General features: G+C 55.3%; 409 protein-coding genes, 7 tRNA genes, 10 pseudogenes, 3 riboswitches and 1 other annotated feature (2 of these 430 cut by a window edge). Of the genes and pseudogenes, 163 read left to right on the forward strand and 263 right to left on the reverse strand.

Annotation, left to right across the window (positions count from 1 at the left end; all coding sequences use genetic code 11):
* Positions 1-280, forward strand: the 3' end of a protein-coding gene (gene pth, locus EXW94_RS05745) for an aminoacyl-tRNA hydrolase (RefSeq protein ID WP_023336005.1). It extends 305 nt beyond the left edge of the window; 280 of the gene's 585 nt are visible here — the last part of the coding sequence; the start codon falls outside the window, past its left edge; the stop codon is at positions 278-280.
* Between the two features lie 126 nt (positions 281-406).
* Entirely contained in the window at positions 407-1,501 is a 1,095-nt protein-coding gene (gene ychF, locus EXW94_RS05750) for a redox-regulated ATPase YchF (protein WP_010432886.1), read from the forward strand.
* Between the two features lie 54 nt (positions 1,502-1,555).
* On the opposite strand, the gene EXW94_RS05755 is transcribed toward ychF, so the two are convergent.
* The 35 genes from EXW94_RS05755 to EXW94_RS05925 all read right to left on the reverse strand — a co-directional run bounded on the left by EXW94_RS05755 (position 1,556) and on the right by EXW94_RS05925 (position 42,210).
* The gene (locus tag EXW94_RS05755) at positions 1,556-1,849 is read right to left on the reverse strand and encodes a YciI family protein (RefSeq protein ID WP_103791397.1); all 294 of its coding nucleotides are present in this window, start codon (positions 1,847-1,849) and stop codon (positions 1,556-1,558) included.
* 184 nt (positions 1,850-2,033) lie between these two features.
* Entirely contained in the window at positions 2,034-2,399 is a 366-nt protein-coding gene (locus EXW94_RS05760) for a hypothetical protein (RefSeq protein WP_120158341.1), read from the reverse strand.
* A gap of 282 nt (positions 2,400-2,681) precedes the next feature.
* Positions 2,682-2,909 carry a hypothetical protein gene (locus EXW94_RS05765; RefSeq protein WP_120158342.1) on the reverse strand — a complete coding sequence of 76 codons (228 nt, stop codon included), beginning with the start codon at positions 2,907-2,909 and terminating at the stop codon, positions 2,682-2,684.
* A gap of 501 nt (positions 2,910-3,410) precedes the next feature.
* Positions 3,411-3,671, reverse strand: coding sequence for a hypothetical protein (locus tag EXW94_RS05770; protein WP_174339705.1), 261 nt, complete (start codon positions 3,669-3,671; stop codon positions 3,411-3,413).
* A gap of 203 nt (positions 3,672-3,874) precedes the next feature.
* On the reverse strand, positions 3,875-4,246 hold the full coding sequence (locus EXW94_RS05775; RefSeq protein ID WP_120158344.1) for a hypothetical protein: 372 nt from the start codon (positions 4,244-4,246) through the stop codon (positions 3,875-3,877).
* Complete coding sequence (locus tag EXW94_RS05780) at positions 4,243-8,697, reverse strand: glycohydrolase toxin TNT-related protein (protein WP_174339706.1); 4,455 nt, start codon at positions 8,695-8,697, stop codon at positions 4,243-4,245. The genes EXW94_RS05775 and EXW94_RS05780 overlap by 4 nt, the downstream gene beginning before the upstream one ends.
* Positions 8,698-8,700: 3 nt before the next feature.
* On the reverse strand, positions 8,701-9,141 hold the full coding sequence (locus tag EXW94_RS05785; RefSeq protein ID WP_120158346.1) for a DcrB-related protein: 441 nt from the start codon (positions 9,139-9,141) through the stop codon (positions 8,701-8,703).
* A 75-nt stretch (positions 9,142-9,216) separates the two neighbouring features.
* Positions 9,217-11,136 carry a type VI secretion system Vgr family protein gene (locus EXW94_RS05790; protein ID WP_174339707.1) on the reverse strand — a complete coding sequence of 640 codons (1,920 nt, stop codon included), beginning with the start codon at positions 11,134-11,136 and terminating at the stop codon, positions 9,217-9,219.
* A gap of 65 nt (positions 11,137-11,201) precedes the next feature.
* Positions 11,202-11,636 (reverse strand): hypothetical protein, encoded by a 435-nt coding sequence (locus EXW94_RS05795; RefSeq protein WP_108418206.1) that lies wholly within the window; start codon positions 11,634-11,636, stop codon positions 11,202-11,204.
* A gap of 74 nt (positions 11,637-11,710) precedes the next feature.
* Positions 11,711-13,639, reverse strand: a complete 1,929-nt coding sequence (locus EXW94_RS05800; RefSeq protein ID WP_174339708.1) for a type VI secretion system Vgr family protein — start codon at positions 13,637-13,639, stop codon at positions 11,711-11,713.
* A gap of 356 nt (positions 13,640-13,995) precedes the next feature.
* On the reverse strand, positions 13,996-14,718 hold the full coding sequence (locus EXW94_RS05805; protein WP_217436365.1) for an ankyrin repeat domain-containing protein: 723 nt from the start codon (positions 14,716-14,718) through the stop codon (positions 13,996-13,998).
* Positions 14,719-14,753: 35 nt separating this feature from the next.
* Entirely contained in the window at positions 14,754-16,172 is a 1,419-nt protein-coding gene (locus EXW94_RS05810) for a phospholipase (RefSeq protein ID WP_174339709.1), read from the reverse strand.
* A 32-nt stretch (positions 16,173-16,204) separates the two neighbouring features.
* Positions 16,205-17,623: a serine/threonine-protein kinase gene (locus tag EXW94_RS05815; protein ID WP_174339710.1), complete on the reverse strand. Its 1,419-nt coding sequence runs from the start codon at positions 17,621-17,623 to the stop codon at positions 16,205-16,207.
* 24 nt (positions 17,624-17,647) lie between these two features.
* Positions 17,648-20,263 (reverse strand): type VI secretion system ATPase TssH, encoded by a 2,616-nt coding sequence (tssH, locus tag EXW94_RS05820; RefSeq protein WP_174339711.1) that lies wholly within the window; start codon positions 20,261-20,263, stop codon positions 17,648-17,650.
* 38 nt (positions 20,264-20,301) lie between these two features.
* Positions 20,302-21,345 carry a type VI secretion system baseplate subunit TssG gene (tssG, locus tag EXW94_RS05825; protein ID WP_174339712.1) on the reverse strand — a complete coding sequence of 348 codons (1,044 nt, stop codon included), beginning with the start codon at positions 21,343-21,345 and terminating at the stop codon, positions 20,302-20,304.
* Positions 21,342-23,213 carry a type VI secretion system baseplate subunit TssF gene (gene tssF, locus EXW94_RS05830; RefSeq protein WP_120158030.1) on the reverse strand — a complete coding sequence of 624 codons (1,872 nt, stop codon included), beginning with the start codon at positions 23,211-23,213 and terminating at the stop codon, positions 21,342-21,344. The genes tssG and tssF overlap by 4 nt, the downstream gene beginning before the upstream one ends.
* A 2-nt stretch (positions 23,214-23,215) precedes the next feature.
* Positions 23,216-23,779 carry a type VI secretion system baseplate subunit TssE gene (gene tssE / locus EXW94_RS05835; protein ID WP_010432861.1) on the reverse strand — a complete coding sequence of 188 codons (564 nt, stop codon included), beginning with the start codon at positions 23,777-23,779 and terminating at the stop codon, positions 23,216-23,218.
* Positions 23,772-24,584, reverse strand: coding sequence for a type VI secretion system accessory protein TagJ (locus EXW94_RS05840; RefSeq protein ID WP_042714633.1), 813 nt, complete (start codon positions 24,582-24,584; stop codon positions 23,772-23,774). Before EXW94_RS05840 ends, tssE begins: the two co-directional genes overlap by 8 nt.
* A gap of 9 nt (positions 24,585-24,593) precedes the next feature.
* The gene (locus EXW94_RS05845; RefSeq protein ID WP_042714631.1) at positions 24,594-25,580 is read right to left on the reverse strand and encodes a hypothetical protein; all 987 of its coding nucleotides are present in this window, start codon (positions 25,578-25,580) and stop codon (positions 24,594-24,596) included.
* A 16-nt stretch (positions 25,581-25,596) separates the two neighbouring features.
* On the reverse strand, positions 25,597-26,394 hold the full coding sequence (locus EXW94_RS05850) for a PP2C family serine/threonine-protein phosphatase (protein ID WP_042714629.1): 798 nt from the start codon (positions 26,392-26,394) through the stop codon (positions 25,597-25,599).
* Positions 26,391-28,154 carry a type VI secretion system-associated FHA domain protein TagH gene (gene tagH, locus EXW94_RS05855; protein ID WP_174339713.1) on the reverse strand — a complete coding sequence of 588 codons (1,764 nt, stop codon included), beginning with the start codon at positions 28,152-28,154 and terminating at the stop codon, positions 26,391-26,393. Before tagH ends, EXW94_RS05850 begins: the two co-directional genes overlap by 4 nt.
* An 82-nt stretch (positions 28,155-28,236) precedes the next feature.
* Positions 28,237-28,644: a putative T6SS immunity periplasmic lipoprotein gene (locus EXW94_RS05860; protein ID WP_174339714.1), complete on the reverse strand. Its 408-nt coding sequence runs from the start codon at positions 28,642-28,644 to the stop codon at positions 28,237-28,239.
* A 67-nt stretch (positions 28,645-28,711) separates the two neighbouring features.
* A complete protein-coding gene (locus EXW94_RS05865; RefSeq protein ID WP_010432842.1) occupies positions 28,712-29,194 on the reverse strand; it encodes a type VI secretion system tube protein Hcp in 483 nt (160 codons plus the stop codon).
* 180 nt (positions 29,195-29,374) lie between these two features.
* Entirely contained in the window at positions 29,375-29,800 is a 426-nt protein-coding gene (locus EXW94_RS05870) for a T6SS amidase immunity protein Tai4 family protein (protein ID WP_174339715.1), read from the reverse strand.
* A gap of 27 nt (positions 29,801-29,827) precedes the next feature.
* Positions 29,828-30,322 carry a T6SS effector amidase Tae4 family protein gene (locus tag EXW94_RS05875; protein WP_108417628.1) on the reverse strand — a complete coding sequence of 165 codons (495 nt, stop codon included), beginning with the start codon at positions 30,320-30,322 and terminating at the stop codon, positions 29,828-29,830.
* Positions 30,319-30,723, reverse strand: coding sequence for a Rap1a/Tai family immunity protein (locus tag EXW94_RS05880; RefSeq protein ID WP_226347761.1), 405 nt, complete (start codon positions 30,721-30,723; stop codon positions 30,319-30,321). Before EXW94_RS05880 ends, EXW94_RS05875 begins: the two co-directional genes overlap by 4 nt.
* 349 nt (positions 30,724-31,072) lie before the next feature.
* Complete coding sequence (gene tssC, locus EXW94_RS05885; protein ID WP_028018712.1) at positions 31,073-32,572, reverse strand: type VI secretion system contractile sheath large subunit; 1,500 nt, start codon at positions 32,570-32,572, stop codon at positions 31,073-31,075.
* Positions 32,573-32,575: 3 nt separating this feature from the next.
* Positions 32,576-33,100 (reverse strand): type VI secretion system contractile sheath small subunit, encoded by a 525-nt coding sequence (tssB, locus tag EXW94_RS05890; RefSeq protein WP_010432827.1) that lies wholly within the window; start codon positions 33,098-33,100, stop codon positions 32,576-32,578.
* Between the two features lie 75 nt (positions 33,101-33,175).
* On the reverse strand, positions 33,176-34,192 hold the full coding sequence (gene tssA, locus EXW94_RS05895) for a type VI secretion system protein TssA (protein WP_120158023.1): 1,017 nt from the start codon (positions 34,190-34,192) through the stop codon (positions 33,176-33,178).
* A gap of 11 nt (positions 34,193-34,203) precedes the next feature.
* Positions 34,204-34,920, reverse strand: a complete 717-nt coding sequence (gene tagF, locus EXW94_RS05900; RefSeq protein ID WP_174339716.1) for a type VI secretion system-associated protein TagF — start codon at positions 34,918-34,920, stop codon at positions 34,204-34,206.
* A gap of 16 nt (positions 34,921-34,936) precedes the next feature.
* Positions 34,937-38,557 (reverse strand): type VI secretion system membrane subunit TssM, encoded by a 3,621-nt coding sequence (gene tssM / locus EXW94_RS05905; RefSeq protein WP_174339717.1) that lies wholly within the window; start codon positions 38,555-38,557, stop codon positions 34,937-34,939.
* Between the two features lie 2 nt (positions 38,558-38,559).
* The gene (locus tag EXW94_RS05910; RefSeq protein WP_089601490.1) at positions 38,560-39,798 is read right to left on the reverse strand and encodes a DotU family type VI secretion system protein; all 1,239 of its coding nucleotides are present in this window, start codon (positions 39,796-39,798) and stop codon (positions 38,560-38,562) included.
* A gap of 17 nt (positions 39,799-39,815) precedes the next feature.
* A complete protein-coding gene (gene tssK / locus EXW94_RS05915) occupies positions 39,816-41,159 on the reverse strand; it encodes a type VI secretion system baseplate subunit TssK (protein WP_010432817.1) in 1,344 nt (447 codons plus the stop codon).
* 28 nt (positions 41,160-41,187) lie between these two features.
* Positions 41,188-41,691: a type VI secretion system lipoprotein TssJ gene (gene tssJ / locus EXW94_RS05920; RefSeq protein WP_108417624.1), complete on the reverse strand. Its 504-nt coding sequence runs from the start codon at positions 41,689-41,691 to the stop codon at positions 41,188-41,190.
* 24 nt (positions 41,692-41,715) lie between these two features.
* Positions 41,716-42,210 (reverse strand): hypothetical protein, encoded by a 495-nt coding sequence (locus tag EXW94_RS05925; RefSeq protein ID WP_010432813.1) that lies wholly within the window; start codon positions 42,208-42,210, stop codon positions 41,716-41,718.
* A gap of 1,002 nt (positions 42,211-43,212) precedes the next feature.
* On the opposite strand from EXW94_RS05925, the gene EXW94_RS05930 reads away from it, so the two are divergent.
* Both EXW94_RS05930 and EXW94_RS05935 read left to right on the forward strand, forming a co-directional pair.
* The gene (locus EXW94_RS05930) at positions 43,213-45,501 is read left to right on the forward strand and encodes an FdhF/YdeP family oxidoreductase (protein WP_174339718.1); all 2,289 of its coding nucleotides are present in this window, start codon (positions 43,213-43,215) and stop codon (positions 45,499-45,501) included.
* Positions 45,502-45,523: 22 nt separating this feature from the next.
* Positions 45,524-46,420: a LysR family transcriptional regulator gene (locus EXW94_RS05935; RefSeq protein ID WP_174339719.1), complete on the forward strand. Its 897-nt coding sequence runs from the start codon at positions 45,524-45,526 to the stop codon at positions 46,418-46,420.
* Here the strand turns inward: EXW94_RS05935 and EXW94_RS05940 are convergent.
* Positions 46,399-47,157, reverse strand: coding sequence for a phosphate/phosphite/phosphonate ABC transporter substrate-binding protein (locus tag EXW94_RS05940; protein ID WP_174339720.1), 759 nt, complete (start codon positions 47,155-47,157; stop codon positions 46,399-46,401). The genes EXW94_RS05935 and EXW94_RS05940 overlap by 22 nt on opposite strands.
* A complete protein-coding gene (locus EXW94_RS05945) occupies positions 47,150-48,106 on the reverse strand; it encodes a fatty acid desaturase (protein ID WP_174339721.1) in 957 nt (318 codons plus the stop codon). Before EXW94_RS05945 ends, EXW94_RS05940 begins: the two co-directional genes overlap by 8 nt.
* A 156-nt stretch (positions 48,107-48,262) precedes the next feature.
* Here EXW94_RS05945 and EXW94_RS05950 point away from each other — a divergent pair, with 156 nt between their 5' ends.
* Together EXW94_RS05950 and gap are read left to right on the forward strand one after the other, a co-directional pair.
* A complete protein-coding gene (locus EXW94_RS05950; protein WP_174339722.1) occupies positions 48,263-49,243 on the forward strand; it encodes a GlxA family transcriptional regulator in 981 nt (326 codons plus the stop codon).
* A 78-nt stretch (positions 49,244-49,321) separates the two neighbouring features.
* The gene (gap, locus tag EXW94_RS05955; protein WP_126816337.1) at positions 49,322-50,332 is read left to right on the forward strand and encodes a type I glyceraldehyde-3-phosphate dehydrogenase; all 1,011 of its coding nucleotides are present in this window, start codon (positions 49,322-49,324) and stop codon (positions 50,330-50,332) included.
* Between the two features lie 47 nt (positions 50,333-50,379).
* On the opposite strand, the gene EXW94_RS05960 is transcribed toward gap, so the two are convergent.
* Positions 50,380-51,567 (reverse strand): MFS transporter, encoded by a 1,188-nt coding sequence (locus EXW94_RS05960; protein ID WP_108417618.1) that lies wholly within the window; start codon positions 51,565-51,567, stop codon positions 50,380-50,382.
* 115 nt (positions 51,568-51,682) lie between these two features.
* On the opposite strand from EXW94_RS05960, the gene EXW94_RS05965 reads away from it, so the two are divergent.
* Positions 51,683-52,639 (forward strand): AraC family transcriptional regulator, encoded by a 957-nt coding sequence (locus EXW94_RS05965; protein ID WP_174339723.1) that lies wholly within the window; start codon positions 51,683-51,685, stop codon positions 52,637-52,639.
* Between the two features lie 18 nt (positions 52,640-52,657).
* On the opposite strand, the gene EXW94_RS05970 is transcribed toward EXW94_RS05965, so the two are convergent.
* Positions 52,658-53,998, reverse strand: coding sequence for a carbohydrate porin (locus tag EXW94_RS05970; RefSeq protein WP_174339724.1), 1,341 nt, complete (start codon positions 53,996-53,998; stop codon positions 52,658-52,660).
* A gap of 420 nt (positions 53,999-54,418) precedes the next feature.
* On the opposite strand from EXW94_RS05970, the gene EXW94_RS05975 reads away from it, so the two are divergent.
* The gene (locus EXW94_RS05975) at positions 54,419-56,104 is read left to right on the forward strand and encodes an alpha,alpha-trehalase (RefSeq protein ID WP_174339725.1); all 1,686 of its coding nucleotides are present in this window, start codon (positions 54,419-54,421) and stop codon (positions 56,102-56,104) included.
* A gap of 80 nt (positions 56,105-56,184) precedes the next feature.
* Here the strand turns inward: EXW94_RS05975 and EXW94_RS05980 are convergent, their stop codons facing one another.
* Positions 56,185-58,287, reverse strand: coding sequence for a TonB-dependent siderophore receptor (locus EXW94_RS05980; RefSeq protein WP_174339726.1), 2,103 nt, complete (start codon positions 58,285-58,287; stop codon positions 56,185-56,187).
* A 115-nt stretch (positions 58,288-58,402) separates the two neighbouring features.
* Complete coding sequence (locus EXW94_RS05985; RefSeq protein ID WP_010432765.1) at positions 58,403-58,657, reverse strand: GlsB/YeaQ/YmgE family stress response membrane protein; 255 nt, start codon at positions 58,655-58,657, stop codon at positions 58,403-58,405.
* A gap of 207 nt (positions 58,658-58,864) precedes the next feature.
* On the opposite strand from EXW94_RS05985, the gene EXW94_RS05990 reads away from it, so the two are divergent.
* Positions 58,865-59,596, forward strand: a complete 732-nt coding sequence (locus tag EXW94_RS05990) for a flagellar brake protein (RefSeq protein ID WP_042717465.1) — start codon at positions 58,865-58,867, stop codon at positions 59,594-59,596.
* Positions 59,597-59,631: 35 nt separating this feature from the next.
* On the opposite strand, the gene emtA is transcribed toward EXW94_RS05990, so the two are convergent.
* Entirely contained in the window at positions 59,632-60,243 is a 612-nt protein-coding gene (emtA, locus tag EXW94_RS05995) for a membrane-bound lytic murein transglycosylase EmtA (RefSeq protein ID WP_010432759.1), read from the reverse strand.
* Between the two features lie 107 nt (positions 60,244-60,350).
* Here emtA and ldcA point away from each other — a divergent pair, with 107 nt between their 5' ends.
* Together ldcA and EXW94_RS06005 are read left to right on the forward strand one after the other, a co-directional pair.
* The gene (ldcA, locus tag EXW94_RS06000; RefSeq protein ID WP_174339727.1) at positions 60,351-61,265 is read left to right on the forward strand and encodes a muramoyltetrapeptide carboxypeptidase; all 915 of its coding nucleotides are present in this window, start codon (positions 60,351-60,353) and stop codon (positions 61,263-61,265) included.
* A 97-nt stretch (positions 61,266-61,362) separates the two neighbouring features.
* A complete protein-coding gene (locus EXW94_RS06005; protein WP_108417611.1) occupies positions 61,363-63,096 on the forward strand; it encodes a potassium/proton antiporter in 1,734 nt (577 codons plus the stop codon).
* A gap of 97 nt (positions 63,097-63,193) precedes the next feature.
* Here the strand turns inward: EXW94_RS06005 and dadX are convergent, their stop codons facing one another.
* The gene (dadX, locus tag EXW94_RS06010) at positions 63,194-64,264 is read right to left on the reverse strand and encodes a catabolic alanine racemase DadX (RefSeq protein ID WP_010432750.1); all 1,071 of its coding nucleotides are present in this window, start codon (positions 64,262-64,264) and stop codon (positions 63,194-63,196) included.
* Positions 64,265-64,273: 9 nt separating this feature from the next.
* Entirely contained in the window at positions 64,274-65,572 is a 1,299-nt protein-coding gene (locus EXW94_RS06015; RefSeq protein ID WP_010432747.1) for a D-amino acid dehydrogenase, read from the reverse strand.
* Between the two features lie 322 nt (positions 65,573-65,894).
* On the opposite strand from EXW94_RS06015, the gene EXW94_RS06020 reads away from it, so the two are divergent.
* Positions 65,895-67,427 carry a SpoVR family protein gene (locus EXW94_RS06020; RefSeq protein ID WP_089601462.1) on the forward strand — a complete coding sequence of 511 codons (1,533 nt, stop codon included), beginning with the start codon at positions 65,895-65,897 and terminating at the stop codon, positions 67,425-67,427.
* A 113-nt stretch (positions 67,428-67,540) separates the two neighbouring features.
* On the opposite strand, the gene fadR is transcribed toward EXW94_RS06020, so the two are convergent.
* Positions 67,541-68,260 carry a fatty acid metabolism transcriptional regulator FadR gene (fadR, locus tag EXW94_RS06025; protein ID WP_010432738.1) on the reverse strand — a complete coding sequence of 240 codons (720 nt, stop codon included), beginning with the start codon at positions 68,258-68,260 and terminating at the stop codon, positions 67,541-67,543.
* A 201-nt stretch (positions 68,261-68,461) separates the two neighbouring features.
* Between fadR and nhaB the strand changes: the two genes are divergently transcribed.
* Together nhaB and dsbB are read left to right on the forward strand one after the other, a co-directional pair.
* Entirely contained in the window at positions 68,462-70,000 is a 1,539-nt protein-coding gene (gene nhaB, locus EXW94_RS06030; protein ID WP_148399898.1) for a Na(+)/H(+) antiporter NhaB, read from the forward strand.
* A gap of 143 nt (positions 70,001-70,143) precedes the next feature.
* Positions 70,144-70,674, forward strand: coding sequence for a disulfide bond formation protein DsbB (gene dsbB, locus EXW94_RS06035; RefSeq protein ID WP_174339728.1), 531 nt, complete (start codon positions 70,144-70,146; stop codon positions 70,672-70,674).
* Positions 70,675-70,788: 114 nt separating this feature from the next.
* Here the strand turns inward: dsbB and EXW94_RS06040 are convergent, their stop codons facing one another.
* The 3 genes from EXW94_RS06040 to EXW94_RS06050 form a co-directional block, all read right to left on the reverse strand.
* Positions 70,789-71,229 carry a YcgN family cysteine cluster protein gene (locus EXW94_RS06040; protein ID WP_023336059.1) on the reverse strand — a complete coding sequence of 147 codons (441 nt, stop codon included), beginning with the start codon at positions 71,227-71,229 and terminating at the stop codon, positions 70,789-70,791.
* A gap of 93 nt (positions 71,230-71,322) precedes the next feature.
* The gene (locus EXW94_RS06045; RefSeq protein ID WP_174339729.1) at positions 71,323-71,982 is read right to left on the reverse strand and encodes a fumarylacetoacetate hydrolase family protein; all 660 of its coding nucleotides are present in this window, start codon (positions 71,980-71,982) and stop codon (positions 71,323-71,325) included.
* A 47-nt stretch (positions 71,983-72,029) separates the two neighbouring features.
* Complete coding sequence (locus EXW94_RS06050) at positions 72,030-72,305, reverse strand: YcgL domain-containing protein (RefSeq protein ID WP_089598219.1); 276 nt, start codon at positions 72,303-72,305, stop codon at positions 72,030-72,032.
* 123 nt (positions 72,306-72,428) lie between these two features.
* Between EXW94_RS06050 and minC the strand changes: the two genes are divergently transcribed.
* From minC to minE, 3 genes are read left to right on the forward strand one after another with little or no spacing between them, the layout of a single operon-like run.
* Entirely contained in the window at positions 72,429-73,136 is a 708-nt protein-coding gene (gene minC / locus EXW94_RS06055; protein WP_010432720.1) for a septum site-determining protein MinC, read from the forward strand.
* 23 nt (positions 73,137-73,159) lie between these two features.
* Positions 73,160-73,972: a septum site-determining protein MinD gene (minD, locus tag EXW94_RS06060; RefSeq protein ID WP_089598218.1), complete on the forward strand. Its 813-nt coding sequence runs from the start codon at positions 73,160-73,162 to the stop codon at positions 73,970-73,972.
* Positions 73,973-73,975: 3 nt separating this feature from the next.
* Positions 73,976-74,245, forward strand: a complete 270-nt coding sequence (gene minE / locus EXW94_RS06065) for a cell division topological specificity factor MinE (RefSeq protein WP_010432714.1) — start codon at positions 73,976-73,978, stop codon at positions 74,243-74,245.
* Positions 74,246-74,318: 73 nt separating this feature from the next.
* Here minE and rnd read toward each other — a convergent pair whose 3' ends face one another.
* The 5 genes from rnd to EXW94_RS06090 form a co-directional block, all read right to left on the reverse strand.
* Positions 74,319-75,434, reverse strand: a complete 1,116-nt coding sequence (gene rnd / locus EXW94_RS06070; RefSeq protein WP_174339939.1) for a ribonuclease D — start codon at positions 75,432-75,434, stop codon at positions 74,319-74,321.
* A gap of 83 nt (positions 75,435-75,517) precedes the next feature.
* Positions 75,518-77,203, reverse strand: a complete 1,686-nt coding sequence (gene fadD, locus EXW94_RS06075; protein ID WP_126816329.1) for a long-chain-fatty-acid--CoA ligase FadD — start codon at positions 77,201-77,203, stop codon at positions 75,518-75,520.
* A gap of 203 nt (positions 77,204-77,406) precedes the next feature.
* Positions 77,407-77,988, reverse strand: a complete 582-nt coding sequence (locus EXW94_RS06080) for a Slp family lipoprotein (protein WP_010432706.1) — start codon at positions 77,986-77,988, stop codon at positions 77,407-77,409.
* A gap of 37 nt (positions 77,989-78,025) precedes the next feature.
* Complete coding sequence (gene tsaB / locus EXW94_RS06085; protein WP_174339730.1) at positions 78,026-78,721, reverse strand: tRNA (adenosine(37)-N6)-threonylcarbamoyltransferase complex dimerization subunit type 1 TsaB; 696 nt, start codon at positions 78,719-78,721, stop codon at positions 78,026-78,028.
* Between the two features lie 66 nt (positions 78,722-78,787).
* Positions 78,788-80,698: an ATP-dependent DNA helicase gene (locus tag EXW94_RS06090; protein WP_100166045.1), complete on the reverse strand. Its 1,911-nt coding sequence runs from the start codon at positions 80,696-80,698 to the stop codon at positions 78,788-78,790.
* 133 nt (positions 80,699-80,831) lie between these two features.
* Here EXW94_RS06090 and EXW94_RS06095 point away from each other — a divergent pair, with 133 nt between their 5' ends.
* Positions 80,832-81,176 (forward strand): RidA family protein, encoded by a 345-nt coding sequence (locus EXW94_RS06095; RefSeq protein ID WP_008500498.1) that lies wholly within the window; start codon positions 80,832-80,834, stop codon positions 81,174-81,176.
* A 6-nt stretch (positions 81,177-81,182) separates the two neighbouring features.
* Here the strand turns inward: EXW94_RS06095 and EXW94_RS06100 are convergent, their stop codons facing one another.
* On the reverse strand, positions 81,183-81,374 hold the full coding sequence (locus EXW94_RS06100; RefSeq protein WP_108417606.1) for a YoaH family protein: 192 nt from the start codon (positions 81,372-81,374) through the stop codon (positions 81,183-81,185).
* A gap of 61 nt (positions 81,375-81,435) precedes the next feature.
* Here EXW94_RS06100 and pabB point away from each other — a divergent pair, with 61 nt between their 5' ends.
* From pabB to EXW94_RS06120, 4 genes are all read left to right on the forward strand, one after another.
* Entirely contained in the window at positions 81,436-82,764 is a 1,329-nt protein-coding gene (pabB, locus tag EXW94_RS06105) for an aminodeoxychorismate synthase component 1 (protein WP_120158004.1), read from the forward strand.
* 3 nt (positions 82,765-82,767) lie between these two features.
* Positions 82,768-83,346, forward strand: a complete 579-nt coding sequence (locus EXW94_RS06110) for a CoA pyrophosphatase (RefSeq protein WP_108417604.1) — start codon at positions 82,768-82,770, stop codon at positions 83,344-83,346.
* Positions 83,347-83,530: 184 nt separating this feature from the next.
* Positions 83,531-84,895: an L-serine ammonia-lyase gene (gene sdaA / locus EXW94_RS06115; protein WP_010432687.1), complete on the forward strand. Its 1,365-nt coding sequence runs from the start codon at positions 83,531-83,533 to the stop codon at positions 84,893-84,895.
* A 130-nt stretch (positions 84,896-85,025) separates the two neighbouring features.
* The gene (locus EXW94_RS06120; protein ID WP_174339731.1) at positions 85,026-86,624 is read left to right on the forward strand and encodes an EAL domain-containing protein; all 1,599 of its coding nucleotides are present in this window, start codon (positions 85,026-85,028) and stop codon (positions 86,622-86,624) included.
* Positions 86,625-86,630: 6 nt separating this feature from the next.
* Here EXW94_RS06120 and yoaE read toward each other — a convergent pair whose 3' ends face one another.
* Both yoaE and EXW94_RS28560 read right to left on the reverse strand, forming a co-directional pair.
* Positions 86,631-88,190: a CNNM family cation transport protein YoaE gene (yoaE, locus tag EXW94_RS06125; protein WP_108417601.1), complete on the reverse strand. Its 1,560-nt coding sequence runs from the start codon at positions 88,188-88,190 to the stop codon at positions 86,631-86,633.
* Positions 88,178-88,387: a hypothetical protein gene (locus EXW94_RS28560; RefSeq protein ID WP_375336641.1), complete on the reverse strand. Its 210-nt coding sequence runs from the start codon at positions 88,385-88,387 to the stop codon at positions 88,178-88,180. Before EXW94_RS28560 ends, yoaE begins: the two co-directional genes overlap by 13 nt.
* Positions 88,388-88,649: 262 nt before the next feature.
* Here EXW94_RS28560 and manX point away from each other — a divergent pair, with 262 nt between their 5' ends.
* The 5 genes from manX (at position 88,650) to mntP (ending at position 92,801) form a co-directional block, all read left to right on the forward strand.
* On the forward strand, positions 88,650-89,612 hold the full coding sequence (gene manX, locus EXW94_RS06130) for a PTS mannose transporter subunit IIAB (RefSeq protein WP_108417600.1): 963 nt from the start codon (positions 88,650-88,652) through the stop codon (positions 89,610-89,612).
* Positions 89,613-89,659: 47 nt separating this feature from the next.
* Entirely contained in the window at positions 89,660-90,460 is an 801-nt protein-coding gene (manY, locus tag EXW94_RS06135) for a PTS mannose transporter subunit IIC (protein ID WP_008500490.1), read from the forward strand.
* 12 nt (positions 90,461-90,472) lie between these two features.
* A complete protein-coding gene (locus EXW94_RS06140) occupies positions 90,473-91,324 on the forward strand; it encodes a PTS mannose transporter subunit IID (RefSeq protein WP_006810994.1) in 852 nt (283 codons plus the stop codon).
* A gap of 54 nt (positions 91,325-91,378) precedes the next feature.
* Complete coding sequence (locus EXW94_RS06145) at positions 91,379-91,837, forward strand: DUF986 family protein (protein ID WP_089598210.1); 459 nt, start codon at positions 91,379-91,381, stop codon at positions 91,835-91,837.
* Between the two features lie 197 nt (positions 91,838-92,034).
* Positions 92,035-92,224, forward strand: a riboswitch (yybP-ykoY riboswitch).
* A 10-nt stretch (positions 92,225-92,234) separates the two neighbouring features.
* Positions 92,235-92,801 carry a manganese efflux pump MntP gene (gene mntP / locus EXW94_RS06150; RefSeq protein WP_010432671.1) on the forward strand — a complete coding sequence of 189 codons (567 nt, stop codon included), beginning with the start codon at positions 92,235-92,237 and terminating at the stop codon, positions 92,799-92,801.
* Here mntP and rlmA read toward each other — a convergent pair.
* The 7 genes from rlmA to mgrB form a co-directional block, all read right to left on the reverse strand.
* Positions 92,798-93,613, reverse strand: coding sequence for a 23S rRNA (guanine(745)-N(1))-methyltransferase (rlmA, locus tag EXW94_RS06155; RefSeq protein ID WP_174339732.1), 816 nt, complete (start codon positions 93,611-93,613; stop codon positions 92,798-92,800). The genes mntP and rlmA overlap by 4 nt on opposite strands.
* A gap of 69 nt (positions 93,614-93,682) precedes the next feature.
* Positions 93,683-95,383, reverse strand: a complete 1,701-nt coding sequence (ftsI, locus tag EXW94_RS06160) for a peptidoglycan glycosyltransferase FtsI (RefSeq protein WP_217436320.1) — start codon at positions 95,381-95,383, stop codon at positions 93,683-93,685.
* A 236-nt stretch (positions 95,384-95,619) separates the two neighbouring features.
* Positions 95,620-95,829 (reverse strand): transcription antiterminator/RNA stability regulator CspE, encoded by a 210-nt coding sequence (cspE, locus tag EXW94_RS06165; RefSeq protein WP_001062678.1) that lies wholly within the window; start codon positions 95,827-95,829, stop codon positions 95,620-95,622.
* A 12-nt stretch (positions 95,830-95,841) separates the two neighbouring features.
* The gene (locus tag EXW94_RS06170; RefSeq protein ID WP_052302290.1) at positions 95,842-95,985 is read right to left on the reverse strand and encodes a DUF2627 domain-containing protein; all 144 of its coding nucleotides are present in this window, start codon (positions 95,983-95,985) and stop codon (positions 95,842-95,844) included.
* Between the two features lie 526 nt (positions 95,986-96,511).
* Positions 96,512-97,501: an MBL fold metallo-hydrolase gene (locus tag EXW94_RS06175; RefSeq protein WP_174339734.1), complete on the reverse strand. Its 990-nt coding sequence runs from the start codon at positions 97,499-97,501 to the stop codon at positions 96,512-96,514.
* 23 nt (positions 97,502-97,524) lie between these two features.
* A complete protein-coding gene (locus EXW94_RS06180; protein ID WP_010432660.1) occupies positions 97,525-97,815 on the reverse strand; it encodes a YebO family protein in 291 nt (96 codons plus the stop codon).
* Positions 97,816-97,889: 74 nt separating this feature from the next.
* The gene (gene mgrB / locus EXW94_RS06185; RefSeq protein ID WP_089598207.1) at positions 97,890-98,033 is read right to left on the reverse strand and encodes a PhoP/PhoQ regulator MgrB; all 144 of its coding nucleotides are present in this window, start codon (positions 98,031-98,033) and stop codon (positions 97,890-97,892) included.
* 159 nt (positions 98,034-98,192) lie between these two features.
* Between mgrB and EXW94_RS06190 the strand changes: the two genes are divergently transcribed.
* Positions 98,193-98,432 carry a YobH family protein gene (locus tag EXW94_RS06190; RefSeq protein WP_029485125.1) on the forward strand — a complete coding sequence of 80 codons (240 nt, stop codon included), beginning with the start codon at positions 98,193-98,195 and terminating at the stop codon, positions 98,430-98,432.
* Between the two features lie 63 nt (positions 98,433-98,495).
* Here the strand turns inward: EXW94_RS06190 and kdgR are convergent, their stop codons facing one another.
* Positions 98,496-99,287, reverse strand: coding sequence for a DNA-binding transcriptional regulator KdgR (gene kdgR / locus EXW94_RS06195; protein ID WP_010432655.1), 792 nt, complete (start codon positions 99,285-99,287; stop codon positions 98,496-98,498).
* Positions 99,288-99,465: 178 nt separating this feature from the next.
* On the opposite strand from kdgR, the gene EXW94_RS06200 reads away from it, so the two are divergent.
* Entirely contained in the window at positions 99,466-100,839 is a 1,374-nt protein-coding gene (locus EXW94_RS06200) for an MFS transporter (protein ID WP_174339735.1), read from the forward strand.
* A gap of 51 nt (positions 100,840-100,890) precedes the next feature.
* Here EXW94_RS06200 and htpX read toward each other — a convergent pair whose 3' ends face one another.
* The 4 genes from htpX to EXW94_RS06220 form a co-directional block, all read right to left on the reverse strand.
* A complete protein-coding gene (htpX, locus tag EXW94_RS06205) occupies positions 100,891-101,772 on the reverse strand; it encodes a protease HtpX (RefSeq protein WP_174339736.1) in 882 nt (293 codons plus the stop codon).
* Positions 101,773-101,965: 193 nt separating this feature from the next.
* A complete protein-coding gene (prc, locus tag EXW94_RS06210) occupies positions 101,966-104,014 on the reverse strand; it encodes a carboxy terminal-processing peptidase (RefSeq protein WP_108417595.1) in 2,049 nt (682 codons plus the stop codon).
* A gap of 19 nt (positions 104,015-104,033) precedes the next feature.
* Entirely contained in the window at positions 104,034-104,720 is a 687-nt protein-coding gene (gene proQ, locus EXW94_RS06215; RefSeq protein WP_042717984.1) for an RNA chaperone ProQ, read from the reverse strand.
* Between the two features lie 96 nt (positions 104,721-104,816).
* Positions 104,817-105,314, reverse strand: coding sequence for a GAF domain-containing protein (locus EXW94_RS06220; RefSeq protein ID WP_010432639.1), 498 nt, complete (start codon positions 105,312-105,314; stop codon positions 104,817-104,819).
* A 132-nt stretch (positions 105,315-105,446) separates the two neighbouring features.
* Between EXW94_RS06220 and yebS the strand changes: the two genes are divergently transcribed.
* The 4 genes from yebS (at position 105,447) to EXW94_RS06240 (ending at position 111,196) form a co-directional block, all read left to right on the forward strand.
* Positions 105,447-106,730 (forward strand): membrane integrity lipid transport subunit YebS, encoded by a 1,284-nt coding sequence (gene yebS, locus EXW94_RS06225; protein ID WP_108417594.1) that lies wholly within the window; start codon positions 105,447-105,449, stop codon positions 106,728-106,730.
* A complete protein-coding gene (locus tag EXW94_RS06230; RefSeq protein WP_159077893.1) occupies positions 106,699-109,332 on the forward strand; it encodes a PqiB family protein in 2,634 nt (877 codons plus the stop codon). The genes yebS and EXW94_RS06230 overlap by 32 nt, the downstream gene beginning before the upstream one ends.
* Positions 109,333-109,388: 56 nt before the next feature.
* Positions 109,389-110,852, forward strand: coding sequence for a 16S rRNA (cytosine(1407)-C(5))-methyltransferase RsmF (rsmF, locus tag EXW94_RS06235; RefSeq protein WP_174339737.1), 1,464 nt, complete (start codon positions 109,389-109,391; stop codon positions 110,850-110,852).
* 104 nt (positions 110,853-110,956) lie between these two features.
* Complete coding sequence (locus EXW94_RS06240) at positions 110,957-111,196, forward strand: YebV family protein (RefSeq protein ID WP_042717979.1); 240 nt, start codon at positions 110,957-110,959, stop codon at positions 111,194-111,196.
* A 34-nt stretch (positions 111,197-111,230) separates the two neighbouring features.
* Here the strand turns inward: EXW94_RS06240 and EXW94_RS06245 are convergent.
* Positions 111,231-111,527, reverse strand: a pseudogene (locus tag EXW94_RS06245) (serine/threonine-protein phosphatase); the annotation flags it as partial.
* Between the two features lie 54 nt (positions 111,528-111,581).
* Here EXW94_RS06245 and EXW94_RS06250 point away from each other — a divergent pair.
* Positions 111,582-112,387, forward strand: a protein-coding gene (locus EXW94_RS06250; RefSeq protein WP_174339605.1) for an IS5 family transposase whose coding sequence is annotated in 2 segments (ribosomal slippage) — positions 111,582-111,932 and positions 111,935-112,387 — 804 coding nt in all. Because the reading frame shifts where the segments join, the coding sequence is not laid out codon by codon here.
* Here EXW94_RS06250 and EXW94_RS06255 read toward each other — a convergent pair.
* A pseudogene (locus EXW94_RS06255) lies at positions 112,383-112,742 on the reverse strand (metallophosphoesterase); the annotation flags it as partial. The gene EXW94_RS06250 and the pseudogene EXW94_RS06255 overlap by 5 nt on opposite strands.
* Before the next feature lie 166 nt (positions 112,743-112,908).
* On the opposite strand from EXW94_RS06255, the gene EXW94_RS06260 reads away from it, so the two are divergent.
* On the forward strand, positions 112,909-113,889 hold the full coding sequence (locus tag EXW94_RS06260; RefSeq protein ID WP_174339738.1) for a VirK/YbjX family protein: 981 nt from the start codon (positions 112,909-112,911) through the stop codon (positions 113,887-113,889).
* Positions 113,890-114,255: 366 nt separating this feature from the next.
* Here the strand turns inward: EXW94_RS06260 and EXW94_RS06265 are convergent, their stop codons facing one another.
* The 3 genes from EXW94_RS06265 to yobA are packed head-to-tail and all read right to left on the reverse strand — an operon-like array spanning position 114,256 to position 115,853.
* Complete coding sequence (locus tag EXW94_RS06265; RefSeq protein ID WP_010432621.1) at positions 114,256-114,594, reverse strand: YebY family protein; 339 nt, start codon at positions 114,592-114,594, stop codon at positions 114,256-114,258.
* A 16-nt stretch (positions 114,595-114,610) separates the two neighbouring features.
* The gene (gene copD / locus EXW94_RS06270; RefSeq protein WP_174339739.1) at positions 114,611-115,480 is read right to left on the reverse strand and encodes a copper homeostasis membrane protein CopD; all 870 of its coding nucleotides are present in this window, start codon (positions 115,478-115,480) and stop codon (positions 114,611-114,613) included.
* A gap of 1 nt (position 115,481) precedes the next feature.
* Positions 115,482-115,853, reverse strand: coding sequence for a CopC domain-containing protein YobA (gene yobA / locus EXW94_RS06275; protein WP_174339940.1), 372 nt, complete (start codon positions 115,851-115,853; stop codon positions 115,482-115,484).
* A 137-nt stretch (positions 115,854-115,990) separates the two neighbouring features.
* Here yobA and EXW94_RS06280 point away from each other — a divergent pair, with 137 nt between their 5' ends.
* The 3 genes from EXW94_RS06280 (at position 115,991) to exoX (ending at position 117,669) form a co-directional block, all read left to right on the forward strand.
* Positions 115,991-116,221 (forward strand): DNA polymerase III subunit theta, encoded by a 231-nt coding sequence (locus EXW94_RS06280; protein ID WP_010432616.1) that lies wholly within the window; start codon positions 115,991-115,993, stop codon positions 116,219-116,221.
* 110 nt (positions 116,222-116,331) lie between these two features.
* Positions 116,332-116,982, forward strand: a complete 651-nt coding sequence (locus tag EXW94_RS06285; protein WP_010432614.1) for a carbon-nitrogen hydrolase family protein — start codon at positions 116,332-116,334, stop codon at positions 116,980-116,982.
* A gap of 24 nt (positions 116,983-117,006) precedes the next feature.
* On the forward strand, positions 117,007-117,669 hold the full coding sequence (gene exoX, locus EXW94_RS06290) for an exodeoxyribonuclease X (RefSeq protein WP_010432611.1): 663 nt from the start codon (positions 117,007-117,009) through the stop codon (positions 117,667-117,669).
* Here the strand turns inward: exoX and ptrB are convergent.
* Complete coding sequence (gene ptrB, locus EXW94_RS06295; protein WP_174339740.1) at positions 117,666-119,726, reverse strand: oligopeptidase B; 2,061 nt, start codon at positions 119,724-119,726, stop codon at positions 117,666-117,668. The genes exoX and ptrB overlap by 4 nt on opposite strands.
* An 83-nt stretch (positions 119,727-119,809) precedes the next feature.
* Entirely contained in the window at positions 119,810-120,463 is a 654-nt protein-coding gene (locus EXW94_RS06300) for a tellurite resistance TerB family protein (RefSeq protein WP_108417588.1), read from the reverse strand.
* 171 nt (positions 120,464-120,634) lie between these two features.
* Here EXW94_RS06300 and purT point away from each other — a divergent pair, with 171 nt between their 5' ends.
* A complete protein-coding gene (purT, locus tag EXW94_RS06305) occupies positions 120,635-121,813 on the forward strand; it encodes a formate-dependent phosphoribosylglycinamide formyltransferase (protein ID WP_174339741.1) in 1,179 nt (392 codons plus the stop codon).
* Between the two features lie 41 nt (positions 121,814-121,854).
* On the opposite strand, the gene kdgA is transcribed toward purT, so the two are convergent.
* The 3 genes from kdgA to zwf form a co-directional block, all read right to left on the reverse strand.
* On the reverse strand, positions 121,855-122,496 hold the full coding sequence (gene kdgA, locus EXW94_RS06310; protein WP_006811025.1) for a bifunctional 4-hydroxy-2-oxoglutarate aldolase/2-dehydro-3-deoxy-phosphogluconate aldolase: 642 nt from the start codon (positions 122,494-122,496) through the stop codon (positions 121,855-121,857).
* Between the two features lie 39 nt (positions 122,497-122,535).
* A complete protein-coding gene (edd, locus tag EXW94_RS06315) occupies positions 122,536-124,347 on the reverse strand; it encodes a phosphogluconate dehydratase (RefSeq protein ID WP_174339742.1) in 1,812 nt (603 codons plus the stop codon).
* 234 nt (positions 124,348-124,581) lie between these two features.
* Positions 124,582-126,057 carry a glucose-6-phosphate dehydrogenase gene (gene zwf / locus EXW94_RS06320; protein ID WP_089598193.1) on the reverse strand — a complete coding sequence of 492 codons (1,476 nt, stop codon included), beginning with the start codon at positions 126,055-126,057 and terminating at the stop codon, positions 124,582-124,584.
* Positions 126,058-126,413: 356 nt separating this feature from the next.
* Here zwf and EXW94_RS06325 point away from each other — a divergent pair, with 356 nt between their 5' ends.
* Positions 126,414-127,283, forward strand: coding sequence for a MurR/RpiR family transcriptional regulator (locus EXW94_RS06325; RefSeq protein ID WP_010432597.1), 870 nt, complete (start codon positions 126,414-126,416; stop codon positions 127,281-127,283).
* 114 nt (positions 127,284-127,397) lie between these two features.
* Positions 127,398-128,840 carry a pyruvate kinase gene (gene pyk / locus EXW94_RS06330; RefSeq protein ID WP_010432595.1) on the forward strand — a complete coding sequence of 481 codons (1,443 nt, stop codon included), beginning with the start codon at positions 127,398-127,400 and terminating at the stop codon, positions 128,838-128,840.
* A gap of 54 nt (positions 128,841-128,894) precedes the next feature.
* On the opposite strand, the gene lpxM is transcribed toward pyk, so the two are convergent.
* From lpxM to znuA, 3 genes are all read right to left on the reverse strand, one after another.
* Positions 128,895-129,866 (reverse strand): lauroyl-Kdo(2)-lipid IV(A) myristoyltransferase, encoded by a 972-nt coding sequence (lpxM, locus tag EXW94_RS06335; protein ID WP_089598192.1) that lies wholly within the window; start codon positions 129,864-129,866, stop codon positions 128,895-128,897.
* A 119-nt stretch (positions 129,867-129,985) separates the two neighbouring features.
* Positions 129,986-131,305: a murein DD-endopeptidase MepM gene (gene mepM, locus EXW94_RS06340; RefSeq protein ID WP_010432589.1), complete on the reverse strand. Its 1,320-nt coding sequence runs from the start codon at positions 131,303-131,305 to the stop codon at positions 129,986-129,988.
* 15 nt (positions 131,306-131,320) lie between these two features.
* A complete protein-coding gene (gene znuA / locus EXW94_RS06345; protein ID WP_174339743.1) occupies positions 131,321-132,265 on the reverse strand; it encodes a zinc ABC transporter substrate-binding protein ZnuA in 945 nt (314 codons plus the stop codon).
* Between the two features lie 77 nt (positions 132,266-132,342).
* On the opposite strand from znuA, the gene znuC reads away from it, so the two are divergent.
* Positions 132,343-133,098, forward strand: coding sequence for a zinc ABC transporter ATP-binding protein ZnuC (gene znuC / locus EXW94_RS06350; RefSeq protein ID WP_148399915.1), 756 nt, complete (start codon positions 132,343-132,345; stop codon positions 133,096-133,098).
* Positions 133,095-133,880 carry a zinc ABC transporter permease subunit ZnuB gene (gene znuB, locus EXW94_RS06355; protein ID WP_108417582.1) on the forward strand — a complete coding sequence of 262 codons (786 nt, stop codon included), beginning with the start codon at positions 133,095-133,097 and terminating at the stop codon, positions 133,878-133,880. The genes znuC and znuB overlap by 4 nt, the downstream gene beginning before the upstream one ends.
* Positions 133,881-133,964: 84 nt before the next feature.
* Here znuB and ruvB read toward each other — a convergent pair whose 3' ends face one another.
* From ruvB to aspS, 6 genes are all read right to left on the reverse strand, one after another.
* Positions 133,965-134,975 (reverse strand): Holliday junction branch migration DNA helicase RuvB, encoded by a 1,011-nt coding sequence (ruvB, locus tag EXW94_RS06360; RefSeq protein ID WP_010432579.1) that lies wholly within the window; start codon positions 134,973-134,975, stop codon positions 133,965-133,967.
* An 8-nt stretch (positions 134,976-134,983) separates the two neighbouring features.
* Positions 134,984-135,598, reverse strand: coding sequence for a Holliday junction branch migration protein RuvA (gene ruvA / locus EXW94_RS06365; RefSeq protein ID WP_010432577.1), 615 nt, complete (start codon positions 135,596-135,598; stop codon positions 134,984-134,986).
* 81 nt (positions 135,599-135,679) lie between these two features.
* Positions 135,680-136,201 carry a crossover junction endodeoxyribonuclease RuvC gene (ruvC, locus tag EXW94_RS06370; RefSeq protein WP_003859749.1) on the reverse strand — a complete coding sequence of 174 codons (522 nt, stop codon included), beginning with the start codon at positions 136,199-136,201 and terminating at the stop codon, positions 135,680-135,682.
* A 34-nt stretch (positions 136,202-136,235) separates the two neighbouring features.
* Positions 136,236-136,976 (reverse strand): YebC/PmpR family DNA-binding transcriptional regulator, encoded by a 741-nt coding sequence (locus EXW94_RS06375; RefSeq protein WP_010432574.1) that lies wholly within the window; start codon positions 136,974-136,976, stop codon positions 136,236-136,238.
* Between the two features lie 27 nt (positions 136,977-137,003).
* A complete protein-coding gene (gene nudB / locus EXW94_RS06380; protein WP_010432572.1) occupies positions 137,004-137,447 on the reverse strand; it encodes a dihydroneopterin triphosphate diphosphatase in 444 nt (147 codons plus the stop codon).
* Between the two features lies 1 nt (position 137,448).
* Positions 137,449-139,221: an aspartate--tRNA ligase gene (gene aspS / locus EXW94_RS06385; RefSeq protein WP_126816313.1), complete on the reverse strand. Its 1,773-nt coding sequence runs from the start codon at positions 139,219-139,221 to the stop codon at positions 137,449-137,451.
* A 264-nt stretch (positions 139,222-139,485) separates the two neighbouring features.
* On the opposite strand from aspS, the gene EXW94_RS06390 reads away from it, so the two are divergent.
* The 5 genes from EXW94_RS06390 to cmoB are packed head-to-tail and all read left to right on the forward strand — an operon-like array spanning position 139,486 to position 143,067.
* Positions 139,486-140,052, forward strand: coding sequence for a hydrolase (locus tag EXW94_RS06390; protein ID WP_174339744.1), 567 nt, complete (start codon positions 139,486-139,488; stop codon positions 140,050-140,052).
* Complete coding sequence (locus tag EXW94_RS06395; RefSeq protein ID WP_174339745.1) at positions 140,049-140,867, forward strand: DUF72 domain-containing protein; 819 nt, start codon at positions 140,049-140,051, stop codon at positions 140,865-140,867. Before EXW94_RS06390 ends, EXW94_RS06395 begins: the two co-directional genes overlap by 4 nt.
* A gap of 52 nt (positions 140,868-140,919) precedes the next feature.
* On the forward strand, positions 140,920-141,315 hold the full coding sequence (locus EXW94_RS06400; protein WP_010432562.1) for an MAPEG family protein: 396 nt from the start codon (positions 140,920-140,922) through the stop codon (positions 141,313-141,315).
* A gap of 40 nt (positions 141,316-141,355) precedes the next feature.
* A complete protein-coding gene (gene cmoA, locus EXW94_RS06405; protein ID WP_174339746.1) occupies positions 141,356-142,099 on the forward strand; it encodes a carboxy-S-adenosyl-L-methionine synthase CmoA in 744 nt (247 codons plus the stop codon).
* A complete protein-coding gene (gene cmoB / locus EXW94_RS06410) occupies positions 142,096-143,067 on the forward strand; it encodes a tRNA 5-methoxyuridine(34)/uridine 5-oxyacetic acid(34) synthase CmoB (RefSeq protein WP_108417580.1) in 972 nt (323 codons plus the stop codon). The genes cmoA and cmoB overlap by 4 nt, the downstream gene beginning before the upstream one ends.
* 262 nt (positions 143,068-143,329) lie before the next feature.
* Here the strand turns inward: cmoB and cutC are convergent, their stop codons facing one another.
* Complete coding sequence (cutC, locus tag EXW94_RS06415; RefSeq protein ID WP_108417579.1) at positions 143,330-144,073, reverse strand: copper homeostasis protein CutC; 744 nt, start codon at positions 144,071-144,073, stop codon at positions 143,330-143,332.
* A gap of 78 nt (positions 144,074-144,151) precedes the next feature.
* The gene (locus EXW94_RS06420) at positions 144,152-144,712 is read right to left on the reverse strand and encodes a VOC family protein (protein WP_120157987.1); all 561 of its coding nucleotides are present in this window, start codon (positions 144,710-144,712) and stop codon (positions 144,152-144,154) included.
* 239 nt (positions 144,713-144,951) lie between these two features.
* On the opposite strand from EXW94_RS06420, the gene argS reads away from it, so the two are divergent.
* Positions 144,952-146,685, forward strand: a complete 1,734-nt coding sequence (argS, locus tag EXW94_RS06425; RefSeq protein ID WP_010432547.1) for an arginine--tRNA ligase — start codon at positions 144,952-144,954, stop codon at positions 146,683-146,685.
* A 75-nt stretch (positions 146,686-146,760) separates the two neighbouring features.
* Here argS and EXW94_RS06430 read toward each other — a convergent pair whose 3' ends face one another.
* From EXW94_RS06430 to flhB, 5 genes are all read right to left on the reverse strand, one after another.
* Complete coding sequence (locus EXW94_RS06430) at positions 146,761-147,900, reverse strand: glycoside hydrolase family 105 protein (RefSeq protein WP_126816354.1); 1,140 nt, start codon at positions 147,898-147,900, stop codon at positions 146,761-146,763.
* A gap of 4 nt (positions 147,901-147,904) precedes the next feature.
* Positions 147,905-149,488 (reverse strand): MFS transporter, encoded by a 1,584-nt coding sequence (locus EXW94_RS06435; RefSeq protein ID WP_126816307.1) that lies wholly within the window; start codon positions 149,486-149,488, stop codon positions 147,905-147,907.
* Between the two features lie 261 nt (positions 149,489-149,749).
* The gene (locus EXW94_RS06440; protein ID WP_174339941.1) at positions 149,750-150,145 is read right to left on the reverse strand and encodes a flagellar protein FlhE; all 396 of its coding nucleotides are present in this window, start codon (positions 150,143-150,145) and stop codon (positions 149,750-149,752) included.
* On the reverse strand, positions 150,142-152,220 hold the full coding sequence (gene flhA, locus EXW94_RS06445; protein WP_089598182.1) for a flagellar biosynthesis protein FlhA: 2,079 nt from the start codon (positions 152,218-152,220) through the stop codon (positions 150,142-150,144). Before flhA ends, EXW94_RS06440 begins: the two co-directional genes overlap by 4 nt.
* Positions 152,213-153,361, reverse strand: coding sequence for a flagellar biosynthesis protein FlhB (flhB, locus tag EXW94_RS06450; RefSeq protein WP_010432535.1), 1,149 nt, complete (start codon positions 153,359-153,361; stop codon positions 152,213-152,215). Before flhB ends, flhA begins: the two co-directional genes overlap by 8 nt.
* 506 nt (positions 153,362-153,867) lie before the next feature.
* Here flhB and EXW94_RS06455 point away from each other — a divergent pair.
* The 4 genes from EXW94_RS06455 to EXW94_RS06470 all read left to right on the forward strand — a co-directional run bounded on the left by EXW94_RS06455 (position 153,868) and on the right by EXW94_RS06470 (position 158,993).
* On the forward strand, positions 153,868-154,443 hold the full coding sequence (locus tag EXW94_RS06455) for a fimbrial protein (protein ID WP_108417576.1): 576 nt from the start codon (positions 153,868-153,870) through the stop codon (positions 154,441-154,443).
* Between the two features lie 138 nt (positions 154,444-154,581).
* A complete protein-coding gene (locus EXW94_RS06460; protein ID WP_174339747.1) occupies positions 154,582-155,274 on the forward strand; it encodes a molecular chaperone in 693 nt (230 codons plus the stop codon).
* A 93-nt stretch (positions 155,275-155,367) separates the two neighbouring features.
* Complete coding sequence (locus EXW94_RS06465; RefSeq protein WP_254797806.1) at positions 155,368-157,824, forward strand: fimbria/pilus outer membrane usher protein; 2,457 nt, start codon at positions 155,368-155,370, stop codon at positions 157,822-157,824.
* A 2-nt stretch (positions 157,825-157,826) separates the two neighbouring features.
* The gene (locus EXW94_RS06470; RefSeq protein WP_228864729.1) at positions 157,827-158,993 is read left to right on the forward strand and encodes a fimbrial protein; all 1,167 of its coding nucleotides are present in this window, start codon (positions 157,827-157,829) and stop codon (positions 158,991-158,993) included.
* Between the two features lie 47 nt (positions 158,994-159,040).
* On the opposite strand, the gene cheZ is transcribed toward EXW94_RS06470, so the two are convergent.
* The 11 genes from cheZ to EXW94_RS06525 form a co-directional block, all read right to left on the reverse strand.
* The gene (gene cheZ / locus EXW94_RS06475) at positions 159,041-159,685 is read right to left on the reverse strand and encodes a protein phosphatase CheZ (RefSeq protein ID WP_029485121.1); all 645 of its coding nucleotides are present in this window, start codon (positions 159,683-159,685) and stop codon (positions 159,041-159,043) included.
* A gap of 10 nt (positions 159,686-159,695) precedes the next feature.
* Positions 159,696-160,085, reverse strand: coding sequence for a chemotaxis response regulator CheY (gene cheY / locus EXW94_RS06480; RefSeq protein ID WP_010432528.1), 390 nt, complete (start codon positions 160,083-160,085; stop codon positions 159,696-159,698).
* A gap of 16 nt (positions 160,086-160,101) precedes the next feature.
* Complete coding sequence (locus EXW94_RS06485) at positions 160,102-161,151, reverse strand: chemotaxis response regulator protein-glutamate methylesterase (protein WP_120157981.1); 1,050 nt, start codon at positions 161,149-161,151, stop codon at positions 160,102-160,104.
* Positions 161,148-162,014, reverse strand: a complete 867-nt coding sequence (gene cheR / locus EXW94_RS06490) for a protein-glutamate O-methyltransferase CheR (protein WP_100166014.1) — start codon at positions 162,012-162,014, stop codon at positions 161,148-161,150. The genes EXW94_RS06485 and cheR overlap by 4 nt, the downstream gene beginning before the upstream one ends.
* Before the next feature lie 19 nt (positions 162,015-162,033).
* Positions 162,034-163,635, reverse strand: coding sequence for a methyl-accepting chemotaxis protein IV (tap, locus tag EXW94_RS06495; protein ID WP_010432521.1), 1,602 nt, complete (start codon positions 163,633-163,635; stop codon positions 162,034-162,036).
* Positions 163,636-163,679: 44 nt separating this feature from the next.
* On the reverse strand, positions 163,680-165,347 hold the full coding sequence (gene tar, locus EXW94_RS06500; protein WP_174339749.1) for a methyl-accepting chemotaxis protein II: 1,668 nt from the start codon (positions 165,345-165,347) through the stop codon (positions 163,680-163,682).
* Between the two features lie 84 nt (positions 165,348-165,431).
* A complete protein-coding gene (locus EXW94_RS06505) occupies positions 165,432-166,394 on the reverse strand; it encodes a spore coat U domain-containing protein (RefSeq protein ID WP_174339750.1) in 963 nt (320 codons plus the stop codon).
* A complete protein-coding gene (locus EXW94_RS06510) occupies positions 166,391-168,775 on the reverse strand; it encodes a fimbria/pilus outer membrane usher protein (protein WP_174339751.1) in 2,385 nt (794 codons plus the stop codon). The genes EXW94_RS06505 and EXW94_RS06510 overlap by 4 nt, the downstream gene beginning before the upstream one ends.
* Positions 168,751-169,509: a molecular chaperone gene (locus tag EXW94_RS06515; RefSeq protein ID WP_108417569.1), complete on the reverse strand. Its 759-nt coding sequence runs from the start codon at positions 169,507-169,509 to the stop codon at positions 168,751-168,753. Before EXW94_RS06515 ends, EXW94_RS06510 begins: the two co-directional genes overlap by 25 nt.
* Before the next feature lie 16 nt (positions 169,510-169,525).
* The gene (locus tag EXW94_RS06520; protein WP_108417568.1) at positions 169,526-170,074 is read right to left on the reverse strand and encodes a spore coat U domain-containing protein; all 549 of its coding nucleotides are present in this window, start codon (positions 170,072-170,074) and stop codon (positions 169,526-169,528) included.
* Between the two features lie 12 nt (positions 170,075-170,086).
* Positions 170,087-170,659 carry a spore coat protein U domain-containing protein gene (locus EXW94_RS06525; RefSeq protein WP_108417567.1) on the reverse strand — a complete coding sequence of 191 codons (573 nt, stop codon included), beginning with the start codon at positions 170,657-170,659 and terminating at the stop codon, positions 170,087-170,089.
* Positions 170,660-171,088: 429 nt separating this feature from the next.
* Between EXW94_RS06525 and EXW94_RS06530 the strand changes: the two genes are divergently transcribed.
* The gene (locus tag EXW94_RS06530) at positions 171,089-172,354 is read left to right on the forward strand and encodes a dicarboxylate/amino acid:cation symporter (RefSeq protein ID WP_042716086.1); all 1,266 of its coding nucleotides are present in this window, start codon (positions 171,089-171,091) and stop codon (positions 172,352-172,354) included.
* Between the two features lie 96 nt (positions 172,355-172,450).
* On the opposite strand, the gene cheW is transcribed toward EXW94_RS06530, so the two are convergent.
* From cheW to flhD, 6 genes are all read right to left on the reverse strand, one after another.
* The gene (gene cheW, locus EXW94_RS06535) at positions 172,451-172,954 is read right to left on the reverse strand and encodes a chemotaxis protein CheW (protein ID WP_010432502.1); all 504 of its coding nucleotides are present in this window, start codon (positions 172,952-172,954) and stop codon (positions 172,451-172,453) included.
* Positions 172,955-172,973: 19 nt separating this feature from the next.
* Positions 172,974-174,998: a chemotaxis protein CheA gene (gene cheA, locus EXW94_RS06540; RefSeq protein WP_108417566.1), complete on the reverse strand. Its 2,025-nt coding sequence runs from the start codon at positions 174,996-174,998 to the stop codon at positions 172,974-172,976.
* Between the two features lie 4 nt (positions 174,999-175,002).
* The gene (motB, locus tag EXW94_RS06545; RefSeq protein WP_010432487.1) at positions 175,003-175,932 is read right to left on the reverse strand and encodes a flagellar motor protein MotB; all 930 of its coding nucleotides are present in this window, start codon (positions 175,930-175,932) and stop codon (positions 175,003-175,005) included.
* Entirely contained in the window at positions 175,929-176,816 is an 888-nt protein-coding gene (motA, locus tag EXW94_RS06550) for a flagellar motor stator protein MotA (RefSeq protein ID WP_008500417.1), read from the reverse strand. Before motA ends, motB begins: the two co-directional genes overlap by 4 nt.
* A gap of 123 nt (positions 176,817-176,939) precedes the next feature.
* Positions 176,940-177,524, reverse strand: a complete 585-nt coding sequence (gene flhC, locus EXW94_RS06555) for a flagellar transcriptional regulator FlhC (protein WP_172411157.1) — start codon at positions 177,522-177,524, stop codon at positions 176,940-176,942.
* Positions 177,521-177,871, reverse strand: coding sequence for a flagellar transcriptional regulator FlhD (gene flhD / locus EXW94_RS06560; RefSeq protein WP_010432485.1), 351 nt, complete (start codon positions 177,869-177,871; stop codon positions 177,521-177,523). Before flhD ends, flhC begins: the two co-directional genes overlap by 4 nt.
* A 794-nt stretch (positions 177,872-178,665) precedes the next feature.
* Here flhD and uspC point away from each other — a divergent pair.
* Entirely contained in the window at positions 178,666-179,094 is a 429-nt protein-coding gene (gene uspC, locus EXW94_RS06565) for a universal stress protein UspC (protein ID WP_010432484.1), read from the forward strand.
* Positions 179,095-179,109: 15 nt separating this feature from the next.
* On the opposite strand, the gene otsA is transcribed toward uspC, so the two are convergent.
* The 6 genes from otsA to EXW94_RS06595 form a co-directional block, all read right to left on the reverse strand.
* Positions 179,110-180,534: an alpha,alpha-trehalose-phosphate synthase gene (gene otsA / locus EXW94_RS06570; RefSeq protein ID WP_100166006.1), complete on the reverse strand. Its 1,425-nt coding sequence runs from the start codon at positions 180,532-180,534 to the stop codon at positions 179,110-179,112.
* Entirely contained in the window at positions 180,509-181,312 is an 804-nt protein-coding gene (gene otsB, locus EXW94_RS06575) for a trehalose-phosphatase (protein ID WP_108417565.1), read from the reverse strand. Before otsB ends, otsA begins: the two co-directional genes overlap by 26 nt.
* A gap of 152 nt (positions 181,313-181,464) precedes the next feature.
* Positions 181,465-182,445, reverse strand: coding sequence for an arabinose ABC transporter permease AraH (araH, locus tag EXW94_RS06580; protein WP_010432481.1), 981 nt, complete (start codon positions 182,443-182,445; stop codon positions 181,465-181,467).
* 14 nt (positions 182,446-182,459) lie between these two features.
* Positions 182,460-183,974: an L-arabinose ABC transporter ATP-binding protein AraG gene (araG, locus tag EXW94_RS06585; RefSeq protein ID WP_174339752.1), complete on the reverse strand. Its 1,515-nt coding sequence runs from the start codon at positions 183,972-183,974 to the stop codon at positions 182,460-182,462.
* Between the two features lie 70 nt (positions 183,975-184,044).
* Positions 184,045-185,034 carry an arabinose ABC transporter substrate-binding protein AraF gene (gene araF / locus EXW94_RS06590; protein ID WP_049006600.1) on the reverse strand — a complete coding sequence of 330 codons (990 nt, stop codon included), beginning with the start codon at positions 185,032-185,034 and terminating at the stop codon, positions 184,045-184,047.
* A gap of 316 nt (positions 185,035-185,350) precedes the next feature.
* The gene (locus EXW94_RS06595) at positions 185,351-185,908 is read right to left on the reverse strand and encodes a DJ-1 family glyoxalase III (protein ID WP_174339753.1); all 558 of its coding nucleotides are present in this window, start codon (positions 185,906-185,908) and stop codon (positions 185,351-185,353) included.
* A gap of 506 nt (positions 185,909-186,414) precedes the next feature.
* On the opposite strand from EXW94_RS06595, the gene EXW94_RS06600 reads away from it, so the two are divergent.
* Together EXW94_RS06600 and EXW94_RS06605 are read left to right on the forward strand one after the other, a co-directional pair.
* On the forward strand, positions 186,415-186,918 hold the full coding sequence (locus EXW94_RS06600) for a non-heme ferritin-like protein (protein ID WP_174339754.1): 504 nt from the start codon (positions 186,415-186,417) through the stop codon (positions 186,916-186,918).
* Positions 186,919-187,067: 149 nt separating this feature from the next.
* On the forward strand, positions 187,068-188,411 hold the full coding sequence (locus EXW94_RS06605; protein WP_126816292.1) for an anaerobic C4-dicarboxylate transporter: 1,344 nt from the start codon (positions 187,068-187,070) through the stop codon (positions 188,409-188,411).
* Between the two features lie 40 nt (positions 188,412-188,451).
* Here the strand turns inward: EXW94_RS06605 and EXW94_RS06610 are convergent, their stop codons facing one another.
* The 3 genes from EXW94_RS06610 to EXW94_RS06620 form a co-directional block, all read right to left on the reverse strand.
* Positions 188,452-188,703 carry a DUF2766 family protein gene (locus EXW94_RS06610; protein WP_006176098.1) on the reverse strand — a complete coding sequence of 84 codons (252 nt, stop codon included), beginning with the start codon at positions 188,701-188,703 and terminating at the stop codon, positions 188,452-188,454.
* A 106-nt stretch (positions 188,704-188,809) separates the two neighbouring features.
* Entirely contained in the window at positions 188,810-188,893 is an 84-nt protein-coding gene (gene azuC, locus EXW94_RS06615; protein ID WP_003859682.1) for a stress response protein AzuC, read from the reverse strand.
* Between the two features lie 234 nt (positions 188,894-189,127).
* Entirely contained in the window at positions 189,128-189,766 is a 639-nt protein-coding gene (locus tag EXW94_RS06620; RefSeq protein ID WP_089598429.1) for an RpiB/LacA/LacB family sugar-phosphate isomerase, read from the reverse strand.
* 247 nt (positions 189,767-190,013) lie between these two features.
* Between EXW94_RS06620 and yecR the strand changes: the two genes are divergently transcribed.
* From yecR to tyrP, 3 genes are all read left to right on the forward strand, one after another.
* A complete protein-coding gene (yecR, locus tag EXW94_RS06625; protein ID WP_010432455.1) occupies positions 190,014-190,352 on the forward strand; it encodes a YecR family lipoprotein in 339 nt (112 codons plus the stop codon).
* Positions 190,353-190,554: 202 nt separating this feature from the next.
* Entirely contained in the window at positions 190,555-191,052 is a 498-nt protein-coding gene (ftnA, locus tag EXW94_RS06630) for a non-heme ferritin (protein WP_010432452.1), read from the forward strand.
* Positions 191,053-191,263: 211 nt separating this feature from the next.
* The gene (tyrP, locus tag EXW94_RS06635; RefSeq protein WP_174339755.1) at positions 191,264-192,475 is read left to right on the forward strand and encodes a tyrosine transporter TyrP; all 1,212 of its coding nucleotides are present in this window, start codon (positions 191,264-191,266) and stop codon (positions 192,473-192,475) included.
* Between the two features lie 33 nt (positions 192,476-192,508).
* Here tyrP and EXW94_RS06640 read toward each other — a convergent pair whose 3' ends face one another.
* The gene (locus tag EXW94_RS06640; protein ID WP_174339756.1) at positions 192,509-193,177 is read right to left on the reverse strand and encodes a YecA family protein; all 669 of its coding nucleotides are present in this window, start codon (positions 193,175-193,177) and stop codon (positions 192,509-192,511) included.
* Between the two features lie 426 nt (positions 193,178-193,603).
* On the opposite strand from EXW94_RS06640, the gene EXW94_RS06645 reads away from it, so the two are divergent.
* The 5 genes from EXW94_RS06645 to EXW94_RS06665 all read left to right on the forward strand — a co-directional run bounded on the left by EXW94_RS06645 (position 193,604) and on the right by EXW94_RS06665 (position 198,610).
* Positions 193,604-194,725: a branched-chain amino acid ABC transporter substrate-binding protein gene (locus EXW94_RS06645; RefSeq protein ID WP_089598424.1), complete on the forward strand. Its 1,122-nt coding sequence runs from the start codon at positions 193,604-193,606 to the stop codon at positions 194,723-194,725.
* Between the two features lie 99 nt (positions 194,726-194,824).
* Positions 194,825-195,739, forward strand: coding sequence for a branched-chain amino acid ABC transporter permease LivH (locus tag EXW94_RS06650; protein WP_089598431.1), 915 nt, complete (start codon positions 194,825-194,827; stop codon positions 195,737-195,739).
* Between the two features lie 11 nt (positions 195,740-195,750).
* Entirely contained in the window at positions 195,751-197,025 is a 1,275-nt protein-coding gene (gene livM / locus EXW94_RS06655; protein ID WP_126816352.1) for a high-affinity branched-chain amino acid ABC transporter permease LivM, read from the forward strand.
* Positions 197,022-197,897: an ATP-binding cassette domain-containing protein gene (locus EXW94_RS06660; protein ID WP_120157972.1), complete on the forward strand. Its 876-nt coding sequence runs from the start codon at positions 197,022-197,024 to the stop codon at positions 197,895-197,897. The genes livM and EXW94_RS06660 overlap by 4 nt, the downstream gene beginning before the upstream one ends.
* Positions 197,894-198,610, forward strand: coding sequence for an ABC transporter ATP-binding protein (locus tag EXW94_RS06665; protein WP_174339757.1), 717 nt, complete (start codon positions 197,894-197,896; stop codon positions 198,608-198,610). Before EXW94_RS06660 ends, EXW94_RS06665 begins: the two co-directional genes overlap by 4 nt.
* A gap of 82 nt (positions 198,611-198,692) precedes the next feature.
* Here EXW94_RS06665 and EXW94_RS06670 read toward each other — a convergent pair.
* The 6 genes from EXW94_RS06670 to uvrY all read right to left on the reverse strand — a co-directional run bounded on the left by EXW94_RS06670 (position 198,693) and on the right by uvrY (position 202,228).
* Positions 198,693-198,779 (reverse strand) — tRNA-Leu (locus tag EXW94_RS06670).
* 11 nt (positions 198,780-198,790) lie between these two features.
* Positions 198,791-198,864, reverse strand: a tRNA-Cys gene (locus EXW94_RS06675).
* 46 nt (positions 198,865-198,910) lie between these two features.
* Positions 198,911-198,986 (reverse strand) — tRNA-Gly (locus EXW94_RS06680).
* Between the two features lie 151 nt (positions 198,987-199,137).
* Complete coding sequence (gene pgsA / locus EXW94_RS06685; protein WP_006176115.1) at positions 199,138-199,686, reverse strand: CDP-diacylglycerol--glycerol-3-phosphate 3-phosphatidyltransferase; 549 nt, start codon at positions 199,684-199,686, stop codon at positions 199,138-199,140.
* A gap of 56 nt (positions 199,687-199,742) precedes the next feature.
* Entirely contained in the window at positions 199,743-201,575 is a 1,833-nt protein-coding gene (gene uvrC, locus EXW94_RS06690) for an excinuclease ABC subunit UvrC (RefSeq protein WP_010432427.1), read from the reverse strand.
* Entirely contained in the window at positions 201,572-202,228 is a 657-nt protein-coding gene (gene uvrY / locus EXW94_RS06695) for a UvrY/SirA/GacA family response regulator transcription factor (RefSeq protein WP_042714108.1), read from the reverse strand. Before uvrY ends, uvrC begins: the two co-directional genes overlap by 4 nt.
* 467 nt (positions 202,229-202,695) lie before the next feature.
* On the opposite strand from uvrY, the gene EXW94_RS06700 reads away from it, so the two are divergent.
* On the forward strand, positions 202,696-202,920 hold the full coding sequence (locus EXW94_RS06700; protein WP_010432421.1) for a DUF2594 family protein: 225 nt from the start codon (positions 202,696-202,698) through the stop codon (positions 202,918-202,920).
* A 65-nt stretch (positions 202,921-202,985) separates the two neighbouring features.
* On the opposite strand, the gene sdiA is transcribed toward EXW94_RS06700, so the two are convergent.
* From sdiA to EXW94_RS06740, 8 genes are all read right to left on the reverse strand, one after another.
* Complete coding sequence (gene sdiA / locus EXW94_RS06705) at positions 202,986-203,708, reverse strand: transcriptional regulator SdiA (RefSeq protein ID WP_010432419.1); 723 nt, start codon at positions 203,706-203,708, stop codon at positions 202,986-202,988.
* Between the two features lie 223 nt (positions 203,709-203,931).
* A complete protein-coding gene (gene tcyN / locus EXW94_RS06710; protein ID WP_010432417.1) occupies positions 203,932-204,684 on the reverse strand; it encodes an L-cystine ABC transporter ATP-binding protein TcyN in 753 nt (250 codons plus the stop codon).
* Complete coding sequence (gene tcyL, locus EXW94_RS06715; protein WP_042714105.1) at positions 204,681-205,349, reverse strand: cystine ABC transporter permease; 669 nt, start codon at positions 205,347-205,349, stop codon at positions 204,681-204,683. Before tcyL ends, tcyN begins: the two co-directional genes overlap by 4 nt.
* 21 nt (positions 205,350-205,370) lie before the next feature.
* The gene (gene dcyD, locus EXW94_RS06720; RefSeq protein WP_174339758.1) at positions 205,371-206,357 is read right to left on the reverse strand and encodes a D-cysteine desulfhydrase; all 987 of its coding nucleotides are present in this window, start codon (positions 206,355-206,357) and stop codon (positions 205,371-205,373) included.
* Positions 206,358-206,464: 107 nt separating this feature from the next.
* Positions 206,465-207,265, reverse strand: a complete 801-nt coding sequence (tcyJ, locus tag EXW94_RS06725; RefSeq protein ID WP_010432408.1) for a cystine ABC transporter substrate-binding protein — start codon at positions 207,263-207,265, stop codon at positions 206,465-206,467.
* Positions 207,266-207,351: 86 nt separating this feature from the next.
* Entirely contained in the window at positions 207,352-207,903 is a 552-nt protein-coding gene (gene fliZ / locus EXW94_RS06730; protein WP_042714100.1) for a flagella biosynthesis regulatory protein FliZ, read from the reverse strand.
* A 54-nt stretch (positions 207,904-207,957) separates the two neighbouring features.
* Complete coding sequence (locus tag EXW94_RS06735; protein WP_042714098.1) at positions 207,958-208,677, reverse strand: RNA polymerase sigma factor FliA; 720 nt, start codon at positions 208,675-208,677, stop codon at positions 207,958-207,960.
* A gap of 162 nt (positions 208,678-208,839) precedes the next feature.
* A complete protein-coding gene (locus EXW94_RS06740) occupies positions 208,840-210,126 on the reverse strand; it encodes a FliC/FljB family flagellin (protein WP_148399933.1) in 1,287 nt (428 codons plus the stop codon).
* Positions 210,127-210,395: 269 nt separating this feature from the next.
* On the opposite strand from EXW94_RS06740, the gene fliD reads away from it, so the two are divergent.
* The 4 genes from fliD to amyA all read left to right on the forward strand — a co-directional run bounded on the left by fliD (position 210,396) and on the right by amyA (position 214,206).
* Positions 210,396-211,808, forward strand: a complete 1,413-nt coding sequence (gene fliD, locus EXW94_RS06745) for a flagellar filament capping protein FliD (protein ID WP_148399934.1) — start codon at positions 210,396-210,398, stop codon at positions 211,806-211,808.
* A gap of 30 nt (positions 211,809-211,838) precedes the next feature.
* Positions 211,839-212,249, forward strand: a complete 411-nt coding sequence (gene fliS / locus EXW94_RS06750) for a flagellar export chaperone FliS (protein WP_010432394.1) — start codon at positions 211,839-211,841, stop codon at positions 212,247-212,249.
* Positions 212,249-212,620, forward strand: a complete 372-nt coding sequence (gene fliT, locus EXW94_RS06755; protein WP_042717934.1) for a flagella biosynthesis regulatory protein FliT — start codon at positions 212,249-212,251, stop codon at positions 212,618-212,620. Before fliS ends, fliT begins: the two co-directional genes overlap by 1 nt.
* 98 nt (positions 212,621-212,718) lie before the next feature.
* Positions 212,719-214,206: an alpha-amylase gene (gene amyA, locus EXW94_RS06760; RefSeq protein ID WP_108417551.1), complete on the forward strand. Its 1,488-nt coding sequence runs from the start codon at positions 212,719-212,721 to the stop codon at positions 214,204-214,206.
* A gap of 93 nt (positions 214,207-214,299) precedes the next feature.
* Here the strand turns inward: amyA and yedD are convergent, their stop codons facing one another.
* Together yedD and fliE are read right to left on the reverse strand one after the other, a co-directional pair.
* On the reverse strand, positions 214,300-214,713 hold the full coding sequence (gene yedD, locus EXW94_RS06765; RefSeq protein WP_010432387.1) for a lipoprotein YedD: 414 nt from the start codon (positions 214,711-214,713) through the stop codon (positions 214,300-214,302).
* A gap of 75 nt (positions 214,714-214,788) precedes the next feature.
* Positions 214,789-215,103 carry a flagellar hook-basal body complex protein FliE gene (gene fliE / locus EXW94_RS06770; RefSeq protein WP_010432385.1) on the reverse strand — a complete coding sequence of 105 codons (315 nt, stop codon included), beginning with the start codon at positions 215,101-215,103 and terminating at the stop codon, positions 214,789-214,791.
* A 228-nt stretch (positions 215,104-215,331) separates the two neighbouring features.
* On the opposite strand from fliE, the gene fliF reads away from it, so the two are divergent.
* The 14 genes and pseudogenes from fliF (at position 215,332) to rcsA (ending at position 226,849) form a co-directional block, all read left to right on the forward strand.
* Positions 215,332-216,999, forward strand: coding sequence for a flagellar basal-body MS-ring/collar protein FliF (fliF, locus tag EXW94_RS06775; RefSeq protein WP_174339759.1), 1,668 nt, complete (start codon positions 215,332-215,334; stop codon positions 216,997-216,999).
* Positions 216,992-217,990: a flagellar motor switch protein FliG gene (gene fliG / locus EXW94_RS06780; RefSeq protein ID WP_089599455.1), complete on the forward strand. Its 999-nt coding sequence runs from the start codon at positions 216,992-216,994 to the stop codon at positions 217,988-217,990. The genes fliF and fliG overlap by 8 nt, the downstream gene beginning before the upstream one ends.
* Positions 217,983-218,690 carry a flagellar assembly protein FliH gene (gene fliH / locus EXW94_RS06785; protein ID WP_108417549.1) on the forward strand — a complete coding sequence of 236 codons (708 nt, stop codon included), beginning with the start codon at positions 217,983-217,985 and terminating at the stop codon, positions 218,688-218,690. Before fliG ends, fliH begins: the two co-directional genes overlap by 8 nt.
* Positions 218,690-220,060 (forward strand): flagellar protein export ATPase FliI, encoded by a 1,371-nt coding sequence (fliI, locus tag EXW94_RS06790; protein ID WP_010432376.1) that lies wholly within the window; start codon positions 218,690-218,692, stop codon positions 220,058-220,060. The genes fliH and fliI overlap by 1 nt, the downstream gene beginning before the upstream one ends.
* A 21-nt stretch (positions 220,061-220,081) precedes the next feature.
* The gene (gene fliJ / locus EXW94_RS06795; RefSeq protein WP_010432373.1) at positions 220,082-220,525 is read left to right on the forward strand and encodes a flagellar export protein FliJ; all 444 of its coding nucleotides are present in this window, start codon (positions 220,082-220,084) and stop codon (positions 220,523-220,525) included.
* Positions 220,522-221,745 (forward strand): flagellar hook length control protein FliK, encoded by a 1,224-nt coding sequence (fliK, locus tag EXW94_RS06800; protein WP_174339760.1) that lies wholly within the window; start codon positions 220,522-220,524, stop codon positions 221,743-221,745. The genes fliJ and fliK overlap by 4 nt, the downstream gene beginning before the upstream one ends.
* Before the next feature lie 106 nt (positions 221,746-221,851).
* Positions 221,852-222,322 (forward strand): flagellar basal body-associated protein FliL, encoded by a 471-nt coding sequence (gene fliL, locus EXW94_RS06805; protein ID WP_010432366.1) that lies wholly within the window; start codon positions 221,852-221,854, stop codon positions 222,320-222,322.
* Between the two features lie 4 nt (positions 222,323-222,326).
* Positions 222,327-223,331, forward strand: a complete 1,005-nt coding sequence (gene fliM, locus EXW94_RS06810) for a flagellar motor switch protein FliM (protein WP_010432363.1) — start codon at positions 222,327-222,329, stop codon at positions 223,329-223,331.
* Entirely contained in the window at positions 223,328-223,741 is a 414-nt protein-coding gene (fliN, locus tag EXW94_RS06815; protein WP_003859592.1) for a flagellar motor switch protein FliN, read from the forward strand. The genes fliM and fliN overlap by 4 nt, the downstream gene beginning before the upstream one ends.
* Before the next feature lie 2 nt (positions 223,742-223,743).
* Entirely contained in the window at positions 223,744-224,118 is a 375-nt protein-coding gene (gene fliO, locus EXW94_RS06820; RefSeq protein ID WP_029485119.1) for a flagellar biosynthetic protein FliO, read from the forward strand.
* A complete protein-coding gene (gene fliP / locus EXW94_RS06825) occupies positions 224,118-224,855 on the forward strand; it encodes a flagellar type III secretion system pore protein FliP (protein ID WP_042716760.1) in 738 nt (245 codons plus the stop codon). The genes fliO and fliP overlap by 1 nt, the downstream gene beginning before the upstream one ends.
* Before the next feature lie 10 nt (positions 224,856-224,865).
* Positions 224,866-225,135, forward strand: a complete 270-nt coding sequence (fliQ, locus tag EXW94_RS06830; protein WP_003859587.1) for a flagellar biosynthesis protein FliQ — start codon at positions 224,866-224,868, stop codon at positions 225,133-225,135.
* 7 nt (positions 225,136-225,142) lie between these two features.
* A pseudogene (fliR, locus tag EXW94_RS06835) lies at positions 225,143-225,935 on the forward strand (flagellar biosynthetic protein FliR); the annotation flags it as partial.
* Positions 225,936-226,225: 290 nt separating this feature from the next.
* Entirely contained in the window at positions 226,226-226,849 is a 624-nt protein-coding gene (rcsA, locus tag EXW94_RS06840) for a transcriptional regulator RcsA (RefSeq protein WP_010432341.1), read from the forward strand.
* Positions 226,850-226,954: 105 nt separating this feature from the next.
* Here the strand turns inward: rcsA and dsrB are convergent, their stop codons facing one another.
* Entirely contained in the window at positions 226,955-227,143 is a 189-nt protein-coding gene (gene dsrB / locus EXW94_RS06845; RefSeq protein WP_010432339.1) for a protein DsrB, read from the reverse strand.
* A gap of 128 nt (positions 227,144-227,271) precedes the next feature.
* On the opposite strand from dsrB, the gene yodD reads away from it, so the two are divergent.
* Entirely contained in the window at positions 227,272-227,499 is a 228-nt protein-coding gene (gene yodD / locus EXW94_RS06850) for a YodD family peroxide/acid resistance protein (protein WP_120157917.1), read from the forward strand.
* Between the two features lie 299 nt (positions 227,500-227,798).
* Positions 227,799-228,599, forward strand: a complete 801-nt coding sequence (locus EXW94_RS06855) for a mannosyl-3-phosphoglycerate phosphatase-related protein (protein ID WP_174339761.1) — start codon at positions 227,799-227,801, stop codon at positions 228,597-228,599.
* On the opposite strand, the gene dgcQ is transcribed toward EXW94_RS06855, so the two are convergent.
* The 3 genes from dgcQ to EXW94_RS06870 all read right to left on the reverse strand — a co-directional run bounded on the left by dgcQ (position 228,584) and on the right by EXW94_RS06870 (position 231,511).
* Entirely contained in the window at positions 228,584-230,284 is a 1,701-nt protein-coding gene (gene dgcQ, locus EXW94_RS06860) for a cellulose biosynthesis regulator diguanylate cyclase DgcQ (RefSeq protein ID WP_174339762.1), read from the reverse strand. The two genes, EXW94_RS06855 and dgcQ, sit on opposite strands and share 16 nt — an antisense overlap.
* Before the next feature lie 54 nt (positions 230,285-230,338).
* The gene (locus EXW94_RS06865) at positions 230,339-230,521 is read right to left on the reverse strand and encodes a YodC family protein (RefSeq protein ID WP_010432330.1); all 183 of its coding nucleotides are present in this window, start codon (positions 230,519-230,521) and stop codon (positions 230,339-230,341) included.
* Positions 230,522-230,599: 78 nt separating this feature from the next.
* Complete coding sequence (locus tag EXW94_RS06870; RefSeq protein WP_010432327.1) at positions 230,600-231,511, reverse strand: DUF808 domain-containing protein; 912 nt, start codon at positions 231,509-231,511, stop codon at positions 230,600-230,602.
* Between the two features lie 177 nt (positions 231,512-231,688).
* Between EXW94_RS06870 and yedA the strand changes: the two genes are divergently transcribed.
* Positions 231,689-232,603: a drug/metabolite exporter YedA gene (gene yedA / locus EXW94_RS06875; protein WP_174339763.1), complete on the forward strand. Its 915-nt coding sequence runs from the start codon at positions 231,689-231,691 to the stop codon at positions 232,601-232,603.
* Here yedA and EXW94_RS06880 read toward each other — a convergent pair.
* The 3 genes from EXW94_RS06880 to EXW94_RS06890 all read right to left on the reverse strand — a co-directional run bounded on the left by EXW94_RS06880 (position 232,575) and on the right by EXW94_RS06890 (position 235,216).
* Complete coding sequence (locus EXW94_RS06880) at positions 232,575-233,057, reverse strand: very short patch repair endonuclease (protein WP_100165983.1); 483 nt, start codon at positions 233,055-233,057, stop codon at positions 232,575-232,577. The two genes, yedA and EXW94_RS06880, sit on opposite strands and share 29 nt — an antisense overlap.
* Positions 233,038-234,453: a DNA cytosine methyltransferase gene (locus tag EXW94_RS06885; protein WP_148400086.1), complete on the reverse strand. Its 1,416-nt coding sequence runs from the start codon at positions 234,451-234,453 to the stop codon at positions 233,038-233,040. Before EXW94_RS06885 ends, EXW94_RS06880 begins: the two co-directional genes overlap by 20 nt.
* Before the next feature lie 61 nt (positions 234,454-234,514).
* Positions 234,515-235,216: a phosphohydrolase gene (locus tag EXW94_RS06890; protein WP_174339942.1), complete on the reverse strand. Its 702-nt coding sequence runs from the start codon at positions 235,214-235,216 to the stop codon at positions 234,515-234,517.
* Between the two features lie 285 nt (positions 235,217-235,501).
* On the opposite strand from EXW94_RS06890, the gene ompC reads away from it, so the two are divergent.
* Positions 235,502-236,677, forward strand: a complete 1,176-nt coding sequence (gene ompC / locus EXW94_RS06895; protein WP_174339765.1) for a porin OmpC — start codon at positions 235,502-235,504, stop codon at positions 236,675-236,677.
* 56 nt (positions 236,678-236,733) lie between these two features.
* On the opposite strand, the gene EXW94_RS06900 is transcribed toward ompC, so the two are convergent.
* On the reverse strand, positions 236,734-237,597 hold the full coding sequence (locus EXW94_RS06900) for an N-acetylmuramic acid 6-phosphate etherase (protein WP_108417537.1): 864 nt from the start codon (positions 237,595-237,597) through the stop codon (positions 236,734-236,736).
* A gap of 163 nt (positions 237,598-237,760) precedes the next feature.
* On the opposite strand from EXW94_RS06900, the gene EXW94_RS06905 reads away from it, so the two are divergent.
* Both EXW94_RS06905 and dcuR read left to right on the forward strand, forming a co-directional pair.
* Positions 237,761-239,377 carry a sensor histidine kinase gene (locus EXW94_RS06905; protein ID WP_010432306.1) on the forward strand — a complete coding sequence of 539 codons (1,617 nt, stop codon included), beginning with the start codon at positions 237,761-237,763 and terminating at the stop codon, positions 239,375-239,377.
* Entirely contained in the window at positions 239,374-240,093 is a 720-nt protein-coding gene (gene dcuR / locus EXW94_RS06910) for a two-component system response regulator DcuR (RefSeq protein ID WP_010432304.1), read from the forward strand. Before EXW94_RS06905 ends, dcuR begins: the two co-directional genes overlap by 4 nt.
* Here the strand turns inward: dcuR and EXW94_RS06915 are convergent.
* Positions 240,074-241,037 (reverse strand): annotated as a pseudogene (locus EXW94_RS06915) (FAD:protein FMN transferase). The gene dcuR and the pseudogene EXW94_RS06915 sit on opposite strands and share 20 nt — an antisense overlap.
* 94 nt (positions 241,038-241,131) lie before the next feature.
* Positions 241,132-243,912, reverse strand: a complete 2,781-nt coding sequence (locus EXW94_RS06920) for a flavocytochrome c (RefSeq protein WP_174339766.1) — start codon at positions 243,910-243,912, stop codon at positions 241,132-241,134.
* A gap of 608 nt (positions 243,913-244,520) precedes the next feature.
* On the opposite strand from EXW94_RS06920, the gene EXW94_RS06925 reads away from it, so the two are divergent.
* Together EXW94_RS06925 and fumA are read left to right on the forward strand one after the other, a co-directional pair.
* Positions 244,521-246,029 carry an anion permease gene (locus EXW94_RS06925; RefSeq protein WP_108417534.1) on the forward strand — a complete coding sequence of 503 codons (1,509 nt, stop codon included), beginning with the start codon at positions 244,521-244,523 and terminating at the stop codon, positions 246,027-246,029.
* A gap of 53 nt (positions 246,030-246,082) precedes the next feature.
* The gene (gene fumA / locus EXW94_RS06930) at positions 246,083-247,732 is read left to right on the forward strand and encodes a class I fumarate hydratase FumA (protein WP_126816920.1); all 1,650 of its coding nucleotides are present in this window, start codon (positions 246,083-246,085) and stop codon (positions 247,730-247,732) included.
* Here fumA and EXW94_RS06935 read toward each other — a convergent pair.
* Positions 247,721-248,602, reverse strand: coding sequence for a LysR family transcriptional regulator (locus tag EXW94_RS06935; protein WP_174339944.1), 882 nt, complete (start codon positions 248,600-248,602; stop codon positions 247,721-247,723). The genes fumA and EXW94_RS06935 overlap by 12 nt on opposite strands.
* 116 nt (positions 248,603-248,718) lie before the next feature.
* Between EXW94_RS06935 and EXW94_RS06940 the strand changes: the two genes are divergently transcribed.
* From EXW94_RS06940 to EXW94_RS06950, 3 genes are all read left to right on the forward strand, one after another.
* The gene (locus EXW94_RS06940; RefSeq protein ID WP_174339767.1) at positions 248,719-250,017 is read left to right on the forward strand and encodes a serine hydrolase; all 1,299 of its coding nucleotides are present in this window, start codon (positions 248,719-248,721) and stop codon (positions 250,015-250,017) included.
* 440 nt (positions 250,018-250,457) lie between these two features.
* Positions 250,458-251,753 carry an MFS transporter gene (locus tag EXW94_RS06945; RefSeq protein WP_120157903.1) on the forward strand — a complete coding sequence of 432 codons (1,296 nt, stop codon included), beginning with the start codon at positions 250,458-250,460 and terminating at the stop codon, positions 251,751-251,753.
* Positions 251,754-251,768: 15 nt separating this feature from the next.
* Entirely contained in the window at positions 251,769-252,557 is a 789-nt protein-coding gene (locus EXW94_RS06950; protein ID WP_108417529.1) for a substrate-binding domain-containing protein, read from the forward strand.
* On the opposite strand, the gene EXW94_RS06955 is transcribed toward EXW94_RS06950, so the two are convergent.
* From EXW94_RS06955 to EXW94_RS06965, 3 genes are all read right to left on the reverse strand, one after another.
* Positions 252,532-253,431: a LysR family transcriptional regulator gene (locus EXW94_RS06955; protein ID WP_174339768.1), complete on the reverse strand. Its 900-nt coding sequence runs from the start codon at positions 253,429-253,431 to the stop codon at positions 252,532-252,534. The genes EXW94_RS06950 and EXW94_RS06955 overlap by 26 nt on opposite strands.
* 92 nt (positions 253,432-253,523) lie before the next feature.
* Positions 253,524-255,053, reverse strand: coding sequence for a cryptochrome/photolyase family protein (locus EXW94_RS06960; protein ID WP_174339769.1), 1,530 nt, complete (start codon positions 255,051-255,053; stop codon positions 253,524-253,526).
* Positions 255,050-255,196 carry a DUF2256 domain-containing protein gene (locus tag EXW94_RS06965; RefSeq protein WP_074147234.1) on the reverse strand — a complete coding sequence of 49 codons (147 nt, stop codon included), beginning with the start codon at positions 255,194-255,196 and terminating at the stop codon, positions 255,050-255,052. The genes EXW94_RS06960 and EXW94_RS06965 overlap by 4 nt, the downstream gene beginning before the upstream one ends.
* Before the next feature lie 213 nt (positions 255,197-255,409).
* Between EXW94_RS06965 and mtfA the strand changes: the two genes are divergently transcribed.
* Positions 255,410-256,207 (forward strand): DgsA anti-repressor MtfA, encoded by a 798-nt coding sequence (gene mtfA, locus EXW94_RS06970; RefSeq protein WP_174339770.1) that lies wholly within the window; start codon positions 255,410-255,412, stop codon positions 256,205-256,207.
* Here the strand turns inward: mtfA and EXW94_RS06975 are convergent.
* Positions 256,204-257,415 carry an MFS transporter gene (locus EXW94_RS06975; RefSeq protein ID WP_174339771.1) on the reverse strand — a complete coding sequence of 404 codons (1,212 nt, stop codon included), beginning with the start codon at positions 257,413-257,415 and terminating at the stop codon, positions 256,204-256,206. The two genes, mtfA and EXW94_RS06975, sit on opposite strands and share 4 nt — an antisense overlap.
* A gap of 138 nt (positions 257,416-257,553) precedes the next feature.
* Here EXW94_RS06975 and EXW94_RS06980 point away from each other — a divergent pair, with 138 nt between their 5' ends.
* The 6 genes from EXW94_RS06980 to EXW94_RS07005 all read left to right on the forward strand — a co-directional run bounded on the left by EXW94_RS06980 (position 257,554) and on the right by EXW94_RS07005 (position 265,760).
* The gene (locus EXW94_RS06980) at positions 257,554-259,296 is read left to right on the forward strand and encodes an IucA/IucC family siderophore biosynthesis protein (RefSeq protein WP_174339772.1); all 1,743 of its coding nucleotides are present in this window, start codon (positions 257,554-257,556) and stop codon (positions 259,294-259,296) included.
* Positions 259,296-260,243, forward strand: a complete 948-nt coding sequence (locus EXW94_RS06985; RefSeq protein ID WP_120157895.1) for a GNAT family N-acetyltransferase — start codon at positions 259,296-259,298, stop codon at positions 260,241-260,243. The genes EXW94_RS06980 and EXW94_RS06985 overlap by 1 nt, the downstream gene beginning before the upstream one ends.
* A complete protein-coding gene (gene iucC, locus EXW94_RS06990) occupies positions 260,240-261,982 on the forward strand; it encodes an aerobactin synthase IucC (RefSeq protein ID WP_309232510.1) in 1,743 nt (580 codons plus the stop codon). The genes EXW94_RS06985 and iucC overlap by 4 nt, the downstream gene beginning before the upstream one ends.
* A complete protein-coding gene (locus tag EXW94_RS06995; protein WP_174339773.1) occupies positions 261,979-263,304 on the forward strand; it encodes a lysine N(6)-hydroxylase/L-ornithine N(5)-oxygenase family protein in 1,326 nt (441 codons plus the stop codon). The genes iucC and EXW94_RS06995 overlap by 4 nt, the downstream gene beginning before the upstream one ends.
* 26 nt (positions 263,305-263,330) lie before the next feature.
* Positions 263,331-265,520 (forward strand): TonB-dependent siderophore receptor, encoded by a 2,190-nt coding sequence (locus tag EXW94_RS07000; protein ID WP_174339774.1) that lies wholly within the window; start codon positions 263,331-263,333, stop codon positions 265,518-265,520.
* A 164-nt stretch (positions 265,521-265,684) separates the two neighbouring features.
* A tRNA-Asn gene (locus tag EXW94_RS07005) sits at positions 265,685-265,760 on the forward strand.
* A 54-nt stretch (positions 265,761-265,814) separates the two neighbouring features.
* On the opposite strand, the gene EXW94_RS07010 is transcribed toward EXW94_RS07005, so the two are convergent.
* The 6 genes and pseudogenes from EXW94_RS07010 to nac all read right to left on the reverse strand — a co-directional run bounded on the left by EXW94_RS07010 (position 265,815) and on the right by nac (position 269,799).
* Positions 265,815-266,147 carry a type II toxin-antitoxin system PemK/MazF family toxin gene (locus EXW94_RS07010; protein ID WP_174339775.1) on the reverse strand — a complete coding sequence of 111 codons (333 nt, stop codon included), beginning with the start codon at positions 266,145-266,147 and terminating at the stop codon, positions 265,815-265,817.
* Complete coding sequence (locus EXW94_RS07015) at positions 266,148-266,405, reverse strand: antitoxin (protein WP_045286302.1); 258 nt, start codon at positions 266,403-266,405, stop codon at positions 266,148-266,150. It abuts the gene before it with no gap.
* A gap of 138 nt (positions 266,406-266,543) precedes the next feature.
* A complete protein-coding gene (locus EXW94_RS07020) occupies positions 266,544-267,503 on the reverse strand; it encodes a zinc-binding alcohol dehydrogenase family protein (RefSeq protein WP_174339776.1) in 960 nt (319 codons plus the stop codon).
* 22 nt (positions 267,504-267,525) lie between these two features.
* Positions 267,526-267,624, reverse strand: a pseudogene (locus EXW94_RS07025) (RidA family protein); the annotation flags it as partial.
* Positions 267,625-267,834: 210 nt separating this feature from the next.
* A complete protein-coding gene (cbl, locus tag EXW94_RS07030) occupies positions 267,835-268,785 on the reverse strand; it encodes an HTH-type transcriptional regulator Cbl (protein WP_010432106.1) in 951 nt (316 codons plus the stop codon).
* 96 nt (positions 268,786-268,881) lie between these two features.
* A complete protein-coding gene (nac, locus tag EXW94_RS07035) occupies positions 268,882-269,799 on the reverse strand; it encodes a nitrogen assimilation transcriptional regulator NAC (RefSeq protein WP_174339777.1) in 918 nt (305 codons plus the stop codon).
* A 319-nt stretch (positions 269,800-270,118) separates the two neighbouring features.
* Between nac and EXW94_RS07040 the strand changes: the two genes are divergently transcribed.
* A tRNA-Asn gene (locus EXW94_RS07040) sits at positions 270,119-270,194 on the forward strand.
* A 134-nt stretch (positions 270,195-270,328) separates the two neighbouring features.
* Here EXW94_RS07040 and ldtA read toward each other — a convergent pair.
* The 3 genes from ldtA to EXW94_RS07055 form a co-directional block, all read right to left on the reverse strand.
* Positions 270,329-271,225: a L,D-transpeptidase gene (gene ldtA / locus EXW94_RS07045; RefSeq protein ID WP_148399956.1), complete on the reverse strand. Its 897-nt coding sequence runs from the start codon at positions 271,223-271,225 to the stop codon at positions 270,329-270,331.
* A gap of 62 nt (positions 271,226-271,287) precedes the next feature.
* Entirely contained in the window at positions 271,288-273,981 is a 2,694-nt protein-coding gene (locus tag EXW94_RS07050; protein WP_174339778.1) for a cation-transporting P-type ATPase, read from the reverse strand.
* A gap of 47 nt (positions 273,982-274,028) precedes the next feature.
* Positions 274,029-274,460, reverse strand: a complete 432-nt coding sequence (locus EXW94_RS07055; RefSeq protein ID WP_029741859.1) for a universal stress protein — start codon at positions 274,458-274,460, stop codon at positions 274,029-274,031.
* Positions 274,461-274,857: 397 nt separating this feature from the next.
* Between EXW94_RS07055 and EXW94_RS07060 the strand changes: the two genes are divergently transcribed.
* Genes EXW94_RS07060 through EXW94_RS07070 form a run of 3 tightly spaced genes read left to right on the forward strand, consistent with a single transcriptional unit; the run spans position 274,858 to position 279,967 of the window.
* Positions 274,858-275,943: an efflux RND transporter periplasmic adaptor subunit gene (locus tag EXW94_RS07060; RefSeq protein ID WP_174339779.1), complete on the forward strand. Its 1,086-nt coding sequence runs from the start codon at positions 274,858-274,860 to the stop codon at positions 275,941-275,943.
* Positions 275,943-279,005, forward strand: a complete 3,063-nt coding sequence (locus tag EXW94_RS07065) for an efflux RND transporter permease subunit (protein WP_174339780.1) — start codon at positions 275,943-275,945, stop codon at positions 279,003-279,005. Before EXW94_RS07060 ends, EXW94_RS07065 begins: the two co-directional genes overlap by 1 nt.
* Positions 279,002-279,967, forward strand: coding sequence for an acyltransferase (locus tag EXW94_RS07070; RefSeq protein WP_174339781.1), 966 nt, complete (start codon positions 279,002-279,004; stop codon positions 279,965-279,967). The genes EXW94_RS07065 and EXW94_RS07070 overlap by 4 nt, the downstream gene beginning before the upstream one ends.
* Here the strand turns inward: EXW94_RS07070 and pagP are convergent.
* Positions 279,964-280,539, reverse strand: a complete 576-nt coding sequence (gene pagP, locus EXW94_RS07075; RefSeq protein WP_174339782.1) for a lipid IV(A) palmitoyltransferase PagP — start codon at positions 280,537-280,539, stop codon at positions 279,964-279,966. The two genes, EXW94_RS07070 and pagP, sit on opposite strands and share 4 nt — an antisense overlap.
* Before the next feature lie 256 nt (positions 280,540-280,795).
* Between pagP and shiA the strand changes: the two genes are divergently transcribed.
* The 3 genes from shiA to EXW94_RS07090 all read left to right on the forward strand — a co-directional run bounded on the left by shiA (position 280,796) and on the right by EXW94_RS07090 (position 285,422).
* Positions 280,796-282,112: a shikimate transporter gene (gene shiA / locus EXW94_RS07080; protein ID WP_010432076.1), complete on the forward strand. Its 1,317-nt coding sequence runs from the start codon at positions 280,796-280,798 to the stop codon at positions 282,110-282,112.
* A gap of 73 nt (positions 282,113-282,185) precedes the next feature.
* A complete protein-coding gene (locus EXW94_RS07085) occupies positions 282,186-283,640 on the forward strand; it encodes an AMP nucleosidase (RefSeq protein ID WP_010432073.1) in 1,455 nt (484 codons plus the stop codon).
* Positions 283,641-283,655: 15 nt separating this feature from the next.
* Positions 283,656-285,422: an aminopeptidase P family protein gene (locus EXW94_RS07090; protein ID WP_174339783.1), complete on the forward strand. Its 1,767-nt coding sequence runs from the start codon at positions 283,656-283,658 to the stop codon at positions 285,420-285,422.
* Between the two features lie 142 nt (positions 285,423-285,564).
* Here the strand turns inward: EXW94_RS07090 and EXW94_RS07095 are convergent.
* Positions 285,565-285,640, reverse strand: a tRNA-Asn gene (locus EXW94_RS07095).
* Positions 285,641-285,743: 103 nt separating this feature from the next.
* The gene (gene emmdR / locus EXW94_RS07100) at positions 285,744-287,198 is read right to left on the reverse strand and encodes a multidrug efflux MATE transporter EmmdR (protein WP_174339784.1); all 1,455 of its coding nucleotides are present in this window, start codon (positions 287,196-287,198) and stop codon (positions 285,744-285,746) included.
* A gap of 161 nt (positions 287,199-287,359) precedes the next feature.
* Between emmdR and EXW94_RS07105 the strand changes: the two genes are divergently transcribed.
* Together EXW94_RS07105 and EXW94_RS07110 are read left to right on the forward strand one after the other, a co-directional pair.
* Positions 287,360-287,435: transfer RNA gene (locus EXW94_RS07105), tRNA-Asn, on the forward strand.
* Positions 287,436-287,488: 53 nt separating this feature from the next.
* Entirely contained in the window at positions 287,489-287,821 is a 333-nt protein-coding gene (locus tag EXW94_RS07110; protein ID WP_089600487.1) for a gamma-glutamylcyclotransferase family protein, read from the forward strand.
* 49 nt (positions 287,822-287,870) lie between these two features.
* Here EXW94_RS07110 and EXW94_RS07115 read toward each other — a convergent pair whose 3' ends face one another.
* The 4 genes from EXW94_RS07115 to dacD form a co-directional block, all read right to left on the reverse strand.
* Positions 287,871-288,206, reverse strand: coding sequence for a DUF496 family protein (locus tag EXW94_RS07115; protein ID WP_010432067.1), 336 nt, complete (start codon positions 288,204-288,206; stop codon positions 287,871-287,873).
* Between the two features lie 147 nt (positions 288,207-288,353).
* Positions 288,354-289,412 carry an FUSC family protein gene (locus tag EXW94_RS07120; protein WP_100165945.1) on the reverse strand — a complete coding sequence of 353 codons (1,059 nt, stop codon included), beginning with the start codon at positions 289,410-289,412 and terminating at the stop codon, positions 288,354-288,356.
* Positions 289,413-289,503: 91 nt separating this feature from the next.
* Positions 289,504-289,977 carry a DNA gyrase inhibitor SbmC gene (sbmC, locus tag EXW94_RS07125; RefSeq protein WP_010432063.1) on the reverse strand — a complete coding sequence of 158 codons (474 nt, stop codon included), beginning with the start codon at positions 289,975-289,977 and terminating at the stop codon, positions 289,504-289,506.
* A 118-nt stretch (positions 289,978-290,095) separates the two neighbouring features.
* A complete protein-coding gene (gene dacD, locus EXW94_RS07130; protein ID WP_217436325.1) occupies positions 290,096-291,262 on the reverse strand; it encodes a serine-type D-Ala-D-Ala carboxypeptidase DacD in 1,167 nt (388 codons plus the stop codon).
* A 198-nt stretch (positions 291,263-291,460) separates the two neighbouring features.
* Here dacD and sbcB point away from each other — a divergent pair, with 198 nt between their 5' ends.
* Positions 291,461-292,897, forward strand: a complete 1,437-nt coding sequence (gene sbcB, locus EXW94_RS07135) for an exodeoxyribonuclease I (RefSeq protein WP_375336639.1) — start codon at positions 291,461-291,463, stop codon at positions 292,895-292,897.
* 108 nt (positions 292,898-293,005) lie between these two features.
* Here sbcB and EXW94_RS07140 read toward each other — a convergent pair whose 3' ends face one another.
* The 4 genes from EXW94_RS07140 to EXW94_RS07155 all read right to left on the reverse strand — a co-directional run bounded on the left by EXW94_RS07140 (position 293,006) and on the right by EXW94_RS07155 (position 296,430).
* Entirely contained in the window at positions 293,006-294,364 is a 1,359-nt protein-coding gene (locus EXW94_RS07140; protein WP_010432055.1) for an APC family permease, read from the reverse strand.
* The gene (gene yoeI / locus EXW94_RS07145; RefSeq protein ID WP_174339947.1) at positions 294,354-294,416 is read right to left on the reverse strand and encodes a membrane protein YoeI; all 63 of its coding nucleotides are present in this window, start codon (positions 294,414-294,416) and stop codon (positions 294,354-294,356) included. Before yoeI ends, EXW94_RS07140 begins: the two co-directional genes overlap by 11 nt.
* Positions 294,417-294,634: 218 nt before the next feature.
* Positions 294,635-295,564, reverse strand: coding sequence for a LysR substrate-binding domain-containing protein (locus EXW94_RS07150; RefSeq protein ID WP_042716033.1), 930 nt, complete (start codon positions 295,562-295,564; stop codon positions 294,635-294,637).
* A gap of 41 nt (positions 295,565-295,605) precedes the next feature.
* Entirely contained in the window at positions 295,606-296,430 is an 825-nt protein-coding gene (locus EXW94_RS07155) for an SDR family oxidoreductase (RefSeq protein WP_174339785.1), read from the reverse strand.
* A gap of 173 nt (positions 296,431-296,603) precedes the next feature.
* On the opposite strand from EXW94_RS07155, the gene hisL reads away from it, so the two are divergent.
* The 9 genes from hisL to hisIE all read left to right on the forward strand — a co-directional run bounded on the left by hisL (position 296,604) and on the right by hisIE (position 303,820).
* A complete protein-coding gene (gene hisL / locus EXW94_RS07160; RefSeq protein ID WP_099516347.1) occupies positions 296,604-296,654 on the forward strand; it encodes a his operon leader peptide in 51 nt (16 codons plus the stop codon).
* Positions 296,630-296,753 (forward strand) — a sequence feature (His leader region). (Overlaps the previous gene by 25 nt.)
* A gap of 45 nt (positions 296,754-296,798) precedes the next feature.
* Entirely contained in the window at positions 296,799-297,698 is a 900-nt protein-coding gene (gene hisG, locus EXW94_RS07165; RefSeq protein ID WP_028018500.1) for an ATP phosphoribosyltransferase, read from the forward strand.
* A gap of 5 nt (positions 297,699-297,703) precedes the next feature.
* Positions 297,704-299,008: a histidinol dehydrogenase gene (hisD, locus tag EXW94_RS07170; RefSeq protein ID WP_174339786.1), complete on the forward strand. Its 1,305-nt coding sequence runs from the start codon at positions 297,704-297,706 to the stop codon at positions 299,006-299,008.
* Positions 299,005-300,066 carry a histidinol-phosphate transaminase gene (gene hisC, locus EXW94_RS07175; protein ID WP_174339787.1) on the forward strand — a complete coding sequence of 354 codons (1,062 nt, stop codon included), beginning with the start codon at positions 299,005-299,007 and terminating at the stop codon, positions 300,064-300,066. The genes hisD and hisC overlap by 4 nt, the downstream gene beginning before the upstream one ends.
* Positions 300,063-301,130 carry a bifunctional histidinol-phosphatase/imidazoleglycerol-phosphate dehydratase HisB gene (gene hisB, locus EXW94_RS07180; RefSeq protein WP_174339788.1) on the forward strand — a complete coding sequence of 356 codons (1,068 nt, stop codon included), beginning with the start codon at positions 300,063-300,065 and terminating at the stop codon, positions 301,128-301,130. The genes hisC and hisB overlap by 4 nt, the downstream gene beginning before the upstream one ends.
* Positions 301,130-301,720, forward strand: coding sequence for an imidazole glycerol phosphate synthase subunit HisH (hisH, locus tag EXW94_RS07185; RefSeq protein WP_042716025.1), 591 nt, complete (start codon positions 301,130-301,132; stop codon positions 301,718-301,720). The genes hisB and hisH overlap by 1 nt, the downstream gene beginning before the upstream one ends.
* A complete protein-coding gene (gene hisA / locus EXW94_RS07190; RefSeq protein WP_089600476.1) occupies positions 301,720-302,457 on the forward strand; it encodes a 1-(5-phosphoribosyl)-5-[(5-phosphoribosylamino)methylideneamino]imidazole-4-carboxamide isomerase in 738 nt (245 codons plus the stop codon). The genes hisH and hisA overlap by 1 nt, the downstream gene beginning before the upstream one ends.
* Positions 302,439-303,215, forward strand: a complete 777-nt coding sequence (hisF, locus tag EXW94_RS07195) for an imidazole glycerol phosphate synthase subunit HisF (protein WP_042716022.1) — start codon at positions 302,439-302,441, stop codon at positions 303,213-303,215. Before hisA ends, hisF begins: the two co-directional genes overlap by 19 nt.
* Positions 303,209-303,820, forward strand: a complete 612-nt coding sequence (gene hisIE / locus EXW94_RS07200; protein ID WP_108418173.1) for a bifunctional phosphoribosyl-AMP cyclohydrolase/phosphoribosyl-ATP diphosphatase HisIE — start codon at positions 303,209-303,211, stop codon at positions 303,818-303,820. The genes hisF and hisIE overlap by 7 nt, the downstream gene beginning before the upstream one ends.
* Before the next feature lie 39 nt (positions 303,821-303,859).
* On the opposite strand, the gene wzzB is transcribed toward hisIE, so the two are convergent.
* Positions 303,860-304,840, reverse strand: coding sequence for an LPS O-antigen chain length determinant protein WzzB (gene wzzB, locus EXW94_RS07205; protein ID WP_174339789.1), 981 nt, complete (start codon positions 304,838-304,840; stop codon positions 303,860-303,862).
* Positions 304,841-305,031: 191 nt separating this feature from the next.
* Between wzzB and EXW94_RS07210 the strand changes: the two genes are divergently transcribed.
* The gene (locus tag EXW94_RS07210) at positions 305,032-306,036 is read left to right on the forward strand and encodes an NAD-dependent epimerase (RefSeq protein ID WP_174339790.1); all 1,005 of its coding nucleotides are present in this window, start codon (positions 305,032-305,034) and stop codon (positions 306,034-306,036) included.
* Between the two features lie 53 nt (positions 306,037-306,089).
* Here EXW94_RS07210 and ugd read toward each other — a convergent pair whose 3' ends face one another.
* From ugd to EXW94_RS07405, 40 genes and pseudogenes are all read right to left on the reverse strand, one after another.
* Entirely contained in the window at positions 306,090-307,256 is a 1,167-nt protein-coding gene (gene ugd / locus EXW94_RS07215) for a UDP-glucose 6-dehydrogenase (RefSeq protein WP_126816532.1), read from the reverse strand.
* A gap of 225 nt (positions 307,257-307,481) precedes the next feature.
* On the reverse strand, positions 307,482-308,888 hold the full coding sequence (gene gndA / locus EXW94_RS07220; RefSeq protein WP_174339791.1) for an NADP-dependent phosphogluconate dehydrogenase: 1,407 nt from the start codon (positions 308,886-308,888) through the stop codon (positions 307,482-307,484).
* 150 nt (positions 308,889-309,038) lie between these two features.
* Complete coding sequence (gene wbaP, locus EXW94_RS07225; protein ID WP_174339792.1) at positions 309,039-310,463, reverse strand: undecaprenyl-phosphate galactose phosphotransferase WbaP; 1,425 nt, start codon at positions 310,461-310,463, stop codon at positions 309,039-309,041.
* An 8-nt stretch (positions 310,464-310,471) separates the two neighbouring features.
* Complete coding sequence (locus EXW94_RS07230; protein ID WP_174339793.1) at positions 310,472-311,413, reverse strand: glycosyltransferase family 2 protein; 942 nt, start codon at positions 311,411-311,413, stop codon at positions 310,472-310,474.
* A 153-nt stretch (positions 311,414-311,566) separates the two neighbouring features.
* Complete coding sequence (locus EXW94_RS07235; RefSeq protein ID WP_174339794.1) at positions 311,567-312,265, reverse strand: hypothetical protein; 699 nt, start codon at positions 312,263-312,265, stop codon at positions 311,567-311,569.
* A 32-nt stretch (positions 312,266-312,297) separates the two neighbouring features.
* Positions 312,298-312,627 carry a hypothetical protein gene (locus EXW94_RS07240; RefSeq protein WP_174339795.1) on the reverse strand — a complete coding sequence of 110 codons (330 nt, stop codon included), beginning with the start codon at positions 312,625-312,627 and terminating at the stop codon, positions 312,298-312,300.
* 9 nt (positions 312,628-312,636) lie between these two features.
* A pseudogene (locus EXW94_RS07245) lies at positions 312,637-313,743 on the reverse strand (glycoside hydrolase family 99-like domain-containing protein).
* Positions 313,736-314,773 carry a DUF6418 domain-containing protein gene (locus EXW94_RS07250; protein WP_174339796.1) on the reverse strand — a complete coding sequence of 346 codons (1,038 nt, stop codon included), beginning with the start codon at positions 314,771-314,773 and terminating at the stop codon, positions 313,736-313,738. The pseudogene EXW94_RS07245 and the gene EXW94_RS07250 overlap by 8 nt, the downstream one beginning before the upstream one ends.
* A gap of 314 nt (positions 314,774-315,087) precedes the next feature.
* The gene (locus tag EXW94_RS07255) at positions 315,088-316,035 is read right to left on the reverse strand and encodes a hypothetical protein (RefSeq protein WP_174339797.1); all 948 of its coding nucleotides are present in this window, start codon (positions 316,033-316,035) and stop codon (positions 315,088-315,090) included.
* 195 nt (positions 316,036-316,230) lie between these two features.
* The gene (gene pseI / locus EXW94_RS07260) at positions 316,231-317,070 is read right to left on the reverse strand and encodes a pseudaminic acid synthase (protein ID WP_254797808.1); all 840 of its coding nucleotides are present in this window, start codon (positions 317,068-317,070) and stop codon (positions 316,231-316,233) included.
* A complete protein-coding gene (locus EXW94_RS28185; protein WP_254797809.1) occupies positions 317,036-317,284 on the reverse strand; it encodes an N-acetylneuraminate synthase family protein in 249 nt (82 codons plus the stop codon). Before EXW94_RS28185 ends, pseI begins: the two co-directional genes overlap by 35 nt.
* Entirely contained in the window at positions 317,284-318,816 is a 1,533-nt protein-coding gene (gene pseG / locus EXW94_RS07265) for a UDP-2,4-diacetamido-2,4,6-trideoxy-beta-L-altropyranose hydrolase (RefSeq protein ID WP_174339798.1), read from the reverse strand. The genes EXW94_RS28185 and pseG overlap by 1 nt, the downstream gene beginning before the upstream one ends.
* Positions 318,794-319,504 (reverse strand): pseudaminic acid cytidylyltransferase, encoded by a 711-nt coding sequence (gene pseF / locus EXW94_RS07270; protein ID WP_174339799.1) that lies wholly within the window; start codon positions 319,502-319,504, stop codon positions 318,794-318,796. Before pseF ends, pseG begins: the two co-directional genes overlap by 23 nt.
* Positions 319,505-320,656, reverse strand: a complete 1,152-nt coding sequence (gene pseC / locus EXW94_RS07275) for a UDP-4-amino-4,6-dideoxy-N-acetyl-beta-L-altrosamine transaminase (RefSeq protein WP_174339800.1) — start codon at positions 320,654-320,656, stop codon at positions 319,505-319,507. It lies immediately after the preceding gene.
* Positions 320,656-321,654, reverse strand: a complete 999-nt coding sequence (gene pseB / locus EXW94_RS07280) for a UDP-N-acetylglucosamine 4,6-dehydratase (inverting) (RefSeq protein WP_174339801.1) — start codon at positions 321,652-321,654, stop codon at positions 320,656-320,658. The genes pseC and pseB overlap by 1 nt, the downstream gene beginning before the upstream one ends.
* A gap of 47 nt (positions 321,655-321,701) precedes the next feature.
* Positions 321,702-322,250 (reverse strand): dTDP-4-dehydrorhamnose 3,5-epimerase, encoded by a 549-nt coding sequence (gene rfbC / locus EXW94_RS07285; RefSeq protein ID WP_174339802.1) that lies wholly within the window; start codon positions 322,248-322,250, stop codon positions 321,702-321,704.
* 2 nt (positions 322,251-322,252) lie between these two features.
* Complete coding sequence (gene rfbA, locus EXW94_RS07290) at positions 322,253-323,131, reverse strand: glucose-1-phosphate thymidylyltransferase RfbA (RefSeq protein ID WP_174339803.1); 879 nt, start codon at positions 323,129-323,131, stop codon at positions 322,253-322,255.
* A gap of 52 nt (positions 323,132-323,183) precedes the next feature.
* Entirely contained in the window at positions 323,184-324,083 is a 900-nt protein-coding gene (gene rfbD, locus EXW94_RS07295; RefSeq protein ID WP_174339804.1) for a dTDP-4-dehydrorhamnose reductase, read from the reverse strand.
* On the reverse strand, positions 324,083-325,168 hold the full coding sequence (rfbB, locus tag EXW94_RS07300) for a dTDP-glucose 4,6-dehydratase (protein ID WP_174339805.1): 1,086 nt from the start codon (positions 325,166-325,168) through the stop codon (positions 324,083-324,085). Before rfbB ends, rfbD begins: the two co-directional genes overlap by 1 nt.
* A 354-nt stretch (positions 325,169-325,522) precedes the next feature.
* Positions 325,523-326,419 carry a GalU regulator GalF gene (galF, locus tag EXW94_RS07305; RefSeq protein ID WP_010431970.1) on the reverse strand — a complete coding sequence of 299 codons (897 nt, stop codon included), beginning with the start codon at positions 326,417-326,419 and terminating at the stop codon, positions 325,523-325,525.
* A gap of 177 nt (positions 326,420-326,596) precedes the next feature.
* Positions 326,597-327,988 carry a colanic acid biosynthesis protein WcaM gene (gene wcaM / locus EXW94_RS07310; RefSeq protein WP_174339806.1) on the reverse strand — a complete coding sequence of 464 codons (1,392 nt, stop codon included), beginning with the start codon at positions 327,986-327,988 and terminating at the stop codon, positions 326,597-326,599.
* Positions 327,989-328,000: 12 nt separating this feature from the next.
* Positions 328,001-329,221, reverse strand: a complete 1,221-nt coding sequence (gene wcaL, locus EXW94_RS07315) for a colanic acid biosynthesis glycosyltransferase WcaL (protein WP_174339807.1) — start codon at positions 329,219-329,221, stop codon at positions 328,001-328,003.
* On the reverse strand, positions 329,218-330,498 hold the full coding sequence (gene wcaK / locus EXW94_RS07320) for a colanic acid biosynthesis pyruvyl transferase WcaK (protein ID WP_174339808.1): 1,281 nt from the start codon (positions 330,496-330,498) through the stop codon (positions 329,218-329,220). The genes wcaL and wcaK overlap by 4 nt, the downstream gene beginning before the upstream one ends.
* A gap of 15 nt (positions 330,499-330,513) precedes the next feature.
* Positions 330,514-331,992, reverse strand: a complete 1,479-nt coding sequence (wzxC, locus tag EXW94_RS07325) for a colanic acid undecaprenyl disphosphate flippase WzxC (protein WP_120157867.1) — start codon at positions 331,990-331,992, stop codon at positions 330,514-330,516.
* 1 nt (position 331,993) lies between these two features.
* Positions 331,994-333,388, reverse strand: a complete 1,395-nt coding sequence (gene wcaJ, locus EXW94_RS07330; protein ID WP_108418179.1) for an undecaprenyl-phosphate glucose phosphotransferase — start codon at positions 333,386-333,388, stop codon at positions 331,994-331,996.
* A 46-nt stretch (positions 333,389-333,434) separates the two neighbouring features.
* Positions 333,435-334,805: a colanic acid biosynthesis phosphomannomutase CpsG gene (cpsG, locus tag EXW94_RS07335; protein ID WP_174339809.1), complete on the reverse strand. Its 1,371-nt coding sequence runs from the start codon at positions 334,803-334,805 to the stop codon at positions 333,435-333,437.
* Positions 334,806-334,914: 109 nt separating this feature from the next.
* Positions 334,915-336,351: a mannose-1-phosphate guanyltransferase gene (gene cpsB / locus EXW94_RS07340; RefSeq protein ID WP_089598073.1), complete on the reverse strand. Its 1,437-nt coding sequence runs from the start codon at positions 336,349-336,351 to the stop codon at positions 334,915-334,917.
* A 3-nt stretch (positions 336,352-336,354) separates the two neighbouring features.
* Positions 336,355-337,578 (reverse strand): colanic acid biosynthesis fucosyltransferase WcaI, encoded by a 1,224-nt coding sequence (wcaI, locus tag EXW94_RS07345; protein WP_148400025.1) that lies wholly within the window; start codon positions 337,576-337,578, stop codon positions 336,355-336,357.
* Positions 337,575-338,054 carry a GDP-mannose mannosyl hydrolase gene (locus EXW94_RS07350; protein ID WP_148400094.1) on the reverse strand — a complete coding sequence of 160 codons (480 nt, stop codon included), beginning with the start codon at positions 338,052-338,054 and terminating at the stop codon, positions 337,575-337,577. Before EXW94_RS07350 ends, wcaI begins: the two co-directional genes overlap by 4 nt.
* 2 nt (positions 338,055-338,056) lie before the next feature.
* On the reverse strand, positions 338,057-339,022 hold the full coding sequence (locus EXW94_RS07355) for a GDP-L-fucose synthase (RefSeq protein WP_174339810.1): 966 nt from the start codon (positions 339,020-339,022) through the stop codon (positions 338,057-338,059).
* Between the two features lie 2 nt (positions 339,023-339,024).
* Entirely contained in the window at positions 339,025-340,146 is a 1,122-nt protein-coding gene (gene gmd, locus EXW94_RS07360; RefSeq protein ID WP_010431938.1) for a GDP-mannose 4,6-dehydratase, read from the reverse strand.
* 21 nt (positions 340,147-340,167) lie between these two features.
* Entirely contained in the window at positions 340,168-340,722 is a 555-nt protein-coding gene (gene wcaF, locus EXW94_RS07365) for a colanic acid biosynthesis acetyltransferase WcaF (RefSeq protein WP_010431937.1), read from the reverse strand.
* 16 nt (positions 340,723-340,738) lie between these two features.
* Positions 340,739-341,485, reverse strand: a complete 747-nt coding sequence (wcaE, locus tag EXW94_RS07370) for a colanic acid biosynthesis glycosyltransferase WcaE (protein ID WP_089598071.1) — start codon at positions 341,483-341,485, stop codon at positions 340,739-340,741.
* Between the two features lie 16 nt (positions 341,486-341,501).
* Positions 341,502-342,722 (reverse strand): colanic acid polymerase WcaD, encoded by a 1,221-nt coding sequence (gene wcaD, locus EXW94_RS07375; protein ID WP_089598070.1) that lies wholly within the window; start codon positions 342,720-342,722, stop codon positions 341,502-341,504.
* Positions 342,697-343,914: a colanic acid biosynthesis glycosyltransferase WcaC gene (gene wcaC, locus EXW94_RS07380; RefSeq protein WP_174339811.1), complete on the reverse strand. Its 1,218-nt coding sequence runs from the start codon at positions 343,912-343,914 to the stop codon at positions 342,697-342,699. The genes wcaD and wcaC overlap by 26 nt, the downstream gene beginning before the upstream one ends.
* Positions 343,911-344,402, reverse strand: coding sequence for a colanic acid biosynthesis acetyltransferase WcaB (wcaB, locus tag EXW94_RS07385; RefSeq protein ID WP_042715911.1), 492 nt, complete (start codon positions 344,400-344,402; stop codon positions 343,911-343,913). The genes wcaC and wcaB overlap by 4 nt, the downstream gene beginning before the upstream one ends.
* Complete coding sequence (gene wcaA / locus EXW94_RS07390; protein ID WP_089598068.1) at positions 344,402-345,244, reverse strand: colanic acid biosynthesis glycosyltransferase WcaA; 843 nt, start codon at positions 345,242-345,244, stop codon at positions 344,402-344,404. Before wcaA ends, wcaB begins: the two co-directional genes overlap by 1 nt.
* A gap of 95 nt (positions 345,245-345,339) precedes the next feature.
* Complete coding sequence (gene wzc / locus EXW94_RS07395) at positions 345,340-347,502, reverse strand: tyrosine-protein kinase Wzc (protein ID WP_089598067.1); 2,163 nt, start codon at positions 347,500-347,502, stop codon at positions 345,340-345,342.
* 2 nt (positions 347,503-347,504) lie between these two features.
* The gene (gene wzb / locus EXW94_RS07400; RefSeq protein ID WP_010431923.1) at positions 347,505-347,948 is read right to left on the reverse strand and encodes a low molecular weight protein-tyrosine-phosphatase Wzb; all 444 of its coding nucleotides are present in this window, start codon (positions 347,946-347,948) and stop codon (positions 347,505-347,507) included.
* A 6-nt stretch (positions 347,949-347,954) separates the two neighbouring features.
* The gene (locus EXW94_RS07405) at positions 347,955-349,091 is read right to left on the reverse strand and encodes a polysaccharide export protein (protein ID WP_063144532.1); all 1,137 of its coding nucleotides are present in this window, start codon (positions 349,089-349,091) and stop codon (positions 347,955-347,957) included.
* A 694-nt stretch (positions 349,092-349,785) separates the two neighbouring features.
* Here EXW94_RS07405 and EXW94_RS07410 point away from each other — a divergent pair.
* Both EXW94_RS07410 and EXW94_RS07415 read left to right on the forward strand, forming a co-directional pair.
* On the forward strand, positions 349,786-351,369 hold the full coding sequence (locus tag EXW94_RS07410; protein ID WP_120157864.1) for a TerC family protein: 1,584 nt from the start codon (positions 349,786-349,788) through the stop codon (positions 351,367-351,369).
* Between the two features lie 101 nt (positions 351,370-351,470).
* Complete coding sequence (locus EXW94_RS07415; protein WP_174339812.1) at positions 351,471-352,628, forward strand: DDE-type integrase/transposase/recombinase; 1,158 nt, start codon at positions 351,471-351,473, stop codon at positions 352,626-352,628.
* A 124-nt stretch (positions 352,629-352,752) separates the two neighbouring features.
* Here the strand turns inward: EXW94_RS07415 and asmA are convergent, their stop codons facing one another.
* The 3 genes from asmA to udk all read right to left on the reverse strand — a co-directional run bounded on the left by asmA (position 352,753) and on the right by udk (position 355,940).
* Entirely contained in the window at positions 352,753-354,603 is a 1,851-nt protein-coding gene (gene asmA / locus EXW94_RS07420) for an outer membrane assembly protein AsmA (protein ID WP_174339813.1), read from the reverse strand.
* 22 nt (positions 354,604-354,625) lie between these two features.
* A complete protein-coding gene (dcd, locus tag EXW94_RS07425; RefSeq protein WP_006176323.1) occupies positions 354,626-355,207 on the reverse strand; it encodes a dCTP deaminase in 582 nt (193 codons plus the stop codon).
* Positions 355,208-355,298: 91 nt separating this feature from the next.
* Positions 355,299-355,940 carry a uridine kinase gene (gene udk, locus EXW94_RS07430; RefSeq protein WP_010431898.1) on the reverse strand — a complete coding sequence of 214 codons (642 nt, stop codon included), beginning with the start codon at positions 355,938-355,940 and terminating at the stop codon, positions 355,299-355,301.
* 343 nt (positions 355,941-356,283) lie between these two features.
* Between udk and EXW94_RS07435 the strand changes: the two genes are divergently transcribed.
* Positions 356,284-359,613 (forward strand): diguanylate cyclase, encoded by a 3,330-nt coding sequence (locus EXW94_RS07435; RefSeq protein WP_174339814.1) that lies wholly within the window; start codon positions 356,284-356,286, stop codon positions 359,611-359,613.
* Here the strand turns inward: EXW94_RS07435 and alkA are convergent.
* Positions 359,578-360,450, reverse strand: coding sequence for a DNA-3-methyladenine glycosylase 2 (gene alkA, locus EXW94_RS07440; RefSeq protein WP_174339815.1), 873 nt, complete (start codon positions 360,448-360,450; stop codon positions 359,578-359,580). The two genes, EXW94_RS07435 and alkA, sit on opposite strands and share 36 nt — an antisense overlap.
* 130 nt (positions 360,451-360,580) lie before the next feature.
* Here alkA and yegD point away from each other — a divergent pair, with 130 nt between their 5' ends.
* The 10 genes and pseudogenes from yegD (at position 360,581) to yegS (ending at position 376,210) form a co-directional block, all read left to right on the forward strand.
* On the forward strand, positions 360,581-361,933 hold the full coding sequence (gene yegD / locus EXW94_RS07445; RefSeq protein ID WP_108416551.1) for a molecular chaperone: 1,353 nt from the start codon (positions 360,581-360,583) through the stop codon (positions 361,931-361,933).
* A gap of 208 nt (positions 361,934-362,141) precedes the next feature.
* Positions 362,142-363,344 (forward strand): MdtA/MuxA family multidrug efflux RND transporter periplasmic adaptor subunit, encoded by a 1,203-nt coding sequence (locus EXW94_RS07450; RefSeq protein ID WP_174339816.1) that lies wholly within the window; start codon positions 362,142-362,144, stop codon positions 363,342-363,344.
* Positions 363,344-366,466, forward strand: a complete 3,123-nt coding sequence (locus EXW94_RS07455) for an MdtB/MuxB family multidrug efflux RND transporter permease subunit (RefSeq protein WP_174339817.1) — start codon at positions 363,344-363,346, stop codon at positions 366,464-366,466. Before EXW94_RS07450 ends, EXW94_RS07455 begins: the two co-directional genes overlap by 1 nt.
* Positions 366,467-369,544, forward strand: coding sequence for a multidrug efflux RND transporter permease subunit MdtC (gene mdtC, locus EXW94_RS07460; protein ID WP_174339818.1), 3,078 nt, complete (start codon positions 366,467-366,469; stop codon positions 369,542-369,544).
* A pseudogene (locus EXW94_RS07465) lies at positions 369,545-370,959 on the forward strand (MFS transporter).
* On the forward strand, positions 370,956-372,359 hold the full coding sequence (baeS, locus tag EXW94_RS07470; RefSeq protein WP_089599856.1) for a two-component system sensor histidine kinase BaeS: 1,404 nt from the start codon (positions 370,956-370,958) through the stop codon (positions 372,357-372,359). Before EXW94_RS07465 ends, baeS begins: the two are co-directional and overlap by 4 nt.
* Complete coding sequence (baeR, locus tag EXW94_RS07475) at positions 372,356-373,078, forward strand: two-component system response regulator BaeR (protein ID WP_174339819.1); 723 nt, start codon at positions 372,356-372,358, stop codon at positions 373,076-373,078. The genes baeS and baeR overlap by 4 nt, the downstream gene beginning before the upstream one ends.
* A 134-nt stretch (positions 373,079-373,212) precedes the next feature.
* Positions 373,213-373,545, forward strand: coding sequence for a YegP family protein (locus tag EXW94_RS07480; RefSeq protein WP_010433711.1), 333 nt, complete (start codon positions 373,213-373,215; stop codon positions 373,543-373,545).
* 154 nt (positions 373,546-373,699) lie between these two features.
* Complete coding sequence (yegQ, locus tag EXW94_RS07485; protein WP_174339820.1) at positions 373,700-375,061, forward strand: tRNA 5-hydroxyuridine modification protein YegQ; 1,362 nt, start codon at positions 373,700-373,702, stop codon at positions 375,059-375,061.
* 249 nt (positions 375,062-375,310) lie between these two features.
* The gene (yegS, locus tag EXW94_RS07490; protein WP_174339821.1) at positions 375,311-376,210 is read left to right on the forward strand and encodes a lipid kinase YegS; all 900 of its coding nucleotides are present in this window, start codon (positions 375,311-375,313) and stop codon (positions 376,208-376,210) included.
* Between the two features lie 82 nt (positions 376,211-376,292).
* Here yegS and EXW94_RS07495 read toward each other — a convergent pair whose 3' ends face one another.
* The 7 genes from EXW94_RS07495 to fbaB all read right to left on the reverse strand — a co-directional run bounded on the left by EXW94_RS07495 (position 376,293) and on the right by fbaB (position 384,004).
* A complete protein-coding gene (locus EXW94_RS07495; protein ID WP_174339822.1) occupies positions 376,293-377,066 on the reverse strand; it encodes an ABC transporter ATP-binding protein in 774 nt (257 codons plus the stop codon).
* 9 nt (positions 377,067-377,075) lie between these two features.
* Positions 377,076-377,936, reverse strand: a complete 861-nt coding sequence (locus EXW94_RS07500) for an ABC transporter ATP-binding protein (protein ID WP_174339823.1) — start codon at positions 377,934-377,936, stop codon at positions 377,076-377,078.
* The gene (locus EXW94_RS07505) at positions 377,908-378,813 is read right to left on the reverse strand and encodes an ABC transporter permease (protein WP_174339824.1); all 906 of its coding nucleotides are present in this window, start codon (positions 378,811-378,813) and stop codon (positions 377,908-377,910) included. Before EXW94_RS07505 ends, EXW94_RS07500 begins: the two co-directional genes overlap by 29 nt.
* On the reverse strand, positions 378,810-379,847 hold the full coding sequence (locus EXW94_RS07510; RefSeq protein ID WP_010433695.1) for an ABC transporter permease: 1,038 nt from the start codon (positions 379,845-379,847) through the stop codon (positions 378,810-378,812). Before EXW94_RS07510 ends, EXW94_RS07505 begins: the two co-directional genes overlap by 4 nt.
* A complete protein-coding gene (locus tag EXW94_RS07515) occupies positions 379,844-381,460 on the reverse strand; it encodes an ABC transporter substrate-binding protein (protein ID WP_174339825.1) in 1,617 nt (538 codons plus the stop codon). The genes EXW94_RS07510 and EXW94_RS07515 overlap by 4 nt, the downstream gene beginning before the upstream one ends.
* A 33-nt stretch (positions 381,461-381,493) precedes the next feature.
* Positions 381,494-382,648 carry a mandelate racemase family protein gene (locus tag EXW94_RS07520; RefSeq protein WP_174339826.1) on the reverse strand — a complete coding sequence of 385 codons (1,155 nt, stop codon included), beginning with the start codon at positions 382,646-382,648 and terminating at the stop codon, positions 381,494-381,496.
* A 303-nt stretch (positions 382,649-382,951) separates the two neighbouring features.
* Entirely contained in the window at positions 382,952-384,004 is a 1,053-nt protein-coding gene (gene fbaB, locus EXW94_RS07525) for a class I fructose-bisphosphate aldolase (RefSeq protein ID WP_010433688.1), read from the reverse strand.
* Positions 384,005-384,257: 253 nt separating this feature from the next.
* Between fbaB and EXW94_RS07530 the strand changes: the two are divergent.
* The 3 genes and pseudogenes from EXW94_RS07530 to EXW94_RS07540 form a co-directional block, all read left to right on the forward strand.
* Positions 384,258-385,532, forward strand: a pseudogene (locus EXW94_RS07530) (nucleoside permease); the annotation flags it as partial.
* Entirely contained in the window at positions 385,529-386,533 is a 1,005-nt protein-coding gene (locus tag EXW94_RS07535; protein ID WP_120157846.1) for an ADP-ribosylglycohydrolase family protein, read from the forward strand. The pseudogene EXW94_RS07530 and the gene EXW94_RS07535, both read left to right, overlap by 4 nt.
* Positions 386,530-387,483 carry a PfkB family carbohydrate kinase gene (locus EXW94_RS07540; protein ID WP_174339828.1) on the forward strand — a complete coding sequence of 318 codons (954 nt, stop codon included), beginning with the start codon at positions 386,530-386,532 and terminating at the stop codon, positions 387,481-387,483. Before EXW94_RS07535 ends, EXW94_RS07540 begins: the two co-directional genes overlap by 4 nt.
* On the opposite strand, the gene EXW94_RS07545 is transcribed toward EXW94_RS07540, so the two are convergent.
* Genes EXW94_RS07545 through thiM form a run of 3 tightly spaced genes read right to left on the reverse strand, consistent with a single transcriptional unit; the run spans position 387,457 to position 389,813 of the window.
* Complete coding sequence (locus tag EXW94_RS07545; protein ID WP_010433675.1) at positions 387,457-388,203, reverse strand: GntR family transcriptional regulator; 747 nt, start codon at positions 388,201-388,203, stop codon at positions 387,457-387,459. The genes EXW94_RS07540 and EXW94_RS07545 overlap by 27 nt on opposite strands.
* Before the next feature lie 42 nt (positions 388,204-388,245).
* Positions 388,246-389,046 (reverse strand): bifunctional hydroxymethylpyrimidine kinase/phosphomethylpyrimidine kinase, encoded by an 801-nt coding sequence (thiD, locus tag EXW94_RS07550; RefSeq protein ID WP_174339829.1) that lies wholly within the window; start codon positions 389,044-389,046, stop codon positions 388,246-388,248.
* Positions 389,043-389,813: a hydroxyethylthiazole kinase gene (gene thiM, locus EXW94_RS07555; RefSeq protein ID WP_174339830.1), complete on the reverse strand. Its 771-nt coding sequence runs from the start codon at positions 389,811-389,813 to the stop codon at positions 389,043-389,045. Before thiM ends, thiD begins: the two co-directional genes overlap by 4 nt.
* 35 nt (positions 389,814-389,848) lie before the next feature.
* Positions 389,849-389,946: riboswitch (TPP riboswitch) on the reverse strand.
* A 231-nt stretch (positions 389,947-390,177) separates the two neighbouring features.
* On the opposite strand from thiM, the gene EXW94_RS07560 reads away from it, so the two are divergent.
* The 5 genes from EXW94_RS07560 (at position 390,178) to EXW94_RS07580 (ending at position 396,301) form a co-directional block, all read left to right on the forward strand.
* Positions 390,178-390,990, forward strand: coding sequence for a hypothetical protein (locus EXW94_RS07560; RefSeq protein ID WP_174339831.1), 813 nt, complete (start codon positions 390,178-390,180; stop codon positions 390,988-390,990).
* Between the two features lie 9 nt (positions 390,991-390,999).
* Complete coding sequence (locus EXW94_RS07565; protein ID WP_174339832.1) at positions 391,000-391,785, forward strand: restriction endonuclease; 786 nt, start codon at positions 391,000-391,002, stop codon at positions 391,783-391,785.
* A 264-nt stretch (positions 391,786-392,049) separates the two neighbouring features.
* Positions 392,050-392,145: riboswitch (TPP riboswitch) on the reverse strand.
* A gap of 546 nt (positions 392,146-392,691) precedes the next feature.
* Positions 392,692-393,126 (forward strand): hypothetical protein, encoded by a 435-nt coding sequence (locus EXW94_RS07570; RefSeq protein WP_174339833.1) that lies wholly within the window; start codon positions 392,692-392,694, stop codon positions 393,124-393,126.
* A 313-nt stretch (positions 393,127-393,439) separates the two neighbouring features.
* Entirely contained in the window at positions 393,440-394,816 is a 1,377-nt protein-coding gene (locus EXW94_RS07575; protein WP_014884533.1) for a diaminobutyrate--2-oxoglutarate transaminase, read from the forward strand.
* 18 nt (positions 394,817-394,834) lie between these two features.
* The gene (locus EXW94_RS07580) at positions 394,835-396,301 is read left to right on the forward strand and encodes an aspartate aminotransferase family protein (RefSeq protein ID WP_042718828.1); all 1,467 of its coding nucleotides are present in this window, start codon (positions 394,835-394,837) and stop codon (positions 396,299-396,301) included.
* Between the two features lie 50 nt (positions 396,302-396,351).
* On the opposite strand, the gene EXW94_RS07585 is transcribed toward EXW94_RS07580, so the two are convergent.
* Positions 396,352-397,272 (reverse strand): LysR family transcriptional regulator, encoded by a 921-nt coding sequence (locus EXW94_RS07585; RefSeq protein ID WP_174339834.1) that lies wholly within the window; start codon positions 397,270-397,272, stop codon positions 396,352-396,354.
* A 122-nt stretch (positions 397,273-397,394) separates the two neighbouring features.
* Here EXW94_RS07585 and EXW94_RS07590 point away from each other — a divergent pair, with 122 nt between their 5' ends.
* Together EXW94_RS07590 and EXW94_RS07595 are read left to right on the forward strand one after the other, a co-directional pair.
* Complete coding sequence (locus tag EXW94_RS07590) at positions 397,395-399,173, forward strand: adenine deaminase (RefSeq protein WP_174339835.1); 1,779 nt, start codon at positions 397,395-397,397, stop codon at positions 399,171-399,173.
* Positions 399,174-399,193: 20 nt separating this feature from the next.
* Positions 399,194-400,537, forward strand: coding sequence for an NCS2 family permease (locus tag EXW94_RS07595; RefSeq protein WP_174339836.1), 1,344 nt, complete (start codon positions 399,194-399,196; stop codon positions 400,535-400,537).
* On the opposite strand, the gene EXW94_RS07600 is transcribed toward EXW94_RS07595, so the two are convergent.
* The 3 genes from EXW94_RS07600 to EXW94_RS07610 are packed head-to-tail and all read right to left on the reverse strand — an operon-like array spanning position 400,534 to position 404,319.
* Positions 400,534-402,732 carry a polysaccharide biosynthesis tyrosine autokinase gene (locus tag EXW94_RS07600; RefSeq protein ID WP_174339837.1) on the reverse strand — a complete coding sequence of 733 codons (2,199 nt, stop codon included), beginning with the start codon at positions 402,730-402,732 and terminating at the stop codon, positions 400,534-400,536. The two genes, EXW94_RS07595 and EXW94_RS07600, sit on opposite strands and share 4 nt — an antisense overlap.
* Before the next feature lie 7 nt (positions 402,733-402,739).
* Complete coding sequence (locus EXW94_RS07605) at positions 402,740-403,180, reverse strand: protein tyrosine phosphatase (RefSeq protein ID WP_302480529.1); 441 nt, start codon at positions 403,178-403,180, stop codon at positions 402,740-402,742.
* Positions 403,180-404,319, reverse strand: a complete 1,140-nt coding sequence (locus tag EXW94_RS07610; protein ID WP_174339838.1) for a polysaccharide export protein — start codon at positions 404,317-404,319, stop codon at positions 403,180-403,182. Before EXW94_RS07610 ends, EXW94_RS07605 begins: the two co-directional genes overlap by 1 nt.
* Positions 404,320-404,809: 490 nt before the next feature.
* On the opposite strand from EXW94_RS07610, the gene EXW94_RS07615 reads away from it, so the two are divergent.
* A complete protein-coding gene (locus EXW94_RS07615) occupies positions 404,810-405,142 on the forward strand; it encodes an RcnB family protein (RefSeq protein ID WP_042718816.1) in 333 nt (110 codons plus the stop codon).
* Entirely contained in the window at positions 405,093-405,572 is a 480-nt protein-coding gene (locus tag EXW94_RS07620; RefSeq protein ID WP_120157836.1) for a GNAT family N-acetyltransferase, read from the forward strand. Before EXW94_RS07615 ends, EXW94_RS07620 begins: the two co-directional genes overlap by 50 nt.
* 93 nt (positions 405,573-405,665) lie before the next feature.
* Here EXW94_RS07620 and apbC read toward each other — a convergent pair whose 3' ends face one another.
* Positions 405,666-406,775: an iron-sulfur cluster carrier protein ApbC gene (gene apbC / locus EXW94_RS07625; RefSeq protein ID WP_108416574.1), complete on the reverse strand. Its 1,110-nt coding sequence runs from the start codon at positions 406,773-406,775 to the stop codon at positions 405,666-405,668.
* Positions 406,776-406,911: 136 nt separating this feature from the next.
* Here apbC and metG point away from each other — a divergent pair, with 136 nt between their 5' ends.
* Complete coding sequence (gene metG, locus EXW94_RS07630) at positions 406,912-408,945, forward strand: methionine--tRNA ligase (protein WP_174339839.1); 2,034 nt, start codon at positions 406,912-406,914, stop codon at positions 408,943-408,945.
* 110 nt (positions 408,946-409,055) lie between these two features.
* On the opposite strand, the gene EXW94_RS07635 is transcribed toward metG, so the two are convergent.
* From EXW94_RS07635 to EXW94_RS07645, 3 genes are read right to left on the reverse strand one after another with little or no spacing between them, the layout of a single operon-like run.
* A complete protein-coding gene (locus tag EXW94_RS07635; RefSeq protein WP_010433625.1) occupies positions 409,056-409,526 on the reverse strand; it encodes a DUF1456 family protein in 471 nt (156 codons plus the stop codon).
* Positions 409,527-409,573: 47 nt separating this feature from the next.
* The gene (btsR, locus tag EXW94_RS07640; RefSeq protein ID WP_174339840.1) at positions 409,574-410,293 is read right to left on the reverse strand and encodes a two-component system response regulator BtsR; all 720 of its coding nucleotides are present in this window, start codon (positions 410,291-410,293) and stop codon (positions 409,574-409,576) included.
* Positions 410,287-411,972: a sensor histidine kinase gene (locus EXW94_RS07645; protein ID WP_042718811.1), complete on the reverse strand. Its 1,686-nt coding sequence runs from the start codon at positions 411,970-411,972 to the stop codon at positions 410,287-410,289. The genes btsR and EXW94_RS07645 overlap by 7 nt, the downstream gene beginning before the upstream one ends.
* 217 nt (positions 411,973-412,189) lie before the next feature.
* Between EXW94_RS07645 and mlrA the strand changes: the two genes are divergently transcribed.
* Positions 412,190-412,930, forward strand: a complete 741-nt coding sequence (gene mlrA, locus EXW94_RS07650; RefSeq protein WP_010433616.1) for an HTH-type transcriptional regulator MlrA — start codon at positions 412,190-412,192, stop codon at positions 412,928-412,930.
* Between the two features lie 69 nt (positions 412,931-412,999).
* Positions 413,000-413,113 (forward strand): protein YohO, encoded by a 114-nt coding sequence (locus EXW94_RS07655; protein WP_010433613.1) that lies wholly within the window; start codon positions 413,000-413,002, stop codon positions 413,111-413,113.
* Here EXW94_RS07655 and EXW94_RS07660 read toward each other — a convergent pair.
* The 5 genes from EXW94_RS07660 to bglX form a co-directional block, all read right to left on the reverse strand.
* Complete coding sequence (locus tag EXW94_RS07660; protein ID WP_120157833.1) at positions 413,088-413,825, reverse strand: ABC transporter permease; 738 nt, start codon at positions 413,823-413,825, stop codon at positions 413,088-413,090. The two genes, EXW94_RS07655 and EXW94_RS07660, sit on opposite strands and share 26 nt — an antisense overlap.
* The gene (locus tag EXW94_RS07665) at positions 413,809-414,759 is read right to left on the reverse strand and encodes an ABC transporter ATP-binding protein (protein WP_120157832.1); all 951 of its coding nucleotides are present in this window, start codon (positions 414,757-414,759) and stop codon (positions 413,809-413,811) included. Before EXW94_RS07665 ends, EXW94_RS07660 begins: the two co-directional genes overlap by 17 nt.
* Positions 414,752-415,909, reverse strand: a complete 1,158-nt coding sequence (locus EXW94_RS07670) for an ABC transporter permease (RefSeq protein ID WP_174339841.1) — start codon at positions 415,907-415,909, stop codon at positions 414,752-414,754. Before EXW94_RS07670 ends, EXW94_RS07665 begins: the two co-directional genes overlap by 8 nt.
* Before the next feature lie 12 nt (positions 415,910-415,921).
* Positions 415,922-416,839: an ABC transporter substrate-binding protein gene (locus EXW94_RS07675; protein WP_174339842.1), complete on the reverse strand. Its 918-nt coding sequence runs from the start codon at positions 416,837-416,839 to the stop codon at positions 415,922-415,924.
* A gap of 146 nt (positions 416,840-416,985) precedes the next feature.
* Positions 416,986-419,283 carry a beta-glucosidase BglX gene (gene bglX, locus EXW94_RS07680; RefSeq protein WP_108416765.1) on the reverse strand — a complete coding sequence of 766 codons (2,298 nt, stop codon included), beginning with the start codon at positions 419,281-419,283 and terminating at the stop codon, positions 416,986-416,988.
* A 189-nt stretch (positions 419,284-419,472) separates the two neighbouring features.
* Between bglX and dld the strand changes: the two genes are divergently transcribed.
* Together dld and EXW94_RS07690 are read left to right on the forward strand one after the other, a co-directional pair.
* Positions 419,473-421,221, forward strand: a complete 1,749-nt coding sequence (gene dld / locus EXW94_RS07685) for a D-lactate dehydrogenase (protein ID WP_174339843.1) — start codon at positions 419,473-419,475, stop codon at positions 421,219-421,221.
* A gap of 112 nt (positions 421,222-421,333) precedes the next feature.
* Entirely contained in the window at positions 421,334-421,888 is a 555-nt protein-coding gene (locus EXW94_RS07690) for a GNAT family N-acetyltransferase (RefSeq protein WP_174339844.1), read from the forward strand.
* Between the two features lie 97 nt (positions 421,889-421,985).
* Here the strand turns inward: EXW94_RS07690 and pbpG are convergent, their stop codons facing one another.
* Complete coding sequence (pbpG, locus tag EXW94_RS07695) at positions 421,986-422,909, reverse strand: D-alanyl-D-alanine endopeptidase (protein WP_174339845.1); 924 nt, start codon at positions 422,907-422,909, stop codon at positions 421,986-421,988.
* A gap of 167 nt (positions 422,910-423,076) precedes the next feature.
* Positions 423,077-423,664, reverse strand: a complete 588-nt coding sequence (locus tag EXW94_RS07700) for a Yip1 family protein (protein ID WP_010433589.1) — start codon at positions 423,662-423,664, stop codon at positions 423,077-423,079.
* A 157-nt stretch (positions 423,665-423,821) separates the two neighbouring features.
* Here EXW94_RS07700 and EXW94_RS07705 point away from each other — a divergent pair, with 157 nt between their 5' ends.
* The gene (locus EXW94_RS07705; RefSeq protein ID WP_148400408.1) at positions 423,822-424,394 is read left to right on the forward strand and encodes a DedA family protein; all 573 of its coding nucleotides are present in this window, start codon (positions 423,822-423,824) and stop codon (positions 424,392-424,394) included.
* A gap of 93 nt (positions 424,395-424,487) precedes the next feature.
* On the opposite strand, the gene EXW94_RS07710 is transcribed toward EXW94_RS07705, so the two are convergent.
* The 8 genes from EXW94_RS07710 to EXW94_RS07745 form a co-directional block, all read right to left on the reverse strand.
* Positions 424,488-425,246 (reverse strand): SDR family oxidoreductase, encoded by a 759-nt coding sequence (locus EXW94_RS07710; RefSeq protein WP_174339846.1) that lies wholly within the window; start codon positions 425,244-425,246, stop codon positions 424,488-424,490.
* Between the two features lie 50 nt (positions 425,247-425,296).
* The gene (mdtQ, locus tag EXW94_RS07715) at positions 425,297-426,715 is read right to left on the reverse strand and encodes a multidrug resistance outer membrane protein MdtQ (RefSeq protein WP_174339847.1); all 1,419 of its coding nucleotides are present in this window, start codon (positions 426,713-426,715) and stop codon (positions 425,297-425,299) included.
* Between the two features lie 327 nt (positions 426,716-427,042).
* Entirely contained in the window at positions 427,043-428,437 is a 1,395-nt protein-coding gene (locus EXW94_RS07720) for a glycoside hydrolase family 1 protein (protein WP_126817470.1), read from the reverse strand.
* A gap of 12 nt (positions 428,438-428,449) precedes the next feature.
* A complete protein-coding gene (gene bglF / locus EXW94_RS07725) occupies positions 428,450-430,414 on the reverse strand; it encodes a PTS beta-glucoside transporter subunit IIABC (RefSeq protein WP_174339949.1) in 1,965 nt (654 codons plus the stop codon).
* A 24-nt stretch (positions 430,415-430,438) separates the two neighbouring features.
* A complete protein-coding gene (licT, locus tag EXW94_RS07730; protein ID WP_120157823.1) occupies positions 430,439-431,272 on the reverse strand; it encodes a BglG family transcription antiterminator LicT in 834 nt (277 codons plus the stop codon).
* 155 nt (positions 431,273-431,427) lie between these two features.
* Positions 431,428-432,735, reverse strand: a complete 1,308-nt coding sequence (locus tag EXW94_RS07735; protein WP_375336642.1) for a carbohydrate porin — start codon at positions 432,733-432,735, stop codon at positions 431,428-431,430.
* Between the two features lie 339 nt (positions 432,736-433,074).
* On the reverse strand, positions 433,075-434,007 hold the full coding sequence (gene dusC / locus EXW94_RS07740) for a tRNA dihydrouridine(16) synthase DusC (RefSeq protein ID WP_108416591.1): 933 nt from the start codon (positions 434,005-434,007) through the stop codon (positions 433,075-433,077).
* A 41-nt stretch (positions 434,008-434,048) separates the two neighbouring features.
* Positions 434,049-434,846 carry a helix-turn-helix domain-containing protein gene (locus tag EXW94_RS07745; RefSeq protein ID WP_174339849.1) on the reverse strand — a complete coding sequence of 266 codons (798 nt, stop codon included), beginning with the start codon at positions 434,844-434,846 and terminating at the stop codon, positions 434,049-434,051.
* A gap of 59 nt (positions 434,847-434,905) precedes the next feature.
* On the opposite strand from EXW94_RS07745, the gene EXW94_RS07750 reads away from it, so the two are divergent.
* The 6 genes from EXW94_RS07750 (at position 434,906) to EXW94_RS07775 (ending at position 440,270) form a co-directional block, all read left to right on the forward strand.
* Positions 434,906-435,622, forward strand: a complete 717-nt coding sequence (locus EXW94_RS07750; RefSeq protein WP_174339850.1) for a type 1 glutamine amidotransferase — start codon at positions 434,906-434,908, stop codon at positions 435,620-435,622.
* 191 nt (positions 435,623-435,813) lie between these two features.
* Positions 435,814-436,209: a CidA/LrgA family protein gene (locus tag EXW94_RS07755; protein WP_042715956.1), complete on the forward strand. Its 396-nt coding sequence runs from the start codon at positions 435,814-435,816 to the stop codon at positions 436,207-436,209.
* Complete coding sequence (locus tag EXW94_RS07760; RefSeq protein WP_042715955.1) at positions 436,206-436,901, forward strand: CidB/LrgB family autolysis modulator; 696 nt, start codon at positions 436,206-436,208, stop codon at positions 436,899-436,901. Before EXW94_RS07755 ends, EXW94_RS07760 begins: the two co-directional genes overlap by 4 nt.
* A 129-nt stretch (positions 436,902-437,030) precedes the next feature.
* Complete coding sequence (gene cdd / locus EXW94_RS07765; RefSeq protein WP_126817484.1) at positions 437,031-437,915, forward strand: cytidine deaminase; 885 nt, start codon at positions 437,031-437,033, stop codon at positions 437,913-437,915.
* Positions 437,916-438,041: 126 nt separating this feature from the next.
* Positions 438,042-438,761: an outer membrane permeability protein SanA gene (gene sanA, locus EXW94_RS07770; RefSeq protein ID WP_010433553.1), complete on the forward strand. Its 720-nt coding sequence runs from the start codon at positions 438,042-438,044 to the stop codon at positions 438,759-438,761.
* Between the two features lie 120 nt (positions 438,762-438,881).
* Entirely contained in the window at positions 438,882-440,270 is a 1,389-nt protein-coding gene (locus EXW94_RS07775; protein WP_174339851.1) for a glutamine synthetase family protein, read from the forward strand.
* 44 nt (positions 440,271-440,314) lie between these two features.
* On the opposite strand, the gene mglC is transcribed toward EXW94_RS07775, so the two are convergent.
* The 7 genes from mglC to EXW94_RS07810 all read right to left on the reverse strand — a co-directional run bounded on the left by mglC (position 440,315) and on the right by EXW94_RS07810 (position 448,508).
* Positions 440,315-441,325 (reverse strand): galactose/methyl galactoside ABC transporter permease MglC, encoded by a 1,011-nt coding sequence (mglC, locus tag EXW94_RS07780; RefSeq protein WP_010433547.1) that lies wholly within the window; start codon positions 441,323-441,325, stop codon positions 440,315-440,317.
* A gap of 15 nt (positions 441,326-441,340) precedes the next feature.
* The gene (gene mglA / locus EXW94_RS07785) at positions 441,341-442,861 is read right to left on the reverse strand and encodes a galactose/methyl galactoside ABC transporter ATP-binding protein MglA (protein WP_010433543.1); all 1,521 of its coding nucleotides are present in this window, start codon (positions 442,859-442,861) and stop codon (positions 441,341-441,343) included.
* Positions 442,862-442,940: 79 nt separating this feature from the next.
* Positions 442,941-443,939, reverse strand: a complete 999-nt coding sequence (mglB, locus tag EXW94_RS07790) for a galactose/glucose ABC transporter substrate-binding protein MglB (protein WP_010433541.1) — start codon at positions 443,937-443,939, stop codon at positions 442,941-442,943.
* Between the two features lie 295 nt (positions 443,940-444,234).
* Entirely contained in the window at positions 444,235-445,257 is a 1,023-nt protein-coding gene (gene galS / locus EXW94_RS07795) for an HTH-type transcriptional regulator GalS (RefSeq protein WP_108416596.1), read from the reverse strand.
* 155 nt (positions 445,258-445,412) lie between these two features.
* On the reverse strand, positions 445,413-446,570 hold the full coding sequence (gene yeiB, locus EXW94_RS07800; protein ID WP_010433536.1) for a DUF418 domain-containing protein YeiB: 1,158 nt from the start codon (positions 446,568-446,570) through the stop codon (positions 445,413-445,415).
* A gap of 18 nt (positions 446,571-446,588) precedes the next feature.
* A complete protein-coding gene (gene folE / locus EXW94_RS07805) occupies positions 446,589-447,257 on the reverse strand; it encodes a GTP cyclohydrolase I FolE (protein ID WP_010433535.1) in 669 nt (222 codons plus the stop codon).
* A 102-nt stretch (positions 447,258-447,359) separates the two neighbouring features.
* Complete coding sequence (locus tag EXW94_RS07810; protein ID WP_174339852.1) at positions 447,360-448,508, reverse strand: YbfB/YjiJ family MFS transporter; 1,149 nt, start codon at positions 448,506-448,508, stop codon at positions 447,360-447,362.
* A 138-nt stretch (positions 448,509-448,646) separates the two neighbouring features.
* Here EXW94_RS07810 and fghA point away from each other — a divergent pair, with 138 nt between their 5' ends.
* A complete protein-coding gene (gene fghA, locus EXW94_RS07815; protein WP_174339853.1) occupies positions 448,647-449,474 on the forward strand; it encodes an S-formylglutathione hydrolase in 828 nt (275 codons plus the stop codon).
* Between the two features lie 99 nt (positions 449,475-449,573).
* Here the strand turns inward: fghA and cirA are convergent.
* The 3 genes and pseudogenes from cirA to yieE all read right to left on the reverse strand — a co-directional run bounded on the left by cirA (position 449,574) and on the right by yieE (position 454,287).
* Positions 449,574-451,545: pseudogene (gene cirA / locus EXW94_RS07820) on the reverse strand (catecholate siderophore receptor CirA).
* Positions 451,546-451,770: 225 nt separating this feature from the next.
* The gene (locus tag EXW94_RS07825) at positions 451,771-453,240 is read right to left on the reverse strand and encodes an amino acid permease (protein WP_108416602.1); all 1,470 of its coding nucleotides are present in this window, start codon (positions 453,238-453,240) and stop codon (positions 451,771-451,773) included.
* A 180-nt stretch (positions 453,241-453,420) separates the two neighbouring features.
* Positions 453,421-454,287, reverse strand: a complete 867-nt coding sequence (gene yieE, locus EXW94_RS07830) for a DNA-binding transcriptional regulator YeiE (RefSeq protein ID WP_126817496.1) — start codon at positions 454,285-454,287, stop codon at positions 453,421-453,423.
* A gap of 98 nt (positions 454,288-454,385) precedes the next feature.
* On the opposite strand from yieE, the gene EXW94_RS07835 reads away from it, so the two are divergent.
* Both EXW94_RS07835 and nfo read left to right on the forward strand, forming a co-directional pair.
* Positions 454,386-455,432, forward strand: a complete 1,047-nt coding sequence (locus EXW94_RS07835) for a YeiH family protein (protein WP_174339854.1) — start codon at positions 454,386-454,388, stop codon at positions 455,430-455,432.
* Between the two features lie 64 nt (positions 455,433-455,496).
* Positions 455,497-456,354 carry a deoxyribonuclease IV gene (gene nfo, locus EXW94_RS07840; protein ID WP_148400420.1) on the forward strand — a complete coding sequence of 286 codons (858 nt, stop codon included), beginning with the start codon at positions 455,497-455,499 and terminating at the stop codon, positions 456,352-456,354.
* A gap of 74 nt (positions 456,355-456,428) precedes the next feature.
* On the opposite strand, the gene fruA is transcribed toward nfo, so the two are convergent.
* From fruA to fruB, 3 genes and pseudogenes are all read right to left on the reverse strand, one after another.
* Positions 456,429-458,114, reverse strand: coding sequence for a PTS fructose transporter subunit IIBC (gene fruA / locus EXW94_RS07845; protein WP_174339855.1), 1,686 nt, complete (start codon positions 458,112-458,114; stop codon positions 456,429-456,431).
* Between the two features lie 16 nt (positions 458,115-458,130).
* A pseudogene (gene fruK, locus EXW94_RS07850) lies at positions 458,131-459,068 on the reverse strand (1-phosphofructokinase).
* Complete coding sequence (gene fruB, locus EXW94_RS07855) at positions 459,068-460,198, reverse strand: fused PTS fructose transporter subunit IIA/HPr protein (protein ID WP_174339856.1); 1,131 nt, start codon at positions 460,196-460,198, stop codon at positions 459,068-459,070. The pseudogene fruK and the gene fruB overlap by 1 nt, the downstream one beginning before the upstream one ends.
* A gap of 365 nt (positions 460,199-460,563) precedes the next feature.
* On the opposite strand from fruB, the gene setB reads away from it, so the two are divergent.
* Positions 460,564-461,373: the 5' portion of a sugar efflux transporter SetB gene (setB, locus tag EXW94_RS07860; RefSeq protein ID WP_174339857.1), read on the forward strand. Its footprint extends 372 nt past the window's final position; only the first 810 of its 1,182 coding nucleotides appear in the window; it begins with the start codon at positions 460,564-460,566; its stop codon lies beyond the right edge, outside the window.

A 461,373-nucleotide genomic window follows, 5' to 3' on the forward strand; every position in this document is an offset into this window, starting at 1 on the left:
AGCAAAATTCAAACTGGGCGGCGGGCACGGCGGTCACAACGGTCTTAAAGACATCATCAGCAAGCTGGGCAATAACCCGAATTTCCACCGTTTGCGCGTCGGAATCGGTCATCCGGGCGATAAAAACAAAGTTGTCGGTTTCGTACTCGGTAAGCCCCCGGTTTCTGAGCAGAAACTGATTGACGAAGCGGTAGACGAAGCGGCGCGCTGCACCGAAATCTGGCTGAAAGACGGGCTAACCAAAGCGACAAACCGCTTGCACGCTTTCAAAGCGCAATAATCTGCCCGATCCGGCTTTTTTACCGCGCGTCATGCGGGTTACGTGTATAATAGGCGTAGTTATTTACTTTTCATCAGTCGGTTATCGTTAACGGATTGATTATCAAGATATTAAGGTGATTTAGAAATGGGATTCAAATGCGGTATCGTCGGTCTGCCAAACGTGGGCAAATCCACCCTGTTTAACGCGCTTACCAAAGCGGGTATCGAAGCGGCGAACTTCCCGTTCTGTACCATCGAACCTAACACCGGCGTTGTGCCAATGCCGGATCCGCGTCTGGATCAGCTCGCGGAAATCGTGAAGCCGCAGCGCATTCTGCCAACCACCATGGAGTTCGTGGACATCGCGGGCCTGGTAAAAGGCGCATCCAAAGGTGAAGGCCTGGGTAACCAGTTCCTGACCAACATTCGTGAAACCGAAGCGATCGGCCACGTTGTGCGCTGCTTCGAGAACGACAATATCATCCACGTAAACAACAAAGTGGATCCGGCTGACGACATCGACGTCATCAACACCGAACTGGCTCTTTCTGACCTCGATACCTGTGAACGCGCGATTCATCGCGTGCAGAAGAAAGCCAAAGGCGGCGATAAGGACGCGAAAGCGGAACTGGCTGCGCTGGAAAAATGTCTGCCACAGCTGGAAAACGCGGGCATGCTGCGCGCGCTGAAAAACCTGACTGAAGAAGACAAGGCGGCGATCAAATACCTGAGCTTCCTGACCCTTAAGCCAACCATGTACATCGCCAACGTTAACGAAGACGGTTTCGAGAACAACCCGTACCTCGACAAAGTGCGTGAAATTGCAGCGGCAGAAGGTTCTGTGGTTGTGGCAGTTTGCGCTGCCGTTGAATCCGACATCGCCGAGCTGGACGACGCCGACCGTGAAGAGTTCATGGCCGAGCTGGGTCTGGAAGAGCCGGGCCTGAACCGCGTAATTCGCGCAGGCTATGAGCTGCTGAACCTGCAGACCTACTTCACCGCTGGCGTGAAAGAAGTGCGTGCGTGGACCATCCCTGTAGGTGCAACTGCGCCTCAGGCGGCTGGTAAAATCCACACTGACTTCGAGAAAGGCTTTATTCGTGCGCAGACCATCGCGTTTGAAGACTTCATCACCTACAAGGGTGAGCAAGGCGCGAAAGAAGCAGGCAAGATGCGTGCGGAAGGGAAAGATTATATCGTTAAAGATGGCGACGTAATGAATTTCCTGTTCAACGTCTGAGTCGTCTTGAATGAAAAAAATCCACGCCCTGGCGTGGATTTTTTTATTGCGGGGTTAAAACACATTTTCTAATAGTTCTGTTTTCATGCTGGGTTCAAAGGGAATGATTTCGGCAGTCGCAAGCTTCAACGCCTGAAAAGGATCCTCGCGCAAGCGCTCTTCGAGAGAGACCAGACTCTCGCATTTAGCGAGTATGACTCCACCGGTTCTTGGGATCCGTCTACCCGATGCCAGAAATATCCCCTCTGCATACCCCTTTTTTAGCCACTCCACATGAGCAGGAATCGCTGCGTCAACCTCTTCAAGGGGTTTGATATAGGTCAATATGACAATGTAAACCGTACTCATCCTTTGCCTCATAGCTCTGTTTTAAACCGGTTGTTGGAACTGCTTATGCAGCCCTCTTTTGCTACCGGTTATTGTTATCGTTTTTTGGCGCTTTTGATGTTAATACGCTGGGCCCAATTGAGACAAAGCATTACGCTTCTCTTTTGCTACCGGTTATTGTTATCGTTTTTTGGCGCTTTTGATGTTAATACGCTGGGCCCAATTGAGACAAAGCATTACGCTTCATATCCCAGGAATAAAACCACTCATGCCAGCCGTTTTGCTTTTCCGCATAGCTACAGACCACAACCACTTCCTTTGACAGGTTGAAAGTTAAGTAATAGAAAAATGCGCCTTCAGGAGGTGCTGACCAAAATAGTTTTTCGCCCTGCGCATTGAAGATGGTCAAAACGGTTGGTAGTGGCTTTGACTCGCTTAACGCAAAGACTAACTGGCGTGTTGAGTCGACCATTGCGAGATCTAAGCTAGGTATACTTAAGCGTACGCTTCTTGTGTAGCATATCCACTCTAGCACCTCTTTTTCTTTAATAAAATTGAAGTCAGCGATCATCTTCGCTCTTAATAAATATTTTTATCACGTTTATAAGAAAGTTTCAGATCATCTCGATAGGTTATAGTTTGAATCCCGAAATATTATATAAAGCTTCACTTACCAAAGCGTTCTGGAAATGCTGAAGAGGTTTGAAATCTTAATTTTTGAAAATGACCCCAAAGTTTAATTTAGGGGTAAGAATTTTGTCTGAATAATAACAAATATTCATCTTTTCCTCATAGATGATTTTGCTCAGACTGTAGTTATATCTTTTCAGAAGAAAGGATTTCATATCTCTAATTACGGCCCATAAAAATGCATCAATGTGTTAAGATCATCTAAATCTTGTTTAGTTGGTTTATTTTTCTCCATTTTATCATATTCATAAATTATTCCTTTCATAGGAATACCAGATTCATGATTAACTGCCAGAACCATTAATGCATCAATATCAGACTGTTTTTTTAAAGTGCTCTTTAAAAGTTTATGGAGAAGTTTTTCAGCATCTTTTCTTTCTAAGAAATACATAATGTATATCCCGTGACATTTCAATGGAGTAAATGAGTATGTTTACCATTTTCATATACTAGCAAAATATAATATTACAATGATCTGAATATTTTAAAGTTTCATACCAAATTAAGAATAGCAATATGAGTGAACAGATCAATTTTTAGAATCAGTTATAGACTATAGTGACTGCAATGGCCATGAGCAGACAGTTTTAGTACCTAATCTAAATTAAGAACAACAAGGGCAACAAAGCCTCAAAAGGACAGCGTCTATCATCATGGTTTAGTGTAGGAAGTTGTTAAAAAATGGGACAAGACTGCTTCGACGGTTAATTTCGGCAGCACACAGGTGGATTGATTGAAGCTGGCTTCGGTTTTAATACATTTAGCCTGTAAATAGTAATCCTTTTGAGTTCTTTTATTAAGAATTGTCTGCCTTTGTTGTTGGTGTGAGAGTTTCAAAAACAAACATATGATTAATTACAGTCTCGAAAAATTATTCCTTCTTTTTTTAAGATCATAGCATGTTTTTTTTGATATCAAGTGCGTAATTAACAATATCATCTAATAGTTTTTCTTCCCTGAGGGAAAAATTTGCGTATTGAGACATTGCCCTGCACGTTGACAGACTTTCAACTATTTCAAATGGAATTTGATCTTCTAATTTTATTATCAGATCATAACGAGTTTGAAAAAAATTTGCTGATTCATGTTTGCCATTGGCATTAAGTTCAAAGATTATTTGTTCAAGCACTTTTTTTAAGTTATTTAAGTTCATTACCAGGGAGTTCTCAAAGTTTTAACCACTCATGTTCCTGGAAGATTTGACACCACAGCCTGGTATCCATCGCAGGATATCCTAGCCCTTAAGCTGCTGCAGGTCCTTCACTCACACAAGTTCCCTTATATTCACTATAAACTCTAAAACTTGCAATCTCAATTCAAAAGGCATGTGGGACAAAAAGTAAATATATCCAGATGCTAAATATCACTACTATTAAAAACACCTATTAAATAAGATTCATAACGAGCTGGTTGTATTTCTTTATAAGTAAAGATAACAGAAATATCATGAATCCCTTTCGAACATTTTCTTTCTGATATCCTTAGGGGGCTCTCTTTGTATTTATAACCAGAAATTAAACCATCTGATAACTTTACGCCTCGCATTTTACCTACCATTTTTATTTTTTTGCAGTGCTCAAGCTTATCAAAACTTTTAGAGTTATATAACCCGAAACGAACGACAGCATCACAACATGGACAGGATATTTCTTTTTCGTTCCTTAAGAAGTCATCCTCAAGCCCATCATGGATAAGTTCTTTTTTCTTCTGAAAATTAATTAATGTCATATTTTCCTCAAAAAACCATTTTCAATCAGTGTTTCAATCGCTTCGGATGTTTCGTATTGAGTTCCTCTGCCCGGTTGTCCAAACCATGGTATAGCAGGACCACTATCTACAGGCAACGGTTTTACAACTTCATAAACTGAATAAGGTTTGTTTAGAGTATTTTGTTGGAGGGCTCTCCCCTCGAATGAAGATCCCGCAGGGGATATAAACGTACCACTATCGTGGAAACCATCTGCATCGGTCCAACCACCGTAGCGGTCAACCTTTGTGCCAGGCTTAAGAGTCGTTTTCGTTGCGGTAATAAATCCACGATTAGGAGGCCAAGCACCATCGCCCATAAATTTCTCTAATGCCGTCCAATCTTGTTTCTTCCATAACGCATATGCTTTAGATGCTTGTGTTCTTGAAGAGAACTGCCGTTTATTAGATTTTTTCTGAAACTCATTCCAATCATTTTTACAACGACTCAACCCCCACGGATCCACCCACCCCAGCGCATTCGGCGCATACTGGTAAAGGTTTATCCCCCCCGCCAGCCCTATCGGATCCTGCTGCGTAAACCGTCCGCAGTCCGGGTCGTAATACCGGAACAGATTGTAGTGCAGCCCTGTCTCACGGTCCAGGTATTGCCCCTGCATCCGCAGGTTCTGGGAATATCCTGATAGCTGCGTCTCGCTTTCCCGCAGCAGCTTGCCCCAGGCGCTGTTAACGCCTTCCCATCGCACCTGCCCTTCGATATCCGTCATCCGCTCCGGCGTGCCGTTCGGCTGGCAGTGGAACCAGAAAATCTCCGGTGCATCCACGCCGTCAATACGCGCCAGCGGGTCATAGCTGTCCTGGTCGCTGTAGACGTAGGTGAGCGGCACATCCCCGTGCACCTCCTGCAGCAGGCGGAACCCTTCCCAGACAAACCGGGTAGTGACCGGCTTGCCGGCTGGCTGACCGCCCAACATCTGCTGGCGCGTTTTGCTGATGCGGCGTCCGAGCGGGTCGTAGCGGAAGCTGACCTGCGTCTGCGGCCTGTTGCGATCCCGCGGCTGGCTAATCACCTCCGTCAGGCGATGTTCGCCGTCATAGCGGTAGTGCCAGCGAGTCTGACCGTTATCTTTCTCCACAGTGCGGCCGTGGAGGTCATAACACCAGCGAATGCCGTTCAGCTGCGTCAGGCGGTTGTGCGTGACCTTCTCAGCAGAGCCTTCGAGCGGGTTACCGGCAGCATCCCAGCGCCACTGCTCCTGGCCGGGCAGCGTACCGTCCTGAACGAGCAGACGCCCGGCGCTGTCGTACTGCCAGCGGTACCATCTGAACGGGTTATCGTCCCGCTCTTCCCGCACCAGGTTATTGCGGTAATCGTAATCCCAGCGGCGGGACCACCGGCGCGGCGACGGGCGCTGGGCATTGCCGGTAAAGACGTCACGGCGATGCAGTCGCCCAAGACGATCGTATTCGCTGCGGGTGGTCAGCAGCCCCTGGGTACGGCTGGTCTCGCGGTGGAGTTCGTCGCGTGTGAAATCAGAAACCGACAGCTTATCGAGAGCAATGCTGAGCAGATGTCCGCTGCCGTAGTAGAACTGCTTCAGCTCGCGGCCATCGGGCAGCGTGACGGAGGTGCGGTTACCCAGCGTGTCATACTCCCACGCCAGCTCGCCGTGCTCGCCCGCCTCGCGCGTGACGCGACCGAGCGCGTCATAGTCAAAGGCGAGCTCCTGCTCTGCCTCGGTGCTCCACGCGTCGGCTGAAAGCGCAGGGTGCAGCCCAATCCGGCTTAACAGCCCGGACGGGGTGTAGTGGTAGCGGGTCTGCCCTTCCGGCGTGGTGCGGGCGACCAGCTGGCCGCTCGCGCTCCAGGCGAAGGCGTGGGTGATGGCCTCAGGATGACCGGCGGCAAAGGTGCGCGCTATCGTGCGTCCGCAGGCGTCGTAGCGATACTGCGAGGCTACGCCATCCAGCCCCACCTCTTCCACCAGCAGCGAATCTGCTCCCCAGCGGAACTGATACGCTTCACCGTTTTCGTTTTCAAGAGCAATCAGACGCCCTCGGCTGTCCCAGCGGCGGCGAACCTCCTCACCCTGAGTATTACGCGTGGTGGTTAAGCGACCGGCCTCATCGTATCTGAACTCACTTTCTTTACCATCCGCGCCAGCATGCTTCACCGGCAGGCCGCGCTCGTTCCATTTGAGCGACTCCGTCCAGCCTTCCGGGCGATCGAGCTGCACCGGGCGACCTGCGGCGTCGTAGCGATAGCGCGTCTCTTCACCGTCGGCCCCAGTCTCGGCGACCAGCCAGCCCAGCGGATGATAGTGATATCGGGTCGTGCGGCCAGAGCAGTCCGTCGCGCGCACCAGCTGTCCCGCCTCGTTGTACTCCTGGTAGCGGCTGTTGCCGGCGGCATCTATCTCTTCAACGACCTGGCCGAACTCGTCCCGGCGCAGCTGTGTGGTCTGTCCCATCGGATCCACCACGCGCTTCAGCCCGTGATGTTCGTCGTACCAGAACCGGGTGGCGCTGCCGTCGGCTTCGATAATCGCAGACGGCAGCGCGCGGTGCTCAAGCCAGGTGGTAGCGCGCGTATTGCCGTCGGCATCGGTCTCCTGAACCCGGTTGCCCATTTCGTCGTAGACGAAGGTGACGGCGTTACCGAGCGGATCGATGCGACGGGTCAGGAGCTCGTTGTCATCCCACGCGTAGCGCCAGTTCTCGCCGCGCTCGTCAACGTAGCGGACTATCAGATTTTGCGCGTTCCAGTAGTGGCGGCGCGTCTGACCGTCGTAGTGCTCAACGGTCGTCAGCCCGGCGGCCAAATCGTAGCTAAAGCGGCACCCGTCCCCGGTGCTGGTGCGGTTTTCCACTACGCGCCAGTGATCGAATTTTTTCCAGCGGTATTCGCTCTCCAGACCGCCCGGCATCCGGTGCCAGACCATCAGCCCGTGCTCGTTATAACGGTATTCACGCGTCACCACGCCGGAGGCATCCGTCGCGCTCGCCAGCTGTCCGCGCGCGTCGTAGCCCCACTGCATCAGCGGCCAGGTTCGGTTGCCGTCGAAATGGCTGGCAGCGGTCACGCGCTGCGGGAATCGTTCATCTTCATAGCGCAGAGTGACGTCTATCGCCCGCGGCTCGTCGTGAAGACCGACCAGCCTGCCCTGCTCGTCCCACTCCGTCAGCAGCGCGTTGCCGTACTCGTCACTGAGGGAGGCCAGACGCAGGACGGATGGATTCGCCCGGGTCGGTTTATACAGACGCCACACCGCGCCGTCATCGTCAGCAATCGCCACGTCGCCGCTCTCATTGCGGCGGATAATGATACCTTCGCTGATGCTGTAAAACGCGCGGTCAACAGGCGGCAGTTCGAAGCTCAGCTCGCGCCCGGTTTCGTCGTACCAGGTTGCGTTGTTTTCTTCCAGCGTCAGATAGCTGTCAAAGGCGGTAGCCCAGCCCAGGCCAAACAGCCCTTCGCGGGTGGTCAGGCTGTTGTAGCTGCGCTGCCAGCGAAGCGGAAAGCGGCCCGGCAGCGAGAAATCGAGTTCATCGTCGTCATTCAGCACCTTCACGCCGGTGGCGGCGTGAACCGGGTGCGAGGAGCCAAATACGGCATTGACGGCCATATCGGCCAGCATCCCGCCGCCGGCTGCCGCCAGCGCGCAGGGCATGTTTTTCAGGATCTTGCCCGGACGGCCGCGGAGCAGGGAGAGCGCAATCATCCCCAGCGCCAGACCCGGCGTTTTGCCGCTTTTGATATCGCGAACCGTGAGCGTGTCGCCGCCGATGATCACGTTCGGGGAAACGTCATCGGAAACAGTCCCTTCGCAGGTGGTGCGATCTTTCGCACGCACCGCAGGCTGGCCGTTGATGAAGACGCTTTTCGAGCCTTCCGCCAGATACTGCGGTCCGGAGTGCTTTTCACACGCCACCTTGTCTTCTTCCAGCGGTGAGGTCCCCGCGGCGGCAGAGGCCACGCTCGGCTGCCACATTTCGCTGCCAAACTGTCCGGCAGCGGAAAGCAGCATGCCCGCGTAATCGGCAAAGCTGCCCGGAGACTGCGGCTCAGGTGAAGGGGTATCTGCTGGCGTCAGTGTTCCGGCCGCGCGTGCGGCGGGGATCGCATTCGTCAGAACGTTGCTGGAGCCGGTGGTGATTTTACCCGCAGGCGACGGCGGGAAAAGCGCGTTGCCTAACCCTTCGGCAGCGCTGCTGATATCGTCTGTGATCCCCGCCACGTTTGCCAGCACGCCGCCAATGATGCCGCTTAACAGACAGCTGGATCCAATCGCCGCCACGCCTGCGGCTGCCGCCCCTGCCCCCAGCAATGGCGCTGCCACTGTAGCCGCGGCACCCACCGCCGCGCCGATCACCGCATAGGCGGCGCCTTCCGCCACAATGCTGGTGATGTCCGCAAAAATGCTGGAGTGAATAATCTCGTCGCCCTTACGGGCCGCGTTGTTATCGCTCATGCCTTACACATTCCGGTTGTCGTTTAGCGTCAGGCTCTGCTTAAGCGCGCTCCAGCGCACCTCGTCCTCTTCAGTGAATGCCCTGAGTGCCGAGAGGGTAAAAATCATCAACACCGGTTTACCCGGCGTCTGCACGGCCAGCTGTTTTTGCCACAGGCGCTGGCCGTTATGGTCAAAGTTGGTTTCAACTTCCAGACCGCTGATGTTGCCGTCAGGCCCGGCTTTCACACCCTGGAACTCGCTCTGAACGACCTCGCCCATCTGAGGGCGCATCACGTCCCACTGGCGGTGGAACTCTTGTTCATAGTCGCTGCCATCCGGAATAACGCCGCGACTGACCACCACGGACAGCCCGCTTTCGTCATCGCGAATAATGTTCATGCTGTTATCCTGCCAGGCAGCAGGAAAAAGGGAAAACGAACCTTCCTGGAGGGTATATTTCATTGGTGAATCCGCTTCTAAGAATGCTGAAGAATTTTAAGGACCGTTATGGACAACATGGCGGCAGACAGAAAGCGGTTATTCTTTCGGCGGCGTGAATTTCGCCTGCACCGCCGCATCAATATCCCCTTTATGCCCCGCGCCCGGCGCCGTGGTGCCCGGCTTGGTTCCCGAGGTATTCAGGTGCAGCTTTCCGCCCGTCGTGATATGGCCATCCCCTTCAACAAAGAAGTTAAACTCTTTGCCGATCAGGCTAATTTTGCCGTTCGCGTTAAGCTCAATGGCGCTCTCGCCGGAGACAAGTCTCAGCTTTGTTCCGGAAGCGATAACGTACTGCTCCACCGCCGCATCCAGCTTGCCTTTCCCCGTCAGGATCTCGGTTCCACCTTTCACCGCCTGGATCTGATTAGCCTCCACGCGATGCAGCTCGTTTTTCTTAACGTAATGGCTGCGCTCGCCGCCGACGCTGTGCGTTTCATCATTCTTAACGCTGGTGTCCATGTTGCGCTCGGCCTGGATCCACACCTGCTCTGCACCTGCCTTGTCTTCAAAGCGCAGGGCGTTCGCATTGTCGACGGAACCGTCTTTCGTGCGGCTCATAAAGCCCATCTGCGTCGCTGCCGCCGGCAGCGCCCACGGCGGCATACTGGCTTCGTTATACACGCGCCCCGTAATAATCGGACGGTCCGGATCGCCGTTGATAAAGTCCACCACCTCATCGCCCACGCGCGGGATCTGCACTCCGCCGTAGCCCTGGCCTGCCCAGGCGCTCGACACGCGCACCCAGCAGGAGCTGGTGTCGTCACCCTTCGCCAGACGGTCCCAGTGGAACTTCACCTTCACGCGACCGTATTTGTCCGTCCAGATGCTCTCCCCCTGCGGCCCCACGACCTTCGCCGTCTGCGGGCCGTAGGTGCGCGGCCACGCCGTGCTCTGCGCCGGGCGATAAGAGACCGACGCCGGGATGACAGTGAAATCAGTCCTATGGATAGTTTCACCCTCGCCGCTGGCGTAGCGGTTCTCCTCGAAGTGGTATCCGGCCGCCGTCACCAGATACTGGCCGTTATCGCTGAAGAACGGCGCGTTAGTCAGGGTGAAGATGTGGCCCGGCGCAATGCCCGCCGCCGTGGCCGTGGCCTGAATCTGCTGATGCTCCACCTGCCAGCGCTCCTGGCGAATGCGGGCGTAGAACTCCGCATGCCCGGTCTCCACAAAGCGGCCCGGCCAGTCGTACACGTCAATGCTGCCCGGCTTCGGCGACGCCGGGTTCTGCTGGGCCTGGAACAGCCACGCGTTCGGCTTGCGGAAGTCGTAGTCGTCGAGGCTGTAAATGCCCGGCGTCACGCTGTCCTCCAGCGCCCACTGGCTGATGCCCTCTTCATCCGTGCTGCCGCCGGACGGCGTCTGGTGATACGGAATCACCTCGTAGCCGCTGAACGGCTGATGCTGCGTGGCGGCATCAGTCAGCACCAGGGTGTGTTTATCCGCCTCGTGGCTGAAGTGATAGGCAATCCCCTCCAGCTCCATCAGGCGGCTGATGAAGTCCAGGCTCGACTCCTGATACTGCACGCAGTAGTCCCATACGCGGTAGCTGCCGGTGAGCTTGTCCTCCACATTGACCTGATGCTCACCCAGCAGGGTTTTCACTATCTGCGGCACCGTCTGCCCCTGGAAGATACGCAGGTTGCGGTCGCGCTTCATCGGCCACAGGTCCGGCTCCACCGTCAGCTGGTACACCGCGTAGCGGGTGCCCGTCAGCTCAACGGCGCTCACCGCCACGCGCGTGACTTTGCCGTTGATATAGCGGGAGGTCAGCAGGTTCTGCGTCGGGATGGTCACCGTGACCGGCTGACCGAGCAATTTGCTGCGGTCGATGCGCGCGTCCGTGCCGAGCAGGGTCAGCGTCAAGGCGAACGACTCGGACATCGCCTCGCGGCCGGAGAGTTTCCAGAAGAGCAGCCCCTCGACCGGGAGCTGAACGGTAATTCGGTTGAGCATAATCGTTATTCCGTAAATGCAACATCTTTGTTACAGCGGCCACGAAGCAGCGTCAATCGCAACACTTACTTAAGCCACAGGCCTGAAAACATAAGGACACTCCCTAACGAGAGAAGGAGTTTAGCGAAGACAAATAAGGGCGGCGCTACGGTGCGTGACATCAGGGAGATCTTTTCATAATTGCGAAAATTCATTTTTTTATGCGCGGCCATAACGCCTGAAAATAGAGCACACAGCAAAGCGACGGCAAATTTCATGCCCCAGACGCACAGGAGAGACATAGAAATGATGATGGAGTATTTTTTTGCCACCGCGACAGGAAATAATAAAAATGACAGCGCCAGCCATTTCAAAAAGAAACCAATGACAACCGTAGAAAGCAGAACAAGCACCAACATCAGGCCCGTTGTTATCCACTGTTTTTTATCAAAGGCGCTCTTTTCATTCCAGATAACCGCCAGCGTCAGGATCAAAAAGAAAAGGAAGAAAAACCAGTGCATTACAATTTATCCCATCGACAACCCCGGCACTTTACGGTGACGGGGTTGTCGGTTATGTACCAGCCTGAATACGTTTACTTATTAGCGTTGAAAACGAAAAAGCCATCCACTTCCTGCTGGATTGCCGTCTGGTGGGATGCCCCAGGAGGATCGATCGCATTGCTTCCACCGGCAGGATTCAAATGCAGTTCACCGCCAAGCGTGTTTATTTGCGCATTCTGCTTAGCAGTAAAGTTGAAGTTATTGCCAATGATATTAACGCTTCCATCCTTCGATAATTCAATGGCGCTTTCACCGCACTCCAGCCTCAGCGTATTACCCGCTGAAAGAATATAGTCGTTAACCACTTTGTCACTGCGGCTGTTACCCGTCAGGCAAACGACCTCCCCTTTAACGCCCGCTTTCTGATTTTTTACAACCCGTAAGGTTTCATCTTCTCCCACATATTGGGTTCGATTCTTTTCAGTCGAATGGGATTCATCATTTTTGACGTTGATATCCAGGTTGCGTTCGGCCTGGAGCCACACCTGCTCGCCTCCCGCCTTATCCTCAAAGCGCAGGGCGTTGGCGTTGTCGACCGAACCATCCTTCGTGCGGCTCATGAAGCCCATCTGCGTCGCTGCCGCCGGCAGCGCCCACGGCGGCATGCTGGCTTCGTTATACACGCGCCCGGTGATAATCGGCCTGTCAGGATCGCCGTTGATAAAGTCCACCACCACCTCATCGCCCACGCGCGGGATCTGCACTCCGCCGTAGCCCTGGCCCGCCCACGCGCTCGACACGCGCACCCAGCAGGAGCTGGTGTCATCGCCCTTCGCCAGACGGTCCCAGTGGAACTTCACCTTCACGCGACCGTATTTGTCCGTCCAGATGCTCTCCCCCTGCGGCCCCACGACCTTCGCCGTCTGCGGGCCGTAGGTGCGCGGCCACGCCGTGCTCTGCGCCGGGCGATAAGAGACCGACGCCGGGATGACTGTGAAATCAGTCCGGTGAATGGTTTCACCTTCGCCGCTGGCGTAGCGGTTCTCCTCGAAGTGGTATCCGGCCGCCGTCACCAGATACTGGCCGTTATCGCTGAAGAACGGCGCGTTAGTCAGGGTGAAGATGTGGCCCGGCGCAATGCCCGCCGCCGTGGCCGTGGCCTGAATCTGCTGATGCTCAACCTGCCAGCGCTCCTGACGAATGCGGGCATAGAACTCCGCATGCCCGGTCTCCACAAAGCGGCCCGGCCAGTCGTACACGTCAATGCTGCCCGGCTTCGGCGATGCCGGGTTCTGCTGGGCCTGGAACAGCCACGCGTTCGGCTTGCGGAAGTCATAGTCGTCGAGGCTGTAAATCCCCGGCGTCACGCTGTCCTCCAGCGCCCACTGGCTGATGCCCTCTTCGTCCGTACTGCCGCCGGACGGCGTCTGGTGATACGGAATCACCTCGTAGCCGCTGAACGGCTGGTGCTGGGTGGCGGCATCAGTCAGCACCAGGGTGTGTTTATCCGCCTCGTGGCTGAAGTGATAGGCAATCCCCTCCAGCTCCATCAGGCGGCTGATGAAGTCCAGGCTCGACTCCTGATACTGCACGCAGTAGTCCCACACCCGGTAGCTACCGGTGAGCTTGTCCTCCACGTTGACCTGATGCTCGCCCAGCAGGGTTTTCACTATCTGCGGCACCGTCTGCCCCTGGAAGATACGCAGGTTGCGGTCGCGCTTCATCGGCCACAGGTCCGGCTCCACCGTCAGCTGGTACACCGCGTAGCGGGTGCCCGTCAGCTCAACGGCGCTCACCGCCACGCGCGTGACTTTGCCGTTAATATAGCGGGAGGTAAGCAGGTTCTGCGTCGGGATGGTCACCGTGACCGGCTGCCCGAGCAATTTGCTGCGGTCAATGCGCGCGTCCGTGCCGAGCAGGGTCAGCGTCAGGGCGAACGACTCGGACATCGCCTCGCGGCCGGAGAGTTTCCAGAAGAGCAGCCCCTCGACCGGGAGCTGAACGGTAATTCGGTTGAGCATAATCGTTAATCCATATGGCTTATGCGATGAAAATATTACGGCAAGAGACAAGCCAGAACAGGCGCTATTCTGATCGCTGCACTGCAGGTACGGCGGGCTGTTTTTTTATGATAAAGATGAGCGTTCCGATTTTTAGTCATTCAGAAAATAAAAACAGCGCAATATTTAGGGGGATGATTCTGAATCCAGTACTGACGATAACAACAGGGAATAACGTCGCTGAACAACTTACAGTGAGAACGCGCAGCGCTTCCTGCGAGAGGGCAAAACGGACAGCAAATAAAACACAATCCCGATGATATCCATCACGCCCTAACAATAGAAAACCTTTTCTTTCAAGGTCATGAATGGCGGCCTCACTTCACCGGTGCAGGAGGCCATTTACCACCATGCTGAATAAGCGTGTCTTTGATTTCAGTCAGCTTTTGATATTCGTCACTGCCCTCTTTCGCCCGGTTCAGATAACGCTGAAGCTGGTTGGCCATTGTCCAGCCATTATCCGCCTTGATCTCAGCGTTTGCGCCGCGCTCCAGCAAAAGCAGGACATGATCGTAAGAGTGAAAGTCCAGCGCGGCGATCAGCAACGTATTACCCAGTGAATTGGTAATATTGATGTCCGCTCCACCGTCAAGCATCGCCTGCAGCGTATCGGTGTTTTTTGCTTCGAGGGTCTCGAAGATAATCGGTTCCCCAAACGTTTTATCCTTCGCATCCGGCGATAATCCGCCCTCAAGCATCGCCTTTATCCAGACCCCACTGTCCGCTTTCAGCACATATTCAGCCGGACTGCTCTCTCCTTTAGGCCTTGGCTGGAGCGGATCTGCCCCCGATTTAACCAGAGCGGTAATAATATTTAGCTGTTCCGGTGTTTTTTTATCGTTAATTGCGTTCATCACCGCCCAAAACAACAGCGTCATGTCCTCTTTACCGGGCTTATTAAGGTCGGTTTGCGACGCTAATTTAATAACCTCATTCATCTCACCGGCTTCAATTGCACGCGCGACTGTGAGCTGCTGACCACTGAAGTAATTGTCTGGTTTTAAATCCATATTTTGCTTGCACCCCTGAACCATAAACATTAAACAAAGCGCTATCCAGCCAGTAATCAATGATTTCACGCGCGACTCCCGATAATTGCGATGTCTTCATCTTTCTGTTGCTCAATACAGTTAATCGCCTGATCGATGCCATGGCGATCGAGAGCACCTCCCGTTCCCCCCGGAAGGTCGTGTGCAATTCCGGCAGCGTTAGGCATGACGGCAGAAAGCTCTTCTTTGGCTATCAGCGCAGGCACGTGTCCTTTAACCGTTTTGAAATCTTCCCAAAGGTTAACTTCCTGAATTTTTGTCAGCAGTTCACCTTCAACCCGGTAAGCCTGAATATTTTCGGTACTGCCCAACAAACTTCCGCCGTATTTCTCTACGGTACCTGAATTTAGACCGGCCGCATTGAAGGTCCATCCCGGCATACCGCTGGCCATCGCGGTAGCAGACGCTAATCCGCCCCCTAAAGAGTGGCCCGCAATGTCCACTTGTTGACCGGATTTAGCGAGTTGTTCGCCAAGACCCACTGCTCTTTTATAATAATCTGACGCCATTCCGAGCCCTTGCGCACCGTTATTTTTCCAGTCAGCCATGTTCTTCATGGGGAAAAATTCGGGTTGCCGTGATCCTCTGAAAACCAACGTTGGGTTCATATCACGACCAAACACCTCTGGGTCGGGTTGATATACGCGGGCCAGAAAATCAGGAGAGGCTGTATTGTCGAAAAGTGATTTGCTGTTCAGCCCAAGCTTCTTCAGCGCCGCTGCGTCATTACTAATATCCGTCCACCCCTCCGGCACGCCCGGCGTTGTTTCCAGCGGGTTTACGGTCTTATAAACATTTTCCGCAAGCTTCGCTTTCTCCACGGCAATATTATTCGCCGCTAGCCGTTTAGCCGCGATCTGCGCATCCGGATAGAGACTGTTGCTGCCCTTCGCAATCAGGTCCTTACGGGCCTGCCAGCGTTCGGCTTTGGTCATATTCTGCAACTGAGAGGCATAGGTTTTACCGTCTTTGCCCGGCGTCGGCTGGTCAGGCACCTGCGCCGCTTTGGATTTCACCACCTGCGTCGGCAGCTCCGTTGGCGCGGGGCGGGAACCATAGGTGCGCACCATGGTTTCGTAACGTTCAACGATAGTGCTCTCCGGATACCAGCCCAGACCCGTATTTGAAGCAGCCTGTAATCGCCCATCGGCATTGATATAAAACATCTCAGTCACTGACGACCAGTTGCGAAAACTCTCGTCGATAGCCACGATCCTGCCCATGTCGAGATCCTGCGCAATCAGCTTGCGGGTATCGCGACCTGACTGATACGGATTTGCACCGGTAATGGAGTACAGCAAATCGTAGCGCGTGAACAGCGAGCGCAGCGAATTGTCGGGCACCGACATAATCCACTGCCCGGCGACGGACGGGCGGATAATTTTCGCAAAAAGCGCTGGCGAGACGTTCTCGCTGAAAAGATAGACAAACTTAATGTTATACATTCGCTCCGTCCTGTTCCCTGTCCCTGCCTGACTTACGGATTCACCAGCCAGGTACCCGGCTTGGCAATATCCAGCGTCTGGGTACGCGTTCTCCCGTTGCCCTGCAGTTCAATCTTCACCTCTCCGGCTGGCAGCTTGAGCGATGCATAACCGTTGGTCGCCGGACGCAGCGCTTTTGGCTCGCCGTTCACTTTCAGCGTTTCGCCGTCCTGGATACGGATATAGACCAGCGCGACCGGGCTGGCGACAGGTGGTGGAGTCTGTTCCGCCGCCTGCTCGCTAACCTTCTCCGTTTCCGGCTTCACGTCTGGCGTTTTCGCGGCGGTTTCAGCCGGACGCGTCTCTGCCGGTGCCTGCGCCGCCTGCTCGGGCGCATCCTGACCGCCGCCGCTAAACAGCATGGCTCCGGCGACAATGCCCACCAGCACGCCAGCGGCAACCATGCCCGGGATCTTGTAGCGGCGCCAGTCAAGCGCCGAAGCTGGTTTCTCTTCCTCTACCGGAACCAGCATGGTGCCGGTTTTTTTGGCGGTCAGCACATCGTTGATACCGGCGACCGGCATCTCAATCAGCGCCGCGAACTCGTCGATAGACTGCGGACGGTCCTCCATGTGCAGCGCCAGCGCGCGGTCAATAGCCTGCAGCAGCGGGATGGAATAACCCTGCGGCATGATTTCCACCAGCGGTTTGCAGGTATCCTGGATAGAGCGCACCACGCTGACCGGCGGCGGCGATCCCACGATCAGGGTACGCAGCACGGCACCGAGGGCGTAGATATCCGTCCACGGACCCTGCTCGCTTTCGTTGTCGTCGGTGTACTGCTCAATCGGCGCAAAGCCCGGGCGCAGCATGGTTTCCGTTTCGTCAGAGAGGTTACCGATGGTGCGGCGCGCGGAGCCGAAATCGAGCAGCACCGGCAGGCCGTTATCCTGGATCTGAATGTTATCCAGAGAGATATCGCGGTGCAGATAGCCTTCGTCGTGAATGGTTTTGATCGCGCCGAACAGCATCGGCAGCGTGCGGCGGATCCACGCCTCGTTGATCAGCTCCGGCTTTTCTTCACGCAGGCGTGAAAGCGTGGTGCCGCTGTAAAACAGCGTCCCCATGTAGGCCGTGTCGTTTTGCACCCAGAAGCGCAGGACGTGCAGCAGGTTCGGGTGGTTGAAGCGCGCCAGCAGACGGGCTTCCTGAATAAAGCTGTTCAGGCCGGCGGAAAACGCTTTGCCAAAGCGCTCACTGCGCAGCACGAGGGTCATGTCATCGCCGCGCACGGCGAGCGAGGAAGGCATAAATTCTTTGATAGCGATAGTGCGTTCGAGCTGGTGATCCCACGCGCGATAGACAATACCAAAACCGCCGCCGCCGATCACCTCTTTGATTTCAAACTCGTTGAAGCGGTACCCGACCGGGAGCGCGTTTGGGACAGTCCGATTGTTATCATTATCCGTCATCTTTTACAGTTCTCTTGATGATTATTACGCGGCAAACTGACAGTGAAACTCGCCCTGCTCGCAGGTGACGTGCAGACGTCGGTACTGCTCGTCGCTGCGGCTGGCGGTAAGTAAGATCTGGCTCATCTGAGGCAGTAAGGTGTTGGTCAGAATAGCATCCACCATGCGGCCACCGGACTCCACCTCGGTACAGCGCTGAACAATCTGTTCCACCACGCTGTCGTCAAACTCAGAAATAATGCTGTGATTCTCTTCCAGACGGCGCTGAATGCGCTTGAGCTGCAGACGAACAATCAGCCCCAGCATCTCGTCGCTGAGCGGATAGTACGGCACCACCAGCAGACGGCCCAGCAGCGCCGGTGGGAACACCTCCAGCAGCGGCTGGCGCAGCGCGCCGCTTAACGCGTCAGGCTCCGGCATCAGCTCCGGATCGGCGCACATCGCGCTAATCAGGTCGGTACCGACATTAGACGTCAGAATAATGATGGTGTTACGGAAATCAATATGGCGCCCCTCGCCGTCTTCCATCCAGCCTTTATCAAAGACCTGGAAGAAGATCTCGTGGACGTCCGGGTGCGCTTTTTCAATTTCGTCCAGCAGCACCACGCTGTACGGGCGGCGGCGCACGGCCTCGGTCAACACCCCGCCTTCACCATACCCTACGTACCCCGGAGGCGCACCTTTTAAGGTGGAAACGGTGTGCGCTTCCTGGAACTCACTCATGTTGATGGTGATAACGTTCTGCTCGCCGCCGTACAGGGATTCCGCGAGCGCCAGCGCGGTTTCGGTTTTACCGACGCCGGACGGGCCGCACAGCATAAAGACGCCCACCGGTTTGTTGGGATCGTCAAGCTTCGCTCGCGAGGTTTTCACGCGGCGGGCAATGAGATCCAGACCGTGACGCTGTCCAATAACGCGCTGGTTCAGCGTGTCAGCAAGGTTCAGCACCGCGTCGATCTCGTTTTTCACCATCCGGCCCAGCGGGATCCCGGTCCAGTCAGAGACCACCGCGGCCACCACGTTTTCATCCACAGCCGCAAACAGCAGCGGTTCATCGCCCTGTAAGGCGTTCAGCGCCTGCTGCTGTTCCGCCAGCTGGCTGCGCAGCTCGGCGCTATCTTCATCGCCCGCCGCGAACAGCGCCGCGCGCAGGCGAATAATCTCCTGCACCAGGCTGCGTTCTTCTTCCCAGCGCTGAGCCAGAGATTCGCGTTTTGTTTCGTACGCGTCGCGTTCTGCGCGTAACGTCGCTACGCGCTCAGCGTCACCGGCACCGACGCGCGTTTCGCGCTCAGCGATCTCAATTTCCACGTCCAGCGCGGCAAGGTGGCGCAGGCAGTCTTCCAGCTCCGCGGGCGGCGCGCTCTGGCTGACCGCGACGCGGGCGCAGGCGGTATCGAGCAGCGCAACGGCTTTGTCCGGCAGCTGACGCGCCGGGATGTAGCGATGCGACAGCTTGACCGCCGCGCTGACCGCTTCGTCGAGCAGCAGCACCTGGTGGTGCGTCTCCAGCGGCGACACGGTGCTGCGCAGCATCAGAATGGCTTTCGCTTCGTCCGGCTCATGCACCTGCACCGTCTGGAAACGACGGGTCAGCGCCGGGTCTTTTTCGATGTACTTTTTGTATTCCGCCCAGGTGGTGGCCCCGATGGTGCGCAGCTGACCGCGCGCCAGCGCTGGCTTGAGCAGGTTCGCCGCATCGCCGGTCCCCTGCTGGCCGCCTGCGCCAATCAGGGTATGGATCTCATCGATGAACAGAATAATCGGCGTTGCGCTGGACTGGACTTCATTAATGAGCGCCTGCAGACGGGCTTCAAACTCGCCTTTCATGCCTGCGCCAGCCTGCAGCATGCCGATATCCAGCAGCCACAGCTGGATATTTTGCAGCGGCTCCGGCACGTCGCCGTCGGCGATACGCAGCGCCAGCCCTTCCACCACCGCCGTTTTGCCAACCCCGGCTTCCCCGGTCAGCAGCGGGTTGTTCTGGCGGCGACGCATCAGGATATCCACCATCTGGCGGATCTCCTCGTCGCGCCCGACAACCGGGTCAATCTTCCCTTCGCGAGCGCGGGCGGTCAGGTCCTGGCCGTACTGGGCCAGCGTCCCCTGCGCAGCCGGTACCGCACCCGCCGGTGCATCGGCTGCGGCTGCGGCCTGCTGCGTCTCTTTGCTGTTGGCGCAGATAGCGTCGAACTGCTCAATCAGCACCTCGACGTTCAGGCGGGTGAACTGTGACGAGATGCTTTTCAGCACGTTAGCCAGGTTCCAGGTTTTAAGCATGCCGATCAGCAAATGGCCGCCGCGAATACGGCTGACGCCAAACTTCAGCGAGCCGAAGACCCAGGCGCGCTCCACGGCGCTGTCGATATGTTCGGAGAGATCGGAAACGGAACTCGCCCCGCGCGGAAGGACATCCAGCGCCGCAACGATATCGCGCGTCAGCTGCTGTTCATCAAGAGCAAAGTGGCGGATGACCTGCTGCAGATCGCCATCCTGCTGCTGCATCAGCTGATGCAGCCAGTGCACCAGCTCAACATAGGGGTTGCCGCGCAGCTTGCAGAACGCAGTGGCGCTTTCCAGAGAGGTAAATAACAGCGTATCCAGTTTGCCGAAAAGCACGGCACGGCTAATTTCTGACATGTTAGTTTCCATTAACAATAATTCGGTATACGGAAGGATTACCGCTCTGCGCGATACACCAGATCGCCACGCGGGACAGGCTGCGGCTGACGGCCCAGCCAGGTGTTGTAGCCTAATCGCCCATTGCTGCCGAGCGTGGTGCCATGCACCGCGTCTTCACGCAGGATCACCCGCGTTTCCCATTCAAACTCCACCCCGGCGTACTGACGCACCCAGTCGCGCAGCTCGGTGACCCACGCTTCTCCCGGCAGAAAGCGGTTGTACTCCTCCGCGCTCAGCGGGCCAATGTCGATGCGAAACTTATGCTGAACGTCGCGGACGGCGACGCCGAGAAAGGCGGACTCACCCATGCGAGGCATGCGGCGCCCTGCTCCCAGCTGCGCCTGCTCGCGCGTGGAAAGCGGCATCCACTGCGGCACGTTGCTGACCAGCTTGACCGGCGCTTTAAAATAGTTGCGCAGGATCTTCTCCAGCCCCTCCGGATCCCGCCCGTTACGGGTCAGGTGTCCGGCGTGGGTAAAGCGTGCATGCGAGTTCAGGCTGCCTTTGTTCATCTGCCCCGGCTGCCCCATACCAATCAGCGACGCCAGGTAGCCCTCAAAGCGCTTGTTATCGGCGCGATCCAGAGAGACCGCCGGTTGCGCATCCGCCCAGGCGCGGTAAAACAGCAGCGCAAGGCGGTGGTGGAACAGATCGGCAAACGCGCTGAGGCTGGTGTCCTGATGATGATAAATACGCTCGCGGGCATATTCGGTCATGTGGACCGGCAGCGGGCCGTTCGGGCCAAACAGGCCGAAGCTGAGGATAGACACCTCATGCAGCCCGCTTTCCTCCCGCTGACGTACCTGGGCCAGCGTCGACGGCGCAAAACTCATCGACGGCTGCTGGCCGATGCGCAGCGGCTCAAATTTCGGCAGCGGCGCGCGTCCCAGCGGATAGCGCTCGCCGCCCTGGGCATCAATGCGCCTTAACAGCTGAAACAGATCGTAGCGCCAGGGCGTCTCACGAACCCCTTGCCAGAACGTATCCGGCAGCCGGGTCAGGCGATGCACGCGCAGCGGTGCAGTGGCAGCGTCACTCATATAAGCGCCCTTTTACCCATGCGCGGTGCCCAGTAGCCAATCTCGCCGCGCTGCTGACTCTTCAGGGTGAACTCCGTAAAGCTGTTGATGGACACCAGGCGGGCAAAGAGACGCTCCATTACGCTGCCGAAGAGCCACGGGCTGGCGCCGGAAAAGGCTCGCTCATCCACCATCAGGGTAATGCCGATCCCGCGGGCGAAAACGACCGGGCCGGGTTCAGGTACGCGGCGGTGAACCGGCTCCAGCACGCAGTGGCGTACCCCCTCCACCTGACGCGCAACGGGCGTTTCAGCCAGGTTGGCGTACAGCCCTAACAGCTGGCGCAGCGCGGCCGCGCCGTCTTCGTTTTCGCTGTCCATCAGGCTGAGGTAGTTCATCTGCAGCTGGCTGATGAGCCGCCAGGTGCTGAACCCTTCGGCCAGCGCCGGACGCGGCGGCGTCGGCCCTTTACGCAGGGTGAGGGATTTCACCGGCATGGAGTCGGCCATAATGAACTGCCCGAGCTCCTGCTGCAGCATCAGCGGTAGGTCGCGGCTGGTGCAGAGCACCTCGGCAGAGATATAGCGCAGGTTTTCCTGCCAGGGGGCGTGCTGTTCATCCACCAGCGAAATAAAGACCTCCGAGCCAATATAGCCGGTACGGGTGCCGTAGCGCAGGGCGTGCTCGGAAAGCACGCGCTGTTCGCGACGCAGGGAAAAATAGGCCCCGTAGTTGCCCGCATCGCCGCTCCAGGTGCTCCAGAATGGACGAAACGTCTGGTCATCACGCTGGCCGTCTGCGCTGCCATAGATTTTTTTGACCGCGTAAATTTCATAATCCAGCGGACGAATGTTATCGACCACCAGATGGTATTCATGCTGGCCTTCGTTCAGCTTCTGACGCGCCGCGACCTTAGGGAACAGGTTGATGACCGGCGTACAGTGCAGCGCCAGATGGCTGGCATCGACCACGCGCTCCAGCTGTTCATCCGACTTATCCAGCAGGATGAAAATATCAAAGGCTTTTTCGTTTTCACAACGCTGAATCAGCTTGCTCAGACCACTGAGGCTGATGAAGCGGAAGCGGGCCGGAAACGCGAAATACTCCTGCAGCAGACGGTAGCCGTCAAAGTTACGCAGATCGTCCGGGAGCAGCGCCTGATCAGGCTCAAAGCCCTCCTGGCGCAGCGCGTCAGACGCCAGCAGCTGTCGCTGCGGCTGCGGGCTGACCGTCTGACAGACGATCCCGGCGTGGTGCTCCATCACCAGCTCCAGCAGCTTCAGCGCTTCAATATCCGGGCCGCCGAGGAAGAATTCCAGACGGTCGAAATCCAGGTGCCCGAGGTTTTGCGGGCCGTCGCAGGCGATGCGGATCCGCAAGGCGCTGTTGATCCCCCGCTGGCTCAGCCCCAGCTGCGCGAGCGGCAGATCGGCGGGCACGCCGCCCAGCTCGACCCTGTCGATTTTCAGCGGCAGCAGGTTGACCTCGTGCGCCGTGGTATAGCTGCAGGTCACGCCGGTCTTCTTGAGCGCCAGGCTGTCCATCATGGTACCGCGCGGCACAATGAAGCCCTTGCTCAGGTCACCCCGGCTGCTGTCGGGCTCAATCTCCGCGATCGCCATCGACGGCGTGGGCGCGAGATAGTTAGGCGCAATCATCTCCAGCAGACGCTGGGAGAAGCGCGGAAACTCCGCGTCCATTTTCATCTGCACGCGGGAGGTCAGGAAGGCGAAGCCCTCCATCAGACGTTCGGTATACGGGTCCGCCACTTCGATGCCGCGCATGCCCAGCCGTCCGGCGACTTTTGGGTAGCGTTCGGCAAACTCGGCCCCCATTTCGCGCAGGTAGGCCAGCTCACGGTTGTAGTATTCGAGCAGTTTACTTTCCATGATTACCCCGCATCTTTCAGTTCAAAATGGCCGTTTTCCAGATCGACATCGGTACGAAACAGAAACTCCAGCGGGTACGGCACGCACCACAGACGCCCTTTGATTTCGATGGAGAGCACGTTGTGCAGATCCAGCGAGGAGGTATCCGACACGCAGCGGACCTGCAGCCCCTGGGGTAAAATGCGCGGTTCAAAATTGATGATGGCCTCGGTGAGCTTGCGCTGAATATCGTGCCATTCGATATCCGACATTCTTTTCCCGGCCAACGGTGCGACGCCGAAGTTGACCACCGAGCGGTTCACGTGCGGCAAGGCGCTCAAATCGCCGGAGGCATCGTGGTTGATGGTGTTAAACAGCCACTGCAGATCGCGCAGCACATTGCGGCGCAGGGCGGCGTGAGTGATCAGATTGCTGTTGGCCGACTCGCGTTTTTTTTCCGGGTCGTTATCGGTGAGACGATCCAGCAGCGAGGGCTGCATTTTGTCGCGCGCCCCCACCTTCTCCTGCTTGCTGCGTGCCTGCCAGCCGCTGCGCAGCAGATCGCCTTCGCCAGCGGGATTACTCATCGGCTCCATCCGTCGCAAACGTCACGAGGTTCAGGGAAAGCAGCGGGTATTCGCTTTGTTCGCTCAGCCACGCCTTCTGGCCCCGGCCTTCGTACAGCGTACCGTCAGCGTCAAGCGGCAACCATTCAGTCGTACGCCCGAGCATGACGGCATCCGAAGCGTCTTCAGCAAACGGATAGCGCGCCGGGATTTGACACACCTGCTCCGTACCGTCGGTCAGGCGCACCAGCGCGTGACGCCAGACCAGATCGGTGACGCTGGCAGGCGCCTGAAAACGGATCTCAGCGATAGCGCTAAACGGCAGCCAGAAATAACGGCCGTTCACGATGGTTTCGCACACCGGGCCGAGGCGGGCATCGCCGTCCATCAGCCAGCCAAACGCCTGCGTCTCATCATTTTCGAGAGTGATCTGACCAGGGTTTGCCTGCGCCGTCTCAAGGGCGTCCAGACGCAGCGCACTGGCGCGTTCGCCCTCCTCGCTCAGCGCCGCGGCCAGGGTTGTCAGCCACGGCCATTGGGTTTCAGGCATGGCCGGACGCGCCTGTCCTGCCATCACCTGCGCGCGCTGCAGCTCGCCCTGAATGGATTGCTCCAGCAGGGTAACGGTAGGCTTCGCCTGGGGCTTCAGCGCCACCCAGCTTTTCAGCTGGGTCAGGGCGCGGGTCCAGTTGCCGCTGAGGATCAGAAACTGTACAAACGCGGCGCGGAGATCGGCATCCGCCGGACGGACTTTGATATCGGCTTCCAGACGACGCAGCGCATCGCTGAGCGGCTCACCCGCCAGGTGTTGATAGAGCGTATTCATCGCCACTCCTTAGTTTGCCGCGCGCCATGCGCCCACTGCCGGATCGCGCAGCTGAGGACGCAGGGTGTCAATCAGGACAATATTCAGCGAGGTACCCGGTGTCACCCACGCGCCCCAGGTCTGTTTGACTTCGGCAATGCGCGCCTGCAGTTTGGCGTCATCACTGGCGATCTCGCGGGAGATCTCTACCGCCACGGTGCCGTTGCTTTTCCAGCCGTTGAGGGCGTTGTCGTAGGGAAGGATCATCCAGCTTTGATCGCTGTTCTGCGTGCTGAACACCATGCGTTCTTTGTTGACGGAGGTGATCAGGGCGTTTTCAGGATCGGCGCTTTTGTTCAGGCCCATGACCGGGAAACCGTGAATGTAAGTCACCGCCATCTCTTTCTGCTCGCCGTTGCGAGTCTGAGAGATAACGGTATGACCGCTCAGCCAACTGCCGTTGCCGCAGCGGGTGGTGTCGGTGTCCGGGATGAACAGTGCCGGTGCGGAGGCTCCGCCTTCCCAGAACGTCCGCAGATGGCAGCCGTCCTGAAGGGTAAACTCCTGCCACGGCGTGCGGTCAGCAGCCACGGTGCGGGCTTCAGCGTTCTGATCCGGCGGCAGCAGCGCGCCGCTGGCGGCGGTACTGGCCGGAGCCGCCTGTTCCTGTTTCACCACCAGCGCCCAATCCTGCGCTTTCCCTGCGGTACCCTCCGCCAGCGTGACGCCCGCCGGATCGTTAAGCGTCCAGCTGAGTTTATTCACTTTGCTGCACTGATGTTCCAGCAGTGAGCCAAGACGCGGCACAAAGTTTTCCAGCACGGAAACGTCTTTCTTGCCGTTTGCCACAATACGCAGCGCCACTTCAGGCTTACACCAGCTCTGCGGCGTGTTGTCTTTGATGTTGTCGATCCAGATATCCAGCTTCTGCGCAGGGGACTGCACGATGCGGAAATTCTCAGCCTGCGCGGTGGAGGTCACCGCCAGAAGTGCTAAACCCGATAGCCAAAGTTTCATATCGTTCCTTGTGTGTCTAATCAGTTCCGCAGGGAAGAAATTGCGCTGCGTCAGAGAGCGTATGCAGCAAAGTGGTGTCCTGAGGGTCGCCCATCCATACCGCAAGGGCCGTATAGTTGTCCTGAGCATTCCCCTCCTGCTCGCCATTCTTTTGAATGATTTGGTTCATTAAGGTCAGCCACTCCTGCGGCGTATTGACCATATGCAGCGACTGCTTCATTTGTTCTTCGCTGACGCCGTGCCAGAACCCGTCGGTGCAGAGTAAAAAGGCATCGCCGTCTTCCACCTGCACCACGTCGCTGTAGCTCGCTTCCGGCCCACCGTTTTCAATCCCCAGCGCGAGGTACAGCAGGTTGCTGTTGAGATCGTCGGTCTGATGCCCCGCATCCTTCATCTGCTGCACCAGGCTGTGGTCGGTGGTGACATGCCACAGCCAGCCGCGGCGAAACAGATACAGGCGGCTGTCTCCGGCGTGCGCCCAGTAGGCCAGACGGTAATCCCGGTCAATGAACAGGCTCACCAGCGTTGTGCCCATTCGACGGTAATCCTGAACCGCCTGCTGTTCGCTGAGAATGGTGCGGTTCGCCGTTTGCACATAGTCGCGAATATGCTGCGCATTCAGGTGCTTGTCGCCATCAAAGCGGGAAATGATGCTGTTGCGGGCCAGCTCAGCGGCCACTTCACCGCCCGGCAAACCCGCGATGCCGTCACAGACGACAAAGCAGGCTGAACGTTCCCCTATGGTTTCTCCCGTCTGATCCTGGTTGCTGGCGCGCGTCCCCTGGCGGGAGAGAGAAGCCGTTGCGATATTCATTTGTCTTCCGATCCGCTCTGTGAGTCTTTGTACTGATTCACCTCCATGTCGTACGCATGAAGGAAGGCCTCGCCAAACAGGGTGTGGAAGTCATCCTCAATCTCGCCTGCCGTCTCGCCATAGCTGCGAACAAAGTAGTCCCACAGGGCGGCTTTACGGCTGCCCGGCAGCGCCAGACGGGAGGTCATGCCGTTCTGCTTCGCCTGCTCTTCCAGTTGTTCCGGGTTAAAGGACTGCAGCATTGCGGCGATGATGGCGCGAATACCGGAGATCATGCCCAGCTGGTGCGCCTGCAGATCGATCAACGCGTCGCGCACGGATTTTGTTGGCGGCATAAAGCCCGGCATCGGCGTGCCGAACATCTGGATCAGGACGGTTTTGCCGGTCGGCAGCAGCTTGAACGGGTTGTTGGCATCGTCCAGCACCATGGTCATATCGGCTTTCACGCCGCGCTTGAGGATGGAGCGCGAGGAAAGCAGCGCCACGGTGCCCTGAGAGAACATGCCGAGGATCTGCCCCAGCTGACGCATATTCTCACGGTCAAACTGCGGGACAGGCTGCATTTCGCTCAGGCCCATGCCTTCCAGCAGCGCCTCCAGCAGCTCGCCCTGCAACACGTCGCCTTTCTCGCCGCTGTTAGCCGTGGCGGTTGGGGAGGCCGCGTTATTGACCGGGTCGATGCGCAGGCGGCCCTTCGGTGCCTGAGCGCTACTGCGCGCAACGGCCTGCGGGGTCGGCATGGTGAAACCTGCGTAATCAGGTCGCGCGGGCTCTTCTTCAACAGCACGCGGGGCTTCCTGCGGCTCAGGGGCGAACAGCGGAGAATCGGCGAGGACATCCTCTTCCTCAACCGGCGCAGGCGTTGGCTCCGGCCTGTCGTCGGCAATGTCATCCGGATGCGTCAACGGTGCACCGCCCATCAGCCCGAGAGGGTCATCATTACGCGCGGCGGGCGCGCTGGCCGTGCCGCCAAACAGGGCCAGTGGATCGAGCTCATCCGCCGCCTCTTCTTTAGGCTCGGCTGGCTTAGTTTCAACCGGCGGCACCAGCGTTGAGGGCGTAATGTCGTCAAAGATGCTCTCTTTTTTGAACAAGGCTTCATCGCTGAACAGCGTATCCGGGTCAACGTTCTTACGCTCAAGCTTCGGATCGCTGTCGTTGAACATCGCCAGCGGATCTTCAGCGTTACGCTCCGGCGCAGCAGGCTGGGAGAACGGATCCTGTGATGCCGCAGGCTGAGGTTTTGTGCGGTTGCTGGAGATGCTGTCGGAGATGGAGAACTCCTGCATCAGACTATCCCAGATCTCCGTTGGCACGGCGGTCGGCTCGGCTTTCCCGCGCGGTGCGGCACTCGCCGGTTTCGGCTGCGACGCAGGTGCTGGCGCGGCTGGACGAACCTGCTGCTGCATGCTGGCCGCCATGCGGCTCACCGGCTGCGTGTCGTGAATAATTTCAGCCACTTCAATGCGGTAGTCATCAATACCCAGAACGTCTCCATCCTGCAGTTCAACCTGACGCCCGCGTTCCAGTGGAATATCGTTCAATACCACGCGCGTAACGCTGCCACGGTTAGTAACGCGACATTCGCCATTGGCGTCAACGTGAACAATGGCCTGCAGACGCGAGATGGTGCGGTCATTGTCCGGCAATACCAGATTGTTATCCGTACCGCGCCCAATGGTGCCGCCCGGGGCGTAAAAATCACAGCTGCTCTGAGGCGGCTGATGACCGGGTTTCGTAGAAATAATCGTGAATCGCATGGCGTATTCCTGCTGGTATGATTAGCGCTCAAACGCTGCCGCTCTCGGGGCGAGAACGGCGGCGTTTGGGGATTAACACATTCTATTCAGTCTGCGTAAGCTTAAACTGGCCTGAAGGACCTTCTTGTAAGGTGAAACGGGCAGCATAGCGAATAGAATCGTTTTTCCCTGACACCTTCAGGGCAACATCATATTCTCCAGCTTGCCACGCTATTCCCTTCCACTGGTGACACTGTTGGGTCGTTAACGTCACCTCAGGGCTAAACGTTGACGGCGGCGATATCGCTTTCCATTCATTTCCCGCGCGTTTCATTATGGTGGGCGAATGGCTGGTGACAGGCGCGTCTAACCCGGAGTTAGCGGGAATAGCAAAGCAGGGTTCGTTGTTCTTTAGCGTAACCGTAAGCGACTGATATTGTGCTGGATGCGACACACAGGCGCTGGCCATTAACGTGACTGCAAACTCACCGAATAACTTTTGCATAACCATGCCCGCCAATCCTTAGGGCTCTTTAGGTTGATAAAGACCGGGGAAAACTCCCCGGCCACATACTCTATTACGCTTCTTTGTTCTCTTTGATGTTCCAGCCAGCGCTGCTTTCAGCACCTTTACCACCGGCAGTGGTCTGCTCCCAGTACTGCTGTTTCACTTTCGCAGCCTGGAATGCGTAGGTCACACCAACGGTATCGCCGTTGTCTGCACCGGTGTACTGAACGGAAGTCACCAGAACGTCTTCCAGGGTGATGCGAGTGTATTCAACCTGCTGGCCACCCGCTTTGCAGACGGACAGTTCAACTTTGGTCAGGTGCTTACCGCTTGCGCAGTGTTTCAGGACTGCTGTAGTGGATTTGTCGATCAGCGCGTTAACGTGCAGGTCGTTAAAGTTTACTTTACCGGCACCGCCGCCACCGCCAACGCTCATATTACCCGGCTGGGAAGCGCCCCAGGAGAAGGAGGTAATATCAGTCCAGCCGGTGTGGTTAGAATCTTTAGATTCGCCCGTAACACCCTCGACCTTCAGAAACATATCAATAGCCATAATATCTACTCTTCGTGGATGAACAATATTGCTTTCGAAAAAGCACTTATATGGCAAACAGGAAAGCATGGGGCTGAATAAAACCGTCCATATTTTACCTCTGCCTCACATCAAATGACCCGTGTCATTTGACAGTCTTACATTCCCCCTGAATGAACAGAAAGAATGTGAAGTCTTTTACTACTGCGGGTTATCCTGGATCCAGCTACGGTCAGGATCGCCAACTATTACCTGAGAAACCATTTTATTCAGTTCGTCGCTATGATAAAGACGGAGACAATTTAAAGTTACGCCTTTGATTTTTTGTGAACGTTCAGAGTGAAAGCTGTTCTTTTCGTCTTTATATTTATTTATAACAGCCTCAATTTTCTCCATGCCATTTTCAACATCGAAGGGCATCCACTCCAGGAGTGCGCTTGCACTGAGCCCTGCATCAGCAGAAAACTGACCACCTTCATCTGCCACCTCAGCAAGACAGCGAGCCAAAACGTAATCTTTCATCACCTGCCTGTAAGTTTGTTGATGAAAGAATTGAAGGTCCGTGTTAGCAGAATAAGATGAGCAACTAGTCAGAAAAAGAAACAGGCAAAGTGGTTTTTTAAACATGGCGATATCTTTATTTGCGCTATGACGCTATCTCAGTTCCCAGAACCAAATCTCTTTACAGTCTGTATAACAATCGGAATTGCACTGCATCATGTTATCTCCTACCGGCTCCAATAGGTCGATGTGTCCACCGTTGTAATTAGTTATACGGTTGAAGAAAATCACACCTTTACGGTTACGGAGTTTTTGACCTGCCTCACGAATATCAGTATAGATTTCTGCCTTGCCAAACACACTCGCTTTATAGAGCTGGTCAGCTAAAAGCTTCGCACCAGGTTCAATTTTTTTACCCTTATATGGCCCACTCTTTATAGCCAAACGTCCTTCAAATTTAACATCACACTTTAAGAGAGCAAGACTCATTCGCACTGCGCAAGTATTCATATATCCTGGATTGGACTTAATGAGCACGCTTGCGTCGTAACCTATTTCATTAAAGAGATCATCCCGAGGGACATAACCCGGACGGGCTTCGTTAGAGGAGTAATGTTGTGCTTTTAACTGTGCATACAACGGTTTCATGGTTGAACTCCTTTTTTGCACGGTAAATCCTGCGCGAGAGCCTCGGTGATTAATGATGATGCAGCTTCTTTCTTACGGTTTTCAGGCAATTTTCTGAAATAGCTGTAAATGCTCTCTCGTAATGAACCGGGCAACGCGACCGTATATCCACACCAGGATTTGCCCTCCGTCGCATCCATTACCCCAAGCAGGTACATATTCGCTTTAAGCTGCTCCTGCTCGTTATCTTTTGCGAGCCACGCTAAAAGAAACTTTTCCCCGCTCATTCGTACATCATTACGGGACAGCGTATTAGGGTCGCGTAGAAGATTTGATGAGTCATTCTGGCCATTAGCAGCCCATAGTGGCGTCGCTCCCAACAGACCGGTAAACAGCAAAACATGTAGGGTAAGTAACTTCATTGTTTCTCCTGCTCCAGATTAGATTTCTCTTTCAGCATAACTAAACGTGGTCAGTGAAGGATTAACAACGCTTTTTGATTTTCTCACCGGTAGCGTATATGCACATCGCGAGAGCAATACATCCGACAAGCAAAAGTACGTGCAATATCGCTCTCAAAACACCCTGTTGCCAGTCAAATATCAACAGGTAGTAACCGCATGCGGTAAAAAACATCATTGCCGAAATCAAAAGCAATAAATAAGCGATGAAATAGATAATGAATTTTTTCACCAAGAATTTTCCTTCAAATTCATTATCTTTTTCATATTCAACGTCATAGTGCCGGCCCTTACGGGCCGGCAATTATCATTACGCGTCTTTCGTCTTCAGCGACGGCAGTTTAGACACCAGACGCAGGGAAACGGTCAGCCCCTCCAGCTGGTAGTGTGGACGCAGGAAGAACTTCGCGGCGTAGTAGCCCGGGTTGTCTTCAATCTCCTGCACCTGCACTTCCGCAGCCGCCAGCGGCTTACGGGACTTGGTCTCCTGGGAGGAGTTAGCCGGGTCACCGTCCACGTAGTTCATTACCCAGTCGTTCAGCCAGCGCTCCATCTCTTCGCGCTCGCGGAAGGAGCCGATTTTGTCGCGCACGATGCACTTCAGGTAGTGGGCAAAACGGCAGCAGGCGAACAGGTACGGCAGGCGAGAGGCCAGACGCGCGTTGGCGGTGGCATCCGGATCGTGGTATTCGGCCGGTTTTTGCAGCGACTGCGCGCCAATAAAGGCGGCAAAGTCGGAGTTTTTGCGGTGAACCAGCGGCATAAAGCCGTTTTTCGCCAGCTCGGCTTCACGACGATCGCTGATGGCGATCTCGGTCGGGCACTTCATGTCCACGCCGCCGTCATCGCTCGGGAAGGTGTGGCACGGCAGGTTCTCCACCGCCCCGCCGGACTCCACGCCGCGAATCGAGGTACACCAGCCGTACTCTTTGAAGGAGCGGTTGATGTTGGCCGCCATCGCATAGGCGGCGTTCGCCCAGGAGTAGCTGTTGTGGTTAGCGCCGTCGGTCTGCTCTTCAAAGTCAAAGCTGTCCACCGGGTTGGTGCGAATGCCGTACGGCAGACGCGACAGGAAGCGCGGCATCACCAGACCCAGATAGCGGGCATCTTCGGATTCACGCAGTGAACGCCAGGCCGCGTATTCGGTGTTCTGGAAGATCTTGGTCAGGTCGCGCGGATTAGCCAGCTCCTGCCAGGACTCCATCTGCATCACGCCCGGTGCGGTACCGGTGATAAACGGACAGTGTGCCGCAGAGCCGATGCGCGCCATTTCACCCAGCAGCTCAACGTCCTGCGGGCTGTGGTCGAAGTAGTAGTCGCCCACGATGCAGCCAAACGGCTCGCCACCGAACTGACCGTACTCCTGCTCGTAGATCTTCTTGAAGATCGGGCTCTGGTCCCAGCCCACGCCCTTGTAGCGCTTCAGGGTGCGTCCCAGCTCCTGCTTGGAGATGCTCATAAAGCGGATCTTCAGCATCTCATCAGTTTCAGTGTTGTTCACCAGGTAGCTCAGGCCGCGCCATGCGCTCTCCAGCTTCTGAAACTCGTCGTGGTGAATGATCTGATTCACCTGCTGCGACAGCTGCTCGTCGATACCGGCAATCAGGTTCTGAATGGTGCGGTAGGTGTCGTTAGAGAAGGTGACGGTATTTTCCAGCGCCTGCTGCGCCAGGGTTTTGACCGCGCTTTCTACGGCGGAGCGCGCCTGATCGGTTTTCGGGCGGAACTCTTTGTTCAGCAGCGCGCTGAACTCATCCTGGCTGAACGCCTGACCCGCCTGCTGCTCGTGTTGTTGAGTCTGGTTGCTCATCGATTATTCCTCGCTACCTTTCGCGCTTTCGTCATTTTTCGGCAACTGGCTCAGAGATTTGAGCAGCGTCGGATCCTGCAGAATTTTTGCGATCAGCTCTTCTGCACCATTTTTGCCGTCCATGTAGGTCAGCAGGTTAGAGAGCTGGGTACGCGCTTCCAGCAGCTTGTTCAGCGGCTCAACCTTGCGGGCCACCGCATCCGGCAGGAAGTCGTCCATGCTGTCGAAGGTCAGATCAACATTCAGTTTGCCTTCGCCCGTCAGGGTGTTATCCACGTTAAACGCCACGCGCGGCTTCAGCGCCTTCATGCGTTCATCAAAGTTATCGATGTCGATTTCAAGGAATTTACGCTCATCGACGGCAGGCAGGTTTTCTACCGGTTTACCGACCAGATCGGCCATGACGCCCATCACAAACGGCAGCTGAATTTTACGTTCTGCACCGTAGATCTCTACGTCGTACTCGATCTGGACGCGGGGAGCACGGTTACGTGCGATGAATTTCTGTCCACTGTTACTCATTGCCATGATGTTCTCCATCAAAGATGCGCGGTGAAGGTGAAACGACAGGCTCCATGCCTGTCGTCATAATGCCAGGACGCGTTATTCGCGGCGTCCAAAGATGTTTTCCAGTTGGTTAACGCCGTCTGGCGCCAGGTCGCGAATAATGTCCATAAAGTTAAGTTCAGACAGCCGCTGCACCCGCTCAATCATCAGCGGTGCGGGATGGCTCGGTTCGTACTGCGCAAAATACTGTTTCGCTTTTTCCAGCATCAGCTGGGCGTCGGCGCGGCTGGTGACCTGCACGCTGCGCCAGTCGGTGACCTGCTGAACGGGCTGCGTTACCGCCGATTGCTGCTCAACCTGGGGTTCAGCCTGCGCCTCACGATTCGGCAGCAGCTTGCTGATGTCGGTCACCTGACAGGCGCTGGCGACCAGCCCAACAGTTTTCAGCAGCTGTTCCATCTCCGGTACGCCGCTTTCACCGAGATACCCGGTGAGCAGATCGCGAATGGCCAGCAGCCGTTCGTTAATCACAATGACCGCTGCGGTGCCGGGCTGGTCGCCGCGCGCCAGCTCGTCAATCAGCCTTGGGCGGCCGCCGGGATAGTCAGGGCATTCCGTTTTACTGCCGTCGAGCAGCGCCTGCGCGTCCCGAAGCGAAATTTCATCCCCGTTCGAGCGGAGTAGCGAAGCGTTGCGTACCGCGACGGTGAGGTCAGATTTATCGCTCAGCCCGGCGAGGGCGTTGATGCGGTAGAACGGATCGGTTTCGCCATACTCTTCCAGCAGCGGGTAGAGTTGCTCCCAGTAACGGGTCAGCGCTTCCTGCACCAGTAACAGCCCGTCTGCATAGCCCGCGAGTCCACGGCGACGTGTCCAGGCATGGGTTAATGCCAGCAGGACGCGAAGATCTTTGGTGCGGGTCAGCAGGCTGGTAGCGAATTTTTCTACCGTGTTCCAGTCAGCGGGCTCTGCCGGAATAATGGTGTCGCCAAACTGCTGTTCCGCTTTCCCCTGACTTGCCTGATTCATGATCTGGAAATCAGCGTCGTACTCCAGATTTTCGCCACAGGGTTTGTCGGGGCTTATCGGCGCGAGAAATTCTTCGATATTCATGAGATCCCTGCTTATTCAAACATAGGCGGATAAAGACCGTGACGACCCGGTCGGGCGCCGCCTGCCGGATCGAACAGCAGCGTAAAGAGCTGCCCGGTAAAGTTGCCGCTGTGGACGTGCGTGTAGAGCGGGTAGCCGTCGCAGCGGTTCGTCCACCAGAAGCTGGCCTGACGCAGCGGGTCAAAACACTCTGCCGCCTGCGGCCAGCCCAGCGTGCTTTGGCCGTCATCGTCATAGCCAATCACGTCCAGAATGTCGGATCGCTTTTGTGGCTCAACGGGCTGCGGCGCCGGGATACTCATCAACATCTCGTCAAGCTGTGAGGCGGAAAAACCGTTGCGCACCGCGTGCAGGCCCAGACGACCCAGCTGTTGGTACCAGCTTTCGGCCTGACCGAGCAGGCGCGATGACCATTCGGCGGGACTAAAGCTCAGCTGAATGCAGACCGGGTAGTGGCGACCCACACTGTCACGTCCCGGCAGCAGGCAGCCCATCTGGATCATCTGGCTGCCCAGCATGGGCGGAACGACAAAATTCCACACCGGGGCTTTCGTAAACTGGCGCTCACCGCTGCGCTGCTCTTCCTGTTGCCAGGCCAGCAGGCCGACCTGAAACCAGTGTGACCACTGGCGCTGAAGGGTGTCAGGAAAGCGACGCTGCAAAAAGTCACCGGCGCTGGGTAATTTGCCATACCAGCTGTAGCGGTTCATCGCAGGGGTATTCGTCATACGGCTGTCCTTGCGGTTATGGGCATGAGAAACGGGGAAGCTGGAACGGGTTGCGAATGCTGTTTGGCGCAAACTCCAGCGTGACCTGATGACCGTCGACGTTGAAGGTGGCCTGACGGCTCAGGCTACCCGCGCCAGGACTGGTCCGGGCTTTATCGAAAAAGCGGTTCAGCGCCCAGGATCCGTTAGTCACCAGAGATGCCGTACTGCCGTTTGCCAGACCGAGCTGCATACGCACCTGGTTGGTGCCGCCCGGACCCGGCCAGTTCATGATCTGCACCGCCTGAGGGCCGTGGCTGTAGCGCAACAGCTGGCCGTCAACGTCCAGCGTCAGATTCAGAATGGTGTTATCCATCCGCACGGTGCGCACCGTGACCTTATAGGACGGCGTTGTCGCCCCGTTGGCAAAGAAGGCATCGCGGATTGACTGTGCCTGCTGGAACGGGCGCAGCAGCCCTTCGCTGCCCGGCAGGGTTTTACCGTCGATCCCCGGCATAAAGCGCCAGTTCGCCTGGGTGGTATCGACTTTGTTGGTCAGGTTATCGCGGAAAAAGGTGTCCATCAGCCCGGTGCCGGGTGCAAACATGCGGGCGAGATCGTCAGGCGTCACTTCCGTGCTGGCGCTGCGCACCAGCGGGTAGCGACCGGCAATCGCCTGACGGCAGAAACCGCCCACTTCCACGTTAATGCGTTTACGCACGTTTTCCAGATCGCGTCGCTGGGTATCGCTGCTGGCACCCACGGCCATATTGCTGAACATGGTTTGCAGCCCGCCCGGCAGACGTCCCGCGCTGGCCTGCAGACGGCTAATTGCGTCGCCGCCCGGCGCAGGCATCCCGCTGTTGGCCGCGTCCTGAACGGCGGTCAGGTAGCGATACAGCTCGTCCACCTGCTTGAGAAAATCGTCAAACACAATGGTCTTTCCGCCTTTCTCCAGCGGCTGCGCCAGCTCAATCATCGGCGCATAGTGGTCAGTCACCAGCTGCTCCGGTGCCTGTACCGCTACCGCACCCTGCGTTGGCGCCGCATCGCTGTTACTGAACAGCGCCTGCAGCGTGCGGGTAGCACGGTTGCTCTGCGCTTCCGCTTTCCCGGCATCTTCTGGCGCAGGCGCATTGCGCGATAGCGTCAGCACCTGGCTCAGGTTCAGCACCAGACGGCGCAGCGGTGAGTTTGCCCCGGAGAGCAGGCGCGCGGTGTTGATACGCTGGGAGAGATCGGCACTGCTGTTGAGCTGAATGTCGGCGAGAAAGCGATCCCAGTTGGCGATAAAGTCACGCATGTAAAGCTGGCGCACCGCGTTATCGATCTGCTGTTTATCTTCCTGGGCCGTGGTGGCACCTAATACCCAGGCGTCATCTTCATGCAGGGCGGTCGTCACGCTGTCGATCTGGCCGTTAAAGCTTTTCCAGTAGCCGTCCGGGGTATACAGACCCGGCACGCCTTCGCTGACCGGCTTGCCGCTTTTGCGGGAAAAGACCAGCTCGCTCTGCGGGCCGCCGAGATCGGAAAGCGAGACCGGCTTGAGGTTTTCGTCATGCTCAAGCAGGCGCTTCAGGCGACCGTATACGCGTGTCGAGAGCGGCTGCTGGTTGATGAGCGCCCTTTCCCGCGCGACCAGGGATTCATCCAGCGCATAGGGTGAAGCCTGAATTTTGGGTTCCAGCAGCTGGGTCAGATGCCATTCAAGCTGCTGAAGCTGCGCCTGAGTGACGTCCTGCGGCAGGTTGCGCTGCAGGTTGAGCATCACCCAGGAGTGCAGGAATTTGCCGTCATAGTGCTTCGGCTGATAGAGCATCTGATAGGCTTTTAACGCTTCGTAGCTGTATTCCACGTCGCTGCCGTTGTCGTTGCGCAGCCAGGTGGTGATGTGCATCGTCACGGCGGGGAGCAACATCTGATCCAGCGCTTTCTGATACAGAGACTGCGAGGCATCGCTGACGTCATCCCCACGGTAAAGCCCCATGCGGCGGGAGACCGGCGGGTCGTTAACGTCAAAGGCGTCGCTCTTCGGCAGGTCCACCAGCCCGTTAAGCAGCGGCAGAAGCGCAAAGAGATCGCGCTGAGGTTGATTTTGCAGCGCCTTACTCTGCTGTTCCAGCACCGGCACTTTGGCGTCAACCTCTTCCAGATACGCCTTGTTTTTGGCGTAACTGGTCAGCCACAGCCCGCCCAAAATCACCAGCAGGGCCAGCAGCGCCGCGTAACCAGACCAGATCACCGCCCGGTTGCGCAGTTCCCACCAGCGGTTTTCTCCGGCAATGCCCGCTTCCTGGAAAATGACGTTTTGCAGCAGATTCTTGATAAAGAAACTCTGGCCTTTCGCGCCCGGGATGGGGGCTTCTTTGCTGACGGAATCCCAGTTATCGCTTTCGGCCCCTTCCGGCAGAGAGAGCGCGCGGTTAAGCTCGCCCATCACGCGGTCAAACGGCATGCCTTCCTGGGTGCCGCTGGCAAAGTAAATGCCGCGCGGCGAGAATTCGGTTTCAAAGTTTGAACGGGCAAAGACCGTGCTCAGGTAATCCGCCAGCAGCGGGCGCAGCGCGGCGAACTCCTGCGGGAAGAGATAGGCTTCCGCACGGGTTTTACCGTCATGCTCCTTGAGCATGGTCTCCGGCAGACCGGCATCCAGGCGCTGCTGGAGCAGAGAAAACTCCTGCTGGAAGTTGCCCATCAGGTCGTAATCCGCGTGTTTGGTCTGCTCCCACGGCAGCGTAAAGCCCCAGATCTGGTCGCGCTGCGCTTTGTCGTAATCGGCAAACCAGGCGCGGAAGCCCTTGAGCAGGTCAGCCTTGGTCACCATCACGTACACCGGGAAGCGGATGCCCAGCTGTTCATGCAGCTCGGAAAGACGCTGGCGCAGGTTCACCGCCTGCTGGCGGGACGCCTCAGCGGACTGCGTGAGCAGGTCGGAAATGCTGATGGTGATAATCACACCGTTGATCGGCTGGCGACGCCGATATTTACGCAGCAGGTTGATGAACTCCAGCCATTCCCCGGCGTCCTGAACCTGTTCGCTCTCCTGCGTGGTGTAACGTCCGGCAGTATCCAGCAGGACAGCCTCGTTGGTGAACCACCAGTCGCAGTTGCGCGTGCCGCCGATGCCCCGCAGCGCGGTTTTACCGAAGCGATCCGCCAGCGGGAACTGCAGCCCGGAGTTGGCCAGCGCGGTGGTTTTCCCGGAGCCCGGCGCGCCGATGATGACGTACCACGGCAGCTGATAGAGATACTGCGTGCTGAAACGCTGCGTCCACTGCGCGCTGTGGCCCGCCTTACTGAAGTGGGCTTTTTTCAGCATCTGCGCGGCTTCGTCGAAACGACCTGCAAGGATCTGCTCCTCGTTATTCAGGCGTTTCTGCGGATCGGCCGCGTCCGCTTTAGTGGTGTTCTCGTTGAGCCTGTCCATCAGCTTGCGGTTCAGCCAGGCGTTATACAGCCGGGGCAGAATGTGGCTCTGGGCCCAGATCAGGTACACCACTGCGATACTGATAACGCGGTTCTGTTCAGATTCAAGCGGGCGGGTATCCACGATGGACAACAGCGGACCAATCATCCAGATCACCGCCGCGAGCGCCGTTACGCCGAGGAAGCTCCACAGAATGCGATTGGTCAGTATGGAAAGAAGAGTAGTCAGCATCCTTAGTTTCCTTGCGGCAATCCGTTCAGCTCAGCCTGCGTATTTTCAGGCGACACCAGCAGAGTAATTTCCACACGGCGGTTACGGGCGCGGTTTTCAGGCGTCGTGTTTGGTGCCACCGGGTTAATTTCGCCCCGCCCTTCCGCCTTCACGCGTTCAGGCTGCGAGAGGCTTCCCTGCAGCTGTTTTTGCACCGACCGGGCGCGTTCGAGAGAGAGTTCATAGTTGGAGGCAAAGCGCGCGCTGCGGATCGGCACGTTGTCGCTGTAGCCCACCACCAGAATTTTACCGCTGACGTTATTCATCGCCTGCGCAATGCGGTTGATGACCGGCTCATAGCGGTCACGCACCACCGTCGAGGCCGAGGCGAACAGGCCGTCCCCTTTCAGGATCACCACGCTGCGATCCGCTTCATCCTTCACCGCCACCAGACCGGCATCGATTTCAGGCTTCAGGAAGCCGCGCAGGTTCAGTACCGCAGGCAGCTGGCGAGCGGGCTGCTGAATGGAGGTTTCCGGCAGCTGAGACTGATAAATCTTCGCCAGCACCGGGCTGGTGTTATCGCCCAGACGCCAGTTAAGCACGATATAAAACAGACAGGCGATAAACCCGACCAGCGCCACGCAGGCCCAGAGGGGGACCATCGGACGCCACAGCTTGCGCAGTACAGGACGATCTTCAGGGTGTACCGAGAGCGGCGGCGCGTAGCTGCCGCGCACGCTGCGGATCATCTGCCACAGTCGCTGTTTGATGGTTTCCAGCTGGGTGCGGCCATTATCCAGCACCCGATAGCGGCCCTCGAAACCGAGCAACAGGCAGTAGTTGATCATCTCCAGCAGCAGGATATGTTCACGCGGGTTCTGAGAAAGGCGCGCCAGCAGCTGGAAAAATTTTTCACCGCCCCAGGTTTCGTTATGAAATGTAACCAGAAGGCCACTGCTGGACCAGACGCCGCTGCTGCCCCAGGGGGTGAGCGCGGCGGCTTCATCCAGCGCCGTACACAGACAATAGCGGGCGCCGACGATCACTTCATACGGCAACCCAGCCTGCTGGCATCGCACTTCGAAACGGCGAATTTCGTCGATCAGACGCTGGCGCAACGCCACCTGATCGTCATGAGAAACCGAATGACGGATTTGTGGAATGGCGTTGAGCAGCGGGTTGGCAGCCGCCACCAGCTGATTATTGCCACTGGCTCCGGTAAACACAGCATCACTGCCGGTATCCTGTCGTTCCTGCATATTTAGTGCTCGCTTTATTATTCTGTCGGGCTACGGATGGCCCAAAACTCCATATCGAGACCCGGAAACTCCCCTGCGAGATGCAGAGCGAACGCACCGGACTTATCCATCTCGTGCCACAGCTCACTGCCCTTCTCCAGCTCGAAATAGCTGTAGCCTGCGTGCCACGGTATTTGCGGCGGGGCGACCGGCATGGCGCGCAGCATAATGCCCGGCAGCTGCAGCTGAACCAGATCGCGGATTTTCGAGACCGGTGCCACCTTCATCTGGGCCGGGAAATGGGTTTGCAGGTGTTCGCCCGGCACGTTGGCTTTCACCGCCAGCACGAAGCCGAACTCGCGCACCATGCTGGTTTCCGGCACGGTAGCGATGTTAAGACCATGGGAACGCTCGTTGAGCGGCAGCTGGATGGCGTGATCTTCCATCACCAGCGACAGCCCCTGACGCAGCATCAGCATCAGCTTGCTGAAGCAGACCGCCAGATCGTCATGGTCATACACCGGGAGCACGCTCTCCGCTGTGCGTTGAGAGGTCCAGGTGGCAAGTTCCGTCGCAAACGGCAGCCAGCTGCGCCACAGCGTTTCCGGGTGGATCAGCGGCAGGGTTTTTAAATGTGAAATCTCACCAAGATGGCGGTTGACCAGCGAAAGCAGCGTGAACTCAATCAGTTCGGAGGTATTAAAGCGGCCTGGCTGGCGCAGACGTCCGCCAATCTGCTGGCTGCGCTGGACCAGTAGCCCATGCAGATCGTTAATCATGCTGTAGATCTGCGGGCTGTTGTTGGCATTCAGCATCGGCGGAATGTAGCTGTTATCCAGCCGCACGTGGTTGTCGTTGCGTTTTTCGCTCACAAAGGCCACGCCGATAGCGGTCCACTCTGCCGTGAGATCTTTTTCCAGCATCAGGGTTAAACGCAGGCGGCCAAACTGTACCGTGGCATCGCCCACTGACATGGCATTATCGTCTTCGACGTCCTGTTCAAAAGCGAGGTAACGCGCCAGCGAGGCCTGCTCTTCACTGAAAATCACCTCTTCGCGTTCGCCGCGGCGAACCGGCAGCGCAAGCACCACCTTCTCATTGGTAAGATTGTCAGGGATCTTCAGCGGCACCGGGCCGTTGCGGCCGTTGCGCACCTGGAAAAACGTGCCGTCAGGCAGTAACCCGCTGCAGTAGCTCAGTGCAATGCAGCCCTGGCGGAGCATCGCGTCGTCCAGCTCAACGTCGAGAAAGCCCCACAGATACGATCGCTGCAGCGCACCCCATTCACGAATGTGGTTCAGCAGGTAACTTTCTGTCCGCTGAAAATGGTGTGGACGCAGGAACATGCCTTCGGTCCAGACGACCTTTTCTGCTTTCGTCATGATGATGTGTTTCCTGTTATGAAGCGCGTTACTGGCTGATGACCCGGATTCCGTTCACGTCCAGGAAGACGTTGGCGATGAGTTCATCTGCGGACCCTTTCCAGAACTGGTAGAAATGGTTTTCGCCGGGAACAGGCAATGGGATTGAGACGCGCCATTTTTTCCCATCCAGCGTCTGATATTCCGCCATCACGCCGATATAGCGTGCCTCGGGCGAGCTTTGTCCACTCAGGGTTTTCGAAAGCTGGCCCGGCATCAGGAAGAACACATCGCTGTTAAGCAGATTCGCGCCAAGCGTGGCCGACGCGTTGTTCTGCAGGGAATAGAAGTCGCTGGACATGAAATCCGCATCTGATTTCAGCAGCAACACTCTGACCTTTAATGGCGCAGAATCATTGATTTGGGGGTGAGCCTGAAACTGCAGATTGTAGCGGGAGGGGTCGCTGTGTGAAGACGACGTACAACCACTCAACAGGGTGAAAATCACCGCAAAAAATGCTAACCCGAGCTGATGAAACGTTTTTGTATTCATAAAAAATACGCTCTTGAAACCCGTTTAGTTCAGGATCCAGGTGCCGTTTGCGCTGTCTTTGCAGGCTTTGCTGTTGCCATCGACGTCAACACAGGTTGCTTTCTTACGCGCTTTTGGACGGATCGCCTGTTTACGCACGGTGGCTTCGTACTGGTCGGCCTTGATGACGGCGCGCATTGGGACGTAACCAATCAGCTGTTCGTTCCCTTCGTCGGCAAGCGCCATCCAGAAGTGTTCAACCTGACCCAGCACCACGTAGGTTTTGCCGGTCTCGAGCGTGCGGATCACTTTTCCGCCGTAGTCCGGACGGCTCATCAGGGATGCGGGGTACATGGCGCGATAAGGCTCATTCACCTGGGTGAACTCTGCCGGGGGCAGCACAACATGACGGTGAGTTAAGGTGACGCCGTTAACCTGACTGGTCACGATGGTATCGTCAGTGATCACAGGTTTCTGCGGCGCTTTACAGCCCGCCACCGCCATTACAAACAGAAGTGAAAACAGTACGCGCATTTTCATATGCTTTTCCGTAGCGATATTTCGATGATGGAGATAAGGAGATGAAGTTTGACTTAGGTGCTATTGTTAAAATAGTCAGGATATTTTCGGGGCGTTACTATTTTAAAGGCATAGCTACCGCACGAGCCCTTCAGAATAAGGCCCAGCGTCTTCCTGACATATTTTGACAAACGGTAAACAAGTTTACATGAGCTTCGCATCAATTCAATATTTACCGTTACGTAACTGTTGGTAAATGAAGCAGACGATAGATTATAGGATTAATCTTAATAAAAAATTATACATGGCCTCCCCCCTTTTATTTATTCATCTCAAACCCATACAACCTTTTGTTTTACATAACAAAAACACAAAAGAGAACCACTTTCATTAACGCAATGTCGCTATTATCGCCACTACCATAATTAGTAGAATTCGCGTATTGGTGATGTCAAAAGAACATATCGCCGATGAATTATTTGTTGCATTAACAGGGTATCTTTAATATTGCACGTACTTTACGCTCAGAATGGGCCTATTTCACTGATGCCGCCCGGCGTTAATTTCACGGCTCAAAATAACTTTATATTTCACGCTATGATAATTTCCCTTTAAGGCATAAATTATATCCAATAATCATTAAGCCAGAGTTAACCTTCCTGCCATTATCGCCACCGAAAAATGCACGCGATTACCCGCCAGCTGTGAACATTGTCTATTGCTCCCGCTCAGGCGCTTCATTCGAAGTTTTACTGTTGCTACATCCTTGCCTGTTCACCACCATCTATCTCACCTACCGAGTGATAGATAAGATTTATTATTAAAATGATAAAAATTCGTTATAATTTCTTTAAATCTTTAAACATCACACCATATAAACCACTGTAATAAAAAGAATTCAATAAGCAGCAATTTTCTCTACCGCATGCGCGCAGCCAAACGGTCGTCATTGCTTACGCTTATTGTCCTCTGCAGTGCTTTTATGGGTCAGATGTTGTGTGACCGAACAAATCAGGAGTGGGTATGAACACGAAAAGACGCGCAGTTCCCGGTATCAGGCACTATGACGGCCCCGCCGGAGGCTGGGGCGCGTTAAAAGCGACGGCCATCGCGGTACGTACCCAAATGGATACCCTGGACGCTCCCGCGACGCTGCTGCGCACCAACCAGCCGGACGGTTTTGACTGCCCTGGCTGCGCGTGGCCTGATAAGGAACATAAATCGACGTTCCAGTTCTGCGAGAATGGCGCGAAGGCGGTGACCTGGGAAGCCACCAGCAAACGCGTTACCCCCGCGTTTCTGGCGGAAAACAGCGTCGCTTCGCTGCTGGCAAAATCGGACTTTGAGCTGGAAGGCTACGGTCGCCTGACGCATCCCCTGCGCTATGACCGGGCAAGCGATACCTTCCGCCCTGTCGACTGGGACGAGGCGTTTCAGCGCATCGGCGAAGTCCTGCGCGGGCTCGAACCGGACCAGGTCGAGTTCTACACCTCCGGGCGCGCCTCTAACGAAGCGGCATACCTGTTCCAGCTCTTTGCCCGCGAATACGGCACCAATAACTTTCCTGACTGCTCGAATATGTGCCACGAGGCCACCAGCGTCGGCTTGCCGCGATCTATCGGGATCGGGAAAGGCACCGTCTCACTGGACGACTTCGATAAGACCGAACTGGTGATCTCCATCGGCCATAACCCTGGCACCAACCATCCGCGAATGATGGGCACCCTTCATGAGCTGGCACGTCGCAACGTGCCGATTATCGTCTTTAACCCGCTGCGCGAGCGCGCCCTCGAACGTTTTGCGGACCCGCAGAGCGTGATTGAAATGGCGACCTACAGCTCCACGGATATCGCCTCGACCTATTTCCAGGTGAAAGCCGGGGGCGATGCCGCCGCGCTGAAAGGGATTGCTAAACACCTTCTGGAGATGGAGGCCGAACGCGGTGACGTGCTGGATCGCGCCTTTATTGCCGAACACACGCAGGGCATTGAGGACTTCAGCGCCGATATCGCGCAAACCCGCTGGGACGACATTGAGCGCGAGTCGGGCCTGAGCCAGGCGGCGCTTAAGAAGGTGGCCGAGGCCTATGCGAAATCAAATGCCACCATCATTACCTACGGGATGGGTATTACCCAGCACAATAAAGGCACGGCGAACGTCCGCCTGATCGCCGACGTGCTGCTGCTGCGCGGGAACATCGGTAAGCCCGGCGCGGGTATCTGCCCTCTGCGCGGCCACTCAAACGTGCAGGGTAACCGGACCGTCGGGATTAGCGAGAAACCCACACCGGCCTTCCTGAACCGTCTGAAGGACGTATTCGGCTTTGAGCCGCCGTCTCACCACGGACACGATGCGGTGCAGGCCACGCAGGCGATGATTGACGGTCGTGCGAAGGCGCTTATCTGCCTCGGCGGCAATTTTGCGGTTGCGATGCCCGATCATGAACGGGGCTTTCCGGCGATGGGTAACCTGGAGTTGAGCGTGCACGTTGGCACCAAGCTGAACCGTACCCATCTGCTGGTGGGCAAAGAGACCTTTATTTTCCCCTGTCTCGGCCGCACCGAACTGGATATTCAGGCCACCGGCCGTCAGTCCATTACCGTTGAAGATTCCATGTCGATGGTGCACGCCTCGTCCGGCAAGCTTAAACCCGCCTCGCCGTTGCTGCGTTCGGAACCCGCCATCGTGGCGGGCCTGGCGAAAGCCACACTACCGGAAACCCACGTGGACTGGATGGCGCTGGTTGAGGATTATGACCGTATCCGCGATCTGATTGAGCAGACCATTCCTGGGTTCGAGAGCTATAACGCGCGGATCCGCGTTCCCGGCGGCTTCCGCATGCCGCTGCCGCCAACGCAGCGTATCTGGCCGACCGCGACGGGCAAAGCAATGTTCTCGGTGTTCGAGGGGGTTCATGAGAACGCCAGCGGTGAAGGCGAGCATGTGCTGCGTCTGATTACGCTGCGCAGCCACGATCAGTACAACACGACCATTTATGCCCTGGACGACCGCTACCGTGGGGTCTTTGGCCGCCGCGACGTGCTGTTTATGAACGAAGACGATATGGCACACTCAGGGCTGGAACACGGCGACCGCGTGGATATCGAAACTGCCCTGCCCGGCAGCGTTCAGCGCCTGGAGGACATTACCGTGGTGGCGTACAGCATCGCCCCGGGTTCCGTCGGGGCCTATTACCCGGAGGCTAACGTGCTGGTGCCGCTCGATTATCTCGACAAGGACAGCGGGACGCCGTCTTATAAATCCGTTCCGGTTCGCATCACCCTGCGCTCAAAAGAGATCCGCATGCTGTAAGGTCGTTCGCGCAGAGAAAACGATGGATATTAAACAGTTAAAATACTTAATCGCACTCGACGAGACCCGCCACTTTGGTAAAGCGGCCTCGCAGTGCAACATCACCCAGCCGACCCTCTCCATGCGCATCCGCAGCCTGGAAGAGGAGCTGGGGCTGGTGCTGATTGCGCGCGGGCAGCGCTTTGAAGGGTTTACGCCTGAGGGTGAACGCATCCTCGCATGGGCCCGCGCGCTGCTGGCCGCGCACGACGGGCTGCAGGCGGAAGCCGCGCTGTGCAAAGGCCAGGTGGTGGGTGAATTACGGCTTGGGATGGTACCGCTGGCGAGCGTGGATCCGATGATCTTTATTCGCCTGCTGACGCAAAAATACCCGGAGCTGACCTTCAGCCTCTATTCCATGTCCTCAGCGCAGATTGCCGACGGGGTCAGCCGCAACCAGCTTGAGCTGGGAATTTGCTACCTCAACAGCATCGACACCGGCCTGTTTGACATTATTCAGCTGCCAACCACGAAGATGGGCCTGCTGCATGACGTCCGCCATTTCCAGCTCGGCCAGGCAACGCTAACCTGGCACGACCTGACGGAATTTCCGCTGGGGTTCCTGACCAAAGGGATGCACTACCGGGCGCATATGGAGGCCAGCTTTAACGCGGCCGGCATCGAACCGACGTCCGTTTTCGAGAGCGACTCGACGTTCCAGATCATTCAGGCCGTTCAGAGCGGCGTGTGCTGTGCCGTGATGCCGCTGAACAACGGGCTGGAGGCACTGAACAACAATTTCAGGATTGTCCCCATCGCCGACGCGAACATTGAGGCGCCTGTCGGCCTGATTATGCGCAGGCAGAAACCCGTCTCCTCGCTGGCGCTACGCTGTTTTACCGACGCGCGGGAAATTTATCACGCAGTCAATGAAGCGTAGGCCTGGCGCGTCACCACGCTAAAGCCGCCGATCAGCACCGCGTCGCAACTCTCCCGATGTTCCGGTGAACTCACCAGCGCGCGGAGCGCATCGCGAATGGCGTTAAGGGTTTCAGGCGAGGTGTTTTGCGAGGCGATCAGCGGCAGTCCTGGCGTGAGAGGGGTACGGTCAACGACCGCCAGCCCCGCGAGCCGTTCCGGCTCATGGCGCTGCAACAGTGCCCAGGTTACGCAGTCGATGGCCGCAATATCCCCCACCCCGCCTTTAACATCAATCAGCGACTGGCGATGGCTGCCGCTGAAAATCACCCGTGAAAAATAGTCATTGACCGTATCAGGTGCCACTCGTCTTCGCAGCGTGTTGTAGCCGGACTGGGAATCCGGCGCATTACACACCACCCGCCGCCCACGGAAATCGTCAACGCGCAGGTGTTTATCTTCTTCCCGCACCACCAGCAGGCTGCGGTAAGCGATCCCTTCGCAGCCCGGCGCCGCATAATGAAAACAGCCGACGACCTGCACATCCGGCAACTGTGTGACCAGCGGATAACCGCAGGTCTGGCTCAGGATGAGTCCAGGCTGCTGCCAGTGCGTCAGTAAGTCCTCTTCCGGGATGCCCGGCACAAGATCGCCCACCGGCACACCGCGTGCCAGCAGCAAAGCGTGCACAGCTCGCCACAGCGCGTCGTTATCGGCCCGATTGACGGCATACATCGGAAACGCCAGCAGGTTACTCATGCTCTTCTCGCTTTATCCCCGGATGAACCGTGACATCCACGGCCTTATCCCAAAACTGTCGCAGCCATTGGCCGTATCCCTTGACCACAAAACCGTGATTCCGCTGCTGATACACCGCCCGGTTTTGCTGGTAGAGCGCCTTCAGACCATACCAGGGCACGCCTGGCAGATCGTGATGCACTGAATGGTAGTTGAGATTCAGGAACAACACCTGCCAGAAGATCCCGGCTTCGTTGATTACCGATCGCGCGAGAGGATCGTCTGCAGCGCGGTGCTCGAGGAAAGAGCGCACTTTGGTGAGCGCCAGCGCGGGATAGCTCACCGTCAGCACAAACCAGACCGGTGAAAAACCAACATGGCGCATCCAGACAAACAGCCCTGCCAACAGCACGCCATGCACCAGCCACATCAACATCGCCCCCATGTGCAGCTGGCGAAACGCCGCCACGGCACTTCCCAGCGTCTGAACGATATCCAGCAGCGGAGCCAGTAACAGCCGCCCCAGAAAAGTATTACGCACATGAATAATGCGCTTCTGCCAGGGCGTAAAACGCGCCCAGGTCTGTTCGGTAAAATAGTAGGATTCCGGATCGTCCACCGGTACCGTGAGATGATCGTTGCGGTGATGGGCCAGATGCGAGTCGCGGTACAGGCCATAGGGATACCAGACCGCCAGCGGCAGCGTACCGAAAAGCTGATTTAACCGGGGAAAGCGTGTCGGATGGCCGTGGATCAGCTCATGCTGAAGCGACATATACCACGCGGTAAACCAGATCAGCAGCACCGTGGCAGGCAGTAAACCGATCGTGTGCCAGTACGCCAGGGTGGTAAACCAGCCGGTATAGATAGCGATAATTAACAGCCAGGTGGGAAGCTCGCTTCGCCACAGAAACCGTGTGGCAAGCCGGTGAATATGTTCTCGCTGTTGCGGGTGTAAATAGTGACTCATTCCTTCCGATGCCGTTCCGCCTGTCATTCTGTGTCCTGACGATCCGTGAAAACGGCTGAAATAACAAAGAACTTAAATCGCTTTGCTTTGCCAGAAATGGCGTTTATGCGCTCTCTACCTGTTGACTTATTTTGTAATAAAGCTACTTTTCAGGACATGAAAAAAATCCTGATTATTGTTCCCGACGGCGGCATGCTGTTTGAAGCCGCCGGTATCGCCGACATTCTGATGCAGGCCAACCGACTGCACCCGGAAGGTCTGTCTCGCCCGTGTTACCGCATCATCATCGCCACCACGCAGCCCCATCAGGTGATCCACGGTCAATCCGGATTAAACCTGCTGGCAGATTATCGTCTGCCTGAACTGGACCCGCGTGAACCACTCGATACCATCATCATTACCGGCCGCGGCATGAATGAACTGGAGAGCACCGCCGTGGTGGACTGGCTGCATCTCGCTGCGCCCCATGCGCGGCGTATTGCCTCCATCTGCGGCGGCGCGATGCTGCTTGCGCAGAGCGGTTTGCTTGACGGACGGCGGGCAACCACACACTGGCGTCTGCTGGAGACAATGCAGGCCGCTTATCCGGCCATCAGGGTGGAAGGCGGCCCGATCTACGTTCAGGATGGGCCCATCTGGACCTCCGGCGGGGTCAGTTCCGGTTTCGACCTGACGCTGGCGCTGGTTGAAGACGATTACGGTTTCTCTCTCGCTCGCGACGTGGCGCAGGATATGGTGATGTACCTACGCCGTCCGGGCGGGCAGCTGCAGTTTAGCCGTTATAATTTGCAGCAGTCCGGTACCCAGGGGCCGATTAGCGAACTGCAAAGCTGGATCCTGCAAAACCTGACCGCCGATCTCTGCGTTGAGCGCCTGGCGGAAAGAGCGGCGATGAGTCCCCGTAATTTCACCCGCGTATTCACGCGGGATGCAGGGGTCCCTCCGGCCCGCTACGTGACGGAAGCGCGTCTTGCCGCCGCCCGGCAGCTTCTTGAGCAAACCAGCGATCCGCTGGAGCTGATTGCTGAGCAAAGCGGGTTTGGCACCAGCATCAACCTGCGTCGTGTTTTCGAGAAACAGCTTCATCTCACCCCAACGGAATATCGCCAGCGTTTCCACTGCCGCAAGATGGCGTAATGTGATCCTTTTTTGTCATTTACGCCATTCAGCCTGACGCCTACAGTGACTCCAGACAACAGAGATAAGGAGTGCATCATGGTTAAGGTCGGTATTAACGGTTTCGGCCGTATCGGACGTAATTTCCTGCGCGCGGCGCTGGGTAACCCGGATCTTCAGATTGTGGCCATTAACGATCTGACGGACAGCCAGACCCTCGCCCATCTGCTCAAATATGATTCCCTGCTCGGCACGCTGCAGGTACCCGTTGAGGCGGCTGACGGCGCGTTACAGGTGGACGGGCAGCGGCTCACCGTCTTCAGCGAACGCGATCCGGCAAACATCCCGTGGCGCGACGTCGGGGTGGACGTGGTGATTGAAGCCACTGGTTTCTTTACCGAACGGGAAAAAGCGGCAGTGCATATCACCCACGGCGGCGCTAAGCGCGTCATCATCTCTGCACCGGGTAAAAACGATGACCTGACGGTGGTGATGGGTGTAAACCACGAGCTGTACGATCCGACCCTGCACGCCGTCGTGAGTAACGGGAGCTGCACCACTAACGGACTGGCTCCGGCAGCGCAGGTGCTGCATCAGCAGTTTGGTATTGAGCACGGCCTGATGAACACCACGCATGCTTATACCAACAGCCAGGCGCTGCACGACCAGCCGGAGAAAGATCTGCGCGGTGCACGTGCGGCGGCCCTCTCGATTGTGCCTTACTCCAGCGGCGCGGCGAAGGCGTTGGGGAAAGTGATCCCTTCTCTGGACGGTAAGCTGACCGGGTATTCTCTGCGTGTGCCGGTTCCTGTGGTGTCAATTGTGGATTTGACGGTAACGCTTAGCCGTAACGTGACCGCCGACGAGGTGAATGACGCGTTCCGTCAGGCCGCGGCTAGCGGCCCCCTGAAAGGGATCCTGGGCTATAGCGATGAACCGCTGGTCTCCAGCGATTACCAGGGCGACCCGCGCTCCTCAATTATCGACGGGCTGTCGACGCTGGTGATTGGCGGCAACATGGTCAAAATTCTGGCGTGGTATGACAACGAGTGGGGATTCTCAAACCGCCTGGTGGATCTGGCGGTGCTGATGGATAAGAAAGGGCTGTAAGCCTTACCTTGATGCCGGGTGGCGCTTGCGCTAACCCGGCAAATAATTCACTCCGCTTTTACTTTTACACCCATAAACACAATCACCATTGCCGTCACCAGCAGGAAACCGCTGCCCGCAAATACGCCGCTGGCACCGTTGAGGTCGAATACCGCCCCGCCACCCGCCGCGCCTGCGCTTATTGCCAGCTGAATAGAGGCTACCAGCAAACCGCCTGCACTTTCGGCTTCATCAGGGACGGTGGTTGCCAGCCAGGTTGACCAGCCCACCGGTACCAGGCCAAAGGCAAAGCCCCAAAGCGCAACCAGTAACCCATCCAGCATCGCCAGATGACCAAACGCGACCATCATCAGCGCCAGTACGCCCATGGCGAACGGCACCAGCGCCAGCGTCAGGCGCAGATTTCGTGCCAGCAGATGTCCGGCAATGGAGGTGCCGATAAAGTTGGCGATACCAAAGCCAAGCAGGATCAGCGAAATCGTCTCTACGCTTGCCTGACCGACGGTCTCCAGGAACGGGCGCAGATAGGTAAAGAAAGCAAAATGGCCGCTGAAAATCAGAATGGTTGCCAGCATCCCGCCGATCATCCCCGGACGACGCAGCACCCGGAACAGGGTTCCCAGGCTGCCGCTGCTCTCCGGCTTCATCGACGGCAGGACCCAGACCTGCCACAGCAGAGCCGCCACGCTCGGCACTATGCAGAGAACAAAGACGTTACGCCAGCCAATCAGGCTGCCCAGATAACTTCCCAGCGGCGCCGCGACAACTGTTGCAATGGACACGCTGGAGAAAATCACCGCCAGCGCTTTCGGCACCTTATCGGCAGGTACCAGCCGCATCGCCGTAGCGGTCGACATCGCCCAGAATCCCCCGATAGCAACGCCCAGCAGCAAGCGCCCCATCAGCAAAACGTGCAGGGTTGGCGCAAAGGCCACCAGCAGGCTGGAGATGATTTGCAGCACCGAAAAGAACATCAACACCCAGCGACGGTCGATACTTTTGGTGGCTGGCGTAATCAGCAAACCGGTGACCAGCGCCACCAGCGCCGTTGCCGTGACGGCCTGCCCGGCCATCCCCTCCGTTACGCCGAGACTGGCAGCCATTGGCGTGAGCAAACTGGCGGGCAGAAACTCCGCCGTGATCAAACCAAATACGCCCAGCCCCAGCGAATAGACCGCTCGCCAGGCGGGTTTTGCAGGCGCTATCGCCTCGCTCGCCGCGACACATGAACTCATCTGTTGATCTCCCGTTATCAAAATGTGACTAATGTCGCAAAAGCATAGAGTGTTCCCCATGGACGATCTATGACATATAATCTCCACTTATTGATTATTCGTCCGGAGTTGTGCGATGACCGTTCAGTCACCCGATTTGATAAGCGAGCTTTTACGCGGCATGCGCCTTTCTGGGGTGAAATACCGGCGAATTGAAGCCAGCGCGCCATTTGGTGTGGCGTTCCATCAGGCGCCCGGTAAGGCGCAGTTCCATTTCGTCAGCCACGGCAGCGCGCTGCTGCGAATGGAAAGCGGTGCGACGTTCGAACTGAATAGCGGGGACGCCCTGTTTATTCCAGGCGGTAATTCCCATGCCCTGCTCTCCGATGAGCAGGCAACCATCACGCCCATCAATGCCTTTCCCAGCGAGCCCATCTGCAGCTCGGTGTGTGCCATCACCTGCGAGCCCTGCCCGGAAAGCGAGAACACCATCATCTTTAGCGGGTGCATGGATTTTGAGCTGGGCGGGATGCAGCCGCTGATCAAGGCCATGCCGGAGGTGATGATGGTGAGCAGGCTGATGTCCACCTGGCCGGAGATCCACCCGTTGCTGGCGGCCATGGAGCGGGAATCGATGACCCGACAGGTGGGGTTTGCCGGGATCCTGGCGCGTCTGGCAGACGTCGTTGCGGCCTTAATCGTGCGGGGCTGGGTCGAAGCCGGATGCGGCAAAGCCACGGGCTGGGTACAGGTGCTGCGCGATCCCCGCCTCAGCAGAGCAATTTATGCCATGCACCAGCAGCCCGGCCTGAACTGGAGCGTGGCTGAGCTGGCAAAAGAAGCGGGCACCTCCCGCTCCGTGTTTGCCGAACGGTTTCTGGCCGCGACGGGGACCACCCCGGCAAAGTATCTTAGTGAGCTGAGAATGCGGCTGGCTATTCAGTACATCCGTCATGAAAACCAGCCCATCGAAACGGTCGCGCTGCGGCTGGGTTACGGGTCTCTGGCGGCATTTAGCCGGGCTTTTAAGCGCATTATTGGACATGCGCCGGGCACGCTGCGGGAAGCCAGCCAGACCCCGGAAGAGGTCTGACTGACCGACCGGCTAGCATCAGAAATAGTATTTAAAGCGCACGCGGCCACCGTAGCGGTCGTCGTTTTTATTGTCACCCTCTTTCGGTGATGCGTTGACCCAGGATGCATACGCGCCCAGATAGATGTTGAAGTTTTTCATCTTCATGACGTTCGGGATCAGGTACGACGTATGGATGGTATGAATGTCGTACTTGCCCGGGTCGGTGATCCAGCAGTCGTTTTCACACTCGGCGTCAAACGTTGAGGTATTAAACTCGTCGATTTCGTTATGGGCGTAGATATAGCCCAGTTCGAAATTATGCCATAAGGCATTAATGCCTGAGGTAAAATCGGTTTCGCCCGTCGCGTCCAGGTAAGCCGTATTGAGGTTCATGACCACGCCATTTTCCGGATCGGTTTTGAGCCCGTCCCAGGTCAGAGTAAATCCGTAGCCGGTTCGGTCTGACTGATCGACCCAGCGGCCTGCGTCGTCACGATAGCCGTAAGCGTTGTTCACCAGGTTGCTCTCCATGGCCACCGCAGTTGAAAACGGTCCATTTTGCCATGAGATGACCGGACGCACGTAGGCCACATTTTTATCGTTCTCAAGCTCTGCGCCGTGATAGCGTTGGTCGACGTACAAATCGCTGCCGTCTTTGAACAGGGTATTCAGCTCAAAATACCAGTTATCCAGCGTCTTGCTCATCAGGAAGTTGCCCCCGCTGTCGGTTCGCCCGCGCCCTTCTTTTAGCATATAGATATAGCCGTAGCCATCGCTGTAGAGATCGTCCGCGGTATTTCCTGAGTATTCCACAAAGGTATCCTGATTGAGCGGGAACATATCGTAGGCCTCGAAGCGCCCGACCTTAATTTCCCAGTCGTTCTCAGCGCCAAAGAAGAATACGGCATCATCGAGATACATTTTCCCGACAAGATCGCCGAGAGGCTGAACGGAGAAACCAGCAAAATTGCCGTTATCCATTTTACGATAACCGTCAAAGCCTAATAAAATACGTCCATTAATATCCCAACGTTCCTTATCTCCCGGCGCCCAGTCGCTATTAGCACTTTGCTTAACGGACGTCAGGCTGCCTGTTTTACTGGCGGCATCCATATTAAATTCAACGTCGCCATAAAATTTAATATCACCATATCCCGAAAGCGTCAGTTTTGGCGGTGCCGTCCCGCTCACCGGTTCTTCCGATTGTACAACCACGGCAGGCGAAGTCTGCGCCGCGGCTGCCTGCTGCTGTTTAAGCGCCTGAATTTGCGCTTCTAGTTGTGCCAGTTTTTCTTCCACGCTTGTCGAGGGTTGTGCAGCAAAAAGTGCGCCAGAATAGAATGCGCTCATCAGAATTACCGTTTTCTTTAATTTCATAGAATCCATCCTGATTATAGAAGTGAATACCTAAATATTGAACCTCGCCATTTCGACCAAATACCATCGGAGGTGCCATTATGTTTTTTGATAAGCTAATTATGAATTTTAACTTGTGTGATCGGCATAGAAGAAACATCTCGCGATTAATAAAAGAAAGACAACCCACTTCACACTCTTATTTTATTAACCACACCTATATTTTAATGTGAAATATATATGATTATTTAAAGGCATAATTTTTTTAATTCCATTCACATAACAAATTCATTCCTATCGGACGGGCCGGACGAAGCGGTAAATCCTCTGGTTATGTGAAAAATGGGATATTCAACACGCGAAGCGGGCAATATTCGTCTAAGGTTTTCAGGTGATTGACAACAGCGGTCACGCTGTTTAGTGAAGACAGGAGACGAACTCATGATAAGACCTCGTACACTACGCCCTGCATTCTTGCAGCTTGCGCTGGGAGGCGCGCTGCTCGGCGTAACAGCATTCGCTTATGCTGACCAGCCCCCTACAACCCAGACAACCTCACCCGATATTTTGCTGGGTCCTCTGTTTAATGATGTGCAAAGTGCCAAACTGTTTCCCGATCAAAAAACGTTTGCTGATGCCGTACCCAAAAGCGACCCGCTGATGATCCTGGCGGATTATCGGATGCAGCACGCCCAGTCCAGCTTTGACTTACGCCACTTTGTCGAGATGAACTTCACGCTCCCCGCGGAAGGTGAAAAATATGTTCCGCCTGCTGGACAAAGTTTGCGTGAGCACATTGACGATCTCTGGCCTGTACTGACCCGCACCACAGATAAAGCCAGCAACAAGTGGGATTCGCTCCTGCCGCTACCGAAACCTTACGTGGTGCCCGGCGGGCGTTTCCGCGAGGTGTATTACTGGGACAGCTATTTCACCATGCTGGGCCTGGCCGAAAGCGGCCACTGGGACAAAATCAGCGATATGGTGGACAACTTCGCCTATGAAATTGACACCTTCGGCCACATCCCTAACGGCAACCGCAGCTACTACCTGAGCCGTTCGCAGCCGCCGTTCTTCTCCCTGATGGTCGAACTGCTGGCGACGCATGATAAAGATGCGTTGAAAAAATACCGTCCGCAGATGGAGAAAGAGTATGCCTACTGGATGGAGGGCGTCGATAGCCTGCAGCCGGGCCAGGCCAACAAACGCGTGGTGAAGCTGGATGACGGGACAATCCTCAACCGCTACTGGGATGACCGCGATACCCCGCGTCCTGAATCCTGGCTCGATGATGTAAACACTGCGAAAAACAACCCTAACCGCCCGGCGACGGAAATTTACCGCGATCTGCGCTCGGCAGCCGCGTCAGGCTGGGACTTTAGCTCCCGCTGGATGGACGATCCGCAAAAGCTTGGCACCATCCGCACCACCAGCATTGTGCCGGTGGACCTGAACGCCCTGATGTTCAAGATGGAGAAGCTACTGGCACGGGCAAGCCAGGAGGATGGCGATACCTCCGGTGCGAGCAAATATGAGGCACTGGCCGCTTCGCGCCAGAAGGCCATCGAGAGCCATCTGTGGAATGAAAAAGAGGGCTGGTACGCGGATTACGATCTCAAGAGTAAAAAGGTGCGTAATCAGCTCACCGCCGCCGCCCTGTTCCCGCTTTACGTGAAGGCGGCGGCACAGGACCGCGCGGATAAAGTGGCTGCAGCGACCTCTTCACGCCTGCTGAAGCCGGGCGGCATTACGACCACCACCGTCAACAGCGGCCAGCAGTGGGATGCGCCAAACGGCTGGGCACCGCTGCAGTGGGTCGCAGCGGAAGGATTGCAGAACTATGGACAGGACAAAGTGGCGATGGACGTGACCTGGCGCTTCCTGAAAAACGTTCAGCACACCTACGACCGCGAGAAGAAGCTGGTGGAGAAGTATGACGTCTCGTCTACCGGCACCGGCGGAGGCGGCGGTGAATATCCGTTGCAGGATGGATTTGGCTGGAGCAACGGCGTGACGCTCAAGATGCTGGACCTGGTTTGTCCGAAAGAGAAACCGTGCGACAGCGTGCCGGAGAATCAGCCTGCGGCGAATGATGACGCCGCGCCAGCGAAAAGCGCGGCGCAGTAAGGGTATTGCCGGGTGGCGGCTACGCCTTACCCGGCCTACACGTGCTCCCCCTCTCCCTCAAGGGAGAGGGGTAAAGCTCATCAGAAGCTGTAACTCGCCCCTAACTGGAACGTCCGGTCACGCCCAATCCAGCAGTTGGTTGCGTCGTAACAGGTCAGCGTCTCTTTATTGGTGATGTTCTGCGCGCTGGCTTTCACCGTCAGCCCTTCCAGAGACGGCAGGACTTCGCCCATGCGGTAAGAGGCCGCCAGATCGTACTGCGTGGTGCCCCCAAGTTTGCCCGCATCGTTACTCGGTGAAATTTCCATCGGCCCGGTATAGCGCGCGCCAGCCCCCAGCATTAACCCTTTCAGCGGCGTACTGTCGAAGGTGTAGTCGCCCCACAGGTTAAAGGCATTCTCCGGCACCTGTGTTGAACGCTTGCCCTGGTATTTATCATCTTGCGTATTGATCGCGTGGGTGTAAGCATAGTTCGCAATCAGCGTCAGGTTATCCGTCGGACGGCTGACCGCCGACAGCTCAGCCCCTTTGGATTCCACTTCCCCGGTCTGACGGTAGTTGAGGAAGCCGGGATCGGAGGTGACGACATTTTTCTGGCGAATGTTAAACACCGATGCGGTAAAGGTGGTGGCGTAGTCTGCCAGCAGGTATTTCACCCCGCCCTCAACCTGCTTGCTGGTGGTTGGCTTGACGTCTTTGGCGACGAGCGTCCCCTGTGGGGATACCGGCGCAAAGCCTTCGGAATAGCTGATGAAAGGCGAAATCCCATTGTCGAAGGCGTAAAGCGCCCCCAGACGTTTGGTGACCCGATCCTGAGAGACATACGCTTTGTCGCCGTTTTGCAGGTAATTCGTGGTCACGGAGCGGTAATCGTCATAGCGCAGGCTGCCCAGCAGGTTTAATCCGCCGAACTCCACCTGATCCTGCAGGTAGTAGCCGTTCTGCTGATAGCTCAGACGGTTTTTCTGGGCGGTATACAGCCCCAGCGCGCCTTCATCTATCTGCGCGTGGTCAGGATTGCGCATATCAATACCCGGCGTTGAGGAGGCGTATCGGTAGTGGAAGTGCGAGTTCAGCTTCTGATAGTCAAACCCGGCCAGCAGATGATGTTTCCAATCCCCCAGCGCAACCGTTTTGGTGACCTGGTTGTCGATGTTGAAGCTCTGAAGGTCTTCATCCGTGGTGTAAGCAAAGCGATTGAGTTGATAGACCTCGCTCCCAGGCCCGGTTGAATAGACGCTGCGCTGATGGGTGTCCACGTCGAAATAGCGCGCTTTCTGATTAAAGCCCCAGCCGCTATCAAACTCATGTTCAAAGCTGTAGCCCAGCATCCACTGGCGCTGTTTGAATCCGCTCCACTCGTCCCCGGCATAGTCCCGGCGATCGGCGTAGCTCGAGCGCAGATAGGCGAGCGGCAGCGGGTCGGACGGCGACAGGCTCGGCGTATTTTGCGCCAGCGCATCAATGGTGAGACGCGTTTTGCTGTCCGGCTGCCAGGTCACTGACGGTGCCACGAGATAGTTTTCGTAGCGCGTGGTGTGCGGCTGGTCGTCATTTTCCGTCGCTTTCCCCAGCAGACGGTAGTTCCAGTCGCTGTCAGCGATTTGCCCGGTTGAATCGAGGTAGCCCTCTTTCAGGTTACGGGTGCCGGTGTTAAAACCCACCTCGGTACGGGAGGCTTTTTGCGGCTTCTTACTTTGAATATTCACCAGCCCACCCGGCGAGCCGCCACCGTACAGCACTGAAGAGGGACCTTTCAGAATATCAACGCTCTCAATCAGCAGCGGATCGATGCGCGCTTTGGTGTTACCGGTGACGTTATACGGCAGCTGCAGACCGTTATAGAATTCCTGGTCAACGGTAAACCCGCGGATTTTGTATTCGCTCATGTACGAGGTACTGCCCCTCACCTCGGTCGAGACGCCCGGAGCATAGCGCAGGATTTCATTCACGGAGTTCGCGTGACGCTTTTCTATCTCCTGCTCAGAAAGGGTATTGATCACCTGCGGCGTTTTACTTTCAGCCACCGCCGATTTGGTCGCACTGTTCGTCCATGAAGGAAGCGCGCTGCCCTGCTCTGCGCCCGTGACTACAATAGTCGATTCTTCGGCAAAAGCCTGTGCCTGCAATGCCAGCGCCACGGCTCCTGCCAACGCACATAACGCAAAACGTGAGGTATTCATAATTGTCGTCTTTGTTATAGATAGTACTGGGAACGACAATTATTATCATTTCGATTAGCAAATCAATACGCGGATAAAAAAAACGGCCCTCAGGTGAGAGCCGCTTGTGAAGATGTTATGCCCGTCGGAGTAACCGGAATATGCCCAGTACAACGATCGCGCCGACCACCGCGACCAGGAAACTGTGGAGATCGAAACCGCTGATGCTGCCGCCAAAGCCAAACATCGTTGCCAGCCAGCCGCCGACAACCGCCCCGACCACACCGAGTACACAGGTCAGAATAAAGCCGCCACCATCATTTCCCGGCATGATCAATTTGGCGATAGCGCCGGCAATAAGACCAAAGATAATCCAGGCGATGATACCCATAGCGATGCCCTCTTGCAGGTTTAACGCATGCACGGAAAACCTTCCGCGCTGGTGACTTAAGTATAGGTCATCGCCCGAAAATCATTTTCATCTCACCGACTTAAATTACGGCGGTCAGTAAAAAAAAATCACCGGTTTGTATTAAGTTTCATTTCAGATTGCCGATAACGCAGAGACAGTCTGTCAAATATCAAGGAGCAATCTGGCGTGAGTAATTACAGTGAGCAGTTCCTGAAACAAAATCCGCTGGCTGTATTAGGGGTATTACGCGACCTGCAAAAAGGTGAAGTGCCGCTACGCATGCGTTGGTCAAACAATCAGTTTATCAGCAAGATCCTGGACGTGTCGTCCGACCGGCTGATCGTCGACCTGGGCAGCCAGGAGCATGAGAACCGCGCCGCACAGCGGGCGGAAAAAATCTCGGTGATGGCTGAAACTCACGGCGCAAAGGTGGAATTTATTCTGCCGCGACTGGAGCTGAGCGAATATCTGGGGCTGCCTGCTTTTACCTCGCCGCTGCCTGATAACCTCTGGTTTGTCCAGCGTCGGGAATATTTCCGCATCAGCGCCCCGCTCCATCCCGCTTATTTTTGTCGGGCAAAAATGCCGGATAAAAAAGAGATCCGCTTCCGCCTTTTTGACCTGTCGTTGGGCGGCATGGGCGCGCTGATGGATACCCCAAAACCTGACGGGCTGGTTGAAGGCATGCGATTCACGCAGATTGAGCTGGATATGGGCGGCTGGGGACGGTTTTATTTCGATGCGCAGCTGATTGCCATCAGCGAGCGTAAGGTGGTGGACAGCAAGAACGAGACCATTTCCACACCCCGTCTGAGCTTTCGCTTTCTCAACGTGGGGCCGGGCGCAGAGCGCGAACTTCAGCGCATCATCTTCTCTCTGGAGCGAGAGGCGCGGGAACGGGCGAATAAAGTCTTGTGAGGGGCGTCGGGCAGCGAGGCCGCCCGACAACGGCGTTACATGGCGTCCATCGCTTTCTGTACTTTCCAGATATACCGAGGTGCCTGCGGTGACGGGTGGTTCTTCACTACATGTTCAAAGAACTCGTCTTTGTCCATGTCGTTTATCTCTTCAATCGCCTCTTTACGGTCGGACGAGAAGGTTCTGAGCAGCGCACCGGCACCGTTCACGTAAGAGACCACCAGCGCGTACTGCATCACTTCAGGATCTTCAATCCCCTTCAGCACGCCGTGTTCCAGAATGCTCAGGTAAGCTGTTCCCATCGAGATGTTGCGTTCCGGGTTTTTCAGCTCGCTGGTCGACGGCTGACCGCGCCAGCCCATATAGCGGTAGACCTCTTTGCCTGCCGTTGATGCTTTAAGCTGCATCAGCCCCACCGCGTTGGATTTACTGACGAGCGTTGGGTTGCCGCCGGATTCCACGGCAATGATCGCCGTGACCAGTCGCGGGCTCACGCCCCAAGCCTTCCCGGCTTGTTCGCTGATCGGCATCCACTGCATGGCCCGTTTCACCGGCACTTCCGGGTTCCAGGGCGGATTTTGATAATCATGTTTTGAACTACAGCCAGCAAGCAACACAATCAAAAAAGCAAACCATCTCAATTTCACGTCATCTATCCTTATAGCCGGTCATCGCAGTGCGCCGCCTCTTGAAGCAGGCGGCGTATAAGCGGCATGATATAGACAATTAGTTTCTCATTCAGCAAGGAATTGCCATGTCTCAGTTTCATCTCATCGCGCCGTCGGGTTACTGCATCAACCAGGACGCGGCACAGCGGGGCGTTCAGCGCTTACTGGAATCCGGCCATCGGGTAGAAAATCAGACTATTATCCCCCGCCGCCTGCAGCGTTTTGCCGGAACAGAAGCGCAGAGACTGAATGATATCAACAACCTGGTGAACCTGAAGGGCGCTAACCAGATTGTGCTTGCGGTGCGCGGCGGGTATGGCGCGAGCCGATTGCTGGAGAGTATCGACTGGCAAGGCCTGGCAAAACGCCAGCAGCAGGATCCTCTGCTGATTTGTGGACACAGCGATTTCACGGCGATCCAGCTCGGTCTGCTGGCACTGCACAACGTCATTACCTTCAGCGGCCCGATGCTGGCCGGTAACTTCGGCGCGCCGGAGCTGGATGCGTTCACCCAGGAACATTTCTGGCGCGCGCTGCAAAATTCGACCTACAGCGTTGAGTGGCAGGGAAATGGGCCGCACTGGGAATGTGAAGGCCAGCTTTGGGGTGGAAACCTGGCGATGCTGGTGTCGCTGATTGGCACGCCGTGGCTGCCCCAGATTGAGGATGGCATCCTGGTGCTGGAAGATATCAACGAGCATCCGTTCCGCGTCGAGCGTATGCTGCTCCAGCTTTACCATGCGGGCATTCTCGGGCGACAGTCCGCCATTGTGCTCGGCAGCTTTAGCGGCTCGGCACCGAATGACTATGATGCAGGCTACTCCCTTGAGACGATGGTTGATTTCATCCGCTCGCGGCTGGATATTCCGGTGATTACGGGGCTCGATTTTGGCCATGAGCAGCAGACCGTTACCCTGCCGCTGGGCGCTCAGGCAACGCTGACGCAAAATAATTCAGGCAGTCGGCTGACTCTCAGCGGCCATCCGGTCTTAAAGGCATAAAAAAGCGCTTAAACCGCCTCAATAAAACGCTGTTCCTGTCGTTAATATGTTAGGGTTTTAATAACAGCGTTAACATTGAGGTGGGAGTACGACAACATTGGATGCCGCAGCAATAATCAGCCTTTTCATTCTGGGTTCTGTGCTTGTAACCAGCAGTATTTTATTGAGTTCATTTTCATCACGTCTCGGCATACCTATTCTTGTTATTTTCCTTGCCATCGGCATGTTGGCTGGCATTGATGGCATCGGCGGTATCCCATTCGATAATTACCCTTTCGCATACATGGTGAGTAACCTGGCGCTGGCGGTGATCCTGCTGGACGGCGGGATGCGAACCCAGGCGAGCTCTTTTCGCGTCGCCTTAGGGCCTGCGCTGTCGCTCGCGACGGTCGGCGTGTTGATTACCTCCGGCCTCACCGGGATGATGGCCGCGTGGCTTTTCCATCTCAATCTCATGGAAGGTTTGCTGATCGGCGCGATTGTCGGTTCAACCGACGCCGCTGCGGTATTTTCCCTGCTTGGCGGTAAAGGGCTAAACGAGCGCGTCGGCTCAACGCTTGAGATTGAGTCCGGCAGTAACGATCCGATGGCGGTGTTTCTCACCATCACGCTGATTGAGATGATCCAGCAGCACGAAACCGGATTAAGCTGGATGTTCGCGTGGCATATCCTGCAGCAGTTTGGGCTGGGGATTGTTATTGGCCTGGCAGGGGGATACCTGTTACAGCAGATGATCAATCGCATTTCGCTGCCCGCGGGGCTTTACCCCCTGCTGGCGCTGAGCGGCGGAATTCTGATTTTTGCCGTCACCACCGCGCTGGACGGCAGCGGCATTCTCGCCGTCTACCTCTGCGGTTTCCTGATGGGCAACCGGCCGATTCGTAACCGCCATGCCATTTTGCAGAACTTCGACGGCCTGGCGTGGCTGGCGCAGATCGGCATGTTCCTGGTGCTGGGCCTTCTGGTCACGCCATCCGACCTGCTGCCGATCGCCGTTCCGGCGCTGCTGCTTTCTGCGTGGATGATCTTCTTCGCCCGTCCGCTCTCGGTGTTCGCGGGTCTGCTGCCGTTTCGCGGCTTCAACCTGCGCGAACGGGTGTTCATCAGTTGGGTGGGCCTGCGCGGCGCGGTGCCGATTATCCTTGCGGTGTTCCCGATGATGGCCGGTCTGGACAACGCGCGGCTGTTCTTTAACGTGGCGTTCTTCGTGGTGCTGATCTCGCTGCTGTTCCAGGGGACGTCGCTCGGGTGGGCGGCGAAAAAGGCCAAAGTGGTGGTGCCGCCCGTTGGCTGGCCGGTCTCCCGCGTGGGGCTCGACATTCACCCGGAAAACCCGTGGGAGCAGTTTGTTTACCAGCTCAGCGCCGACAAATGGTGCGTGGGAGCCTCACTGCGCGATCTGCATATGCCCGCCGAAACGCGCATTGCCGCCTTGTTCCGCGATAATGCCCTTCTGCACCCTACCGGCAGCACCCGCCTGCGCGAAGGCGATATTCTGTGCGTCATCGGCCGCGAGCGCGACCTGCCCGCGCTGGGCAAACTGTTCAGCCAGTCGCCTCCTGTCGCGCTGGACCAGCGGTTCTTCGGCGATTTTATTCTCGAAGCCAGCGCCAAGTTTGCCGATGTGGCGCTGATTTACGGCCTGGATGAGGGGCTTGAGTACCGCGACAAGCAGCAAACGCTCGGGGAAATCATTCAGCAGCTGCTGGGCGCTGCACCCGTCGTCGGTGACCAGGTGGAGTTTGCCGGGATGATCTGGACGGTTGCGGAGAAAGAAGATAACGCGGTGAGAAAAGTCGGGGTCAGGCCGATGGAAGAGGAAACAGAGTAGTTGTTTTTTTGCCGGGTGGCGGCTTCGCCTTACCCGGCCTACAAAACCCTCGAAGGTAGGTCGGGTAAGCGTTAGCGCCACCCGACACAAACATTCGTTACACCGTCACAACCGGCACTCTCGGTGCCAGCGCGCACATCAATTCATAGCCGACCGTGCCCGCAGCGGAAGCCACATCGTCGATTTTAACCTCATTACCCCACAGCTCGACCGGCGATCCGATGCCCGCCTGCGGACAGGGGGTTAAATCTATCGCCATCATATCCATTGAGATAGTCCCTACCGTGCCCGTGCGAACCCCATCCACCCACACGGGCGTGCCGGTTGGCGCCAGACGCGGATAGCCGTCCGCATAACCGCCCGCGACAATCCCGATGCGCTGCTCGCCCGCCGCACGGTAGCGGCTGCCATAGCCTACCGTGTCACCCGTCTTCAGCGTCTGCACGCCAATGATTTCACTGCGCAGGGTCATGACCGGCTTCAGGCCGCTGTTGGCGACGTCCTGCCACTGACCTGAGGGGGATGCGCCGTACAGTACGATACCCGGACGCACCCAGTTATAGTGGGCTTCAGGGTGCCAAAGCGTCGCCGCCGAGTTCGACAGCGAACGTGGGCAATCCAGCCCTTCTGCCGCCTGCTCAATGCGGACCATGGCATCGGCGATACCGTCCGGCTTTTCAGCATCCGCAAAATGCGCCATCAACGTCATTTCACCGACATTTTTCAGTGCACGCAGCTGCTGCCAGACCGTATGGACCCGCTCAGGCTGGAAGCCCAGGCGGTTCATGCCGCTGTTCACCTTGAGATAGATATCCAGCGGCGCGTGGAGCTTCGCATCCTGAATCGCCTTAATCTGCCAGTTGCTGTGAACGCTGGTGGTCAGACGGTATTTGTCCAGCAGCGGCAGATCGTCGGCATGGAAAAAGCCTTCCAGCAGCAAGATTGGCCCTTTCCAGCCGCGCTCGCGCAGCAGAATCGCCTCTTCCAGATTGAGTAACGCAAAACCGTCAGTTGCGCTAAGGGCGCTCCAGATGCGGTCAATGCCGTGGCCGTAGGCATTTGCCTTGACTACCGACCAGACGCGTGTACCCGGCGCAGCACGGCGAACAATTTGCAGGTTATCCTTCAGGGCCTGCAAATCCAGCTGAGCCAGAATGGGACGGGACATGACGACTCCTTAGTTATGTGCGCCGTGCAGGTGCTGCGGACGCGATGGGGTAAACCCTGATTGATAACGTGCGGCACTTAAATCGTCAAACGGAATTGCTGGCGTGCGGCCAGATATCAGGTCGCTCAGCAGCTGACCCGAGCCGCAGGCCATCGTCCAGCCGAGCGTGCCGTGCCCGGTATTGGTCCACAGGTTTTTATACGGCGTGCGGCCGACAATCGGCGTGCCGTCCGGCGTCATGGGGCGCAGACCGGTCCAGAAGGTCGCCTGTTCGACAAAGCCTCCGCGCGGGAAGAGATCGCCCACCACCATTTCGAGGGTTTCACGACGCGGCTGCAGCAGTTCGGTGTTGAAGCCCACGATCTCCGCCATGCCGCCTACGCGAATGCGGTTGTCGAAGCGGGTGATGGCGATTTTGTAGGTTTCGTCCAGAATGGTCGACACGGGCGCGCCGCTCTCTTCTTTCACCGGAATGGTCAGCGAGTAGCCTTTCAGCGGGTAGACCGGAATATCGAGGATACCTTTCAGCATGGCGGTGGAGTACGAACCAAACGCCATCACGTAGGCATCGGCTTTGATCACCTCTTCGCCACACTTCACGCCGTAAATTTTTTCCCCTTCCGACAGCAGCTTGTCGACAGAGGTGTTAAAGCGGAATTTCACCCCTGCCTGCTCGCACATTTGCGCCAGACGTTGGGTAAAGAGCTGGCAGTCGCCGGTTTCGTCATTCGGCAGGCGCAGGCCGCCCGTCAGTTTATGCGCCACTTCCGCCAGCGCAGGCTCCACCTGCCCCAGCTGGCTGGCTTCCAGCAGCTGATAGGGTACGCCCGCATCTTCCAGCACGGCGATATCGCGGGTGGCGTTTTCATACTGTTGCTCAGTGCGGAACAGCTGCAGCGTACCGCCCTGACGGCCTTCGTACTCAATGCCCGTCGAGGCGCGTAAGGCTTTCAGGCAATCACGGCTGTACTCCGCCAGACGCACCATGCGTCCTTTATTTTCCATGTAGTGGCGGGTGTCACAGTTGCGCAGCATCTGCCACATCCACTTCAGCTGGAACTGCGTGCCGTCGAGACTGATCGCCAGCGGCGCGTGACGCTGGAACATCCACTTAATCGCCTTTAACGGCACGCCGGGTGCTGCCCACGGCGCCGCATAACCCGGAGAGATTTGTCCGGCGTTCGCCGCACTGGTTTCAAGCGCCGGGCCAGATTCACGATCGATAACGGTAACCTCATGCCCCGCCTGACTTAAATACCAGGCGCTGGTTACGCCAACGACACCACTTCCCAGTATGACAACACGCATAGCCACTCCATTATGTGCAAAAGAACAATCTTCTAATTACAGATTGATAACCTAGTTGAAAATATTATTCAACATACGACTTTTTTATGGTGACTTACCTCACACATCCCTCTGTATCAGGGGATAGTGCCAATTTGGAATCTCCTGCTGCGCGTTATTTTTAGCCAGCATAAAACTCTGCGAGACCCGCTTTTTTTGCCGTATCAAAAACGCGAAATCGCAAAGAAAAAATTTCTGCTTCAGCACGCTTTTTAACACGTTGATCTATGCTTGAAAGGAGGCTCTCCAGACAGAGAGAGCTCCCAACAACGAGGGCGCGCTAATGGCTACTATTGATTCCATATCCAAGGACAACACACGTCTGAGCGATGGACCCGACTGGACCTTCGAGCTTCTTGATGTCTATCTGGCCGAGATTGACCGGGTAGCAAAACTGTATCGCCTGGATACCTATCCCCATCAAATTGAAGTCATTACGTCCGAACAGATGATGGATGCCTACTCCAGCGTCGGGATGCCGATCAACTATCCGCACTGGTCTTTTGGTAAGAAATTTATTGAAACGGAGCGGCTGTATAAACACGGTCAACAGGGGCTGGCGTATGAGATCGTCATTAACTCCAATCCGTGTATTGCCTATCTGATGGAAGAGAACACCATTACCATGCAGGCGCTGGTGATGGCGCACGCCTGCTACGGGCACAACTCTTTCTTCAAGAACAACTATCTTTTCCGAAGCTGGACGGATGCCAGCTCGATTGTCGATTACCTGATTTTCGCCCGTAAATACATTACCGAATGCGAAGAGCGCTACGGCGTGGATGAAGTGGAAAAACTGCTCGATTCCTGCCACGCGCTGATGAACTACGGCGTTGACCGCTATAAGCGTCCGCAGAAGATCTCATTGCAGGAAGAGAAAGCCCGGCAGAAGAGCCGCGAGGAGTATCTGCAAAGCCAGGTGAATATGCTGTGGCGCACCCTGCCAAAACGTGAAGAGGAGAAAACCGTCGCCGAGGCGCGTCGCTACCCTTCCGAGCCGCAGGAAAACCTTCTCTACTTTATGGAGAAAAACGCCCCGCTGCTGGAGCCGTGGCAGCGTGAGATCCTGCGCATCGTGCGCAAGGTGAGCCAGTATTTCTACCCGCAGAAACAGACGCAGGTGATGAACGAAGGCTGGGCGACCTTCTGGCACTACACCATCCTTAACCACCTGTATGACGAAGGGAAAGTCTCCGAGCGCTTTATGATGGAGTTTCTGCACAGCCACACCAACGTGGTGTTCCAGCCTGCTTATAACAGCCCATGGTACAGCGGCATCAACCCGTACGCCCTTGGCTTTGCGATGTTCCAGGACATCAAGCGCATCTGCCAGTCCCCGACGGAGGAAGACAAATACTGGTTCCCGGACATCGCCGGTTCTGACTGGCTGGAAACGCTGCATTTCGCGATGCGTGACTTTAAGGATGAGAGCTTTATCAGCCAGTTTATGTCGCCGAAGATCATGCGAGATTTCCGTTTCTTCACCGTGCTGGATGATGACCGTAACAACTACCTGGAAATTTCGGCGATCCATAACGAAGAGGGATACCGCGAGATCCGCTCTCGCCTCTCTTCCCAGTACAACCTGAGCAACCTTGAGCCGAATATTCAGGTATGGAATGTGGATTTACGCGGTGACCGCTCCCTGACGCTGCGCTATATCCCGCACAACCGCGCGCCGCTGGATAAAGGGCGTAAAGAGGTGCTGAAGCACGTGCATCGGCTGTGGGGCTTTGACGTGTTGCTTGAACAGCAGAATGAAGACGGCAGCGTGGAGCTGCTGGAGCGGTGCCCGGCGCGGTTGAATACGCTGTAGTGTCGCTTTTGCCCTGTGGCGCTACGCTTACCGAGCCTACAAGAACCGTAGGTCGGGTAAGGCGTAGCCGCCACCCGACGAAAAAAAACCTCTCATAAGAGAGGTTTTTTCTTTTAGCGGGTCTGAATCGCTAAATCGCCTGGGAGCGTTTTCTGCATGCGGTGCCAGATTTCACCGGAATCATGCCCATAGCGACGCACCGTCTCATAAACCTGATCGTGCAGCCCTTCGGTACAGAGCTTGCTCAGCTTATGGTAGAAACCCAGCGCCAGGCTGCGGGCTTCAGGGTTAGCAAAGTAGTGGCGACCGATACGGGTATAGAGCCCTTTCATCCCGTTCAGGATCAGGCCGTAAATCGGGTTACCGGAGGCAAAGGCCAGGCCGCGGAAGACGTTATAGTCAAGCGTGGCGAAAGCGTCAGCGTGGTCTTCGACCTCGTTCGCGCTGGCCAGCACCGCGAGCGCATCTTCAGGATGCTGACGGAACGCGGTACGGATAAAGATAGTCGCGATGTTGGTACGCACGGAGAGCAGATTGTCGATCAGCTGCGGCACACTTTCGTGGTCGAGACGCGCCAGCGTTTCAAGAATGTTCAGCCCGGACGTTTCCCAGAAGTTGTTTACTTTTGTTGGCTTGCCGTGCTGAATCGTCAACCAGCCATCACGTGCCAGACGCTGCAGAACTTCACGCAACGTAGTACGGGTGACGCCAATCAGTTCAGAGAGTTCGCGTTCAGCAGGTAGAATTGATCCCGCAGGGAAACGATTATTCCAGATGCTTTCAATGATGTACTCTTCCGCGAAACCCGCCGGGCTCTGCGCCTTAATGACCATAGTGAGATTTCCATTACACAGCTTTAGCAAATTGGACTCATCATACCAGAGGCTCGCAGAGGCAGATAGCGCAGCAAAGAGAGAAAAGAGGGATCGCCGTTTCATTTTTGTGAAATTTACAATTTGACCTAATGCCCCTCTACGCCACCATTTTTGCGTATACTGATGTTTTGCCTTATTTGACGGGGAAGGACGTCTGTCGTGGAAATTTCATTTGGCCGCGCGCTGTGGCGCAACTTTTTAGGCCAGTCACCTGACTGGTACAAACTCATACTTCTGGTATTCCTGGTCGTTAACCCCATCCTGTTTTATGTCAATCCGTTTGTTGCCGGATGGCTGCTGGTGGCGGAATTTATCTTCACCCTGGCGATGGCGCTGAAATGCTATCCACTCCTTCCCGGCGGCCTGCTGGCATTTGAAGCGGTGGTGATTGGCATGACCAGCGCGGAGCATGTTAAACAGGAGCTGGCATCCAATCTTGAGGTGCTTCTGCTGCTGATGTTTATGGTGGCTGGCATCTACTTTATGAAGCAGCTACTGCTGTTTATCTTTACCCGGCTGCTGCTGAGCATTCCCTCAAAAACGATCCTGTCGGTGGCGTTTTGTCTCGCGGCAGCGTTTCTGTCGGCCTTCCTTGATGCCCTGACGGTGGTGGCCGTCGTGATTAGCGTGGCCGTCGGCTTTTACGGCATTTATCATCGCGTCGCGTCTTCTCGACCCGGTGAGGATTTGCAGGACGATAGCCATGTCGACGCGCATAACCGTGAGGTGCTGGAGCAGTTCCGCGCATTCCTGCGTAGCCTGATGATGCATGCGGGTGTGGGTACGGCGCTGGGCGGCGTGATGACGATGGTGGGGGAACCGCAAAACCTGATCATCGCCAAAGCGGCGGACTGGCATTTCGGCGAATTCTTCCTGCGCATGGCGCCAGTGAGCGTTCCGGTGCTGATCTGCGGCGTCGTCACCTGTATTCTTGTCGAGAAATTCAGCGTCTTTGGCTACGGCGCGAAGCTGCCTGAAACGGTGCGACAGGAGCTGCATAGATTCGACGTGCAAAGTCGCCGTCAGCGCACACGCCAGGATACGCTACGCCTGATCGCACAAGGCATCATTGGCGTCTGGCTTATCGCTGCGCTGGCTTTTCATCTTGCTGAGGTGGGGTTAATTGGCCTGTCGGTTATTATTCTCGCCACCACCTTTAGCGGCGTAACCGACGAGCACGCTATCGGCAAAGCCTTTACCGAAGCCCTGCCGTTTACCGCGCTGCTGGCGGTATTCTTTGCGGTGGTGGCGGTGATTATCGATCAGCACCTGTTTGCGCCGATTATTGCTTTTGTATTACAGGCCGCGCCCGACGCCCAGCTTTCGCTGTTTTACCTGTTTAACGGTTTGCTCTCCTCCATTTCTGATAACGTTTTTGTCGGCACGGTGTATATCAACGAAGCGAAAGCAGCCATGGAGCAAGGCGTTATCAGCGCTCAACAATTTGAGCTGCTAGCGGTGGCGATCAACACCGGTACCAACCTCCCTTCCGTGGCGACACCTAACGGCCAGGCCGCATTCCTGTTCCTGCTGACCTCAGCGCTTGCGCCACTCATACGACTTTCTTATGGAAGAATGGTCTGGATGGCCCTGCCCTATACGCTGGTACTGACGATTGTGGGTTTGCTTTGCGTCAAAATTACCCTCATTCCTTATACGCACTGGCTGATACAAGCGGGTATACTTGCCGCGCATTAAGATGTGTAAATCGGGCAGTTCGCTGCCCGTTTGCCTTTTCGCATGATAAACATCCAATTACGTTTTATTTCGTCAGGTACAGGTGGCGCGGAAAACGAATTCGTTTACACTGCGCTTTCTAAGCATGTTCCAGGGAAATGATTATGTTGAGATTTTTAAACCAGTGCTCTCGCGGTCGCGGAGCGTGGTTGTTAATGGCCCTGACCGCCTTTGCGCTGGAAATGGTCGCGTTGTGGTTCCAGCATATGATGGGGTTGAAGCCCTGCGTGCTGTGTATCTACGAACGTTGCGCATTGTTCGGCATTATGGGCGCGGGTCTGGTGGGCGCGATTGCCCCGAAATCACCGTTACGCTATGCCGGTATCGCTATCTGGCTGTACAGTGCCTGGAAGGGAATTGAACTCTCCTGGGAGCACACCATGATGCAGCTGCATCCGTCACCGTTTATGACCTGTGATTTTGCCGCCCGCTTCCCGAGCTGGCTGCCGCTGGATAAGTGGCTGCCGCAGGTGTTTGTGGCGTCCGGCGACTGTTCTGTACGTCAGTGGGAATTCCTGACGCTGGAGATGCCGCAGTGGCTGGTGGGTATTTTTGTGGCCTACTTCGTTGTGGCCCTGCTGGTGCTGATTGCCCAGCCGTTTAAGCCGAAGAAACGCGATCTGTTCGGGCGCTAAGTTGCCCGGCGGCGCTTCGCTTGCGCGGGCCTACGGTTTTGTAGGTCGGGTAAGCGCAGCGCCACCCGACACAACAGCGCATAATAAAAAACCCGCCTCGCGGGTTTTTTATTATCACCGATTAGGGTGATTCATGATGTGGTCTTCCCAGTCCCGCACTTCAGACTCTTTCACCGCAATATGGCGCACGGAAATGCGTTCGCCGTGCATAGCCGCTTTAGAGCCGGTCAGCAGCGGATGCCATTTCGGCAGATCTTTTCCTTCCGCCAGCAGGCGATACGCGCAGGTGTGCGGTAACCACTCAAAGGTCGGCAAATTTTCACGGGTTAATTTGATGCAGTCCGGCTCGTACTCGAAGCGGCGTTCGTAGTTGCGGCACTGGCAGGTTTTGATGTTCAGCTGCTTACAGGCGACGTTGGTGAAATAGATCTCGTCGGAATCCTCATCCATCAGCTTGTGCAGGCAGCACTGTCCGCAGCCGTCGCACAACGACTCCCACTCCGCGTCGGTCATGTCGTCGAGCGTTTTACTTTGCCAGAAAGGGATGTCGTTCATCAGGATGTCCACACGTCAAAAGAAAGCGCACCTTATAACGAGTCTGGCACGTTGATGCAAGTTTTGCCGCCCATTTCGGGCGGCAAGGTGTTTTTACAGCACGCGTGTTTTCAGCGACAGGCCGTTGAAACTGACCTCAAGCTCATCGCCACCGTTGAGCGGGCCGACGCCCTCTGGCGTACCGGTCAGGATCACATCACCCGGTTTAAGGGTGAAGAAGCGGCTCATGTAGGCAATCAGCGGGACGATCTTGTGAATCATGTCGGCCGTGGTGCCCTGCTGGCGAACCTCGCCGTTCACCTTCAGGCTGAGCGGGGTGTCCTGCGGGTCATCAGTAAACTCGCTCACCGGGACAAAACCCGAAATGGGGCAGGAATTATCAAAGCCTTTGGCTTTTTCCCACGGTTGCCCCGCTTTCTTCATCTTGCCCTGCACATCACGCAGGGTGAGATCCAGGGCGACACCGTAACCGGCAATCGCTTTTTGCACATGCTCTTCAGAAGCCTGGCGCAGCGTGGCGCCAATCAGCACGGCCAGCTCCACTTCGTGGTGGACAGAACCCAACCCTTGCGGTAACGCCAGCGGCTGGCGAATATCGCAGAGTGCGGTTTCGGGCTTAATAAACAGTACCGGCTCGTCTGGCGTCGCGCTGCCCATTTCCTGAATGTGTTTTGCGTAGTTGCTGCCCACGCAGACGACTTTGCTGACGGGATAATCCAGTAATGCACCTTGCCAGTTATGATGTTGATACATGGTCGACCCCTAAACGGTTGATGTGTTGTTCCCGGAAGCGTCCGGGTTTATTTCTTTCCGTTCACCTCAAGATGCTGTTTTAATAAATTCTCGGGTGGTGGCGGAAGCTGTAAATAATAGCCTTGCTCGGTTAATGCCAATTTCACTTTTTCCAGATCGGCATTCACCAGCGTCTTACGCCCGTCAAGCGGCAGCAGCATCGCCAGCTGAGGGCGGCCAAAGTTTTTCATTAATTCTTCAGGCACGCGCGAAAAATCGTCTTTCTTTTCGACATAAAGATAGGTCTGGTCACGGCTTGTACTTCTATAGATCACACAAAACATGTTTTTACTCTGAATTAATGGGTGGTTGCTTGCCTCAATATACTCCTGACTATAACATGCCTGATACTCTTCGGAATATCGCAGCGAGTTGTTGCGGTTAATAGCAAATTGAGTAAGGCCAGGATGTCAAACACGCCCATCGAGCTTAAAGGCAGTAGCTTCACCTTATCAGTGGTTCATTTGCATGATGCAAAACCCGAGGTTATTCGTCAGGCGTTAGAAGATAAAATCGCGCAGGCACCCGCCTTTCTGAAACATGCCCCCGTTGTCGTCAATGTGAGCGGTCTGGATGCCCCGGTTAACTGGAAACTTCTCCAGCAGGCGGTTTCATCCACCGGGCTGCGTATTGTCGGCATTAGCGGCTGTAAAGATGCTGAACTGAAAGCCGAGATTGACCGGGCAGGGCTACCGCTTCTGACCGAAGGCAAAGAAAAAGCCCCTCGTTCGGCCCCAGCGGCAGTGCAGACGCCCCCTCCCCCGGTTCAAAACGTTACACCTGTCACAAAAACGCGATTGATTGATGTGCCGGTTCGTTCCGGTCAGCGAATTTATGCGCCAAACTGTGATCTAATTGTTACAAGCCACGTCAGTGCTGGCGCTGAACTGATTGCGGATGGCAATATTCACGTCTACGGTATGATGCGTGGGCGTGCGCTCGCGGGCGCAAGTGGCGATCGGGAAGCACAAATATTTTGTAGTCACCTGACGGCGGAACTGGTGTCCATCGCAGGTGAATATTGGCTGAGCGACAAGATCCCAGCCGAATTTTATGGCAAAGCGGCTCGTCTGCTGCTGGCAGACGACGCGTTGACCGTTCAACCGTTGAATTGATCCCTTTTTAACAAGGAATTTCTATGGCACGCATTATTGTTGTTACTTCGGGTAAAGGAGGCGTTGGCAAGACCACCTCCAGCGCGGCCATCGCTACTGGTTTGGCCCAGAAGGGAAAGAAAACCGTCGTTATCGATTTCGATATCGGCCTGCGTAACCTGGACCTGATCATGGGTTGTGAGCGTCGCGTCGTGTATGACTTCGTAAACGTCATCCAGGGCGATGCCACGCTTAACCAGGCGCTGATTAAAGACAAGCGCACCGAGAACCTCTACATTCTTCCGGCGTCTCAGACCCGTGACAAAGACGCGCTGACCCGCGAAGGCGTGGAAAAGGTGCTCGACGATCTGAAAAAGATGGAGTTCGACTTCGTCGTCTGTGACTCCCCTGCCGGTATCGAAACCGGTGCGCTGATGGCGCTCTACTTCGCGGATGAAGCCATCATCACCACGAACCCTGAAGTCTCGTCCGTGCGTGACTCAGACCGAATTCTCGGTATCCTCGCCTCAAAATCCCGCCGTGCGGAAAATGGTCAGGAACCGATCAAAGAGCACCTGCTGCTGACCCGTTACAACCCGGGCCGCGTGAACAAAGGTGACATGCTGAGCATGGAAGACGTGCTGGAGATCCTGCGCATCAAACTGGTTGGCGTTATCCCGGAAGATCAGTCCGTGTTACGCGCCTCTAACCAGGGTGAGCCAGTGATTCTGGATACGATGGCAGATGCAGGTAAAGCTTACGCCGATACCGTTGACCGTCTGCTGGGAGAAGAACGTCCTTTCCGCTTCATTGAAGAAGAGAAGAAAGGTTTCCTCAAACGCCTGTTCGGAGGATAAGTTATGGCATTACTGGACTTTTTTCTCTCGCGGAAAAAAAGCACCGCCAACATCGCAAAAGAACGTCTGCAAATTATCGTTGCGGAGCGTCGTCGTAGCGACGCCGAGCCTCACTACCTGCCGCAGCTGCGCAAGGACATCCTGGAAGTGATTTGTAAGTACGTGCAGATTGACCCGGAGATGGTCACCGTACAGCTGGAGCAAAAAGACGGGGATATTTCGATTCTGGAGCTAAACGTTACGTTGCCAGAAGCGGAAGAGTCGCGTCCGTAGGTTTGTGATTTCGTAGCCCCGGTAAGCGCAGCGCCACCGGGGGAATATGCCGGGTATATCGCCCGGCATATTTTTATCGCGGATAACCTTCCAGCAGCGTATTCAGGCGATCGGCCATCAATTCCCCGCGCCAGCCCGCCACCATCTCCGGCAGCCCATTCTGCGGCTTCAGCTTCCAGTGCCAGTTCAGCAACTGATTAATCTGACGACGTGATGCCAGGAGCTCCGCGCTCAGCTTGCTTTCCGTTGCGACGTCCTGCACCAGCGCCTTGATATCTTTAAACGCTTTACGATAGCCCGGCATATCCATCAGATTCAGCAGCGGTTCCGGCAGGTCTTCATCCGCCGTTTGCTGTGCCTGTGCCACCAGCGCGAGCAGGGTTTTGCCGTGGAAACGAATTTCGCTACCCGAAAGCCCAATGCTGTCCAGTTCACCCATGCTGCCCGGCATGTAGCGCGCGACCGCCCACAGATGCTCTTCACGCACCACAAAATTCACGGCCAGATCGCGCTCGCGCGCTTTGCGCAAACGCCAGTCCGCTAATAGCTGCAGGCACGCCAGCTGACGCGTGCGAAGCTGCCAGGCGTTTGTGATATCGCGCCAGGCCTCTTTCGGGTCAACCACTTCCTGACGACGCAGCTGGGTCATTCGGCACTCATCAAGCGCAGCAGACAGCCAGCCGGAGGCTTCTGCCTCCTTCATCAGCTGTCCGGCAATCGGCAGCAGGTAGAAGACGTCTGCCGCCGCATATTCCAGCTGACGCTCGGTCAGCGGACGCGCCAGCCAGTCGGTACGGGATTCGCTTTTGTCCAGCGTCAGGCCGGTGTATTCCTCAACCATGGCAGCAAAGCCCCATGAGAGCGGACGCCCGCTGAACGCCGCGAGGATCTGCGTATCAATGAGCGGCTGCGGCATGATGCCAAAGGTATTCATAAACACTTCCAGATCTTCACTGCCCGCATGCAGGAATTTGGTCACGGCCCTATCCAGCAGCAACTCGCGCATTGGTGCCCAGTCAGTAATACCGAGCGGGTCAATCAGCGAGACATGTTTGCCGTCGTACATCTGAATCAGGCCCAGCTGCGGATAATAGGTTCTCGTACGGACAAACTCGGTATCCAGGGCGATGGCGGGATAGTCGCGCGTCACTTCGCACAGCGAAGCCAGCTCGTCGTTGGTCGTGATCATCTGGTAATTCAAATCATTTTCTCTTTTGTTTGCGCCCATAAAAAACGCCGGCTTAACCGGCGTCTGGGCGATTAACGTGAAGCTCAGGCCTTATTGTCTACTTTGGCACGGGCTTCGTCACGTAATTCTCGTCGTAATATCTTCCCGACGTTGGATTTTGGCAGTTCATCGCGGAATTCCACCAGCTTCGGCACCTTGTAGCCCGTCAACTGACGACGGCAGAAGGTTATCAGCTCTTCCTCATTCAGCGAAGGATCTTTCTTGACCACAAATATCTTCACCGCTTCACCGCTGCTGCCGGAAGGGACGCCCACAGCCGCCACTTCGAGCACGCCGCTGTGCTGCATGACCACATCTTCGATTTCGTTCGGGTAGACGTTAAAGCCGGAGACCAGGATCATGTCTTTCTTACGATCGACAATGCGCAGGAAACCTTCGTCGTCCATCACGGCAATATCGCCGGTATGCAGCCAGCCGTCTTTGATAATCTCGTCCGTAGCATCCGGACGTTGCCAGTAGCCCAGCATCACCTGCGGCCCTCTTACGCACAGCTCGCCTGGCTCACCATGAGGCACTTCGTTATCCTCATCATCCACCAGCTTCGCTTCGGTCGACGGAACAGGCAGGCCAATGCTGCCGCTGTGGTAGTCAATGTCGTGCGGGTTCACGCTCACCAGCGGCGCGCACTCCGTCAGACCATAGCCTTCCAGCAGATACTGACCCGTCAGCTTCACCCAGCGCTCGGCGACCGCCTGCTGAACGGGCATCCCGCCGCCTGCGGAGAGGTGCAGCGTGGAGAAGTCCAGCTGCTGGAACTCTTTGTTATTAAGCAGCGCGTTAAACAGGGTATTTACCCCGGTCATGGCGGTGAACGGATATTTCGCCAGCTCTTTCACCAGGCCCGGGATATCGCGCGGATTGGTGATGAGGATGTTCTGACCACCCAGCTCAATAAACAGCAGGCAGTTCATGGTCAGCGCAAAGATGTGATACAGAGGAAGCGCGGTGATCACCACCTCTTTGCCCGGATGCAGCAGAGGCCCGTAAGTGGCGTTCACCTGTTCAAGGTTCGCCAGCATGTTCCGGTGCGTCAACATCGCGCCTTTCGCCACGCCGGTGGTGCCACCGGTGTACTGCAGGAACGCCAGATCCTCTGATACTACTTCCGGTTTGACGTATTGCATACGGTAGCCCGCGTGCAGCGCACGGCGGAAGGAAATGGCGTCCGGCAGGTGATATTTTGGTACCAGCCGCTTCACGTATTTAACGACAAAGTTAACCAGCGTGCCTTTGGCCGTGGAAAGCTGATCGCCCATGCGCGTCAGAATGACGTGTTTTACCTGGGTTCTGTCGACCACTTTTTCCAGCGTGTGGGCAAAGTTCGAGACAATGACAATTGCGACCGCGCCGCTGTCGTTCAACTGATGCTCAAGTTCTCGCGGGGTATACAGCGGGTTCACGTTGACGACAATCATCCCGGCTCGCAGGATGCCGAACAGCGCTACCGGGTATTGCAGCAGGTTTGGCATCATCAGCGCGACGCGGTCCCCTTTTTGCAGTCCCAGCCCTTCCTGTAAATACGCCGCAAACGCCCGGCTACGCTCTTCCAGCTTACGGAAGGTCATCACTTCGCCCATGTTCACAAACGCAGGCTGGTCAGCGTAACGCCGCACCGAGTGTTCAAATAATTCAACCAGGGATTGATAACGGTCAGGATTGATCTCCGCAGGCACATCTGCGGGATACCGGTTAAGCCAAACCTTTTTCAATGCATCACCTCTGAAATGAGTATTCGTCGTCATCACAGCCCCGATAATAAACAGTTTGTTAACATTATATTAACTCAGCGTACCAGTTTATTAATTGTTCAGATTGCAGGTTGCGAAGCGCGTCACTCTTTTTTTTCATTTTATCCGTAAAAAAACAGAGACAGCGGCTGAGCCGCTGTCTCTTTCCTAATAATAACAGTTAGTTACTCAGTTACGATCGTTTGAACCTGCGCCGGGCCCGGGTTATACCAGCCCCAGCCGGGGTAACCATAACGGTAAGGATGAGGGCCCCACATCCACGGATCGATCGGCTGTGGCGGCATGACGACCTGCTGGGCAATACGCCAGCGTTTGTAGCCCGTCACCTGCATGGTCATAAATTTATACGGCGTGCTGCCGATTTTGCCCTGCACCGAACCGGTAATCGGCCCCACAACGGTCACCAGTTGTCCACGGAAATCGACCGGGTCAAGGAAACCGCTGACGTCTGCATAAATGCGCCCGCGCGAGGCCTCCCCCAGTACGGGGCGAGCACCGCTGTCCAGCGGCACCGTCGCAATTTCCAGACGGGTTTTACCCTGCTGGTTAAAGACCTCGATCACCTTGCCGCCGAAGCGCGATTCCTGCCCAACATACAGCTCAGGCGCATTCATAACGCGCACCAGATCCTGCTGTGGCGTTGGGCTACTGCCCTTAATCGCATCAGGAACGGTTACGCAACCGCTCAGTGCTGTGGCAACAACGCCTGCCATTAAAAGGCGAACAACTTTAGTTTGAACCGCCATGATGCGACTCCTTTTTCTCAGTTCCTGTTACTGAGATTCACTCGCGGCCTGGAAGTTTCTTCCACGCAACGGTGTTTCGTAAATAAACCGGCTCAGCCTGTTCAACGGCAACGGTTTTTCCTTTCGCGAACAGCTGACAGGCAATGGGAAGCATATCTTCGGCTGCAGGCAGAAGCATATTGCCGTCAACCAGCGTTACGCCGGTGTCGTTCCCCATTTCCGGCCATGCCGGCCAGCCCGTCCCTACCGTCGCCCACTCGCCTGAGAGCTGTTTCAGGCGTTCGGTGACGGCATCAGGCGTCAACACGGCTTCCGTCTCTTCACCGTGCCAGACGCCGTTTTCATCACGAGTATATTCAGCCCAGTAAACTTCGCCCATACGGGCATCAATCGCCGCCAGCACGCGGGTTGCGCCAGTCATACGCCAGGCACCCTGCGCCATGGTGGCGAGGGTAGATACGCCGATCATCGGCAGTTCAGCGCCCAGCGCCAGCCCCTGCGCAATGCCAATCCCGATACGCACGCCCGTAAAGCTGCCAGGGCCACGGCCAAAGGCCAGCGCGTCGAGGTCGGTTAAGGAGGTGTTGCCCTGGGTTAACATGGCTTTTACCAGGGGCAGAATACGTTGGGTGTGTTCCCGTGGGCACTCTTCGAAATGAGCAGAAACAGCACCGTCGTTCAACAGAGCGACAGAGCAAGCCTCTGTCGCGGTATCAATAGCCAGAATTCGCATCAGTCGTCGCGCTCTCGCAAGGGTCAGTCACAAAATGGCGCGCATCTTAGCACACTCCGGGGCGAATTACTCCGCCGTTGGGTTTGCCAGGAAGCGCACCGCGCGTTTTATGTCCCGCGTCCGCGGGGCGGGCGGCAGGCTGGCAAGGAAGGTTGCCCCGTAAGGACGCATCACCAGCCGGTTATCGCAAATGACCAGCACCCCGCGATCGGTAACGTCGCGGATCAAACGCCCTACTCCTTGCTTGAGGGTAATCACCGCGTCCGGCAGCTGGACCTCGTCAAACGGATCGCCTCCGCGCAGACGGCAATCTTCCATCCGCGCCTTCAGCAGCGGATCGTCCGGGGACGTAAACGGCAGTTTGTCGATGATGACCAGCGAGAGGGTATCGCCGCGCACGTCGACCCCTTCCCAGAAGCTGCTGGTCGCCACCAGCAGGGCATTACCGGCGGAAACAAACTGCTGTAACAGCTGGCCTTTGCTGGTTTCGCCCTGCAGCAGAACCGGCAGCGTCATGGTGGCGCGGAACTGCTCGGCGAGGTCACGCATCATGGCGTGAGAGGTGCAGAGCATAAAGCAGCGGCCGTTGTTGGCCTCAATCATCGGTTTTAACATCGCCGCCAGATGGCGCGCCGCGCCCGGCTGGTTCGGCAGCGGCAGATTACGGGGAACGCAGAGCAGCGCCTGTTTTTCGTAATCGAACGGGCTGGGCAGGAGCAGCGATTCCGCCTCCTCAATGCCGAGGCGTTCCGTGAAGTGATGCAGATCGTCATTCACCGACAGGGTTGCCGAGGTGAAGATCCAGCTTCCCGGTTTTTGCGCCATCACCTCTTTAAATTTATCCGCCACCGTCAGCGGCGTGAGCGCCAGCGTGAAATGCCGCGAGGTGCACTCATACCAGTAGCTGAAGCCCGGCTGGTTAATCTCTTTCAGCCGTTTGAGCCGCCCGCGATACAGCGTGGCGCGTTCAAACGCTGCATCTAACAGCGCGGAGCGTCCAAGCGAGAGTTTCGCCACGTCGTAGCAGAGTTCCAGGGCATCATCGAGCAGCAGCAGCGCGCGCTGGATATTTTTGTCCGCCAGCAGTTCGCGCAGGTTACCGCGATAGCCCGGCTCGCCGAGCTGTAAGCGGAAATCCTGCGCGCTTTGGGCCAGACGGTCGGCGCATTTCTGCAGCTGCTGGGTATCTTTTAATTCGGTGCGATAGGCGATGGTGAAATCTTTCGCCAGGTCCTGAAGCTGGCGGCTCGAGAGCGACTGGCCGAAATACTGGCTGGCGATATCCGGGAGCTGGTGCGCTTCATCGAAGATCATCACGTCCGCCTCGGGGATCAGCTCGCCGAAACCGCTGTCTTTGACCACCATATCCGCGAGAAACAGGTGATGGTTTACCACCACGACGTCGGCGTCCATGGCAGTTTTGCGGGCTTTAACCACAAAGCAGTCTTTATACAGCGGGCAGTCGCTGCCGAGGCAGTTATCGTTGGTGCTGGTCACCAGCGGCCAGGCAGGAGAGTCTTCCGGCACGCTCGCGCAGGTGCTGATGTCCCCCTCTTCGGTCTGGTTCGCCCATGACCGAAGGATAATGACGTCGCTCAGCGTCTGTACCGGCAGATCGCCACCCGCCAGCGCCTGCTGCTCGAGACGCTCAAGGCAAAGGTAGTTAGAACGCCCTTTCAGCAGAGCCAGACGCCCTTTGTATTTCAGCGCTTTCGCCACCGTGGGCAAATCGCGGCTGTAGAGCTGATCCTGCAGCGCCTTCGATCCTGTGGAAATAATCACCTTCTTCTTCGCCCGCAGCGCCGGAGCAAGGTAAGCATAGGTTTTACCCGTGCCGGTTCCGGCTTCGACCACCAGCGGCTGAGCCTTATCGATAGCGTGCGCAACGGCGTGCGCCATCTGACGCTGAGGTTCACGGGGTTTGAAGCCGGGGATAGCCTGCGCTAATTGACCTTCAGGGGAAAAATCGTCTGCCACGGTGCTCTCTCACTGTATTTTTGCACAGGGATTATGTCAGCCCATCCTTTCCTGTGCCACCCCAAATAGTGACGACAGATGCACAATATGGCAGTCTTGCCGCCTGAATACGCAAAATAACGAGGAAACGTTTATGACGATTGTGCGCATTGATGCCGAAGCCCGCTGGTCTGATGTGGTGATCCATAACCAGACGCTCTACTACACCGGCGTACCGGCTAACCTGGACGCGGATGCGTTCGAGCAGACGGCGAACACCCTGGCGCAGATTGACGCGGTGCTGGAAAAACAGGGCAGCGACAAATCGCGCATTCTGGATGCGACGATTTTCCTGGCAAACAAGGACGATTTCGCGGCGATGAACAAAGCCTGGGATGCGTGGGTGGTGGCGGGTCACGCGCCTGTACGCTGCACCGTACAGGCCACGCTGATGAAACCGGAGTACAAGGTCGAGATCAAGATTATCGCGGCGGTGTAAGCCCGATTACTCTTCTTGATCTTCATCTTCATCTTCGAATCGCGCCACAATCCGCTCGCCGGAATGACTGGCGCGAATCTCCTGAGCGACAACGGTAATCGCCTGTCCGCTGCTCATCCCCTGGGACATCAGTTCCTGGATACGTTCAACCGCTTTCTGCTGCTGTTCATGGCTCAGAGAAGGTAAACCTGCAAACATCGTCAACTCCTGCTAAATTATTCGCGCTAATTATTTCACGCTGCCCGGTAGTATGCCATACATGAACATGCGCTTCCCCACTGTTATTACCCTGCCCTGGCGTGCTGACGCCGCTGAGTTCTGGTTTGCTCGCCTGAGCCACCTTCCGTTTGCGATGCTGCTGCACTCCGGCCATGCGGATCACCCCTACAGCCGGTTTGATATTGTCGTGGCCGACCCGGTCAAGACGCTGACAACCGATGACCTGTCGTTAACGGACGATCCGCTGGTGCAGCTTCAGCAAGCCATTAACGCGCTGGGCTTATCTGCCACACCGAACCCGGACCTGCCTTTTCAGGGGGGCGCGCTGGGTCTGTTTGGTTACGATCTGGGTCGCCGTTTCGAAACGCTGCCTGATCTTGCTCAGGATGATATTCCGCTGCCCGATATGGCGGTGGGACTTTACGACTGGGCATTAATTGTTGATCACCAGAAAAAAACGGTTTCCCTGCTAAGCCATCGTGACGTGCAGGCGCGTCTGGTGTGGCTTGAGGCGCAACAGCCTGCACCTGCAGGGCCGTTCACGCTGACCTCCGACTGGCGTTCAAATATGAGCGCAGCGGAGTATGCCGAAAAATTCGCGCGCGTTCAGGCGTATCTGCACAGCGGTGACTGCTACCAGGTCAACCTCGCCCAACGTTTCCAGGCGACATACCGGGGAGATGAGTGGCAGGCGTTTACCCGTCTTAATGCCAGCAATAAGGCGCCCTTCAGCGCGTTTGTGCGTCTGGAACAGGGGGCGGTCCTCAGCCTGTCGCCCGAGCGTTTTATTCATCTGACCGAGGGCACGATTCAAACCCGTCCGATTAAAGGTACTTTGCCGCGTCTTGCCGATCCCGAGGCCGACCGCAAGCAGGCGGAAAAACTCGCCGCCTCCCCGAAAGACCGCGCGGAAAACCTGATGATCGTCGACCTGATGCGTAACGATATTGGCCGGGTCGCGGTGCCGGGCAGCGTCCGCGTGCCCGAACTGTTCGTCGTCGAGCCTTTCCCGGCGGTGCATCATCTTGTCAGCACCGTCACCGCACAGCTGCCCGCCTCGCGCACAGCCTGCGATCTGCTCCGCGCCGCGTTTCCGGGAGGCTCCATCACCGGCGCCCCCAAAGTGCGGGCGATGGAAATTATCGATGAACTGGAGCCGCACCGCCGCAACGCCTGGTGCGGCAGCATCGGCTATGTGAGCCTTTGCGGGACCATGGATACCAGTATCACTATCCGCACGCTAACAGCCTGCGACGGGAATCTGTACTGTTCCGCAGGGGGCGGCATTGTGGCCGACAGCCAGGTCGATGCGGAATATCAGGAAACTTTTGATAAAGTTAACCGTATCCTTCAACAGCTGGAGACCTGACGGGTGGAAAAAGAGAACCTGACGCTGGATGATTTTTTGTCGCGCTTTCAGCTTTTGCGACCTGCGGTGAACCGTGAAGCGCTGAATCAACGTCAGGCGGCGGTGCTGATCCCGGTGGTGCGGCGCGAACAGCCGGGCCTGTTGCTTACCCAGCGATCGCCGCATATGCGTAAACATGCCGGTCAGGTCGCCTTTCCGGGCGGCGCAGTGGATAGCACCGATGCGTCGCTGATTGCCGCCGCGCTGCGGGAAGCACAGGAAGAGGTCGCGATTCCACCAGAAGCCGTCGAGATCGTTGGCGTATTACCCCCTGTCGACAGCGTCACCGGTTTCCAGGTGACCCCGGTGGTCGGCATTATTCCCCCCGATCTTCAGTATCACGCCAGCGTCGATGAAGTCTCTGCGGTGTTTGAAATGCCGCTGGAAGAAGCCCTCCGACTGAGCCGTTATCACCCGCTGGATATTCAGCGTCGTGGACATGACCATCGGGTGTGGTTGTCCTGGTATCAGCATTATTTTGTCTGGGGCATGACGGCGGGCATCATTCGTGAGCTGGCGTTGCAGATCGGCCTGAAACCTTGACTATACTTTACATTCCACCCTTTTCTGGCAGGTTTGCGATCGCTGTCGCGCTATTAGCAAAACCATCGTTAACCATTAGTTTAATTCATGTGAATAGTTAAGCCGAGGTTGGTGTTCCCTCTTACACTATGCGCAGTTATAACATCGTTACTGGAACCCCGGTAACCCTGTCAGGAGTGTAAAAGTGATTAGTATATTCGACATGTTCAAAGTGGGGATTGGTCCGTCTTCTTCCCACACTGTAGGGCCGATGAAGGCCGGTAAACAGTTCGTCGATGATCTGGTCGAAAAAGGATTACTGGAAAGCGTTACCCGTGTTGCCGTAGACGTCTACGGTTCGCTGTCATTAACGGGTAAAGGCCACCACACCGATATCGCCATTATTATGGGTCTGGCAGGTAATATGCCGGACACCGTTGATATTGATGCCATTCCGGCATTTATCCGCGACGTGGAAGCGCGCGGTCGCCTGCTGCTGGCAAACGGCCAGCACGAAGTGGATTTCCCACAGGATGACGGCATGCGTTTTCGCAGCGACAACCTGCCGCTGCATGAAAACGGCATGACCATCCATGCGTGGAACGGCGAAAAAGAGATCTACAGCAAAACCTACTACTCCATCGGCGGCGGTTTTATCGTTGATGAAGAACATTTTGGCAAAGACAGCGTAGGCGACGTTAACGTGCCCTACCCGTTCAAATCTGCTACCGAGATGTTGGGCTACTGCAAAGAGACCGGCCTGTCGCTTTCCGGCATGGTGATGCAGAACGAACTGGCGCTGCACAGCAAGAAAGAGATTGAAGACTATTTTGCAAACGTCTGGCAAACCATGCGTGCCTGTATCGATCGCGGGATGAATACCGAAGGCGTATTGCCGGGTCCACTTCGCGTGCCGCGCCGTGCCTCCGCGCTGCGCCGTATGCTGGTGACGACGGACAAGTTCTCTAACGATCCGATGAACGTGGTCGACTGGGTGAACATGTTTGCCCTGGCCGTGAACGAAGAGAACGCCGCCGGTGGCCGCGTCGTGACGGCGCCAACCAACGGTGCATGCGGCATTGTGCCAGCGGTACTGGCCTACTATGACCACTTTATCGAACCGGTGACGGCGGATATCTACATCCGTTACTTCCTGGCTGCGGGTGCGATCGGTGCGCTGTACAAGATGAACGCCTCAATTTCTGGCGCGGAAGTAGGCTGTCAGGGTGAAGTGGGCGTAGCCTGCTCAATGGCAGCGGCTGGCCTCGCGGAACTGCTGGGTGCAAGTCCTGAGCAGGTGTGCGTGGCGGCTGAAATCGGCATGGAGCATAACCTGGGGCTGACCTGTGACCCGGTGGCAGGCCAGGTGCAGGTGCCTTGCATCGAGCGTAACGCCATTGCGTCGGTGAAAGCGATCAACGCCTCCCGTATGGCGATGCGTCGTACCAGCGAACCTCGCGTTTCACTGGATAAAGTGATCGAAACCATGTACGAAACCGGCAAGGACATGAACGCCAAATACCGTGAAACCTCACGAGGCGGTCTGGCCATTAAGGTGCAGTGCGACTAATACTTCCCTTCGCCCATCTGCAACGGATGGGCGAATTTTAACGTCACGCCTCGTCTCATTATGTAATCCCCACTACACTTTCTCTGTTGCGTCCGGCTTTTGGGGCTGGTGGCTTACAGAGCGACCGTTCATGCAAAAAGCACAAGCGATCATTAAAGATTATCGCCGAAAACGCGTTATCGTCTGTGTCACGGTTGCGCTCCTTACGCTCATCCTGACGTTGGGCATTCGGTTTATTTCGCAGCGTAACGTCAATCAGGAGCGCATCCAGAATTTTGCCGACCATACGGTACACTCCCTCGAAAAAGTGCTGCTTTCACTGGAAAACCGCCGAGATGTTTTACAGGCCCTGGTTGGACAGCCCTGCAGCCAGGCCCAACTGGTATTACGCAAACAGGCGGCCATTCTGCAGACCGTCCGCTCAATTGCCCTGATTAAAGATGGAATTCTCTACTGCTCGAGTATTTTCGGTTCACGCAGCGTGCCTGCAAGCACGTTCCTGCCGATTTTTCCCGCGCAAGAACCCCGGCTGGTATTGTCGACCGACCAGTGGTTGCTGAAGGGCAGCCCGATCCTCATTCAGTGGTATCCGGCTTCAGGTGACGGCGAGGACGGGGTGATGGAGGTTGTCAATATCGACCTTCTCACCAGAATGATCCTTGAACCGCAGCGACCACTGATTACCGATGTGGGTTTATCCGTCGGTAATCATTACCTGCGCTACGGTCAGCAGGTTACGGATACCCTGACGTTTGATGATGGCGATGTGCTTCTGTCGCTGGCATCAACGCGCTACCCCTTCAGCATCACCGTGAGCGGGCCGGGTCCAGGCTCAATAGCACTCAAAAATCTGCCGACACAATTACCGCTGGCACTGATGCTGAGCTTGCTGCTGGGCTACATTGCCTGGCTGGCCACCGCGCGTCGAATGAGCTTTACATGGGAAATAAACATGGGGCTTGCGGCGCGGGAATTTGAGCTGTTTTGCCAACCTCTGGTCAATGCCCGCACCCAGGATTGCGTCGGCGTTGAGATCCTGCTGCGCTGGAATAACCCTCGTCAGGGGTGGATCTCGCCGGACGTATTTATTCCTCTGGCAGAAGAACACAACCTGATTATTCCGCTCACCCGCTATGTCATCACCGAAACGGTACGTCAGATAGGCTACTTCCCCGCCACGTCCGATTTTCATATCGGTATTAACGTGGCCGCCAGCCACTTCCGCCACGCCGCCCTGCTGCAGGATCTGAATCAATCGTGGTTCAGTGCAAACCCGGCCCAGCAGCTGGTGGTTGAGCTTACGGAGCGCGATGCCCTGAGGGACGTGGATTACCGCATAGTGCGCGAGCTGCATCGAAAAGGCGTTAAGCTCGCCATTGATGATTTTGGCACCGGCAACAGTTCTCTCTCCTGGCTCGAAAAGCTCCATCCTGACGTGCTGAAAATTGATAAATCCTTTACCACCGCCATAGGGACCGATGCCGTAAACTCAACGGTGACGGATATCATTATTGCGCTGGGCCAGCGGCTGAATATTGAACTGGTGGCGGAAGGAGTAGAAACCGAGGAACAGTCACGGTATTTACGTCGCCACGGGGTGCATATTTTGCAGGGATATTTCTTTGCGCGGCCAATGCCGCTGCGGGAGTTTCCGAAATGGCTGGCGGGAAGTTCTCCCCCGCCAGCACATCACAATGGACACATCGTGCCCTTAATGCCGTTACGCTGAAAAAGTTTACTCTTCTTCGTCGTGTGCAGATTGCTCTTTAACAATACGCACCATATCAACGCGATAGTCGTTGGCTTCGACAATGGTGATATGCAACGGCGGCAGTTCAATCACATCGCCGATACGCGGGATCTGACCGTTAACCGAAATCACAAGCCCTGCCACGGTGGCAATGTCTTCTTCATCGTTAATGACATTTTCCAGCCCCAGCGTATGCGAGAGCGCGTGCAGGTCAGTAGTACCTTTGACCAACCAACCTTCGCCGTCCGCAACGATTTCCGGCGTTTCGTCCGCATCCGGGAATTCCCCTGCAATCGCTTCCAGTACGTCCAGCGGCGTGACAAGACCCTGAACCACGCCAAATTCGTTGGTGACGATAACGAAGCTACCGCGTGCGCGACGCAGCACGCCCAGCAGGTTGATGGGATCCAGCGTTTCCGGAACGACAATCGCAGGCGACGAGGCCGCAATCGCTTCCACGTTGACGCCCTCTTCCAGCGCCACCAGCATCTCTTTGGCACGGACCACGCCGATGATTTCATCCAGTTCGCCACGGCACACCGGGAACAGGCTGTGCGGTGAAGAGAGGAGCTGCTGGCGAATCTCGTCCACGCTCAGGTTGGCATCCACCCAACTGATTTCACCGCGCGGGGTCATTATCCCACGCAAGGAACGGGAGGCCAGGGAGAGCACGCCGTTGATCATGTAGCGCTCTTCTTCAACAAATGCCCCTTCAGGGACCGGAACCGGGTTACGGCTCTCGCTATCAGACTGTACGTTCACCTGGCGACGACCGCCCATCAGGCGCAGAATCGCATCAGCGGTACGGGCGCGCAGCGGCTGGTTTGACTGCTGCTTAATGAAGTTGCGGCGCGCAATCTGGTTAAACAGCTCAATGATGATCGAGAAACCAATCGCGGCGTACAGGTAGCCTTTCGGAATATGGAAGCCAAAGCCTTCTGCCACCAGGCTGAGACCAATCATCAGCAGGAAGCTCAGACACAGCACGACCACCGTTGGGTGCTGGTTCACGAAACGCGTCAGCGGTTTCGACGCCAGCAGCATCACCGCCATCGCAATGACGACAGCCGCCATCATCACCGGCAGGTGGTTCACCATACCGACCGCGGTAATAACCGCATCCAGCGAGAAGACCGCGTCAAGCACGACAATTTGCAGTACCACGACCCAGAAGCTGGCATAGCCCTTACCATGACCATCATCATGCTGCCGGTTTTCAAGCCGTTCGTGTAGCTCCGTCGTCGCTTTGAAGAGCAGGAATATCCCCCCGATCAGCATGATCAAGTCACGGCCGGAGAAGGTGTAATCCATCACGGAGAACAGTGGCTTGGTCAGCGTGACCATCCACGAAATGACGGACAGCAATCCCAGTCGCATGATCAAGGCCAGCGACAGACCAATCAGACGTGCTTTATCACGCTGTTTTGGCGGCAGTTTGTCTGCAAGGATGGCGATGAACACCAGGTTATCAATACCGAGAACGATCTCGAGTACGACCAGCGTGAGCAATCCTACCCAGATTGACGGGTCCATTAAGAATTCCATGGCAAGCTCCTGCTAAAGGAATGACAAAACGGTGCCCCACTCAATGTGGGCAAAACAGAGGCAAACAGAGACGAGATCTGGCGAGGATCGCCGGCGAAAAAGGCGCGGAATGGCCTGGTAGATGACTGACGTCGGTGACGGTCCATATAGCGGGCTGTAGCCCTGTACTCCTGAACAATTAAACGGAGGCTAAACATATCAGAGATAACAGGTTTTACGCAAAGATTTACGTTCTTTTGCAAAAACGCAATAAGACTAAATTTGTGTTGAGAATTTTCTCGATCGGGAAAGCTAAATTACGGATCTTCATCACATAAATTATTTTTTCACTGTCTAAAATAATTCGCGGAAGTCTTAGTTAATTTAACTCTAACCCTTATCTGAATCGATTCGGTTCGCCAATACGATTCTCAGTACGTCTGCCCGACAGGCGTATTAATGATAAAAAGGAGGTAGCAAGTGACCATTGCTATTGTCATAGGCACACATGGTTGGGCTGCTGAGCAGCTACTCAAGACGGCAGAGATGCTGTTGGGCGAGCAGGAAAACGTCGGCTGGATCGATTTCGTTCCCGGTGAAAACGCCGAGACGCTGATAGAGAAGTACAACGCTCAACTCGCGAAGCTGGATACCAGCAAAGGCGTGCTGTTTCTCGTCGATACGTGGGGCGGCAGCCCGTTTAATGCTGCCAGCCGTATTGTCGTCGATAAAGAGCACTATGAAGTTGTCGCCGGGGTGAATATCCCGATGCTGGTGGAAACCTTCATGGCGCGCGACGACAACCCGAGCTTCGATGAGCTTGTGGCCCTGGCGGTGGAAACCGGGCGTGAAGGCGTTAAGGCGCTTAAAGCGCAACCGGTTGAAAAACCCGCCCCGGCCGCGGCGGCACCGAAAGCTGCAGCCCCAGCGAAACCGATGGGCCCGAACGATTATATGGTCATCGGGCTTGCGCGTATTGATGACCGCTTAATCCACGGCCAGGTGGCGACACGCTGGACCAAAGAGACCAACGTTCGCCGCATCATCGTCGTCAGTGACGAAGTGGCTGCGGATACCGTACGTAAAACCCTTCTGACTCAGGTTGCCCCTCCAGGCGTTACCGCGCACGTGGTGGATGTGGCCAAGATGATCCGCGTCTACAACAACCCGAAATATGCGGGCGAGCGCGTGATGCTTCTGTTCACTAACCCAACAGACGTCGAGCGCATTGTTGAAGGCGGCGTGAAAATCACCTCCGTTAACATTGGTGGTATGGCTTTCCGTCAGGGCAAAACGCAGGTCAACAACGCGATTTCGGTTGATGAAAAAGATATTGAGGCATTCAACAAGCTGAATGCACGCGGTATTGAGCTGGAAGCCCGTAAGGTTTCCACGGATCAGAAACTGAAAATGATGGATTTGATCGGCAAAGTTGGGAAATAAGCCCGCGCCGGTTTTTCACATAAAGCTTATGCAATAGGAGAAGTACAATGGAGATTACCACTCTTCAGATTGTGCTGGTGTTCGTCGTCGCATGTATTGCGGGTATGGAATCCGTACTTGATGAATTTCAGTTCCACCGTCCGCTGGTGGCCTGTACGTTGATCGGTGCCGTTCTCGGTGATATGAAAACCGGTATCATCATCGGTGGTACCCTGGAAATGATTGCCCTCGGCTGGATGAACATCGGTGCAGCGGTTGCGCCCGATGCCGCGCTGGCGTCGATTATCTCAACCGTTCTGGTTATTGCCGGTCATCAAAGTATTGGTGCCGGTATCGCCCTGGCGATCCCACTGGCTGCAGCAGGCCAGGTTCTGACCATCATCGTGCGTACCATCACCGTTGCCTTCCAGCACGCGGCGGATAAGGCGGCCGAAAACGGCAACCTGACGGCGCTATCCTGGATCCACGTGTCGTCCCTGTTCCTGCAGGCGATGCGTATTGCGATCCCGGCGGTTATCGTGGCGATCTCTGTCGGTACGAGTGAAGTCCAGAGCATGCTGAACGCCATTCCAGAAGTGGTCACCGGCGGTCTGAACATCGCAGGCGGCATGATCGTGGTTGTCGGTTACGCGATGGTCATCAACATGATGCGCGCAGGCTACCTGATGCCGTTCTTCTACCTCGGCTTCGTGACCGCCGCCTTCACCAACTTCAACCTGGTCGCTCTGGGTGTGATTGGTGCAGTGATGGCGATTCTCTACATCCAGCTCAGCCCGAAATATAACCGCGTCGCGGGTGCCCCAGCGCAGGCTGCTGGTAACAACGATCTCGATAACGAACTGGACTAGCAGGTGAGCGAAATGGTTGATATGACAAAAACTACCACTGAGAAAAAACTCACTCCGGGTGATATTCGTGGCGTGTTCATTCGTTCTAACCTGTTCCAGGGTTCATGGAACTTCGAACGTATGCAGGCGCTGGGCTTCTGCTTCTCCATGGTACCGGCAATCAAACGCCTGTATCCGGAAAACAACGAAGCGCGTCGTCAGGCGATTAAGCGTCACCTGGAATTCTTCAACACCCATCCTTACGTTGCGGCCCCCGTACTGGGCGTAACGCTGGCGATGGAAGAGCAGCGTGCGAACGGCGCAGAGATTGACGATGGTGCCATCAACGGTATCAAAGTCGGCCTGATGGGCCCGCTGGCCGGTGTCGGTGACCCGATCTTCTGGGGCACCGTTCGTCCGGTCTTCGCGGCACTGGGTGCCGGTATCGCGATGAGCGGCAGCCTGCTTGGTCCACTGCTGTTCTTCATCCTCTTCAACGCAGTACGCCTGCTGACCCGTTACTACGGCGTGGCTTACGGCTACCGTAAAGGGGTAGACATCGTTAAGGATATGGGCGGCGGCTTCCTGCAGAAACTGACCGAGGGGGCGTCAATCCTCGGCCTGTTTGTGATGGGGGCACTGGTTAACAAGTGGACGCACGTAAACATCCCGCTGGTGGTATCGACCATCACCGGGCAGGATGGTCAGACGCGTGTGACTACCGTGCAGACGATTCTGGACCAGCTGATGCCGGGCCTGGTGCCGCTGCTGCTGACCTTCGCCTGTATGTGGCTGCTGCGTAAGAAAGTGAACCCGCTGTGGATCATCGTTGGCTTCTTCGTCATCGGTATCGCGGGCTACGCTGTCGGTCTGCTGGGCCTGTAAGTTTCAATGCTTTACGCCGGGGGCTTGCCCCCGGTCTTTTTATCTGGAGGATGAATGACTGTCACGGACATCGTACTGGTTTTGTTTATTGTTGCCCTTATGGCTTACGCGATCTATGACGAGTTCATCATGCCCCGCCGCCACGGCGAGACGCTGCTTTCCCTTCCCCTTCTGCGACGCGGGCGCGTTGATGGATTCATCTTCGCGGGCCTGATCGTCATTCTGATCTACAACAACGTGACCAGCAACGGTGCACTATTAACCACATGGTTATTATGTGCGCTGGCATTAATGGCGATTTACCTGTTCTGGATCCGCTCGCCAAAAATCATTTTTAAAAAACACGGATTCTTCTTCGCCAATGTCTGGATAGAATATAACCGCATTAAAGAGATGAATTTATCCGAAGACGGTGTGTTAGTAATGCAATTAGAGCAGCGTCGTCTGCTGATTCGGGTCAAGAATATTGATGACCTTGAAAAGATCTCCAGATTACTCCTTAAAACTCAATAGTTTATTATTATAGCATCGGCTATAAAGTCCGATATTCGCGTGCAGACAATATAGCCGTTGCTATATCCCCCATCATCTTAACTTATATTTATTAACGATATTTTCACGCATAAATCTAAATGAAAATCGTTATCAGAAAAGCAGCTAAATTAAGCCTGCTTCGTTGTTGTTTTATATTCTCAAAATATGTTAAGGTTGCGCCCGTCGTTGGGGAGTAGCCGATTTCCTGTTCTCAGGAAATGTACGTGTCAACATACTCGTTGAAAAACGTGGCGCGTACGGATCGCTTTCAGCACATTTCAGGTGTGTTGTGATCAGGCGAGACCATAGATACATCAACTGCTGTTTACTGGGGGCAGTGATGTGTCATATGGATATCCCCGGTCTGGACGCTGTTATGAACATCTCCGCTACGATCCTCCTTGCTTTTGGCATGTCCATGGACGCATTTGCTGCTTCCATCGGAAAAGGCGCCACGCTCCACAAACCTAAATTCTCAGAAGCCCTGCGTACCGGCCTGATTTTTGGTGCTATCGAAACGCTAACGCCGCTTATTGGCTGGGGTCTGGGGATGCTCGCCAGCCAGTTCGTGCTGGAGTGGAACCACTGGATTGCATTCGTCCTGCTGGTGTTCCTGGGGGGGAGAATGGTCATCGAAGGTTTTCGCGGTAACAGCGATGAGGATGATGAGCCACAACATCGCCACGGCTTCTGGCTGCTGGTCACCACGGCGATTGCCACCAGCCTCGATGCTATGGCGGTCGGCGTCGGTCTGGCATTCCTGCAGGTCAATATTATTGCAACTGCACTGGCCATCGGCTGCGCTACGTTGATTATGTCAACGCTGGGGATGATGGTGGGTCGGTTTATCGGCCCGCTGCTGGGCAAGCGAGCCGAAATTTTGGGCGGTATCGTGTTAATCGGTATTGGCGCTCAAATCCTCTGGGCGCATTTCGCCGGTTAAACCTCGCGCTGCCAGACGTGGATACTGAAATCAGTCTGGCAGCGAAAAACGGTCTGCTTTGATAACGTTTCCCACACCTCTGGTTTTGCCCGCCACGCGAACGGCGTCATCTGCAGTAACGCTACTGCCTCCTCCCCTTTGAGCTCCATTTCATACGCCACAGTGTGTTCCTGTTGCAGCATAAAACCCGGCAGCTGTTCAGAGTGAGGCGCGTGCAAACGCACTTCGTCGTAAATCAGCCCTTTCAATTCCATCAGGTGCCGTGGTCCTGGCGTGACGGTGATCACCCAGCCACCCGCTTTCACTACGCGCGCCAGCTCTTCCGCTTTGCAGGGCGCATAAATGCGGATAATGGCGTCCATGCTGGCGTCGTCAAACGGCAGCCTATGGCTGGATGCCACACAAAACGTTACGGCTGAATAGCGTTTTGCCGCCGCGCGAATCGCCACTTTTGCCACGTCCAGACCAAAAGTCTCTGCGCCCTTCTCGCGGGCAATCTCTGCAAACATTGCCGTGTAGTAGCCTTCGCCACAGCCGATATCCAGCACAGCGGTAGCATTATCAGGCAGGCGATGCGCCAGCACCTGTGCAACGGTATCGCGAAGCGGCTGGTAATGTCCTGCATCCAGAAACGCACGGCGTGCCTGCATCATCTCTGCACTATCACCCGGGTCGCGGGAGCGCTTGTGCTGCACAGGGAGAAGATTCACGTACCCTTCCTTGGCCATATCAAACTGATGTCCCTGCGGACAGGTAAAGCTTTTCTCTGAGCGCAGCAGATGCGCATGGCAAAGGGGACAACTGAAGGACATGACAACTCCGGGGGGCATAAACTAAAGGGCGAAGTGTACCGCTATTCGCCCGTCTTATAAACGCCCGGGTTAACGCATGACGATAAGGTGGTCAGAATCCGCCGGTAGGCCATCCGGCCTCACATTCTCCAGACGCAGCACGTTACCCATAATTTCGCTGAACACCGGCGCGGAGACGGCACCGCCGTAGTAGGCGCCGTTTTGAGGATCGTTGATGACCACCACCAGCGCAAAGCGCGGATCGCTGGCAGGCGCAACGCCAGCAGTATAGGCGACATATTTATCGACATATTTCCCGCTGTCATCAATCTTCTTCGCCGTCCCGGTTTTCACCGCCACGCGATAATCACGTACGGCGGCCTTAACACCGCCGCCACCCGGCAGCGCAACGCTTTCCATCATATGTTCGACTTCATGCGCAATCGCCTCTGACATCACCCGGCGCCCCATAACGGGAGGATCAATACGGGTAATAGAGAGTGGACGCTCAAGACCAAAGCTACCGATAGTGGCGTAAACATGCGCGAGCTGAAGCGGCGTCACCATCAGGCCATAGCCGAATGCAAACGTCGCCCTGTCGAGCTGGCTCCAGAATTTACGCTGTGGTAATAGCCCCGCACTTTCCCCCGTTAAGCCAAGGCCAGTGTTTGTGCCGAAACCAAAGTTTCTGTAGGTATCAATAAGATGCTGGACCGGCATCGCAAGAGAGAGGCGTGACACGCCCGTATCGCTCGATTTTTGCAGAATGCCGGTCATCGTCAGTTCCGGGTAGTAACCCACATCGCGGATACGGTGCCCGTCAAGCATGTACGGGTGGGTGTCAATCACGCTGTCCGGCTGTACCAGCCCCTGCTGCAGCGCCGTCATCAGCACCAGCGGTTTGACGGTCGAACCCGGTTCGAAGGTATCGCTTATCGCACGATTACGGAAATCGTTTAACGTCGCCCCTTCGCGATTATTAGGGTTAAAATCCGGATAGCTTGCCATCGCAAGAATTTCGCCCGTCTGGATATTGATTAATACCGACGCCCCCGACTCGGCTTTATTCCACGCCACCGCATTATCGAGCGCATCTTCAGTGATAGTTTGCAGACGCTCATCAATACTCAGTTGAATGTTATGGGCAGGCACGGGTGCCACTTCCGTCAGATTTTCAACAACGTGCCCATAGCGGTCTTCCCTCACCTGTCGGACGCCAGGCTTGCCCATCAACTGGGTATTGAAACTTTTCTCAACACCTTCAATTCCTTGTCCATCGATATTGGTAAAGCCAATAAGATTGGCCGCCACATGTCCCGCAGGGTAAAAGCGGCGGGATTCATCGCGTAAATTAATGCCCGGCAGGTTGAGTTTGTCTATCCACTGCGCCTGTGAAGGATCGACCTGACGGGCCAGGTAAATAAACCGTCCCTGCGGATTGCTGTTTATTCGCGACGACAGCGTGCTCAAAGAGAGATGCAGCGCATTGGCCAGCGCCTGCCAGCGGTCGTCAAACCCTACGCCACCTTTTGCCAGTACCGTTTTAGGATCGGCCCATACCGCACGGACAGGCACACTCACCACCAACGGCCTTCCCTCGCGGTCCACGATCATTCCACGCGGAGCATCAATGGCGACCTCACGCAGCGAGCGCATGTCCTCCTGCTTAACCAGGTTGTCAGGTTTAACGATTTGCAGCCAGGCCACCCGGCCCAGCAAAAAAGCCAGACTGCAAAAAATAGCAAAACAAAGCAGAGCAAAACGCGCCGGAGTAAAGTTTCCGGTGGTCATTATGGTTTTCTTTTTCACCTGAGCCTCAGGGCTGTTGATCAACGCCCTGATTTAACGGGAAAAACCGATCTGAAGGAGAGGAAACAATGCTAATAACCTCGTAGCTTTGCAACAAGTTACTAACAAGAAGAGGAATGGTAATATTTTGAAAGATAACGGAATAAAAAAGCCCCGCGATACGCGAGGCTTTATATCTGAGATTGAAGCGCCAGGCACTTCAGTCAGCAGTGGTTCGATCAGATAGCAGTTACGTTAACTGCAGCTGGGCCTTTCTGGCCATCCTGAATTTCGAACTCAACGTTCTGGCCTTCAGCCAGAGTTTTGAAGCCATTACCCTGGATTGCAGAGAAGTGTACGAACACATCTTTGCTGCCGTCAGCAGGAGTAATGAAACCAAAACCTTTAGACTCGTTGAACCACTTAACTTGACCTTTAATCTTTGCCATTTGCAAAATTCCTTAGAGTGTTTTCTTAGCCCGCAGGCTTGACTGAGATAAAACTGAGACATTACTGCATGAGGCACTAATATAAGGTTCGGCAGAGAAGCGGTATTCAACGACAACGTGTTTACTCAGGACTTCTTTACTGAAAATGCCACACATAAACAGAACTGTACCTCGTTTGACCCAAAACGTGTTATCACACACAACGATTAATATGGCAAGCCATTTTTAAACGTGTCTCGATCCGCCGCACAAATTCAAACACTGCCCTGGTATGATCTGCACACTTATGCGCAACGATCATGGACAACGTGTGTTCTTTACACCGCCACTGCGCTATTACCGCAAGCGCTGTTATCTAAGACTTTTTTACCATAGACCATACTGTTCTTGCCGTCCAGATTCAGGGGTAACTTTCTTTAGAGCCTTGATTGCGTTAGAACATTTTGTGAAAACTTATGCTCAAAACATTCCAACGCATTGGGAATAGGACAATGCACATTTGGTGTTAATAAACATACTGACACTGCATTAAAAATCACCAGTGAATAAAGACTATGATGCACCAAAATAATGAAATTTTTATGACTCTGCCTCAAAACAAGGCAAGCAAAACGTTTCGATAAAAATAAAACAATCCTGAAGGACTATAAATACAAATATATGCAACTATTGCGCGCATTGTTTAAAAGGATAAATATTCGCCAATTTTCAGTATCCTGAAGGAATTATTAACCGGTGCTACATTATTCAGTGCCTGAGTTAACGCAAGGACGGGTTCATCAAGGGATTCATCTGCCAGTTCAAACACGCCCCAATGGATGGGAAAGGCCAGGGGTTGGCCGAGCTGCTGCCATAGCGCCACGGCAGATTGCGGGTCCATGTGATGGACCGCCATGAACCATTCTGGTGCATACGCGCCAATCGGCAACGCGGCGGCGTCAATTTTGCCCAGACGTTCGGGTATCGTTAACAGCTCCGGCGAATAGCCCGTATCACCGCTGAACCAAAAGCGGTGCTTTCGTCCCTCAAAGACCCAACCACACCATAATGAACGATTCCGATTCCAGGGGGTACGCATACTCCAGTGCTGCGCCGGAACGGCTGTCAGGGTGATTCCCTGCCAGGTTATGCTCTGCCACCAGTCGAGTTGCACGATGTGCCTGGCTCCGCGACGGCGAAACCAGTCTGCCAGACCTAAGGGAACAAACAGCATTACGTCTGGAAAACGTTTCAGGATACGGCGAATGGTTACATCGTCGAGATGATCATAGTGATTATGCGAGATAACCACTGCATCAAGCTGCACAAGTTGTTCAACAGACAGTGCAGGAGGTGTTTTGCGCACCGGTCCTGCAAAAGGAAGCGGAGAAGCGCGTCGCGAAAAGACCGGGTCGGTCAGAATGGTGTTGCCATCCATCTGCACCAGCAGACTAGCATGTCCAAGCCACCAGACCCCGTCGCCTTGTGGCTGTTTCAGCTCAACAGGCTGCCACCACTGGCGTATGAAATCGTCATATCCCAGCGCAGGCGGTTTAGGTAAACCTGCCGCTTTCCGCGCCTTACGCCAGCGCTCAACATCGCCGGGCTGATGTCCTACAGGTGCAGTATTGCGAAAGCCATTCGGCGTGTGATGGATCCGGGAGGGGTCATACCAGGGATTTTTCCAGACCACGGCCACCTCCCGCGAGCAACAGGTTATCGTTCGGCCACCAGACGGATAAAGTCGTCTTCGTCTTCTTTGTCTGCGACGACCGCTTCTTTAGGGGCTTCTTTCTCTTCTGGTTCGTTTGCTTCGCACAGACGGCGCAGCAGCGCATTTTGGCGCTTTTGCTGATCGAGCAGCGCTTCAAGCAACTCGATTTGCTCGTTCGTGCGCGAGCTGGCACGGTTGACGAAAAACCAAATGACCAGTCCAGCGACCAGAATAACCAACGAGACCATCAGGGATGCCAGATTTAGCAGCCCTGAATTCATTAACTCACCCATTTCACCACCTCAATAAAAACGCCCATTTTACCACTGGCGCGAAGGAAGGAAATGACCTTAGGAAAAAATGCGTCTTACCACGGAATAAACTTGTTGATTGCGCAAACGCCGCTAAAAAACTGTACATCCTGATCGCACATCACGTTGATAGTCTGTGTCCACAGCACCACACATGCCACCAACACGATAACCAGAATTACCCAGCGTATTTTTTTCACTCCACTCTCCGTTTTATGACCTGAGGCAGCCAGGTTATCACGGCTATCTTAAACAGCATCTAACTGTACCCTCATCAAACTCTTTTCGGAATCGTGCACTTGTTTCACTGAGTAAACAGGTTAGGCTAAATGCATGACAACAACGATAAAGAGGCAATGATGCATTTAATCATTCGAACTATTATTGCACTGGCCGTTCTCTGGACTGGTCTTCTGTTAACCGGATATGGCGTGCTTGTGGGGAGCACCGAAAACGCCGCAGGTTTAGGTATCAAGTGTAAATATCTGACAGCCCAGGGCATGAGTACTGCGCAGTACATCCACTCGGACAGCGGGATCATTGGTTTGACCAACTGCCCTGTCCTGCGTAAATCGTCCGTTGTAATTGATAACGGCTAAATATCGCTGAACCGCATCCATGAAAAACGCCGCAAATGCGGCGTTTTTTTATTCCTGCCGGGGTTAAAACGGATAATCGTTATAGCCCATCTGCTCAGAAATTTTACGCGCGGCAGTATGAAGAATAGCCACGTACTCATGTAGGCGTTCTTCGGAGAAGCGCAGCGTCGGGAACGAGATACTCAGGCCAGCAATAACAACACCGAAGCGGTCGAACACAGGAACGCCAATGCAGCGCAGCCCTTCTTCCTGTTCTTCGTTATCTTCACCGTAACCCTGCTCACGCACTTTATCCAACACCGCTAATAGCTCATCGGTGGTGGTAATGGTACGCTCCGTGCTGCGTTTGTATTCCACGCCAGAGAGGATCTGTTCCACCTCTTCACGGTCGCGCCATGCCAGCAGTACTTTACCAATGGCGGTACTGTAGAGCGGGTTCCGGCGACCAATGCGCGAATACATGCGCAGGTTATACATGGAATCAATTTTATGGATGTAAACAATGCTGTCCTCATCCAGTGCGCCAAGGTGGACCGTTTCTTTTGTCAGACGAGAAAGTTCACGCATCTGAATATCCGCACTGCGGATCAGATCAACGTTTTGCAGGGCCCGGGCGCCCAGTTCGAACAGCTTCAGCGTCAGCGAGTATTTTTCAGATTCGCCTTCCTGCGCAACATAGCCCAGTGACTTCATGGTTTGCAAAAAGCGATAAACGGTGCTTTTCGACATCATCACACGCTGCGACAACTCTGTAATACCAATTTCACGCTCTTCTCCGAGCGCCTGTAAGATGCCAAACACCTTCAGCACGGAAGAAACAGAATCTGGCTGCTTATCCAAATCTGCAATTGCCATTTATCACCTCATGGAGAGTGTTTTATAAAAATCAGAACCGGTTTTTATTATAAATTCCCGTCATGCTAGCTGCAATCAATCCTCGTTTACTTCGTTACAAATCTGCGACATAAAACGGAATTAACAGTGCTAAAATAGTTACCCTGAGAATAATTTCCTACCGAGCTATTCACCCAAAATGCAAAAAAACCTTTCCGATGGTCTGCCTTTGCCCCAGCGTTACGGCGCTATTGCGACGATTATCATCGGTATTTCCATGGCCGTTCTCGACGGTGCCATTGCTAACGTTGCCCTGCCAACGATTGCCAGCGATCTGCAGGCTTCCCCTGCCAGTTCTATCTGGATCGTCAACGCTTATCAGATAGCCATTGTGGTTTCGCTGCTCTCATTCTCTTTTCTGGGCGACATGTTCGGCTATCGCCGGGTTTATCAGTGCGGGCTGGTGGTTTTTACCCTGACGTCACTTTTCTGCGCCCTTTCAGATTCGCTGCACACCCTGACGATAGCCCGTATTGCCCAGGGTTTTGGCGGCGCGGCGCTGATGAGCGTCAACACCGCGCTGATCCGCTTAATCTACCCTCAGCGCCATTTAGGGCGCGGTATGGGGATCAACTCATTTATTGTCGCGGTCTCTTCTGCCGCCGGACCGACTATTGCGGCGGCCATTCTTTCAGTCGCCTCCTGGCAATGGCTTTTCGCCATCAACGTGCCGCTCGGCATCATCGCGATCGTCTTTGCTCTGCGCTATCTCCCTGGTAATGGCCCGAAAAGCACCATGCCTCGCTTTGATCTACCCAGTGCGGTAATGAATGCCCTGACCTTTGGCCTGCTGATCACGGCTCTGAGCGGGTTTGCCCAGGGTCAGTCGTTAGCGCTTACCGGCGCAGAACTTGCCGCTCTGCTGGTTGTAGGCTTTTTCTTTGTGCGTCGTCAGCTTGCACTTCCGGTACCCTTGTTGCCGGTAGACCTGCTGCGTATTCCCCTTTTTTCACTGTCTATTTGCACCTCGATCTGCTCGTTCTGTGCCCAGATGCTGGCGCTGGTTTCCCTGCCCTTCTTCCTGCAGAGTGTGGTCGGTCGTTCTGAGGTTGAAACCGGGCTGCTGTTAACGCCATGGCCGCTGGCGACGATGGTGATGGCGCCGCTGGCCGGGTATTTGATCGAACGCGTGCATGCCGGACTGCTGGGTGCAATCGGGCTGGCGGTGATGGCAACCGGCTTGTTTGCCCTGGCGCTGCTTCCCTCATCGCCTACGGATCTGGATATCATCTGGCGCATGATCCTGTGCGGTGCGGGTTTTGGTCTGTTCCAGTCGCCGAACAACCACACCATTATCACTTCCGCACCGCGTCATCGCAGCGGGGGAGCCAGCGGCATGCTCGGCACGGCGCGTCTGCTGGGTCAAAGTACCGGTGCTGCACTGGTTGCGCTGATGTTTAACCTTGCCGGGCAGAACGGTAACCACGTTGCGCTCCTGACCGCAGGTTTCCTTGCTACCCTCGCGGCCATAATCAGCGGACTTCGGGTCACCCAGCCCGGCGTGAAGGCATAAAAAAAGCCGGGCGGAGTACTCTCCAGCCCGGCTTTATTCGGTGTCTTCGCGTTACTTCAGGTATTCGCCACTGCGCAGCGCTTCAATACGTTTATCGAGCTGCGGGTGAGACATAAACAGCTCACTGAGTGATTTCGATTTACCGTTAATGCAGAAGGCCATCATGCTGTTCGCTTCCTGCGGCTCGTAGCTGGTCTTCAGACGCTGCAGCGCAGCAATCATCTTCTCACGCCCTACCAGTTTTGCAGAGCCTGCATCCGCGTGGAATTCACGGTGACGTGAGAACCACATGGTAATGATGCTTGCCAGAATACCGAACACCAGCTCAAGTACCATCGAAACAGCGAAATAGATCAGCGGGTTTCCGTTACTCTCTTCACCTTCGTCGCGGTTGCCCCCCATAAAGCCTGCCGCGATTTGCGCCAGGATACGAGAGATGAAGATCACGAAGGTATTCACCACGCCCTGAATCAGGGTCATGGTCACCATATCACCGTTCGCGATATGGCTGATTTCGTGAGCGATAACCGCTTCGGCTTCGTCACGGCTCATGTTCTGCAGCAGACCGGTGCTGACGGCAACCAGAGACGCATCACGACGTGCCCCCGTTGCGAAGGCGTTAATGTCCGGTGCATGGTAAATTGCAACCTGAGGCATCGCGATGCCTGCCTGCTTTGACTGCTGAGCCACCGTGTTCATTAGCCACTGTTCCATATCGTTACGTGGCTGCTCGATAACTTCACCACCGACTGATTTCAGCGCCATCCACTTCGACATCAGCAGTGAGATGAATGAGCCACCAAAACCAAACAGCAGCGCCATAATCAACAGACCCTGAACGCTGCTCGACTGAATTCCTGTCAGGCTTAGCACCAGCCCGAATACCACCATAACCGCCAGGTTGGTGAGCAGGAAGAGCGCGATTCGCATCATAATTTTCTTTTAACCTCTGTTTAACAAAACGCACTATGCGATTACCCACATCGTATGGGTATTGTGGCTATTTTCAAGGATTCGAGGGGTGTAAGTCACCAGAAAGACACAACTTTACACAATTGAAGAGCAGCTTGACGAGAGGAAGCAGAACTAAAAAAAACAGGCACAATGTCTTGTGCCTGTTGAGGGATTATTTTGCAGGTGCCGGTTGCACTGCGGGTTTCTCTTTTTGCAGATTCGCCAGGTCGAGGGCGATATGCACCGTCTCGTCCAGATACGGATCCGGCTCCTGGTAATCTTTTGGCAGATCGTCCAGTTTTTTGAGCAGAGGCTTACCTTCACGTTTGAAGCGATCGTTGATACGCGCCAGACGCGTTGCGTCATCCTCATTGTTCTCTTTTTCACGCTGAGCGTAATTGAGAGAAACAATGTTCCGTTTCGCCTTCAGGGCATTGAAACGTGCAATGTCCTTCAGGATGTACTGGAATTCAGGATCTTTCAGGATGCGTTCGTTATGGTCTTTCAACAACGCAGGACCAAACTGAGTCATGTCGCCAGATTTCACGAACGTCGCAGCATTGATGCTGTCCCACGGCAACGCGTTATCTTCAAACTTCTCGCCCGTTTCGGTCTCTTCGGTGCCCGTTGGCATCATGATATCCGGCGTCACGCCTTTACGCTGCGTACTGCCACCGTTCACGCGGTAAAACTTTTGAATGGTGTACTGAACGGAGCCCAGCGCAGGCCATTCCGGGCGCAGCATCTGATCGTAAATACGGTTCAGAGAGCGGTACTGCTGAACGGTGCCTTTACCAAAGGTCGGCTCACCGACGATAAGCGCACGGCCATAGTCCTGCATTGCCGCGGCAAAGATCTCAGAAGCAGACGCACTGAAGCGATCGACTAACACCACCAGCGGGCCTTTGTAATAGACCACACCATCGGTATCGGCATCTTCACGCACTTTACCGTTGTTATCACGAACCTGAACAACCGGGCCAGACGGAATAAACAGACCCGACAGGGAAACCGCTTCGGTCAGCGCCCCACCGCCGTTGCTGCGCAGATCGATGATCACGCTGCTGACGTTCTGTTTTTCCAGCTTCTGCAGCTGCACTTTCACGTCGTCGGTCAGACCAACGTAGAAGCCAGGGATATCCAGAACACCGACTTTCTCTTTACCGACAGTTTTCACCGACATTTTGACGGCACGGTCTTCAAGACGAATGCGTTCGCGTGTCAGGGTGACGATACGGGTTTTTGTCCCTTTCCCTGCAGGCAGAATTTCCAGGCGAACTTTGCTACCTTTCGGCCCTTTGATCAGCGCAACCACATCGTCCAGACGCCAGCCGATCACATCGACCATGTTCTGTCCGGTTTGACCAACACCGACAATGCGATCGCCTACGCTAATCGCTTTGCTTTTGGAGGCAGGGCCACCTGCCACCATGGAGTTGATCAGGGTGTAGTCATCGTCCATCTGCAACACTGCGCCAATACCTTCCAGAGACAGGCTCATTTCAGTATTAAACTGCTCGGTATTTCGCGGAGAGAGATAGTTGGTATGCGGGTCAATTTCGTGGGCGAACGCCGTCATTGCCAGTGAGAAAACATCTTCACTGTTGGTCTGCGCCAGGCGTCGGATGGCAAATTTGTAGCGACGGTTTAAGGTCTCACGAATTTCTTTCTCGTCTTTGCCGGTGAGCTTGAGGCTCAGTTCGTCATATTTAACTTTGCCGTCCCACAGCGCATTCAGCTCGGCTTCGTCCTTCGGCCATGGCGCTTTGCTGCGATCCAGATTAAAGGTGTCGTTGCCGGTAAAGTCCATTGGACGTTCCAGCACTTTCAGCGCGTATTGATAACGTTCAAAACGACGCTTTTGCGATAAATTATACAGATCGTAGAACAGATCCAGCTTACCGGAGCGCAGTTCGTCACCCACGTCGGATTTACGTTTAGCGAACTGTTCGACGTCGCTGGCCAGCAATACGTTATGGCTGTAATCCAGCAAGTTCAGATAACGGTCGAAGATTTTGGCCGAAAAGGCCTGATCGAGATCGAACTGACGATAGTGCGAACGAGTAAAGCGCGACGTCACGCGCTCACTCACCGTCGCGTGCTGCGTCTCTTCCTTTAATACCGGAATTTGATCAACACGCGTAATATCGTCCACAGCGAAGGCGTGACCTGTTATAGCAAACAGGCCCGCCAGCGCGGTGAGCTTAAAAAAAGTGTTCATGCCAGGCTTGGCCTCCGTTTCAGAACAACAAGTGTTCTGCGCGTACTATCATTGACATACCAGAAGTCAGCTGTACACGAACGCCGTCTTTGGTGATTTCCAGTACGGTGGCGTCCATCGCATTGTTACCCGCTTTGACCTTCAGAGCCTGACCGACGCTCAGTGCGTTAATGTCAGAAACTGGGGTATGGCGCTGCTCTTCACGAGGCGCGCGTGGGGCTTTAGCTGCTGGCTTGTCTGCACGCGGTTTGCGATCGTTATTCTCATTACGACGCGGTGCTGGACGCGGTTTACGCTCGCGACGAGGCGCATCTTCCTGGCCATTTGCCGCAGCGGCTTCGCGTTTTTTCGCTTGCTGTTCGGCACGCTGTGCCTGAACGCGTGCTTTGGCTTCTTCCAGCTGCTTGCGCGCATGTTCAACGTGCTGCTCATCCAGTTCGCCGCAAGGGTTGCCGTCGAGATCAACACGGGTTGCACCCGGTTTGATACCGTACAGGTAACGCCAGCTAGACGTATAAAGACGTAAGGCAGAGCGAAGCTGCGTTTTGCTGAGATTCATCTCACCTTCAACGCGCGCGACCAGATCCTGAAAGATACCGACTTTCAGAGGACGAGCCTCACCTTCAGCGCTGAAGCACTGAGGAAAACGCTCGGCCAGAAATGCGATAACTTCTTTACTGCTATTCAACTTAGGTTGATTTTCCATGAAATTTCCTGATTACAACGGACGTTGCCAACTCGCGCAGGCATGAACAGGCGACATTATAATGACGCTATCAGTAATTGCTACGTTATCCGTTGATTATCCTGCGACGCTCGCAAAGAATTTTTGATAATCGGTTGCTGCCAGAACGTTTTCGAGATTCGCCGCCAGCTCGCGCAGGCCCTGCTCGTCTTCAGACGTAAAGCGACTGAAAGCCGTACTGTCGATGTCCAGAACGCCAATAATCTGATTTTTTACTACCAGCGGCAGTACGATTTCAGAATTACTTGCCGCATCACAGGCAATGTGGCCGTCGAAAGCGTGAACATCCTCCACGCGCTGAACCTGGTTGGTGGCCACCGCGGTACCGCATACGCCGCGTCCGACCGGAATACGCACACAGGCCAGTTTTCCCTGGAAAGGCCCCAGCACCAGTGTTTCACCTTCCAGAAGGTAAAAACCGGCCCAGTTAACCTCGGTCAACCGTTCAAACAATAATGCACTTGTATTTGCCAGAGTGGCTAAGAAGCTGGTTTCACCTGCCATCAATGCCTTAAAATCGCGGTTGAGATCCGCGTAGAATTCTGTTTTGCTCATTCTTCAATCACTTAGTTGTCTTACAAAATTACCGCATAGCCTATTAAAATAAGCATTAAATGCGCTCATGCTCAAGATGAATCAATTCATGAGTTAATATAACTTTCAACAATACACTTTTGTGCGCAGCTGATGGCCTTAAAAACAACCAAAATTACGCCGACAAAGAAGATCACTATCCATACGGTAAGTGAGGCCCTGCCTCGTGCACATTATCAGCGTTGTCCGCAGTGCGATACGCTTTTTATGTTGCCGAAGATGAAATCGCACCAAAGTGCGTTTTGTCCCTGCTGTGACGCCAAAATCCGCGACGGGCGGGACTGGTCGTTGACCCGACTGGCAGCCATGGCCGTGACGATGCTCTTGCTTATGCCCTTTGCCTGGAGCGAGCCGCTGCTGAAACTTTATCTGCTCGGCGTGCGTATTGATGCCAACGTGCTGCAAGGGATCTGGCAGATGACGCGCCAGGGCGATCCCCTGACCGCCGCAATGGTGCTGTTTTGTACCGTCGGTGCGCCACTGGTTCTGGTCGCCGCCATCGCCTATCTGTGGCTTGGTAACATCCTTGGGATGAATCTGCGCCCCGTGCTGCTGATGCTCGATAAGCTGAAAGAGTGGGTCATGCTGGACATCTACCTGGTCGGGGTCGGTGTGGCGTCAATTAAAGTGCAGGACTACGCATTTTTGCAGCCCGGCGTTGGGCTGTTCGCCTTCATCTGCCTGGTATTGCTCAGTATTCTGACGCTGATCCATCTGAACGTAGAGCAGCTTTGGGAGCGTTTTTATCCCCAGCGCCCGGCCTCGCGTCCGGATGAAAACCTGCGCGTCTGTTTAGGTTGCCACTATACCGGCTTGCCGGATACACGGGGACGCTGCCCGCGATGCCATATTCCGCTAAGGCTGAGGCGCAACAACAGCCTGCAAAAATGCTGGGCAGCGTTGATTGCTTCCATGGTATTCCTAATCCCAGCTAACATGCTGCCGATTTCAATCATTTACGTGAATGGCGCGCGCCAGGAAGACACCATCCTTTCAGGGATTATCTCCCTCGCCCACAGCAACGTGGGCGTGGCGGCCATTGTGTTTATCGCCAGTATCCTGGTGCCGTTCACCAAAGTGGTGGTGATGTTTACGTTACTTATCAGCATCCATTTTAAATGCGAACAGGGCCTGCGCACGCGCATCCTGCTTCTGCGGTTTGTTACCTGGATTGGTCGCTGGTCGATGTTGGATCTGTTCGTGATTTCGTTGATGATGTCGCTCATCAATCGCGATCAGCTGCTTGCTTTTACAATGGGACCCGCAGCTTTTTATTTCGGCTCTGCGGTGATATTGACTATTCTTGCTGTGGAATGGCTGGATAGCCGCTTACTTTGGGATGCACATGAGTCAGGAAACGCCCGCTTCGCCGACTGAAGCGAGAATTAAAACAAAACGCCGCATTTCGCCATTCTGGTTGCTGCCCGTCATCGCCCTGATGATCGCGGGCTGGCTTATCTGGACGAGCTATGAAGATCGCGGAAGTACTGTCACCATTGACTTCCAGACCGCCGACGGTATCGTCGCCGGGCGCACCCCTGTTCGCTTCCAGGGGGTGGAAGTCGGTACAGTCCAGGACATCACGCTGGGAAAAGGGCTGAACAAAATTCAGGTGCGAGTCAGTATCAAATCTGACATGCAGGATGCTCTGCGCAGCGAAACGCAGTTCTGGCTGGTGACGCCGAAAGCCTCTCTCGCCGGTGTGTCGGGGCTGGATGCCCTGGTTGGCGGTAACTATATCGGCATGATGCCGGGTAAAGGCGAGCCGCAGGATCACTTTGTGGCGCTCGATACGCAGCCGAAGTACCGACTCAATAACGGCGACCTGATGATCCACCTGCAGGCACCTGACCTGGGTTCACTGAACAGCGGTTCGCTGGTGTACTTCCGCAAAATTCCGGTGGGTCGCGTTTACGATTACGCCATCAACCCGAACAAACAGGGTGTGACCATTGACGTGCTGATCGATCGCCGCTTCACTAACCTGGTGAAAAAAGGCAGCCGCTTCTGGAATGTGTCCGGCGTGGATGCGGACGTCAGCCTGAGCGGTGCAAAAGTGAAGCTGGAAAGCCTGGCGGCGCTGGTGAACGGCGCTATCGCCTTCGATTCCCCGGAAGGGTCCAGCCCTGCCAAAGCCGATGACACCTTTGGACTGTACGCCGATCTGGCCCACAGCCAGCGCGGTGTGATCGTGAAACTTGCCCTGCCCGACGCCAAAGGGCTGAAAGCCGGTTCGACTCCGCTGATGTATCAAGGGCTTGAGGTCGGACAGCTGACGAAAATGACGCTCAATCCCGGCGGTTCGGTAACCGGTGAGATGACCGTTGATCCGAGCGTGGTCGATCTCCTGCGAGAGAAAACGCGTATTGAGATGCGCAGTCCAAAACTGTCGCTGAGTGATGCCAGTATCAGCAGCCTGCTCACGGGCGCTACCTTTGAACTTATCCCCGGAGAGGGGCAGCCCAGCAACAGTTTTGTTATTGCCCCGGCGGACAAAGCGCTGCTGCAAAAACCCGGCGTTGTGACCGTCACGCTTAACGCCCCGGAAAGTTACGGCATTGAAGCCGGTCAGCCGCTGATCTTACATGGCGTGCAGGTGGGCCAGGTGCTGGAGCGCACCCTGTCGGAAAAAGGGGTCACCTTCTCGGCCGCTATCGATCCGCAGTACAGCGATTTGGTGCATGGTGACAGTAAGTTTGTAGTGAACAGCCGCGTCGATGTGAAGGTCGGTCTGGACGGCGTTGAGTTTCTCGGCGCCAGCGCCAGCGAATGGGTCAACGGCGGGATCCGCATTCTGCCGGGCAATAAAGGCCCCGTGCGGGAGAGTTATCCCCTGTATGCCAATCTGGACAAGGCGATAGAAAACAGCCTGAGCGATCTGCCGACCACCACGCTGACGCTGAGCGCCGAGACGCTGCCTGACGTGCAGGCCGGTTCGGTTGTGCTGTATCGCAAGTTTGAGGTCGGGGAAGTGATCACCGTACGTCCGCGCGCGGACGCCTTTGATATCGAACTGCATATCAAGCCGGAATACCGCAAGCTTCTCACCGCAAATAGCGTGTTCTGGGCGGAAGGCGGTGCGAAGGTCCAGCTTAACGGCAGCGGATTAACCGTGCAGGCCTCTCCTCTTTCCCGCGCACTGCGCGGTGCGATTAGCTTCGATAATCTGCCCGGTGCGGGCGGCGATATGCGCAAGGGGGATAAGCGTATCCTCTTCCCGTCTGAGACCGCGGCGCGTGCCGTAGGCGGACAGATTACCCTCCATGCCTTCGATGCGGGGAAACTGGCTGAGGGAATGCCTATTCGCTATCTGGGCATTGATATCGGGCAGATCCAGAAGCTAACGCTGATCACATCGCGCAATGAAGTGCAGGCCACCGCCGTGCTCTATCCGGAGTATGTGCAGACCTTCGCCCGCGCGGGCTCACGTTTCTCCGTGGTCACGCCGCAGATATCTGCCGCAGGCGTTGAGCATCTCGACACGATTTTGCAGCCCTACATCAACGTTGAAGCCGGTCGAGGGAAAGCCCGTCGTGACTTTGAACTGCAGGAAGCGACGATTACCGACTCGCGCTACCTTGATGGCCTGAGCATTGTGGTCGAAGTCCCGGAAGCCGGTGGACTGTCCATCGGTACACCGGTGCTGTTCCGCGGTATTGAAGTCGGCACCGTGACGGGCCTGACGCTGGGTACCCTTTCGGACCGCGTGATGGTCGCGCTACGCATTAGCGATCGTTACCAGCACCTGGTACGCAACAACTCCGTATTCTGGCTGGCCTCCGGATATTCACTGGACTTTGGCCTGACGGGCGGCGTGGTGAAAACCGGTACCTTTAACCAGTTCATACGCGGCGGTATCGCCTTCGCAACGCCACCGGGTACACCGCTGGCACCGAAGGCCCAGCCGGGTAAACACTTCCTGCTCCTTGAAAGTGAACCCAAAGAGTGGCGCGAATGGGGAACCGCCCTGCCGCGTTAATCTGAAAGGCTCCGGTGTCAACGCGCCGGAGCCTTTATGTTACACTGCGCGCCTGAATGTTTCCCTGTGGTGTGCCCGTGGCTCAAAACTCCGTATTTCTTCCTGAACAATTCCTGGCGCAGATGCGCGAGGCGCTTCCTTCTCATCTTTCCTTCGATGATTTTATCGCCGCGTGCCAGCGCCCGTTGCGTCGTAGCATCCGCATCAATACGCTCAAAATCAGCGTGGCCGATTTTCTGACGCTGGTGTCGCCGTATGGCTGGCAACTTACGCCGGTGCCATGGTGTGAAGAGGGTTTCTGGATCGAGCGCGACGACGAGGACGCTTTACCGCTGGGCAGCACCGCTGAACACCTGAGCGGACTGTTTTATATTCAGGAAGCGAGTTCGATGCTGCCGGTTGCCGCCCTGTTCGCTGAGGGTAACGCGCCCGAACGCGTGATGGATGTCGCCGCCGCACCCGGCTCAAAAACCACGCAGATTGCCGCACGCATGGGCAACCGCGGGGCGATTCTCGCCAACGAGTTTTCCGCCAGCCGCGTGAAGGTGCTCCACGCCAATATCAGCCGCTGCGGTATCCATAACGTGGCCCTGACGCATTTTGACGGCCGCGTATTCGGTGCCGCCTTGCCAGAGGCATTCGATGCCATTCTGTTGGATGCTCCCTGCTCCGGCGAGGGCGTGGTGCGCAAAGATCCTGATGCACTCAAAAACTGGTCGGTGGAAAGCAACCTGGATATCGCTGCCACGCAGCGCGAGCTGATTGAGAGTGCGTTTCACGCGTTGCGTCCCGGCGGCACGCTGGTCTACTCAACGTGCACCTTAAACCGCGATGAGAACGAAGAGGTCTGTCTATGGTTGAAAGCGCAATACCCGGATGCGGTCGAGTTCTTGCCCCTTAATGACTTATTCCCCACGGCACATGAGGCGGCCACGCCCGACGGTTTTCTCCACGTGTTCCCACAAATTTACGACTGTGAAGGGTTCTTTGTCGCGCGTCTGCGTAAAACGCAGGCGGTGGCTCCCCTGCCAATACCAAAATTCAAAGTCGGTAATTTCCCGTTTGCGCCGCTTAAAGGTCGCGATGCCGCGCAGCTTGAAGCCGCCGCCAACAAGGTTGGGCTGGTCTGGGACGAGAGTTTGCACCTCTGGATACGTGATAAAGAGATATGGCTGTTCCCGGCACACATTGAGCCGCTTATCGGTAAAGTCCGCTTTTCCCGTATCGGTATCCGCCTGGCGGAAGTACACAACAAGGGGTACCGCTGGCAGCACGAGGCGGTTATTGCGCTGGCGGGTAGCGACAACACCTTTGAGTTGACGCATCAGGAAGCCGAAGAGTGGTATCGCGGCCGTGATGTTTACCCTGAAAGCACCCCGTCCCAGGATGAGGTCATTGTCACCTATCAGGGGTTCCCGCTGGGGCAGGCGAAAAAGATCGGGTCACGGCTGAAAAATAATTATCCGCGCGAGCTGGTTCGCGATGGTCGCTTGTTTACGGGTAACACTCGCACCGACTAAAAAAGCGCATTTTTTTACTGGCGATTTTGCTCTCCTTGTCTAGGCTAAAAAATGGATGCCCGTACTGGTCATACCAGATTTTTGCAACGAACCCGGAGAGCATTATGACGAAAACCAGCGTGCGTATTGGCGCTTTTGAAATCGACGACGCAGAATTGCGCGGCGAAGCACAAGGCGATCGAACGTTAAGTATTCCCTGCAAATCCGACCCGGATTTGTGCATGCAGCTGGATGCCTGGGATGCCGATACCAGCGTCCCGGCGATCCTTGACGGAGAACATTCAGTCCTTTACCGCGAGCATTACGACCGTAACACCGATGCCTGGGTCTTGCGTCTTGCCTGACCTAAAGTGAACCCGCCCGAAGGCGGGTTATTTATTACTGCAGCTGAACCAGCGTAAGGAAGCCATCGAACACCGCACCGGTGTCGATATAGTGCAGATTGTTAAAGTCATAGCGTTTATCCAGTGGCGTATGACCGAACCAGAAATGATCCGCCCCCTGGATCCCCTGCCCTTTCCCTACCATAAACCCCATTAAACGGTCACGATCCCACAGCACCCGCTGCGCGCTGACCGGTTTATTCCAGACATACTCCGCTGCCGGATAATCCGCATGAGCAATAACATTCAGACCGTTTGCGCAGGTGATTTCAATAATATGCGGTAAGAACCTATCCCAGAAGGGATTGTCAGAATGTCGTAACTGATAATTTCTGAAGGTGAAAAGATGACAGGCAGCAAATGGCGGATCAGCGATGAACTTTGGGAAAAAATGGCACCGCTTATCCCTGAGCACAAAACCTGCCATCCACTCGGTACGCACCGGAAACGCGTTGATAACCGCGCTGCCATGGACGCCATATTCTTCGTCCTCAGGACCGGTTGCCAGTGGAACGCCCTGAACGCCACCGGGATATGTTCATCGAGTTCTGCACACCGGCGCTTTCAGGAATGGCGCGATGCCGGAGTCTTCGAGCGCTTCTGGCAGAACGGTTTGCTTGCCTGCGGGCATCTGGACAGCATTGACTGGTCCTGGCTGTCAATGGACGGCTGTATCACCAAATCGCCGCTGTCAGGAACAAAAAAACAGGCCGTAACCCCACTGACAGAGGGAAACAAGGCGTAAAGCGCAGCCTTTTGACGGACGCCTGCGGGCTTCCTCTGTCGCTGGTTGTCTCAGCAGCGAACACGCACGACATCAAACTGGTTGCGGATACGCTCGATGCCCTTCAGACGGGTCGTCCGGGGCAAAAACTCAGACTCTGCCTGGACAAAGGTTACGATGCAGGCTGGCTGAAAACATATCTGCAGAGCCGCCGCTACGAGCCGCATATCCAGTCCCGTAAAGAAGAGTCAGATGCCAGTAAAAACACGGACTTCAAAGCCCATCGCTGGGTTGTCGAAAGAACTCATAGCTGGATGAATCGCTTTCGCCGGGTTCTGACACGATGGGAAAAGAAGACTGAAAATTACGAGGCCATGTTGCATTTTGCCTGTGGTCTTATTGTCTGGAATAAAGTCCTATTGAGATAGGCTCTAAGTCCCGACACGCGTTGAGTAGCCTCAGAGCGTTCCGTTTGTCTTCGAGCGCTGAAAACCATATGCCGCCATTTGACATCCAAAGCGCAAAATCATTATTTTCTATTGCATCCAGCGCCATTTGTTCATGATTGCCTCGCACCGCCCGAAACCATTTTTCGTCCATAAGCTGTAAACATTTCACGCAATCGGGGCCGCGATCGATAATATCACCAACGGAAATCAAAAGATCCTCGTAAGGATTGAAATGTCGACGCTTCAGTGCGTCCATAAGCCATTGATAGCAGCCATGAATATCGCTAACAACCCAGACGTGACGCCAGTTTTTACCCTCAATTTTCTGATACATAACGCCTCCTTTAAAGAGTATAGCTGCAGCAGAAAATATCCTGTCCCGACATCGTTTTTACTAACCCAAACAAACCTTCAACCAAACGGAAATAAAGATCGTCGGGCTATTAATCCCTTATTCCCGCCCCTCTAAAATAGAGCGAAATAGAATGAGAGGTCTTATCGTGTCTAACATACACCTGCAAAACGATGTGCTGTATCCCTGTCGCACAAATATCATCTCCGAGTTGGTGAAAGGAAAACGCGTTCCGGGCCCAATCTGGCAGAAGCGCGACTATCGGCTGAAATTTCTTCTGCGCTCACTGTTATTCCGCGCTTCCACCCAGCGCATGCTGGACACGCTATCAGGACGCGATGATTTTGACAGGCTGCTGGCATCGCAAATCACGTTACCGAGTAAAACCCACCGCCAGTACCTGATGCGCGGCCTGCGTCCTGGCGATCGCGCCGACGCTGTTGTCAGTCACTATCACTGGATCGATAGCCTGAAGAACAGCGATCTTGGCCACGCCCTGACGAGCCCGCACGAGCAGTGCATTGTGCAATTTCAGGCAAAAAACGACGTGACCTATACCGTCAATGCTTCCTCCGCCGGCAAAGCCGAGCGTGAAGGCGAGAGCACGCTGTGGCTCAATGACAGCGATAACACCTTGCTCGCCAGCCTGACGTTTTGCGTCGCGCGCAGCCACGGTCGGCCAGTGCTGGTCATTGGCGGACTTCAGGGACCGCGCCGCAACGTATCGCGGGAAGCGATCAAGCAGGCCACCCGAGCCTGCCACGGCCTGTTCCCTAAGCGTGTCCTGATGGAAGTGATTTTCCAGCTGGCCGCACAGGCGAATATTCACGCCATTTTCGCCGTCAGCGATGAGGGGCACGTGTTCCGTGCGTTGCGCTATCGACTGAGCAAAGGTCGACATTTCCACGCCAGCTATGACGAATTCTGGGAAACGCTTAACGGCCGCAAGCTCTCGCCTTTCTGCTGGCAGCTCCCCCTGCAGGTGGAACGAAAATCTCTGGAAGAGATTGCCAGTAAAAAGCGGGCTGAATATCGTCGCCGCTTCGAGCTGCTGGATGATATCGCGGGATCGATGAGTTCTCGCTTCCAGACTACTGAGGGCTTTCGCCAACTACGCACAAGAATTTAACAAAACAGTCAAAAAGGGCTGGACTTTGGCCTGCCGTGTTGTGGTATGTTTGAACCAGGCGCACAGGAAATGTGCTCGCTGCAGAGGTCGATAATCGGATTTTATCGTTTACTTTCATGCGGATAAAAAGAGACCGAATACGATTCCTGTATTCGGTCCAGGGAAATGGCTCTTGGGAGAGAGCCGTGCGCTAAAAGTTGGCATTAATGCAGGCTAAGTCGCCTTGCCTTTTAAGAATAGATGACGACGCCAGGTTTTCCAGTCCACAGCTAAAGTGGCCTGAAAAAAAGCGTCGAATCATCATTAAACGTAAAAAACCGCAGTGCTTTCGCTAGCATCTGCGGTTTTTTATTGGAAACATTGGCGTTAGCAAAGTTTATCCGCGCGCTCGATAAACGGTGCCAGGCTCATCTTCTGGCCAGGTTTAGCGGGATCGTCAATCTGGATAATGCTAATCGGTTGTCCGTTACTCTTACCGCTGGCAACCTGCTGCTCTGCGGTATCGTTTAACGGGTATTGCACCAGCGTGCTTGGGTTGATCGCGTACAGGGCGTGGCCAGGACGGCAGGTCAGCATCACCTCTTCACGATTGAAGGCCCATTTTTCCTTACCCACCTCAAAACGGCTGACGGTGATCACCTGCGGCGCAGCCAGCGCACTGCCGGTGCAGGCCAACAGTAAAAGAGAAAGTAGTGTCTTTTTCATATGTCTTTAAACCTTGTCAAAAGGGTTCCCAGGTCGCAAACAGACTGACCGTGGCCAGTACCAACGCGCCCAGCACCACTTCTGCCTGTGTCATCCTGATAAAAAGGGTTTGCTCCCACCCGGCAGCCGGACGAAAGCGTGGCACCAGAAAATACCGATTCGCCAGCGCAATTACCACCATCAACGCCACCAGCGCACATTTGAACAACAACATTTTTACGTAGCCCGCCTGCCAGGGCACATTGATGCCGGTAATAAACAGCGCGTTAATGATACCCGTGAATATCACGCCAGCCACGGCATAGTGCCCCACGCGGGAAAAACGCATCATGGTATAGACCGCCGCCGTCTGCCAGCGTCCGCTCGAGAGACGCATACAAAACAGTAACGGCATCAATCCGCCAAGCCAGGTTGCCGCGCAGAGGAGATGGATCGCATGATTAAGGCGGTGCAGTGCACCAGGCGCTCCGTCATCCATTGCCGCATGCCCGACGCTCGCCAGCAGGACAAACTGCCCCATCGCAAGCAGCAACAGACGCGAACCTTTTTGGGGTGCCAGCCACGCGGCACCGGCGGTGATGATGGCCAGAATGATTTGCCACAGCCAGACACCGCCAAACTGCGTCCCTAGCACGCTCCGCCAGATATCCGTACTCAGCACATCGGGCCAGCCGTTGCCCATCATTCCGCCCTGCACCGCAAGCATCAGGAGTGCGGTCACCAGGCTGATTAACGCGGCCATTTTCTGCTGCGCCTGAAAGCGTCGCAGCATCAGGCGTTGCAGTGACGACGGCGCAAACCAGACGCTGTAGAGCGCATTGCCAAAAATCAGCATCAACGCGCCGAAATGGATGAAGCGTAACGCCACATAGACCAGCGCCAGCATATTACTTCACGCTAAAGTGATAGCTGCCTTTGGTTTTGTGGCCATCAACCGAGACCACATGCCAGTCCACCTGATAGGTGCCCGCCGCCAGCGGCTGTTCCAGTGGCACAACCAGCCGGGCGTTGTCTTTTTCATCCCGCTTAGCGGTACCGGTTTTCATCACCTGCTGTTGCGCGTCGGTCACCACAACGCCGCTAAATGCCGGTTCAATACCTTCGGAGAAGTTCAGCGTAAGGGTCTGCGGGGCCGCTACCTGAGTATTGGCCGCCGGGGATTGCTGTTTGAGATGCGCGTGTGCCAGAACGGCGGGCGTCACTGCCGACACGATCAATAAAGTGAGCGCGCGCACCGCGCGGGAAGAGGAGAAATCCATCACAATCATTCCTTTTTGTTATGCCTGTAAGGTAAAGAATAACGCTGTATAATAAACGAGTCGAGGATCATCCTCCCTTCGCTTGTCATCGTCATCCAATCGCGGTAACGTTGCCGCCGCATAAAAAGGAGAAGGTAATGAACATTAATCTGGCTGCCCTTCCTCAGGACGAGATGGACAAAGTCAATGTCGATCTCGCTGCCGCTGGCGTGGCATTTAAAGAACGCTACAACATGCCCATCGTGGCTGAAGTTGTCGAGCGTGAACAACCCGCGCACCTGCGCGACTGGTTTCGAGAACGCCTGATTGCACATCGCCTGGCCTCGGTTAATCTCTCGCGACTGCCGTACGAACCTAAAGTTAAATAAGCTTAACGACGCATTACACTTCCTTACGCGGATTATGGCAGGATAAGAAAACCCTTATAAAATTAGGTGTATTCTTAAATCCCGGCGACTCAGTGTATAAGGAAGTCACGATGTCTCGATGGAATATTGCAGCAGCTCAATATGCCGCACAGCACCCCAGTGTGGATAGCCATGTAAAACACCACCTCCGTTTCATTGACGAAGCGGCGCGACAGCAGTGTCAGTTACTGGTGTTTCCTGAACTCTCATTAACAGGCCCCGGCGAGGCTGACCTGCCCGCGCCGCCCGACGATCTGCAGCTTGCCCCACTCCTTCACGCCGCGCAGTCACACAATATAACGGTTATTGCAGGGCTGACGCTCGTTCATCAGGGCCAGCGTCAGAAAGGGCTCGCCCTCTTTACGCCCCATCTCGATACTGTCCTCCGTTATCCTCAGGGAAGCGGGGCAAGTCTGATCCCGGGGGATAAACAGCTCACCATTATCGATACCCAGTCAGACACCCCTAACCTCGATCCGCAAGCCACGTTATTTACCAGCTGCCAGGCGGTGGGCGATAACCGCTGGCGGCAGTCCATCAGCACATTGCAGCGCTTCGCGCATAAGTATGCTATTGCGGTATTGATGGCCAACGCCCGCAGCGGCAGTGCATTATGGGATGAAAAAGGTCAGTTGATCGTTCGCGCCGACAAAGGCGAACTGCTCTTAACCGGATCTCTTGGCAGACAGGGTTGGCAAGGCGATATCATTCCTTTAGGCTAAGCGTTTTAGGGTCAGGAGCGATCAATGCTGCGCGTCATCGATACCGAAACCTGCGATCTGCAGGGCGGAATAGTAGAAGTGGCTTCAGTCGATGTGGTTGACGGAAAGATAGTCAACCCGATGAGCCATCTGGTGCGTCCCGACCGTCCGATAAGTCCGCAGGCGATGGCAATCCATCGCATTACGGAGTCGATGGTGGCGGACAAGCCATGGATTGAAGAGATCATACCGCATTATTACGGCAGCCCGTGGTATGTCGCACATAACGCCAGCTTTGATCGTCGCGTTCTTCCGGAAATGCCGGGCGAATGGATTTGCACCATGAAGTTGGCTCGTCGACTGTGGCCGGGGATTAAATACAGCAATATGGCGCTGTATAAATCCCGCAAGCTCAGCGTCAGGACGCCCGAGGGGCTGCACCATCACCGCGCCCTCTATGACTGCTATATCACCGCCGCGTTGCTGATTGATATTATGAATATCTCTGGCTGGACGCCGGATGATATGGCAACCATCACCGGACGCCCTGCGTTACTGACCACCTTTACCTTTGGGAAATATCGCGGCAAACCGGTGTCGGAAGTGGCGGATAAAGATCCGGGTTATCTGCGCTGGCTGTATAACAACCTCGACAGAATGAGTCCGGAGCTTCGCCTGACGCTGAAGCACTATCTGGGCGACGCCTAACGTTCTGCGCGGCCTGGCAGCGTATCCTGCGCCAGGCCAATCAGGAACGCGTACTCCAGCGCGACGCCTTCATAGGATTTAAATCGCCCTGATTTACCCCCGTGCCCGGAGTCCATGTCGGTACAGAGCAGCAGCAGATTATCGTCGGTTTTCAGTTCCCGCAGTTTCGCCACCCATTTTGCAGGTTCCCAGTATTGCACCTGTGAATCATGCAGGCCGGTGGTGACCAGCAGATGCGGATACGCTTTCGCCTCCACGTTATCGTAGGGGCTGTACTCTTTCATGTAGCGATAATAGATTTCGTCCTGAGGATTCCCCCACTCTTCAAATTCACCCGTGGTTAACGGAATAGACTCATCCAGCATGGTGGTCACCACATCGACAAACGGAACCTGCGCGATGATGCCCTTAAAGCGCTCAGGGCGCTGATTAATCACGGCCCCCATCAGCATGCCGCCCGCGCTTCCCCCCATCCCGAAGCAGAGCGTCGGGTCGCCATAGCCTTGTTCGATGAGGGCATCGCAGACGTCGAGATAGTCGTTGAAGGTATTTTTCTTCTTCAGGAATTTCCCCTCTTCATACCAGTGCTGGCCCAGCTCTCCGCCACCGCGCACGTGAGCAATAGCATAGACAAAGCCGCGGTCGAGAAGGCTCAAACGGCTACCGCTGAAATCCGCATCCATACTGGAGCCGTAGGAGCCGTAGCCGTAAACCAGCAGAGGGTTTTTGCCCTTGTTAAAATCCGCCTTGTGATAGACCAGGGAGACCGGCACCTCAATGCCATCCCGGGCGGTCACCCACAGGTGCTCGCTGCGGTAGTTATCAGACTCAAATCCTTTCACCTCAGCCTGTTTAATCACCTGGCGCTGCCCGGTGTCCATATCCAGTTCAAACAGGGTGTCCGGCGTCGTCATAGAAGAGTAGCCATAACGCAGGCGCGACGATTCCGGTTCAGGGTTGAAGCCAATCCACGTGACATAGGCCGGATCGTCAAAGGCAATTCCCACGACTTCCCGCGTTTTCCTGTTGATTTGGCGGATACTGGTCAACCCCCGCTGACGCTCTTCCACCACCAGCCAGTCGGTAAACAGCGTAAAGCCTTCCAGCATCACCTGCTCCCGCGCGGGGATCAGCACCTCCCACTTGCGCTCATCGCGCACTTTGGTTTTGTAGAGGCCGAAGTTTTTACCCTCGCGATTCGATCGCAGGTAAAAACTGTGCTGGAAATGGTCAAGACTGTACTCATGATCTTTGCGGCGCGGCAGGAAGCAGAGCGGCTGCGCATCAGGCAGTTCGGCATCCAGCAGCAGGACTTCCGAGGTGGTGGCGCTGGCCAGGTAAATGATCACATAGTGACGCGATGAGGTTTTGTGCAGGCTAACGTAAAACGTCTCGTCTTTCTCTTCGTACACCAGTTCATCATCGGCAGAATCCGTCCCTACGGTGTGCCGCCAGACCTGATAAGGCAGCAGCGTGGACGCATGCTTTTTGACGTAGTAGACCGTTTCAGAATCATTCGCCCAGACAAAATCCGGGGAGATATTCTCCAGCATTTCCGGATACCAGTTCCCCGACTCGAGATTGCGGAAGCGCAGTCCGTACTGTCGGCGAGAAAGATAGTCTTCTGCGAGCGCCATAATGGCGTTATCTGGCGACACCGACATACCGCCCAGCGTATAGAATTCACTGTGAGCGGCACGCTGGTTGGCATCCAGCAGGATTTCCCATTCGTCCCATTCGGCACATAGCACCGACTGGCGCTGATAGATGGGGTATTCATTGCCGGGCTCATAGATATGACGGTAGCGATAACCGTTTTTGGTCCAGGGGGCAGACACATCGCGCTGGGGGATACGCTGCACCATTTCATTCAGCAGCTGATCCTGCAGCGCCTGCTGGCTGGACATGACCTTGCGGCCATAGTCGTTTTCCTGGTGCAGATAGTCGAGCACGTCTGGCTGGGAACGCGAGTCATCCCGCAGCCAGTAATAGTGGTCTATGCGCGTATCACCATGCGTGGTGATCGCATAAGGAGTACGTCGGGCTTTCGGTGGCATGTCATGATTCTTTTGAGTTTTACACCCTATAAGGTTGGCAAAACACGCGCATGATGCAAGCGAAACATGACCACATCAGATGATTACCCGGCCTGTAACGTCTGTTTTTGCTGCTGAATATCCTGCTCAATGCCCTCACGAACATCCTGAGGGATCTTCAGCGCATCGCCGAGCGCATTCAGGTAGCTGCGCTCCATAAAGTGATCGACATCGATAGCCGCGCAGCTCAGAAAATAGAGTTCCAGCGCCTCTTCTTCGTTCTTCACGCTTTGCGCCAGACGCTGGGGATCGAGAGGCTGTTCGATGGCCTGTGCAACCAGCGCTCTCCCCTGCTCTTCCACACCGGCCTCACGCATCTGCTGCTCTATCGCCGCACGCTCTTTGCTATCAATATGCCCGTCGCTTTTGGCCGCAAATACCAGCGCCAGGATAAGCCGCTCCGTTCGGATATCCAGCGGGGAGACGTGCTCGCCGTAGTGCGGTTCACCCTGATGCGCGGTGCGCACTTTGTCCTTGTATTTGTTCCACAGGACGGTACCCGCGATGGCTCCTCCCCCCGCCAGGAGCGCGCCAGTGCCATATTTTGCCAGCAGCTTACGCGATGACTTATTGGCGACCAACAGCCCCGCCAGCCCTCCCAGCGCGCCCGGTACCAGGAGCTTGCTGAGCCCTTGCTCACCCGACGACACGCCTTTCTGACCCAACATGGATTGCAATTGATTTAACCAGCCTGACATGATTTCCCTCACTTAACCGTGCATATTGCTCTCAGCCTAAGCGAGTGGGTGTCAGGAAATGTCTGCCTGCGCTAAAGAAGCGCAAATTGTTGTGCGATGAAAGACCCCGCGCGCAAGACAGACGCAAACGTTTTCGTTTATACTGCCCGCAACTTTTTCAGGGGGATTTTTATGACTCGTTTAGGAACCGCGCTGCGACCTGCGGCGACGCGTGTGATGCTGTTGGGCTCGGGTGAACTGGGTAAAGAGGTCGCTATTGAATGCCAGCGTTTGGGCATTGAAGTCATTGCCGTAGACCGTTATGCCGACGCCCCCGCGATGCACGTTGCCCATCGTTCTTATGTCATTAACATGCTGGATGGCGATGCCCTTCGCGAGCTGATTACGCGCGAGAAACCCGATTTTGTCGTGCCGGAAATTGAAGCCATTGCCACCGACACGCTCATTGCTCTTGAGCAGGAAGGCCAGCGCGTGGTGCCCTGCGCCAACGCCGCGAAGCTCACCATGAACCGCGAGGGCATTCGCCGCCTGGCCGCAGAAGAGCTGGAGTTGCCCACGTCAAGCTACCGTTTTGCTGGCGATAAAGCCGCATTCCTGCAGGCCGTAGAGGAGATTGGCTACCCGTGCATCATTAAGCCGGTGATGAGCTCCTCCGGTAAAGGACAGAGCTTTATTCGGGACAGCAGCACGCTGGATAACGCGTGGAATTACGCCCAGCAGGGCGGTCGTGCCGGAGCCGGTCGCGTGATCGTTGAGGGCGTCGTGAAGTTTGATTTCGAAATCACTCTGCTCACCGTTAGCGCCGTTGATGGCGTCCATTTCTGCGACCCGATTGGCCACCGTCAGGAAGACGGCGATTACCGTGAATCCTGGCAGCCGCAGCAGATGAGCGCTCTGGCGCTGGATCGCGCGCAGGAGATCGCCCGCAGGGCCGTCCTGGCGCTCGGCGGCTATGGTCTCTTCGGCGTAGAGCTGTTTGTGTGCGGCGACGAGGTGATTTTCAGCGAAGTCTCCCCTCGCCCGCATGATACCGGCATGGTGACGCTTATTTCGCAGGATCTCTCCGAGTTCGCCCTGCACGTGCGCGCTTTCCTCGGCCTGCCTGTTGGCGGCATTCGCCAGTACGGTCCTGCGGCATCGGCAGTGATCCTGCCCGAGTTGACCAGCCGGAACGTGACGTTTGATAACGTCGACGGAGCGGTAGGTGCAGGATTGCAGATCCGTTTGTTCGGTAAGCCTGAAATCGACGGAACCCGTCGTTTGGGCGTAGCGTTAGCCACCGGGGATAACGTTGACGACGCCGTGGCGAGAGCGAAAGCGGCCGCTGCGAACGTCAAGGTAGAGGGATAAAAAAACGGGCCGAAAGGCCCGTTTTTCATGCTGCGATTAACTTACTGTTTCGCACCTTCAACCGCTTCGCGAGCCAGTTTGGTGATGCGATCCCAGTCACCGGCTTCCAGCGCATCCGCCGGCACCAGCCATGAACCGCCGATACATAGAACGCTTTTCAGCGCCAGGTAGTCACGGTAGTTGGCAGGAGAGATACCGCCGGTCGGGCAGAAACGCACCTGAGAGAATGGACCCGCAATCGCCTGCAGCGCTTTGGTGCCGCCGTTGGCTTCTGCCGGGAAGAATTTAAACTCTTTCAGACCGTAATCCATGCCCAGCATCAGTTCAGACACGGTGCTGATACCAGGGATCAGAGGAATAGAACCTTCGGTTGCCGCTTTCAACAGAGGCTCAGTCAGTCCCGGGCTGATAGCGAACTGAGCACCGGCTTCGGTCACTTCAGCCAGCTGCTGCGCATTCAGAACGGTACCCGCACCGATGATGGCATCCGGCACTTCTTTGGCGATAGCGCGGATAGCGTCCATCGCACACGCGGTGCGCAGGGTCACTTCCAGGACGCGAACGCCGCCCGCAACCAGCGCTTTCGCCATTGGGACAGCGTGCTCCAGTTTGTTCACCACGATGACCGGCACGACAGGGCCAGTGGTCAGGATTGCTTCTGCACTTGTTTTCCAGTTTTTCATCAGAGTTTTCTCTCGCCAGATCGTTAAAAACACGTCGTCTTAAAACGTAATACAGGTTGCGCCCTGCTCTGCGCCGGACAGCTTCTCGCGCAGCGCGCCAAACATTTCGCGTCCGGTACCCACGCGCGATGCGCTCAGGTCAGGAATATGAGGCTGACGTGCTGCCAGCTCTGCATCATCGACCAGCAGGGTTAACTCACCTGTCTGGCCGTTCACGCGGATCATGTCACCGTCACGCACTTTCGCCAGCAAACCACCGTCGTAGGCTTCCGGGGTTACATGGATGGCAGAAGGCACTTTACCCGATGCGCCAGAGAGGCGTCCATCGGTCACCAGCGCGATTTTGAAACGGCGGTCCAATAATACACCAAGTGGTGGCATAAGTTTATGTAATTCTGGCATCCCGTTGGCTTTTGGCCCCTGATGACGCACCACCACCACGCAGTCTTTATCAAGCAGGCCCGCATCAAAGGCAGGCAGCACGTCGTGCTGGCTTTCGAACACCACCGCAGGCGCTTCGATAATCTGGTTCTCTTCCGGGACGGCGGAGGTCTTCATTACTGCACGACCGAGGTTACCGCTCAGCACTTTGGTGCCACCGTGACGCGAGAACGGCTGTTCGAAGGTCGCGATTACCTGAGGATCGAGAGAGTCGCTCGCTCCTTCGCGCCAGTCCAGCTCGCCGTTGTTCAGCCACGGCTCGAGGGTATAACGCTGCAGGCCAAAGCCCGCCACCGTGTTCACGTCTTCATGTAGCAGACCGCCTTTCAGCAGCTCGCGCATCAGGACAGGAACGCCGCCTGCCGCCTGGAAGTGGTTGATGTCTGCCGGACCATTCGGGTACAGGCGCGCCATCAGCGGCACCACGGAGGAGATATCGGAGAAGTCATCCCAGTTGATCAGGATGCCCGCCGCGCGCGCCATCGCGACCAGGTGCATGGTGTGGTTGGTTGAACCACCGGTTGCCAGCAGCGCAACAATCCCGTTGACGATGACTTTCTCATCAACCATTTTGCCCATCGGCATCCAGTCGTTGCCGTTCCCGGTCAGACGCGTCACCTGACGCGCCGCGGCTTCAGTCAGCGCCTTGCGCAGCGGCGCATCCGGCTGGATAAAGGACGAGCCAGGAAGCTGCATCCCCATGAACTCCACCACCATCTGGTTGGTGTTGGCCGTACCGTAGAAGGTACAGGTGCCCGGCGCATGGTAGGAGGCGGCTTCCGCTTCCAGCAGCGCCTGACGATCGGCTTTGCCTTCCGCGTAGAGCTGGCGGATACGCACTTTTTCTTTATTTGGCAGACCGCTCGCCATCGGGCCGGACGGCACGAAAATCGCGGGCAGATGACCAAACGACAGCGCCGCCATTACCAGACCCGGGACAATCTTGTCGCACACGCCGAGATACAGCGCGCCATCGAACATATTGTGAGACAGGCCCACCGCCGCAGACATCGCAATCACTTCGCGGCTCAGCAGCGACAGCTCCATCCCGTCCTGTCCCTGCGTCACGCCGTCGCACATAGCGGGCACACCGCCTGCCACCTGACCCACGGCATTTACGCTGTGCAGCGCGTTACGAATGATAGTGGGATAGACCTCATACGGCTGGTGTGCGGAGAGCATATCGTTGTAGGAGGTGATGATGGCGATATTGTTACGCAGCATGCTTTTCAGCGAATCTTTATCACCCGGCTGGCAGGCGGCGAAACCGTGCGCGAGGTTACCGCAGGCCAACTGCGAACGGTGGACGGTCTCACTCTTTGCTTGTTCAATACGGGCGAGGTAGGCGGAACGGGTCTCTTTCGAGCGTTCAATGATGCGTTGTGTTACGCGTAACAATATCGGATTCATAAAAGCTCCTCTAATTTATTTGTCTGGGCTCGGGAGTTTACAAAGTCGCTGGCAGTTGTTAACAACGCTGAAACGCTTGCTGTCCGGAGCTCAAGGGCAAAATCGCTTCCGGCAGTGTAATAAAAAAAGCTCCGCGGGTGAATCCACGCGGAGCTTAAAAGTTTAAAAAATGTGCCACTAGCTGTGTTAGATCATGTTACCGGTAAAATAACACCTTTGGGCTAGAGGTGACTGTTACTCAAACTCGTTCCAGGAGCGACCGTCACGGGTGATCATCGCAACCGAGGCGACCGGTCCCCATGTTCCTGCCTGATACGGTTTTGGCGCATCCTGATCGGCTGCCCAGGCTTCGGTGATGGAGTCGACCCATTTCCAGGCCTCTTCCACTTCGTCGCGACGCACGAACAGCGCCTGGATACCGCGCATGGTTTCCAGCAGCAGACGCTCGTAAGCATCAGCCAGGTGCGTCTGGTTGAAGGTTTCGGAGTAGCTCAGATCCAGCTTGGTGGTCTGCAGGTTATGTTTGTGATCCAGACCCGGTACTTTGTTCAGGATCTGGATATCCACACCCTCGTCCGGCTGCAGACGGATGGTCAGTTTGTTCTGCGGCAGCTCCTGCCAGGACTCTTTGAACAGGTTCAGCTCTGGGTTTTTGAAGTAAACCACCACTTCGGAACATTTAGCAGGCAGACGTTTCCCGGTACGCAGGTAGAACGGAACCCCCGCCCAGCGCCAGTCGTCGATATCCACGCGGATCGCCACGAAGGTCTCGGTGTTGCTGGACTTGTTCGCGCCCTCTTCTTCCAGATAGCCAGGCACTTTTTTACCCTGAGCAAACCCGGCGGTGTACTGGCCGCGGACGGTCTTCTCACGCACGTTGGAGCGGTCGATGCGGCGCAGTGATTTCAGCACTTTCACTTTGGCGTCACGAATGCTGTCGGCCGTCAGGTCAGACGGTGGAGACATGGCAATCATGCACAGAATTTGCAGCAGGTGGTTCTGGATCATGTCGCGCATCTGACCAGCCTGGTCAAAGTAACCCCAGCGACCTTCAATCCCCACCTCTTCCGCCACGGTGATTTCCACGTGGTCGATGGTGCGGTTGTCCCAGTTATTCACAAACAGGGAGTTCGCAAAACGCAGCGCCAGCAGGTTCAGTACCGTCTCTTTTCCGAGATAGTGGTCGATACGGTAGACCTGGCACTCTTCAAAGAACTCGCCCACCTGGTCGTTGATTTCCCGCGACGTTGCCAGCGAGGTACCCAGCGGTTTTTCCATCACGACACGTGCCGGTTTAGCGTTCAGCTTCGCTTCGCCCAGACCTTTGCAGATCGCGCCGAAGGTGCTTGGCGGCATCGCAAAATAGTTAATGGTGACGCGATTTTTTTGATCCAGCATCTCGCCCAGACGGGTAAAGGCGCTTACGTCGTTGACGTCCAGATTGCAGAAATCAAGGCGTCCGCTCAGCGTGTCCCACAAACTTTCATCAATTTTCTCTTTCATGAAAGTTTCGAGCGCTTCGCGCACCACTTTTGTATAAGCGTCCTTGTCCCAGTCGGCGCGCCCAACACCCAGGATACGGGTATCCGGATGAATTTGACCCGCTTTCTCCAGTTGATACAGGGAAGGCAGCAATTTTCGGCGTGCTAAATCGCCTTTCGCGCCGAAAATGACCAGGTCACATGCCTGGGCTGTTTGCGTTACCGCCATGTCATTCTCCTCAGTTAGATCACCTGGTGCTTCTGCCAGGTATCGTTGTAATTTTATTACAATGCACTGTACTGCTTTTACGTCATTCCTGAAACCATTAGCGCTTAACGTCGCGTGCGATACCGCGATTTTCCGCCCTTCAGACGTTAGCGATGGCGCAATGACGCAACAAACGTCGATTCTTTGCGCAACAGGGTCCCAGCAAAATCCGACATCGATCAAGTAATGAAAAAAACAACAACATTTCTTGTCGACTGTTACCCTTTAGTAAAACACAGGGGTAATATCGGCTAAATCGAATTTCGATTTCATCTATTAATGAAATCGTTTCCACCCCCACGAGCGCCCTGTTAACAATGAACATGCTGGAAAAAATCCAGTTTCAACTGGAACACCTTAGCAAATCCGAGCGAAAAGTGGCCGAAGTTATTCTTGCCTCTCCCGCTCAGGCGATTCATTCAAGCATCGCCGCTCTGGCGCAGGAGTCGGGCGTCAGCGAACCGACGGTTAATCGATTCTGCCGCAGCCTGGAAACGCGCGGCTTTCCTGATTTTAAACTGCATCTTGCGCAAAGTCTGGCAAACGGCACCCCGTATGTTAATCGCAATGTGGATGAAGACGACAGCGTTGATGCATACACAGCGAAAATATTTGAATCCGCCATGGCGACGCTGGACCACGTACGTCAGTCGCTGGACATGGGCTCGGTCAATCGCGCGGTCGATTTACTGACGCAGGCCAAACGCATTGCCTTCTTCGGTCTTGGCTCGTCGGCTGCCGTGGCGCATGATGCCATGAACAAGTTCTTCCGCTTTAACGTACCGGTCATTTATACCGATGACATTGTGCTGCAACGCATGAGCTGTATGAATTGTAGCGAAGATGATGTCGTGGTACTGATCTCGCACACCGGGCGCACCAAGAGCCAGGTTGAGCTGGCTCAACTGGCACGTGAAAACGATGCCATGGTGATTGCCCTGACGACCGCAGGCACGCCACTGGCGCGGGAAGCGACGCTCGCCATCACTCTGGACGTACCGGAAGACACCGACATGTATATGCCTATGGTGTCACGTCTGGCGCAGCTAACGGTGATTGACGTGCTGGCGACCGGTTTTACCTTGCGCAGGGGTGCAAAATTCAGAGATAACTTGAAGCGTGTCAAGGAAGCGCTCAAGGAATCGCGTTTTGATAAAGAATTGCTTATAAAGAGCGATGTTCCCTAATAACTAAGATGTACGACTTACGGCATTCGGTCCCCTCTTTGCTGCCTTGCGGCAGATGAAGGCCGATTTAATGTTCACGCAACACCAAAGTTGTTTCAGTCAACGGAGTATTACATGTCCAGAAGGCTTCGCAGAACCAAGATCGTAACTACATTAGGCCCGGCTACCGATCGCGATAATAATCTCGAAAAGATTATCGCCGCGGGTGCCAACGTGGTGCGTATGAACTTCTCTCACGGTACGCCAGAAGACCATAAATTACGTGCCGATAAAGTGCGTGAAATCGCGGCTAAACTGGGCCGCCATGTTGCCATTCTCGGTGACCTGCAGGGTCCAAAAATCCGCGTGTCGACCTTTAAAGAAGGCAAAGTCTTCCTCAATATCGGCGATAAATTCCTGCTGGATGCCAACCTGAGCAAAGGCGAAGGCGACAAAGAGAAAGTGGGTATCGACTATAAAGGTCTGCCTGCTGACGTTGTGCCTGGCGACATCCTGCTGCTCGATGACGGACGCGTACAGCTGAAAGTCCTCGAAGTTCAGGGCATGAAAGTGTTCACCGAAGTGACCGTCGGTGGCCCGCTCTCGAACAATAAAGGTATCAACAAACTCGGCGGCGGCCTGTCTGCAGAAGCGCTGACCGACAAAGACAAAGCGGATATCGTGACTGCGGCGCAAATTGGCGTTGATTATCTGGCCGTCTCCTTCCCGCGCTGCGGCGAAGACCTGAACTATGCCCGTCGTCTGGCGCGTGATGCAGGCTGCGACGCGAAGATCGTTGCCAAAGTAGAGCGTGCTGAAGCCGTGTGCGATCAGGACGCGATGGACGACGTGATTCTGGCGTCTGACGTGGTGATGGTTGCTCGTGGCGATCTGGGTGTAGAAATTGGCGACCCGGAACTGGTCGGCATCCAGAAAGCGCTGATCCGTCGCGCGCGCCAGCTGAACCGCGCGGTGATCACCGCCACCCAGATGATGGAATCCATGATCACTAACCCAATGCCAACCCGTGCGGAAGTGATGGACGTGGCTAACGCCGTGCTGGACGGTACCGATGCGGTAATGCTGTCTGCGGAAACCGCTGCGGGCCAGTATCCGGCAGAAACCGTGGCCGCCATGGCGCGCGTGTGCCTGGGTGCAGAGAAGATCCCAAGCATTAACGTCTCTAAACACCGTCTGGACATTCAGTTCGACAACGTGGAAGAAGCGATTGCGATGTCTGCGATGTACGCAGCCAACCACCTGAAAGGGGTGACTGCCATCATCACCATGACCGAATCTGGCCGCACCGCGCTGATGACCTCGCGTATCAGCTCCGGCCTGCCGATCTTCGCCATGTCCCGTCACGAACGTACGCTGAACCTGACGGCGCTGTACCGCGGCGTGACCCCGGTTCACTTCGACAGCACCAATGACGGCGTCGCTGCCGCGCACGATGCGGTGAACCTGCTGCGCGACAAAGGCTACCTGGTGTCCGGTGATATCGTCATCGTGACGCAGGGTGATGTGATGAGCACCATCGGCTCAACCAATACCACTCGCGTACTGACCGTAGAGTAAGATCCGCTCCCCTCTCCCCTAAGGGGAGAGGGATAGGGTGAGGGGGAAGGTTTTTTATTTCCTCGGGAAAAGCTCTTTGCGCTTGTACGGCTCTGTTTCACCCGGCTTACGCGTCTTCAGCAGCTTCAGTATCCACGTGTACTGTTCGGCATGTGGCCCCACCAGAATTTCCACCTCTTCATTCATACGCCGCGCGATAGTGCGATCGTCTGCGGTCAGCAGGTCATCCATCGGCGGCCGTACCTCAATGCTCAGGCGATGCGTTTTACCATCATAGACCGGGAACAGGGGGATCACGCGAGCTCGGCAAACCTTCATCAGGCGACCAATCGCAGGCAGCGTGGCTTTGTACGTCGCAAAGAAATCGACAAATTCGCTGTGCTCCGGGCCGTGGTCCTGATCCGGCAGATAGTATCCCCAGTAGCCCTGACGAACAGACTGAATAAACGGCTTGATGCCATCGTTTCGCGCATGCAAACGTCCACCAAAGCGACGGCGCACTGTGTTCCAGACAAAATCATAGATCTTGTTACCCTGGTTATGGAACATCGCCGCCATTTTCTGACCCTGAGAAGCCATCAGCATCGCCGGAATATCAACGCCCCAGCCGTGAGGCACGAGGAAAATAACCTTTTCGTCGTTGCGACGCATTTCGTCGATGATTTCTAGTCCTTTCCAGTCAACGCGGTCGACGATCTTCTCCGGCCCTTTCAGCGCCAGTTCGGCCATCATCGCCATTGCCTGCGGCGCGGTGGTGTACATCTCATCGATGATAGCTTCGCGCTCGGCCTCGCTTTTTTCAGGAAAACAGTAGTAAAGGTTGATCTGCGCGCGGCGGCGGGCGCTCTTGCCTAAACGTCCGGCCAGACGGCCAATTTTGCCCAGAACGGGATCGCGCACCGAAGCAGGCAGCATCGCTATGCCAGCAAAGGCATAAACCCCAAGCCAGGCACCCCAGTTGCGCGGATGGCGAAAAGATTTTTCAAACTCAGGAATGTATTCAATATTGTTTTTTTTGGTTTCCATGCTGGTTCCAGGGTCTGGTGACGCAAAAATATATTCAGATAGTGTAGCGAGGCAGTCGCTTGCGTACAAAAGAAAAAGCCGGCGCATTCAGACGCCGGCTTCATTAACAAACAGAGGGCTTAATCAAAGCGCAGCTGTGGCATCACCTCTTTGACCTGTGCCAGGTAATCGGTACGATCTTTACCCGTCAGACCTTCGGTACGCGGCAATTTCGCCGTCAGCGGATTCACGGCCTGCTGGTTGATCCACACTTCATAGTGGAGATGCGGGCCGGTTGAACGTCCGGTGTTACCCGAGAGCGCAATGCGGTCGCCGCGCTTCACTTTCTGGCCAGGTTTAACCAGCAACTTACGCAGGTGCATATAGCGCGTGGTGTAAGTACGACCGTGACGGATAGCCACGTAATACCCTGCCGCACCGCTGCGTTTTGCCATGACCACTTCGCCATCGCCAACCGACAGCACTGGCGTACCTTGTGGCATCGCGAAGTCTACACCACGGTGCGGCGCAACGCGTCCGGTGACAGGGTTAAGACGGCGCGGGTTGAAGTTAGAGGAAACACGGAACTGCTTAGCCGTTGGGAAGCGCAGGAAGCCCTTCGCAAGCCCCGTACCGCTACGATCGTAGAACTTACCGTCTTCGGCACGGATCGCGTAATAATCTTTGCCATCAGAGCGTAAACGAACGCCCACCAGTTGGCTCTGCTCGCGCTTGCCGTCCAGCATTTCGCGGGACATCAGCACGGAGAATTCGTCGCCTTTTTTCAGCTTGCGGAAATCCATCTGCCACTGCATGGCTTTGATCACCGAGCTGATTTCAGCGCTGGTCAGCCCGGCATCGCGCGCGCTGGAAACAAAGCTCGCCCCGACGGTACCGTTCATCACGCTGTTAACCCAGTCGCCCTGCTGCATTTCGCTGGTCATTTTGAAACCGTTTGCAGTGCGATCGTAGGTGCGGGTTTCGCGGCGGGACATCTCCCAGGTCAGACGTTGTAAATCGCCATCTGCGGTTAAGGTCCAGGAGAGCTGTTGACCAATTTTCAGATTACGGAGATCTTTGTCTGAGGCCGCGAGCTGGCTGATATTCCCCATGTCGATACCGTACTGGTTGAGCACGCTGCTTAGCGTATCACCGGTCGACACGACATATTCATGAATACCCGCCTCATTGGAGATTTTATCGTCCAGTTCATCCTGCGGGATAGCTTCATCTTCCTGAGCAGCCTGGTCGATAGGTTCACTGGCCTCAGGCAACAGCGAACGGATCTCACTTTTCTCAAGCTCGATGGTTTTAATGATAGGGGCAGAACTCGGGTGGTAAACATAGGGCCGCCAGACGGCGACCGCTAAGGTGAGAACTGTAAGCGACCCCAGCATAACGCGGTGGGGTCGAGGCAGATTGTTAAATGCCAGGGCGACAGAGCGGGCTATCTGTTGCACGTATTCACTTCCTCGTTAATCTCCTTTCAGGCAGCTCGCATACTGATTCCCCAGTTGGCTGAGGAACTGCGAATAGCTCGCTTTGCTCAACTGGATGTTCGTACCTAGCGGGTCAAGGGTTCCCATGCGCACGGATGTTCCCCTGGCCACGGCTTCTACGACCGCTGGCCTGAACTGTGGCTCAGCAAAAACGCATGTCGCTTTTTGCTCAACCAACTGTGTTCTGATCTCATGTAAACGCTGCGCACCAGGCTGAATTTCAGGGTTAACGGTAAAGTGCCCCAGTGGGGTCAGGCCGTAGTGTTTTTCGTAATAGCCATAGGCGTCATGAAAAACGAAATACCCTTTTCCTTTTAGCGGTGCGAGCTCGGTACCCACCTGCTTGTCGGTTGCAGCTAATTGAGCTTCAAACGCTTTCAGGTTGGCGTCGAGTTTGACTCGACTTTGCGGCATAAGTTCCACTAATTTGTCATGGATTGCAACCGCCGAGAGCCCCGCTATCTCTGGGGAGAGCCAGAGATGCATATTGTACTCGCCGTGATGGTGATGCTCGTCACCTTTTTCGTCGTGAGCATGATCGTGGTCGTGTTCGTCACCGTCGTCATCTGCCCCTTTCATGAGCAGCGGCGTTACGCCAGAAAGTTCGGCAATAGTGACCTGTTTTGCATCGGGTACCTGTTTCGCCGACTTCTGCATGAACGCTTCCATTTCTGGTCCAATCCAGACAACTAAGTCCGCGTTTTGTAAGCGCTTTACATCAGACGGACGCAGAGCATAATCATGCTCGGATGCACCATCCGGGAGCAGAACCTCGGTCTCAGTCACCCCATCAGCAATGGCGGCGGCAATGAATCCAAGCGGTTTAAGCGAAGCGACAACGGCGGCGTTAACATCTTGTGCTGTTGTCCCCCAAAGCGCAGCGGATAATGCTGCGAAAAGAAGCGTATTTTTATGTAACATAATGCGACTAATCATCGTAATGAATGCGTGGGATGTGATATTATAACATTCGTTGACTTCTGCAAGCTTAAATTGACATGACGACTTTGGTTTCTCTTGAAAATGTGTCGGTATCATTCGGCCAGCGCCGCGTCCTTTCTGACGTGTCACTGGATCTCAAACCCGGCAAAATTCTGACGCTGCTTGGCCCTAATGGCGCAGGCAAATCTACGCTCGTGCGCGTGGTACTGGGTTTGGTAGCCCCCGATGAAGGTGTTATCAAACGTGAAGATAAACTGCGTATCGGCTATGTACCGCAAAAATTACACCTGGACGCCACGCTGCCGCTGACGGTCAGTCGCTTTCTGCGTCTGCGCCCGGGTACCCATAAGGCCGATATCCTCCCCGCACTGAAACGCGTACAGGCAGGTCATCTTGTCGACGCCCCGTTACAAAAGCTTTCTGGCGGTGAAACCCAGCGCGTGTTGCTTGCCCGTGCACTGCTGAGCAGCCCGCAGCTGCTGGTGCTGGATGAACCCACCCAGGGCGTGGACGTGAACGGTCAGGTTGCGCTTTATGATTTGATCGACCAGCTACGTCGTGAGCTTGATTGCGCGGTGTTGATGGTTTCTCACGATCTGCATCTGGTGATGGCGAAAACTGACGAAGTACTGTGTCTGAATCATCACATCTGCTGCTCCGGCACGCCGGAAGTGGTCTCGATGCACCCGGAGTTCATCTCAATGTTCGGCCCGCGTGGTGCAGAACAGCTGGGGATTTACCGCCATCATCATAACCACCGCCATGATTTACAGGGACGAATTGTCCTGCGCCGGGGAAACGGACACTCATGATTGAACTGTTACTGCCCGGCTGGCTGGCCGGGATTATGCTTGCCTGCGCCGCGGGCCCGCTGGGCTCGTTTGTGGTGTGGCGCAGAATGTCCTATTTCGGCGATACGCTGGCCCATGCTTCTCTGTTAGGGGTGGCTTTTGGCCTGCTACTGGACGTGAATCCCTTCTACGCGGTGATTGTGGTGACGCTGCTGCTGGCGGCCGGTCTGGTCTGGCTGGAGAAACGCCCTCATCTTGCGATAGACACGTTGCTTGGCATTATGGCGCATAGCGCCCTCTCTCTCGGTCTGGTGGTCGTCAGTCTGATGTCGAATATCCGCGTTGACCTGATGGCATACCTGTTTGGCGACCTGCTGGCCGTGACGCCGGAAGACCTCATCTCTATCGCCATCGGCGTGGTGGTGGTGCTCGCTATTCTGCTCTGGCAGTGGCGGAATTTGCTGGCGATGACCGTCAGCCCGGACCTGGCGTTTGTCGACGGTGTGAAGCTGCAGCGCGTGAAGCTGCTGCTGATGCTGGTGACGGCATTAACCATCGGGGTGGCGATGAAGTTCGTCGGTGCGCTGATTATCACGTCACTGCTGATCATCCCTGCGGCAACCGCGCGTCGTTTCGCCCGTACGCCTGAGCAGATGGCCGGTGTGGCCGTCATTATCGGGATGATTGCGGTAACGGGTGGGCTAACCTTCTCGGCGTTCTATGACACGCCAGCGGGGCCGTCAGTGGTGCTATGTGCGGCGGCGCTGTTTATTTTCAGTATGATGAAGAAAGCCGCGGTTTGATATTTTGCCCGGTGGCGCTTCGCTTACCGGGCCTACAAAACCGTTGCGTAGGCCGGGTAAGGCGTAGCCGCCACCCGGCATTTTTTATGGCATTGCGGGCGGAGTGATTCCAAAATGATTCCACGCCCGCACCGTTGCCATGCGTCCACGCGGCGTACGCTGCAGGAAGCCCTGCTGGATCAGATACGGCTCCAGCACATCCTCAATCGTCTCTCGCTCTTCTCCGATTGCCGCCGCCAGGTTATCCAGCCCGACCGGGCCGCCAAAGAACTTATCCAGTACCGCCAGCAGTAGCTTACGGTCCATGTAATCGAAGCCTTCCGCATCGACGTTCAACATATCCAGCGCCTGGGCGGCGATCTCTGCCGAAATCGTGCCATCATGCTTCACTTCGGCAAAGTCACGCACGCGGCGCAGCAGGCGGTTTGCGATACGCGGCGTACCGCGGGAACGCTTCGCCACTTCAAACGCGCCCTCTTCGCTCATCTCCAGACCCATATAACGGGCGCTACGGCCAACAATATGCTGGAGATCGGGCACCTGGTAAAACTCCAGGCGCTGCACGATGCCGAAACGGTCGCGCAGCGGAGAAGTTAACGACCCGGCGCGGGTCGTGGCGCCAATCAGGGTAAACGGCGGCAGATCGATTTTGATAGAGCGCGCGGCTGGACCTTCTCCGATCATGATATCCAGCTGGTAGTCTTCCATCGCCGGATAGAGCACTTCCTCCACCACCGGCGACAGGCGGTGGATTTCATCGATAAACAGCACGTCGTGCGGCTCAAGGTTGGTGAGCATTGCCGCCAGATCGCCCGCTTTCTCCAGCACCGGACCGGAGGTGGTGCGCAGATTCACGCCCATTTCATTGGCGACGATATTCGCCAGGGTCGTTTTCCCCAAACCCGGAGGGCCAAAAATCAGCAGGTGATCGAGCGCATCGCCGCGAAGTTTTGCCGCCTGGATGAAGATCTCCATCTGGGAACGAACCTGCGGCTGGCCGATATACTCATCAAGCAGTTTTGGGCGGATCGCGCGATCCACCACGTCATCTGCCTGAATTGTGCCTGCCGATACCAGGCGGTCTGCTTCAATCATCCTTTACCTCACAATGCAGCGCGCAGCGCTTCACGAATCAGGGTTTCACTGCTGGCATCCGGTTTGGCAATTTTACTCACCATACGGCTGGCCTCCTGAGGTTTATAGCCCAGCGCCACCAGCGCAGCAACCGCTTCCTGTTCCGCATCGTCATCCGACGCAGGCGCGCCCGGGGACGTCAGCACCAGGTCAGCCGCCGGGGTAAACAGATCGCCGTGCAGACCTTTAAAGCGGTCTTTCATTTCGACAATCAGACGCTCGGCGGTTTTCTTGCCAATACCCGGCAGTTTAATCAACGCAGCAGGATCTTCGCGCTCAACGGCATTCACAAACTGTGGAGCGGACATGCCGGATAAAATCGCCAGCGCCAGCTTCGGCCCAACGCCGTTGGTTTTAATCAGCTCGCGGAACAGGGTGCGTTCCTGCTTGTTATTGAAGCCGTACAGCAGTTGGGCATCTTCACGCACCACGAACTGGGTAAAGACAATCGCCTCTTTGCCCGCGTCCGGCAGCTCGTAGAAGCAGGTCATCGGCATATGGACTTCATAGCCCACGCCACCCACTTCCAGCAGCACTAACGGGGGTTGTTTTTCAATGATGATGCCTCTGAGTCTGCCTATCACGTGACGCTCCTGCGTTCTGGAAAAATGTTGACTGGCGACATAATAAAAAAAGGCTGGATGTTTATCCAGCCTGATTTCTTATTATCGTAACCTGCCTCGTGCCAGATTAAGCCGCGACTCGCTCATCTGCATCGCGTTCTGGCTGACGTGACAGTGGGTAATCGCAATCGCCAGCGCATCGGCGGCGTCGGCCTGCGGGTTCGCGGGAAGCTTCAGCAAGGTACGCACCATATGCTGCACCTGGCTTTTCTCCGCGCTACCGATGCCCACCACCGTCTGCTTAACCTGTCTTGCCGCATATTCGAATACCGGCAAATCCTGGTTCACGGCAGCGACGATGGCAACGCCGCGCGCCTGACCGAGCTTTAGCGCTGAATCAGCGTTTTTCGCCATAAAGACCTGTTCAATGGCGAAATAGTCGGGCTGAAACTGGGTGATGATCTCCGACACGCCCGCATAAATGAGCTTCAGGCGCGACGGCAAATCGTCGACTTTGGTGCGAATACAGCCACTGCCCAGGTAGGTTAGCTGGCGTCCAACCTGACGGATAACGCCATAACCGGTGACGCGTGAGCCTGGGTCAATCCCGAGAATAATCGACATCACGCGTCTCCTGTAACGGATTTATACGCTCTCATTAGAGAGTCGCTGCAACCTCATCAGAGATTTCACCGTTGTGATACACTTCCTGCACGTCGTCGCAGTCTTCGAGCATGTCGATAAGACGCAGCAGTTTTGGCGCAGTCTCTGCATCCATATCCGCTTTGGTGGACGGGATCATGGAGACTTCAGCGTTGTCCGCTTTCAGGCCAGCCGCTTCCAGCGCGTCGCGCACCGCACCCATCTCTTCCCACGCGGTGTAAACGTCGATAGCACCATCATCGAAAGTCACAACGTCTTCCGCACCGGCTTCCAGCGCCGCTTCCATGATCGCATCTTCGTCGCCTTTCTCGAAGGAGATGACGCCTTTTTTGCTGAACAGGTAAGCCACGGAACCGTCAGTGCCCAGGTTACCACCGGTTTTGGTGAACGCATGGCGCACTTCCGCAACGGTACGGTTACGGTTGTCAGACAGACATTCAACCATTACCGCTGTACCGCCAGGACCGTAACCTTCATAAATGATGGTTTCCATGTTCGCGTCTTCATCGCCGCCCACGCCACGTGCGATAGCACGGTTCAGGGTGTCACGCGTCATGTTGTTCGACAGCGCTTTATCGATAGCCGCGCGCAGACGTGGGTTAGAACCCGCATCGCCGCCGCCCAGACGCGCTGCAGTCACCAGCTCGCGAATGATTTTGGTAAAGATCTTACCGCGCTTGGCATCCTGTGCCGCTTTGCGGTGTTTGGTGTTGGCCCACTTACTATGACCTGCCATAAAAAGTTCTCCAAAAATCGCGCCTTCTCAGGCTGCGTTAATTACAAATTCTTCAATCGCCTGCCGGTTGCTCCACGACTTGGTGAGTGCGGCGGCATCCGCCGCATTCACCCAGCGGTAGGTCAGGTGTTCAGTGAACACGATCTCCCGTTCGTGGGGAAGCGCAAGACAGAACCACGATTCCGTATTGCGTTCGATACCCGGCGCATAGCGATGACGTAAATGGCTAAAAATTTCAAACTCCACCGTGCGCTGACAGTCCTTCAGGGTCAGTTGCTCGCGAGCAACATCAATGGCGACCTCTTCCTTTACTTCACGCGCGGCGGCCTGCGGCGCGGTCTCCCCCTCTTCCAGACTGCCGGTAACCGACTGCCAGAAATCAGGATCGTCGCGCCGCTGCAACATCAGCACCCGCTTCGTGTCTTCTGCATAAATGACCACCAGGACAGAAACGGGAAGCTTATATGCCATATCAGTTTTTCTCTTCCTTCTTCACCACTTCAATGCCCAGCTCAGCCAGAGAGGCCGGGTTGGCAAAGCTTGGCGCTTCGGTCATCAGACACGCGGCAGCAGTGGTTTTCGGGAAGGCAATAACATCACGGATGTTATCGGTGCCGGTCAGCAGCATGGTCAGACGGTCAAGACCAAATGCCAGACCCGCGTGTGGAGGCGTGCCGTATTTCAGGGCGTCCAGCAGGAAGCCGAATTTCTCGCGCTGCTCTTGCTCGTTAATGCCGAGAATGCCAAACACGGTCTGCTGCATTTCACCGCTGTGAATACGCACGGAACCGCCGCCTACTTCGTAGCCGTTGATAACCATATCGTAAGCGTTCGCGACCGCGTCTTCCGGCGCCGCTTTCAGCTCTGCCGCACTCATGTCTTTTGGCGAGGTAAACGGGTGGTGCATTGCGGTCAGACCGCCTTCACCGTCGTCTTCAAACATTGGGAAGTCGATAACCCACAGTGGCGCCCATTTGTTCTCGTCGGTCAGGTTCAGGTCTTTGCCGAGCTTCAGACGCAGCGCGCCCATCGCATCCGCCACGACTTTCTTGTTGTCTGCGCCGAAGAAGATCATGTCACCGTCCTGCGCGCCTGTGCGCTCAAGGATCGCTTCCACGATGTCTGCGTTCAGGAATTTCGCTACCGGGCTGGTGATACCTTCCAGACCTTTTGCACGTTCGGTCACTTTAATATAGGCCAGACCTTTCGCACCGTAGATCTTAATGAAGTTACCGTAGTCGTCGATCTGCTTACGGCTCAGGGCCGCACCGCCCGGAACGCGCAGGGCCGCGACGCGACCTTTCGGATCGTTAGCCGGGCCAGCAAATACCGCAAACTCAACGGCTTTCACCAGGTCTGCCACGTCCACCAGCTCCATCGGGTTACGCAGGTCTGGTTTATCAGAACCGTAACGGCGCTCGGCTTCGGCGAAGGTCATGATTGGGAAGTCACCCAGCTCAACGCCTTTCACGTCGTTCCACAGGCCGCGCACCAGCGCTTCCATCACTTCGCGCACCTGCTCGGCGGTCATGAAGGAAGTTTCGACGTCGATCTGGGTAAATTCTGGCTGGCGGTCAGCGCGCAGGTCTTCGTCGCGGAAGCATTTTACGATCTGATAGTAACGGTCGAAGCCGGACATCATCAGCAGCTGTTTGAACAGCTGAGGAGACTGTGGCAGCGCGTAGAATTTGCCTTTATGAACGCGGGACGGAACCAGATAATCGCGCGCGCCTTCCGGCGTGGCTTTGGTCAGCATCGGGGTTTCGATATCGAGGAAACCGTGGTCATCCATAAAACGACGCACCAGGCTGGTGATTTTCGCACGGGTTTTCAGGCGCTGAGCCATCTCCGGGCGACGCAGATCCAGGTAACGATACTTAAGACGCGCTTCTTCAGTGTTGACGTGGTTGGAGTCCAGCGGCAGCGCTTCAGCACGGTTGATGATAACGAGGTCAGACGCCAGGACTTCAATCGCACCGGTCGCCATGTCTGCGTTAACGTTTTTCTCGTCACGCGCACGCACGGTGCCGGTGACCTGAATGCAGAACTCATTACGCAGTTCAGAAGCCAGCTTCAACGCCTCTGCACGATCCGGATCGAAGAACACCTGAACGATACCTTCGCGGTCGCGCATATCGATGAAGATAAGGCTACCAAGATCACGACGACGGTTGACCCAACCACACAGGGTAACCTGCTGCCCGACGTGGGACTGACGCAGCTGCCCGCAATATTCTGTACGCATGAGATATCCCTTAATTAGCCGCAGGCTGATTGTCGCCTGTCTTGCAGGCCACGATGTCGCAGCTTTCTGTATGTCACAACTGGATGAAAAAAGGCGGCTATTATACTGGAAATTCCGCCGGACGATAAGAGAGAAGCGCGGCCTGACGCTCGTTTGCTGCACTCTTATTGCGTATTCTCACAAAAATTAACAAAATTATCCGACCGATAACAGGCCATCACGTCGTAAGGTGTAGCCGAAGCTATTCATTTAACTGGAGTTACTATGTCGACACTTGATGCCACCAAAACTGCACTTGTGGTGATTGATTTACAGGAAGGGATCCTCCCCTTTGCCGGTGGCCCACATACCGCTGACGATGTGGTCAGCCGTGCGGCCCGTCTCGCGGAAAAATGCCGTGCCAGCGGTGCGCCTGTTATCATGGTGCGCGTCGGCTGGTCAGCGGATTTCGCCGAAGCGTTGAAACAGCCGGTCGATGCACAGGCTGCCGCGCACGCATTGCCGGACAACTGGTGGACATATCCTCTCTCGCTCGGCAAACGCGACAGCGATATCGAAGTCACCAAACGCCAGTGGGGCGCGTTCTACGGCACCGATCTGGAGCTGCAGCTGCGCCGTCGCGGGATCGACACCATTATCCTGTGCGGGATCTCCACCAACATCGGCGTGGAATCAACGGCCCGCAATGCCTGGGAGCTGGGCTTTAATCTGGTGATCGCCGAAGATGCCTGCAGCGCGGCATCTGCGGAGCAGCATCAGGGTAGCATGACCCACATCTTCCCGCGCATCGGTCGCGTACGCAGCACAAGCGAGATTTTAAGCGCCTTATGATATACGTGGGCCTGCCCCAGTGGTCGCACCCGAAATGGGTGCGTCTGGGCATCACCAGCCTTGAAGAGTATGCCCGCCACTTCAACTGTGTCGAGGGTAATACCACGCTGTACGCGCTCCCCAAAGCAGAGATTGTTGAGCGCTGGCGGGAACAAACCACGGACGCGTTTCGCTTCTGCTTTAAATTTCCGGCGACTATCTCCCACAACGCCGCGCTGCGTAACTGCGGTGACTTAACCGAAGAGTTCTTTACGCGCATGTCCCCGCTGGCCAACCGAATTGGCCAATACTGGCTCCAGCTTCCCGCCACCTTTGGCCCACGCGATTTGCCCGTGCTGTGGCAGTTTCTGGATGTTCTGCCCCGCGAATTCACCTACGGCGTAGAAGTCCGACACCAGGACTTCTTTGCGAAAGGTGAGGCCGAACGCGCGCTCAATCGCGGTCTTCTTGAACGTTCCATTAACCGGGTGATCCTCGATAGCCGCCCGGTACACAGCGCAATTCCTCATAATGAGGCTATTGTGGATGCCCAGCGCAAGAAGCCAAAAGTTCCGGTGCATGCCATCGTGACCGCGCAAAATCCAATGGTCAGGTTCATCGGCAGCGATAACATGCAGCAAAATCAGGATATGTTCGCCGTCTGGCTGCAAACGTTAGCGAAATGGGAGCAAACGACCACGCCCTATCTTTTCCTGCACACCCCCGACATTGCCCAGGCTCCCGAACTGGTCGATGCTCTCTGGCAGGCCTTGCAGGCCGCGGTACCGTCCGTCGGCAGCGCCCCTTCTATTCCACAACAATCTTCTCTTTTTTGAGGAAGGCACTTATCATAGAGAGGTGCCATCTGCCAAATAACAGGGAGTTTGTATGGTCAGCGCGCTGTATGCGGTGTTAGGTGCATTACTGCTGATTAAGTTTTCATTTGATGTTGTGCGCCTGAGAATGCAATACCGCGTCTCCTACGGTGACGGTGGTTTTTCCGAACTGCAGAGCGCCATTCGCATTCACGGTAACGCGGTTGAATACATTCCCGTCGCGCTGATCCTGCTGCTGTTTATGGAAATGAACGGGGCAGAAACCTGGATGGTGCACGTCTGCGGCCTGCTCCTGATTGCGGGTCGGTTAATGCATTATTATGGCTACCACCACCGCGTATTTCGCTGGCGTCGTTCCGGCATGAGCGCGACCTGGTGTTCGCTTGTGCTGATGGTGCTGGCTAACCTTTGGTATATGCCGTGGGAGTTGGTTTTCTCCTTCCGTTAGCGCACAATACGCCCCTTTATTTTTCCCGGATTTTTACGTTATGTCAGATCGCGACACGCTTTTTTCCGCGCCTATCGCCAGCCTGGGCGACTGGACCTTTGATGAACGGGTAGCCGAAGTCTTCCCGGATATGATCCAGCGCTCTGTTCCCGGTTACTCCAATATTATTTCTATGATCGGCATGCTGGCTGAACGTTTCGTTCAACCCGACACGCAGGTCTATGATCTGGGCTGTTCGCTCGGCGCGGCAACGCTGTCGATCCGTCGTAACGTACGTCAGGATGACTGCAAAATCATTGCCGTCGATAACTCTCCGGCCATGGTCGAACGCTGTCGACGCCACATTGACGCCTATAAAGCGCCCACCCCTGTCGAGGTGGTGGAAGGCGATATTCGTGATATCGAGATCAAAAACGCGTCGATGGTGGTACTGAATTTTACCCTGCAGTTCCTGGTGCCTGAAGACCGCCAGCTGCTGCTGGACAAAATTTATAAAGGTCTGAATCCCGGTGGCGCGCTGGTGCTCTCAGAGAAGTTTAGCTTTGAAGACGCTAACGTAGGCGAACTGCTGTTCAACATGCACCACGATTTCAAGCGTGCGAACGGCTACAGCGAGCTGGAGATCAGCCAGAAGCGCAGCATGCTCGAAAACGTGATGCTGACGGACTCCGTAGAAACCCACAAGGCGCGCCTGCGCAAAGCGGGATTTGAGCACAGTGAACTGTGGTTCCAGTGCTTTAACTTTGGCTCTCTGGTGGCGCTGAAAGCTGAGGATGCAGCATGATTGAGTTCGGCAACTTCTATCAGCTGATTGCAAAAAATCACCTCTCCCACTGGCTGGAAACCCTGCCTGCGCAAATCGCCACCTGGCAGCGCGATCAGCAGCATGGGCTGCTTAAGCAGTGGTCCAACGCGGTGGAGTTTCTGCCGGAACTGACGCCGCACCGCCTGGATCTGCTGCACAGCGTGACGGCGGAAAGTAAAGAGCCGCTCCCTGCCGGGCAGATAAACCGCATCGAGACCCTGATGCGTAACCTGATGCCGTGGCGCAAAGGGCCGTTCTCGCTGTACGGTGTGGACATTAATACCGAATGGCGCTCAGACTGGAAATGGGATCGCGTTCTGCCACATCTTTCAGACCTGAGCGGGCGCACCATTCTGGACGTGGGCTGCGGCAGCGGTTACCACATGTGGCGCATGATTGGCGCAGGTGCCCATTTGGCCGTCGGTATCGACCCGATGCAACTGTTCCTGTGCCAGTTTGAAGCGGTGCGTAAACTGCTGGGCAACGACCAGCGCGCGCACCTGCTGCCGCTGGGCATTGAGCAACTCCCTGCCCTGAAAGCCTTTGATACCGTCTTCTCCATGGGCGTGCTGTACCACCGTCGCTCCCCGCTTGAACACCTGTGGCAACTGAAAGATCAGCTGGTCAGCGGCGGCGAACTGGTGCTGGAAACGCTGGTGATTGAAGGCGATGAACATGCCGTTCTCGTGCCGGGCGATCGCTACGCGCAGATGCGCAACGTCTATTTCATCCCTTCCGCGCTGGCGCTGAAGAACTGGCTGGAAAAATGCGGGTTTGTGGATGTGCGGATTGCCGATGTCAGCGTGACCTCTCTCGAAGAACAGCGCCGCACCGACTGGATGATCACCGAATCGCTGGAGCAGTTCCTCGACCCGGCCGACCACAGCAAAACCATTGAAGGCTACCCGGCCCCGATGCGTGCAGTGTTGATTGCGACCAAGCCGTAACCCTTTAGCCGGGTGGCGGCTACGCCTTACCCGGCCTACTCGTAGCACGTTTTCTCCGAAATAGTTCAAGTTGCAGCAAGGCGGCAACGCAGCGAATCCCCGGGAGCTTACATCAGTAAGTGACCGGAGTGAGCGAGGCGGCCAACGCGGCTGCGGCTTGAAATATGAAGGAGAAAAAAAGGCCCCTGTTGAAATTGCAGGGGCCTGGTACAAGCAAGCATCATATTGGGCGACATGATGCGCGGTAAAAATCGGTACGTTGCTACACGTGATGACGTTCAATCAACGATTTCATTACCGCAACCGACTCTCCATCTACACCGTAGCGTGAGTACTCATCCGCTTCAGCATCCGTCGACATAGACAACCCTGTATTGCGATAACGCATGGGTGACGGTATCCATTGACCTGCCGAGCTGTGAAGCTCTTCTACCCCTGCGTCTAAAAACAGTTCCAGATTGCTGGCGCGTACTCCTGCGCCCGCCATGATTATTGGAACACCGGAATGTGCTTTTAGTTCCGTAATTAATTGCAGTCCTTTTTCAGCTGACGACTGCTGACCCGATGTCAGAATGCGCGCCACGCCAAGTTCTCCAAGCGTTTCAAAGGCCTGAAGCGGATCTTTACACATATCAAATGCACGATGAAAAGTGACGGCCAGCCCCTGCGCGGCGCTCATGACCTGACGCATGCGCGGTATATCAATATTGCCGTCTTCATCCAGCAGACCGGTTACCAGCCCCGGGAACCCCAGTTCCCGAACGAGCGCGATATCATCAAGCATGGCACTGAACTCGCCCGCCGTGTAACAAAAATCACCGCCGCGCGGACGAATAATCGGGTGAACGGGAATCGTGACGGCCTGACGGGCAGACTTCAACACGCCGCAGGATGGCGTCAGCCCGCCCTCTTTCGGTGCCGCGCACAGTTCAATGCGATCCGCACCCTGCTCCTGCGCGGTCACGGCACACTCCACGCTGTAACAACAAATCTCCAGCAGCGCCATTTAATCCTCCTTAATTTCCACTCAACGAACCATCATGTCACGCCATCCCTTTTTGGTCTCGGCCAGAACTCACAACTCTTAGGCTTCACTGGCAACGATCTGTTCGATCGTCCACGGATGAAACTTCACCGTGACCTGTCCGTCAGTAACGGCAAGCGTGGGATTGGGTAAACGTTCGCGCTCACCTTTTGGTGAACTCGTTTTCACATAGATACCCGGCTGGCTTAAGCCCTCGTCGGATAACAGCGCCAATGCGCGCGCATTCAGCGTTTCCGGCTCACCCGGCAGGACAATTTCGATATGTTCCCAGCCTTCATGCGGATAGCGTTTTTCGCCCGGCCACGGCAGTTCGACAACGGTGAACTGCCAGTGCGCGACACGCACCGGTTCATGTAGTTTGAACAGGCAGATTGGGCGACCATTAATGATATTCTCAGAAAGCAGTTCACCGCACTGCTCGAAACCGCGACGCCAGCGCTCGGCTGTCGCATTCTGATGACAGCGCAGAGAGATGTGATCGGCCTCAAGCGGTGCGATATCCAGACCCAGGCGGGTGGCAAGTTCTGTGAACGCCTGAGTGAAGCGCGGTAAATCTGCGGAAATATCATGCAGTTCGTCAATGGTTTGCCAGTTCGCCATACGTCAGTCTCTTATCATGTCGCAAAGCCGCTAATTTACTCTGTTCCCCCCTTTCGACCAACCGCAGAATAGGGGTTTTTACGACTGCATGATTATGCACACCTTCTTAGCCTGGATTCTGTACTATCTTCAGCCCCCGCAATGCTGACGCCAGAGGGCATTTGCAGTATACTCCCGCCCTAAATTCTTTAACGGGCGCGGGTCGTTGTTCCCCCGCACCAAAAACGTAAGGTATCCAGGTGAATATTCAGGCTCTTCTCTCAGAAAAAGTCAGTCAGGCACTGATTGCCGCAGGTGCGCCTGCGGATTGCGAACCGCAGGTTCGTCAGTCAGCAAAAGTACAGTTTGGCGACTATCAGGCTAATGGCGTGATGGCAGTGGCTAAAAAACTGGGCATGCCGCCGCGACAGCTCGCTGAGCAGGTACTGACGCATCTGGATCTCACCGGGATTGCCAGTAAGACTGAAATCGCCGGTCCGGGCTTTATCAACATCTTCCTGGAGCCTGCGTTCCTGGCAAGCCACGTTGACGCGGCGCTGAAATCAGACCGTCTGGGCGTTTCCCAGCCGAAGGCGCAGACGATTGTGATCGACTACTCCGCGCCAAACGTGGCGAAAGAGATGCACGTCGGTCACCTGCGTTCCACCATTATCGGCGACGCCTCCGTGCGTACCAATGAATTCCTCGGTCATAAAGTGATCCGCGCGAACCACGTGGGCGACTGGGGAACTCAGTTCGGTATGCTGATTGCTTACCTGGAAAAACAGCAGCAGGAAAACGCTGGCGAAATGGCGCTGGCGGACCTGGAAGGCTTCTACCGCGAAGCGAAAAAGCACTACGACGAAGACGAAGCCTTCGCCGAGCGCGCGCGCAGCTACGTAGTAAAACTGCAGGGCGGCGACACGTACTTCCTCGAGATGTGGCGCAAGCTGGTTGACATCACCATGTCCCAGAACCAGCTGACCTATAACCGCCTGAACGTCACCCTGACCCGCGACGACGTGATGGGTGAAAGCCTCTACAACCCAATGCTGCCTGGCATTGTGGCAGACCTGAAAGCTAAAGGTCTGGCGGTAGAGAGCGAAGGTGCAACGGTGGTATTCCTTGATGAGTACAAAAACAAGGAAGGCGAACCAATGGGCGTCATCATCCAGAAAAAGGATGGCGGCTATCTCTACACCACCACCGATATCGCCTGTGCGAAATACCGTTACGAAACCCTGCATGCAGACCGCGTGCTGTATTACATCGACTCCCGCCAGCACCAGCACCTGATGCAGGCATGGACCATCGTGCGTAAAGCCGGTTACGTGCCGGATTCCGTACCGCTGGAACACCACATGTTCGGCATGATGCTGGGTAAAGACGGTAAGCCGTTCAAAACCCGCGCGGGCGGCACCGTTAAGCTCTCCGACCTGCTGGACGAAGCGCTGGAACGCGCCCGTCGCCTGGTCGCGGAGAAAAACCCGGACATGCCTGCCGACGAGCTGGAAAAACTGGCTAACGCTGTCGGTATCGGCGCGGTGAAATACGCGGATCTGTCCAAGAACCGTACCACCGACTATATCTTCGACTGGGATAACATGCTGGCGTTTGAGGGCAACACGGCACCGTACATGCAGTATGCCTACACCCGCGTGCTCTCCGTATTCCGTAAAGCCAATATCGACGAAAGCGTGCTGGCGAACGCCACAGTGAATATTACCGAAGATCGCGAAGCGCAGCTGGCAGCGCGTCTGCTGCAGTTTGAAGAGACGCTGACGGTTGTGGCGCGTGACGGTACGCCGCACGTGATGTGTGCTTACCTGTACGATCTGGCGGGTCTGTTCTCCGGCTTCTACGAGCACTGCCCTATCCTGTCGGCAGAAAGCGAAGCGGTTCGCAACAGCCGCCTGAAGCTGGCGCAGCTGACGGCGAAGACCCTGAAGCTGGGTCTGGATACCCTGGGTATCGAAACCGTAGAACGTATGTAAAAACAAAACCCGGCGCAAGCCGGGTTTTGTTTTGTAGCCCCGGTAAGCGCAGCGCCACCGGGGATATCCACAGGTTCAGAAGTATTTCCGCAAATACTCCGTCAAACAGAGAATCGCCATCGCCTGCCCATACGGCATGGAGGTGAGCGGGATCTGACGGTAAAACTCAAGATCGCTTCCCATCCCCGTACCGAACGACGTTTGCAGCAGTTCCCCTTCCGGCGAGATATTCTTCACGATACCGCGAATGGCTTTTTCTGCCACTTCGGCATACTCCGCGCCAACGTAGCGCTTGCGCACCGCCTTCAGAATGCCGTAAGCAAACCCGGCGGTAGCCGATGCTTCAAGATACGAATTCGGATCGTCGAGCAGCGTATGCCACAGCCCACTCTCATCCTGACATTTCGCCAGCGCCGCAACCTGCGCGTTCAGCACCTGCACCAGATAGCGGCGCACGGCGTTGTTTTCCGGCAGATCCACCAGCTCGAGGAAGTCCGGGATCACGATAGTGAGCCAGCTGTTGCCGCGTGCCCAGCGGGCATTGGCGAAGTTATGGTTGCCGTCGTAGCTCCAGCCGTGGAACCACAGGCCGGTCTCCCGATCCATCAGGTTTTGCACGTGCAGCAGGAACTGATAGACCGCCTCTTCAACGTACTCCGGCTTATTGAGCAGCTTGCCGATTTTCGCCAGCGGCAAAACCGTCATCATCAGCGTATCGTCCCACATCTGCTGATGGTTCTCTTCCGCGAGGGTGATGTGCTGCATGCCACCGTGTTCGGTGCGCGGCATCTCATTCATCGCCCATTCCGCCCAGCTTTCCAGCCACGGCAGCCAGGCCGGGTTTTTCGTCTCTTCGTAGCGATAGGCCAGCGTCAGGAACGGCGACATGGTATTGACGTTTTTGGTGGTTGCGCCTTCCGCAAAACGGTCGGCAAACCAGCCGTCGATAATCTCACGCATACCTTCATCGCCAGTCTGGCAGTAGTACTGCCAGATCCCATACAGGCCGACGCCGTGCGTCCATTCCCATCCGGCCCAGCCTTTGGTGTCGATTACGCGCCCGTCGTCCAGCCGCAGCAAAAATTGCCCCGTTTTGTCGTGGATATTGACCAGGTTATGCGTCACCTTTTGAATCAGCGACTTCAGCTCGTCCCGGGCGATAAAGCGCTCGGGTTGACGCAGTAACGGGCTATGTTTGACAGGCCAAACTTTCATCATCTTAACCTCTGTTGTATGTCGAATTCAGTACCGCGCGATCCTTCAGCGAAGGTGCCGCCGGTTTATTACGATTCAGATAACCAATGTTGTTATTGCCCCACAGTGACTCGTAAGGCATGCCGGCCAGCATTTCCACTGTCTCGCGGGCCTGCGGCGTAGCGGCTTCTGGCATCGCCCGGCCGGACTCGCGCATTTTGGCGGTCTCTTCGCGCAGCGTGCTGTGGGTCTGCAAATTGAGCTTGAAGCGCAGGGAAACGAGGAAGCCGCAGAACAGCACCAGAATGGTGCCCACGCTCAGGATCATCAGGATGGTGTGGCTCACTTCCGCAGGCTGCACTTTCTGACCGCTGACAAAGCCGGACATCTGCATCACGATGCCCACCAGCATCACCGCACCGGCCTGTGACGCCTTACGGGTCAGGGTCATGATCCCCGCGAAGATCCCCTCGCGGCGCTGGCCGGTGATCACTTCATCCACGTCGGCAATGTAGGTGTAGGTGTTCCACGGTACGTAGTTGATACCGCCGCGACCGAGGCCCGCCACCGCAGAGATCAGCAACAGCAGAGAGTAAACGTCGCTCAGACCCGCGTAGTAGAGCACGGCGTAAGAAATGGATGCCAGACCAAACAGCACCACCACCATGCGGTAAGACGGCGCAGGCCCGAAGCGAATGCACAGCGGGATCATCCCGATTACGGCCAGGAACTGGAAGATGGCCATCGTGCCCAGCAGGTTGGACGCCATAGAGGCTTCCTGCATCAGTACGAACACCACGTAGTAGGTGAACACCGCGTTAAAGACGTCCTGCGCGATGTACCCACCGAGGTACATACCCAGATGCTGGCGGAAAATCTTGATACGCAGCGTCGAGCTTAACTCCACGAACAGACGGTTCAGGCTCTGACCCAGCGTCAGCTTCTTCTTCTCCTCTTCGGCACGCAGCGCCGCTTCAGACCACTCCTCACGCGGGCGCTCCCAGGTAAAGAACCAAACGAAGGTCAGCATCAGCGCGCAGAGCACGGAGAAAACCAGGCTTGCGTAGAAGAAGGAAACCGCGTTGTCTTTCCCGAAATGGGTCAGCAGGATCCCCGGCAGGAAGGAGGCCAGAATGGCGGACATCTGCGCCATAGAGATACGCGCCCCGGAGAACTTGGTTTTCTGTTTAAAGTCATCGGTCATTTCCGGTACCAGCGTTTCGTACGGCACCAGAATCATGGTGTAGACAATATCAAACACCAGATAGGTCAGTAGGTAGTACCAGAAGCTCATGTCCCCTACCCACATCAGCGAGTAGCTGAACACGCACGGAATACCCAGCAGGATAAAGAACTTACGGCGACCAAAGCGCTTACCGAGCCAGGTCGTACCAAAGTTATCGGTCAAAAAGCCCATCAGCGGGCTGACAACGGCATCCAGCACCCTTGCAGCGGCAAAGATGAACGTTGCTTCAATCGGTGTGAGTCCACAGAAGGTGGTATAAAAATACAAAAGCCAGGCCGCCGTCAGCGCGGTGGTACCCGCGCCGAGGAAATCGCCTGACCCGTAAGCAAGATAATTTGCGAGTCCAATTTTACGTGTTTTCATTGCCGTCAACCCTAATCAGTTTTGGGAGACTCCCTGTAAGCAAACCTCGTCCGGGAGTTTTTACACGGCTACAGTAAAAGTATCGACTTGTTGATACCTTTCTGTTTCTGCCATCGCACAGGGGTGAATGGCAAAAATGCAAAGAGTGTCGTCACGCGTGTCACTTATTTATAAAACAGCGTTTCTATTGCATCAAAAGGCGAGGTCAATTTTGCGAGCCAGCCATCAGATTTGCCTGAAGGCTGGCGAAAAGGCAGGCAGTTAACGGTAGTTGACGATGACGGAATTGCGCTGAACCTTCAGCGCCGGGATCAGGCGACCGCCACCCGGCACCTCCCAGATAAACCGTAAAGGCTCGACGGCGGGCACACCGTTGAACGCCTGGGTCGTTCCGCTTTCACCGTCTATTTCGGTACAGCGCATCTGAGAGCAGAGACGCACCCGCAGCCCGGCGGGCGTTGGGCCAATCAGCGTATAGTTCCAGACCACCAGCGTCATGAGGCCAGAAGCCGGTTCCGGCGGCGACAGCGGACGCGAAGACATTGCCACCCCGCGATTGCTTAGCGTGACGCCCATGCTGCTGGCCTGCCACGTTCCCTCACCTGCGGCCTGCGCCACCAGCGGAAAAAAGAGTATCCATAGCCACTTCCGCATTATTTTCCTCCAATGGTCGCCGTCATACGAATGTGGCGATTGTCCGACAGCTCCATATTCGACAGCACCACCAGCTGGTTCAGGCTACGTCGCAGGAAGCGTGAAAGCAGCGGCCTCAGTGCATGATTCACCAGCAGAACCGGCGGCGCACCCAGCATCTCCTGTCGCGCCAGCGCCTCCTGCGTCTGCGCCAGCAAGCGGTCGGCCAGACCCGGCTCAAGGCCACCACCACCCTGCAACGCCTGCAGCAGCAGACGCTCAAGCGGCGTATCGAGTCCAATCACCTGCACTTCTCCGGTGCCAGGGAACCACTGCTGGGTGATCGCACGGCCCAGCGCCACGCGTACCACCGCCGTCAGCTCGTGCGGATCGCTTTGCAGCGGCGCGTGCTCGGCCAGTGTTTCCAGGATGGTGCGCATATCGCGGATCGGCACCTTCTCATCAAGCAGGTTTTGCAGCACCTTATGCAGCGTGGTCAACGTCAGCACGCCCGGAACCAGATCTTCCGTCAGCTTCGGCATCTCCTGCGTCACGCGGTCAAGCAGCTGCTGCGCTTCCTGACGCCCAAACAGCTCGGCGGAGAACTGCCCAATCAGGTGGTTGAGGTGGGTCGCCACCACGGTACTGGCTTCAACAACGGTATAGCCCTGAATCTGCGCCTGCTCTTTCAGGGCGCTCTCAATCCAGATAGCCGCCAGGCCAAAGGCTGGATCGATGGTTTGCTCGCCCGGCAGCGTGCCCGCGGCGGTGCCGGGGTTAATCGCCAGCCAGCGGCCCGGATAGGCATCACCGCTGCCAATTTCGACACCTTTCATCAGAATGCGGTAGCGCGCGGGCGGCAGATCCATATTGTCGCGAATGTGAACAACCGGCGGCAGGAAGCCCATATCCTGGGCGAATTTTTTACGGATGCTGCGGATACGCCCCAGCAGTTCGCCATCCTGCTGGAAGTCCACCATCGGGATCAGGCGATAGCCCACTTCCATCCCCAGTGAATCTTCCAGCTGCACGTCGTTCCAGGTGGCCTCCACGGCCTGGGTATTTTCCGGCATTTTCACCGGCGCGGGCTCTGCCGCCGGTTTCATTTCACGTCCGCGCATCCACCAGGCCAGGCCCAGCAGACCCGCGGTGAACAGCAGGAACACCAGGTTTGGCATCCCCGGCACCATGCCGAGCAGGCCCAACACCGCCGCCGACAGCAGCATCACGCGGGGGTTGCTGAACAGCTGCCCCACCATCTGCTCACCCACGTCCTGATCGGTACTCACGCGGGTGACGATAACGCCTGCTGCGGTCGAGATAACCAGCGCCGGGATCTGGGCGACCAGACCGTCACCGATGGTCAGCAGCGTATAGCTTTCCGCTGCATGCCCCATGTCCATCCCGTGCTGAAGGACGCCGACCAGCAGCCCCCCGACCACGTTGATGACCATGATCAGGATGCCCGCGATGGCATCACCGCGCACAAACTTACTCGCACCGTCCATCGAACCGTAGAAGTCCGCTTCCTGCGTCACCTCCGCGCGGCGCTTTTTCGCTTCATCTTCTGCGATAAGCCCGGCGTTCAGGTCGGCATCGATCGCCATCTGCTTGCCCGGCATCCCGTCCAGCACGAAGCGCGCGCCAACTTCCGCGATACGCCCCGCACCTTTGGTGATAACCATAAAGTTGATGATCACGAGGATGACAAACACCACGATACCGATGGCAAAGTTACCGCCCACGAGGAAGTGGCCAAACGCCTCAACCACTTTACCCGCCGCCGCCGCGCCGGTATGGCCTTCCATCAGAATGATACGGGTAGACGCCACGTTCAGCGCCAGTCGCAGGAGCGTGGTAAACAGCAGAATGGTCGGGAACGCCGCAAATTCCAGGGTGCGCTGGGTGAACATCGCCACCAGCAGCACCATGATGGACAACGCAATGTTGAATGTGAAAAGCAGATCGAGAATGAATGCCGGGAGCGGCAGTACCATCATCGACAGAATTAGCAGGATGAGAATCGGCCCGGCAAGGATCTGCCATTGGGTCGATTTCAGGTTGCCGGGCAGGCGCAACATTGCCACCAGATTAGCCATCAGTGTCCTTCTCGTTCAAAAAATCCAGCGCGTCAGGCACCGGAAGGTTTTCAGGTTTCACAGGTCGTTGACCGCCAGCCAGACGCCAGCGTTTTAATTGCCATACCCAGGCCAGCACTTCCGCCACGGCGGCATAAAGTTGACCTGGGATCTGCTGCCCAATTTCCGCATGGCGATATAAGGCACGCGCCAGCGGTGGCGCTTCAAGAATGGGGACGCGGTTCTCCGTCGCGATTTCACGGATACGCAGCGCGATAAGGCCAGCCCCCTTTGCCACCACTTTTGGCGCACTCATTTTGTTTTCGTCATACTGCAGCGCAACGGAATAGTGGGTCGGGTTGGTGACGATCACATCGGCTTTAGGCACGTCTTCCATCATGCGTCGACGAGCAGCCGCACGCTGCATCTGGCGGATACGCCCTTTCACGTGCGGGTCACCTTCCATCTGCTTATATTCGTCACGAATATCCTGACGCGACATGCGCAGCTTCTTGAAGTGGCTATAGAGCTGGAAGATGACGTCGAAGCCCACCATCGGGATGATGCTCAGCACCACCAGCAGCGAGCAAAGCCCGATGAGGTTCATGGCGTTGCGCATGGCGCTGAGCGGCGATTCGCTGATCAGGCGCATCATGTCAGGCCAGTTATGCCACAGATAAAACCCGGCAGCGCTGCCCATCAGGGTCGATTTAAGGATCGCTTTAACCAGCTCAGCCCCGGTCTGGGCCGAAAACATACGTGCTATACCGGGAAACGGGTTGAGTTTAGAAAACTTCGGCTGCAGCGATTTGCCACTGAACACCAGACCACCCAGCATGATCGGCGACACTATCGCCACCAGCACCACGCCGGTAATCAGCGGCAGTAAGGCGATCATGGCGCCTTTAATCAGAATAATGATTTGACCCAGAATGAGATTGGGATCGTTGACCATGCTGTGGTCAAAACGTAACCCAGAAGAGAGCATCCCCGCCAGTTTACGGGCGAGTGACTCCCCACCCAGCCAGATAATGCACACGCCTACGATAAGGATCAGCAGGGATGTCAGTTCTCGGGATCGGGGGATCTGCCCTTCCTCACGCGCTTTTTCAAGTCGGTGGGGTGTGGGGGCTTCCGTTTTGTCGTCGTTCTCTTCTGCCACAGTGCATGCTCAGCCCATTACGTCACGGGTATCATGCCAGCACCGCCTTTCATCAATGGGCTGAAAAAACCCTATAACCGGGTCTTTTTATCCAGTTTACGCTCACGCCCTGCCCTTCACCCGAGCGTGGATAGCGCAAATAATAAACGAACAAACAAAGTCCAGTTTTTTTTGATGTGTTTTATATTACAAAATGAATTAAGCACAACTTTAATGAACGTCGATGACAAAAAAATATCGAGAGGAAAATTAACATATACCGCCATTCTCACCGTTTGGTTTTGCATGAATGATATAAATATGTGAATTCGATAATTAATAGTAATTGAACCTCTACCTGTTATTATTCTGAAAACCAACCGCACTGCATTAGACTATATAATATTAATCCTGAAACACCCTTACCTGAGGGAAATTAATCGCTATAATTTCGCGCGGCATGATTTGACGTCGCGAAAACGTAAAGGGCATGCCAAATATAGCGTTCACTTTAAGGAAAATGTTAGATGGACTTAAAAAATAATATTTTTGCGGGCATAGCGCTCGCCGCCGTATCGATGAATAGTTTCGCCGCGGAAATGAATGCGGGCACCATTCACTTCACGGGTGAGATTATTGAACCAAGCTGTACGATCGAGGGTGACAATGGCACGGACAGCACTATTCCACTGGGCACCTATCCTAAATCAGTGTTTACCGAGGTTGGGAAAGAAACCACGTATATGCCGTTCACCATTACGCTGGCAAACTGTCCGTTAAAAAGCGACGGCCTCCCGGCAGTGCAGCTAACCTTCAACGGCCCAACGACGTTGACCGGTACCAATACGCTGCTCGACGTCAGTAAAATCACCACCACGGGCGACACCGCAGCAACCGGGATCGGCGTTGCCGTTAGCCCGGCGGGTAAAGATGACCAACTGATTACCATGGACGGTGCGGAAGGCCAGGTCTATATCGAGCTGGCAACAAAATCGTCAGACACTATTCAGGCGGATTTTAATGCCCGTTATAAATCCTTTGCTGCCGAGGTCACCGCCGGTCCGGCAGACGCGGATATGACGGTAAATATTCTTTACCGCTAATAATCGTCTTTTTGACATTCAGAGGATATATATATTTCTCAGCATCATGACGTTTAAGGAGTCATGCTCTGATAATAGTCCGGGTCCGGATTCGGACTATTATCATTTTTCTCAACCTCCTTTATTAAAGGTTTCACCATGCGCATTCCCCTCAAGCTCTTATTATGCATTCCTGTTATTGCGAGTACCCTTTGCCACGCAGCAGGCGTTCAGATAGGTCGCACACGCATAATTTACGATGCCGCAAAAAAGGAAGTTGCCCTGCCTTTACAAAATAACGATCGCGAACTGCCCTGGCTTATACAGTCCTGGACGGACACAGGTGATGGAAAAACGCACGGGCCTTTTATTGTAACACCGCCCCTCTTTCGCCTCGATCCACAAAAAGAGCAAAGCCTGCGCATTACCTGGAACGGCATGTCCTTACCGGGCGATAAAGAGTCGCTGTTCTATCTGAACGTGCGAACCGTCCCCGCCACGGCGGCGGATGAGGAAGACAAAAACGTCCTGCGTCTCATCTATAAAACGCGCCTGAAACTGTTCTGGCGTCCGGTCGGGCTGAGCGGCACTCCCTCCGAATCCTGTAAAAACCTGCGTTTTGTTCGTCACGGACAGCAGCTCACTGCCATCAACGACGGGGCGTTCTATAGCGTCTTTGATTCACTTGCGCTGGGCGCGCAAAAAGTCGAGAAAGCCGACATGGTTGGCCCTAAATCCAGCGTTGCCGTTCCGCTTCCAAACGGCGCGCAGGGTACGAGCGTCACCTGGCGCTGCATCACCGATTACGGCAACGCTTCCGAAAAATACACTTCTCCCCTGGCGCAGGATTAAAAGACCGCAATGATTACAGGACGTAATTATTTGTCACACGGGCGGATCTTTAGACTGAATCCGCTTTTGCACTGCCTTGGCGGCGTCTTGCTTATGGCGAGCTGCTCGTCGCAGGCCCGTGAGTATCGCTTCTCTCCTTCATCGCTCGAAGGGGATATGCTGTCCCAACAGGATATCGACCTGTCACTTTTTTCAAAGTCGAACGCTCAGCTTCCCGGCACCTGGTCTTCAAGAATTCAGGTGAATGACCGGCGCCTGAGGGACGCCACTGTCACCTACGTCAGCTCTCCGCAAGGGGCACTGATACCACAGCTCACGCCAGATATGCTGCGCGCCTGGGGGATCGCTGTCGATCGTTATCCCGAATTGCAGGCACTGCCAGCCAGTGAGCCCCTGCCCAACACGCTCGGCAGCTACATACCCCTGGCGTCCGCGCAGCTTGATTTCTCGACCATGACATTAGCGCTGAGTATTCCTCAGGCCGCGTTAAACGGGTCCGGCCGTGATTACATCGATCCCTCGCGCTGGGACGACGGGGTGCCCGTCATGTTCAGTGACTATGCGTTCTCAGGGTCAACAAATAAGGACAGCGGGAACAACAGCATTACCAATCAGTACCTGAATTTGCGCACCGGCGCCAATCTGGGCGGCTGGCGAGTGCGCAACTATTCGACGTGGAGCCATTCGGACAGTGAAAACCAGTGGGAGACCATCAATACCTTCCTCCAGCATGACGTCGATGCCCTTAGGACGCAGTTCACCGCCGGAGAGAGCAACACACGGGGCGAGGTTTTCGATAGCTTACAGTTCCGCGGCGTCAACCTTGCGTCGGATGAAGAGATGCTGCCCTACAGCCAGCGAGGGTACGCCCCCGTCATACGCGGCATCGCCAGCTCGAACGCGGAAGTCTCGGTGCGTCAGAATGGCTATCTTATCTACCAGCAAAATGTCGCGCCGGGGGCGTTCGAGATCAATGACCTCTATTCCACCACCAACAGCGGCGATCTGGACGTCACGGTGAAAGAGGCCGACGGCACCGAGCACCACTTCACGCAGCCCTACTCCAGCATCGCGGTCATGCTGCGCCCGGGACGTATGAAGTACGAACTGACGGCGGGCCGTTACCGCGCTGACAGCGGGAGCGATCAAAAGGAGCCCGACTTTCTCCAGGGAAGCATGATTTACGGTGTAAACAACCTGCTCACCGGGTTTGGGGGGCTGACGCTATCGCGAGACTATAGCGCCGCCAATGCTGGCGTTGGCCTGGCGCTTGGGCAACTGGGCTCGCTGTCGGCTGACGTCACCCTGGCCGATACCCGGCTCGACGATGACAGTCAGCATACGGGCCAGTCATGGCGTCTGCTTTATACCGGCAAACTGGATTCGACCAATACCAACTTCAGCCTGGGCAGCTATCGCTACTCCAGCCGCGGATACTACAGTTTTGCCGATGCTAACCAAAAGCTTGACGGCCACGAAGACGATCTGCTGTTTCGTTACAATAAGCGCAACCGCATTCAGGCCAGCGTCAGCCAGACCCTGGCAGGACTCAGCCTTTATCTTAACGGCTATCAGCAGGATTATTGGGGCACCTCAAATAAGGAGCGCAGTCTGTCGGTTGGCATGAATACCGTTATTGCCGGGACGAGTTACCATCTGGCCTATACCTACAGCAAAACCAACGGCGAAGAGTCCGACAGAATGGTCTCTTTCGGGTTCAGCATTCCTCTCGCCAGATGGCTGCCCCGCGCCTGGAGCAGCTATAACATCAGCAACACCAAAGACGGCTATACGCGGCAAAACCTTGGCTTCAGCGGCACGCTGCTGGATGACGAGCGCCTGAGCTACTCGCTGCAGCAGAGCCACTCCAACCACGACGGAGAAGATACCAGCAGTGTATACGGCAGCTACCGTTCGCAATACGCCAACCTGACCGCCGGTTATTACGCTTCCAGTGATACCTCTCAGCAGCTTAACTATGGCATTAGCGGCGGTATTGTTGCCCATCCTCAGGGCATCACGCTGGCTCAGCCTTTAGGCAGCCAGTTTGCCATCGTGAGCGCCAACGACGCTTCCGGCGTCCGCTTCCAGAACCAGCGAGGCATACAGACCGACTGGCAGGGCAACGCCGTCATTCCGTCGCTTACCCCATACCAGGAAAACACTATTCGTATTGATACCTCGAGCCTGCCGGAAAACGTGGACAGCAGCAATACCGCCATCACCGTCATTCCCTCGCGCAACGCAGCGGTGCTGGCCAGATTCGACGCTCACACAGGCTATCGGATGCTGATCACCCTGAAGCGTCCAAACGGAGTGCTCGTCCCATTCGGTGCCATCGCGACCAGCAACGCCCCGGTGATGAGCGGCATTGTCGATGATACCGGCACCGTCTATCTGGCCGGTATTGGGGAGGCTGTAGAACTCACGGTGAAATGGGGTCATGCCGCAGGCCAGCAGTGCCGCGCCAGCATTACCCCATCGTCAGCCAGTCAAACTGAAAGCCCTAACGGTATTCGTTCGGTTAGCGCACTTTGTCAGCAGGAATAAATATGGCAACTATCTTCATGAAACAGGCCGTCCGGGCCTTACTGACTACGGCATTAAGCCTGGCTGCGACCACCCCGTGCCAGGGCGCGGTGACGTTACTCCACAACTGCTTCGGGGCGCCGCAAACCTACACCACCTCGTTCGACCATGAATTTTCGTCCAGCGATAATATTGCCAATCATGATTACGATGTGCCCGACCATCTGGTCGGCAATGGCCCGGACAGTGTGGCCAACTGCAGTTGCCCGGGAAATCTCTTTTCTTCCAGCACAATCTATGAAAAAACGCTGGCTGGCAGCCCGCTGAGTCCGGGAACAAACGGCTATGGCTATTTGACCGATAAAATTGATGCCGATATCACCGGCTACGCCGACGCCATCAACTCTCCAGACGGCAGTTTTTTGACTCCGCTAACTATCAATGATTACCCGACACCCAGGGGTAGCATGCATAGCGTTACCGAAAGCTCACTATCCAAAACCGAGGGTGATGCCAGCGTCTGCAGCAGTGACACCCGGCCGACCGGCGCTGCCGCGGTAAAGCGCAATTTCCGATGGAACGTCGTGGCGATCGTGCTGCACGTAAAAAAACCCATCCTGGGACAAGAGGCGATCCCGCCAACGATCGTCGCGCAAAACTACGCCTGCCTTTATTTCGGCACGGGGGCAAGCTGCGATCCCGCAGAGGCGGAACATGTCTCAGATATCTGGTTTAGCGGCACGCTATCGGCGCCGCTAAGCTGCACCATCAACGCGGGGAGCACCATTGAGGTTGAATTCGGCAGCATTGTCAGCAAGCAATTCATCAGTAAGGGGCAGCCTCCTAAAGGCTATGCCCTCAAAAATGTCGAGATTGCTTACCACTGCGACGATAACGCCGTCGGGAATACGGACCGGATAAAGCTCACGCTCTCAGCAGACCAGGGCGTGGCAGATAGCAGTACGCCGTACATTGCGAAGCTTCTGGAAAGAGACGATCTCGGCGTGCGGGTGTACGATGAAAACAGCGAGAACGTCGCGCTGGATGGCACCTATGAGTTTCCGGTGACGATGGACGAGCAGGGAAACGGCGTGGTCAACATTCAGGCGGCGCCAGTGAGCACCACAAATGCCGAGCCTGAACCGGGCCGCTTTGAGGGTAACGTGACGGTGAAGATGGATCTTCGCTAGCAGAATAACCCTCAGGTTGAAACAGCACCTGAGGGTTATCCGTTCAATCAGAAGCCGAGGCTGTCCAGCAGGTCGTCCACCTGGTCCTGGCTTGCCACAACGCCCGCTTTGGTGGCGTCGAGCTGTGGGCCATTGAGCAGGCTTTCGTTCTCGCGTTTCGGACGGGCAGCCGGTTCCGGGATGTTCTCCAGCAGCACCATCAGCAGCTGACGTTCAATCTCCTGAATCACATCCATCATGCGCTTGATAACCTGACCGGTGAGGTCCTGGAAATCCTGCGCCATCATGATGTCCAGCAGCTGTGCGTTGGTGAAACTGGTGTGGCCCGGCACATCGCCCAGGAACTGGCGGGTATCGGTCACCAGCTCGCGCGCGTCAGCCAGCTCGATAGGGTTTTCAAACCACTCGTCCCAGCGTTGGGTGAGCGCTTTCGCGCCCTTCTCCATCGCGTCCTGATGCGGCTGTGACGCTTCAACGCTGTTCAGCGCACGTTCAGCGGCCTGCGCGGTCATCTGCACAACGTAGTCCAGACGGTCACGTGCATCAGGAATCGCTTCTGCTGCTTCGGCGATAGCCTGATCCAGTCCCAGTTCACGCAGGCTGTCGCGCAGCATGCGCGTCAGGCTACCAATGCGGGCGATAATGTCGCTCGGTGAATGTTCTTCAACGGGTTTCATAGCAGGTTGCAACATATCCATCACCTCACATGCCGAGTTTCTCGAAGATCTTGCCGAGCTTCTCTTCCAGGGTTGCTGCAGTGAATGGCTTCACTACATAGCCGCTTGCGCCCGCCTGGGCTGCTGCAATGATGTTCTCTTTTTTCGCTTCTGCGGTCACCATCAGCACCGGCAGTGACGCCATACCGGCATCGGCACGAATGGTTTTCAACAGTTCCAGACCATCCATGTTCGGCATGTTCCAGTCGGAAATCACAAAACCAAAGCCACCCGCCTGCAGTTTGTTCAGCGCATCAACGCCGTCTTCTGCTTCTTCAACGTTGTTGAAGCCCAGCTCTTTCAGCAGGTTACGCACGATGCGACGCATGGTGGAAAAGTCATCCACAACCAAAAATCTGAGCTCTTTGTCCGCCATAAAACTACACTCCTCTTTAAATACGTATTGCCTGTCCGGCACTGATTTTCGCCAGCATCTGCTGGCTTACCTGGCTAAGATCGACCACTTCGCTCACGCCACCCATATTGATGGCCTCGCGCGGCATGCCGAACACCACACAACTTGCTTCATTCTGCGCAATCGTCCAGGCGCCAGCCTGGTGCATCGCAAGCATTCCGGCGGCACCGTCGTTGCCCATCCCCGTCAGGATCACTCCCACGGCGTTGCGCCCCGCATGTTTCGCCACCGAATGAAACAGCACATCCACCGACGGACGGTGCCGGTTAACCGGCGGTCCGTCATGAATTTTGATTTGATAGTTCGCGCCGCTGCGCGACAGCTCCATGTGCTTATCGCCCGGCGCGATGTACGCATGTCCCGGAAGCACGCGCTCGCCGTCTTCCGCCTCTTTCACGCTGATCTGACACAGTTTGTTCAGACGTTCAGCGAACGAGCGGGTAAATCCCGGCGGCATATGCTGCGTAATGAGAATACCCGGACTTGATAGCGGCAATGGCTGGAGTACATGACGAATTGCCTCTGTTCCTCCAGTTGACGCCCCAATCACCAGCAGTTTTTCCGAACTGAGTAACGGACCGGCCTTCAGCGTTGCCGGTGCCGACAGCGGTTTGTGCGCCGCAAGCTTCGCCCGGGACGCAGTGCGGATCTTCTCGGCAATCATCTCGCTGTAGGCCAGCATCCCTTCGCGGATGCCGAGCTGAGGCTTGGTGACAAAGTCCACCGCCCCCAGTTCGAGCGCGCGCAGGGTGATTTCCGAGCCCTTCCCGGTCAGGGAGGAGACCATCACCACCGGCATCGGGCGCAGGCGCATTAATTTTTCAAGGAAATCGATGCCATCCATGCGCGGCATTTCGACATCCAGCGTCAGTACGTCGGGGTTATATTTTTTAATTAAATCCCGCGCTACCAGAGGATCGGGAGCGGTCGCCACCATCTCCATATCGCTGTGGCTATTGATGATTTCAGTCATGATCTGGCGCATCAGCGCCGAATCATCGACAGACAATACCCTGATTTTACTCATGCTTTTTCCTTACTCAGCGCATATACCGTTTGCCCACGCAGGCTAAACTCACGCACGAGGTTGCTGAAGTTTTCCGAGTGCCCGGCAAACAGTAAACCGTCAGGCTTGAGCAACGGAACAAAGCGACGCAAAATGTCCTGCTGCGTCGTTTTATCAAAATAGATCATGACGTTACGGCAAAAAATGGCGTCGAACGGACCCGGCACGTTGTACTGCTTATCCAGCAGGTTAACGGGCGCGAATTCGACGCAGTTCGCCAGCTCCTGGCGTACGCGTACCAGGCCTTCATGCGGGCCAGTGCCGCGCATGAAGTAACGCTGCAGCTGCTGAGGCGACAGCGTTTTCAGTTCGTCCTGGCGATAAACACCGTTACGCGCTTTCTCCAGCACCTCGGTGTCGATATCGCTGGCGTAGACTTTCCAGCGTCCGGGCGCCATGCCCAGCGTATCTGCAAGGGTGATCGCCAGTGAGTACGGCTCTTCCCCCGTCGAGGCGGCCGCACTCCAGACGCGATACTCGCCGCTGCGTCGACGCGCGTGGTCCGCCAGCACCGGGAAGTGGTGAGCTTCACGGAAAAACGCCGTCAGGTTGGTGGTTAATGAGTTAATAAAAGCCTGCCATTCGGCGCTGTTCTGGTTCGCTTCAAGCATGCTCAAATAGCGACCAAAATCATCCAGCCCAAGCGTGCGCAAGCGCCGCACCAGCCGGTTGTAGACCATGTCTCGCTTATGATCCGCAAGCACGATCCCCGCACGCTGGTAGATTAACTGACATATCCGACGAAAATGCGCGTCGGACAGCGCGAGGCGCTGTGTCATCTGTAACAATAATGACGTTTGCCCTGAGGGCGTGGGTGATGTCATAGCGCCTTCTTAATCACATTCAGGATACAACTGGCACGGCCTGCGACCGCCCGACTTCTGTTACTGCTTCAACGTGCTCTTTGACATTAAACACCGCGACCAGCCCGGTAAGATGGTCGGCCTGGTTTGCCAGCTGATCGGTCGCGGCTGCCGCCTCTTCCACTAACGACGCGTTCTGCTGCGTGACCTGATCCATCTGGCTGACGGCCTGGGCCACCTGCTCGATCCCACGGCGCTGCTCATCCGACGCCGAGGCGATTTCACCCATGATGTCGTTAACCCGGGTGACGGAAGTGACAATTTCGGTCATGGTTTTCGCCGCCGTATCGACCAGGGCAGAACCCTGCTGAACACGGGAGACCGACTCTTCTATCAGCCCTTTAATCTCTTTCGCCGCGTTGGCGCTGCGGCTCGCCAGGTTGCGCACTTCGCCCGCAACGACCGCAAACCCGCGCCCCTGCTCCCCCGCACGCGCCGCTTCAACGGCGGCGTTGAGCGCCAGAATATTGGTCTGGAACGCGATACCGTCAATCACGCTGATGATGTCGCCAATTTTCTGCGAACTGGCGGCGATATCCTGCATGGTGCTGGCCACGTGAGAGGCCTGGTCGCCCCCTCGCTTCGCCGTCATCGCCGCCTGTTTTGACAGATCCGACGCCTGACGCGCGTTGTCGGCGTTCTGGCTTACCGTCGCGGTCAGCTGTTCCATACTGGCCGCCGTCTGCGCCAGCGAGGCCGCCTGCTGTTCGGTGCGGGATGAGAGATCGTTATTGCCAGCTGCAATCTCTGAGATCCCGGTGTGCATGGCATAACTGCCCTGCCGCACGTCGCTCACCGTTTCCCGCAGCGATCCCTGCATCGCCTTCAGGCTGGCAAAGATGGCCGAAATTTCGTTCTTCCCGTACACCGCCACCGGACGCGCAAGGTTGCCTTTTGCAATGCTGTCGAAGTGGCTGCTGATAATCGCCAGCGGTTGCACAATCATCTTGCGTGCCCAGAACAACGCGCCGCCGGTCAGCAACCCCGCCAGAATCACGACCACGGCAAAGATGACGCCCGACATGTGATAGCTGGTACGGCTCGCTTCACCGGCACGCTGAACAGACTGGTTAATATCCTGCTGCCACGCGTTAAAGCTGCCGTCAAACGCCGCCTGAGACGCCTGTACCGGCGCGGTCATGAAATCCGAAAGCTGGTTGTTTTCAAGCCAGGTCGCCTGGTGGTCCAGATCGCTGTACCACTGTTCAAAATTCTTTTTCATGGCCGCTTTCAGCGCTTTCTCTTTCTCGCTGTCGGTGGCCTGCGCCGTGAAGGCTTTAAACTGTGCGTCAGCCTGCTTCAGGCTGTCGCGCGCGGTCGCCATCAGTGCCTTGATGTCATCCGGCGGATAGCTCAACGCGGTCAAGGTTCCCGCCTTGTTCAGCGCAGTACTTGCCTGCAACAGCACGGCACGGGTTTGTGCCAGCGAGGAGCGCTGCTGATTACTCGTCTCGACTTCCTGCAAATTCTGATAACCATCGCGAAACGCCCAAAAAGACAACCCGTTACTGCCAACCTGCAACACACCGCAAAGGATCAGAATCAAAAACAGTGTGGTCGAGATACGAATACGATTTAACATCCACGCTCCCATCAAGCGGCAAGCAGCCGCGGTTTAATTGTCAGTCAAAATGTTTCCCAGTTTTCTTCTTGTCCGGTCGTCGCGGTACGCGCAGGTGTTGCTGCTGTTGCTGCGGCGGGCGCACGATACATCGTATGTGAATCGACCGTTTTTGCTGCGAGTGAAGCGAGACGAAACGCCGAGACGGCCATCTTCAGACGGCTCGCCTGATCTTCCAGCGCAGCGGCCGCCGCAGCGGACTCCTGCACCAGCGCGGCGTTTTGTTGTGTCACGCGATCCATTTCCGATACCGCCAGGGCGACCTGGTCGATACCACGACTCTGCTCATCAGACGCAGAGGCGATTTCACCCATGATGTCCGTTACGCGGGTAACGGCATTCACGATGTCATTCATGGTCTCCCCTGCGCTTTCTACCAGCACGGAGCCGGTATCCACGCGGGAGACGGAATCTTCAATCAAGGCTTTGATCTCTTTCGCCGCATTGGCGCTGCGGCTGGCGAGGTTACGCACTTCCCCGGCCACCACCGCAAACCCGCGGCCCTGCTCACCGGCACGAGCGGCCTCAACGGCGGCGTTCAGCGCCAGGATGTTGGTCTGGAAGGCAATACCGTCGATGACGCTGATGATGTCGGCGATTTTCTTCGAGCTGTCGGCGATTTCGTGCATGGTCTTCACCACGCCATCCACCACGCGACCGCCGCGCTGCGCCGTCTCAGAGGCGCTTTCCGCCAGCTGAGACGCCTGACGGGCGTTATCGGCGTTCTGCTTCACGGTGGCCGTCAGTTCTTCCATGCTGGCTGCGGTCTCTTCCAGCGCAGACGCCTGCTGTTCCGTACGGGAAGAGAGGTCGTTATTCCCCATCGCAATTTCGCTGGTGCCGGTATAGATCGCCTCGGAGCCGTTACGCACGTTGGTGACGGTCTCCACCAGCGAGCGCTGCATATGGTCAACGCTGTTTGCCAGTTCGGTGATCTCGTTGCGCCCGGACACGGTCAGCGTTTTGGTCAGATCGCCTGAGGCGATGTCGCGGATATGCGCAATCACGCGGCCCAGCGGGTTGAGAAGGATGTGACGAATGCCGTACCAGACGGCCACCAGCACGATGACCAGCGCCAGCGCCAGCACGGCCATCTGCCATTTAGCGAAACGGTAGTCGTTCTGGCTTTCAGTAAATGCGGAGTGGTACAAGTCGCTGCTGGCTTTGGCATATTCACCCAGCGCCGCACCGAGTGCGTTTTGCATCCCCTGCGTCGGCTGAGCGAAATAGGCATCCATGTTGCCGCTCTCCAGGAACTGGATCAGCTCCGTCAGCCCGGCAAAGTAGGCGTTGTATTTCTCATCAATATTGGCACTCGCCTGCTCCATCGCAGGCTGCGGGGCAATCTTTTTGAAGGCGTCGTAATGTTTTGCCGCGTCGGCAAGCGTCGCACGCGCGTTTTTCAACAGGTCCGTTTTCGCACTGCTCTGCTGATTGTTGGGATCCATCATCATGCGCGCGGACGAACGGCTCAGGTTGATACGCGTTTGCAGCATCAGATCCCACGTCGTGGTCAGTTCACTCTGCTGCAGCCGCAGATCGTTCGAGGCCACGAAGCTGTCCTGGTTCTGTTTTAACGACGAAAAAAAGAGGCTACCGGAAATAAGCTGAAGAAGTGCGAAAATGACCAGCACCATCATAAGCATTGTGACAACGCGGATACGGTTCAACATACAACACCTTCTCATAGATTTATTAACGGTGTTATCGGCACAGGCCACAGGAACTTTACATTTGCGAAAGGGAAAAGCGCGGGGTTAAAACGCCACGTCGACAATCAGCGTGTCGGTGTAGGTTCCGGCGGGAGGCGTGGCCTGGCTGGTCAGAACTTTTGCGGTGTAGTTATAGGTACGCAGTAAACCGTCGGTGCTGACCTGTGACGATGTCGCGCTGGTCCAGCGCTCGCTGCCGCTGCTGCCCCAGCGGTTACCGGAGGCTTCCTTATAGATGTCGTAGCTCATGGTGTTACTGCCGCTGACCATCCGGCGGACATTATTGAGGGCGTTGGCACCATTATTAATGCCGATAGTGTAGGTGCTGCCTTTGGTGCAGGTGACGGCAATGGCCTGCGAGACGGTAGGGAAACTTTGTACCAGCGGTGCGCTGTTGAAGTTCACGTCCGGCGTGGTCATGGCGCTGCAGTCGTTGGTGACGGTCATGTTAAGCAGAATGCTGGTCGTTGTAGTACCCGACTGGGGAGATGTACACAGGCTTCCAAGACCGACGGCGCAGACGTTGTAGCTGATGCTGAAGGTCAGCAGCACCTGGTAAGGCCCGGCAGTCACGTTTTGTCCGGGGACGGTGCGAAAATAGAGTGGTATGTTGTACCGTTTTGACCCGAGCAGCCCCAGCAGTGTGTTCCCGCTCCAGGTATACGAATTACTTATCTGCACCTCGCTACTGCTCGCGCAACCGGATAATCCGCACAGCCGGGTAGGAATCACGTCCGCGATGGCCGCATTATCCGTGCGCTTCATGGTGGCGCGGCTGTTGCCCGAAACCGATGCCGAGGTGTAGTTCAGGGTCACCGAGTCGTTGGTCAGTACATTGAGCACGGCGTCACACGCCACCACCAGCGTGCCGGTGGTTTCCACCTCCCCGTTTCCGCTGAGCGCGAACGAGGTGACGCTGCCAAACGATGCATTGACCGTACTGACGGTGCACGCCGCCCAGCCGCCGCCGGAAAACAGCAGCAGCATCCACAGCAGCAGGCGCGTCATGGCCCCTCCCGGCACACCAGTGGACCGTAGGTTTGCAGCTTGTGCTCCGGATTAGCTCCCACGGTCAGCGTGGCCTTGCAGCGTTTTCCATCTGGTGCGATCACCTCGAGCGGATTCACATCGCTGAGATTTTCCAGCCAGGCGATGCCGTCATACCCCACCACCGCGTTGCTGCGCGAGACGCGTCGGACCTGGCTTCCCACCGGCAGCGCCTGCCCGTGCGCATCATGCAGAATAACGCTGGCCACCCGCTCCTGCTCCATTGGGAAGTCCACCAGATAGCCGCTGTGACGGCGAATGGCGATCCGCCGTTCGGTCTCTTTCAGCCGGGTATCCGCGGGCAGATTCAGGGTATCAATCCGGTAGCTTGCCGGGTAATACGCCGACACCCCGCTCACCAGCAGGTAACCGTTGTTATTGGTTTTACCAACAGGCTGGTTTTCATAGCTGACGGGCACATCCGGGTGGCCGTCGGTACTGATCACCACAAACGCATCGTTGATTTTGTTCGCCGCAAACAGCTCGCCGTCCATCAGCACAACGGAACCCATCGCCTCGCCCCACCAGGTCATCATGTCCCGTTCGCCATAGGCGCCGCCCTGCAGTTCAACGTTGTTGTTGCGCCAGCCCAGCGTGCCCTGTTGATAATCACTGGCTCTTGACTGGTTGGCCCAGGCCATATTCCAGCTGAACCCACCGTCAGAAGGCATGGCGTGGTTGTAGTTAATGCGCTGAGTACTGCCTGCGTCCGGGGTGTTCTCAACGGTGACGGCAGCGCTGTCGCGCTCCCCTAGCGGCACCTGTAGCGACAGCGCAACGGTCCAGTCTCCGCGCTGTTGATCCCGGCTGCCGGCGAGGTAAATACTGCTCGCGCCCCACAGGTTGCGGCTCCAGGAGAGATTAAGCAGCTCGGTTTTTTGACCGTCAAAACTCTCCACGCCGATCCAGGCCGCGCCGATGTTGCCATATTGTCCCAGATTGAAGGTGAGAGAATACTGGTCCGTATTGCGGCTGAAGCTGGCGATGGGCTTATCGTTTTCGTCATAGACCGTCGGCTGGTCATAAAGGGCGAGGTTGCCAAAGCCGCGGTCGCGACGCGTGTGCTGGGTGGCGACGCTAAACTCGCTGGTGCTGTACTGGTAACCCCAGTTGATTTGCCCGCCCTCGTCACCGCGCATGCGGCTTTGCGAGTAAGAGGTATTCACCACGCCAAACTGGCCGAGTTTTATCACCGTCCCCGCCCCGCCCAGCGCCAGCTCCTGCGCCCCTTCCGCGTGCCCCTCCAGCGTCAGCCAGTCCGTCATCCCGTAGCGATACGAGCCGCTGCCTGCTGCCGAACCGTAGTCAAAATTCTTGATACCGTAATTACGCCGCAGGCTGCCCAGGGTCACGGCACCGTCGCTCAGCCCTTGTTTAAGCAAGTCGCTGGTGACGTAGAACGGGAGCGTGGTGCTCACCTGTCGCCCCAGCGCATCCGTCGTGACCAGCACCGCATCCCCGGCGCCGTTGATATAGGGCAGATTGGTCAGGGTGAAGGGGCCAGGCTGAAGCTGGGTTGAGCCGGAGCGATAGCCGTTGATAAAGAGATCGACCGAGGTGGGTACTGCGGCTTCCCCCGCGAACTCGGGCAGCGGCCATGTCACCAGATCGGGACGCAGGGAGAAATCCCGCCCGACGCTTACCCCACCCATCCGCACGCTGGAGCTCCAGCTCAGGGCATCGCTGATCACATCCCCGACGCTCCAGCTCATCGCGTCATCTTCATTCGTGAACAGCAGGGTGGTGTCATAGCGAACATACCCTTCCTGCTGGCCGTCGTTACCGGTGAAGTTTTCCCGGGCGTAGCCGGTGGAGGAAAATGAGCCGTTCTCGTTGAAGTAGCGAAACTCATGCCAGAGCGACGCCTGACCGCCGATATGTTCCGTGTGGTTGGTGTAGAGATCGTAATTCAGCAGCGCCCCGCGCCCGTAGTGCGGTTTGGCCTGCGCCGTTTGCGCGCTGAAAGGGGTCACGCGGGCCGTCACCCAGGCGCGGGGAACGGTCAGCAGCAGGCGCTGCGCGGCGCTGTCGTATTCCACCCGAACCTGATCAAGCGAGGAGAGATTCACCTCTCCGGCAGGAACATGCGCCGGGGGCAGCCCCGCGCGCAGCAGGTCGGCGCTGGAAATAAAGAAAGCGCCTTTACGCTGCGTCACCGGCACGACCAGACCGGTATCGTAGTGGTTGAGCACGAGGGCGAGCTGGAAGACCGCTTCATCATTTATCGCCTGTGCCTGAGGAGGCGGCGGCAAACTGTCGTCGCCGGGCTCGGCCAGGGTCGCGGAACTGACGCAAAGCAGTATCATCATCGCTGGCTTCAGTTTACGGGCGTCGACTGCCATTGTTCGTCCCTGGCATTAATCTGCGCGCTCATCCGCTCCGGCTGACGAACGCCAGCGGGTACTGGCCAGCTGCGGGTGCTGCCCGGGAGGACGTAACCCAGTAATCCCTCCGCGACCGTGCGTTTCTGCCCCCCCTGCTCCAGCGCCACCTGGCTCAGTCTGACATGAATATCACCCCGGTTTCGAACCTCCAGCGCAGGCTGTCCACCCGCCTGCGTCACCCGCCAGCTCAGATTTTGGGTCTCCGCCAGCGCGTGGTGCGCGCCCTCTTTTATAGTCGGAACCCCCTGGCCATACACAAACAGAGGGATGGAGTAGCGCATCTGCAATTTGAGGCCGATAGCGGGTTCGGCTTTGGCATCTGGCTGGGGAATTTCATCCACGATGATGCGGTAAGCCTGTTCGATACCTGCGGGAACGGAAGCCTGTTTGATAAGGCGAATAAGCTGCTTGCTGCCTGTACCAATCGTGACGATGGGCGGGCTGGCGACCACATCCTGCTGCGCGGTATAACGCTCGTGTCCATCCTCCTGTTTCCAGCGCACGATGCGGACCTGCATCGTCGTGGCGCTGTTTCCCTGGTTCTGGATCCACAGCTCCGTGGCGTTGGCGTCCGCAGCCAGCCACGGATCGATCGGCCACAGCAGGATGGTGGCCGCCGCCTGCGCCTGCCCGGTTGCCACCGTCAGGCTCAACGCGCCCGCCAGACAAACAGGTCTGAAAAATGGCTTCATCAATACTCTCCCTTTATTACCATGACAAGGTCACGGTGAGCTGATCGGTATAGGTTCCTGCCGGGCTAAACCCGGTCAGTAGCGCCACGCCGAAAAGCGGCAGCGCGATGTTGTTGCTGTTGGTATAGGTCACCGGTATCGCCTGGTTAACACCAATTTCGCTGTTGGCGGCCAGCGAGCTGCTGCTGTAGAGCCGGTATGGCACCAGTTCTGTTCCACCGGACCGCTTCATCCGACGAACGGATGAATAATTTTGACCGCCGTTAATGCTCATGCTCAGCGCCACGCCCGGCGTACAGGCGATGGACAACGCCCCGTTTGGCACAAAGCTGGTGCTGACCGGCGCGCTCTCGACGCCGTTATGACTGCCAAAGTCCAGCGTGCCGAAAAGCCCGCCGCTACCGGTAGCCACCGCACATCCGGGTACAATCGTGGCGCTGACCTTAAAGGACTGAGACGTCACCGCATCCGCCGTCGGCATCATGAGCAATACAACCATCAGCGTGAAAAAAGGGTGCACGCTTCCCTCTGCGCGTTTGCGCAGACTTCTCAACGTTGCCTTCATGGCGGTAGAGGACTAGTAGGTGACGCTGACGTTAATCGTGTCGGTGTAGGTCCCCGGGACGACCGTCACGCTGTTGCCGCCGCCGGTAATACGCCCGTAGAGGGTGTAACTGTCTACCCCTCCGGCCGTAGAGGCGATCGGCAACGCGGCGTTATTGGCAATCACGGTATTAAACCCGCTGTCGCTGTACAGGCTGTAAGCCACGCCCTGTGCCGTATTGGCGGTGTTAACCAGATAGCGCGCAGGTGTGCCTGGCGTGCCGACAACGGTGCCGGGGGCCGTGGAGTTGGTGTTGCCGACGATCGCCACCGTATAGCTGGCGGTCGTGCACTGAATGGTGAAGGTGTTTCCGCCGCTGGCACCGGAGAGCTGCGTGGTCAGGGTAGAAAACGTGGCAGGATGGGTCCCGAAATCGAGCGTACCGAAGTTAATGCCACTTTGCGCGGGCGATCCGTTTATCAGACACCCGTTTGTCAGCGTCAGCGTCGCGCCGATGGTGCCGCTGCTGGTCACGGCCAAAGCCTGAGGGGCCATTGTCGCAGCCAGTAACGAGCCTGCGCAGATCAAAAGGCGTTTTCTTTTCATTTACCACTCTCCAGAAGACGTCGCCGTTCCCTTGCCACATTTTATTTTTGCTGTTCAAGATGTTAGCCCCGCTTAAGGTTCCTCTGAGGGGGTTATTGAGAATTTAGTTTACGGATATCGCTTCGACCACCTTCCCCATTACACATAAGCCATATGTCTTATTGACTCCCTATCTTTATAAATAACATAGAGTTAAATGTTTTCAGGCGGCGATTTTGTTTTATCAGGAGAGAATATATCCATTAAAGTGTGATCTTAATCACAATATATCGTCAGCGCATTCACAACAAATTTAATAAAACTTAAAAAGGAGTTGTATCCCCCTACGCTTTGCGTCAATTTATGGGCCGAATAATTTCCCGTTTCGTAATAAAAAATTTATATGTATCGACGCGGGCTACATCTGAAGCGCATAGAGGGTCTTTTTTCGTGGCAAGTGCAAACAAACTCACACTCTTCATCGTGATATTCATGCTGGCGGGTATTCTTTCAGGGGCAGCAATTCATGAATATGCATCTGCGGATGCCATCAAAGCCTGGTCGGATAATATTACCCTTCTGACCGATATTTTCCTCCGTCTGATCAAAATGGTGATTGCGCCCCTGGTCTTCAGCACGCTGACCGTTGGCATTATGAAGCTGGGCGAAACCTCCACCATTGGCCGCGTAGGCGGCAAAGCGATGGTGTGGTTTATCAGCTCATCCGTGCTCTCTATTCTGGTGGGGCTATTTATCGTCACCCTAGAGCATCCGGGAAGCGGTCTGAACCTGACGGTGCCGACAGAAGCTGTGGATACCGGCCTGGCCGTCAGCGGCATGACGCTGAAAGCCTTCCTGTCGCACACCATTCCGACCAGTATCGCAGGGGCGATGTCGAACAATGAGATCCTGCAGATTGTGGTGTTCTCAATGTTCTTCGGCATTGCTGGCGCATCGCTGGGGCAGAAATTCAACGCGCCGCTGGTGGCCGCGCTGGATGTGGTTTCCCATATCATGCTGAAGGTCACGGGTTACGTGATGTACGTTGCGCCGCTGGCCATTTTCGCGGCGATCTCCTCCGTCATCGCCACGCAGGGTCTGGGCATTCTGCTGAACTACGCCTCCTTTATCGGCGGCTACTATGTGGCAATCCTGCTGACCTGCATGGTGCTGCTGGCCGTGGGTTACATGGTGCTGAAAAAAGAGGTGTTTCGCCTGGTCAGCATGCTGAAAGATCCGGTCCTGGTGGCCTTTACCACCAGCAGCTCTGAAGCCGCCTACCCTAAAACGCTGGAACAGCTGGAGCGTTTTGGCTGCTCGCGCAGTATTGCCTCTTTCGTCCTGCCGATTGGTTACTCCTTTAACCTGGTGGGCTCGATGGTTTACTGCTCTTTCGCCTCGATGTTTATCGCCCAGGCATACAACATTCACCTGAGCTTCTCGGAAGTGACGGTTCTGATGCTGACTCTGATGCTGGCGTCAAAAGGCATTGCGGGCGTACCGCGCTCGTCGCTGGTGGTGCTGGCAGCAACCATTCCGAGCTTTAATATTCCGGTGGCGGGTATTCTGCTGCTGATGGGCATCGACCACTTCCTGGATATGGGCCGTTCCGCAATTAACGTTCTGGGGAATGGTATTGCGACCGCGATGCTGTCGCAGAATGAAGGTGCGCGGGAAGCGGAAGCTGAAGCTGAGCTGGTAAAACAGGAAGCGTAACGGTATGAAAAAGCCGGGTGGCGGCTTCGCCTTACCCGGCCTACAAATAGCTCGAACACGTAGGCCGGGTAAGCGTCAGCGCCACCCGGCTTTGTTTTATGCTACATGACTCGCGGCGATATCCAGCAGCGCCATCTCGTCGCTGTTCAGCAGCTTCTCAATGTTCACCAGAATCAGCATACGCTCGCCGAGCGCGCCCAGGCCGGTGAGGTATTCGGTCGACAGCGTGACCGCAAATTCCGGCGCAGGACGGATTTGGTCAGAGGTCAGGGAGAGCACGTCAGAGACGCCATCCACCACGATACCCACCACGCGCTGCCCAAGGTTGAGGACGATCACCACGGTGTTGTCGTTATACTCCACGTCGCCCTGGCTGAACTTCACGCGCAGATCGACGATAGGCACGATCACGCCGCGCAGGTTGGTCACGCCTTTGATAAACGCAGGCGTGTTAGCGATGCGGGTAACCTGATCGTAACCACGAATTTCCTGCACTTTCAGGATATCGATGCCGTACTCCTCATCGCCCAAAGTGAATACCAGGAATTCCTGCCCTGATGGCTCGCCCGCCAGCTTCGTTACATTACTCATACCGGTCATGTTTTTACCTTCTACTTAATCAGGCGGCTGTGTACGCCACACGTTGTTCACGATTTAATCCCTGAAGCGCCGACACATCGACGATCAGCGCCACGCTGCCATCGCCCAGAATGGTCGCAGCAGAAATCCCCGGCACTTTGCGGTAGTTGCTTTCGAGGTTCTTCACCACCACCTGGTGCTGACCAATCAGCTGATCGACCAGCAGCGCGTAGCGGCGACCGGCACTTTGCAGGATCACCACGATGCCCTGCGTGGCTTCGGTTTTCGCGCCGTCCACTTCGAACACTTTCCACAGTTCAACCAGCGGGAGATACTCGCCGCGCACTTCCAGCACGCGCTCGCCGCCCGCCAGCGGATGCAGATCTTCCTCACGTGGCTGGAGGGATTCCATCACCGCGTTCAGCGGCAGAATGAAGACTTCGTCCGCCACTTTGACTGACATGCCGTCAAGGATCGCCAGCGTCAGCGGCAGCAGGATGCGAATGGTGGTACCAGAGCCCTGTTTAGACTGGATCTCAACGTGGCCGCCCATCTCCTGGATGTTACGTTTCACCACGTCCATGCCCACGCCGCGCCCGGACACGTCAGTCACCTGCTCCGCGGTTGAGAAGCCCGGCGCGAAGATCAGCATGCCCACTTCTTCGTCGGTCATGTTTTCGTTGACCGCCATGCCCTGTGAAATCGCCTTCGCGAGAATACGCTCGCGGTTCAGGCCCGCGCCGTCATCGGTCACTTCGATGCAGATGTTCCCGCCCTGATGTTCCGCGGAAAGAATCAGGTTTCCGACAGGGGATTTCCCGGCCGCCACGCGGTTTTCCGGCAACTCAATGCCGTGGTCGAGACTGTTACGCACCAGGTGCGTTAACGGGTCAATGATGCGTTCAATCAGGCTTTTGTCCAGCTCGGTGGAGCTGCCCATCAGCGTCAGTTCGATCTGCTTATTGAGCTTGCTGGCCAGGTCGCGCACCAGGCGCGGGAAGCGGCTGAAGACATATTCCATCGGCATCATACGGATGGACATCACCGATTCCTGCAGGTCGCGGGCGTTACGTTGTAACTGACCCATGCTGGTGATGAGATCGCCGTGGGTTACCGGGTCCAGTTCGTTAGAACGCTGTGCCAGCATTGACTGGGTGATCACCAGCTCACCGACGAGGTTAATCAGCTGATCAACCTTCTCAACCGCCACGCGGATGCTGGTGGACTCGCTGGAGCGCGCGGCCGGTTTTTCACCGCGGGCAGGTGCAGCCGTATCTTTCGGCACGGCTTTTAATGCAGGCGCGGCCGGTACGACGGCAGGCGCAGCCGCTTGTGCGACCTCTTCCACTGCGACAGGGGCATCGACTGCCGCGGCTTCAGTTTCAAAGGCAATTTGGTCGGCTTCGATAACAAAGCACAGCACCGCCACAATATCGTCCTGACTGATACCGTCATCCAGCGTCGCGGCAAGGCTGTCTTTACCTTTCACCACGTTGCTCAATGTCGCCAGGTTGCCCAGTTCTTCTTCGAGAAGGTTGACTTCGCTCTCTTTAAGACGGGACAACACCACGCGCAGTTTCGCCGGGCGGTCGGCAGCGGGCGCCGCGTCCTGTGCGGCCATGGCATCAACAACGCTCAGCTTCGCCGCCGGTACGGCAGCGACCACGTCACCTTTTGCTTCCAGCGCCAGCTGGCGCAGCGCGTTGCAGATATATTCAAAGCTGGCGGCATCAGGCTCTGCCGAACTTTTATAGGCGTCGAGCTGTTCCTGCATAATATCTTTGGTTTCCAAAAACAGGTTGATAATGTCGGTATTGAGCTGCATCTCACCGCGTCGTGCTTCATCCAGCAGGTTTTCCATTAAATGGGTCGTTTCCTGCAAAATGGTAAATCCAAAGGTCCCTGCACCACCTTTAATAGAATGCGCTGCACGGAAAATGGCATTGAGCTGCTCTGAATCCGGTGCTTCAGGCACCAGGTCCAGCAGGTGTTGCTCCATATCGGCCAACAGTTCATCGGCTTCATCAAAAAATGTCTGGTAAAAATCGCTAATATCCATGCTCACGCTATCACCTCGGATTGGCTGGTGGCGATGTTGGAACGGCAGCCGAAGGAACGGCCCCAGGCTGTTTTAAATCGTCCAGTGACTCATTCTGACTTTCGGCGTTTTCATGCAGGATGGCCTGCTCCGCCTGCTGGTTCAGCACTAAAAGACTGATACGACGGTTGATGGCGTCGTCCGGCCCGCGGTCGGTGACGCGCATGGTTGCTGCCATGCCGACCACGCGCAGAACCTTGCCATCATCAAGCCCACCCGCCACCAGCTCGCGACGCGAGGCGTTGGCACGATCGGCAGAAAGCTCCCAGTTGCTGTATCCCTTCTCACCGCTGGCGTACGGGAAATCATCCGTGTGGCCTGACAGGCTGATTCGGTTAGGAATGCCGTTCAGGACCGGGGCAATGGCGCGTAAAATATCGCGCATATACGGCTCAACGTCCGCACTGCCGGTTTTAAACATTGGGCGGTTCTGGCTGTCGATAATCTGGATACGCAGACCTTCCTGCACCAGATCGATCTTCAGGTGCGGGCGCAGCGCGCGCAGTTTCGGGTCCGCTTCAATCAGCTGATCGAGATCGCCACGCAGTTTCTTCAGGCGCGCCTGTTCCATTCGTCTTTTCAGATCGTCGATGTTTGGCTCTTTTTTCACTTCACCCTTCTGCTGGGTGTAATCGTCGCCACCGCCAGGAATGGGGCTCTCGCTGTTCGAAATGCGCGGCCCACCGGTCACCGCCGTTGCCAGCGGCGTTCTGAAATATTCCGCAATCTGGATCAGCTCTTTCGGGCTGGAGATGGAGATCAGCCACATCACCAGAAAGAACGCCATCATGGCAGTCATAAAGTCGGCGTAAGCAATTTTCCACGAGCCATGGGAACCGTGCCCGTGCCCCTTATGCTTGCGCTTTTTTACGATGACGATCGGATGGGACTGGTTTTTCATGCGTCCTCAGTTGTCGTCTGTTGGTTTGGGTTTTTCACCGCACGCACGTGTTCTTCAAGCTCGATAAACGACGGACGCTCGCTGGAGTACAGCGTTTTACGGCCAAATTCGACGGCGATCGGTGGTGCGTAACCGTTGAGGTTGGAGAGCAGCGTGATCTTCACGCACTGCATCATTTTGGTGGTTTCCGCGCTCTTTTGACGCAGCACGCTCGCCAGCGGTGAGATAAAACCGTACGCCAGCAGGATACCGAGGAAAGTCCCGACCATCGCGTGGGCAATCAGCGCACCTAACTCTGCCGCCGGACGATCCGCCGAGGCCAGCGCGTGAACCACCCCCATCACCGCCGCAACGATACCAAACGCCGGAAGCGAGTCGCCCACCAGCGCCAGGCTGTTGGCTGGCACTTCAGATTCGCTTTCGTGGGTTTCGATCTCTTCGTCCATCAGCGCTTCAATTTCGAAGGTGTTCATGTTGCCGCTGATGATCAGGCGCAGGTAATCGACGATAAAATCCAGCATCATCGCGTCAGCCAGGATACGTGGATAGCTGGCGAAGATTTCGCTCTCTTTCGGGTTTTCGATGTCACGCTCCAGCGAGAACATGCCCTGCTGACGTGACTTCGCCATCAGGCGATAGAGCAGCGCCAGCAGATCCATATACATGCTTTTGGTGTATTTCGAGCGACGGAACAGCAACGGAATCGCTTTCAGCGTGCCCTTGATCGATTTACCGTTGTTACCAACGATAAAAGCCCCTACCCCTGCACCGCCGATGATAATAAGTTCAGCCGGTTGATAGAGTGCTCCAAGGTGCCCGCCGGTCATCATGTAACCGCCGAAAACTGTACCGAGAACTACCAGGTAACCTAATAAGATAAGCACGACATCATCCTTCCGCTAGTGACTAAGGCAGGACGTTCATTTCGACAGCGTTACCGGAATGCGGGGTAAAAAAAAGCAGCGGTAATTGCTTACCGCTGCTGGAATCTTGCCCACACGTTCGGGTTAAACAGCTTGTTCGATCTGTTCATCCAGCAGTTGTGGAATAATATCGGCAGCATCCCGGGAAAGTTTACGTCTTTTTACGGCGCGGGATGGAGGCTGGCATAAACTACAGGCGAAGCTGCCAGCAGGCTGATGAGCATGGGTAATAAAATTGCCATCGCAGCAGTTGCAGCGAGACAGTTCAAGCATTCCGCTTTCAACAAAACGCACCAGCGTCCATGCGCGGGTCAGTGCCAGCAGGGGTCCATCTTCCTGCTGAGGGCATTGTTCAAGGTAAAGTTTATACGCTTTGATCACGGCATCGACGCCGCTACACAAACCGGTTTTCAGAAGGTACTGCCAGGCGTTACAGAACATCGATGCATGGATATTCTGTTCCCAGGTCATAAACCAGTCCGTTGAGAACGGCAGCATTCCTTTAGGCGGTGGACTACCACGTAATTCTTTATACAGTTTGATGAGACGACCACGGCTCAGCTGAGTCTCGCTTTCCAGCATTTGTAAACGAGCACCCAGCGTAATCAGCTCCATTGCCAGCTGTATATCACGCGCTTCCTGAACAATGCTTTTCTCGCTCATTTTTATGCCCTTTTCTTACGGGCAACGTCATCAGGCTGGCTGATTTCGCTGAGCAATCGTGTGGAGAGAAGAATACCGGTATGGACCTGTTGAAGATCGTCAACGCGGGATTCCTGGGTCAGACGCGTGATTGTCTGCGGATTATCAAAGCGGAACTGGCAAACGAGTTGATTCGTTTCTGCCAGCTTGACCATTTGCGGGAGTGTTAATCCACCCAACATGGTTGCCATCTCTTCGTTAATACCCAGACGAAACATCGCGGACGCTTTGTCCTGACTAATCAAACGCTGCGCGAGCAGTAAATATGACAAATTGATGTCATAGATATGTTTTAGCAACTCGGATGTATGCATTGTTCCCATCCCGAATAACCAACTATTATTTTTATGCGGAAAGACCGCACCCCGTGATGTCGCCGGGAAATCACCCGGTATAAAAAAGAAAAGGCTAAATGCATAGTTGAATTTAGGTTTGTATTCAGCAAAACGTACAACAGCTGAAACGCAGCTGCGCCTCATATCGTTTTATCATTTCTTACAAATAACTAAGATTTTTCCTAATTCGACGCAAACTCTACTCGTCAGTTTTGACACATACAATGCAGCCATCCTCAAATTTAAAAAAAATGTGATCTACGTCACACAATTTAAGTGAATATTCTCCATAAATCCATCAGTATGACTTGTAATTTGGTCAAAATTTCACCAAACGAGACTGTTTTATATTCTTGAAGAGCGAATACTCATGCATGCGTATGAACAGATACGGCATAGCAATTGCTTTTTCTGCTTATATTGACTACGCCAATCATTCACATCGCGTACATCTAGCAGTCACACTTCCATTACTTAGTAAAAACATATAGTTATGAAAAAAGTGCATAAAATTTATTTCACTGCGTGATCATTCAAATTGTGTTTATAACAGGTTAAAACGATTTAACGCGACTGACTAAAAAAAGTGTGATTTACGTTAAGTTGTTAATTTTTTTCATTTGGACACACTTTGCAATTATTCTTCTTATAAGAATAATTAATGAATAATTATGATAAGCTTCACACTAATGCCTTATTCCCCCCTTGCGGAAGTCTTGAAATCGCGGTAAAGCTGAAGAAACCTTGTTGTTCAGACATCAAAGGAGTGCGTGATGAGTTACACCCATCTTCTTGTTTCTGTTGCGGTTTCGCCGGAAAGTCATCAACTCGTCGCCCGTGCCGTTTCTATCGCCAGGCCCACCAATGCTCGCATCAGCCTGATCACACTGACAGCCGAACCCGAAATGTACAATCAACTGGCAGCCCCCATGCTCGAGGATATTCGTGAGGTTTTGCAGGAAGAAACACAGCAGTTTCTGCGAGAACTGGTAGAAAAGGCGCAATATCCGGTTCACCAGACCATTATTGCCACCGGGGAATTAAACGAACATATTCTTAGCTTGTGCCAAAAACAGAATATTGATTTGGTGATCTGCGGTAATCATAACCAAAGCTTTTTTTCGCGCGCGGCATGTTCGGCGAAATCGATTGTCGCCTCAAGCCAGGTGGATGTGTTGTTGGTCCCTCTTGGGGGCTCATAAAGCCCCCGAGGAATATCACGCCAGTTTAGGGAAAGTCGCGATCTTTTTTTGCAGCTGTCCCTCATGGCTCTGCGGTTCAATTTCACGCAGATCGTCTATAAAACGAGCCTGCCAGTGGTTAATGTCATTTTTACGGATGGTCTCCATCATCTCCGCATGGCGAGATATACGCTCCGCCAGCGGCATGGTTAAGGCGCGGTGGAGGGCGTTCGCGACGTCATCGCGATCGTAAGGGTTAACGATGAGTGCTGAAGTAAGCTCATTCGCCGCACCGGCAAATTGAGACAGCACCAGTACCCCAGGGTCCGCAGGATCTTGTGCTGCGACATACTCCTTTGCCACCAGATTCATCCCGTCACGCAGGGGCGTCACCAGCCCGACATCCGCATAACGGAAGACCTTCATCAGGATCTTGCGCTCAAAGTGTTGATTCAGATAGAAAAGGGGTGTCCAGCCCAGCTGTCCGTAGCGGCCGTTGATGCGCCCTGCTTCGGTCTCCAGCTGGTGACGAATATCCTGATAAGCCTGCACCTCGCCGCGCGATGTCGGCGCTATCTGCGTATAGCGAATTTTGCCGTGATGCTGCGGATATTTCTCCAGTAACGTTTCATACGCCAGGAAGCGCTCCGGTAAGCCTTTGGAGTAATCGAGGCGCTCTACTGAAAAGATATTCTTAACGTTTTTAAGCTCATTTTTCAGCTGTGCCAGTTTTGGCGGCAACGGGCCAGACGCTTGTTCGGCAATTTCTTCCGGCTCGATGCCGATAGGATAAACCTCCGTATGGAAGGTTTTACCCCAGGCCGCGTGCGATTTACCGCCATGCGTAACCAGCCGCGTTTTACCCGACACGCTGTCGAGGAAAGCCAGCCTGTCATTTTCAGTCTGGAAACCCAGGAGATCGTAATCGGACAGTGCTTCCAGGATCTCGTCGTGCTGCGGAAGCGCCGTGAAGATCTCCGGCGTCGGGAAGGGAATATGCAGGAAGAAGCCGATACGGTTGTTGACGCCGCGTCTTCTCAACTCTCGGGCAAAGGGCAGAAGATGATAATCGTGGATCCATAAAATATCGTCTTCTTTAATTAATGGCAGCAGTTTATCGGCCAGCAGCGCATTGACGCGCATATAGCCTTCATAAGACTCGCGCTGGAATTTGACCAGATCCAGGCGGTAGTGGAAGGCAGGCCACAGTACGGCATTAGAGAACTCGGAATAATATTCGTTATAGTCCTGTTCGTTCAGGGCGAAAGAGGCCCACGTAATGTTGCCGCGCGAGACTTTCTTAAGCGGCTTGTCTTCGTTACTGATTTCCCCACTCCAGCCAAACCAGAGTCCTCCGGCGGCTTTTAGGGCACCTAATACCCCCACCGCCAGGCCACCCGCGCTGGCTTTTTTATCATCCGGCGGTGCAATGCGATTAGAGACGACGATTAAGCGACCCATATAGATTTCTCCCGTTGTGTTGCGCTATTTGTTGTTGTTGCTGGTTAGCGACGTCAGATATCCACTGCCAGACGCTGGCGACGCTTTCCAGCCGCCATCCGGCACACGTTTCTCCAGGCCCGACTTTGACAGACATCCCGCCGGCCTTATTGACCACCATAAACCCGGCCTCATCGGTCAGGTCATCCCCCAAAAATACCGGCTTACGCCCCTGAAAAGGCGGCTCGGCCATAAACGCCGCAATAGCAGCGCCTTTGTTGATCCCTTCAGGTTTAATCTCAATGACGCACTTCCCCGGCTGTAACGCGAGCTCCGGGTGCGCATCGGCCACGCCGCGGGCGATGGCAAAGACTGCCGCTTCATGATGCGGTGCCTGACGATAGTGCAGAGCAAAGGCCATACCTTTGGCTTCCAGCTCGGTACCCGGCAGCGCCTCCAGAGCAGAAGAGAGATGAGTATGCAGCGACTGAATTAAGGCATCGGGGAGTGAGACAATATGCTGTTGATCATGGATATCGCGGCGCTCCGCTCCGTGTACACCGGCCAGCGGAAAGTGATATGGACTGGCGAGCACGTCCAGCTCGGCCATTGAGCGCCCTGAAATCAATGCCAGTGCCCCCTCGTTCATCCGCGAGAGCTGCTGCAAATTCTCTAACACCGTATCCGGTACAACGACCTCATCTGGATGCGGCTTTATCCCGGCGAGTGTTCCGTCGAGGTCAAAAAAGAAAGCAAATTTTCCGGGCAGTACAGGCGGTGCGGTTAACAAGTCAGCCACCCTTTTCCTCCTTACAGTGAGTAAACAGCCATGTAAGTATAGACAGTGTGACGGTGCTCGCCATTTGACAACCGCCCCGTCAGTAAAACTGGCGGGGCGGTTAAGGGGTCAACTATGGTTATTAGTTGAGCAATAAAAAGCGCGGAAAGGCGTTAAACGGTACGCTTCGCTTTTTGCTTATAACGGTCGAAAATCACGGCTGCGAGCAGGATCAGACCCCGCACCACGTACTGCGAGAATGGCGAAATATTCAACAGGTTCATGGCGTTCTCCACCGTCCCCAAAATCAGGATACCGGCCACCACATATGAGATTTTTCCGATGCCGCCTTTCAGGGAAACGCCCCCCAAAACGCAGGCTGAGATGACGATAAGCTCATAACCAATGGAGGTCATCGGCTGGCCGCTGGTCATGCGCGACGCCAGAATGATCCCGGCTGCTGCGGAGACCAGCCCTGAGAGCACAAAGATAATGATCTTGGTGCGCACCACCGGAACACCCGCCAGGCGCGCCGCCTCTTCATTCCCGCCAATCGCCAGCGTGTTACGGCCAAAGGTGGTGCGGTTAAGCAGGAAGCCAAACAGGATCAGGCAGGCGACCGTCAGCCAGATTGGCGCAGGCAGACCCAGCCAGTTGGCATAGCCCAGGGTAAAGAAGCGCTCGTCTTCGATCCCCACGGCTTTCCCGTCGGAGATGATATAGGCCAGACCACGCACAATTTGCATGGTCGCAAGCGTCGTGATCAGGGCGTTAATCTTCAGGCGGGCAATCACAAACCCGTTCACCAGGCCGCTCAGCACGCCGAGCATCAACCCTGCAAAGACGCCAATCCACAGGCTCTCGGTCATGTTGATAACGACTGCCGTGGTCACGCCTGCGCAGGCGATTACCGAGGCCACCGACAGGTCAAAATCGCCCGACGCCAGGCAGAACAGCATGCCGCAGGCCACCATGCCGGACATGGAGATTGCCAGCCCCAGCCCCTTCATATTGATGAAGGTGGCAAAGTTCGGCACAAAAATCGCGCAGGCGAGGAACAGCGCGGCAAAGACCACCAGCATACCGTACTGGTCCCAGATGCGGCCAAAACTGAAAGCCGACTTCGGCGCTCCGGATGTAGTTACAGAGGACATCATTGACTCCTTACTCAGGCGACAGCCTGGCTAACTTTAGGCATGGCGAGACTCAACGCCTGTTGTTCATTCGCCTGTTCATGCAGCAACTCACCGGCAATTTCACCTTCACGCATCACGACGATGCGGTCGGCAACGCCAAGCACCTCAGGCAGATCGCTGGAGGCGAACAGCACCGCCACGCCGCGTTTTGCCAGTTCATAAATCACGTTATAGATTTCGTGTTTTGCCCCCACGTCGATACCGCGCGTCGGCTCATCCAGCAAAATGACCTTCATATCTTCCGACAGCCAGCGGCCCAGAATGGCTTTTTGCTGATTACCGCCGGAGAGATTCATGATCAGCTGCTCCGCACCCGGCGTTTTGATGTTCAGCGATCGGATATGGTGGTCGGCGTTGCTCGCTTCCCAGCCGTCATTAATCAGGCACCCCGCGCGGATGTATTTGCGTCTCGCAGAGATATTGATGTTATCGCGCACCGAGTGGACCGGAATGATCCCCTCCGCTTTGCGATCTTCCGGGCAGAGCATCATGCCCGCATTGATCGCGTGAGCGGGCTTCTGGATATCGATTATTTGACCGTCAATCGAGACCTGCCCCTGTGTGATCCGCGTGCCGCCAAACAACCCTTTCATCAGTTCGCTGCGCCCTGCCCCGACAAGGCCAAACAGTCCGACGATTTCACCGCTGCGCACCGAAAGAGAAATCGGCGTGCGCACGCCGGGCGCTTTAACGTTATCCAGACGCAGACGCTCCGGGCCGTACTCGCGCGGCTGCCAGTGGTAAATATCGCCCAGCTCGCGTCCGACCATCGCCTGAACCAGCTGGTCATGGTTAACCTGTGCCATGTCCGTGAACGTCCGCACGTAGCGACCGTCCTTAAACACGGTGATGGCATCGCTTAAGGCAAAGATCTCCTCCATACGGTGCGAAACGTACAGAATGATGCGTCCTTCTTTGCGCAGCTCGCGGATCACGCGGAACAGATTTTCAATTTCACGGGCGGAGAGCGAACTGGTCGGTTCATCAAAGGCGATAATCTTGGCGTTACGCGCCAGCGCCTTGGCAATTTCAACCATCTGCCACTGGCCGATGGAGAGATATTTCAGGGGCGTTTGCGGATCAACATCCAGCCCAAGGTGTTTAAGCTGCAGCCCCGCTTCGTAATTGAGTAGCGAACGATTTACCACGCCGCTTTTGTGCGGAAGCTGACCTAAATAGATGTTCTCTGCCACGGTCATTTCAGGAATGAGGTGCAGTTCCTGATAGATGATGGCGACCCCGGCATTGAGAGCCGCCGTCGTATCGGCAAACGCCACCTCTTCGCCGCGTATCGCCAGCGTGCCGGTTGTGGGGGTGTAGTTACCGCTGAGAATTTTTAATAGCGTGGATTTTCCCGCGCCGTTCTCCCCCATCAGCGCGTGGACCTGACCGGCATGGCAGTCGAAGCTGATATCGGTCAGCGCGTTAACACCGGGGAAGGTTTTCCCGATGCCGCGAAAAGAGAGATAGGGATCAGACTGTTGCATAACGACTCCGTGATTCCTGTAGTGTGTACGTCTGGCCCCTCAGAAAAATGAGGGGCACAATCACAACGTATTACTTACCGCCCAGTCCTTTTTTCGCCAGCTCCTCTTTGAAGTTGTCGCGGGTGATCAGCACCACGTCGGTCACTTCGGTGAATTTCGGCGGTTCAGCCCCTTTGGTCACCCAGTTGTAGAGCATTTCGCTGGATTTGTAGCCGTGAACATCCGGGCTTGGCAGCAGCGAGCCGTAGAAGCCGGTCGCCTGCGCTTTGGACAGTTCGCTGACCGCGTCCACGCCGTTGATGCCGATGCCGATAACGTCAGGCGCCTTGAAGCCCTGGCCTTCGGTTGCGCGCACGCCGCCCAGCACGGTGTTGTCGTTCATGCCGACCACCAGCCAGTGTTTGACTTCCGGATGCTGGACCAGCATAGAGTTAGCCGCGTCGAACGCGCCCGGGATGTCGTTAGATTTGGTTGGTACTTTGTAGATCTGCTTTTCCGGGAAACCGGCCGCTTTCAGGGCGTCCATGGAACCGGTAGTACGACGACGCGCCGTGTCCAGCTCGTCAGCGGTAATCGCCATCACGCCGGTCTCTTTTACATCCCAGCCGCGTTTTTGCATCTCTTTATAGAGTTCCTGGCCCTGACGTTCGCCGATTTTGGTCGCCGCCATCATCACCAGCGGGACGCTGTCCATCGGCTTACCCTTGGCGTTCACGAACTGGTCATCAACTGCAATGACCTTCATGTCATAGCCACGTGCTTTGGCGGCAATTGCTGAACCCAGTTTCGGATCAGGGGTACAGATAACAAACCCTTTCGCACCGCTGGCCGCCAGGCTGTCGATGGCGTTCAGGGTTTTTTCACCGTCCGGCACGGCGATTTTAATCACTTCAAAACCTAAATCTTTTCCGGCTTTATCGGCGAATTTCCACTCGGTCTGGAACCAGGGTTCTTCAGGTTGTTTAACCAAAAAACCGAGTTTTAAATTTTCAGCGATAGCGGATTGTGACATAACGGCAGCCAGGCCGATGGCCGCCAGCGCTTTAGTAAATTTGTGCATGGTAAACTCCAGCTTTAGCAATCTTTTCTGTAGGGAATATTTGCGTGCTTCTTATTTAATCGGACTTAAAACAAGACATTAGCGCTTACCTCGTCATAAGCGTTAGTGCTGGTGATAGTTTTAGCGGGAAATTAATCATCCATAAGAGAGCGGCATCACACCGCAGAATTACAGTAATTGCGTACATAAATTCAGCGGAAAATGACATAAAAACGGCAGGAATTGTCAGACAATTAAAATGGGGTTAAGCAGAATAATCCATAAGATTAGCCAAGAAGTCCCTGACAGCCGGACGCCATCACGTCCGGCGGGGAAATTACCAGGCGTAATAGATGTGATCCGCGTGATCGCGGACAGGCGCTTCGTCACCCAACAGGCGAGCAGAAAGGGTCAGCGCAAAGTCAAACGCGTGGCCCAGACCTTTACCGCTGATCAGGTTTTTATCCTCGACGACCGGTGCATCCACGTATTCACCGTCCGTTACGGTTTCCCATAAATCTCCCGAGCAGACGTAACGGCGTCCTTTGAGTAACCCGTTACCGCCCAGCACGCGCGCTGCGGCAGAACAGAGCGGACAAATCAATTTTCCACTTTCATCATGTGTGGACACAAAATGGATGACTTCCCGGCTTGCGGCCAGATTGACGCTTCCCTGCGGCCCTCCGGGTAACACTACCGCATCGTAAAGCGTGTTCAGACGCTCGGATAGCGTACAGTCTGCCACCATCGGGATGTTATGGTAGCTCACCACCGCCCGAGATTCTGCGCAAGCCAGGGTTTCCACCTCAATATTCAACCGACGCAGAATATCAATCGTAATAATTGCTTCTGCTTCTTCAAAACCAGGTGCCAGCAGCACCGCAACGTTCGCCATGTTAACCTCAGTGAATGGAGCACATTAAAACACTGTTTCATTTTCACAGAGTCATCAGAAACAATCCTGCACGGCGATCACATTACCGTCATTTTTGCAAAAATTGATTTAGCGCAACTTTACGCCCTTAGAATATATTTTGAATTAATCATGCTTATTTGTTCTATTCGCAGAATATTCTGTTATCAGACTATTTAACACTGTGATTCCAGAGCAATAAATATATCAACACATTTCAAAATCAACCACTTACTGATGTGTTAATTTATATCCATCTGTTTGGGATTCTGTACTATATTAAAATTTGTAATGTATGGTAAATACGGGAGGATTAAGAGTTTTCTTAATCCAGAGACAAGGGTATGCTTATTTATATCGAACACAGGATGTGAATATTCGGTCAATTTCCGTCAATGCAGAATTGCTTTCTGCCATGTGATTTTATCTACCTGCCGGGTCAGGTTTAGCTGCGGACATCACGTCCCACAGTCAATAAGGATATGAGTATGACTACCCAAACGATGATGCAAAAACTGAATGCCCAAATGAACCTGGAGTTCTACGCCTCCAATTTGCACCTGCATTTGAGCGCGTGGTGCTCCGAAAACAGTCTTAATGGTTCAGCCACGTTCTTTCGTACTCAGGCGCAAAGTAACGTCACGCATATGATGCGCGTCTTTAACTTTCTGAAAGCTGTAGGGGCGAACCCTACCGTAAAAGCCCTGGACACGATCGACGATAACTACTCTTCGCTGGAAGAATTGTTTCAGAAAACGCTTGAAGAGTATGAACAGCGCTGCAGCACACTCAGCAAGCTGGCCGATGAAGCCAAAGCGCAGCACGACAGTGTTACCCTGAAATTCCTGCGCGATATGGACAAAGAGCAGCAGCAGGACGGTACGCTGCTCAAAACGCTTGCGGACGAACTCCGCAACGCGAAGCATGCCGGTTTATGCCCGGAGCAGACTGACCGTCATCTGCTGGACATTGTCACCGTTCAGCGTCACTGAGCGCGACTGACCTGCTCCTGACCGGGGCAGGTTCCTCCCACAACCTCCTGCTTTGTCTGAGATTTAACAAATCAGATCTTGCTCCCAATGAATAACCCTACATCGTGTAATGATTTATTTAATTACATAATGTTTGACGAGGGAGCATCATGATCACCATTGAGTTTATTGTTGTTATTGCCTGTCTGCTGGTCGGGACCCGCTTCGGCGGGATGGGACTGGGGCTAATAAGCGGTATTGGCCTGTTTATTCTGAGCTTCATTTTTGGGCTTCAACCCGGCAAACCCCCGGTTGACGTGATGCTGACCATTCTCGCAGTGATTGGCTGTGCTGCCACCCTGCAGACTGCCGGTGGTTTGAACGTGATGATGCAGTTCGCCGAGCGTCTGTTGCGCAAACATCCGCAGCACATCACGCTCCTCGCCCCCTTCACCACCTGGATGCTGACCTTTCTGTGCGGCACGGGCCACGTCGTGTACACCATGTTCCCCATCATTGCCGATATTGCGCTGAAAAAAGGGATCCGCCCGGAACGCCCCATGGCGGTAGCCTCCGTGGCTTCGCAAATGGCCATCACCGCCTCGCCTGTATCGGTCGCTGTTGTGTCGCTGGTGTCGATTCTCGGCGCGCAGCACGGGATTGGTCACGCGTGGGGGATCCTGGAGATCCTCGCCGTATCCGTTCCTGCCTCGCTGTTTGGGGTGGCGATTGCGGCCCTGTGGAGTTTACGTCGCGGCAAAGAGTTAGCGGATGACGTAGAGTTTCAGGAAAAGCTGAAAGATCCGAAACAGCGGGAATTTATCTATGGCGGCACGGAAACGCTCATGAATCAGCGCTTCCCGAAACAGGCCTACTGGTCCACCTGGATCTTCTTCACCGGGATTGCCATCGTGGTTCTGCTCGGTGCCCTGCCTGAATTGCGCCCTGCTTTTGAGGTAAAAGGCAAAATGGCGGCGCTTTCGATGAACCTGGTCATTCAGATGATGATGCTGATTGCCGGTGCTGTCATGCTAATGGCCTGCAAGGTGAATGCCTCTGCCATCTCGAACGGTGCGGTGTTTAAAGCGGGAATGGTTGCGATCTTCTCGGTGTTTGGCGTGGCGTGGATGAGCGATACCTTTTTCCAGGCGCATCTGGATGAACTGAAAATGGCGCTGGAAGGGGTCGTGAAAAGCCACCCATGGACCTATGCCATTGTACTGTTTCTGGTTTCTAAACTGGTGAACAGCCAGGCGGCGGCGTTAACTGCGGTTGCCCCGATGGGGTTAATGCTGGGCATCGATCCGAAAATGCTGATCGCCTTCTTCCCGGCCTCCTACGGCTACTTTGTCTTACCGACCTACCCCAGCGATCTGGCCTGCATCGGCTTTGACCGTTCAGGCACCACCCGCATCGGCAAATTTATCATCAACCACAGCTTCATCCTGCCGGGGCTGATCGGCGTGAGCTGCGCCTGTGCGGCGAGCTACCTGCTGGTCCAGACCTTCTTCTGACAGTATCTCGGGCGACTGACAGGGTCGCCCGTTTCACGGCTTAGTGAGACTCGCCCTGCGGGGTGAATCGCAGCTCAATCAGTGCGATGGCTTTCTGAATAGCGCGAAGCGTAACCGGATCGGCTGCCGCCGGATGGCTGGTAAAATCGATGTTTTTCAGCTGGGTCGACATTTTTTCACGCACTTCGACAGGCGCGATAACGTCAATCACATCAAGGATTTGCTTAATAACCAGCTGACAGGCAACGACGTCAGAGACCAGTTCCTGATCGGCGCTCAGGTTTTGTGACATGGGGTTTCTCCTTAGTTAAAGGCCGCCATAGTAGCAAACCGCGCGCCCTTTCATCTCTTTCTCGTCACCCGCAGGCATAAAAAAACCTGCCGAAGCAGGTTTTTTATCAGAACATCGCACCCGGTGGGACGTCTTTGAAAGTCGTGCAGTAGTTAGCCCACATGCTTTTCAGGATTTTGCGCAGTTTCATTATGTTGCTCCAGTAACGTGTTATGCAGGTGTTATTGTCAATGCGCTTATAATATGACCACCATCACAAAAATCAATCATTTTGTGACGAACATCACACCAACAAATCCACCAGTGCTACAACAATGTTACGAAAAAAGCCGCAGAATCCACAGGTTACGCCCATATAAATTCCAGTAAATTTTTATAAAAAATTTTGATACGCCAGGAAAATTATGGGTGCAATCACACGCTGTTAGCCAACAATCCCCCGCACGAAGGCTTCGATCTCTTTATCCTGGCAGTTTTCAAAGAAACACTGTTGGAAGCGTTGACCGGATACGGCGGTTTTCACCAGTTCAGGATCGATGGCGCGCAGGGTATCGAGGTAATTTTCTTTTACCACCGCCGCTTTCACCTGATTCAGGATCCCCGCGTTACGCACCTGAGGCTCTTTACGCTCTGGCGGATACCCCTCGCCGTTACGGCCCGTGAAGGCTTTCTCAAAGATGAAGCGCACGTTCAATTCAGCGCCCCAGCCAAAGCCTTTGGCAAATGGCAGGGACAGCGCGTTACCGTTGTTGATCTGCGCAAACAGGAAGGCGTCAGCAGGATCGATGCAATAGCCGCAAATCACGCCCGGATGGATATTCAGCGACATCAGCGCCCCCTGGCCGGTACCGCAGCCGGTCACGACAAAGTCCACGGCTCTGGAATTCAGCAGAATGCTCGCCATAATGCCCAGATGGATATAGGTAAGATGGTGGTCGTTCTCGTCGCTCATCCCGACGTTATACACCGGGAAGCCTTTTTCATCGGCAACGGCTTTTAGCTCATTAAGGATGATGGGATTTTTAGCTGCCTGGCTGTTTTCCATCATCAGCGCAATTTTCATCGTGTCTCTCCTGAATGTGTGGCGGACAAGCCCGCTGTGGATACCTTATCCCCTTAACCTTACTATCAAACAAATACTCTTTCAAATTAAGTGAAAATGCGTTTTAAAAAACGCAATTACGCTCACAGTTTCGTGACCTGATGCTGTTCGTTGCGAAGAGAAAGGGTTGATCCTCGGGCTATTCGAGGCATTGACTGGAACGGTGGACGCTAAAATAGCGTATTTCCCTCTTCACGCAGAGTGAACCATGAAAAGAGTAATCATCGCCGGAACGATCCTGCTTCTCGCGGGATGCAACGTTAATCGTCAGGCGGAGGTCAGTCACCTTGACGCCCCCAACGGGGTTGTCCGCCTCGACTACGGCCAGGCCATGCTGCAAAACGCCCATTCCGATGCGTATGTGAATAACGGCACCGCAGTGAAAGCCTGTCAGGGGATGGGATATGCCACCGCCTCCGCCTATGGTCAGCCTGTCAAAACCTGTACCCTGATTAGCGGATCGCTTTGCCTGAACGAGAGCGTGACCATTCAGTATAAATGCATGGGTTACGCCGTGAATCCTAACGTCACGAATCCATGGTATTAATGTCGCCTGCCAGCAGCGCTGGCAGTTTTTTTAATTAAGAACACAAACAATTCTCATTAATAAATATAAAACGTGCCAATGCGTGTTATTCCCATTCGTATTTTTAAATAAACAAAAATTTATTTTACGTTTTGCAAATAATTAAATAACAAATTATAGTGTCGCTCATTGTGAACCAGAAATAATAAACCGGAGCGCCACCATGCTGAAAACTGAAATGATCGACAAGCTCAATGCTCAAATGAACCTTGAGCTTTATTCATCCCTTCTTTACCAGCAGATGAGCGCCTGGTGCAGCTATCACAGCTTTGAAGGTGCCGCCGCGTTTCTGCGTCGTCACGCACAGGAAGAGATGACGCACATGCAGCGTCTCTTTGATTATCTTACGGATACGGGCAGCCTGCCGCGCATTGATACGGTTGCCTCTCCGGTTGCTGAATACGGTTCTCTTGATGAACTGTTCCGCGCCACTTATGAGCACGAACAGCTGATCACCCAGAAAATTAATGAACTGGTTCACGCTGCAATGACCAGCCAGGATTATCCGACCTTTAATTTCCTGCAATGGTACGTTGCTGAGCAACACGAAGAAGAAAAACTGTTTAAATCCGTGCTGGATAAATTGTCTCTGGCCGGTAAATCAGGTGAAGGTCTTTACTTTATTGATAAAGAACTGGCGACCCTCGACACGCAGAATTAATTACCACACGGTGCTGAACCCTCAGCACCGTTTTAAAGCCCCTCGACTTATTACCTCTCCCCTTAGCCTCACCGTTCAACAGATGCTTGCCCCTCGCCAAAGCGTAAACTTAAAATTACACGGGTTGTAACGGTGATTTGACGAGTTCACGCTTTTCCCTTACTCTGCGCCGCAGATTAGGTCGCGATTAAGAATCGTTGTAGAGGAAAGCGTGAAAAACAGAGCTCTGGGAAGTATTTTCATCGTCGCAGGAACGACGATTGGCGCAGGAATGCTGGCCATGCCGTTGGCGGCCGCAGGCGTCGGATTTGGCGTAACGTTATTGCTTCTCGCCACACTCTGGGCGTTGATGTGTTACACCGCTCTGCTGTTACTGGAGGTTTATCAGCACGTCCCTGCAGACACGGGTTTAGGTTCGTTGGCTGCACGCTACCTGGGACGTTATGGCCAGTGGGTTACAGGCTTTAGCATGATGTTCCTGATGTACGCCCTGACGGCTGCCTACATTAGCGGAGCCGGAGAGCTGATCGCGTCCAGCGTCAATGACGGGTTTGGTACACACATTACGCCCGGCACAGGCGCGGTCTTCTTCGCGCTCATCGGCGGCGGCGTGGTGTGTATTGGCACATCGCTTGTCGATCTGTTTAACCGCTTTCTGTTCAGCGCCAAGATTATTTTCCTGGTTGTGATGCTGGTTCTGCTTGCGCCGCACGTTCACAAGATTAACTTGCTGACGCTGCCGCTGGAAAAAGGGCTGGCGCTTTCCGCGATCCCGGTGATTTTCACCTCGTTCGGTTTTCACGGCAGCGTGCCGAGTATCGTCAGCTATATGAATGGCGATACCCGCAAGCTGCGCCGCATTTTTATCATCGGCAGCGCGATTCCGCTGATCGCCTACATCTTCTGGCAGCTGGTCACGCTGGGCAGCATTGACTCCACAACCTTTATCGGTTTAATGGCTGCGCATTCCGGCCTGAATGGTTTCCTTATGGCGCTGCGTGAGGTGGTGACCTCTCCACACGTCGAGCTCGCGGTACATTTGTTCGCTGACCTGGCGCTGGCGACGTCGTTTTTGGGCGTGGCGCTCGGCCTGTTTGATTATCTGGCCGATCTGTTCCAGCGCCGCAATACCGTTGCCGGACGCTTGCAAACGGGTGCAATTACCTTCCTGCCGCCACTGGCCTTTGCGCTGTTTTACCCGCGTGGCTTTGTGATGGCGCTGGGCTATGCGGGTGTGGCGTTATCCGTCCTCGCGCTGCTGTTGCCTTCCCTGCTGGCATGGAAGAGCCGTCAGCAGCATCCTCAGCAAGGTTATCGCGTGGCGGGGGGTAAACCGCTGCTGTGCATCGTGTTTGCCTGTGGCGTGGTGATTATTCTGGTGCAATTCCTCATAGCAGCGGGAATGCTGCCGAAAGTGGGGTAATAAAAAAGGGGCGACGATTAGCCCCTTTCTTTATTAATGCAAACAACAACTCTTGAACTTCTTCCCGCTGCCGCACGGGCAAGGATCGTTACGCCCGACCTTCGTGCCGTTAATAATCGGTTTTTGTGTTTCCTGCTGCTGCGGGTTAGCAACCCAGTAGTTGTATAAACGCAGCGCCGCGGGCTGGATGCTCTCGACGCTGGCGGTATACTCTTCTTCGGTCAGTTCATCCAGCTTTTCGCTGCCCTCTTCCGTCCCGTGCAGAGCAATCACATCCAGATCGGCTTTCAGTTCGTCAGGCAGTGACGACCAGTCGGTCAGCGCCACGCCGCGCATGTAGCCATAGCACCACTCTTCAACCACGGTGTAGCTTTGTCCATCAACGTCGTTAAAACCAAACATGGGCTCGAACTGATCAGGATACTCGCTCAGGCGCTCAGCAATGTCGTTCATATGCTTAAAGCAGAGATCGATAAAACGGTTCATTTCACGATCGTTTTTCCAGCGCGGAATGTACTTCTCGCCGCCCCAGACCGCTACCAGCCAGGCATCGGGTTCAACCACCCTTGGGCCGGAAAGCACTGCGGTAAGCATGCCGTCCAGTTCGGATACGTCAATCACGGACGCATCGTCATGACCGTAAGACATTAACGTCTCTTCCAGCCACTCCATTTCGCTTTCATTTAATGGGCCTTCAGTCATTGCTGACACTCCTGATAAAAAAGGAAACGATCCTAACACATATCGTACGCCTTTCCTGGCTGAAGTTGAGGTCTTTATTGCTGCAAAAACGTGCAAATCGTGACCCTTGCACAACTTATGGGCTTTGTTGTTAACGAGATGTGATCTCCGCTGTAATTTCAGTGCGTCCCGCAAGGCAGCGTAAATCGGCGCTCTATACTCAACTATGTCGCAACCCGGTCAATGGGTTAACCATTCTGGCAACGATTTTGCTTAATGTTCTGCGCGCAAACTGCGCATGGAAACCTCGCCGTATTAAGCAGGATGTGGCCTGGATTTTGTTCGTTTAGTGCATGTTGTTCTCGATCTTATTTATAGATTGGCTGCGCCGTAGGGCGTTTGGGTTGACGCCGTGGTGCAAAAACCTCTTTGCTAAGGAACACAATAATGTCGCTGAAATTTATCAGAAGTCCCCTTTCTCTTGTGTTAGCCGGTTGTCTGGTGACGGCATTTTCCGCCCAGGCCGATATTGTGATTGGCGTGGCCGGGCCGTTTACAGGCCCAAATGCCACCTATGGCGATCAGTACTGGCATGGCGCAACGCAGGCCGCAGAAGACATTAACGCCGCGGGAGGGATCAACGGTGAGAAAATTAAGCTGGTTCAGGGAGATGATGCCTGCGAGCCTAAACAGGCTGTTGCCGTCGCTAACCGTTTAGTCGACCAGGACAAAGTCAATGCGGTTGTCGGCCATTTCTGCTCCTCTTCCACCATGCCCGCCTCCGAGGTGTATAGCGATGCGGGCATTATTGCCATCACCCCCGGTTCGACTAACCCACTCATTACCGAGCGCGGCATGAGCGATATGTTCCGCATGTGCGGCCGGGACGATCAGCAGGGGCAAGTCGCCAGCGACTTCATCATCGATAAGCTGAAGGCCAAACGCGTGGTGATCATTCACGATAAAGACACCTACGGTCAGGGGTTAGCGGACGCCACCAAAGCGGCGCTTGCCAAACGCGGCGTGAAGGATGTGATGTATGAAGGCTTATCACGTGGGGAAAAAGACTTTAACGCGCTGGTAACGAAAATTGGCGCGCAAAAACCGGACGTGGTGTTCTTCGGGGGCTGCCACCCTGAAGCGGGTCCGCTGGTGCGCCAGATGCGTGAACAGGGCGTACAGGCGAAATTCTTCTCAGGGGACTGTATCGTCAATGAAGAGATGGTCACCGCCGCGGGTGGCCCGCAGTACACCAACGGTATCTACATGACCTTTGGTAAAGATCCGCGACTGATCCCGGACGGTAAAGCGGTGATTGAGAAATTCCGCGCCGGTAAATTCGAACCAGAAGGGTACACCCTTTACTCCTATGCCTCCATCCAGGCCATTGCCGCCGCCTTCAAAGCCACCGGAGGCAAAGACTCCGCCAAAGCCAGCGAGTGGCTGAAAGCGAACGCCGTCGACACGGTGATGGGCAAAAAAGCCTGGGACAGCAAGGGCGATCTGAAAGTGTCTGACTACGTGGTTTATCAGTGGGACGACAAGGGAAAATATAAGGAAGTGCAGTAACGGGACGGAGTCACGCTCAACGTCGGCAGGTTCGCCTGCCGACGCGGAATACACATCGGGCTGCACGCGTCGTGCGGCCTATAAAAAGAGCGCGCGATGATGAGTACATTCTTCCTGCAACAGTTAATCAACGGATTAACGCTGGGCTCCGTCTACGGCTTAATCGCCATCGGCTACACCATGGTGTACGGCATCATTGGCATGATCAACTTCGCCCATGGCGAAGTGTATATGATCTCGGCCTATCTCTGCGCCATCGGGCTGGCCCTGCTGTCATTCTTCGGTCTTGAGTCGTTTCCCCTGCTGATTTTGGGCACGCTGGCGTTCACCATCGTGGTGACGGGCGTGTATGGCTGGACTATTGAGCGCATCGCCTATAAACCCCTGCGAAACTCCACCCGACTGGCACCGCTGATCTCTGCCATCGGGATGTCGCTGATTTTGCAAAACTACGCCCAGCTGAGCCAGGGCCCCCGCCAGCAAGGCGTGCCAACCATGCTGGACGGCGTACTTCGCGTGCATCTGGGAGAAGGTTTCGTCCAGATCACCTACACCAAAATCTTTATTCTGATCGCCTCGTTCGCGGGCATGCTGCTGCTCACCTGGATAATCAGCCATACCCGGCTGGGGCGGATGTGTCGTGCGGTGCAGCAGGATCGCAAAATGGCCTCCATTCTGGGGATCAATACCGACAGGATCATTTCGCTGGTCTTTGTGATCGGCGCGGCGATGGCCGGGCTGGCGGGCGTATTGATTACCATGAACTATGGCACCTTTGATTTCTACGTGGGCTTTGTCATCGGCATAAAAGCCTTTACGGCGGCGGTGCTGGGCGGCATCGGCTCTCTGCCGGGCGCCATGCTCGGCGGGTTGATTCTGGGAGTGGCGGAAGCGCAATTCTCCGGGATGGTGAACTCGGATTATAAAGACGTGTTCTCGTTTGGGCTGCTGGTATTGATCCTGATTTTCCGTCCTCAGGGCCTGCTGGGCCGCCCTGTCGTGGCGAAGGTGTGAGGGTGAAGACGATGACATCTGCCGGTTTCTCCCTTAAACGCTGCATTCTGGATGCCGTATTTTCCGGGCTGGTTGCTTTGATTATCTTTGGCCCTATCGCTGGCGTGGTTCTCGACGGTTACAGCTTTAACTTTGCCGGACAACGGCTGGCGTGGATTATTGCCATCGTCATGCTGGGCCGCTTTTTGCTGAGCATCTTCCTGCAGACCGCCCCCGGTGCGCGTTTCCAGGCGAGGTTTGAAGCGGACAGCGCGGGGGTGTATGTCCGCCCTCCCGGATATAAAAGCCGCATGCGTTGGATTATTCCGCTGGTTATTACGCTTGCGATCTGCTTTCCGTTTGTGGCGACCAAATACGTGCTGACCGTTGCCATTCTGGGGCTGATCTATGTTCTGCTCGGCCTCGGGCTGAATATTGTGGTTGGCCTTGCGGGGCTGTTGGATCTGGGGTATGTCGCCTTTTACGCGATTGGCGCATATGGCCTCGCGCTGGGGTATCAGTATCTGGGGTTAGGGTTCTGGAGCATGCTGCCGCTGGCAGCGCTGATGGCCGCCGCCGCCGGTGCGCTGCTTGGCTTCCCGGTGCTTCGCATGCATGGGGATTATCTGGCAATCGTGACGCTCGGGTTTGGCGAGATTATCCGCCTGGTGCTCAATAACTGGCTGACCTTCACTGGCGGCCCAAATGGCGTTTCAGCCCCTGCCCCCACCTTTTTTGGTCTGGAGTTTGGCCGACGCGCCAAAGAAGGCGGCGTGCCCTTCCACGAGTTTTTCCATCTGACCTATAACCCAAACATGAAGTTTATCTTTATTTACGCCGTGCTGTTTTTGGTGGTGCTGATGGTGCTCTACATCAAGCACCGCCTGACGCGAATGCCGATTGGTCGGGCGTGGGAGGCATTACGAGAAGATGAAATTGCCTGCCGCTCAATGGGTCTTAATCACGTGCTGGTGAAGCTTTCTGCTTTTACGCTAGGCGCGTCAACGGCCGGGATTGCAGGGGTTTTCTTCGCCACCTATCAGGGGTTCGTTAATCCCACCTCCTTTACCTTTTTTGAATCCGCACTGATTCTGGCCATCGTGGTGCTGGGCGGGATGGGTTCAACGCTGGGCGTTGTGCTGGCCGCCTTTGTCCTGACCGTCACGCCGGAACTGCTGCGCAGCTTTGCCGAGTATCGCGTGCTGCTGTTTGGCGTGCTGATGGTGGTCATGATGATCTGGCGTCCGCGCGGTTTGATCCGCATTAACCGCAGCGGCTATGCCGTGCGTAAGGGGGTCGCGCCATGAACGGAACCATATTACGCGTTGAGCACCTGATGATGCACTTTGGCGGGATTAAAGCGTTAAATGACGTCAACCTTGATGTACAACGCGGGTCGATTACCGCCCTCATCGGGCCTAACGGCGCGGGGAAAACAACCGTGTTTAACTGTCTGACGGGCTTCTACAGGGCGTCCGGCGGAAATATCTTATTCAACACCCGCAGTAATACCACCAATGTGATTCAGGTTCTCGGTCAAAAATTCCAGCCCGGTGACTGGATTAACCCAGCCCGGTTAGGGTCGCGTCTTTTCTACAAAATGTTCGGTGGAACACACCTGGTAAACCGCGCGGGGCTTGCGCGCACGTTCCAGAATATCCGCCTGTTTCGCGAGATGTCGGTCGTCGAAAACCTGCTGGTTGCACAGCATATGCGTGTAAATCGCAATCTCCTCGCCGGTGTGCTCAACACCCCCGCCTATCGTCGGGCGGAAAGTGATGCCCTCGATCGTGCATTTTACTGGCTGGAAGTGGTGGACCTGGTGGACTGCGCCAACCGCCTCGCGGGGGAAATGTCTTACGGTCAACAGCGACGCCTCGAAATCGCCCGGGCAATGTGTACTGGTCCGGAGATGATCTGCCTAGATGAACCTGCCGCAGGCCTGAACCCGGTGGAAACGCACAAGCTCAGCAGCATTATCCGTTTTCTGCGCGACCACCACGACATCACGGTATTACTGATTGAGCATGATATGGGGATGGTGATGGAGATTTCGGACGACATTATCGTGCTCGACCACGGAGACGTCATTGCGCGGGGGAAACCAGAGCAGATCCAGCACGATGAGAAAGTGATTGCCGCCTACCTGGGCACCGACGAGAGCGAGGTTAACCTGTGAGCGAAATGATGCTGGAATTTCGGGAGGTGGACGTTTTCTACGGCGTGATCCAGGCACTGAAACAGGTTTCCCTTGAGGTTAACAAAGGCGAAACCGTGGCGTTGATTGGCGCTAACGGTGCAGGAAAATCGACATTATTGATGTCTATCTTTGGTCAACCCCGGGTCCGTGGTGGGCAGATCCTGTTTTGCGGAGAAGATATCAGCCATAAATCCACCCACTACGTCGCGTCCGGCGGTATCGCCCAGGCGCCCGAAGGACGGCGTATCTTCCCGGATATGACGGTGGAAGAGAACCTGCTGATGGGCACCATCCCGATTGGAAACCAGTTTGCATCTGAAGATATGCAAAGCATGTTCGACCTTTTCCCCCGCCTCAAGGAGCGGCGTAAACAGCGTGCGATGACCATGTCCGGCGGAGAACAGCAGATGCTGGCGATTGCGCGGGCCTTAATGAGCCGCCCTAAGCTGCTGCTGCTGGATGAACCCAGCCTGGGCCTGGCGCCTATCGTGGTGAAACAGATTTTCCAGACGCTGCGCGAGCTGGCACGCAACGGGATGACCATTTTTCTGGTTGAGCAGAATGCGCACCACGCGCTGAAGCTGTCCGATCGCGGGTATGTGATGGTAAACGGGCAGATCCGGCTGAGCGGCAGCGGCGAGGAGCTGCTGGGGAATCAGGACGTGAGAAAGGCGTATCTGGGTGGGGTTTGAGCGTAAATTGCAGGTACAAAAAAACCACCTTTCGGTGGTTTCACGACACTGCTTATTGCTTTGATTATTCTTTGCTTTCCCATGGTAGCCGGAGTGGGACTTGAACCCACACAGCGCGAACGCCGAGGGATTTTAAATCCCTTGTGTCTACCGATTCCACCATCCGGCCAGGGAAGAAAGTGGAGGCGCGTTCCGGAGTCGAACCGGACTAGACGGATTTGCAATCCGCTACATAACCGCTTTGCTAACGCGCCGTAAAACTTTTCAAACTGACACCCGCTATTGCGCATGTCTTTAATCTGGAGCGGGAAACGAGACTCGAACTCGCGACCCCGACCTTGGCAAGGTCGTGCTCTACCAACTGAGCTATTCCCGCATGTCATCAAGTTGTTTCTAACCACTTGATTTCATTATCGTCCGGCTAGCTGTGCCGCCGTTCGATGCGTTGCATTCTACTGATATGTCGTTTTGAGTCAACGTTATTTTTTGCATCCCCGGATCGTTTGCTGAAAATTACGTCGAAACGATCACTGTTCAAGCAAATCTCCGCGCGCCGCGTTCAAATACTGCAGCATTGACCACAGCGTCAGTACCGCTGCAACCCACAGCAGACCAATCCCCGCCCACTCAACCCAGGCGTTCGGACGCCACAGCATCCAGACCAGCGCCGCCATCTGCGCCGTTGTTTTGACCTTACCAATCCAGGATACCGCCACGCTGCTGCGTTTACCCAACTCCGCCATCCACTCGCGCAGCGCAGAGATGATGATCTCACGACCAATCATGGTTGCCGCGGGCAGCGTGACCCACCAGGTGTGGTAATGTTCAGCCACCAGCACCATCGCGATCGCCACCATGACTTTATCAGCCACCGGGTCGAGGAACGCGCCAAAGCGAGTGCTTTGATTCCAGCGGCGCGCCAGATAACCGTCGAACCAGTCGGTTACCGCAGCGACCAGGAAAATCAGTGCGCAGGCAAAAGGCGCCCAGACGACCGGCAGGTAAAACGCCAGTACAAAGAACGGGATAAGCACGACGCGAAAAAGAGTGAGCAACGTAGGGATATTAAATCGCATAATGACGGTAACTGTCTGTTGTCAGTAAAATTTAGCTCTATGTTGCTACAGAGCCCTCAATGTTTCAACGAGTAGTAGATCTTTTCTGCCAGCCCTTGCGAAATACCCGGCACTTTTGCAATTTCCTCCATGCTGGCATTGAGTAATCCTTGCAATCCGCCCATATACTTCAGCAGCATTTGACGACGTTTTGGTCCAACGCCTTCGATGGTCTCCAGCGTGCTGGTGTTTTTGACCTTCGCCCGTTTTTTACGGTGGCCGCTGATCGCGTGATCGTGAGATTCATCGCGGATATGCTGGATCACATGCAGCGCGGGCGAATCCGGCGGCAGGCTAAAGCCCTCACCTTCCGGCTCAAAGAAAAGCGTTTCCAGACCCGCTTTACGATCCGCCCCTTTCGCCACGCCCAACAGCAGCGGATGGTTTTTATCCCACTCGACGTCGAGTGATTCAAACACCGCCTTCGCCTGCCCGAGCTGCCCTTTTCCGCCGTCGATAAGGATCACGTCCGGGATCTTGCTCTCTTCGATGGCTTTACCATAGCGTCGACGCAGAACCTGGTTCATCGCGGCATAGTCATCCCCCGGCGTGATCCCGGTGATGTTATAGCGGCGATACTCCGCCCGCAGCGGACCGTTGGCATCAAACACCACGCAGGAGGCCACGGTCTGCTCACCCATCGTATGGCTGATATCAAAACACTCCATACGTTTCACTTCCGGCAGCTTCAGAAGCGTAGCAAGCGCGGTTAAACGCTGGCTAACCGTCGACTGCTGGGACAGTTTCGTCGTCAGCGCCGTCGCCGCGTTGGTGCGCGCCAGCTTCAAATAGCGTGCACGGTCCCCGCGCGGTTTCGTCTGGACATTCACCCGACGCCCGGCCAGTTCAGAGAGGGAATCCGCCAGCAGGGTTTTATCATCGAGATTGAAATCAAGCAGGATCTCGGAGGGTAACGTGCGCATCTGGCTACCCTGAAGATAGAACTGTCCAACAAATGTCTCGACCACTTCACCCAGCTCCGTGCCGCCCGGTACTTTCGGGAAGTAGCTGCGGCTGCCGAGCACTTTACCCTGGCGAATGAACAGAACGTGAACGCAGGCCAGTCCGTTGTCAAAGGCCACACCAATCACGTCCAGATCGTCACCGGTATTGGAGACAAACTGCTTTTCGGTAACGCGGCGTACGGCCTGAATTTGGTCACGAATGCGCGCAGCCTCTTCAAACTCCAGCGCTGCGCTGGCTTTCTCCATTCGCGCGATAAGCTGGGTGAGAACCTGATCGTCTTTCCCCGCGAGGAACAGGCGAACATAGTCCACCTGCTGGGCATACTCTTCTTCGCTGACCAGACCCGCTACGCACGGCCCCAGACAGCGACCAATCTGGTACTGCAGGCACGGACGCGAGCGGTTACGGTAAACGCTGTTTTCACACTGGCGGATCGGGAAGATTTTTTGCAGCAGCGCCAGCGTTTCTCGCACGGCATAACCGTTCGGGAACGGGCCGAAATATTCACCCTTCGCATGCTTCGCGCCCCTGTGCATCGCCAGACGCGGATGGGTATCCCCGCTCAGGAAAATAAAGGGATAGGATTTATCATCGCGCAGCAACACGTTGTAGCGGGGCTGATACAGTTTGATGTAGTTATGTTCAAGCAGCAGCGCTTCCGTCTCGGTGTGCGTGACGGTGACATCAATATTCTGAATGAGTGCGACCAGCGCTTCGGTTTTGCGGGAGGCAAGATTGCTGCGGAAATAGCTGGAAAGGCGTTTTTTGAGATCTTTCGCCTTACCCACATAGATAACCGTACCGCCAGCGTCATACATGCGATACACGCCTGGCTGGCTGGTGACGGTTTTTAGAAATGCTTTTGAATCGAACGCTTCATTCACTGACTTATTAACGACTCCGCATTACACAGACCATGACGAATGGCCAGGTGAGTCAGCTCGACATCACCGTGAATGTTCAGTTTACTGAACATCCGATAGCGGTAGCTGTTCACCGTTTTCGGGCTGAGATTCAGCTGTTCAGAGATCTCATTCACTTTCTGACCTTTGGTGATCATCAGCATAATCTGCAACTCGCGCTCAGACAAACTGGCAAACGGCGATTCCGTTTTTTCAGGTTCAATCTGGCTCAATGCCATCTGTTGTGCAATGTCTGAGGCGATGTAGCGCTGCCCGGCAAACACGGAGCGAATCGCATTCACAACTTCCTGTGGTGCGGCGCCTTTACTCAGATACCCGGCGGCCCCCGCCTGCATAACTTTCGCGGGCAGCGGGTTTTCGGTATGTACGGTCAGCATGATGACTTTGGTATCAACAAAGGTACGGGCGATTTTACGTGTTGCTTCAAGCCCACCAATGCCGGGCATGTTCATATCCATCAACACCACGTCGGCCGAGTTTGTGCGACACCATTTCACGGCATCTTCACCACAGCAGGCCTCACCGGCAACTTTAATACCCTTTATATCTTCAAGAATGCGTCGTATCCCTGCGCGCACCAGTTCGTGGTCATCAACAAGAAGGACGTTGATCAAAGGAAATGTCTCCAGAATAGGGATAACGCTACTGACTACTTATTGCGTTTATATTAACGGTTTTCCTCGCAAGATTAAAACGTTAAAAAACGTGCTATACGATTACGCTCTCGTTTTTGGAAATTAGCCTGTACAGCAAGTGGAAAGAAAACCCATGCGGCATGGGCTTTTGCGTCTATTTTTAAGCATCTGTATTCAAAAAGTTACAAAAAACAGGCACGCTACATCGGCTTAAAAACAGTTCTAAACTTTTTGTAACAACAATTAACGGCAAACGAACCGGCGATGACAATAAATGGTGAATATCGCAGAGGAGACATTACCTGTGGGTATTGTTTACGTAAATAAACAAAATGCGGAAAAGTACGAAAAACAACCACTGCTTTTTTTGTCACGGCTTGTGGTATACTCCGCGGCCTTGACTTTCATCGTCGCGCTCGAGCGCTGTTTTATATTGAGGAAAATAAATGAGCTCACCTGATTTCGCCACTGCGGAAAATAACCAAGAACTGGCACAGGAAGTAAACTGTCTGAAAGCGCTGCTGACGCTCATGTTACAGGCAATGGGTCAGGCTGATGCGGGCCGTGTGATCCTTAAGATGGAAAAACAAATCGCGCAGATGGAAGACCAGGCTGAATCAGCCGTATTCGCCAACACCGTTAAGCAGATTAAACAAGCTTACCGTCAGTAAAAAAAACGGCTGGATGCGGTGCATTCAGCCGTTATCTCGTCTGTCACGCAGAACGTGTTGTCTCTTCAGATCAGTCCCGTCGCCGCCGCATAACAGGCAATCTGCGTCTTGTTTGGCGCATTAAATTTCTTCTGCATATTCTTTTGATGGAAATTAACCGTATTCTCAGATATAGAGAGAATAATCGCTATTTCTGCAGACGTCTTTCCTTCCGCAGTCCACTTCAGAATTTCCCGCTCACGCTTGCTGAATTTCATTTCAGGCGGCATGACCATCTCATGTTCAAAACGCAGCAGAGACGTTAAGGCCATTTGAACCAGCATTTGCAGGCGCAACTCTATTTCTTCGCCGCTTAACTTATCCGCCTGTGCGCTAGTACGCGATACAGACAGGAAACCGAGCGCGTGATTAGGCAGCATCAAACACTGTGTAATTCCCGTACGCAAACCGTGGTCCCGCGCGCCGTCCCAGAGTGCCTGAGCATCAGCGAATAATTCATCCGTCCAGGGTAAATGCCCCTGAATGAAATTCTCTGGTTTCAGCACCGGATCGATGGCGAAAAAATTCTCTGACTTATATTGCGCCATCCATTCCTGCGGATAACTGGTTTGGACCGAAATCCGGGGGCGCGTAAAGGGGACAGGATGACGAACGCAAAGTGAGAAATAATCAAATTCGAGTGCCTGCGTTTGTCGCTGAAGTTCTTGATATACCTCGTCGGCACAGGACATTTCCTGAAACCGGAGGAAGCAATCCCGTCGCCAGTTGAAAAAGTCTGAATCCCTCATACTTACCGAATGAAGCCTCTGATAAAGATAATCATTATTATGGTGAATATAACCTATCACATAAATCTTATTTATTTATACAAAATATCGTCCAATGCTCCTGAATTTTTAGATTTAATACGGTTAATCCGAACATGCGTGGAATAAAAGAACTACGAACATGCGTTTACAGGCGAATAATTTGCCCCAGACGAAAAATCTGGAGCAAATTACGGCAAAAATGCTACTGCATGAGGAATTTTTCGAGGAACTGGCGGGTACGGGGCTGTTGCGGGTTCGCAAACAAGCTTTTCGCTGGCCCTTGCTCAACAATGCGGCCCTGATCCATAAAAATAGCCCGGTCTGCAACATCACGCGCAAAGCTCATTTCGTGAGTCACAATCACCATTGTCCTTTTTTCCTGCGCCAGTTGGCGAATGGTGTTAAGCACCTCCCCTACCAGCTCGGGATCGAGCGCGGAGGTGGGCTCATCGAACAGGATCACATCCGGACGCATCGCCAGCGCGCGCGCAATGGCCACACGCTGCTGCTGTCCACCCGAAAGACGGCGCGGGTAGCTGGTTTCCTTACCTGCCAGCCCAACCTTCGCCAACAGCTCCCGTGCGCGGGTGGTGGCCTCTTCTTTTGGCTCCCCCTTCACGATGACCGGCCCTTCAATAATATTTTCCAGCACCGTACGGTGCGGGAAAAGGTTGAAGTTCTGGAAAACAAAACCGACATGCTGACGTAGACGGCGAATTAAGCCTTTCTGCTGGCTAATGGATTTCCCGGTATCAATCGTAATATCCCCTACGCGGATCGTTCCGCCCTCAGGCTGTTCAAGGAGATTAATACTGCGCAGCAGCGTGGTTTTCCCCGAGCCACTCGGCCCGATGATCGCCACCACTTCGCCCTGCTCCACTTCCAGATCGATACCGTGGAGCACGGTTTGTCCGTGGAATTTTTTCACCAGGTTTTTAACGTCGATTGCACTCATTTCGGATCACGCTCCTGGCGGTTAAGCTGGTTTTCAAAATAGTTCTGCAGGGCGGAAAGCACCGTCGCCATCACCCAGTAAATCAGCGAGGCCGCCAGATACATCGTGAACACTTCCAGCGTCCGCGAGGTGATCAGCTGCGCCTGACGGAACAGCTCCGGCACCTGAATGGTGGCCGCCAGCGACGTATCTTTTACCAGGCTGATAAAGCTGTTGCTCAACGGCGGTAACGCTACGCGCGCGGCCTGGGGCAATATCGCCCGACGCAGGGTTTGCCACGGCGTCATCCCGATACTGGCTGCCGCTTCCCACTGCCCTTTATCAATGGAGGAGATGGCCGCACGCAGGGTTTCGGAGGTGTAGGCAGCGGTATTTAACGACAGACCGATCATCGCCGCCGGGATGGGGTCAAGCTCAATACCGAACTGCGGCAAACCGTAGTAAATCATAAAGAGCTGGGCGATAAGAGGCGTGCCGCGGAATACAGAGATGTAAAAACGCGCCAGCCAGCGTACCGGCAAGACGGACGACATGCGCATTAACGCCAGCACAAACCCAAGCACCAGGCCGAAGAACATCCCTCCGATACTGAGCTGAAGCGTAAACACCGCCCCCTTAAGCAGGAACGGCAGTGAATCAATAACCAGCTGAATACTTTCGTGCATTATTATTTTTCGACCTGATTTTTAGACATGAGGATGATAGGCAAACAGCGCAGGCGCCCCGCCAGTGTGAACAAACAAAATCGGTCCTTCATCCTTAAAGCGCTTCTGTGCAATGCCGTCTATCAGCCCCGCCATCGCCTTACCGGTATAGACCGGATCGAGCAGAATGCCTTCTAGGCGTGCCAGCAATTTCACCGCTTCCATCCCCTCTTCATTTGGCGTGCCGTAGCCCGGCGCAAAATAGTCATCCCAGAGCAGAATGTCAGCCCTGGCTTTCAGCTCCAGTTGTTCTGCCACCGCCTGCTGTAAAGTAACCACTTTCGGCTTCTGATCCGCAACGCCGCGGGAGACCGTCACGCCAATCAGCTCGACATCCGGCAGCAGTTGCTCCAGCCCCACCGCCAGCCCGGCATGGGTTCCGGCGCTACCGGAGGCGACAACAACAGAAGAGAGATTCACCGCGCCCTCGCATTGCTGAGCAATTTCCAGCGCGCTTTCTACATAGCCCAATGCGCCCAGCGCGTTCGACCCGCCGACAGGAATAACGTATGGACGAAAACCCTGCGCTTCCAGACGCGTGGCCAGTTCGTCGAGCTGCGCGGACGGGTCGGTCAGGGCGTCGACCATCTCGACCTGCACGTTAAACAGATCCAGCAGGAGACGGTTACCGTTAGTGAGATAGTTTTCTGCGTGCGTTCCGATCGGGTTTTCCAGCAGCGCAACGCAGTGTAGGCCAAGTTTTGCCGCCACCGCCGCCGTCTGGCGCACGTGGTTAGACTGAATCGCCCCTGCGGTGATCAGCGTGTCCGCCCCTTCGCGCAGCGCGTCTGCCGCCAGAAACTCCAGCTTGCGCAGCTTATTGCCGCCCATCGCCATCGGCGTCACGTCATCGCGCTTGATGAAAATGTCGCGCCCTAAATAATCAGAAAATCGGGGTAAATACTCCAGCGGCGTGGGCGCGCCGATAAACTCAAGGCGGGGAAAGCGCGTTAAATTCTGCAGTGACATGGTTCCTCCGGTAACGCTAATTCATATGATATTTTTCATTATGCACGCAGACGCGTAAGAAATAAAAAAGGCGCTTTTAAAAGCGCCTTTTTTTATGGGTCAAAGACTTATTTGGTGACGTCAGCGCCGAACCATTTCTCAGAAAGCGCTTTCAGGCTACCGTCTTTCTGCATGTCAGCAATCGCGGAATCGATCGCTTTCACCAGGTCTTCGTTACCTTTACGGATGGCGATACCGGCTTCCTGACGAGAGAACGCATCACCCGCAACGGCCAGGGTATTGTTGGTTTTCTTCACCAGATCCAGCGCGGCCAGGCGGTCAACCAGAATGGCGTCGATACGGCCCACGCGCAGATCCTGGTATTTGGTCGGGTCATCATCATAGGTGCGAATATCCACACCCTGCACGTTCTGGCGCAGCCACTCTTCGTAGTTGGTACCCAGACCGACGCCGACTTTCTTCCCTTTCAGGTCCGCAGCCGTTTTAATCCCGCCTTCGTTACCTTTCTTCACCAGCGCCTGAATACCGGACACGGTGTACGGCGTGGAGAAGTCATACTTCTTCTTACGCTCGTCAGAAATGGTCACCTGGTTGATCACCACATCAATACGTTTTGAATCCAGCGACGCCAGCATACCGTCCCATTTGGTCGGTTTCAGGGACGCTTTCACGCCAAGGTGTTTCGCCAGTTCTTCCGCAAATTCCACTTCGAAACCGGTCAATTTACCGTCGTCGCCCTGGTAGCTGAACGGAGGATAGGTTCCTTCCAGCCCCACCAGCAGCGTGCCACGCTCTTTTACTTTATTCAGCAGGTTTTCCGCGGCGAACGTTTTCACGCTCATGCCCGCAACCAGCGCAACGGCCATAACACCCATCAGCGCCTGACGACCCAGAAGTGCAAATTTCATAAATACCCCGATATAGTGGAATTTTTACGTAGTGTAGAGAAATCGCCTGCAACGTCAAAGGCGACTGCGCTACATCTTATTCTTTTTTAATATATATCAGAAGTTGTTCCGGCGAGGGCTTTCTGCTTCACGACACCCGGCATCTGTACCTTGTATTGTGCATACTTGCGCAGCGCAATCCGGTAGTTGTTGGTGCTGGTCGCAGGCAGCCACGGCTCCAGATTTTCATCCAGATAACCGGTCTTCAGCAGATCGCGAGAAATATTGTTGACGGTCAGATGTTGCCCAAGGCGACGCAGGCGAACCACATATTCGCGAACGGTGCCGTGGCTCATCTCCGTTTGTTCAAACAGGAATTGCTTGAAGCCGATAATATCGAAGAAGTCGCTTTGCTCTTTGCAGTGGAGATCGCCACAGAAACGGCAAAGCGCCACCCACTCTTTTTGCTCTTCGAGCCAGGCGGCCTCATCCATCAACGTGTCGAGGCGGGATATCGCGATTTTGTTCACGATTTCGCCACGACGAACCAGCGTGATACGGTCGAGTAATTTATTACAGTGGGCGCAATGCGTCTGGCTGTGTTTAAAGTCTTTCAGGTAGCGGCTTAAAGGCCGTCTTTTAGATTGCTGCACCGTCATGATAACTCCTGGTTGTCAATACGTTGTGCGGCATTTCCCAGGTGAATCAATCACCTATAACTTACCCAGTTTCGTGCGTAAGCGCTTGATGGCCTGGCTGTGCAGCTGGCTAACCCGAGACTCCCCCACCTCCAGTACCGCGCCAATCTCCTTGAGATTGAGCTCTTCCTGGTAATAGAGGGTCAACACCAGCTGTTCGCGCTCTGGTAAAGCTTCAATCGCTTCCATCACGCGCTGGCGTAAATTCCCTTCCATTAAATGGTGTAACGGGTTTTCTTGCTGATGCTCATCCGTCACCAGCTCGATGCTATCGCCATGCTCTTCGCGCCACTCATCGTAAGAGAAGAGTTGGCTATTATTGGTATCGAGCAACATCTGACGATATTCTTCAACAGCGATCCCAAGACGCTCAGCCACTTCGGTTTCCGTCGCGTTGCGTCCCAGTTCCTGTTCCAGCTGCCCCATCGCATGCGCCACTTCGCGCGCGTTGCGGCGAACACTGCGCGGCACCCAGTCTCGGCTGCGCAGCTCGTCCAGCATCGCCCCACGAATACGCTGAACTGCGTAAGTCGTAAATGCCGTTCCTTGCAGAGCGTCGTATCGGTCAACTGCATTCAATAACCCGATACCGCCCGCCTGTAGCAGATCGTCCAGTTCCACGCTCGCCGGCAAACGCACCTGGAGGCGCAATGCTTCGTGACGCACCAGCGGAACATAACGCTGCCACAGCGAGTGTTTATCCATTACACCATCAGCGGTATAGAGTGAATTCACGATAAACAGCCCTGCGTTAATTGAGTTATCGGCATGATTATCCGATTCTGCAGGGGTTTCAATTGGGTGAATAGTGGGTGAAATGAGGGGTTATTTGGGGGGTTATGCAAATAGCGCTAAATAAAAACCCCGCCGAAGCGGGGTTTAAGCATTATCAGGCGATTAGCCCTGCAGCAGAGACAGAACCTGCTGAGGAACCTGGTTAGCTTTGGACAGCACGGAGTTACCGGCCTGCTGGATGATCTGCGCTTTAGACATATTTGACACTTCGGTCGCATAGTCGGCGTCCTGAATACGGGACTGCGCTTCAGACAGGTTGGTGGTGGTGTTGTTCAGGTTGGTTACAGCAGAGCTCAGACGGTTCTGTACCGCACCCAGTGAAGAACGGAATTTATCAACAGACGCGATAGCTTTGTCCAGCAGAGCCAGTGGATCTGCTGAAGAGGTGCCAGTGTAAATGTTGGCATTCGCTTTATCAGCAATATCGCCAATTGCAGAAGCAACGTTTTGAGTACCTGTAGCATCACCGGAGTTAACCAGCGCACCAGCAGCTGCTTTGAAATTCTGGCCCTGAACAGTGACATAACCAACTGGGGCACCTGCTGCGTCAGCGCCAACTTTAACGTACTTACCAGTCATGGAACCAGTAGTTACGCCATTCGCCGTATCGGTATAACCGATATCGGTGGTGTTCAGCGTTACAACGCCAGTTCCGTCTTCTACGGATACTGAATAGTTGTCAGAACCAGAAGATACAACATAAGTAGGAGTTGCAGCACCAGCTGAAGTCTGAACGTTGTGCAGAGTCAGCGTGCTTGCGTCTACACCCAGAGCAGTGGCAACAGAGCTCAGGTTAACATCTTTCAGTGCACCGCTCGCGCCAACCTGAGTGATAGAATCGCTCAGTTTCAGTGCGTTGTTAGAAACGGAGAAGCCGCTCAGACCCAGAGTAGAAGAGTCAATTTTCTGCAGGTCGATGGAGATAGTCTGGCCGTCGTTCGCACCAACCTGAATCGCCATAGAACCGTTTTTAGCCAGTACGTTCACGCCGTTGAACTGAGTCTGACCGGATACGCGGTCGATTTCAGACAGACGGGATTTAATTTCGTCCTGGATTGAAGACAGGTCAGAATCAGAGTTAGTACCGGTCGTTGCCTGAACGGTCAGTTCACGAACACGCTGCAGGTTATTGTTGATTTCAGACAGCGCGCCTTCAGTGGTCTGTGCCAGAGAGATACCGTCGTTAGCGTTACGTGCAGCCTGAGTCAGACCTTTGATGTTAGACGTGAAGCGGTTAGCGATAGCCTGGCCCGCAGCATCATCTTTAGCGCTGTTGATACGCAGACCGGAAGACAGACGCTCAATAGAAGAAGACAGAGCAGACTGGTTCTTGTTGATGTTGTTCTGAGTGATCAGCGAGAGGCTGTTGGTATTAATGACTTGTGCCATGATTTCGATTCCTGTTGTTCATCAAATCTGTTTGGTTAGATTTGGGTTTCCACCCTTCGGCTTCATCGCCGTCAAAGGTGTTATCGTCTGGTCCAAAACAACCTTTAGATTTTTTTTCAGGATCTCGATAATTTTTTTAGCCACGGAAATACTCTTCTCTATTACCGTTATTCCCGCCATTAAAAAAAAGAAATTAACCGTAAACTTTCACGCATAAAGGCCGATAACCCCACTATTCGTTCTACGTGTCGATAGATTAAGGAATAAATATGGCAAGTATTTCATCATTGGGGATTGGTTCGGGTCTTAAGTTAGCAGACATTCTGGATAGTCTCACCACGGCCGAAAAAGCGCAGCTGACGCCGATTTCCAAACAGCAGACATCCTATACCGCCAAGCTTAGCGCTTACGGCACGTTGAAGAGTTCACTGGAAGCGTTTCAGACCGCCAACACCGCGCTGAATAAAGCTGACCTGTTTACGGCCACCAGCACGGCGAGCAGTACCACGGCATTCAGTGCGACCACGACGGGCAGCGCCATTGCGGGTAAATACACCATTAGCGTCTCTCAGCTGGCGCAGGCGCAGACGCTGACCACTAAAAACACCCAGGCGGACACCAAAACTGCCATTGCCACCGCGGACAGCAAAATTACCTTTACCGCGGGCAACGGTAAAGATCCGGTGACCGTTGATATCAGCGCGACAAACTCCTCGCTGACCGGCATTCGTGATGCCATCAACAAAGCGGATGCGGGCGTGACCGCCAGTATTATTAACGTCGGAAATGGCCAGTATCGTCTGTCTATTACCTCTACGGAAACCGGTGCAGATAACGCGGTCAGCATCAGCGTGAGCGGCGACAGTGCCCTGCAAACCTTTATGGGTTACAACGGCACCAGCACCGACGCCAGCAACGGCATGACGGAAAGCGTCACCGCGCAGAACGCCAAGCTGAAGGTCAACAACGTTGATATCGAAAACAGCAGCAACACCATCAGCGATGCGCTGGAAGATATCACCCTGAACCTGAACGACGTCACCACCGGTAACCAGACGCTGACGATCACCAAAGATACGTCTAAAGCCGAAACGGCAATGAAAGCCTGGGTGGATGCTTACAACACCCTGCAGGACAGCTTTGCTTCACTGACCAAATATACGGCGGTTGATGCGGGTACGGATGCCCAGGACTCCAGTAACGGTGCCCTGCTGGGTGACAGCACGCTGCGTACGATTCAGACCCAGCTGAAAACCATGCTGAGCAACACCGTCGGCGGTACCACGTACAAAACACTGTCGTCGCTGGGTATCACGACCGATCCAAGCTCCGGCAAACTGGAGCTGGATAACACCAAGCTGAAAAAAGCGCTGACGGACAACCCGTCTGCCGTTAAAGATTTGGTTGTGGGTGACGGTAAAACCACCGGTATCACCACCACCATGGCGACCAACCTGACTGACTGGCTCTCCAGCAAAGGGATTATCCAGGCAGCCAAAGATGGCGTCAGTAAAACGCTGAACAAGCTTACCGATCAGTACAACGCCGTGAGCGAGCGTATTGACGCGCGCGTGGCACAGTACAAAGCCCAGTTTACCCAGCTGGACGTACTGATGACCTCGCTGAACAACACCAGCAGCTACCTGACGCAGCAGTTTGAAAATACGTCCAGCAGCAAGTAGTAAACGCTAAACGAACCCGAGGGGGATAACATGTACGGCGCAAAAGGCACGCAAGCCTACGCAAAAATAGAGGTTGAAAGCGCGGTGATGAGCGCCAGCCAGCAACAGCTGGTTATCATGCTATTTGATGGAGCCCTCAGCGCGCTGGTTCGCGCGCGTCTGTTCCTGCAAGACGGCAATATTCCGGCAAAGGGGTTGGCACTCTCGAAAGCCATCAACATTATTGAAAACGGGCTAAAGGTTGGCCTGGTGGACAATAACGGCGATGAGCTTACGCAAAACCTGATTGCCCTTTATGCCTATATGGTACGTCGCCTCCTGCACGCCAACGTGAATAACGACGCCAGCGCCATCGAAGAGGTGGAAACATTGCTGCGCAATATCGCTGACGGGTGGAAGGAGGTTGCGGGTACGCCACAACTGATGCAGGACGCCGTCTAATGAGTAATGCACCGCAACTCTATACCCTTTATCAGCAACTCCTTGAGCAGAGCCAGTTGATGTTGCGACTGGCTCGCCAGGGATTATGGGATGATCTCATTACTTGTGAAACCGATTATGTCAACGCGGTGCACTCGCTGGCTCGTCTTACGCAGGAAGCGGAACCCTCTGCACAAATGCAGGAGCAACTTCGACCGACTCTGCGCGTGATCCTCGACAATGAAAGCCAGGTGAAAACATTGCTGCAGTCCAGAATGAATGAACTGGCTAAAATGGTGGGTCAATCCTCCATTCAGAAAACCGTTCTTTCCACCTACAGCAACCAGGGCGGTCATGTCCTGGTCCCGCAAAGTAATAGCGATCTCAATTAGCCATGTAGCTGGCGAACGAACGTTTCCCGCTTCGTTCGCCAGGCATTTCTGCAAAACGTACTCCATACTTGAGTTTCGCGACCTCATGGAGACGGTGCATGCGCAATCCAACCTTACTGCAATGCTTTCACTGGTATTACCCCGCTGGCGGTGAATTGTGGCGAGAAGTCACGGCTTTAGCCCCCAACCTCAACGAAATCGGCATTAACATGGTGTGGCTACCTCCGGCGTACAAAGGCGCATCGGGGGGATATTCCGTAGGCTATGACTCTTACGATCTGTTCGATCTCGGTGAGTTTGACCAGAAAGGCAGCGTCGCCACCAAATACGGCGATAAAGCACAGCTGCTGGAGGCCATCGACGCGCTCAAAAGCAACCAGATCGCCGTGCTGCTGGATGTGGTGGTCAACCACAAAATGGGGGCGGACGAGAAAGAGTCGATCCGCGTGCAGCGCGTCAATGAACAAGACCGTACGCAAATCGACGATGAAATCATCGAGTGTGAAGCCTGGACGCGCTACACCTTCCCTGCCCGCGCGGGGAAATATTCGCAGTTTATCTGGGATTACAAATGCTTCAGCGGCATCGACCACATTGAAAACCCCAATGAAGACAATATCTTCAAAATCGTCAACGACTACACCGGCGAAGGCTGGAACGATCAGGTCGACGACGAGATGGGCAATTTCGACTACCTGATGGGCGAGAACATCGATTTTCGCAATCATGCCGTGACCGAGGAGATCAAATACTGGGCGCGCTGGGTGATGGAGCAAACGCAGTGTGACGGTTTTCGTCTGGATGCCGTAAAACATATTCCGGCCTGGTTTTATAAGGAGTGGATTGAGCACGTGCAGGAGGTTGCGCCGCAGCCGCTGTTTGTTGTCGCGGAATACTGGTCGCACGAGGTGGATAAACTGCAGAACTACATCAATCAGGTCGACGGCAAAACCATGCTGTTCGATGCGCCGCTGCAGATGAAGTTTCACGAGGCGTCGCGTCAGGGGCGCGACTACGACATGAGCCAGATCTTCACCGGCACGCTGGTGGAAGCCGATCCGTTCCATGCGGTCACGCTGGTTGCCAACCACGACACCCAACCCCTGCAGGCGCTGGAAGCCCCGGTGGAAGCCTGGTTTAAACCGCTCGCCTATGCGTTAATTCTGCTGCGCGAAAACGGCGTGCCGAGCGTGTTCTATCCGGACCTCTTCGGTGCCAGCTACGACGATACGGGCGGAGACGGTAACACGTACCATATTGATATGCCCGTGATTGAACAACTGCATGAACTGATCCTCGCCCGCCAGCGTTTTGCCCACGGCATTCAGACGCTGTTTTTTGATCATCCTAACTGTATCGCGTTCAGCCGCAGCGGGACCGACGACGCGCCGGGTTGCGTGGTGGTCCTTTCCAATGGTGATGACGGGGAAAAAGTGATTTGTCTGGGAGAGAATTACGGCAATAAAACCTGGCGTGATTTTCTGGGCAACCGCGAGGAAACCGTGACCACGGCGGCGGATGGTGAAGGAACGTTCTTCTGTAACGGAGGAAGCGTCAGCGTGTGGGTCATAGAGGATGCATTGTAGAAACAATGCCGGGTGGCGGCTTCGCCTTACCCGGCCTACAAAAGCACCGTCCCGTAGGCCGGGTAAGCGTCAGCGCCACCCGGCAAAAAACGGCTACGGTAGCTTACTCTCCAGCGGATTTTTGCTCAGGTAATTCGCACACTCTACCGTTGGACGATCCACTTTTTGCAGCTCCATACCATCATACTCAAGCGTTGCGCCATCACGCTCCAGCGGATAGATATCCAGCTTGCGGGTCACGTTATAGTAATCATCCGAACGCAGCATAATCTTGCCCGGCACCGCCACCACGCGCTGCCATTGACGGCAATCCAGCGTATCGCCCTCTTCCGTCACCACCAGCGTGGCAATCGCCTCCGGGCTCACCATCTTGCTTTGCGGCCCTTTTGACTGCCAGTACCCTGCCAGATGCGACGGCACAGGGTGCTTGATGACTTCCTGATAATTATCAACCTGAACACAGCCGGTTAACGCCAGAAGCGCACCCACAATTGCTATTTTTTTCATCATCTTTCCTGCGTGGGAAGAAAAAAATATTGTGGCATTAAAGCCGTATGGGTGCCAGCGTAAGATCGGCAGGTTTTACACCTGCATCGACATCACGTCCTGATAGGCCGATACCAGCTTATTACGCACCTGGAGGCCCATCTGCAGAGACACCGACGCTTTTTGCAGATCGGCCATCACATCATTGAGCGCCACGCCCGGCTCACCGAGCGTAAATTTTTCCGCCTGCGTGCGGGCAGCGTTCTGCTTGTCGCTGATACGGTCAAGCGCGGCGTGCAGTTGCCCCGCAAAGCTGATGGTTGAAGGTTCGTCCATCACGTTCTGATTACGTGCCGTCATTGCCGTTGCCTGCAGCTGACTGATTACCCCTTCAATGCCCTGTATAGCCATGACTTTCCCCTGGATGGATTTTTACGCGGTCAAGACTAACAGCTTGTCAATCAGATAATGGCGGTAAATAGCGTTAAAAAACCAGGTTATTTGACGCATAGAAAATCACGAATCATCAAATAATGGCAGGGCCATCAATATGGAACTTTTGTCGTGTTTGCCGACCCGGGAGTCAGTTTTGTTTCTCTACACGAATAACGTAAACCACCAGGATTTAAGAGGTGCGCAATGAGTGCAACAGCATCGACAGCGCCACAGAATAAATCACTCGAGTGGATGAACCGCCTTCGCGCGAACCCTAAAATCCCGTTGATCGTGGCAGGCGCTGCCGCCATTGCGATCCTTGTTGCGATGGTCCTGTGGGCGAAAAGCCCTGATTACCGCACGCTTTACAGTAACCTTTCCGATCAGGATGGCGGTGCCATCGTCACCCAGCTTACCCAGATGAACATCCCTTATCGCTTTGCCGATAACGGTGGCGCGCTTGAAGTGCCAGCGGACAAGGTGCACGAGCTTCGCCTGCGCCTGGCACAGCAGGGTCTGCCGAAAGGCGGTGCGGTTGGTTTCGAACTGCTGGATCAGGAAAAATTCGGTATCAGCCAGTTCAGCGAGCAGGTGAACTACCAGCGCGCGCTGGAAGGTGAACTGGCCCGTACCATTGAAACCTTAGGCCCGGTGAAGAGTGCGCGTGTGCACCTTGCCATGCCTAAACCCTCTTTATTTGTTCGTGAACAGAAATCCCCTTCTGCCTCCGTAACCGTCAACCTTGAGCCTGGCCGCGCGCTGGACGAAGGGCAAATCAGCGCGGTCACGCATCTGGTCTCCAGCGCGGTTGCAGGCTTACCGCCGGGCAACGTGACGCTAGTGGATCAGGGCGGTCATCTGCTGACGCAAAACAACAGCGCCGGTCGCGATCTGAACGACGCGCAGCTGAAATACGCGGCCGATGTGGAAGGTCGTCTTCAGCGCCGTATCGAAGCGATCCTGGGCCCGGTCGTCGGTAACAGCAACGTGCATGCTCAGGTTACCGCGCAGATCGATTTTGCGAATAAAGAACAAACGGAAGAGCAATACAGCCCGAACGGCGATCCGTCTCAGGCGGTGATGCGTTCTCGTCAGATTAACTCGAACGAGCAGGTGGGCGGCCCCTACCCTGGCGGCGTGCCGGGCGCGCTGTCTAACCAGCCTGCTCCGGCTAACGCGGCACCGATTTCAACGCCTCCGGCCAACCAGCAGAATGCACAGCAGACAACCTCAACGGCCAATAACGCGGGACCGCGTACCAGCAGCCGTAACGAAACCACGAACTTCGAAGTGGACCGTACTATCCGCCACACCAAACTGAACGTGGGGGATATTCAGCGTCTGTCTGTTGCCGTGGTGGTGAACTACAAAACCCTGCCGGACGGCAAGCCTCTGCCACTGACGGCCGAGCAGATGAAGCAGATTGAAGATCTGACCCGTGAAGCGATGGGCTACTCCGAAAAACGTGGCGATACGCTGAACGTGGTGAACTCACCGTTCAACTCGGTTGATGAAAGCGGTGGCGAACTCCCGTTCTGGCAACAGCAGTCGTTTATCGATCAGCTGATGTCCGCAGGCCGCTGGTTACTGGTGCTGATTGTTGCCTGGCTGCTGTGGCGTAAGGGCGTACGTCCTCAGCTCCAGCGCCGTGCTGAAGCCGAGAAAGCCGCTCTGGAACAGATGAATAATCGCCAGGAAGTGGAAGAAGCGGTTGAAGTGCGCCTCAGCAAAGACGAGCAGGTGCAGCAGCGCCGCGCTAACCAGCGCATGGGCGCAGAGGTCATGAGCCAGCGCATTCGCGAAATGTCAGACAACGATCCGCGCGTCGTCGCGCTGGTCATCCGCAGCTGGATGGGTAACGAACATGAGTAATACGCTTACAGGTACCGATAAAAGCGTCATCCTGCTGATGACCATTGGCGAAGACCGCGCGGCAGAGGTGTTCAAACACCTCTCGCAAAGAGAGGTGCAAATCCTCTCTGCGGCCATGGCCAACGTGCGGCAGATCTCCAACAAGCAGCTGACCGAAGTGCTGGCGGAATTTGAGCAGGAAGCCGAACAGTTTGCCGCGCTCAACGTCAACGCCAACGAATACCTGCGCTCCGTGCTGGTCAAGGCGCTGGGCGAAGAGCGTGCCGCCAGCCTGCTGGAAGATATTCTGGAAACCCGCGATACCGCCAGCGGTATCGAAACGCTCAACTTTATGGAGCCGCAGAGCGCCGCCGATCTTATTCGCGACGAGCACCCGCAGATTATCGCGACCATTCTGGTTCACCTCAAACGGGGCCAGGCAGCCGATATTCTGGCGCTGTTCGAAGAGCGTCTGCGTCACGATGTGATGCTGCGTATCGCCACGTTTGGCGGTGTCCAGCCAGCCGCGCTGGCGGAGCTGACCGAAGTGTTGAACAACCTGCTCGACGGCCAGAACCTCAAGCGCAGCAAAATGGGCGGCGTGAGAACGGCGGCCGAGATCATCAACCTGATGAAAACGCAGCAGGAAGAAGCGGTCATCACCGCGGTGCGCGAGTTCGACGGCGAGCTGGCACAGAAAATTATCGACGAGATGTTCCTGTTCGAAAACCTGGTCGAAGTGGACGATCGCAGCATCCAGCGCCTGCTTCAGGAAGTGGATTCCGAATCGCTGCTTATCGCCCTCAAAGGTGCCGAACAGCCGCTGCGCGAGAAGTTCCTGCGCAACATGTCCCAGCGTGCGGCCGATATCCTGCGCGACGACCTGGCCAACCGTGGTCCGGTGCGTCTGTCTCAGGTGGAAAACGAACAGAAAGCGATCCTGCTTATCGTTCGTCGACTGGCCGAAACCGGCGAGATGGTGATTGGCAGCGGAGACGACACCTATGTCTAATGAGCTGCCGTGGACGCGCTGGACGCCCGACGATCTGGCGCCTCCCCTCTCCGAATTTATCCCGGCCGCACTCCCGTCCGATGAGGGCGATATCGATGCCGCGGTGCCCGAGCTGAGCGAAGAAGAGCAGCGTGCGCAGATGCTGGCGCAGATGCAAATGCAGGCGCACGAACAGGGCTTCAACGCCGGTCTGCACGAAGGACGGCAGAAAGGCCAGGAGCAGGGTTATCAGGAAGGGCTGGCAAAAGGGCTGGAGCAAGGCATCGAACAGGCGCGTCAGCAGCAGGCGCCCCTCAATGCCCGTATGCAGCAGCTGGTGAGCGAGTTCCAGCATACGCTGGACGCGCTCGACAGCGTGATTGCGTCGCGCCTGATGCAGATGGCGCTGGAAGCCGCGCGTCAGGTGATTGGCCAGACGCCAACCGTCGATAACTCGGCGCTGATTAAACAGATTCAGGGTTTGCTCCAGCAGGAGCCGCTGTTCAGCGGCAAACCGCAGCTGCGCGTACACCCGGACGATCTCCAGCGCGTGGAAGAGAGTCTTGGTGCAACGCTCAGCCTGCACGGCTGGCGGCTGCGGGGCGATCCCTCGTTGCACCACGGCGGGTGCAAAGTCTCTGCGGATGAGGGCGATCTGGATGCCAGCGTGGCTACCCGCTGGCAAGAACTGTGCCGCCTGGCAGCACCGGGAGTTGTCTGATGACCGCACGCCTTACCCGCTGGCTCAACACGCTCGATAACTTTGAAACGAAGATGGCACAGCTGCCATCTGTTCGTCGTTATGGCCGTCTGACCCGCGCCACCGGTCTGGTGCTGGAAGCGACGGGCCTGCAGCTTCCGCTGGGTGCCACCTGCGTTATTGAGCGTCAGGACGGACTGGAAATGCGTGAGGTCGAAAGTGAGGTGGTCGGATTTAACGGCCAGCGCCTGTTCCTGATGCCGCTCGAAGAAGTTGAAGGCATTCTGCCCGGCGCGCGCGTCTATGCGAAAAACAGTTCAGGCGACGGTCTGCAAAGCGGCAAGCAGTTACCGCTTGGACCAGCGCTCCTTGGGCGCGTGCTGGACGGCAGCGGCAAGCCGCTCGACGGCCTGCCCTCGCCGGACACCACCGAAACGGGGGCGCTGATCACCCAGCCGTTCAACCCGCTGCAGCGTACCCCTATCGAGCACGTGCTGGATACCGGCGTGCGCCCGATTAACGCCCTGCTGACCGTGGGACGTGGACAGCGTATGGGCCTGTTCGCCGGGTCCGGCGTGGGGAAATCCGTCCTGCTCGGCATGATGGCACGCTATACCCAGGCCGATGTGATCGTCGTGGGGCTGATTGGCGAGCGTGGGCGCGAAGTCAAAGACTTCATCGAAAACATTCTGGGTGCGGAAGGCCGCGCCCGCTCGGTGGTTATTGCCGCCCCGGCGGATGTGTCCCCCTTGCTGCGTATGCAGGGTGCCGCCTACGCGACCCGCATCGCCGAAGATTTCCGCGACCGCGGCCAGCACGTCCTGCTGATCATGGACTCCCTGACCCGTTACGCGATGGCGCAGCGTGAAATCGCGCTCGCCATCGGTGAGCCTCCGGCCACCAAAGGGTATCCACCTTCGGTATTCGCCAAGCTCCCGGCGCTGGTCGAACGTGCGGGGAACGGCATCAGCGGCGGCGGCTCGATCACCGCATTCTATACGGTGCTGACCGAGGGCGATGACCAGCAGGATCCGATTGCCGACTCCGCGCGTGCGATCCTCGACGGTCACATTGTGCTGTCTCGCCGTCTGGCCGAAGCGGGGCATTACCCGGCGATTGATATTGAAGCATCCATCAGCCGCGCAATGACGGCGCTGATAACCGAGAAGCACTACGCCCGCGTGCGTAACTTCAAACAACTGCTCTCCAGCTTCCAGCGCAACCGCGATCTGGTGAGCGTTGGGGCGTATGCCAAAGGCAGCGACCCGATGCTCGACAAAGCGATTGCGCTCTGGCCGCAGCTGGAGGCGTTTTTGCAACAAGGTATTTTTGAACGCGCCGACTGGGAAGACTCAATCCAGGCTCTGGATCTGATTTTCCCGCAGGTGTAACACAGGTGGAGGGCGAAGGTCATGGCGCAAAACAGCGCGTTATCAACGCTAAAAGATCTGGCTGAAAAAGAAGTTGATGATGCCGCACTGCAGCTCGGCGCAATGCGACGCGGGTGCCAGCAGGCTGAAGAGCAGTTGAAGATGTTAATCGACTATCAGCATGAATATCGCACCAACCTGAATACCGATATGACGCAGGGCATTGGCAGCCAGCGTTGGATCAACTATCAGCAGTTTATCCAGACGCTGGAAAAGGCGATTGAGCAACACCGTCTGCAGCTTAACCAGTGGACCGAAAAAGTGGATACCGCGCTCAACTTCTGGCGCGAGAAAAAACAGCGGCTGCAGGCCTGGCAAACGCTACAGGACCGACAGGTCGCGGCGTCAACCCTGGCGGAAAACCGCCTGGATCAGAAAAAAATGGATGAGTTTGCCCAGCGCGCATCAATGAGGAAACCGGAATGATCACACTGCAACAACTGCTGATGACCGACAGCGACCTGTCAGGCGGCACGCAAACGGGGAAAGGCGCCGAGGGTGCGCAAGACTTTCTTTCTCTGCTGGCGGGCGCGTTGACCGATGCGTCCGGTCAGGGCAAAGATGCGCCGCTGACCCTGGCTGATTTGAAAGCCGCTGGCAGCAAGCTGTCCAGGGTAGCGCAACAGGACGCAGGCGAGACCACCCTGCAGGCGAAAATTGCCGACCTGCTCTCACGCCAGGAGACGCTGACCGCCGATGATGACGCGGCGAAGACCACTGCGCTGCAAACGCTGGTGTCCGGGCTGATGCCGACGACCCAAAGTGATGCGTTAAAGACACTGACGCACGCGTCCGCAAAAGATGACAGCAAAACTGACCTAAGCGAAGACGAACTCGCGGGGCTCAGCGCGCTGATGGCGATGTTGCCGCACCAGCAGACGGCAACACCGGTAACGACGCAGGCAACCCACGTCGACGGCGTTACCGCTCAGACGTCCCTCACCTCCGCTCTTCCGCAAACGCTGAAAAACGCGCTGCCGGGCAAAGAGAATAACCCGCCTCAGGCAGCGTCTCAGCCTGTGGCACAAACGGCTGACGCAGCCCTTCCAGCCAGCGTACCCGTGACGCCTGCGGTCGCGGCGGCGGCTGAGAAACAGGACATCGCGAGCAGCGCGACGACAACCTCGCCCACCGCAACCCTGGCACCGATCCTCAGCAGCCACGCGACCTCACAGCCTGCTGCAACCGTTGCCACCGCGCCGGTATTGAGCCAGCCGCTCGGCACCAGCGAATGGCAGCAGACGCTGAGCCAGCACATCACGCTGTTCACGAAGCAAGGCCAGCAGACCGCTGAACTGCGCCTGCACCCGGAAGACCTGGGCCAGGTGCAAATCTCGCTTAAACTGGATGATAACCAGGCGCAGCTGCAGATGGTGTCTCCGCACAGCCACGTGCGCGCGGCGCTGGAGGCTGCTCTGCCGGTCTTACGCACCTCTCTGGCGGAAAGCGGCATTCAGCTTTCGCAGAGCAGCGTCAGCAGTGAGAGCTTCGCCGGACAGCAGCAATCCTCATCACAGCAGCAACAGCAGGCTTCCCGCTCGGGCCAGCACGGCGCGTTCAATGAAGAGAGTGATGAGTTATTGCCGACCCCTGCCGCCCTGCAATCCGCCGCGCGGGGAAATGGCGCAGTGGATATCTTCGCCTAAACGCCAGAGGTAGCGTGATTATTCCCGTCTTTTCCACGCTTTGAGATAAGGCGGACACGGGATAATCACCCTATTAAGCTGTACCGAAACAGGAAGCTCGTATCAGATGACTGACTCCGCTATCACCAAAAAAAGTAAGCGCTCCATCTGGATCCCGCTGCTGGTGTTGATCACGCTCGCCGCCTGCGCTACCGCGGGCTATAGTTACTGGCGTATGCAGCAGGAACCGACTGCCGCTGCTGCCAAAGCTGAAGCGCCACCGCCTCCGGCTCCCGTGTTCTTCCCGCTGGACACCTTCACCGTCAACCTGGGTGATGCGGATCGTGTGCTTTATGTTGGCATTACGCTGCGCCTGAAAGACGAAGCTACCCGTTCTCGTCTGAACGATTATCTTCCTGAAGTGCGTAGCCGTCTGCTGCTGCTTTTCTCTCGTCAGGACGCTTCGACGCTCGCTACCGATGACGGTAAGCAAAAACTGGTCGACGCCATCAAACAGACGCTGTCGACCCCGCTGGTAAACGGCCAACCGAAGCAGGAAGTCACTGACGTTCTGTATACAGCCTTCATTCTGCGGTAACGACATGGGCGACAGTATTCTTTCTCAGGCAGAAATCGATGCGCTGCTCAACGGCGACAGCGATAAGAGTGATGATCCGCAACCGGGACTGAGCGGCGACGACAATATTCGCCCCTATGACCCGAATACCCAGCGTCGCGTGGTACGTGAACGTCTGCAGGCGCTGGAGATCATCAACGAACGTTTTGCGCGTCAGTTCCGTATGGGGCTGTTTAACCTGCTGCGTCGTAGCCCGGATATCACCGTCGGCGCGATCCGCATTCAGCCGTATCATGAGTTTGCCCGCAACCTGCCGGTGCCAACCAACCTTAACCTGATCCATCTGAAGCCGCTGCGCGGCACTGGTCTGGTGGTGTTTTCGCCAAGCCTGGTGTTCATTGCGGTGGATAACCTGTTCGGCGGCGACGGGCGTTTCCCGACCAAAGTAGAAGGTCGTGAGTTCACCCACACCGAACAGCGCGTCATTAACCGCATGCTGAAGCTGGCGCTGGAGTCTTACAGCGACGCGTGGAAGGCGATTAACCCGCTGGAAGTGGAGTACGTCCGTTCCGAGATGCAGGTGAAGTTCACCAATATCACCACCTCGCCGAACGATATCGTCGTTAACACGCCGTTCCACGTTGAAATCGGCAACCTGACCGGTGAGTTCAACATCTGCCTGCCGTTCAGCATGATTGAACCGCTGCGCGAGCTGCTGGTGAACCCGCCGCTGGAGAACTCGCGCCACGAAGATCAGAACTGGCGTGAAAACCTGGTTCGCCAGGTTCAGCACTCGCAGCTGGAGCTGGTAGCGAGCTTTGCCGATATTCCGCTGCGGTTATCTCAGATCCTGAAATTACAACCCGGCGACGTTTTGCCGATAGAAAAACCCGACCGCATTATTGCCCATGTGGATGGTGTCCCCGTGCTGACCAGTCAGTACGGCACAATTAACGGCCAGTATGCGTTACGCGTTGAGCACTTGATCAACCCGATATTGAATTCGCTGAATGAGGAACAGCCCAAATGAGTGACATGAACAATCCGTCCGATGAGAACAGCGGAGCACTGGACGATCTGTGGGCTGACGCGTTAAACGAGCAAAAGACGACCCCGACGAAAAGCGCGGCGGACGCGGTATTCCAGCAGCTGGGCGGCGGCGACGTCAGCGGCACGCTGCAGGATATCGACCTGATCATGGATATCCCGGTTAAGCTGACGGTTGAGCTGGGCCGCACCCGCATGACCATTAAAGAGCTGCTGCGCCTGACGCAGGGTTCCGTGGTCGCCCTTGATGGCCTGGCCGGTGAACCGCTGGATATTCTGATCAACGGTTATCTGATTGCTCAGGGGGAAGTGGTGGTGGTTGCTGATAAGTACGGCGTGCGCATCACCGACATCATTACGCCATCCGAACGTATGCGTCGTCTGAGCCGTTAAGCATGAAAACCCAGGCAACAATGTCCCAACCCTCCGCGGTACCTGGCTCGCCGCTGCTCCAGGTGAGCGGTGCCCTGTTCGGTATTATTGCCTTCATTCTTATTGCGGCCTGGCTGGCAAAGCGTTTTGGTCTGGCGGGTAAAACCGCCGGAACGCGCGGCCTGAAGGTCAGCGCCAGTACCACGCTGGGGCCACGCGAGCGCGTGGTCATCGTCGACGTGGAAGATGCGCGTCTGGTGCTGGGGATCACCGCCTCAAACATCAATGTATTACATAAACTGCCGCCCGCCCCCGTCACGGGTGACGAGCGCGCAGAAGCCCCAGCGGATTTCCAGTCCGTTATGAAGAGTTTGCTTAAGCGTTCCGGGAGATCCTGATGCGCCGTTTGTTATCCCTTACGCTTGCGGGTGTTGGCCTGTTTGCTCCCGCGGTCTATGCGCAACTGCCCGGTCTGGTCTCGACCCCGCTTGCCGGAGGCGGTCAAAGTTGGTCGCTTTCGGTTCAGACGCTGGTGTTCATCACCTCGCTGACCTTTATTCCGGCCATTCTGCTGATGATGACCAGCTTTACCCGCATCATCATTGTTTTTGGCCTGCTGCGAAACGCCCTGGGAACCCCTTCCGCGCCGCCCAACCAGGTGCTGCTGGGCCTGGCCCTGTTTTTGACTTTTTTCATTATGTCGCCGGTGATCGACAAGATTTACACCGACGCCTACCAGCCGTTTAGCGAAGATAAAATCTCGATGGAAGTGGCGCTGGAGAAAGGCGCGCAGCCGCTGCGTGAATTTATGCTGCGCCAGACGCGTGAAGCAGATTTAGCGCTCTTTGCCCGCCTCTCCAACACCGGCGAGCTTCAGGGACCGGAAGCGGTGCCGATGCGCATTTTGCTGCCAGCCTATGTCACCAGCGAGCTAAAAACCGCGTTCCAGATTGGCTTCACTATTTTCATTCCGTTCCTGATTATCGACCTGGTGATCGCCAGCGTGCTGATGGCGCTCGGGATGATGATGGTACCGCCTGCGACCATCGCTCTGCCCTTTAAGATCATGCTCTTTGTGCTGGTCGATGGCTGGCAGCTGCTGGTCAGTTCGCTGGCGCAGAGTTTCTACAGTTGAGGAGCGCGCAATGACGCCAGAATCGGTCATGATGATGGGCACGGAAGCGATGAAAGTCGCGATTGCCGTTGCCGCCCCGCTGCTGCTTGTTGCCCTCGTGACCGGTCTGATCATCAGTATCCTGCAGGCCGCCACGCAGATTAACGAAATGACGCTGTCGTTTATCCCGAAAATCATTGCCGTGTTCGTGGCGATTATCGTCGCCGGGCCGTGGATGCTGAACCTGCTGCTGGACTATATGCGCAACCTGTTCACCAATCTGCCGTACATCATCGGCTGATATCACGATGCTGCACTTCACCAGCGATCAATACGTCCAGTGGCTGGGCGTCTACTTCTGGCCGATGCTGCGCATTATGGCGCTCATCTCAACCGCCCCTATTCTCAGCGAGAAATCGATACCCAAGCGCATCAAAGTGGGGCTGGGGATCGTTATCACGATTATTGTCGCCCCGTCCTTGCCGCCGGTTGATATCCCTGTATTTTCCGCTAACGCCGTATGGGTGGCGCTTCAGCAGGTGATGATCGGCGTCGCCGTTGGGTTTACCATGCAGCTCGCCTTTGCGGCAGTGCGTACTGCGGGTGAGCTGATCGGCCTGCAAATGGGGTTATCCTTCGCCACCTTCGTCGACCCCGGCAGCCACCTCAACATGCCGGTGCTGGCGCGTATCATCGATCTGCTGGCGATGCTGCTGTTCCTGTCGTTTAACGGCCACTTATGGCTTATCTCAATGCTGGTGGACACCTTCCACACGCTACCGATTGGCGAAAATCCGGTTAACAGCAACGCGTTTCTGGCGCTGGTGCGTGCCGCCGGGCTGATTTTTCTCAACGGGCTGATGCTGGCGCTGCCGATCATCACTCTGCTGCTGACCGTTAACCTGGCATTAGGCCTGCTGAACAGAATGGCGCCGCAGCTTTCCGTGTTTGTCATTGGTTTTCCCGTGACGCTGACGGTCGGTCTTTTATTAATGTCATTGCTAATGCCGCTTATCGCCCCCTTCTGTGAACATTTATTCAGCGAGATATTCAACCTGTTAGCGGATATTGTCAGCGAACTGCCCCGCAAATAATAGTCCTCACACTCCATATTGTCTTTCTGAGGATATTCCTAAAATAAAACGCGAAAAACATCTTCCAGGATATATCTGACGCGGTTTAAATGTTTCTAACCATCTCACAATACTTAATATTTACTTTACTTTAAGAAGATTCCTGGCAAATTATAAGTAACTTTACGGGATAGTGAGTTCGCCTCAAAGTCTTTGTCATGCTCACAGGTTTTATTTGGTTTTTTCCATCCCGTATGGCTGTTTATGAGCTCTCAGGCAGATGGTGAATTATCGTTACGCATTGAGTGAGGGTATGCCATGTCAACGATCATTATGGATTTATGCAGCTACACCCGGCTAGGGTTAACCGGGTATCTGGCAAGCAGAGGGGTAAGAAAGAGAGACATCAACGATGCACACACCGTTGACGAACTCGAAGCCGCTTGTGAAGCACACAAGCCCGGCGTGGTGTTTATTAATGAGGACTGTTTCATTCACGATCCAGCCAACAGTCAGCACATTAAGCAAATCATTAATCAGCATCCTAAAACGTTGTTTATTGTTTTTATGGCGATCGCCAATATTCATTTTGACGAATACTTGTTGGTCCGTAAAAATTTATTGATCAGTTCTAAATCGATTAAACCCGAGTCGCTGGATGACATTTTGGGTGATTATTTGAATAAAGAAGTTAAGAATGTAGGAGCGGTTAACTTACCCACCCTATCATTAAGCAGAACTGAATCAAGTATGCTCAGAATGTGGATGGCTGGACAAGGGACAATTCAGATCTCGGACCAGATGAATATCAAGGCAAAAACGGTTTCGTCACACAAAGGAAATATTAAAAGGAAAATTAAAACGCATAATAAGCAAGTGATCTACCACGTCGTTCGCCTGACCGATAATGTCACAAACGGAATTTTCGTTAATATGCGCTGATCCGCGCAAGACCTTCTGTACCCTACCTGCGATCTCTGGCCTGGCCAGAGATTTTTGCATTTTCAGCCGCATGGGCCGGGGACGGGAACGCCGCCCGACACCACGCTATTCTGCTGCTTCCACAAAAATACCATCTTCATGTCCCAGTTCGTTAAAGAACCAGATACCGAGCGGGTAGTCTTCCAGAGAAACCAGGTACATTACACCTTCGCTAAACTCTTCTATCGCCAGCACCACACCCGGGCGGCGCGGTCCACCGTCCGTTTTAACGGTTACCCGATCGTTGACCTTCATACATTCCTCCTGTGGTTTTGAGCCAGTGTAGAACAAAACGCATTAACTGGCACCGACCCCCGGCGCGAATGGTGTTTTTGTGTGCGGTCTATACTTATGGATGGACACGGTTGCATGAGGACCCCGTAATGAAGACCGATAAAGAGTACAGCGACACCATCAAGCGTGAGGTGGAGGTGGATGTCGATGCCCTGCTGGCCGCTATCAATGAGATCAGTGAGTCCGAAGTTCGCCGCTCAGACGATGAGTCAGACAAAGTGATTGTAAACGGAAGGGACTATCACACTTACCGCGAGCTGGCCGAAGCCTTCGAGCTTGATATTCATGACTTCAGCGTGTCTGAAGCGAATCGGTAAGATAAAAAAATCCCGGTCATGGGGATGGCCGGGATCAAACTTGCTTATGCAAGAAGCACTTGAAAATTCGTTACACCAGGAAATCTGATGTAGAAACAACACTATCCCCAACGGATTTGTCTGACAAGCATATATTCTCCTGGTGAATATAATATTTTATACATGTGAATTTTAGTTATGAGCAGCAACATGCGCCGCGTGTGGGTTACGCAGGAACGATTCCGTCAAACCTCTCTCCCGGCACTGTCATTTTTTAGGAATAATCTTAGATAAGCGCGCATCAGTCATCAGGAGCCGTTATGCCTTCGCTTCAGAATCCACTGCTGATTTTCACCGATCTGGATGGGACACTGCTGGATATTCATACCTATGACTGGCAGCCTGCCGCCGCATGGCTGGAGCGGCTACGGGATAAACAGATCCCCGTTATCCTTTGCAGCAGCAAGACGGCGGCTGAGATGCTCGACATCCAGCAGGAGTTAGGCCTGGAAGGGCTGCCGTTCATTGCGGAAAACGGGGCGGTCATTCAGCCTGATGTTCGCTGGGATCCCCCTGCCCGGCGCATCACGGGGATATCGCACCCTACGATTCGTCACATCATCGAGCAGATCAGACTGCAAACGCACGTTAAATTCACCACCTTTGATGACGTGAATGAACGGGTAATCAGTGAATGGACCGGACTGACGCCTTCCCGTTCGCTGCTTGCGCGCAGACATGAAGCGTCCCTGACGTTAATCTGGCGCGACAGCGATGCGCAAATGACGCGCTTTGAAGAGGCGCTGGAACCGCATGGCCTGCAGTTTGTACAGGGGGCGAGATTCTGGCACGTCCTGGACGCGCGCTGCGGCAAGGATGTGGCGGTAAAATGGCTGACTGAACAGTATTCTCTGCAGGAGCGTGTTGCGTGGACATCCCTTGGGCTGGGCGATGGTCCCAACGACGCTCCGCTGTTAGACAGCGTCGACTTTGCGGTGGTGATCAAAGGCATTAACCGCCAGGGCATTTCGCTGCAGAACGATAGCCCGGAACGGGTTTATCACACGCAGCATCCCGGCCCCGCGGGCTGGCGCGAAGGGCTCGATCACTTCTTGTTGTGATCGCGCCAGACGACGCAGTTGCGTCCCCCCTGCTTTGCTTCATACAACCGCGCATCGGCAATGGACTGCAGCTGCTCAAAATTATAGTTACCCTTCTCCTGCGCGCTGCTGACGCCCAGTGAGGCACTGATGCGCAGAGTGACGCTCTTCTTAACCAGAATCTCTTTGCTGTCGATCCGTGCGCGGATCCGCTCAGCAACATTTGCCGCTTCCTCGAGCGTCAGGCCAGGGAGCACGACACAGAACTCCTCGCCACCCACACGGCCGCCCACGTCATTGGCGCGCAGTGCACTCGCAATCAATCCTCCGGCGTGCGACAACACTTTATCCCCTGCCTGATGCCCGAAGCGGTCATTGATACCCTTGAAATGGTCCAGATCGATCTGGATGACAGACAACGGCAGGGACTGCTGCTGGCATTGCTTCGCAAGGGCATTCGCCCGTTCAAACAGCGCCCCGCGATTATTCAGGCGGGTCAGCGGATCGTGCCAGGCCTGCCACTGAAGCGAGTGTTGAAGCGTATACATATTGCTGACCATGCGCCGGATCACGAGCCAGGAGATGAGCAGCATGGCGGTGAAGAGCGCCCAGAGTAGCGCCAGCACAATACTGATGCTGCCGAAGTCCCCGCGAACCCCTTCATGTAGCGTATGCACGCGCAGGACAACGCCCTCAAAATGATCGAGCCGTTCCCAACTGATAAAGCGGCTGCCCAGACGAATCCCCCCCTCCGTGTCGGACTCGATAGCGTGAGCTATCTGCGCCAGCTCGCTTGCATCGAAGTGGTTAACTGTGCTTTCAGGTGATTCTGAGGTCGCAATCATATTGAGGCGCGTGTCGTAAAGCTGGTATTCGCCTTCTGAATGGTTGTCCATGGCCTCCACCAGCAGCTGTTTCATCGTGTCAACGCTGATATCCATCGCCACCACGCCATACCAGAAATGGTCGTAATAGATCGGCACGCTGGCGGTAATAAGCCGCTTGTTCCCGATAAAAGACGACGGAGGCGAAATAAACCAGCGAACGGCACGTGCGCGGTTTTCACGCTCAGACTGCTGTGAAAACCAGGGCTGCGTGACCAGCTGATAATAGCGGGGAGAAATATCTCTCGGTTGTGCAGGCGTATCAGTTGCGATAAAGAACCCTGCGCGGGAAACATACAGCACCCGCTCCACGTTACTGCTGTGCGATGACGCCAGACGCAGGAGGTACCCGACTTCGAGGGCAGCAGAGAGTTCGTTTGCCAGGCGATCGTTATCACGGTTGAGCAGCGTGGTTTTTTCAACAAACGCATCGGACACCCCGTTGATGGGTAACGTGCGATTTTCGTCCACCGCGATTTGCCAGTTTGTGGTGTTCCGCAAGGTATTAAAACGCGTCACCGCATTGTGCAGCACACCGAATGCCAGCGGTGTTTGCAGCGCATCGCGCATGCTATGACGGAAGAAAAGCAGTTTATCGACGTTGTACTGCAACTGCCTGTCCAGGCCATTGGCGACCGTTTCCAGATGGTTACGCTGGCTGGAGATATAGGCATCTTCCAGTACCACCACTTCACGCCAGGTGAGGAGCGTGGAAAAGACCAGGACAATAATAAAACAGAGATTAACAATCAGGCCGGGATTGCTACGCTGATGCAGCCATTGCTGAAGAGATCGTTTTACAACATAGGTATCGCGCTGCACACACACTCCCTGAATGTCACATAAAAACGCCCGGCGAACCGGGCGTTAGAGTGATTAAGCCTTCTCGCGATGTTGCCGTCCGTCCCCCGGCTGAAGCTCGTCTTCACGAAACGCTTCCCGCTTGATGCCATAACCATCATGCCACCGGCACTCCACCATACCACTGGAATAACCTGTGACAATCATACGCGGACCACCGTTCTTCGGCTTAACTTCATCACTGACCAAAAAGACCATACCCGCCTCCTGTATCAGGGTGAAACTTTTTCAATTTAGACGAGGAATGGCCTTTTTGCATCCCTGTTCGGGTAGCAATTAGTGCGAGGCTCCACGCATTTTTTCGACTGCTTTTACGGCAGCGACCACGATAGCGCCAATGATAAAGCCCAGCACCAGATTCAACAGCGTCGGCAAAATAGCGGCGACAACCGCCCCCTGCGCCGAGGCAAAATGCTCAATCGCATGGTGCAGCGGCGCAATACCGTGCACGACAATCCCGCCGCCGACAAGGAACATGGCCAGCGTACCCACGACCGACAAACTTTTCATCAGCCAGGGGGCCAGCGTCAGCAGGCTTTTACCGATACCGCGTGCTACCGCGCTCGATTTCTCCTCCAGCCAGTAGCCGATATCATCCAGCTTGACGATAAGCCCCACCAGGCCGTAAACGCCCACGGTCACCAGAATCGCAATGCCGGAAAGCACCATAACCTGATTGACCAGCGGCGCTTCTGACACAATCCCCAGCGTAATCGCCACGATTTCGGCCGAGAGAATAAAGTCAGTGCGGACGGCCCCTTTCACCTTATCACGTTCGAACGCCAAAGGATCCTGAGCGGCCAGGGCTTCCAGCCGCTGCTGGCGCACCTCTGGCGTGTCGCTCTCCTTACGCGAGGCAAAAGAGTGCAGGACTTTCTCCACTCCCTCGAAGCACAAAAACGCGCCGCCAATCATCAGCAGCGGCGTGATGGCCCAGGGGATAAAGGCGCTGATCAACAACGCGAGCGGAACGAGGATCACCTTATTGATAAAGGACCCCTTCGCCACGCTCCATACCACCGGCAACTCCCGGTTAGCCTTTACGCCAGTGACCTGCTGCGCGTTCAGCGATAAATCATCCCCCAGTACACCGGCGGTCTTTTTGGCCGCCAGTTTTCCCATGACCGAAATGTCATCCAGCAAGGTGGCAATGTCGTCCAGTAATGTTAATAAGCTACTTCCTGCCAAAATCTCTATCCTTCTTTTTTGCTAATTAAGTGAATAGTATGGAACAAAACCGGACACCCGGAAACAGGCAGCTGACGTCAACAAAAAATTCACATCCAGACCACAATTAAAGCACTCGCCAGGCCGATAGTTTTGGCGTTTACTATGAGCGAACTTTTTATTTCGACGTGAGGGACTATGCGTTTCCGGCAACTATTACCGCTCATTGGAGCACTTTTTTCGCTGTATATCATCTGGGGATCCACCTATTTTGTCATTCGAATCGGTGTGGAAAGCTGGCCCCCGTTGATGATGGCAGGGATCCGCTTCTTCTCTGCGGGCGTATTGTTGATAACGTTTCTGCTGCTGCGCGGCCACAAGCTTCCCCCACTCCGTCCGCTGCTCAACGCAGCACTGATTGGCTTTCTGTTGCTGGCCGTTGGGAATGGTGCCGTGACCGTGGCGGAGCACAAGAATGTACCGTCCGGGATCGCCGCCGTGGTGGTCGCCACCGTCCCGCTGTTTACCCTCTGCTTTAGCCGCCTGTTCGGTATCCGCACCCGCAAGCTGGAATGGCTGGGGATCGGCATCGGGCTGGCGGGGATCATCCTGCTCAACAGCGGTGGCAATCTGAGCGGAAACCCATGGGGTGCGCTGCTGATCATGGTCGGCTCCATGAGCTGGGCGTTTGGCTCCGTCTACGGCTCAAGGATTGAACTGCCTTCCGGCATGATGGCAGGCGCGATTGAGATGCTCGCAGCGGGTATCGTGCTGCTGATTGCCTCGACGCTGATGGGTGAGAAACTGACAACGATGCCGGACCTGTCTGGCTTCCTGGCCGTGGGGTATCTGGCGCTCTTTGGCTCCATTATTGCCATTAACGCCTATATGTTCCTGATCCGCAATGTCTCCCCGGCCGTCGCCACCAGCTACGCCTACGTGAACCCGGTGGTCGCCGTCCTGCTCGGTACCGGTTTTGCGGGAGAAGTGTTATCGACGGTTGAATGGCTGGCGCTGGGTGTGATTGTTTTTGCGGTGGTGCTGGTAACATTGGGCAAATATTTGCTGCCTGCGAAACCGGTCGTCACGCCGTGCGAGGTGGAGAAACCTTAATCCCCTGCGTATCGATCTGCGCGGCCTCCGCGCCGCCGCAGATCCACTCTTCCAGCCGCTCTGTCAGGTCCAGGTCGCTCAATTTTAGCCTGCCGCGCAGGGCGCACTCCCACACGACTAATACCCGCCAGCCCTGAGAAAGCAGCGTCGCAATATCGCGTTTATCCCGCTCTACATTCTTGCCGATCTTCTCCAGCCAGAAATCGGTTCGCGTTGCGGGAACCTTGAACAGGTAACAGTTGTGATGGTGCCAGAAACAGCCGTGGGTAAAGATAATGCACTGATACGCGTCGAGGATAAAATCGGGACGCCCGGCGAGCGAGGCATCCTGGACGCGAAAATCAAAACCGGCCTGCGTCAGTAATTCCGCCAGCCGTTTTTCGATGGCGGTATCACGCGTGCCGATGGCACGCATGTTTTTACTGCGCGTTGCTTTATTGTGTACGTCCGTCATTGACGGCCTCGCTCTGACGCAGCGCCACAGCCTGTTTAATGCGTGAGGCCAGCAGTTTCGCCACCGCCGCAAACGCGGGCACGACCACCGAGTTACCAAACTGACGGTAAGCCTGGGTGTCTGACACCGGAATACGGAAACTGTAGCCCTGCGGCGACTCAAACCCCATCAGCCGCGCACACTCACGCGGGGTTAAGCGACGTGGGCGATGGCGCTGATTTTGCGGATCGTCAAAGTCTTTTTCACCCAGCGCTTTATCCCAGCCTCTGTCGATGAGGATCTCTGCGCCATCTTTGTAATAACGCGCCGACAAGGTGCGGGTCACGCTGTCTGGATTTGTTGGGTTCACCATGCCAAAACCGAACCCATTGCCTTTGGCCTGGTGCTTTTTGGCATAGCGGTAGAGGTATTTCCACAGTACCGGCGTCAGGATAAATTTGGCGTCAACGGCGGGCTCCAGCAGATCGGCCACGCTCGGTCGGCGCACCGGATACAGCGACGGGATATCCCGCAGGGTGAAATCGCCTTTCAGATTGAGGTCCCGGCGGAAGCCTACCAGCACGATACGTTCGCGATGCTGCGGCAGGAAATATTTACCGTCGATGATTTTCGGATCGTCTGCGCCCATGTCCTGCGCATCGGCCACGTCGTAGCCCAGTTCATCCAGCGTTTGCATAATGATGCGGAAGGTTTTCCCGCCATCATGGCTTTTCAGGTTTTTAACGTTTTCCAGCACAAATATGGCCGGACGACGGGCATCAATAATGCGGACCACGTCAAAAAACAGCGTGCCCTGCGTATCACAGGCAAACCCGTGGGCGCGTCCCAGGGCATTTTTTTTCGACACCCCGGCGAGCGAAAAAGGCTGGCACGGGAAGCCCGCCAGCAGCACGTCGTGCTCAGGAACGGTTTGCCGAATATGCTCTGCGGCCTCTTCGTCACTGACGCCGCTTTTGTGGCTCAGGGTCACATCGCGGATGTCAGCGTTGAAATGGTGTTCATCAGGATCGCAGTACCAGTTGGCCTTATAGGTACGCACCGCGTGTTTATTCCACTCGCTGGTAAACACGCACTGCCCGCCAATGGCTTCAAAACCGTGGCGGATGCCGCCAATACCGGCAAACAGATCGATAAAGCGGAACGCATAGTCTGGATGCGCGGCGGGAGGACGCGGCAGCAGATTTTGCAGATAACGGAACTCGCCGTCGCTCATGCGCTGCCCTGCCCTGTCGCTTATCAGCAGTCTTTTGAGTATTGCCGGGCTCCAGTGACTCTCGCCATGGGCCACCAGCTGGTTGGCAAGGGTCTTAACATCATAGATATCCAGCAGCTGCCGCAGTAATGCCTGCACGGCTGCCGTTGATTTCTCAGCCTGCGCTGGCGCGGGCTCAATCACTGATCGTATTTCCTGCATTCTCTTAACCGGGCAATAAAGACTGGGGACAGATTACCACAGTTTACCGGCTCACACTCCGACGGAAGCGGCTCAATACCTGGTCATCCAGCCCCAGGCAGTCGCCCTGCAGTTCAGCGCTCAGTTTCGCCATAAACTGGATCAGAAAATCGGCGTTATGTCGGGCAAGCTCACGCCCCACGTCGGTTTGCATCGTCTCAGGCAGGCGCAGCAGCTTCGTCTGGAAGTGATCGAGGGCGAAGGCTTTGTCGTCTACATCACGGGAATCCGCAAACGGATCGCGCGCATCAAACAGTGCGACACCCAGCGCACCGGATACGGCAAAAACGCGCGCCAGACCGATAGCGCCTAAGGCTTCCAGCCGGTCGGCATCCTGGACTATTTTTGCCTCGGGACTTTGTGGCGCAATCCCGGCGCTGAAGCTGTGCGCTTCAATGGCGTGTTCCACAGCGGCATACCTGTCTGGCGGAAAATCCGGGAAATCGCGCTGCAAAATATCACGCGTTTTACGCGCCGCCAGCCGTGAGGACTGGCTGCGTTCGGGATGATTTTTCGGCAGGCTGACAATGTCGTGAAAGTAGCAGGCCGTCATTACCACCAGCGGGTCTGCGTTGTGATGAGGCATGATTTTCTGCGCCGTCATCCAGACGCGACGAAAGTGCGAAATATCATGCGCGGCGTCGTCGCATGCGTGATGTTGATCAAGCCAGGATTCGAAGCGCTGTTGCCACTGAGTGAGTTCCATCATCCTTTCCTGTTATTAAAATTAAAGGTGAATTATAACATAGCCAAATTTAATTAATTGGAAAATAGATATGAGAAATACTTAATAATAATTACCCGCTATATTTTCAATAAATTAATTCACATGAAAAATAAAGAGATTAATAGAAATATTTTGCAATATTTTTACTGATTTAATTACATTTATTTTTGAACCAAATTATCTGGCCACAGAATAGTATCAAACACGTAATTACGGAGGGTGATTACATATATTCATATAAATTATCTTTAAAGGGAATATATAATGAAAAGAAAAGTTCTGGCAATTCTTGTACCCGCATTATTAATGGCTGGCGCAGCAAATGCAGCTGAGATGTACAACAAAGACGGCAACAAAGTCGACCTGTACGGTAAAGTCGATGCACGTCATACCTTCTCAGATAACGCTGGCGACGACGGCGATGAAACCTATGTGCAGATTGGTTTCAAAGGCGAATCACAGATTACCAACGACCTGACGGGTTATGGTCAGTGGGAATATAAAACCTACGCTAACGATACCGAAGGCGCTGGTGATAAATCATTTAACCGTCTGGCTTACGCTGGCCTGAAATACGCTGAATTCGGTTCATTTGATTACGGCCGTAATTACGGCGTCGTGTATGACGTTGAAGCCTGGACCGATATGCTGCCAGTATTCGGTGGCGATTCTTACACCTGGACTGACAACTTTATGAATGGCCGTGCTAACGGTCTGGCAACTTACCGTAATTCAGGTTTCTTCGGCCTGGTTGACGGTCTGAATTTTGCGCTGCAGTATCAGGGCAATAATGAAGGCGGTCCACACGAAGATCAAAATGGTAATAATATCGATGTTCAGGAAGGCACCAAAAACGGTCATGAAGATGTACGTTTCCAGAACGGCGACGGCTTCGGTATGTCCACCTCCTATGACTTCGACTTTGGTCTGAGTCTGGGTGCTGCATACTCTTCCTCTGACCGCACCAACGAACAAGAAGCTGCAGGCCAAAACAACGCTCACTTTGCTGGCGGCAAAACGGCTGAAGCCTGGACTCTTGGCGCGAAATACGATGCCAATAACGTTTATCTGGCAATGATGTACGCTGAAACCCGTAACATGACACCATACGGTGATTACGGCATCGCGGATCAGACTCAGAACTTCGAAGCGGTTGCACAATACCAGTTCGACTTCGGCCTGCGTCCATCCCTGGCATGGGTATATTCCAAGGGCAAGGACATGACTTACCCGGGTAACGCATCAAACCCACAGGGTCAGCATGGCGACATGGATCTGGTTAACTACATCGACCTGGGCATGACCTACACCTTCAACAAAAACTTCTCCACCTATGTTGATTATAAAATCAACCTGCTGGACGAAGATGACGCGTTCTACAACGACAACGGCATCGCGACCGATGACATCGTTGGCGTAGGCATGACCTACCAGTTCTAATCCCCAGAAATACTCAAGCCCGTATTCGCGGGCTTTTTTTATGCAACGGTGAAATGTTATGGCGCTTCCTGCAACGCCACGCGAATAAATCCGTTATTCTGCGCCAGCAGTTCATGCGCCTTCCAGGCATCCAGCCCCGTCAGCACCATCAGTACCGCCGTTTTGCAGTTGTGGTTACAGCTCTCCAGCGCGGCCTTCGCTTCAGCCCGGGTGCATCCGCCCGCTTCCATCACTATCGCGATTTGCCGCTCAGACCATTTGGTGCTGGTTGCCTCCAGATCCACGCGCAGGTTGCTGTAGACGCGCCCGGACCTTACCGCCAGCCCTGTGGTCACCATATTGAGGATCATTTTTTGCGCGATCCCCGCTTTGGCATTGGCGTATCCCGCCACCACGTCAGGCCCCAGTTCAGGCGCAATCACCATACTCGCTAACTGTGCCGCCTCGCTTTGCGCATCACCTGTCATCACCGCGACCGGTGAACCCAGCGACCATGCATGTCGCATGGCCCCCCATACCCACGGCGTTTTTCCGCTGACGGTTACCGCCAGCATCATGTCGTGCTCGCCAAACTTAAGCGCCTGCAGGTCGGCAACGCCGCGCTCGTAGCTTGCCGCTTCAGCGTCCGTCGTAATGGCGATAACGGGATGTTTACCCGGCGCGTACTCATCAGCCGCCTGCCTTGCTATACGTCCTGAAGGCCCCGCGCCGACGAGCACCAGACGCCCGCCATGACTGAGCGTCGCCGCAGCGTTATCCACCACGCGCGCAATCGTTGTTAAGAAAGGGGTAATAGCAGAAGAGATTTGTGCATCATCCTGGTGAATGACGTTCAGCATATCCAGCGTGGACAATCTGTCGATATTCATCGTGCTGGCGTGCCGTCTTTCCTTGACCGAACCGGTAAGCATAATGCTCATAAACAGCCTCCTTATTATGAGTACCCACACACTATAAAGTGTTTTATATAGGTCACATGAGAGGAGGGTCACGAAAAGAGGACCAAACACATGCTTTTACATGGCTTTAAGAAAAGCGCGTCATCAGCGATAATTACCTCTTTATAATCATCGCGGAGTGTTGATGAGCGATTTGCAGCCCTTCCCCCTGACGCGCAAGCGCCCTATGAAACTGAACACCCTCGTCACGTTGATGGTGTGCGCGATTATCGGTTCCGTGCTGCTGCTGGTCTTTGCGCTCTATTCTGTGCAAATCACCCGTGCGACCCGCGATGATGTCAAAGACACCGCGCTCGGCATTGCCCGCACCCTTGCGGACAGCCCTGAAGTCAAACGCGGCCTGATGCAGGCGCCCCAGGCGGATATTATTCAGCCCCTCGCCCAGGCGGTGACAAAACGTAACGATTTGCTGTTTACCGTGGTCACTGACATGCGTGGGATCCGCTACTCTCACCCGAACGAAGCGCTGCTGGGGCTGCATTTTATCGGTGACGATTTAACACCCGCGCTGGAAGGTAAAGAGAATGTCTCCGTCAACCGGGGCGCGCTCGCCGAAGCGCTGCGCGTTTTTACGCCCGTCTATGACGCACAGCAAGAGCAGATCGGCGTGGTGGTGGTAGGCATCTCCCTCAAAAAAGTTGAAGAGCAAATCACCCGCGGACGGCTTAACGCCCTCTGGACCGTGTTATTCAGTATCTTAATGAGCTCGCTGGCGATCTGGGGCCTGGTCCGCGTGCTCAAACGCATCCTGTTTGGGCTGGAGCCGTACGAGATCTCCGCGCTGTTTGAACAACGTCAGGCGATGCTGCAGTCGCTCCGGGAAGGGGTTCTGGCGGTCGACATTCACGGGCGCGTGACGATGATTAATCACGCTGCCAGAGAGATTTTGCTCCTGCCGTCAGGCAAGCAGACCGAAAACGCCAGCGAGCCGCTGCTGGCCAGCCTGCGCGACGTGTCGAAAACCGGGGTGGCGCGTCAGGATCAGGAGATCAGCTGCAACGGACGGTTGCTGCTCTGTAATATGGTGCCCGTTAAAAGTCAGAATCGGGTGATCGGGGCGATCAGCACCTTCCGCGATAAAACGGAAATCAGCCAGCTGATGCAGCGCATCGATGGGATGGTCAACTACGTTGATGCCCTGCGCGCCCACACCCATGAATTTATGAATAAACTGCACGTGATCCTGGGCCTGCTGAATATTAAGCGCTATGACAAACTGGAGGAGTACATCCTCCAGACGGCGCATAATTACCAGACGGACATTGGCACCATCCAGAGCAAAGTCAAATCACCGGTTATCGCAGGCTTTTTGCTGGGTAAAATTCACCGCGCCAAAGAAGCAGGCATCACGCTCACGCTGGCAGACGAGTGCCAGATACCGGATACCGCCAATGAAGAGCAGGTTGCGGTGCTGGTCACCGTGCTCGGTAACTTAATTGAAAACGCACTGGACGCAATGGAAGGCCAGCCGGAAGGCGAAATCACTCTGCTGTTACACTATCAAAATGGCTGGCTCAGCTGTGAAGTCAGCGACGATGGCCCCGGTATCGATCCGGTTCAGCTGGAGGCTATTTTTACGAAGGGCTTCTCAACAAAAGGTGAAAACCGGGGCGTTGGGCTGTTCCTTGCGCGTCAGCAAATCCAGAATCTGGGCGGCGATATCACCGTCGAATCTGAGCCTGGCGTATTTACCCAATTTTTTGTTCACATCCCCTGGGATAGCGAGAGGAATATCGCGTGATAAATGTATTAATTGTCGATGATGACGCCATGGTAGCCGACCTCAACCGTCTGTACGTTAACCGTGTTGAAGGCTTTAGCTGCTGCGGCGTCGCCTCCACGCTCAACCAGGCCGAGGCCATTATCAATAACCCGAACCAGCCCGTCGATCTGGTGCTGCTGGATGTCTACATGCAGCAGGATAACGGGCTCGATCTCCTGCCGATCATCCGTGCGTCAGGCCGTCCGATTGATGTGATTATGATCTCGTCAGCGTCCGATGCGACCACTATCCAGACCTCCATGCATTACGGGGTTGTGGATTACCTGATCAAACCCTTCCAGTTCCCGCGTTTTGAAGAGGCGCTGAACGGCTGGAAGGCAAAGCACAGCCTGATGGGATCCCACCAGTATTATGAGCAGGCGGACGTGGACAGACTGATCCACGGCGGTGCGCCGGAACTCGCCGACAGCAAGAAATTGCCGAAAGGGTTAACGCCGCAAACGCTGCGCACGATTTGCCAGTGGATCGACGCACACCCGGAGATGGAGTTTTCCACCGATGACCTGGCGAACGCGGTCAATATTTCGCGGGTGTCTTGCCGTAAGTATTTAATCTGGCTGGCGCAAATCAACATTCTGTTCACCAGCATTCACTACGGCGCGACCGGGCGTCCGGTGTATCGCTACCGGCTGCAGCCGGAGCAAACGGGGTTACTCAAACAGTATTGTCAGTAACGCGATAGCCGTTATCCATCAGCGTGAAGCGGAAGTGGTGCATCGAGGAGATCACCACTTCTTTTGTTTTGGTCACAAAAATCGCTTCAATATCAGGACGAGCGCGCAGCGCAGCGCAGCCCTTTTCAACGCCCATGCCGTACATCAGCGTGGTCCAGATATCGCCGTCAATGGAATCTTTCGACACGATGGTGACGCTATCCAGCTCGTTATCCAGCGGATACCCGGTACGCGGGTCGAGAATATGGTGATAGCGCCTGCCGTTTTGTTCGAAGTAGCGCTCGTACGTTCCCGAGGTCACGACGGATCGGTTCTCTACCGCCATCGCGCCAATCAGCGCATCACCGGCGAACGGTTTTTTCAACCCGACGCTCCAGCCCCCTTCCGGTGAGCCTAACGTCTGGATGTTTCCGCCGAGGTTGATCAGCCCCAGCCCGGCGCCCTCTTTGTGCAGATAATCCCGTACCCTGTCGGCGATATAGCCTTTCGCAATGGCCCCCAGGTCGATCTCCATTCCCGCTTTCAGCAGAAAGACGCTGCTGTCCGGTTCATTCAGCACCACATCCGCAGGATCGGTTATGCCCAGCAGTGCCGAAATTTCATCGGCAGGCGGAACGCTATCGCCCTGAAAGCCAATTTTCCAGCGTTTCACCAGCGGGCCGATGGCCAGGTTAAACGCGCTGTCTTTAAGCACGCTTGCCGCTTTCGCACAGCGAATCAGCTCAAACACCGGACGGCTGACGGCAACCGGATGCTGACCGGGCCGCATGGTTGATATCCATCACCTGCGAATGCGCACGGTTAACGGTAAGCAGGTCTTCGTACTGTTTGATCAGGCGAAATACGCGGGACGCGAGGGCTTCGTCATGGGAAAAGAGTTTGAGGAGGATGGGCGATCCCATCAGGACGGCGGAATAACTGTAAACGCGATGGTCATCAGGCATAGCATGAGTCCTCAGATGTAGCCCCGGCAAGCACCGCGCCGCCGGGGAAAATGCCGGATAACGCTGCGCGTATCCGGCATACAACACAGGGGTCTTACTGCTTTTTCGAACGCATGGCCGCCTGATGTCCTGCAAGCGTACCAAAAATAATGATATCTGCCACTGCGTTACCGCCGATACGGTTACCGCCGTGGATCCCGCCGACCACTTCACCGGCCGCAAACGCCCCTGGCAGCACGTTGTGGTTGCTGTCCAGTACGCAGGTTTCGGTGTTAATGGTCACGCCGCCCATGGTGTGGTGCACGCCCGGCGCAATCTGAATGGCGTAGAACGGCCCTTCATTGATTGGCGCACGCAGCGCGGTGGTACGGCCAAAATCATCATCGTGCTGTTTTTCAACGAAACCGTTGTAACGTTCCAGGGTCGCCAGGAAAGCGTGGTGATCCATGCCCAGCGCCTCGGCCAGGGCTTTTGGCGAGCTGGCGCTGGTCACGAAACCTTTCGCGATGTACTCATCCGCCGCTTTATTTTTCGTGCGGACATGCTCATCAAAGACGATGTAGGCATATTTCTCCGGCAGGGCGATGATTGACGCCGAGACTTTATCGCGGGTCGACATTTCGTTGTAGAAGCGCTCCCCTTTCTGGTTCACCAGAATCGCCCCGCCGCCGCGAATAGATTCAGAAATCAGGTACGACGTTTTCTGCTCAACGGTTGGGTGGATCTGAATTTCGCCCATATCCACGGTGCCTGCACCGATACGTTCCAGCAGCGCGATGCCGCCACCCGTTGCCCCTTTATGGTTGGTGGTGACGAACCCTTCCAGATCCGGACGGTATTTCACAACCATCTGGCTGTTGGCGCTGAAACCGCCCGTCGCCACAATCACGCTTTTGGTGGCTACGGTGAGCGTTTCGTTCTCTTCGGTAGTCAGGCGCACGCCGGTCACTTCACCGTTCTCGAAGATAATGTCGCTGACGGAGGTATCCAGCATCACGTCGATGTTGCGTTTGTTGACGTTACGCACCAGGCCGCTGATCAGGTAACCCCCGACCGCAGAGCCGTCTTTTGGACGGTGCGTACGGTCGATGCTCATCCCGCCGGTGGTGGTGATGTCGTTAAGCATAATGCCGCGCGTTGCCAGCCACTCGATGGCTTCTGGCGCATTTTCCACAAAGCGACGCAGCAGTTCCGGATTGTTCTTGTTACCGCCGCCTTTCAGGCTTTCCTGGTAGAACAGCTCTTTGCTGTCCTGAATGCCTTTCACGCGCTGGAAGCGGGTTTCAGCGGCGTTCATCCCGGCAGAGGCTTTGATGGTGTTCCCGCCGATGGTGGGCATTTTCTCGACGATCAGTACGCTTGCGCCTTCGTCGTGAGCCTGAATCGCTGCCGCCAGACCTGCGCCGCCGCTACCGATCACCACCACGTCCACACATTTACTTTCGTTCGGGTCAACGCCCTCTTCTGCCGCCAGCGCTTTGCTGGATTTCAGCATCGCTTTGGATACGGCTTTCTTCACCGCTTCGCTCTGGCTGGTTGCGCCGGTGATGGCATCCACGTGCGGAGTGTTAGCGTCCAGAATGCGGGTACGGATCTCTTCAAAGCTGGTCACAAACTCAACGTCTTCACTCGGGCCAGACGCGAGCTCGACGTCTGCAATGCGGTCGGTTTCGAGGCTGACGTTAATCACCAGCTCGCTGGCGTCGTCCTGCACTTTCTCAGTGAAGGTGCCCGGTTTGAATTTAGATTCGCCCATGCTCATGTCGCGGATCATCGCTTCCACCAGCGAGAAGCGCCACAGCGGTTCAGGGATGCTCAGCGCCTCGCGCTGGGTGCTGTCCATAAACAGCTCAAGGCTTTCGCCCGCTGCGATGCGGTCGGTCCAGTCAGGGTACGCAATGGTCGCACGACCAACGGCAATCAGATCGTAACCATGGTCAAGCGCTTCATTGACGTCAGCGGCATTCACCACGCCGCCCACGCCCATGACCGGAACCTGCGCCAGCGTGTCAGAACGCATCGCGCAGTATTTTTCGATAAGCGGCGTTGGGTCCTGGGTGTCGACAATGGAAGGACGCAGGGTCGCGCCGACGGAGAAGTGCAGATAATCCACGCCGCGCGCCGCCAGTTTTTCCAGCAGGTACATGGTGTCGTCAAAGCGAATGCCGGGGACTTCCATCTCTTCCGGCGAGAAGCGATAGCCAATAATGAACGCGTCGTCCGCGTACTGGCGCACCATTTTGTGGGTGATATCCAGAACCGCCAGCGGGAATTTCACGCGGTTATCGCGGCTGCCGCCCCACTCGTCGTCGCGCTGGTTTGAATTCGGTGAGTAGAACTGCTGAATCAGATAGGTGTTTGCCCCGTGGATCTCCACACCGTCGAAACCGGCCTGAATGGCGCGGCGCACGGCTTCACCAAACTTACCGATCATGCCTTCCACTTCTGCAGCGGTCAGGGCAACCGGCGTTGCGGCACCTTCACGCGGCGCGGCAACGGCGCTTGGGCCAACCGGCGTGCGGCCACCGATCAGTTTTGGGTCGACCATGCGGCCGCCGTGGTAGATCTGCAGCAGGGCTTTAGAGCCTTTAGATTTAATCGCCTCCGCGATTTTCGCCAGCCCGGCGATTTTTTCGTCGTTATCGATGCCGATTGCGCCCGGGAAGGCAAGGCCGAGATCGTCAACAAAACAGCACTCGACAATAATGGTCCCGATGCTGCCAGAACGCGCCCGATAGTACTCCACCAGCTCGCTGGTGACCGTGCCATCATAGTAGCCCGTGCAGGTTGTCATGGGTGCCATTAACAAACGGTTTTTCAGTTCAGTGCCATTCGGTAATGTGAAGGGGCTTAGAATACGTTCGTTAGTGCTCATAATAAAACTCCAAACTTTAAAAATTAAGAATTCGTTATCGGGCTCAGTTTTATTTCGCGTTTTTATGCCGATGTCATGATAGTAATATAATGATTTTTTTAGCTTCTAAAGTTATTACGTTAGTTAAAAAACTATTTAATCCCTTCGATAACATTAATAACACATTGGTGTTAGCAACAATAATTCACCCGTTCACAATAATTTAAAATTCGTTAAAATAACAATGGTCTTACCATAGAGCCAATAACAATATAAAACGAATAATATCAACAAGTTAAATTGAACCACGCTTTTATCATGTTATCAGGTTGATAAATTTAATCTTAAAAAAGCATAATACCCACATACGCCTGAGTGGTTATTAAAAAAAGAATAAAAATAAGACGGCAATTCTGTTTTTTTGATCGCGATCAATAGTTATGGCATCCAAAGGCGCAATATATAAACATCATATTTTTTAATTTAGCGCACTCCAATATGCGTTAAACCATTATTTCAGAAACGACAAAGACGCACCTTAAATAACTAAATAAAGCAAAAGAAACTAAAGAAAGCGAATTTGTCCTTTCAGTATAAAAAGCATTCTTAACAACTTAAGACGTGAAACTATGAATACAAAAACTGCTGTAACGCCTCCTGTGGCGAATCAGGCATCAAATGGACAAGCAAAACGACTGCTTATGATGGCGCTGCCCATCGTTGTCGCCGTACTGCTGCTGTTTGTTCCCGTTCCTGAAGGGTTGCCGCCTTACGCATGGCACTACTTCGCTATCTTTGTTGGCGTGATCGTGGGGTTGATCTTCGAACCGCTGCCGGGTGCGGTGATCGGTCTGACCGGTGTGGTCGCCATTGCCCTCTGCAGCCAGTGGGTACTCTTCAGCCCGGAACAGCTGGCTGACCCGAAATTCAAGCTGGCAGGTGCCTCCTTTAAGTGGGCGGTGAGCGGTTTTGGTAACTCAACCGTCTGGCTGATCTTCGGTGCCTTCATGTTTGCCGCAGGCTATGACAAAACCCGCTTCGGCCGCCGTCTGGCGCTGATTCTGGTGAAGTACCTGGGCCGTCGCAGCCTGACGCTCGGTTACGCTATCACCTTCGCGGACCTGCTGCTGGCACCGTTTACCCCGTCCAACACCGCGCGCAGCGGCGGGACTATCTACCCAATCATCGCTAACCTGCCGCCGCTGTACGGTTCAAAACCTAATGACCCAAGCGCGCGTAAGATTGGTTCGTACCTGATGTGGGTGGCGATCACCGCGGCCTGTATCACCAGCTCGATGTTCCTTTCTGCTCTGGCTCCTAACCTGCTGGCGCTGGCGCTGGTGAAAAGCACTGTCGGGATCAACATCTCCTGGGGCACCTGGTTCATCGCCTTCCTGCCGCTGGGCGTGCTGCTGATTCTGACCATGCCGCTGCTGGCTTACTGGTTCTATCCACCTGAAGTTAAAGTGAACGACGAAGTCCCGCTGTGGGCGACCCGTGAACTCGAAAAACTGGGCAAACTGTCCCGCAACGAAATCCTGCTGCTGGTGTTCGTGTGCTGTGCGCTGCTGATGTGGATCTTCGCTGCCGCATGGATTGAACCGGCAATGGCTGCCCTGCTTATCGTAGGTCTGATGCTGTGGACCGGCGTACTGGAGTGGAACGATATCACCGGTAACAAAGCCGCATGGAACACCTTCGTCTGGTTCGCCACGCTGGTAGCGCTGGCAGATGGCCTCTCCTCCACCGGCTTTATCAGCTGGCTGGGTAAAGAAGGCGGTCTGTTAATGAGCGGTATCTCGCCGGGTGTGGCCACCATCGTCCTGCTGCTGGCGTTCTACCTGCTGCACTACCTGTTTGCCAGCACCACCGCGCACACTACCGCGCTGCTGCCAGCGATGCTGACCATCGCCTCCACCATCCCAGGCATGAATATGGAAGTGTTCGTTCTGCTGATGGTGACCTCGCTGGGCGTGATGGGGATCATCACCCCGTACGGTACTGGCCCAAGCCCGATTTACTACGGTAGCGGCTACCTGCCAACCAAAGACTACTGGCGCCTCGGCACCATCTTCGGTGCCATCTTCCTGGCGGCCCTGCTGCTGATTGGTTATCCGTGGATGTCCATGATGTTCTGATTCCTGACCGCCGGACTTCTTCTCCGGCGGTTTTATTTTTGTGGAGCAATACTATGTCGAATAAACCGTTTTTTTATCAGAACCCCTTCCCGCTTTCCCATGACGACACCGAATACTATCTGCTGACCAACGAGCACGTTTCCGTTGCCGAGTTCGACGGTCAGGAAGTCCTGAAAGTGGAGCCAGAAGCCCTGACCCTGCTGGCGCAGCAGGCCTTCCACGATGCCGCGTTTATGCTTCGTCCTTCCCATCAGAAGCAGGTTGCCGCGATCCTGAACGACCCGGAGGCCAGCCAGAACGACAAATACGTTGCCCTGCAGTTCCTGCGTAACTCTGAAATTGCCGCAAAAGGCGTGCTGCCAACCTGTCAGGATACCGGCACCGCGATCATCATGGGCAAAAAAGGCCAGCGCGTCTGGACCGGCGGCGGTGACGAAGCCGCTCTGAGCCTGGGCATCTATAACACCTACATTGAAGATAACCTGCGCTACTCGCAGAATGCGGCGCTGGATATGTATAAAGAGGTGAATACCGGCACCAACCTGCCCGCGCAGATTGACCTCTACAGCGTAGACGGCGACGAGTATAAATTCCTGTGCATGGCGAAAGGCGGCGGTTCTGCCAACAAAACCTATCTCTACCAGGAAACCAAAGCGCTGATCACTCCGGCGAAGCTGAAAAACTACCTGGTTGAGAAGATGCGCACCCTGGGTACCGCAGCCTGCCCGCCGTACCACATTGCCTTTGTTATCGGCGGAACCTCAGCAGAAGCCACGCTGAAAACCGTTAAGCTGGCTTCTACCCGCTACTACGATGCGCTGCCAACCGAAGGCAACGAACACGGTCAGGCGTTCCGTGATGTTCAGCTCGAACAGGAACTGCTTCAGGAAGCGCAGAACCTTGGTCTGGGCGCGCAGTTTGGCGGCAAATACTTTGCCCACGACATTCGCGTGATCCGCCTGCCGCGCCACGGTGCCTCCTGCCCAATCGGCATGGGCGTCTCCTGCTCCGCTGACCGTAATATCAAAGCGAAAATCAACCGCGACGGGATCTGGATTGAGAAGCTGGAACACAATCCGGGCCAGTATATTCCTGAGTCCCTGCGTCAACAGGGTGAAGGCGACGTGGTGAGCATCAATCTCGACAAGCCGATGAATGAGATCCTGGCGCAGCTTTCCGCGCACCCGGTCTCCACCCGCCTGTCGCTGAACGGCACCATCATCGTGGCGCGCGATATCGCCCACGCGAAGCTGAAAGAGCTGCTCGACAACGGGGAAGAACTGCCGCAGTACGTTAAAGATCACCCGATTTACTACGCAGGCCCGGCCAAAACGCCAGAAGGTTACGCGTCTGGCTCACTCGGCCCGACCACTGCGGGACGTATGGACTCCTATGTGGACTTACTGCAATCCCACGGCGCGAGCATGATCATGCTGGCGAAAGGTAACCGCAGCCAGCAGGTGACGGACGCCTGCCATAAACACGGCGGCTTCTACCTCGGCAGCATCGGCGGCCCGGCAGCGGTACTGGCGCAAAACAGCATCAAGAGCCTGGAGTGCGTCGCGTATCCGGAGCTGGGTATGGAAGCCATCTGGAAAATTGAAGTAGAGAACTTCCCGGCCTTTATCCTGGTAGATGACAAAGGCAACGATTTCTTCCAGCAGATCCAGAACAAGCAGTGCAAAGGCTGTTCACAGCGCTGAGTCTTTCCACAATGCCGGCAGCAGCGACAGCGTTTCATTAATTAACCCACGCTTGTCGCTGCCCGGTTTCCAGATCGTCACCATCGTTTGACCGATCCCCTGGCTGCCCACTTCGGTGTGCAGCCTTTTTACGTTTTGCCATCGCGCCGCCTGAAGATGCGTCGGCAAAAATCCCCAGCCGCACCCTTTCTCCAGCAGGCCGCGCAGCATCTCCAGCTCGTTGGTAAAAATCGTATGCCCGGAGATTTGCAGGCGACGCGCGACCGGCTCGTCAGACGCAGGGTGCATGACCACCTGCGGCACAAGGGAGAGGTCGAGGAGCGACACCGGCGACGCATTCTCCCTGAAAAGCACTTTCGAGGCGTAAAAATCCATATCAATGGCGCCGAGCGCCCGCCACTCCATCTCGTTACCGACGCTGCGATTGCGCGCCTGACAGATGCCCAGATCGGCCGCACCGCGCGCCAGCATCGCTTCCGCGTCGTCGCGCGAGGCGCAGGTCAAACTCAAACGAACGTTGCGCGTCGCCATTTTCGCCAGCAGCGCCTGCAAAAAAGCCCTTGGCGTAAACGGATCGTAAACGAGGGAAATGTCCTGCATCGCGCTGTCCGGCACCGCTCGGGCAAACGCCTCGAAGGCCCTCACCTGCCGCATCAGCAGATGGGCCTGACGCTGAAGCTGCTCCCCTTCCGGCGTTAATTGCAGGTGGCGCCCCTCGCGCACGAACAGCGCGTAGCCCAGACCGTCTTCCAGAAAATCGATCAGATCGCGCAAGGTGGTACGATCTTTTCCGATCTTGCTGGCCGCCTTTATCAGGCTGCCGTGCTCAGCCACGGCGGTGAACGCCTCCAGCTGGGCAAACGAATACATCAATGTTGCCACACCACACTCCCGTTAATTTACGGGGGATTTTCCCCCATAACGCGTTTTTTATTATAGACCGCGGGTTCGTAAACTGAAGCCCTTCCTGACCAAACGAGATCAACATGAAAAACAAAACCTTAAAACTCACTCTGCTTGCCGGTCTGGTTTTCAGCAGCCTGTTCTCCCCCGCCGTCATGGCTGCCTGTCACGGCAGCGAGCTGACGGCCTGTCCTGCCCCGTATGATGCAAAACTGCCGGATGCGCATGCTATGCTGACCTGGAGCCAGACCGACCGCGTCGTGGGCTTTCGTAATGACTACCGCAACTATGCGGGAGACGTGTTCCGCCACGGCAACGCTACGCCGCTGCTGGCGGCAGACAAACCGCTCACCGATGCCCGTTACCGGGTTAACGGCAAGACCTGGAACCTTCAGGATTACCTGAAACGCCAGAACGTCAGCGGAATGCTGGTGCTGAAGAACGGCAAAGTGGCCTATAAATATCTGGGTGAAGGCAATACCGACTCCACGCTCTGGACCTCGCGTTCCGTGGGAAAATCGGTGGTCTCCGCGCTGGTGGGGGTGGCGCTCAAGGAGGGGAAAATCCATTCCCTGGACGATCTCATCACCCAATATGAACCGGATTTAAAAGGCACCGCCTGGGACGGCGTAACGCTGAAACAGCTCATCACCCATACCTCCGGCGTGGAGTGGAACGAAGACTACACCAACCCAAAATCAGACTTCGCGCAGCTTACCGAGTGTGAAGCGAAGCCGGGCACCTACGACTGCGTGCGAACGCTGGTGAAGGGGTTACACCGCGAGCATCCCGCGGGCGAAAACTGGTCCTACTCCTCGGGCGGCGCATGGCTGCTGGGGGACGTGCTTGAACGCGCCACCGGCATGACGCTCGCGGCGTATCTGGAGAAAAGCATCTGGCAGCCTTACGGTATGGCGAGCGACGGCGTATGGCATGCCTACCGCAAAGGCCAGCACGACGTCGGCGCCCACGGCTTTAACGCCACGCTGGAAGACTGGGGCCGCTTCGGTCAATTCATCCTTCATAACGGCACATTGCCAAACGGGAAGTCGATCCTGCCCGCAGGCTGGGTGAAGCAGTCCGCAGACTGGACGCAGGCAACGGGATCGGTGTCGAAGGCGCACCCGAAAGGGTTATACGGCTATCAGTGGTGGAATAACGAAGTGCCCGCCACGGCCACGGGCGTTAAGCCTGCGGAGCAGGATTCGCTGAAAGATTCACTCTGGGCGCTGGGGATCTTTGGCCAGATGATTATGGTGAATCAAAAGGAAAACCTGGTCATCGTCCAGTGGTCAACCTGGCCGCAGGCGGAACCGTCATTCAGCGCCCAGCCGCTGGAAGCATCGCTGATGTTTAGCGCGATAGCTCAGGCGCTGCGCTGAATAGTGCACTTTATTGATATTACTGCCGCTCGTAGAAGGCGGCTAAGTTGTTGATCACGAGCACTCTGCGCGTTTCGCCCGGCGGCGCTACGCTTGCACGGGCCTACGGGTTTTGTAGGTCGGGTAAGCGTAGCGCCACCCGACAAGAAGGCGGCTAAATTGTTGATAGCGGGTTAGCCATCCATCTCGGCCAGGCCCTGCCTGGCTTCTCTTCTGCGCGATGTCACAAAACAGCGATATCAGCCACTTAGTGGAATATGGTGAATGAGAAATCAATGAATTGTTAAGTTATTGTTAGAACTGTAAATCCTGGTCAACGCCCTGTCATTGATGCACAGTACGCATCAGTTCATGCGCGATTTGCGCTTATTAAATTCCCTTTATTGAGCCAGTTTTCAGAAACAGACGAGCATAACGTCACGATAAAACTGGAGACAATCATGATTTCCTCGACCCCACCTGCAACCGTTCGTGCAAGAGCGGGCGCGATACTTCGCGTCACCTCCGGCAACTTCCTTGAGCAATTCGACTTCTTCCTGTTCGGGTTCTATGCCACCTACATCGCGCACACCTTCTTCCCGGCGAGCAGTGAATTTGCCTCGCTGATGATGACCTTCGCCGTTTTTGGCGCAGGTTTCCTGATGCGCCCTGTCGGCGCCATCGTCCTCGGGGCTTATATCGACAAAGTTGGCCGCCGCAAAGGGCTGATCGTCACGCTGTCGATTATGGCGGCGGGAACCTTCCTGATCGTGCTGATCCCCTCCTATGAGAGCATCGGCCTGTGGGCGCCGCTGTTGGTGCTAATGGGGCGCTTGCTGCAGGGCTTTTCCGCCGGAGCGGAGCTTGGCGGGGTGTCGGTCTATCTGGCGGAAATCGCCACGCCGGGCCGCAAGGGCTTTTATACCAGCTGGCAGTCCGGCAGCCAGCAGGTGGCGATTATGGTGGCGGCGGCAATGGGCTTTGCCCTGAACGCGCTGATGGAAGAGAGCGCCATCCGCGAATGGGGCTGGCGCATTCCTTTCCTGTTTGGCTGCTTAATCGTGCCGTTTATCTTTTTCCTGCGCCGTAAGCTTGAAGAGACGGAAGAATTTCGCGCGCGTCGCCACACGCTGGCGATGCGTCAGGTCTTTACCACCCTGCTGGCGAACTGGCCGGTTGTGGTTGCGGGCATGCTGATGGTGGCGATGACCACCACTGCGTTCTATCTGATCACCGTCTACGCGCCGACCTTCGGCAAAAAGGTGTTGATGCTGAGCGCCTCTGACAGCCTGCTGGTCACGCTGCTGGTGGCGATCTCTAACTTTATCTGGCTGCCGGTAGGCGGCGCGCTGTCGGACCGCTTCGGACGCAAACCGGTACTGATTGCCATGACGCTTCTGGCGCTGGCGACCAGCTACCCGGCGCTAACGCTGCTGGCGCAGGCCCCAAGCTTCTCCATGATGCTGAGCGTGCTGCTGTGGCTCTCTTTCCTGTACGGCCTGTATAACGGCGCGATGATCCCGGCGCTAACGGAGATCATGCCGGTTGAGGTGCGAGTGGCCGGGTTCTCACTGGCGTACAGCCTGGCTACTGCCGTCTTCGGCGGGTTTACGCCAGTCATTTCAACGGCCCTGATTGAGTACACCGGCGATAAAGCCTCTCCGGGCTACTGGATGAGCTTCGCGGCAGTCTGTGCCATGCTGGCAACGCTCTATCTCTACCGTCGCAGCGCGCTGCATTTGCAAACGGCCCGTTAATCCGGCGAGGATGATATGCACACATTTATACGTACAGGACTGACCGGGCTGGTATTGCTGGCAACCAGCGCAGCGGCGCTGGCCCAGGAGGTGACCGTCATGATCTCGGGCGGTTTTAAAGCCGCCCTGGAAAAGCTCGCGCCGGAATATGAACACCGCACCGGGGATAAAATTGTGATTATCCCCGGCCCCTCAATGGGCACTACGCCGCAGGCGATCCCTAACCGCCTGGCGCGCGGTGAAAAAGCGGACGTAGTGATTATGGTCGGTGATGCGCTGGAGAAGCTTGAAAAAACCAGCCAGACCCTGCCGGGCTCGCGAACTGAACTCGCAGATTCCCCCGTTGGCATGGTGGTGAAAAAAGGTGCGGATGTCCCTGATATCAGCAGCGAGGCGACTCTGCGTAACGCGCTGCTACAGGCCAGCTCCATCGCCTACTCTGACAGCGCCAGCGGCAGGTATGTCAGCCAGGCGTTGTTCAAAAAGCTGGGGATTGAAAAGGAAGTGGCGGGCAAAGCGACAATGGTCGAACGTATTCCGGTCGCCTCAGAAGTGGCGAAAGGAAAATACGCCGTGGGTTTCCAGCAGGTCAGCGAGCTGCTGCCGGTTCAGGGCGTCACCTTTATCGGGAAAATTCCTGATAATCTGCAATACATCACGCGCTTTGCGGGTGCGGTCACCCGCCATGCAGAGCATCCCACGGAGGGGAAAGCGCTGCTGACCTATCTCGCCTCACCGCCCTCCAGGACCGTCATCGAGAAGACGGGGATGATCCCCGTTACGTCCGGCGGTACTGCGCGGTGATCTGCTTTTCCAGTTCAGCCGCAATGTAAGACTGGATGCGCCCCCGGCGCCGGATAAGCCCCACGGTACGTTTCACTTCCGGTGCCACCAGCGGCAGATGCGTCAGCAACGTGTGCGCTGACGTCGGCATCGACATGGCGGGCACGGCAGCAATGCCAATCCCCGCCTCCACCATCCCCAGCATCGTGGTAACGTGGCGCGTTTCACAGACGCTGGGGCGCTCGGGAACGATATTCCCCAGCATCCTGTCGAGCAGGTTACGGTTGCCTGACGTTTTATCGAGGGAGATATAATCCTGCTGATAAAATGCCTTCCACGTCAGGTGACTCTTCTGCGCCAGCGGGTGATCCTTTCTGCACGCCGCAACATAGACATCCTCCACCAGCTGGAAAAATTCAATTTCCGACGGTAAGTTTCCTGCGAAGGAGATGCCAAAATCCGCCTGGCTTCGGGCCACAGCGTCAATCACATTCCCCGCGCTGCTGTCGATGATCTTAATGCGAACGCGCGGATAGCGGGACTGAAAACGACGGATCACATCAGGCATAAAGTAACAGGCGGCGGAAGGTACCGTGGCAACCGTAATCAGCCCCGTCCGCTCTTCACTGACTTTATCAACATCCGCGAGCATTGACTCAACGTTGTCGAGCAGCTGCGCGGAGCGTTCAGCAAAGTTTTGCCCGTATAACGTTAAGGCCACGCGGCGGGTGGTACGATCGAACAGCCGGTTTCCCAGCGCGGCTTCCAGCTTTTCAATCCTGCGGCTCAGCGCCGACTGGGATAAGCAGATAGATTCAGCAGCGACACGGAAGTTACCGTATTCCACTAACGCTCTGAAAGCATAAAGATCGTTAAGGTCAAAATTCACGGGCATAGCGTCTGGATGTCCTGTCAGGGAATACGCAACAAAGTCAAAAATAATAGCGTCTTATTGACCTACCGCAACCGGTGCGGTGTAGAAATACCTCAGAGGTCGTTGAGATGCAGGCGAACATACCCGGCGCGATCGGCAAGGGCCTGCCGCTCCTCTTCCTTCATGTTCGCAAGCTGTTTAAAGACGATGCCCAGGCGGGGATTGTTACCCAGACGCGCCTGATTGCGCGCAAAGAAATCCCAGTAAAGGGCATTGAAGGGACACGCCAGCTCTCCGGTACGCTGATTGTGCTGATACCGGCAGCCCTGACAGTAGTTACTCATCTTATGAATATATGACGCGCTTGAGACGTAGGGCTTACTGGCCAGTAACCCGCCATCGCCAAACTGGCTCATGCCGAGGGTATTGGGCAGCTCCACCCATTCAAAGGCATCAATGTAGACCCCCAGATACCATTCATGAACCGCCTGGGGCGACAGGCCGCTGAGCAGGCTAAAGTTCCCGATGACCATCAGGCGCTGGATATGGTGGGCGTAAGCCTCGGTGAGCGACTGCCCAACGGCATGCGCCAGGCAGCGCATTTGCGTCTTGCCCGTCCAGAACCAGTCCGGCAGCGGGGCGTGCTGGTCTAAGGCATTCAGCTCCCGGTAGCCCGGCATCTGCGACCAGTAAATCCCGCGCACGTACTCCCGCCATCCGAGAATCTGTCGGATAAACCCTTCAATGGCAGGCAGCGGCGCATGGCCCGAACGCCATGCCTGCTGGGCGGCAGCCACCACTTCCCGCGGATTAAGCATTTTGGTGTTCAGCGCGAATGAAATTAACGAGTGGAAAAGAAATGGCTCCTCCGCGTGCATCGCATCCTGCCAGGCACCAAACTGCGGGAGCACGTGAGTGATAAAGTCATCCAGCCCGGCTTTGGCTTCCGCACGGTTGAGCGGCCAGCGAAAATTCCCGGCCTGCGGTTCGCCAAAGGTGTTTACGCCGCAGCGTTGGATCTCCGCCCATAAGGCTGAATAATCGTGGAGCGGACGCGAGTCGCCCGGCGCGGGCGGCTCGCCGGACCAGCGCCTGCGGTTTTCAGCATCAAAATTCCATTTTCCCCCTTCCGGCTCGCCTTCTGACGTCAACAGTATGCCGTGCTGACGACGCATTTCCCGGTAAAAGTACTCCATTCGCCAGCTTTTGCGCGTTGCAAAGAACGCGCTCACCTGTTCACGGGTGGTGAAGAAATGCTCGCTGCTGACGCAGGCCGTTTCGACGGAGACCGTTTTCGCCCACGCCTGCAGCTGGGTATCAAGCCGCCATTCGTCGGGCTCCTGCCACAACACCCTTTCCGCGCCGTAGTGCGCGACAAGCGCGTTGAGATTATCTTCCAGCGCGCCGCGGTTGGAGCTGTCAGAGAGCCGGACATACCTCACCCGATGTCCTTTCTCCTTTAACGAAGAGGCAAACGCGCGCATGGCCGCGAAGATGGCGATAACTTTCTGGGCGTGGTGAAGCACATACGCGGTTTCTGCCCGCAGTTCCAGCATCACGTAAATGACATTCGGATTGCAGTCATCAAACCAGCCGTGGTGTGGATTAAGCTGATCGCCCAGAATCAGGCGCAGTTCGGTCAACGGTGGCTCCTGCGACAACGCTCAGAACAGTATTTGACCTCATCCCAGCATTTCGCCCATTTCTTTCGCCACGTCATAGGCCGCTGGCAGTGCACGCATGCTCGGCTGGGCAGATCCTGCTTGTTACCTTTGAAATCGCTCATTTTTCAATACCGTACTGATTTCTTCACTGAACCTGTGGGCTAAGGCTACGACAGACTTCACAAAATGAAGGTGATGCCCGCAAACCGCTACCCACCGCTACGTACGAATGATAGTTTATTCAGGCCGGAATTGTCGCAGTGAGCGATTTTCTGGCATCTTAACCAAACCTGACTTTCCCATTTTGTTCAAGTGACGAGTTTGCGAGCAAAGCGATGATTAAGTGGCCCTGGAAAACGAATGAGGCTGGCCGGGATATGGCGCTGCCGTGGGATGACGCGCTGGCGATCCCTGTTCTGGCTAATCTTAAGCCGGATGAACAATCGAAACTGGTTCAGATGGCGGATCGTTTTTTGCAGCAAAAACGCCTGGTTCCGCTGCAGGGGTTCGAGCTGGATCCGCTGAAAAATACCCGTATCGCCCTGCTTTTCTGTCTGCCGGTGCTGGAGCTTGGCATTGAGTGGCTGGATGGCTTCCACGAAGTGCTGATCTACCCGGCCCCCTTTATCGTCGATGACGAGTGGGAAGATGACATCGGGCTGGTGCACAACCAGCGCGTGGTGCAGTCCGGTCAGAGCTGGCAGCAAGGGCCGATCATCCTTAACTGGCTGGATATTCAGGACTCGTTTGATGCCTCAGGCTTCAACCTGATTATTCATGAAGTGGCGCACAAGCTGGATACCCGCAACGGCGATCGCGCCAGCGGCGTGCCGCTGATCCCGCTTCGTGAAGTGGCCGGATGGGAGCACGACCTGCATGCGGCGATGGAGAATATCCAGGATGAGATAGACCTGGTGGGTGAAAGCGCGGCCAGTATTGATGCCTATGCCGCAACCGATCCTGCCGAGTGTTTTGCGGTGCTGTCAGAGTATTTCTTTAGCGCACCGGAACTCTTTGCGCCGCGATTCCCGGCGCTGTGGCAGCGTTTTTGCCAGTTTTACCAGCAGGATCCGTTGCAGCGTCTGCGGCAAAACGAAGAGCCCGCCGGTAATCCGTCCCGCCAGGTCCATTAAGCTTTTTCAGCAGGGGGACGCGCGGAGCAGCGTACCCCTATGCTCACCAGCAAAAACAGCAGCGCCATTCCCCATGCGGCAGCAATTAAAAACGACTCACCGTAAAAGCGGGTTACGACAGGCACCAGCATCGCACTCACCCCGTATCCTAACGTATGGCTGGTGGCGATAACGCCCGCCCCTTTCCCTGTCGTCAGCCTGTCGTTTAGCAGCAGTTGATAGCCCGGCGTGGCCATTGCCGCCCCCAGCGACGTGATGACGATCCCCACATAGAACAGCGCCACATCCGCGAGACACATCACCCCAAGTCCTGCCACCATTAACACCGCCGCGATGCAGAGCAGCGTCATCGGGCTGAAATGCTGCGGGCGAACCACCAGAAACTGCGCCGCGAGTGTGGCCAGTGCGGCCAGGCTCAGCAGCATCGCAACATGATGGCTGATTTGCACCGGGTCGCCCTGGAGCAACGGATGCAGATGCGGTGACAGGCCAAGCTGCATCAGGCTCACCAGCGCCGCCAGCAGCAGTGCCAGCCCCAGAAACGGTAGCATCGATACCTTCAGCCGCGTCGACTGGTGCGCCACCGGCGGCAGCGGCGGATCGGCCACTTCCCGCAGCACCAGCAGCAGCGCGATGAAAGGTGCTATTGCCATTAGCCAGAGCGGCGCCACCGGGTTAACGCTAAGCATCAGCGCTGCCAGCGGCGGCCCCAGCAGACGTCCGCAGCTGAGACCCGAGCTAATGGTCGCCAGCGCCGCCATTCTCTTCTCCAGACCCGCGCGCTGAATGCCCCACGTCTGCGCGGCTGGCACCAGCCCGGAGACCGTCAGGCCGTACAGCGTGCGCGAGAGAACAAGCCCCGCCAGCCCCCACAAAGCATTTAACACGCCGTTGCTCATCGCCCAGACCACCAGCGCCATCACCAGGAAACTGGCCAGATAACCACCGAGGGAGGCGATCATGACCACCTTGCAGCCGTGCCGCTCGCTCTGTCGCCCCCACCAGGGAGAGGCGGGTAAAAAGAGCATTGAGCCAAACATCAGTAGCCCCGCCCAGACGGAGAGTGAGAGTCCGGTCAGGCTGACCAGCTGCGGCAGCATGACCAGCAAACCATTTTGCCCGATACCTAATAAACCGGCGCACAGCGCCAGGGGCCAGTTCGCTTTCGGGATGACATTGTCCATCAGAGTTTCAGAGGTTGAGCGCATAGAATTGTGAAGATAGTGTCAATAAATATGTGGAAATTATGAAGTTTATGAAAACAAATATTGCAAAAATAGTTGCGACTGTAAACAGAATGAATATCATAACGAGAATTATTATCAGTCATGGAATGAGGTACTTTTATGCGTGCTCTGCCCCGCTCCGCCGGTACAGACGTTGCGGCCCAGTGTTTTTTGAACGCGCTGCTGCGCGAAACGAAGGACTGGCACTATCACCCCGCTACCGCTGCGGATGAGTTATCGCAGATTCATATCCCGCTTTCCCAGACCCAGGCTATTCGGGTTCCAGTACGCTATTTTTCGCCTACCCAGCATCACCAGTATCGTTTTCCGGCAACGCTGCTCCACGCCGACAGCGATAGCGGTGACGCCGTCACCTTTACGCAATTAGTTGATTTAATTCTTGAAAAAGCCTCCGTAAAAGGCTCACTGGATAGCGAAACGCTGGCACGCTTTAAACAACGCGTCCTTGAAAGCCATGCGCATACCTGGCAGGCGATCGATCTGCGCCACAGCTGGGCAACCTTGCGCGATAAACCGCTGACGTTTGCCGAGGCGGAACAGGCGCTGCTGGTCGGCCACGCGTTTCACCCTGCGCCAAAATCCCACGAGCCGTTCAGCGAAACCGAGGCGCGGCGCTATCTGCCTGATTTCGCCTCCCGCTTCCCGCTGCGCTGGTTTGCCGTTGAGAGCACGCTTATTGCCGGTGATAGCCTGAACGTCTCCCTGCGCGAACGTCTGCTGCGCTTCGCCGCACAGAGCGCGCCTGAGCTGCTCGGCCACTTCACCGACACCCGCTGGCTGCTGCCGATGCATCCGTGGCAGGCCGACTATCTGCTGGAGCAGGCGTGGTGCCAGCGTCTGGCGGAAAAAGGTTCATTGCAGGATCTGGGCGAAGCGGGCGCGCAGTGGCTGCCCACCAGCTCGTCACGCTCGCTGTACAGCGAAACCAACAGCGACATGATTAAGTTCTCCCTCAGCGTGCGCCTGACCAACTCCGTGCGCACGCTGTCGGTGAAAGAAGTGAAGCGCGGGATGCGCCTGGCGCGCCTGGCGAAAACGGAACGCTGGCAAGGTTTGCAGGCACGCTACCCGACCATGCGCGTGATGCAGGAAGACGGCTGGGCTGGTCTGCGTGACGAAAACGGCATCGTTCAGGAAGAGAGCCTGATGGCCCTGCGCGTCAATCTGCTGTTCGATACGCCAGACACCCAGACCAACGTGCTGGTGAGCCTGACCCAGGCCGCGCCGGACGGCGGTGACAGCCTGCTGGCCGCGGCGGTGCGCCGTCTCAGCCAGCGTCTGGAATTACCGCTCGACCGGGCCGCCCGCTGCTGGCTCGACGCCTATTGCGACCGCGTGTTACTCCCGCTGTTCAGCGCCGAGGCGGACTACGGCCTTGTCCTGCTGGCACACCAGCAGAATATCCTCGTTGAAATGCAGCAGGATTTCCCCGTCGGGCTTATCTACCGCGACTGCCAGGGCAGTGCATGGACCGAAGGGGCCGATGCGTGGCTGAAAGAGGCGGGTGAAACGGAGGTGGAAAACCGCTTCGGCGACAGCCAGCTGCTGCGCTACTTCCCGTACTACCTGCTGCTGAACTCTACCCTTGCCGTCACCGCCGCCCTTGCCGCCGCCGGTTTTGACAGCGAGGAGAGCCTGATGTCCCGGGTGCGCGACGCGCTGGCCGAACTGCGCAAGACGGCATTGCAGACCCGCTGCCTCGACTACGTGCTCGACAGCCCGACCTGGAACTGCAAAGGCAACTTCTTCTGCTACCTGCACGATCGCAATGAAAACACCATCGTCGATCCGGCGGTGATCTATTTCGACTTTAGCAACCCGTTTTACAAGGAGAAGGCGTGATGGCCATTGCGAATATCGTCCATTCCGGCTACGGCTTTCGCTGCACAGCCACGGAAAAAAACCTGCCGCTGACGCTGGGTCTTGACGGCAGCGCGGTGCTGGAGCGTCTGAACGGGATCCCGGACGGCTGGCTGGCCGAGGCGCTGGATCAGCTGTTTGTTGCCGCACCCACGCTGACCGGCATCACCCTGCCCTGGGCAACCTGGCAGGATGAACCGCAGGCGCAGGCGCTGTTTCGTCTGGCAAGCGGGGATTATCTGGCGCGTGAAACCTTCTGGCAGCTGCCGCTGTGGCTAAAAGGCGAACAGCCGCAGTCCAGCGGCGGGATGCAGTTTGATGAGAGCCGTCAGCTGTACTTCCCGCTGCGTCCTCGCCGCCCGCAGGGCGAAGTGTACCGCCGTTACGATCCGCAAATTAAGCGCACCCTGAGCTTCCGCGTGGCCGACGTGACGCTGGACGGCGAGCGTTTTACCCAATGGATGAACAACCCGCGCGTGAACGCCTTCTGGGAGATGGCGGGCCCGCAGGCCGAGCAGGAAAGCTACCTGCGTCGCCAGCTTGACTCGACCTACTGCTACCCGGTTATCGGCTGCTTTGACGACCAGCCGTTCGGCTATTTTGAACTCTACTGGGCGGCGGAAGACCGCATTGGCCGTCACTATCGCTGGCAGCCGTTTGACCGCGGGCTGCACATGCTGGTGGGTGAAGAAAACTGGCGCGGCGCGCAGTACATCCGCAGTTGGCTGCGCGGCCTGAGCCACTATTTATATCTCGATGAGCCGCGCACCGCGCGCATTGTCGCCGAGCCGCGCTTCGACAATCAGCGCCTGTTCCGCCATCTGGCATCCGCCGGTTTTGACACGATGAAAGAGTTCGACTTCCCGCACAAGCGCTCGCGCCTCATCATGAGCCAGCGTCACCGCTTCTTCAGCGAGGTGGGCCTGTGAACGCACTCTGGCAGAAAGTGAACCGCGAAATGGTGGCGAAGATCCTCGCCGAGCTGGAATACGAAGGCACCCTGCGCGCTGAGCAGGTTTCGTCGGGAGTCTGGCGCATCACCATGGGCAGAGAGTCCTGGCAGTTTCGCGCCGCTCGTGGGATCTGGGGCTGGCTGCACATCGATCCTGCCAGCCTGACCACCGCCAGCGGCGAAGCCGTCGAAGCGGAAAGCGCACTCCTGCAGCTCGCAACAGTGCTGGAGATGAGCGACGCGCAAACGGCAGAGCACATGGAAGATCTCTACGCCACGCTGCGCGGCGATATGCAGCTGCTTCAGGCGCGTGAAGCGCTTGACGCGGACGCGCTGATCCACCTCGACCCGGACGAATTACAGTGTCTGATGAGCGGTCACCCGAAGTTTATTTTCAACAAAGGTCGCCGCGGCTGGGGGCTGGACGCGCTGCGTCAGTACGCGCCTGAGTATCTCGGACGTTTCCGCCTGCACTGGGTCGCCGTTCAGCGGGAGCATCTTGTCTGGAGCAGCGACGCCGATTGCGATATCAACGCTCTGCTGGCCAGCGCCATGGACAACGCCGAGCGCGCCCGCTTTGACGCCCGCTGGCAGGCGCTAGGTCTGAACGATAGCTGGCTGCCGGTGCCGCTGCACCCGTGGCAGTGGCAGCAGAAGATCGCCATTCATTTCCTGGCGCAGCTGGCGCGCGGTGAAATGGTTGAGCTGGGCGAATTTGGCGATGAGTATCTGGCGCAGCAGTCCCTGCGCACCCTCACTAACGCCAGCCGTCGCGCGTCGTATGACATCAAGCTTCCGCTGACTATCTACAACACCTCCTGCTATCGCGGCATTCCGGGCAAGTACATTGCCGCCGGGCCGCTGGCCTCGCGCTGGCTGCAGCAGCAGTTTGCCACCGATGCCACGCTTGCCCGCTCAGGCGCGCAGGTGCTTGGCGAACCCGCCGCCGGATATCTGTCGCATCCGGGCTATGCCGCGTTGCCGAAAGCGCCCTACCGCTATCAGGAGATGCTGGGGGTGATCTGGCGCGAGACCCCATCCTGTTATTTAGAGGACGGTGAACAGGCGGTGCTGATGGCGGCGCTGATGGAAACCGACAACGCAGGGCGCCCACTGATCGATGCGTGGATTAACCGTTCGGGGTTAAGCGCCGACGCGTGGCTGGAAAAGCTGTTTGAAGCAACGGTGATCCCGTTCTACCACCTGCTCTGCCGCTACGGCGTGGCGCTGATCGCCCACGGCCAGAACGTGACGCTGGTGATGAATGACTACGTCCCGCAGCGCATCCTGCTGAAAGATTTCCAGGGCGATATGCGCCTGGTGGATGAAGACTTCCCGCAGGCGCAGAGCCTGCCGGAGCAGGTGAAGGCCGTCACGGCGCGCCTCAGCGCGGATTACATCATTCACGACCTGCAAACCGGCAACTTTGTGACGGTGCTGCGCTTTATCTCGCGCCTCACCCTGCAATGCGGCGTTAGCGAAACGCGCTTCTATCAGATTCTGGCCAAGGTATTACGTGGCTATATGGCTGCACACCCGGATCTGGCAGAACGCTTCGCCAAATTCGATCTCTTCAAGCCGCAGATTATTCGCGTGATCCTCAACCCGGTCAAACTGACCTTCTCCGAACACGACGGCGGCAGCCGCATGCTGCCGAACTACGTTACCGATCTTGATAACCCTCTTTTTCTGGCCTCCCGGGAGTCAGCGCAATGAAAACCTATGATTTCATCGGCATTGGTATTGGCCCGTTTAACCTCAGCATCGCCGCTCTGGCCGAAGGGCTGGACGGTTTTAGCTCGCTGTTCCTTGAGCGTAAACCGCACTTCTCCTGGCACCCGGGGATGATGGTGCCGGACTGTCACATGCAGACCAGCTTCCTGAAGGATCTGGTCAGCGCCGTGGAGCCGACCAACCGCCACAGCTTCCTGAACTACCTGGTGCAGCGTAAAAAGTTCTACCGCTTTCTGACCACCGAGCAGCGCACCGTCTCCCGCGAGGAGTTTGCGGACTACCTGTGCTGGGCGGCGGAAAATCTCACCAACCTGTCATTCAGCCAACAGGTGCAGCAGGTGAGCTTTGATGAGACAAGCGGCCTGTTTGAGGTGGTGACCCAGCGGGACCGCTTCCTGGCGCGCCACGTCTGCGTGGGGATTGGTAAACAGATCAACCTGCCTGACTGCGTCACGATGCAGGACGATACCTGCTTCCACGCCAGCGAGATGATGCTGCGCACGCCGGATCTCGCGGGCAAGCGCGTCACCGTGATCGGCGGCGGCCAGAGCGGGGCCGATCTGTTCCTGAATATCTTCCGCGGCGAATGGGGCCAGCCGCGGAGCCTGAACTGGGTATCGCGCCGCAACAACTACAACGCGCTGGATGAAGCTGCCTTTGCCAACGAATACTTTACGCCAGAGTACGTGGACAGCTTCTCCACGCTCGGTGAAGAGTCGCGTCGCCAGATGCTGCACGAGCAAAAGATGACCTCTGACGGTATTACCACGGAATCGCTGCTGGCGATTTACCGCGCCATGTACCACCGCTTTGAAGTGCTGCGTGAAAAACCCTGGGCTCACCTCCTGCCATCCCGCTCGGTGACGGCCCTCACGCGCCAGGAAAACGGACATCGCCTGAGCATTCAGCATCATCTTGATGGCGGTCAGGAACAGCTGGAGAGCGACGTGGTGATTTTCGCCACCGGCTACCGCGCCGTGCAGCCTGCGTTCCTCGCGCCGCTGTCTCACCGCCTCCATCGGGATACGGATGAGGCCTTCTGCATTAACAACGATTTCACCCTTGAATGGGACGGCCCGCAGAGCAACCGCCTGTTTGCCGTAAACGCCGGGATGCACCGTCTCGGCATTGCCGAACCCCAGCTCAGCCTGATGGCCTGGCGCGCGGCGCGAATTCTGAATCGCGCGCACGATGAAGAGCCGTTTGAACTGGCTACCACCCCTGGCGTTATCCACTGGCGAAGCACCGCCAGCCCGGAAAGTAGCCAGGTTTTTAAATCTTTAGCAAAAACGACCGAGTACTGACACACACATTCAGGATCAACATAACAATGAAACGTTCTCATCTTTGGGTTTTAAATCCTTGCTTGTTTGCAATGCTTTCTACCTCTGCGTGGGCGGAAGAACAAAAGGAAGAAGATATCGTGGTCTCTGCCAGCCGTGCTCACCGCAGCGTGGCTGAGATGGCGCAGACCACCTGGGTCATTGAACGGGCTGAAATTGAGCAGCAGGTTCAGGGCGGAAAAGAGATTAAAGAAGTGCTGGCCCAGCTGATCCCGGGCATGGACGTCAGCAGCCAGGGGCGCACCAACTACGGCATGAACCTGCGCGGTCGTTCGATGATGGTGATGGTGGACGGCGTGCGTCTGAACTCGTCACGCAGCGACAGCCGCCAGCTCGACTCTATCGATCCGTTCAATATCGATCGTATCGAAGTGATCTCCGGTGCCACCTCGCTCTATGGCGGCGGCAGCACCGGCGGCCTGGTGAACATCGTCACCAAAAAGGGCCAGCCGGATACCGAAGTGGAGTTCCAGACCGGGACAAAGAGCGGGTTTAACAGCCACAACGATCACGATGAGAACGTGTCGGCAGCCGTCAGCGGCGGCAACGATAAGGCCTCCGGTCGTCTGTCGGTGTCGTATCAGCGCTACGGTGGCTGGTATGACGGCAACGGCGACGAGGTGATTATCGATAACACCCAGACCGGCCTGCAGTATTCCGACCGTATTGACGTGATGGGCACGGGTACCATCAACATTGACGATCATCAGCAGCTGCAGCTCACCACGCAGTACTACAAGAGCGAGTCCGACGGGAAGCATGGTCTGTTCCTCGGCGAAAACTTCTCGGCGGTGACGGGCGATGCAAAAGCCTACAACAAAGACAACCTCAACTCCGATCGTATCCCCGGTACCGAGCGCCACCTGATTAACCTGCAGTACTCGAATACCGATTTCTGGGGCCAGGACCTGGTCGCGCAGATTTACTATCGCGATGAGAGCCTGACCTACTACCCGTTCCCGACGCTGAGTAAAGGCGCGGTAACCAGCATTGGCGCATCCCAGCAGAAAACCGACTTTTACGGCGGCAAGCTGACGCTGAACAGCAAGCCGGTGGATGATTTGACCCTCACCTGGGGTGTCGATGCTGACCATGAAACCTTCGATGCCAACCAGCAGTTCTTCGATCTGAGTAAAGCGGCGGCAAGCGGCGGTATGGATCTGGAAAATGCCTACAACGTGGGCCGTTATCCGGGTTACAGCATTACCAACCTTGCCCCGTTCCTGCAGGCCAGCTATGACATTGATGCCATCACTCTGAGCGGCGGCGTGCGCTATCAATACACTGAAAACAAGGTGGATGACTTTGTTGGTTACGCCCAGCAGCAGGCCATCGCTAACGGGAAAGCCACCTCCGCCGACGCGGTGCCGGGTGGGAAAACGGATTACAACAACTTCCTGTTTAACGCCGGGATACTCGGTCGCCTGACCGAACAGCAGCAGCTGTGGTTTAACTTCTCGCAAGGCTTCGAAATTCCGGACCTGGCGAAATACTACGGCTCTGGCACCTACCAGCTCGTCGACGGCCACTATCGCCTGCTGAACAGCGTGAACGTGAACGACTCGACTCTGGACGGGATCAAGGTCAACGCCTACGAGCTGGGCTGGCGTTTCACCGGCGACAACCTGCGCACGCAGGTCGCGGCGTACTACTCGCTCTCGGATAAAACCATCACCATCAACAAGAGTGACATGACCATCAACCTCGAAGACGATAAACGTCGTATTTACGGGGTAGAAGGCCAGGTGGACTACTTCTTCACCGACAGCGACTGGAGCACCGGCGCGAACTTTAACGCCATTAAGTCTGAGACGCGTGAAAACGGAAAATGGGAGAAGCTGACGGTCGACAGCGCCAGCCCGTCGAAGGCCAGCGCATGGGTTAACTGGGCACCGGGCGACTGGGCGTTGCGCGTGCAGAGCACGCAGACCTTTGACGTGTCTGACGCCGACGGTAAGAAGATCGATGGCTATAACACCATTGATTTCCTGGGCAGCTACGCCCTGCCGGTGGGCAAGGTCAGCTTCAGCGTGGAAAACCTGCTGGACAAAGACTACACCACCGCCTGGGGCCAGCGCGCGCCGGGGCTGTATAGCCCAACCTATGGCGCACCGGGCCTGTATACCTATAAAGGTCGCGGACGCACCTTTGGTCTGAACTACTCCGTACTGTTCTGATCCTGCGCGCCGCCTGCGGGCGGCGCATATTGCTGTGTAATTTCAACGCGAATTTGCTATAAAATCAGCGATTTGCTGAAATTGTCGGCAAACGAACGAAAAGTTTACTTTCCCCCTTTGACAAGGGGAACGCAGGTCGATAATATTCGCCCCGTTCACACGATTCCTCTGTAGTTCAGTCGGTAGAACGGCGGACTGTTAATCCGTATGTCACTGGTTCGAGTCCAGTCAGAGGAGCCAAATTTGAAAAGCCTGCTTTTAAAGCAGGCTTTTTGCTTTTCTGCGTCTCTGATGTTAATTCAGAATCGCATCCAGCCTGGCAAGCACCTCATTTACAACGGCGTCAGGTATGCGTTCCAGCCGCATGCCGTTCCGGGCAACCATATCAATGGTTCTGGGCTGGTCGCAGCGAATAACGCCCGTTGTTTTTGTCCCCGCCCCTTCCAGTGAAACGGTGAAACCTGCAGTGCGAGCAAAGTTTCCGCCGCTGGTGACGGGAACCACTACCGGTAGCCGGGTCAGCTTGTTAAACGATGCCTTCGATACGATGAGTACCGGACGTTTTCCACTTTGCTCGTGGCCAGCAATCGGATCCAGTGAAACAAGCCAGATTTCCCCTCTGTCCATTTACAGGATCTCCTTGCCTACCGCAGGCGCATCAATCCATTCCCGCTCCTCTTCGCTCATTTCAGCGTGCGGATCGCACTGCGCCAGCAGCTCCTCAAGCGAATAATGAGGCCGTTTCTGGGGTTCGATAATCAGGCAGCCATTATTAATGGTCATGCCGACTTCGCTGTCCGTCGAGAGCTCCAGCGTTTTCAGCACGGCGGGAGGAACCGCCAGCATGATGGATCCGCCGACCTTTTTCAGACGAGTTGTATACATAGCGCACCTCCGAATATTATATTTTAATATAACATCCATAGATTTTGCAGTTCAAAGGATTATGGCGGATAGGATAAACGAAATGCGAGGCGGCTTCCGGATCGGAGCTATGTCGGAGCCAAGTTGAGGCCTCCTCTCTCACGGCTTCATAACGATACGGCCAAGCGGTTTCGCTGTCTCAGCGAATTCGTGGGCTGCGGCGGCGTTAGCCAGGGGGAAGACACGGTCAATGACAACCCTGATGCGCCCTGCTGCCACAGCCTGCAACATGCCGTCCACACTTGTCCGAACGCCGGGCCTTTCAAAAAGGGGCCCCATGAATACTCCCATGAGAGTCTGGTTAGACTGCATTGGCGGCCACAAGTCGACAGTCAGACTGCCACCGCCCGCATTACCGACGAAGACGAGACGTCCTTGCGGAGCGAGTGCAGAAAGCGAAACAGGCAACGTCGTCCCTACCGGATCGATGACGAGGTCAACACCGGCGCCACGGGTGCACTCTCGGACACTGTCAACGATGTTGTCCTCTACACGATCCACGACATAATCGGCACCCAATTCAAGCAACCGACTTCTTCGCTGCGTCCCGCTTGCCACAGCGATAACCGTCGCGCCTGCTTGTGAGGCAAGCTGAACGGCCGCGAGCCCCACGCCCCCTGCTGCTGCCTGAATCAGGACGGTTTCTCCATGCCGGAGCATGCCTCGAGTGAAAAGGCAATGATGCGCGGTTCCAAAAGAAATCGGTACCACCGCCGCGTCTGCTGCATCCACCCCATCCGGTATAAGCCAGGTTCGTTCCGCAGGCACAGCCCAACGTTCCGCATGCGATCCCTGCATGCTAAACGCAGTCACTCTGTCTCCAACCCTGCGATGACGGACTTTCGAACCGACGGCAACCACTGTGCCCGCGGCCGCGTAGCCAACGATCCACGAAGGAAGAGGCGGCGGAGTTGAACGCCGGTTGATCAGATCTCCCCCCTCAATCGAGATTGCCTCGACAGAAATCAGGACGTCATCAGGCCCTGCGACCGGATCCGGGACATCAATGTATTGCAGGACGTCGGGAGCGCCTTCCACGTCATAAACCGCTGCTTTCATTAATTTTCCTCTGTCATATCAAGACCCGTAGGAAACCGCTAGATTTGATGGCAGGTGAGTACCGATTACGATCATAGAGCGCCTGCCGTCCGAAGGGGAAAACGGCTTCGCGTGTTGTCATGTTTGTACCTTTGTAATGGGGCGAAATCTGTCCGGTGAACACAAAGACACTTTACAGGTGCCAGATCGGGCGGATAAACCAGCGACGTTTTCCATCATTCTTTATAAGCTGCTCAAGGGTTCTTCCCATCGTGCTATTCCCTCTCTAAAAACTATCCTTTCAACTGAGCGACAAGCCCGGCCAGCGCAGCGCTATCGGGCAAGCCAGCAGCTAGATCTGGTAATCAATCGCCACTTCTTCCGGCTCCATTACCTGACGTTTAATCTCGTCCACAGACAGCCCGGCATTGCATAGCTCGATAAAGCGCCAGACATAGTTGCGCTGCAGCTGTCCGCGCTTCAGCCCAAGCCAGACGGTATTGGCGTCAAACAGGTGACGCGTATCAAGACGCACGAGGTTCCCGTCTTCGCGTTCCCCGCTGGACTGTTCCGCCACCAGGCCAATGCCCAGACCCAGCTCGACGTAGGTTTTGATCACATCGGAGTCCTGCGCGCTCAGCACCACGTCCGGCGTTAGCCCTTTGCGGTTGAAGGCTTCATCAATACGCGAGCGTCCGGTAATGCCCTGGCGGTAAGTGATCAGCGGCCATTTCGCAATGTCTTCCAGCGTCAGGGGAGAGACCTGATTCAGCGGATGATCGACTGGGAGTAATAAACTGTGGTACCAGCGGAACCACGGGAAGGCCACCAGCAGCGGATCGTTGCTCAGACGCTCGCTGGCGATGCCGATATCTGCCCCGCCGTTTTGCAGCAGCACTTCAATTTCCTGCGGCGTGCCCTGAATAAGCTCCAGACGGACATCTGGGAAAAGTTCGCGGAAGGCTTTAATCACCGGCGGCAGGCTGTAGCGCGCCTGGGTGTGGGTAGTGGCGATGGTGAGCACGCCCGAGGCGTCATTGGTGAAGAGATCCGCCAGACGACGCACGTTGCTGGCCTCGTTGAGGATCCGCTCAGCGATGGTCAGCAATGCCTTGCCCGGCTCCGTCATCCCAAGCAGACGCTTGCCGCGACGGATAAAAATCTCTATCCCCAGTTCCTCTTCCAGCTCGCGAATATGGCGGCTGACGCCAGACTGGGATGTATAAAGCATGTTAGCGACTTCGGTCAGGTTGTAGTCCCGCCTGGCCGCCTCACGGATAATTTTAAGTTGCTGGAAATTCACGATTCACTCCGGCGCATCTGACATAGCTCTATTGTTAGAGTCAGCTGAGCTGCAGAACAAATAATAAAAACCAGCATCTTATGCTTTTATGGAATATCAACTCACGAGCTGGAGTTCACGGTTCTCAAGCGACGGCTTGCTGACCAGCGACATCAAAATCTCTTTTACCGCCTGCGCCTGCGGCGACAGCGATCCGCGTGCGGACATGTTCAGCGACAGCGGCAGGCTCATTGAAGGCGTGGTGATGCGCGCCATCCAGCCGTTTGCCGCACTGCACAGCGAGCGGGCGGCAGATTCCGGCAGGACCGTCACTCCCATTCCGCTGGCAATCGCTGCGGTCAGCGTGGAAATAGAATCAATTTCGCCAATAATTTTGGCCGTCAGGCGGCGCAGGGAGAACGCTTCATCCACGCGCACGCGCACCGCGCTGTAATCGCGCGGCAGGAAGAGATTCATCTCGGCCACGGCGGTTAAATCAACGCTCTGACCCGGGCAGTCGCGGGTGCCGACCAGATATAGATCTTCTTTCAGCAGCGGCTGGCTGGTGATCCCGGCGACGGGAGAGCGATCGTAAAGGACGGCCATATCCAGCTGGCCGTTGAGCAGTTTGTCATTCAGAACGGAACCGCTGTTTTCGTGCAGGTAGACCAGCACTTCAGGCAGTTCAGAGCGAACGGCCTGCAGCAGTGGCATGGTGATAGACGATGCCGCGGTTCCTGGCGCTAAACCAATGGAAACGTGGCCGCTCAGGGTCTGGCCGACATTGTTCACCGCCAGCTGCGCCTGTTCACACTGACGCAGAATAGTGCGGGCATGGGTATACAAAATTTTGCCTGCTTCTGTTGGCGTCACGCCGCGCTTGGTGCGGATCAGCAATTGCTGATCCATCTCGCCTTCCAGCGTAGCCACCTGCTGGCTCAGCGCAGGCTGCGCGATATGCAGCACTTCTGCCGCTTGAGTCAGGCTGCCGATATCGACGATTTTTACGAAGTATTTCAGTCGTCTTAAGTTCATTTTGCCCCCTGTTCAAAAAACTGTGCCGGAACCGGCTGTCGTTGTTGAACTGGTTTTGCAATATGAATGCCAGTTTTGCGAAGAGGTCTGATTTGTTGCTAAGCGGCTGAAAATAAGGAAAGCTAATCATGGATGGGGGTTTAATGACTGAAACAGCAGTTTATGATCTGCCCCATTAGAGGTATGTTTGCACCATGACGGTGCATTACGTTGGCAAAAGCGCCACTTTGCTGATTTTGTCAGCAAACGATCAAAAGGTGTTGATCCATCCTTTGACAAGGCGAACGCAGGTCGATAATATGCGCCCCGTTCACACGATTCCTCTGTAGTTCAGTCGGTAGAACGGCGGACTGTTAATCCGTATGTCACTGGTTCGAGTCCAGTCAGAGGAGCCAAATTTGAAAAGCCTGCTTTTAAAGCAGGCTTTTTGCTTTTCTGCGGCGGGTAAAATTGTCGGGTGGCGGCTTCGCCTTACCCGACCTACGGGACTGTAGGCCCGGTAAGCGCAGCGCCACCGGGCGAAACGAACTCAATGGCTGAGCTTCACCGGCATCCCCGACCGCCGCTCCAGTTCTGCCCCCGCCCCCTCGTTTATCAGCTGCGTCCGCTGTGCGCCTGAAATGGGCAGAGGCACTTTCCGTGTTGACTCAAATTCCGCGCGGTTACGTGATAATGGCTCATGAACCTCAACCCAGCGGCTGCCGTCCGGCTCGGTGGTGCTTTTAACGGGCCTGTCGATAAGCTGCACGCGGGTTCCTACGGGGACATTATCGAAAAGGTATTTGATGTCGTTATTACGCAGACGAATACAGCCCTGGCTCACCCGCAGCCCGATGCCGAAATTCGAGTTTGTGCCGTGAATGGCATAGAGCCTGCCGATATAAATCGCATACAGCCCCATCGGGTTATCCGGCCCGGCGGGCACGAACGCCGGAAGCGTTTTCCCCTCTGCCGCATAGGCGCGGCGCGTGTTCGGCGTCGGAGACCAGGTTGGCCCCTCCTGCTTACGCTCAACGGCCGTCACCCAGTTACGCGGGGTTTCGCGTCCGGCCTGACCGATGCCGATGGGCAGCACTTCAACGGTGTTGCCGACAGGCGGATAGTAGTAGAGGCGCATTTCCGCCGCATTTACGATGATCCCCTCGCGGACGGTGTCAGGCAAAATCAGCTGCTGAGGTATTACCAGACGGGTGCCGGATTTAGGCAAAAAAGGATCCACGCCCGGGTTTGCTTCCAGCATGTTGCTCAGCCCCTGCCCGTACTGCGCGGCAAAGGCCTCCAGAGGCAGCGTGTTGCCTTCGGGAACGGTGATGATAATCGGGGTTCCCACCAGACGACTGCCTTCCGGCGGTAGCGTATAGGTTACGGCAAACGCACCGGGAACAGCGGCGCACAGCGTAAGGACGAACCAGATAAGTCGAATCATAGTTTCCTGTGCTCATAAAAAGAGAAAGCCCGGGCTCAGGCAGGCTTTCTCAGTTTACGCTATCACGCCTCGGTTTTGCGCCACCTGCGCGTCAGTACTTTTTCCGCCTCGACAATAAGGAACATCACAAAACCAATCAGCAAGGTGATGACCCAGTAGCGGAACGGCAGCGCCTCGGTGCCAAACAGCATCTGCATGAAGGGTGCGTAAATAATAAGAAGCTGTAGCGCCAGCAGTACGCCGCTGACGATCCAAATCCCTTTGTTCGCCAGCAGGCCTTTGCTCAGCGAGAAGCCGTCATTCACGCGACAGTTGAGCATGTAGAACCACTGCGCAGTGACCAGGGTTTGCAGCAGCACGGTGCGGATAAATTCCGCCGAATAGCCGCGCGGCTGTAGCCTGGCTTCCAGCACGAAGGCGCTGATGGCAATCATCAGACCGACAAACACCACGCGCCAGATGGCATAGCCGTCCATCACATGGAGATTCGCCTTGCGCGGTGGCCGGTTCATGATGTTTTTCTCACCCGCTTCAAACGCCAGGCCAAACGACAGCGTGGCCGATGTCGCCATGTTCATCCACAGGATCAGGACCGGCGTCAGCGGGATCAGGTTCCCCGCCAGCAGCGCGATGATGATCAGCAGAGCCTGCGCGATGTTGCTGGGGATAACGAACAGAATGGTCTTTTTCAGGTTATCGTAAACCCGACGTCCCTCGTGCACCGCGCGGGCAATGGTGGCAAAGTTGTCATCCGTTAACACCATATCGGCGGCTTCCTTGGTGACTTCCGTCCCCTTAATCCCCATGGCGATACCCACATCCGCCCGCTTGAGCGCCGGGGCATCGTTTACGCCATCCCCGGTCATGCCCACGACTTCCTGTTTACTTTGCAGAGCCTGCACAAGGCGGAATTTATCCTCCGGGCTGGTTCGGGCGAAAATATCGTACTGCTGGGCGGCGTCGCTCAGCTGACGATCGTCCATCGCCTCCAGCTCACGTCCGGTGATAGCGCTTGCGGCGTTACCTATCCCCAACATTTTCCCAATGCTCATTGCCGTTTGCGGGTGGTCCCCGGTAATCATTTTCACGCGGATCCCGGCCTGCAGACAGTCGGCAATGGCGGTAATGGCCTCCGGACGCGGCGGATCCATCATTCCTGCAATACCCAGCAGGATCACGCCATCATGCAGGTCCGGGTGATCCAGCTCGCGCTGTCCCTCGCGGGCAGGTTTCCAGGCCGCAGCCACCATGCGCAATCCTTCCCGGGCATACTCTTCAATCTTCCCTTCCCAGTAAGGCTGATCGAACGGCTGTAGTCCGTCATTCGTCTGCTGATACTGGCAGAGGCGGAACAGGACGTCCGGCGCGCCGGTGATCAAAATCACCTCTTCATCGCCCAGCCGGTATAGCGTGGACATGTATTTATACTGCGAATCAAACGGGATTTTACTGCGCATTTCGGTATCGAGCGGTGGGAGCGGGATTTTCGCCGCCAGCACCTTCAGCGCGCCCTCGGTTGGTCCCCCGGTGATTTTCCACAGCCCCTGCTCGTCTTTGATCAGCTGGCTGTCATTACAGAGGTCAATGGTGCGCAGGTAGCGTTCCAGCAGGGAACCCTGCGTCACGCTGACGGGCGTCGGGTCATCGACGGGGTGAATATTCCCCACCGGTTCGTAGCTGTCGCCCTCCACGCGATAGGTCGTGTCAGCGGTAATCACCGCTTTGACCGTCATTTCATTCATCGTCAAAGTGCCGGTTTTATCCGAGCAGATGACCGTCATTGCGCCCAGCGTTTCCACCGTAGGCAGCTTGCGAATGATGGCCTTGCGACGCGCCATGGCCTGTACGCCAAGCGAAAGGATGATGGAAATGATGGCCGGCAGGCCTTCCGGCACGGCGGCAACGGCGAGGCTGATAAGCGACAGCACCAGTTCAGAAACCGGCATATCCCGGAACAGGAGGCTAAAGACAAACAGCGCCACCATCATCACCAGGATAGTGATGAAGATAGTCTTACCGAGCTTATCCATCTGCACCATCAGCGGCGTGCGGTGCTTTTCAATGTCGGACATCATCTGATTGATATGACCCAGCTCGGTCTCGCCCCCGGTTGCCACCACCACGCCTTTACCGCCGCCGGAGCTGACGGTAGTGCCTGAGTAGAGCAGATTATACCGGTCACCTAAGGGCAGTTCCCCGCTTAGCGCATCGCTGTTTTTCTCAACAACGGTGGATTCGCCGGTCAGGATAGCCTCCTCCACGCGCAGGTTGTGCGCTTCAATCACGCGCAGGTCCGCAGGGATACGGTCCCCGGCGCGGATCACCACGATATCACCCGGGACCAGCGCCGTGGTGGGGATCGTTTCATGATTCCCCTGTCGTACCACCACGGCTTCGCTGGAGAGCATATTGCGAATGCTCTGCAACGATTTTTCAGCATTGCTCTCCTGGATATGGCCAATCAGCGCGTTAATGATGGCAACACCAAGGATCACAAACATGTCTACCCAGTGGCCCATAAAGAGCTTAAGCAACGCGGCCACCAGCAGAACGTAAATCAACACATCGTTAAAGTGCGCCAGGAAGCGCAGCCAGGCGGGTTTGCCCTTTTTTTGCGGTAACGCATTCTCACCGTGCTGCTGAAGTCGGGCTGATGCCTCAGTGCCGCTAAGGCCTTCCAGGGTGGAGTGGATATTCGACAGGGTTTCGTCAACGGTTTGTTGATAATACGGACGTTCAGGTTTTCCTGTTTTCATCGTTCCTTCCTCAGGTTCTATTCAGAAATCACCTTGCTTCTCTGTAATTAACGAATAACGAAAACAGGGACATGAGCGTAACGAACAATACTTGCCGCCTCTGATCCTAACAAATGGGTTTGAATATTGGGATTTCGCGAGCCAACAATAATCGCGCCGACAGCCAGTTCATCCGCCAGCTTAATAACCTCATCACGAACATTCCCGCTACGAACATGGAGATGAACACGTTCTTCTGGCAGATTCACTTTTTTGACCAGGTCAGACAGCTTTTCTTTCGAATTATTAATCATATATTCATCCATTTTGCGCGCATCTGAAATAAAACCACGCGTCAGTTCGGCTGAAAATTTGGGCATGACGTGCAGCAAATGAATGTCACCCGATGCGCTTTGCGCCAGAAACTGTGCATGCTGCAACGCTTTATCCGCCAGGCTTGTCTCGTAGACATCCACCGGAACGAGAATGTTTTTATACATATCGAGCATCCTTTTTATAACCAACACGAGAGTGAATGAAGCAAAAAAACGCATTAAATGCAGGGGGTTGCCCTTAATGCCAGTTACGGTAAAAAGAGATGAATAATATTAAACGTAGCACAGGAATATCAGGTTTAACGCTTCCCCACTGATAATGGTTATTTAACATTTATGTTTTCGCCGACTATGCTCATAGTCAGCCACCGCTTCCGGCTCATGGAGGAATGTATGTATGGTTTAAGCCTGATCCGCCTGGGTATGTTTATTGCACTCGCCATTATCGCCAGCACGGCGATTGGTTTATTTACCTATATGGTCGTCACTGTTCTGGCAGAATAGTGTCACCCCCTGTCCAGGTTATGGAATAAATAAAACAGTTATTTATTAGGGGAATACAGTGAACCGCTACCTCTCTCTTTTACCGTTCGTTTTGTTAACGCTCACGGCGTGCGACCCGAAACCGAAGCAAGCCTCCCCCCTGCCCAGGATGGTAAAAGTGGCGGAGGTGACGGTTCCCGGCCACGCCCAGCAGCGCGTTTTTCCTGCCCGCATTGAATCGGGCGATGCCACAGACCTTTCCTTCAAGCGCGCAGGTCAAATTGAAGCGCTCGATGTACGTCAGGGTGCTGCCATTAAACAGGGGCAACAGCTTGCCAGACTGAACGCCCGCGAAGCCCAGCAGCGGGTTAACGACAGACAAACGGCGGCGACGCTGGCCCAGAGGCAGTTCGACCGCTTCCAGACGCTGGCAGGACGACAGGCCATTTCAAAAGCCGAGATGGACGTGCAGCGTGCGAACCGCGATTCGGCGAATGCGGCGCTGCAGATTGCCCGGGAAGAGCTAAATCAGATGACGCTCGTTGCGCCCTTCAGCGGGACGGCGGCCAGCGTGCACGTGCGAAACCATCAGGTGGTGTCCGCCGGTCAGCCCATCGCGACGTTAACCCGTACCGATCTGCTAGACGTGGTGTTCAGCATCCCTGAAAACCTGTTTAAGACCTTTGATATCCGCAACGCGCAGTATCGCCCCGTGGTGAAAATTAACGCCCTTCCGGATCGAGAATTTACCGCCGTCTACAAAGAGCATTCGGGCAGCAGCGACAGCAATACCCTGACCTGGCAGGTGATACTCACCATGCCGCGGCCAGATGATTTTCCCGCCGTCGGTGGCGTAAGCGGTACGGTGACCATCAATTTGACCAACCTCCCGGCCGGTGCGGGTGCTCAGGCGCTCGTCGTACCGGTTGAGGCAGTCTTTAACCCGGACAACAGCCCGCGCAATGAGCCGCACGTCTGGGTCGTAACGGGCGAAGGCGACACGCTCCATCTTGAAGACCGCAAGGTCAGCGTGGGGCAAGTGAGTACCGAAGGCGTGGTGATTACCAGCGGGCTGAAGGCGGGCGAGCGCGTGGTGGCCGCAGGCGTTGGGGAACTGCATGCTAACCAGCAGGTGCGTATCTGGACGCGTGAACGGGGACTGTAATGGATATCTCTCGTCAATTTATTAATAACCCTGTTCGCGTCTGGCTAACGATCCTGCTGCTGGGCGTCGGGGGGATTTTCGCCCTGTTGAATATCGGCAGGCTGGAAGATCCCGCCTTTACCATCAAAACCGCAGTGGTGGTTACCCACTACCCCGGCGCATCCGCTCAGCAGGTTGAAGAAGAGGTGACGCTTCCGCTGGAGAATGCCCTGCAGCAGCTGCCTTATCTGGACAACGTGAGCTCCATCTCGTCAAACGGTCTGTCGCAAATCACTGTTAACATCGCTTCACGCTATCACTCGAACGAGCTGCCGCAGATTTGGGATGAACTTCGCCGCCGCGTGGGCGATGCCTCGCGTCAGTTCCCGCCCGGCGTCATCACGCCCTTTGTGAATGACGATTTCGGCGACGTGTTCGGCTTCTTCTTCGCCATTTCCGGAGATGAATTCAGTAATCCTGAACTGGTGAGATATGCGGAGCAGCTGCGCCGGGAGTTGATTCTGATCCCCGGCGTCGCGAAGGTGGCCATCGGCGGGGCGATTAGCCAGCAGGTCAACATTGATATCTCCCTGACCAAAATGGCCGCGCGCGGCATTACGCTGAACCAGCTTTCCGCGCTGCTCAGCAGACTTAACGTCGTTTCCAGCGCCGGAGAAATCACCTCCGGTACCGAATCCATTCGCCTGCACCCGACCGGTGAGTTCGAGAATCTTGATGAACTGGCGGATATCATCATCACGCCTTCCGGCACCGGGGCGGCGACGCGTCTGCGGGATATCGCCACGCTGTCGCGCGGGCTGAACGAATCGCCAGCCAGCATTTACCATGCCAACGGCAAAAAAGCCGTCACCATGGGCGTCTCGTTTATTCCCGGCGTGAACGTGATCGACGTGGGCCACGCGCTGGAGGCGAAGCTAAGCCAGATGTCGGAGGAAAAACCGGCAGGCATACAGATAGACCTGTTTTACGATCAGGCAGCCGAAGTGGGCCACTCCGTTAACGGTTTTATTATTAACTTCCTGATGGCGCTGGCGATTGTCATCGGCGTGCTGCTGATCTTTATGGGCGTACGCAGCGGGATCATCATTGCGTTTTCTCTCGCGCTCAACGTGCTCGGCACGCTGCTGATTATGTATCTGTGGGGCATTGAGCTGCAGCGCATCTCGCTCGGGGCGCTGATTATCGCCCTCAGCATGCTGGTGGATAACGCCATCGTGATTGTCGAAGGGGTGTTGATTACCCGACAGCAGGGCTCGCCTCTGCTGGCCGCTGTGAACTACATCATCCGCCGCTCCGCCCTGCCGCTGCTGGGGGCGACGGTGATTGCCATCCTGGCGTTTGCCCCTATCGGGCTGTCGCAGGATTCCACCGGGGAATACTGTAAATCCCTGTTCCAGGTGCTGCTGATTTCCCTGATGCTGAGCTGGTTTTCGGCGCTCACCCTCACCCCGGTGCTGATTAAGTGGTGGTTGTTTAAAAACGACAACACCCCCGATAAAACCGATGAGTCAGATCCTTACGATAAACGACTCTACCGCGCCTACCAGCGCCTGCTTAACACGCTGCTGCACCATAAGGCACCGACGCTCATTGTGATGGCTGCGCTGCTGGCAGCGTCTGTCTGGGGTTTTGGCGCCGTACGGCAAAACTTTTTCCCGTCGTCTAATACGCCGATTTTCTTTGTCGACCTCTGGCTACCCTACGGCACCGATATTAAATGGACCGAGAAAATGACCGGCGATATCGAAAAAACCATTAACGGCCAGCCGGGCGTGGAAACCACCGTTTCAACCATCGGTCAGGGAAGTATGCGGTTTATTCTGACCTACAGCGGACAGCGGCAGTACAGTAACTATGCGCAGATCATGGTGCGCATGGACGACCAGCGCAACATCTCCGCCCTGACGCGCCACGTGGACGAGTACATCGCGCGAAACTATCCGCAGGTCAACGCCAGCACCAAACGCGTAATGTTTGGCCCCTCCGGCGACAGCGCCATTGAGGTGCGCATTAAAGGTCCCGATCCTGACCGGCTGCGCTTGATTGCCAGCCAGGTGGACGACATCCTCACCCGCGACCCGGCCACGGGCAGCGTCAGGAACGACTGGCAAAACCGCAGCAAGGTGATCCGCCCACAGTACGTTGCCGCCCTGGGCCGCGAGCTTGGCGTAGATAAACAGGACGTCGACAACGCGCTGGAGATGAATTTCTCCGGTAGCCGGGCGGGGCTGTTTCGGGAAGGCAGCGACCTGCTGCCCGTGGTGGTGCGCCCGCCTGAGAGCGAACGGCTGGACGCCAATCACCTGAACAACGTGCTGGTGTGGAGCCAGACGCGGCAGCAGTATATCCCGCTGAGTAACGTCGTCAGCCGCTTCTCGCTGGAGTGGGAGGATCCGCTCATCCTTCGACGCGATCGCTCGCGGGTGCTGACGGTTCAGACGGACCCAGACCCGCTAAGCCAGCAAACCTCCGGCGATATCCTTGCCCGCGTGAAGCCGCAGGTGGATGCCCTTAGCCTGCCACACGGCTACAGCATTGAATGGGGGGGCGACGCGGAAAACTCCAGCGAAGCGCAGCAGGGGCTATTCACAACGCTACCTCTCGGGTATCTGGTGATGTTTGTCATTACGGTTCTAATGTTTAGCTCGGTAAAAAACGCCGTCGCTATCTGGCTGACCGTACCGCTGGCGCTGATCGGCGTGACGCCGGGATTTTTAATTACCGGCATTCCCTTTGGCTTTATGGCGCTGATTGGCCTGCTGAGCCTGAGCGGAATGCTCATCCGCAACGGCATCGTGCTGGTGGAAGAGATTGAACAGCAGAAAACGCAAAAGGATCAGCACAGCGCGATCGTTTATGCCGCCACCTCGCGCCTGCGCCCTATCCTGCTCACCGCGTTTACGACAGTGCTTGGCCTGGCTCCGCTACTACTGGACGTTTTCTTCCAGAGCATGGCCGTTGTGATTATGTTTGGACTGGGGTTTGCTACAATCCTGACGCTGCTGGTACTTCCCGTGATCTATGCGTGTTTCCATCGTAAGGACGAAGCCAAACAACAATGAATGCGACAGGGCTGAACATTATCAAGACGCTGGGCTGTATGACGGCGGTGACCTTCTTTACCATCTACAATACCTGGGATCACTATGATTATGACTATCACTGGATCCTGGGGTTTTTAACTTTTATCTCGACCATCGCCACGCCGCTGTTTTTTGTGGTTTCGGGCTATCTCGACGGACAATCCCGGCACGGCACCCGCTGGCAGCTGGGTAAAATTAAAAGTCTGGTGATTGTTTTTCTGTTCTGGATAACGATCTACTACCTGTGGGAGCCCTATCAGCGCGGGTATTTAATCCAGCCCTGGTTCGTGTTCGCCTTTGTCGTGATTTACACCTTCCATCCGGCGGTGGAGTGGCTCAGCCAGCGGCGAGCGCTATTCTGCGGGGCGATTACCGCCCTGCTGCTCTTTTCCTACGGATACGATCTGCTATCGGCGCTTTATCCTGAAACACACTTCCTTTCCCTGTCACCGCAGTATCGGCTGTGGACATGGCTGCTGTTTTATCTGACGGGGCAACTCTTCTGCGACCCGAAAATCGCCGAGTGGATTAGCCGCAAAAATGTCGTCAGGGCGGCGGTTGTCGCCATCCCGTTTATCTATCTCTTCACCTGGTTTTACGAGCGCCACTTCTTCTTCGCGCTGTTCAAGGCGGACAGAAACGCCTTTATTCTCACCGGCTCTCAAATTTACATTTTGATCATCGCGCTGGTGATTGCGGCGAACGGCGTGCGCTTTCGTCGCAACGCCGAATTCAAAGAGTCGGTTCTGGCCGCCATCAGCAAAACGATGACCGGCGTGTATATTGTGCACTACTCGGTGTTTCACCTGCTGACGGCGCTGATACCGGTGACCTCCCTCGGCATAAAGCTTTCGCTGATTGTGCTCACGTTCGTCACCTCTGTTCTCTTCTCCATGCTGGTATTGTCTAACGCCGTGGCAAAAAAGGTGATCACCCTTTAAAAGCCTAAGCGCAGCCAGGCAAAGAGCACGTTGCCGTTATTGTAGGTACCTGGAATATAGGTGAACTGGACGGTAACGCGCTTATACCCGGCCGAAAACAGCGGGAAGATGAACGGTAGCGGCACGTAGTTGGCAAAATCATCTCGCGCCGTGATGCCCGCTGCAGCACCGAGCCCCAGGCGGAAATCCTTCGCATTATCCAGATACCAGCCCTTCTCCCAGCCATAGCCCATCGCGGGCTGCCATTCGTTATGGGAGTCCTTGAACATCATCGCGAAGAGCGCGCTCCAGTTGCCCTCTTCGTTATAGCGGGAAACGCCCAGCCCGCCGCCCCACGGCATTTCATTGTAATTGTCCGTTTTTTCTTTGTCGTACATAAAGCGAGCGTGCCAGCTCAGAAACGGCAGGTACAAATCGTAACGCTGAGGCTCTTCCCAGGTCTGGGAGATATCCTCCGTCAGCGTATTCCACCAGCCGCTAATTCGCTGTTCTCCATAGACTTTCTGCTCGGCATGAAGCGGTGCGGCGAATAAAAACAGGACAATCCATATGGCCGAAAAGGTGCGTTGCATTATTTTTCCCTCAGCTTAAGTCACGCAGCGGTTTCTATTACTGTAATCCATTCAGCACTAACCGGAGCCAAACAGACTGATTTATCTCAAGGCAGGGGAAGATGAAATTTATTTATTCAGCGCCTTCCGGAAAGATAAAAACGTTTTCTCAGGCGTTTTGTCGCGGTAGTCTCATAGGTTCCGTTTATATGACGGACGCAATGTGAGTGACCTTTTCTTATACCAATAATTAAAAATCAGTACAGACAGGACAACTATGGACTCCACCCTCATCTCCGAACGTCCCAACGAGGAGACGCCTTCGCTCAACCGTGCCCGCCGCGCAGCCTTAGGCAGCTTCGCGGGTGCCGTCGTCGACTGGTATGATTTTCTGCTCTACGGCATCACTGCCGCCCTGGTGTTTAACCGCGAATTTTTTCCCCAGGTCAGCCCCGCGATGGGCACGCTCGCGGCGTTTGCCACCTTCGGCGTCGGCTTTCTGTTTCGCCCGCTGGGCGGGGTGATTTTCGGCCACTTTGGCGACCGCCTCGGCCGCAAGCGCATGCTGATGCTCACCGTCTGGATGATGGGGATCGCCACTGCGCTTATCGGTATTCTCCCCTCGTTTGCCTCCATCGGCTGGTGGGCACCGGTACTGCTGGTCACCCTGCGCGCCATCCAGGGCTTCGCCGTAGGCGGTGAATGGGGCGGCGCGGCGCTGCTGTCCGTCGAGAGCGCGCCGAAGCACAGGAAAGCCTTTTACAGCAGCGGCGTGCAGGTGGGTTATGGCGTCGGCCTGCTGCTCTCCACCGGGCTGGTCTCCTTAATCAGCCAGCTCACCACCGACGAGCAGTTCCTGAGCTGGGGCTGGCGCATTCCGTTCATCTTCAGCATTGTGCTGGTCATCGCCGCGCTGTGGATCCGCAACGGGATGGAAGAGTCCGCGGAATTCGAACAGCAGCAGCGGGAAAAACCGGTCGCTAAAAAACGGCTGCCGGTGATGGAAGCGCTGGTTCAGCATCCTGGCGCTTTTCTGAAAATTATCGCCCTGCGCCTCTGTGAACTGCTGACGATGTATATCGTCACCGCGTTTGCGCTGAACTACTCGACGCAGAACCTCGGACTTCCCCGCGAGCTGTTCCTCAATATCGGCCTGCTGGTCGGCGGGATAAGCTGCCTGACTATCCCCTGCTTCGCCTGGCTGGCGGACCGGTTTGGTCGCCGTCGCGTCTATATTACCGGGGCGCTGATTGGCACCCTCAGCGCCTGGCCGTTCTTTATGGCGCTGGAGGCCCAGTCGATCTTCTGGATTGTCTTCTTCGCCATCATGCTCGCCAACATCGCTCACGACATGGTGGTGTGCGTGCAGCAGCCGATGTTCACCGAGCTGTTTGGCGCAAGCTACCGCTACAGCGGCGCGGGCGTGGGCTATCAGGTGGCAAGCGTAGTCGGTGGCGGCTTTACGCCGTTTATTGCCGCCGCGCTGGTGACTTTCTCTGGCGGAAACTGGCACAGCGTGGCGATTTATCTGCTGGCCGGTTGCCTGCTCTCTGCCGCCACGGCGCTGTTTATGAAAGAGCCGCGCCACACCTGATCTCACTTTTGTTTCACGGGCGTGTGACATACTATCGGGTAGAGTCACACACCTGTGGAACAAGGAGACAGAGATGAATAATAAGGGCTCCAGCCTGACCCCGGCTCAGGCGCTGGAAAAACTCGACGCGCTGTATGAACAGTCCGTCAACGCGCTGCGCAGCGCCATCAGTGAATACATCGAATCAGGGAAACTTCCCGATGAAAAGGCCAGAACTCAGGGCCTTTTTGTTTATCCGTCGCTCTCTGTTACCTGGGACGGCAGTGCCAGCAGTAATCCCAAAACCCGGGCCTACGCGCGCTTTACCCACTCCGGCTGTTACAGCACCACCGTCACCCGCCCTGCGCTGTTCCGCCCCTATCTTGAGGAACAGCTGACGCTGCTGTATCAGGATTACGGCGCGCACATTTCTGTAGAACCTTCGCTGCACGAAATCCCTTATCCGTACGTGATAGACGGCTCGGCGCTGACGCTGGATCGCTCCATGAGCGCGGGGCTGACGCGCCATTTCCCGACCACCGAGCTTTCCCAGATTGGCGATGAGACGGCTGACGGCATCTATCACCCGGCAGAATTTTCTCCCCTGTCGCACTTTGATGCTCGCCGCGTGGACTTCTCCCTGGCGCGCCTGCGTCACTACACCGGCACGCCTGCGGAGCACTTCCAGCCGTTTGTGCTGTTCACCAACTACACCCGCTACGTGGATGAGTTTGTCCGTTGGGGCTGTAGCCAAATTCTCGATCCGGACAGTCCTTACATCGCCCTTTCCTGCGCGGGCGGGATCTGGATCACCGCGGAGACCGAAGCGCCCGAGCAGGCTATCTCCGACCTGGCGTGGAAAAAACACCAGATGCCCGCGTGGCACCTGATCACCGCCGACGGACAGGGCATTACGCTGATCAACATCGGCGTGGGCCCGTCAAACGCCAAAACCATCTGCGACCATCTGGCGGTCCTGCGTCCGGACGTATGGCTGATGATTGGCCACTGCGGCGGCCTGCGCGAAAGCCAGCTGATTGGCGATTACGTGCTGGCCCACGCCTATCTGCGTGATGACCACGTACTGGACGCGGTACTGCCGCCGGACATCCCGATCCCGAGCATCGCCGAAGTACAGCGCGCGCTCTATGACGCCACCAAAGAGGTCAGCGGTATGCCGGGTGAAGAGGTTAAGCAGCGCCTGCGTACCGGCACGGTAGTGACGACGGATGACCGCAACTGGGAGTTGCGCTACTCCGCCTCCGCGCTGCGGTTCAACCTGAGCCGCGCGGTGGCGATTGATATGGAGAGCGCCACCATTGCCGCGCAGGGATATCGCTTCCGCGTCCCTTACGGCACGCTGCTGTGCGTCTCCGATAAGCCGCTGCACGGCGAGATTAAGCTGCCGGGCCAGGCCAACCGTTTTTACGAAGGGGCTATCTCTGAGCATCTGCAGATCGGTATTCGTGCGATTGATTTACTTCGCGCGGAGGGCGACAAGCTGCATTCACGCAAGCTGCGTACCTTCAACGAGCCGCCGTTCCGCTAATAACAAGGAAAAACCATGCACACCACATCACCGCTCTCTGCCCTGCGCCACTGGCTTGAAGCCCGTCATCTCGACGGGATGATTGTTCCGCGAGCGGATGCCTGGCAGAGCGAATACTGCGCCCCATACGACGAAAAGCTGGCCTGGCTGACGGGCTTTGACGGCTCGGCCGGTCTGGCTCTGGTGCTGAAAGACAAAGCGCTACTCTTCGTCGATGGACGTTATCAGGTTCAGGCCCGCGTTCAGGTCAATATGGACGAGATTGAGGTCCACCATCTTCACAACGAACCGCTGGCTGAGTGGCTGGCAAAAAACGTGAAGGCAGGGACGCGCATTGGCTTTGACGCGATGCTGATGACAAATTCAGAGTTTGAGCAGCTGTCTGCCACGCCGTGCGAGCTGGTGCCTCTGAAGGCCTCACCGTTTGACACGCTGTGGACTGACCGCCCAGCGGCGCCTGCGGGTATTATCCGCGAAATGCCCGTTGAGGTCAGCGGTGAAAGCAGCGCAGAAAAACGTCAGCGTGTTGCCGCCGTGCTGGCAGAACACAATGCGGATTTCCTCGCCGTGACGCTGCCGGACAACATCGCCTGGCTGCTGAACGTGCGTGGATCAGATATCCCCTTTAGCCCGGTTCCTCTCTCCTTCGCCCTGCTCAGCCGTAATGGTAGCGTGGAGTGGTTTGTAGACGATGCGAAGCTCACCGCGTTGCCGAATGCCGTGCGTAATGCTTTCACTCTCTCACCGCAGAGGGCGTTTATTGAACGCTGCCAGCAGCAGGCTGCGGGCAAACGGGTGCTGGTCGATGCCGATTCTGCGCCTGTTGCATTGCGCTTTGCCATCGAGCCGCAGGGAGAAATCGTCTGGCAGACCGATCCCATCACCCTGATGAAAGCCACGAAAAACCCGATGGAGCTGGCGGGCTATCGCGAATGCCATCATCAGGACGGTGCCGCGTGGGTTAATTTTCTTGCCTGGCTGAGTCAAGAAGTTCCACGACGCGAGGCGGCAGGGAAACCGTTGACCGAACTGGAGGTACAGGCACAACAGCTGGCGTTCCGCAGGCAACAGCCCGGTTTTATTGAGCAGAGTTTTGCGACCATTTCCGCGTCGTCGAGCAATGCGGCAATGTGCCATTACCACTCAAGCGAAGCCAGTAACAAGCCCATCGGACATGACCATTTTTATCTGAATGATTCCGGTGGTCAGTACCACAACGGCACCACCGATGCCACGCGCACGCTGGCGTGGGGTAAAGTCGATCCGCAGCAGCGCCTGCACTATACCGCCGTGCTGAGAGGCTTCCTGTCGCTCATTACCCTGCAGTTCCCTTCAGAGACTCAGGGACATCAGCTGGATGCCTTCGCCCGTCGTCCGCTGTGGGAGATGGGGCTGGATTACGATCACGGTACCGGGCACGGCGTGGGGCATCAGTTGCTGATCCATGAAAACCCACATCGCATCGCCAAAAAGGTCAACCCGTGGCCGCTGGTGGCGGGGAATATCATGACCATCGAACCGGGCTACTATCTGGGCGATAGCCACGGCATTCGCATTGAAAATCAGGTAGAGATTGTGGAAAGCCGCCCGGGGTTCTGCAAATTTGTCTCGCTGACGCTGATCCCGATTGACCTAAGCCAGGTGGAATTGCATCTGTTGAGCGAGCAGGAAAAGCAGTGGCTGGATGAATATCATCAGCAGGTACGGGAGGCGCTGTTACCTCTGGTGAACAGCGATGCGCGAGCGTGGCTGGAAGAAGCGACCGCCCCGATGAGTATCTAACATCGTGCGGTCTGATGCCCGGTGGCGCTGCGCTTACCGGGCCTATCTATCCCGTAGGTCGGGTAAGGCGAAGCCGCCACCCGACAATTTTACCCGCTGCAGAAAAGCAAAAAGCCTGCTTTAAAAGCAGGCTTTTCAAATTTGGCTCCTCTGACTGGACTCGAACCAGTGACATACGGATTAACAGTCCGCCGTTCTACCGACTGAACTACAGAGGAATCGTGTGAACGGGGCGCATATTATCGATGCTCCCCGATGATGTCAAAGGCAGAATGCAGATTTCCGTTCGTTTGCCGATTTATTCTCCATTTCGCGCATTTGTCAGGCATTCTTCCGTGGATATTTCCATAACCAACGCCCACTTACCATGCGCCAGTAGAACAGTGCACCGCGCACGGCCCAGTCCAGGAACATACCCAGCCAGACCCCTACAACGCCCATTCCCAGCATAATACCCAGCGTATAACCCGCCACCACGCGGCAACCCCACATCCCGAGCATGGATACCCACATGGCAAACCGGGCATCGCGCGCGCCCTTTAAGCCAGCGGGCAACACCCAGGACGCGGCCCAGATCGGCATAAACGCGGCGTTGAGCCAAATCAGGATCTTAACCACCTCTTTAACATCGTTTTCGTGGGTGTAAAACGAGGCCATCAACCCGGCAAAAGGCGCGGTTCCCCAGGCTATCATTGTCAGCCCAATGGTCGATAGCCAGAAGACATGCCGGAGCTGACGCTCCGCCTGCCCTATCTGCCCTTTCCCGAGCCGTTTGCCGGTGATAATCGTGGAGGCGGAACCAAGGGCGTTGCCCGGCAGGTTAATCAGCGAGGCGATGGAGAAGGCGATAAAGTTACCGGCGATAACATCCGTTCCCATACCGGCCACAAACATCTGCGTGAGCAGCTTGCCGCCGTTGAACAGCACCGACTCAATGCTGGCCGGAATACCGATGCCCATCACTTCCCAGATAATGGCAAAGTTAAACGGCCTGAAATAGCTTTTCAGCGTGAGGCGCAGGGACGGGGTGATCCCCGTCATCAGCACGCCGATAATCGCTGCCGCGCCAATGTAACGTGAAATAGTCAGGCCAAGGCCAGCACCAACAAACCCCAGACCGTCCCAGGAAAAGGCCCCGTAAATCAGTACACTACTGATGATAATGTTCAGGATATTCATCCCGCCGTTGATCAGCAGCGGAATTTTGGTATTACCTGCCCCGCGCAGCGCACCGCTACCAATCAGAGCAATAGCCGCCGCCGGATAGCTTAACACCGTCATTTCCAGGTAGGTCAGCGCAAGGTCTTTTACCTCACTGGTCGCCTCACCCGCGACAATATCAATAATCTCTTTGCCGTAGTAATGGATAACCGCCGCCAGAACGATCGAAAAGAGGGTCATGATCATCAGCGACTGGCGTGCCGCCTCGCGCGCGCGCTTCGGATCAAGTTTCCCCAGACTAAAGGCAACGACGACCGTTGTGCCCAGATCGATGGCAGCAAAGAAAGACATCACCACCATGTTAAAGCTGTCCGCTAGCCCTACCCCTGCCATCGCCTCTTTGCCCAACCAACTGACCAGGAACGTACTTAGCACGCCCATCAGCAGTACGCAGGTATTCTCCAGGAAAATAGGCACAGCAAGGGGGGTGATTTCACGCCAGAACAGAACACGATAACTTTTACGTTTTGCATACCAGGGCGTGCGCATGATCGCCTGGCGTAAGGGGACAGTGACGTTCAAAATGGACCTTAGCGAGAAAAGTTGAAACTCCATTTCAAATGATGGGGGAGAAATGGCTGTCCTGCAAAGTATTTCCATAAAAAAGATGTTTGGATTTACAACAAACTGACGACAGAATCAGCAGTCAGTCGATTTTCCCTAAGATCAGGTTTGACAAAACTTTTTTCGCCGCTAAGATAAGCCTCCACAACGATTCCTCTGTAGTTCAGTCGGTAGAACGGCGGACTGTTAATCCGTATGTCACTGGTTCGAGTCCAGTCAGAGGAGCCACATTTAGAAAAGCCTGCTTTCGAGCGGGCTTTTTGCTTTTCCGGTGAGGATAAATGGACGCACTGTTTGTTTACGGCACACTACGCCCCGGTCACTCTAACGCGCATATTCTTGAAAACATTGGCGGTGAATGGCTCGCTGGCTTCGTATCCGGTACGTTTTACGAACGCGGCTGGGGCGCTGCTGCGGATTTTCCGGGGATTGTGCTCCACCCGGACGGCCCCCGCGTCGAAGGCTATTTGTTTATCTCTGATAACCTTGCCGCACACTGGCAAATGCTGGATGAATTTGAAGACGGCTACGATCGGGTTGAGGTCACGGTGACTACCCTTGAGGGTAAACAGGTTAAGGCCTGGATTTATCAGCTACAGCCGCGCTCTGCGTAATAAAAAAGGCTCTCTGTCACCAGAGAGCCTTTTTCACAATTAGCAGCGATTACTCGCTTTTTGCTTCAGCGTTTTTGATTTCGCCCATCACTTTCAGCTTCTTGGAGATGTCGCGACGCTCTTTGGACAGCTCAGCGTTTTTGATGATGTAGTCATCAACGCGGTCTTCGTAATCGCTCTTCATGCTGGCGATGATGCCCTGAATAGCTTCAACGCTCATGCCTGGCTTGATGTAGTCGCTCAGGTTGTCGAGCAGCAGAACACGTTTCTGGTTGTCACGGATCTTCTTCTCAACGTCCTGGATTTCACGCTGCAGTTTGTTTTTGCGGCGGAACAGGCGGACGAATTCCAGAACATCCTGGAACGAAGGCTTGGTAGTTTCCATTTTTACACCCCTGATAATGTGAGATTCGGATTCGTTAAGGCAACCGTTGTAACAGACAGCGGCTGCGAATGACAATGAGTATATCGTTTAAATCTATCATAACCCCAATTGCTGCTGAATCGAAGCAGCAGGCGTCACATACGCCTTTTATTTGCGCAGCGCCCGGCAAATAAGATGCGATAAGAGCTCTAGCTGCCGCGCCAGTTCCATACTCAGCCAGACGTAGCCATGAATGGGCGTTTCCGCCACGTTATCGCTCTGGCGTTCATTGATTAGCTGCTTCAGCTCCGCGACGATCTCATTCAGCCGCTCGCTGTTGGCCAGTATCGGCTGCGGATTGCCTTCATAGAGCGCATGGGCGATGGTCAACAGCGTTTGCTGCGTCATCTGCTGCGTCTCTTTGAGCGTATGCGCATTAAGCATCAGCAGATGGCTGGGACGCGAGGCCCAGTGGGCGTTGATCTGCAGCTCAAGCATGCAGACCAGATTGCGGCTTACCGTCTGGATGGCTTCGAAAATCGCTTTCTGAATATGGGTTTCTTTGCTGGCGGGCGTGATCAGGCCGCGCATTTTGACGACATCATTGAGGATCTTCTGCAGGTGTTTTTCCAGCCGTGGCCGTTCAACCAGATTCGGGGAAAAGCCGGCCTGATAGACACGGTTAAATGCCGTCACGTAATTCGCCATCTGGATGCGCCAGTGCAGAAAGGCGCGTTGCGGCCAGATCCCCGTAAACAGCATCGCCAGCAACGAGCCGAGCACCACATCCCCGCTTCGCCACAGCGCCGTAGTCATATCCCCGGCGGGCGCACCGACCACCACCGCGAGCGTAATCCCAATCAGCAACGCCTGATACGGTCTTTTGCCCAACGCCAGCCAGCCGCAGAGGAACATGGCGGCTCCGCACCATGCCAGCATGACAGGAAAGGAGATCAGCTCCAGTTTCAGGGCGATTAGCCCAAGGGCGGAGCCTAATACGGTCCCGCCAATTCGCTCAAGCGCGCGCGGAACAACGTTTCCCCAAAAGGAGATGGGCCCCATCACGACCACCAGCGTAATCAGCGGCCACGTCCCCTCCGGAACATCCAGCAAGCGAACCAGTACAAACGTCAACACGAACGCCAGCGCGATGCGACACCCATGCACCACGCGGTAATGTTTGTACAACCGAATTTCAAACGGCGTTAATGATTTGTCGGGACGCACACCCGCTCTCCAGCTACACGGCAAATCACAATTGTACTGTGTTTTCAGCCGGGTGGATCGCCCCCGGCTAAAAATCCCACTTTTTACAGGGTTAACCCGCTTTATGCTCTACCGCGACGAACATCTCAATGTCCCAGTAGCCATCTGCATTACCATCATTGAGATAGCGTTCGAAGCAGGGTTTTGGAGCAATCTGGTACTTATTGTCCTGCAGGAGGGAATTAAAGAACTGATACCACGGGGTCGCAAAGTCGTAATTTTCAACACGTGCCGTCGCGACCGCATAATCCCCGGCAACAATTTCGGTCATCATCACCCCTTCACTGTTATCGGGAATGATAAAGTCGTCGGGTACCGTGACGGCGGTGTCACAGCGCAGTTTTTCTGCCGGGACCTCATCAGGATTATCGTAGTAAACCGCTACCCACTCCAGCGGCTGAATGTGACGCCCATCCACCCACATGACCAGTTGTTCAAAGCCCTGCTTAACGGTTTTTTCCCACGGCCCAACAAGGTGAAAACCTGCGATTTTACGTTTCTGTTGCTGCTTGATGCTGTAGTCCATGCTGCCTCCGCTTATTACTGTATATTTATACACTATAAAGCAGAATGAATATTATCGGCAAACGAGGAGTGTTTATTATGTGAGCAGACTCGCAACCCTGCCAGTCTGCTCAGAAAGGTTAGATGGTGTGATGCAGATAATCACTCAGGCGGGAGAAAATACCGCCTTTATCAACGCGTTCCAGCGTGACCAGCGGCCAGTGCGCCACCAGCTTATCGCGGTCGTACAGCTGAATTTCACCGACCCGCTGATGGGCGGCAATCGGGGCTTCCAGCTCTTTTGTATCCAGCACGTATTTAGCCTTAATGTTCGGCACTTCCGCTTTTGGCAAGGCCAGCCAGAAGTCCTGATCGGTTCCCAGGTTTACCTGTTCTTTATCACCGTACCAGATCCGCTCGGTCCCCACTTTTTTACCGCTGTGCAGGATCTGCACCGTATCAAAGTTCTGTTGTCCCCAGTGGAGCAGCTTGCGCGCCTGATCTTCACGCCCCTTCGGGCTGTCTGCGCCCATTACCACGGCGATCAAGCGACGCTGCCCGTCCACCGCGGAGGCAATCAGGTTAAAGCCCGCGCCGGAGGTATGCCCCGTTTTCAGACCGTCCACGTTCATGGTTTTATCCCACAGCAGGCCGTTGCGGTTCTGCTGGGTGATCCCGTTCCAGGTCAGGCTCTTCTCGCTGTACATATGATAAAACTCTGGCTCACCGTGAATGATCGCGCGGGAGAGAACGGCCAGATCGTAAGCGGAGCTGTGCTGCCCAGGCGCATCCAGTCCGTGAACGGTTTCGAAGTGGGTGTCGCGCAGGTTCAGCTTTTGCACATAGTCATTCATCATATTCACGAACTGCGGCTGGCCACCCGCGACGTGATCGGCCAGCGCCACGCAGGCATCGTTACCGGAATCGACAATCAGGCCCCGGCTGAGATCGCGTACGGAAACGCGATCGCCCTCTTTCAGGAACATCAGAGACGATCCGTCAAATACCGGGTTACCTTTCGCCCACGCGTCGCGCCCAACCGTGACGATATCATCCGGGCTGATGCGATGGCTGTCGATAGCGCGGTCGACGACGTAGCCCGTCATCAGCTTGGTCAGGCTTGCCGGATTACGCTGTTGATGTTCGTTGCCCGCCGTTAATATCTGACCAGTAGTGTAATCCATCAGCACCCAGGACCCCGCCTGGATGGCAGGTGGCTGCGGGGAGAAATCCAGCGGATCGGCAGCCAGCGCAGATGTGATACTCGAAGCAAGTAAAGAAACAGCAATAAACAGACGGCGTTTCAACGGTATATCCTCAGGTCATTAAAAATCGATGACCTTTTTACGGGAGTTCTGCTGCCGTTACCTGCCTTAATTGCAAAAAAATGTGACAGAGTGCATATTTTTCTCTGACGGTGTCTCGCAAATTTCACGCATGACGGCGCTTTTTATTCGGACTGCTTAGCGCGATCGTTTACCATAGCGTCGTGAATTTTTTACAGGATGATATTACTGGTGTCTGATTCTGCCGCGCGCCCAACTTTTTTGTTCCACGATTACGAAACCTTTGGCACCCACCCGGCGCTGGACAGACCGGCGCAGTTTGCTGCCATCCGTACCGACGACGAATTCAACATCATTGGCGAGCCAGAGGTTTTTTACTGCAGGCCCGCGGATGATTATCTGCCGCAGCCAGGCGCGGTGATGGTTACGGGCATTACACCGCAGGAAGCACGGGAAAAAGGGGTGAGCGAAGCGGAGTTTGCCCGCCGCATCCACGATCTGTTTACCGTTCCCCATACCTGCGTGGTCGGCTACAACAATATTCGTTTCGATGATGAAGTGACGCGCAATATCTTCTACCGCAACTTCTACGACCCCTATGCCTGGAGCTGGCAGAACCGCAATTCGCGCTGGGATTTACTCGACATTATGCGCGCCTGTTACGCCCTGCGTCCTGAAGGCATTAACTGGCCGGAGAACGAGGATGGGCTGCCGAGTTTCAGGCTTGAACACCTGACGCGCGCCAACGGCATCGAACACAGCAATGCTCACGATGCGATGGCAGACGTCTATGCCACCATTGCCATGGCAAAGCTGGTGAAAACTGCCCAGCCGCGTCTGTTTGAGTATCTGTTGAGTCACCGCAGCAAACAGAAGCTGACTACGCTCATTGATGTCCCGCAGATGAAGCCGCTGGTACACATCTCCGGGATGTTCGGTGCGTGGCGCGGCAATACCAGCTGGGTTGCGCCGCTGGCATGGCATCCCGACAACCGTAATGCCGTTATCATGGTGGATTTGGCGGGCGATATCTCCCCGCTGCTGGAACTGGACAGCGATACGCTGCGCGAACGGCTTTACACGCCGAAAAACGAGCTCGGCGATCTGCCTGCGGTACCGGTGAAGCTGGTTCACATCAATAAATGTCCGGTGCTGGCGCAGGCCAATACGCTGCGCCCGGAAGATGCTGACAGGCTGGGTATTAATCGTCAGCACTGTCTGGATAACCTGAAGGTGCTGCGCGACAACCCGCAGGTACGGGAAAAAGTAGTCGCAATCTTTGCGGAAGCCGAGCCGTTTGTGCCGTCTGAGAACGTCGACGCACAGCTTTATAACGGTTTCTTCAGCGATGCCGATCGCGCAGCGATGAATATCGTCCTGCAAACCGAGCCGCGTAACTTACCGGCGCTGGATATTACCTTTGCAGATAAGCGCATTGAAAAGCTGATGTTCAATTACCGGGCGCGAAACTATCCGGGTACCCTGGACGAAGTGGAGCAGGAACGCTGGCTGCAGCATCGACGTAACGTGTTTACGCCGGAATTCCTCAACAGCTATGCGCAAGAGCTGGAAATGCTTTACGGCCAGTATGAAGGGAATGCTGAGAAACAGGCGCTGTTGAAATCCCTGTTCCAGTACGCGCAAGAGATCGTCTGAGCGACGGGTACAAAAAAGCCGGAGGCGATGTCTCCGGCTTTTTTTTTGCCCGCTGGCGCTACGCTTACACGGGCCTACGGGTGTACAGGTCGGACACCCGACATTATGTTACGCAACGTCTTCGTACTGAGGTACCGGGTTACGGAAGCTTTTGGTTACGCAAGCCAGATAGATCAGACCGATAGCACCCCAGATCAGACCCAGAACCATAGAGCTCTCTTCCAGGTTAATCCACAGCGCACCCACCGTCAGCGCGCCACACATTGGCAGCACCAGATAGTTGAAGTGGTCTTTCAGCGTTTTATTACGCTTTTCGCGGATCCAGAACTGAGAGATCACCGAGAGGTTAACAAAGGTAAACGCCACCAGCGCACCAAAGTTAATCAGCGCGGTTGCCGTCACCAGGTCAAACTTAATGGCCATCAGTGCGATTGCGCCAACCAGCAGTACGTTCCACGCCGGGGTACGCCATTTCGGATGGACGTAGCCGAAGAAACGGGTTGGGAACACACCGTCACGACCCATTACGTACATCAGGCGAGAAACACCTGCGTGTGCCGCCATACCGGATGCCAGTACGGTTACGCTGGAGAAGATCAGCACGCCCCACTGGAAGGTTTTCCCTGCAACATACAGCATGATTTCAGGCTGTGATGCGTCCGGCTCTTTAAAGCGAGAGATGTCCGGGAAGTACAGCTGCAGGAAGTAGGAAGCACCGATAAAGATCATACCGCCAATCAGCGCGGTCAGGAAAATCGCTCTCGGGATCACGCGCTCGGCGTCTTTGGTCTCTTCAGACAGAGAAGAGATACCGTCGAAGCCCAGGAACGAGAAGCACAGGATGGTCGCACCGGTGATCATCGGCACAACGTGCGCGCCTTCAGACCAGAACGGACGGGTGCTGGCCAGCGTACCTGCGCCTTCACCGTGGGACACGCCGTAAATGATCAACCCCACGATAACCGCAACGATACCCATCTGCAGAATAACAATCAGGGTGTTGAAGTTAGCCACGGTCTTGATGCTGCGCAGGTTAGAGATGGTCATAAAGGCCACGAGCGCCACCACGAAGATCCACGACGGTACGGAAGGTACCAGCGCTTCGAAGTAAATTTTTGCCAGCAGAATGTTGATCATCGGCATGAACAGGTAGTCCAGCAGAGATGACCAGCCCACCATAAAGCCAACCGCCGGGCTAATGGATTTCTGAGCATAGGTGTAGGCAGAGCCTGCAGACGGGAAACGGCGAACCAGTTTTCCGTAGCTCAGCGCTGTAAAGAGAATGGCGACCAGCGCAAAGGCGTACGCCGTTGCAACGTGACCGTCAGTAAGGCCTGATACGATACCGAATGTATCGAACAGCGTCATCGGTTGCATATAGGCAAGGCCCATCATAACAACCGGAATCAACGTAAGCGTTTTACGTAATTCCACGCGAGAGGTGTTTGGAGTTGCGTTATGCGACATTGTTATTCTCCTTTACGGTAATAACCGCCACGTAAGCGAAAAATTGCCCCATTTCTTTCTTCCTCAGCGACAACAACTGTCGGATTTTAGTAAATATCTATCCGGTACGAAGCCCGGCCTCTTGGTTTTTAGTTTCGTTTCGTACATGCAAAAAAAATAACCGACGCCTTTTATATCGTCGATTATTCATTTGTTTGCAGCGGCGGCATTTTGCCCCACATCAGATACAAAAGGCAATAGTTTGCAACGCACCGGGCAATTTTCTTTTTTCTAACTGGCTGATTTCTCGACACTGCCCTGAGAGTAAACTGCAGCGATAGCACTATTTGCTAAAATTTCGTCCCGCCACCATGCGCTGGCAAGCCCGGCAGTTTGTTCATTCCAGCCCACCCAAACCGATTCGTTGCTGCTTTGAGCAAGTACCTGTTTTTCAACAAGCGCACCGCTATCAATAAAGCGCTGCGCCAGATAGCGCGGCAAATAGCCGCATCCCAGACCGCTTATTTGCAGTTCCAGCTTGGTTTTAAAATCAAACACGGTAATCGCCTCTTGCTCATCAAGCAGCTGCGAAGAGACGCCACATTCAGGCCGGGAGCTGTCGCCCACCACAATGGCACGGTAGTTTTTAATAATACGGCGGTTAATGGGCTCCGGTTCATTCGCCAGCGGATGATGGGGCGCGACGGCAAAAATTTGCTCCAGTATACCCAGTCGCGCAAAGCCAAAATCGCTCAACTGGGGGGGCTCATGCAGTGCCCCAACGATGATATCCGCCCTGCCCCGCGTCAGGGCATCCCAGGAGCCGCCCAGCACACCATTAATGAAGATTAACCGGGTCACGCTGTGGCGCTGATAGAACGCTTCGATCAGCGGCGTCAGGAGAGAAAAGGGAAAGGTATCATCCACGCCGATCACCAGTTCGTTTTCCCAGCCCTGATGAAGTTTGATGGCCTGTTTTTCCAGTTCGCGAACCGTATGGAGAACGTCACGCCCCTTTTCCAGCAGCATCTGTCCGGTTCGCGTAAAACGCGCGCGATGCCCGGAGCGATCCAGCAGCTCAATGTTCAGATCGCTTTCAAGTTTATGCACGGTATAGCTGAGCGCCGAAGGCGTTTTATAAAGCTTCGCTGACGCCGCGGCGAAGCTTCCCTCTTTTTCCAGTGCATCCAGAATAATAAGAACATCCAGCAGCGGTTTCATCTTCGCCCCCTTACGGTGTGCGATCGTCTCCGCTGATGGCATTATTCCATGGGCATCACCAGCGGATCGGGATACTGATACTCAAATCCCAGTTCATGACAAATTCGATTGCCATCAACAATTTTGCCTTTCCCTTCCCCTTTCGCATCGCCAAAGACTGGCGGAGCCAGACCCAATTGACGAGCCATCAGCGGGTAGAAGGTACTTCTCGATGGATGAGAGGGTGCACATATATTATAGATGTGCCCACCCTTCGGAGCCTGTAATAGCAACTCAATTGCCCCAATAACATCCTCAAGATGGACGAGATTGACGCCATGTTGTCCATCCGGAGCCGATTTTCCGGCAAAGAACCGTCCTGGATGGCGGCCCGGCCCCACCAGCCCGGCCAGACGCAGGATATCGACCTGAGTGCCCGGCAGGTTATGCAGCCAGTCCTCCAGCTCTTTCAGCACGCGACCACTCGCGGTTACCGGTTGACGTTCACTGTTTTCCTTCACCGTCCCCTCAACGTCACCGTAGACTGAGGTGGAACTGGTGAAAATGATGCGCGGGATGTGATGCGCCAGCGCGCTGTCGACAATCTCCTGCATCGCCTGGAGATAAAAAGACTCTCCCGGCCCGCTGCGACGGGCGGGTAAGGTAATAATCAGCGCATCGACATCCATCAGCGCATCCAGATCGTCAGCATCACAAACCAGTTCGGGCTCAAGGCGCAGCTCAACGCCCTCGATGCCACACATGCGTGCGGCTTCTACCCCATCCGACGTGGTTTTGCTCCCGGTCACTTGCCAGCCTTTCGCGGCTAATGACATCGCCAGCGGCATTCCTAACCACCCTAAACCGACAATTGCGACCTTTTTCATGAAAACTCTCCGCTTACACATGCTTGTATTAAGGCTACGCCAGCCCGGCAGAACACACAATTCATAGCATCAATATGAAATGAATTAATGATCACAAAAAGCCCTTGCAATCTGCCGGGCAAGTGGTTTAGGTTAAAAGACATCAGATGCATAAGCATTCAACGAGAATTTATATGACACGCGTTCCATTTAAAAACCACCATCACCACCATCATCCTGACTAGTCTTTCAGGCGATGTGTGCTGGAAGACGTTTGGATCTTCCAGTGGTGCGCGAACGCAAGAGAAAGCCCCCGGAAGATCATCTTCCGGGGGCTTTTTTTTGGACCGCATTCAGACAGGTTAAAACAGGTTAACGAGGAATAAAGAATGTTAGATAACTCACGTTTACGCATAGCTATTCAAAAATCAGGCCGTTTGAGTGACGATTCACGCGAACTGCTGGCCCGCTGCGGGATTAAAATCAACCTGCACACCCAGCGCCTGATTGCCCTGGCTGAAAATATGCCTATCGATATTCTGCGCGTGCGTGATGACGATATTCCTGGCCTGGTGATGGATGGCGTCGTTGATCTCGGCATCATTGGCGAAAACGTGCTGGAAGAAGAGCTGCTGACCCGCCGCGCGCAGGGCGAAGACCCGCGTTACTTCACCCTGCGTCGTCTGGACTTCGGCGGCTGCCGCCTGTCGCTGGCTACGCCGGTCGATGAAGCGTGGGACGGCCCGGCTGCGCTGAACGGCAAGCGTATCGCCACCTCTTACCCTCACCTGTTAAAGCGTTACCTCGACCAGAAAGGCGTGCAGTTTAAATCCTGCCTGCTGAACGGCTCTGTTGAAGTGGCACCCCGTGCGGGTCTGGCTGACGCCATTTGTGACCTGGTCTCTACCGGCGCGACGCTGGAAGCGAACGGTCTGCGCGAAGTGGAGGTTATTTACCGCTCCAAAGCCTGCCTGATTCAGCGCGACGGCGACATGGCCGATGCCAAGCAGCAGCTCATCGACAAACTGCTGACCCGTATTCAGGGCGTGATTCAGGCGCGTGAATCCAAATACATCATGATGCACGCGCCGACCGAGCGCCTGGACGAAGTGATTGCCCTGCTGCCAGGTGCTGAGCGTCCAACCATTCTGCCGCTGGCAGGCGATCAGCAGCGCGTGGCGATGCACATGGTGAGCAGCGAAACCCTGTTCTGGGAAACCATGGAAAAGCTGAAGGCACTGGGCGCAAGCTCTATTCTGGTGCTGCCAATTGAGAAGATGATGGAGTAATGGCCATGAGCTTTAACACAATCATCGACTGGAATAACTGTAGCGACGCACAACAGCGCGAACTGCTGATGCGTCCGGCGATTTCCGCGTCGGAAAGCATTACCCGTACCGTGGCCGAGATCCTCAACAACGTCAAAACCCGTGGCGACGACGCGCTGCGTGAATACAGCGCGAAGTTTGATAAAACCGAGGTTGGCGCGTTAAGGGTCACCGAAGAGGAAATCGCGGCAGCGGAAAGCCGTCTTGGTGACGAGATCAAACAGGCGATGGCCGTCGCGGTGAAAAACATTGATACCTTCCACACCGCGCAGAAATTACAGACCGTTGATGTGGAAACCCTGCCAGGCGTGCGCTGCCAGCAGGTGACGCGCCCGGTTGCGTCGGTCGGCCTTTATATCCCTGGCGGCTCTGCCCCACTGTTTTCCACCGTACTCATGCTGGCTACCCCTGCGCGTATCGCCGGGTGTCAGAAAGTGGTGCTCTGCTCGCCACCGCCGATTGCCGACGAGATCCTTTACGCCGCGAAACTGTGCGGCGTGCAGGAAGTGTTTAACGTGGGCGGTGCGCAGGCAATTTCCGCGCTGGCCTTTGGCACAGAGTCCATCCCGAAGGTTGACAAGATTTTTGGCCCGGGCAATGCGTACGTGACCGAAGCCAAGCGCCAGGTCAGCCAGCGTCTGGACGGCGCGGCAATTGACATGCCAGCCGGTCCGTCTGAAGTGCTGGTGATCGCAGACAGCGGCGCGACGCCGGATTTCGTGGCCTCCGACCTGTTATCTCAGGCGGAACACGGCCCTGACTCGCAGGTCATCCTGCTGACGCCGGATGCCGATATGGCGAAACGCGTAGGCGAAGCCGTTGAGCGCCAGCTTGCGGACCTGCCGCGTGCCGAAACCGCACGCCAGGCGTTGTCCGCCAGCCGCCTGATTGTGGCGCGCGATCTCGGCCAGTGTATTGCCATCTCTAATCAGTACGGTCCCGAGCACCTGATCATTCAGACCCGCAGCGCGCGCGATCTGGTCGACAGCATCACCAGCGCGGGCTCGGTGTTCCTCGGAGACTGGTCACCAGAGTCCGCGGGCGATTACGCCTCCGGCACCAACCACGTGCTGCCGACATATGGTTACACCTCCACCTGCTCAAGCCTGGGCCTGGCGGATTTCCAGAAACGGATGACCGTGCAGGAACTCTCCCGCGAGGGGTTTGCATCACTGGCTTCCACCATTGAAACCCTGGCCGACGCCGAGCGCCTGACCGCCCACAAAAACGCCGTGACCCTGCGCGTTGCCGCCCTGAAGGAGCAAGCATGAACATTGAAGAATTAGCCCGCGAAAATGTCCGACGACTGACTCCGTATCAGTCTGCCCGTCGCCTGGGCGGTAACGGCGATGTCTGGCTGAACGCCAACGAATTCCCGACGGCGGTGCAGTTCGAGCTGTCGCAGCAAACGCTGAACCGCTACCCGGAGTGCCAGCCGAAAGCGGTTATCGATAACTACGCCCAATACGCGGGCGTGAAGCCGGAGCAGGTGCTGGTCAGCCGCGGCGCGGATGAAGGTATCGAACTGCTGATCCGCGCGTTCTGCGAGCCCGGTAAAGATGCGGTGATGTACTGTCAGCCTACTTACGGCATGTACAGCGTCAGCGCGGAAACCTTCGGCGTGGCGTGCCGCAACGTGCTGTCCCTGGAAGACTGGCAGCTCGATCTGCAGGGTATCGCCGACAATCTCGACGGCGTGAAGGTCGTCTTCGTCTGCAGCCCAAATAACCCGACCGGCCAGATTATCAACCCGCAGGATATTCGTACCCTGCTGGAAATGACCCGCGGCAAGGCGCTGGTGGTGGCGGATGAAGCCTATATTGAATTCTGCCCGCAGGCGACGCTGGCTGGCTGGATTGAAGAGTACCCGCACCTGGTGGTGCTGCGTACGCTGTCGAAGGCTTTCGCCCTCGCGGGCCTGCGCTGCGGCTTTACGCTGGCCAATAAAGAGGTCATCGACCTGCTGCTGAAAGTTATTGCGCCTTACCCGCTCTCCACGCCGGTTGCCGACATTGCCGCACAGGCGCTGGCTCCGCAGGGTATCAACGCCATGCGTGAACGCGTGGCGCAAATTCTGGAAGAGCGTCAGTACCTGGTGACGGCCCTGAAAGCGATCCCCTGCGTAGAGCAGGTGTTTGACTCTGAAACCAACTACATTCTGGTGCGCTTTACTGCTTCAAGCTCCGTATTTAAATCTTTATGGGATCAAGGCATTATCTTACGAGACCAAAATAAACAACCATCCTTAAGCGGCTGCCTGCGTATTACCGTCGGCACCCGTGCAGAGAGCCAGCGCGTGATTGACGCCCTGAAAGCGGAGAAAGTATGAGTCAGAAGTATCTCTTTATCGATCGTGACGGCACCCTCATTTCGGAGCCACCTACCGATTTTCAGGTCGATCGTTTCGACAAGCTGGCTTTTGAACCCGACGTAATCCCGGTTCTGCTCAAACTGCAGAAGGCTGGCTTTAAGCTGGTGATGATCACCAATCAGGACGGGCTGGGTACGGACAGCTTCCCGCAGGCCGACTTCGACGGCCCGCACAACCTGATGATGCAGATCCTCACCTCGCAGGGCGTGACGTTTGATGAGGTGCTGATTTGCCCTCACCTGCCAGCCGACGAGTGCGACTGCCGTAAACCGAAAGTGAAGCTGGTTGAGCGTTATCTGGCGGAAGAAGCGCTAGATAAAGCCAACAGCTATGTGATTGGCGATCGCGCCACCGACATCACCCTCGCCGAAAACATGGGCATCGCGGGCCTGCGTTACAGCAGCAGCGATCTCAACTGGGCGAAGATTGGCGAACAACTGATCAAACGCGACCGTTATTCACACGTTGAGCGCAACACCAAAGAGACGCAGATTGATGTGAAGGTCTGGCTGGACCGTGAAGGCGGCAGCAAGATCCACACCGGCGTCGGATTCTTTGACCACATGCTGGACCAGATTGCGACCCACGGCGGTTTCCGCATGGAGATTACGGTAAAAGGCGATCTTTACATTGACGATCACCACACCGTGGAAGACACCGGCCTGGCGCTGGGCGAAGCCCTGAAGCTGGCGCTCGGTGACAAACGCGGCATCAACCGTTTCGGCTTCGTCCTGCCGATGGACGAGTGCCTGGCACGCTGCGCCATGGACATCTCGGGTCGCCCGCACCTGGAATATAAAGCCGATTTCACCTACCAGCGCGTGGGCGATCTCAGCACCGAAATGGTGGAGCACTTCTTCCGTTCGCTCACCTACACTATGGGCCTGACGCTGCACCTGAAAACCAAAGGCAAGAACGATCACCACCGCGTGGAGAGCCTGTTTAAAGCCTTTGGCCGTACGCTGCGCCAGGCGATCCGTGTTGAAGGTGACGCCCTTCCCTCGTCGAAAGGAGTGTTGTAATGAACGTGGTGATTCTGGATACCGGATGCGCCAACCTGAACTCCGTAAAGTCGGCGATTTCCCGCCACGGCTACGAGCCGGTGGTGAGCCGTGACCCCGACGTGGTGCTGCGCGCCGACAAACTCTTTTTACCGGGCGTGGGCACTGCGCAGGCGGCTATGGATCAGATTCGCGAACGCGAGCTGGTCGATCTGATCAAAGCCTGTACCCAACCTGTGCTCGGCATTTGCCTGGGTATGCAGATCCTGGGCCGCCGCAGCGAAGAGAGCAACGGCGTCGACCTGCTGGGCATTATTGACGAAGACGTGCCGAAAATGACCGACCACGGATTACCGCTGCCGCACATGGGCTGGAACCGCGTTTACGCAAAAGCGGGCGACCGGCTGTTTCGCGGCATCGAAGACGGCGCGTATTTTTACTTCGTGCACAGCTACGCCATGCCGGTGAACGCGAACACCATTGCCCAATGCAACTACGGCGAGGCGTTTACCGCAGCGGTACAGAAAGATAATTTTTACGGCGTGCAGTTTCACCCGGAACGCTCTGGTGCCGCGGGCGCACAGTTGCTGAAAAACTTCCTGGAGATGTGATGATTATTCCCGCTTTAGATTTAATTGACGGCACGGTTGTTCGTCTCCACCAGGGCGATTACGGCCAGCAGCGCGACTACGGTAACGACCCGCTGCCGCGCCTGCAGGACTACGCGGCGCAGGGTGCTGAGGTGCTGCACCTGGTCGACCTGACCGGCGCGAAAGATCCGGCGAAACGCCAGATCCCTCTGCTCAAAAAGCTGGTTGCTGGGGTGGATGTCCCCGTGCAGGTTGGCGGTGGCGTGCGCACGGAAGACGATGTTGCCGCCCTGCTGGACGCGGGCGTGGCGCGCGTGGTGGTCGGTTCTACCGCCGTGAAAGATCCTGATACGGTGAAGGGCTGGTTCCGCCGCTTCGGCGCCGATGCGCTGGTGCTGGCGCTGGACGTTCGCATTGATGAACAGGGTAACAAGCAGGTTGCCGTTAGCGGCTGGCAGGAAAACTCCGGCGTAACGCTGGAAGAGCTGGTCGATATTTATCTTCCCGTCGGCCTGAAGCACGTGCTGTGCACGGATATCTCCCGCGATGGCACGCTGGCCGGCTCTAACGTTTCATTATACGAAGAGGTCTGCGCGCGTTATCCGCAGGTGGCGTTCCAGTCTTCTGGCGGTATCGGTGATATTGGCGACGTCGCCGCGCTGCGCGGCACCGGTGTGCAGGGCGTGATTGTGGGACGGGCCTTACTGGAAGGCAAATTTACGGTGACGGAGGCGATTCAATGCTGGCAAAACGGATAATCCCTTGCCTGGACGTACGTGACGGCCAGGTGGTGAAAGGCGTGCAGTTCCGCAACCACGAGATCATTGGCGACATCGTTCCGCTGGCGAAACGCTATGCCGATGAAGGTGCCGATGAGCTGGTATTTTATGATATCACCGCCTCCAGCGATGGACGCGTGGTCGACAAAAGCTGGGTCGCACGCGTGGCTGAAGTGATCGACATCCCGTTCTGCGTGGCGGGCGGAATCAAATCCGCTGACGACGCGGCCAAAATTCTCTCGTTTGGCGCGGACAAAATTTCCATCAACTCCCCTGCGCTGGCCGATCCGGAACTCATCACCCGCCTGGCCGATCGCTTTGGCGTGCAGTGTATTGTGGTCGGTATCGACACCTGGTTTGACGATGCCACCGGCAAGTACCACGTTAACCAGTACACGGGCGACGAAAGCCGCACCCGCGTTACCCAGTGGGAGACGCTGGACTGGGTGCAGGAAGTGCAGAAGCGCGGCGCGGGCGAGATTGTCCTGAACATGATGAACCAGGACGGCGTGCGTAACGGCTACGACCTTGAGCAGTTGAAAAAAGTGCGCGCCGTTTGCCATGTGCCGCTGATCGCCTCCGGCGGCGCCGGCACCATGGCGCACTTCCTTGAAGCCTTCCGCGATGCGAACGTGGACGGCGCGCTGGCCGCGTCCGTGTTCCATAAACAGATTATCAATATTGGTGAGTTAAAAACGTACCTGGCCGACCAGGGCGTGGAGATTAGGGTATGTTAACAGAGCAACAACAGGCGCAGCTGGACTGGGAAAAGACTGATGGATTATTGCCGGTAGTTGTACAGCATGCTGTTTCAGGTGAAGTGCTGATGCTGGGGTATATGAACCAGGACGCGCTGGCAAAAACGCTCGACAGCGGTAAGGTCACCTTTTTCTCGCGCACCAAACAACGCCTGTGGACCAAAGGCGAAACCTCCGGTCATTTCCTGAACGTGGTCAGCATTACCCCTGACTGCGATAACGATACCCTGCTGGTGCTGGCAAATCCGATTGGCCCGACGTGCCACAAAGGGACCAGCAGCTGCTTTGGTGAGGCGAGCCACCAGTGGCTGTTCCTTTACCAGCTTGAGCAGCTTCTGGCTGAACGTAAAACGGCCGATCCTGAAAGTTCGTATACCGCGAAGCTGTACGCCAGCGGAACCAAGCGCATAGCGCAGAAAGTGGGCGAAGAAGGCGTCGAGACGGCACTGGCGGCGACGGTGCAGGACCGGGAAGAGCTGACTAACGAGGCGTCGGATTTGATGTACCACCTGCTGGTACTGCTGCAGGATCAGGAGCTGGATTTAACGGCGGTGATTGAGAACTTACGTAAGCGCCATAAATAAAAAAAGACCGGGAAAGCCCGGTCTTTTTTTGTCTGCGAATCAGGCTTTTGGCTTGTAGTTACGCAGCGCGTTGCGGCCAAGGACGTAGCCTGAACCGATTACGCCACCCAGCAGCACAGCCAGAATCAGCGTAATGGCTTTTTTGGGGCTATCGCGACGGATAGGTAAATTCGGTTTCATCACATAACGGTAAACGTGAATGGTGTCCGGGTTCACATTCAGGTTCTGAATATCCAGCAAGTTTTGTTTGGTCTGATAGTAAGCGCCAGAAAAAACCAGCGGACGGGACGCTTCGTTATCAATCATTGACTTCAGCGCTTCGCTTCCCAGCAGGAACATCGTTTCCTGGGTTACATCCTGAGTTTGCTGAATCTGAGGTGTTGTGATTTTTGCCGCTTCAGCGTTTTTAAGCGCCTCGGTGATCTGTTTGATACGCAGATCTTTTTGCTCCTGAGAGACCTTCTCCTGGTTTTCCAGGGAGTCATTCAGAGTGGTGATCTGCTGTTTGATGTTGTCTCGGAGGTCAAGGGTCAGCTCTTTTGCGGTTTGCTCGTCAACCTGCTGGATGTACTGCGCAAGCTGCTTCTGAGCCGCTTCAGCAGATTCGCCCTGATAGGTTACGGTTAATGGTAATGCCTGACCCTTAACGGTAGTGTCGATGGTCAGTTTCTCTGAAATCTCCTGGTTTTCCAGCGCCTGAGCTAAAGCTGAAAACGAAGAGTTGAAGCGGCCAATCGCACGATTCTGGATATCCAACATTGAAGGGGCAGCGCCACCGTAGAGGATATTCAGCGCATTCGCATAAGTGGCAATCTGAGCCGCATCAGGCTGGGCAATGATAGCAGATGAGGTCCATTTCTCTTTTGCTACCGTGATGTATACGCCTGCTAATACGATAAAAACAGCGACAAACGCCCCTATTACCCACTTTCCGCGCCAAAGTTGCAGCACTAAATCAAGTAAATCAATTTGCTCCGGGTCAGTACTGCGCGTGACCAGGCTATTGTTGTTTTGTGTCATACAATCCCTAACAGATGAAAAGGGCAAAAAAATTATGTTTACGTAGTTTATCTGTTGCTGCGGATTTTTCTATAGGAATTCGATGAGTTATATCGGAAAGATGGGTTATGTAACTTATGCGCTACGCGCTATCATAGACAAATTCTGATGCCTCAGGCATCAACAAGAACGAAGCGTTAACGAGGAAAGATATGAAATTTTTGGTAACGGGCGCAGCAGGCTTTATCGGTTCACATGTCAGCAAGCGACTACTGGACGCAGGTCATCAGGTCGTCGGTATTGATAATCTGAATGACTATTATGATCCGAATCTAAAGATGGCACGTCTTGATCTGCTCAACTCCGATAATTTCACCTTCCACAAGCTGGATTTAGCCGACCGTGAAGGTATGGCCACGCTTTTCGCCAACGAAAAATTTGACCGTGTGATCCATCTGGCCGCTCAAGCGGGCGTACGCTACTCGCTGGAAAACCCACACGCCTATGCAGATGCTAACCTGGTTGGCCATCTCAACGTGCTGGAAGGTTGCCGCCATAACAAGGTTCAGCACCTCCTGTATGCCTCTTCCAGCTCCGTTTACGGCCTGAACCGTAAGATGCCGTTCTCAACTGACGACTCAGTGGATCACCCGGTTTCACTGTATGCGGCGACCAAAAAAGCCAACGAGCTGATGTCGCACACTTACTCGCATCTCTACAACCTGCCGACAACCGGGCTTCGCTTCTTTACGGTGTACGGTCCATGGGGACGCCCGGACATGGCGCTGTTCAAGTTCACCAAAGCGATGATTGAAGGCAAGAGTATTGACGTCTACAATTACGGCAAGATGAAGCGTGACTTCACCTACATCGATGATATCGCTGAAGCGATCATCCGCCTGCAGGATGTGATCCCTCAGGCCGATGCGAACTGGACCGTCGAGACAGGATCGCCAGCGACCAGCTCCGCACCGTATCGCGTCTACAACATCGGCAACAGCTCGCCTGTCGAGCTGATGGATTATATTACCGCGCTGGAAGACGCGTTAGGTAAAGTGGCAGAGAAAAACATGATGCCCATCCAGCCCGGTGACGTGCTGGAAACCAGCGCCGATACGAAGGCGTTATATGACGTGATTGGTTTTAAACCGCAGACCTCGGTAAAAGACGGAGTGAAGAACTTTGTCGACTGGTACCGTAATTTCTATAAGGTTTAATACAAAAAAACCCGGCGCATGAGCCGGGTTTTTTATGTGCGGTAGACGGGAGATTAGTCGCTACCAAACAGATCGCGGGTATAAACCTTATCCGCCACGTCTGCCAGCTCTTCCGCCATACGATTCGAGATAATCACATCCGCTTCTTTCTTGAAAGCGTCCAGATCGCGAACCACGCGGGAGTGGAAGAACTCGTCTTCCTGCATCGCTGGTTCATAGATAATGACCTGCACGCCTTTCGCCTTAATACGCTTCATGATCCCCTGAATAGAAGAAGCGCGGAAGTTATCAGAGCCGCTCTTCATGATCAGACGATAGACGCCCACCACTTTCGGCTGACGTGCAAGGATAGAGTCAGAAATGAAGTCCTTACGCGTGCGGTTGGCATCCACAATCGCGGAAATCAGGTTGTTTGGCACCGCCTGATAGTTTGCCAGCAGTTGCTTGGTATCTTTTGGCAGGCAGTAACCACCGTAGCCAAACGAAGGGTTGTTGTAATGGTTACCGATACGCGGGTCGAGGCACACGCCTTCGATGATCTGGCGGGTGTTCAGGCCCAGACTCTCTGCATAGCTGTCCAGCTCGTTGAAGTAGGCCACGCGCATTGCCAGATAGGTATTGGCGAAGAGCTTGATCGCCTCGGCTTCGGTAGAGTCAGTGAACAGTACCGGAATATCTTTCTTGATTGCGCCTTCCTGCAGCAGTGCGGCAAAACGTTCCGCACGCTCAGAGCGCTCACCGATCACGATACGGGATGGGTGCAGGTTATCGTATAACGCCCTGCCCTCGCGCAGAAACTCTGGCGAGAAGAAGACATTATCAATACCCAACTCTTCTTTAATCGATTTGGTGAAGCCTACCGGAATGGTCGATTTGATGATCATCACCGCTTTTGGGTTGATTGCGATAACATCTTTGATCACCGCTTCAACGGTTGAGGTGTTGAAGTAGTTAGTTTTAGGGTCGTAATCCGTTGGTGTGGCGATGATGACGAAATCTGCGTCGCGATAGGCGTCTTCTTTGTCCGTCGTGGCACGGAAATTCAGCGACTTATTTGAGAGATAATCCTGTATTTCCTTATCAACAATCGGGGACTTCTTCTGGTTGAGCATATCAACTTTGGCCTGCACGATGTCCAGTGCAACCACTTCATGATTCTGAGCAATTAGAATGCCGTTTGAAAGACCAACATAGCCTGTTCCGGAAATAGTTATTTTCATTCGCTAATGACTTCTGTGAGTTAACTGTATTGATGGCCGCCTGACCATCGCGATGAACCTGACTGTTGGGCTTTGTACCTCCTTGCCAACAGAACTGTCAAGGCAAACCAGGAGTAATCCCTATGAGTGGGCTGACATTCAGACTTCTTCGAAAAAAATCGCCATTTTCAGGATAAAAAAAACCCGGAGAGTTCTCCGGGTTATGTTCACAGCCAGTTGATTAAATTATTCCATCCATTCGGTATGGAATACACCCTCTTTATCGGTACGTTTATACGTATGCGCACCGAAGTAATCACGCTGTGCCTGAATCAGGTTCGCTGGCAGTACAGCAGCACGGTAGCTGTCATAGTACGCCACCGCAGCGGAGAAGGTCGGAACAGGGATACCGTTCTGCACAGCGTAAGCAACCACGTCACGCAGCGCCTGCTGGTATTCGTCAGCGATTTTCTTGAAGTACGGTGCCAGCAGCAGATTCGCGATACCAGCATTTTCAGCGTACGCATCGGTAATTTTCTGCAGGAACTGAGCGCGGATAATGCAACCAGCACGGAAGATCTTCGCGATTTCGCCGTAGTTCAGATCCCAGTTGTTTTCGTCTGAAGCGGCACGCAGCTGAGAGAAACCTTGTGCATAAGAGACGATTTTACCCAGATACAGAGCACGACGAACTTTCTCAACGAATGCAGCTTTATCACCAGCTGGCTTGGCCTGAGGGCCAGACAGTACTTTTGAAGCGGCAACACGCTGCTCTTTCAGAGAGGAAATGTAACGTGCAAACACTGATTCGGTGATCAGGGATAGAGGCTCGCCCAGATCCAGAGAGCTCTGGCTGGTCCATTTACCGGTACCCTTGTTCGCTGCTTCATCCAGAATCACATCAACCAGGTATTTACCCTCTTCATCTTTTTTAGTGAAGATATCTTTGGTGATGTCGATCAGGTAGCTGTTCAGCTCGCCTTTGTTCCACTCAGTGAAGGTCTCAGCGAGTTCTTCGTTAGAGAGGTTCAGGCCACCTTTCAGCAGGGAGTATGCTTCAGCAATCAGCTGCATATCGCCGTATTCGATGCCGTTGTGGACCATCTTCACATAGTGACCAGCACCGTCAGGACCGATATAGGTCACGCACGGCTCGCCGTCTTCTGCAACGGCTGCAATTTTAGTCAGGATAGGAGCGACCAGTTCGTACGCTTCTTTCTGGCCGCCAGGCATGATAGATGGACCTTTCAGTGCACCTTCTTCACCACCGGAAACGCCGGTACCGATGAAGTTAAAGCCTTCCGCAGACAGTTCACGGTTACGACGAATGGTGTCGTGGAAGAAGGTATTACCGCCATCAATGATGATGTCGCCTTTATCCAGATACGGTTTCAGGGAATCGATAGCAGCATCGGTTCCCGCGCCCGCTTTCACCATTAACAGGATACGACGAGGCGTTTCCAGAGACTCAACGAACTCTTTAACCGTATAGAAAGGAACCAGTTTCTTGCCTGGATTCTCAGCGATGACTTCTTCAGTCTTATCACGGGAGCGGTTGAAAACGGAGACGGTATAACCACGGCTTTCGATGTTGAGCGCCAGGTTGCGCCCCATCACTGCCATACCGACAACGCCGATCTGTTGCTTGGACATTACATACTCCTGTCAGGTGTGGATACCCCGCCGTAACGTAAGCGGCGGGTAAAGTGAAGAACATGTTAACTCAGGTTAGAGGCCGGAAGGTAGCAATAGATGTCTTCTTAAGATTGAACTCAATGAAGATAAAACCCGGTTATTGGTGCATTAATATGCACCATCACGATGAAGAACCACCTTCACTGTTTTGAACAGAATAGCGATGTCATTCCAGAGCGACCAGTTTTTAACGTACCATGAGTCAAAGTAGACGCGAGTATCATAGTCCACATCATTACGGCCACTCACCTGCCACAACCCCGTCATGCCGGGTTTCGCCATCAGATAGTAATCGACATTTTCGTCATATCTTACGAGCTCTTCAGAAATGATTGGGCGCGGCCCAACAAGGCTCATCTGACCTCTCAATACATTGAACAATTGAGGTAATTCATCAAGGCTCGTTTTACGGATAAATCGTCCAACAGGCGTAATGCGAGGATCGTTCTTAAGCTTAAAATCACGTTCCCACTCTGCGCGAGCCTCAGGGTCTGAATCAAGCAACTGCTGGAGTACCTCTTGCGAATTCAGGACCATTGAACGGAATTTATAACAAGGGAACAATTTACCATGACGCCCAACTCGCATATGTCCGTAAATAGCGGGCCCCCCGTCGCGGGTCACTTTGTAATACAAGAAGGCTAAGAGCGGAGAACTGACCAGGATAATAAGAATTGAACAGATGATGTCAAACGTACGCTTAACAAACCGCGATGTTCTTTTAGCGAGATTGTTATTCACGCGGAAAATCATCAGCTCATGGCTGAACAAAAAAGCCATATCCGTACCATAGAGCGGAAGCCCACGTGTTGTTGGAATAACTGAGACATGTCTAAAGCCATTCTTCGACAATGTCTTGAGCCAGTATTCCCGGACGTCTGATTCATCGGATTCAACAGCAATCACGAATTGAACAACTTTCTCATCAAAATGTGATAGCAACCAGTCTTCATCATTTAGATAAATAATATCCTTGGTTTTATCGGCGTACCCCGGATTTGCACCAAACATATACTTTACATCAAAACCCAGGCTTTCTTCGCTACGAAGCGCAAGGCAAGCATCTGAAGCATTTTTTCCTGTACCAATGATAACGGTTGTTTTCTTCCAGCATCCCAAGCGATTAAGTAATCTTCGCGACAACGCTCGTCCAACCGGCACCATGATCATCGCAAACGTCCAGGTCAAGACCCATAGATAGCGAGATGATTGCCACTTGGAAAATGCAATAACAGATAACTCAATGATTGCAAAAATGACAAGCGTACGAAGCAGTTCCTTCATCTCAAACCAAAAAGGCTTTCTGTAGGAATAATGTCGTAGACGGGTCCAGAACCAGCCGATACATATAATGCCCAATGAAACATGGGTTATGACTCGGTCGTCAAACTCGCTTTGTGGAATAAAGCGCGGTAGATTTCCAGTAAACAGGTCAAGCAAACCAAGTGCAATGAAAAATGGCAGAGTTACAGCAATAAAATCAACCAAAGCGACAGTGCATTTAGTATAAAAAAAGGTGCGTGATGATGTCATTGTCCTGCTCACTTAGTCTCCGATTTCCAATAGGCCTTATGCATACTAAACGCTTTACATCTTTCCGGTGACATTTTTTTATAATTTTTACCGAGTTTATAACCGATTATCTTCATGGCATTATTAATGCCTGCAGGTATTACATAAAGTGGATTATTTTTGAGTAAAAACATTAATTCTGATTTGAGAAATTTCTTTCCCTCACCGCCTGCACCGCCATAGATTTGACCAATCCATGGTTCGCATGAGTGAAATACGCCAATATCAAAATAACGTTTAAATTCGGCAGATGGTGTGTAATTGTGCGAATGCTTGACAACTATCTCTGGGCAGTAGCCTATTGAGAAACCATTTTGAATAGACCGCGCCGCAAAATACATATCTTCACAAAGAATAGTATTCTCGGGAAAACCACCAAGAGTAGTAAAAATTTGTGAACTGTACACTGAGAAGGAGTTGGATAAGAATACAGCCTTTAAGCCCATGCTCTGATGATTTTCAGGTGTTGCTGTATAAGCCGTTTTTTTGTAATTATAAAAGCGTGCATGCTGCGCTATACAATTCGCATCATCATGCGGAATTTGCTTGCCATAAATAGCTGCAAGACTTGCATTTTCTGAAAATTTAGCCGTTATTATATCAGCAACATCCTCAGGGGATTGCAAAATAGCATCCTGAGTTAAAAACACAATTAAATCCGCGCCAAAATTTTCTATACAATAGCGAGCTGCAATGTTTCTGGTGCCACCATGATTGAATTCTGAACGTTTAACATTCAGGATCACAAAACCATATTTTTCAGAGGTATTTCTTGTTGCGTCTGTCGATTCTGAATCAATCGTTACAACTGATACTGTTTTATCTTTCAGAACCGAAAGTTGAGCTGCAGCTTCTTCCCAAATTTTGCCACCGTTGCATGTAGGAACTACTACGCAGATATTTTTATGCATAAAGCTTACTCTTCTTTAAAAGCATTATTTTATAAACATACAAGAATGTCACAGCTAAAACCTGGCCCCCAGCAACGCCATATACACCATAGTAATATGCACCAACTGGCATAATAATCACACCCACAATGGCAGCTAAAACTGAGGACGTTATTATTTTCTTATCTTCGTTATGTGCATACAACTCGTAGTGTGGTAGTAATGCATAACTGTATATATACTACTGAGCATAAGAAGGGCCAACAAAGGGATATATTCAAGGTACTCTGATTTATTCATCCACAGAAGGAGCAAATATACTCCAACAGGTAACAGTACGACGAGTATCAGGCTGAGTATTGACACTGATTTTACAAATTTTCTTTTGTAATAAACCAATCCATTTAAATCATTGTTTTTAACGGAACTAACAATCTTAGGATAAATTTGCATTACAACAACAGCATCAACAAACGCGAGCAATGCACTGGCAAAGCTTGAATAAAATGAGTATATCCCTACTGCAGAAAGGTTAGCAAAATAACTAAGCGAATACCGATCAACAAGATAGATCGAACGTAATGCAAGCGTCCCTATAAGCAACGGTATAGCAACTTTTATTCCTTGTAACATCCAGCTGAAATCAATTTTTTGAGAACTAGCAGAGATCTGATGCAACCGTTTTAACTGAGGGATTACAAGTAATATTGATAGACTGGACCCAACAAGCCATAGGCCCAAGATCGTTGTTACTTCTCGTAAACCATCGCTGAAAAACATAATTACTACTGCTGCATATACCCAAACGCCCGAGCGAATGAACAAAGAGATATTTGCTAAGAATGCTTTATCGAGTACGACAAGCAGACGCATTGATTCTTGAGCCAAATGCTCGGCAACAAGAATCAAATAAAACCAAAGAATAAATTGCTTTGGGAGAAAACCAAAATAAAAAGACTGTATATTAAAGGAAAACCAATAAAATAAAATAATAAATAAAATACAAACTGGTTCTTAACAATGCCAAACCATAAGGATTTATCTACAGATAGGATTTCTCGTGAAGAAAATGTATAAAAATCCATACCCACAAAAAATAGCGCATAAGTGATTGATGCGGCAAATAAAGAATAAGCACCAAGCTCCTCAGTAGAGAGGAACTTGGCAATGAAAATAACCAGAACGAAGCGACTTGCCAGCGTAGCGCCACGAATGAGTAAATTATATATTTTCACAATTGGGCTTTATTTTTTTAAAACTGAGCAAGTGACTTCAAGGAAAGTTTTGCCCATGATTTCATCGGGCTCAAGGTGGCAACCCTCTGCCCATTCATTCCAGGCATTAATGAAAACAAACTGTTTTTCCGGATCATATGTAGAAGTCGATTTGATCGCGTATTCGAGCCATTTGCGATAGTCTTCAGGATCATTATTTTGAATAACAGTCGGCGTTTTTCTCCGTGCTGTGTTATCCCAGGAAGGAAATACAGCTGGATATTTAACGTATCCAGTAGGGCCAATCCTTCGCTGTTTTCTCTGCAACGAGCTGCTTGTAATCAATACGATTAACTGCCGAAACGCTTCCCTTCAGTGCTTGATAGATCGATTCAGGAAGTATTTTTCGCGCAGTATCGACGACAAATTGAGAAGATGACTTTTATCCTGAGGGAAATCATTACGATTAGGCTGAAAATCCATAATAGCATCGAAACCGAGCGAGAGAATTTCTTCATCGCGAAGCTCAACAAAACCATTTTTAACAGCAACTAAATGAAGCTCTGCCACACCATTATCGGCGGCATATTTCCTGATAAGCTCGATGTATTTTTTCGGCTCAGGAATATTATCTACGCGGTAAATTAAGAAAACAGGCTTGCCATCAACTTTGATATGGCGACGATCAAGAAAATAAGGTGCAAGATATTTCATATGCGATTCAGCATCAGAATCGGTATAATCCTGCTTAATCAAAACCTCTCTTTCCATACCGTCCCAGGCACGAGTCCAGTTCTCGTTAGCCCAGCATAAGCAAAACGGCATGTCAGGAGTACCTGTGCTTAGCATTTCTTCTACAGGTTGCTCCAACAGCAGTTCACCATTGAACCAATAATGGTAATAGCAAAAGCCGTGGATGCCATACTCTCGTGCCATTTCAGCTTGTTTATTTCTTGTCTCTGCAAGACGTAAATCGTAGTAACCCAGATCGGCAGGAAGCTGTGGTTGATTATGGCCTGCAAAACGAGGCTTCGCTTTGACCACATTACGCCACTCAGTAAACCCTTCTCCCCACCATTCATTATTCCGTTTTACTGGATGGAATTGCGGTAAATACATTGCAATAAGCTTACTCATATCTAAAACGAATCCTTGAGATAAAAAATAATGCTATAATATAAATGGCAAATTTACTATCAATAATGTTGTAAAAATTACCCATAGCCAAGGCATGCGTTTCTATTAGAATAACTTTAAAACTTACAAACATCGCGATGTAGTTTTTATTTCTAATAGAATTAGTAACAAGAATCGCTGTCAATGCCAATAGCAAACCCGCAAAAACACACAGTAAATAGGAATTAAAAAATCCTATTGTTGCGAGCCCTATTGCCGGGAACCCCATCGTGAATGTTACACCCCTATCACAATAGGAACTTACTAAACTCCAAGGAGCGATCTCACGCATTAAAAAATACAAACCGCCATAATTTTCACATGATAATCCTTCTTCCAAAAGATATTGAAACTTAGGTGATAACTCGCCAGAGAAATAATAATGATCGATTCCCCACCATACCTCGCCTTGAAGTGAAAATATTCTTGCAAGTATATAACCTAATACATCACTGCCAACGTTATGAATATATTTATATTGATAGTAAACTATTGAAAATACAATAATTAAAAGAGATAACATTAAGATTAATACACCAAAGGTAACTAATCTTCGCCCTTTGTTATGTATAATGTAATAAGAAATCATGTATCCTATTAAGTAATACATCAGTGGAAGATAAATGCCTGTGAATTTTTCACCATATAATAAATTCACTATTATTACCATTAGCATAATAATCACTAATGTTTTTTTATTTTGACTATTTATAAAAGAACAACCAACTAGGAACCCTATCAAATAAGTCTGATAAAGCACTCCTCGCAGAACTGGAAAGGGATGCTGCGCCCAATATTCAAAACGTTGCTCCGACATTGATAATGGCGTCCCCCACTTCAAGAGACCGAATACTAATATAGATATAATCAAAGTGGAAAGAATAACAATAAAGTTTTTTTCAAATCCTTTAATGGAAAAATTAATATAATACTGCTGAAACCTATATCTTTCAATCACATAACTCGAAACCATAATAGCAACGATAAACATCGTCAATACCAAAAAAACCAACCTATTTACTGCACCAGTTGAATATGAATATATTGAAAGTTCTGAAATATATGTGCCAGTGTCTATATAAAAATTAGAGACAATAGCAGTTAGATGTGGAAAAGACAATGGCAAGAAAATAAAAAATAAAAGTTGCTTTTCTCTATATACAAGTAAAAAAAAGAAATATAGCAAATAACAGAGAGAAAATTCGCAATATAATAGCTTTCCAACCCCATAAAACTATATAAACATAGAGTTAATGAAAGAATATATATACTGAACACCTTCAGAGAAAAACTTAATTTCACCATTTAATCCAACGTATATTTTTTTAAACGGAAATAGTCAATGTAATCTTGTAAATAGTTTTCATGTTGCTTATGCTCATTAATTGGCTCGTACTTTAAAAGATTATTTAAATTTCCTTTTTCGATCCCCTCAACATCGATAGAATATGCATAGCCATAATTCTGGAAATCATCACATTCAAATTTATCATCTAAAATTTGGATAGACAACTTCCCTGCGATTGTTGCCTCATATAGGGCAGTTGAAGTAAGAGAAATGAAGCAATCAAAATCATTTAGAACTTCGTCCATTGACCCAATATAGATATTTTCAATTTCCCCTATATATGGAGCGTCTAATTCCCATGGATGTGGTTTGAAATAAATGATATCCCCATCCATTTTTTTATTGATTAAACGAACTATTTCTAAATATCGTTCCTGGTAATCTGTTCCATATTTAAACCACGGTTGCCCTAAAAAACATATTCGTCTTGATTCTTCAGGGATTTTCCTATAAGTTATTGCTTTATAAAAACCTACGACATCAATTTTTACTTTTTTATTAATTTTATCTGTTAAAATTCTTTTTTGGTGTTCATCATAGCAAAGAATTCTATCACTTTTCCATCCATGTATAAAGTTAGCAGGTGTTCGACTTTGAAATAGACCATCCTGAATAAGAAGAATTTTTACATTCAAATCTTTCATTACATTGATAATAGCCCTTTGCATTGGCATAGAATCATTATCAATAATAAAAACGGTTTCTTCTGTAATATATCCACTAATTTCCTTTAACATTTTCTGATGCACTATATGAAGCGTTTCAGGAGCAAGGAGATTAGAAAACCCTTTACTTAGCACCTCCCAATACTTCATGTTAGAAATCAATGGGATCTTATTTTTTACACAATAATTTATTTGTTTTGGCCCACCAATAACACAAACTGAACCTTTAGGCAGATTCAATATAATGTCAGAATATTTATTGGAAAAAAATATATATTGTACTTTGTTATTAGGCCGGAGATACGTAAACAAAGGCGTAAGCAGACACCTTATAAATAATTAGAATATCTCGCATTATTATTATATTGCTGCATAATTGCTGTTAGAAATTTATCATCTTTGTCATTTCTAATTTTTATATAATCATAGATCTCTTCAAACATTTACCATTTCCATTTTAAGTGGATTACCTCTGGTGATATCACACAATGCCTTCCGCCCAAGGACTAGATCAAGATATTTAGGTGCAATACCAAAACCTGGTCGAATACTTTTAATATTTTCCTCGGTAAAAACTTCACCAGCTTTAATATCTTTAACTACATAAAGTGATCGTCTGAATTTTACATTTCCTTTTTCACTCTCTTTACGTGCATAATTTACGCTACCCAATGCCTTCCAAGCCGTTTTGGCGTCACGGCATAATGCAATCAACTCAGCAGGTTCAAGTGAAAAACTATCATCTGGTCCACCTCCATTGCGGTCTAATGTAACGTGTTTTTCGATTACATTAGCCCCAAGCACAACTGAAGCAACCGCTGTGGTGTTATCGATTGTATGGTCAGATAACCCTGTAATCACACCAAATCTTTCTGCCATATCAGGAATAGTCGCAAGATTGTATTCTTCTGCGGGTGCTGGATAGCCGCTTACACAATGAAGCACGACTAATTCCTTACAACCACCGTCACGTGCTGCATTAATAGCCTCCTGAATCTCCTGCTCGTCAGCCATACCCGTTGAAATAATCATCGGCTTGCCTGTTTTTGCAACATATTTTATGAGTGGCAGATCGATAGCTTCAAATGAAGCGATTTTATAGGCAGGGGCTCCGAGTTCCTCCAGAAGATCTACAGCCGTATAATCGAAAGGACTACTGAAAATAGTGATTCCGAGTTCTTTAGCTTTATCAAATAGAAGCTTATGCCATTCCCAAGGCATTTGTGCCCCTTTATATAAATTAAAAAGTGTTTGCCCATCCCATAGGCCCGCCATGAATCTGAAAATCTTCAGTATCACAATCAATGGTGATGGTGTCTGCACGGTATGTTTGTAATTTTATGGCATCTGCACCTGCACCTTTCGCTTCTTCCATAATTTTAAAAGCGCGATTAATGTCACCATTATGGTTCGCCGAAAGCTCAGCAATAATATAAGGAGGATGATCTTTGCCAATTCTACGACCATCAATTGTAATAAATTCGTTCATTATTTTTTCTCGCTAATATATTCACTGGGAGTTAACTTCAAAAATCCAACACGCTCAAACAATTGATGCGATGCATTATTCTCTGGCAAAACTGTTGCTAGTATCGCTAAATCAGCGTGCAACATTAAAGCACGCTTGATAGCCGCACTCGCAATGCCCATACCATGACACGCAGAAGTGAGGAAAATTGATATTTCATAATTTGCACATGCATGCTGCACGGGATCTAATCGAACGACGCCGCATGAGTCACCGTGTTCAATGATGTAAAAGAAAGAATCATCGGCGTCTAGTTTTTTCTGCATCCATTTAACATGGCTATCATATGCAGGAACATCGGGGTTGCGTGCAAATTGCCGCGTTCCAGGTTCACATTGAAGTTGATATACAAAGTCAACATCGTCGACTGTAGCACGGCGAAGAGTCACGTTGGCGCCATCTTTTGCAGGCATTAATATCATTTCCTGAATAACCCTGAAAATCCCCTGACCGTCACAAATATCCATAGCAAGAAGTCTCTGCTCATGATAATGCGCAATCACATAATTTAGCGCGGAGCTAATATCAGTTAGCATAAAATGTTCAGCATTGAGAACTATTACGCCCGCTTGTGCCAGATTTTTTGCAATAGTACTTTGATTATCCGCAATAGCTACATTCACGGCAGGAAGCCCCATAACACAGCGCTCCCATGTCGTCCCCCCCATCGCGCCTATAGCAAAGTCGTGTTCTGACATAATTTCTGCCATATTGGATACATTAATCAGAACGTAAACATTGTATTTCGATTTTTCGGCAAGGGTAATTATTTCAGCACGGTGAGGACACGTTGTACCCAAAATAACAGTAATTTTTTCTATGTTCTCAAAAGATACCTGCTCAAGCAGGCCCAGCATTTTGCCAGCAACGTTATGGGCATCAACTCCACCCATTGTTAACATGAGTTTTTTCGGTATAGCAATGCTGGCTTTGCGCGCAATTGATTGATTTCTTAAGCGCGGAAACAGAGGGTCAAGCAAAGCATAATTCGCACCCGCAAGAATCTTGCCATTATTCTGATTTAATGAGGCATATTCTTCAGCACGACGCAGATAGGTTTGATCAATTAATAAATCACTACGGTGTGGACGATTACAGAGATCGTCGATAATCACGAGATGGGCGTCAGGGAAACGTGTTTTTACGATTACTTCCCACTCACTGTCGAGTGAATAATGATCAACGACAATAATGTCGGGTTCAATACACGTCTCAGCCACTAAAGAAATAAACTGTTCCGCATCATCTGCCTGGCTACCATTTAGCCATGATTTTTCATCGCGTATATAACCGTCTGTTTTTTCAGAAACGGAAATAACTTTTACCGGAAAGCCGTCGTGAATTATTTTTTCTACTATATTCCCGCGATGGTCTTTAGATATAAAAAAGCACTGGGCACCCGCTTTTTTTAAAGCCTTCGCCAGATTTAGACATCTGATGATATGGCCAGAGCCGATCGAAAGAGATGAATCAGCCCTTAGAAACACGTTCATTTTTAAACTCCATGGCTTTAAACAACCACTCTGCAACGCGCCAGTCTTCAGGCGTATCAATGTCCTGGACACGCTCACGCGGAAGTTCGATTGAATAGGAGTCTGCGCTAAAAATCGGCTTTTCATTAAGCCAGGCAAACGATGTTCCCCAGTAAAACTGTCCTGCATCGTGCCAGGACTCTTCAAGATCCTGTGAACGAACATGGAACATATCAGGTGAAAACATGCTTATACGTTGTTCATCACTGACTTTAAGTGCCCGCTGTATCGGGTAGGGGAATCTCGAAACGGTGAAGGCGTAATCACCTTGCTGCTCACGGAGCGTCTTTAAACCACTAACAATATCCTCCGCGCGGATAAAAGGCGCAGTGGCATAAATACAGCAGACAAAATCTAACGCGCAACCGTTGCTAATAAGCCAGTCGGTTGCATGACGAATCACAGGGATTGTCCCGGCAAAGTCATTCGACAGCTCTTCAGGACGCATAAACGGTACTTCAGCACCGTATTGCCGTGCGACTTCTGCTATCTCTTCATCATCGGTTGATACAATGATTCGGTCAAAGACGCCGCTCTTTTGAGCGGCATCAATGGACCAGGCAATCATTGGTTTCCCACAAAATTCTTTTATGTTTTTACGCGGAATACGCTTGCTGCCACCGCGCGCAGGAATGATTGCCACATTCATTTAAAAGAACTCCCGGATGCACTGAATTACGTAATCCTGCTCTTCATCTGTCAGAGTGGAGTACATAGGAATGCTAATCGCACGAGAGTAATAGTCCTCCGCGGCCGGGTAGTCCCCCACTTTATGGCCTAACTGCTCATAATAAGGCTGAGTATGAACAGGGATATAGTGAACGTTAACCCCGATACCTTTATCGCGCAGATAATCAAACAGCGGCTTACGCTGAGCAGGATCATTTACCGTCAATGGATAAAGATGCAATCCACTGTATCCACTGTCGGACTGCAGCGGTATAGCAACCGGGACACCGTCAAACGCCGTGTGATAACGTTTTGCAAGCTCATGGCGACGGGCCACAAAACCGTCAATACGCTTCAGTTGGCTAACGCCCAGTGCAGCCTGCAGCTCGGTCATGCGATAGTTCAGCCCAAGATCAACCTGTTGGTAGTACCAACCACCTTCAGATGCTTTGGTCATTTTTTCGCTGTCACGAGTAATGCCATGGCTGCGGAAAAGCTGCATGCTTTCTGCCAGCGCATCATTGTTCGTCAGCGCCATACCGCCTTCCGCCGTGGTGATAATCTTCACCGGGTGGAAGCTCAGAATGGTAATGTCGGCAAAGCGTGAGTTACCAATTTTGGCACCCTGATAGCTGCCGCCGATCGCATGAGATGCATCTTCAATAATGGCGAAACCATACTCTTTAGAAAGACGATGGATTGCTTCCATCTCACATGACTGGCCAGCAAATGCAACGGGTACAACCACTTTAGGCAATTTGCCTTCTGCTTTCGCCGCAATGAGTTTGCTTTCCAGCGCATTGACGCTCATGTTGTACGTCTGCGGATCGATATCAACAAAGCTTACATTGGCATCACAATAGAGCGCACAGTTTGCCGAAGCCACAAAGGTATTAGGCGAAGTCCAAAGCCAGTCGCCTTTTTTCAACCCCAGCGCTAAGCATGCAATATGAAGTGCAGACGTTGCGCTATTAACCGCAACAGCGTTTTTAACGCCAACATAGTCAGCAATGGCCTGCTCGAACTGTGGAACACATGGCCCCTGAGTCAAGAAATCAGACTTCAGTACGTCCACCACTGCACTGATATCTTCTTCTGAGATATCCTGCCGTCCGTAGGGGATAAATTTCATTAGATATTGCCTACTTTTTCACGGTTATCATCAATCCATTGACGCAGTTCTTCAATGCTCATCCACTCGGTATTGCTGTCGCTTTCGTAAACGAACCCTTCTGGTACACGTTTACCATCTTTAATACGTTCAGGAGAATCGCACCAGTTATGGATTGCAGGAAGGATTTTGAAGTGTTCAGGGTATTCATAGGTGTAATGCGCATCTTCAGCACTGATCATTTGTTCATGCAGTTTTTCACCCGGACGAATACCGATCACTTTCTGAGTTGCGTCAGGAGCAACAGCCGTTGCAACATCAGTTACTTTCATTGATGGGATTTTCTTAACATAGATCTCGCCGCCTTCCATGTCATTGAAGGCGTGCCAAACCAGTTCCACACCCTGTTCCAGGGTAATCATGAAACGGGTCATGCGGTCATCGGTAATTGGCAGTTCGCCCTTGTCTTTGATAGACAGGAAGAATGGAATTACGGAACCACGGGATCCCATAACGTTCCCGTATCGCACAACGGCGAAGCGAGTCTTGGTTGCACCGGAGTAGGAATTACCTGCCACAAACAATTTATCGGATGCCAGTTTAGTTGCACCATACAGGTTTGCTGGGCTACTTGCTTTGTCAGTAGACAGTGCTACGACACGCTCGATACCTTTATCAATACATGCATCAATAACGTTCATCGCACCGTTGATGTTGGTTTTCACACACTCAAACGGGTTATATTCTGCGGTAGGAACGATTTTTGTTGCTGCTGCATGCACCACGAAATCAACCCCATCTAACGCGCGGTACAAACGATCTTTATCGCGCACATCACCGATGAAAAAACGGATGCGACTTTCATCTTTGAAATGCTTTGCCATTTCCCACTGTTTCATTTCATCACGCGAATAAATGATAATTTTTTTAGGATTATATTTTTCAAGCGTCATGCGAACGAATTTATTACCAAAAGAACCTGTACCACCAGTAACAAGAATTACTTTGTCATTAAACATGATATTTACTCTATTCAAATTTGTTAGACGAATTGCCAACAATAAGATTATGCAAAAAATTCCACATCATTCCACAGTGGTTGTACTTGATCTTTAGAAGAGAGAATAACTCCCTCTTCGTCTGGCCAATCAATGCCTACTGTAGGATCATTCCATTTGATACCACGATCAAACTCAGGTGCGTAGTAGTTCGTTGTCTTATATAAAAATTCAGCACTTTCACTTAGAACAAGGAAACCATGAGCAAACCCTTCAGGGATCCACAACTGACGCTTATTTTGTTCAGATAGGTGGACGCCTACCCATTTTCCGAATGTTGAAGAACTCTTACGGATATCTACTGCAACATCAAACACTTCACCAGTAACACATCGAACCAATTTTCCCTGGGAATAAGGAGCTAGCTGATAATGCAAACCGCGTAAAACGCCTTTTGACGATTTTGAATGATTATCTTGCACGAACTGAACTTTACGCCCGACAGCGGATTCGAAGAGCTGTTGATTGAAACTTTCCATGAAAAAACCACGGTCATCACCAAAAATTTTTGGTTCGAAAATCAACACATCCGGAATTCCAGTATTAATTACATTCACTGTTAATATCCTTTAATGATCTTAAGCAGATATTGACCATAGGCGTTTTTAGCTAGTGGTTCTGCTAATTTTTTAACCTGTTCAGCTGTAATGAAACCTTTGCGATATGCAATTTCCTCCGGGCAAGCAACTTTAAGTCCCTGACGTTCTTCGATTGTCGCAATAAAATTACTGGCTTCAATAAGGCTCTGGTGTGTACCGGTATCCAGCCAGGCATAACCGCGTCCCATCATGGCAACTGACAGACGTCCCTGCTCCAGGTAAATACGGTTGATATCCGTAATTTCCAGCTCACCGCGCGCAGAAGGTTTAAGATTTTTTGCCATTTCTACAACATCATTATCATAGAAATAGAGACCCGTAACGGCATAGCTGCTCTTAGGCTCCAGCGGCTTTTCTTCCAGGCTGATGGCCGTACCGTTTTTATCAAACTCCACAACGCCATAGCGTTCAGGGTCGTTAACGTGATAGGCAAATACCGTTGCACCATCATCTTTATTCAACGCAGCTTCAAGCTGTTTTGGCAGGTCATGACCATAGAAAATGTTATCGCCCAGCACCAACGCGCAGCTATCGTCACCAATGAACTCTTCGCCAATAATAAAGGCCTGCGCCAGGCCGTCCGGGCTTGGCTGCACTTTATATTGAAGGTTTACCCCCCACTGGCTGCCGTCACCGAGCAGTTGTTCAAAACGTGGCGTGTCCTGCGGGGTACTGATGATGAGGATGTCTTTAATCCCCGCCAACATCAGCGTTGACAGCGGATAGTAAATCATCGGTTTGTCATAAATTGGCAGCAGTTGCTTGCTCACAGCCATAGTAACCGGATAGAGACGAGTGCCGGATCCACCAGCAAGAATAATACCTTTACGCGTAGCCATTGTAATTTCTCTATAAATACAAATTGCCCGAATCCGGGCAATTATTTAATGATTAGATTGATTCAGCTGAAAAAAGCTCTGCGAGCATTCGTTTAACGCCCACATCCCATGCCGGTAATACAAGGCCAAAGTTATGCTGGAATTTCTCTGTATTTAAACGCGAATTCTGCGGACGACGCGCAGGCGTAGGATACGCGGTGGTTGGAACGGCATTGAGTTTTTCAATTTCCAGTTCAATCCCCGCCTTTCTGGCTTCATTGAATACTAACGCGGCATAGTCATACCAGGTGGTCGTGTCCGATGCTACCAGATGATAAAGACCAGCCACTTCCGGTTTAACCATCGCCACACGGATTGCATGTGCGGTACAGTCAGCCAGTAACTCAGCGCCTGTTGGCGCACCAACCTGATCGTTGATCACGGAAAGTTCTTTACGCGTTTTCGCCAGGCGAAGCATTGTTTTTGCAAAGTTATTACCCTTGCCGGCATAAACCCAACTTGTACGGAAAATCAGGTGCTTAGCGCAATGTGCCTGAAGCGCTTTTTCGCCGTCGAGCTTGGTCTGACCATATACATTGAGCGGTGCGGTCGCATCCATTTCACGCCATGGCGTTTCGCCATCGCCTGGAAAAACGTAATCAGTAGAATAGTGAATCACCCAGGCACCAATTTTCGCCGCTTCCTTTGCGATTGCCTCGACGCTGGTTGCGTTAAGCAACTGCGCGAACGCCTGCTCGGATTCAGCTTTATCCACTGCAGTATGCGCCGCTGCGTTGACGATGACGTCAGGTCTGATGGTGCGGACGGTTTCAGCGATCCCTTCTGGATTGCTAAAATCTCCACAGTATTCTTTGGAATGCACGTCAAGTGCAATCACGTTCCCTAACGGTGCGAGCGCGCGCTGGAGTTCCCAACCCACCTGCCCTGTCTTGCCGAACAGAAGAATGTTCATTATTGACGTTCTCCGTAATTCTGTTCGATCCAGGTCTTATAAGCACCGCTTTTAACGTTGTTAACCCAGTCCTGGTTGCTCAGATACCATTCAACGGTCTTACGGATACCGCTTTCGAAGGTCTCTTCAGGCTTCCATCCCAGCTCAACGCCAATTTTATGCGCATCAATCGCGTAGCGGCGGTCATGCCCGGGGCGGTCAGCGACGTAGGTGATCTGATCGCGATAGGAGCCCTCTTTCGGCACGATTTCATCCAGCAGATCGCAAATGGTGTGCACAACGTCCAGATTTTGCTTTTCGTTATGCCCACCGATGTTGTAAGTCTCGCCCGGTTTCCCCTGGGTTACAACGGTGTAAAGCGCGCGCGCATGATCTTCAACGTACAGCCAGTCGCGGATCTGGTCGCCTTTGCCGTAAATAGGCAGCACTTTACCGTCCAGGGCATTCAAAATGACCAGCGGGATCAGCTTCTCAGGGAAGTGATACGGGCCATAGTTATTGGAGCAGTTGGTCACAATCGTTGGGAAACCGTAGGTACGCAGCCATGCGCGAACCAGGTGATCGCTGGACGCTTTAGACGCTGAATACGGGCTGCTTGGCGCATAGGCTGTGGTTTCTGTAAACAGCGGCAGCTCATCAGAGGCAGAGTGTTCATCAGGATGAGGTAAATCACCGTACACTTCATCCGTAGAGATGTGGTGGAAGCGAAACGCCGCTTTGGCCGCGTCATCCAGCGTCGACCAGTAAGCCCGTGCGGCTTCCAGAAGCACATAGGTACCGACAATATTAGTCTCAATAAACGCAGCGGGGCCGGTAATAGAGCGGTCAACGTGGCTTTCTGCCGCAAGGTGCATCACCGCATCCGGTTTATGCTCGGCGAAAATGCGATCCATTGCCGCTTTATCGCAAATATCCGCATGTTCAAAGACATAACGATCGCTATCATTAACGTCGGTCAGTGACTCCAGGTTACCGGCATACGTCAGTTTATCCACATTGACGACTGCATCCTGGGTATTTTTAATAATATGTCGCACCACTGCTGAGCCGATAAAACCGGCACCGCCCGTAACAAGAATCTTCACGTTAGCTATTCCATCTAATGGGTATATCGAGATATTGATGCTCTGGAAGCCGATTAATAATAACGGCTTCAGAAATTTTGCACGCTACCGCCCCTGGCTTAACAGCTACCAGTGCACTGAGCGAATGTTGAATAAAGGATTTTGAGGTCTGATTACAGACAAAAAACTGCCGTTAATTGTCGTCCTAAACGACCTCAGAAACAAGCACAAATCGTTACAAATCTGACCAGATTTAAATCAGATAAATCCATATTATCATTAGAATTAATAACAAAAAAAGGCAGCTACCATTTTGGTTATGTTTCAACATACCCAAATGATGACTGCCGCTTGTGCAAATCAAGAAAGAAAAAATCAGTCGTTAGCCAGCAACTTCTCAATGCGGCTTCTGAACTTCGCTCCTTCCTTCAGGTTACGCAGGCCGTAGTTCACAAACGCCTGCATATACCCCATTTTCTTACCGCAGTCGTAGCTGTCGCCGGTCATCAGCATGGCATCTACGGACTGTTTTTTCGCCAGCTCAGCGATCGCATCGGTCAACTGGATACGGTCCCAGGCGCCTGGCTCCGTTTTTTCCAGCTCGGCCCAGATATCCGCGTTCAGAACATAGCGGCCAACGGCCATCAGGTCGGAGTCCAGCGTTTGAGGCTGATCCGGTTTTTCGATGAACTCAACAATGCGGCTCACCTGCCCTTCCGTCTCCAGCGCTTCTTTCGTCTGAATAACAGAGTACTCAGAGAGATCGCCATCCATGCGTTTCGCCAGCACCTGGCTGCGCCCCGTCTCGTTGAAACGCGCCACCATTGCCGCCAGGTTGTAACGCAGCGGGTCAGCAGATGCGGTATCAATGATGATATCCGGCAGGACGACGATGAACGGGTTATCACCCACGACCGGACGCGCGCACAGAATCGAGTGGCCCAGACCCAGCGGCTGCGCCTGGCGCACGTTCATGATAGTTACGCCAGGCGGGCAGATAGATTGAACTTCTGCTAACAGCTGACGCTTAACGCGCTGCTCAAGCAACGCTTCGAGTTCGTAAGAGGTGTCGAAGTGGTTTTCAACCGCATTCTTCGAGGAGTGCGTGACCAGAACGATTTCTTTGATCCCTGCAGCAACAATCTCGTCGACGATGTACTGAATCATCGGCTTGTCGACGATCGGCAGCATCTCTTTAGGAATTGCCTTGGTGGCTGGCAGCATATGCATGCCCAGACCCGCTACCGGAATGACTGCTTTCAAATTAATCATTATATCTTCCACCTTAAAATGGTTGACGAATTATAGCTTTTAAACCTGTTTTCGCCAGTACGTTTTGCTGTAATTCTGGATTCATGTTACGCCCAGGCACCACAAATTACAGTAGTTGTAATCTGAATAGATCACATTATCCAACCAGGAATCGTCGCAAAAATTACCCGCGGGTGATTATCTACTCGGCAGCGCAAAATTCAGCCGTTCCGTATTCACAACATGCTGGTCAACCCGGTCAATATCCACCGAGCTTTGCCCCTTTTCATTGACGGCCTTAATGTTTGCCAGCGACAGCAGCGTTTCGTCTTTGGCCATAAACTTGCCCCGCACGTCCTTACGCAAATCAAATTTGATTTTCAGCGCCGGTCCCACGGCCGCTTCCTGCATCACGTTGATGTTACGCAAGAAAAGATGCTGAGGCTTGTTGTGCAGCTCAAGCGTTGCGCGCTGCATGTCAACGTTGGTGATGGCGACAAAAGAGGTCGCGTTGCCGGATGAAATTTGTATTCCGCGCAGCTTATAGGCAAGTTGCCGATTATCCAGGCGAATATCGTTGAGCTTAAAATTCTGCGGTATCGACAGGTAGTTGCCTTTAATTACGCCGTAACCGATTAACATTCCAGCACTATTGACCATGTCGACATTATCAATAACGAAATTATCACAGCCGTAAATCGCTACCGTGGCGTTATCTATTCCCGCTTTTTTGCTGAAGTCGGGGGTAATGTTTTTAGCCTTAATATTGCGAATAACAAAGTGCTTACCGTTTTCGACATGGACTAACTGACGACAGTTGCTGCCCGTTATATTGGCCACCACGAAGTTCTTCACGGTCTGCTTTTCAGGGTAGTCATTGTCGTAGGTACTGCCCGCAAGCCCGATGCCAATCCCCCAGTTGATTTTGCCGTTGGTGCAGTTGATGTTGTCGATCACATGGTCAGAGATCAGAATGTTACGGTCGTTGATCGCCACGTTCCACTCAATCGCGTCACCCTGCAGGTGGCTAAATCGACTGTTGGTAATGCGCGCACCGTCCACCTGATTATGGAAGCCCTGTCGCAAAATGGCGTAGTTGGCCTGGCTCACGTTGATATTGTCGATGAGGAGGTTGCGCATCACCCTCGGCTTTTTGCCGCCGATGTAGATCTGCGTGACGGGGCCAAAGCCGCTCATCGCCAGACCTTTGATGACGCAATCGGAGCCGCGGACATCCAGCGTGATATTGTGCGTGCGCCCTTCTCCCTCACCGATGACTTTACTGCTTTCCTGAAGCACAAAGCGCCCGCGCCCGTTGCCTTTGAGCCCACCCCGTATCAGGAGCGTTTTACCGTCGGGGATAAAAATCCCGGTATTGATGTTATCGCAGACGAGATCGGCGGGTACCACAACGGTGTCGGACTCGGAGAACGCCTGCTTAAAGGCGGCGATCCAGTCGCTGTTGTTGTACTGTTCCACAGAGACCGTCCTCCCGGTGGCTGCCCGCGCGGCGCGCGGCGACAGCAGCGGCATTGCCGCCAGGACGGATAAGGAAGAGACAAAATGGCGTCGGGTAATCTTTTTCAGCATACAACCTCGGCGTTACAGCGTTTGCAGCAGGCTCGCTAACTGGCGATTAATCACCTGCTGATTAAATTCTGTTTCGACTTTTTGTCGGGCATTTTGCAGCACCGGTACCAGCTCCTGCTGGTCGATGTCGCTGAAGGCCGCTAAGCGATCGGCCAGGGCGAAAGCATTATTTTCAGGCACCAGCCAGCCGGAATACTCCGATCTGATCAGTTCCGGGATCCCGCTGTGCAGCGTCGACACAACAGGAATCCCCACGGCCATGGCCTCCATCAGCGCGACCGGAATACCTTCCATATCACCGTCCGCACCGGTCACGGAGGGCAGCAGGAAAACATCCGCCTCGTCGAGCATCGCCTTCACCTCATGGCTTGGCTTGAAGCCCGGCATCTCCACGCAGCCTTCCAGCTGATACTGTTCGATCAGCGTGCGCAGTCGGCGCTCCCAAGGGCCGATACCTAAAATGCGATAGTGGAAATCCACCCCACGCGCTTTTAGCTGACGACAGGCTTCAATCGCGACGTGCAGCCCTTTCTTCTCGGTTAAACGCGCGACCGAGATAATCTGCAGCGGTTTCCCCGGCACCTTCACCGGGCGCTGGGTGAAGCGTTCCATATCGACGCCCATCCGCGAAACGGTAATTTTTTCGCTCGGGCAGCCCATCTTTTTCAGCCGACCGGCCCACAGTTCGCTGATGGGCAGCATCATGTCACCGCGGCGGAAAAGCTGCTGATACTCCGGGGTATAGTGGTTCAGCACTTCCCGGCTTGAAATATCGATACCGTGGAAAATGGTCGCGATTTTGCCGTCAATGACCCCCAGCTCGCGGAGCTTCGCGGCGGTCACGCCCGCCGGGCCGAAGTGGGCGATAAACACATCCGCACGATACGGCTGCGCCGTTTGCCCGCAAATGGCGGAGAGGATCAGATTGCGGGATTCCGCCCCGTAGCGCGACACGTTCAGCGCTCGCCACGTCGAGGGACGGTGCAGCCCGCGGAGCGTCTGGCTGGCGCGGTAGCGCAGTTTGTTCAGCCGCCCGCCCGGTTCATCCTGCAGCCAGCGGGTTTTGGCTCCCAGCCCATACTGGGTGTACGCCGCATGGGTGTTTTGTGTATCGCCCTTTTGCAGGGCGATAATCTCCACGTCATATCCCATATCGATAAACGCGGTGATTTGGTTCAGTACAAAGGTCTCAGACGACAGCGGAAATTTCAGTAAGAAGAAACCAACCTTCATTTCCCCTCCCCGACGCGGTCGAGCACCGATTTCACCATGCCGATCCCTTTTTCGCGCTCGGCTTTCACCGCCACGGCCAGGCGTTCGTTAATCGCAGGCAGCTGTCCCAGCGTGTCGCCGACCATGGAGCCAAGCGAACCGTCGAGAAGATGACGAATATCGACCGCCATTTCCGGCATGCCAAGCTGCTGCATAATGCCCGCTGATTTGTGCTCGTAGTTGATGGCAATCGCTGGCGTGCCGAAGTTCATGGAGATAATGGCCGAGTGCAGGCGCGTGCCAACGGTGAGGTCACAGGCGGAGAGCAGTTTGCCCATCTCCAGGTCGTTCAGCTCGTCCATCACCACGTGGTAGCGCGACGGGTCGTTCACCAGGTGACTCAGGTTAAGCGCCACCATGCGGTCATCTTTGTTGTAGCTGTCGATACCGGTACAGGTGGAGAGCGCCAGCACCTGGTAGCCGCTGTCCAGCACGCGGTTCACCACGTCGGCGAAGGCTTTCTCATACGCCGCCTGCGTGGTGCCAAGACGTTTATCAAATGGCGCGAGCTCGCGCAGGGTGATGGCGACGGTTTTTTGTTTCTCCGCCACGTCGAGCCAGTGCTGTACCGCGTAGCTCGGCTGGAAATTATCGACCTGGTGGTCCACCAGCCAGGCGGTGTCCACGCCGTGCTCAACTTTTGACGTGTCGATCTCGCTACGCTTCATCAGGTCCAGGCTCACGGACTCGCGCAGGATCAGCGCGTCGCAATGACCAAACACGTAGTTCGCCAGCTGGTTAAACTGCGGATCCTGGAATGGCCCGACGCTGTGGCCGATCATAAACAGCGGCTTTTTCGCCATAAAGGTGCAAAGCGCATGCTCAAACTGCGGCACACCGTAAAGATCGACGAAGAACGAACCGCCGACCTGAATAATAGCGTCATAGCCGGAGAGCAGACGGACAAAATCCGTAAAGCCCTGGGCAATGGCGATATTGCGCAGCTTGCCGGTGTCGGTCACGCGAGAAAGCAGCACCTGGTGCTGGTAGCGACGGCGCAGGACTTTCTTCACGCGCCCCATCACGCCCGCAGCGTTGTTGTGCTGTTTCATCTGGCTGTAGAGCGGGTCGCCCATTACCGGGCGGTTCAGTAACCAGGATGAGCTGACCGGATAACGGCTCATCACATCCACTTCTGTCTCAGGCTCAAGGGTGTTAATTGCATCCAATAAACCGCGCAGGATGGCGCTGTCGCCACGGTTGCCGCAGGTATGGTTGCCAAGAATAAGTAATTTCATAATGGCCTCTTAAAATTAGCCTGCGCGAAGCAGCGTTTTCATTTTTTCGTTACGGCAAAACTGGCGCTTCATCTCCACCACCAGCGCGTTGCGCGACAGCACAATCATCACGCCGAACGCCAGCGCGCCCGCGGCGACCTGAACCGCCAGCAGCGCCGCCAGCGGCAGATGACCGCTGAGCACCACGCCCAGGCCATAGCTGACCGCAAGCGTGGGTAAGGAGAGATAAAACGGCAGCCACAGGCTCAGGATGTACTGACGGTAGCTGGAGCCCAGCACCGGCTTGATCATCACGAAGTAGCTCAGCACGGTGTTGATAATTTGCACCAGCAGGAACCCGAGCGTAACGCCGATAGCGCCCGCCATGTGTCCACCCACGATAATTGCCGGAATAAACAGGAAGGTTTTGAATACGTTGAACTTAAAGCTGATGTCCACACGCGCTTTTGCCATCAGCAGGGAACCAATCGGATTCCCCACGGAGCGCAGCAGCCCTACCACGCACAGCAGCTGCAGGATCGGGATGATGCCGTTCCACTTCTCACCAAACACCAGCGGCACGAAGTTGCTGGAGACCACCATCAGCCCCAGCAGCACCGGGAAGTTAATAATCCCCACTACGGAAAGCAGCTTGTAGAAGTTAACGCGCAGCTTTTCGGTGTCGTCCTGAATCTTGGCAAACGCCGGGAACAGCACGCGGGTGATAATCGGGTTCAGCTTCATCGGCGGTACGACCGCGACGTTGTAGGCCAGGTTGTAGCCCCCCGCCACGCTCGCGCCCAGAATGCGCGCCAGCACCAGCGTCGAGAGGTTGGTATTGACGTAGTTGATAATGCTGTCCGCCGTCAGCCACGCGCCAAAGCGGAGGTTGGACGAGACGGAAGCGAGAGAGAAATGCAGTCCCGGACGGTAGATCTTGCGGCCAAAGTAGCCGAACAGCAGCGTACGCACGGCAGAGTTAACCAGGTAACCGAGGATGGCGGTCATCGCCAGCGGCCAGAAATGGGCGCTCACCACGGTGAAGGTAAAGCCCGCCAGCACGGCACTTGTTTCAATCATGCCGATCTTGTTGAACTCCAGCTCTTTTTGCATCAGCGCGCGGAATTGCTGCCCGTGTGGGATCACCACAAAGGCAAACGACAGCGTGCGCATCAGCGGAGCCAGATCCGGGTTGTGCAGCACGCGAGCGATGGTGTCGCTCATCAGGAACACCAGTACGAACACGAAGATCCCCAGCCCGACGTTCAGCCAGTAGAGCGTGGTCAGCTCCAGATGACTGATCTCTTTGCGCTGGATAATCGAGTTGGCGATACCGAAGTCAGACAGCGTATCGGCCAGCGCGATAATCACCAGCGAGACGGTCAGCAGGCCGAACTGGTGGTTATCGATAATGCGCGCCAGCACCGTCATCTGCACCAGCCCAAGGCCGATGATGACGATGGTGGCCATGGCCGACCACTTGGCGCCGCTGATGGTTTTTTCACGTAAGCTCATCTTAGTACGCCGCTTTGTTCACGAAACCTTTGAAGATGGTCAGAAAAACAATCTTGATATCGAACCAGAGGCTCCACTCACGGATGTACTCCAGATCGAACTCAATGCGTTTTTCCATTTTTTCCAGCGTGTCGGTCTCGCCGCGCCAGCCGTTGATCTGCGCCCAGCCGGTGATGCCTGGCTTCACCTTATGGCGCAGCATGTAGCCTTCAATCAGTGAACGGTACTGCTCGTTATGGGCTACCGCGTGAGGACGCGGGCCAACAATCGACATGCCGCCGGTGAAAACGTTAATGAACTGCGGCAGCTCGTCCAGCGAGGTCCGGCGCAGGAAGTTCCCCACGCGTGTCACGCGCGGATCGTTCTGCGTCGCCTGGGTCACCACCTTGTCGTTTTCCATCACCTTCATGGAGCGGAATTTCCACACCATGATCGGCTTGCCGTCCATGCCGTAGCGGGTCTGGCGGAAGATAATCGGCCCGGGTGAACTGATTTTCACCGCCAGCGCAATGCAGCACAGCACAGGCGAAATCAGCAGCAGGATCAGCGAAGAGAGAACAATATCTTCCACGCGCTTGAGTACGCGGTTAATGCCGGACAGCGGCGTATCGTACAGCGGTACCACCGGTACGCCGTTCACTTCTTCAATGCGGGAATGGAGGATGTTGAAGGTAAAGACATCCGGGATCAGTATCACCGAGCAGGTGGTATCCGCCAGCTCGCGCATCAGTTTCTTAATGCGGGATTCGTCTTTCATCTGCATGGCGATATAGACGTTGTGGATCTTCCCGGCTTTCGCGTCGTCGATAAGCTGCTCGTAGTTGCCAGCCCACTCAGACGGGACGCCGCCCGGCTTCGCGTCGTGGTAGATCCCCACCACTTCAAAACCTAACCACGGCTCTTTGCGGAAGCTGTCGAGCAGCACCTGGCCGACGGGCAAATCCCCTGCTACGGCCACATAGCGTCTGTTGTAACCCCGATTGCGCAGCCAGCCCGCACCGAAGCGGATCAGCGAACGGCAGACCACCATGCCCACGCTGGTCAACAGGTACCAGCAGAGATAGGTCACGAGGCGGTTATCAAAATCATGGCTGAATGCCACCAGCCCGGCGCTGAAAATCAGGCTTAAGGTCCAGTTTTGCAGCAACAACATCAGCTCGGTGGTGATTTTCACCCCACGCCACGAGCGGTAAAAATCGGTCATCCCGCCGATCATTTGAAACACGACCAGCGCAATCAATGCCATCAGCAGATGCATATATAAGAACGGTTGCCCGCTAATCCGACACACCGCCCACAATCCGCCGACCATGATGGTGATATCAGAAAAACGCTGCACCATAGAGATTAACGATGCATTCGTTCTCGCTCGTTCGCGTTTTTTTAGATTCGTCATCGTTGTTCCTGTATTCGGTTCCCCCTCCCACCGGGAGGGGCAAATATTACTGATTCAACAGCGCCAGAATGTCCTTCGTTCGGGCTTCCATCAGCGCCGTGTCGGCACGGGATTCCACGTTCAGGCGCACCACCGGCTCGGTATTGGACGAGCGCAGGTTGAAGCGCCACTGCGGGAACGCCATGCTGATGCCGTCGGTACGGTCAATTTCCAGCGCGTGGATGGCAAAGTGCTGTTCCACGCGGGCAATCGCGTCGGCAGGCTGCGCCAGCTTGCTGTTGATCTCCCCGCTCGCCGGGAAGGCCGCCATGCGGTCACGCACCAGCTCGCCCAGGGTCTGCCCTTTCAGGCACAGCAGCTCGGTCACCAGCAGCCACGGGATCATCCCGCTGTCGCAGTAGGCAAAATCACGGAAGTAGTGGTGAGCGCTCATCTCACCGCCGTAAATGGCGTCTTCTTCACGCATGCGCTCTTTGATGAAGGCGTGGCCAGTTTTGGACATCACCGGCGTACCGCCCGCAGCGGACACCACATCGACGGTGTTCCAGGAGAGGCGTGGGTCATGAATGATCTTCGCCCCCGGGTTTTTCTCGAGGAAGGCTTCCGCCAGCAGGCCGACGATGTAGTAGCCCTCGATGAACTGCCCTTTTTCGTCGAACAGGAAGCAGCGGTCGAAGTCACCGTCAAAGGCGATCCCCATATCGGCACCGTGCTCAATCACCGCGTTACGGGTGTCGTCGCGGCACTCCGGCAGCAGCGGGTTAGGAATACCGTTCGGGAAATTGCCGTCCGGGGTGTTATGCACTTTGATGAAGGTAACCGGCACGTTCAGCGCCTTAAAACGAGCTTCCAGGGCATCCACCACCGGACCGGCCGCGCCGTTACCGGAGTTGATGACCAGCTTCAGCGGCTTCAGGTTTGCCACGTTGATGTAGCCCAGCAGGTGGTTGATGTACTCTTTTTGCAAATTGATCTGCTTGTAGCTGCCGCGCTTCGCGTCGTTCACCGGCGGGAAGTCGTTGGCTTCCGCCAGGCGCTGCACGTCGCGCAGGCCGGTATCGCCGCTGATCGGACGCGCGCCCTTGCGCACCAGCTTCATGCCGTTGTAGTCCATCGGGTTGTGGCTGGCGGTCACTTCGATACCGCCGTCCACGCCCAGGTGGAAGGTGGCAAAATAGATCTCTTCGGTGCCGGAAAGGCCGATATCCAGCACGTCCACGCCCGCGTCCTGCAGCCCTTTCGCCAGGGCCAGCTTCAGGGACTCGCTGGTCAGGCGCACGTCGCCGCCCAGCACGATAGTTTGTGGCTTTAAATATTCGCCGTACGCGCGGCCAATGCGCCACGCAATGTCTTCATTCAGCTCTTCGCCCAGCTTGCCGCGAATATCGTAGGCTTTAAAACAGGTTAACTTTTCCATGATGACCCCTTTTTCAGGCAACAGTTGGCCCTGACCAATTAATGGCCAAATTCTTTTTTTCATTCGTAGGCCCGGTTAGCGCAGCGCCACCGGGCAGGAAGCAGAGGCGCTACACCCGTCCGTAACGATCCTGGAAGCGAACGATATCGTCCTCCTCCAGATACGAACCGGAGCGCACTTCAATTAAGTCGAGCGGAATTTTCCCCGGGTTCTCCAGACAATGCGTGGCCCCCAGCGGAATGTAGATGGATTCGTTTTCGCCCAGCAGTTTGATTTCGCCGTCGATGGTGACTTTTGCGGTTCCCGCAACCACCACCCAGTGCTCGGCGCGATGGTGGTGCATCTGTACGGACAGCCCTTCACCCGGCTTCACGGTAATACGCTTCACCTGGTAGCGGTCGCCGGAGTCGATGGAGTCATACTTGCCCCACGGGCGGTAGACTTCGCGGTGAATGTGGTGCTCGTGACGACCATCGGCCTTGATTTGTTCAACCACTTTTTTAACGTCCTGCACGGCGTTACGGTCGGCAATCAGCACCGCATCTTTGGTCTGCACGACCACCAGGTCCTTCACCCCAACCGTGGTCACCAGGCCGGATTCTGCATAAACGTAGCTGTTTTCCGTTTTGTGGCTAATCACATCACCGTGATGGACGTTACCCTCCGGAGTATGCGCGCTGATCTCCCACAGGGATGACCAGGACCCCACATCGCTCCAGCCCGCGTCCATCGGAACCACGACGGCATCCGCCGTGCGCTCCATGACCGCGTAGTCAATGGACTCCTCCGGGCAGGCGAGGAAAGATTGCTCATCCACACGAATAAAGTCGAGGTCAGGATCGACCACCGCCATCGCTTTCTCGCAGGCGCTCAGGATGTCCGGACGGTATTTTTCCAGCTCTTCCAGGTAGCGTCCGGCGCGGAACAGGAACATGCCGCTGTTCCAGTAATATTCCCCGCTGGCCACGTAGGCCTGCGCGGTTTCCAGATTCGGTTTTTCGACGAACTGCGCCACGTCAAACGCCACGCTGTCGCCTTCGCCCGGCGTCACGCTGCCGCGACGGATGTAGCCATAGCCGGTTTCCGGCAGGTCCGGCACGATGCCGAAGGTCACCAGCTTGCCGCTTTCCGCGTAAGGAATGGCCGCACGGACCGCGTCGCGAAACGCCTCTTCCTGCTGAATGACGTGGTCAGCCGCCAGTACCAGCATCAGCGGGTCGCAGTTCGGGCTGCTGCGTTTTGCCGCCAGCGCCGCCAGGGCGATCGCAGGGGCAGTGTTACGACCGGCAGGCTCCAGAATGATGTTTTCTGTGAGTTTGTTCAGCTGGCGCAGCTGCTCGGCAACGATAAAACGGTGCTGTTCGTTACAAATAACGACCGGACTTTCACACTCCACGCCGTGCAGACGGTTGACCGTCGTTTGCAGCATGGTGAGGTCCCCTTTCAGGCAGAGGAACTGTTTTGGATAGAGCACGCGGGACAGCGGCCACAACCGGCTACCAGAGCCACCTGCCATCACAACCGGATACAACGTGGTTTGACTCATGATTTATCCCCGTATATCTGCAATAAATTGGCTCAGCACGTTCTCTTTTTCGAGCGTGCGTTCGGCATATTCACGTGCCACCGTGTTCTCTTTTGGCATGGCGAGTGCCTGCTCAATACCGGCTACCAGCGCGGGAACGGATTCTGGCTCCACGCAAACGGCAATGCCGGTATAGCTGTTACACAGCTGGCCTAATTCTGTTTCGGCTTCTGCCGTAATCACCGCGTTGCCGCCCACCGCCAGAATGTTGGTCAGTTTGGACGGCAGCACCGCGTCCGCCGCGCCGCGCTTTTGCACGACCAGATGGCAGTCGCCCATCTTCAGCAGGGCAGGCAGCGCCTCGTAAGACTGAAGCGGGAAAAATTTCACGTTGGTCAGGCCGCGTTCGAGGGCCATTTTTTCCAGCCGCGCTTTTCCACCGCCCTGCCCGACAATCACAAACGTCCACGGATGTTCGCTAAGCTGCTGCGCCGCTTCAATGACGCTCTCCAGCCCCTGCTTTTCGCCGATGTTGCCCGAGTAAAGAATGATTTTTTGATCTTCAGGCAATCCGAGCTGCGCGCGGAGCGCATGAGCGTCTTGCTCTGTCACGTCGCGGAAACGCGCCACTTCGGACCAGTTCGGGAAGAAAATGACTCTCTCCGCCGGGACGCCCTTTTCCTGGGCCTTGTTCATCATCGAGCGCGAGATAGTCGAGACGTAATCCACGTTGTGCAGCCCGCTGCGCTCAAAGGCGCTGGCGAGCTTCGCCACCTTGCCGCCCTTGCCCTTGCCCGCCATTCCCAGGCCGAGCATGGCGTCCACTTCATAATCCTGAATGTGCAGCAAGGTGCGCGCGCCGGAAAGTTTGCCCAGCAGGCGCATGCCCGGCGTGCAAAACAGCGTCGGCACCACGCCGATAATGCGATCCGGCTTCCAGCGACGCTGCGCCATCAGCGGGAAAAAACTGCTCAGGGCAAAGCTGCCCAGATGAATTAAACGTTTCAGCGTCGAAGGCTGTTTTGGCACGTAGAGCGGGCAGCGCCACACGGTCGCTGCGCCCTCTTCGCGGCGGTAGCGCCAGCTTGAGTAGCGCTCGCCCACCTTCCACTCCGGGTAGTACGGCGGCGCGGTAATGACCCGCACGTCATGTCCCTGGCTCGCCATCCACTCGACCATCTCGCCGGTGTATTTCCCGATGCCGGTTAATTCCGGCGAATAGTTAATGCCATACACAAGGATCTTCATAAACCCGGCACCTCGGCCTGACGTTCTGCGAGGAAGTACGCTCGACTGTTATCGTGAACGTTATCGCTCGCCAGCAGCGCCTCTGGCGTCTGCCAGCGGTAGTCGTCATGCTGAGAATCAGGCAGATGCAGATCTGCCTCACTCACCTTCAGGCGGAACCCCAGCACGATGTAGTGCGTGGAGAACCCGGTGCCTGAAAAGTTATCGTCATAGAAGTGCTGCCAGACCCCGTAAAACTGGCCTGCCGCCATCGGCAGCTGCAGGCCCAGCTCCGCCAGAGTAAGACGCTCAAACGCATCGGTCAGCGTCTCATCCTTCTGCACGCGCCCGCCGGGCACGAACCAAAAGCCCTGTGCAGGACGATTGGTTCGTTTCCCCAGCAAGAACTCGCCGCGTTCGTTCTCCACGATCAAATCGATTGAGATCAGCGGAGTAGAACGCACTACCGTGGCAAAATCTTCCTGACTTAAAAACATCATTACCCCCGGAAGCGGTGCTGGTTTTCCAGGAACCACTGGTAGGTGCTGGCCAGCCCCTGCTCCAGTGACACCTCGTGATACCAGCCCAGCTGATGCAGGCGGGTCACGTCCAGCAGTTTGCGCGGCGTGCCGTCCGGCTTGGTGGCGTCAAACACCACGCGGCCTTTGTAGCCCACCACCTGCGCGATAGTCTGCGCCAGCTCGCGGATGGTGCAGTCAACGCCGGTACCGACGTTGATGTGCGACAGCATTGGCTCGGTGTTCTCCTGCCACACCTCGCGATCCAGCTCCATGACGTGAATGCTGGCCGCAGCCATGTCGTCCACGTGCAGGAACTCACGCATTGGCGTACCGCTCCCCCACACCACTACGTCCGGCGCGTTCTCGGCGGTCGCCTCGTGGAAGCGGCGCAGCAGCGCCGGGATCACGTGCGAATTGCTCGGGTGGAAGTTGTCGTGCGGTCCGTACAGGTTGGTCGGCATCACCGAACGATAGTCACGGTTGTACTGACGGTTGTAGGACTCACACAGCTTGATCCCGGCAATTTTGGCAATCGCGTACGGCTCGTTGGTCGCTTCCAGCGTACCCTGCAGCAGTTCGCTTTCCGCGATGGGCTGCTTCGCCATTTTCGGGTAAATACAGGATGAACCGAGGAACAGCAGCTTATTCACGTTGTGCAGGTGCGCCGCGTGAATGATGTTGCTCTCAATCATCATGTTTTCGTAGATGAAATCTGCCGGGTAGGTGTTGTTGGCAACAATGCCGCCCACTTTCGCCGCCGCCAGATACACCTGGTCAATACGTTCGTTGGCAAAGAAATCCTGCACCGCTTTGCTGTCGAGCAGATTCAGCTCGTCGCGCGTGCGGACAATCACCTCTGCGTCACCGCGCTGTTCCAGCTGGCGAACAATCGCGGAACCCACCATTCCGCGATGACCGGCGACAAAAATACGTTGTCTTGTCATTCTCAGGACTCCAGCGCGATGGCAACCTCGTAGCCATGAGACTTGAGCAGGGAGTGTTTTTTCGCTGCTTCAAGATCTTTGGCCACCATCTCGGAAACCATCTCCTGCAGAGTGGTCTCGGGTTTCCAGCCCAGGGTTTCGTGCGCTTTGGTTGGGTCACCTAGCAGGGTTTCCACTTCAGCAGGACGGAAATAGCGTGGGTCAACCTGAACGATAACGTCGCCCGGCTTCACGCCCGGTGCGTCGTGACCCGTCACGGAAACCACAATGCCCTTCTCTTCCACGCCGGTACCTTCGAAGCGCAGTTTGATGCCCAGCTGCGCGGCAGCCATTTCAACGAACTGACGCACGGAATACTGCACGCCGGTCGCGATCACGAAGTCTTCTGGTTTGTCCTGCTGCAGCATCATCCACTGCATTTTCACGTAGTCTTTCGCATGGCCCCAGTCACGCAGGGAGTCCATGTTGCCGAGGTGCAGGCAAGATTCCAGACCCTGAGCGATGTTGGCGATCGCGCGGGTGATTTTACGGGTCACGAAGGTTTCGCCGCGACGCGGGGATTCGTGGTTGAACAGAATGCCGTTACAGGCGTACATACCGTAGGATTCACGGTAGTTTACGGTGATCCAGTAGGCGTACAGTTTAGCGACCGCATACGGAGAGCGCGGGTAGAACGGCGTGGTCTCTTTCTGTGGAATTTCCTGCACCAGGCCGTACAGCTCGGAGGTGGACGCCTGGTAGAAACGGGTTTTCTTCTCGAGGCCCAGGAAGCGAATGGCTTCCAGCAGACGCAGGGTGCCCATGGCGTCAACGTCGGCGGTGTATTCCGGGGATTCGAAGGAGACCGCAACGTGGCTCATCGCGCCCAGGTTGTACACTTCATCCGGCTGCACTTCCTGCAGGATGCGGGTCAGGTTTGAGGAATCGGTCAGATCGCCGTAATGCAGATGGAATTTCGGGTTCGCGGAGTGAGGATCCTGGTAGATATGGTCAACACGCTCGGTGTTGAACGAAGAGGCACGACGTTTAATACCGTGTACTTCATACCCTTTTTCCAGCAGCAGTTCTGCCAGGTAAGAACCATCTTGTCCGGTAACGCCGGTGATGAGAGCGACTTTAGACATGTTTATATTCCTCTGTACTTATCAAAGTTTTTCAGTTTCAACGCGTTCGCGTATCACCACTGCGGGGTTGCCACGGCAAATTGTATTTGCCGGTAGCGATTTAAAAACGCTGCTGCGGGCACCGACTACCGTGCCATCGCCAACAGAAACACCAGGTGCAACAAAGACATCTGTTGCCAGCCAGCATTTTTCACCAATCACAATTGGCGAAGCGGTAATATCAAAATGCTGACTCATAAAATCATGGCTGCCGGTGCACAAATAACACTTCTGCGATACCACCGAATTTGCGCCAATCGTAATCTCGCCCAGGGTATATAACACCGCGTCATCCCCTACCCAGGCGTAATCCCCAAGCGTTAATTTCCAGGGATAAGTAATTTTCACCGAGGGGCGAATCACTACGTTTTTTCCGATTTTTGCGCCAAAGAGACGCAATAAAAAGGCTCGCCAGCGGTACAGTATTTGCGGAGACCAGGCAAATAATGTCGCCTGAACTGCCCACCACAACTGCACCTTAATACCGTTCCCGCCCCGAAAGCCTTTCGGCACGGAGAATCCGTTAAGTTCCTGCATTAGGCTTCCTTATATTTCAGGCTTTGTTATATAAGGCTTTCGCTTTACCTGTCGTTTTCAGGCGTAAAAAATAAGACAATTCCGCCCAGAACCCCGGCACGCGTAATATTTTACGCTGCACGTTTTTTGCATCCTGGCACAATTCCAGATTATTTGAGGTTGACACACCGCCCATGGAAAATTCAGATACCAGCCCTTTAATACGACGGAATGGATAACCTGATTTGTACAAGCTGGCAGTCAGTGCATAATCTGAAGACACTTTATACTGCAAATCGTAAGGCTGTTTTTTCAGACCCTCGACCGGAAAGAAAATGGCCTGATGGCTGGCCGGCAGGCTGTGGTAGATATACCAGCCCGGCTTGGCGCTGCGCAGCACTTTATTTCCGTCACCAAAATCGAGCAGGGCATCGCCGATATACAAGGCGTCCTCTTTCTGGCGGGCGAGTTGACGGGCAAACAGGGCCACGTCGTCATGGAACACATCGCCAGAATTCAGGAAGATGGCGTAACGCCCCTGCGCCATCGCGATGCCTTTATTCATCGCGTCGTAAATGCCTTTATCTTTCTCGCTGATGTAACGTAAGTTGAACTCACCGTTGAGTTTTTCAAGAAACTCAGCCGTACCGTCGTTCGAACCGCCATCAACCACGATCCACTCAAAGGTGAGGCTCGGATCGCGCGCCAGGTTGCGCAGCGAGCGCCAGGTTTTTACCACCCCTTCGTAGTTACGAAAGGCGACAGTAATGACGCTAAGAAACATAAATCACCTCATTTCGTCATACGCGCGTAATATTGAGCGCTTTGCGCAAAATAAACGGGCAGACAATCAAGAAAGCATATTCCGGGCTAAATATTGACCCCGTAAAGAACAACGACACTGGCGTAAAAAGATAAAGCTGCACGCGAAAGTTTTGGTTATCACCAAACGCGTTAATCATCATTTTAAAAACTTTAAACAGATACCAGATCGTCAACAGTACGGCGAACCACGAAAAATAAATAATTAACAGATACAGACCATTGTCTATGGTTTTACCGACATCCGCACCGTTAAAGATTCCGAATGATGCGACATATTCGTAAAGTGAGCCGAATCTTACTACTCCATCAATATGGGTTAAGGAATAACCCACCATCACCAGTGGCCCGATGATGCGATAATAGGACGAAGACCCTTCCGTTCCCAAATCTCCCAGACGTTCTGAGATGTACGGGAAGGCAAATATCACGCCAACCATAAATACCGTCAGGGAGATAATCGCCAGCGGCAGTTTTTTCTTAATCGCATCTTTGTTCAGGTACTGGAATGCCCACTCCAGGAGGTAAAACAGGATAAATGTCATTACCCCTGAGAACGATCCAGACAGAACAATTCCTGCAAGAATCATAGCATCGGTTTTGGGGGTTTTGATACCAAACTGTTTGATGCTGAGCCAAATTGAGATTAACGCCAGAGCGAAAAACGCCGGTTCAAAATAGAGCGCAGTAGTACGCTTACCACCAAACTTAATGAAGTTCAGTACATAGCTGTTACTGTATATGAGATATTTCGAAATTATCTCCATCAGGCTGCTGCCGCCGGTCAAAATAATTTGCGCCATTTCCATCGCGGCAAGCATAACAATGACCCCAACGACAATATAAAAGAACCTAAGGATTTTCTTATAATTGTGCGGGGAAATAGTTTTAAAGCGAATACTCCACACCATGCCAATAATGATAACGATATAAACAAACAGCATGGTTGAGGTGACGTATTTGCTGGCATCCAGCGACTGACCAAAAATGTAGTTAAACGCGGTCAGACCCACCCCGAGCCCTAACGCTATCATCAGCTTCTTGAGACTGATTTTCTCAACGTAGAGTAAAAGCAGAACGGGCAAGAAGGTGACGATGGTAATCGGGAAGCTCTCTCCCAGCTGGGCAATCTTGACGTTGACCAGCAGGTAGATCAGCGGCAGCAGCAGATAACTACAGATTCTGATAGAACGAGACATACTCCTCCAGCATCTGTTGTCCACTGTAGGCCTTGCGGCTGCGGTTGCGGAACGATTCCAGGTCAGTGCCAAAAACGGCCTGCGCAATCGCGGCCTTCGGCAGTTGCACCAGCGGCAGCACCTCCTGCTCCGCGAAGGTTTTTCCGCCGGATTTCTCCAGCACTTCGCGCGCGGCGTCGCTGTGGGTGGCAATGACAGGCACGCCAATAGAGAGCGCTTCGCAGAGGATCAGCGGATAGTTGTCCACGCGGGAGCTGAACACCAGCGCATCCATCCCGTTCAGGGCGCTCATCAGCTTGCGCTTGTCGGTTTCAAATCCGTGGTTCACCACGTTCGCCCCTTCAAACGGGGAAAACTTGCCAAAGGTGTGCAGTTCAACCTTGTCGCCGAGCGCCATGATGTCGCGCACCAGCTGCTGGTTGGTTTTGCCGTCGTAGCGCAGGTCATGCGCAACAATGGCAATTTTCGGTTTGCCCGGCGTTTCGGCGACCGGCGTCAGTTCCGCCAGGATCTCTTCCGTTGCCACGTCGATACCGTTGTTGATGATCTTGCAGCGCCCTGCCCCGTACAGGCTGTTGAAGGCATCCGCCACGTGCTGGCTTGGGGAAATAAAGGTGCAGCCGAGCGAGAGCATGTCGCGGAACAGCTGACGCTTGCCCTCAACCAGCTGATGCGCGCGATCCACCTTCACCGGCGGGTAATTGTTCAGCGTCGGGCATTTCTGGCAGTTATCTTTCCAGCCTTCGCAGCCGTCGGTAAAGGCGCAGCGTCCGGTCACGCTCCAGTGATCGTGCAGCGTCCAGACGAATCGGGTGTCCGGCTTGTGCGCTTTCACCTTCTCACAAAACGCCACCACCTCTTCCAGATTCAGCCAGTAGCTGTGCAAAACGTGAAAATGCAGCACAACCGGACCGGTCGTGCGCGTCACGGTGCGGTAAAGGTTGTTCAGGTTGCCAAACAGATCGCGGTTAAACAGGCGGAACAGCGCAATGTTGGCAATGGAGGTCAGACGCGGGGTCTGCTTCAGCACCTGAGGATAGTTATCATGGCTAACGCTTTTTTTGCCGCCTTTGCCGTAGCCGTAAACAAAACGCGACTGTAATCCTTTTTGCAGCGCGCGCTGGTGCAGATCCAACGCCACGCCAGCCGCCCCGCCTTCTGCGAGGCGTACGTTAAATTGCAGAATGTTCATTTAATCACCTTCACGCGGGCTTTCTCTCCCACCACCAGCGCGTTATCCGGAATGCTGTCCAGCACCACGCTACCTGCGCCAATCGTGACGTTGTTGCCGATCGTGATGTCACCGATGATCACCACGTTGGCACCCAGCTCGACGTTATTGCCAATCACCGGACAGGCCAGGCTTTCTGGCCCACGGTTGCCGATGGTGACCGCGTGGCGAATAGTGAAATCATCTCCCGCCACGACGAACTTATTGATCACCACGGCATACCCGTGGTGGATGGTGAAGCGTCGGCCAATGGTGGCAGCGGCCTGAATTTCATAGCCAAAAAAGCATTCGGTAATGATGCGGTACAGCACCAGAACGGGTGCCGCCCAGATATTGTTTAAAACGTTTTTCTTACGCCACACCGAGCAAAAGTGTGCGATGCGGTACGCCAGAACCATGCAGCACGGGCGCAGGCTCCAGCTGTTAGCGCGGCAATCTTCCAGAAACATTATTTCCCCCGAAGCCCGTCGGCCAGACGCTTGCCGTTACGCACGGAAAGCAGCGTCAGCAGCGTGCGCCAGTTCATGCGCTTGTTGCGGATCTGATACAGGGTAAAGAGCTGATACTTCCGGCTGGCACGGTCAAACTTGTTCTTGTGCTTGCGGTAGAAGTGGAAATAGCCCGAGAATTTCTTCGGTGACGAGGTGATTTGCATCTCCCCGTGGTTGATGTGCAGGATCTGCGTGGCCTCTTCCACCTTCCACGGCTCGCCGTACTCCACCACCATTCGCAGGAAGATGTCGTAATCCTGCGCGGCCTTCAGTTCGGTATCGAACAGGCACTCTTTGAAGCGCCATGCCCAGGTGAAGACCTGATTACCGATAATGTTGCGCTTGTAGAACAGGCGGCGGGAGTACGGTGATTTCGGGTACAGCGGCAGGCTGGCCGGCTGCGAATACACTTCACCCTGGCAAACGTAGTCGTTGGCATACAGGAACGCGTGCGTTCCCAGCTGCGCTTTGTGAGAGAGGAAGATGGACAGACGGTTTGGCGTCCATTCGTCATCGTCGTCAATCCCGGTCAGATACTGCCCTTTCGCCTGCATAATCGCCTGATTACGCACCGCACATGCGCCGGAGTTAATGGCGTTATGCGTATAGACCACCCGCGGGTCGTTGAGGTCAGTCACAAACTTTTGCAGCTGTTCATACGAGGAAGAGCAGTCATCAACGATGATCAGCTCCCAGTTATCGTAATCCTGTCGCAGGACGGATTTGATTGCGCGGATCGCCAGCTGCTGACGATTCCATGTCGGCATATAGATTGAAACTAAAGGGCGTTGTGTGGTCATGGTCTTCCCCTTATCCCTCACCCCGCCCCTCTCCCGGAGGGAGAGGGAGAAAAGCTGCTCTCCCTCAGAGGAGAGGGTTAGGGTGAGGGGGATTTTTATTTACTGTCAGATTTATATTCGTACTCGTAATACCCGTAATCCTGGTATCCGGTCGCGCGGCGGAAGATGGAGTTCAGGATCACCCCTTTCACCTCAATGCCGTTCTGCTCGAAGCGGCTCAGGCTGGTCTCGACTTCCTTCAGCGTGTTCACCGCGTAGCGCGCCACCATCAGCGTGGTGCCTGCATGACGGCCCACCACGGCGGCATCGGTCACGGCCAGAATTGGCGGCGTATCGATCAACACCAGGTCGTAATGCTTACTCGCCCACTCCACCAGCTCGGTGAAGCGTTCGCTCATCAGCAGCTCGGACGGGTTCGGCGGCACCTGACCACGCGGGATCAGGTCAAATTTCGGGATAGAGGTCGGTTTCGCGCTCTCGCTAATCTCCCCTTTGCCGAGCAGGATTTCCGACAGGCCGTTAACGTTGTTGGTGCCCAGCAGCTCATGGGTGTAACCCTTACGCATATCGCAGTCGATCAGCAGCACGCGCTTGTTGGTCTGGCTTACCACCGCCGCCAGGTTGGCACAGACGAAGGTTTTACCGATTGACGGGCTAACGCCGGTCATCATCAGGACGTTGTTTTTCGCCTGCATCATGGCGAAGTGAAGGCTGGTGCGCAGGCTGCGCACTGCTTCAATCGCCAGGTCAGTCGGGTTACCCACGGCCAGCAGCTGGCTCTGTTTGTAACGCTTAACCCCTTTGATGGTTTTGACGCTGTCACGCGATTTTTGCCATTCGGAAAGCGGGATGCTGGCGTACACGTTGATGCCGTGCTCTTCCAGCACCTGCGGACTTTCGATCCCGCGGTTGAACAGCGAGCGCAGCAGCACACCCACGATGGAGAGCATCAGACCGAGAATAATGCTGCCGAGAATAATCAGCGCTTTCTTCGGCTTCAGCACGCCGGGCTGGGTGATGGCAGGGTCGACGATACGCACATCACCCACCGTACTGGCTTCGGTGATCTTCAGCTCCTGCTGTTTGTTCAGCAATTGCATATAGACCTGCTGACCGGATTCCACATCGCGGGTCAGACGCACAATTTCCTGCTGCGTCTTCGGCATGGCGGTCACGCGGTTGTTCAGCTTGGCCTTCTCTTCTTCCAGCGTCTGACGTTTTTCCAGCAGCGTGCGGTAGGCCGGGTGGCGTTTGGTGTAGAGCTTGGAGATTTCCGCCTCTTTGAAGGTCAGTTCATTGAGCTGCGCATCAATGTTCACCATCGAATCAAGAACGGATTTCGCTTCCAGCGGCAGGTCAACGGAGTCTTTGTCCTGACGATAGGCATTCAGCTTGTTCTCTGCGGCATCCAGACGGGAGCGCACTTCCGGCAGCTGTTTGGCGAGGAAGGCCAGGCTTTTTGCGGCTTCCGCAGATTTACGCTCGACGTTCTGCTCAAGGTAGTTGCGGGTAATGCTGTTCAGGATATCGCGGATTTTGTCCTTATCTTCACCGGTGAAGGTCATGCTCAGGACGCCGGTGTCCTTCCCATTTTCGGTGACGGTGAGGTTGTTTTGCAGGTTATTGATCATCCCCAGCGTGGAGAATTTGGTGACGGTAAACTCACCGCCTTCCTGCGCGTGGATTGCACTCACCATCATGCTGACGCCGTCTTTGGTCAACATCTGCCCCACTTCACCGCGCGCGCTAAGGCCCGCGTCGCTGGTCAGCTGGTACTGCTTCGGACCCAGCACCGTCAGGGTAAAGGTCTGATCGCCCGCCCCTTTTGGCAGCACGAAGTCCGTCACTTTGACAGTGTCATTGCTGCGCCCCATCAGGCGATCCCAGCCCGCCCCGAATATCGGGAAGGTGTTTTTGGTGACGGAGATATCAAGCCCGAGGTCGTGCACCGTTTTGCCCAGTACCAGACGCGACTGGATCAGCTGAATTTCAGCGTCAGATGCGGGCGGTTTGTTCGCCAGCGCAGAGCCGATATCCTGTACCAGCGAGTTACCGGTGTTCTGTTCAATTTGCACCAGCGCGTCAGCGCTGTAGATAGGCGTCGCGAACAGCGTATAAACGATCGCCGCCACGGCAAACACGGCGGTGATCCCTATCACCCACCACTTCGCTTCAACAACGGTGCCGACCAGGCGACCAATATCGATTTCATCACTGCCCGAAGTCGGGGCGGCAGAAGGTTTTGTTTTTTCTGTCATTGTTATCCCTGCTGAGCTTTCAGTGCCTGCGCCCACTGACGGGCAGACTGGTCAAGTAAGGTATATACCGCCTCAAATGCCTCACGGCTCTTGCGATACGGATCGGGGATTTCACGCTCGCCATCCCAGTGACCAAACAGCATCACCTTGCCGCGCATCTCCGGTGCGATCTCGCACAGCGCGTGAATGTGGCGTCTTTCCATCGTGAGGATCAGGTCATATTCCCGGCACATCCGGCCTGAGACCTGACGGGCAACATGCCCGTCAAGGGAGAGGTTATGAGCCTGCGCAACGCTCGTCGCACGCTCGTCGGCCCCTTTGCCCACCAGCGCGCCAAGCCCTGCGGACTCCACCGTTAACGCTGGCTCGTACTGCTTCAGCAGCCGCTCAGCCGTGGGGGAACGGCAAATGTTCCCCACGCATACCACCAGAATTTTGTTAAACATCGCGGATTACCAGGTATGAATGTCGCGCGCCGTATCCGTCATGTAGCGAACGCCACTGATGGTTGGCAGCAACTGGTTGATCAGGCGGTTCCAGCGAGCAACCGGCGCGGTGGTAACGTAGACCACATCGTATGGCTGGAGGCGGAACTCCGTTGCCATCACCAGCGACGTCGCGTCAGACATATCCAGCTGGTAGATGTTGGCAATCTTGCCTTTCGTGCCCTCGCCTTTCAGCGGACGGATAACGAAGATACCGCTGGCGTTCGACGAGGTCAGGTCGATGCCTTCCGCGTTGCCCAGCGCTTCGGTCAGGGTCATACCGCTGAAGTCCATCTTGAGGGTGCTCTGTTTCTTCACTTCACCCATCACGAACACTTTCAGATCGTCGTTGCGTGGCACGTACAGAATGTCACCCGGATAGAGCAATCGGTTCTGCGTCAGGTCGCCATTCTGCATCAGCGCCTGCAGCGAAATGCGCTGCTCTTTGCCTTCGTGGGTCAGGACAACGTTGCGCCAGTCGGCACCGTCGGTTAAGCCGCCTGCGGCGTTAATGGCATCCAGAACCGTCAGCGGGACGTTAGTGATGGCCTGCTGGCCGGATTTGTTCACCTGGCCGGAGATATAGGCTTTCTGCGAACGGAAGGCGGCGATATTAACGTCCACCTGCGGGTCAGCGATGTACTGCGCTAAGCGGCCGGTAATATCACTACGGATCTCGGCCAGCGTCTTGCCGACCACATGCACTTTGCCGATGTACGGATAGAACATCGTGCCATCAGACTGAACCCAGTTACCGGTGTCGCTTGAGCTGCGGTACTGGCCCGCTGGGGTCGTCAGTTCCGGGTGGTCCCATACGGTCACGTTGATCACGTCACCCGGTCCTACGCGGTACTGGTAAGAGGCGATTTCCTGGTCCAGCGACATATTCGGCTGGGCAACATTGGGACGCGGACGTAATTGTTCCACCAGACGTGGGGTCAATGGATAAACATTCACCATTTTGTCGAGGTCAAAATCGGCGTCCTGCTGTTTGATCACATCCTTGCCCATAGTTGACATATTGCTGCCGGGAAAGACCGTGCAACCACTCATCAAGGTCACAGACACCAATAATGGCATCAATTTCATTTTGGATTTCATCATTGATTATTTATCACTTTGGCAGAGTAATTATCCTGTGCAATTTAAATAAGCGCGGGTCGTTTTGGCATTCAGAATGCAGTTAAGCAATTAGAAATATAACTGGCATCAGTCCTAAAAAAAGCTTATTCATCCATTGGCTATTGACAGAATAATCGAGGCTGATTCACACGCTTTCAGGCACGCTACCGCCCTTGGCTTTCAGTTACCAATCCACTGACTAAACAATGTGTTATGGATAGACACCCTCTTAAACAAGGTCTTATGGAAATATTTCAGCCACGTTAAATAGCCCGCTGGCAATGAATTGCCACACCATAAGAACGAAACAAAAATAGCAACAAAGAAATTTAACATTTGATGCTGGGAGAATTGTTGCAGCTAACCTAATAGCAGGCAAGGAGACAACCCTCCTAATATCTGTTTTTAAGATTAATATTAAGAGCAAATTTTTGAGGTTTTAGGATTTTCTTTATATTGACAAAATATGCATTAAAACCATTTATTGCGATATATCCTAAATGTGACCCAGTGTAATTAAATCTTCTCCATTACCTTATTTACACGGCTCATTTTTTCATTCGTTTTATCCCCTCTTCTATTAAGAGAAATCTCAGCCTGGCATTGCAATTTCGGTCAGCTTTATCCATGATCGAAGTGTGACATTGCTCATGTAACTGAAGGTATTGCTATTACTATGGAATGGATTGCCGATCCATCAATCTGGGCCGGGCTGGTTACGCTGGTCGTCATCGAATTAGTGCTCGGTATTGATAATCTGGTCTTTATCGCCATCCTCGCCGAAAAGCTGCCCCCTGCGCAGCGCGACCGTGCGCGCGTTACGGGTTTGCTGCTGGCGATGGTGATGCGTTTGCTGCTGCTGGCCTCAATCTCCTGGCTGGTTACCCTCACCACACCGCTGTTTACGCTCTACGGCCTGAGCTTCAGCGCGCGTGACCTGATCATGCTCTTTGGCGGGTTGTTCCTTCTTTTCAAAGCCACGGTTGAACTCAATGAGCGGCTCGAAGGCAAAGACAGCGATAGCCCCACGCAGCGGCGCGGGGCGAAATTCTGGCCGGTGGTGGCGCAGATTGTGGTGCTCGACGCGGTTTTCTCCCTGGACTCCGTCATCACCGCCGTGGGCATGGTCGATCACCTCGCGGTGATGATGGCCGCCGTGATCATCGCCATCACGCTGATGGTAATGGCAAGTAAAGCGCTCACGCGGTTTGTGAACAGCCACCCGACCATCGTGATCCTGTGTCTGAGCTTCCTGCTGATGATTGGTTTCAGCCTGGTCGCCGACGGATTTGGTTTCCACATTCCTAAAGGCTACCTGTACGCGGCGATTGGCTTCTCGGTCATGATCGAATCGCTAAATCAGCTGGCAATCTTTAACCGTCGCCGCTTTCTCTCTGCAAATCAGACACTGCGCCAGCGCACCGCCGATACGGTAATGCGCCTGCTGAGCGGGCGAAAAGAGGATGCCGAGCTGGATGCCGAATCCTCTGCGATGCTGGCCGATCACAGCGACGGGCAGATCTTCGATCCGCAGGAACGACGGATGATTGAGCGGGTGCTCAACCTGAACCAGCGCTCCGTCAGCAGCATCATGACCTCGCGTCACGATATCGAGCATATCGATTTGACGGCGCCGGAAGAGCAAATCCGCGCCTTGCTGGATAAAAACCAGCACACCCGGGTCGTGGTGACGGGCGGTGAAGAGGAAGAGGAGCTGCTGGGCGTGGTGCACGTCATTGACCTGCTACAGCAGCAGCTGCACGGCGAGCCGCTTAATCTGCGCGTGCTGGTGCGCCAGCCGCTGGTGTTCCCGGAAGGACTGCCGTTGCTCTCTGCACTTGAGCAGTTCCGTAACGCGCGGACCCACTTCGCCTTTGTCGTTGATGAGTTTGGTTCTGTGGAAGGGCTGGTGACGCTCAGCGACGTTATGGAAACCATCGCCGGTAATCTGCCGAATGAGGTGGATGAAATAGATGCACGTCATGACATTCAGAAAAACGCAGACGGTACGTGGACGGCTAACGGCCATATGCCGCTGGAAGACCTGGTGCAGTTTGTGCCGCTGCCGCTGGATGAGAAGCGTGAGTATCACACCATTGCGGGTCTGCTGATGGAGTATTTACAGCGTATCCCGCAGCCGGGGGAAGAGGTTCAGGTAGGCGACTATCTGCTGAAAACGCTGCAAATTGAAAACCATCGCGTGCAGAAAGTGCAGCTCATTCCACTGCGGGATGAGGAAGAAATGGATTTTGAGGTGTAAAAAAGCCGGGTGGCGCTTCGGTATGAACCGGAAACATGGGTAACACTTTAGACCGGATACATGGGTAACAGTTATAACTGGCATAGAAGAGGAGACTCGCTATGCCCTGGACTGAGACCCGACCTATGCAACGCCTTGATTTTATCCGTGCCTGCCATGCAGGTACGGACTCCTTCTCCGCGCTTTGCCGTCTTTTTGGCATCAGCCGTAAAACCGGCTATAAATGGCTTCAGCGTTTTGACCCCGCTGACCTGTCATCTCTCTCTGACCGGTCGCGCGCGCCACACTCCCACTCCCGGACGGTTCCTGATGATATCGCCGGACAGCTTACGGCCCTGAGGCAAAAACACCCTGACTGGGGCCCCAAAAAACTGCGGATGTGGTTGCTCAATCATCATGTCGATTTTACCGTACCTGCTGCCAGCACTATCGGCGATATCCTCAAGCGTGAAGGCCTGGTTCCGGATAAAAAGCGAAAACGCAGGGCCCCGGGCAATCGCCGGCCCCTGACCACCATCAGTGAGAACAACCAGGTCTGGAGCGCTGATTTTAAAGGCAAGTTCAGGTTGCTGAGCAGAGAGTACTGCCATCCCTTCACCCTGACCGACAATCACAGCCGGTATCTTCTGAGCTGCCGGGGAACGGACAGGGAGAGCGAGCCCTTCGTCAGACAGTGCCTGACGGATGCGTTCCTGGAATACGGTCTGCCGGAAGTGCTCAGAACCGATAACGGTCAGCCCTTCGCGGGAACAGGGATAGCCGGACTAAGTCGTCTTGCCGTCTGGCTAATCAAGCTGGGCATCAGGCCTGAGCGTATCAGGAAGGGGCATCCGGAAGAAAATGGCCGTCATGAGCGAATGCACCGCTCCCTGAAAAGTGCGGTGAAACAGGGCAACACCTTCATGACGATGGAAGAACAACAGCGGTGGTTCAGTGGCTACCGGGAAGAATTTAACCACGAAAGGCCGCATGAAGCCCTGGCGGGTGCAACGCCCGGAACGGTATGGCACCCCTCGAACCGACACTGGGATGGCCGTGTTCCTGAATACGCGTATCCGGAAGGCGGTACGGTCTACAGGGTAAAATCGCGGGGGACACTCTATATGGGGAAAAAGGGGACGGTGTTCCTGAGTGAAGCGCTGACTGATGAGTACATCATGCTGGAAGAACAGGATGATGGCCTTGAGGCCATCATCTTTAACGGAATAACGCTTGCGTACTACGACCGAAAAACCGAGAGTGTGCTCCGGATAGACTGAAAAGTGTTACCTATGTTCCCGGTCTGATCTGTCACCTATGTATCCGGTCATACACTTCGCTTACCCGGCCTACGAACTACGGGTAGGCCGGGTAAGGCGTAGCCGCCACCCGGCACCACTGACATCAAAGCTTATCTAACAGCTTCTTCACGTCCTTGCCGGTTTGGGAATCTTTATTGCGATCCGCCCAGCTATTCAGCCGACGTTTTGCTTCGTCCTGCAGATGCTTACGCAAGATCTGATCGACCTGCAGGCTGTAATTCAGCGCCTGCCATTTACCGTAAACGTTCAGCGGGATCGGCGTTTCTTTCAGGAAATCGATAAGCTCGCCTTCGCCTTCCCATCCGGAAAGCACACGAACGTTAAACCGCGTATCCGCCGTCTCTTCCACTAAATCCAGCTTGCCCTCCCCCGTCAACGACAGCAAAGAAGATGTTCCCTGCATCTCGTCCAGGGACAGCTTTCCGTTATCCAGGGTCAGCTCACTGGTAAAGTTATCGAGACGCGTTGCGCTATCGTAGTTTTCTTGCGCTTTGACATTGCTGCTGCGCTCTACCGCCTGTTGCACCAGCTGCTGGAAGTTGAGGCCTTCCATTCGGGTGTCTTTCAGCTCAACGTGCGCCTGACCCTGCCAGTCGCGGCGAAATGCCTCCGCGTCAATCTTCGTGCCGGAGAAATCCCCCGCCAGCGTCAGCTGCCCCGTGAGGTCAATCGGATAGTTGAAGGCTTTGAGGATCGCCCCGATCTCAATGTTTTCAAGGCGTGGCTGGAATTCGGCGCTGGCCACGTCTTTGCGCACGTCCAGCGTACCCGGCAGCGACATGTTCCCCGCCCCCATCTTGCCGCTGAGTTCAGAGATCACCAGCAGGCCATTATGGTTGAACATCTGGCTGCTGACATCGGTGAAATCAATACCGCGCCAGCGTACGCTGTTGGCTTTCAGCAGTATATCGGCGGTAAATCCGCGCAGACCGTTGTAATTGGGCTGATCGAGATTTGAGGAGATCACCGGACGCGGTTTCGCGGCCTGGCTTTGCCCTGTCTGCGCGACATCGCCGTCAGCCGCAGCGTTCGGCTGCGGTGGCAGCAGGTTTTCCAGGTTCAGCTTGTCGAACTGCAGGTCAAAAACCCATTTCGGTTTTTCAGCAAGCGAGACGCTCGCCTGCCCTTTCAGGGTACTGTCGTTGGCCTGCAGGTTGAGCGCGTTTAGCTCCAGCTGCTTGTTTTCTTCATGCCAGACGGCCTGCAGCGTACCCTGACCGGTAATCCCTGCTGTCGGCAGGTCTGCACCCGTCAGCTGCCAGTTCAGCTGCTGGACATCCGCCGTCAGACGATGGGGATAGTCCGACGCGTTCACGTTAGCGTTCATGGAGAGGTTCAAATCGCGCTGATCGCGGTTGACCCGCCCGGAGAACTCCACGGTGGCGATATGGTTGGCGTCCTGCTCCATCTTGAGGTTGATGTTGCGCACGGTGACCTGCTCGTCACCTTCATGCTGGAAGACCAGCACGCTATCGGCCACTTTCAGGTTACCTATATCGAACGACCAGCCGGTATCAGACGGCTCATCCGGCAAGGTATTTTCGCGTGGCGCGACGGGGGCATCCGCTTTACGCACAGCCTCAGTTTGGGGAGTCAGCTGGATCACCGCCCCTTTCAGCATCACCTGGTCAACCTGAAGCTGATGCGAGAAGAGCGGGATCAAAGCCACATCAAGGCGCATATTGTCTGCCGACACCAGCGGCTGAGACGCCCCTGGCGCGGTTAACGACATACGACCCGAGAGAATGCTGAGTTGCGGCCAGACGTGCCAGCGCAGCGGCCCGTCCAGCTTCAGTTCATACCCGCTGCGTGCTTCGACCTGCCGCACCATATAAGCACGGAAATCATTGGGGTTAACCAGCAGCACCAACGCAGAAAGGCCAGCCACCAGTACCACCAGCAAAATCATCAGCGTTGTCAGAACTCTTCTCATGGCATCCTCAGTGAACGAACAATCAGTCTTTATCAATACGACTGGCAACCGCACCCTGCTGGTCGCGATATTTCGCGTCCTGACGGCGGTTGTAAGGACGATCTGCCGGGCCGGTCAGCGGCTCAAAGCTCAACGCGCCAATCATCATGCCCGGGCGCAGCGCCAGAGGCAATTTGCCGGCGTTGAAGAACTCCAGCACGATGCGGCCAGACCAGCCGGGATCGATACGATGAGCGGTGACGTGAACCATCAGGCCCAGGCGTGCCAGCGAAGAGCGGCCATCCAGCCAGCCCACCAGATCGGCAGGCAGCGTCACCGATTCAAAGGTCACTGCCAGCGCCAGCTCACCGGGATGCAGATAAAACGCCTCGCCCTCATCAAGGACGATTTCGTCACTCATCACGCGATCGAGCGCGGCGCTGACTTCATCTTTCGGCCCGCTGAGATCGATAAACGGTGCCGTGTGGCCGCTGAAGGTGCGGAATTTATTCCCCAGGCGCACGTCAACGGTGACACCGTTAATGCGCTCTACCGGCGGACGCGGGGTGATAGACAGGCGGCCTTCATCCAGCCAGGCTTCTATATCGCGGTCACAAAGACGCATGGCACTTTCTCCTTTCGTGCATCGTGCCCCGCAACCGTAGGGTCGCAGGGCAAAACCAGGTTATCTCTGAACGGTACACAATTCGCGCGGCTTATTCAAAAAACTGGCTGATTTTCGCTTTTAAGATATCAATAGCAATACGGTTTTTACCGCCACGAGGCACGATAATATCGGCGTATTGCTTAGATGGCTCGATAAATTGCAGGAACATTGGACGCACGGTTTTCTGGTATTGCGCCATGACGGAGTCCATGGAACGACCGCGTTCGTTAACGTCGCGCTTGATGCGGCGCATCAGACAGATATCCAGCGGCGTATCGACGAAAATGGAGAAATTCATCGATTCACGCAGACGCGCATCCGTCAGCAGCAGGATGCCTTCAAGGATAATGACTTTTTTCGGTTCAATGTGAACCGTTTCCTGCGTGCGGGTGTGCTCTACGTAGCTGTAGACCGGCAGTTCAATGGCCGTACCGTTTTTAAGCGACTGAAGATGCTGGAACAACAAGCTGTGATCCATCGCACTGGGGTGGTCGTAGTTGGTTTTGACGCGCTCTTCCATCGAAAGATGGGATTGGTCTTTGTAATAGCTGTCTTCGGGAATGACGCCGATGTGCTCATCACCGACTTGTTCACGCAATTCGCGATAAAGCGTACTGGCAATTAGACTCTTACCTGAAGCCGATGCGCCGGCGATGCCTATGATGACGCACTGATGAGACTTATCAGTCATAAATTTAGCGACCTGATTAACCTGGATGTTAAGGAAGGACGACGCCGGAGCGTCAAACGCGGCAATTATAGGGATTTCGCGGGCGTGATACCAGTCGAAAGCGCAGGTTATGCGAGACTGCCTGAAAAGTCTCTTTTTACTCCCTGTGTGAAATTTTAATGCCTGCTTTTTCGGCGTTCACCCGGAATTTTTCCCGGAGTAACTATTTAATAAGTCTATGATGTCAAAATCTGAGCAGTCAGCATATGATTTGTAAATTGTTTGTACTAGCATAAACGAAATTAATCCTTTCACGCGCCCGGACCTCGCTCCTGACGGCATGGCGTCCCTGGATAGAGCGGTAATGAATAAACAATACCAACGGGTTTTGGTTACCACCCCACATCCTTTATTACGACTTGTCTGCCTGGGTCTGGTCACCTTCATTTTTACCTTATTTTCACTCGAGCTGACCCGCTTTGGTACGCTGCTGGCACCGCTGTGGTTCCCGACATCCATCATGATGGTGGCCTTTTATCGCCACGCCGGGAAAATGTGGCCGGGTATTGCGTTGGCCTGTTCGTTCGGCAATATTCTGGCCTCGTGGATGCTGTTCTCATGGGGATCCCTCAACCTCGTCTATACCTTTGTGAATATTATCGAGGCGTGCGTTGGGGCGTTACTGTTACGCAAACTGCTCCCCTGGTACAACCCGCTGCAGAACCTGAACGACTGGATCCGCCTGGCCGTGGGCAGTGCGTTGATCCCGCCTCTTGTGGGCGGGGTACTGGTTTATTTACTGGTACCGAACACTGAACCCCTGCGTAATTTCCTCATCTGGGTGTTGTCGGAATCCATCGGCGCGCTGGCGCTGGTGCCATTAGGACTGCTGTTTAAACCACACTACCTGCTGCGTCACCGTAACCCGAAACTGCTGCTGGAAACACTGGTGACGACGGTGATAACGCTGGTGCTCTGTTGGGCGGCGATCACCTGGCTCCCGTGGCCTTTCACCTGCGTCATCGTTCTGCTGATGTGGAGCGCCGTTCGCCTGCCGCGGATGGAAGCCTACCTGGTATTTTTAGCCACTATCATGATGGTCTCCCTGATGATGGCAAGAAATCCGGCGTCCATAACGCCGCAGAATGTTATCGTTGCGTTCAACGCCCCCTGGCTCCCCTTCCTGATGATGCTGCTGCCCGCCAACGTCATGACTATGGTGATGTACGCGTTTCGCGCCGAACGCAAGCACATCACCGAAAGCGAAGAGCGTTTTCGTAATGCGATGGAGTATTCCGCCATCGGTATGGCGCTGGTGGGGATCGAAGGCCAGTGGCTGCAGGCCAACAAAGCGTTATGCAATTTCCTTGGCTATAGTCAGACGGAGCTTCAGTCCCTCACCTTCCAGCAGTTGACCTGGCCTGAGGATTTGAACACCGACCTGGAGCAACTTGAGCAACTGGTAAGCGGCGAAATTAATACCTACACGCTGGAGAAACGCTATTACACCCGTAACGGCGAGGTTGTCTGGGCGCTGCTCGCCGTCTCCGTTGTTCGTCATGCTGACGGTACGCCGCTCTATTTTATCGCCCAGATTGAAGATATTAACGACCTGAAACAAACCGAGTGGGTCAACAAACGCCTGATGGAGCGCATTACGCTCGCCAACGAAGCGGGCGGGATTGGCATCTGGGAGTGGGATCTGGAGCCGGATATTATTAGCTGGGACAAGCGGATGTTCGAGCTTTACGAAATCCCACCGCACATCAAACCGACCTGGCAGCTCTGGCATGACGCCATGGTGCCAGAAGACCGGGAGCATGCTGAAAAAGTGCTGCGCGATTCATTAATCGCAAGGCTGCCGTTTAAGCTGGAATTTCGCATTCGGGTGAAGGACGGCATTCGCCACATTCGCTCGCTGGCCAATCGGGTGCTGAACAAGCAGGGCGAGGTGGAACGCCTGCTCGGCATCAATATGGATATGACCGAGGTGAAGCAGCTTAACGAAGCCCTGTTCCAGGAAAAGGAACGTCTGCATATTACGCTCGACTCCATCGGTGAAGCGGTGATCTGTACCGACATCGACATGAACGTCACCTTTATGAACCCGGTCGCCGAGAAGATGAGCGGCTGGCCGCAAACCGAGGCCATCGGGCAACCGATCCTGCGCGTGCTGCACATTACCTTTGGCGAAAATGGACCGTTGATGGAGAACATCCACAGCGGCGATATGTCACGGTCCGATATCGAACAGGACGTGGTGCTCAACTGCCGCAACGGCGGGAGCTTCGACATTCACTACAGCATCACTCCATTAAGTACACTGGACGGGCACAATATTGGATCCGTACTGGTGATTCAGGACGTGACCGAGTCGCGCAAAATGCTGCGCCAGCTGAGCTATAGCGCATCCCATGATGCGCTAACCCGGCTCGCAAACCGCGTCAGTTTCGAGAACCATCTCAAACGTCTGCTGCAAACGGTGCAGGAGACGCACCAGCGTCATGCGCTGGTGTTTATCGATCTCGATCGCTTCAAAGCCGTTAACGATACGGCAGGTCATGCCGCGGGCGACGCCCTTCTGCGGGAACTCTCATCCCTCATGCTGACCATGCTACGCTCCAGCGATGTTCTGGCGCGACTGGGCGGGGATGAGTTTGGTCTCCTGCTGCCGGACTGCAATCTCGAAAGCGCGCGCTATATCGCGGGGCGGCTGATTAACACCATCAATAACTATCACTTCACGTGGGAAGGACGGCTGCACCGGATCGGCGCCAGCGCGGGTATCACGCTGATTGATGAGAGTAACCATCAGGCGGCGGAAGTGATGTCTCAGGCAGATATCGCCTGTTATGCCTCGAAAAACAGCGGACGTGGTGTGGTCACGCTCTACGAGCCACAGCAGGAGCGGATCCACAGCAACCGCAGCATGATGTCCCTGGACGAGCAGTGGCATATGATCAAAGACAATCATCTGATGATGATCGCCCGCAGCGTCGCCTCCCCGCGCATTCCGGAAAGCGCCAGCTTCTGGCTGCTGTCGCTCCGCCTGTGGACCAGCCAGGGTGAAATGCAGGAAGAGCATGCCTTCCGCTCAGGTCTGGCAGAGCCTGAACTGCTGCACGCCCTCGACAGGCGGATCTTCAACGAGTTCTTCCGTACCTTTGCCGCGCCCGTCGCCGCAAAAGGCATGGGCGTTGCCCTGCCGCTCTCGGAAGCCGGATTAGCCAGCGTCACGCTGGTGGATGAACTGCTCGATTTGCTTGAGAAAAGCCCGCTGCCCGGCCGTCTGCTGCATCTGGTTATCCCGGTTGACGTGGTGCGCAACCCGGATGAAAACGCGCAGCGTAATTTGCAAAAACTCCGCCATGCGGGCTGCCGCGTGGTGTTAAGCCACGTGGGACGCGATATGAATGACGTTAACCACCTGAGCCCCAACATGGCTGATTATCTGATGCTGGATACCGACGTGGTTAACAACGTTCACGGCAATTTGATGGACGAAATGATGGTGACCATTATCCAGGGGCACGCTCAGCGTCTGGGGATGAAAACCCTGGCGGGACCCTGTCATCAGCCGATCGTCATGGATACGCTTTCAGGCATTGGTATCGACTTCATTTACGGCGATACCATCGCTGAAGCGCAGCCGCTGGAGCTACTGCTGAATACCAGTTACTTCGCCATTAATTAAGGGTGACCAGCCGTCCGTATACCAGATGTGTAACAGCGCATAGGAGCGCCACGGCTGCCAGCGTTCGGCATAGCGACGGATTTGCGCGGGCGTCATGCCCGCGAAGCGCTGCTTAATCAGATAATCATCCGGCAGAAAGACATCTTTCGCCTGCCACCCGCGCAGGGCCAGATAGTTTGCCGTCCAGCGACCAATTCCCGGCCGCTGCTGTAGCGCCTTCATTCCGGCCTCAATATCCGCGGGCGGGGAAAGCGGAAACGTCCCGTCGATCGCCGACTGTGCAAGATGAATCAACGACTCCGCCCGCTTTACCGGCATGCCTAAGGCTTTCAGCGCCATTGGATCCGCTGCCGCCAGCGCGTCCGGCGTGGGGAAACAGAGATAGCCCGGACAATCCGCCACCGGCTCGCCGCACAGCGCCACCACCCGCGACGTCAGTTTCGCCGCCATCGCCACGCTCACCAGCTGCCCAAGAATGGCCCGCACGCCCTGTTCGTAGGCATCCATTGCCCCTGGCAAACGCAAGCCCGGCCGCACGGCACCGAGATCGCCCAGCGTATCCGCGATGAGCTGTGGGTTACAGGCGAGATCGAACAGGCGCGCTATACGTTCAAGGCAGGTCTGCGCAACCGGGATAAGTCCCGGACTGAGCGTCACGACCAGCGTATGGGCCGCGGTATCTGGCGTCACGCGAAAGACACCCCGATGGCCATCGCAGGCGAAACTGCGTTCGTAGTAGTTGCCCGTGACGGTTTCAATGCCCGTGACCGCACGCGCGCCAAGAAAGCTAAACATCCACTGCCAGTCGTAAGGGGGTTGCCAGGTCAGGGTGTACATCGTCTCTCCTTTTGGGTTCTCCACAGCATAAACGGAAAGGTCCTGTTTCGCCTTGCTTTCATATTCCTGTTGTCGCCATGAAGACATTTCGTTAAAGTCTCGCCCCTTCTCACTGGCATGGGGATTCATCGTGTTTATTGGATTCGACTACGGTACGGCAAACTGCTCGGTTGCGATTATGCAAAACGGACAGCCACAGCTCCTGAAAATGGAAAAAGAGAGCACGCTGTTGCCGTCAATGCTCTGCGCGCCAACGCGCGAAGCGGTCAGCGAATGGCTGTTCCGCCATCACCAGGTTCCTGCTACCGCAGCGGAAACCCAGGCGCTGCTGCGCCGTGCGGTCAGCTTTAACCGTGAAGAAGATATCGACGTTACGCCGTCCAGCGTACAGTTCGGTCTCTCCTCGCTCGGTCACTATATTGAAGATCCGGAAGAGGTTTACTTCGTCAAATCACCGAAATCCTTCCTGGGTGCCAGCGGCCTGAAGCCGCAGCAGGTGGCGATGTTTGAAGATCTGGTATGCGCCATGATGCTGCACATCAGAAATCAGGCGCAGACCCAGGTGCCGGATGCCATCACCCAGGCGGTGATTGGTCGCCCGATTAACTTCCAGGGGCTGGGCGGCGACGAGGCCAACCAGCAGGCGCAGGGGATCCTTGAGCGTGCGGCGCACCGCGCGGGCTTCCGCGACGTGGTGTTCCAGTACGAGCCCGTTGCCGCCGGGCTGGATTTTGAAGCCACGTTGACGGAAGAAAAACGCGTATTAGTCGTGGATATCGGCGGGGGCACCACGGACTGCTCGCTGCTGCTGATGGGGCCAGAGTGGCATAACCGTCGCGATCGTGAAAATAGCCTGCTCGGGCACAGCGGCTGCCGCGTAGGCGGTAACGATCTGGATATCGCGCTGGCATTCAAGAGCCTGATGCCGCTGCTCGGCATGGGCGGTCAAACGGAAAAAGGCATCGCCCTGCCGATCCTGCCGTGGTGGAACGCGATTGCCATTAACGACGTGCCTGCGCAAAGTGATTTTTACAGCACCGCGAACGGCCGATTCCTGAACGACCTGGTGCGCGACGCGCAGGACGCCGACAAGGTCGCGCTGCTGTATAAAGTGTGGCGTCAGCGCCTGAGCTACCGCGTGGTACGTACTGCGGAAGAGAGTAAAATTGCGCTTTCCGACCGCGCAGAACATGCGGTCTCGCTGCCGTTTATCAGTGACGATCTGGCTACGGCGATTTCGCAGGACGGGCTGGAAACCGCACTTGCTCAGCCGCTGCAGCGCATTCTGGAACAGGTGCAGCTGGCGCTGGAAAACGGCAACGAGAAGCCGGATGTTATCTATCTGACCGGGGGTAGCGCACGGTCGCCGCTGATCAAGAAAGCGCTGGCAGAACAGCTGCCGGGCATTCCGATTGCCGGTGGGGATGACTTTGGCTCCGTTACCGCAGGGCTGGCGCGCTGGGCACAGGTGATGTTTAGGTAGGGCTGCTGTGCCGGGTGGCGGCTTCGCCTTACCCGGCCTACAAAATCCTCGAACCGTTGGCCGGGTAAGCGAAGCGCCACCCGGCTAAAAAGATCGCCACACTCAGACCATTCCTGACAGTCTTCCATATTTCCTCCATTTTTCCGCTGTGTTAGCTGACTAAACTAGTATCATTCCCCGAAGTGTTTCAGGATGAGAACGTATAACGATGAAAGGCAGTAACAAATCCCGCTGGGCAATCGCCGCTGGCGTCATTGTGGTGGTCCTTGCCGCCGCCTGGTACTGGCACAGCCAATCCGCTAACGCCCCGGCACCCGCCGGTGCCACGAGCGCGTCGCAGGGCCCAGCCGCCGGAGGCCGTCGCGGTATGCGCGGCGGTGCGCTGGCACCGGTACAGGCGGCAACGGCGGTGAACAAGGCCGTGCCTCGCTATCTTAGCGGCCTCGGGACCATTACCGCCGCCAACACCGTGACGGTGCGCAGCCGCGTCGACGGTCAGCTTCAGGCCATTCACTTCCAGGAAGGGCAGCAGGTCAAGGCGGGTGATTTACTGGCGGAAATCGACCCGAGCCAGTTCAAGGTTGCCCTCGCCCAGGCGCAGGGACAGCTCGCGAAAGACAAAGCCACCCTCGCCAACGCTCGCCGCGATTTAGCGCGCTACCAGCAACTGGTGAAAACCAACCTCGTGTCACGTCAGGAGCTGGACACCCAGCAGTCGCTGGTCAGCGAAACGCAGGGCACCCTCAAAGCCGACGAAGCCGCCGTCGCCAGCGCACAGCTGCAGCTGGACTGGAGCCGCATTACCGCGCCGATTGACGGACGCGTGGGCCTGAAACAGGTCGATATCGGCAACCAGATCTCCAGCGGCGACACCACGGGCATCGTAGTCATCACCCAGACTCACCCTATCGATTTGGTCTTTACCCTGCCGGAAAGCGAAATTGCCACCGTGGTGCAGGCGCAAAAAGCCGGAAAGGGGCTGGTCGTGGAAGCCTGGGACCGCACCAACAAGCAGAAGCTGAGCGAAGGTACTCTGCTCAGCCTGGATAACCAGATCGACACAACGACCGGCACCATCAAGCTGAAGGCGCGCTTTAATAACCAGGACGATGCCCTCTTTCCGAACCAGTTCGTCAATGCGCGAATGCTGGTCGCGACCGAAGAGAACGCGGTGGTGATCCCAACGGCTGCGCTGCAGATGGGTAACGAAGGTAACTTCGTCTGGGTACTGAACAGCGACAATAAAGTCAGTAAACATCTGGTGAAAACCGGGATTCAGGACAGCCAGACGGTGGTGATCGCCGCCGGGCTTTCCGCTGGCGACCGCGTGGTGACAGACGGCATCGACCGCCTGACCGAAGGGGCGAAAGTGGAAGTGGTTGAACCGGCGAAACAGGGAGCGAAAGCCTGATGCAGGTGATGCCACCAGGCTCTACAGGTGGGCCTTCACGCCTGTTTATTTTGCGACCTGTCGCCACCACGCTGTTGATGGTGGCGATCCTGCTGGCCGGGATTATCGGCTACCGCTTCTTGCCCGTGTCGGCGCTGCCGGAGGTGGATTATCCCACCATCCAGGTGGTAACGCTCTATCCGGGTGCGAGCCCGGACGTGGTGACGTCCGCCATTACCGCACCGCTGGAGCGCCAGTTTGGGCAGATGTCTGGCCTGAAGCAGATGTCCTCGCAAAGCTCCGGAGGGGCATCCGTCGTGACGCTGCAGTTCCAGCTGACGCTCTCGCTGGACGTCGCCGAGCAGGAGGTACAGGCCGCCATCAACGCCGCCACCAACCTGCTGCCGTCTGACCTGCCTAACCCGCCGGTCTACAGCAAGGTGAACCCGGCGGATCCGCCGATCATGACGCTCGCCGTCTCCTCCTCCGCCATGCCGATGACGCAGGTGGAAGACATGGTTGAAACACGCGTGGCGCAGAAAATTTCGCAGGTCTCGGGCGTGGGCCTCGTTACGCTGGCAGGCGGCCAGCGCCCGGCCGTTCGCGTGAAGCTGAACGCGCAGGCCATTGCCGCGCTGGGCCTGACCAGCGAAACCATCCGCACCGCCATCAGCAATGCTAACGTCAACTCGGCAAAAGGTTCGCTGGACGGTCCAACCCGTGCCGTGACGCTTTCCGCCAACGACCAGATGCAGTCTGCAGATGAATACCGTCAGCTCATTGTGGCCTACCAGAACGGTGCGCCGATCCGTCTGGGCGACGTGGCGACCGTTGAGCAAGGGGCGGAAAACAGCTGGCTGGGGGCGTGGGCCAACAAGCAGCAGGCGATCGTAATGAACGTGCAGCGCCAGCCTGGCGCGAACATCATTGATACCGCCGACAGCATTCGCACGATGCTGCCGCAGCTGATCGAAAGCCTGCCGAAATCGGTCAGCGTGAAGGTCCTTTCCGACCGCACCACCAACATTCGCGCGTCGGTTACCGACACCCAGTTTGAGCTAATGCTGGCGATTGCGCTGGTCGTCATGATCATCTACCTGTTCCTGCGCAACGTCCCGGCAACCATTATCCCCGCCGTCGCCGTGCCGCTCTCTCTGGTGGGCACCTTCGCGGTGATGGTGTTCCTCGATTTCTCGATCAACAACCTGACGCTGATGGCGCTCACTATTGCCACCGGGTTCGTGGTGGATGACGCCATCGTCGTTATCGAGAACATTTCGCGCTATATCGAAAAAGGTGAGAAGCCCTTAGCCGCCGCGCTGAAGGGCGCGGGCGAAATCGGCTTTACCATCATCTCGCTGACCTTCTCGCTGATTGCGGTGCTGATCCCGCTGCTGTTTATGGGCGATATCGTCGGACGTCTGTTCCGCGAGTTTGCCGTGACGCTGGCGGTCGCCATTTTGATCTCCGCCGTGGTGTCGCTGACCCTGACGCCGATGATGTGCGCCCGCATGCTGAGCCACGCGTCCCTGCGCAAACAAAACCGCTTCTCGCGCGCCTCCGAGCGCATGTTCGAGCGGATTATTGCCGCCTACGGTCGCGTGCTGGCGAAAGTGCTGAACCACCCGTGGGCAACGCTCGGCGTGGCGCTGGGTACCCTGGCGCTCAGCGTAATGCTGTGGATTTTCATTCCGAAAGGCTTCTTCCCGATCCAGGACAACGGCATTATTCAGGGCACGCTTCAGGCCCCGCAGTCGGTCTCGTTCGCCAGTATGGCGCAGCGCCAGCAGCAGGTCTCTGAAATCATTATGAAGGACCCGGCGGTGGAGAGCCTGACCGCCTACGTGGGGGTGGATGGTACCAATCCGTCGCTCAACAGCGCGCGCCTGCAGATCAACCTTAAGCCGCTGGATGACCGCGACGACCGCGTTAACGCCGTCATTGAGCGTCTGCAAAACGCCGTCGCGCGGGTGCCGGGCATTGCGCTTTACCTGCAGCCCATTCAGGATTTAACCATTGATACCCAGGTCAGCCGCACGCAGTATCAGTTCACGCTACAGGCGACCACGCTGGATGCCCTCAGCACCTGGGTGCCGCAGCTGGTGGAAAAACTGAAAGCGCTGCCGCAGCTCTCCGACGTCAGCAGCGACTGGCAGGATAAAGGGCTCGCGGCGTACGTGAACGTCAACCGCGACACCGCCAGCCGTCTGGGCATTACCATGGCGGACGTGGACAACGCGCTCTATAACGCCTTTGGTCAGCGCCTGATTTCCACCATCTACACCCAGGCTAACCAGTATCGCGTGGTGCTGGAGCACAACACGGATAACACGCCGGGCCTCGCCGCCCTTGACTCGGTGCGCCTGACCAGTAAAGACGGCGGGATCGTACCGTTAAGCGCCATTGCCAGCGTAGAGGAACGCTATACCCCGCTGTCGATCAACCACCTGGATCAGTTCCCGTCCACCACCATTTCGTTTAACGTGCCGGACGGATATTCGCTGGGCGAAGCGGTAGAGTCCATTCTGAGCGCCGAAAAAGAACTCAGCTTCCCGTCCGATATTCAGACCCAGTTCCAGGGGAGCACGCTGGCGTTCCAGGCCGCGCTGGGTAACACCGTCTGGCTGATTGTCGCCGCGGTGGTCGCGATGTACATCGTGCTCGGCGTGCTTTATGAGAGCTTTATCCACCCGATCACCATCCTCTCTACCCTGCCGACCGCAGGCGTCGGGGCGCTGCTGGCGCTGATGCTGGCGGGCAGCGAGCTGGACGTCATTGCCATCATCGGCATTATCCTGCTTATCGGTATTGTGAAGAAAAACGCCATCATGATGATCGACTTCGCCCTGGCCGCCGAGCGCGAGCAGGGGATGTCGCCACGCGATGCCATCTTCCAGGCCTGTCTGCTGCGTTTTCGTCCGATCCTGATGACGACCCTCGCCGCCCTGCTGGGCGCGCTGCCGCTGATGCTCAGCACCGGCGTCGGTGCTGAACTGCGCCGCCCGCTGGGGATCGGCATGGTTGGCGGTCTGCTGGTCAGCCAGGTACTGACGCTCTTTACCACGCCAGTGATCTACCTGCTGTTTGACCGCCTGGCGCTGTGGGCGAAAAGCCGCTTCCCGAAACGTGAAGAGGAGGCGTAAGTGAAGTTTTTCGCCCTCTTCATTTACCGCCCGGTGGCGACGATTTTACTTTCCGTCGCCATCACCCTGTGCGGCGTGCTCGGCTTCCGGCTGCTGCCGGTGGCCCCGCTGCCGCAGGTGGATTTCCCGGTGATCATGGTCAGCGCCTCGCTGCCCGGCGCGTCGCCGGAAACCATGGCCTCGTCGGTCGCCACGCCGCTGGAGCGTTCGCTCGGGCGCATTGCAGGGGTCAACGAGATGACCTCCAGCAGCTCGCTGGGCAGCACGCGCATTATTCTGGAATTCAGCTTCGACCGGGATATTAACGGTGCCGCCCGCGACGTGCAGGCGGCGATCAACGCCGCGCAAAGCCTGCTCCCGAGCGGCATGCCGAGCCGACCGACCTATCGTAAAGCCAACCCGTCCGACGCGCCGATCATGATCCTGACGCTCACCTCGGACACCTACTCGCAGGGTCAACTGTACGACTTCGCCTCTACGCAACTGGCGCAGACCATCGCCCAGATTGACGGCGTGGGTGACGTTGACGTCGGCGGCAGCTCCCTGCCCGCCGTGCGCGTGGGGCTGAACCCGCAGGCGCTGTTTAATCAGGGCGTGTCGCTGGACGACGTGCGTTCCGCCATCAGCAATGCCAACGTGCGCAAACCGCAGGGGGCGATTGAGGACGGCAGCCACCGCTGGCAGCTCCAGACCAATGACGAGCTGAAAACCGCCGCGGAATACCAGCCGCTGATTATTCACTACAACAACGGCGCGGCGGTGCGCTTAAGCGACGTTGCCAGCGTCACCGATTCGGTGCAGGACGTGCGTAACGCCGGGATGACCAACGCCAAACCGGCGATCCTGCTGATGATCCGCAAGCTGCCGGAAGCCAACATCATCCAGACGGTCAACAGCATCCGCGAGCGCTTGCCGGAGCTGCAGGAGACCATTCCGGCGGCCATCGATCTGCAGATTGCACAGGATCGCTCCCCGACCATTCGCGCCTCGCTTGAAGAGGTGGAGCAGACGCTGATCATCTCCGTGGCGCTGGTGATCCTGGTGGTGTTCCTGTTCCTGCGCTCAGGCCGTGCGACGCTGATCCCGGCGGTGGCGGTGCCGGTCTCGCTGATTGGCACCTTTGCCGCCATGTACCTGTGCGGCTTTAGCCTTAACAACCTGTCGCTGATGGCACTGACGATTGCCACCGGCTTCGTGGTGGATGACGCCATCGTGGTGCTGGAGAATATCTCCCGCCATCTGGAAGCGGGCGTGAAGCCGCTGCAGGCGGCGCTGCAAGGGACGCGCGAGGTTGGTTTTACCGTGCTCTCCATGAGCCTGTCGCTGGTGGCGGTGTTCCTGCCGCTGCTGCTGATGGGCGGGCTGCCGGGCAGATTACTGCGCGAGTTTGCCGTCACGCTCTCCGTGGCGATAGGTATCTCGCTGGTTATCTCGCTCACGCTCACGCCGATGATGTGCGGCTGGATGCTCAAGCGCAGCAAGCCCCACACCCAGCCGCGCCGTAAAGGCTTTAGTCGTGTCCTGATGGCGATGCAGGAAGGCTACGGTACATCGCTGAAGTGGGTGCTAAACCATACGCGGCTGGTCGGGCTGGTGCTTATCGCCACCATTGGCCTGAACGTCTGGATGTATATCACCATCCCGAAAACCTTCTTCCCGGAGCAGGATACCGGCGTGCTGATGGGCGGTATTCAGGCCGACCAGAGCATTTCGTTCCAGGCGATGCGCGGCAAGCTACAGGACTTTATGAAGATCATTCGTGAAGACCCGGCGGTAGATAACGTCACCGGCTTTACCGGCGGGTCGCGCGTCAACAGCGGGATGATGTTTATTACCCTCAAGCCCCGCGACGAGCGAAATCTTACCGCGCAGCAGGTGATTGACCGCCTGCGCGTGAAACTCGCCAAAGAGCCGGGCGCGAACCTGTTTTTGATGGCCGTTCAGGATATACGCGTCGGCGGTCGTCAGGCCAACGCCAGCTATCAGTACACCCTGCTCTCGGATGATTTAGCCGCCCTGCGCGAGTGGGAGCCGAAGATCCGCAAAGCGCTGGCCGCCCTGCCGGAACTGGCGGACGTGAACTCGGATCAGCAGGACAACGGCGCGGAGATGGCGCTCACCTACGACCGCGAAACCATGTCGCGGCTGGGCATTGACGTGGCAGCGGCTAATAGCCTGCTGAACAACGCTTTTGGTCAGCGCGAGATTTCTACCATCTATCAGCCGATGAACCAGTACAAGGTGGTGATGGAGGTTGACCCGCGCTACACCCAGGACATCAGCGCGCTGGACAAGATGTTTGTCATCAACAGCGACGGCAAGGCCATCCCGCTGTCGTACTTCGCCAGCTGGCAGCCGTCGAATGCGCCGCTGTCGGTTAACCATCAGGGCCTTTCGGCGGCCTCGACCATTTCGTTTAACCTGCCAACCGGCTCGTCGCTCTCAGAGGCCAGCGATGCCATCAACCGCGCCATGACGCAGCTTGGCGTGCCGTCCACCGTGCGCGGCAGCTTTGCCGGCACGGCGCAGGTGTTCCAGGAGACGATGAACTCGCAGGTGATTTTGATTCTGGCGGCGATTGCTACGGTTTATATTGTGCTGGGCGTTCTGTATGAGAGCTACGTTCACCCGCTGACCATTCTCTCGACGCTACCGTCGGCGGGCGTGGGGGCACTGCTGGCGCTGGAGCTGTTCGGTGCCCCGTTCAGCCTCATCGCGCTCATCGGGATCATGCTGTTAATCGGCATTGTGAAGAAAAACGCCATTATGATGGTCGACTTCGCGCTGGACGCCCAGCGCAACGGCAACCTGTCGCCGGAAGAGGCGATCTTCCAGGCCTGTCTGCTGCGCTTCCGCCCGATCATGATGACCACCCTGGCGGCGCTGTTTGGCGCGCTGCCGCTGGTGATTTCGGGCGGCGACGGCTCTGAGCTGCGCCAGCCGCTGGGGATCACCATTGTCGGCGGGCTGGTAATGAGCCAGCTGCTGACGCTGTACACCACGCCGGTGGTCTATCTGTTCTTTGACCGCCTGCGGCTGCGCTTTTCACGTAAAAAGAGAACCACGGTGACCGAGTAAATGACCGACCTCCCCAATAACGTTCGCTGGCAGCTGTGGATAGTCGCGTTCGGCTTCTTTATGCAGTCGCTCGATACGACCATCGTTAATACGGCCCTCCCCTCAATGGCGAAAAGCCTGGGAGAGAGCCCGCTGCACATGCATATGGTGATTGTCTCCTACGTGCTGACGGTAGCGGTCATGCTGCCTGCCAGCGGCTGGCTGGCGGACAAAGTGGGCGTGCGCAATATCTTTTTTACCGCCATCGTGCTGTTTACCACCGGATCGCTGTTTTGTGCCCAGGCCAACACCCTCGACCAGCTGGTGATGGCGCGCGTGCTGCAGGGCGTTGGCGGGGCGATGATGGTGCCCGTCGGGCGGCTAACGGTGATGAAGATTGTGCCGCGCGAGCAGTATATGGCGGCGATGACCTTTGTGACGTTACCCGGTCAGGTGGGGCCGCTACTGGGTCCGGCGCTGGGCGGGATTCTGGTGGAGTACGCCTCCTGGCACTGGATTTTCTTAATCAACCTGCCGGTTGGCATCATCGGCGCCATCGCCACCCTGACGCTGATGCCGAACTACAAAATGCAGACGCGGCGCTTTGATTTCTTCGGCTTTATCCTGCTGGCGGCGGGCATGGCCACGCTCACGCTGGCGCTCGACGGGCAAAAGGGGCTGGGCATTTCGTCCCTGACGCTGGGGATGCTGGTCGTTATCGGCATCACCGCCATTCTGTGGTATCTGTGGCACGCTCGCGAGAATGACAAGGCGCTGTTCAGCCTGAATCTGTTTAAAAACCCCACCTACCGCCTTGGCCTGTTCGGCAGCTTCGCCGGGCGTATTGGCAGCGGGATGCTGCCGTTTATGACGCCCGTGTTTCTGCAAATTGGCATGGGTTTTTCGCCGTTCCACGCGGGCCTGATGATGATCCCGATGGTGCTCGGCAGCATGGGGATGAAGCGCATCGTGGTGCAGGTGGTGAACCGCTTTGGCTACCGCCACGTGCTGGTCGCTGCCACGCTGGGGCTGGCGCTGGTAAGCCTGCTGTTTATGGCCGTGGCGCTGATGGGCTGGTATTACGTCCTGCCGCTGGTGCTGTTTTGCCAGGGGATCATCAACTCCATGCGCTTCTCGTCGATGAACACCCTGACGCTGAAAGATCTGCCGGACGAGCTGGCGAGCAGCGGCAACAGCCTGCTGTCGATGGTCATGCAGCTCTCCATGAGCGTCGGCGTGACCATTGCGGGCTTGCTGCTCGGCATGTACGGGCAGCACCATCTCAGCGTGGACACGCCCGTTGCGCATCAGGTCTTTTATATACTTATCTCAGCATGGCGGTGATTATCGCCCTGCCCGCCGTCATCTTCGCCAGAGTCCCGAATGACACCACAAAGAACGTCGTGATCCGACGCGGCAAAAGGAGTGCACCATGAAATTCTGGCGTCCGGGTATTACCGGCAAACTCTTTGTGGCGATTTTTGCCACCTGTATCGTCCTGCTGATCACCATGCACTGGGCGGTGCGGGTCAGCTTTGAGCGCGGGTTTATTGACTACATCAAGCACGGCAACGAACAGCGCCTGCAGGGGTTAAGCGATGCGCTGGGTGAGCAGTATACGCAGCACGGCAACTGGCGGTTTCTGCGCAATAATGACCGATTTATCTTCCAGATCCTGCGCTCGCTGGAGCACGATAATGACGACGACCGCCCGGGCCCAGGTATGCCGCCACACGGCTGGCGCACCCAGTTTTGGGTGATAGACCAGGACATGCGCACGCTGGTTGGGCCGCGCGCACCGATACCGCCGGACGGCACGCGGCGCGCCATCACGGCTAACGGCGCCACGGTGGGCTGGGTGATCGCCTCGCCGGTTGAACGCCTGACGCGCAATACCGATATTAACTTTGACCGCCAGCAGCGTCAGACCAGCTGGCTGATTGTCGCCCTGTCGACGCTGCTCGCCGCGCTCGCCACCTTCCCGCTGGCGCGCGGCCTGCTGGCACCGGTGAAACGGCTGGTGGAAGGCACGCACAGGCTGGCCGCCGGGGACTTTACCACCCGCGTCGACACCCGCAGCCAGGACGAACTGGGCAAGCTGGCGCAGGACTTTAACCAGCTCGCCAGCACGCTGGAGAAGAACCAGCAGATGCGCCGCGACTTTATGGCCGATATTTCCCACGAGCTGCGCACCCCGCTGGCGGTGCTGCGCGGCGAGCTGGAGGCGATTCAGGACGGCGTGCGTCAGTTTACGCCCGAATCCGTGGCCTCGCTGCAGGCGGAAGTGGGTACGCTGACCAAGCTGGTGGACGACCTGCATCAGCTCTCCATGTCCGACGAAGGCGCGCTCGCCTACCAGAAAGCACCGGTCGACGTGATTAACATTCTGGAAGTGATCAGCGGCGCCTTCCGCGAGCGCTTTGCCAGCCGCAACCTGAAAATCGACCTCTCCCTGCCGGACAGCGCGGTGGTGTTTGGCGATAAAGACAGGCTGATGCAGCTGTTCAACAACCTGCTGGAAAACAGCCTGCGCTACACCGACAGCGGCGGCGGGCTGCATATTTCCGGCAGGCAGGAAAACGGACGCTTCGCCCTCACCTTCGCGGATTCCGCCCCCGGCGTGCAGGATGCACAGCTGGAGAGACTGTTTGAGCGGTTTTATCGCACTGAAGGATCGCGTAACCGCGCCAGCGGCGGCTCCGGGCTGGGGCTGGCGATTTGCGTCAACATCGTCGAAGCCCACAACGGCACCCTCCGCGCCGCCCATTCGCCTTTTGGCGGGGTTAGCATTACAGTAGAGTTACCTCTGGAACGGGATTTATCGAGAGAAGCATGACCGAGTTACCGATTGACGAAAACACGCCACGCATTTTGATTGTGGAAGACGAGCCTAAGCTTGGGCAGTTACTGATCGACTATTTACGCGCGGCCAGCTACGCCCCGTCGCTGATTAACCATGGCGATCGGGTGTTGCCCTACCTACGCCAGACGCCGCCGGACCTGATCCTGCTTGACCTGATGCTGCCGGGTACTGACGGCCTGACCCTGTGCCGCGAAATTCGTCGTTTCTCCGACGTGCCCATCGTGATGGTGACCGCCAAAATAGAAGAAATCGACCGCCTGCTGGGACTTGAAATAGGCGCGGACGATTATATCTGCAAACCCTACAGCCCGCGTGAAGTGGTCGCCCGCGTGAAAACCATTCTGCGCCGCTGCAGGCCGCAGCGCGAGCTTCAGGTGCTCGACGCCGAAAGCCCGCTGATTGTCGACGAAAGCCGCTTCCAGGCGAGCTGGCGCAGCAAGCTGCTGGACCTGACGCCTGCGGAGTTCCGCCTGCTGAAAACTCTCTCCCACGAGCCGGGTAAAGTGTTCTCCCGCGAACAGCTGCTGAACCACCTGTATGACGACTACCGCGTCGTGACCGACCGCACCATCGACAGCCATATTAAAAACCTGCGCCGCAAGCTGGAGGCGCTGGATGCCGACCAGTCGTTCATTCGCGCGGTGTATGGCGTGGGGTATCGCTGGGAAGCGGATGCCTGCAGGATTGTGTAACATATCCCCTCTGAAACCCGCCTCTGGCGGGTTTTTCTTTTCTGGAATCAATCCATGAATCAACCATACTCTTTTTACCGGTTCGCTTATTTATAACTGGTGCTGATAATTTTACCTTCGATAAAGGAGTACCTATGTCTGGTTGGTTCGAATTAAGTAAAAGCAGTGATGGTCAGTTCAGGTTTGTGCTGAAAGCTGGCAACGGTGAGATCATTCTTACCAGCGAGCTTTATACCAGCAAAAGTGCGGCTGAAAACGGCATTGCTTCCGTACGCACAAACAGCCCCCTGGACGAGCGCTTTGATAAGAAAACGGCCTCGAACGGGAAGTTCCATTTCAATCTAAAGGCGGGCAACCATCAGGTGATTGGCAGCAGCCAGCTTTATGCAACGGAACAATCGCGTGATAAGGGCATAGCCTCGGTCAAAACCAACGGGTCTGCCCAGACGGTAAAAGACAACACCTGACGGCACGAAGCACGCCGGGAGCGCGGTGACGCGACCCGGCGCTTTACCTCCCTGCCCCACAGCGCTACAATGCCCGCCCTTAAAGTGGGGGATCTCCCCTTACCGCTGCACCAGATGCACGCGGATCTGACCTGTCATCAGAACGAGAACAATCATGTTTAAACCGGAACTCCTTTCCCCGGCGGGAACGCTGCAAAATATGCGTTACGCTTTCGCCTATGGTGCCGATGCGGTGTACGCGGGCCAGCCGCGCTACTCGCTGCGCGTGCGCAACAACGAATTTAACCACGAGAACCTGCAGCTCGGCATCAACGAAGCGCATGCCCTGGGCAAAAAATTCTACGTGGTGGTGAACATCGCGCCGCACAACGCCAAGCTGAAAACGTTCATCCGCGATCTAAAGCCGGTCGTGGAGATGGGGCCGGACGCGCTGATCATGTCGGACCCGGGTTTAATCATGCTGGTTCGGGAGCACTTCCCGGAGATGGATATTCACCTCTCCGTGCAGGCCAACGCCGTCAACTGGGCGACGGTGAAGTTCTGGAAGCAGATGGGGCTAACCCGCGTCATTCTGTCTCGCGAGCTTTCCCTCGAAGAGATCGAAGAGATCCGCACCCAGGTGCCGGATATGGAAGTCGAGATTTTCGTCCACGGTGCGCTGTGCATGGCCTACTCCGGCCGCTGCCTGCTGTCTGGCTATATCAACAAGCGCGACCCGAACCAGGGCACCTGCACCAACGCCTGCCGCTGGGAATATAACGTCCAGGAAGGCAAAGAGGATGACATCGGCAACATCGTGCACAAGCACGAGCCGATCCCGGTGACCAACGTTGAGCCAACGCTGGGCGTCGGCGCGCCAACCGACAGTGTGTTTATGATTGAAGAAGCCAAGCGTCCGGGCGAGTACATGACCGCCTTTGAAGACGAACACGGCACCTACATCATGAACTCCAAAGACCTGCGCGCCATCGCGCACGTCGAGCGTCTGACCCAGATGGGCGTGCACTCCCTGAAAATCGAAGGCCGCACCAAGTCCTACTACTACTGCGCACGTACCGCCCAGGTGTACCGCAAGGCTATCGACGATGCCGCTGCCGGTAAACCCTTCGATACCACCCTGCTGGAGACGCTGGAAGGTCTGGCGCATCGCGGCTACACCGAAGGCTTCCTGCGTCGTCATACCCACGATGATTATCAGAACTACGAGCACGGCTACTCCATTTCTGAGCGCCAGCAGTTTGTCGGCGATTTCACCGGCGAGCGCAAAGGCGCGCTGGCGGCCGTGGCGGTGAAAAACAAATTCACTAAAGGCGACAGCCTGGAGCTCATGACCCCGCAGGGCAACATGAACTTCCGTCTGGAGCATTTGGAAAACAAAAAGGGTGAAGCGATTGACGTCGCACCGGGCGACGGACACGTCGTCTGGCTGCCGGTTCCTGAAGAGGTCGAGCTGGAGTTCGCACTGCTGATGCGCAATTTCGAGGGTGAAAACACCCGAAATCCGCACAGCAAATAGTCAATCAGCGGGATTTTTTCACATCGGGATAATTCTTAGAATCGGATCACATACCGCTTCGTTCAATACGGGTATTATCCCCAGCGCTGAAAAACATAACCCATAAATGCTAGCTGTACCAGGAACCACCTCCTTAGCCCGCGTAATCTCCCTTACGTGGGCTTATTTTTTTCCTTTCATCCTGTTCTTACCCGCTTTTTTCCTCTCTGCTATACACTCTAACTAACGCTAAAAAAGGGAGCAGCGCGGATGGCAACCTATCCAGACAGTTTATTGATTCTCAACGGCAAAAGTGCGGGCAACGATGTGCTTCGCCAGGCTATTACCGAATTACGGGAAGACGGTGCGCGCATTCACGTGCGGGTGACGTTTGAAAAAGGCGACGCGGCACGGTACATCGATGAAGGCATCCGGCTGGGCGTCAAAACCATTATTTCCGGCGGCGGAGATGGCACCATCAATGAGATCGCCTCCGCGCTTATCGACCTGTCGACGACAGACCGCCCGGTGATGGGGATTTTGCCGCTTGGCACGGCTAATGATTTTGCCACCAGTGCCGGGATCCCAGAAGACTTCGGGAAAGCGCTACAGCTGGCAATTCTGGGTAAAGCGACCGCCGTAGACATTGCGCAGGTGAATGATAAAACCTGCTTTATCAATATGGCGACGGGCGGCTTTGGTACGCGCATTACCAGCGAAACGCCGGAAAAGCTAAAGGCGGCGCTGGGCGGCGTGTCATACCTGATCCACGGCCTGATGCGCATGGACACGCTGAAGCCCGACCGCTGTGAAATCCACGGTGAGAACTTCCACTGGCAGGGCGACGCGCTGGTGATTGGCATCGGCAACGGACGTCAGGCGGGCGGCGGACAACAGCTTTGCCCGGAAGCGTTGATCAACGACGGTCAGCTCCAGCTGCGTATTTTCACCGGCGACGGACTGCTGCCCGCGCTGTTCACCACGCTGACGCAGCCAGAGGAAAGCCCAAACATTATTGCCGGGAAATCCGCATGGTTTGAGGTGATCGCCCCACACGGTATGACGTTTAATCTTGATGGTGAACCGCTCAGCGGAGAGCGATTCCGCATTGAGGTTTTACCGGGCGCGCTGCAGTGCCGGTTACCGCCGGATTGTCCGCTTTTGCGCTGATGGTTTGCCGGGTGGCGGCTACGCCTTACCCGGCCTACAGTACCGAGCGCGTAGCCGCCACCCGGCTAAAAACCGCACAACCCTAATACACCGCCACCTCTCGCGCCATTTCGCGTGAATACTGCTGGCTGGCATTGACCAGCATCCGCGTATAGTCGGTTTTGGCCTGTCCGGCCACCAGCGCGTCGACGGTCAGGCTTTCGAGGATTTTGCCGTACTGCATCACCGCCACCTTCTGGCACAGGTGGGCAATCACGCCCAGATCGTGCGTCACCATCAGGTAGGTCAAATTTGACTCACGCTGAAGCTCCGCCAGCAGGTTGAGGATTTCCGCCTGCACGGAGACGTCCAGCGCCGAGGTCGGCTCATCCAGCAGCAGCACCTGCGGCTCAAGAATCAGCGCTCTGGCAATCGCCACGCGCTGGCGCTGGCCGCCGGAAAGTTGGTGCGGATAACGGTCGCGAAACGCCCGGTTTAGCCCCACCTTATCCAGCAACGTATGAATACGTCTGTCGCGGTCTTTTATGCCGTGGATCTGCAGCGGCTCCTCCAGAATATCCCCGATAGTGTGGCGCGGATGCAGCGAGCCGTACGGGTCCTGAAACACCATCTGCACCTGACGGCACCGTTCCCGGCTGATGCGCTTTTCCAACGGCCTGCCGCCAATCGCCAGCTCACCGTCCCAGTGGGTAAACAGCCCGGCCAGACATTTGAGCACCGTGGTTTTGCCCGAACCGGACTCCCCCACCAGGCCATAAATCTCGCCCTCTTTCACGCTGATATTCACATCGTCCAGTACCTGATTGCGCTTCTCGCCTTGGCCGAACGCCAGGTTGAGGTGGTTAATCTCGATCATCTCTGCTCCTTACTCGGTGAGCCAGCTGGCCTGACGCTGTAATACCGGCAGCGTCGGACGGCGATGGTTGATTTCCGGCAGCGCGCTGATTAAACCCTGCGTGTACGGATGCTTCGCGTTGTGCAGATCCTTCGCGGCAATCGACTCCACCACGCGCCCGGCGTACATCACCAGCCCCCGGTCGCAGAAGCTGCGCACCAGGTTGATGTCGTGACTGATAAAGATCAGCCCCAGCCCGCGGGACTGCACCAGGTCGTCGAGCAGGCCGAGCACCTGTAAACGCACCGACACGTCCAGCGCCGAGGTCGGTTCGTCGGCAATCACCAGTTCCGGGTCGGTGATCAGCATCATGGCGATCATGATGCGCTGCCCCTGCCCGCCGGAAATCTCGTGCGGATAGAGGTGATACACCCGCCCGGGCTGGCGAATGCGCACCACTTCGAGCATTTCCAGCACTTTGGCTTTCGCTTCCGCCTTGCGCCCCGGATGATGGGTCAGCCAGGCTTCGGCAATTTGATCGCCCACGCAAACCACCGGGTTAAGCGAGTACTTAGGGTCCTGCATGATCATCGAGATACGCTTGCCGCGAATGCCACGCATCTGCGCCTCGCTGACAGAGTGTAAATCGACGTCGCCAAACTGCATCCGCGAAGCGCTGATTTGCGCTTTGGCCGAATGCAGGCGCAGCAGCGCCCGCCCGACGGTGGATTTGCCGGAGCCGGACTCGCCGACAATCGCCAGCTTTTCGCGTCCGAGCTGGAAAGAAACGCCGCGCACCGCGTGGGTTACTGCGCCGCCGTTGATGAAATCGACATGGAGGTCGCGCACGTCGAGCAGCGGGTTATTCGCTGCGAGGATCGAGGATGTCACGTAGGCCATCTCCTAAGAAGTTGAACGCCAGGCTGTTGATCAGGATCGCCAGCCCAGGAATAGTCACTACCCACCAGCACTCCATCATGTAGGTGCGACCGCTGGAGATCATTGCGCCCCACTCCGGCTCCGGCGGCTGTGCGCCAAGGCCGAGGAAGCCCAATCCGGCAGCGGTGAGAATGATCCCCGCCATGTTCATGGTGATACGGATAATCACCGACGGCAGGCACAGCGGCACGATGTGGCGCCACAGCACGCGGGCCGATGACGCCCCCTGCAGACGCACGGCGGAGATAAAATCGGCCTGACGCAGGGAGAGCGTTTCGGCGCGCGCCAGACGGGCAATCGGCGGCCAGGCGGTGAGTGTGATCGCAATAACCACGTGCTCCAGCCCGGGCCCGAGCGCCGCCACAAACGCCAGCGCCAGCACTAGGCTCGGGAAGGAGATAAAGATATCGGTCACGCGCATCAGCACGGCATCCACCTTGCCGCCGAAATAGCCTGCGGTGACGCCCAGCAACAGCCCCAGCGGGCCGACGGTCACGGAGACCAGCAGCACGATATAGAGCGTGATGCGCGAGCCGTACACCAGGCGGCTGAAGATGTCGCGGCCAAACTCGTCGGTGCCGAACCAGTGCTGCGCGTTCGGGGCGACCAGCGCGTTATTAAGGTCTTGTACCAGCGGATTGTATGGCGCAATCAGCGGCGCGAAGGCCGCCACAATCAGCAGCAGCAGGATAATCCCGCCGCCGATGGCGGTGAGCGGGTTGCGCGCCATCTTGCCGACAAAACCGGCGGTGCGGCCCAGCGTACGCTTGATACGCTGGCGGCTTTCTGACGGCCCTGCCCCCAGCGGCGTATCCAGAGAAACGGTCATGATTTCGTCCTCGGGTCAAAGAGTTGATAAAGCATGTCGGAGAGCAGGTTGAGCATCACGAAGATAACCCCCACCAGCAGCACGCAGCCCATGACCGCGTTCATGTCCCCGAGCAGCAGGCTGCCGGTGAGATACGAGCCGAAGCCCGGCCACGAGAAGACGGTCTCAATCAGCACCGCCCCTTCCAGCAGCGAGCCGTAGGCCAGCGCCACCACCGTCAGCAGCTGTACGAGGATATTGCGAAACGCGTGATTCCAGATCACCTGACGCTCGGTTAAGCCTTTTACTCGCGCGGTGATGATGAACTCCTGCGACAGCTGCGCCAGCATAAAGCTGCGGGTCATGCGGCTGATGTAGGCCAGCGAGTGGAAGCCGAGCAGCGAGGCCGGTAAAACCAGATGGTTAACAGCGTTCCAGAACACCGCGCCGTTCCCGGCCAGCAGCGCATCCACCGTCATCAGTCCGGTGCGGCGTGGGACTAAACCCTCCAGTCCGAGATCCAGACGTCCCGCGCCCCCCACCCAGCCAAGCCAGGCGTAGAACAGCAGCAGCCCCATCATCCCGACCCAGAAAATGGGCGTGGAGTAACCCGCGAGGCTGATGATGCGCACCACGTAGTCGGAAACGCTGTTGCGCCGCGCCGCCGCCAGCACCCCCAGCGGGATGCCTAAGCCCGCGCCGACGATTATCGCCATCGTCGCCAGCTCAAGCGTCGCCGGGAAAACGCGCAGGATATCGGCGGTCACCGGTTTGCCCGTCAGCAGCGCGTTGCCCAAATCGCCGTGCAGAAGGTTACTGAGGTAAATGCCGAACTGCGTCAGCAGAGATTTATCGAACCCCAGCTGGTGATAGACCTGCTGGTAGGTGCTGTGGTCGGCATCCGGGCCAACAATCGCCAGCACCGGGTCGACAGGCATCACGCGGCCGATGAAAAAGGTCAGCAGCAGCAGGCCGAACAGCGTTATCAGCACCTGCGTGAGTCGCGTTGAGAAGCGCCGGGCCCGGGAGCCGGGCGCGAAAATCGCCACGCTCATTTTTCACCTCCGGTTTTGTAGACGTCGCGCAGGAAGGTCGTGGCCGACGGGTGCGACTGAAAGTTCTTCACCTCGTTACGCACCACCACCGAATCCACCATCTGCGACAGGGGGATCATCGCCGGGATCAGCGCGTCGTAGCGCACCTGGATCTGCTGGTAGTCGGCGACCTGTTTCTTCGGATCGCGCTCCAGCAGGGCCTTGTCGATCATCTCGTTGAGCGGCTTATCGTAAAAACTGGTGCGCCAACCCTGGAAATTGGTCAGCCGGGCTTCGTCACTGTTGTCCGGGTTATAGACCAGCGCGCGCAGGCTGGAGTGCGGATGTGGCTCTACCCCGCTGCCCCCGCGCCCGACCAGCATGTCGAACCTGCGCTCGCGCATTGCGCCGTAGATCTGGTTCCCGGTGCCGGTGATGATTTTGGCGTTAATCCCCGCCTGCATCAGCGTTGACTGCACCGCAATGGCAATATTCAGGAACGGCTGATCCGCCAGCACCCTCAGGGTCGTATCAAATCCGTCCGGATAACCCGCCTCTGCCAGCAGCTTTTTGGCACGAGGGATATCGAGCTTATAGCCCGGGTCCGGCAGCGTTGATGGCATACCCGCCTTGATGGGGCGCTGGTGCAGCACACCGTAGCCCGGCATTAGCGCTTTATTGATGCCCTGATAGTCAATCAGGTAGCGCACCGCTTCGCGCACCTTCGGGTTAGCGAAATGGGCCTCCTTCATGCTCATCGCCACGTAGTAGACCGTGCCTTTTTGCACGGCTTCCACGGTGAGCTGGGGGTCTTTACGCAGGGCGTTGATGTCCGCCACCGCCATATTGTTGGCAATGTCGAGGTCACCCTTTTCAATCATCAGGCGCAGGGTTTGCGACTCCTGGAAATGGCGCAGCACCACGCGGCTCATCTTCGGCGCGTCGCGCCAGTAGTGCGGGTTACGCTGCATGCGCAGCACGTCCTTCGCCTGCCAGGTCTCCAGCATAAACGGGCCGGAACCGGCTTCGTTGGTGGTCAGCCAGCGGTTGCCCCAGTCGTTGTTGACCGCATGCTGCTGCACCGTTTTGCTGTCCAGCACGCCGAGGTTGCCGAGCGCGCCAAGGGAGTAAATCACCAGCTGCGGGTCGTTGGCTTTTGGCAGGACAATCTGCACGGTGTATGTATCCGGGGCGCTGATTTGGTTATCAATGTTCTTTTTAGAAAATCCGTAGGATTTCCACACCGACGCCTGCGCAAGGTTGAGATGCAGCAGGCGGCGCATCGACCAGACCACGTCCTCCGCCGTGAGCGGGTTGCCGGAGTGAAACTTCACGTCATCGCGCAGATGGAAGGTCAGAGTTTGACGGTCCGGCGAAATATCCCATGACGTTGCCAGCGCGGGCCTGACGTTGGTGAGTTCGTTCGGATCCAGCTCCACCAGCGAATCATAGAGATTGACCACAATGCCGACCACTTCGTTACCGGTCATTGCCGCCGGGTCGAGGGTCAGGAGGTTGTTCATATTCATGCCGATGATGAGCTGGTCGGGCGGCGTTTTTGCGACCGCCGCACCGCTCCCCATCATCAGCGAGAGCGCGAGCAAACACGCCCCGGCTAAAGGAGATCGTTTCATGTATATATCGCCTGTAGGGTACGTTTTTATCTGTCAGTCGTGGCTGACGGTATTGGCTTCGATATATGCAAAATTAATGTCTTCGCCCACTCCCGGGCGGGTCGGCAGGCTGACCATGCCGTGCTCGTCCATCGGGTCGACCAGGCTGTTGAGGTACGCCGCCGGTTCGTCGTAGTCAAGGAACGGGTGCAGCAGGCCGCGCTCGTACCAACGGCAGTTTTTGATGGCGCCAATCACCGCCAGGCTCGCCGCGCCGTTGCCGTGTACTTCGCAGTCCATCCCGAAGGCTTCCGCCAGGTTCGCCACCTTCAGCGTCGGAGAGATGCCGCCCACGCCGTTGGCGCCCGCGCGCAGGATGTCGCACGCCCCGGCTTTGATCCAGTCCGCGCGGCTGTGGTGTTTTCCGCCCAGGCTTTCCGGGCCGATAATCGGGATCGACAGGTTTTCCGCCAGCCAGGCGTAGGAGGCCATGCTCTCCTCCTCCATCGGCTCTTCGAACCAGGCGAAGTTGAGTTTTTCCAGTTCCTTGCCGATGTACAGCGCCTCGGTGCGGCTGTACCAGTGATAGCCGTCGATCATGAGATCGATATCCGGGCCAACCGCTTCACGCACGGCGGCGCAGGCTTTGACGTCCATCTTCGGGTTGGGAGCAAAGGAGACCGGCGGCATCCAGGTATGCAGCTTGATGGCCTTGTATCCGCGCGCCACCAGTTTTTCGGCAAAGCTGGCGTACTCGTCCGGCGTGGATAAGCCACCCGGCAGATCGTCACCGCACATGGTGCTGCCGTAGGCCGGGACCTTGTCGCGATAGCCGCCCAGCAGCTTCCAGACCGGCATGTTGAGCTTGCGGCCAATCAGATCCCACAGCGCCTGTTCGACAAAGCCCAGCGCGCGCTCGGTCAGCTGATGCGCGCTACCCCGCTGCCAGTGCGCCAGATCCTGCCAGATGCGCTCGCGGTTGAACGCGTCCTGACCGACCAGCACCTTGCGAAAGAAGGTGTTGACCACAAAGGGGCGCACCACTTCCGGCGGCGCGAAGGAATACCCTTGGGTGCCATCGTCTGCCGTAATAGAAAGCATCGCCATTTTAGCCATGCTCTCAGGCCCCGGATGCGAATGCCCGGCAGCGTCGGAAACCCGACGTGTCGGGTACTGGAAGACGGTGACGTTTACAGATTCAATTTTCATTATCAGTCCTTAAGACGACAGAGGTTCAGCGCGATTCGAATTTTGAAAAGCCGTTTCGAAACTAACTTTAAGCGCAAAATTCGTCCGCTGCCTTAGACAGATTCCGCTAAGCGCTGACCATTTTTTGTGCATATGCACGGGAAGGAGTGACAGTTTTCACAAAAGGAAGGGGAAGTGTGAGGTGGATCGGGAGAAATAAAATGCGGTATTTATTGCCCCTCACCCCGGCCCTCTCCCACAGGGAGAGGGAGCAAACCATCCCCTCTCCCCTGTGGGGAGAGGGTTAGGGTGAGGGGAAAATACTTAAGCAATCGTCACTTTACTGTCCAGATACACATCCTGAACCGCATTAATCAGCTTCACGCCGTCGGCCATGGTTTTCTTGAACGCCTTACGGCCCAGGATCAGCCCCATGCCGCCCGCGCGTTTGTTGATCACCGCCGTGCGCACCGCGTCTGACAGGTCAGTATCACCGCCTGCCGCCCCGCCGGAGTTGATCAGCCCCGCGCGGCCCATATAGCAGTTCGCCAGCTGGTAGCGCACGAGATCGATCGGGTTATCGCTGGTCAGCTTGCTGTAAACGCGATCGTCCGTATAGCCGAAGTTCACCGCCTTATAGCCGCCGTTGTTCTCGGCCATTTTTTGCTTCACGATATCCGCGCCGATGGTCGCCGCCAGGTGGTTCGCCTGCCCGGTCAGGTCGGCCGACACGTGGTAATCCACGCCGTCTTTCTTGAACGCGTTGTTGCGCAGATACGCCCACAGTACGGTGACCATGCCCAGCTCGTGCGCGCGCTCAAACGCCGCAGAAATCTCTTCAATCTGACGACGAGACTGCTCAGAACCGAAATAGATGGTCGCCCCTACCGCCACCGCCCCCATATTGAACGCCTGCTCCACGCTGGCGTACAGGGTCTGGTCATATTCCGTTGGGTAGCTCAGGGTTTCGTTATGGTTCAGTTTGACGAGGAACGGAATGCGGTGGGCATAGCGACGCGAGACGGAGGCCAGCACGCCGTAGGTTGATGCCACGCAGTTACAGCCCGCTTCAATCGCCAGCTCAACAATGTTCTTCGGATCGAAATAGAGCGGATTGGCAGCGAAGGATGCCCCCGCAGAGTGTTCAACCCCCTGGTCTACCGGCAGAATAGAGAGATACCCGGTACCGCCCAGTCGCCCGGTGTTATAGAGCGTCTGCATGTTTCGCAGCACGGCAGGCGGACGGTTGTTGTCCACCATCACGCGGTCCACGTAGTCGTGCCCGGGCAGGTAGAGCTGGTCAGCTGGAATGGTCATACAACGATGCTGTAAGAGGCTGTCGGCGTCTTTGCCAAGCAACTGCGCAATATCAGTCATAGTGATGCTCCCGTAAGTCCGACGTCGCGTCGGAGCGTGTGATCCAAACCCACATTTTTGCAGGCAGACTAAGCCTGGTACCGACTTAACAGATTTTCCACCATCTGCAACTTTTTTAAGCACAATCTGCTGGCTCGTTTCATGTACAACAATTTTGTTACACTGATCAAACATTCACCTCAAAGGTATTTAAAAGGTATTATTAAGTGGTATGTTAAAGGCGTACCCTCACTGACATGCAGGATTAAAAAATGAAACGAAAGTCCAACTGTCATTCATGATGTTTGTTGAATGGTTTATCTGGGGCGCCTGGTTTGTGCCGCTGTGGCTATGGCTGAGCAAAAGCGGTTTTACCGCCGGGGAGATCGGCTGGTCTTACGCCTGCACCGCCATTGCCGCGATCCTCTCGCCGATCCTTGTCGGCTCGCTGACGGACCGCTTCTTCGCCGCCCAGAAAGTGCTGGCGGTGCTGATGTTCGCCGGTGCGATTCTGATGTACTTCGCCGCACAGCAAACCCAGTTCAGCACCTTCTTCCCGCTGCTGCTGGCCTACTCCCTGACCTATATGCCGACCATCGCGCTGACCAACAGCATTGCCTTTGCCAACGTGGATGACGTCGAGGCAGACTTTCCGCGCATCCGCGTGATGGGCACCATCGGCTGGATCGCCTCAGGCCTGGCGTGCGGATTCCTGCCGCAGATGATGGGCTATAGCGACATTTCCGATACCAATATCCCGCTGCTGATGACCGCAGCCAGCTCCGCCCTGCTCGGCGTCTTTGCCCTGTTCCTGCCGAATACGTCGCCGAAGAGCACCGGCAAGCTGGACTTTAAGGTGATGCTGGGGCTGGACGCGCTGATCCTGCTGCGCGACAGAAACTTCCTGGTGTTCTTCTTCTGCTCGTTCCTGTTCGCCATGCCGCTGGCCTTCTACTACATTTTCGCCAACGGCTATCTCACCGAAGCCGGCATGAAAAACGCCACCGGCTGGATGACGCTGGGCCAGTTCTCCGAAATCTTCTTTATGCTGGCGCTGCCGTTCTTTACCAAACGCTTTGGTATTAAGAAGGTCTTGCTGCTGGGGCTTATTACCGCTGCCATCCGCTACGGCTTCTTTGTTTACGGCGGTGCGGAACAGTACTTCACCTACGCCCTGCTGTTCCTCGGCATTTTGCTGCACGGCGTAAGCTACGACTTCTATTACGTGACCGCGTACATCTACGTGGACAAAAAAGCGCCAGCGCACATGCGCACCGCGGCGCAGGGCTTGATCACGCTGTGCTGTCAGGGCTTTGGTAGCCTGCTGGGTTACCGCCTGGGCGGCGTGATGATGGAAAAAATGTTCGCTTACAAAGAGCCGGTGAATGGGCTGACCTTCAACTGGGCCGGAATGTGGACATTTGGTGCAATCATGATTGCCGTGATTGCCGTGCTGTTTATGCTGTTTTTCCGCGAATCGGATAAAGAGATCACCGCAATTGAGGTGGTTGATGGCGATACCGCGCTGACACAAGGGGAAGTTAAATGAAACAAGAACGTGTTCTCGGTGCCCTTTACGGGCAGGCGTTAGGGGATGCGATGGGCATGCCGTCGGAGCTGTGGCCGAGAAAGCGCGTCAAGGCGCACTTCGGCTGGATCGACCGTTTCTTACCCGGCCCGGCGGAGAATAACGCGGCCTGCTATTTCAACCAGGCAGAGTTCACCGACGATACCTCGATGGCGCTCTGTCTGGCGGATGCGATTATCGAGTGCGACGGGCAGATTAACGCGGACGTTATCGGCAAGCATATTCTTCGCTGGGCGCTGGATTTCGACGCGTTTAATAAGAACGTGCTCGGCCCCACCTCGAAAATTGCCCTCAACGCCATTCGCGACGGCAAGCCGGCGAGCGAACTGGAAAACAACGGCGTGACCAACGGGGCGGCGATGCGCGCCTCTCCGCTGGGCTGCCTGCTCCCGGCCACGCGTCTGGAGCATTTTGTTGAACAGGTGGCGCTGGCCTCCAGCCCGACCCATAAATCCGATCTCGCCATTGCCGGTGCGGTGGTGATTGCCTGGGCGATTTCCCGCGCCGTCGACGGCGAAAGCTGGCAGAACATCGTTGATGCCCTGCCGGGGATCGCCCGCTTTGCGCAGGAGGCGAAAACCACCACCTTCAGCGCGTCGCTCGCGGCGCGTATTGAACTCGCGCTGAAAACCGTACGAGAAGCCAACGGGATTGAGTCCGCCAGCGAGCAGGTGTATCAGCTCGTGGGTGCCGGAACCAGCACCATCGAATCCGTTCCGGCGGCCATTGCGATGGTCGAACTGGCGGGAACCGACCCAAACCGCTGCGCCATTTTATGCGCCAACCTGGGCGGCGATACCGACACCATTGGCGCAATGGCCACAGCAATCTGCGGCGCATTGCACGGCGTGCAGGCCATTGACCCGACGCTGAAGGCCGAACTCGACGCCGTTAACCAGCTCGATTTCGGTCACTACTGCGAAAAACTCCTGCACTATCGGGAGCAACGGGAGGGCATATGACGTCTTTGGTTCAGCGCCTTGAAACCTTGCACGCCACGCGCCCGGTGACGGTGCTGGGCGCGGCGGTGATAGACGTCATCGCCGACGCTTACGCCCTGCCCTGGCGCGGGTGCGATATCGAGCTTAAACAGCAGGGCGTCAATATCGGTGGCTGCGCGCTCAATATCGCCATCGCCCTGAAGCGGCTCGGCATTGCGGCGCAAAATGCCCTGCCCGTCGGCCACGGCGTGTGGGCGGATATTATTCGCAACGCCATGGCGAAGCAGGATCTGCACAGCGCGGTGGAAGCCGATACGGGTGATAACGGCTGGTGTCTGGCGCTGGTGGAGCCAGACGGCGAGCGCACCTTTATGTCCTTTAGCGGCGTGGAGAACCAGTGGCAGCAGCGCTGGCTGGATGCGCTTCACGTTCCGCAATACAGCCTGGTCTATTTGTCCGGCTATCAGCTGGCCTCGCCGTGCGGCGAGCTGCTGACACGCTGGCTGGAGGGGTTGCAGGACGTGACGGCATTTATCGATTTTGGTCCCCGCATCGCGGATATCCCCGACGCGCTGATGGCGCGGATTATGGCCTGCAGACCCATTGTGTCGCTCAATCGCCAGGAGGCGGAGCTTGCCGCAGAAAGACTGGGCGTTGAAGTGGAAACCCTCGGCACGCAGTGGCAGCAGCGTTTCGGTGCCGCGCTGATTGTGCGCCACGATAAAGACGGCGCCGCGTGGTATGACGGTGACGTCTCGGGCATTGTTCCGGCGTTCCCGGCGACGGTTGTGGACACCATTGGCGCAGGCGACAGCCACGCGGGCGGCACGCTTGCCGGGCTGGCGGCGGGATGGTCGCTGGCAGATGCGGTTCTGCTGGGGAATGCCGTGGCCTCCTGGGTGGTCAGCCACCGCGGCGGGGATTGCGCCCCGACTCGCGAGGCATTACTCCTCGCACACAAAGACGTATAGATCGCTGCGACAGTAGCTGATGCTGTACTCAATCGGCCGGTGCTGTTGGTCAAGCGCAACCTGCTTGATCACCAGCACCGGTATTTTTTCGTCCATCTTAATGTGCGCCTGAAATTCGCTGTCCGGCATACGGGCGCTCACGCGCGAACGGGTACGCTGCGGGAAGATATTCTGGCTGCGGAAGTAATCGTAAAGCGAGACGCCAATCGCATCGGGGTCGTGGATAAATCCCGTCGGCACCCAGGACTCCTCAATCGAGACGGCGTCATCGTCAACGTAGCGAATACGCTTGAGCAGGAAAACCTCGCTCTCGGGGGGAATGGAAAGATGGTTCGCCACCTCTTCGGGACACTTCACCACCCGCTTGTTGACCCACAGCGTATTGGGCTTTTGACCGCGCAGGACCACCTGTTGAGAGAACCCGCGCGCCTCTTTCAGCGAATACTCGAAGATGTTATTGATTTGCGTGCCATAGCCACGGGAGCGCGTGACCACGCCCTCTTCCTCCAGCGCCTGCATCGCTTTTCGCACGGTGATGCGCGACACGCCGGTTAACTGGCTCAGATCGCGCTCGCCGGGCAAAATATTCCCGTGCTCCAGCATGCCGCTTCGCACCGCATTTTTTACCGTTTCGGCAAATTTCAGGTACAGCGGCGTGTTGTCCGGGGCGGCGATCCGTTCATTCAGTTGAGCGATTAACCGGGTATGCGCTTGTTCCATCTCTGTTTTCTCAGGCGTGATGTTTCCTGCCAGTATACTGGGTTACCACCACGCATGAAAATGATGAACCGGCCCAATACCGTGACCCACTTCCAGAGTATCGGCTTTTGCCAGCGCCGCGGAGAGCCAGATTTTCGCTTCGCCCACCGTATCGGCCCAGCTGTCATGCCGTGGACGCAGCGCAGCCAGCGCGGCAGAGAGCGTGCAGCCCGTACCGTGGGTGTTTTTGGTCTGCACGCGCGGCGCGGTAAAACGCATTTCGCCGTCGCGGGTAAAGAGCCAGTCCGGGCTTTCGGCATCATCAAGATGACCGCCCTTCATCAGCACCGCGCCGCAGCCCATAGCCAGCAGCGCGTTCCCCTGGGCTTTCATTTCACGTTCGTTTTGCGCGTGCGGGGCACCCAACAGCGAGGCGGCTTCCGGCAGATTGGGCGTGATCAGCGCCACCTGCGGCAGCAGCTTTGTGCGCAGCGTCTCCACGGCGGAGGCGGAGAGCAGCGGGTCGCCACTTTTCGCCAGCATGACGGTATCCAGCACCACGTTTTGCACCTGATAACGCTTAAGCCGCTCGGCCACCGCTTCCACAATGTCCGTCTCGGCCAGCATGCCGATCTTGGTGGTATCGATGCGCACGTCGCTGAACACCGAATCCAGCTGCGCGGCAACAAAATCTGGCTCGATACGGTAGACCGACTGCACGCCGCGCGTGTTTTGCGCCACCAGCGCGGTAATGACGGAACAGCCGTATGCGCCAAGGGCCGAGAAGGTTTTCAGGTCAGCCTGGATACCCGCGCCGCCGCTGGGATCGGTACCGGCAATGGTCAGAGCGTTAATCCGCTTCATGTCTGCTCCTCCAGCGTGTAGAGCGCATCCAGGAACGCGCTGGCAAAACTGCCCGGGCCACGAGACTGCGCAATAGCCACCGTTCCGGCTCGCTTCATCCATCCGCAGGCGGCCGTGACGTTATCCAGCCGGTCGCCCGGCAGCGAGCAGCTCGCCGCCACAACGGCAGAAAGCGCGCACCCGGTGCCCACCACGCGCGTCATCAGCGGGTCACCGCCCGTTACGCTGCGCGTGCGCTGTCCGTCGGTGATGTAATCCACTTCTCCCGTGACCACGACAATTGCATTCGTCTGACGCGCCAAAGCCTGCGCGGCAGGCACCGCGCTGGCTGCTGTGTCGGTGGTATCAACGCCGCGCCCGCCCGCGCTCATCCCGGCAAGGGCAAGGATTTCAGAGGCGTTACCGCGGATCGCGGCTGGTTTCAGAGCGAGGATTTGATGGCAAAAACGGGTACGGAACGCGAGCGCGCCAACGGCAACCGGGTCGAGCGTCCATGGCTTACCCGCAGCCACCGCGCGTTCAATCGCCCGACGCATCGACTGGGCGCGCGGTGCGGTCAGCGTGCCAACGTTAATCAGCAGCGCATCGGCGATTTCAGCAAACTGCTCGGCCTCTTCGGCCTCAATCACCATCGCTGGCGATGCACCGAGAGCCAGCAACACGTTGGCCGTGAAGGTCTGTACAACATCGTTGGTCATACAGTGCGTGAGCGGGGAACGGGTTCGGAACTGATGTAAAACGTGTAAATCGAGCAGGTCAGGCTGCATGGGTTCGCTCCTGCCTTGCGTGAAGAAGCGATGACCGGGAAGGCATCTGACTTCCCTACGCTGGCATTATCCAGATCAGGTAATACGGGTATTTCTCAGCCTTCAACGAAGAAGGGCACCCCGAGTCATTTAAACTTCAGGCGCATCCAGCAATAACCTGCCACATACAGGAATGCAGGAAAATCGATGCAGTGAAGCACGCTCAATATACTTCTTAATTTACTTTTAGTCATTAGATAATTCTAAAATAATCATTATAAATCTATATACAAAAGTTTCAATCGTGCAATATAATGCTTTTAAACATGCAGAATAATATATTATTTTAAGAAGAATAATTATCACATTAGCTACAGAGGCTAACATGAATTTCAAAAATCATTTTAAAACGATGGACGCAAAGAAATGGAAGGCATTCGCTTTAGATTTTTTAGTCGATACCGGATTTCATGAATACATTGACACATTAGAAGTTAAAGAGGATCAAGACGCCTTCCTTCTGGAAAAGCATGGCGTTGTTTTTTATGTCAGCACCCGAAATAATGCAACAGAAGGCAAGTCAGTTGGCACGGAAATAGAAAAAAACATTTTAGAAAGAATGAATTCCAATAATGCAACGGGTTTTATAGGTTTTTACTCCGGTAACTTTTCAACATCATTACTTGAAAGACTTAACAAACTGGCTAAAAACAGCACTGCAAATTTCACCTTTAAACTATTTAATGGTCATGCAATCAGCATTATTATGCCGTTGATCCATTCGCATGTGTACAATGACCATTTTAATAACGGGAATCCGTACTCTTTGAATATCCCCGCGCAGCATTACGAAGAACTGAAGTGCTGTTGTGGGAAATGTGACATTGATATACTGCATGATGACTTAATTGCCTGGAGCATGGCGCAACTGACAATAATAGAAAATAAAATATATTTCATTTTCGGCCACAAGCTACATTTACCAAATTTCCCTGAAACACGCTGTGGCTGGTTTGAAATTAGCCAATGCCTTCATTTAGAACAAATTTTGATGTGGAACGCTGAAATTGATAGGTTTATCTCTGACTCAGGCCTGCCATTATCTGAAAATTTCTACCATGCGCGAAATATTTTTAACACAGCCATCACGCAAAAGCTTCGTTCGTCGAATGCCGGGATGTTTTTACGTCTTAATTAAGGTTGAATAATGAGCCACATATTTGAACAACTCACCCCTGATGACTGGGAGATATTTGCCAGTTGGTTTTTACAACATGAAGGTTACACGCTTCTCAGTCAGCCCTCGGTTGGCCCGGATGGTGGTATTGACTTTAGCGTAGAAAACGAAGACGTCACTTATTTAGTAAGCTGTAAAAATTATATAAAATCCGGAAATAAAGTGTCGCTGGCAGATGAGAGTTCCATACTCGACAGAATTCAGCAACATGGCCTTGATGGGTTTATTGGCTTTTACTCAACGGGCACCTCTTCTGATATCAAAGCGCACTTAGATAAGCTAACTATCCCCTATATCATTTATGACCAAAGCAGTATCCAGCAGCATATCAACGGTCTTAACCCGCAGATTTTGCAAGCTATGTTTAGCTCCGGGCCAATAATATTCAACAATGTTGATGAAGACGATTACACGCCATTATTATGCTGTTGCGGATGTGGACAAGATATTCTGGAAGATGAATATATTCACAACGCAGAGGCAGGCGTTTACGTTGACAAGGGCGAATATTGGTTTACTTACGGCATGAAATATCATTTATATCATACTATGAAATTATTTTCCTTTCCCGGATCAAACAAGTTTGTTTTGTCATCATCCGTGTATGAATTATTGAAAGTTGAGCACCTTTCGCAATGGCTTGTTCAGTGCTACACGCTAACTGAAAATCAACAACCCAGTTCCACATATCATTATAACAGCGCCAAATTCTCATCCCTCGTTCTGCAAAAAATATCACCGAAAGGATGGTTATAACAACTTTTTTCTGTGCCGGGGCGATGTTGCAATCTGTTGCTCGCGCTTTACGCCCCTGCCCGATTAAGCACCCGATTTTCACTCCTCGCGGATAAGTTCTTCTGCTTTCGGGCGGTTTCTCCTGCACGTCTCACCCCTTACTCTTAATGCACTCTCTGAACACAATGGAGCCATTATGGAAGAGTTCAGTACCCCATAAATACACCCTTTTTGTACCTCAAGTGCATTGCGCACCGCCAAAAAAGAGTCAATCTCGTGATAAGTAGGCCGAATTTTTGCCCCCTACGCTGGCATTATCCAGATCAGGTAATACGGGTATTTCTCAGCCTTCAACGAAGAAGGGCACCCCGAGTCAAATAAATCAACTGCTTGTGATTAATTTATGCAATCAATCCGCGTTAAGGATACTAATGCCAGATGAAAAAATTGTAAACGCTAAATCTGGCTTTCAGAATCATCGTCGTTAGACGCATTATTAGTCTTGTTACTCTTTAAAATAATAACGGCCGTCAAACCCACATTTTCAGCATATACAGCAGCATTGCACAGAAACAGCCCTTTCCCTGATAAACAAAGACCTTTGAACGAAAGCGGATGAGCCCCACACAAAACCATAAGTCAATGTTTACATTAATTTTTTTAACATCCGACCACTTTAGCCTTTTGTGCTTTAAGTGATCTTAATCAAAGTTTCAATTGTTACCTTACCGGATAGTCCATCACAGTTATTTCTCACAATCAGACAGAAAGCCACCTACGAGCGGTTTTCATTTTCAATATATGATTATCAGCATGTCAAAATATATTTTTATCTCTGCCACTTTATACCTGATGCTTATTTCTGTCGGTGTGTGGATTGGCGTAATGTACGTTTCGTATAATTTGTGTAGTTTATAAGGCAATAAAATGAAGAAGTTAATGATGATTGTTATAAGCGCGACTATGGCCGCGGCTCCGGCCTATGCGATTAATGCTCACTATCGCGCGCAGCTGGAGCGTTCCGGATGCACCCAAATTACCGATGGCGATGGTTCTTGCGATATCAACAAAACCAAGGCAGAAAACGCGGCGCAACACGAACAAACGAAAACCGTTCACGATCCGATGCGTGAAGCCACATTCTCGTCTGATACGGTTAACGCCACGATTTCAAACGGCTTTTTTAGCGCCACCCTTAACGGCAAGAAAGCGGCCGTAAAACGTCTCAATGCGACTTTCTACGAGATTCACGGCGAAGGCTTTGTTATATCGTTTAGCCTTGATGAGAACGGTATTACCGATGCCTCCTGGAATAAAACGAAAGGTCGCGACCACGGCATTTTGCAGGTCAGGCAGAAATAACGTGTTCAAGGAGGCCATCCGCCTCCTTTTTCATCAGAGAAAAGCACGATTTGTCACACTCTTTTCTTTACTTTTACAGTTCTGACAAAACCATCATAAGCGGCTGTTTTTATTGTGCATAAAGTGCAACTTTCTTTCTGGAAACGGGGATAACCCTCCCCCTGTGCCCTCTGTCACAAAACAGTAAACAAATTAACCATTGAGCCCCGTGGCAAAAGGCTCTATATTGGCGGCGTTTTTTTCAGGCCCCCATCTGTTTTTTAACTTTTTATTCAATCGTGGCTCATAACGAAGCGGCGGTTGTAGGAGTGATATGATGACGGATAAAGTCCGTATTGACACCGTAGATGCCCACAAAAGCAACGAAACCTATCTGGCCCGTCAGGCCGAGTTTGAATCTAACGTCAGGAGTTATCCGCGCAAACTGCCTTTAGCGATCACTAAAGCAGAAGGCGTGTGGATCACCGATGCAGATAATAAAGAATACCTTGACTGTTTAGCAGGCGCTGGGACCCTTGCGCTTGGCCATAACCATCCTGATGTGCTGAAAAGCATCCAAAATGTCATTACCAGCGGCTTGCCGTTACATACCCTGGATCTGACGACGCCTCTGAAAGACGCGTTTTCTGAATACCTGCTCTCTCTGCTGCCTGGTCAGGGCAAAGAGTACTGCCTGCAGTTCACCGGTCCATCCGGTGCTGACGCCGTTGAAGCGGCGCTGAAGCTGGCGAAAAAAGTGACCGGTCGTAGCGGTATCATCAGCTTCTCTGGTGGTTACCACGGTATGACCCACGGCGCACTGTCCGTGACCGGCAACCTGTCTCCGAAAGAAGCGGTTGACGGTATGATGCCAGAAGTCCAGTTCATGCCTTATCCGCACGAGTACCGTTGCCCGCTGGGTATCGGTGGTGAAGCGGGCGTGAAAGCGCTGACTTACTATTTCGATAACCTGATCAACGACGTTGAAAGCGGCGTGCGTAAACCTGCTGCGGTGATCCTGGAAGCCGTTCAGGGCGAAGGCGGCGTGAACCCGGCTCCGGCTGAGTGGCTGCAGCGCATCCGTAAAGTGACTCAGGAACACGGCATTCTGTTGATCCTCGACGAAGTTCAGGCTGGCTTTGCCCGTACCGGTAAATTCTTCGCCTTCGAACACGCGGGCATTGAGCCAGACATCATCGTGATGTCTAAAGCTGTCGGTGGCGGTCTGCCGCTGGCCGTGCTCGGTATCAAAAAGCAGTTCGATGCATGGGCGCCAGGTCACCACACCGGTACCTTCCGCGGCAACCAGCTGGCGATGGCAACCGGTCTGACGACGCTGAAAATCCTGAAAGACCAGAACATCGCAGGCAAAGTGGCTGCACAGGGCGAATGGCTGAAAGGCCAGCTGAAAGAGATGGCGAAGCGCTACCCGGTGATCGGACACGTGCGCGGTCTGGGCATGATGATCGGTATTGAGATCGTTAAGCCACACGAAGCGGCTGACCACATGGGTTGCTTCCCTGGCGACGGCGAGCTGTCTGCACTGATTCAGAAGAAGTGCTTCGAAGCCGGTCTGATTCTGGAGCGCGGTGGTCGTAACGGTATCGTTCTGCGTCTGCTGCCGTCTCTGCTGATCAGCGATGAAGAGCTGAAAATCTTCCTGGATAAATTTGAGCAGGCACTGCTTGCTGCGGGCGTTCGCCCGGCGTAACCGGAGTTGTTGATTACGATGTCTGATTCAAACCCAATTTTGTTCTCCTCTGCGCAGAGCATTGAAGCTTACCAGCAGGCGATTGAACAAAGCACTCAGGCTGTGATGCAGTGGCTGAAACAGCCTGAGATGTACCAGGGCAAAACGGTCGCGGAACTGCGCGACCGTATTAAGCTGGATTTCAACCCGAAAGGGCTGGGCAACGAAGCGGCGATTGAACGCGCCGTGGAGTTCTTCCTGAAAGACAGTTTGTCCGTTCATCACCCGCAGTGTGTGGCGCACCTGCACTGCCCAAGCCTGGTCGTAAGCCAGGCGGCGGAAGTGCTGATTAACGCCACTAACCAGAGCATGGACTCCTGGGATCAAAGCCCGTCCGCAACCATTATCGAGATCAAACTGATCGAGTGGCTGCGTACCCGCGTGGGTTATCAGGCTGGCGACGCAGGTGTCTTCACCAGCGGCGGCACCCAGAGCAACCTGATGGGCCTGATGCTGGCACGCGATGCGTTCTTCGCGCGTCTGGGTCACTCCGTTCAGCAGGATGGCCTGGTTGGCGATCTGCGCAAAATTCGCGTGCTGTGCTCCGAGAATGCCCACTTCTCCGTGCAGAAAAACATGGCGCTGATGGGTCTGGGCTACCAGTCCGTGGTGCAGGTGAAAACTGACGAATTCTCCCGCATGGATCTGACCGATCTGGCGGCGAAAATTGAGCAGTGCAACGCGAACGGCGAGCAGATTCTGGCGATCGTCGCGACGGCTGGTACCACCGATGCCGGTGCTATCGACCCGCTGCGTGCCATTGCCGAACTGGCGGCGAAGCAGAACATCTGGGTACACGTTGATGCGGCCTGGGGCGGCGCGCTGCTGATGTCCGAGCAGTATCGTCACTACCTGGACGGCATTGAGCTGGTGGATTCCATTACCCTGGACTTCCACAAGCAGTTCTTCCAGACCATCAGCTGCGGCGCGTTCCTGCTGAAAGAAGCGCGTCACTATGAGCTGATGCGCTATCAGGCGGCTTACCTGAACTCTGAGTTCGACGAAGAAGCGGGCGTGCCTAACCTGGTGTCCAAATCTCTGCAGACCACCCGTCGTTTCGACGCGCTGAAGCTGTGGATGAGCCTGGAAGCACTGGGTCAGGAGCAGTATGCGGCGATCATCGATCACGGTGTGACCCTGGCACAGCAGGTTGCGGGCTACGTGAAAGAGCAGTCTGCTCTGGAGCTCGTGATGCAGCCACAGCTGGCGAGCGTGCTGTTCCGCTTCCGTCCTCAGGCGCAGATGGATGATGCGGGTATCGCCCTGCTGAACCAGAAGATTGGTGATGCGCTGCTGGAATCTGGCCGTGCTAACGTCGGCGTGACCGAGCATAACGGTATCACCTGCCTGAAGCTGACCCTGCTGAACCCAACCGTGACGCTGGAGGACGTAAAAGTTCTGCTGTCTCTGGTTGAGCGTACCGCACAGGAAGTTCTGGCTAAGTAATGCTTATCCCTCTCCCGTTCGGGAGAGGGTATTTTCCCCTGCCCTATCCCTCAGTGTGTCCTCAAGGTTTCAACCATTAGCGTAAAGCACGATTCGATAAGCGTCGGTAACGGCTGCGGCGCACGCATCAATGCCACCGTTCGGGCAAGTGCCGGTTGCTGAAGATGAACCACCTTAAGCTGCGGATCCTGAAGATGCGTGGTATAGAGTTGCGGCAGTATCGCTACGGCCAGTCGGGAGCGCACCAGACCGTACAGCGTTTCGATATAATCCACCTGATAACGTGTCTGCAACGACAAACGATGGCTTTCAGCGAGCGCGCCAACCAGGCGTTGGATGTTACCTTTTGAAAACACGGCGATATCTCGCCCAACAAGCTGCTTCCAGGGTAAATGCGCCGACGCCGCCAGCGGATCGTCACAATGAATCACCGCAACAAAAGGGTCCTCCTGCAACGGGAAGACGGACAGTTGTTCCGGCACAGAACTGTCCAGTGCGCCAAGGCCAAAATCAATCTGCCCTTTCAGCAACTGCGCCACCAGCGCATCATTGGTTTGATCGTGAAACTCTACCTTAAGACGCGGAAAAGCCTGCGCCAGCGTTTGGGGCAACAGCGGGAACAAGAGCGAGCTGACGGATGGCACCAGCCCAATGCGCACCGTGCCGTCACCGCCTGCCTGCACAATCTGCTGCATATCGTCGAAGGCAAGCTGAGCCACGCTAAGCACCCGCTGCGCGTGCGGGAGGATGGCATTGCCCAGCTCCGTCAGCGTCACCGCTGAGGCGGTACGGTTCACCAGCTTGCCGCCGAGCACCGTTTCGATCTGCCGCAATGCGCTGCTGAGCGCAGGCTGACTGATCGCCAGCTTGCTGGCGGTGTCGGTGAAATGACGCAGCTGCGCCAGGGTGACAAAATACTGTAGCTGTCGCAGTGAGAGCGCGGGCAGGCGCTGCCAGGGTTCCATCGTCATTATCGTTTACACGCGTCGCAGAATAAGCCGGGGTTATCGGGTGATAAATTTTATCAGCTGGGCAAACGTTTGCCGCGTGCATAGAGTAACGCCATTATTTTCATGCTGGAACCGTTAATTACATGAGTGCCGAAACCCGACGCCGTGCCGTCCAGGCTGCACGCGGTGAAATGCCGTTCGACCTGCTGCTTACGCACACCCGCATTGTTGATATGGCGACCGGCGAGATCCGCGACGCCGATGTCGGCATCGTGGACGGCCTTATCGCCAGCGTTCATCCGCGCGGCAGCCGCAGCGATGCGCGTGAGACGCACGATCTGAACAACCAGTATCTCTCTCCGGGACTGATGGATACGCATGTGCATCTGGAGAGTTCACACCTGCTTCCCGCTCGTTATGCCGAGATCGTTCTGGCACAGGGCACCACCGCCGTATTCTGGGATCCGCATGAGCTGGCGAACGTGCTGGGCATTGCAGGCGTACGTTTTGCCATTGAGGCCAGCCGCAACCTGCCGCTGCAGGTGATGGTCGCTGCGCCATCAAGCGTGCCATCGACACCGGGGCTGGAGATGTCTGGCGCAGACTTCGCAGGGAAAGAGATGGATACCCTGCTCGGATGGCCGGAAGTGCGCGGCGTGGCGGAAGTGATGGATATGCACGGCGTGCTTAACGGCAGCCAACGCATGCTGGAAATTATGCAGGCCGGTCTGGACAGCGGAAAGCTGATTGAAGGCCACGCGCGCGGGCTTCACGGTGCGGATTTACAGGCTTATCTGGCCGCAGGCGTGACCTCCGATCATGAACTGACCTCCGCAGACGATGCGCTGGAAAAACTGCGCGCCGGGCTGACGCTGGAGATCCGCGGCTCGCATCCTTATCTGCTGCCCGATATCGTAAGCGCCCTGAAATCCCTGCCCCACCTTTCTTCACAAATTACGGTCTGCACCGACGATGTCCCACCCGATATACTGCTGGAAAAAGGGGGGATCGTTGCGCTGCTGAACCTGCTGATTGAACACGGATTACCGGCGACGCACGCGCTGCGTTTCGCCACGCTGAACGCCGCCATTCGCCTGCAGCGTAACGATCTGGGGCTGATTGCCGCCGGGCGTCGCGCGGATCTGGTGGCGTTTGACTCGCTTGAAAAGCTGACGGCTCGTCAGGTGTATGTCGCCGGTAAGCTGATTGCGCGCGACGGGGCAATGATTGAACCCATCGTTGACACGATATTGCCCCTCCCGCGTGATACCGTGCGGCTGTCTGCACTGGCAGACGATGATTTCCGCATGACAATCGACAACGCGAAACACGGCGTGGCGCGCCTGCGCCATATCAGCGGCGCACGCTTCACGCAGTGGGGTGAAGTTGACGCGCAGGTACGTCACGGCGTAGTGGCGATCCCGGATGGCTTTAGCCTGATCTGGGTTCAGCATCGCCACGCGCGCCATGCGGCGAAACCACAAATCGCCCTACTCGAAGGCTGGGGTGAACTGCGTGGGGCAATTGCCACCAGCTATTCTCACGACTCTCACAATCTGGTGGTGCTGGGCCGCGATCCGCACGACATGGCGCTGGCAGCCAACATGCTTATCCAGAGCGGCGGCGGGATGGCGCTGGTACAGAATGGCGACGTCATCGCCCACGTCGCCATGCCGATTGCGGGGATGCTTTCGGAACTGCCGCCTGATGAGCTGGCTCGCCAGTTCAGGGAACTGCGCGAGCGTAGCAACTTGATTGCCGACTGGGAACCGCCGTATCGGGTCTTTAAAGCCATAGAGGGCACCTGTCTTGCCTGCAACGCCGGTCCGCATTTGACCGATCTTGGACTGACCGATGGGACCACGCGCCAGATTGTCGATCCGTTAATTTCTTACCGGGAAACCCCGGACAACACACAATAATGCCGAAGGAGAGCCGGATAATGGCCGACAACACCGTTAATTCGCCAGCACCAGGGAGCTGGCTGGAACGCCGTTTTGCACTGCATGCGCGTGGCAGCACCGTACGCACGGAGTGCCTGGCTGGCATCACCGGTTTTCTCGCCGCCGCCTACCTGCTGGTGGTGATCCCGGGGCTGCTGGCGGTCGGAGGAATGGATAAAGGCGCGGCGACGACGGGCACCATTCTGGTCTTCGTTGCCGGAACGCTGCTGATGGCGTTCTATGCCAACCTGCCCTTTATCGTCGGGCCCGGTATTGGCGGTTCGGTCCTGGTCGGCGTCACGCTTGCGGGCAGCGAAGGTATTGGCTGGCAAATTGGTCTCGGCATCGCCTGCTGGTCAGGGATTTTATTCTTCCTGCTGACCCGCTTTGGGCTGCGTGAAGTCGTCACCCGTTCGGTCCCGCAGTCCATCAAGCTGGGGTTGACGGCCTCCATCGGCCTGTTTGTTGCCGTGCTCGGCTTTCGTAACGCCGGGCTGGTGTTGGCAAACGCGAAAACGAATGCCCTGATGCTGGGGGATTTTCTGTCACCGGCGGCGCTGGTCGCGTTAGCGGGTCTCTTCCTCGCCATCGCGTTGCAGGCGCGCCGCATTCCAGGAGCAATACTTTGGGCCATTCTGTTCGCCACCCTGGTCGGTATTCCGCTGGGCGTGACAAAACTTCCTGGTCATTTTATTGATATGCCGCATTCTCTGGCCCCGGTTATCGGCCACATTGATATGCTCGGGGCGCTGAACATTGCCTTCCTGCCCTTCCTGTTTGTCTTCTTTGCGTCGGAATTTTTCTCCACCATGGGCACCACGCTGGCTGTTGGTGGTGAGGCGGGATTACTGGATGACGAAGGCAACATGCCGCATATCAACCGTCCGTTTATGGTGGACTCCATTTCCGCTGCGGTAGGTCCGTGGGTCGGTATTCCAGCCGCGACGGCGCTGATCGAATCTTCGGCTGCTGCTGAAGCGGGCGGTAAAACGGGCATGACGGCACTGGCTGCGGCAGTGATGTTCCTGCTGATGTTGCTGTTTACGCCTGTTGCACTGATGATCCCAAAAGAAGCCACTGCACCGGCGCTGATCCTCATTGGACTGAATATGTTTAGCGGCTTACGCAAGGTTGATCTGGCGAACTTCACCGACGGTCTGCCGGTGCTGATGATGGTCATGATTACGCTGATTGCCAACAGCTTCGGAACAGGAATTGCTGGAGGTTTGCTGTTTTACATCGTGATCAAAGCGATTGCCGGGAAATGGCGCGAAATCCCCGTTGGTCTGTGGATCCTTGCCATTCCCCTGGTCTACTACTTCGCTACGCTGGTGAAGCACTAACCCTCACGCCGCTTTTCCTTCGGGGTATAGCCGTAGTCGTAATGGCTGTACCCCGAGTTGTAATAGAGCGAGGCGGACTTCACGATATCATTCAGAATAGCGCCATTCACCTGCACGCCCATTTGCTGCAGGCGCTTCCGACAGTGCTCAATCTCTTTGACGCTGGTTTTACCAAAGCGTGCAACCAGTAAGGTGGTCGCCGCCGCTTTGGCAATCAGTAAGGCATCCGTAACGGCAAGCACCGGCGGGGTGTCAACAATCACGATGTCATAACGTTCGTTCATCTGCGACATGGCGTTCTGGAAGCGTTCCCCCATAAGCAACTCCACAGGAAGTGAAGGCTGCGGACCGCAGGTTAAAACATCAAATCCACCCTGCTCAAAGCGCTGGAGCGCATCCTGCCATTTAACATCGCCCTCAAGGACGGAGGACAATCCGCAATGGTTGTTCAGTTTACAGATGTTATGCACGTACCCCTGACGCATATCCGCGTCAATAAAGAGCACCCGCTGCCCGGCCTGAGAAGCCAGCGCCGCCAGTGTGGTACTGACCAGCGTTTTGCCGCAATCCTGCGTGGGGCCAGTAATGACGACAATCTGATTCGTGGCGTCCATCATGGTGAAGTGCAGACTGGTACGCAGCCCGCGCATCGCTTCGATAAAAATATCTGCTGGCCTTTCGATGGGCAGGAAGGGCACATTCGACGTTTTGTGTGTCCAGCGGGAACCCAGGAAACTCATTCTGCGCAGATGCGTTTTTTTCCAGAGCCATACCGAGCGGGGCAGCGTTGCCAGAACCGGCATCCCCTGCACTTCCAGTTGCTCAGACGAGGTTATCCCCCGTTTAAAGGCAGCGAGAACCAATACCCAGCCGCTGGAGAATATCAGCCCCAACAGTATGCCAAGCACGATAATAAGTGCTTTTCGTGGTTTTATGGGTTCAGGTTGCGTAACGGCAAAGTCAATGATCCGCACGTTTCCGATCGCGCTGGAGCGAGAGATATTGAGCTCTTGCTGACGCGTTAATAACTGCAGGTAAATGGCGCGCCCGGATTCAACATCCCGGCTCAATCGCAAAATCTCCTGCTGCGTGGAGGGCATGGTTGATACACGATCGTTCAGGCGGACACGCTGCTTCTCAAGGGTTTGGCGCTTTTCGCGTAATGCGCGATAGGTTGGGTGATCCTTTTTGAAAAGCTGAGAGATCTCCGCTTCACGGAACGTTAGCTCGTTGAGCTGATTCTCCACATTAACAACCTGATCGAGAACGGACTTCGCCTCCAGGGATAAATCGACGGAATCACGCTGCTCACGGTATACATTCAGTCGCGCTTCGGCCTGATCCAGCTCGTGACTGATTTTCGGTAACTGATGCTGTAAAAAGGTCAGGCTACGGGAATCCTGGGCTTCCTGACGCTCAATATTTTGATTGAGGAAATTTTCCGCAATCGTATTCAGTACCACGGCAATCTTGTCAGGGTCTTCGCCCGTTAGCGTTAACGCGATCATTCCGCTCTGCTTCGCGGATTCCGCAACGGTGAGCCGTTTCTGCAGCGCGTTGATGGCTTCAAGCTTTGTCAAGGTTGTGAGCGCAAACTGCGTGCCTGGTACTGCGTTGAGAGATGTCACCAGAAGAGAGACACCGTCTTTGAGCAGCGTTTTTCCGACCGTACCCACAGCCTCGAAGCTTTCTCCCTCAAGGTGATACCCTCCCTGCTCCAGCACGGTCAGCACAAGCACTTGCGGTTTGCCATCCTGTCGGGGGATGGTAAGTTCACCGATGGTCAGGTGACCTGGCTTGCTGGGGCGAAAACGTGCCCACAGATGCCCCACGATCGGGGTAACGCGGCGCTTAACCCTGTACGTTAGCCCCAATTCATCCACGGTCTTCCCGAGGATCATTCGTGATTTTAACAGCAGGATTTCCGGTGCAACGTCTGGCGAAAGATCGGAGTTAAACTGACTTAAGCTTTTGAGTAATGAGTTATCCTGCTTCGCTTCTATCTGCACAAGCGCGTCTGCCTGATAGACAGGGGGGACAGAAAACGCATAGAGTCCCGCGCACACCGTAAACAGGAGTGTTACCAGGACTATCATCACCCGATGATCGAATATCTCGGCAAGCAGTTGCAGAAGATCAATTTCATTATTTTGCGGTGCCGCTGCACCATATGTCTCTGAAGTATTAGATGGCATTGCTGCTTTATTCCTTTTGACTCAAACGACGAGCCCATTCCTGACTGGCTTTTCCCAACTGCCCGAAAACATATTCGAAAGCATCACGGCTTTTGCGGTAGGGATCGGGAATATCCTTTGTCTCCAGCCATTGTCCAAATAGCAGTGATTTCCCACGGTTCTCCGGGGCCATAGCAGCAATAAAACGAAGATGTTCAGGCTCCATCACCAGAATCAGATCGGATTTTTGCAGCAGGCCGCGCGTCAGCTTGCGCCCCACGTGATCGTCTAGCGAGACACCATGATGCCAGGCGACATCCTGAGCAACCGCATCTGCCGGATGTCCCTCAAGACCGAAAATACCTGCTGAGGTCACCTGTTTCCCGGGTAATTGCTGACGCAACAGCCGCTCCCCCATCGGGGAGCGGCAAATATTGCCCGTGCAAACCACTAAGATTGAGTTGAACATTATTGCGGCCAGGATCGGATGTAACGAACCGTTTCGGTCAGGTCATGTACGCCACTGATGGTCGGCACAAGCTGTGTAATAACGCGATTCCAGCGCGACAACGGTGCCGTTGTCACGTAGACAATGTCATACGGCTCAAGCTGGAATTCAGTGCCCAATACCATCGCTGACGCATCTTTCGCATTGAGCTGATAGATTTTCGCAATGATGTCCGTCTGGCTTTTTTGATGCACTGAGCGAATGACAAAAATGCCGGTTGCATCAGCCATGTTCTGGTTCAGACCGCCCGCATTGCCCAGCGCTTCCGCCAGCGTCATCCCACTGCGATCCATCTTCAACGTGCTCTGCTTAACCACTTCGCCCATGACAAAGACTTTCAGGGCATCATTACGCGGTACAAACAGGATATCGCCAGGATAGAGCAGTTTGTTTTGTGTTAAATCGCCGAGTTGCATCAGGGCATACAGCGAAAGGCGGGAATCCTGGCCATTATGGGTGAGAACGACATTGCGCCAGTCGGCATCCGCTGAAAGACCGCCAGCGGCATTGACCGCGTCCATCACGGTCAAGGGGATGTTGGTGATGGGTTGTTGGCCAGATTTCGCAACTTCTCCCGTCACGTAGGCTTTTTGCGAACGGAAAGAGGCAATGCTGACATCCACCTGGGGGCTCTCAATGAATTTATCCAGTCTCGCGGTAATCTCTTCACGGACCTGCGAAACCGTTTTTCCTGCCACATGCAGTTTCCCAACGTAGGGATAAAAGAGCGTACCGTCCGCGTTGACCCAGTTCCCCGCGTCACTTGCGCTACGGTACTGACCTGCTGGCGTCGTCAACTCAGGATGATCCCAGACGGTGACCGTCAGGATGTCACCGGTGCCGATTCGGTATTCCCAGTTTTTCACCTGCTCATCCAGATTAGGATTTGCCTGAGATTTTGATACGGGCGGACGCAATTGTTCTATCAACACTGGGGTCAGTGGATAAATTTCCACGTGTTTATCAAGCTGATAATATTTATCTTCTGTTGCAATAACATTTTTCCCGGTCATGGCTAAATCCTGGCCTGGTGAAAATACACAGCCTGTTAACTGGCTTATTGCAAGAAATAAAAGGGGAAATGCCGTTGTGTTTTTCATTTATATAAACATATCTTTTATCGTTGTACTTATCGTACGAACAACAATTTTATTTAATAAAAATAATCATATAATTCATTGAATTAAATGAATCATAATGTGTTAATAAAGAGTTTTTTCTACGCAGTAACCAGATACTGAATCGTCTAAGCCGACCTGCTCTATGGGGCCGGGAATCAAACGTCATAACATGTCGTGCCGGGCCGATATTAAATGTTCCACAGTGGGAAAGCATGCGCTTAACGGTCCAATTTTGAAGTCGCGGTGCGTTTTCAGAATTAATTAATAAATTGATAAATACATTAAATATAAAATACAGATATCATTCACGACCGTTATGTGCATTCTTTGTTGTGACTACACAAAACCGTTCAGTTTTGTTACATTTTTTTTCAAACACACCATGTTTTGATACTTAAAATGGACTGTCTGCCGCGCATACTGAAACCCGCAGACAAAATGTATCTGTAACGATATTACTGGAGAAAAAATGGCTAAGCGTAAATTGCTGCTTCTGGGTGTACTACTGTCTCTGGCGGGTTCCGCATTTTCTGCTCCGCAAACGGCTGCAGCACCTTCTGGCATCAAAGCCTATGAAGAACAAGAGTTCATCGCTGACTTCACTAAATTCAAGATTGGCGACACGGCGCCAGCGCAGTATCAAACGCCCGAGTACACCATCAAACAGTACCAGCTGCGTAACCTGCCAGCGCCGGATGCCGGAACACACTGGACCTACATGGGTGAGAACTACGTGCTGATTGGCGATGCCGATGGAAAAATCCATAAGGCCTATAACGGAGATATCTTCTATCACCGCTAATACGATCCTGGTTCGTGCCTGGCAGGAGAGCGATCGTCCTTTCCTGCGCACGATTTACCTGCATGCCCGGCGCGACGCCTGGCCATGGTTGAACGGTGCGGAATGGCAGCTTGAGGACTTTGACGCCGCAATCCTGGACGAAGAGGTTTGGGTGGCGGTGCAGGACGGGCATCGACTTGGCTTCGCCTCCGTCTGGACGAACGATAATTTTCTGCACAACCTGTTTGTTGACCCGCAGTATCAGAGCCTGGGCGTCGGGCATGTGCTCCTGGAACATGTGCAGAAAACGTTTACCAGTACGGGTTCGCTTAAGTGTCTGGTCAAGAATGCGCGTGCTATTGCGTTTTACCAGCGACACGGCTGGCACATCGAGGCGACGGGTGATTCTCCGGACGGAGAGTATTATCTGATGCATTATCGGCTTGGGTAAAGTCAGGTGGCGCTTCGCTTACCTGACCTACAAACCCAAACTCCGTAGGCCGGGTAAGGCGAAGCCGCCACCCGGCACTGAAGCGCAGAGGAATTACACCGCGCGGAACGCGATTTCGCTCGGAATGACTTCACCCTGCCAGTAAAGCTGCGCCGCAACGCGCCCCGCCAGCTGACGATACATATCCGCAAATTCGCTGTCCGGACGGCTCACCACGGTTGGTTTACCGCTGTCCAGATCTTCACGCAGCGTGATGTGCAGCGGCATCTGCCCCAGCAGTTGAGTGTGATACTGCGCCGCCAGCTTCTCCGCACCACCGGTACCGAAAATAGGCTCATGGTGTCCGCAGTTGCTGCAGATATGCATGCTCATGTTCTCAACGATACCCAGCACCGGTACTTCCACCTTCTCGAACATCACGATGCCCTTTTTGGCGTCGATCAGCGCGATATCCTGCGGCGTGGTCACGACGACCGCTCCCGTTACCGGAATGTTCTGCGCCAGGGTCAGCTGAATGTCGCCCGTGCCCGGCGGCATGTCCAGCACCAGATAATCCAGATCCGGCCACATGGTTTCCTGCAGCATCTGCATCAGCGCCTTGCTGGCCATCGGGCCGCGCCAGACCATCGCGTTATCGTCGGTGACCAGATAACCAATCGAGTTGGTTGCCAGACCGTGCGCCATGATTGGCGCCATGTGGGTGCCGTCCGGCGAGGTTGGACGCTGGTTTTCCGCGCCCAGCATGTTTGGAATGGACGGGCCATAAATGTCCGCATCCAGAATACCGACTTTTGCCCCTTCCGCTGCCAGCGCGAGCGCCAGGTTTACAGCCGTGGAGGATTTACCCACCCCACCCTTGCCCGAGCTGACGGCAATAATGTTTTTTACGCCGTTCACGCCAGGCTGGTTTTTCACGCGCTTCAGCGTGGCGATACTGTGGCTCAGCTTCCAGTCGATCGCCTTCGCACCGGTGATGCGCAGCAGCTCCGAGCTGGTTTGCTCTTTCAGCGCGTCGAAGGCGCTGGTCCAGACGAACGGCATCTGCAGCTCAATGTGCAGCGTATCGTCCAGCCAGGCAACGTGGTGTAACGCTTTCAGCGTCGTAAGATTGTGCTTCAGGGTTGGATGCTGAAAGTTAGCCAGCGTCCCGGCGACCATTGCTCGTAAGGCTTCCGGTGATTTGGCCTGGGATTGAGAACTCATCCCGACTCCTTTGTTCTTGTGAATAAGACCTTAGATGACAAGTTTACCTGAAAGGCCGTGGTTTGTGCTTACTTAATAATGCCCCTTTTGGTAATATCAAAAACCCTTTTCACAGTTAAAAGAAGTAATGCCTACTATGACTCAAGTCGCGAAAAAAATTCTGGTAACGTGCGCACTGCCGTACGCCAACGGCTCAATCCACCTCGGCCACATGCTGGAGCATATCCAGGCTGATGTCTGGGTCCGTTACCAGCGAATGCGCGGCCACGAGGTTAACTTCATCTGTGCGGACGATGCTCACGGCACGCCGATCATGCTGAAAGCGCAGCAGCTGGGGATTTCCCCGGAGCAGATGATTGCCGAAATGAGTCAGGAGCATCAAACTGATTTTGCTGGCTTTGACATCAGCTATGACAACTATCACTCCACGCACAGCGACGAAAACCGCGAGCTGTCAGAGCTGATCTACACCCGTCTGAAAGAGAACGGTTTTATCAAAAACCGCACTATCTCTCAGCTGTACGATCCGGAAAAAGGCATGTTCCTGCCGGACCGCTTCGTCAAAGGCACCTGTCCGAAATGTAAATCCCCGGACCAGTACGGCGATAACTGCGAAGTGTGCGGCGCGACCTATAGCCCGACCGAGCTTATCGAGCCGAAATCCGTGGTATCCGGTGCAACGCCTGTGATGCGTGACTCCGAGCACTTCTTCTTCGACCTGCCGTCCTTCAGCGAAATGCTGCAGGCATGGACCCGCAGCGGCGCGCTGCAGGAGCAGGTAGCGAACAAGATGCAGGAGTGGTTCGAATCCGGCCTGCAGCAGTGGGATATCTCCCGCGATGCGCCGTACTTCGGCTTCGAAATCCCGAACGCGCCGGGCAAATACTTCTACGTCTGGCTGGACGCGCCAATCGGCTACATGGGCTCCTTCAAGAACCTGTGCGACAAGCGCGGCGACACCGTCAGCTTCGATGAATACTGGAAGAAAGATTCCACGGCCGAGCTGTACCACTTCATCGGTAAAGACATCGTTTATTTCCACAGCCTGTTCTGGCCAGCGATGCTGGAAGGCAGCAACTTCCGCAAGCCAACCAACCTGTTCGTTCACGGCTACGTGACGGTGAACGGCGCGAAGATGTCCAAATCTCGCGGGACGTTCATCAAGGCCAGCACCTGGCTGAACCACTTCGACGCGGACAGCCTGCGCTACTACTACACCGCGAAGCTCTCTTCGCGCATCGACGATATCGACCTGAACCTGGAAGATTTTGTCCAGCGTGTAAACGCGGATATCGTGAACAAACTGGTCAACCTTGCCTCCCGTAACGCAGGTTTTATCAGTAAGCGTTTTGACGGTGTGCTGGCGGCTGAACTGGCTGACCCGGCGCTGTACAAGACCTTTACCGACGCCGCGGCTACCATTGGCGAAGCGTGGGAAAGCCGCGAGTTTGGTAAAGCTATTCGCGAAATCATGGCGCTGGCCGACGTGGCGAACCGCTACGTTGACGAACAGGCTCCATGGGTGGTGGCGAAACAGGAAGGCCGCGATGCGGACCTTCAGGCCATCTGCTCCATGGGTATCAACCTGTTCCGCGTGCTGATGACCTACCTGAAGCCGGTTCTGCCGCAGCTGGCAGCCCGCGCTGAAGCGTTCCTGAACACCGAACTGACCTGGGATGCCATCCAGCAACCGCTGCTTGGCCACAAGGTGAACACCTTCAAGGCGCTGTATAACCGCATCGAAATGAAGCAGGTGGAAGCTCTGGTAGAAGCATCCAAAGAAGAAGTGAAGGCGGCTGCGACACCGGTCACCGGCCCGCTGGCGGACGATCCGATTCTGGAAACCATCACCTTCGATGATTTCGCGAAAGTCGACCTGCGCGTGGCGCTGATCGAAAACGCGGAGTTTGTGGAAGGCTCTGACAAGCTGCTGCGCCTGACGCTGGATCTGGGCGGCGAGAAGCGCAACGTCTTCTCCGGCATTCGTTCTGCGTATCCGGACCCGCAGGTGCTGATCGGTCGTCAGACCGTGATGGTGGCGAACCTGGCACCGCGCAAAATGCGCTTCGGCATCTCCGAGGGGATGGTGATGGCCGCAGGCCCTGGCGGGAAAGATATCTTCCTGTTAAGCCCTGACGAAGGCGCGAAGCCGGGTCAGCAGGTGAAATAACAAAAAAGCCGGAGATAATCTCCGGCTTTTTTTTGCCCGGCGGCGCTACGCTTGCACGGGCCTACGGGTTTTGTAGGCCGGGTAAGGCGAAGCCGCCACCCGGCAAAAAATCACGCCTTCGGGTGATGCACCCGGTGGGTCAGCCCACGCAGGAAATTACGCAAAAACTGGTCGCCGCACTCGCGGTAGTTTTTATGGTCCGGCGCGCGCATCATGGCGGTCACTTCCGGCACCGACACGCGGTATTTTTGCTCGGTCATGATCGCCACAATATCGTCCGTTTTCAGCGAGAACGCGATGCGCAGCTTTTTCAGCACCGTGTTGTTGTTCACGCGACGCTCCAGCGCCAGCTCGGGCGCGGCCGGATCTTTGCCACGCTTATCGTAAATCAGGCCGTTCAGGAAACCCGACAGAATGATGTCGGGGCAGCGAACAAAGCCCTCTTCGTCTTCTTTGGTCATCCAGGTATCGAAACCCGCAGACGTGGCTTCCATGTCGGACAACGCAAGAATGCGCACCATGTCATTATTGTTTGCTTTCAGGGTGTAGCGCAGGCTACGAAGAATGTCATTACTAATCATGAGTGCCTTTAACTGTCGATGATGCAATGGCGCGCAGTGTACCAGTTTTACAGACCAATCGCCTCTTTCAAACTCTTCAGGTAGCGACGGCTGACGGGCACCGTATGCCCGGCACGCAGCACCAGTTCGGCCTGACCGTTATCTTCCAGGCGGATTTCCTTCAGGTGCGCCATGTTCACCAGATACTGACGATGGCAGCGGATCAGCGGCGTGCGGCTCTCCAGGGTGCGAAGCGTCAGCTCGGTAAAGCCTTCATTTCCCTCCGCGCTGGTGACATATACCCCGCTCAGACGGCTGCTGACAAAGGCCACGTCATCCATCTGCAGGAGATAAATGCGGCTGTGCCCGGTGCAGGGGATAAACTTCAGCGGCTGCTGGTTTTCCGGCAGCAGCGTCATATCCTGCACGGTGCGCTCCTGGCGTAAACGGGTGAGCGTTTTATCCAGCCGCTTCTCTTCAATCGGTTTCAGCAGATAATCAAAGGCATGTTCTTCAAATGCCTTCACGGCATATTCATCAAACGCTGTCAGAAAGACGATATAGGGGCGGTGCTCAGGATCAAGCATCCCGACCATCTCCAGCCCGCTGATGCGCGGCATCTGAATGTCGAGGAACAACACGTCCGGACGCAGTTTGTGTAACGCACCGATGGCCTCAATGGCATTTGCGCACTCACCGACCACCTCGATATCACTCTGCTCCTGCAGTAGCACGCGCAGGTTTTCCCGTGCCAGCGGCTCGTCATCCACAATCAGCACTCTCAGCATGCGTTTTCCTCCAGCGGCAGTCGTAAGGTGATACGGGTAAATCGGTCGGGCTCACAGGCGACGGTAATGCCACAGTCGTCACCGAAGTGCGCACGCAGGCGTTTATCCACCAGGCTCATCCCTAACCCACCCGATGCGGAAGGGACGTAGAGTCCGGCGTTATCCTCAATATCCAGCACCAGATGGTGGTTAAACTGGGTAGCAGAAATGGTGATCTCCCCGATGCCAAGCAGCTGCGATGTACCGTGCTTGATGGCATTTTCTACGATAGGCTGCAGGGTAAAGGCCGGAAGATGCTGGTACGCCAGCGCGTCCGGGACGGAGAGCGACACCTGCAGGCGAGACTGGAAGCGTGCCTGTTCAATCTGCAGGTACGCGTTAACATGTTCAATCTCGTCGGCCAGGGTCACGATTTCGGAAGGCCGTTTTAGGTTCTTGCGGAAAAAGGTCGACAAAAACTGCACCAGCTGCGCGGCCTGATCGCTGTCGCGGCGGATCACCGCCTTCAGCGTATTAAGCGCGTTAAACAGGAAATGCGGATTGACCTGGGCGTGCAGGAGTTTGATCTCTGACTGCGTCAGCAGCGCTTTCTGCCGTTCATACTGCCCCGCCAGAATTTGCGCGGAAAGCAGCTGGGCAATCCCCTCCCCCAGCGTGCGGTTGATCGAGCTGAACAGACGGTTTTTCGCTTCGTAGAGCTTAATCGTCCCCATCACCCGCTGATTTTCACCGCGAAGCGGGATCACCAGCGTCGAGCCAAGCTTGCACTGCGGATGAAGCGAGCAGCGGTAGGGGATCTCATTCCCGTCGGCATACACCACTTCACCGGTTTCAATGGCGCGCAGGGTATAGGTTGATGAGATCGGTTTGCCCGGCAGATGGTGGTCGTCTCCGGTACCGGTAAACGCCAGCAGCTTTTCGCGGTCGGTAATGGCGACGGCACCGATATCCAGCTCCTTGTAGAGCACCTGCGCCACCTTCATGCTGTTTTCTTCGTTGAATCCCTGACGCAGGATCCCCTCCGTTGAGGCTGCAACTTTCAGGGCCGTCGCGGAAAACGCCGAGGTGTATTTCTCAAACATGGCGCGCTTGTCGAGCAGAATACGCATAAACAGCGCCGCGCCCACGGTATTGGTCACCATCATCGGAGCTGCAATATTGCTCACCAGGTGCAGCGCATCGTCAAACGGACGGGCAATCAGCAGGATAATCGCCATCTGCGCCATCTCTGCCACGAAGGTAATCGCACCGGCGGTAAGCGGGCTAAAGACCTTATCCGGACGGCCGCGTTTGATCATGTAGCTGTGGACAAGGCCACCCAGCAGCCCTTCGACGATCGTGGAGATCATACAGCTCAGCGCCGTCATGCCGCCCATGGAATAGCGGTGCAGACCGCCGGTAAGCCCAACAAGGCCGCCGACAACGGGACCGCCAAGCAGGCCGCCCATCACCGCACCGATGGCGCGCGTATTGGCAATGGAATCTTCGATATGGAGACCAAAGTAGGTCCCCATAATGCAGAAAATGGAGAAGGTCACATAGCAAAGCAGCTTGTGCGGCAGACGGACGGTGACCTGCATCAGCGGAATGAACAGGCGCGTTTTACTCATCAGCCAGGCGATGACAAGAAACACACACATCTGCTGAAGCAACAACAGCACCAGATTAAACTCGTACATACAAAAAACCGCACATTCTAAAAACGCGTAACATACACTGATGCAGGTAAACTTTCTTTGAAGCGCGCCAAAAAAGCTGCAAATCGTGTCGGTCATCACAGCTTTTGCCGAACATCGCGCATGCTTCGCATTATTTGTTCAAAAAACGATCAATCCTTCCTGGTTCGGCAAAGTGGGTCTACAGTTAAGCTGGGGACGCGTAAGCCAGGGGGCGAATATGGCGCTTTACACAATAGGTGAAGTGGCACTCCTTTGTGATATCAATCCCGTTACCCTACGGGCGTGGCAGCGACGGTATGGATTACTTAAACCGCAGAGAACGGACGGTGGGCATCGTCTGTTCAACGAGGCCGATATCGACCGGATCCGCGAGATAAAAAGCTGGATCGACAACGGTGTGCAGGTCGGCAAAGTGAAATCCTTGCTTAGCCATGACGATCCGGACACCCAGCATCTCTGGCGCGAGCAACAGGAAGCACTGCTGCGGCTCCTGCAGGCAGGTAACCTGCAGCGCCTGCGCGCGTGGATAAAAGATCAAGGGCGTGATTATCCCGCGCAAACGCTGATCACCCATCTTTTCATTCCGCTCCGTCGACGCCTTCAGTGCCAACAGTCTACCCTGCAGGCGCTGCTCAGCATGCTCGACGGCGTACTGATCAACTATATTGCCGTCTGCCTTGCCTCGGCGAAGAACAAGGCCGGAAAAGATGCGCTGGTGGTTGGCTGGAACGTGCACGACACCACGCGTCTGTGGCTGGAAGCCTGGATTGCCACCCAAAAAGGCTGGCGCGTGGATGTGCTCGCGCACTCGCTGGCCCAGCTACGGCCCGAGTTTTTTGACGGTCAGACCCTGCTGGTCTGGTGTGGCGAAGTGCCCTCCGCCTCGCAGCAACAGCTGCTGACGGAATGGCGCGAGAATGGTTATCCGGTTTATTCCCTTGGCCCGGATGAGCCCTAACGGCATTTAATGGTTCATTAACAGCTGCGCTTCACCGTATAATTGTTCCGTTAACAACAGGAGCACATGATGAAGGCAACTAAACTGGCGGTAATTACCCTTTTTGTCCTGATGGCCGTAAGCGGTATCGGCGGCGTGATGCTGGCGGGTTACTCGTTTATCGTCCGTGGCGGTGTCGGCTGAGATACAGCGCCAGGCGCTCGAAAAGGCGATCGACCACAATCGCCGCCAGCGCAACCAGTAGCGCGCCCTGAATAATGTAGGCCGTATTAAATCCGCTTAAGCCGATAATAATCGGCGTCCCCAGCGTGTTTGCCCCCACCGTCGAGGCGATTGTCGCCGTACCGATGTTGATAATCACCGACGTGCGGATCCCGGCGATAATGACCGGTGCCGCGAGCGGGAGTTCAACCTTGCGCAACCGCTGCCAGGCGCTCATGCCCATCCCTTCTGCTACGCTCAGCACCGATGCGGGCACCGCCGCCATACCGGCCAGGGTTCCCTGAAGTATCGGCAATACCCCGTATAAAATCAGCGCAATAATCGCCGGCTGCTGCCCAAAGCCAATAACCGGTACCGCAATCGCCAGCACCGCCACCGGCGGAAACGTCTGACCAATCGCCGCAATCGTCTCCACCAGCGGACGAAACTCACGTCCCGATGGCCTTGTCACCGCGATCCCTGCCCCCACGCCGAGGACAATGGCAATGACGCTTGAGATCGTCACCAGCCAGGCGTGCGCCAGCGCAAGGTTGATAAAACTCTCCTGCTGATAGACCGGTCGCGGCAGGCCCGGAAAGAGCGAACTGAACAGCGCCGCGCTGTGCGGCATCAGAAAGAGCAGGCCGACGAAGAGCAGCGCCAGCCAGAGCAGCGGATCACGCATGACCTTCACGCGTCACCTCCCCGGCCAGCAGATCGCGAAAGTGCAATGCACCACAGGTTGTTCCGTGGCTGTTGGTCACCGGCAGGATCTCACATTGTCTGGCGACGAAAGCAGACAGCGCATCCCTCAGGCTCATCTGCTCCTGTAACGGTTCCCCGCTTAGCGGCGCATCCTGTCGGCGCATATAATCGCCAACGGTGCGCAAAGAGAGCAGTCGGACGCCCAGCTCGCTGCGGCCAAAAAATTCGCGCACAAAGTCGTTCTTCGGCTGGCTCAACAGCGCAAGCGGCGTGCCCTGCTGTACCACCTCACCGTGGTCCATCAGCACCAGATGGTCAGCCAGGCGCAGCGCCTCATCAATGTCGTGCGTCACAAGGATAATGGTGCGCCCCAGAATGCGGTGGATGCGGGTCATCTCCGCCTGCAGCGCACCGCGTGTGACCGGATCCAGCGCGCCAAAAGGTTCATCCATCAGCAACACCTGCGGATTGGCCGCCAGCGCGCGCGCGACCCCAACCCGCTGCTGCTGTCCGCCGGAAAGCTGATGCGGGTAGCGGTCACGCAGTGTCGGCTCTAATCCCAGCAGGGCCATCAGCTCATCCACCCGCGCATGGGTTTTCGCCCGCGTCCATTTTTCCAGCTGCAGCACGGTGGCGATGTTCTGCGCCACGGTCCAGTGGGGGAACAGCCCGATAGACTGAATGGCATAGCCCATACGACGGCGCAACTCCAGCACCGGCAGGCTGCGGATCTCTTCCCCGGCAAAGCGAATCATCCCGCTGTCGTGCTCAACCAGCCGGTTGATCATCTTCAGGGTGGTGGATTTTCCCGACCCCGATGTGCCGATCAATACCGAAAATGCCCCCTCGGCAAAATGCAGATTCAGGTGGCTTGCCGCCGGACGACCGGCAAAGGTTTTACTGACATCATGAAATTCAATCATTGGCTCTTCTCCCGAGCAGCGCGAGCCACAGGGCAAATAACGCATCCAAAACAACCGCCAGCGCGATAGTGGGCACCACGCCCAATAAGACCAGGTCCAGCGCGCTGCTGAGCAGCCCCTGGAATACCAGCGCACCAAAACCGCCCGCGCCAATGAGCGCTGCAATCACCGCCATCCCCACGGTTTGCACCGTCACCACCCGCAGGCTGCGAATTAACAGCGGAAGTGCAAGGGGTAACTGTATTTTCCAGAAACACTGCCGCGCGCTCATCCCCATCGCATGGGCGCTTTCCAGCACGTCCGGCGCAACCTGGCTTAAGCCCGCCACCACACCGCGCACCAGCGGCAGCAGCGCATAGAGCACCAGCGCGATCAGCGCGGGCGTGAGTCCGGTACCGGCAATGCCGATCTCCCCCAGCGCGGGAAATGACCTCGCCAGACCGGCCAGCGGAGCAATGAGCAATCCAAACAGGGCCACGGAGGGGACCGTCTGAATGACGTTGAGAACGGTGAACACGCTCCCCTGTCGCGCCGGATGGCGATAGCACCAGATGCCCAGCGGGACGCCCAGAAGCAGCGCCGGGAAAAGCGTGCCAAAGAGGATCGTCAGATGTTGCGAGAGTGCATCATCAAACACCTCCTGGCGATTGGCGTACTCTTTTAACAACGAGAGATTATTCAGCTCACCGCTAAACAGGAGGACCAGCGGGATGAGCCAGATTTGCGCGTTCAGCAGCCAACGCCAGACGGGTACTGGCGTCAGGCGGCGAATGGCATCGCTACAGGCCAGCAGGCAGAGCGCCATCCACAGCCACAAACCGCTGCCGATGGACGTTCGCGCCAGCGGGCTTTCCGCAGACATCATGAGCGTCGCCGACTGCCCTGCGCTCCAGAACAGCCCCAAAAAAAGGGCTTCACAGAGGAGCAGCGTCAGCCAGTGCGCGGCACGTCCTGACCAGAGCGACAGGACGACGGCCGCGCCCAGCGCCACCGACAGCAGCGCGGGCGAAAACGACCAAATCTGCCAGAGTGCGCGCCCTTCACCCGACATCAGCCGGTTAGGCGCAACGTTCACAAAAGGTAACGCGACCGCCGCGATGGCCACACAGGCCAGCAGCAGCAGCACGCGGTTATGACATTGTATTGGCACAGCTTTATCCTGTTACTTCACAAGCCCTTGTTGTTTCAGGAAGTCGGCCGCCACTTTTTTGGCATCCAGTCCCTCAACGGCAATGCTGGCGTTCAGCTGCTGCAGCGTTTTTTCATCCAGTTTTTCAAAGGCCGGTTTGAGCCAATCTGCAATATCCGGGTAGGCTTTCAGCACCGCTTCGCGCACTACCGGGGTCGGGGCGTAAATCGGCTGGACGCCTTTCGGGTCGGTCAGGGTTTGCAGTCCAAGGGCCGCAACCGGGCCGTCGGTGCCGTAGGCCATCGCGGCATTCACGCCGGAGGTTTGCTGCGCGGCGGCTTTGATGGTCACTGCCGTATCACCGCCGGCCAGAGAGAGCAGCTGGGCCTGGTCAAGCTTGAAGTCGTAGGCTTTTTCGAACGCAGGCAGCGCGTCAGGACGTTCGATAAATTCAGCCGACGCAGCGAGTTTGAAATCGCCCTTCTCTTTCAGGTAGCGGCTGAGATCCGCGAGCGAGGTCAGCTTGCCCTTCTCCGCCACGTCCTTACGCACCGCAATGGTCCAGGTGTTGTTCGCAGGCGCAGGCGTCAGCCAGACCAGCTTGTTCTGCTCCGCGTCCAGCTTTTTGACTTTCTCATAGCCCGCTTTGGCGTTTTTCCACGCCGCATCGTTCTCATCTTTGAAGAAGAATGCGCCGTTTCCGGTGTATTCCGGGTAGATATCCAGCTCGCCGGAGGTAATCGCACCGCGCACGACGGGCGTTGTACCGAGCTGAACTTTGTTGACCGTTTTGACCCCGTGGCTCTCAAGCACCTGCAAAATAATATTGCCGAGCAGCGCCCCTTCGGTATCAATCTTTGATCCCACTTTAACAGGCTCAGCCGCTTGAAGCGGCAGGCTAAGTGCGGCCAGTAACACCGCAGAGCCTAACATCCCCTTATTAATCGTCATTCCGCTGTCCTCATTTTTTTATCGCCTTTTTCAGAGGCTTGAGAGAAAAGCGTAGCTTAAAACGGCGTGTTTAACCGTCAAAATGCCTTTTTAGCATAAGGTAAGACGCATCCCCCGTGAGGCGGGGGATGCGAAGGAAGGGACGATTACTGCAGTTCGAACTCGCCTTTATTCACCCGGGCGGAATCCACGCCGATGAATACGTTAAACTTGCCGGGTTCCACAACGTATTTCATCTGCTGGTTCCAGAACTTCAGCGCATCGACGTCAATCGGGAAGCTTACGGTTTTGGTTTCGCCAGGCTTGAGTGACACCTTGTCGAAACCGCGCAGCTGCTTCACCGGACGGCTCATGGACGCGGTAACATCCTGAACGTACATCTGGATCACCGTCGCGCCTTCGCGCTTGCCGGTATTGGTCACGTCCACGCTGGCGGTGACCTTGCCGTCACGCTTCATAGTAGGCGCTGACATTTTCACGTCAGAGACCTTAAAGGTGGTGTAGCTCAGACCGTAACCAAACGGATACAGCGGGCCGTTGGCTTCGTCGAAGTAGCGCGAGGTGTACTTGTTCGGCTTGTCGGCGTTATATGGACGACCGGTGTTCAGGTGGCTGTAGTACACCGGGATCTGCCCGACGGAGCGCGGGAAGGACATCGGCAGCTTGCCCGACGGGTTGTAATCGCCAAACAGCACGTCAGCAATAGCGTTACCGCCTTCAGTACCGGCGAACCAGGTTTCCAGAATAGCATCAGCCTGCTGGTCTTCTTTCACCAGCGCCAGCGGACGGCCGTTCATCAGCACCAGCACCAGCGGTTTGCCGGTGGCCTTCAGGGCGGCGATCAGATCGCGCTGGCTTTGCGGAATGGTGATATCGGTACGGCTGGAGGCTTCGTGCGCCATCCCCTGCGCTTCCCCCACGACCGCGACAACGACGTCAGACTGTTTGGCGGTGTTAACCGCTTCGTCGATCATCTCTTTTGGCGTGCGCGGATCGACCTTCACCGCTTCCTCGTACTGATTGAGGAAGGTGACGATGTCTTTATCGTCGGTGACGTTTGCGCCTTTGGCGTACACCACTTTCGCGTTTTCACCGACGGCATTTTTAATGCCGGTCAGCACGGTGACGGACTGATCCGCCACGCCAGCCGCAGACCAGCTGCCCATCACGTCGCGCTTGCTGTCGGCCAGCGGGCCCACCACGGCGATGGTGCCGGATTTTTTCAGCGGCAGCGTGTCGAGGCGGTTTTTCAGCAGCACCAGGCTTTCGCGCGCAACTTCACGCGCCTCTTTGCGGTGCAGACGGCTTTCGGCATTGGTGTCAGCCGGGTCAGAGTCCTTCGGTCCAAGATGGCTGTAAGGATCGTTAAACAGCCCCATGTCATATTTCACGTTCAGCACGTGGCGCGTGGCATCGTCCAGCTCCGCCATCGTCACCTTGCCGCTCTTCACCAGCCCCGGCAGGTATTTGCTGTAGTACTCGTCGCTCATGCTCATGTTGATGCCGGACTTGAGCGCCACGCGCACCGCATCTTCCGGATCGGACGCCGTGCCGTGTTTAATTAGCTCTTTAATCGCGCCGTGGTCAGAGACGGTAATGCCCTTAAAGCCCCACTGGTCGCGCAGCACGTCTTTCAGCAGCCAGGAATCGGACGTCGCTGGCGTGCCGTTCAGCGAGTTCAGCGCCACCATCACCGCGCCGCTGCCCGCATCCAGACCGGCCTTGTACGGCGGCATGTAGTCGTTGAACAGGCGCTGCGGGCTCATGTCGACGGTGTTGTACTCTTTACCGCCTTCAACCGCGCCATACGCGGCGAAGTGCTTCACGCTGGTCATCACCGAGTAGCGGTCGGCCGGGCTTTTGCCCTGCATCGCTTCCACCATGGTTTTACCCATTGTGGCCGTTAAATACGTATCTTCACCAAAGCCTTCCGACGCGCGGCCCCAGCGCGGATCGCGGGAAACATCGACCATCGGCGCCCAGGTCATGTTCAGGCCGTCGTCCGCCGCTTCATACGCCGACACGCGCCCGACGGTTTTCACCGCGTCGAGGTTAAAGGAGGAGGCTAACCCGAGGCTAATCGGGAAGACGGTACGCTGGCCGTGCAGCACGTCATAGGCAAAGAAGAGAGGGATCTTCAGGCGGCTGAGTTCCATCACCTGATCCTGCATTTTGCGGATATCCTGACGGGTGACGGTGTTAAAAATCGCCCCCACCTGGCTCTCTTTAATCATCTCACGGATGGCCTCTTTCGGGTTATCCGGGCCGACGCTGATAAGACGCAGCTGACCGATTTTCTCATCAACCGTCATCTTTTTGAGCAATTCCGTGACAAACGCGTCGCGGGCTTCAGGCGTGAGCGGGTGATTACCAAACAAATCTTCTGCGAGCGCAGGTTGCAGCGCCAGGCTGACGGCGACACCTACAGAACATAGCCATTTCATGTCGTTATACTCTCTCATCAATAACCGCCGGACGATCTCGGCCATACCGTGCGAAAAGCGCAGTGTGCCACAAACCCTTTGAACCTTGCAGGGTTATTCTCTGATTTTTCTCGTGAATACTCGACCGCTTAACAGTTAATCGCGCTATGCTTTACAGCGAGAAATTTGCCCCACCACAAGGAGTGGAAGATGTCTTCTGTTCGAACTGACGATAACAATACTTTTATTAACGAACTGTCGCGCCTGGTTGGTCACTCTCACCTGCTTACTGACCCGGCTAAAACCGCCCGCTACCGCAAGGGTTTCCGTTCCGGCCAGGGTGACGCGCTGGCCGTGGTCTTCCCCGGCACGCTGCTTGAGCTGTGGCGCGTGCTGAGCGCCTGCGTCGCCGCCGACAAGATTATTTTAATGCAGGCCGCCAATACCGGCCTGACCGAAGGCTCCACGCCGAACGGCAATGATTACGATCGTGACATCGTGATTATCAGCACCCTGCGCCTCGACAAACTTCACCTGCTGGACAAAGGCGAACAGGTGTTGGCCTTCCCAGGCACCACGCTCTACACGCTGGAAAAAGCGCTTAAGCCGCTGGGACGCGAACCGCACTCGGTGATCGGCTCCTCCTGTATTGGCGCGTCGGTGATCGGCGGGATCTGCAATAACTCCGGCGGCTCGCTGGTGCAGCGCGGCCCAGCGTATACCGAGATGTCGCTGTATGCCCGCATCGACGAAAACGGCAAGCTGACGCTGGTGAACCATCTGGGTATCGATCTCGGCGTGACGCCGGAGCAGATCCTGAGCAAGCTTGACGATGACCGCGTGAAGGACGAAGACGTTCAGCACGATGGCCGCCACGCGCACGATCATGATTACGTCACCCGCGTGCGGGATATCGACGCCGACACCCCGGCGCGCTATAACGCTGACCCGGACCGCCTGTTTGAATCCTCCGGCTGCGCGGGCAAGCTCGCCGTTTTTGCCGTGCGTCTTGATACCTTCCCGGCAGAGAAAAAGCAGCAGGTATTTTACATCGGCACCAATCAGCCCGAGGTGTTGACCGAAATCCGTCGTCATATTCTGGGCGAATTTACCCACCTGCCGGTCGCGGGCGAATATATGCACCGGGATATATACGACATCGCCGAGCGCTACGGGAAAGACACCTTCCTGATGATCGACAAACTCGGCACCGACAAAATGCCGTTCTTCTTCACCATGAAGGGCCGCACCGACGCGATGCTCGATAAAGTGTCGCTGTTCAAACCGCACTTCACCGACCGCTTTATGCAGAAGCTGGGCAACGTTTTTCCGGCGCATTTACCGGAGCGAATGAAAACCTGGCGCGATAAGTATGAGCACCACCTGCTGCTGAAGACGGCCGGAGACGGGATTGCTGAAGCACAAAACTGGCTGACCGAGTTCTTCAAGACGGCTGAGGGTGATTTCTTTGCCTGCACGCCGGAAGAAGGCAGCAAAGCCTTCCTGCATCGTTTCGCCGCCGCGGGCGCAGCCATCCGTTATCAGGCGGTGCATTCCGAAGAGGTGGAAGATATTCTGGCGCTGGATATCGCCCTGCGACGCAACGATACCGAATGGTTTGAGCACCTGCCGCCGGAGATCGACAGCAAGCTGGTGCACAAGCTCTATTACGGCCACTTTATGTGCTACGTCTTCCATCAGGATTACATCGTTAAAAAAGGCGTCGACGCGCACGCGCTTAAAGAGCAGATGCTCGCCCTGTTACATGAACGTGGCGCGCAATATCCTGCAGAACACAACGTAGGGCATCTTTATAAAGCGCCTGACGCACTTAAGCAGTTTTATCGCGAGAATGACCCTACAAATAGTATGAATCCCGGCATTGGTAAGACAACGCGGAAGAAATACTGGAAAGAAGAGGCAGATGCGGAGCAGCCCATAACGCAAGCATCTGATTAATTCATACAGCCATATTTGAGAGATTGTTAAGCGCTCCTTAATCGTACTAGAGTAGCGATCTGTCGCCGGAGAGACGTTTCTCCGGCATTCTACGATAAGGAGCGGGCACATCATGTCGGCTGTAGATATTTTATCCGAAACCGAACTGGAGGTGCGTGATGCCCTGCCAGATGATGCGCATGCCATCTCGGCCATCTATGCATGGCATGTACTCCATGGCCGCGCATCCTTCGAAGAAGTTCCCCCCACCGTAGACGAAATGCGTAAGCGTATGAAAAACGTCACCGACAGCGGCTTGCCGTGGCTGGTCGCGCTGTACCGCGGTATCGTCGTCGGCTATTGCTATGCCACTCCGTATCGTCCGCGACAGGCTTATCGCTTTACGCTGGAAGAATCAATCTATGTGGATGCCAGCACCACGGGCCGTGGATTTGGCTCGACGATGCTGAGCGCGCTGATCGCACGCTGCGAGCAGGGCCCGTGGCGGCAGATGATTGCCGTTGTGGGTGACGGGAATAACAACTCGGGCTCGCTGCGCTTACATAAAAAGCACGGTTTTGATGTCGTGGGTCAATTGCGAAGCGTTGGGTATAAGAAAGGCGACTGGCGGGATACGTTGATAATGCAGCGCCCGCTCAACGACGGTGACTGGACGCTGCCGGAGTAGGCGCTTTCGCCCGGTGGCGCTTCGCTTACCGGGCCTACGTGTCGAGGTCTTTGTAGGCCGGGTAAGGCGAAGCCGCCACCCGGCGCTGACAAACGACTCAGTCGTTCTGCGCCGTCGCCATCTGTTCCGCTTTCTGCTTTTTATACGTCAGCGCCGCGGCCGGAACCGGCTGCACTTTCCCGGTCTCAATCCACGTCCGCAGGCGGCTGGCATCCGCGAAGTGGGTATATTTTCCGAAGGCATCCATCACCACCAGCGCAACCGGCTTGCCGTTAAACACGGTGCGCATCACCAGGCAGTGGCCTGCCGCATTGGTAAACCCGGTTTTGGTTAACTGGATATTCCAGTTCTCGCGATACACCAGATGGTTAGTGTTGCGGAACGGCAGCGTGTAGGACGGGTTAGAGAACGTCGCCATGTCCTCACGCGTGGTGCTGAGCTGGCCAAGCAGCGGGTACTGCTTGCTGGCAATCAGCATCTTCGTCAGGTCACGCGCCGTTGAGACGTTATGAATCGACAGCCCGGTCGGCTCCACATAGCGGGTATTGGTCATCCCCAGCGATTTGGCTTTGGCATTCATCGCACGAATAAACGCATCATAGCCGCCCGGATAGTGGTGCGCCAGGCTGGCTGCCGCGCGGTTTTCGGAGGACATCAGCGCCAGCAGCAGCATGTCCTTACGGCTGATTTCACTGTTCAGACGCACGCGGGAGTAGACGCCTTTCATTTCCGGCGTGTGGCTGATATCGACCTTCAGTTTTTCATCCAGCGGCAGTCGTGCATCAAGCACCACCATCGCGGTCATTAATTTGGTAATGGAGGCGATCGGACGCACCAGATCCGGGTGGCTGGCATAGATCACTTTGTTGGTGTTGAGATCGACGATCATCGCGCTGCCGGAGGCAATTTGCGGTTGTGCCGCCGCGGAGGTCACCGCAGGCGTTTTGGCGATGGCTGGCAAGGCAGCGGACGCACCCAGCAGCAGCGCCAGGCTCAGTAATGAAACTCGGAATTTCAGCATGGTGAGACTTCTGATAATTATTCACGCACGTAATGACGTACACCGCCTGCGTCAACGGATAAACGCAGGCTGGCTTCGGCATCATAGCGGTCACCGTGCGTTGTCGCCAGCGGAGAATCGTGAACAGATGCTGCATTGCTGGCATTTACGCCAGCAATGCAGTGAGCTTAAAAGAGACGGTATCCATAACCCCACAGAATAACCGTCAGAGCCAGTAACGCCTCCAGGACCAGAACCCCGATGGCAAGCGTGGAGCTGGAGAAGCTCAGGCCCTCTTCTTTATTGATATTCAGGAAGGTTGGCACCCCTACATACAGCAGATAACCGGTGTAAAAGAGGGCAACAGTACCGATCAGCGCGCACAGCCAGACCAGTGGATAGAGCGCAACAATACCGCTTAAGAACAGCGGGGTCGCGACATATCCGGCAAAGACCATACAGTGGGCCAGCGACGGACGCTGCGGGTAGTTTCGCGCCATCCAGTGAATAACGCGCCCCATCACCGCCACACCCGCCAGCATCAGGCCGTAAAAGATGACGGCAAGATACAGCCCGGTAAACCAGGAGAGCTGAACCACGGTGCCATCACCAAAATTCCAGCCGATTTGTGTTGTGCCTATAAACGCACAGATTACCGGCACCGCTGCCATCAGCAGCACATGGTGCGTGTAATGATGCGCGACCGTTTCGTTCTCGCTTCTGATCACGTGCATTTCACGATCGGGATGGGAGAAGAGTCCCCAGACATGGTTCATAGCGCCCCCTTGTTGTCGGCCCGTCAGCGATACACTAAGTATAATGCAGGCTTTAGATTATTTTATGTACAGCGGGAAAATTCCGTTGATTGCCGCACGGTTGATTCTGGGGGTATATGATTAATGCAGGCTCGAACAGGGAGATAACTCAGACGTAATGGATATCAACGGACTCATTGAACAATATGGATATGCCGCGCTGGTCATCGGTAGCGTGGCAGAAGGCGAAACCATCACGCTGTTAGGCGGCGTTGCGGCGCATCAGGGATTGCTGAAATTCCCGCTGGTCGTCGCCGCGGTCGCGCTGGGCGGGATGATTGGCGATCAGCTGCTCTACTTTTTGGGGCTGCGCTTCGGGCCGACGCTGCTTAAGCGTTTCGCAAAGCATCAAAAGAAAATCCGCCGCGCTCAGCGCCTCATTCAGCGTCATCCCTATCTGTTCGTCATTGGCACCCGCTTTATGTACGGCTTTCGCATTATCGGGCCGATTCTGATCGGTGCCAGCCGTCTACCGCCCAAAATATTTCTGCCGCTCAATATTGTAGGCGCGATTGCCTGGGCGCTGATCTTCACCACGCTCGGCTACGTGGGCGGAGAGGTGATCGGACCGTGGCTGCATAATCTCGATCAGCATATTAAACACTGGGCGTGGCTGATTCTGGTGGTTGTGGCGGTGATTGGGGTCAGGCTGTGGATGCGGCACAGGGAGAAGAGGCGTGATGAGGATTAGCTTAGTGCGGTCTGTTGCCCTCTCTCACAGGCAGAGGAGGTTTTAAGTTCCCTCTCCCCTTGGGAGAGGGTTAGGGTGAGGGGACACTTACCCCTACGGCTTAAACTGCGGATTCGCCAGCATAAATCCGCCGTCAACGATAAAGGATTGCCCCGTCGTGTAGCTGGCGTCGCTGTCGCACAGCCACGCCACCAGGCTGGCGATCTCTTTGGTATGCCCCGGCCTTGCCAGCGGGATTTCCGGCATTGAGCCTTCTTTCACTTCGCTATCATCCATGTCGTTCATCGGCGTGGCAATCGCCCCGGGCGCAACGGCGTTCACCAGAATCTTGTGCTTAACCAGCTCCAGCGCCATGGATTTGGTTAAGCCACCCAGCGCATGTTTTGCCGCGGTATAGGCGCTGGCGTCAGGCAGCGGCGTGTGCTCATGCACCGAGGTTATGTTCACAATTCGCCCCCCTTCCCCCTGCTTCACCATCTGCCGCGCGGCAATCTGCGAACAGAGAAACGCGCCGTCCACGTCAACGGTGAAAATGTTCCGCCAGTCGTCAAACGGCATCTCAAGGAATGGCGCTTTGGTCATCGCCCCGGCATTGTTGACCAGTACATCAAGCCGACCGAAACGCGCAATCAGCGTATCAATGGCCTTTGCACCGTCCGGCAACGTGCTCAGATCAAGCTGGATAGCCTCTGCACGTTGCCCCCTCGCCTCAACCTCACGACAGGTTTCCCGCGCGCCGCTTTCATCGGAATGCCATGTGACACCGACATCAAAGCCGCGCTCTGCCAGCATCAGCGCGGTGGTTTTACCGATACCGGAATCCGATGCCGTCACAATTGCTACTCGGGTCATACTCACCTCCTGAAAATGTGCAAAGAGGTAAGTATAGATAATCACCCTTTTTAGCTGTGATGATAGCCACCACCCAGCGCGGACGTCAGCTGTAGCGTGGCATCCACGTACTGCCCTTTCAGGGTTAGCGTAGCGATATGTTCCTTGAGTGCCGGAATTTTAGCCTCGCTGACGCGGGAACCGGCAATAATCCCGGCGCTAAAGCGCGCCTGTGCCAGTGCCACCACGCGCGCAGCATCTTTCTCGACCTGCTGCTGTTGCTGGTTTTTGGCGGTCAGGGTTTCAACTTCACTGGCCGTGCGCGCCACCTGGTTAACGGCATCGACCACCGCCTTGTTGTAGTTCGCCACCGACAGGTTGTTCTGCGCCTGGGCGATATCCAGATTCGCATTCAGCCTGCCGCTGTCGAAGATCGGCAGCGTCAGCCCCGCGGTGACACCCATTTGCTGGGCGGAGGAACGGAACAGATCGCTCAGATGCAGGGCATCCTGCTGCAGGAATGCCATCAGGTTCACGTCGGGATAGAAGGCGGCTTTGGCTGCATCCACTTCGCTCAGGGAAGCTTCAATGTACCAGTGCGCCTCCTGCAGATCAGGGCGGCGAGCCAGCAGTTCGTATCCCAGCGTGGCGGGCAACGCCGCTTCCGCTGTCGGTAAAGCATGGCGAGTCAGCTTCATCGAGGAGGTATTGGTCAGGGCCTGCAGACGTGCCTCAACGGCTTTCATTTTGCCTTTTACCCCGGCAAGCTGCTCTTCGGTTTTGCTGGCATTGATATCGGTTTCGACACCTTCTACCGAGGAGGTGATCCCGTGCTGATACAGCTCGCGGTCGGCACCGATGATATTTTCCTGCTCGTGTTTAATCTCTGCGAGAACCTCCCCCACCGCGGCCTGGGTCTGCCACTCCCAGTAAAGCCGCGCGACGCTGCTGGCCAACAGCTGACGCGTCTGCTCCATCTCGGCTTTCTGGGCGTTGACCTTGCCGATGCGGGCTTCAACCTGCGCGCGGTTTTTCCCCCACAAATCGAGATCCCAGCCCGCTGTCAGGCCAAATGTTCCGTTGGTGTACCACGGCCCGGTCGTACCCGCAGCCGGATCGGTAATGGCGAAGGGTCCCATCAACCCTTCCGCAGACATTTTTTGCCGTTCCGCATCGGCTGAAAAATCAATCTGTGGGCCATCTGCCGCCATGGTGGCTTTCGCCTGCGCTTCCGCGAGCGTAATACGCTGTCGGGCGATTTGCATATCCGGCGCATCATTTAGCGCCTTCGCGATCAGCGAATTAAGCTGCGGATCGTTATAATCTTTCCACCATTCGTTTTTCGGCCAGCTGGTTCGGCTTAGCCGTGTATTGACCGACGCCGCAGTGGCTTGCGCGTTAATTGGCGATACGCTGGCATGTTCCGGCGCGCAGGCAGCCAGAATTAAGACAAGAGGGGCACTCAGAGATAAAATAAGAGAACGTTTCATGACGCCATAACTCAAAAAATTAAAGGCGCAAATTACGCTTGATGCCATTCTGTTTTTTAGTAACGCGTGGCAATCCGCAAATTGTCATACATTTTCATATTCGGCAATTTATTCCCAATCACAATGAATAAATTCAACATATTCATGCCAATTATGAATTGACTGCTACACTTATTCAGTGTCATACACGGGCAGGAGAAGGGAATGAAAATATTACTGTGGGTTATTTTAATTATATTTTTGATAGGGCTGTTAGTGGTTACCGGCGTATTCAAAATGATTTTCTGACCTATTTGCCCGGCACTGCGCCGGGCGTCGTTATTCCATTCAGGCTTTCAGCGATGCCCCCTTCGTGGCAATCACCTCTTTATACCAGTAAAAACTCTTTTTGCGGCTGCGGGTCAGGGTGCCTTTACCGCTGTCGTCGCGGTCTACGTAAATAAAGCCATAGCGCTTGGACAGTTCCGCTTTGGACGCGCTCACCAGATCGATCGGCCCCCAGCTGGTGTAACCCATTACCTCGACGCCGTCGTCAATGGCCTCACGCACCTGCACCAGGTGGTCGTTAAGGTAGCTGATGCGGTAGTCGTCCTGCACCACGCCGTCGGCGTCCGGTTTGTCCTTCGCGCCAAGGCCGTTTTCTACAATAAACAACGGCTTCTGATAGCGATCCCAGAGTACGTTCAGCAGCGTGCGCAGGCCCACCGGGTCAATCTGCCAACCCCACTCGGAGCTTGCCAGATGCGGGTTTGGCACCATGCTCAGGATGTTGCCCCGCGCCTGCTGGTTCAACTCTTCATCGGTTGTCACGCAGCCAGTCATGTAATAGCTGAACGAGATAAAATCGACGGTGGATTTCAGCGCATCACGGTCGGCGTCGGTGATATCAATCTGGATGCCGCTGTCGCGGAAGAAGCGCAGCATATAGCCTGGGTACGCTCCGCGGCACTGCACGTCGCCAAAGAACTGCCAGGCGCGGTTCTCCTGCAGCGCTTCCAGCACGTCTTCCGGCCTGCAGGTCAGCGGGTACATCAGGCCGCCCAGCAGCATGTTGCCAATTTTTGCATCCGGGATAATCTCGTGGCAGGCTTTCACCGCCAGCGCGCTGGCCACCAGCTGATGGTGGATCGCCTGATACACTTCCCCTTTACTGCTGGTTTCGGGCAGGCCCACGCCGGTCATCGGCGCATGCAGAGACATGTTGATTTCGTTGAAGGTCAGCCACAGCTTCACCTTCTCCCCGTAGCGCGCAAACACGGTGCGGGCGTAGCGCTCAAAGAAGGTAATCGTCTGACGGCTGCCCCAGCCGCCGTACTGCTTCACCAGCCCCCACGGCATCTCATAGTGCGACAGCGTGACCAGCGGGGTGATGTCGTGCGCGGCCAGCTCGTCAAACAGCCTGTCGTAAAACGCCAGCCCCGCTTCGTTTGGCGCCTGCTCATCGCCGTTCGGGAAGATACGCGTCCAGGCAATGGAGACGCGCAGGCAGCTAAAGCCCATTTCGGCAAAGAGTTTGATATCTTCCGGGTAGCGGTGATAGAAGTCGATGGCGACATCCTTAATGCCGCTGTCGCCCGCCACGCGCTCCACCACCGGGCCAAACACCCCCTGCGGCTGGACGTCTGAGGTGGACAGCCCTTTTCCATCCTCCAGATACGCGCCTTCTACCTGATTCGCGGCAACCGCGCCGCCCCATAAAAAATCGTCCGGGAAAGTCTTCATCACGTTCTCCTGTTATTGATGGCTTACGCTGAGCAGCGGTGCACCGGCGTTAACGGACGCTGCCGCCACGGTCGCCACCTCGCGATACTCGTCGCTGTTACTGATAATGATCGGCGTCGCCAGGTCGTATCCGGCATCGATAATCGCCTGACGATCAAACTCCAGCAGCAGGTCGCCCGGCTGCACCCTGTCGCCCACCTTCACGTGGGCGGTAAACGGTTTACCATCGAGCTTCACGGTGTCGATCCCGACGTGGATTAACACTTCAATGCCGCTGTCGCTGAGCAGGCCAATGGCGTGTTTGGTCTGGAAAAGAGAGGCAACAACACCCGCAAACGGGGCAACCACCCTGTTGTCGGAGGGAATGATGGCAGCACCGCTGCCCAGCAGGCCGCTGGCAAAGGTGGTATCGGGCACCTGATCGAGCGCCAGCACGGTACCAGTCATCGGAGCCAGCACATCGTTTTCACCCGCTGGCGCAACCGCCTCGGGCGCTGAGCGTGCTGGCATGCCCGCCACCAGCGTCAGGACGCAGCTCAGCACCAGCGCCACCACGGTGCCGATGATGCCGCCCCACAGCGTGGCATCTACCCCACCCGGCGGGATCATCTGGGCGATGGTAAAGACGTTGGCAAAGCCGAAGGAGTACACGTGGGTGTCGCTGAAGCCGACAATCGCGCCGCCGATTGCCCCCGCCACGCAGCCGAAAATAAAGGGTCTGCGCAGCGGCAGGTTAACGCCATAGACTGCCGGTTCGGTGATGCCGAAAATCCCTGCCGTTACGGACGACCCGGCCAGCATTTTCTGACGCGCATCGCGAGTGCGCAGGAAAATCCCCAGCGCCGCGCCGACCTGGCCGAACACCGCAGGCAGCAGCATCGGCAGCATAGAATCATGCCCCAGCACCGCCAGGTTGTTGATCATCAGCGGCACCAGCCCCCAGTGCAGGCCGAAGATGACGCAGACCTGCCACAGCGCGCCCATCGCCGCGCCCGCCAGCCACGGTGCCAGGACGTAAATCCACTGGTAGCCGTTGGCCAGCAGCTGGCTGAGCCAGGTTGCCAGCGGGCCAATCACCAGGAAGGTCAGCGGAACGGTCACGCCTAAGCAGATCAGCGGCGCGAAGAAGTTTTTCATTGAGGATGGCAGCAGCCTGGTGCTCTGTTTTTCCAGCCAGCAGCTGACCCACGCGGCAAGAATGATGGGGATCACCGACGAGCTGTAGTTGAACCAGGTCACCGGTATGCCGAGAAACGCCTCGGAAACCGCCCCCGGCTGCTGGCTGGCGTTAAACGCCGCAATCATCATCGGGTGGGTGAGCGCCCCACCGATCACCATGGTAATAAAGGGGTTGCCGCCGAATTTCTTGCCCGCGGTATAGCCCAGCACCAGCGGGAAGAAGAAGAACAGCGCGTCGCTGGCCGCGAACCAGATTTTATAGGTGCCGCTTTCAGGTGTGAGCCAGCCGCAGACAACCGCCAGCGCCAGCAGCCCTTTCAGAATACCGGAGGCTGCCAGAATGCCGATAAACGGGGTGAAAATTCCGGAGACGATGTCGATCAGGCGGCCCAGCAGGTTGCCCTTGTCGCCCTTCTCTTCCACGGCTGGCGCATCGTCAGTGAGCCCGGCCTCTTTGCGCACCGCCTGCCAGACGTCATGCACGTGGTTGCCAATCACCACCTGAAACTGGCCGCCGCTTTCGACCACCATAATCACGCCCGGATTTTTCTTCAGCCCTTCGGCATCCGCTTTCTGGTTATCTTTCAGTTTAAAGCGAAGCCGGGTCGCGCAGTGGACAAGGCTGACAATGTTCTCTTTTCCGCCAACGTGGCCGAGAATATCCGTCGCTAAAGCCTGGTATTCCATCTCGATTTCCTTACATCCGATGCCCGCAGGCACCTCTTGACTGAGTATAAAAATAAAAAACCCGAGAACGTCCTCCTTTCGAAGGCCGCGCTCAGGTTTTGCCTGCGTTATGCAGTAACAATCCAGATTTGAGGCTTAACGCCCCTCTTTTCTCACCCGTTCAATATGAATGGCGAGGAACATAATTTCTTCGGTCGTCAGCTCGCGCTGATAGCTTTTGTTCAGGTGCTGCGCGATTTTCTCGGCGCATTTCCATGCTTTCGCGTAGTTGTCCTTTACCGCGGTATGCAGCGAGACATCGTCATCGTCCACCACGGTGCGGGTCAGCATCCGCTGGGCAAAAAACTTCAGATGCGTGACAAAACGCTGATAGCTGAGCGACTCTTCGTCGTACTCCAGCTGTAGCTGATACTTCACCAGTTGCAGGATCTCCTGCATCACCCTTGTCACGTGCATCACTTCCGGCATTTCGCTGTTCAGCTGCGCGGTGACCAGATGCAGCGCGATAAACCCCGCTTCGTCCTCAGCCAGCTCGACGTTCAGGCGTTTGGCGATAATGGCCCTTGCCTCCTGCCCCAGCTCAAACTCCTTCGGATAGAGGCGCTTGATGTCCCACAGCAGCACGTTTTTGATCGCCAGCCCTTTCTTCTGGCGCTCAATCGCGAAGTAGCAGTGATCGGTCAGGGTGATATACAAACTTTCCTGCAATTTCCCCAGCCGCTGCGCCGCCAGCCCAATTATGCGGTCGCAGGTGGTCATCACCTCCAGCGGGATCTGGCTCAGCAGCTCACCGAGACGCTGCACCAGCTCATCGCTCTGTAACGCAAACACCTTTTCAATCAGCGCGGTATCCAGCGCGTCACCCACGCGCCTCTGAAAGGCCAGCCCGCGGCCCATCACCACCTGTTCGCGCCCGCGCTCATCCTGAACAACCACCACGTTATTATTGAGTATCTTGGCGATTTTCATCGGAACCCCAGAAACAAAAAAACCTGACCTCCGGCAGAAGCCAGAAAATCAGGTTTTGCCTGCCGAAGCAGTAACAATCCAGTTCTGGCACTCTATCAGTTTCATTCGTAGCCTCAATACGTCACGCATCAGAAACGTGATGCGGATCGACATTGCTAGAACGTCACAACGGTTTTCAGCTCCGTTACCCAGGCATCCTGCGTCCGGGACACACCGCCCGGATGGTGCCAGTACTGAATGCCCGGCTGCAGCTCCAGCCACGGCACCGGACGGAAGCGATAGTAAAACTCACCGTTCAGGGAGTGGCCCGGCACCGGGTGATACGCCGGATCGTTATAGTCCGACACGCCGCTCAGGCTGTTCATATAGCGCTGGTTGCGGGCGTACTGGCTGCTCATATCAATCCAGGTTAGCCCGAAGCCAATCCAGTCTTGCGGGCGGGCGTCAAACAGCCCGCGGTAGCGCAGCGAGGCAGCATACATCTGATGCATATAGTTGCTGCGCTGATCCGCAAGGCTCATGCTGACCGAGGTGCTCAACCCGCGATTCGGATCGTCCTTGTGCTGCGTGATCTGCTGGTTAAGCCCGGCGTACATGAACCACGTGCGGTTATGCTTCTCGTAACCGTCCAGATCGCTCGCCCCAGCCCCGCCGGATTTTCCGCGGTAGAGATCGGTTTGCGGCGCGTTGGTAAACACCACACCGAGGTTATAGGCGCCCGGCAGACCGTTAATCAGCGGACGCGCTTCGATTTCGACCGGGAGCAAGACCCCTTTGCTGCCCTTCGTCGACCAGCTCCACGCGTGGCTGCGGCTGGAGGCGTCCGGGTTTTGCTCCATCACGCCGCCTTTTAAGGTGACGGTTGGCGTGAGCTTATACTCCAGCGTGGTGCCCCAGGTGTGAACGTTCCAGTTGTTCCAGGTCAGCGAGTTGGCCGATTTCCCGCCGCACTGGGAGAGCAGCTGAAAGTCGCACGGGATGATCTGGTCGAAGGTCTGCACCTTGTTCATCATGCCGATACGCCAGGTGAGGCGTCGGTCATCAAAGCTGCGGGCAAACGTCAGCCAGCCCAGACGGGTAATCGACTGTCCGCCCCAGCTCTCCTGGGTCAGGTCGTTAAAGTTGACGCGCGGATCCTGCACGCGTTTGGTGGTGAGGTCGTCGTTGTGGTTGCGGTTGACGATGTTCCCCTCGATACGCGCATCCGGGATGCCCGTCCAGCGCTCCAGATCCTGGTTGAAGGTCAGCGCGAACTGGTCAATATAGGCCACGTGGGAGTCGTGGTTATATCCGCCACCGCCGTTCCAGCCAATTTCATTCAGGTATCCGAGGTTATAGGTAAAACCGTTATCGTTAAGGATTTTACGTATGCCGAGCATTTCGCCCAGAACAGGCTCCGGCGGGGCTTCAAACCCTAATACCGTTCCATTCCACTCCTGCGCCATTGTTAAAGGCGATATCATCAATAAAGCGAGGGCATAGAGATTATTTTTATTTGTCATAATAGCAACCTGTAGCTGAGTATTAGTGCGTAACCGTTCGCAGGAAATTTTTCTATTTCCCGTCGTGTTTTAATTATTCGTTCCAGCAAAAAGCGTTAGGCCAAATGGTTCTCCTGCGTGAATGACAGGCAAAAAAAAACCTAAGCGCTCCACAGCGGTTAATGCTGTGAAACGCTTAGGTTTTGCCTGTTAACCAGTAACAATCCTGCGTTGAAAACAGTGGCACCTTAACACCGTCACGCCACCTTGAAAACCTGCATCGTTTTATATTTTAAAAAAGTGTGAGCAAATTAACGCTTATTATTTTGACTGGATCACGCGTGCAATATCCGCAGAGGTCTGTAGCGTACGGATCTCCTGAAATAAGCCTAACGCTTCGCTATATTCCTTGCGCAAATAACTGAGCCACTGCTTAATACGCGCAACGTGATACAAACCGGTGTCGCCCTGCTTTTCCAGACGGCTGTATTTTTGCAGCAGCGTGACCACGTCTGCCCACGGCATACGCGGTTCATTATATTTCACCACCCGGCTGAGGTTCGGCACGTTCAGCGCGCCGCGGCCTATCATCACCGCATCACAGCCCGTCTCCTTCATGCAGGCCTGCGCACTTTCGTAGTCCCAGATTTCGCCGTTGGCGATAACCGGAATGCTGAGGCGTTTGCGGATCTCACCAATCGCCTGCCAGTTAATGCGGTCCGCTTTGTAGCCGTCCTCTTTAGTACGTCCGTGCACCACCAGCTCGGTGGCACCGGCCTGCTGCACCGCATCGGCAATTTCAAACTGACGCGCGTCGCTGTCCCAGCCCAGGCGCACTTTGACCGTCACCGGCAGATGCGACGGCACGGCCTCACGCATCGCCTTCGCGCCGCGATAAATGAGTTCAGGATCTTTCAGCAGCGTCGCCCCGCCTCCGCTGCCGTTCACCATCTTCGACGGACAGCCGCAGTTGAGATCGACACCGTAAGAGCCCAGCTCAACCGCACGGGCGGCGTTCTCCGCCAGCCATTCAGGGTACTGCCCCAGCAGCTGAATACGCACCAGCGTACCGGAGGTCGTCCGGCTCTGGTTGTGCAGCTCGGGGCACAGACGGTAGAAGGATTTTACCGGCAACAACATATCGACCACGCGCAAAAACTCCGTCACGCAGAGATCGTAATCGTTCACCTCGGTCAGAAGCTCGCGCACGAGGGAGTCGAGCACGCCTTCCATAGGGGCCAGTAAAACACGCATAGCAGTACCTGTGAAAAAAGACGCGCTATAGTAGCTGCTCTCTATATCGCTGGGAAGCGCTTCTGTTCAGGGAGAAAGTCAGCTGGCGTTGCTCCCACTACAGCACGAAACGCCTCCGCAAATGCCGCCGGGCCGGAAAATCCCAGCATCCAGGCCACCTGCTTAACGGGGTATCCGTTTGCGAGCAGGTCCAGCGAGGCACAAATCCTTGCGCGCTGTCGCCAGGTCCGGAAGCTAAAGCCTGTATCTTTGATAAACGCGCGTGAAAATGTGCGTTCAGACATAGCGGCCTGCTCCGCCAGCCTTTCCATAGAAACACCCCACAGATTGTTGGCAATAATGTCACAGGCAACACGATGTAACCGTTCATCAATAGGCATCGGCAATTCGGCCGAGATCTGCTGCGTTTCACTAAGAATGTCGAGCAGCAAAACAGCCATGCTTCGCTGACTTGCCGGCCGGTATTCCGAACTGAACAGTCCAGCAATCAACTCTTTGAACAACGCAGTCGCCTTAATCACGTGAATATCCTCTTTCCGCTTAAACGGTTTGCATTGCGTTATTAATTCCGGGCTAAACCAGACCGCGCGGAGTTCTGTTGCGGATAACACGCTGTAGGTGTGTTCCTGAAAGGGAGGGATCCACAGCGCACGCTGTGGCGGTATTACCCAGCGTTTGCTGCCGGTTTCGACCAGCATGACGCCTTTGATGGCAAACAAAAGTTGACCTTGTGAATGATGGTGGGGCGGATCCACTTCGCCGCGCGTATAGCTAATTGCCCCTCTGGACCATCCGATAGCATCGTCGTGAATTGGCGTTTTATCGATAACGGTTGGCATTTCACATTCCTCCCTTCCTCTTATGATGCTGCTTGTACACGTAACCGGAGAGAGAAGCAATGCACATTCATTTTATCATTCATGAACATTTCGAAGCGCCAGGCGCCTATGAAATCTGGGGGAAAAGCCGCGGCTGTAGTCTGAGCTACACCCGGGTTTATCAGGATGACCCTTTACCTCAGGAACTGGAGAGCGCAGACATGCTTATCATTATGGGAGGCCCGCAATCACCTGCCACCACGCTTAAGGAGTGCCCCTGGTTTGATGCGCAAGCGGAAATGCGACTCATCGGCCGCGCAATAGAGGCGGGTAAAACGGTGATTGGCGTTTGTCTGGGCTCGCAGCTTATCGGTGAAGCGCTGGGCGCAGCGTTTTGCCACAGCCCGGAAAAAGAGATCGGTAAATTTCCCGTCAGGCTGACAGATGCGGGCAAGGCGAACCCGCTTTTTGAGAATTTTGGCGGAGGGCTGGACGTAGGTCACTGGCATAACGACATGCCAGGGTTGACGCCGCAGGCAAAGGTGCTCGCTTACAGCGAGGGCTGTCCTCGTCAGATCGTGCAATACGGCGAACGGGTTTACGGTTTTCAGTGCCATATGGAGCTAACGTCGGAGGTAGTTGAGCTGCTTATCGAACATTCGCAGAACGATCTCCGCCGTGCGGGAGAATTCCGTTTTGTCGAAACGGCTGAAAAATTACGCTCGCATGATTACCGTGAAATGAATCAAGTGCTGTTTTCTTTTCTGGATAAACTCACCGCCCAACGCAATGCCTGACTCAGAGGCATTTCTCTGGCTCGTCACTTCGCCACTGTAATTCCTTTCCTCTAAACTGTAGCCTGTCCCTGTGCGGTGATACCAGACGTTCCATTCTGGAATGTCTGGTATGCTCAAATTTCATGATGTGATCCGTGGCACATTTCTGGGTTTAATTGTATGATGAATGCGTTTCATCAAGGACTTTCACCATGAGCAAATCACTGAATACAATCTGGCAGTATCTGCGCGCATTCGTCCTGATTTACGCCTGCCTGTACGCCGGGATTTTCATCGCCTCGCTGCTGCCGATCGTTATTCCCGGCAGCATTATCGGGATGCTGATCCTGTTTGTGCTGTTGGCGTTACAGGTGCTGCCCGCGAAGTGGGTCAATCCAGGCTGCTTCGTCCTTATCCGCTACATGGCGCTGCTTTTCGTGCCCATCGGCGTAGGTGTCATGCAATATTACGACGTGCTCAAAGCGCAGTTCGGCCCGATTGTCGTCTCCTGTGCGGTCAGTACGCTGGTGGTATTCCTGGTGGTGAGCTGGAGTTCGCACATCGTGCATGGCGAACGTAAAGTGGTCGGGGAGAAAACAAAAAAATGATGGCCAATATCTGGTGGTCGCTGCCGTTAACCCTGGCGGTGTTCTTCGCTGCACGTAAACTTGCCGTACGCTTCAAAATGCCATTGCTCAACCCGCTGCTGGTGGCGATGGTGGTGATTATTCCGTTCCTGCTGCTCACCGGCATTCCCTACGAACGCTACTTCGCAGGGAGCAAAATTTTAAACGATCTGCTGCAGCCTGCCGTTGTTGCGCTGGCATTTCCTTTATATGAACAGCTGCACCAGATCCGCGCCCGCTGGAAGTCCATCATCACCATCTGCTTTATCGGTAGCCTGGTGGCGATGATCACCGGCACCTCGGTGGCCCTGTTAATGGGAGCCTCTCCGCAGATTGCCGCCTCTATTCTGCCGAAGTCCGTCACCACACCGATTGCGATGGCCGTGGGCGGCAGCATCGGTGGCATTCCGGCTATCAGTGCGATGTGCGTGATTTTCGTCGGGATCCTGGGCGCGGTGTTTGGCCATACCCTGCTGAATCTGATGAAGATCCGCACCAAAGCGGCACGTGGTCTGGCGATGGGGACTGCGTCTCACGCCCTGGGCACCGCGCGCTGCGCCGAAGTGGACTATCAGGAAGGGGCGTTTAGCTCGCTGGCGCTGGTGATCTGCGGGATTATCACCTCCCTGATTGCACCCTTTGTCTTCCCGATTATTCTGGCGGTGATGGGCTAAAATTTGCGATGCGTCGCGCAATTTTCATTTTGTTTTCATAAGTTGCATACATAATGAGAAGTGGATCACATATAAAGCCCCAACGGCTCCGTACACTACCGATCCATTAACCTTTATGAGGCAAACGCCATGCACCCACGTTTTCAAGCTGCTTTCGCCCAGCTTGCCGAGAATTTGCAATCAGCCCTGGCTCCGGTTCTGGCGGATGCGCATTTCCCCGCCCAGCTGACGGCGGAGCAGGTCACGACGCTGAAACAGGCAACGGGACTGGATGAAGACGCGCTGGCTTTCGCACTGCTGCCCCTGGCTGCTGCCTGCGCGCGTGCCGACCTTTCCCACTTCAACGTCGGTGCCATTGCACGCGGCGTAAGCGGAACCTGGTACTTCGGCGGAAACATGGAGTTCCTCGGTGCGACCATGCAGCAGACCGTTCACGCCGAGCAAAGCGCCATCAGCCACGCCTGGCTGCGCGGTGAAAAAGCGTTGAGCGCCATCACCGTTAACTACACCCCTTGCGGTCACTGCCGTCAGTTTATGAACGAGCTGAACAGCGGGCTGCAGCTGCGCATTAACCTGCCGGGCCGCGCGCCGCATACGCTGGGGGATTACCTGCCGGACGCCTTCGGTCCGAAAGATCTCGAGATTAAAACGCTGCTGATGGACGAGCAGGATCACGGTTTCGCGCTGTCCGGCGATGACCTGAGCGAAGCGGCCATTCGTGCGGCGAACAAGAGCCATACGCCGTACAGTCAATCGCCAAGCGGCGTGGCGCTACAGTGCCGTGATGGCCGCATCTTTACCGGCAGCTATGCGGAGAACGCCGCGTTTAACCCTACGCTGCCTCCGCTGCAGGGCGCACTTAACCTGCTGAGCCTGAACGGCTACGACTATCCGGACATTCAGCGCGCCATTCTGGCAGAAAAAGCCGATGCGCCGCTGATTCAGTGGGACGCCACCGCCGCGACGCTGAAAGCGCTGGGCTGCACCACAATCGACCGCGTGCTGCTTGCCTGAACCTTCCGGCGGGCAGAAATGCCCGCCAGTTTGCTGAAAAAGCCCTCAGTTGATTCACCGTTTCTTGCGCTAACCAGGCGGGTACAGTAGCCTGAGTGAACTTTCATCCACGAACGAGCCATCTCCATGTTAAAGCGCGTTTTTTACAGCCTGTCTGTCCTGGTCGGCATACTGCTGTTGATCGTGCTCGGTCTCGACCGCTGGATGAGCTGGAAAACCGCCCCCTACATTTTTGACGACCTCCAGGATCTTCCCTACCGTCAGGTTGGCGTGGTGCTCGGCACCGCCAAGTATTACCGCACCGGCGTGATCAACCAGTATTACCGCTACCGCATACAGGGTGCGCTGAACGCCTATAACAGCGGCAAGGTGAATTACCTGCTGCTGAGCGGCGATAACGCCCTGCAAAGCTACAACGAACCGGTGACGATGCGTAAGGACCTGATTGCCGCAGGCGTCGATCCTGCCGATATCGTGCTCGACTACGCCGGGTTCCGCACCCTGGACTCCATCGTGCGCACCCGCAAGGTGTTCGACACTAACGATTTCATCATCATCACCCAGCGCTTCCACTGCGAGCGCGCGCTGTTTATTGCGCTGCATATGGGTATCCAGGCTCAGTGCTACGCCGTGCCGTCGCCAAAAGACATGCTGAGCGTGCGCGTGCGCGAGTTCGGTGCCCGCTTTGGCGCATTAGCCGATCTCTACATCTTCAAACGTGAACCGCGCTTTTTAGGCCCGCTGGTGCCGATCCCGGCAATGCACGAAGTGCCAGAAGATGCGCAGGGTTATCCGGCGGTGACGCCAGAACAGCTGCTCGATCTGCAGAAAAAAGAGAAAAAATAGCCTCCGTTTATAGTTTCTTTACGCCGGGTGCTACGCTTTTTATCCCCTCTTTACACCTGACCTTTTACGCTGAGTTCATTGCCGCTACGGCTTCATTGAAGACTGACTATGAACTCGATAATGAACGCGTTTTTCCTGAAAAGTATTCGCCCGTACTTTAATTTCCCGGGTTTATCGCTGCCGACCGCGCTAAATTCCGGCCTCTATCTTGAGGAGAAGCTTGCCTCTCTGAAGCAGAGCCTGTCGGTGGAAGTGGCGGATTATCTCGAGCGTTACCCACAAACCAAACACATCGATGTCTGTCTCAACGATATTAACGGCATTATGCGCGGTAAGCGACTTTCCGTAGACAGCATGCTGAGTCTGGAGAAAGGCTGCTATTTTCCTCTCTCGGTCTATTCGATGGATCAAAAAGGGAAAGTCGCCGCGTCACGTGACGATGAGCCAGACCGACTTTGCATGCCGGTTGCCGGTTCCCTCCGCCCCTCTTCCCACGATCCGCTGCATACCGCGCAGATCCTCCTGACGATGAAGGACAGCGATGGGCAACCTTGTCCCCTTGAGCCACGCGTCATATTGCAGAACGTTCTGGCGCGTTTTCATCAGCACGGGCTGTACCCGGTTATGGCACCGGAAATTGAGTTCTACCTGACGGGGCCTGGCACTCAGGCGCTTCAGAATCAGGGCTGCTTTCATATGGATACGTCGTCAGCCCACGCTGCGCTGTTTGACGAGCTGGAACAGCTGGCACACCGGCAGCATATCCCCCTGACCGGCATTGTGGCAGAGGCAGAATCAGGTCAGTTCGAGTTAAACCTGAAGCACAGCCATCGGGTCGTGGAGGTATGTGACAATATCCTGGCACTGCGTCGGTTAACGCGGTTTGTCGCTGAAAAGCACGGCCTTCAGGCTAACTTTATGGCCAAGCCGTTCAGCCTCTTGTCCGGCAGCGGCCTGCATTTTCATTTCAGCCTGAATGATATTCACGGTGAAAACGTATTTGCCTCACCGGCTGATGAACTCAATAGCATGATGCGCTTATGCATCGCAGGTCAGCTGGCGCTGATGCCCGCCTCCATCGCCATTCTGGCCCCCGGCGTTAACGCTTTCCGGCGCCTTCGTAAAAACCTCACAGAGCCATTATTCCATTCATGGGGTTATAACACCCGCACTGCCGCGCTGCGTATCCCCTGCTCTGATGAGAGCAACCGTCGTATTGAGTACCGTCTGGCGGGCGCTGATGCCAACCCATATCTCGTTGCGGCAACCATCCTGACAGGTATGTTGTACGGTCTGGAAAATTTCGATGAGGATGATTTACCGGAACCGCAGCGTGATGAGCCAGAACTTCCACTGTTCCAGCAGCAGGCAATCGAGGCGTTTTCCCGCTGCCAGTATCTCACCGACAGCTTAGGCGAAGCCTTTTCAGAACAGTGGATAGCCTGCAAGCTTTCTGAACTTGACTGGTTCGAGAGCATAGTCACCGGACAGGAATCCACGCTAGCGTAAAAAAAAGCCCGCTCAATGAGCGGGCCGGATAATGCGAGATGCCATTATTTCTTACGTGCGTATTTCAGTGAGTCCAGCGCAACCGCGAAGATGATGATGGCGCCCTTAATGATGTACTGCCAGTAAGGGTTCACGCCGATGTAGGTCAGACCGTAGTTGATGACGGTAAAGATGATCACACCGGTGACCACGCCGAGCACGGTACCCACACCGCCGCTGAAGGAGACGCCACCCACCACGCAGGCCGCAATCGCATCCAGCTCGTACATGAAGCCAAGATTGTTGGTGGCAGAGCCGATACGGCCCGCTTCCAGCATCCCGCCGAAGGCGTAGAACACACCGGACAGCGCATAAATCATCAGCAGGTTCAGGGCAACGTTAACGCCGGAGACTTTCGCCGCTTCCGGGTTACCGCCGATGGCGAAAATGTTTTTACCAAAGCGGGTTTTGTTCCACAGCACCCAAACGAAGGCCACGGCAATCAGCGCATAGAAGGTGATATAGGACAGGCGGAAGCTGCCCAACGCGATAAATCCTTGCGTAAAGGTCGAGAAGCCGCTGTCAAAGCCCGAGATTGGCGACGCGCCCACGAAGTCGTAGTACAGGGAGTTGATACCGTAAACGATGATCATCGTACCCAGCGTGGTGATAAATGGCGTCACGTTCAGGTAAGCAATGATGATACCGTTGATCAGGCCGATCACCGCACCGATGGCGCAGACAATCAGGATCACCACGAAAATCGGCATGGTGGCCATTTCCGGGAACACCTTGTTGGCGTTTTCCATCGACTGCAGCAGCGTTGCCGCAATAACCGCCGCCAGCCCTACCTGACGTCCTGCTGACAGGTCAGTCCCCTGGGTGACAATCAACCCCGCCACGCCCAGCGCGATGATGATACGCACGGAGGACTGAGTCAGAATGTTACTCAAGTTCAGCAGGCTTAAGAACGTAGGATCCTGGAAGATAATAATGGCCAGTAATACTAAAAGAACAACGTAAATACCGCCTTCTTTCAGATAAGTGAGAAAACTTTTCTTATTTAACGCACTCATGAGGAGCCCCTGATCTTAAAGGTGCAAAGACGCAAGACGCAAAATTTCGTTTTGCGTTGTCGTTTTGGTGTCAACAATACCGGCAACGAGACCATTGCTCATAACCAGAATACGGTCTGTGATCCCTAACAGTTCCGGCATTTCGGAAGAAATAATAATGATCCCTTTATTCTTTTTCGCCAGCTCAGCAATCAGCTGATAAATTTCAAATTTTGCACCCACATCAATACCGCGGGTTGGTTCATCCAGCATCAGAATTTCGGGCTGGGTCAATAACCAGCGGCCAATAATGACTTTTTGCTGGTTCCCACCCGAAAGCGAACCAATTTGCGTACGGTGGCCTGGCGTTTTGACGCGCATGGAGTCAATTACCCACTGGGTATCGCTCTTCATGCGGGAATTATCCAGCAGACCGATTTTACTTTTATAGTTACGAATGTTCGAAATTAACGAGTTAAAGTTAATATCGAGATAGGCATAAATACCGGTCGAGCGACGCTCTTCCGTCACCAGCGCGAAACCGTTATTAATGGCTTCGTTGGCGTTATGGTTGTTAATTTTTTTACCGTGCAGCGTAATGGTGCCGCCCGATTTTTCCCGGATACCAAACAGGGTTTCCACGATATCGGTACGTTTGGCCCCTACCAGTCCGGCAATGCCCAGAATTTCGCCTTTGTGCAGGTCGAACGAGATATCGCGAATGGACGGCTGGCGCAGCGAGGTGAGATTGCGCACTTCCAGAATCACTTCGCCCGGCTTGTTTTCTTTGTCCGGGAAGCGCTGGTTCAGGGAACGGCCGACCATCATGGCGATGATCTTGTCCATGTCCAGCCCTTCCAGCGGCTGAGTGGCAATCCACTGGCCGTCGCGCAGGATGGTAATTTCATCGCACAGCTGGAAGATCTCTTCCATTTTGTGCGAGATATAGACAATCCCACAGCCGCGATCTTTCAGCTTGCGAATAATAGTAAAAAGGTGATTAACCTCTTTTTCCGTTAATGACGACGTGGGTTCATCCATGATGACGATCTTCGCGTCATAGGAGAACGCTTTGGCAATTTCGATCATCTGCATCTGGGAAACGGATAATGTCCCCACGCGGGCGCGCGGATCGATATCAATATCCAGCTCATCGAAAATCGCTTTGGTGTCGCGATACATTTTATCCTGATCGACAAACACACCTTTGGTTGGGTAACGTCCCAACCACATGTTATCCATTACCGAGCGTTGCAGTACCAGGTTTAATTCCTGGTGAACCATCGAGATACCGTTTTCCAGTGCTTCTTTCGCTGAATGGAAATCGATCTCTTTCCCCTGAAAAAGAATGCTGCCAGAATCTTTTTGATAGATCCCAAAAAGACATTTTAATAATGTTGATTTACCCGCACCGTTCTCCCCCATCAAGGCATGAATAGAGTGAGGACGCACTTTTAAATTAACATTATCGAGTGCCTTAACACCGGGGAAAGACTTGTTAACACCGGTCATTTCCAACAAGTATTCACCGGACGACTGAGTAGTTGTGCTGACCATAATTATACCTTGTTGGCCTCGCATATCGCGTTATAAAAGGGCGCAACGAATTGCGCCCAGTGAAGACAAAACAAAGATCTTATTTACCGATAAACTCAGCCAGGTTGGACTGGTCTACGCCCACGTATGGCACGCGAACGATTTTGTTTTCAATTTTCCAGGTCGTGCCGTCAGCAGCACCTTTACCGTCGGCCAGGTTTTTCGCCAGGTCAAAGGTGGCTTTCGCCTGGTTGTTGGCATCGTTCAGAACGGTACCGGCCATCGCGCCGGATTTAACCAGCGCCAGCGCTTCTGGCAGCGCATCTACGCCGAACACAGGAATGGAGGATTTGTTGTGTGCTTTCAGGGCTTCAACGGCACCCATCGCCATCGCATCGTTGTTCGCGATCACGACTTCGATTTTGTTGGCGTTCGGGCCAGACAGCCACGCGTCCATCTTATCTTTCGCCTGAGCGGTATCCCACATGGCGGTATCTAACGCCAGCTGCTGGGTTTTCAGGCCCTTGTCGTTCAGCTCTTTAATAACGTAGGTGGTACGGGCTTCAGCGTCCGGGTGGCCTGGCTCGCCTTTCAGCAGAACGAACTGAATTTGACCGTCTTTGTTCAGGTCCCAGTTCGGGTTCGCCGCCCAGTGTTTCGCGATCAGATCGCCCTGAATAATGCCGGACTCTTTGGAGTCAGTACCGACGTAAAACGCTTTGTCGTAGCTATCCAGCGCCTTACGGGAAGGTTCTTTGTTGAAGAAGACGATTGGCACGTTCTGGCCGCGCGCTTTCTCAATAACCGTGCCTGCTGCAGCCGGGTCAACCAGGTTGATCGCCAGGGCTTTCACGCCTTTCGCCAGCAGAACGTCGATCTGGTCGTTCTGTTTGGACTGGTCGTTCTGGGAGTCGTTCATCAGCAGCTGAACGTCTGGCGCTGCTTTCGCATCTTTCTCAATCGCTTTACGCACAACGGACATGAAGTTGTCGTCGTATTTATAGATGGTCACGCCAATACGGGTATCCGCAGCGTGCGCTGCTGCACCAAAAAGCATGCTTGCCATTACAGCAGACAGAGTCAACACCTTCTTATTCATGGTATCTCCGGTTTTTTTTATGCAGGGTAGTTCTTGTGAATAACGGTCGGCGGGCAGGTGTTAATAAAACGTTACTGATCGCCGAAGTTCACTTATAAAATTTCTATCTTCCGTGTTCGGTAACGCTCCAGAAATGCGTTTTATTCGTTGTTTTCGGCTCGCTGGCTATAGTGAAAATGATTAATCACCGTTACATAGCGTTTCAGCCTCTAAAACGCTGACATCATAGTCAGCGGCTTGTTAAGATACTGTGAATTTACTCACAGATTGAAAACGGTTACATCACGCCACATAATTAGTTAGTGATCGGAGCCACAGTTTGCCGAATAGAGACAGAATGCCGCCTGACTAAAGTTGGCATGAAACAGTGTGTTGCCTCAGGATCCAGCAGGCCTGCGGCCCCCTGCAACGCCAGTTCTGTTGCCAGTTTCGCCATCGAGGCAATGGGGTAACGCACGGTGGTTAACTGCGGGTCGGTGTAACGGGCAATCGGGATATCATCGAAGCCAATCAGCGACAAATGCTGTGGCACCGCAATTCCGTTGTCTTTCAGCGCAGTCAGCGCCCCCGCCGCCATGCTGTCGTTATAGGCAAACACGGCGGAAAGCTGCAGATTACGGCCCAGCAGCTCGACCATTGCGGCTTCCCCGCCCTGCATATCCGGCGTACCGGTTCCTACCCAGCTTTCCAGCGGGACAATGCCGTGCTCTTTCAACGCATTCTGCCACCCTTCCCGACGCATTCCGTCGTCTTCAATCTGGTGGCTGGAAGCAAGATACCCGATGCGCTGATGGCCGTTGCTGATGAGCATCCGCGTCGCCATCATCGCGCCGCTGACGTTATCCAGCCCAACGCAACGGTGCGCGTAGCCTGGCACAATCCGGTTGATTAACACCATCCCGGGGATCTGCTCCATAAACCCGGCCAGCTCTTCGTCGCTTAACGCTTTTGAATGCACAATCAGGGCATTGCAACGCTGGCGTATCAGCACCTCAATGGCATGACGCTCTTTTTCCGCCTCGTGATAGCTGTTGCCAATCAGCACGTACTTCTGGTGCTGCTGGGCGACAACGTCCACCGCTTTAACCAGCGCGCCAAAGAAGGCATCGGACACATCCATCACCACGACGCCAATGGTATCGCTCACCTGGGTCGCCAGCGCCTGCGCGTTGGCATTTGGCCGGTACCCAAGCTGGGTCACGGCTTTCATTACGGTTTCACGGGTTTCAGGGCTGACCAGCGCGCTGTTGTTCAGCACGCGAGAGACGGTAGCCACGGAAACGCCCGCCAGGCGGGCGACGTCACGAATGGTGATCATGTTCACCATCCTTCATAGGATTGCAGCAACTCACAGACACCCCCTGTGTTTAGCAAGGAGGCTATTTTGGCAGCGAGAAAGAGGGGACTACGTGAAGAAGCTCACACAGATGAAAACGCTTACATCCGTTTTGTTAATGATTGTGATCCAGATCGTTATCCGGATGTATTACGCAATGATACACCCGAAGCATGTGCGGTTAATTTTCGCCAGACCCACTCCAGCGGTCCCTGGCGGAAATAACGCAGCCAGATAACGGAAAACGCCAGGTTAACCATCCAGACCGGAATAACAAACGCCAGCAGCGTGAGTCGGTCGAATTTCATAAACAGGCCAAATCGGTAGAACAGCGTGGTGCAGATCAGCGTTTGCAGGATGTAATTGCTTAACGCCATGCGGCCAACGCAGGCCACGGCGCTGACAATCCACAGGCGGGAAAGCTGCGGCCAGAAGCCGTAGATCAGCGCCGCGTAGCCAATGGTCTGGAACGGGGCGCTAAGCTCACGCGGCACCTGAAGCAGGAAGGCGCACCAGCGGTAATCCCAGTGAAGATGCCACTGCATTATCACCGCCGGGAGATTAATCAGCACGCCGAGCAGGACCAGACCCGCGCCCGTGCGGCGATAGTGGCGCAGGCTGAATTCACCCTTCAACCAGCCGGTGCGCATCAGGGATGCCCCCATCAGCATCATCCCTGCCAGCTGCCAGCCGTACTGCGCGCCCAGCGCAAGGAGATTATCACCGAGCATATCGGCCCGATTACCTATCGCCTCAGCCCCCCCTTTCAGCTTCCAGAACTGCTCATACTGCAGGTTGGCCGCGTCGGGGATCCACGAGCGGTTTGTTGAATCGCCAGAGATAACGCCCAGCAGAAACAATACGCACAGCCCCATGACATAGAGCATCACGCCGGTGTTGAACAGGCTTTTTACGCTGGGCGCATCGCGGATAAGACGCCAGCAGATGAGCCCGACTAACCCGTAGGCGAGCAGAATGTCGCCATCCCAGAAAAACAAACCGTGAATAAAGCCGAGGATCGCCAGCAGCGTTAAACGAGACTGGATCCAGCGCGTGCCGCGTTTGAGCAGAAGCTGCAACCCTGCGCCAAACAGCAGCGCAAACAGCGTCAGGAATTTAACCTGCGCAAAGAGATCGAGGATTGCCCATGTCCAGGCATCGCTTCGGGTGATATCGCCGTACCAGGCGGGATTGAGATAAGCGGCCTTCGGCAAACCGAAGGCGCTAATATTGAGCAGCAGGATACCGAGAATGGCGACGCCGCGAACAAAATCGAGCGTGACGTTTCGCTCCATGGTCCCTGCCCTGTCTGATTAATTGTGGTGACGCACGGCGCGCAGAAACTCCTGGCGGGTGTTCTGGCTCGATTTAAACAGACCGCCCAGCGACGTGGTGGTGGTTGCGCTGGTCGCATCACGCACGCCACGCGCTTTCACGCAATAGTGCACAGCGTCGATAGAGACCGCCACGTTACTGGTGCCCAACAGCGTTTGCAGCGCAGTCAGGATCTGCTGCGTCAGACGCTCCTGCACCTGCGGACGCTGGGAGAAGAATCGCACGATACGGTTGATTTTGGACAGGCCAATTACCGTATCTTTTGGAATATACGCCACGGTCGCTTTGCCATCGATGGTCACGAAGTGGTGCTCGCAGGTACTGGTGAGCGTGATATCGCGCACCGTCACCATCTCATCGACCTTCATTTTGTTTTCAATGACGGTGATTTTCGGGAAATTGGCGTAATCAAGGCCAGAGAAGATCTCGTCTACGTACATTTTCGCGATGCGCTGAGGCGTCTCCATCAGGCTGTCATCGCTCAGATCGAGATTCAGCAGTTGCATGATCTCGGTCATATGCCCGGAAATCAGACGCTTACGGGTTTCATTATCCAGTTCCTGAACCGGGGGACGCAGTGGCGTTTCAAGACCGCGCGCAACCAGGGCTTCATGGACCAGAGCAGCTTCTTTACTGAGTGATGACATTCTTTTCTCCTGCAGGTGTGGCGTCTTTTGCCCTCGTTGTGGCAAAAGTGTGCGCTCATTGTGCGTGAGGCGGCGCACATAATCCAGTATTCACGACGATAATTATTGCAATTGCTGCTGCCTTTCAGCCTGACGGTTCCAGACCAGTGCCCCGCCGATGAACAGCGCGATGCCCGCCAGCCCCAGCGCAGGCTCCAGCCGATGCGTTAACCAGGTGGAGAGCGCGGACGTCACAGGGCCAATCAGCTGGCCGATGGCATAGCCGGTGGTGAGCAGTCCCGCCATATAGCGCGTGTGGTTCGGTGCCAGCTCGCGACCGTAGAGCAGAGAAAGCTGCACGGCACATAAGAACCCGCCGCCGACCAGCAGACCGCCCGTCAGCAAACCGCCAATGCCCGGCAGCAGCCAGGCGGCCAGCACGCCTGCACCCTGTAACCACAAAACAATCGCCAGCCTGCGGTTAGCCGTGGATGTATGGCGCAGTAGGATGCTGAGCACAATGCCGATGACGGCAGCGAAACCGAAAATCGGCCAGACAAACTGGGCAAACAGGCTGCCAGGAAAACGCACCGCCGCCATTTGCGACAGGAAGGTCGCCGGGAGGATATAGCCAAACCCCGCGAGGCTGTAGCTCCAGACCAGGCGCTTTAAATCCGCCGTCAGCACCAGCGGCTCCGGCGCGGTACCGGGTCTATGAAGTTGACCCGCACGCGGCAGGTAGCGCGCTACCAGCGCAATCAGCACCAGCGCCAGCACGCCGTAAATCTGCCATGCCGCCCCGGCAGAGAGCGCCTTCGCCTGAATATAGACCGCGAGCAGCCCGCTCAGGGCAATGCCTGCGCCCGGCCCGGCAAAGACAGCGGCGCTAAGCCCCGGTTTGCCCAACTGACCCAGCCGTTCGTTGGTCCAGGCGGCGATGAGTACCATCGACCAGCCGCTCATGCAGCCAATCACGAATCGCAGCAGGCCGTGCACCACGGCGTTATCCGCCGCCGCGGAGAGCAGCGTCAGCGCGACCGCGCCGGTGATGCCCAACCAGAGGCGTGTTTCCACAAATCGATGGGCGCGCATGGCATCCCATGCCCCGACCAGATAGCCCAGATAGTTCATCGCCGCCACCAGACCCGCACTGGTTAGCGTGAGTTGCCCGGCGGCAATCATCAGCGGTACCTGAGGCGTAAAGGCAAAGCGCCCGATCCCCATTGCCACCACCAAAACCACAAATCCGCTGAGCGCGATACGCAGCGCCATGACCGCTCCAGTTGTTAAAGAAAAGTAAATTTATGATGCAGTATCTGAGCGTAAGGGGAAAGTGAAAGTTACTCACAGGTCAATGAAAACTCTGTATTATGGATTTTATGAATACGTATCATCATTAAGGAGCCTTGCATGGAACTGCTCGAAGAGCACCGTTGTTTTGAAGGTCGACAGCAGCGCTGGCGGCACGACTCCACCGTCCTGAACTGTGCGATGACGTTCAGCATTTTCCTGCCGCCGACGGAAAAACCGCCGGTTCTGTTCTGGCTTTCTGGCCTGACCTGCAACGACGAAAACTTCACCACCAAAGCGGGTGCGCAGCGTATTGCGGCAGAGCTTGGCATTGCGCTGGTGATGCCAGACACCAGCCCGCGTGGGGATGAGGTCGCCGACGATGCCGGATACGATTTAGGCAAAGGCGCCGGATTTTATCTCAACGCGACCGAGCAGCCGTGGGCGAGCCACTACCGCATGTATGACTACATTCGTGACGAGCTGCCTGCGCTGATTCAGGCGGAGTTTGCAGTGAATGACCGTTGCGCCATCAGCGGGCACTCAATGGGGGGGCACGGTGCGCTTATCATGGCGCTGAAAAACCCTGGGAAATACACCAGCGTGTCGGCGTTTGCGCCGATTGTGAACCCAACGCAGGTACCCTGGGGGCAAAAAGCCTTTACCCACTATCTGGGCGATAATGCAGAAACCTGGCAGGAATGGGACAGCTGCGCGCTGATGCTGGCAAGCCAGACAGAGGATGCGATACCAACGCTTATCGATCAGGGTGATGCGGATCAGTTCCTCGCCGGACAGCTACAGCCTGCGGTGCTGGCTGAAGCGGCTCGCCAGAAGGACTGGCCGCTGACGCTGCGCATTCAGCCGGCGTATGACCACAGCTATTACTTCATCGGGTCTTTTATTGAAGATCATCTCCGCTTCCATGCGGAGCACTTGTTCGCATAAGTGCATGCGATTGCCGGGTGGCGGCTTCGCCTTACCCGGCCTACGTTCGTGGTTTTTGTAGGCCCGGTAAGCGAAGCGCCACCGGGCATAAAGGTTACATCAGAACGTATAATCCACGCCTACAAAGTAGCGACGACCATCTTCCGTATAGCTGTAATCGTCACGGCTCAGGTCTTTATCCAGCAGGTTCTGCACGCCTGCGCGCAGCTTAACGGCTTTCGTTGCCTGCCATGCCGCACCGGTGTTCCAGATAACGTAGCCGCCTGGCGTCGGTTCACCGCTGGTAAGCGCACGTTTCTCGCCTTTATAGTTACCCTGCACATAGAACGACCAGTCCTGAGTTGCCTTCCAGTCAACGGTTCCGTTGGCGGTGTGGAACGGCAGTTCGGAGAGCGGCTTGTTGCCGCCGTTGCTGATATCACGACCATCGTTGTAGGTGTAGTTCAGCGTGACTTTCCAGTCTTCCGCAATCGGGAACTTCAGCTCGGTTTCAACCCCACGGATACGCGCCTTGTTGACGTTGTAATAGCGGAAAATGGGTTCGCCGTCGGCGTTCAGCCCAACATAGTTCGGGTAGCTTTGCGCCTGGTTCACGTTAGCCGTACGGCTGATGCTGATGCGGTCGTCCACGTCGTTCTGGAAGGTGGTGATGCTGGCCTGCACGCCTTCCAGCCAGCCCTCTTCCCCGCTGTAGTAGAGTCCAAGCTCGAAGCTTTCGCTGGTTTCCGGCTTCAGGTCCGGGTTACCGACAATCTCGCAGGCGCCGCGGCAGGAACCGGTGATCCAGTCCGGGCTGAGCTGCAGCAGCGATGGCGCTTTAAACGCGGTGGCCCCAGCCCCCTTTCACCGTGACGGTGTCGGTCGCGTTGTAGACCAGATAGGCACGCGGGCTCCAGTGGTCGCCGTAGGTTTCATGGTCATCCATACGGATGCCGGTGGTCAGCGCCAGCGGCTCGAAGATACGCCATTCATCTTCAAGGAACAGCGCGTACTGGCTTGCCGAGGTTGTGCTGCTGGTACTCCCCGTCAGGTTGACCGGATCCTTCAGCTTATCGTGACGCCACTCGCCGCCGAAGGTCAGCAGCTGATTGATTTCGCCCAGCGGCAGGACGTATTTCCCGTCAACCGCGTTGCTCTCGGAGGTAATCGGACTGCTGTTGCCCGGGTTTTTGTTGTCGACCTTCTCGCCGTACACCTTCAGTTCACTGTTGCCCACGCCCCAGCGGCCGTTGTGGCTCAGGGAGTAGTTCTGGCGCTCAAGGCGGTTTTTGTCGAGGGAGTCAGAGTCGCGATCCTGGCGGTCGAAGCCGTATCCCGCGGTAAAGTCATGATTTTCCGTCGGCGTCCAGGCGAACTCGACGTTGGCATCGCGGCTGGTGAAGCCTTCGATACGCGGCGTTTCACCGCTCGCGGAAGTAGAGGAGCGTTGCTGATCGTCTTTTTCACGTTTAGACACGCTGCCGTAGGCTTTAAGCCCCAGCACGCCGTCCACCAGCGGGCCGCTGGTGTAGAACTGACCGTTGTTGGTGTCACCGCGGTCGCGGTGTTCCTGAATGGTTGAATCCGCGCTCAGGGTTCCGGTCCATTTCTGACCGATTTTTTTGGTGATGATGTTGACCACGCCCCCCAGCGCATCGGAACCGTAGAGAGAGGACATCGGGCCGCGCACCACTTCGATCCGCTCGATGGCGTCGACAGGCACCCAGTTAAGGTCAAAATCGTTGTGGCGGAATACCGCATTGCGGGAGCTAACGCGTTTGCCGTCGACCAGAATCAGCGTGTAGCTGCTGTCCAGACCGCGAATACTAACCCCTTTGCGGTTGTCACCTTCGTTTGTGAGCTGCACGCCTGGCACATCCTGTAACACATCTTTCAGGTTCTGAACGGGCTTACGCTTCAAGTCTTCCTGAGTAATGACGCTAATGCTCGCCGGTGCGTCTTTCAGGTTTTGCTCGGTCGCGGAGGCCGTTACAACCAGTGTGTCGCCAGATTCCGCAGCGATGACAGGCAGTGCCAGGGACATTGCGGACGCACAAAGTCCTCCCCTGACGAAGGGATTCAACCTAAACATTCCATATCTCCATGAGGTAAATACAACTAAATCAACTCGTTATTGCTCACAACGCCTGAGGGGCCGCCCGCATCTTCGGCGGGTCGGTGTGCTGCTTATTATTTCGTAACGATAAAGCAAACGATAACTATTATCAATTCAATTGTTAAAAATTATATCCGTTCTGCATACTGTGGAGATAAAAAAGCCCGCTCAGGTGAGCGGGCTAAAAGAGAGGAACTGCGGTTATTGTTTAAATCGTTCCGGGAAATCCATTTCACTGTAGCGAACGAAGTGGGTTCCTTTCGTCAGTTTGTAGCCAAACCAGATGATCAGGAACAGCGGAATACCGATGTAGGTGGCCGTGACAGCGCCCCAGTCAATGGAATCCGCAAGGAAGGCTTCATAGTTCTGCCCCAGGGTAATAATCAGGCACAGAATGAAGGCGAAAATCGGCCCCAGCGGGAAGAACCCTGAGCGGTACGGCAGGTTATTCAGGTCATGGCCCTGCATCACATAGCCGCGACGGAAGCGGTAGTGGCTGATGGCAATCCCCAGCCAGGCGATAAAGCCCGTCATCCCGGAGGTATTCAGCAGCCACAGGTAGACCGTCTGATTACCAAACATAGAGGTCAGGAAACACAGACCGGCTATCACCGTAGTTGCATACAGCGCATTACGCGGTACGCCGCCACGTGACAGTTTGGCAAAAATACGCGGGGCTTTACCGTCGCAGGCCAGGGTGTACAGCATACGGGTGGATGCATACATGCCGGAGTTACCCGCAGACAGCACCGCCGTCAGGATCACCGCGTTCATCACCGCCGCCGCCGAGAGCAGACCCGCGTGCTGGAAGACCAGCGTGAACGGGCTGACGCTGATGTCTTTGACATCGTTACGCAGCAGGCTCGGGTCGGTATACGGAATAATCAGGCTGATAATCAGAATAGCGAACACATAGAACAGCAGAATACGCCAGAACACCTGACGCACCGCGCGCGGAATGTTCTTCTCCGGGTTTTCAGACTCACCGGCCGCAATACCGATAAGCTCGGTTCCCTGGAAGGAGAAGCCGACAATCATCGCCACGCCAATCATCGCCGAGAAGCCCCCGGCAAACGGCGCATCGCCTATCGTCCAGTTACTCCATCCGGCAGGCTGAGCGCCTTTAAAAATACCCACGATCATCGCCACGCCGACAACGATAAAGATGATGACGGTAGCCACTTTAATTAAAGAGAACCAGTATTCTGCTTCGCCGAAACCGCGCACGGAGATGTAGTTCAGCAGGAAGATGACGGCCAGGAACAGGGCGCTCCAGATCCAGCCCGGCGTATCCGGGAACCACCAGTTCATCACCAGCTGTGCGGCGACCAGGTCAACAGCGATAGTGACCGCCCAGTTGTACCAGTAGTTCCAGCCCAGCGCGAAGCCGAAGCCTTCTTCAACGTATTTTTGCCCATAGGTCGAAAACGAGCCGGACACCGGCATGTACGCGGCCAGTTCGCCGAGACTGGTCATCAGGAAGTAGACCATCAGGCCAATCAGGATATAAGAGAAGAGTGCCCCACCCGGGCCTGCTGCCGAAATCGTTGCGCCAGAGGCAACGAAAAGACCTGTACCGATTGAACCGCCGATAGCGATCATCGTCAGGTGACGCGCCTTAAGTTCGCGACGTAGCGCGGGCGCTTCTGTGGTTTTAGTTTCTGAAACCATGTGAAAATGCTGTCCATTTATTAAATGAGGCGCGATTGTAGCAGACGATCTCCGTTCCTTCCGGCAGAAATACCCAGTTATAAGAGAGCTTCATGACTCGGCCAGGATTATAAGTAAAGCATAAAAATGTGGGGTGACGGGCGCGCGTAGCCCCGGTAAGCGAAGCGCCACCGGGGAACGTTAAATGGCGCAGTAGCGCAGAAAACGCTGCAGCGAGCTGGAAAGGTGTTTCTGGCGATGGTGAATGCACCACAGCGTGCGCACCAGCTTCGGCAGAGGAATGGGAATTTCGACCAGCGATCCGACCTCCAGCTGTTCAGCGATCACGCGCCGCGAAAGACAGCTGATGCCCAGCCCATGACGCACCGCGTGCTTAATGGCCTCTGAGTTGCCCAGCTCCATCCCCAGCTGGAACTGCGGCAGATGGGAGAGCAGCAGGTAATCGACGATTTCACGCGTGCCGGAACCCTGCTCGCGCAGGATCCACTGCGCCTGCGCCAGACGTTCCAGCGTCACCTCGCCCTGTAATAAAGAAGAGGCCGGGGAGGCAAACACCACCAGTTCATCTTCCAGCCAGGGTTCGGCAATGATATCCACGTTGTGGCACGGTCCTTCAATCAGGCCGATATCGACGCGGAAATCGATCACCGCGTTAATCACGTCCTGGCTATTGCCCACGCTCATCTCCAGCGGCAGCGTCGGGAAATCACGGCGGTAGCGGGCAATCACCTCCGGCAGGATGTAGTTACCAATGGTGCTGCTGGCAAACACGCGGATCGCGCCGTTGTCTTCGCGGAACAGCTGTTCAATTTCGATGGCCTGTTCCAGTAATGCCAACGCGCGCGGGTAAAGCAGACGGCCATGTTCGTTGACCACCAGCCGCTTCCCTACCCTGTCGAACAGCTGCACGCCCAGCTGCCCTTCGAGATCGGTCAGCGCCGCACTGACTGCAGACTGCGAGAGCGCCAGCATCTGCGAAGCCTGGGTCGTCGATCCACTCTTCAGCACTTCAGCGAAGACTTCCAGTTGACGCAATGTAATGTGCATGGTTGTTTACCACTTATATAGATTAATTATAAATATATAATCAATTTTATTTTTAAGCCAGTGCGCCGTAACCTTTAAGCCAGACAAAGGAGAAGGTTATGTCAGAACTCGCCTTACAACATCATCGTACAGTGTGGCACTTCGTGCCGGGTCTTGCGCTCAGCGCCGTGATAACCGGCGCGGCATTATGGGGCGGCAGCATTCCCGCTGTTGCGGGCGCAGGTTTCAGCGCCCTAACGCTGGCCATTTTGCTCGGCATGGTGGTCGGGAATACCCTATACCCGCACATCTGGAAATCCTGCGATGGCGGTGTGATTTTCGCCAAACAGCACCTGCTGCGTCTCGGGATCATTCTTTACGGCTTTCGCCTCACCTTTTCGCAGATTGCGGATGTGGGTGTGAGCGGGATTGCCATTGACGTCCTGACCCTGACCAGCACCTTTTTACTGGCCTGCTTTATCGGCCAGAAAGTCTTTGGGCTGGACAAGCACACCAGCTGGTTGATCGGTGCCGGGAGCAGTATCTGTGGGGCAGCGGCGGTGCTGGCCACAGAACCCGTCGTTAAAGCCGAAGCCAGCAAGGTAACCGTGGCGGTGGCGACGGTGGTGATCTTCGGTACGCTGGCGATCTTCCTCTACCCGGCGATGTATCCCCTTGTCGCCCACTGGTTTAGCCCGGAAACCTACGGCATCTATATCGGTTCGACCATGCACGAAGTGGCTCAGGTAGTCGCAGCAGGACACGCCATTAACCCGGAAGCCGAAAACGCGGCGGTGATTGCCAAAATGCTGCGCGTGATGATGCTGGCCCCGTTCCTGATTTTCCTGGCCGCGCGGGTTAAACAGCTGGCTCCGGCTGGCGGCAGCGAGAAGAGCAAAATCACCATTCCGTGGTTTGCGATCCTGTTCATCGTGGTGGCAATCTTTAACTCCTTCCACCTGCTGCCGAAAGCGGTGGTGGATATGCTGGTGACGCTGGACACCGTGCTGCTGGCGATGGCGATGGCGGCGCTGGGTGTGACCACTCACGTCAGCGCGCTGAAAAAAGCCGGTGCGAAACCGCTGCTGATGGCGCTGGTGCTCTTCATCTGGCTAATTATCGGCGGTGGCGCGATTAACCTCGCCGTGCACAGCCTGATGGCATAAACCACTATATCCTTCTCCTGTTAACCCGCTATCATAAGCATTTCGGGTTAACAGGAGTCCCTTTATGAAATACGTTGGAGCGCACGTTAGCGCCGCCGGTGGCCTTGCGAATGCCGCCATTCGCGCCGCCGAAATCGAGGCAACCGCTTTCGCCCTGTTCACCAAGAACCAGCGCCAGTGGCGCGCCGCCCCACTCACTACAGACGTGATTGATGACTTCAAAGCCGCCTGTGAGAAATACCACTACGGGCCTGGCCAAATCCTTCCCCACGACAGCTACCTGATTAACCTCGGGCACCCGGTTCAGGAAGCGCTGGATAAATCACGCGAGGCGTTTCTTGATGAAGTGCAGCGCTGCGAACAGCTGGGGCTGACGCTGCTGAACTTCCATCCCGGCAGCCATCTGATGCAGATTGACGAAGATGCCTGTCTGGCGCGCATTGCCGAGTCCATCAACATCACGCTGGACAAGACCCAAGGCGTCACCGCGGTGATTGAGAACACCGCCGGTCAGGGCAGCAACCTCGGCTTTAAGTTCGAACATCTGGCGGCGATTATTGACGGCGTGGAAGACAAATCCCGCGTGGGCGTGTGCATTGATACCTGCCACGCGTTTGCGGCCGGGTATGACCTGCGCACCACCGAGGCAACGAAAAACACCTTCGAAGAGTTCGAGCGCATCGTGGGCTTTCAGTACCTGCGCGGCATGCACCTCAACGATGCAAAAAGTGCGTTCGGCAGCCGCGTTGACCGCCACCACAGCCTGGGCGAAGGCAACATCGGCCATGATGCGTTCCGCTTTATCATGCAGGACGCCCGCTTCGACGGTATTCCGATGGTGCTCGAAACCATTAACCCGGATATCTGGGCGGAAGAGATTGCCTGGCTGAAGGCACAGCAAACCGCTGAACAGGCGGCATAAAAAAAGCCGGGCTGCTTACGCACCCGGCTTTTTTTGTAGGTCGGGTAAGGCGAAGCCGCCACCCGACACCTTTTTTAGGCGGCTTTTGCCACAACTTCCGCTTCCGGACGCTTCAGCACCGCATAAGACAGCCCCGCCACCAGCGTACCGGCAATAATCGCCAGCAGATAGCCCAGTACCGGAGTGATTGCGCCTGGGATCAGCAGCACGAACAGACCACCGTGTGGTGCCATCAGCTTAGCGCCAATCGCCATAGAGATTGCACCCGTTACCGCGCCACCGACGATACAGCATGGCAGAACGCGCATTGGGTCACGTGCTGCGAACGGAATCGCGCCTTCGGTAATGAAGCAGAGGCCCAGAACCAGCGCCGCTTTGCCGCCTTCCTGCTGTGCTTTGTCGAACTTACGACGGGCAACGATCGTTGCCAGACCGAGCGCCAGCGGTGGCACCATACCTGCCGCCATGATCGCCGCCATCGGCGCGTAGGTCTGGGTACTCAGCAGGCCAACGCCAAAGGCGTACGCCGCTTTGTTCACCGGGCCACCCATGTCGGTACACATCATGCCGCCGAGGATCGCGCCCAGCAGAACCGCGTTAGCGGTGCCCATGGTTTGCAGCCAGTGGGTCAGACCCGCCAGGATGCCCGCAACCGGCTTACCAATCAGGTAAATCATCGCCAGACCGACTACCAGGCTGGAGATCAGCGGGATAATCAGGATCGGCTTCAGCGCTTCCATACTCTGCGGCAGCTTCAGCTTAGAACTGATGAGCTTCGCGACGTAACCCGCCAGGAAACCGGCAATGATACCGCCGATAAAGCCAGAACCGGTGCTCACCGCCAGCATACCGCCGATAAGACCCGGCGTCAGACCCGGACGGTCAGCAATGGAGAAGGCGATAAAACCTGCCAGTACCGGTACCATCAAGGCGAACGCGGAGCCGCCGCCGATCTGCATCAGCGCAGCCGCCAGCGTGCCTTCTTCTTTAAACGCGGTAATACCAAACGCGAAGGAGAGCGCGATACACAGACCGCCAGCCACCACCATCGGCAGCATGTAGGACACGCCAGTCAGCAGGTGCCGATATGCGCCAGCAGACTCTTTTTTCCCTTCGGTCGGGGTTTTCGCTGCACCGGTCGCCTGATACGGCCTGGCTTCCACCAGCGCCTTATCAAATTCCTGAGCGGTCTTTTTCAGCGCCAGACCGGTAGACGTACGGTACATTGGCTTACCGGCAAATTTCGCCAGGTCCACTTCGATATCCGCCGCCACGATCACCAGATCGGCTTCCGCCACTTCTTCAGGGGTAATCGCATTGCCCGCGCCAACCGAGCCGCGCGTTTCAACTTTCACCCACCAGCCGCGTTTTTTCGCTTCGGTTTCAATGGCTTCAGCCGCCATAAAGGTGTGCGCCACGCCTGTCGGACAGGCCGTCACCGCGACAACGCGTTTCGGACCGGAAGCCGCAGCCGGGGCCGCCGCCACAGGCGCACTGTACACAGTGGCGTGACCTTTCGCTTCGCTCAGGAACAGCTCAGGATGTGCCACCGCGCGATTAATATCGCCTAGCCACACTTTTTTGCCGTTCAGCGCGCTGTCTGCGGGGATTTTATCGCCCAGGACAATCGCCAGTTCGGCATCGCTTGGGTTATCAATGATGTCCAGGTGTGCTTTTTGTGCCGCCGCGCCCAGCAGGGTCTTCGCCATGTAGGCGCGAGCCTGTCCGAGACCGGAGTCAATGATCAGCAGCGTTTTCATTATTCCTCTCCTGCTGTTAGTTAAAAGGTTTTAAGTCAACGCGCGCCATCATCGCGGCTAACTGGGTACGATCGGTAATACCGACATTGCTCTGGCTCACGGCCAGGGCAGCAACAGCGGTGGCAAGACGTAACGTATGTTCACTGGATTCACGCATCAGCAGACCGTAGATCAGGCCGCCAACCATGGAATCCCCCGCGCCAACGGTACTCACGACTTCCATTGACGGCGGTTTGGCAATCCATTCACCTGAAGCGTTAACCCATAACGCCCCTTCAGCACCCAGCGAAATCACCACGTGAGCGATACCCTGCTCGCGCAGCGCATGGGCAGCTTCAATCACATCCTTTAATTCTGGCAGCTTACGGCCTGCCCAGATCTCCAGTTCGCGACGATTTGGTTTCACCAGCCACGGAGAGGCTTTAAGACCCGCCACCAGCGCATCGCGGCTGCTGTCAAAATAATGCACGGGCACTGGCTGCGCAGGCGCGTCATCCAGTCGGTGAAGGCTTCCGGGCTCACGCCGGACGGCAGGCTGCCGCTGACGCACACCATGTCGAACTGGCCAAGCCAGGTCAGGGAGTCGGTGACAAAGCGTTCCCAGTCAGCAGGCGTCACTTCGAAGCCAGAGAAGTTGAGATCGGTGACTTCGCCGTCTTTCTCCGTCAGCTTAACGTTGATGCGGGTACGGCCCTGAACGACCTGGAAACGGTTGGCAATGCCCAGCTCGCTGAATAGCTGCTGGAAACCGTCCTGGTTATCTTTTCCGAGGAAGCCGCCGACGGTGACGTCGATACCGAGGTCTTTCAGCACCTTCGCGACGTTAATCCCTTTACCTGCCGCATGCAGGCCCGTGGTACGCACGAGGTTCACTTCGCCGCGTTCAATTTCCGGGCAAAAGCCTACCAGGTCGTAAGCCGGGTTCAGCGTAATAGTCGCAACACGTCTGCTCATTATGCGCCCTCCCCCAGACCTGCCGCGATGGCATCGCCAATCGCTTTCAGCGCCTGTTCAGCATCGGCACCCTGTGCGGTGAAGCGCAGACGGTGGCCTTTCTTCACGCCCAGCGCGACAACTTTCATCAGGCTACGGCCATTCGCCGGTTTGCCTGAGCCATCCAGGTTGGTCACGGTAATCTCGCTTTCAAATTGTTTAATGGTGTTCACCAGCATGGTGCCCGGACGAGCGTGCAGGCCGTGTTCATTACGCACCACGAACTCTGCGTTCAGCACGTCATCGGTCAGCGCATCGTCGCTGGTCAGCAGCGCAAGCACGGTGGCTGCATCAGCGTTCAGCAGTTTTTCAGCTTTGTTGTTCAGCAGCAGGTCGCTCAGGCGCTTCAGCACGGAAACCGGCTGGTCATCGACCATTGCCACGGTAACCAGCATCGCGGCGCGGTCACCGTCTACGTCAAACGCAGCTGCGGCGCGGCTGACAGCAACTGCGCTGCGCAGGTTGCCTTCAGCACTGTCGTTCAGCCAGACGCCCTGGCCCAGATTCAGCGGCTTATCATTGATAGCGCGCGTAACGAATGTCGCATCGGCCGCACCGGCTTCCTTCAGGCGACCCGCATTCAGCGCTTGCAGGGTCACCAGGTCAGAGGCTGCAACATCCAGCGTCAGGGTTTCATTATCCAGTTTCAGCGCTTCGCTCTGTTTTTCACCCATCAGCAAGGCGCGCAGCTCTTCAGCCGTGGTCACAGACTTCAGCTGTTCCGCCACCGAGTCATCGCTCAGCACGTGCGTCAGCTGGCGCAGCAGGCCCAGGTGTTCGTCGCTGCTGGCGGCGATACCGATAGCCACATAAGCCACCTGACCGTCACCCCAGAGCACGCCCTGCGGGAACTGATAAACCTGCACGCCCGTTTTCAGCACCTGGTCGCGGGTGTCGGTGGTGCCGTGTGGAATAGCGATGCCATTGCCGAGGAACGTTGAGGTCTGCTGCTCGCGGGCCAGCATGCCGTTAACGTAACCCTCTGCCACGTTACCTGCCTGCACGAGGGCAGCGGCAACCTGGCGAATAGCCTCTTCTTTCGTCCCGGCCTGTGCGCCCGGGTGAATATCCTGAACAGATAACTGGAACATGGTTCTCCTCTCCTGCTGAACTTGAATCGTTTCAGCCTTAATGAGAAAAAATGCGCTAACCTGCTCCGTCAGTTAAAACAAGATAGCGCTGAAACGTTTCAAAAAGTCTTGCTCTTTCTGTATAGCGTTGCAAGGAAAGTTACATTTGGCTGTTCAGAATTTAGAGTTACAGCACATTTCTCCTTTCTTCAGCTGAATATTGCTGACGTTCAGCACGTCAGTTTCAGCTAAGTTCAGCAACCATTTTCAAATTGAAATGCCATTTTGATTTTTTGTAGCAAAAGTGACCGCACCCTCTGTTTATTTAATGACTGGCGGCGTAAACTCCGCGTCTTTCTGACCCACGCTGATCCTGATACCAAAACATGCATAACACCGCCGCTGCCGCCTCACCAAAGCCCCTTGATTTGACGTCAACGGCGTTTTTGATCGTTGCTTTCCTTACCGGGATCGCCGGGGCCTTACAAACGCCCACGCTGAGTTTATTTCTGACCAATGAAGTCCACGTCCGTCCGGCGATGGTCGGCTTCTTCTTTACCGGCAGCGCCATCATCGGCATCCTGGTCAGCCAGTTTCTGGCAGGACGTTCCGACAGAAAGGGCGATCGCAAAAGCCTGATTGTCTTTTGTTGCCTGCTGGGGGTATTCGCCTGCGTGCTGTTTGCCTGGAACCGTAACTATTTCATTTTGCTTTTTGTTGGGGTATTTCTGAGCAGTTTTGGCTCTACCGCCAACCCGCAGATGTTTGCCCTTGCCCGTGAGCATGCCGACCAGACCGGACGCGAGGCGGTGATGTTCAGTTCAATCCTGCGCGCTCAGGTATCGCTGGCATGGGTTATTGGTCCGCCGCTGGCATACGCGCTGGCGATGGGCTTTGGCTTTACGGTGATGTACCTGAGTGCGGCGGTGGCCTTTGTTGTGTGCGGCACAATGGTGTGGTTCTTCCTGCCCTCAATGCGTAAAGAGCCGAAACTGGCGACAGGCGCGCTGGAAGCACCGCGTCGTAACCGCCGCGATGCTTTGCTCCTCTTCATCATCTGTACGCTGATGTGGGGCACCAACAGCCTTTATATCATCAACATGCCGCTGTTTATTATTGATGAACTGCACCTGCCGGAGAAGCTGGCGGGCATCATGATGGGGACGGCCGCTGGCCTTGAGATCCCGACCATGCTG

The sequence above is a fragment of the Enterobacter sp. JMULE2 genome, from assembly GCF_013337145.1.
GTDB lineage: Bacteria > Pseudomonadota > Gammaproteobacteria > Enterobacterales > Enterobacteriaceae > Enterobacter > Enterobacter mori.

What these genes read in the sequence shown, in the direction of transcription:
- EXW94_RS06995 (WP_174339773.1), top strand. Translation starts at nt 261,979, where the DNA reads ATGAAAACCTATGATTTCATCGGCATTGGTATTGGCCCGTTTAACCTC.
- EXW94_RS07515 (WP_174339825.1), bottom strand. Translation starts at nt 381,460, where the DNA reads ATGAAACGATCTCCTTTAGCCGGGGCGTGTTTGCTCGCGCTCTCGCTG.
- EXW94_RS06605 (WP_126816292.1), top strand. Translation starts at nt 187,068, where the DNA reads ATGATCACCATTGAGTTTATTGTTGTTATTGCCTGTCTGCTGGTCGGG.
- fliT (WP_042717934.1), top strand. Translation starts at nt 212,249, where the DNA reads ATGAGTAATGCACCGCAACTCTATACCCTTTATCAGCAACTCCTTGAG.
- EXW94_RS05775 (WP_120158344.1), bottom strand. Translation starts at nt 4,246, where the DNA reads ATGACATTAATTAATTTTCAGAAGAAAAAAGAACTTATCCATGATGGG.
- EXW94_RS06170 (WP_052302290.1), bottom strand. Translation starts at nt 95,985, where the DNA reads ATGTGTGGCATTTTCAGTAAAGAAGTCCTGAGTAAACACGTTGTCGTT.
- gap (WP_126816337.1), top strand. Translation starts at nt 49,322, where the DNA reads ATGGTTAAGGTCGGTATTAACGGTTTCGGCCGTATCGGACGTAATTTC.
- mglB (WP_010433541.1), bottom strand. Translation starts at nt 443,939, where the DNA reads ATGAATAAGAAGGTGTTGACTCTGTCTGCTGTAATGGCAAGCATGCTT.
- EXW94_RS07140 (WP_010432055.1), bottom strand. Translation starts at nt 294,364, where the DNA reads ATGTCGCATAACGCAACTCCAAACACCTCTCGCGTGGAATTACGTAAA.
- sanA (WP_010433553.1), top strand. Translation starts at nt 438,042, where the DNA reads ATGTTAAAGCGCGTTTTTTACAGCCTGTCTGTCCTGGTCGGCATACTG.
- EXW94_RS06955 (WP_174339768.1), bottom strand. Translation starts at nt 253,431, where the DNA reads ATGCCCGTGAATTTTGACCTTAACGATCTTTATGCTTTCAGAGCGTTA.
- EXW94_RS07615 (WP_042718816.1), top strand. Translation starts at nt 404,810, where the DNA reads ATGGCTAAGCGTAAATTGCTGCTTCTGGGTGTACTACTGTCTCTGGCG.
- EXW94_RS05870 (WP_174339715.1), bottom strand. Translation starts at nt 29,800, where the DNA reads ATGTTTAAAAAACCACTTTGCCTGTTTCTTTTTCTGACTAGTTGCTCA.
- EXW94_RS05760 (WP_120158341.1), bottom strand. Translation starts at nt 2,399, where the DNA reads ATGATCGCTGACTTCAATTTTATTAAAGAAAAAGAGGTGCTAGAGTGG.
- rfbA (WP_174339803.1), bottom strand. Translation starts at nt 323,131, where the DNA reads ATGGCTACGCGTAAAGGTATTATTCTTGCTGGTGGATCCGGCACTCGT.
- EXW94_RS05755 (WP_103791397.1), bottom strand. Translation starts at nt 1,849, where the DNA reads ATGAGTACGGTTTACATTGTCATATTGACCTATATCAAACCCCTTGAA.
- wcaB (WP_042715911.1), bottom strand. Translation starts at nt 344,402, where the DNA reads ATGTTTCTGGAAGATTGCCGCGCTAACAGCTGGAGCCTGCGCCCGTGC.
- cheY (WP_010432528.1), bottom strand. Translation starts at nt 160,085, where the DNA reads ATGGCGGACAAAGAGCTCAGATTTTTGGTTGTGGATGACTTTTCCACC.
- EXW94_RS05860 (WP_174339714.1), bottom strand. Translation starts at nt 28,644, where the DNA reads ATGGTTATGCAAAAGTTATTCGGTGAGTTTGCAGTCACGTTAATGGCC.
- EXW94_RS07540 (WP_174339828.1), top strand. Translation starts at nt 386,530, where the DNA reads ATGACGTCTTTGGTTCAGCGCCTTGAAACCTTGCACGCCACGCGCCCG.
- EXW94_RS07010 (WP_174339775.1), bottom strand. Translation starts at nt 266,147, where the DNA reads ATGGACAGAGGGGAAATCTGGCTTGTTTCACTGGATCCGATTGCTGGC.
- EXW94_RS07065 (WP_174339780.1), top strand. Translation starts at nt 275,943, where the DNA reads ATGGATATCTCTCGTCAATTTATTAATAACCCTGTTCGCGTCTGGCTA.
- EXW94_RS07410 (WP_120157864.1), top strand. Translation starts at nt 349,786, where the DNA reads ATGGAATGGATTGCCGATCCATCAATCTGGGCCGGGCTGGTTACGCTG.
- btsR (WP_174339840.1), bottom strand. Translation starts at nt 410,293, where the DNA reads ATGCTGAGAGTGCTGATTGTGGATGACGAGCCGCTGGCACGGGAAAAC.
- dld (WP_174339843.1), top strand. Translation starts at nt 419,473, where the DNA reads ATGTCTTCTGTTCGAACTGACGATAACAATACTTTTATTAACGAACTG.
- EXW94_RS06280 (WP_010432616.1), top strand. Translation starts at nt 115,991, where the DNA reads ATGAACATTAATCTGGCTGCCCTTCCTCAGGACGAGATGGACAAAGTC.
- EXW94_RS06650 (WP_089598431.1), top strand. Translation starts at nt 194,825, where the DNA reads ATGAGTACATTCTTCCTGCAACAGTTAATCAACGGATTAACGCTGGGC.
- wcaL (WP_174339807.1), bottom strand. Translation starts at nt 329,221, where the DNA reads ATGAAGGTTGGTTTCTTCTTACTGAAATTTCCGCTGTCGTCTGAGACC.
- EXW94_RS05815 (WP_174339710.1), bottom strand. Translation starts at nt 17,623, where the DNA reads ATGACGGATAATGATAACAATCGGACTGTCCCAAACGCGCTCCCGGTC.
- EXW94_RS07665 (WP_120157832.1), bottom strand. Translation starts at nt 414,759, where the DNA reads ATGATTGAATTTCATGATGTCAGTAAAACCTTTGCCGGTCGTCCGGCG.
- mtfA (WP_174339770.1), top strand. Translation starts at nt 255,410, where the DNA reads ATGATTAAGTGGCCCTGGAAAACGAATGAGGCTGGCCGGGATATGGCG.
- EXW94_RS05930 (WP_174339718.1), top strand. Translation starts at nt 43,213, where the DNA reads ATGAACACGAAAAGACGCGCAGTTCCCGGTATCAGGCACTATGACGGC.
- EXW94_RS06095 (WP_008500498.1), top strand. Translation starts at nt 80,832, where the DNA reads ATGACGATTGTGCGCATTGATGCCGAAGCCCGCTGGTCTGATGTGGTG.
- EXW94_RS06285 (WP_010432614.1), top strand. Translation starts at nt 116,332, where the DNA reads ATGTCTCGATGGAATATTGCAGCAGCTCAATATGCCGCACAGCACCCC.
- alkA (WP_174339815.1), bottom strand. Translation starts at nt 360,450, where the DNA reads ATGTACACCCTGACCTGGCAACCCCCTTACGACTGGCAGTGGATGTTT.
- fruB (WP_174339856.1), bottom strand. Translation starts at nt 460,198, where the DNA reads ATGTTCCAGTTATCTGTTCAGGATATTCACCCGGGCGCACAGGCCGGG.
- prc (WP_108417595.1), bottom strand. Translation starts at nt 104,014, where the DNA reads ATGAACACTTTTTTTAAGCTCACCGCGCTGGCGGGCCTGTTTGCTATA.
- EXW94_RS07600 (WP_174339837.1), bottom strand. Translation starts at nt 402,732, where the DNA reads ATGCCATCTAATACTTCAGAGACATATGGTGCAGCGGCACCGCAAAAT.
- EXW94_RS05785 (WP_120158346.1), bottom strand. Translation starts at nt 9,141, where the DNA reads ATGAAATATACCCTCCAGGAAGGTTCGTTTTCCCTTTTTCCTGCTGCC.
- EXW94_RS06645 (WP_089598424.1), top strand. Translation starts at nt 193,604, where the DNA reads ATGTCGCTGAAATTTATCAGAAGTCCCCTTTCTCTTGTGTTAGCCGGT.
- EXW94_RS06015 (WP_010432747.1), bottom strand. Translation starts at nt 65,572, where the DNA reads ATGCGTGTTGTCATACTGGGAAGTGGTGTCGTTGGCGTAACCAGCGCC.
- emmdR (WP_174339784.1), bottom strand. Translation starts at nt 287,198, where the DNA reads ATGGAGTTTCAACTTTTCTCGCTAAGGTCCATTTTGAACGTCACTGTC.
- fliD (WP_148399934.1), top strand. Translation starts at nt 210,396, where the DNA reads ATGGCAAGTATTTCATCATTGGGGATTGGTTCGGGTCTTAAGTTAGCA.
- dsrB (WP_010432339.1), bottom strand. Translation starts at nt 227,143, where the DNA reads ATGAAGGTCAACGATCGGGTAACCGTTAAAACGGACGGTGGACCGCGC.
- EXW94_RS05780 (WP_174339706.1), bottom strand. Translation starts at nt 8,697, where the DNA reads ATGAGCGATAACAACGCGGCCCGTAAGGGCGACGAGATTATTCACTCC.
- dsbB (WP_174339728.1), top strand. Translation starts at nt 70,144, where the DNA reads ATGTTGAGATTTTTAAACCAGTGCTCTCGCGGTCGCGGAGCGTGGTTG.
- shiA (WP_010432076.1), top strand. Translation starts at nt 280,796, where the DNA reads ATGGACTCCACCCTCATCTCCGAACGTCCCAACGAGGAGACGCCTTCG.
- yedA (WP_174339763.1), top strand. Translation starts at nt 231,689, where the DNA reads ATGCGTTTCCGGCAACTATTACCGCTCATTGGAGCACTTTTTTCGCTG.
- EXW94_RS06190 (WP_029485125.1), top strand. Translation starts at nt 98,193, where the DNA reads ATGCATTTAATCATTCGAACTATTATTGCACTGGCCGTTCTCTGGACT.
- EXW94_RS06965 (WP_074147234.1), bottom strand. Translation starts at nt 255,196, where the DNA reads ATGAGCGATTTCAAAGGTAACAAGCAGGATCTGCCCAGCCGAGCATGC.
- EXW94_RS06940 (WP_174339767.1), top strand. Translation starts at nt 248,719, where the DNA reads ATGAAAAACAAAACCTTAAAACTCACTCTGCTTGCCGGTCTGGTTTTC.
- nfo (WP_148400420.1), top strand. Translation starts at nt 455,497, where the DNA reads ATGAAATACGTTGGAGCGCACGTTAGCGCCGCCGGTGGCCTTGCGAAT.
- EXW94_RS05875 (WP_108417628.1), bottom strand. Translation starts at nt 30,322, where the DNA reads ATGAAACCGTTGTATGCACAGTTAAAAGCACAACATTACTCCTCTAAC.
- tagH (WP_174339713.1), bottom strand. Translation starts at nt 28,154, where the DNA reads ATGCGATTCACGATTATTTCTACGAAACCCGGTCATCAGCCGCCTCAG.
- EXW94_RS07055 (WP_029741859.1), bottom strand. Translation starts at nt 274,460, where the DNA reads ATGTATAAAAACATTCTCGTTCCGGTGGATGTCTACGAGACAAGCCTG.
- EXW94_RS05765 (WP_120158342.1), bottom strand. Translation starts at nt 2,909, where the DNA reads ATGTATTTCTTAGAAAGAAAAGATGCTGAAAAACTTCTCCATAAACTT.
- EXW94_RS05805 (WP_217436365.1), bottom strand. Translation starts at nt 14,718, where the DNA reads ATGTTTATGGTTCAGGGGTGCAAGCAAAATATGGATTTAAAACCAGAC.
- baeR (WP_174339819.1), top strand. Translation starts at nt 372,356, where the DNA reads ATGACCGAGTTACCGATTGACGAAAACACGCCACGCATTTTGATTGTG.
- fliE (WP_010432385.1), bottom strand. Translation starts at nt 215,103, where the DNA reads ATGGCTATACAGGGCATTGAAGGGGTAATCAGTCAGCTGCAGGCAACG.
- tar (WP_174339749.1), bottom strand. Translation starts at nt 165,347, where the DNA reads ATGTTGAACCGTATCCGCGTTGTCACAATGCTTATGATGGTGCTGGTC.
- EXW94_RS06740 (WP_148399933.1), bottom strand. Translation starts at nt 210,126, where the DNA reads ATGGCACAAGTCATTAATACCAACAGCCTCTCGCTGATCACTCAGAAC.
- EXW94_RS05850 (WP_042714629.1), bottom strand. Translation starts at nt 26,394, where the DNA reads ATGAATATCGCAACGGCTTCTCTCTCCCGCCAGGGGACGCGCGCCAGC.
- EXW94_RS05865 (WP_010432842.1), bottom strand. Translation starts at nt 29,194, where the DNA reads ATGGCTATTGATATGTTTCTGAAGGTCGAGGGTGTTACGGGCGAATCT.
- fliQ (WP_003859587.1), top strand. Translation starts at nt 224,866, where the DNA reads ATGACGCCAGAATCGGTCATGATGATGGGCACGGAAGCGATGAAAGTC.
- EXW94_RS07350 (WP_148400094.1), bottom strand. Translation starts at nt 338,054, where the DNA reads ATGTTTTTAAGTCAGGAAGATTTTGCCACGGTAGTGCGTTCTACTCCG.
- EXW94_RS07070 (WP_174339781.1), top strand. Translation starts at nt 279,002, where the DNA reads ATGAATGCGACAGGGCTGAACATTATCAAGACGCTGGGCTGTATGACG.
- EXW94_RS05925 (WP_010432813.1), bottom strand. Translation starts at nt 42,210, where the DNA reads ATGAAAATGCGCGTACTGTTTTCACTTCTGTTTGTAATGGCGGTGGCG.
- EXW94_RS06920 (WP_174339766.1), bottom strand. Translation starts at nt 243,912, where the DNA reads ATGAGCACTAACGAACGTATTCTAAGCCCCTTCACATTACCGAATGGC.
- edd (WP_174339742.1), bottom strand. Translation starts at nt 124,347, where the DNA reads ATGAATCCGATATTGTTACGCGTAACACAACGCATCATTGAACGCTCG.
- EXW94_RS05960 (WP_108417618.1), bottom strand. Translation starts at nt 51,567, where the DNA reads ATGAGTTCATGTGTCGCGGCGAGCGAGGCGATAGCGCCTGCAAAACCC.
- tcyJ (WP_010432408.1), bottom strand. Translation starts at nt 207,265, where the DNA reads ATGAAATTTGCACTTCTGGGTCGTCAGGCGCTGATGGGTGTTATGGCC.
- tssE (WP_010432861.1), bottom strand. Translation starts at nt 23,779, where the DNA reads ATGAGTAATCCCGCTGGCGAAGGCGATCTGCTGCGCAGCGGCTGGCAG.
- sdiA (WP_010432419.1), bottom strand. Translation starts at nt 203,708, where the DNA reads ATGAGGGATTCAGACTTTTTCAACTGGCGACGGGATTGCTTCCTCCGG.
- wcaM (WP_174339806.1), bottom strand. Translation starts at nt 327,988, where the DNA reads ATGCTGAAAAAGATTACCCGACGCCATTTTGTCTCTTCCTTATCCGTC.
- EXW94_RS07495 (WP_174339822.1), bottom strand. Translation starts at nt 377,066, where the DNA reads ATGATCGAGATTAACCACCTCAACCTGGCGTTCGGCCAAGGCGAGAAG.
- EXW94_RS07645 (WP_042718811.1), bottom strand. Translation starts at nt 411,972, where the DNA reads ATGTACGAGTTTAATCTGGTGCTGTTGTTGCTTCAGCAGATGTGTGTG.
- EXW94_RS05840 (WP_042714633.1), bottom strand. Translation starts at nt 24,584, where the DNA reads ATGAATACGCTCTATCAACACCTGGCGGGTGAGCCGCTCAGCGATGCG.
- cpsB (WP_089598073.1), bottom strand. Translation starts at nt 336,351, where the DNA reads ATGAGTCAAACCACGTTGTATCCGGTTGTGATGGCAGGTGGCTCTGGT.
- EXW94_RS07230 (WP_174339793.1), bottom strand. Translation starts at nt 311,413, where the DNA reads ATGCATAAAAATATCTGCGTAGTAGTTCCTACATGCAACGGTGGCAAA.
- EXW94_RS07455 (WP_174339817.1), top strand. Translation starts at nt 363,344, where the DNA reads ATGCAGGTGATGCCACCAGGCTCTACAGGTGGGCCTTCACGCCTGTTT.
- folE (WP_010433535.1), bottom strand. Translation starts at nt 447,257, where the DNA reads ATGTCATCACTCAGTAAAGAAGCTGCTCTGGTCCATGAAGCCCTGGTT.
- yegS (WP_174339821.1), top strand. Translation starts at nt 375,311, where the DNA reads ATGGCAACCTATCCAGACAGTTTATTGATTCTCAACGGCAAAAGTGCG.
- rlmA (WP_174339732.1), bottom strand. Translation starts at nt 93,613, where the DNA reads ATGTCCTTCAGTTGTCCCCTTTGCCATGCGCATCTGCTGCGCTCAGAG.
- wbaP (WP_174339792.1), bottom strand. Translation starts at nt 310,463, where the DNA reads ATGACATCATCACGCACCTTTTTTTATACTAAATGCACTGTCGCTTTG.
- ruvB (WP_010432579.1), bottom strand. Translation starts at nt 134,975, where the DNA reads ATGATTGAAGCAGACCGCCTGGTATCGGCAGGCACAATTCAGGCAGAT.
- EXW94_RS07605 (WP_302480529.1), bottom strand. Translation starts at nt 403,180, where the DNA reads ATGTTCAACTCAATCTTAGTGGTTTGCACGGGCAATATTTGCCGCTCC.
- EXW94_RS07570 (WP_174339833.1), top strand. Translation starts at nt 392,692, where the DNA reads ATGAAGAAGTTAATGATGATTGTTATAAGCGCGACTATGGCCGCGGCT.
- EXW94_RS07750 (WP_174339850.1), top strand. Translation starts at nt 434,906, where the DNA reads ATGCACATTCATTTTATCATTCATGAACATTTCGAAGCGCCAGGCGCC.
- EXW94_RS05810 (WP_174339709.1), bottom strand. Translation starts at nt 16,172, where the DNA reads ATGTATAACATTAAGTTTGTCTATCTTTTCAGCGAGAACGTCTCGCCA.
- EXW94_RS07655 (WP_010433613.1), top strand. Translation starts at nt 413,000, where the DNA reads ATGAAGGCAACTAAACTGGCGGTAATTACCCTTTTTGTCCTGATGGCC.
- EXW94_RS05950 (WP_174339722.1), top strand. Translation starts at nt 48,263, where the DNA reads ATGAAAAAAATCCTGATTATTGTTCCCGACGGCGGCATGCTGTTTGAA.
- wcaE (WP_089598071.1), bottom strand. Translation starts at nt 341,485, where the DNA reads ATGTTTCTTAGCGTCATTACTGTCGCCTTTCGTAACTACGAAGGGGTG.
- yedD (WP_010432387.1), bottom strand. Translation starts at nt 214,713, where the DNA reads ATGAAAAAAATAGCAATTGTGGGTGCGCTTCTGGCGTTAACCGGCTGT.
- sbmC (WP_010432063.1), bottom strand. Translation starts at nt 289,977, where the DNA reads ATGGACTACAGCATCAAGCAGCAACAGAAACGTAAAATCGCAGGTTTT.
- EXW94_RS07415 (WP_174339812.1), top strand. Translation starts at nt 351,471, where the DNA reads ATGCCCTGGACTGAGACCCGACCTATGCAACGCCTTGATTTTATCCGT.
- EXW94_RS06485 (WP_120157981.1), bottom strand. Translation starts at nt 161,151, where the DNA reads ATGAGTAAAATCAGGGTATTGTCTGTCGATGATTCGGCGCTGATGCGC.
- EXW94_RS07210 (WP_174339790.1), top strand. Translation starts at nt 305,032, where the DNA reads ATGAAATTTTTGGTAACGGGCGCAGCAGGCTTTATCGGTTCACATGTC.
- tssF (WP_120158030.1), bottom strand. Translation starts at nt 23,213, where the DNA reads ATGGAAAGTAAACTGCTCGAATACTACAACCGTGAGCTGGCCTACCTG.
- ugd (WP_126816532.1), bottom strand. Translation starts at nt 307,256, where the DNA reads ATGAAAATAACTATTTCCGGAACAGGCTATGTTGGTCTTTCAAACGGC.
- yeiB (WP_010433536.1), bottom strand. Translation starts at nt 446,570, where the DNA reads ATGGAGCGAAACGTCACGCTCGATTTTGTTCGCGGCGTCGCCATTCTC.
- EXW94_RS07575 (WP_014884533.1), top strand. Translation starts at nt 393,440, where the DNA reads ATGATGACGGATAAAGTCCGTATTGACACCGTAGATGCCCACAAAAGC.
- yobA (WP_174339940.1), bottom strand. Translation starts at nt 115,853, where the DNA reads ATGGATTTCTCCTCTTCCCGCGCGGTGCGCGCGCTCACTTTATTGATC.
- EXW94_RS06460 (WP_174339747.1), top strand. Translation starts at nt 154,582, where the DNA reads ATGCGCATTCCCCTCAAGCTCTTATTATGCATTCCTGTTATTGCGAGT.
- cmoB (WP_108417580.1), top strand. Translation starts at nt 142,096, where the DNA reads ATGATTGAGTTCGGCAACTTCTATCAGCTGATTGCAAAAAATCACCTC.
- nudB (WP_010432572.1), bottom strand. Translation starts at nt 137,447, where the DNA reads ATGGCATATAAGCTTCCCGTTTCTGTCCTGGTGGTCATTTATGCAGAA.
- EXW94_RS07110 (WP_089600487.1), top strand. Translation starts at nt 287,489, where the DNA reads ATGGACGCACTGTTTGTTTACGGCACACTACGCCCCGGTCACTCTAAC.
- EXW94_RS06325 (WP_010432597.1), top strand. Translation starts at nt 126,414, where the DNA reads ATGAACATGCTGGAAAAAATCCAGTTTCAACTGGAACACCTTAGCAAA.
- EXW94_RS06465 (WP_254797806.1), top strand. Translation starts at nt 155,368, where the DNA reads ATGGCGAGCTGCTCGTCGCAGGCCCGTGAGTATCGCTTCTCTCCTTCA.
- pbpG (WP_174339845.1), bottom strand. Translation starts at nt 422,909, where the DNA reads ATGCTGAAATTCCGAGTTTCATTACTGAGCCTGGCGCTGCTGCTGGGT.
- tssC (WP_028018712.1), bottom strand. Translation starts at nt 32,572, where the DNA reads ATGAGCAACCAGACTCAACAACACGAGCAGCAGGCGGGTCAGGCGTTC.
- EXW94_RS05935 (WP_174339719.1), top strand. Translation starts at nt 45,524, where the DNA reads ATGGATATTAAACAGTTAAAATACTTAATCGCACTCGACGAGACCCGC.
- dadX (WP_010432750.1), bottom strand. Translation starts at nt 64,264, where the DNA reads ATGTCCCGTCCCATTCTGGCTCAGCTGGATTTGCAGGCCCTGAAGGAT.
- hisA (WP_089600476.1), top strand. Translation starts at nt 301,720, where the DNA reads ATGATTATTCCCGCTTTAGATTTAATTGACGGCACGGTTGTTCGTCTC.
- EXW94_RS07355 (WP_174339810.1), bottom strand. Translation starts at nt 339,022, where the DNA reads ATGACAAGACAACGTATTTTTGTCGCCGGTCATCGCGGAATGGTGGGT.
- EXW94_RS06400 (WP_010432562.1), top strand. Translation starts at nt 140,920, where the DNA reads ATGGTCAGCGCGCTGTATGCGGTGTTAGGTGCATTACTGCTGATTAAG.
- EXW94_RS05790 (WP_174339707.1), bottom strand. Translation starts at nt 11,136, where the DNA reads ATGCTCAACCGAATTACCGTTCAGCTCCCGGTCGAGGGGCTGCTCTTC.
- EXW94_RS06525 (WP_108417567.1), bottom strand. Translation starts at nt 170,659, where the DNA reads ATGAAAAGAAAACGCCTTTTGATCTGCGCAGGCTCGTTACTGGCTGCG.
- galS (WP_108416596.1), bottom strand. Translation starts at nt 445,257, where the DNA reads ATGATCACCATTCGTGACGTCGCCCGCCTGGCGGGCGTTTCCGTGGCT.
- EXW94_RS06455 (WP_108417576.1), top strand. Translation starts at nt 153,868, where the DNA reads ATGGACTTAAAAAATAATATTTTTGCGGGCATAGCGCTCGCCGCCGTA.
- mglA (WP_010433543.1), bottom strand. Translation starts at nt 442,861, where the DNA reads ATGGTCAGCACAACTACTCAGTCGTCCGGTGAATACTTGTTGGAAATG.
- ompC (WP_174339765.1), top strand. Translation starts at nt 235,502, where the DNA reads ATGAAAAGAAAAGTTCTGGCAATTCTTGTACCCGCATTATTAATGGCT.
- wcaD (WP_089598070.1), bottom strand. Translation starts at nt 342,722, where the DNA reads ATGTCTCGTTCTATCAGAATCTGTAGTTATCTGCTGCTGCCGCTGATC.
- fumA (WP_126816920.1), top strand. Translation starts at nt 246,083, where the DNA reads ATGTCGAATAAACCGTTTTTTTATCAGAACCCCTTCCCGCTTTCCCAT.
- zwf (WP_089598193.1), bottom strand. Translation starts at nt 126,057, where the DNA reads ATGGCGGTAACGCAAACAGCCCAGGCATGTGACCTGGTCATTTTCGGC.
- fghA (WP_174339853.1), top strand. Translation starts at nt 448,647, where the DNA reads ATGGAACTGCTCGAAGAGCACCGTTGTTTTGAAGGTCGACAGCAGCGC.
- dcd (WP_006176323.1), bottom strand. Translation starts at nt 355,207, where the DNA reads ATGCGTCTTTGTGACCGCGATATAGAAGCCTGGCTGGATGAAGGCCGC.
- znuA (WP_174339743.1), bottom strand. Translation starts at nt 132,265, where the DNA reads ATGTTACATAAAAATACGCTTCTTTTCGCAGCATTATCCGCTGCGCTT.
- EXW94_RS07000 (WP_174339774.1), top strand. Translation starts at nt 263,331, where the DNA reads ATGAAACGTTCTCATCTTTGGGTTTTAAATCCTTGCTTGTTTGCAATG.
- EXW94_RS06120 (WP_174339731.1), top strand. Translation starts at nt 85,026, where the DNA reads ATGCAAAAAGCACAAGCGATCATTAAAGATTATCGCCGAAAACGCGTT.
- EXW94_RS28185 (WP_254797809.1), bottom strand. Translation starts at nt 317,284, where the DNA reads ATGAACGAATTTATTACAATTGATGGTCGTAGAATTGGCAAAGATCAT.
- EXW94_RS07580 (WP_042718828.1), top strand. Translation starts at nt 394,835, where the DNA reads ATGTCTGATTCAAACCCAATTTTGTTCTCCTCTGCGCAGAGCATTGAA.
- znuB (WP_108417582.1), top strand. Translation starts at nt 133,095, where the DNA reads ATGATTGAACTGTTACTGCCCGGCTGGCTGGCCGGGATTATGCTTGCC.
- EXW94_RS07115 (WP_010432067.1), bottom strand. Translation starts at nt 288,206, where the DNA reads ATGGAAACTACCAAGCCTTCGTTCCAGGATGTTCTGGAATTCGTCCGC.
- EXW94_RS07755 (WP_042715956.1), top strand. Translation starts at nt 435,814, where the DNA reads ATGAGCAAATCACTGAATACAATCTGGCAGTATCTGCGCGCATTCGTC.
- cheR (WP_100166014.1), bottom strand. Translation starts at nt 162,014, where the DNA reads ATGACATCACCCACGCCCTCAGGGCAAACGTCATTATTGTTACAGATG.
- EXW94_RS05910 (WP_089601490.1), bottom strand. Translation starts at nt 39,798, where the DNA reads ATGCAGGAACGACAGGATACCGGCAGTGATGCTGTGTTTACCGGAGCC.
- baeS (WP_089599856.1), top strand. Translation starts at nt 370,956, where the DNA reads ATGAAATTCTGGCGTCCGGGTATTACCGGCAAACTCTTTGTGGCGATT.
- mglC (WP_010433547.1), bottom strand. Translation starts at nt 441,325, where the DNA reads ATGAGTGCGTTAAATAAGAAAAGTTTTCTCACTTATCTGAAAGAAGGC.
- yodD (WP_120157917.1), top strand. Translation starts at nt 227,272, where the DNA reads ATGAAGACCGATAAAGAGTACAGCGACACCATCAAGCGTGAGGTGGAG.
- fliL (WP_010432366.1), top strand. Translation starts at nt 221,852, where the DNA reads ATGACTGACTCCGCTATCACCAAAAAAAGTAAGCGCTCCATCTGGATC.
- mdtQ (WP_174339847.1), bottom strand. Translation starts at nt 426,715, where the DNA reads ATGAAACGTTCTCTTATTTTATCTCTGAGTGCCCCTCTTGTCTTAATT.
- EXW94_RS07150 (WP_042716033.1), bottom strand. Translation starts at nt 295,564, where the DNA reads ATGAAACCGCTGCTGGATGTTCTTATTATTCTGGATGCACTGGAAAAA.
- EXW94_RS06510 (WP_174339751.1), bottom strand. Translation starts at nt 168,775, where the DNA reads ATGGCAGTCGACGCCCGTAAACTGAAGCCAGCGATGATGATACTGCTT.
- motB (WP_010432487.1), bottom strand. Translation starts at nt 175,932, where the DNA reads ATGAAAAACCAGTCCCATCCGATCGTCATCGTAAAAAAGCGCAAGCAT.
- gmd (WP_010431938.1), bottom strand. Translation starts at nt 340,146, where the DNA reads ATGTCTAAAGTCGCTCTCATCACCGGCGTTACCGGACAAGATGGTTCT.
- fliO (WP_029485119.1), top strand. Translation starts at nt 223,744, where the DNA reads ATGAAAACCCAGGCAACAATGTCCCAACCCTCCGCGGTACCTGGCTCG.
- ruvC (WP_003859749.1), bottom strand. Translation starts at nt 136,201, where the DNA reads ATGTCGATTATTCTCGGGATTGACCCAGGCTCACGCGTCACCGGTTAT.
- asmA (WP_174339813.1), bottom strand. Translation starts at nt 354,603, where the DNA reads ATGAGAAGAGTTCTGACAACGCTGATGATTTTGCTGGTGGTACTGGTG.
- araG (WP_174339752.1), bottom strand. Translation starts at nt 183,974, where the DNA reads ATGCAACAGTCTGATCCCTATCTCTCTTTTCGCGGCATCGGGAAAACC.
- yebS (WP_108417594.1), top strand. Translation starts at nt 105,447, where the DNA reads ATGGCCTTAAAAACAACCAAAATTACGCCGACAAAGAAGATCACTATC.
- EXW94_RS07545 (WP_010433675.1), bottom strand. Translation starts at nt 388,203, where the DNA reads ATGGAACAAGCGCATACCCGGTTAATCGCTCAACTGAATGAACGGATC.
- thiD (WP_174339829.1), bottom strand. Translation starts at nt 389,046, where the DNA reads ATGAAGCGGATTAACGCTCTGACCATTGCCGGTACCGATCCCAGCGGC.
- ptrB (WP_174339740.1), bottom strand. Translation starts at nt 119,726, where the DNA reads ATGCCACCGAAAGCCCGACGTACTCCTTATGCGATCACCACGCATGGT.
- tsaB (WP_174339730.1), bottom strand. Translation starts at nt 78,721, where the DNA reads ATGCGAATTCTGGCTATTGATACCGCGACAGAGGCTTGCTCTGTCGCT.
- fbaB (WP_010433688.1), bottom strand. Translation starts at nt 384,004, where the DNA reads ATGACTGATATTGCGCAGTTGCTTGGCAAAGACGCCGACAGCCTCTTA.
- ychF (WP_010432886.1), top strand. Translation starts at nt 407, where the DNA reads ATGGGATTCAAATGCGGTATCGTCGGTCTGCCAAACGTGGGCAAATCC.
- yegQ (WP_174339820.1), top strand. Translation starts at nt 373,700, where the DNA reads ATGTTTAAACCGGAACTCCTTTCCCCGGCGGGAACGCTGCAAAATATG.
- tssB (WP_010432827.1), bottom strand. Translation starts at nt 33,100, where the DNA reads ATGGCAATGAGTAACAGTGGACAGAAATTCATCGCACGTAACCGTGCT.
- EXW94_RS06905 (WP_010432306.1), top strand. Translation starts at nt 237,761, where the DNA reads ATGAGCGATTTGCAGCCCTTCCCCCTGACGCGCAAGCGCCCTATGAAA.
- EXW94_RS07710 (WP_174339846.1), bottom strand. Translation starts at nt 425,246, where the DNA reads ATGACCCGAGTAGCAATTGTGACGGCATCGGATTCCGGTATCGGTAAA.
- EXW94_RS06975 (WP_174339771.1), bottom strand. Translation starts at nt 257,415, where the DNA reads ATGCGCTCAACCTCTGAAACTCTGATGGACAATGTCATCCCGAAAGCG.
- pseB (WP_174339801.1), bottom strand. Translation starts at nt 321,654, where the DNA reads ATGTTTAATGACAAAGTAATTCTTGTTACTGGTGGTACAGGTTCTTTT.
- hisB (WP_174339788.1), top strand. Translation starts at nt 300,063, where the DNA reads ATGAGTCAGAAGTATCTCTTTATCGATCGTGACGGCACCCTCATTTCG.
- pagP (WP_174339782.1), bottom strand. Translation starts at nt 280,539, where the DNA reads ATGCAACGCACCTTTTCGGCCATATGGATTGTCCTGTTTTTATTCGCC.
- kdgA (WP_006811025.1), bottom strand. Translation starts at nt 122,496, where the DNA reads ATGAAAAACTGGAAAACAAGTGCAGAAGCAATCCTGACCACTGGCCCT.
- EXW94_RS05985 (WP_010432765.1), bottom strand. Translation starts at nt 58,657, where the DNA reads ATGGGTATCATCGCCTGGATTATCTTTGGTCTTATTGCCGGCGCTATC.
- yecR (WP_010432455.1), top strand. Translation starts at nt 190,014, where the DNA reads ATGAAAAGAGTAATCATCGCCGGAACGATCCTGCTTCTCGCGGGATGC.
- EXW94_RS28560 (WP_375336641.1), bottom strand. Translation starts at nt 88,387, where the DNA reads ATGTTTAGCCTCCGTTTAATTGTTCAGGAGTACAGGGCTACAGCCCGC.
- udk (WP_010431898.1), bottom strand. Translation starts at nt 355,940, where the DNA reads ATGACTGATAAGTCTCATCAGTGCGTCATCATAGGCATCGCCGGCGCA.
- metG (WP_174339839.1), top strand. Translation starts at nt 406,912, where the DNA reads ATGACTCAAGTCGCGAAAAAAATTCTGGTAACGTGCGCACTGCCGTAC.
- wzc (WP_089598067.1), bottom strand. Translation starts at nt 347,502, where the DNA reads ATGACAGAAAAAACAAAACCTTCTGCCGCCCCGACTTCGGGCAGTGAT.
- EXW94_RS07760 (WP_042715955.1), top strand. Translation starts at nt 436,206, where the DNA reads ATGATGGCCAATATCTGGTGGTCGCTGCCGTTAACCCTGGCGGTGTTC.
- EXW94_RS06140 (WP_006810994.1), top strand. Translation starts at nt 90,473, where the DNA reads ATGGTTGATATGACAAAAACTACCACTGAGAAAAAACTCACTCCGGGT.
- EXW94_RS06230 (WP_159077893.1), top strand. Translation starts at nt 106,699, where the DNA reads ATGAGTCAGGAAACGCCCGCTTCGCCGACTGAAGCGAGAATTAAAACA.
- ldtA (WP_148399956.1), bottom strand. Translation starts at nt 271,225, where the DNA reads ATGATTCGACTTATCTGGTTCGTCCTTACGCTGTGCGCCGCTGTTCCC.
- cheW (WP_010432502.1), bottom strand. Translation starts at nt 172,954, where the DNA reads ATGACCGGTATGAGTAATGTAACGAAGCTGGCGGGCGAGCCATCAGGG.
- EXW94_RS06020 (WP_089601462.1), top strand. Translation starts at nt 65,895, where the DNA reads ATGGCTACTATTGATTCCATATCCAAGGACAACACACGTCTGAGCGAT.
- fliJ (WP_010432373.1), top strand. Translation starts at nt 220,082, where the DNA reads ATGGCGCAAAACAGCGCGTTATCAACGCTAAAAGATCTGGCTGAAAAA.
- tssA (WP_120158023.1), bottom strand. Translation starts at nt 34,192, where the DNA reads ATGAATATCGAAGAATTTCTCGCGCCGATAAGCCCCGACAAACCCTGT.
- EXW94_RS06300 (WP_108417588.1), bottom strand. Translation starts at nt 120,463, where the DNA reads ATGTCAGGCTGGTTAAATCAATTGCAATCCATGTTGGGTCAGAAAGGC.
- gndA (WP_174339791.1), bottom strand. Translation starts at nt 308,888, where the DNA reads ATGTCCAAGCAACAGATCGGCGTTGTCGGTATGGCAGTGATGGGGCGC.
- EXW94_RS06505 (WP_174339750.1), bottom strand. Translation starts at nt 166,394, where the DNA reads ATGACGCGCCTGCTGCTGTGGATGCTGCTGCTGTTTTCCGGCGGCGGC.
- EXW94_RS07085 (WP_010432073.1), top strand. Translation starts at nt 282,186, where the DNA reads ATGAATAATAAGGGCTCCAGCCTGACCCCGGCTCAGGCGCTGGAAAAA.
- EXW94_RS06220 (WP_010432639.1), bottom strand. Translation starts at nt 105,314, where the DNA reads ATGAGCAAAACAGAATTCTACGCGGATCTCAACCGCGATTTTAAGGCA.
- EXW94_RS07560 (WP_174339831.1), top strand. Translation starts at nt 390,178, where the DNA reads ATGAATTTCAAAAATCATTTTAAAACGATGGACGCAAAGAAATGGAAG.
- rcsA (WP_010432341.1), top strand. Translation starts at nt 226,226, where the DNA reads ATGTCAACGATCATTATGGATTTATGCAGCTACACCCGGCTAGGGTTA.
- kdgR (WP_010432655.1), bottom strand. Translation starts at nt 99,287, where the DNA reads ATGGCAATTGCAGATTTGGATAAGCAGCCAGATTCTGTTTCTTCCGTG.
- EXW94_RS07595 (WP_174339836.1), top strand. Translation starts at nt 399,194, where the DNA reads ATGGCCGACAACACCGTTAATTCGCCAGCACCAGGGAGCTGGCTGGAA.
- cmoA (WP_174339746.1), top strand. Translation starts at nt 141,356, where the DNA reads ATGTCAGATCGCGACACGCTTTTTTCCGCGCCTATCGCCAGCCTGGGC.
- EXW94_RS06600 (WP_174339754.1), top strand. Translation starts at nt 186,415, where the DNA reads ATGACTACCCAAACGATGATGCAAAAACTGAATGCCCAAATGAACCTG.
- fliI (WP_010432376.1), top strand. Translation starts at nt 218,690, where the DNA reads ATGACCGCACGCCTTACCCGCTGGCTCAACACGCTCGATAACTTTGAA.
- EXW94_RS06515 (WP_108417569.1), bottom strand. Translation starts at nt 169,509, where the DNA reads ATGAAGCCATTTTTCAGACCTGTTTGTCTGGCGGGCGCGTTGAGCCTG.
- EXW94_RS07020 (WP_174339776.1), bottom strand. Translation starts at nt 267,503, where the DNA reads ATGAAAGCAGCGGTTTATGACGTGGAAGGCGCTCCCGACGTCCTGCAA.
- EXW94_RS07620 (WP_120157836.1), top strand. Translation starts at nt 405,093, where the DNA reads ATGGAAAAATCCATAAGGCCTATAACGGAGATATCTTCTATCACCGCT.
- EXW94_RS05970 (WP_174339724.1), bottom strand. Translation starts at nt 53,998, where the DNA reads ATGAAATTAAAGAAAACGGTAATTCTGATGAGCGCATTCTATTCTGGC.
- apbC (WP_108416574.1), bottom strand. Translation starts at nt 406,775, where the DNA reads ATGAGTTCTCAATCCCAGGCCAAATCACCGGAAGCCTTACGAGCAATG.
- tap (WP_010432521.1), bottom strand. Translation starts at nt 163,635, where the DNA reads ATGTTAAATCGTATTCGTATCTCGACCACACTGTTTTTGATTCTGATC.
- EXW94_RS06900 (WP_108417537.1), bottom strand. Translation starts at nt 237,597, where the DNA reads ATGAGCATTATGCTTACCGGTTCGGTCAAGGAAAGACGGCACGCCAGC.
- EXW94_RS05800 (WP_174339708.1), bottom strand. Translation starts at nt 13,639, where the DNA reads ATGCTCAACCGAATTACCGTTCAGCTCCCGGTCGAGGGGCTGCTCTTC.
- EXW94_RS06660 (WP_120157972.1), top strand. Translation starts at nt 197,022, where the DNA reads ATGAACGGAACCATATTACGCGTTGAGCACCTGATGATGCACTTTGGC.
- htpX (WP_174339736.1), bottom strand. Translation starts at nt 101,772, where the DNA reads ATGATGCGAATCGCGCTCTTCCTGCTCACCAACCTGGCGGTTATGGTG.
- EXW94_RS07720 (WP_126817470.1), bottom strand. Translation starts at nt 428,437, where the DNA reads ATGAAGACTTTCCCGGACGATTTTTTATGGGGCGGCGCGGTTGCCGCG.
- EXW94_RS07825 (WP_108416602.1), bottom strand. Translation starts at nt 453,240, where the DNA reads ATGGTTTCAGAAACTAAAACCACAGAAGCGCCCGCGCTACGTCGCGAA.
- EXW94_RS07705 (WP_148400408.1), top strand. Translation starts at nt 423,822, where the DNA reads ATGGATATCAACGGACTCATTGAACAATATGGATATGCCGCGCTGGTC.
- hisG (WP_028018500.1), top strand. Translation starts at nt 296,799, where the DNA reads ATGTTAGATAACTCACGTTTACGCATAGCTATTCAAAAATCAGGCCGT.
- cheZ (WP_029485121.1), bottom strand. Translation starts at nt 159,685, where the DNA reads ATGTTGCAACCTGCTATGAAACCCGTTGAAGAACATTCACCGAGCGAC.
- EXW94_RS06200 (WP_174339735.1), top strand. Translation starts at nt 99,466, where the DNA reads ATGCAAAAAAACCTTTCCGATGGTCTGCCTTTGCCCCAGCGTTACGGC.
- tssM (WP_174339717.1), bottom strand. Translation starts at nt 38,557, where the DNA reads ATGCTGACTACTCTTCTTTCCATACTGACCAATCGCATTCTGTGGAGC.
- mntP (WP_010432671.1), top strand. Translation starts at nt 92,235, where the DNA reads ATGAACATCTCCGCTACGATCCTCCTTGCTTTTGGCATGTCCATGGAC.
- EXW94_RS06145 (WP_089598210.1), top strand. Translation starts at nt 91,379, where the DNA reads ATGACTGTCACGGACATCGTACTGGTTTTGTTTATTGTTGCCCTTATG.
- EXW94_RS06865 (WP_010432330.1), bottom strand. Translation starts at nt 230,521, where the DNA reads ATGGTCTTTTTGGTCAGTGATGAAGTTAAGCCGAAGAACGGTGGTCCG.
- hisF (WP_042716022.1), top strand. Translation starts at nt 302,439, where the DNA reads ATGCTGGCAAAACGGATAATCCCTTGCCTGGACGTACGTGACGGCCAG.
- EXW94_RS07565 (WP_174339832.1), top strand. Translation starts at nt 391,000, where the DNA reads ATGAGCCACATATTTGAACAACTCACCCCTGATGACTGGGAGATATTT.
- EXW94_RS07450 (WP_174339816.1), top strand. Translation starts at nt 362,142, where the DNA reads ATGAAAGGCAGTAACAAATCCCGCTGGGCAATCGCCGCTGGCGTCATT.
- aspS (WP_126816313.1), bottom strand. Translation starts at nt 139,221, where the DNA reads ATGCGTACAGAATATTGCGGGCAGCTGCGTCAGTCCCACGTCGGGCAG.
- rnd (WP_174339939.1), bottom strand. Translation starts at nt 75,434, where the DNA reads ATGATCACGACCAACGACGAGCTGGCTTCGCTGTGCGAAGTGACGCGC.
- EXW94_RS07775 (WP_174339851.1), top strand. Translation starts at nt 438,882, where the DNA reads ATGAACGCGTTTTTCCTGAAAAGTATTCGCCCGTACTTTAATTTCCCG.
- EXW94_RS06595 (WP_174339753.1), bottom strand. Translation starts at nt 185,908, where the DNA reads ATGGCGAACGTTGCGGTGCTGCTGGCACCTGGTTTTGAAGAAGCAGAA.
- EXW94_RS06080 (WP_010432706.1), bottom strand. Translation starts at nt 77,988, where the DNA reads ATGGCGGTTCAAACTAAAGTTGTTCGCCTTTTAATGGCAGGCGTTGTT.
- EXW94_RS06640 (WP_174339756.1), bottom strand. Translation starts at nt 193,177, where the DNA reads ATGACTGAAGGCCCATTAAATGAAAGCGAAATGGAGTGGCTGGAAGAG.
- pseI (WP_254797808.1), bottom strand. Translation starts at nt 317,070, where the DNA reads ATGGCGGGCCTATGGGATGGGCAAACACTTTTTAATTTATATAAAGGG.
- wcaI (WP_148400025.1), bottom strand. Translation starts at nt 337,578, where the DNA reads ATGAAGATCCTTGTGTATGGCATTAACTATTCGCCGGAATTAACCGGC.
- pabB (WP_120158004.1), top strand. Translation starts at nt 81,436, where the DNA reads ATGAACATGCGCTTCCCCACTGTTATTACCCTGCCCTGGCGTGCTGAC.
- otsA (WP_100166006.1), bottom strand. Translation starts at nt 180,534, where the DNA reads ATGGGTCGCTTAATCGTCGTCTCTAATCGCATTGCACCGCCGGATGAT.
- hisIE (WP_108418173.1), top strand. Translation starts at nt 303,209, where the DNA reads ATGTTAACAGAGCAACAACAGGCGCAGCTGGACTGGGAAAAGACTGAT.
- pgsA (WP_006176115.1), bottom strand. Translation starts at nt 199,686, where the DNA reads ATGCGATTTAATATCCCTACGTTGCTCACTCTTTTTCGCGTCGTGCTT.
- znuC (WP_148399915.1), top strand. Translation starts at nt 132,343, where the DNA reads ATGACGACTTTGGTTTCTCTTGAAAATGTGTCGGTATCATTCGGCCAG.
- tagF (WP_174339716.1), bottom strand. Translation starts at nt 34,920, where the DNA reads ATGACGAATACCCCTGCGATGAACCGCTACAGCTGGTATGGCAAATTA.
- EXW94_RS06265 (WP_010432621.1), bottom strand. Translation starts at nt 114,594, where the DNA reads ATGAAAAAGACACTACTTTCTCTTTTACTGTTGGCCTGCACCGGCAGT.
- EXW94_RS06100 (WP_108417606.1), bottom strand. Translation starts at nt 81,374, where the DNA reads ATGTTTGCAGGTTTACCTTCTCTGAGCCATGAACAGCAGCAGAAAGCG.
- cdd (WP_126817484.1), top strand. Translation starts at nt 437,031, where the DNA reads ATGCACCCACGTTTTCAAGCTGCTTTCGCCCAGCTTGCCGAGAATTTG.
- EXW94_RS07610 (WP_174339838.1), bottom strand. Translation starts at nt 404,319, where the DNA reads ATGAAAAACACAACGGCATTTCCCCTTTTATTTCTTGCAATAAGCCAG.
- nac (WP_174339777.1), bottom strand. Translation starts at nt 269,799, where the DNA reads ATGAACTTAAGACGACTGAAATACTTCGTAAAAATCGTCGATATCGGC.
- fadR (WP_010432738.1), bottom strand. Translation starts at nt 68,260, where the DNA reads ATGGTCATTAAGGCGCAGAGCCCGGCGGGTTTCGCGGAAGAGTACATC.
- EXW94_RS05845 (WP_042714631.1), bottom strand. Translation starts at nt 25,580, where the DNA reads ATGAAACTTTGGCTATCGGGTTTAGCACTTCTGGCGGTGACCTCCACC.
- pseC (WP_174339800.1), bottom strand. Translation starts at nt 320,656, where the DNA reads ATGAAATTTATCCCCTACGGACGGCAGGATATCTCAGAAGAAGATATC.
- livM (WP_126816352.1), top strand. Translation starts at nt 195,751, where the DNA reads ATGACATCTGCCGGTTTCTCCCTTAAACGCTGCATTCTGGATGCCGTA.
- wcaJ (WP_108418179.1), bottom strand. Translation starts at nt 333,388, where the DNA reads ATGACGAATCTAAAAAAACGCGAACGAGCGAGAACGAATGCATCGTTA.
- yoaE (WP_108417601.1), bottom strand. Translation starts at nt 88,190, where the DNA reads ATGGAATTCTTAATGGACCCGTCAATCTGGGTAGGATTGCTCACGCTG.
- wzzB (WP_174339789.1), bottom strand. Translation starts at nt 304,840, where the DNA reads ATGACACAAAACAACAATAGCCTGGTCACGCGCAGTACTGACCCGGAG.
- EXW94_RS06925 (WP_108417534.1), top strand. Translation starts at nt 244,521, where the DNA reads ATGAATACAAAAACTGCTGTAACGCCTCCTGTGGCGAATCAGGCATCA.
- EXW94_RS07835 (WP_174339854.1), top strand. Translation starts at nt 454,386, where the DNA reads ATGTCAGAACTCGCCTTACAACATCATCGTACAGTGTGGCACTTCGTG.
- EXW94_RS07675 (WP_174339842.1), bottom strand. Translation starts at nt 416,839, where the DNA reads ATGACGATTAATAAGGGGATGTTAGGCTCTGCGGTGTTACTGGCCGCA.
- EXW94_RS06240 (WP_042717979.1), top strand. Translation starts at nt 110,957, where the DNA reads ATGACGAAAACCAGCGTGCGTATTGGCGCTTTTGAAATCGACGACGCA.
- proQ (WP_042717984.1), bottom strand. Translation starts at nt 104,720, where the DNA reads ATGGAAAATCAACCTAAGTTGAATAGCAGTAAAGAAGTTATCGCATTT.
- fliM (WP_010432363.1), top strand. Translation starts at nt 222,327, where the DNA reads ATGGGCGACAGTATTCTTTCTCAGGCAGAAATCGATGCGCTGCTCAAC.
- EXW94_RS06620 (WP_089598429.1), bottom strand. Translation starts at nt 189,766, where the DNA reads ATGAAAATTGCGCTGATGATGGAAAACAGCCAGGCAGCTAAAAATCCC.
- EXW94_RS07810 (WP_174339852.1), bottom strand. Translation starts at nt 448,508, where the DNA reads ATGGCGCTGCGTATCGCGCTCAGCGGATTTGTGGTTTTGGTGGTGGCA.
- EXW94_RS07535 (WP_120157846.1), top strand. Translation starts at nt 385,529, where the DNA reads ATGAAACAAGAACGTGTTCTCGGTGCCCTTTACGGGCAGGCGTTAGGG.
- EXW94_RS07250 (WP_174339796.1), bottom strand. Translation starts at nt 314,773, where the DNA reads ATGTTTATCGTTGCTATTATGGTTTCGAGTTATGTGATTGAAAGATAT.
- uspC (WP_010432484.1), top strand. Translation starts at nt 178,666, where the DNA reads ATGAGTTACACCCATCTTCTTGTTTCTGTTGCGGTTTCGCCGGAAAGT.
- EXW94_RS07480 (WP_010433711.1), top strand. Translation starts at nt 373,213, where the DNA reads ATGTCTGGTTGGTTCGAATTAAGTAAAAGCAGTGATGGTCAGTTCAGG.
- flhD (WP_010432485.1), bottom strand. Translation starts at nt 177,871, where the DNA reads ATGCATACATCCGAGTTGCTAAAACATATCTATGACATCAATTTGTCA.
- fliZ (WP_042714100.1), bottom strand. Translation starts at nt 207,903, where the DNA reads ATGACGGTGCAGCAATCTAAAAGACGGCCTTTAAGCCGCTACCTGAAA.
- EXW94_RS05980 (WP_174339726.1), bottom strand. Translation starts at nt 58,287, where the DNA reads ATGAATACCTCACGTTTTGCGTTATGTGCGTTGGCAGGAGCCGTGGCG.
- fliG (WP_089599455.1), top strand. Translation starts at nt 216,992, where the DNA reads ATGAGTAATACGCTTACAGGTACCGATAAAAGCGTCATCCTGCTGATG.
- araH (WP_010432481.1), bottom strand. Translation starts at nt 182,445, where the DNA reads ATGTCCTCTGTAACTACATCCGGAGCGCCGAAGTCGGCTTTCAGTTTT.
- EXW94_RS05880 (WP_226347761.1), bottom strand. Translation starts at nt 30,723, where the DNA reads ATGAAGTTACTTACCCTACATGTTTTGCTGTTTACCGGTCTGTTGGGA.
- pseG (WP_174339798.1), bottom strand. Translation starts at nt 318,816, where the DNA reads ATGAACGTGTTTCTAAGGGCTGATTCATCTCTTTCGATCGGCTCTGGC.
- copD (WP_174339739.1), bottom strand. Translation starts at nt 115,480, where the DNA reads ATGCTGGCGCTGGTCTATGTGGCGTTACGCTTCATCCATTTCGGCGCG.
- tssH (WP_174339711.1), bottom strand. Translation starts at nt 20,263, where the DNA reads ATGTCAGAAATTAGCCGTGCCGTGCTTTTCGGCAAACTGGATACGCTG.
- EXW94_RS07235 (WP_174339794.1), bottom strand. Translation starts at nt 312,265, where the DNA reads ATGCGTCTGCTTGTCGTACTCGATAAAGCATTCTTAGCAAATATCTCT.
- tcyL (WP_042714105.1), bottom strand. Translation starts at nt 205,349, where the DNA reads ATGCACGAAAGTATTCAGCTGGTTATTGATTCACTGCCGTTCCTGCTT.
- EXW94_RS05940 (WP_174339720.1), bottom strand. Translation starts at nt 47,157, where the DNA reads ATGAGTAACCTGCTGGCGTTTCCGATGTATGCCGTCAATCGGGCCGAT.
- EXW94_RS05965 (WP_174339723.1), top strand. Translation starts at nt 51,683, where the DNA reads ATGACCGTTCAGTCACCCGATTTGATAAGCGAGCTTTTACGCGGCATG.
- cpsG (WP_174339809.1), bottom strand. Translation starts at nt 334,805, where the DNA reads ATGGAAAAGTTAACCTGTTTTAAAGCCTACGATATTCGCGGCAAGCTG.
- fliP (WP_042716760.1), top strand. Translation starts at nt 224,118, where the DNA reads ATGCGCCGTTTGTTATCCCTTACGCTTGCGGGTGTTGGCCTGTTTGCT.
- wzb (WP_010431923.1), bottom strand. Translation starts at nt 347,948, where the DNA reads ATGTTTAACAAAATTCTGGTGGTATGCGTGGGGAACATTTGCCGTTCC.
- EXW94_RS07585 (WP_174339834.1), bottom strand. Translation starts at nt 397,272, where the DNA reads ATGACGATGGAACCCTGGCAGCGCCTGCCCGCGCTCTCACTGCGACAG.
- EXW94_RS06390 (WP_174339744.1), top strand. Translation starts at nt 139,486, where the DNA reads ATGTCGACACTTGATGCCACCAAAACTGCACTTGTGGTGATTGATTTA.
- minC (WP_010432720.1), top strand. Translation starts at nt 72,429, where the DNA reads ATGTCAAACACGCCCATCGAGCTTAAAGGCAGTAGCTTCACCTTATCA.
- EXW94_RS06420 (WP_120157987.1), bottom strand. Translation starts at nt 144,712, where the DNA reads ATGGCGAACTGGCAAACCATTGACGAACTGCATGATATTTCCGCAGAT.
- wcaF (WP_010431937.1), bottom strand. Translation starts at nt 340,722, where the DNA reads ATGCAGGAACTTAACGGATTCTCCGTGCCGAAAGGCTTTCGGGGCGGG.
- manY (WP_008500490.1), top strand. Translation starts at nt 89,660, where the DNA reads ATGGAGATTACCACTCTTCAGATTGTGCTGGTGTTCGTCGTCGCATGT.
- EXW94_RS06935 (WP_174339944.1), bottom strand. Translation starts at nt 248,602, where the DNA reads ATGTATTCGTTTGCCCAGCTGGAGGCGTTCACCGCCGTGGCTGAGCAC.
- tcyN (WP_010432417.1), bottom strand. Translation starts at nt 204,684, where the DNA reads ATGAGTGCAATCGACGTTAAAAACCTGGTGAAAAAATTCCACGGACAA.
- rfbD (WP_174339804.1), bottom strand. Translation starts at nt 324,083, where the DNA reads ATGAACATTCTTCTGTTCGGCAAGACAGGGCAGGTGGGTTGGGAACTC.
- ftnA (WP_010432452.1), top strand. Translation starts at nt 190,555, where the DNA reads ATGCTGAAAACTGAAATGATCGACAAGCTCAATGCTCAAATGAACCTT.
- EXW94_RS06980 (WP_174339772.1), top strand. Translation starts at nt 257,554, where the DNA reads ATGCGTGCTCTGCCCCGCTCCGCCGGTACAGACGTTGCGGCCCAGTGT.
- EXW94_RS06375 (WP_010432574.1), bottom strand. Translation starts at nt 136,976, where the DNA reads ATGGCAGGTCATAGTAAGTGGGCCAACACCAAACACCGCAAAGCGGCA.
- EXW94_RS06180 (WP_010432660.1), bottom strand. Translation starts at nt 97,815, where the DNA reads ATGGGTGAGTTAATGAATTCAGGGCTGCTAAATCTGGCATCCCTGATG.
- EXW94_RS06985 (WP_120157895.1), top strand. Translation starts at nt 259,296, where the DNA reads ATGGCCATTGCGAATATCGTCCATTCCGGCTACGGCTTTCGCTGCACA.
- EXW94_RS06045 (WP_174339729.1), bottom strand. Translation starts at nt 71,982, where the DNA reads ATGTATCAACATCATAACTGGCAAGGTGCATTACTGGATTATCCCGTC.
- tssG (WP_174339712.1), bottom strand. Translation starts at nt 21,345, where the DNA reads ATGAGTGACGCTGCCACTGCACCGCTGCGCGTGCATCGCCTGACCCGG.
- EXW94_RS06880 (WP_100165983.1), bottom strand. Translation starts at nt 233,057, where the DNA reads ATGACGGACGTACACAATAAAGCAACGCGCAGTAAAAACATGCGTGCC.
- EXW94_RS06050 (WP_089598219.1), bottom strand. Translation starts at nt 72,305, where the DNA reads ATGTTTTGTGTGATCTATAGAAGTACAAGCCGTGACCAGACCTATCTT.
- fruA (WP_174339855.1), bottom strand. Translation starts at nt 458,114, where the DNA reads ATGAAAACGCTGCTGATCATTGACTCCGGTCTCGGACAGGCTCGCGCC.
- azuC (WP_003859682.1), bottom strand. Translation starts at nt 188,893, where the DNA reads ATGAAACTGCGCAAAATCCTGAAAAGCATGTGGGCTAACTACTGCACG.
- wzxC (WP_120157867.1), bottom strand. Translation starts at nt 331,992, where the DNA reads ATGAGCTTACGTGAAAAAACCATCAGCGGCGCCAAGTGGTCGGCCATG.
- exoX (WP_010432611.1), top strand. Translation starts at nt 117,007, where the DNA reads ATGCTGCGCGTCATCGATACCGAAACCTGCGATCTGCAGGGCGGAATA.
- araF (WP_049006600.1), bottom strand. Translation starts at nt 185,034, where the DNA reads ATGCACAAATTTACTAAAGCGCTGGCGGCCATCGGCCTGGCTGCCGTT.
- EXW94_RS06950 (WP_108417529.1), top strand. Translation starts at nt 251,769, where the DNA reads ATGCACACATTTATACGTACAGGACTGACCGGGCTGGTATTGCTGGCA.
- EXW94_RS07700 (WP_010433589.1), bottom strand. Translation starts at nt 423,664, where the DNA reads ATGAACCATGTCTGGGGACTCTTCTCCCATCCCGATCGTGAAATGCAC.
- cutC (WP_108417579.1), bottom strand. Translation starts at nt 144,073, where the DNA reads ATGGCGCTGCTGGAGATTTGTTGTTACAGCGTGGAGTGTGCCGTGACC.
- yieE (WP_126817496.1), bottom strand. Translation starts at nt 454,287, where the DNA reads ATGCACATTACATTGCGTCAACTGGAAGTCTTCGCTGAAGTGCTGAAG.
- hisC (WP_174339787.1), top strand. Translation starts at nt 299,005, where the DNA reads ATGAACATTGAAGAATTAGCCCGCGAAAATGTCCGACGACTGACTCCG.
- EXW94_RS05975 (WP_174339725.1), top strand. Translation starts at nt 54,419, where the DNA reads ATGATAAGACCTCGTACACTACGCCCTGCATTCTTGCAGCTTGCGCTG.
- EXW94_RS07745 (WP_174339849.1), bottom strand. Translation starts at nt 434,846, where the DNA reads ATGCCAACCGTTATCGATAAAACGCCAATTCACGACGATGCTATCGGA.
- EXW94_RS06040 (WP_023336059.1), bottom strand. Translation starts at nt 71,229, where the DNA reads ATGAACGACATCCCTTTCTGGCAAAGTAAAACGCTCGACGACATGACC.
- tssJ (WP_108417624.1), bottom strand. Translation starts at nt 41,691, where the DNA reads ATGAATACAAAAACGTTTCATCAGCTCGGGTTAGCATTTTTTGCGGTG.
- EXW94_RS06855 (WP_174339761.1), top strand. Translation starts at nt 227,799, where the DNA reads ATGCCTTCGCTTCAGAATCCACTGCTGATTTTCACCGATCTGGATGGG.
- minD (WP_089598218.1), top strand. Translation starts at nt 73,160, where the DNA reads ATGGCACGCATTATTGTTGTTACTTCGGGTAAAGGAGGCGTTGGCAAG.
- pyk (WP_010432595.1), top strand. Translation starts at nt 127,398, where the DNA reads ATGTCCAGAAGGCTTCGCAGAACCAAGATCGTAACTACATTAGGCCCG.
- flhA (WP_089598182.1), bottom strand. Translation starts at nt 152,220, where the DNA reads ATGGCTAATCTGGTGGCAATGTTGCGCCTGCCCGGCAACCTGAAATCG.
- EXW94_RS06700 (WP_010432421.1), top strand. Translation starts at nt 202,696, where the DNA reads ATGAGCTCACCTGATTTCGCCACTGCGGAAAATAACCAAGAACTGGCA.
- hisD (WP_174339786.1), top strand. Translation starts at nt 297,704, where the DNA reads ATGAGCTTTAACACAATCATCGACTGGAATAACTGTAGCGACGCACAA.
- bglX (WP_108416765.1), bottom strand. Translation starts at nt 419,283, where the DNA reads ATGAAATGGCTATGTTCTGTAGGTGTCGCCGTCAGCCTGGCGCTGCAA.
- tssK (WP_010432817.1), bottom strand. Translation starts at nt 41,159, where the DNA reads ATGACGAAAGCAGAAAAGGTCGTCTGGACCGAAGGCATGTTCCTGCGT.
- hisH (WP_042716025.1), top strand. Translation starts at nt 301,130, where the DNA reads ATGAACGTGGTGATTCTGGATACCGGATGCGCCAACCTGAACTCCGTA.
- EXW94_RS07735 (WP_375336642.1), bottom strand. Translation starts at nt 432,735, where the DNA reads ATGATATCGCCTTTAACAATGGCGCAGGAGTGGAATGGAACGGTATTA.
- wcaK (WP_174339808.1), bottom strand. Translation starts at nt 330,498, where the DNA reads ATGAAATTACTTATTCTTGGCAACCATACCTGCGGCAACCGTGGCGAC.
- EXW94_RS06470 (WP_228864729.1), top strand. Translation starts at nt 157,827, where the DNA reads ATGGCAACTATCTTCATGAAACAGGCCGTCCGGGCCTTACTGACTACG.
- ldcA (WP_174339727.1), top strand. Translation starts at nt 60,351, where the DNA reads ATGTCTCAGTTTCATCTCATCGCGCCGTCGGGTTACTGCATCAACCAG.
- fliN (WP_003859592.1), top strand. Translation starts at nt 223,328, where the DNA reads ATGAGTGACATGAACAATCCGTCCGATGAGAACAGCGGAGCACTGGAC.
- EXW94_RS07050 (WP_174339778.1), bottom strand. Translation starts at nt 273,981, where the DNA reads ATGAAAACAGGAAAACCTGAACGTCCGTATTATCAACAAACCGTTGAC.
- mlrA (WP_010433616.1), top strand. Translation starts at nt 412,190, where the DNA reads ATGGCGCTTTACACAATAGGTGAAGTGGCACTCCTTTGTGATATCAAT.
- EXW94_RS07635 (WP_010433625.1), bottom strand. Translation starts at nt 409,526, where the DNA reads ATGATTAGTAATGACATTCTTCGTAGCCTGCGCTACACCCTGAAAGCA.
- dusC (WP_108416591.1), bottom strand. Translation starts at nt 434,007, where the DNA reads ATGCGTGTTTTACTGGCCCCTATGGAAGGCGTGCTCGACTCCCTCGTG.
- EXW94_RS06435 (WP_126816307.1), bottom strand. Translation starts at nt 149,488, where the DNA reads ATGAAAACACGTAAAATTGGACTCGCAAATTATCTTGCTTACGGGTCA.
- EXW94_RS05770 (WP_174339705.1), bottom strand. Translation starts at nt 3,671, where the DNA reads ATGAACTTAAATAACTTAAAAAAAGTGCTTGAACAAATAATCTTTGAA.
- sbcB (WP_375336639.1), top strand. Translation starts at nt 291,461, where the DNA reads ATGATATTACTGGTGTCTGATTCTGCCGCGCGCCCAACTTTTTTGTTC.
- cspE (WP_001062678.1), bottom strand. Translation starts at nt 95,829, where the DNA reads ATGGCAAAGATTAAAGGTCAAGTTAAGTGGTTCAACGAGTCTAAAGGT.
- licT (WP_120157823.1), bottom strand. Translation starts at nt 431,272, where the DNA reads ATGAAAATCGCCAAGATACTCAATAATAACGTGGTGGTTGTTCAGGAT.
- thiM (WP_174339830.1), bottom strand. Translation starts at nt 389,813, where the DNA reads ATGCAGCCTGACCTGCTCGATTTACACGTTTTACATCAGTTCCGAACC.
- EXW94_RS07505 (WP_174339824.1), bottom strand. Translation starts at nt 378,813, where the DNA reads ATGACCGTTTCTCTGGATACGCCGCTGGGGGCAGGGCCGTCAGAAAGC.
- EXW94_RS07690 (WP_174339844.1), top strand. Translation starts at nt 421,334, where the DNA reads ATGTCGGCTGTAGATATTTTATCCGAAACCGAACTGGAGGTGCGTGAT.
- minE (WP_010432714.1), top strand. Translation starts at nt 73,976, where the DNA reads ATGGCATTACTGGACTTTTTTCTCTCGCGGAAAAAAAGCACCGCCAAC.
- EXW94_RS05945 (WP_174339721.1), bottom strand. Translation starts at nt 48,106, where the DNA reads ATGAGTCACTATTTACACCCGCAACAGCGAGAACATATTCACCGGCTT.
- wcaC (WP_174339811.1), bottom strand. Translation starts at nt 343,914, where the DNA reads ATGAACATTCTGCAATTTAACGTACGCCTCGCAGAAGGCGGGGCGGCT.
- EXW94_RS06610 (WP_006176098.1), bottom strand. Translation starts at nt 188,703, where the DNA reads ATGTCACAAAACCTGAGCGCCGATCAGGAACTGGTCTCTGACGTCGTT.
- EXW94_RS07155 (WP_174339785.1), bottom strand. Translation starts at nt 296,430, where the DNA reads ATGAAAAAGGTCGCAATTGTCGGTTTAGGGTGGTTAGGAATGCCGCTG.
- EXW94_RS07435 (WP_174339814.1), top strand. Translation starts at nt 356,284, where the DNA reads ATGAATAAACAATACCAACGGGTTTTGGTTACCACCCCACATCCTTTA.
- amyA (WP_108417551.1), top strand. Translation starts at nt 212,719, where the DNA reads ATGCGCAATCCAACCTTACTGCAATGCTTTCACTGGTATTACCCCGCT.
- fliF (WP_174339759.1), top strand. Translation starts at nt 215,332, where the DNA reads ATGAGTGCAACAGCATCGACAGCGCCACAGAATAAATCACTCGAGTGG.
- dcyD (WP_174339758.1), bottom strand. Translation starts at nt 206,357, where the DNA reads ATGTCACTGCAGAATTTAACGCGCTTTCCCCGCCTTGAGTTTATCGGC.
- EXW94_RS07090 (WP_174339783.1), top strand. Translation starts at nt 283,656, where the DNA reads ATGCACACCACATCACCGCTCTCTGCCCTGCGCCACTGGCTTGAAGCC.
- EXW94_RS07510 (WP_010433695.1), bottom strand. Translation starts at nt 379,847, where the DNA reads ATGAGCGTGGCGATTTTCGCGCCCGGCTCCCGGGCCCGGCGCTTCTCA.
- EXW94_RS06395 (WP_174339745.1), top strand. Translation starts at nt 140,049, where the DNA reads ATGATATACGTGGGCCTGCCCCAGTGGTCGCACCCGAAATGGGTGCGT.
- EXW94_RS06430 (WP_126816354.1), bottom strand. Translation starts at nt 147,900, where the DNA reads ATGAAAGTTTGGCCTGTCAAACATAGCCCGTTACTGCGTCAACCCGAG.
- pseF (WP_174339799.1), bottom strand. Translation starts at nt 319,504, where the DNA reads ATGAATGTGGCAATCATTCCTGCGCGCGGTGGCAGCAAGCGTATTCCG.
- EXW94_RS06890 (WP_174339942.1), bottom strand. Translation starts at nt 235,216, where the DNA reads ATGGAACTCACTCAGTGGCAACAGCGCTTCGAATCCTGGCTTGATCAA.
- fliS (WP_010432394.1), top strand. Translation starts at nt 211,839, where the DNA reads ATGTACGGCGCAAAAGGCACGCAAGCCTACGCAAAAATAGAGGTTGAA.
- wcaA (WP_089598068.1), bottom strand. Translation starts at nt 345,244, where the DNA reads ATGACCACACAACGCCCTTTAGTTTCAATCTATATGCCGACATGGAAT.
- EXW94_RS07405 (WP_063144532.1), bottom strand. Translation starts at nt 349,091, where the DNA reads ATGATGAAATCCAAAATGAAATTGATGCCATTATTGGTGTCTGTGACC.
- ftsI (WP_217436320.1), bottom strand. Translation starts at nt 95,383, where the DNA reads ATGACCACCGGAAACTTTACTCCGGCGCGTTTTGCTCTGCTTTGTTTT.
- fliK (WP_174339760.1), top strand. Translation starts at nt 220,522, where the DNA reads ATGATCACACTGCAACAACTGCTGATGACCGACAGCGACCTGTCAGGC.
- EXW94_RS05795 (WP_108418206.1), bottom strand. Translation starts at nt 11,636, where the DNA reads ATGCACTGGTTTTTCTTCCTTTTCTTTTTGATCCTGACGCTGGCGGTT.
- lpxM (WP_089598192.1), bottom strand. Translation starts at nt 129,866, where the DNA reads ATGGAAACCAAAAAAAACAATATTGAATACATTCCTGAGTTTGAAAAA.
- fliH (WP_108417549.1), top strand. Translation starts at nt 217,983, where the DNA reads ATGTCTAATGAGCTGCCGTGGACGCGCTGGACGCCCGACGATCTGGCG.
- EXW94_RS07015 (WP_045286302.1), bottom strand. Translation starts at nt 266,405, where the DNA reads ATGTATACAACTCGTCTGAAAAAGGTCGGCGGATCCATCATGCTGGCG.
- EXW94_RS07520 (WP_174339826.1), bottom strand. Translation starts at nt 382,648, where the DNA reads ATGAAAATTGAATCTGTAAACGTCACCGTCTTCCAGTACCCGACACGT.
- EXW94_RS07590 (WP_174339835.1), top strand. Translation starts at nt 397,395, where the DNA reads ATGAGTGCCGAAACCCGACGCCGTGCCGTCCAGGCTGCACGCGGTGAA.
- EXW94_RS06945 (WP_120157903.1), top strand. Translation starts at nt 250,458, where the DNA reads ATGATTTCCTCGACCCCACCTGCAACCGTTCGTGCAAGAGCGGGCGCG.
- purT (WP_174339741.1), top strand. Translation starts at nt 120,635, where the DNA reads ATGACTCGTTTAGGAACCGCGCTGCGACCTGCGGCGACGCGTGTGATG.
- galF (WP_010431970.1), bottom strand. Translation starts at nt 326,419, where the DNA reads ATGATTAATTTGAAAGCAGTCATTCCGGTAGCGGGTCTGGGCATGCAT.
- EXW94_RS06520 (WP_108417568.1), bottom strand. Translation starts at nt 170,074, where the DNA reads ATGAAGGCAACGTTGAGAAGTCTGCGCAAACGCGCAGAGGGAAGCGTG.
- rsmF (WP_174339737.1), top strand. Translation starts at nt 109,389, where the DNA reads ATGTTTCCCTGTGGTGTGCCCGTGGCTCAAAACTCCGTATTTCTTCCT.